Here is a 455,577-nt window from a genome sequence, read left to right on the forward strand (position 1 = left end):
GCAGTCGCACTGTTAAAGTGCTGATATCAAAAAAGATAAATAACACACAGGGGTGTTTATGATGTTTGCAAAAGTTCGTCGTCAATGGCTGTTGGGCGTGGTGGGCGTCGCGTTGGCCGCCGGTTTGGCGACCCAAACCTACGCTGCCGACAATCTGCTGCAGCAGGTGAAGCAGCGCGGCACGCTGATCGTCGGCCTGGAAGGCACCTATCCGCCGTTCAGCTTCCAGGGGGAAGACGGCAAGCTGACCGGTTTCGAAGTGGATTTCGCCAACGCGCTGGCGGAACACCTGGGCGTGAAAGCCAAGCTGAACCCGACCAAGTGGGACGGCATGCTGGCTTCGCTGGATTCGAAGCGCATCGACGTGGTCATCAACCAGGTGACGCTCTCCGATGAGCGCAAGAAGAAATATGACTTCTCCACCCCTTACACCGTTTCCGGTATTCAGGCGCTGGTGAAAAAAGGCAACGAAGGCACCATCACCAAGCCGGAAGACCTGAAGGGCAAGAAGGTCGGCGTTGGCCTGGGCACCAACTATGAGCAATGGCTGCGCGCGAACGTGCAGGGCGTAGATGTTCGCACCTACGACGACGACCCGACCAAGTATCAGGATCTGCGCGTTGGCCGCATTAACGCCATTCTGGTGGATCGCCTGGCGGCGCTGGATCTGGTGAAGAAAACCGGCGATACGCTGGCGGTAGCCGGCCCGGCGTTCTCTCGTCAGGAGTCCGGCGTGGCGCTGCGCAAGAACAACCCAGAGCTGCTGGCCGCGATTGACCAGGCGATCGCCGAGATGCAAAAAGACGGCACGCTGGCGAAGATCTCCGAGAAATGGTTTGGCGCGGACGTAACTAAATAATGCACGAAAGTATTCAACTGGCGCTGGATTCAGCGCCATTTTTATTGAAGGGCGCAATACTGACGCTTCAGCTCAGCCTGGGCGGCATGGCGTTGGGGTTGCTGCTCGGTTTTCTGCTGGCGCTGATGCGCCTTTCGCCGCTGTGGCCGCTGTCGTGGCTGTCGCGCATTTACGTGTCGCTGTTCCGCGGCACGCCGTTGATCGCCCAGCTGTTTATGATCTACTACGGTCTGCCGCAGTTCGGCATCGAGTTCGATCCTTTCCCGGCGGCGCTGATTGGCCTGTCGCTCAATACCGCCGCCTACACCTCGGAAACGCTGCGTGCGGCGATTTCGTCGATCGACAAAGGGCAGTGGGAAGCCGCCGCCAGCATCGGCATGACCCGTTGGCAAACCCTGCGCCGAGTGATCCTGCCGCAGGCGGCGCGCACCGCCTTGCCGCCGCTGGGCAACAGCTTCATCGGCCTGGTGAAAGACACCTCGCTGGCCGCCACCATTCAGGTGCCGGAACTGTTCCGTCAGGCGCAGCTGATCACCTCGCGCACGCTGGAAGTGTTCACCATGTACCTGGCGGCCTCGCTGATTTACTGGGTGATGGCGACCCTGCTTTCCGCGCTGCAAAACCGTCTGGAAGCCCACGTTAATCGCCAGGATCAGGAGTAGTGCATGAGTGCCATTGAAGTTAAGCAATTGACCAAGCAGTTTAAGGGTCAGACGGTGCTGCATGGGATCGATCTGGCGGTGGACGCCGGCGAAGTGGTGGCGATCATCGGGCCGAGCGGCTCGGGGAAAACCACCTTATTGCGCTGCATTAACCTGCTGGAGGAGCCGGATTCCGGCACCATTCGCGTCGGTGATATCCTGATCGACGGCAGCAAGCCGCTGAGCAAACAGAAAAATCAGGTGCGAGCGCTGCGCCAGCAGGTCGGTTTCGTGTTCCAGAACTTCAACCTGTTCCCGCACCGTTCGGTGTTGGAAAACATCATCGAAGGGCCGGTTATCGTCAAGGGCGAGGCGAAAGCCAGCGCGGAACAGCGGGCTCGCGCGTTGCTGGCCAAGGTGGGATTGAGCGGCAAGGAGCAGGCGTATCCGCGGAGGCTGTCCGGCGGCCAACAGCAGCGAGTGGCTATTGCGCGCGCGCTGGCGATGCAGCCGGAGGTGATCTTGTTTGATGAGCCGACGTCGGCGCTCGATCCCGAGCTGGTGGGGGAAGTGCTCAATACCATGCGCTCATTGGCGGAAGAGAAACGCACCATGGTGATCGTCACCCATGAGATGAGCTTTGCCCGCGACGTGGCGGACCGAGTTATCTTTATGGACCACGGCCGCATCGTTGAACAGGGCCCGGCCAAAGCGCTGTTCGCCAACCCGCAGCACCAGCGCACTCAGCAATTCCTCGACAAATTCTTGAATCAATAAGACGGCGGGGGGGAGCTTCCCCCGTTCGCATTCACTCCGTTTTCAACAACTCGTTTCGCGCGGCGGCGGCGAGAAACCCGCTGCGGCTAACGTATCCCGGGTGTTGCCGAACCCGAGAGTCAATGTGACGAGTAGCGTTCTGCCACGGTTTGCAAGCAGACTAATTCGTTCTGAGTTCACCCTGTTGTTATCGCCCATGAGGCGCCGCATCCTCGTGCCAGGATAGCAAGACGCTAACGGCTGACCGGGCTGCGGGCAATAAAAAACCCTGCACAAGTGCAGGGTTTACGTAGCAGTGAGCCAATCAGGCGGCCATGCATGGCCGCCTTGACGATGCGTTAACCGATGGTCATCAGGCTGGCGTTACCGCCGGCGGCGGCGGTGTTGACGCTCAGCGAACGCTCGATCAGCAGGCGTTCCAACAGGATGTTGGTTTCACCGTGGGCGAAGCCCTGCACCGAGACAATGGCGCCGCCGCGCTGCGCGATCTGCTCGCACAGGGTGCGCAGCTGGTCGGCATCGCCGTGGTAGATGGCGGCGTCGAACTCGACCTTGTCCTGCTGCCAGTCTTTGCTGAAGGCGATGCGCGCCTGCACATCGTTCGGCAAGCGGCGGAACAGATTGCGCTGCAGTTCCGCTTCCGGCCACAGCGCGCTGCTGCCGACCGCCAGCACGGCGGCCAACTGGATCAGCGCGTCGGCTTCGTTATCCGCCAGGCACAGCACGCGTTCACGCGGCAGCAGGGCATAGGTATTGCGCTCGCCGGTCGGGCCCGGCAGCGGGCGTACGGTGCCGCCCTGGCCCAGTTCCGCATAGCGCTGCGCCAATGCCGCCAGTTCGCCGTGTTGGCTGGTGACCGCCCATTTCTCCAGCGATTGCAGCGCGCCCAACAGCTGCGGCCGCGCCGTGGCTTCCATCGGGCGCTCATCGTCCTGACGGTGCAGCGTACGCTGCAGCGCGTCGTCCGGACGGTTGGCCAGCAGACGGTACAGGTACAGCGGGCCGCCGGCTTTCGGGCCGGTGCCCGACAGGCCTTCGCCGCCGAACGGCTGTACGCCGACCACCGCACCAACCATGTTACGGTTGACATACAGGTTGCCGACCTTGGCGCGTTCGGTCACCCGGGCGATGGTTTCATCGATACGGGTGTGAATGCCCAGAGTCAGGCCATAACCGGCGGCGTTGATCTGATCGACCAGCGCGTCCAGATTGTTGCGCTGGAAGCGCACCACGTGCAGCACCGGGCCAAAGATCTCTTTTTGCAGCTCGTCGAAGCTGTCGAGCTCGATCAGCGTCGGCTTGATGAAGGTGCCGCGCGGCCACTCTTTCTCATCCTGCGCGCTGCCTTTGGCGGCCTGGTACACCTTGCGGCCTTTGGCGCGCATCGCCTGGATGTGGCGTTCGATGCCGGTTTTGGCTTCGGCGTCGATCACCGGGCCCACGTCGGTAGACAGGCGCTCCGGGTTGCCCATGCGGCATTCGGCCATCGCGCCGCGCAGCATTTGCAGCGTGTGCTCGGCCACGTCTTCCTGAATGCACAGGATACGTAGCGCGGAGCAGCGCTGGCCGGCGCTGTCGAAGGCGGAGGCCACCACGTCGGTCACCACCTGTTCGGTCAGGGCGGAGGAGTCGACGATCATGGCGTTCAGGCCGCCGGTTTCGGCGATCAGCGGCGTCGGACGGCCTTGCGGATCCAGACGGCCGGCGATGCTGCGCTGCAGAATGCCGGCGACGTCGGTGGAGCCGGTGAACATCACGCCGCGGACGCGGGCGTCGTTAACCAGCGTTGAGCCGACGGTTTCACCCTGGCCCGGCAGCAGCTGCAGCACGCCTTGTGGAATGCCGGCTTCCAGCAGGATGCGCACTGCCTGCGCGGCTACCAATGGCGTTTGCTCGGCCGGTTTGGCCAGCACGCTGTTGCCCGCCGCCAGCGCCGCGGCGATTTGGCCGGTGAAGATCGCCAGCGGGAAGTTCCACGGGCTGATGCAGACCACTGGGCCCAGCGGACGGTGGCTGTCGTTGGCGAAATCGTCGCGCACCTGGCCGGCGTAGTAGTGCAGGAAGTCCACCGCTTCGCGCACTTCGGCGATGGCGTTGTTGAAGGTTTTACCCGCTTCACGCACCAGAATGCCCAGCAGGCTTTGCAGCTGACTCTCCATCAACTCGGCGGCGCGTTCGAGGATCGCGGCGCGCTCCGTCGGCGGCGTAGCGAACCAGATTGGGCCGGCGGCCGCGGCGGCGTCGAGCGCACGGCTGACTTCGCCTTCGGTGGCTTCACGTACGTAGCCGACCACATCGCCCGGCTCGGCCGGGTTGATCACCGGTTGCTCCACGCCCTGATCCAATTCGGCATCGATGATCGGTTCCGCGCGCCACGGATGGCTGGCGCTGGTGAGCAGGGCGCTGGAGAGCGAGGCCAGACGCTGTTCGTTGGACAGATCCAGACCGCTGGAGTTAGTGCGTTTCTCGCCGTACAGCTCGCGCGGCAGCGGAATGCGCGGATGCGGCAGGCCGATCTGGCCTTCGCTGGCCGCCAGCGCTTCCACGGCGCTGACCGGATCGGCCACCAGCTCGTCGAGCGGCAGGGTGGCATCGGCGATGCGGTTGACGAACGAGGTGTTGGCGCCGTTTTCCAGCAGGCGGCGCACCAGATAAGCCAGCAGCGTTTCATGGGTACCGACCGGCGCATAGATGCGGCAAGGGCGGTTCAGTTTGCCGTCGGCCACTTTACCCACCACCTGCTCGTACAGCGGCTCACCCATACCGTGCAGGCACTGGAACTCATACTGGCCAGGGTAGTAGTTGTTGCCGGCCAGATGATAGATGGCGCTCAGGGTATGGGCGTTGTGGGTCGCGAACTGCGGATAGATCAGGTTCGGCACAGACAGCAGCTTGCGGGCGCAGGCCAGGTAGGAAACGTCGGTATAGACCTTGCGGGTGTAGACCGGGTAGCCTTCCAGGCCGTCCATCTGGGCGCGTTTGATTTCGCTGTCCCAGTAGGCGCCCTTCACCAGACGGATCATCAGACGACGGCGGCTGCGTTGCGCCATGTCGATCACCGCGTCGATGGCGAACGGGCAGCGTTTCTGGTAGGCCTGAATCACGAAGCCGATGCCGTTCCAGCCGGCCAGCTGCGGTTCGAAGCACAGCTTCTCCAGCAGATCGAGCGAGATCTCCAGGCGGTCGGCCTCTTCGGCGTCGATGTTGATGCCGATATCGTACTGGCGTGCCTGCAGGGTCAGCGACAGTAGGCGCGGGTAGAGCTCTTCCATGACGCGTTCGTACTGCGCGCGGCTGTAGCGCGGGTGCAGGGCGGACAGCTTGATGGAGATGCCGGGGCCTTCATAGATGCCACGGCCGTTGGAGGCTTTGCCGATGGCGTGGATCGCCTGCTGGTAGGAAACCAGGTAGGCCTGGGCGTCGGCTTCGGTCAGGGCGGCTTCGCCCAGCATGTCGTAGGAGTAGCGGAAGCCTTTTTCTTCGAGCTTGCGCGCGTTGGCCAGCGCTTCGGCGATGGTTTCGCCGGTCACGAACTGTTCGCCCATCAGGCGCATCGCCATGTCCACGCCTTTGCGGATCAGCGGTTCGCCGCTCTTGCCGATAATGCGGTTCAGCGAACGGGACAGATTGGCTTCGTTATGCGTGGACACCAGCTTGCCGGTGAACAGCAGGCCCCAGGTCGCGGCGTTGACGAACAGCGACGGGCTGCGCCCGAGGTGCGAGTGCCAGTTGCCGTTGCTGATCTTGTCGCGGATCAGGGCATCGCGGGTCGGTTTGTCCGGAATGCGCAGCAGCGCTTCCGCCAGGCACATCAGCGCCACGCCTTCCTGCGAAGAGAGGGAGAACTCTTGCAGCAGGCCTTGCACCATGCCGGCGCGGCCGTTTGCACTTTTTTGGTTACGCAACTTCTCGGCGATGCCATAGGCCATTTTGTGAGTGGCCTGTGCAAGATCGGCGGGTAATCGCGCCTGTTCGAGCAACATCGGCACCGCTTCGGTCTCCGGGCGACGATAAGCGGCGGTGATGGCGGCGCGGGTAACCGACTGCGGCAGAATTTGTTCGGCGAAATCGAGGAATGGCTGGTGTGACTCTTCCTGCGCTTGCGGCATAATGTCGTCCGCTTCAGGCTGGCCCGCAGCGGCCAGCGCTGGAATTTCAGGAATATCGGAACCGCTCTCGAGACGCTCGAGGTAATTAAAGATGGCCTGCTTGATGAGCCAGTGCGGCGTGCGATCGATACGCTGTGCGGCGCTCTTGATCCGGTCGCGTGTTGCCTCGTCGAGTTTCACGCCCATTGTGGTAGTGCCCATGCCAATCCAACTCCTGTGTTTAGAACCTATCCCATCAGGCTAGACAAACAGCAGGCCGGAAAGCCTGTTGGGATAGGTTCGTGAGATGTGTGGTGTCAAGAATGCAGACAATATCCTGCATGTTGCAACTTTGTGCAACCTTGTTAAATCAGGCTGATGAGCGAAGTGTGAGTTTCATCGATTTTTTAACATGGGCAGTTGGCACGAATGTTGCGTTATTGAGCGAATGCGGCGGGGTTTATGCTGCCGCAGACGCTTTACCTTGCGGTATATAAGGGTAATAACCAGGTGCAACTCATTTTGCTTGTCGTGAGTGCAACCTTTGGGCCCGGTAAATGTGACGCAGGGTAAACTTTGTGTAACTTTGTTGTTAAATATCTTGTTGGTTGATGAAAGGCTCATCTAGGATAACCGACGGTCAACAATTACGGGCAGAAACTATTTTACCTGCACTTGCTCGCAGGCTGCGCCACGTTCCGGCGCGGCGGCCAGTGAAATGCATTGCGCGTGGGTTTACCGGCGCCGGCTTGGCCGGAGCGAAACGCGAATAATAATGAAAGTGGAGAATTAAATGACAATGAGCACACCTATGCTGGTGACCTTCCTGGTGTACATTTTCGGGATGGTGCTGATCGGCCTGCTTGCCTACCGGGCAACCAACAACTTTGATGACTATATTCTCGGCGGCCGCAGTTTGGGCAGCGTGGTGACCGCGCTGTCCGCCGGCGCTTCCGACATGAGCGGCTGGTTGCTGATGGGCCTGCCGGGCGCTATCTTCCTCTCCGGCATCTCCGAAAGCTGGATCGCTATCGGCCTGACCATCGGCGCTTACCTGAACTGGAAGCTGGTGGCAGGAAGGCTGCGCGTACATACCGAAGCCAACAACAACGCCCTGACGCTGCCGGATTATTTCACCAGCCGCTTTGAAGACAACAGCAAGCTGCTGCGCGTGATCTCGGCCATCGTCATCCTGGTGTTCTTCACCATTTACTGCGCCTCCGGCATCGTAGCCGGCGCGCGCCTGTTCGAAAGCACCTTCGGCATGAGCTACGAAACCGCCCTGTGGGCCGGCGCCGCGGCGACCATCCTCTACACCTTTATCGGCGGTTTCCTGGCGGTAAGCTGGACCGATACCGTGCAGGCCAGCCTGATGATTTTCGCGCTGATCCTGACGCCGGTGATCGTCATCTTCGCCGTCGGCGGCATCGATACTTCGATGCTGGTGATCCAGGCGCAGAACCCGGCTAACCTCGACATGCTGAAAGGGCTGAACTTCGTCGCCATCCTGTCGCTGCTGGGGTGGGGCCTGGGCTACTTCGGCCAGCCGCACATCCTGGCGCGTTTCATGGCGGCGGATTCTCACCGCACCATCCGCAGCGCGCGTCGCATCAGCATGACCTGGATGATCCTGTGCCTGGCCGGCACCATCGCCGTCGGTTTCTTCGGTATTGCTTACTTCGCCAACAACCCGGGTCAAGCCGGTAACGTGTCGCAGAACGGGGAGCGTGTGTTCATCGAACTGGCGATGCTGCTGTTCAACCCATGGGTAGCGGGCGTGCTGCTGTCGGCGATTCTGGCGGCGGTCATGAGTACCCTGAGCTGCCAGCTGCTGGTGTGCTCCAGCGCGATCACCGAAGACCTGTACAAGGCGTTCCTGCGTAAAGGCGCCAGCCAGCGCGAGCTGGTGTGGGTCGGCCGCGTGATGGTGCTGGTGGTGGCGTTGATCGCCATCGCGCTGGCGGCCAACCCGGAGAACCGCGTGCTGGGCCTGGTGAGCTACGCCTGGGCCGGTTTCGGCGCCGCCTTCGGTCCGGTGGTGCTGATTTCGGTGATGTGGTCGCGCATGACCCGCAACGGCGCGTTGGCCGGCATGCTGGTCGGTGCGGTGACGGTGATCGTCTGGAAACAGTACGAATGGCTGGGGCTTTATGAAATCATCCCGGGCTTCATCCTGGGCTGCCTCGCCATCGTGGTGGTGAGCCTGATGGGCCGCCAGCCTTCCGCCACCATGACCGAGCGTTTCGATCAGGCGGAAGCCGAGTACAAAACGGTGTAACGTCGTTCGATGTCAGTCGGTAAGGGGCGCGCAGAGCGCCCCTTTTTTTGCCTGCCGATCGCCGTCATCCGGCTGTAACACCTGGCGACATTTGATTAGAAAAAATCACCGTCATGCCTCTTGTATTTATTCTTGGCAGAATGATAATCACTCTCGTTGGTTTTTACGTTTCTTTACATAGTCGCCGCGGCTCATTTTGCAACCACCGTCTCTGCCGCCGCGGTCTTTTCAGGGGTGATTATTTATGTTCGTTCCCTTTCTTATCATGTTCCGTGAGGGGCTGGAGGCCGCGCTGATCGTCAGCCTGATCGCCAGCTACCTGAAGCGCACGCAGCGCAGCCAATGGCTGGGCGCGGTGTGGATCGGCGTGATTGTCGCTGCGGCGCTGTGTCTGGCGCTCGGTATCTTCATCAATGAAACCACCGGCGAGTTCCCGCAGAAGCAGCAGGAGCTGTTCGAGGGGATCGTGGCGGTGGTGGCGGTGGGGATCCTCACCTATATGGTGTTCTGGATGCGTAAGGTGTCCAAGTCGGTCAAGATGCATCTGGAAGGGGCGATCGATCAGGCGCTCAGCGCCGGTAAAGGGCAGGGTTGGGCGCTGGTGGCGATGGTGTTCTTCGCCGTGGCGCGCGAAGGGCTGGAGTCGGTGTTCTTCCTGTTGGCGGCATTCCAGCAAGACGTGGGCGCCGCGGCGCCGATCGGCGCGGTGCTCGGCCTGGTGGCCGCCATCGTGCTGGGCATGATGATTTATTGGGGCGGGGTGAAGCTGCACCTGGCCAAATTCTTTAAATGGACCAGCCTGTTCATTCTGTTCGTCGCTGCCGGCCTGGCCGCCGGGGCGATCCGCGCCTTCCACGAAGCCGGCCTGTGGAACCACTTCCAGGACATCGCCTTCGATTTCAGCAGTACACTATCGACCCATTCGCTGTTCGGCACCCTGCTGGAAGGCATTCTCGGTTATCAGGAAGCGCCGACGGTCAGCGAAGTGGCCGTCTATTTCCTGTATCTGATCCCGGCGCTGATTTTCTTTTTCCTGCCGCAGCGCGCGGAGCCGGCAGCGGCCCCGGCGCAACGTAAAATCAATCATTAATGTTTAATAGGGAATCTCGTATGTCTACTCCGTTATTTCGCCGCAAGGCGTTGCACGCAGCATTACTGGCTATCCCGGCGTTTGCGCTGAGCATCGACGCGTTGGCGGCGGACGTGCCGCAGGTCAAGGTCACGGTCAACGACAAGCAGTGCGAACCGATGCAGCTGACGGTGCCGGCCGGCAAGACGCAGTTTGTGGTGCATAACACCAGCCAGAAAAACGTCGAATGGGAAATCCTGAAAGGGGTGATGGTGGTGGAAGAGCGCGAAAACATCGCGCCGGGCTTCACCCAGAAAATGACCGCCACGCTGGAAGCGGGCGAATACGACATGACCTGCGGGCTGCTGAGCAACCCGAAAGGTAAACTGACCGTCACCGCGGCAACCAACGGCGCCACCGACGGCAAACCGAACGCGCTGGATCTGGTTGGCCCGATCGCCGAATACAAGGTCTACGTCATCAAAGAAGTCGACGGGCTGGTGAAACAGACCAAGCTGTTCACCGACGCGGTGAAGGCCGGCAACGTGGAGCAAGCGCGCAAGCTGTACGCGCCGACCCGCCAGCACTATGAGCGCATCGAGCCGATCGCCGAGCTGTTCTCCGATCTGGACGGCAGCATCGACGCCCGTGAAGACGACTACGAGAAGAAATCGGCTGATCCGAACTTTACCGGCTTCCACCGTCTGGAGAGGGCGCTGTTTGCCGACAACTCGACCAAAGACATGGGCAAATATGCCGATCGTCTGTATCACGACACCGTTGAACTGCAAAAACGCGTGGGTGAACTGACCTTCCCGCCGAGCAAGGTGGTGGGCGGCGCAGCCGGGCTGATCGAAGAAGTGGCGGCCAGTAAGATCAGCGGTGAAGAAGACCGTTACAGCCGCACCGACCTGTGGGATTTCCAGGCCAACGTCGACGGCGCGCAGAAGATCGTCAACCTGCTGCGCCCGCTGTTGGTTAAGGCCAACAAGCCGCTGCTGGACAAGATCGACGCCAACTTCAAAACCGTCGACACCATTTTGGCGAAGTACCAAACCAAAGAGGGGTATGAGTCCTATGAGAAGCTGACCGATGCCGACCGCAATGCGTTGAAAGGGCCGATCACCACGCTGGCGGAAGACCTTTCCCAACTGCGCGGCGTATTGGGTCTGGACTGAGGCATACGGTTATGAGCAACAAGGCAGGCCCGAATAACGGGCCTCACCCGCACTCTCAGGAGGCGGCATCCCCTTCACGCCGCCGTTTGCTGCAGGGGCTGGGGCTGAGCGCGCTGGCGCTGGGCGGCAGCCGCCTGGTGCAGGCGGCGGACAAAGCGGCAGAGCCGTTGGCGGCGCCGCAGGATGAGCGCTGGCAGAAACAGCCGTTTTATGGCCGCCATCAGGCCGGGGTGCTGACCCCGCAACAGGCGGCGATGATGCTGGTGGCGTTCGACGTGCTGGCGACCAGCAAAGCGGATCTGGAGCGCCTGTTCCGGCTGCTGACCGACCGCATCGCGTTCCTGACCCACGGCGGCAAGGCGCCGGAGGTGGACGCCAAATTGCCGCCGCTCGATTCGGGGATCATGGGGCCGGAGATTTACCCGGACAACCTGACCATCACCGTCTCGGTCGGCGCATCGCTGTTCGACGAACGCTTTGGCCTGCAGGCGCAAAAGCCGCTGCGGTTGCAGAAAATGACCCGCTTCCCCAACGATGCGCTGGACGCCGGGCTTTGCCACGGCGATCTGCTGCTGCAGATTTGCGCCAACACCAATGAAACGGTGATTCACGCACTGCGCGACATCATCAAGCATTCGCCGGATCTGCTCAGCGTGCGCTGGAAGCGCGAAGGGTTTATCTCCGCGCATGCGGCGCGCAGCAAAGGCAAAGAGACGCCGATCAACCTGCTGGGCTTCAAAGACGGCACCGCCAACCCGAAAACCGACGACAAATCGCTGATGGATAAGGTGGTGTGGGTCGGCGACAACGTCGGCGAGCCGGCGTGGACGGAGGGCGGCAGCTACCAGGCAGCGCGTATTATTCGCTTCCGCGTGGAGTTTTGGGATCGCACGCCGCTGCAGGAGCAGGAAACCATTTTCGGCCGCGAAAAGCACAGCGGCGCGCCGCTCGGCATGAAGCATGAACATGACGAGCCGAACTACGCGAACGATCCCGACGGCAAGGTGATCCCGATGGACGCGCACATCCGGTTGGCTAACCCCCGCACGCCGGAAAGCCAAAGCAACCTGATGCTGCGGCGTGGCTACAGCTATTCCCTTGGCGTTTCCAATGCCGGGCAGCTGGAAATGGGGCTGCTGTTCGTCTGCTATCAGGCCGATCTGGAAAAAGGATTCCTGACGGTGCAAAAAAGGCTCAACGGCGAAGCGCTGGAAGAATACATCAAGCCGATCGGCGGCGGGTATTTCTTCGTATTGCCGGGTGTGAAAGAGGGCGGCGACTATTTGGCCAGCGGTCTACTCAAAGCCTGAGCGCGCAATGACGAGGCGGGATCTTCCGCCTCGTTGTACGTTGGCTTGCCTATTGTGTGGGACATTAAGCGACGGAGTTCAATTCAATTCGTCGCCTGCGGATTAAAAAATCTGAAGGGCCCGTCGACTTTGGGCTGTGCAAATTTTAATCAGTAAACCAAAGTGTCATTCGCGCTTTTTAATTATAATTTATTGATATTTATAGGGTAAAAATTTTTCTGGAATGACGTGCCGAGCGTGATATAGTGTTTTTGCGCTAACTGAAAACAAAAGATATAAAATTTTTTTACATTTTAGTAACGCGACAGGATTGAATGTCATTATACTGTAATCATCTGGCGGTAGTTTTCACACGGTGCACAGCTTGAAGCTGTAAATATCACTGCGGGGATCGCTAATGGTAAAGTCCTTGGTTGGGCTGGAAAGAAAAAATAACACATCTCCCCTGATTTCTCGTTGTAACGAGGGTTCTCTCTCCGACTCTCTTTTACCGGCAACCCCGCACTCTTATCGCTATCGAATCTCATCACTTTTTATTCCACGTTTATTGATGCAGTCCGCGTTGTCCCGTGAAGACACGGCGCTTAAGCGTTGCCGTCGATTCACCTTGTCCCTTGGCTCTTATTGGCTCGGAGGAGGCCAAAACCTAATACGTGTGTGAAACATAATCGCGCGGCCTGGCCGTTGCGGTAGGTGAAACAAACTGTAAGGTGCCACTATGGGTAGACAGAAAGCAGTGATCAAAGCACGTCGTGAAGCGAAACGCGTTATTCGTCGTGACGCTCGTAGTCATCGCCAGCTGGAAGAAGAGTCTGTGACCTCGCTGGTGCAAATGGGGGGAGTCGAGTCTATCGGCATGGCGCGAGACAAGCGCGATAGCTCACCCATCGAGGCTAGAACCGAAGCTCAGGGTCATTACTTATCAGCCATAGAGAATAAGCAGCTGATCTTCGCCACCGGCGAAGCCGGCTGTGGCAAAACATTCATCAGCGCCGCCAAGGCGGCGGAGGCGCTGATCCATAAAGAGGTGGATCGGATTATCGTTACCCGTCCTGTTTTGCAGGCGGATGAAGACCTTGGCTTCTTGCCGGGTGATATCTCCGAGAAGTTCGCGCCTTATTTCCGCCCGGTGTATGACATTCTGGTGCGCCGTTTAGGCTCTTCCTTTATGCAGTACTGCCTGCGCCCCGAAATCGGCAAGGTAGAGATTGCGCCGTTCGCTTATATGCGCGGACGCACTTTCGAAAATGCGGTCGTTATCCTGGATGAAGCCCAGAACGTGACCGCCAGCCAGATGAAAATGTTCCTGACCCGCCTGGGAGAAAACGTCACGGTTATCGTTAACGGTGACGTGACCCAGTGCGACTTGCCGCGCGGCGTGAAATCCGGCCTCAGCGACGCGCTGGAACGCTTCGAAGAGGACGAGATGATCGGCGTTATCCGCTTTGAGAAACAGGACTGCGTGCGCTCCGCTTTGTGCCAGCGCACGCTTAACGCTTACAGTTAACCTATCCGCTCATGGAAAGGCCGCTTCGGCGGCCTTTTTCTTGCCTTGAATATCAGAATTATCCATATAAAACAGATGGTTAATTTGCGCTACAGACAACTATAACCCTCAGGGAACTATCTATGTGTGGACGCGATGTGGACGCTAAACATGGATTTTGCCTCCTGGCGGATTATAGGAAATTGCATCCTGTAGAAAATCTGGTGCAAAGTGAGCGTAGCTCATTGTCTGTTCAATCCGAGCATGGCCAAGTATCCGCTGGAGCGTGATGATATTGCCCCCGTTCATCATGAAATGAGTTGCGAATGTATGGCGTAACGAATGGGATGCTTGCCCATGTGACCTGCTCCCCGTTGATTAATACACCCCGATGTTAGTTATGTCTTCATAAGCCACATGAGGACATCCCCATGAAGAAGCGTTTTTCCGACGAACAGATCATCAGTATTCTTCGCGAAGCGGAAGCCGGAGTTTCTGCACGTGCGCTCTGCCGTAAGCACGCCATTTCCGATGCCACTTTCTACACCTGGCGCAAGAAGTTTGGTGGCATGGAAGTTCCTGAGGTGAAGCGGCTTAAATCTCTTGAAGAGGAGAGCGCCCGCCTCAAGAAGCTACTTGCCGAAGCCATGCTGGATAAGGAGGCACTTCAGGTGGCTCTGGGGCGAAAGTACTGACGACAGGCCAGAAGCGAGAAGCCGTTGAGTTTATGTGTGAAGCGACCGGTCTGTCGCAACGTCGCGCCTGCAGGCTTACAGGTTTGTCCCTGTCGACCTGCCGCTATGAGGCTCAGCGTCCGGTAGCTGATGCGCATTTATCAGGGCGCTTCACGTAAATGGGTGAGCTGTGGTGCACGGCGGCGCGCAGGCTTTTTGCCAGCCCGGAAAAGCTGACGGGCGGCTCAATCCATTTACCGTTACCGACGCATTCCGTGTAATCCAGAATGTCGCGGCGATCCAATACGGCCGACGGCTCACCAAAGGTGAACGCCTGCATTTTCTGGTCCGGCTTGATGGCGGCCAGATTTCCTTTTGCCTTGCGGCGATTGCGTTTGCTCATCGGTTGAAGTCCAGAATGGATTTAGACGGTTGGCCGTTGGCGGCGGTCAGCGGTTCATTTAACAGGGCGTGCATGGTGGCCCACGCGACATCGGCGTGACTGGCTTCTTCGCTGCGGCTCGCTTCGTAGGTCATGCCCCTGCCGCTGGCGGTCATGGTTTTGCGGATGGCCATAAACGATTTGGTGATGTCGGTATACGCGGTGTCGTATTCGAGCCTGCCGCTGCCGCTGCCGCTGCCGCTGCCGCTGCCGATGGTATCTTTCGCCTTCAGTACCATGGCGGTCTTCACCTCGGCGCTGTAGCGGATTTCGCGGGCGGCCGGGTAGAATGCGCGCACCAGTTGGAAAACGCCTTGCCCGATGCCGGTGGCGTCGATACCGATGTATTCCACGTTGTATTTTTCGGTCAGCCTGCGGATGGATTCGGCCTGCGTGGCGAAATCCATGCCTTTCCACTGGTGGCGCTACAGTATGCGGAATTTGCCGCCGGTGATCATCGGTGGGGCCAGCACCACACAACCGGCGCTGTCGCCGGAGTGCGCCGGGTCATAGCCGACCCACACCGGGCGGTCATCGAAAGGTCGGCTTGCATAGGGGTTAACGTCCGTCCACTCAACCAGACTGTCGACCATGCAGCCCTGCAATTGATTGCATAGATCAATGCGCCGTTATTGATCGGCGCGAACCATCGTCATTCTTTCAAGAATCAACAACTCTCCCAAAATCGTTATCTAGTCTGCCTCCCCCTATACATTGATAGTGGAAACTTACTTACACCGAGTTAATTGTCGCTGAGTAGGCGCTGGCTTCATCTTCACCCACATTGATTTTGTATACCGTTTTGGTATACCATTTTGGTTGGATTTTGAGTGTCGTTGATTTGAGGTGATTTAATTGATTGATAACTACTGGAAAAACAACTTGTTAGTTTGCACTTTAGGTGCTTTTACAACTGTATTTGCAATGACGCTGATGCTGCCTTTCTTGCCTGTATATGTGGAGGAGCTAGGAGTAGTCGGGCACACAAAAGTAGTCCAGTGGTCTGGCATTGCGTTTAGTGCCACGTTTTTTGCAGCAGGTCTTGTTGCACCATTATGGGGATATCTGGGAGATAAATATGGGCGTAAATCTATGCTCGTTAGGGCGAGTTTAGGTATGGCTATCGTAATGTCTCTTATGGGGTTTGCTACGAATATTTGGCAACTAGTTTTTCTACGACTTTTGGCTGGTTTAGCAGGGGGCTATTCATCAGGAGCTACTATATTGATTGCAATACAAACACCTAAGGCTCGTTCTGCGTGGGCTTTAGGCGTTTTAGCATCTGGTGTCATGGCCGGTAATCTTATGGGACCTCTTATCGGTGGGGTAATGCCACCGTTGATTGGTATTCGCCCCACATTTTGGGGGGCAGGTATACTGATTTTTTCATCATTTTTATTAACAGCATTTTATGTAAAAGAAAATCATACAACGGCATTGCTTTCAGATAAAAAGAATGTGATGCATGAGTCTCCTGTAGTGAATCATCGTGTCGTATTTACTATGTTAATTACGGCGTTTTTGCTAATGTTCGCAAACATGTCGATCGAGCCAATTATTACAGTTTATGTTGATAAGCTTGCAAATAATGGGTTAGATACAACATTTATTGCTGGCCTTGTTATGTCGGCAGCGGCTTTGGGAAGTATTTTGTCCGCAGCACAGTTAGGTAAATTGGCAGATCGGATTGGACATGAGAAAGTGATCTCCAGCGCATTATTAGTATCTGGCTTGTTGCTTATTCCACAAGCATTCGTGACCCATGGTTGGCAGCTAATCGCATTGAGGTTTTTAATGGGGTTGGCCCTTGGTGGTCTACTACCTTGTATTACAGCAGTAATCAAGAAGAATGTTAATGATGACAATGCGGGTAAGATATTAGGTTTTTCCGTTTCGGCCCAGTTCTGCGGACAGGTTGTTGGTCCTTTAATGGGAGGGTTTATAGGTGGTTATCAAGGGTTGTCTCCTGTATTTCTATACACTTCAATCATAATGATGTTTGGGGCATATCTTAGTGCCAAGTTGATAAGTAGACATGGTAAATAAATCTATGCAATTAAGTTTTAATTCGGTTTTTGTTATTATGGACTTTCAGCAGATCATTGTTAAAAATATGGTATCTACTGCTGTCAGTGAAAGTGCAATTATCAATACTCTTAAGTTAAGAGAAAAGGCTAGAGAGGCTGGTGTGCCAGTTTTATATATCAAGGTTGCCTTTTCCGAAAGATATGAAGAGATTAATGAGTGGAATAAGCTATTTGCATCTATAAAACAATTGGATATTCTTAAAATCGGTGATGAAGGGACTTGTCTAGATGAACGTATTATTCCATCGGTGACTGAATCGGTTTTTATTAAACATAGAGTGAGTGCATTTTCTTCATCTGAGTTTTCGGGTTACCTTGAGAATAACAAAGTCAAAACTCTGATTTTGGCTGGGCTAAGTACCAGCGGAGTGATACTATCGACAGTAAGACAGGCATCTGACTTGGATTACAGGATAATTGTTGCTGAAGATGCTTGTGGAGATAGGGAAGAACATGTGCACAGATTTCTAATGAAAGATATACTACCTATGCAGGCCGAGGTTTTAGATACTGAAACTATTATTAAATTATTGGGGTGAGGGGAACATGATTATAAAAAAAGATGGCGAAATGCAAACATTAAACACCCTGCGTGAAATGATAATAAGAATGGATATAGCGCCGGGGGAACGTTTGACTGAGAGATGGTTGGAGACCATTCTGAATGTCTCTCGAACACCGATAAGAGAAGCTTTAGTCCGCCTGCAAAATGAGGGGCTAGTAGAGCGAGAGGGGAAAAAGTGGATCTGCTCCCCGATTGATTATAATGAAATTGAAGAAATTTGCATTTATAGAGAAGCAATTGAGGCTGGTGTCGTTTCCTATATTATGCGTAACAACGAATCCACTGAGTGTTTAAGTGTGATGTTGTCCGACATACGAAAAGTCAAACCTGATGGCTATAACTTCCATGTTGAGTTGGCAAAGGTTTCTGGGAATAGATTTTTTGTTGGAACTATCGATGAGGTTTTAAATAAGTTGTCTCGATTGCGTTATTTTTCTAAAGGTGGTGGTTTTTATGGTGATGAGGAGCACGAAATGATTTTAAGAACAATGTGCTCCGGTGATGTGACTAAAGCGGTCCACTTGATGAGGGATCATATATCAAAAAATAGCCGTCAACTAATTAATGCCATGAGGAATGCGCATCTGTCAATAAAATCTATAAGAAGGTGAGTCATTTTCTTTTAAATGAGTATGTTGTGGATTTACCTTGAATTTTACGTGATTTATTATGTTGAGGGTGAGTATTGGGGCTTGGGTTGCCCCTCATCCTCGGTTGATACTTTCTGATATCAACTCAACTGTCCCTTATCAAGAGGCCATGTAACTTCAATACGCTATAAGCACCAGCTTAAAGATAATTAAATTTGGCTGCTTAAATTATCAAGGTTTTTAATTATTACAACGTTAGATAAAACTATTACATTGATTTACCGCCTATATCTTTGGGTAAAGTCCTGCCACTCGGTTATGTAGCCCAATATAGAATTGTTAAATGGTGTATGCGAGCGTTATTACCTGAAAATTCTCCAATCCGGCCCGGTCTGTTGTCTGGTCGGCGCTTCCAGCGCCCACCGCGTGCGGCCCGGTGCGCCGGGCGTCATCATGCTTGCACCTACTCACCATGGAGCAAGTTAATGGGCGATTATCATCACGGTGTGCGCGTCGTCGAAATTAATGACGGCACGCGCGTCATCTCTACCGTTTCGACAGCTGTCGTCGGCATGGTCTGCACCGGCAAAGATGCCGACCCGAAGCTTTTCCCGTTCAACACCCCGGTACTGATTACCGATGTGATTGCCGCTGCCGGTAAGGCCGGGAAATCCGGCTCGCTGGCGAAAGCGTTGTCAGCCATTGGCGACCAGTGCAAGCCGGTGACGGTTGTTGTGCGCGTCGAAGAGGGCAAAGATGCAGCGGAAACCACGTCAAACATCATTGGCGGCGCGGACGAAAACGGCCGCTATACCGGCATGAAAGCTTTGCTCACTGCTCAGGCCGTCACCGGTGTGAAACCTCGTATTCTGGGCGTGCCGGGGCTGGATCCGCTGGAGGTGGCGACGGCGCTGGCCGGGATTTGCCAGCGGTTGCGCGCGTTCGGTTATATCAGCGCGTACGGCTGCAAAAGCATTTCCGAGGCCATCGCTTACCGCGACAATTGAAGAAGCCCCGGAAATCCGGGGTTTTTTTTGGTTCATCGCGCTTTAGCGTGAACCAATAGAAAACGGCAGTCAGAACGTTTAGGTTTGTATTCGCCAAAACACACCCTAAACTTTCAAAACTGCCGTCACTATGAATGCTAACCTTTGCTCCCTGTTCTGGGAAGGCTTTATCGTCAATTCCTTCTCGCATCCTTCTGCCAACTCCCTGCTTATCCAGCTCCAGCCTGACGCTGCCGTCATGCCCTGTTGTCGTCGTTGTGAGCGGCGGGTGCCTGTTGTGCATGATGTTTCCTTCCGCCGAGTGCGTGAACGCCAGCTGCTCGATTGGGTCGTCTGGCTCAACGTCCCCGTCCGGCGCCTGTGTTGCCCCCATTGCGGGGTCACCACCGAAAAAATCAGCTGGTTGCCTGAACGCCAGAGATATACCACGACGCTATCCGTATGGGTTGAGTCACTGGTCCGTTTACTGCCGATTAAGCACGTTGCACAACTCACCGGCCTGCACTGGCATACGGTCAAGAATATCGACTACCGGCGTCTGCTGCGGGAACGGACAGAGCCGCAGCGCCATACCCTCCGCCGTCTGGTGATGGATGAGTTCGCCCTGTTCAAAGGACATCGTTATGCCACCGTGGTGATGGATGCGGATACGCAACAGGTGTTGTGGGTGGGCGAAGGCCGCAGCAGAGCGGCCTTCCGCCCCTTCTTCGTCTGGCTGGGCGCTGAAGGCTGTGCCGCTATCCAGTCTGTCGCCATGGATATGAATACGGCGTTAGACCTGGAAGTCAGGCATCACTGCCCGCAGGCGGAAGTGGTCTATGACTTGTTCCATGTGGTGGCAAAGTATGGCCGGGAGGTTATCGACCGGGTCCGCGTCGACCAGGCCAATCAACTCCGTGATAACCCAAAATCGCGTCAGGTCATCAAACGCAGCCGCTGGCTGCTGCTGCGCAACCCCGAAAACCTGCCCGAAGGGCATGAGGTAAAGCTCACGGAGTTGCTGGAGGCGAATCAGCCGTTGAATGTGGTCTGGCTGATGAAAACAGCGCTGAAAGAACTGTGGTACGCCCCGAGTGAACAAGAGGCGCAGAGACGCTGGGTAAGCTGGTACAGGCAGTCTCAGGAAAGCGGAATCAAGGCGTTGCAACACTTCGCCGAGAAACTGAAAGGGTATGCCGGTGGCATCATCGCGAGTGCCAGACACAGGTTGAATACCAGCGTGCTGGAAGGGATGAACAATAAGATAAAAGTGATGAAGCGGATGGCCTATGGATACCGGGATAACGCTTACTTCTTCCTGAAAATCAAAGCAGCGTTCCCCGGTAAAGCGCGATGAACCATTTTTTTCGAAGTGTGGTCAATGCGTGGACACGCTTGGAAGTAAATCCTTTTACTTCAAATGACTAATATATCTTTGCTAGGCCGCTTCGGCGGCCTTTTTTATCTCCGCAATTTCCCCTCTCGTTTAACCTTTGTGTAAATTATTGTGGTTTTTTGTATAGATTTTCGTTGAGTTAGCGATAATGATTAATGGGTTCCAGATTGGCGCGCAACTTGCCTGCGCCGCCAAAAGGACACTATCTGGGGTGTGCGCCGCGCGGCGCATTGAGCGTGAGTTCCTTGATGCGATTCAAACATGAAATATATCATTCTGATTTTGCTTATTTTATGCGTCGTCTATGTGCATTACCGCGGGCGGGTACGCTACAACGTGTGGCGACAGCTGTCTGACCATTCCACCTTTACCGCACCGCTGAACGTCTTTATGTACCTGTTTTCCCGCGTGCCGACCACGCCGTACCTGAAGCCGGAGCAGTTCCCTGAGCTGGCGGTACTGCGGGAGAATTGGGAAACCATCCGCGACGAAGGACAGAAGCTGATGGAGATCCAGCAGATCAAAGCGTCCGATCAATTCAACGATGCCGGGTTCAACTCGTTCTTCAAGACCGGCTGGAAACGCTTTTATCTGAAATGGTATGAGGACAGCCATCCTTCGGCCATGACCCTGTGCCCGCAGACCACTGAACTGCTGCGCAGCCTGCCTTCGGTCAAGGCGGCGATGTTCGCCGAACTGCCGGACGGCAGCCGCTTGCCGCGTCACCGCGATCCTTACGCCGGTTCACTGCGTTATCACCTGGGGCTGATTACCCCCAACGATGACCGCTGCTTTATTGAGGTGGACGGCGAGCGCTACAGCTGGCGCGACGGTGAAGGCGTGATGTTCGATGAAACTTACCTGCACTACGCGGAAAATCAGAGCGGGCAGAATCGTCTGATCCTGTTCTGCGACATCGAACGGCCGATGCGCTACCGTTGGGCGCAGGCGGTGAACCACTGGCTGGGGCGCAATCTGATGAGCGCCGCCACCGCGCCGAACGAAGAGGGCGATCGCACCGGCGGCGTCAATAAGATGTTCAAATACATCTATGCGATACGCCGGGTGGGGAAACGCCTGAAGGCCTGGAACCGCACCGGTTATTACATCATCAAGTGGATTTTGTTCGGGGGGATCGCCGCGGCGATATTCTTCTCGGTATAACGAAGACTGGGGCGCACGGTGTGCGCCCCTTTTTGATCAGGCGAAGATAGTCATCATGTAGGCGGCGAACAGCGCCAGGTGGGCGGTGCCGTTCAGCACGTTGGTGCGGCCGGTCGAGAACGACAGCTGGCACAGCAGCAACACCGTCAGCATCACCACGATATGCGGCGTTTGCAGCCCGAAGATCAGCGTCTGCCCGGTCAGGGTGGCGATGATGGTGACCGCCGGTACCGTCAGGGAGATGGTCGCCAGCACCGAACCGAAGAACAGGTTCATGGCGCGTTGCACCTGATTGTTCAACACGGCGCGCAGCGCGCCCAGTCCTTCAGGCGACAGGATCAACAGCGCCACCAGGAAACCGGTGAACTGCGCCGGCGCATTCACCTTGGTCAGCAGGCCTTCCAGCGGATTGGCGTTGAACTTGGTGACGGCGATAACCGCGATCAGGTGCACGACGAGCCAGGCGGCATGCCAGGCGCTGCTGTGCGAAGAGGGCTTGCCGTGGTGCGGGTCGCCATCGTCGTCTTCATGCTCGTACACGAACAGGCTCTGGTGGGTTTTGGTCTGGATCACCAGGAACACGCCATACATGGCGGCGGAGATCAGCGCCACCAGCAGCGCCTGCCCGGTGCTGAAGTTACCGCCCGGCAGCGCGCTCGGGAACACCAGCACGATCACCGCCAGCGGGAAAATTGCCATCAGATACTGTTTAATGCCGCCCAGGTTGACGTACTGGGTGGCGAACTTGCGCCCGCCGAGCAGCAGCGCGAAACCGACCAGGCCGGCGGAAACGATCATGATGATGGAATACAGCGTGTCGCGCATCAGCGCCGGCGCGGCGTCGCCGGTGGCCATCAGCGCCGAGATCAGGCTGACCTCGAGGATCACCACCGACAGGCTGAGGATCAGCGAGCCGTAGGGTTCCCCCAAACGGTGGGCGAGCACGTCGGCGTGGCGCACCACGCTGAAGGCGCTGCTGAGGATCCCCACCAGCGCGAGAATATTGATGCCGACGATCAGCGGAAAGTGAGTGGTGCTGCTCCACAGATTCAACACCACCAGCGCGGCGATGGGGAAGATCAGCGAGTATTCGGTGTGGCGAGATTTGGTGGATCGGCCAGGATCGTGTTGCGACTTCATGAGGGTGGCACTCCTTCTCAAACAGCGTAGCCCGTCAGCGCCGGTCGCCGTGATGCGGCAACTCTGCGTTTCCAGTAGGTATTTTATATTAGGATACACCCACGGCGCCGGTGTGATGTTGTTTTTATCTGAGAAAGCAATTGCTTGCTTTATGTGATTAGGGTAACAAAAAAACCGCACGGGGTGCGGTTTTATTTACTTACTTTTACGCAATAACGCCAATTTTTAACGTTAGATATGAGAAAAGTCGTGTTTACTTATTTAGTATGCGGTTAATCAAGGAAAATATAGCCGTTAGTCATCAATATTATCCATGATTTCATGCCGTTTATTGTGGTAACCCTCTTCATTTAGCCCTTCACGCCAGTAAGGTACGGCATAAAGACGATTACGATCGCATTGACGTTCACGACGCAGGTAACGGCGCAGCTCTACCACCAGGCGATCTTCACCGGCGAGCCAGAAGTGCGTTTCGTCCTCCGGCAGGGACTGCGCGCGGAAACGGGCGATCAGTTCGTCGGTTTTCTCCGTACCGCCAACGATCCAATTCACCTCAATGCCAGCCGGTTTTCTCAGATCAATCACGTCGGCGGTGCTGTCGACGCGGACGAAAGCGCGCCCGGCGCTGTGCGGCGGCAGATTCTCCAGCAGCGCGGCCAGCGCAGGCAGTGAGGAAGGATCGCCCGCCAGGCAGTAGAAATCGGCCGCCGGCAACATCGGTTTGGGGCCGCCTGGGTTGCTGATGCCGATTTTATCGCCGGCTTTCGCCTGGCGCGCAAAGTCGACCGCCGGGCCCTGGTGATCGTGGATCGCGAACTCGATGTCCACCTCCGCCTGTTCCGGGCGCACGGCGCGAATGGAATAGGTACGCACGATCGGGCGTACGGCGTCCGCCGCCCAGCGCGGACCGTTTTCGGTCAGCGTCGGCAGGTCCGGCTGGGTTTGGCCGGCGAGCGGCAAAAAGACCTTGATGTGCGCAGCGGCGGCGTTGGCCGGGTAGTAGCGCAGATCGGGTGCGGTAAAGGTGATGCGGCGCAGGTGCGGCGTAATATCCTGTACGGCGCTGACGGCGATCAGGTAGGGGGCGCGTGAGCGAGGGGCTTCGGTAGTCACGGGGATCTCCTTATAGTTCGTTTGGCGGTGAGTATATCATGCCGTTTGATAATGAGAATTGTTTGCTTATTGAGGCGCAACGGCGTGTGAGTTAGGCTTAAGCTTCACGGAATACGCACGGGAGGACGTGATGCCCTATCAAGACACGAACGACTTGCCGGACAATGTGAAGCCTGTGCTGCCGGCCCATGCTCAGGCGATCTATAAAGAAGCGTTCAACAGCGCCTGGCAACAATACCGGGATCCTGAAGACCGACGCGGTGACGACAGCCGGGAGGAGACGGCGCACAAGGTGGCCTGGGCGGCGGTCAAGCAAAGCTATCGCAAGGGCGACGATGAGCATTGGCACAAAAAGTAACGCTTTATGGCCTGATAAAATCGCGCAGACGTTATGCTGACCCGGCAATTAATATTATTGCTGCTCAGTACAAATACTTTTCCACGTTAACACCGCTTTGCAACTTGATTGCGCGGCGGGAAAAGAATATGGTCATTATTAATCGGCGCGGTTATTGAATTAATAAAATTCCGCACCTAAAAATAAAATTGCAAAGGTTCAGTAGTGGCGAGGGAGGACGAGAAATCGTATTCCCGGGAGGTTGTAACAGTGTTAACGCGAGATTTTCTGCAAAAAGCGGATTGCAAAACCGCATTCGGCGCTATTGAGGAGTCGCTGTTGCTGACGCCTGAACAGCGCGCAGCCTCGTTGGATTGCACGTTATCGCGCCGGCCGGATCACAGCCCGGTTTGGGTATTCGGTTACGGTTCGCTGATGTGGAACCCGGTTTTTGAATCGGAAGAAGTGCGGCCTGCCATGCTGCAGGGTTGGCACCGGGCGTTCTGCATGCGCTTGACCGCCGGGCGCGGCACGCTGCATCAGCCGGGGCGCATGCTGGCGCTGAAAGAGGGCGGCCAGACCACCGGATTGGCCTTCCGTCTGCCGGAAAGCAAGCTGCGCGAAGAGCTGGAGCTGCTGTGGAAGCGCGAAATGATCACCGATTGCTACGTGCCGACCTGGTGTGAGCTGCAGCTGGAGGGCGGTGAGGTTGTCACTGCGCTGGTGTTCGTGATGAACGCGCAGCACCCGCTGTTTGAAGCAGACACCAGCCACCAGGTGATCGCGCCATTGATCGCCAGCGCCAGCGGCCCGCTGGGCACCAACGCGCAATACCTGTTTGCGCTGGATAACGAGCTGAAGCACCACGGCATGCAGGATGATTGCATCGGCGATCTGGTGCGCTATGTACGGCAATGGTTGCAGCAGAACCGGCCCGGCGCTTTCGGGGCGGAGGCCACGGCCTGAGGCGTTGGCAGGGTGGCAAACAGTGAAGGGCTCAGCACGCTGAGCCCTTTTTCATATATCTAATACCTCTATTTAATAACTTTATTCTGCATGATTATCTAAGGCCCCTTCTTTGTATGGTTATTTATCTCGTTATTTTTAAAGCCATTCATCATTTTCCCCCGTCTTCATCCCCCAAGAGTAACGATAAATAATTCACTTAGTATTAAATTGCATAACTAAAGGCTATTTCTTATTTGTTCAGCCCCGCAGGACTCCGTATCAATATGGCAAACGCTACCGCAAGAAACAGGGAGACGGGGATGAACTTTCAACAATTAAAAATTATTCGCGAATCGGCGCGCTGCAACTACAACCTGACCGAGGTCGCCAATACCTTATTTACTTCGCAGTCCGGCGTCAGCCGGCATATTCGCGAGCTGGAAGAAGAGCTGGGCATTGAAATATTCATTCGCCGCGGCAAGCGGCTGCTGGGCATGACCGAACCCGGCAAAGAGCTGCTGGTGGTGGCGGAACGCATTCTCAACGACGCCAATAACATCCGTCGCCTGGCGGACGTCTTCAGCAGCAACGATTCGGGACAGCTGCATATCGCGACGACGCATACCCAGGCGCGCTACAGCCTGCCGGGGGTAATCAAAGAGTTTCGCGCGCTTTACCCGCGGGTGCGGGTGGTGCTCAATCAGGGCAGCCCGGAGGAGATCGTTTCGATGCTGGCCGCCGGCGAAGCCGATATCGGCATCGCCAGCGAACGGCTGATGAGCGACGAATCGCTGGCGGCGTTCCCCTACTATCGCTGGCATCACACCATTCTGGTGCCGGAAGGGCACGAGTTGACGCGTCAGCCGCAGGTGACGCTGGAGATGCTCAGCACCTTGCCGCTGATCACTTACCGTCAGGGCATTACCGGGCGCGCGAAGCTGGATGCGGCGTTCAAAGCGGCGGGCCTGACGCCGGACATCGCGCTCAGTGCGCAGGATTCCGACGTGATTAAAACTTACGTCGAGCTGGGGTTGGGCGTGGGTGTGCTGGCGGACATGTCGTATGAAAAAGAGCGCGATCGCGGGTTGGTGAGCCTCAACGCCGAGCACCTGTTTGAACCCAATACGGTATGGCTGGGCCTGAAACGCAGCCAGCTGCAGCGCAACTATGCCTGGCGTTTTATCCAGCTGTGCAACCCGACGCTGTCGCTGACCGAAATCAAGGACAAGGTCTTCTCGTCACAGCTGGATGCGGTGATTGACTACCAGATTTAGTCGGACAGCTGTGCCCCGGCGGATTGCCACGGGGAAGGGGGATTAGTCGTCGGTACGTTCGATCAGGTGACGTTTACTTTTTCTGAACGGGCCGATGGCTTCCCATTCCGGGAGTTCTTCAGGCGGACGCGGGTTGGCCATCTCCCAGCGATGGTGTTGGCGCAAAATCTCGATGGCGATGCGTTTTTGCCGGCGCCGGTCTTGTACCGTCAGACGAGTCATAAACAGATCCGACTCAAGCAGGACGCTGCTCATGTCCGCCAGTGTTTGCTCTATCGCTCTCTCATGCCGGTGTGAGGCGCCATTTTCTGATAGATGGTTTTCCATTTTCCTGTCCCTTGGGTGACCGAGCTCACGTTAATCACCCAATGAAACAGACTCAAACCTCGACGTTCATCGCTGCGAATCGCGCCGCAAAGACAGTTATCCATTGCGGCCAGGTGCCACGAGAGTGCGACCGGCCGCGCAATCCTCGCCCTAATAATCAAAATCCCACCTATATACATAAAAAGAATATCTATAGTGATTTAAGTACCTTCAGCTGCCGATCGTGCTCGCATACACTCGCGAAATTATTATAAATTCCATCCGCTTGGAGAGTTTCAGATGAAAGTGCTCGTTCCTTCTTTGCTGTTTTTAGCCGTGGCTGCCAGCGTTAACGCGCAGGCGGCGACGCCGGCCAACACGCTGGTGATCGCGCAGTCTATCGATGACGTGGTCAGCTTTGACCCGGCCCAGGGATTTGAGTTAACCACGGTGCAGTCGTTCAACAGCCTGTATCAACGTCTGATCCAGTCCGATCCGCACAACCCTATCGATCTCAAGCCGACATTGGCCAGCAGTTGGCAGGCCGGCGCCGACAATCGCAGCCTGACTTTCAGCCTGCGCCCGGATGCCAAATTCGCCAGCGGCAATCCGCTGCGGCCGGAAGACGTGATCTTCTCGCTTTCACGGGTGGTAAAACTCAATCTGGAGCCGTCGTTTATCCTGACGCAGCTGGGCTGGAACGCGAAGAACGTGGAGGAACACCTGAGCAAGGTGGATGACCACCAGGTTAAAATCAGCTGGAGTGAAAACGTCAGCCCGGCCTTCGTGCTCAGCCTGCTGTCGGCGCCGGTATCGTCGATCGTCGACGCCAAAGAGGCGCTGGCGCACCAGCAGGGCGACGATCTGGGGCACCAATGGCTGAACAGTCATTCCGCCGGGAGCGGCCCTTACAAAATCCGCACCTATGTGCCGCACGAAGTGGTGGTGCTGGACGCCAACCCCGGTTCGCCGGAAGGGGCGCCGACGCTGAAAACCATCCTGATCAAAAACGTCCCCGATCCGGCCGCGCGCCGCTTGCTGATCGAGCAGGGCGATGCCGATATCGCGCGCAACCTGGGGGCAGACCAGATGGCGGCCTTAAAGGGCAAGCCGGGCGTCAAACCCCTGGCCATTCCTTACGCTTCGCTTTATTTCCTGCAGTTCAACGCCAAGGCGTCACCGGCGCTCGGCAATCCGGCGTTCTGGGAGGCGGCGCGCTGGCTGTTCGATTACAAAGGCATCGCCGACGATCTGCTGAAAGGGCAGTTCCAGAGCCATCAGGCATTCCTGCCGGACGGTTATCTGGGGGCGCTCAAGGATCAGCCGTACAGCTTCAATCCGCAAAAAGCCAAAGAGATACTGGCCAAAGCGGGGCTCAGCAACGTCAGTTTCCGTCTGGACGTCAACAACCAGCCGCCGTACCTGGATATCGCCCAGGCGCTGCAGGCCAGCTTTGCCCAGGGCGGCGTGAAGGTGGAACTGGTGCCGGGCATCAGTTCGCAGGTCTCTACCAAGGTGAAAGCGCTTAACTACGATGCGACGCTGACTTCCTGGGGGCCGGATTATTTCGATCCCAACACCAATGCCGCAGCCTTCGCCTACAACCCGGAAGACGGCAGCAAGACGCTGGCCTGGCGCGCCAACTGGCAGATCCCGGCGCTGAGCAAGCTGACGCTGGCCGCCACCGCGGAAAACGACACCGCCAAACGGGTGGCCGACTACCAGCAACTGCAAAAACAGGTGCAGCAAAGCTCGCCGTTCGTCATCGGCCTGCAGGCGCGAAGCCTGATTGCGGTGCGTGACAACCTCAAGGGCTATGTGCAGGGCATCAACCCTGACATGGTGTTCTACAGCAAGGTCAGCAAGTAATGGCCGCTGAACTGTCCGCCAGCGCCGGGGCGGCCCGGCGGTATTGGCGCTGGGGCGGGCGGCTGCTCGGCGGCGTGCTGTCGCTGACGTTGCTTGGCCTGCTGCTGTTCACCTTCATGCTGTCGCATCTGGCGCCGATCGATTCGGCGCTGCAGGTGGCGGGCGATCACGCCAGTGAAGCCACCTATGCGCAGGTGCGGCACGAGCTGGGATTGGATCTGCCGTTGCCGGTGCAGTTTTGGCGTTATCTGGTGCACCTGGCGCACGGCGATTTGGGCATTTCGCGCATCACCGCCCAGCCGGTGTTGAGCGATCTGCTGCGTACCTTCCCGGCGACGGTGGAGCTGGCCACCTGCGCCATTATCCTCGGCGCCCTCGGCGGCATTACGCTGGCGTTTCTGGCGGTGCTCAAACCAGGCAGTTGGCTGGATAACGCGGCGCGTCTGCTGTCGCTGATCGGTTATTCGGTGCCGATTTTCTGGCTGAGCCTGCTCGGGCTGCTGCTGTTCTATGCCACGCTGCACTGGTCGGCGGGGCCGGGGCGGCTTGACGACATCTACTTGTACAGCATGGAGCCGCGCAGTGGTTTTGTGTTGATCGACAGCTGGCTGTCCGGCGATCGCGACATGTTCTATAACGCCATCGGCCACCTGTGGCTGCCGGTCGTGGCGTTGGCGCTGCTGTCGATGGCGGGCATTACCCGATTGCTGCGGGCGGCGATGCTGGAAGAGTGCAACAAGGAATACGTGACGCTGGCGCGTTCCAAGGGGGCCGGGCGCCTGCGCATTCTGCTGCGCCATGTGTTTCCCAACGTGCTGGGCACGCTGATCACCGTACTGTCTCTCTCCTATGCCAGCCTGCTGGAAGGGGCGGTATTGACCGAAACGGTGTTCGCCTGGCCCGGCGTCGGGCGTTATCTGACCTCGGCGCTGTTTGCCGCCGACACGCCGGCGATCCTCGGCGCCACGTTGCTGATCGGCACCTGTTTCGTGCTGTTGAATGCGCTGGCCGACGCCTTGACCTATTTAGTGGATCCGCGAACCCGATGAGCCAATATCTCTCTGAACACGAACCGCAAAGCGAGCCGGCCGTCGGTTACCGCCGCGGTCGGCGCCTGACCACGCTGACGCTGGGCGCGGCACTGGTGGCGATTTTGATCGTCACCGCGCTGCTGGCACCGTGGCTGGCGCCTTTCGATCCTAATCTGCAGCATATCGAGCTGCGGTTATTGCCGCCTTCCGCCGCACATTGGCTGGGCACCGACGGCTTCGGCCGCGATTTGCTCTCCCGCGTGATTTACGGCGCGCGGCCGACGCTGATTCTGGTGTCGCTGATTCTGGTGTTGACCATTCCCATCGGCCTGTTGGTCGGCATTGGCGCCGGTTATCTCGGCGGCTGGGTGGAGCGCATTTTGATGCGCCTGACCGACATTTTCCTGTCGCTGCCGAGCCTGGTGATCGCGCTGGCGTTTGTGGCGGTCATGGGGCCGGGGCTGATGAACGGCGCGCTGGCGCTGGCATTGACCAGCTGGCCGGCCTTTGCCCGCCAGGCGCGGGCCGAAACCCTGGCGCTGCGCCGCAGCGACTACCTGGCGGCGGCGCGCATGCAGGGCATCAACGGGCTGCGGCTGATGGTCGGCCACATTTTGCCTTTATGCCTGCCGAGCGCGGTGGTGCGCGCGGCGCTGAGTCTGGGGGGCATCATCCTGTCCGCTGCCGGTCTGGGGTTCCTCGGCATGGGCGTTGCGCCGCCGACCGCCGAATGGGGCTCGATGGTGGCCGAAGGCAGTAAAGTGATTTTCGATCAATGGTGGGTCGCCGCCGCGCCGGGCGGGGCGATCCTGTTCGCCAGCCTGGCGTTTAACCTGCTGGGCGATGGCCTGCGCGACAAAATGGATCCTCGTCATGGGCACTGATAACACCTTATTGACCGTCGAACGCCTGGCGATCGGCGTGCCGGAGCCACAGCCGGTGGCGCTGGTGAAGAATATTTCGTTCAGCATGGGGCGGGAGCGGCTGGCGCTGGTCGGTGAGTCCGGTTCCGGCAAGTCGTTGACCGCGCGTGCGCTGATGGGGCTATTGCCGCCGCCGTTACAGCTGCAGGCGCATCGCCTGACGTTGGGCGATGAAGACTTAACGCGCCTGAGCGAGCGCCAGTGGAGCCGGCTGCGCGGCGACCGGGTGGCGATGGTGATGCAAGACCCCAAGCATGCGCTGAATCCCAATCAACCGATCGGCCGTCAGGTGGAGGAGCCGCTGGTGCTGCATACAAAGCTGAGTCGCGCCGAGCGGCGTGAAAAAGTGCTGGAGATGCTGGCGGCGGTGGGCTTGCCCGATCCGGCGGCGCTGTGCCGCCGCTATCCGCATCAGCTCTCCGGCGGCATGGGGCAGCGGGTGATGCTGGCCATTGCGCTGATCAACGATCCGCAGCTGTTGATTGCCGACGAACCGACTTCGGCGCTGGATCACCAGATGCGCGATCAGGTGCTGCAGCTGATAGACAATCTGGTGGCGCAACGCAATATGGGGCTGATCCTGATCAGCCACGATTTGCAGCAGGTGGCGCACCACTGCGAGCGGGTACTGGTGATGTACAAAGGTGAGCTGTTGGATCAGCTGCCGGCGGCAGAGCTGGCGCAGGCAACGCACCCTTATACCCGCACGCTGTGGGCGTGTCGGCCGAGCCGCGAGACGCGCGGCAAACCGCTGCCGGTGCTGGATCGCGCGCTGTTGGAGACGTTGAAATGAGCGTGATTGCACTGGAGAACCTGAGCGTCAGTCACCGCCAGGGCTACGAACTGCGCACCGTGGTGCATGAGGTTAACCTGCGCATCGAACCGGGCGAGTGCTTCGGGCTGGTGGGGCCTTCCGGCTGCGGCAAGTCCTCTTTGCTGTGGGTGCTGGCCGGGCTGAACGGCAGCTGGCAGGGCGGCTTTGAGTTGCTGGGGCGGCGGCTGCAGCCTGGGCAGGCGTTTACCGGCGAACTGCGGCGCGAGGTGCAAATGGTGTTTCAAGATCCCTATGCTTCGCTACACCCCAAACACCGGCTTTTGCGTACGCTGTCGGAGCCACTCAAACTGCTGAAGGAGAGCGACATCGAACGTAAAGTCAGCGCGGGCTTTCGCCAGGTGGGGTTGGATCCGCGCCTGTTGGATCGCTACCCGCATCAGCTGTCGGGCGGCCAGCGGCAGCGCGTGGCGATTGTGCGCGCATTGTTGCTGCGGCCGAAGCTGCTGTTGCTGGATGAACCGACTTCGGCGTTGGACATGTCGGTGCAGGCGGAGATCCTCAACCTGCTCAACGAGCTGAAACAGGCGGGCGATCTGACTATGGTGCTGGTCAGCCACGATGCGGACGTGATTGACCACATGTGCGATCGTTCGGTGGCGATGGCGCACGGCCGCATCATCGTTTGAACCTATGCCCGCCAACGCGGCGGGCATATCCATCTGGGTAATAAATAAAGCAATTTATCGTCGTTCTTCCGTTAATTCTTACCCCCTACACTCGACAAACAGCGCAACCGCGTGATTGTGGAGAGTGTATTGATGAAACGGTTAATCCCAACTTTATTGTACGGCGCGCTGGCGGCCGCTTTCGGTGCGCAGGCCGCCACCCCGCAGGATACCTTGGTGGTGGTCAGTTCGCTGGAGGGCATTATCAGCCTCGATCCGGCGGAGAGTTTTGAAACCGTCAGCTCGGCCAATCTGGTCAACCTTTATCAGCGCCTGGTGGCACCGGATCGCGCCGCGCCGCAAAAGCTGGCGCCGGACGCCGCAGGCAGTTGGCAAGCGGGCGCCGATGGCCGCAGCCTGACCTTTACCCTGAAACCGCAGCAACGCTTTGCTTCCGGCAATCCGCTGCGGCCCGAAGACGTCATTTTCTCGCTGGTCCGCGCGGTGAAGCTGAACAAGGCGCCGTCGTTTATTCTCGGCGAGTTTGGCTGGACGCCGGATAACGTTGAGCAGCAGCTGAAAAAGGTGGGAGACAACCAGGTGCAGCTCCGTTGGCCCGCCAACATCGGCAGCGAGCTGGCGCTGAGGCTGCTGACGGCGAACGTGGCCTCGATCGTGGATGAGAAGCTGCTGAACGAGCACGCGCAGCAGGGGGACTACGGCAATGCCTGGCTGCGCAGCCATTCCGCCGGCGGCGGTCCGTATCGGGTAAGCAACTATGTGCCGCACGAGGCGCTGCTGTTCGGCCGCAACGACTATGCGCCGTCGCCGGCCAGACTGAAAACGGTGTTGTTCAAGAACGTCAGCGACGCCGGCACCCGCCGTTTGTTGCTGCTGAAAGGGGATGCCGACGTGGCCTACGATCTGGGGGCCGATCAGTTCGACTCGCTGCGCAATGCGCCGGGCGTACGCATCGAGCAGGCCGATGCGCCCCGGGTCTATTACCTCGGTTTCAACACCGGCAGCAAAGACAACCCGGCGCTGGGCAATCCGGCACTGTGGCAGGCGGCGCGCTGGCTGGTGGATTATCAGAGCATCGCCGAGCAGCTGTTGAAAGGGCAATATCGGGTGCATCAGGCCTTCTTGCCGCAGGGATTGGACGGGGCGCTCGACGATCGGCCATTTAAGCTCGACGTGGACAAAGCCAGACAGATCCTGCGCGAGGCCGGCATCGCCGAAGGGACGCGCATCAGTCTGATCGTTATCAACCAGCCGCCGTATACCGACATCGCGCAGGCGTTGCAGGCCAGCTTTGCGCAGGCCGGGCTGCGGCTGGATATCCAGCCGGTGGTGGAGAGCGATCTGTGGGGCAAGATGCGCGGCCGTGATTTTCAGGCAATCTTTACCTACTGGGGCGCCGACTACCTGGATCCGAACACCAACGCCAGCGCCTTTGCCTACAACGTGCCCGGTGGGCCGAAAACCCTGGCCTGGCGCACCCAGTGGGGCATTCCCGCCATCAGCGCGGAAACGCGTGCCGCGGCCGCGGAGGGCAACAGCGCCGCGCGCAGCGCACGTTACGTCACGTTGCAACGTGAACTGCAGGTCAGTTCACCCTATGTGGTGGCTCTGCAGGGGCAAACGCTGGTGGCATTGCGGGACAACGTTGAAGATGCCCGGGTGGATATCGCCAACAGCATGCTGTATCTGGACCGGGTGAGTAAGTAGCGACCGCGCCGCGCGCCTGGCCGGGCTTTCTGGCGCGCCAAAGGCCGACAGCCGGTGAAATCGCGTGCTGTTGCAACCGCGAAACGCGAGATGTTGTATCAAGGTGAAATAAAATGAAATTTCATAACGTGCTCATGTGGCGGTGATAGATTGGCGCTGAAAGGCGGCGGTGTTTACGCCTTTCAGCGCGGTCGTTCGCAATGATGCGGACACATCACGTCAGGAGATATTATGGACAATTACGGAAACGCTGCAGTGGAGCGCGCAGCAACCTTGCTCGCCACCGGTGAGGTTGTGACGCCGGAACAGTTTTATCAGGACAGCGACGGAAGCAACTGGGGGCCGGCGATCAACAAAGCGGCGGCGGCGGCGCTGCAAGCCGGCGGCACGTTGTCCCTGGGCAAACGGGTGTATACGGTCGCCGGGCACGTACTCATTCAGACGACAACGGACATCTACGGCGGCATCGGTTTGCGGGTGGTCGGATTGGGGCGGGCGACCAAAATCGTCAAGACCGCGGACAGCAGCTATACCAATGAACAAGGCGAAACCAAGAAAGCGGTGATCGTGGTGAAAGGCTTCGCCAATCTGACCCTGCACGGCTTGACGTTGCGGGATGATACCGGCGCAGACGATACCCACGGCGTCTGGTTCAGCGATCTCAATATGACGAAGTTTGATATCCGTGACATCTACACCAAGGTGGGCGGTTATTCGCTGTTTGTGTCGGGCGACATGTTCATTAACTGGCTGGTGAACGTGCAGATGGAAGCTAACGCCAATCGCCCGGGGGATGGGGTGCTGTGGATGAACAAATCCGGCACCACCAATTTTATCGACGGGCTCTACGCCGCTCGCGCCAAAGGCACCGCGTTCAGAATTTCAGGATTTTACTCTACGGTCGGCTCGTTGGCTGCGGATGACTGCATCGGCGATATCTACAATTTCAAAGATTTTAACGGCACGATAAATTCATTGGGCTGTGAGAACCGCAATACGCAGCGCGCCGCCAGTGTCAGCGTGCTGTCCACCAACTTTGCCCAGGGCACGATAGGCAATATCAATATCCAGGACGCGCAGAACGTGGAGAGCGGGGGCGTGCTGTGCCGGTTCATCAACGAATCCCGTTGGGATATCGGTCAGTTGAATCTTTACAGCGGTTCGAAAACGCCTTTCCCGGTGGCGATCGCCGCCTGCAACAACAATACCGAGGTAACCTTCAGTAACGTCTATAACGGCGGCGTCCCGGTGGCCGGCAAAAGCACCGTCGACGTCACGTCGTTTTTAAGCGGGGTCGAAGCGATGTACAGTCTGGGGGAGCGGGCTATTGCCCCTTCCTCCACCAGCAATCATTTGCCGCGCAATATCTCGAAACAGCCATCGTGGACTTTGTTAGGCACCCTGACCGCGCCGGATCGGCAACCCACAACGCACATTACGCTTCAGCAGGGCGTAAGCACCAAGGTGCTGGCGTGCGATTTATATATCACGTTCGACCTGTCTTCGCAGGCGACCGCCTTTGTCGTCAATAGAGGCAGCTATAGTGCGAAAAGCGCCTTTATGTTGCGGCGCACCGGGCCGTTGAGCTGCGAAATATATTATCGCGTCGAGAAGGATTTCGGCTTTGGCAGTTATCAGGTGCAGACTACGCGCGGCAGTTACTGGCGGCCGGACGGCGCTTCGTTGAGCGCGCCCCCCTCCGATGCGTTGGAAATCCGTAGCGACGAGATGTTATCCACGACCAGGCTCACGGCGGTCCAGCCACTGGCCAATCCGACAACGGCCAGCACGGCAGAAGTGGCCGGATTACTCAATCGGCTGATCGAGGCGCTGAAGACCTAACGGAACAACGTCAGCGCGCTTTGGTCGGCGCCCATCAAGAGCTGCAGCCAGCCGGCCGCCGCCAAGGCGATACCGAAAGGTTGCGGCGTTCGCCAGCCGCGGCGCGGGTGCCGGCCGCGCCTTACCGCCAGGCCTAACCCGAACGCCGCCGCCAGGCAGACCAACAGCGGCAACGTCGTCCAACCGAGCCAGGCGCCCAGCGCCGCCAACAGTTTGAAATCGCCCTGGCCGATGCCGTTACGCCGTCGCACCTGCCGATAAAGCGCGTTGAGGAGCCACAGCGCCCCGTAACCGGCTGCCGCGCCGATAACCGCATCATCCAGCGGTGCCCAGCGGGCGTCAAGGTTGCACAGCAGCCCGCCCCACAGCAGCGGCTGGGTTAGCCGGTCCGGCAGCCATCGGTGGCGCCCGTCGAGCCAGGCCAGGGCGATCAGCAGCGCCGCAGCCGGTGGCAACCACAGCCGGTGCGCTGCCGACAGGTCGAAAGGCAGCGTCGCCAACGCCAACCCCAGAGCCGTCAACAGCAGGCTGCGGCGGCGCAATTTCGGTAGGTTGGCGCGTACGGCTACCGTTCGCTCCAGCCGGGTGATGAGTGAGAAGGCGAGCAGGCCGGCCGACAGCAGGGCGGTGAAAAACAGCACGTGCCACAGTGAGGAAAGAAACATCAGGGTTCCGTCAGTCGTGAAAAAGATGTTTAAAATAACGGCAAAATGCGTATTTCACCGGGGTGAAATGCGGCGGCCTGCGGGATATGCGCGGTTGCGCGCAGCGCGGCTTTACGTATTGCATGGCGAAACAAGCCGCTACGTGTCGGCTCGCAGCGTTACTGCACGTTTTATCGGCAAAATCGGCGCTAAAAGAGTGTGAATTCACCTGCGTTCGGAGAGGGGCGAGTCAATGGTGTGATGTGACGGCGTCACTGGGGGCGATTGGGGTTTATCCTATTGTTTCTGTTCGCCAAGCCGTTAGGCTTTAAGGGAGAGGCGTCCCCGCCAGGCCGGGACGTAAGATTTTTCAGATATGTCGCGGGAAAGGCGATAGCAAAGCAGTGGGTTGGCGCGATCCAGGAGGGAGAGAAGCCAACGGTGTCATGACAGACGTGATTCAGACAGGATTTATCAAGACCCAAAAACGATTTTGGCGCCGTCGCCAGGCGGCCTGGCTGGCTGGGCCGCTGATGTGGCTGGCCGGCATGGTGCCCGTGTGCGCCGAATCCCCGCCGGCGCCGGACGCCGTTATTTCTTCCGAACAGCAAGCCGCGGATCCGGCCGAGAACTTGCCGGATCTGGGTGGTGCGCCCGACGACGCCGCGCGTGAAAAACAGTGGGCCGAGATGGCCAAACAGCTCGGCGAGAAAGATCTGAACAACGTTTCACGTCAGCAGATGCGCAGCCGCGCCGAGGATTATTTGCTGGGCCAGGCGGCCGACACGCTGCAGCAACAGGCGCAGGAACTGTTGTCGCCGCTGGGCACCGCGCGGCTATCGTTGAAAATGACCGGGGAGGGGGACTTTACCGGCAGCAACGGGCAGTTATTCAGCCCGCTGTACGACGTCGACGGATTGCTGACCTACAGCCAGATCGGCTGGCTGCAGCAAAGCGCTGGGGCGCTGGGCAATTTTGCGCTGGGGCAGCGCTGGATCGTCGGCGACTGGCTGCTGGGGTATAACACGGCGCTCGACAGCGATTTCGCCCGGCAGCGCAATCGCGGCAGCGTCGGTGCGGAAGCCTGGGGAGACTACCTGCGTTTCTCCACCAACTATTATTATCCGCTGTCGGCGCTGTCGCAGCAGCCCGGCAATGGGGTGTTTTTCAGCCGCCCGGCGCGCGGTTACGACATCACGACGCAAGGCTATCTGCCGTTTTACCGCCAGATCGGCGGTTCGCTCAGCTATGAGCAGTACCTGGGCGACAATGTCGATCTGTTCGGCAGCGGTAAAAAGCAAAACGATCCGCGCGCCATGCAGCTGGGGCTCAATTACACCCCGGTACCGCTGGTGACGATGAAGGCGCTGCATAAGATTGGCGCGGGCGGGCAGAGCCAGGAGCAGGTTGAATTGGCGTTGAGCTATCGGCTTGGGGTGCCGCTGGTGAAGCAGATTTCGCCGGAGTATGTGGCGCAGGCCAAGTCGCTGCGCGGCAGCCGTTACGATCCTATCGAACGCAAGAACGTGCCGGTGCTGGAGTTCCGCCAGCGCAAGACGCTGCAGGTGTTCCTGGCCACGCCGCCGTGGAGCCTGCAGGCGGGAGAAACCGTGCCGCTGGTGCTGGAAATCAAGGCGTTGAACGGAATTTCTCACGTCAGTTGGCAGGGGGATACGCAGGCGCTGAGCCTGACGCCGCCGCATAACGCCAACGATCCGCAGGGCTGGACGGCGATCGTGCCGCCATGGGACGACGCGCCGGGCGCCGCCAACAGCTACCGGCTGTCGGTCACGCTGGAAGACGATAAACAGCAGCGCGTGACCTCGAACTGGATAGAGCTGAAAGTGGCGCCGCCGCTGACCGCGACCTCCGGGGAAGACGCGGGCCTGCCGCCGATCAAAACCCTGACGCCGCCGCCCATTCCGGCGCAAACCGGGCCGCTGTACGGCGGCGATTAACCGTTTTTACCCTGAAGCACCCACACGGCCGCCTCGACGCGGGATTTTAGCTTCATCTTCTTCAGCAGGTGTTTGACGTGTACCTTGACGGTGCTTTCGGTGATGGTCAGGCGGCGGGCGATCAGCTTGTTCGGCAGCCCCTGAGCGATCAGCTTCAGGATATCCCGCTCGCGCGGCGTCAATTGCTGAATATCGCGATCGGCGCTGGGGCGGTTTTCCCGCAGGCTGGCGGCGAGGATCGGCGTCAGCGTCTCGCTGAGCACCATCTGCCCGGCCGCCGCCTGATGCAGCGCCTTCAGCAAGTCCTCCGGCTCCATGTCTTTCAACAAGTAACCGTCGGCGCCGCGCTTGAGCGCGCTGACGACGTCGTCTTCATGGTTGGACACGCTGAACACCACAACGCGCCCTGACAGGTCGGTCTGGCGCAGGCGATCCAGCGTTTCCAGCCCGTTGATGCCGGGCATGTTCAGATCGAGCAGGATCAGATCCGGATCGTGCTGTTCTGCCAGCGTGACCCCTTGCTCACCGTTGCTGGCTTCGGCGATGACCTGTAGGCGAGCATCCATGCCAATCAGCTGTTTTACGCCGTTGCGCAGCATCGGGTGGTCGTCGATCAGTAAGATTGTGGCGGCGGTTTCTGTCGTCATGGTGTCTCCGTTAGTCGATGGCGTGGTTATCCGGCGTGAAGCTGACTCGCACCTCGGTGCCGCCGCCGCTGCGCGGTAAAATGTCACAGCGGCCGTGCAGGCTCTTGGCGCGATCGCGCATGATGATCAAGCCGTAATGATCGGGGCGGGACGTCTCGGCCGGCAGGCCGCGTCCGTTGTCGCATACGCTCAGGGTCACTTCGCCCCGTTTGTTGATGACCTGAATGCTCACCTGGCTGGCGGCGGCGTGCTTCAGGATATTGCTGAGCGCCTCGCGGGCGATCTGCAGCAGGTGAATGGCCTGGTAGGCGGGCACCGTGCGCGGCCCCAGCTGATAATCGAGATGGATGGTCAGGCCCAGTTTGGGATTGAACTCCGCGACCGTCGATTGCAACGCCGCCAGCAGGCCCGGCTCGGTCAGCTGCAGGCGGAAGGTGGTCAGCAGCTCGCGCAGTTGGCGATAGGCGCCGTTCAGCTCTTCGCGCATCTGCTGCACCAGCGCCTGACTGGCGGACGAAAGCGTTTCGCCCTGCATCTGCAGGCAGGCGATCTGCATTTTCAGGCAGGAGAGCGATTGGGCGATAGAGTCGTGCAGCTCGCGGGCGATCGCCGCCCGTTCTTCCATCAGCATCAGCTGCTGCTGGTGGTCGACCTGACGCTCGATGGCCAGCACGCTGGTCAACTGCTCCACCAGGGTGTTGATCAACTGGCGGTGCTCATCGTTCAGCGGCTGTTGCGGCGCATGCTGCGCCACGATCACGCCGTAGTCGCCGAGCTTGTCGCTCAGGCTCCAGCTCAGCGACGGGTTGTCGGGATGCTGGCGGTCGCTGTCGTTCAGGCAGGCGCTGCAGACCGGATTATGGCAATGCTCCGGCCGCAGCGGCTGGTTGCCGCTCAGCTGCAGCAGCGGCTCCCGGCTGTCGTTTTCGTACAGCCGTACCTGAATGGCGCGCAGCGGCGTCAGGGTTTGCAGTTGATTGAGCAGCGGCGTCAGGCGGCTGCACAGCGGTTCGCTGGCGTGCAGCAGGCGGCTGGCGCGATAGAGGAAGCTCAGCACCTGATTCTTCTGCTGCAGGTCGGCGGTCTTCTCGGCCACGCGCTGCTCCAGCCCGCTGTAGGTGGCCGACAGCTCGTCGGACATGGTGTTCAACGCGCCGCCGAGCGACGCCATTTCATCCTGGTGGCCGCGCTGTGCGAAGCGGCGGCTAAAGTCGCCGCGGCCCACCGCCAACGCCATCTCCACCAGCTGTCGCCACGGATGCAGCAACCGGCGGCGCAGGTAGCAGGTGGTGCCGATCAGCAGCAGCAGGGTCAGCGCGATGAAACCGGCTTGCACCAGCGTCACCATCAGCAGGCGGCGCTCGGTTTGCCTGTCGATATCCGAGACCAGCTTATCCAGCAGCTGCACGAAGTGCGCCACCTGCGGCGCGGCGTCGGCCGGGCGCTGCGCGCTGCGCAGGCGAGGTTGCAGGGTCTGTTGCCAATAGTCGCGCAGGGCGTCGAAAGGTTGCGTCAGCCCTTCCTGTTCCACCGAACGCTGCAGATCGGGGCTGTTTTCGTCGCGCTCCAGTTCGCGGATCAACGTTTCATGCCGTTCATCCAGCGGCACCTGCGCCAGCAGCCGGTAGCTTTGCATACGCAGCGAGCCGGCCTTGTTGATGGCGTGCGCATTGCCCTGAATGCTCTGAGACATCCAGGCGGAAATCCCCATGCCGGCCACGTCCAGAATGCCCGACAGCAACATCAGCAGGGCGACCTGATTCACGATCGAAAGCGGGGCCAACAGGCGTTTCATAAGCACGGATTCCTGGCGTTTGGCGCCGCTGAGGCTCAGGGACGAAGGCGGCGATGGAGGTAAACAAGTAACGATTCAGCCGTATTTTTGATTATCCCTGAGCATAACCCCATACCTCGAATGAAGTACCCATTAGTTTCCGGCGGGGGGGCAGGACGATGAAAGTGATGCGAGTTTTATTTTCAATGTATTGATTTTAATTGATTTAATTTTTAGTTGTGGCGTACCCCTAAGGGGATGAGGGCGCTATTTGCGGCGCCAACTACTTGCATTCGGGTTGATATACATCAACTTTACCGCCGGGGCCGCCCCCTAGGGTGTGCGGAATGATCCCCCGTATCTGAGGTTTTTATGTCGCAACTTGCAACGCCTTCATCAAAGAAAACCGGTGCGCTGATTCAGGACTGGCGTCCTGAAGACAGCGCCTTTTGGCAGCAGCGTGGCCATCGTATTGCCACCCGCAACCTGTGGATTTCCATTCCCTGTCTGCTGCTGGCCTTCTGCGTCTGGATGCTGTTCAGCGCCGTCGCGGTCAACCTGAACAAGGTGGGCTTCACTTTCACTACCGACCAGCTGTTCCTCCTGACGGCGCTGCCGTCGGTTTCAGGCGCTATTTTACGCGTGCCGTATGCATTCGTGATCCCGCTGTTTGGCGGCCGCCGCTGGACCGCCATCAGCACCTGTTTCCTGCTGGTGCCGTGCCTGTGGTTGGGATTCGCGGTACAGGACAGCAGCACGCCGTACAGCGTGTTCGTCATCATTTCCCTGCTGTGCGGCTTCGCCGGCGCCAACTTTGCCTCCAGCATGGCCAACATCAGCTTCTTCTTCCCGAAAGCGCGTCAGGGCGGTGCGTTGGGGCTTAACGGCGGGTTGGGAAATCTGGGCGTCAGCGTTATGCAGCTGGTCGCGCCGCTGGCGATCTCTTTCAGCCTGTTCGGCCTGTTTGGCGGTACGGCGCAAAATCAGGCAGAGGGAGGCCAACTGTGGCTGGAAAACGCCGCCTGGATCTGGGTGCCGTTCCTGCTGGTGGCCACGCTGGCGGCCTGGTTCGGCATGAACGATCTGGCGGCGGCCAAGGCATCATTACGTCAGCAACTGCCGGTGCTTAAGCGCGGGCATTTGTGGATGCTGAGTTTGCTGTACCTCGCGACCTTCGGATCTTTCATCGGTTTCTCCGCCGGCTTCGCCATGCTGTCGAAGACGCAGTTCCCGGACGTGGTGATCCTGCATTACGCGTTCTTCGGGCCGTTCCTCGGGGCGCTGGCGCGACCGGTTGGCGGTGCGCTGTCTGACCGCTTCGGCGGCGTGCGGGTGACGTTGATCAACTTTGTGGTCATGGCCGTTTTCGCCGCGCTGTTGTTCCTGACCTTGCCGAGTGCGGGGGAGGGAGGTTCGTTCATCGCCTTCTACGGCATCTTTATGGTGCTGTTCCTCACTGCGGGGCTGGGCAGCGGCTCGACTTTCCAAATGATTGCCGTCATTTTCCGTAAAATCACTGTCGATCGCGTCAAAGCGGCCGGCGGCAGCGATGAAAGCGCGCAGCGTGAAGCGGTGACGGACTCTGCTGCCGCATTGGGCTTTATCTCGGCGATTGGCGCGGCCGGCGGTTTCTTCATTCCTCAGGCGTTCGGCACCTCGCTGGCGATGACCGGTTCGCCGGCGGGGGCGATGAAAGTGTTCCTGGTGTTTTATACCGCGCATTACTCCCGGTCATTCGCTGATTAGCCACTGCACGGTTACGGTCTGCATATTCACCGGGCCAGTAACCCGCACCTTTTCGGGGAGGGATAAGCGCGCTGATTTTCTTACGCCGCAGTTCATCGTGACAGAGCCGGGTGTCGTAAGCGCCGTCTGCCGATGCTGCCCTGATTTTTCTGTGAGTCTGCCGGATAAGACCCGGGAAGGCTTCTGAGTCCGTCACATTGTTCAGCGACAGGTCTGCACAGATGATTTCATGTGTGTTGCTGTCAACTGCCAGATGCAGCTTACGCCAGATACGGCGGCGTTCCTGGCCATGCTTTTTGACTTTCCACTCGCCTTCACCGAAGACCTTCAGCCCGGTGGAATCAATCACCAGATGCGCGATTTCACCCCGGGTGAACGTTTTGAAACTGACATTAACCGACTTTGCGCGCTTGCTGACACTGGTGTAATCCGGGCAGCGCAACGGAACATTCATCAGTGTAAAAATGATCCTGTGCGTGGTGATCACTTGGGCGGTGTATGGCCGCAAGAAAAAGGCCTGAGTATCAAACGGCTTTCTCTATCCCTTCCCGACAGGGGAGGGATATTTCGTTCATTCCGAGTCATCTCTTCTCTCCTCCTCAGTGAAATTTTCTGTCTTTAGGTAAAATTCTCATCCCCGATTACCGTTTTTTTCTTTTTTTATAGCACTATCTCTCAATGTCAGAATGCTTTCGCGTAAACGGATTATATTATTTGCACGGTTTTTTCTTTTTATTGAGAGTATTCCTGCATTAAATCATTAATGCCTTTCCCGCAGGTTAAATGAAATTTCCGGGAGGGTGAGGCATAATTAGTGCGATTGTTATAAGATCATCTATAGGGTTTTGTCTTAGGTGCTGCGCCCATCCAGTGGAATGAGCACCGGGGTTAAATCAGACAACTCTCATTCTGTTTTTTCCGGCTTTTTGTAGTCTATCTGGCAATCAGATTAGGTGGAAAAACAGGATGAATTCACGTGGCGGAATGAAATTTCACAATTTTATTCGATTAACAATCAAACAACACTGCTGGCTTTTTCTTTTAAAATCAATTGGGTGCTAGTTTGAATTTTACGGTAATCATGAAAGAAATCCATGTTGCCAACAGGGAAAAAGAGTCGTTTGGATAAACATAACATTCTTAATAAGGCCTAATGTAAAAAATGAAATCAGAAAATTTTTATAAAAGCCAATATCCAATGGATGCAACCTGTTGAGTTTACATTTAATTTCTTGAACATTTTTTGATATTTCTATACAAAGTGTGCAGGACAGGCACGCTAAGGAAATTAAAAGTGAATCTTGATAAAAGAATAAAGATTAGGAATCTCGATGTTCTGACTCCTGCCGGGGAGAAATTCCGTCTGCGTTGGAAGGAGTATCAAATTCTTTCGCTGCTTGTCGCCAGATCACCAGAACTGGTTACCCGAACGGAAATTATAGAAAATATCTGGAAAGGAACGTATTGTTCAGATTCAACGATAAATCAAACAATTAAATCTATTCGTCAGAAAATTAGCGATGGGGAACATACGCTTATCAGAACCATTCCTCGTTTGGGTTACAAGGTGGAAAATCAAGCCGTTTTTCACTTTATATCCGAAGATGAGGACTACGCTGACGACGATATATTAAATGACGGCAATGATATTGGCGCTGATATTCAAGCGGAACTTTCCGAAAACGAAAGTGAATCGCCTGAAATCAACGAAGAGAAAATAGATAAGCCGCGTAAATCGCCCCTTGTTGCTGCACCTGTCGCAACGATGGAATCAGCCAAAGCACCGGTGCAGGAAAAGAATCCGGCGGCAGTGCGTCGCTTTTTCAGCATGCCTGCCAGCCGCGTAGTGAAATACCTGACGGTATTCGCTTCGTTGCTGGTTATTTCACATTTTTCATATGTGCTCGGTAACCAAACTCGCCCACCGGTGATCAATGATATTCAGAACAACACGCGCGTCGTGTTGACGCTGACGCTGAATAATCCCCATACCAACAGCCCGCAAACCCTGTTCTGCCTGTACCAGGGCGAGAGCATGGAACAGGCGACCATCGAATGTGTCGATCCTAAGCAAGGGCAGCTTAAATTGCCGGTAAAATATGAGACCTCTTCTACGCCGGGTAAAGGTCGGATTAATCTCATATTGCCGAATAAAACCTTGCAATATCAAGTTGCTTACGATGTTAAAAATTAACGCTGAATGAGGTTTTATCTTTAGCGATAATTTTACATTTGATGAAATCTTTTATTTCATTATTTGTTATTTGAAAGCCAGGTTCGATTTGTCCAGTCTGGAACTCATTACCTAACGCATATTAGCGCCCTGTTTCCATTGCGGTGACAGGAATAATGAGAAACCTGCTGAGTGACAAATTATGGATAAGCGTAAAGTAGCTATTATCGGGGGTTCCGGTTTTATCGGAACACGCCTGGCGAAACGTCTCAGTGAGCGCGACGACCTGACGTTGGTCATCGTTGACAAGCAACCCAGCGCACATTTTCCGGCGCTCTATCAGTATGGCGATGTGACGCAGCCCCAGACCTTGCAAGAACCGCTGGCGGGCTGTGACGCCATCATTAATCTGGCGGCGGAGCATCAGGACAATGTCGATCCTATTTCGCTCTATTACCAGGTCAATGTCGAAGGCGCACGCCATGTCTGCATGACCGCCTCCGCATTGAATATTCGCCAAATCATTTTCACCTCCTCGGTTGCCGTTTACGGGTTCGTTGAACAGGAAACCGATGAAGGGGGGCGTTTCGAGCCCTTCAACCATTACGGCAAGTCCAAGCTCGAAGCGGAATATGTTTATGAAGCCTGGCGCAAGGCGGATAGCGCAAACAAATTGACCATCATCCGCCCGACGGTGGTTTTCGGGGAAGGCAACCGCGGCAACGTGTATAACCTGTTCCGCCAGATCGCCAGCGGCCGATTCGTGATGATTGGCAGCGGTAATAATATGAAGTCGATGGCCTACGTTGAAAATATTGCCGCGCGGCTGGAACATGCGCTGGATCAACAGTCAACGTATCAGGTCAGCAACTACGTCGATAAACCGGACTTTACGATGAATCAGTTGGTCGACGTTATTTCCTCTTCCCTGGGCAGAGAGAATAAGACGATTCGCATTCCCTATGCCGTAGGCATATGCGGCGCAACCGCCTTGGATGTTGTCAGTAAAATAAGTCGCAAAAAATTCCCAATCAGCCGCGTCAGAGTGCAGAAATTCTGCGCCAGAACGCAATTTAAAAGTAGTGTGCGGAATGATTTCGTGGCGCCGGTAGAACTTGATTCGGCAATCGAAAGAACCATTAAGCATGAGTTTTCTGAGAGATAACTTAATCGCACGCTGGCGTTATTTACCTCTTTCCGCCGAAAAGCGGATAAATCTGCATTTTTCAGGATTAATTCATGCTGACTTATATCCTGGCAGGATCAATTTTGTTTTTGTTAATAGCGCATTGGGAGCTGTAACTCAAGGGCGGTAGCGTGCTTATTCGCTGGAGGAACGATGTTATATCAACTGAGCGTGATATTTGTGCTGGCGGTCGCCTGGGTGCTTATTGCCCGCCGGGCCGCTTTGGTGGTGGGGTTGGTGGATAAGCCCAATGCGCGCAAGCAACATCTGGGGCATATTCCGCTGGTCGGCGGCATCGCCGTGTACCTGACGCTGATGCTAATGACGCTGTGGCAACCCGCCTGGCTGCCCGACAGCGCCGTCTATCTGTTGTGCGTCACGGCGCTGGTGGTGTTGGGCGTACTGGATGACCGCTTTGATCTGCCCGTGGCGCCGCGCGTCATGGTGCAGGGAGGGATCGCGCTGGCGATGATGCTGGCGGCAGGGATGCAGCTTTCCTCACTGGGCTATGTCTGGGGCCATCAGGAAGTGATGCTCGGTTATGGCGCGCTGCTGCTTACGCCGCTGGCGGTCTGGGGGGCAATCAACGCCTACAACATGGTCGACGGCATCGATGGGCAGCTGGGCGCCTTGTCCTGCGTCACCTTCGTGGCGTTGGCCATCCTGTTCGGATTGGGCGGCCGGGAAGACCTGGCGTTGTGGTGTCTGGGCCTGATCGTCGCGCTGGCAGCTTATCTGCTGTTTAACCTGAGTCTGTTCGGTGCGCGCAACAAGATCTTTATGGGAGACGCCGGCAGCATGGTGATCGGCTTTAGCGTGCTGTGGCTGGTGTTGCTGGCGACGCAGGGGCCGCAGGCGGTGATGCGCCCGGTCACCGCGCTGTGGCTGATCGCCATTCCCCTGATGGACATGGTGACTGTGATGGTGCGCCGCCTGTTGCGCCGCCAAAGCCCCTTCAAAGCGGGCCGCGATCACTTACACCATATTTTGATGCGCCGCGGGCTCAATGCGCGCCAGGCGCTGGCAATGAGCACCATGCTGGCGGTGACGCTGGCCTGCGTCGGCATTTGCAGCGAAGTGTTGAAGCTGCAGGAAAGCCTGATGCTGGTGGCGTTTCTGCTCTGTTTCTGCGGTTATTTCGCCATGCTGCGTGAACCGCGCCAGGCAACGGTACTCCGCGACAACCCCAGCGTTGGCCGATAATCCTCTCACGGGCTGCGGCAGCAGCCCGTTTATCACGGTACCTCCATGAATCTTCATTTGGCCCTTTTGATGCCGTTGGTCTGCACCTCCGCGCTGTTGAGCGGTTGTACGGTGGTCCCCGGCTCGCATTTACCGACCAGTGGAAAAGCCATCGTCGTGCAGCAGGACGACGATTTCGATTTGAATAACCAGGTACAGGTCTATCGCATGTCGCCGATGCTGCTGCAGAAAATGCGGCGCGTAGAACCGGTCGCCCGGCCGAACCCGGCGCTGGATCAGCGGTTGCAGAGTTATCAATACCGCATCGGCGTCGGCGACGTGTTGAACGTCACGGTTTGGGATCACCCCGAGTTGACCACGCCGGCCGGGCAGTACCGCAGCGCCAGCGACACCGGCAACTGGGTGCATGCGGATGGCACGATCTTTTATCCCTATATCGGGCGCGTGGCGGTGGTGGGCAAAACCGTCACCGAAGTGCGCAGCCTGATTGCCGGCCGTCTGGCGCAGTATGTGGAAAGCCCGCAGGTGGACGTCAGCATCGCCGCTTTCCGCTCGCAGAAGGCTTACGTGACCGGCGAAGTGAAAACCTCCGGCCAACAGGCGATCACCAACGTGCCGTTGACCATCCTGGACGCGATCAACGCCGCCGGCGGCCTGACGGACAACGCCGACTGGCGCAACGTAGTGCTGACCCATCAGGGCAAGGAGCGGGCTATCTCGCTGCAGGCGCTGATGCAGCGCGGCGACATCAGCCAGAACGCGCTGCTGCAGCCGGGCGACATCCTCTACATCCCGCGCAATGACGAACTGAAAGTGTTCGTGATGGGCGAGGTGGGTAAGCAAGCGACGCTGAAGATGGATCGCAGCGGCATGACCCTGACCGAAGCCCTCGGATCTTCCGAAGGGATCAGCCAGACGGTGGCGGATGCGACCGGGGTGTTCGTGATCCGGCCGAGCGGCGGTAAAACGCCGCAGCGGCTGGCGACGCTGTATCAGTTCGATCTCTCAGACGCCAGCGCGCTGGCGATGGGCGCTGAATTTCAGCTGCAACCTTACGACGTCGTGTACGTCACTGCGGCGCCGGTCGCGCGCTGGAACCGTTTGATCAGCCAGCTGGTGCCGACCATCAGCAGCTTTAACGATCTCAGCGAGGCGACCTTGCGCGTGCGCAATTGGTAACTCCGCAGGGTGAATAAGGAACAGAAGATGAAAAACAATGCGCTGTCCGTGATGGTGGCCGAACAAGATGAAAAGCTGGAGTGGGAGCGCCTGATCGGGCCGCTGTGGGATAACCGTTGGCGGATCGCCGCCGTGACCGGTTTGGCCGGCGTGCTGGGTGTCGCCTACGCCCTGCTGGCCACCCCGGTATACCAGGCCACGGCGGTGGTGCAGGTGGAGAAGCAGCTGTCCGGCGATTCGCTGCTGCGTGAAACGCTGGACAGCTCGATGGGGCAAAGTTCGGCGACGGAGGATGAGGTGACGCTGGTCAAGTCACGCTACGTGCTGGGCAAAACGGTGGACGCCCTCGGCCTGACGGTGCGCGTCAGCCCGGACTATTTCCCGGTGTTCGGCAAAGGCTTTGCCCGGCTGAGCGGCGAAAAGCCGCCGGTCCTGGACATTGCCACGCTGACGACGCCGGAGGACATGCTGGACGAAACGCTGACGCTGACGGTGCGCGACGGACAGCATTACGAATTGAGCCATGACGGCGACAAGCTGTTCAGCGGCGTGGTCGGGCAGCCGGTGGCGCAGGGCGGTTGGAACATGACCGTCTCGGCGCTGGACGCGGCGCCGGGCGCCAGCTTTACCGTGGTCAAAGTCGCGCGTCAAAAAGCGGTGGACGATCTGCGTAAATACCTGGACGTGGCGTCGGGTGGCAAGGACAGCGGCATCATGACCTTTACGCTGCCGAGCGAAGATCCGCAGAATGCCGAGGCGATGCTGAAGAACATCACCGATAACTATCTGCAGCAGAACGTGGATCGCAAAACGGAAGAGACGCAGCGTATGCTGGCGTTCCTGCAAGAGCAGCTGCCGCAAACGCAAACCTCATTGAACAACGCCGAAACCCAGCTCAATCAATTCCGCCAGCAAAACGACTCGGTGGATCTGTCGCTGGAAGCCAAATCGGTGTTGGACACGCAGGTGCAGCTCGAGGCCCAGCTCAACGAGCTGACCTTCAAGGAAGCGGAGATCTCCAAGCTCTATACCCGCGCGCACCCGGCTTACCGGGCGCTGCTGGAAAAGCGCGCCACGCTGGAGGCGGAAAAGGCGCGGCTGGGTAAACAGGTGCAGACGCTGCCGAAAATGCAGCAGGAGATCCTGCGCCTCACCCGCGACGTGCAGGTGGATCAGCAGGTTTACATGCAGCTGATGAACAAGCAGCAGGAGCTGAGCATCAGCAAGGCCGGCACGGTGGGCAACGTTCGCATCATCGACGAGGCGGAAACCGCTATCCGGCCGATTAAGCCGCAAAAGGCGTTGATCGTGCTGTTGGCGCTGCTGCTGGGCGCGGCGGGCGCCGCCTCGGTCGTGCTGTTGCGCGCGGCTTTCCATCGCGGCATCAATGACATCGATACCCTGGAGAGACGGGGCATCAACGTCTACGCCACCGTACCGCTGTCGCCGTGGCAGGTGAAGCGCAACCGCGAACAGCGTCATTTGCTGCCCAAATCCGGCGGCCGGCGCTTGCCGATCCTGGCGGTGGCCGAACCGACGGATCTGTCGGTGGAAGCGATCCGCAGCCTGCGCACCAGCCTGCATTTCGCCATGATGGAGGCCAAGAACAACATTCTGATGGTCTCCGGTGCCAGCCCGGAAAGCGGCAAGAGCTTTACCAGTACCAACCTGGCGGTGGTGGTGGCGCAGGCCGGGCAGCGGGTGCTGTTGATCGACGCCGATATGCGCAAAGGCTTTCTGCACCGCTGGCTGGCGGATGACGGGCATCAGGGCCTGTCCGACCTGCTGGTGGGCAACGTGATGGCGGAACAGGCGGTGCGGAAAACCGCCATCGCCAATCTGGACTTCGTGCCGCGCGGCCAGGTGCCGCCGAACCCGTCCGAACTGCTGATGCACCGCCGTTTCGCCGATTTTCTGCGCTGGGCCGGGCAAAACTACGATCTGGTGCTGATCGATACGCCGCCGATTCTGGCGGTGACGGATGCGGCGATCGTCGGCAATCACGCCGGCACCTCACTGCTGGTGGTGCGTTTTGAGGTCAACACCGTCAAGCAGATTGAAACCAGCATGCGCCGTTTCGAACAGAATGGGGTGGGGATCAAGGGCGTGATCCTCAACGGCATGGTGAAAAAGGCGGCAACCGACATGAGCTACTACAACTTCGCCTACCCAAGCCATCGGGAAGATCGCCCACAGGCAGGGGAATAAGCGGGTGAAGGCCATTATCACCAATGCCCTGTGGCTGATGCTCGAACGCGTTTCGCTCAGCCTGTCCGGCATCTTCGTCTCCATTTACGTTGCGCGCTATCTGGGGCCCGCGCAGTTTGGCGCGCTCAACTATCTGTTGGCGACGATTGCCATCGTGGTGCCATTGGTGCAGTTGGGCGCCGACAGCATCATTTTCAACCGCGTCGCCCGCCGACAGCCGAGCGGCATTCGCCTGATGCTGGCGTCAATACGCCTGCGCCGTTGGCTGTTCCTGGCGGTGACGCTGCCGATACTGACATGGAGCTATTTCAGCCAATCGCCCGCCAGCCAACTGATGACGTTGTTGCTGCTTGTCAGCGCCTATTTCTCGATTCAGGACGTGTACAAGATTTATTACGATGCCCGCCTGCAGTCGAAACGCAATACGCTGATCAACAACCTGGCGCTGCTGCTGTCGATCGGGCTGCGGCTGGCACTGGTGAGCGCCGCGCTGCCGCTGGTGTGGTTCGCGGTGCCCTACATCCTCAGCAGCGCCGTACCTTACCTGGCGCGCCTCTGGTTATTCCGTGGGGAAGCTGCGGCCTCGCCGCGGGTTACGCCGCGCCAGGCCGGGCGCTATGGCCGTTATTTGCTCAAGGTGGGCCTGCCGCTGGCCATCTCCAGCCTGTCGATAGTGATCTATACCCGCATCGATCAAATCATGCTGGGCAATCTGGTCGGCGAGCAGGCGGTAGGCTGGTTCAGTGCTGCCACCACCCTCAGCCAAGGCTGGGTGTTCGTGCCGATGGCGCTGATCACCTCATTGATGCCGGGCATTGCCAGCTGTCGCGATCCGTTGGAGCAGGAATACCGTATCCGGGTGCTTTATCTGGTGGTCTTGGGCCTGTCGTTGCCGGTGTTGCTGGGCCTATGGTGGTTCGCTCACCCGGCCATTGCGCTGCTGTACGGTGCCGCTTTCCAACCGGCCGCCAGCATCCTGGCTATTTGTACGCTGACCTCGCTGTTCTCGGTCATGGGGACGGTTTCGTACCGCAGCATCGTGCTGTTCGCCGGCTATCGCTTTATCGCCATCAAGATGCCGTTGGTGGCCGTGGCGAACGTGGTGATGAATCTGCTGCTGATCCCGCGCTACGGCCTGATCGGTGCGGCGGTGTCTACGCTGCTGGCGGAGTTCATTTCGTTCTTCGTGCTGAACAGTTTATTCCGTGGCGGAAAAATTACCCGACTGCAGCTGACCTGTTTTTACTGCTTGCCGCGTCTTGTCAGCAAATTAAGGAGAGAACATGTTAAACATCCTGGTTAAAAACATTTCCAAGCGCCTGCCCGATGCCTGGCACCATCAGGTTAAATACGCGCTCTATTTCAAGAAGCTGCCGCACCTGTCAAAACCGACCGGCTTCAGCGAAAAGATCATGCGTCGCAAAATTTATCCGCGCAGCATCTACACCACCTTGTCGGACAAGTTCAAGGTACGTGAATTTATCGCCGGTCTGTGGGGCGAGGAGTATCTGGTGGAACTGTATGCGCATGGCACTGAGCTCAGCTACGACATGTTCAGGCAATTGCCCAACGCCTTCGTGCTGAAGGCCAACCACGGCAGCGGTTATAACCGGTTGGTGTTCGACAAGCGGCAGGTTAGCTACGCGGAGTTGTACGATCTCAGCAACGCGTGGATGCGCAGCAACTTTTACGAGCAGAGTCGCGAAAAGCATTATCTGGATATCGAACCCTGCATCATGGTGGAGCGCCTGTTGCTGGATGGCGAGCAGGTGCCGAACGATATCAAGTTTCATTGTTTCAACGACAATCATGAAATTCGCATGTTCATCCAGGTGGATTATCAGCGTTTCGGCACTCATCGGCGCGATATTTTCGATATCGACTGGAACCGCACCGAAATCCGTATCAGCTTGCCGAATGCCGACGAACCGATGCCGCGCCCTACGCGGCTGGACGAAATGACGCGTTTGGCTCGCCAGGCAGCGCAGCAGTTCTCTTATGTCCGCGTGGATTTCTACCAGGTCGGCGAGAAGGTGTATTTCGGTGAGTTGACGTTTACGCCTGGCGCGGGGTTAAGCAAGCTGATGCCGAAAAACATTGAGCAGGAATGGGGCAGTTATTTTACTGAGTAAACACTTATGCAAAGAGTCGCCTCCAATTTTCAAATGCATGCCAACCCCGGTTATAATCAGTCGCGGGATTTAGTCAATCAATCCATCGTATTGACCTTTCTGCTGATGTTTTTCGTGAAAACTTTCCTGACCTCGGGATCGTTCAACAGCGAGCTGATTAATAAAACCGTGATGGGGCTTAATGGCCTGATGTTGCTCTATGTCGGTTATGCATTTTTTATCGCTACGCTGGCGGAAAAAGCGGTTGCGGGTTTTTTGGCTCTGTTGTTTCTGGTTAATATTGCCACCGGGCATGGGGATTATCTGTTTGGCGCGGTATTCAGCACGGCGGTGATCATTTTATTTCGCCGCATAGACATGGGACGTGGCGCTGAAATGTTTGCTGTCGCCTTTGTGGTGGCAGGGTTGCTGATGGTCATTCCCTATAGCTTTTACACCAATGGGTTTGTTTATCTTGATGAACGTTACGGCAACAGATTAACGCTGGGTTTCGATAACCCGAATACCCTGGCGTATTATTCTTTTGCCTTGTTCGCCACACTGCTGTGCCTGATCGACCATGCGAAATTAACGCGTGGAATGAAAAATATTGCGTCGTTGGCGGTATCGGCGTTAATTCTCCCGGTGCTGATGTATTCCTATTCTCGCACCTGTTTTATGCTGGCGTTGTTGATGTTATTGCTGTTTTGGCTGGCGCCGCTGCTGCGTGTCGCCCCCAATAGAAAAGTCTGCATCGTGCTGACGTTGGTTATTGTCGGCTTTCAATTCGCCAGCGTTATGCTCTGGGGCAGCAATCCGGCATTGGACGTCCTCTTGAACCAGGCGTTGACCGGGCGAGTCTGGTTCTCCTGGCAGATGTTTCAGTCGGTGGGGTTACCCAATCCGCTGTTCGGCATGAATATAGAACCTTATAAACCCGTCGATTTCTTCTTCATTGCCATGTTTTATTCGGCCGGTGGCATCGCCTCTGTCGTCATGCTTTTCTGTTATTTTCACCTGTTGGGTAACATGCGCAAGCTGAGTCGATTCATGCGCTGGGTGGTGGTGGTTTTCCTGTTAACAACGTTGACGGAAACCTATTTTTTGGTCCCGGTATTTAACGTGTCGTTATTGTTGCTTTGCCGTGGAAAAGAAATGATAAATTCTAAATTAGAGGGTTAAGAAATGGATTTCTCGATCGTGATCCCTATTTACAATAGTGCACGCTATCTGCCTAAAACTCTGAAGCGGGTTTTCAACGCTTGCCAGGGGTTCGACTATCAGGTGATTTTGGTTGATGATTGCTCTGACGAGGATGATATCAAATATATTCGCCAGATAGCAGCAACCAATAGCAACGTGATGCTGCACGAGAAAAAAAAGAAGAGCAATGCGGCGGTATCGCGTAACTTAGGCATCAAGTTGGCGCAATCGGAGATCGTGTTTTTTCTCGATTCTGATGATTACTTCACAACCAACTATATTATCCGCCGCATGAATAAACATGAAGATCGCCATATTGATATTATCTTCGGTAACTATGCGGAGGTGAGCGGCGATTCGGTACGTGACTTCAACTTCCACTACAAATCCGGCTCTTCCGGCGAAGATTTTCTTTTTCTGGAAATGGGCGATATTCGTTCATCCACCATCAGCATACGTAAAAAAAGCGATCGCCGCTTTTTATTTCCCGAGTTCCTCAATAAGCATCAGGATTGGGGTTTTTTGGTCAATGCCACCAATTTGGGCGCGCATGTGGCGCACGACGCCGGCGGAGGGGTGTTTCTCGACGCAGGGCGCTACGGGCGCATGACGGCGAAGCTTAATCTGGAGGCCAGCGATCGCTTTATCAATACCTTCCTCAGCCCCAGCGATCGGCATATCAGCGGGTTCGCCTGCAAACACCTGCTGGCCTCGCTGTATTCGGAGAACGCCCAGGCGTTCAATTATTACTCGTCGCGCATCGTGCGGCGCAGCCTGAGCGGCAAGTTCAAGATGATCAAATGGTATGGCGATTGTCTGGCGCGGTTGGGGTTGTTCTCGGTTGGCGGCCGGCTGCTGCGCAATGTGCGCCAGGGATTCAGGAGATGATATGCAACCACGCAAGGTAATCATCGTTATCGAAAATATAGCGGGCAAGGGTGGAACTGAACGGGTCGCCAGCGGTTTGGCCAATGCGCTGGCGCGTCTGCCGGGCTACGAGGTGGCGCTGTTTTCGCTGTTTGGCGAGCGGAGCTTCTTTCCGCTGGCGAACGACGTCCGGCTGCGCTGCGGCGACGGCGATTCGCTGTTCTGGCCATGGCGGCTGGCGATGGCCCTGCGGCGTGAACGTGCGGACGTGATCATTACCGTTTCCATGGGGAAACTGTCGGTGGTGGTGACGCCTTTTCTGCGTTTGTTCTGTGCCCGCAGCCGGCTGCTGTTGAGTGAACACGTCAGCTTTCACCAGTATCCGCGCGTATTTAAGTGGTTGAAGTTGCTGGTTTACCGGCTGGGTGACCGCGTGATTTTCCTGACGCGGCAAGATAGCGATGCCATCGCTCGCTGGGTGGGGGCCGGGAAATGTCGGGTGATCGAGAACGTTTCACCGTTCGGCACGCAGGCGCCGACGCCGACGCTGCAGAAAAAGGTGGCGCTGGCGGTGGGGCGATTGAGCAATCAGAAAGGCTTCGATCGTCTGATCGCGTTGTGGCGAGGAGTGGCGGCGCAGGCGCCGGATTGGCGGCTGCTGATTATTGGCGACGGTCCGGAGCGCGACGCATTGCGGCGGCAGATTGAAGACGCCGGGTTGGAGCGGCAGGTGAGCCTGCTGCCGGCCACCGCCGACGTGGCGGCCTATTATCGCCAAGCCAGCCTGTATCTGATGACTTCTCGCTATGAAGGGTTGCCGATGGTGCTGATCGAAGCCATGAGTTTCGGCCTGCCGCTGGTGGCCTACGACTGCAAGACCGGCCCGGCCGAGTTGATAGATGATGGCGTCAACGGCTATCTGGTGCCCGATGACGACGCCGCCGCCTTCAGCGAAGGGGTGATCAAACTGATGCTCGATCCGGGTTTGCGTGAGCACTTTTCTCTCGCCGCGTTAGAGAAGTCCCGTCGTTTTTCTCCCGAACGTATTTATCCCGAGTGGCAACAGCTCACCGAGTGAGGACAGAATGGAAAAGATATCCGTGATAATGCCGGCCTACAATGCGGCGAACTCTATTAAAGAGTCGATTCTAGGCGTGCTGAATCAGCGATTTACCGATTATCACCTGTATGTGATCGATGATGCGTCCACCGACGACACTGCCGAGGTGGTGCGGCCGTTTATCCACGATCGCCTCACCTACATACGCAATGAGCATAACCAGGGCGTGGCGGAAACGCGCAACATCGGCATTGAGGCGGCGAAAGGCGACTATATCGCCTTCTGCGACAGTGATGACGTATGGCTCCCCAACAAGCTGTCGCGCCAGGCGAGCATTTTGCAAACCCGCCGCTACGACGTGGTGTGTTCCCATTATTACACCTTCGAAGACGACCTGAAGTTGATCAAAAACACCCGTGGTGCGGATGAACTTATTGGCTATCAGGACATGTTGAAAAGCAACTGGATCGGCAATCTCACCGGGATTTACAACCAGAAGCGCATCGGTAAGGTGTATCAGCAAAAAGTGGGTCATGAGGACTATTTGATGTGGCTGGCGGTGCTGCAGAAGGCGCGTAACGGGCTGGCCTACTGCATTCCCGAACCGCTGGCCTGTTACCGATTGTCTACCCACTCGCTGTCGGGCAACAAAATCCGCGCCGCGGACTGGCAATGGCGGATTTACCGTCAGCATTTGGGGCTGTCTTACCAGAAATCCTGCTATCTGTTCGCCACTTACCTGTTCAACGCCGTGGTGAAAAGGAAATGACCATGAAGGGGATGTATCAGATGGCGGCTCTGGGCTGTTGCGCCTGGTGGAGCGCCTCGGCTCTGGCGCAGAGCTGCCAACCCAATCTGTTGGCCAACCCCGGCTTTGAGGAGGGGCTCAGCGGCTGGCGTGCGCAGGGCGCACAGGCCGACGGCGATGCGCACAGCGGCCGTGGCAGTCTGCGTTATGACAATGCAGATGCCGCGCAGTACCGCACCTTCAGTCAGATGCTGCGGGTTGCGCCCGGGCAGACGATCGATTTCGGCGTCTGGCTCAAGACCCATGGCGTACGCGGGCAAAGCCGCGACGGCGGCGCCGGGGTTTATCTGCAGAGCTTCGATGCGCAGGGGCGCTTTCTGGAAGGCAGCTATCCGGCAGGGGTGACCGGCGACAGCGGCTGGCGGCAGGTGAGCGCCAGCTATACCGTGCCGCCGCAGGCGGCGCGAGTCACTTTTGGCGTCTATCTGCGCAAGGGGAGCACCGGTACCGCCTGGTTTGACGACGCCTATGCGTGTGCTCGAGCGTCTACGCCGGCGCTGTATCAGCTCGGCGCGTCGGCGCAGGGGAAGGTCGACACGCTGTTGGTCACTCCGCAGCCGCAGCGTTTGCAGGTCAACAGCGAATTGCTCAATGCCGAGGGGCAGGTTGTTCACAGTAGCCGCGACCGTTATCAGGTTGAAGGGCAGCGCCGTATCGAATACCCACTGCCGACCGGCCTGGCCCAGGGGGAATACCGCCTGCGCCAGCGGGTCACCGGGCAGCAATCCCAGCCGGCACAGGACAGCGAGCTGTCTTTTCGCGTAGGGCAGCCTGCGGCCAAAGTGGCGATCGACAGCGAAGGCTTTACCCTGCGCGATGGTCAACGGCTTTTCCCGTTGGGTATTTACGCCAACGTGGCTACCGATGAGCATTTGGCGCGCATCGCATCGGCGGGATTCAACACGGTGCTGAATTATGATTATGGGGAGAAGAAAGATCCTTATGCCTTTTTCCGCAACGCACGCCAGCGCGGGCTGTTGGTTATTTACTCCGTCAAAGATCAGTACCGCGGCAGCCGCTTCGCGCCGCCCGCGCGCGGTGGTGACTACGCGGCGCTGACGGCCTGGTACGTGCAGCGCTTGCGCTCTCAGCCCAACCTGCTCGCCTGGTACATCAACGATGAGCTGGGGCCGGAATATCTCGATAAGATCGAGGAAAAAAACCTGCAAATAAAGCAGCTTGACGGCGATCATCCCACCTTCCAGGTGTTGAACAAAACCGGGGAGTTGGACGCACACTTCAACAGCAGCGACATTTTGGCGACCGACCCTTACCCGGTGGGGAACGATAGCGATCTGACGCGCACCACGCGTTATACCGCACTCACGGTGCAGGCCGCCCGCCAATCGCGCGGGGCCTGGGTGGTGATGCAAATCATGGATCACGCCGCTTATGACGCCCGCCGTAAGCCACATCCGCCGTCAGAGGCGGAAATCCGCAATCAGGCCTGGCAGGCGCTGATCGGCGGTGCCAAGGGGCTGTTGTTTTATTCCTATACCGATCTGTTTTACAAGCGTAAAACCGGCCGCTTCGACCAACGGGAGTTTGACGCCACCTGGCGCGGTGTGGCTGCCGTATCGCAGCAAATCGCCGCTTTCACCCCTTATCTGCTGACGGGAAAATCGACGCCGCTGGCGGGAAGCGATCCGCAAATGCCGGCGCGGATGTTTATTCTGGGCGATCGCGCCTTGCTGCTGGTAGCCAATCCTTACTATCGAGAGGGAAGCACCCGATTGCGCCTTCCGGCGGGCTGGCGGCAGCAGGATGGGGGGGCGGAGATCACGCTGGCGTTGCCCGCCGTGGGCACCGCGACGCTGTGGCTCCAGCGCTGAATGCGTTGAGTGAACGTCACGCGGGAGGGTTCTCCCGCGTCCTACCCCCAAATACCCCGCCTTGCCTCCCTTCCGCCAGTCTTTGTCATGACAGCCTCTTTTATTCATTTAAATTCAATCTATTAACATCACATCCCGCACCTATACTTTGGTGGTATTTCTCACCCGATACGCGCGTCGCCTCCCGCTTTCTCTTGATCGCAATCAATTTGCCGTCGGTTGGCCGTCAGTAGGCTGGCGGCAGATTGAGCATGTCTTCTTATAACGACAAGAGCCTTCAGGAGCATTCCGGATGAGCAAATTTTTAGACCGTTTCCGCTATTTCAAGCAGTTGGCGGAGCCTTTTTCTGGCGATCACGGCCAGACCTTGAACACCAACCGCGACTGGGAAGACGGCTATCGCAGCCGTTGGCAGCACGACAAAGTGGTGCGTTCCACCCACGGCGTGAACTGTACCGGTTCCTGCAGTTGGAAGATCTACGTGAAGAATGGCCTGGTGACCTGGGAAACTCAGCAAACCGACTACCCGCGCACCCGGCCCGATCTGCCCAACCATGAACCGCGCGGCTGCCCGCGCGGCGCCAGCTACTCCTGGTACCTGTACAGCGCCAACCGGCTGAAATACCCGCTGATGCGCAAGCGTCTGCTCAAGCTGTGGCGCGAGGCGAAAGCGCAGCACAGCGATCCGGTCGCGGCCTGGGGCTCTATCGTCGGCGATGCGGAAAAAGCCAAAAGCTACAAGGTGGCGCGCGGCCGCGGCGGCTTCGTCCGCTCCAGCTGGCAGGAGGTCAATGAACTGATCGCCGCCGCCAACGTCTATACCGCCAAAACCTTCGGCCCGGACCGTATCATCGGCTTCTCGCCGATCCCGGCGATGTCGATGGTGTCCTACGCCGCCGGCGCCCGCTACCTGTCGCTGATCGGCGGTGCCTGCCTGAGCTTCTACGACTGGTATTGCGATCTGCCGCCGGCCTCGCCGATGACCTGGGGCGAGCAGACCGACGTGCCGGAATCCGCCGACTGGTACAACTCCTCCTACATTATCGCCTGGGGCTCCAACGTGCCGCAGACGCGCACCCCGGACGCCCACTTCTTTACCGAAGTGCGTTACAAGGGCACCAAAACCGTGGCGGTGACGCCGGACTATGCCGAAGTCGCCAAGCTGTGCGACCACTGGCTGAATCCGAAGCAGGGCACCGACAGCGCGATGGCGCTGGCGATGGGCCACGTGATGCTGAAAGAGTTCCATCTCGATCGCGAAGTCGGCTACTTCCGCGACTACGTGCGCCGCTATACCGATATGCCGATGCTGGTGCTGCTGGAAGCGCGTGAAGGCGGCCATTACGCCGCCGGCCGCCTGCTGCGCGCCGCCGATCTGGTGGACGGGCTGGGCCAGGAAAACAACCCCGAGTGGAAAACCGTCGCTATCGACAGCCGCAGCGGCGATCTGGTGGCGCCGCAGGGCTCCATCGGCTTCCGCTGGGGCGAGAAGGGCAAGTGGAACCTGGAACAGCGCGAGGGCAAGTCGCAACAGGAAGTCGAGCTGCAGCTCAGCCTGTTGGGCATGCATGACGACGTTGCCGAGGTGGGCTTCCCGTACTTCGGCGGCGCCGACAGCGAGCATTTCAACAGCGTGGCGCTGGACGAGATCCTGCTGCACAAGCTGCCGGTGAAACGCCTGCAGCTGGCGGACGGCAGCGAAGCGCTGGTGACCAGCGTGTACGACCTGCAGCTTGCCAACTACGGCCTCGAGCGCGGGCTGGGCGACGCCAACTGCGCCGCCGACTATGACGAGGTCAAGGCCTACAGCCCGGCCTGGGCCGAGCAGATCACCGGCGTGTCGCGTCACAACATCATTCGCATTGCCCGCGAGTTCGCGGAAAACGCCGAGAAGACCCACGGCCGTTCGATGATCATCGTCGGCGCCGGCGTCAACCACTGGTACCACATGGACATGACCTACCGCGGCCTGATCAATATGCTGATCTTCTGCGGTTGCGTCGGCCAGAGCGGCGGCGGCTGGGCGCACTACGTCGGCCAGGAAAAACTGCGGCCGCAAACCGGCTGGCTGCCGCTGGCGTTCGGCCTCGACTGGCAGCGCCCGCCGCGCCACATGAACAGCACCTCGTTCTTCTACAACCATTCCAGCCAATGGCGCTATGAAACCGTCGGCACCGACGAGCTGCTGTCGCCGCTGGCGGACAAGTCGCGCTTCGGTGGCAGCCTGATCGACTTCAACGTGCGCGCCGAGCGCATGGGCTGGCTGCCTTCGGCGCCGCAGCTGGGCACCAACCCGCTGCGCCTGGCGGAGCAGGCCCGCGCGGCCGGTCAGTCGCCGGTCGAGTTCACCGTCGACAGCCTGAAGAACGGCACGCTGGGCTTCGCCGCCGAGCAGCCGGACAATCCGCAGAACTTCCCGCGCAACCTGTTCGTCTGGCGCTCCAACCTGCTGGGCTCCTCCGGCAAGGGCCATGAGTACATGCTCAAATACCTGTTGGGCACCGAAAACGGCATTCAGGGGAAAGATCTCGGCCAGCAGGGCGGCGTGATGCCGCAGGAAGTGGAATGGCGCGAGCAGGGCGGCGAAGGCAAGCTGGATCTGGTGGTAACGCTCGATTTCCGCATGTCGAGTACCTGCCTGTACTCCGACGTGGTGCTGCCGACCGCCACCTGGTACGAAAAAGACGACATGAACACCTCCGACATGCACCCGTTCATCCATCCGCTGTCGGCGGCGGTCGATCCGGCCTGGGATTCGAAGAGCGACTGGGAGATCTACAAGGGCATCGCCAAGGCCTTCTCCGAGGTGTGCGTCGGCCATCTGGGCCAGGAAACCGACGTGGTGACCCTGCCTATCCAGCACGATTCCGCCGCCGAACTGGCGCAGCCTTACGGCGTGCAGGACTGGAAGAAAGGCGAGTGCGATCTGATCCCGGGCAAAACTGCGCCGCACATCATCGCGGTGGAACGCGATTACCCAGCCACCTACGAGCGCTTCACCTCGCTGGGGCCGCTGCTGGACAAACTGGGCAACGGCGGCAAGGGCATCAGCTGGAACACCCAAACCGAGGTCGACTTCCTCAAGCAGCTTAACTACGTCAAGGCCGACGGCCCGGCGGCGGGGCGGCCGAAGATTGAGAGCGCAATAGACGCGGCGGAAGTGATCCTGTCGCTGGCGCCGGAAACCAACGGCCAGGTGGCGGTAAAAGCCTGGGAGGCCCTGAGCAATGTCACCGGCCGCGATCACCGGCATCTGGCGCTGAACAAGGAAGACGAGAAAATTCGCTTCCGCGACATTCAGGCACAGCCGCGCAAAATCATCTCCAGCCCGACCTGGTCCGGTCTGGAAGACGAACACGTTTCCTACAACGCCTGTTACACCAACGTGCACGAGCTGATCCCGTGGCGCACTATCAGCGGTCGTCAACAGCTGTATCAGGACCACGAGTGGATGCGCGCCTTCGGTGAAAGCCTGCTGGTATACCGGCCGCCGATCGACACCCGCGCCGCGCAGCCGCTGCTCAACAGCAAGCCGAACGGCAACAAGGAGAAGGCGCTGAACTTCCTGACGCCGCACCAGAAGTGGGGCATTCACTCCACCTACAGCGACAACCTGTTGATGCTGACGCTGTCGCGCGGCGGCCCGATCGTCTGGCTGAGCGAAGACGACGCCAAAGATCTGGGCATCGCGGACAACGACTGGATCGAGGCCTTCAACGCCAACGGCGCGCTGACGGCGCGCGCGGTGGTCAGCCAGCGTATCCCGGCCGGCATGACCATGATGTACCACGCGCAGGAGCGCATCGTGAACCTGCCGGGCTCGGAGATCACCAGCCAGCGTGGCGGCATCCACAACTCGGTGACCCGCGCCTGTCCGAAGCCGACCCACATGATCGGCGGCTATGCGCAGCTGGCCTACGGCTTCAACTACTACGGCACCGTCGGCTCCAACCGCGACGAGTTCGTGGTGGTGCGCAAGATGAACCGCATTGATTGGTTGGACGACGAAGGCAACGACTACGCGCAGGGCAGTCAGCAGGAGAACAGTAAATGAAAATTCGTTCGCAAGTCGGCATGGTGCTGAATCTGGACAAGTGCATCGGTTGCCACACCTGTTCGGTCACCTGCAAAAACGTCTGGACCAGCCGTGAAGGTATGGAATACGCCTGGTTCAATAACGTGGAAAGCAAGCCCGGCGTCGGGTATCCGCACGCCTGGGAAGATCAGGAAAAATGGAAGGGCGGCTGGATACGTAAAATCAACGGCAAGCTGGAGCCGCGCATGGGCAACCGCGTCGGCGTGCTGGCGAAAATCTTCGCCAACCCGGACGTGCCGGCGCTGGATGACTACTACGAGCCGTTCGATTACGACTACCAGCATCTGCATACCGCCAAACAGGGCAAGCACCAGCCGGTGGCCCGCCCGCGCTCGCTGATCACCGGCCGGCGCATGAACAAGATCGAAAGCGGCCCGAACTGGGAGGAGATCCTCGGCGGGGAATTCGAAAAACGCTCGCAGGACAAGAATTTCGACAACCTGCAGAAGGCGATGTACGGCCAGTTCGAAAACACCTTCATGATGTACCTGCCGCGCCTGTGCGAACACTGCCTCAACCCGGCCTGCGTCGCCACCTGCCCGAGCGGGGCGATCTACAAGCGCGGCGAAGACGGCATTGTGCTGATCGACCAGGACAAGTGCCGCGGCTGGCGCATGTGCCTGACCGGCTGTCCGTACAAGAAAATCTACTTCAACTGGAAGAGCGGCAAGTCCGAGAAGTGCATCTTCTGCTACCCGCGCATCGAAGCCGGGCAGCCGACGGTGTGTTCGGAGACCTGCGTCGGCCGCATTCGCTACCTCGGCGTGCTGCTGTACGATGCCGACCGCATCGAGCAGGCGGCGGCGGTGGAGAACGACAAGGATCTGTACCAGAGCCAGCTCGATATCTTCCTCGATCCGCATGATCCGAAGGTGATTGCTCAGGCGCTGGCGGACGGCGTGCCGCAGGGCGTCATTGAAGCTGCCCAGCAGTCGCCGGTGTACAAAATGGCGATGGACTGGAAGCTGGCGCTGCCGCTGCACCCGGAATACCGCACGCTGCCGATGGTGTGGTACGTGCCGCCGTTGTCGCCGATTCAGTCCGCCGCCGACGCCGGCGAGCTGGCGCACAGCGGCGTGCTGCCGGACGTCGAGAGCCTGCGCATTCCGGTGCAGTATCTGGCGAACCTGCTGACCGCCGGCGATACCGAACCGGTGCTGCTGGCGCTGAAGCGCATGCTGGCGATGCGCCACTACAAGCGGGCGGAAACCGTCGACGGCGTGGTGGACACCAGCGCGTTGGAACAGGTTGGCCTGAGCGAAGCTCAGGCGCAGGAGATGTACCGCTACCTGGCGATCGCCAACTATGAAGATCGCTTCGTGGTGCCGTCGAGCCACCGCGAGCTGGCGCGTGAAGCCTTCCCGGAAAGCAAAGGCTGCGGTTTCAGCTTCGGCGACGGCTGCCACGGCAGCGACGGCAAGTTCAACCTGTTCAACAGCCGCCGTATCGACGCCATCGACGTGACCGCGAAAACCGCACGGCCGGAGGACGCCTCATGATCAGCCTGAAAGTGATCGCCCGCCTGCTGGATTACCCGGAGCAGGTCCTGTTTGACCATCAGCAGGCGCTCATCGAAGCGCTGGAGCCGGCCAGCGAGCTGGATCTGCACCACAGCGCGCAGCTGATTCTGTTTATCCGCCGCCTGTGCGCCCGCCCGCTACTGGACGTGCAGGCCGACTATTGCGAGCTGTTCGATCGCGGCCGCGCCACCTCACTGCTGCTGTTTGAGCACGTGCACGGCGAGTCGCGCGATCGCGGCCAGGCGATGGTTGACCTGATGGCGCAGTACCGCGCCGCCGGGCTGGAGATCGACAGCCGCGAACTGCCGGATTTCCTGCCGCTGTATCTGGAGTATCTGGCCAGCCGCAGCGCGGCGCAGGCGCGGGAAGGGCTGCAGGACATCGCGCCGATCCTGGCGCTGCTGGGCGCGCGCCTGCAACAGCGCGAAAGCCCGTATGCGGTGCTGTTCGATCTGCTGCTGGCGTTGTCCGGCAGCGAGGTGCAGGCACAGGCGCTGGAGCCTCAGGTGGCGCAAGAGGCGCGCGACGATACGCCGCAGGCGTTGGATGCGGTGTGGGAAGAGGAGCAGGTCAAGTTTCTCGGCGAACAGGGCTGCGCCTCCGCCCAGCAGACGGCGCACCAGCGGCGCTTCGCCGGCGCGGTGGCACCACAGTATCTGGACCTGACGGATGCGTTAACCGGAACCAAAGGACGCTAATCATGCAATTTTTGAATCAGTTCTTCTTCGATATCTACCCTTATCTGGCCGGCGCGGTATTCCTGATCGGCAGCTGGTTGCGTTACGACTACGGGCAGTACAGCTGGCGCGCCGGCTCCAGCCAGATGCTGGATAAAAAGGGCATGCGGCTGGCGTCCAACCTGTTTCACATCGGCATTATCGGCATCTTCGCGGGCCACTTCCTCGGCATGCTGACGCCGCACTGGATGTATGAGGCCTTCCTGCCGATCGACGTGAAGCAGAAGCTGGCGATGATCGCCGGCGGCGCCTGCGGCCTGATGACGCTGATCGGCGGCGCGCTGTTGCTGAAGCGCCGGTTGACCAATCCGCGGGTGCGCGCCACCAGCAGCTTCGCCGACATCATGATCCTGACGTTGCTGGTGGTGCAGGTGTGCCTCGGTCTGCTGACCATTCCGTTCTCCGCCCAGCATATGGACGGCAGCGAAATGATGAAGCTGGTGGCCTGGGCGCAGGCGGTGGTGACCTTCCACGCCGGCGCCTCTGCGCACCTGGAAGGCGTGGCGCTGATCTTCAAGCTACACATGGTGCTGGGCATGACGCTGTTCGTGCTGTTCCCGTTCTGCCGCCTGGTGCATATCTGGAGTGCGCCGGTAGAGTATCTGACCCGTCGTTACCAGCTGGTGCGCAACCGCCGCTGAGCCTGACCCCGCCGCCGCCGATTGCCAGCGGCGGCGCTATTCCGATAATTCCCCTGCCGTCTGCCCATTCTCGCCGCCTTGCCGTAAACTGAATATCTCAGTAATGTTACGCTTATGCTTCCGCCGACGGACGTCGGCCCGCGCCAGCTGATAACAAGAGATACCGCCTTGATGAAAGGCCTTTTGGGACATAAAAACCGGGGATGATCCGCATGGCCTTTGCGCCGTGCGGGAGAATCGCTTTATGGATAGTCAGGTTAATCAATAACAATAATGACCACACAATTACGCTCACCCGAGCTGCTGCCTCTGAAAATCATCGCCACCGGGGCCGCGTTGCCGCCTAACCGCGTGGCGTCCTCTGCGCTCGACGCTCGGCTGGGGAAACCGGCCGGCTACGTTGAAAAACGCTCGGGCATCGTTTACCGCTATCATGCCGCCGACGATGCCAGCCAGGCCGAACTCGCCGCTGCCGCGCTGCAAGATGCGCTGGCTCGCCACGCCATGCCGGCGGACTCGATCGATCTGCTGATCTCCGCCTCGGCGATTTCGGTGCAGGCGCTGCCGTGCACCGCCGCGCACATTCTCAAGGTGGCGGGGCTGGCGCCGGGCACGCCGGGCTTCGACATCAACAGCAGCTGCGTCAGCTTTATCTCTGCGCTGCAGGTGGCGGCGGGGCTGCTGAACGCCGGGACGTATCGGCGTATCGCCATCGTCTCGGCGGATCTCGCTTCGCGCGGCATCGACTGGCAGCACGAAGAGTCGTCGCTGATCTTTGGCGACGGCGCCGCCTGCGCCATCGTGGAGCGCGGTGACGGCACAGGCGGTATCCTCGCCAGCCTGGTGGAAACCTATCCCGCCGGCAGCGAACTGTGCGAGATCCGCGCCGGCGGCACGCGCCGTAACCCGCGCGCCGGCATGTGCGAGCAAGACTTCCTGTTTCATATGCAGGGCAAGCCGCTGTTCCGTCAGGCGTCGGCGCTGATTGAGGGCTACCTCGACCGGCTGCTGAGCGCCAGCGGCTTGACCCTGGGGCAGATCGCCACCGTGGTGCCGCACCAGGCCAGCCATTTGTCGCTCGAACATATGCGCAAACGGCTGCACGTCTCCAGCGAGGCGCTGGTGGACATCTACCGCCATCACGGCAACCAGGTGGCGGCCTCTATCCCGACCGCGCTGCATGCCGCCGTGACCACCGGGCGCTTCAACCCCGGGCAGCCGGTGATGCTGATCGGCACCGCCGCCGGGCTGGCGCTGGCCGGCATGGTGTTGCTGCCATGAGGGTGCTGGTGAGCGGGGCGACCAGCGGGCTGGGGCGCAACGCGGCGGAGTGGTTGCTGGAGGCCGGGCATCAGGTGCGCGCCACCGGCCGCGATGAGCTGGCCGGCGAAGCGTTGCGTCAACTGGGCGCCGAATTTTACTCGCTCGATCTGGCGCAGGCCACGCTGCAGCAGTGCCGGGAGCTGGTGACCGACTGCGAGTGGGTGTGGCACTGTGCGGCCAAGTCTTCGCCCTGGGGCAGCAAAGCGGAATTTCACCGCATCAACGCCGCAGCGACGGACAAGCTGGCGGAGGCGGCCGGGCGCTGCGGCGTGCGGCGCTTCGTGCATATCTCCACGCCGGCAATCTACTTCGATTTTCAGCCGCATTACGATCTTGATGAGGGTTATCGCGCCCGGCGCTTCGCCAACCACTATGCCGCCAGCAAGCACGCCGCCGAGCAGCGGCTGTTGGCGCAGGCGAAGATCTACCCGCAAACCACCTATATTATTCTGCGGCCGCGCGGCCTGTTTGGCCCGCACGATCGGGTGATCGTGCCGCGGCTGTTGCAACAGCTCGAACGCGATCGCGGCGTGCTGCGCTTGCCCGGCGGCGGGCAGGCGTTGCTGGATCTGACCTTTGCTCCGAACGTGGTGCACGCCATGGAGCTGGCCAGCCGGCAACGCGGATTGCCGTCCGGCGCCGTGTACAACATCACCAACCACCAACCGCAGCGGCTGGCGGAGATGCTGGATGCGCTGCTGCGCCAGGAGCTGGGGCTGCGTTACCGGCTGCAGGCCGTGCCGTATCCACTGTTGCAGGCGCTGGCCGGCGGCATGGAGCTGTGGGCAAGCCTGAGCGGCAAGGAACCGCTGCTGACGCGCTACAGCGTGGCGGCGGTGCATTTTGACATGACCCTGAGCCAGACCCGCGCGATCGAAGAGCTGGGCTATCGGCCGCGTTACTCAATGGAGGAGGGGATCCGCCTGACCGGCGAGTGGCTGCGGCAGCAAGGAGGCATACAGCATGGCTAAGGTCACCGTATTTGAAGTGGGCTATTGCACGCATATCGGCTGCATGGCGCTGCGCGGCGCCGGGTTCCGGGTGTGTAAATTCCCGGCACGCGCCTATCTGCTGGAGGTGGGGCAGCGCCGCTGGCTGTGGGATACCGGCTACGCGCATTATTTTCAGCAGCACACGCAGTCGGGGGTATTCAGCCTTTACCGCCGCATGACGCCGGTCTATTTCGATCCCGCCGAGTCGTTGGCGCATCAGCTGCGCGAAGCCGGCTACGCCGAAGGCGACATCCAGGCGCTGATCGTCTCGCACTTTCACGCGGATCACATCGCCGGGCTGCAGGATTTCAGCCACCTCGATTTTATTTGCTCCGGCGAAGGCTGGCAGCAAACCCGCGGGCTGCGCGGTTTCGCGGCGCTCAAGCGCGCCTTTATTCCCGGCCTGATCCCGGCGGATTTCGAGAGTCGTCTGCAGTTTATGGAGGCTTTTCCCTCGGTGGCGTTGCCCGCGCTGCTGGCGCCGTTCGATCGCGGTTACGCGCTGCCGGGCAGCGAAGGGCAGATTGTCCTGGTGCCGCTGCCGGGGCATGCGGCCGGCCATATCGGCGCCTTTATCCTCACCGACGCCGGCTGGACGCTGTTGGCCAGCGACGCCGCCTGGTCGCCGCAGAGCTACCAGACGCTGCGCGGGCCTTCGCGCCTGGCCAATCTGGTGATGGACGACGCGGTGGCGTACACCCGCACGCTGGAACGGCTTAACCAACTGTGGGCGGGCGGCCAGGTCAACATTTTGCTGTGCCACGAGGGGGACCTGTGATCCCCTTCATGACCCTGTGGCACTATTTCCGCGCCCGGCGCCTGCGCTTTGGCGATCGTGCGGCGCTGGAGGCGCATCAGGCCCGGCAGCTCGCGGGCTTTGCCCGCCGGGTGCTGAGCAAGAGCCCCTATTTTCAGCGCTTCAACCGCCGGCCGTTCGCCGAATGGCCGCAGATGGACAAGGCGCTGATGATGGCGCAGTTTGACCGGATGAATACCGCCGGGCTGAGCCGGGAGGCGGTGCTGGCCTGCGCGCAGCGCAGCGAGGCGGATCGCGATTTCACGCCGAAGATCGGGCGCTACAGCGTCGGGTTGTCGTCCGGCACCTCCGGGCAGCGCGGCGTGTTTGTCGTCAGCCCGCGCGAACAGCAGGTGTGGGCCGGTGGCATGCTGGCGAAGATGCTGCCGGACGGGCTGTTGGCCGGCGAGCGCGTCGCCCTGTTTCTGCGGGCGGACAATAATCTCTATCACAGCGTAAACAACCGTTGGCTGAGCCTGGCGTTTTACGATCTGCTGGCGCCGTTCAGCGAGCATCTGCCCGCACTGGAACGGCAGGCGCCCAGCATCATCGTGGCCCCGGCGCAGGTGCTGCGCGCCCTGGCGCTGGCGGTGCTGGCCGGGCAGGTGAAGCTGCCGGTCAAAAAAGCGATCTCGGTCGCCGAGGTGTTGGAAGAGCAGGATCGCCGTCTGCTGATGCAGGTGTTCCCGGCGGTCGGCGAAGTGTATCAGGCCACCGAGGGGTTCCTTGCCGCCAGCTGCGCGCACGGCACGCTGCATCTGAACGAAGAGTTTTTGCATATCGAACCGCAGTGGATCGACGAGCAGCGTTTTACGCCGCTGATCACTGATTTCACCCGCAGCACGCAGCCGATCGTGCGTTATCGGCTGGACGATGTGCTGGTGCTGCGCAAGGAACCCTGCCCGTGCGGGCAGCCGACGCGGGCGATTGCGCGTATCGAAGGGCGGCGCGACGATCAGCTGATGTTACCCGATGCGCAGCGGCAACCGCAGGCGGTGTTCGCCGATGCCTGCAGCCGGACGATCGCCAATGCGTTGCCGCTGACCAGCGATTACCGCCTTATCCAGCGCGGCGAGCATCGGCTGGAGCTGATCGCCGATTGCAGCCCGGCGGCGTTGGCGCACTGCCAGGCGCAGCTGATCGCGCTGTTCGCTCGCCAGGGCATCGCCACCGATCGGCTCGAATGGCGGTTGACGGCGCAGGCGGTTTTGCCGCAGTTCGATCGCAAGCGGCGGCGTATCGTGCGCCAGGCGGAGGAAGCATGAAGAATACGCTGTTCAGGCTAGGGCACATGTTGATCGGCTGGGGGACGGTCGGGGTCGTGTATAGCCTGACCGATCGCCTGCAGGGGGCGGGAACTTTGCTGCCGCTGTCGGCGCTTGACCGGGCGATCCCGTTTAACCCGGCGGCCATTTGGCTCTATCTTTCGTTCTTCCTCATCGTCCCCGCGGGCTATTTGCTGGCGCCGCTGCAGCGAATCAAATGGCTGACGCTGGCGATGCAGCTGACGGCGCTCGGCGCCGGGGCAGTTTACCTGCTGTGGCCGACCACCATGGCCTACCCGCAGAACGAGGGCGTAGGGATCAGCGCGCAGCTGCTGGCGGCGTTAACGCAGGTGGATTCGCCGCAAAACTGCCTGCCGTCGTTGCACATGGCGCTGACGGTGCTGGCGGTGTGGGCGCTGAGCGACGGCGAGCGCAAAGTGCGGACGGCGCTGTGGATGCTGTGGGGCGTGGCGATCGCGTTCTCCATCCTGCAGCTGCGCCGCCATTTGTTTGTCGATCTGGCCGGTGGTGCGCTGCTGGCGCTGTTCGCCGGCTGGCTGGCCCTGCGCATAAAGGCCCTGCGCCGGCGCGTGGTTAAAGGAGAAGTGGGATGAGCGATCTGGCGTTGCCGATAGTGTTCATGCTGTTCATCGTGGTGGCCGAGGCGGTGGTGCTGCAGTGGGGGCGCCGTGAGCCGGTCAACTGGCACGATCTGGTGTTCAATCTGAACTCCGGCCATATCATGCTGTGGCTGTTCCGCGGGCTGGAGATCACCTGCTACGGCTACGTGGCCGCGCATTTCAGCCTGGGGCTGCTGGATGCTTGGCCGCCGCTGCTGATGTGGCTGTTCGCCCTGCTGGCGTGGGACTTCGGTTTCTACTGGCTGCATCGCCTGCACCACCGCTTCCGCGTGCTGTGGGCGGTACACGTGGTGCACCACCAGGGGGAGCACTTCAACCTGTCGCTGGGGGTGCGCAACTCCTGGTATTCGTCGTTGACGTCGATCCCGTTCTTTTTGCTGCTGGCGCTGGCGGGCGTGCCGCTGTCGGTGTTCGTCGCGGTGTCGATTTTTCACTACAGCATTCAGCTGTTTAACCACAATGCGCTGACGCCGAAGCTGGGCGTGCTGGAAAAAATCCTGGTCACGCCGGCACACCACCGGGTGCATCACGTCAAGGACATGGCGTATTCCAATAAGAACTTCGGCGGCAGCTTTATCTTTTGGGACAAGCTGTTCGGCTCGTTCTGCCCGGCGCTACCGACCACGCCGTTCAGCTACGGCGTCAGCGGCGATCGGCCGTCCGCGAACCCATTCTGGGCGAGCAATCTGCCGTTCCTGCGCTATTTCCGTCTGGCCTGGCGCCCGGCACCGGGCCGGCCGCGCGACCGCCGTTCGGCGCTCAGCGTCTTCAGCGGCGCCATGCTGTTGTTCTCGCTGGTGGTCGGTTACGTCTACCAATACGGTTATGGTTACGGCGACATCAGCTGGCCGCAAATGGCGCTGCTGGTGCTGCTGGCGTTGGGCTCGGTGGCGCTGGGCGGCATGACGGAAGGGCGGCCGTGGGCGAGTGCCGTCTGGCTGCTGATCGCGCTGGGCATGCCGCTGCTGTTTATCGGTTATCTTGGCTGGCCGCAGCGCTATTGGCATATCGCCATGGCCGCCGTGGCGCTGCATGCCCTGTGCGTGGCGCTGGGCTGGGGGCGAGTGGCCGCACCGGCCGCCGTGGAGGAACCGCATGGCTGAATCATTACCGCCGCTGCGTTTCCCCACCGATGGCGAGCAGGCGTTTCACCGCGATCTCAAGCGCGCGGCACACGCCTGCCTGGGGGGCGATCATCGCTATGCCGATACAGCGCGGCTGGCCAAGGCCGCGCTGTTGCTGGCGCTGTGCGTCGGGTTTTATGCCCTGAGCCTGATGCAGCATCAGCCCTGGGCGTTTTTCCTCTGCTATTTCCTGTTCGTGGCCATGGGCATGCTGCTCAACGTCAACGTCAATCACGATGCTTCGCATAACGCCTTCTTGCGCGCGCCCTGGGCCAATCGCCTGGTGGGGCGGTTGGTGACGCTGCCGCTGGGCGTCGATCCGGACTATTGGCGCACGCGGCACGTGGATTACCACCACGTTTACGCCAACGTCGAACACTACGATCTGGACACCGAAGAGAACGGCTTTTTCCGCCAGACGCCGTTCCAGCGCTGGCGGCCGCATATGCGCTATCAGCATCTGTACTGGCCGCTGATCGCCGCGCTCTCGCTACCCTACATCGCGTGGATTTTCGATTGGTCCGATCGGCTCGATAAAACGCCGCTGCGGGAAAAACGCGTGCTGGCGGGGCGCGGCGGTTGGGCGCTGTTCGTGCTGTGCAAATTGCTCCATGTGGCGCTGGTGCTGGTGGTGCCGCTGATCCTGTGCCACCTGCACGGCATCGGTTGGGGCTGGGTGCTGTTGGCTTACGCGCTCAGCCAGATGTTTGCCTCGCTGCTGGTGGTGTTCCTGCTGCTGGGCACCCACTGGGCGCAGGCCGAGTTTTACCCGGCGCCGGCGGGCGACAGCATGCCGCACGGTTGGTACCGGCACAATTTCGCCACCGCCTGCGATTGGCAGCCTGAGCCGCGCTGGCTGGAGCACCTGACCGGCGGGCTGAACTATCACCTGACCCACCACCTGTTTCCCGGCTGGAATCACCGCCACTATCCGGCGCTGGCCGCCGCGGTGGCGGAAGTGGCGCAGCGGCACGGCATGGTGTATCGCTGCATCGGCTATCGCGAATTGCTGGCGCAGCAACAGCGCTTCTTGCGCCTTATGGGGCAGCCATGAAACCGCTGCGCCCGTTAGCCTATCGGCGCGACGACAGTGGGCTACATCGCGCGCTGATGCAGGCCGCCCAGCATTATCTGGCGGCCAACGGCGATCACCGCTTCGCCGACGGCGGCATGCTGGTGAAGGTGGCGCTGTTGTTGACGCTGTGCGGCCTGTGTTACGGGTTGAGCCTGCAGCAGCAAAACGGCTGGGCGTTTTTCGCCTGTTATTTCGGCTTTATCTTTATCGGCATGTTCCTGACGGTGAACGTGGTGCACGACGCCTCGCATAACGCGTTTTTCCGTCGGCCCTGGGCCAACCGCTGGCTGAACGCCCTGGTGAGCGTCCCACTGGGGCTGGATCCCGACTGCTGGCGCGTGCGCCACGTGCTGTTTCACCATGCCCATAACAATATCGAACATTACGACCCCGACATCGACGCCAACGGCGTGCTGCGGCAAACGCCGTTCCAGCGCTGGCGGCCCTTTATGCGCGCCCAGCGTTACTATTGGCCGCTGGTGGCGGCGCTGACGTTCCCGTACTACATCTGGCTGTTCGACTGGCTGGACCGGGCGGGCCGCACCCGCGTGGCGGCGCGCATGACGCAGCAGGGCGTGCGCGGCTGGTGCGGATTTCTGGCGGGCAAGGCGGCGCACCTGCTGCTGGCGCTGGCGATCCCGTGCTGGCTGCTGCCGCCGGCCATCGGCATCGGGCAAATTCTGCTGGTCTATTTGCTGAGCCAGATGCTTTCTTCATTGCTGTTCGTGATGTTGATCATCGGCACCCACTGGGCCAAAGCCAATTTTTATCAGGCGCCGGCGCAGGGTGCGATGCCGCACGGCTGGTATCACCATGTGTTCGCCACTACCTTCGACTGGCTGACCCGGCCGCGCTGGCTGGGATACTGGCTCGGCGGGGCGAACCTGCATTTGACGCATCATCTGTTCCCGCACTGGAGCCACCGCCATTACCCGGCGCTGAGCCGCATCATCGGCGAGGTGGCGCCGCGTTTCGGCATCGACTACCGCCTGCTGGAGCTGGAGGAGCTGTTGCGCCTGCAGCAGCGCTTCCTCAGCGCGATGGGGCGCAAACCGCATTAGCGTTGCATGTGGATCGTGCGAGGCGTTACGCAGTTCACTAATTGAACGATATTTGCCCTTCCAGTAGACTTTCCCCCTGTGAATCAATGGCCACAGGAGGTGGACTATGCGCAGCTTGCCGATTCGGTTATCGAACAAAATTGATGATGATCTGAACGATATTGCCCGGCGTCACGGGATGGAAAAAACTGAGGTAATCAAAATGGCGTTTGCATTGATTACCCTTGCCGATAAGTACTGGATGAAACAGGATGGTACTTCTCTTGGCATTGTACGGGAGAAGGGTGAACAGCTTGAAGCGGTGGGGCGGGTCGTGGAGATCTTCCCATGAACATCGAAAGCCGTAATTTGCACGATGAGGCCAGCCAGGTTTATCTGGAGCAGGTCTTGGTCTTCGACGAAATGGAGCGGCTGCGCCTGGCGCGCCAGGTGCTGTGCGGGATATTCGCGGTTAGCGTGGGCGTATTCGCCGCCCACGGTATTGGGAGAAAAACGAAGCACTGAGGCAAGCGTTCGAACTGGTGAAGATCGGCGCCTTGCCGCTGGTCACGCTGGTGGTATCCTTCTACTTTCCCAACAGCGCGGCCCGATAAGGCGCCGCGTCAATGCGACTTCATGCCCGCCGCGGTCATCAGCAGGCGGAACAGCGAGGCGACCACGAACAGCCCCAGCACGCTGGCGCTCCAGATGATCACCAGCCAACCGATGCGTTTCCACCAGGGCGCCGGCGCGGCGGTTGCCGTTTTATCTTGCATAGCGTCCTCCCTTCTCAGTGATAGCCGTGTTCATGGCTGATCTTGCCGCGGAACACGTAGTAGCTCCAGAAGGTGTAGACCAGAATGATAGGGATGATGAACAGCGCGCCCACCAGCATAAAGCCGAGGCTCTGCGGCGGGGCGGCGGCGTCCCACAGGCTGATGGCCGGCGGGATCAGGTGCGGCCAGATGCTGATGCCAAGCCCGCTCAGGCCGAGAAACACCAGCAGCAGCGTCAGTATGAACGGCGAGTAGTGCGCGCCGCGTTTCACCCCGCGTTGAATCCCCCAGGCGCTGAGCAGCACCAGCACCGGCACCGGCAGCAGCCAGAACAGGTTCGGCAGCGTAAACCAGCGGGCGGCGATTTCCGGATGCGCGATCGGCGTCCAAATACTGACCGCGGCCAGCACCAGCAACAGGATCGCCAGCAGCGGTGTCGCCAGGTGATACATGCGCGCCTGCAGGTCACCGGCGGTTTTCATCACCAGCCAGGTACAGCCGAGCAGGGCGTAGGTCACTACCAGCCCCAGCCCGCAGAACAGCGCAAACGGCGTCAGCCAGTCCAGCGCGCCGCCGGCGTAGGTGCGGCCTTCGACCGGGAAGCCGTTGATCACGGCGCCTACCACCACACCCTGGCTGAAGGTGGCGAAGACAGAGCCCCAGATGAACGCCTTATCCCAGATGTGGCGTTTCTCCGGCTTCGCCTTGAAGCGAAACTCGAAGGCCACGCCGCGGAAAATCAGCCCGATCAGCATCAGCGTCAGCGGGATGGCCAGCGCGTCGAGGATCACCGAGTAGGCCAGCGGGAAGGCGCCGAACAGCGCCGCACCGCCCAGTACCAGCCAGGTTTCATTGCCGTCCCACACCGGGGCGACGGTGTTCATCATCAGATCGCGGTCGCCGCTCTCTTTCACCCACGGAAACAGGATGCCGATGCCCAAGTCAAAACCGTCCATCACCACGTACATCATGGTGCTGAACACGATGATCACAAACCAAATCAGCGGAAGATCGATACCCATGTTCAGCTCCTGTCGTCCAGAGTGTCGTTGACCGCGGACAGCGGACGTGCCGGGCGGCCCTCGGTATTGTCTTCTTGGTGTTCATGCGGCTGCGGCCCTTTGCGGATCAGGCGCATCATGTAGGAATACCCCACGCCGAACACCGAGCAGTAGACAATAATGAACGCCAGCAGGCTGATGCTCATGTGCAGGTCGCCGTGCGCGGAGACCGCGTCCTTGGTGCGCAGCAGGCCGTATACCACCCATGGCTGGCGGCCGATCTCGGTGGTGAACCAGCCCGCCAGCAGCGCCAGCAATCCGGAAGGCCCCATCCACAGGATGAAGTATAGGAACGGACGCGACTGATACAGCCCGCCGCGCCAGCGCAGCCACAGGCTCCACACCCCGGCGAGTATCATCAGCATGCCCAGTCCGACCATGATGCGGAACGACCAGAACACCACGGTGGAGTTGGGGCGATCTTCCGGCGGGAAGGATTTGAGCGCCGGTACCTGTTCGGTCAGGCTGTGGGTCAGGATCAGGCTGCCGAGGTACGGCACCTCCAGCTTGAAGCGGGTCTCTTCGCGCTGCATGTCCGGCCAACCGACCAGGATCAGCGGCGTGGCTTCGCCCGGCGGGTTTTCCCAGTGGCCTTCAATGGCGGCGATCTTCGCCGGCTGGTGTTTCAGCGTATTCAGTCCGTGCGCATCGCCGATCAGCGCCTGCACCGGCGCGACGATCAGCGCCATCCACATCGCCATCGACAGCATCTTGCGCATCGCCGGGGTGTCGCGGCCGCGCAGCAGGTGCCAGGCGGCGGAGGCGCCGACGAAGAACGCCGAGGAGAGGAAGGCTGCGGTGGACATGTGCAGCAGGCGGTACGGGAAGGACGGGTTGAAGATCACCTTCAGCCAGTCGACCGGCACCACCTGGCCGTTGATGATTTCATGCCCCTGCGGCGTCTGCATCCAGCTGTTGGAAGCCAGGATCCAGAAGGTGGAGATCAGCGTGCCGAGCGCCACCATGCAGGTGGCGAAGAAGTGCAGCCCCGGGCCGACGCGGTTCCAGCCGAACAGCATCACGCCGAGGAAACCGGCTTCGAGGAAGAAGGCGGTCAGCACTTCATAGGTCAGCAGCGGCCCGGTAATGCTGCCGGCGAACTCGGAGAAGAAGCTCCAGTTGGTGCCGAACTGATAGGCCATCACCAGCCCGGACACCACGCCCATGCCGAAGTTAACGGCGAAAATCTTTGACCAGAAATGGTAAAGCTCGCGATAGGCTTCATTGTGCGTTTTCAACCATAACCCTTCCAGCACCGCCAGATAGCTGGCTAAACCGATGGTGATGGCGGGAAAGATGATATGGAAAGACACGGTGAAGGCGAACTGTATTCTGGCGAGTTCCAGTGCATCAAGACCCAGCATGGCGCCTCCTAGGGTTGAACATAAATTAGCCTCTTGAGTATAGCTGTCATTTTTATGTGAAATACTTGGCGTTAAGTTAAGCACGGAGTACAGTGACTATAATAGTGACAGTTATTTTACTTTTTCATATAACAGTTAATGGTTATGACCCGATACGAGCAGCTTGCGCAGCAGATTAGAGAACAGATCCAAAACCGGGTGTGGCGGGCGGGTGACAAGTTGCCTTCGCTGCGCGAGAGCGGCAAACGCGCCGGATTAAGCCTGATGACGGTGGTGCAGTCTTACCAACTGCTGGAGAGCCAGGGATGGATCGTCGCCCGGCCGCAGTCGGGCTACTACGTGGCGGCGCGCCCGCAGCCGCTGCCCCAGCCTTCGCGCGGCGAGAAGCTGTTGCTGAGCGAGCAGGTGGACATCAACGCCTTTATTTTCGACGTGCTGCAGGCCTGCAAGGATCCGGATATCGTGCCTTTCGGTTCGGCCTTTCCCGACGCCACGCTGTTCGCCCAGCCGAAGTTGGCGCGGGCGCTGAGCAGCGTAGCGCGCAAGTTCACGCCGCACAGTTCGCTGGCCAACCTGCCGCCGGGCAACGACGCGTTGCGGCGGCACATCGCCCAACGCTATGCGCTGAGCGGCATGCAGGTCGCGCCGGACGAAATCGTCATCACCGCCGGGGCGATGGAGTCGCTCAGCCTCAGCCTGCAGGCGGTGACCCAACCGGGCGACTATGTGGCGATCGAATCGCCGGCGTTTTACGGCGCGCTGCAGGCGCTGGAACGGCTGCGGTTAAAGGCGGTGGCGATCGCCACGCATCCGCAGGACGGTATCGATCTGGACGCGCTGCAGCAGGCGGTGGAACAGTATCCGATCAAAGCCTGCTGGCTGATGACCCACTTCCAGAACCCGCAGGGCGCCACCCTGCCGGAGGCCCACAAACAGCGTCTGGTGACGCTGCTGCGCGACCGGCAGATTTCGCTGATTGAAGATGACGTTTACGGTGAGCTGTACTTCAGCGCGGAACGGCCGCTGCCGGCCAAAGCGCTCGACAGCGGCGGCCAGATCCTGCATTGCTCGTCGTTTTCCAAATGCCTGGCGCCGGGCTTTCGCGTCGGCTGGGTGGCGGCGGGGCGTTATGCGCAGCAGGTCCAGCGTTTGCAGCTGATGAGCACCGTTTCCACCAGCGTGCCGACCCAAATGGCGCTGGCGGATTATCTGCTGCACGGCGGCTACGATACCCATCTGCGGCGGCTGCGGCGCCTGCTGGCACAGCGCCAAAGCGCGATGCGTCAGGCGATCGCCCACCATTTCCCGCCGACGGTGAAGGTCAGCCAGCCCGACGGCGGGTACTTCCTGTGGCTGGAGCTGGATCCGGCGCTGTCGTCGATGGAACTGTACCGGCGGGCCCTTTCCCGGGGGATCAGCATCGCGCCGGGGCGCATGTTCACGACCGGTGACCATTTCAACCACTGCTTCCGTCTCAACGCCTCTTTTGAATGGAACGATCGGTTTGAAGAGGCGATCAAAACCTTAGCCAAACTTATCCGGGGGCTGGCGGCGGCAGGCTGAACCGCATTTTGCACGGCGCTTCGCCCCAGAAAAATTCATAATGCTTTTTTCGGCAATGGAATGCCGGTTTCGTTGTTAGACAGCCCTCCAGCCGCCCATTACTCTGCGATAAATTTTGTCACATTTTTATCAACGGGAAGACGAGGGGCTGTGGGTGAGTGGAATAAAAAATAGGCTAAACAAACTGTTGCGCTATCGGCTGACGCCGCTGGCGTTGGTCTGCGCGCTGGGGCTGAGCGCCGGCGCGCAGGCGGAAACGCTGGCCGAAGGCATCACGCCGGCCAGCGACACCGCTCGGGTACCGGCCGCCGCCAAGCTGCGTAAAGACACCGTGGTGGCGGGCATCTCGGAGCCGCAGGGGATTTTCAACCCGTATCTGTTCACCAACGGCTGGGACGAGAACGTGACCGACGTGATCTTCAGCCGCCTGATCGGCCTGGACAGCCGGGGCAAACCGGAAGGGCGCCTGGCGCAGTCCTGGCAGGTCAGCCCCGATAATCTGACCTACACCATCAAGCTGCGGCCGAATCTGGTCTACAGCGACGGCTCGCCGCTGAAGGCCGACGATATCGCCTTTACCCTGACGCTGTTGCACGACCCGGCCTATGACGGCGACACCGATATCACGCCGGCGCACATCCAGGGTGGCGCCGAGTATAAAAACGGCACCGCCGCCGACATCAGCGGCCTGAAGGTGATCGACGATCGCACCATTCAGATCGTCACCACCCAACCGGGCGCGACTACGCTGCAACTGATCGGCGGCCCGGTGCTGTCGCGGGCTTACTACGGCAAAGACTATCAGCGCGGCAAGCTCGACGGCGTGCGCGCCTTCAACGGCAAGCCGCTCGGCAACGGCCCCTATATTTACGACAAGTACGTGCCGGGGCAGGAGATCCGCTTCCACGCCAACCCGAACTTCTACCTCGGTGCGCCGCCGATGGCGCGCTTTATCTACCGCGTCACCAACCCGGCCACCAACTTCCAGCTGTTCCAGACCGGTGAGACCGACTACGACGCCTTTACCGCCAAGCCGGACGATATCGAACAGCTCAAGCTGCTCGGCTTCGCCAATATCAACCTCTACAGCTCAAGCGATTACAGCCGCATCGACTTCAATCTCAAGCGCCCGGCGCTGCAGGACAAGCGGGTGCGTCAGGCGCTGATCTACGGCCTGGATCGGCAAAAACTGATCGCCGTGGTGTACCAGGGTTACGGCAAGGTCGCCAACCAGCCGATCTCGCCGATCTCCTGGGCCTATGACGCGAACGGCATCAATCCCTACGCTTACGATCTCGATAAGGCCGGGAAACTATTGGACGAGGCCGGTTGGCGAGTGGGCGCGGACGGCATTCGGCAAAAAGACGGTAAAAAGCTGGAGCTGACGCTGCTGGTGACCAAAAAGCTGATCAACGATGCGCTGGTGCCGATCGCCAAGGACAACTACCGCCGGCTCGGCGTGGTGCTGAAACCGCAGGTATTGGATTTCAACGCGCTGCTGGCGCAGCGCAAGGCGGGCAACTATGACCTGGCGTCCCTCAGCACCAGTACGCTGAACGATCCGCACGACGGCGTGCGCGATTTCATCAGCCGCGAGAGCGAGACCGGTTATCACAACCCGCAGGTGGATGCGCTGATCGCCAGGGCCAACGCCACGCTGGATATTGCGCAGCGCAAGCCGCTGTACCATCAGCTGTATCAGGCGTTGGCGGACGATCCGCCGGTGATCCTGCTCGGCAACCGCGAGATTTTGAGCGCCAGCAGCGCGCGCGTCACCGGCTTTAAACCGGATATCTACAACGGCTTGGTCGGCAGCCTGCCGAACGTCAAACCGGCGCCGTAACGCCCTGACGCCGCCGCGCCATTCCGGGCGGTGGCGATGGAATTCGCGATGAGAAATTTTATCCTGCGCCGTCTGTTGCAGACGATCCCGATGCTGCTGTTGGCTTCCTTGCTGATTTTTTGCATCTTCGCCCTGGCGCCCGGCGACTTTATCGACGGCAACATCAACCTGACCGCGCAACGCGCCGCCGAGCTGCGGGCGCTGTACGGGTTGGATCAGCCGTTGTTCAGCCGTTACCTGCACTGGCTCGGCCGGCTGCTGCAGGGCGATCTCGGTTTTTCGCTGCAGTATCAGATCCCGGTCAGCACGCTGCTGAACCAATACATCTGGAACTCGTTCCTGCTGGCGGCGGTGGCGATGGTGCTGTATTGGGGCATCGCGCTGGCGGTGGGGGTGATCTCGGCGATGAAACCCTATTCGCTGTTCGATCATCTGATCACCGTGGCGGTGTTCGCCGCCATGTCGTTTCCGACGTTCTTCCTGTGTCTGCTGCTGATCAAATGGTTCGCCGTCGATCTGCACTGGCTACCGGCGGGCGGCATGCTGCGCACCGGCAGCGAAGCGAGCGGGCTGGCCTGGGCACTGGAGGTGGCGGCGCACCTGCTGCTGCCGGTGCTGGCGCTGGTGATGCTGCAGGCCGGCAGCCTGACGCGCTATTTCCGCGCCAGCATGCTGGACGTGATCCGCATGGACTATATCCGCACCGCGCGCGCCAAGGGGCTCAGGGAGAAAACGGTGATCCTCAAACACGCGCTGCGCAATGCGCTGCTGCCGATCGTCACCCTGCTGGGGTTCGAGCTGCCGGGATTGTTCTCCGGCGCGCTGATCACCGAAAAAATCTTCAACTGGCCGGGCGCCGGGCATATCCATATCGATTCGCTGGCGGCGCGTGATTACCCGGTACTGATGGGATTCACGCTGTTTCTGGCGGCCCTGACCATTCTCGGCAATCTGCTGGCGGACATTCTGTACGCCTATGCCGATCCACGCATTCGCTTGAGGTAACGCTATGTTGGCTACGCTGTTTTTCGGCCGCCGCCGCCGCTGGCGTCAGGCGCAGCTGCCGGCGCTGGCGCAACTGTCGCCGCCGCCCGCCGCGCAGGCCTGGCGACGGTTGCGCCGCCACCGGCCGGCGATGATCTCGCTGGCGTTGCTGGTGCTGTTGGCGTTGTTGTGCCTGATTGGGCCGTCGTTGTCGCCGTGGCGCGACGACGCCGGCGACGTGCTGAATATCAATCAGGCGCCGAGCGGCGCGCACTGGTTGGGTACCGACTTTCTCGGCCGCGATATCTGCACTCGGCTGCTGCTGGCGGGGCGGATATCGCTGACCATCGGCCTGGTGTCGATGCTGCTGTCGGTGACGCTGGGCTATGTGCTGGGGGCGCTTGCCGGTTATCTGGGCGGCGTGGCGGACAGGCTGATCATGCGCTTCGCCGATCTGCTGATGACCATCCCCGGCCTGCCGCTGCTGATCATTATGGGGGCGATGCTGACCGAGCTCGACGTCTCGGCGGACTACCGCATCTACATGGTGATGATCATGCTGAGCCTGCTGGGCTGGCCGTCGCTGGCGCGGCTGGTGCGCGGCCAGATCCTGTCGCTGCGCGAGCGGGATTTCATGCTGGCCACCGAGGTGCTGGGGCTCTCCACCCGGCGGCGTCTGTTCGGCCATCTGCTGCCCAACACCGTACCGATTTTGGTAGTGGTGGCCACCATGGCGGTGGCCAACGCCATTCTCAGCGAATCGGCGTTGAGCTACCTCGGGCTGGGCGTGGTGCCGCCGACGCCATCGTGGGGCAACATGATGGATGCCGCCAACAGCCTGATCGACTTTCAGCGCCGCCCCTGGCTGTGGATGCCGCCGGGGCTGGCGATCTTCGTCACCGTGGTGGCGATCAATATCTTGGGCGACGGTCTGCGGGACGCGCTCGATCCGAAAATGAACGGGGTAACACGATGAGTCAACCGCTGGTGGCGTTCGATCGACTGTCGGTGTCGTTTCAGGGAGAGCAAGGGCCGGTGCGGGCGGTGCAGCAGGTCAGCCTTGAGCTGCAGGCCGGGCAAACGCTGGGGATCGTCGGCGAGTCGGGCTGCGGCAAAAGCGTGACCGCCATGGCGCTGATGGGGCTGTTGCCGCAGCCGCTGGCGCAGGTAGACGGCGGTGAAATTCGCTTTGAAGGGCAGAACCTGCTGTCGCTGCGGGCATCAAAGATGGCCGATCTGCGCGGCAACCGGCTGGCGATGATCTTTCAGGAGCCGATGAGCGCACTCAATCCGGTGTTGACCCTCGGCGAACAGCTGGTGGAGCCGCTGATTCGCCACCTGGCCCTGTCGCCGAAAGCGGCCTGGGGTCAGGCGGTGCAACGGCTGGCGGAAGTGGGATTGGCGCGCGCGGAGGCGCTGATGCGCTGCTACCCGCATCAACTGTCCGGTGGCATGCTGCAGCGCGTGATGATCGCCATGGCGATCGGATGCCGCCCGGCGCTGCTGATCGCCGATGAGCCGACCACGGCGCTCGACGTCACGGTACAGGCGCAGATCCTGGCGTTGCTGCGCGAGCAGAGCCGACGACACAACATGGCGATGATCTTGATCACCCACGATCTCGGGGTGATCGCCCAGATGGCGGACCGGCTGGCGGTGATGTACGCCGGGCGCGTCGTCGAGCAGGGCACGACCCGGGAAGTGTTGGCCGAGCCGCGGCATCCTTATACTCAGGGGCTGATCGCCTCGCGGCCGGTGCCGGGCCAGCGGCTCCGCCGTCTGTATTCCATTCCCGGCCAGGTGCCGGATCTGGCGCGCTTGCCAGAACACTGTGCGTTTGCCGAGCGCTGTGCGCAGGCCTCCGCTCGCTGCCGCGATGGCATCCCGCCGCTGTACGGCACGCCGCAGCGCCAGTCCGCCTGTTTCCTCAACGCTGGAGGGCGCCCGCATGTCGACTGAACCTCTGGTGGAAGTGAAAGGATTAAAGAAATACTTCCCGCTGCGCGACGGGCTGTTCGGGCGAACCAGCGGCCAGCTGAAGGCGGTGGACGACGTCAGCTTCAGCATTCGCAAGGGCCGCATTTTCGGGCTGGTGGGCGAGTCCGGCAGCGGCAAAACCACCGTTGGCCGCACGCTGCTTGGCCTGCACGACAAAACCGCCGGCGAGGTGATGTTCAAAGGGCAGGCGTTGGATAGCCTGAGCAAAGAGGCGTTGCGCGCCCTGCGGCCGAAAATGCAGCTGGTGTTTCAGGATCCGTACAGCTCGCTGAATCCGCGCCTGCGCGTGGGCGACGCCATCGGCGAAGCGCTGTTGCAGCACGGCCTGGCGAGCAAGGCGGAACTGCGCGAGCGGGTGCTCGATACCCTGTCGATCTGCGGACTGTCTCCACAGCATTACGGGCGGTTTCCGCATGAGTTTTCCGGTGGCCAGCGCCAGCGCATCGGCATCGCGCGCGCGCTGATCCTGCAGCCGGAGTTTATCGTCGCCGACGAACCGATATCGGCGCTCGACGTGTCGATTCAGGCGCAGATCATCAATCTGTTTTCCGATTTGCAAGAACGGCAGGGGGTGACGCTGCTGTTTATTTCGCACGATCTCGGCGTGGTGGAGCATCTGTGTCAGGACGTGGCGGTGATGTACCTGGGGCAGATTGTCGAGAGCGCCGACCGCGATGCGTTATTTCGCCGGCCGCTGCATCCCTACACGCAGGCCTTGCTGGCGGCGGTGCCGACGCTGGATGTACATCGCTTTCCGCCGCGGGCAGCAAGCGGCGAGCCGCCCAATCCCGCCAACCCGCCGCACGGCTGCCGTTTCCATCCGCGCTGCCCGCAGGCCACGGCGCAGTGCCGTGAACAGGCGCCGCGCCTGCGCAGCGTGGCGCCCGGTCATCAGGTGGCGTGCCACGTGGTCGGCTAGCGTCAGGACAGGTAGTGCTTCAACGCGCGCCCGGCCTGATGGATCGCCGAATGCACCGCCGGGACGTGGGCGAGCGGATTCAACAGGCCGTAGTCGTGGATCAGCCCGTTGTAGCGGGTGGAGGTGACCTCGACGCCGGCGGCATCGAGCAGACGCGCGTAGGCTTCGCCCTCATCGCGCAGCACGTCCAGTTCGGCGGTTTGCACCAGCGCCGGCGGCAAACCCCGCAGCTGTTCCGGCGTGGCGTTGAGCGGCGAGGCGTAGATGTCTTTGCGCTGCGCCTTATCGGGCGCGTAGCTGTCCCAAAACCACTTCATCATGTTGCGAGTCAAGAAATGGCCTTCGGCGAACTGATGATAGGAGTCGGTATCAAACTGGGCGCGGGTGACGGGCCACAGCAGGATCTGGCAACGCAGCGCCGGTATGCCTTTCTCTTTGGCCATCAGGCTGACCACCGCCGCCATATTGCCGCCGGCGCTGTTGCCGACCACCGCCAGCCGCGAACCGTCGACGTTGATCTTCTCGCCGTACTCGGCCACCCATTCGGTGGCGGCGTAAGCCAGGTTGATCGCCTCAGGGTAGCGCACCTCCGGTGAACGGGGATAGTTGACGAACACCGCCGCCGCGCCTGAGCTGTGCACCAGATCGCGCACCAGTCGTTCATGGGTGGGGAAATCGCCCAGCACCCAGCCACCGCCGTGAAAGAACATGAATACCGGCAGCGCCTCTTTGACCCTGGCCGGCCGCACCAGCTGCAGCAGAATATCCTGACCTTCTACGTGAATGGTTTTCTCGCTGATCTCGACCTCGCGCAGCGGCACCTCGACGCTGCGTTGCGCGTCCTCCAAGACCCTGCGCGCCTCTTTGGGCTTCATCTGTTCCATGGGTTTACCGCCGCCGGTATTCAGCGCGTCGAGAAACGCGTGGATGTCGTGCTGGGCGTGCGGCTGGCTGAGATCGACGGTTTTCTTGGGCATGGTGACTCCTTGTGCGCAGAAGAGAAGGGGCGGTCAGGATCACAGTGTAGTCGCTGGCGCGCAAAGCAGGAGCCGCGGTCAGCGCGGCCCTGTTTCGGGAGCATGGTGGGTGGGATCTCTGCGTCGCTGCCGCGTTGCACGATTTTGGCGCACCGCTGCACCCGATGGGGGCAAAAAGTGTGACAGCGAGCAAAGAGGGGGGAAATTATTTTTGCGAGCCCGATCAGAAATCCTGAAGTTTTTCGTAATTGAATAGGATTTCGCGCGCAAGGATGATTTTAGGCCTTATTTTTTAATTTATGCATTACCAATGCATAGAAAATGAATAAATATTCATTATAAGCCGTTGTTTTAACGTAAAAAATAGCAAAATCCGGCAAAAATCCCGTTTTGGCACGATAGCTGCTCTACACTCTTTATCAAACGACATGTATTTTAACTGCTCGTTAACATTTACTCCCCGCTCAGGGACCGGATATACGCCATAAATAGTGAAAAACCGATTTTATGTAACAGATTTGTTTCTAAATCAGCGGTAAGGGACAGCATTTTCTCCGCCCGGAAAGTCGGTTTTGAACAACGGTTTTTTTGCATTGTGGCGGCCTAGCCGGGCTTGAGCGGTCCTTACAGTCAAAATTCAGCCTTTGCTGAGATTATGAGGTCACTATGGAACAGCCAATCGCAGTTACCCGCCAGTCTTTCGATGACTGGATGGTCCCGGTTTATGCCCCTGCCGATTTTATTCTGGTGCGGGGAGAAGGATCGCAGGTGTGGGATCAGCAGGGTAAGTCTTACATCGATTTCGCCGGCGGCATCGCGGTTAACGCGTTGGGGCATGCGCACCCGGCGGTCAAGGCGGCGCTGGTGGAGCAGGCGGGCAAACTGTGGCATCTGGGCAATGGCTATACCAACGAACCGGTGCTGCGCCTGGCCAAAAAGCTGATCGACGCCACCTTCGCCGACAAGGTGTTCTTCTGTAACTCGGGCGCCGAAGCCAACGAAGCGGCGCTGAAACTGGCGCGCAAGCATGCGCACGATCAGCACGGCGCCGGTAAAGATCAGATTGTGGCGTTCAACAACGCGTTCCACGGCCGCACGCTGTTTACGGTGTCCGCCGGTGGCCAGCCAAAATACTCGCAGGACTTTGCGCCGCTGCCAGGCGGCATCACCCATACGCCGTATAACGATCTGGCCGCGGCGGCCGAGCTTATCAACGATCGCACCTGTGCGGTGATCGTCGAGCCTATCCAGGGCGAAGGCGGCGTGCTGCCGGCGGAAGGCAGTTTCCTGCAGGGGCTGCGTGAACTGTGCGATCGCCATAATGCGCTGCTGATCTTCGACGAAGTGCAGACCGGCGTCGGCCGCACCGGCCATCTGTATGCCTACATGCAGTACGGCGTGGTGCCTGATGTACTGACCACGGCCAAAGCGCTGGGCGGCGGCTTCCCGATCGGCGCCATGCTGACCACCGATGCGCTGGCGAAAACGCTGGGCGTCGGCACCCACGGCACGACCTACGGCGGCAACCCGCTGGCGACGGCGGTGGCGGGAGCGGTGTTCTCCATCATCAACACCCCGGAAGTGCTGGAAGGCGTCAAACAGCGTCACCAGTGGTTTATCGACGGGTTGAACGACATCAACCGCCAGTATCCGATTTTCGCCGAGATTCGCGGCGGCGGTTTGCTGATCGGCTGCCAATTGACGAAAGACTATGCCGGCAAAGCGAAGCAGATCACCCAGCTGGCCAATGAAGAAGGCGTTATCGCGCTGATCGCCGGCCCGGACGTGGTGCGTTTCACGCCGTCGCTGATCATCCCTGAGCAGGATGTGAAAGAGGGGCTGGCGCGATTCGCGCGCGCCGTGGCGCGCATTTGCAGCTAATCAGCGGGCTGCGCCTTCACCGGCGCAGCCTGATTCAGAAGAGGTTCGCATTATGATGATTATTCGCCCTATAGAGCGTCGCGATCTGGCGGATTTGCTGACGCTTGCCGGTAAATCCGGCATCGGTCTCACTTCACTGCCGCAAAATGAAGATACCCTGTCGGCACGCATTGAGCGGGCGTTAAAAACCTGGCAAGGCGAACTTCCGCAAAGTGACCAGTGTTATTTGTTCGTGTTGGAGGACAGCGAGCGCCGGCAGGCGGTGGGTGTCTGCGCGATCGAAGTGGCCGTCGGCCTGGCGGAACCCTGGTACAGCTTCCGCGTCGGCACGCAGGTGCACGCTTCCAAACAGCTGAACGTCTATAAATCGGTGCCGACGCTGTTCCTCAGCAACGACCATACCGGCCATTCGGAGCTGTGCACGCTGTTCCTCGATCCGGATTATCGTCACGGCGAGAACGGCAAGCTGCTGTCGAAGGTGCGTTTCCTGTTTATTGCCGCGTTCCGCGAGCGTTTCTCACGGCGCCTGATCGCCGAGATGCGCGGTTTCTCCGATGAAAACGGCCGTTCGCCGTTCTGGGAGAGCGTCGGCCACCATTTCTTCTCCATCGAGTTCGCCAAGGCGGACTACCTGAGCGGCACCGGGCAAAAGGCGTTTATCGCCGAGCTGATGCCGAAACATCCGCTGTATGTCGATTTCCTGGCCGAAGACGCGCAGAAAGTGATCGGCGAGGTGCACCCGCAAACTTTGCCGGCGCGCCGGTTGCTGGAGGCGGAAGGCCTGAGCTATCAGGGCTACGTCGATATCTTCGACGGCGGCCCGACGCTGGAAGCCGAGATCGATCACATCCGCGCGGTGAAGCAGAGCCGCCTGGTGAAAGTGGTGCTGGATGACACGCCGATGCGCGCCGATGCGCCGGTGCATCTGGTGGCCAACGACAACTATCAGAACTACCGCGCACTGTTGGTCAATGCCGATCTGTATGACGACCGCCTGCATATCAACGCCGCCACCGCTGCGGCGCTGGGCGTCGAGCAGGGCAGCCCGGTGCGGGTGCTCCCCCTTATTGCACAGGAGAAACCATGATGTCCCATCCTGCACTGTTGATTAACGGCGTCTGGCGGCAGGGCCGCGGCGCGGAGTTCGGCAAGGCCGATCCGGTCGGCAACCAGCCGCTGTGGCGTGCCAACGCCGCCGACGCCGATGACGTCGCCGCCGCCTGCGAAGCCGCGCGCGCCGCATTCCCCGGCTGGGCGCGTACGCCGTTCGAGCAGCGCGAACAGCTGGTGAAACGCTTCGCCGCTTTGCTGGAAGAACATAAACAGTCGCTGGCGGAAACCATCAGCCGCGAGACCGGCAAACCGCGCTGGGAAACGCTGACCGAAATTCAGGCGATGATCGGCAAAGTGGGCATTTCGCTGCAGGCCTATCAGACGCGCACCGGCTTTAGCCAGGCGGCGATGGCCGACGGCGCTTCGGTGCTGCGCCATCGTCCGCACGGCGTGCTGGCGGTGTTCGGGCCTTACAACTTCCCCGGCCATCTGCCGAACGGCCATATCGTGCCGGCGCTGTTGGCCGGTAACTGCGTGGTATTCAAACCGAGCGAGCTGACGCCCCTGACCGCCGAGGAGACCCTCAAGCTGTGGCTACAGGCCGGTCTGCCGGACGGGGTGATCAACCTGGTGCAAGGCGGCCGCGAAACCGGCGAAGCGCTGGCGGCCAGTGCGGATATCGACGGCCTGCTGTTCACCGGCAGCGCCGGCACCGGTTATCACCTGCATCGCCAACTGGCGGGGCAGCCGGAGAAGATCCTGGCGCTGGAGATGGGCGGCAACAACGCGCTGATCGTCGACGGTTTCGACGATCGCGATGCGGCGGTCAACCTGGCTATCCAATCGGCGTTTATCTCCGCCGGTCAACGCTGCACCTGTTCACGCCGTATTCTGGTGAAGCAGGGGGCCGAAGGCGACGCCTTTATCGCGCGTCTGGTCCAGGTGGCGGGCGAACTGCGGGTCGGCCGCTGGGATGCCGAACCGCAGCCGTTCATGGGCGGGGTGGTGTCGGCAACCGCGGCGGAAAACATGCTGAAAGCGCAGCAGCACTTGCTGGCGCTGGGCGGCAAATCGCTGCTGACCATGCGCCTGCTGGAGCCGGGCAGCTCGCTGCTCAGCCCGGGCATCGTCGATCTGACCGGCGTGGCCGGCGTACCGGACGAAGAGTATTTCGGGCCGTTGACCACCATCGTGCGTTACCGCGATTTCGACGAGGCGCTGCAGCTGGCCAACCGGACGCGCTACGGCCTGTCGGTAGGGCTGGTATCGCCGCAGCGCGAGCTGTTCGAGCGATTGCTGCTGGAAGCGCGCGCCGGCATCGTCAACTGGAACAAGCCGCTGACCGGAGCGTCCAGCGCGGCGCCGTTCGGTGGCGTGGGCGCCTCCGGCAACCATCGCCCAAGCGCCTTCTATGCGGCGGACTATTGCGCCTGGCCGATGGCGTCGCTGGAAAGCGAAAGCCTGTCGCTGCCGGCGACGCTCTCGCCGGGCTTGTCGTTCCGTTAATCGTCTACGGCGGCGCGCCGGCGTCGCCGTACGCTATCCCCAGGGGATAAACATGTCAGGATATGAAGTCAATTTCGACGGTTTGGTGGGGCCGACGCACCACTATGCCGGGCTGTCGTTCGGCAACGAGGCGTCGACGCAGCATCAAAACAGCGTATCGAACCCGAAGCTGGCGGCGAAACAAGGCTTGCTGAAAATGAAGGCGCTGGCCGATCTCGGTTTCCAGCAAGGGGTATTGCCGCCGCAGGAACGCCCGCATTTGCCGATGCTGCGTCGCCTGGGCTTCAGCGGCAGCGATGAGGCGGTGCTGGCGCAGGCGATGCGTCAGTCGCCGCGCCTGCTGTCGGCGCTCAGTTCGGCGTCGTGCATGTGGACCGCCAATGCGGCCACCGTGTCGCCCTCGGCGGACAGCGCCGACGGCAAGGTGCATTTCACCGCCGCCAACCTGAATAACAAATTCCACCGCGCCATCGAAGCGGAAACCACCACCGCCGTATTGCGGGCGATGTTCAGCGACGATCGGCATTTCGCCCACCATGAGGCGCTGCCGCAGGTGGCGTTGTTCGGTGACGAAGGGGCGGCCAACCACAACCGTTTGGGCGGCGACTACGCCAAACGCAGCGTGCAGGTGTTCGTCTACGGTCGGCAGGAGTTCGGCGGCGAAACGGCGCCGGCGCGTTATCCGGCGCGCCAGACGCGCGAAGCCGGCGAGGCGATCGCTCGCCTGCACCAGCTGGACGAGCAGCATACGGTCTTCGTGCAGCAAAACCCGGCGGTGATCGATCAGGGCGTATTCCATAACGACGTGATTGCGGTCAGTAACCAGAACGTGCTGTTCCACCACCAGCAGGCGTTTTACCGCCAGCAGCAGGCGCTGGATGAAGTGCGCCGCAAGATGGCGACGCTGGACAGCGAGCTGGTGGCGATCGAAGTGCCGACGGAGCGCGTCTCGGTGGCGGACGCGGTGGCGACCTACCTGTTCAACAGCCAAATTCTTACCAAGCCGAACGGCAAGATGATGATCGTCGTGCCGGAGGAGTCGCGTCAGCACGCCGGCGTGTGGCGTTATCTCAACGACATGGTCGGCAGCGGCGGCCCGATCGATGAAATTCGCGTGTTCGACCTGCGTGAAAGCATGCGCAACGGCGGCGGCCCAGCCTGCCTGCGGCTGCGGGTGGCGCTTAACGAGCAGGAGCTGCGGGCGGTTAACCCACGCGTAATGATGAACGAGCGGCTGTTCGCGACGCTGAACGAATGGGTCGACCGCCATTATCGCGATCGCCTGACGCAGGATGATCTGGCCGATCCGCTGCTGCTGCGCGAAGGGCGCGAGGCGCTGGATTCGCTGACGTCGATCCTCGGTCTCGGCTCCATCTATCCATTCCAACGCTAAGGGAGGCGTCATGATCGATCTACTGCCCCTGACGCTGGAAGGGAACGAACCCGTCGAATGGCAAGGTGAAACCCCGCAGCTGCGCTGGCGCTGGCAGGGGGAAGGGGTGCTGGAGCTCACGCCGCGGCAGCCCTACCGCCAGGCAATGGTGATGTCGGCGGGGGTGCACGGCAACGAAACCGCGCCGATCGAACTGCTCAATCAGCTGGTCGGCGACCTGCTGACCGGCCGGTTGCCGCTGAGGGTGCGGCTGTTGGTGGTGCTGGGTAACCCGGCGGCGATGCGGGCCGGCAAGCGTTATCTGCACAGCGATATGAACCGCATGTTCGGCGGCCGCTACCGCAACTTCGCCGCCAGCGGCGAAACCGTGCGTGCGCAGCAGCTGGAGCGTGCGCTCGCCGCCTTTTTCGATGGCGAACAGGCGGCGCGTTTCCATTACGATTTGCACACCGCCATCCGTGAATCGCGTTTGCCGCGCTTTGGCATTCTGCCTTTCCAGAAACGCCCGTACAGCGAGCCGATGTTGAAGCTGCTGGATGCGGCCGATCTGGATGCGCTGGTGGTACACAGCGCGCCGGGCGGCACTTTCAGCCACTATTCCAGCGAACATCTCAATGCGGCGAGCTGTACGCTCGAGCTGGGCAAGGCGCGGCCGTTCGGCAGCAACGATCTGCAGCAGTTCGCCGCCATCGATCTCGCTCTGCGGGCGGCGGTCAGTGAAGGGCCCCTGCCGGCGCGTGCGGCCGATGAGATTCGGGTATTCCGTGTGATGCACTCGTTGATCAAACACAGCGAGGATTTCAAGCTGCATCTGGATGATGACACCGCCAACTTCACCGAGTTGAAACCGGGGATGTTGCTGTGCGAGCAGCCGCAGGAGGAGTATCGCGTTGGCCAAGAGGGCGCGTGGATACTGTTTCCTAACCCCACTGTGGCGCTGGGCCTGCGCGCCGGCATGTTGTTGAGCGAAGTTTCCCGTTCTACGTTGTATTAATTTATCCTCGGCGGCGCCGTCAGCGCGCTGCCGTTTATTCCTTTCATTATTTTAATCTGCTATTTCCCGCTATTTAAATGGCCATAAATCGAATTTTATTCGTTCTATAGGGATTTCTTTACGTGAATGAATAAAGGCCGTATTCAGCCGTTATCGGAAAGCCTTAATTGCCTGGTGACTTTGTTAAGATAAAAATGTGAAATAAGTAACGTTTTTAATAACCATGCTAATATTGTTGTTACTTTTGAATCGCGCAGAAAGCACGCAAAACGAAACCAAAATGCACCAAATTGGTGCGTTGCACCGTTTTGGTTATAAGTTATGTGATAAAAATTTCTTATATTCAATGGGTTATGCGTTGTCTTTTTTGAAATATATGGTTACAAATAAACATGCTTTCTCCTCGTTGTTTCATGAACTTTTTGATTTTAAGTTTTGATTCATGATGCTAATGTCACATCACCCCAGCATGAGGGGAGCTCATAAAATACCAAAAGATAAAATCACAGCCCAAATCATAAATTGGGCGTGACGGGCAGGGTTCTAATTATAATATCTAGGAAAATAAATGATGAAACGCAGTGTATTAGCCTTAGCTGTCGCCCTCGGGGCGATCACCTCCTTCGCCAACGCGGCGCGGCTGAAATCTACAATAAAGATGGCAATAAACTCGACCTGTACGGCCGCGTTTCGGCCAAACATGTTTTCAGTAAATCGCGCATCTGGTGATTGATTCCACCGGGCTGAAGGTCTTCGGTGAAGGCGAGTGGAAAGTCAAAAAGCATGGCCAGGAACGCCGCCGTATCTGGCGTAAGCTGCATCTGGCAGTTGACAGCAACACACATGAAATCATCTGTGCAGACCTGTCGCTGAACAATGTGACGGACTCAGAAGCCTTCCCGGGTCTTATCCGGCAGACTCACAGAAAAATCAGGGCAGCATCGGCAGACGGCGCTTACGACACCCGGCTCTGTCACGATGAACTGCGGCGTAAGAAAATCAGCGCGCTTATCCCTCCCCGAAAAGGTGCGGGTTACTGGCCCGGTGAATATGCAGACCGTAACCGTGCAGTGGCTAATCAGCGAATGACCGGGAGTAATGCGCGGTGGAAATGGACAACAGATTACAACCGTCGCTCGATAGCGGAAACGGCGATGTACCGGGTAAAACAGCTGTTCGGGGGTTCACTGACGCTGCGTGACTACGATGGTCGATAAAAGTGAAGACGGAGATAAAACGTACGTTCGTCTGGGCTTTAAAGGCGAAACCCAGATCAACGATCAGTTGACCGGCTACGGCCAGTGGGAATACAACGTTCAGGCCAACCACGACGAAGCGCAGGGCACCACCGGCACCAAAACCCGTCTGGGCTTCGCCGGCCTGAAGTTCGCCAACTATGGTTCGTTCGACTACGGCCGTAACTACGGCGTGGTGTACGACGCCGAAGCTTACACCGACATGCTGCCGGAATTCGGCGGCGACTCCTACAGCTACACCGACAACTACATGACCGCGCGCTCCAACGGCCTGGCGACCTACCGCAACCGTGACTTCTTCGGTTTGGTGGAAGGCCTGAACCTGGCGTTGCAGTACCAGGGTAAAAACAACGAAGACAAGCGCAGCGTAACCAAGCAAAACGGCGACGGCTACGGCATGTCTCTGGACTATCAGGATATCGGCGGCAGCGGCATCGGCGTCGCGGCGGCGTTCTCCGATTCCAGCCGCACCAGCGATCAGAAGGCGCTGCAGTACGGTAAAGGCGACAAGGCCACCGCCTGGACCACCGCAATCAAATATGACGCCAACCAGGTCTATCTGGCGGCCATGTATGCCGATACCCGCAACATGACGCCGATCAGCGTCAACGGCACGTCGGGCTTCGCCAACAAAACGCAAAACTTCGAAGTTGTGGCTCAGTACCAGTTCGAGAACGGTTTGCGCCCGTCCGTGGCTTACGTACAGTCCAAAGGCAAGGATATTGAAGGGATTGGCGATGTCGATCTGGTGAAATACGTGGAAGTGGGCGCGACTTACTACTTCAACAAAAACATGTACACCTACGTCGACTACAAGATCAACCAGTTGAACGACGACAACAAACTGAAGCTGAACACCGACGACATCGTTGCCGTCAACCTGACCTACCGCTTCTAAGTTTCCATCATTACCTTCATCCTGTGTCGGGATCGGTAATCAGGCAGGGCGCAAGCCCTGCCTTAGCTTGATGACAAAGGAGGAAAAAGCGTGGTTTTCCTCCTTTGTGGTTATCAGCCGAAAATCAATGAATTGATTTTCCTTATTTTTAAATGTGGTCTTCGGTAAACCTGCCAATGTCATCAGGTTTGTCATTAACCTCAGGGAGGGCGCAAGCCCTGCCTTCGTTTGTATCGCGCGCTCAGCCTTTTGGCGCCAACCCCACCAGCTCGATGGCCGAACGCAGCGCGGCAAACCGCTGCTGATCCTGCTCTCGCTCTATCTCTGTCACCAGCTGCGAAAGAATATTGCCGCCGGAGACCTTTTTATGGTTTTTGATTAACTGCAACACCGCATCGCCTAGCGCCAGGCTGACGTTGCGCAGCAGAATTTCATAATGCTCGTTGGAATGAGCTGATGCTGACATGACCTTTCTCTGTCTTTCTTCTTCGGGAGCCGCAATTTAGCAAAACAGCGGCCTAAAGCCTCGGAGGCAGACGAAGTTTCCGATGAAATCAGAAATTCCTCAGCATTGGCCGGGGAAGGCGTTAAAAATCCGAATATTCGCTGGCCGGTAACCAAAAGCCGTCGATAAACTCTTCCATGGGATAACAACCGGCGTGGCGCAGGTTCTGTTCCTTCATCGCGATCAGGCATTGCGGTTCGTCGCGCAATATATCGACCACCATTTCACTGCAGCCGCCATCCAGATAACAGACAAACATCACCAATGCGTACATCGTTGCATGCCTCCTTCGTCGAACCGCCCTGTAGGCAACAGTGTAGGTAAAAAAGCGCGATTTTTCAGCATCATTGCGTGATAAATCACCATCGAGACGCCGCTGACGGCACTTTCGGAATTCTCTAACCGTTTCTGACGCCGGGAGCGGATGGCATATCCTTTTGACGATGCTAAGCTTAACAAGCCTTACTTCAATGCATCAGTGCAACCATCAAAAGGAGTGAATATGGGCTTGTTTAACTTCGTCAAAGAAGCGGGCGAAAAACTGTGGGACACAGTCACCGGCAATGCCTCCGCCGAAGATCAAAGCGCCAAACTCAAGGAGCATCTCGATAAGAGCGGCCTGCCAGGCACCGACAAAGTCGATGTGCAGGTGGTCGATGGTAAAGCCGTAGTGACCGGCGATGCCGTCAGCCAGGAGCTGAAAGAGAAGATCCTGGTGGCGATTGGCAACGTGGCCGGCATCAGCGGCGTGGAAGACAAGGTGGCGGTGGCGCAATCCGACGCCGAGAGCCGTTTCTACACTGTGAAGAAGGGCGATACGCTGAGCGCGATCTCCAAAGAGATGTACGGCAACGCCAATCTGTACAACAAGATTTTCGAAGCCAATAAGCCGATGCTGTCGAGCCCGGACAAGATCTATCCGGGGCAGGTGTTGCGTATCCCGCAATAATCTGTCGCTCTGCCAGAGCCCGGTTGCGTACCGGGCTTTTTTTTGGTTCATCGCGCTTTACCGGGGAACGCTGCTTTGATTTTCAGGAAGAAGTAAGCGTTATCCCGGTATCCATAGGCCATCCGCTTCATCACTTTTATCTTATTGTTCATCCCTTCCAGCACGCTGGTATTCAACCTGTGTCTGGCACTCGCGATGATGCCACCGGCATACCCTTTCAGTTTCTCGGCGAAGTGTTGCAACGCCTTGATTCCGCTTTCCTGAGACTGCCTGTACCAGCTTACCCAGCGTCTCTGCGCCTCTTGTTCACTCGGGGCGTACCACAGTTCTTTCAGCGCTGTTTTCATCAGCCAGACCACATTCAACGGCTGATTCGCCTCCAGCAACTCCGTGAGCTTTACCTCATGCCCTTCGGGCAGGTTTTCTGGGTTGCGCAGCAGCAGCCAGCGGCTGCGTTTGATGACCTGACGCGATTTTGGGTTATCACGGAGTTGATTGGCCTGGTCGACGCGGACCCGGTCGATAACCTCCCGGCCATACTTTGCCACCACATGGAACAAGTCATAGACCACTTCCGCCTGCGGGCAGTGATGCCTGACCTCCAGGTCTAACGCCGTATTCATATCCATGGCGACAGACTGGATAGCGGCACAGCCTTCAGCGCCCAGCCAGACGAAGAAGGGGCGGAAGGCCGCTCTGCTGCGGCCTTCGCCCACCCACAACACCTGTTGCGTATCCGCATCCATCACCACGGTGGCATAGCGATGTCCTTTGAACAGGGCGAACTCATCCATCACCAGACGGCGGAGGGTATGGCGCTGCGGCTCTGTCCGTTCCCGCAGCAGACGTCGGTAGTCGATATTCTTGACCGTATGCCAGTGCAGGCCGGTGAGTTGTGCAACGTGCTTAATCGGCAGTAAACGGGTCAATGACTCAACCCATACGGATAGCGTCGTGGTATATCTCTGGCGTTCAGGCAACCAGCTGATTTTTTCGGTGGTGACCCCGCAATGGGGGCAACACAGGCGCCGGACGGGGACGTTGAGCCAGACGACCCAATCGAGCAGCTGGCGTTCACGCACTCGGCGGAAGGAAACATCATGCACAACAGGCACCCGCCGCTCACAACGACGACAACAGGGCATGACGGCAGCGTCAGGCTGGAGCTGGATAAGCAGGGAGTTGGCAGAAGGATGCGAGAAGGAATTGACGATAAAGCCTTCCCAGAACAGGGAGCAAAGGTTAGCATTCATAGTGACGGCAGTTTTGAAGGTTTAGGGTGTGTTTTGGCGAATACAAACCTAAACGTTCTGACTGCCGTTTTCTATTGGTTCACGCTAAAGCGCGATGAACCTTTTTTTTGTCCTCTGTAATCGCCGTCTCTTATTCCCCTGCGATCTCAATGTCGGTTACATCTACCCTGTGTACCCGCTCGCTCGCCGGCAGGCGCGGTGTTGACCCTGATGGGGAAAGTTGATAGCGTCATGCCCCGGTTGAGGCCGGAATGCCCAAGGCGGCAGCGTTAACGCCTTATACTGAGGGGGCCTTTTGCCCCGCCAAACAGCAATGCAGCAGTTGAACGAGTGAAAACCGATTTAGTGAAACAACAGCGTAACGCCTCAACGGATAAAAACTATCGAGAAACCTTGGGTGATGCGCAATTTGCTATCGTCGTGTTGGCGGTGGCGTCCTGCTCACTGATTATCTTTACGCTGGCGGTCACGCTGTGGGTGACCTGACGCGATTAACTAGGGGAGATAAAATGGAGCCTAATCTCCATGATGAAACCAAACTGCTGGCGATTATCGGCCTGTTGGTTTCCGTGCTGCTGGTGGTATCAATTCTCTTTGGCGTGACCTATTTCTCCGATCTCAGGCACGCGCACGACGATGTTGACATCAAAAGCTGCTATATCAAAGCGTCCTAATCCGCGCGAATGCGCCTGAGCGCCGCCGATCTGTGAGGTGAGCTGTCCTGTGTTAAGCTGGGACGGTTATCCCTTGGCGAATCGGCGCCATTCAGGAGGTCTTTGCGATGAGTCAGTCCCGTCCTACGCTCTCTTCACCCTCACGCGAGTGCCCCGTCGTTGACGGCGTGCGCCAGATCCAGCGTATTGCCGTACGTAACGCCGAAGTGGGGGGCATTCCGATCAACCGCGCGCTGCCAACCCGGGAAAGGCGCACCGTCGGTGCCTGGTGCTTTCTCGATCACGCCGGGCCGACGGTATTCAGCGGTACCTCGTCCGGCATGGATGTGGGGCCGCATCCGCACATCGGTCTGCAAACGTTCACCTGGATGATCGAAGGCGAAGTGCTGCACCGCGACAGCCTCGGCAGCGAGCAGGTGATCCGTCCGGGCCAGGTCAATCTGATGACCGCCGGGCACGGGATCGCACATACTGAACAGTCGGTGGGCGAACCGCGGCGATTGCATGCCGCACAATTATGGATTGCGTTGCCGGCCGAACATGCCGACATGGCACCGCGTTTCGATCATTATCCCGACTTGCCGCAGTGGCAGAATAGCGGCGTGAATCACCGTTTGCTGGTTGGGGAATTTGGCGCTTATCGTTCGCCGGTATTTACCCTTTCGCCATTAATCGCCATTGATATGGAATGGCAGGAAGCGGCGACGGTGCAATTGCCGCTGCGCGATGACTATGAAATCGGCTTCTTGCCCCTAATGGGGGCATTCGAACTTAATGGTGAAACCTTTTCACCTGACGAGTTTGCCTATTTGGGCATGAAGAATAACTCTATCGAGTTAAATGCACGGAAGGGCAGTAGGGGATTATTAATTGGCGGCGCGCCGTTAAATGAAGAGGTCCTTATCTGGTGGAATTTCGTTGGCCATACCAAGGCTGAAATTACTCGGGCCCAGCATGATTGGGAACAAGGGGCGCCGCGTTTTCCGCCGGTGAGCGGTTATTCCGGCGAGCGCATGACCGCGCCACGCCTGCCCTGGGGCGATGTTTGATAGCGTTAGGATATAATCGCCGCGCTTATTCGGCTTATTTCGCTCTAATAAGGCGAAATTACTGTGATCGCGGCTCCAGCTTTACCGCAGAATAAGGTTTATCGGCAGAACAGTGATCTGGCGCATATAATGACAATGAGAAGAAGTTTAGGATAACCCTCAGGAAGTCAGGTTGTCTCCCGTTAGTCAGATGTCAGTGAGGTCATTATGAGCCAGGTACTTTATCGTGCAAGACTGTCCCATGTCGTGATTGCTACGGCGCTGTTTTGGGTCTCTGTCGCGGCATTGTTGGTCGCCGTATTAAACTAACCTCAAAAAATGACTCCTGCATAAACCCGCTTCGGCGGGTTTTTTTATCGCCATTGTCTGGCGATAGAAGCTACGCGATTATACTTAATGGCATCTTCAATAAGCGATAGGGACAATCATGAAGCTGTTTGCCGATATTTTGCTGTTGCTCATCGCGGTGCTCCATCTTTATATCCTGGTGCTGGAAATGTTCCTGTGGCGTGCGCCGCTCGGCAGACGCGCCTTCGGTACAACGGCGGAGTTTGCCGCGGCCACGCGGGTATTGGCCGCCAATCAGGGGCTGTACAACGGTTTTCTGGCGCTGGGGCTGGCATGGGGCTACTGGCGTGAGGACATGGCGCTGCAGCTGTTCTTTCTCGGGTGCGTGTTGGCGGCCGGGGTGTTCGGCGGGCTGACCGCCAGCCGCAAGATCTTGTGGGTGCAGGCGTTGCCGGCCTTGATCGCGATGCTGGCGGTATGGGGGGGGCGTTAACCCGCCGGTTCACGGCGGGCGTCAGGCGGATTTTTGGTGAATGACGTGCAACGGCGGGTCGATGTGCAGATCGACGCTCAAATCCTGGCGGAAATCATAAGGCGTGATATTAAAACGCTTTCTGAACATGTAGGTGAAGTGGGACTGTGAGCCGAAGCCAAAGTCCAGGGCGATATCGAAGATCGACGCTTCACTGCTGCGCAGTTGGTAAACCGCGCCGGCCAGGCGGCGTTCGCGAATGTATTTGCCCAGCGAAATCCCTGTCGCTTCTTTGAACAGCTTCTGCATGTGCCACAGCGAGTAGCCGGAGTACTCGGCCAGCTCTTCGAGATGGATCACTCGTCCAAGGTGAGTTTCGACCCATTTGCTGAGGGCGCAGACCAATGAGAGATGGTGTTCTTGTATCATCAGTGCGTCAGTGTGAGATCTACATAGCGGTGAAGTATACACAACTTGCCGCCGCGGACAAAAACGCCGCCGGTGACGGGGGGCAATTATTCGGAAAAACCGTTCAACCACGGCTTGTCAGTAGAAAGGAAAAACGGCTAATCTGAGACTGTCGCCGCCGCGGTGGGTGACGCGGAAAAGGCCACAGCAAGTAACCGCCAAAACAGAGTCAGCCGTAACAACTCAACGTTGATGGGGTGATCGCATGTTAATGACAGTGATTATTACTCTGGTTGTAATCGTGGGCGTCGGCGCTTTTATGGCGATGCCGGTGATGAGCATGAAAAATGCGGAAGGTGTGGGAGGTGAAGAACCGTGAGAGCAAGAGACATTGCACGCCGCTGAGCGGGGCGATCGAGAATCGGGAAAGCCTGGGTCAGAAACCCGGGCTTTTTGTTGCGTAGCCGCTCAAACGTTTTTCCGCTCGACGGTTTCCTCTCCCCAATAAAGCTGATCGGCGGTGGTTTTGGCAAAGGCCTTCTCCAACGCTTCGTCGCTGCCTTCTTCCCAGATCTTCTGTGCCAACACTTCGTCGTTCCCTGCCAGTTCAAAAATAGCTTCGGCGATTTCCACCGAAGTTTCACGCACTGTCGCCCAGGATTTCACATTGTGATTCGCCATAATTTTCTCCTGTTGGTTGTGGCTTACGGGTGGTTTTCGCCACCGTCATGCTGCAAGTATAGGCTAATCCGCCGTGGACTTTTGCCCGGCGGTGCGCAGAAGGGGGAAAAAGGCGGGGAGAGCGGGCAATGCCGCAGGCGGCGTGCTATTCTGTGCGGCGTTTGAATCAAGAGGAAAATTATTATGTCTGACATGCTGAGCAACGAGCAGGAACTGGCTTCCGATCTGGTCGCTTGCCAACTGGTCATCAAACAGATTCTGGACGTTATCGACGTGATTGCGCCTACCGAAGTGCGCGACAAGATGGCGGGTCAGCTTAAAAGCATCGATTTCTCCACGCATCCTGCAGGCGCCGATCCGGTGACTCGCCGCGCGATTGACAAGGCGATTGCGCTGATCGAGATGAAGTTCACCCGCAGCTGAGGCGGGGCCGCCGCAGGGCGGCGGCGTCGGGCGGTGGCGGTTAGTCCACCACCGTTTCGATTTTCTTGAACAGCGGGCAGTCGGCTACGCCGATGAAACCGTTGTCGCCATTGACGTACTGGGCGATCGCCACGTTGCGCGCCGTCAGGTATTTGCACTGCAATCCCAACCCGCCAACGTTCTTGTTGCTGCCTATCAGCACGCCGTAACCCGAGATCAAAAAGCCGCCGTAAATGACCGCCAACACCAGTACCCACTTAATCAATCTGCTCATTGTGCTTCCTCATTGTCCCTGAGGGGCCATCTAGCCACGACAACGGCATGACGGCAAGGGTAACAGTCTGAAAACCGGGCGATAGCCAGAAATCTAAACGACAAGTTAAACTTCGTTTAACTTCGCTGTGATAACATGCGCGATAGATTACCCAGATAACAATGAGGCTGCTAAATTTGTTGCGAAAAAAAATCCTCGTGATAATGACGGCCGTCGCAGCCTGCCTGTTTTTCTACCTGTTGGCGCTGGACAGTTATTGCGACGATGGCGGAAACTTTGCGCTGGGCATCTGCTCGGTAACGCGCTTCGTGCCCTGGTAAGCAATTTTTGGCAGGGATGTTCGCACGGCCGCCGCGAGTGTTAAGATGGCGGCCTGAATGTCGCAGTAAATAGGGTTGTCCATGTACGATTTAGGTTTTGGCCAGAATGGCCTGTTGTCGCTGGCCCTCGCCGCCGTGGCGTTGCTGGTTGGGCTGTGGATTTGGTTTCTGGTGAACCGCGCCAGCGTGCGCGCCAACGAGCAGATTCGTCTGCTGCAGGAGATTGCCGAGCAACAACGCCAACAAACGGCGCTGTTGAAACGCCTGGCACACCGTGCACGCGCTGATGGCGGCGATGCTGCTGACGACGACGATCTCAGCCCCGCGCTGGATTTCAAAGGTTTTATCCCCGAACGTTGAGCATGATGCTCCGGCCGGCGGCAGCGCCGCCGGGGCGCCTCAGTAAAACACCATGCCCTGATACGGTTTTTCCCGGCATGCCGCCAGGCGGCTGGCCAGATCGCCGGCATGGATCTCCAACTGGTGCCCGTCAGGATCGAGAAAATAGAGCGATTCGCCTTCGCTGCGATTGCTCTTCCACTCTTTGACGCCGTTCTGGCGCAGCCGCTCGCTGACCTGCTCAATGTGTTCCGGCGCTACGCTGAAGGCGTAATGGGTGTAATCGCGCGCGCTTTGTTGCGCCCGGGCCTCATCCCGCGACAGACACAGCCACAACGCCCCCAACGAGAGATAAGCGCCGCCTTGCCAGCGGGCGTGCGGGGTAAACCCCAACAGATGACGATAAAATTCGAAGCTGCGATCGAGATCGCTGACGGCGAGCGTCAGGTGATTGAGGCCGGTCAACATGCATGCATTTCCTGGGCGCTGAACAGAGGGAAAAGTGTACGCAGGCGCTAAGGAAAGATAAAGGGGGTAAAGCATTAGTAGAGATAATGTGAAAACCGGCGGCGCTGTCATAAAACTGTCGTACAGACATCGTAATGTAGCGCGAACCTTACGAAAGATGGATAAAGCCGATGATTAAATGGTACGAAGAAAGCGATGCCGAAGTGAACCGCAGCATCGCGCTGCTGACCGGGGAGAACCCGGACAAGTGGTATCCCTACGGTGGTGTGAAAGGTAAAGATTACTGCAAGAATCCCTCCGATGCCTGGCCGATCATTTGCGCCAACAAAATCAGTCTGAACCCCGATAACCAAAGCGACAGCCCGCAATGGCAGGCGCGCATGAGCACCCAGGGCGGTGAATGGCAGGCGGACAGCGTCAGCCCGCTGCGCGCGGCGATGATCTGCTTCCTGATGAGCCGGCAGGCTAACTGATTCGAACAATACCGGTGATTGGTAAGAGTTTCTCCTTTTTCTAATAACAGAGCTGTCGTTGGCGGAGGCTGTTTATGAAGCGCATTATCAAAGGTGATAAAAACTTGTCTCATCTGGTGATTGCCCATGCGGCGATCGATCGTCATGCCGAAAGCTTCGGCCAGCGCCGTCAGGGCTGGCCCTCGACCTACCTGATAAGATATCAAAACGATCGCGTGGCGGTGGAAGTGGTCACGCGTAGCCAATCTTATGTCGCCACGCTGATGATCGGCGCGCGCAACCTGACCAAACTGTGCGGAATGCCCGGCTAAACGCCGCCCTTATCCGCTTTCTCACGGTAAAAAAATCGCGCTCCGGCCCGTCGTCTCGGGGCGCTTCTCCTTGATGCTCACGGGGTTAAGTGTTAAAAAGCCGCCCGCAGATACATTTATTGATTGGTGAAATCTTGGCCGATAACGGCAAGGGTGTACGCCATATGAGGATAAGATGGGCGGTCAGCATCAGGATACTCCGCTAAAACGCGGTTTAAAAAACAGACACATACAGCTTATTGCCCTCGGGGGCGCCATCGGTACCGGTTTATTTCTCGGCATTGCGCAAACCATTAAAATGGCCGGCCCCGCCGTGCTGTTGGGCTACGCCATCGGCGGTTTTATCGCGTTTTTAATCATGCGCCAGCTGGGCGAAATGGTGGTTGAGGAGCCGGTCGCCGGATCTTTCAGCCACTTTGCCTATAAATATTGGGGTGATTTCGCCGGCTTCCTTTCCGGCTGGAACTACTGGGCAATGTTCATTCTGGTCGGCATGGCGGAATTGACCGCCGTCGGCATCTACATTCAGTACTGGTGGCCGGAAATCCCCACCTGGGCCTCCGCCGCGCTGTTTTTCGTGCTAATCAACCTGATTAACCTGGTGAACGTGCGTCTGTACGGCGAAACCGAGTTCTGGTTCGCCATCATCAAAGTGGTGGCGATTGTCGGCATGATCGTGTTCGGCGCCTGGCTGTTGGTCAGCGGCAACGGCGGCCCGCAGGCCAGCATCACCAACCTGTGGCAGCAGGGCGGCTTTATGCCGCATGGCTTCTCCGGGCTGGTGATGGCGATGGCGGTCATCATGTTCTCGTTCGGCGGGCTGGAAATGGTCGGCATCACCGCGGCGGAAGCCGCCGATCCGCGCCGCAGCATTCCTAAAGCCACCAATCAGGTGGTGTACCGCATTCTGATCTTCTATATCGGCTCGCTGACCGTGCTGCTGTCGCTCTATCCGTGGGGGCAAGTGGTGGAGGGCGGTAGCCCGTTCGTACTGATCTTCCATGCGCTGAACAGCAATCTGGTGGCGACCGTGCTCAACGTGGTGGTGTTGACCGCCGCGCTGTCGGTCTACAACAGCGGCGTTTACGCCAACAGCCGCATGCTGTTCGGGCTGGCCAGCCAGGGCAATGCGCCGCAGGCGCTGACGCGCGTGAATAAACGCGGCGTGCCGGTATTGTCCATCGCGCTGTCGGCGTTGATTACCTCGATTGGCGTGCTGATCAACTACCTGATGCCCGGCAAGGCGTTTGAGCTGCTGATGGCGCTGGTGGTGTCAACGTTGGTGATCAACTGGGTGATGATTTGCCTGGCGCACCTGAAATTCCGCGCCGCCAAGAACCGCCAGGGCGTCATCCCCAGCTTTAAGGCGCTGTGGTATCCGTTCGGCAACTACCTGTGCCTGGCGTTCCTCGGCCTGATTCTGGTGATTATGTATTTCAGCGAAGGGATCCGCATTTCGGTGTTGCTGATGCCGGTGTGGATTGCGGTGCTGTGGTGCGGGTTTATGCTGACGCGCCGTAAAGGCGCCAAGCGCTAATCGGTATGCGGCGGAGGCGTAGTCTGCGCCTCCGCTTCTTTTGTGCGTCAGCCGCGCGGCATAAAGGCGCGCCCCTCACCGTGACCCCGTCCCAGCAGTTTCCGGCACAGCAGCAGCAGGGTGCTGATCACGTCGATGGCGACCACGCTGAGCATCAGCAGGGTCAGCATGAAAAACCCGAGCAGCGAACCGCCCAGCAGAACCAGTGGCGCCGGTACGCGCAGACGGCGCAGCTTCATGGCGAAATACATTTTCCAGTATTGCTTCTGCGCCAGCAGCGCGCTGCGAATACGGCGCCCCAGGCTTGAGCCTGATTTGCGGGATGTAGAACGACTCATAACTTCTCCTTTTCTGTATGCCCTACAAGTCAATCACAAAGATCTTAAGAGAGTCTTAACGGGCTCTTGGCGGCCCTGGCTGTCTCACCGGAGTGAGACAACAGCATACGGCAAAAGGTCCCGCAATGCAGCGCACGGCTGACGAAGTGCGAGTCTCGTCGGGTTTGTTACACTGGAAGTCACGCCCGTGCAGGGGGCGCAGCGGACAGGAGAAGGGGCTGGATGAAGAGAATCAATCGTTATTACGACGCGGCCAAGGCGCATCACACGCCGGAGGGATTTCGCAACCCGGAACCCTCGCAGCGCCAGGAGGGTGACCTGCAGCGTTGGCAGGATGAGCGCAAGCGGCAGGGGCTGCCCAGGCCGCCGCAGCAGGGCTACGCGCAATTTACCGAACGCTGGTGGCAACCCGCCGATCTCAGCGGCAGCGATGACAGCATCTGGTGGCTGGGGCATGCATCCATGCTGTTGCGGCTGGGTGGCCGCTATATCCTGATCGACCCGGTGTTGTCCGAACGCGCCTCGCCGCTGAGCTTCTACGGGCCGAAGCGCAGAACGCCGGCGCCGCTGACGGTGGAGCAATTGCCGGCGGTGGATGCGGTGCTGATCTCCCATAATCATTATGACCATCTCGACAGGCGCACGGTGCGGCAGCTGGCGCGGCGCTTCCCACAGGCCGAGTTTATCGTGCCGCTCGGCTTGAAGCATTGGTTCCGCCGTTATCGGCTGAAGGTGCATGAACTGGACTGGTGGCAGAGCCTGTCGTTAGGTGAGCTGACGGTCTACGCCACGCCGGCGCGGCACTGGAGCATGCGCACGTTGTGGGATCGCAATTGCTCGCTGTGGTGCGGTTGGGTGATCCATCATCCGGCGCTGCGGTTCTATTTTTCCGGCGACAGCGGCTATTCGGCACGGTTGGCGGAAATTGGTCAGCGGCTGGGCCCGTTCGACGTGGCGGCGCTGCCCATTGGCGCCTATGCGCCGCGCTGGTTCATGCAGGAGCAGCATATGGACCCGCAGCAGTCGGTGGCGCTGTATCGCGAGCTGAATCAGCCGCGAGCCATTCCCATCCATTGGGGGGTATTCGAACTGGCGGATGAATCGCTGGACGAACCGCCGCAGCAACTGAACCTGGCGCTGAGCGAGGCGGGGCTGGAACAGCATCAATTCCATCCGCTGAAGATTGGCGAGCGCATCGCGTTGCAGGACTCGCAGCAAGCGTTGTCTATCCACCCGGTGGTACAGAGGAAAGAATAAGATCAACGGTTTGAAAGCGTGGCAGTAATTAGCAAAATTGATAAGTGCGGGGTGGGATCCAAATAACCACCCGATTTTCCGGATTTAATTCAATGCCGCACTTTCGCTATTCATAAGGTTATTCCGGTTATTCAGATTTAAGGTTTCGGATTATTTAGGATGAAGCCACCGACCAGCGGGGGAGGCGTCAGGACGTTGCATGCTTATGCAGCCGTTGGTCGGCGTGTCAGCGCGGCCGCCGGCTCTCGTCACGCTCTGGTGCATGCCGTGCGGTGACAGGGCTGAAGGCCGATGGTGAATGCGCTTTCCGACGGTAAAGGGGCGGAGGAGCATTGAATAAATTGGCCCCCGTTCATCGATATTCAAATGTTGCATATGACATTCCATAAAGATTCAAATTTTTTAACGCTATAAGCGACAAAAAAGCGAAAACGCCGAGAAGGAGATGCGTCAAAACGATGAAAGTTTTGTTAAAACGCTATCAGAATGCGGGGTCTGGCGCAGCGAGTTTGGCAAGCAGAAAATAGCCGATGCTTCAACATCTTTTGGCCTATTTAAGCAAATGTGGCTCTCGACCGTTTCAAATATGTGCGACATGTCGTTCAGTGATTAAAAATGGCTTGCCATCGCATACAGAGTATGTGATAACGCATCTGGGTAAAACGAGGTACAGTTCTGTATATGTGTGGCATTTTCAGTAAAGAAGTTCTGAGTAAAGACGTTAGCGTTGAATACCGCTTCTCTGCCGATCCTTATCTTAGTGCCTCAAGCAGTAACGACTCTAGTTTGTCTATGTAACGCCCTCGGGCGGTTTAAACAATCCAAAGGAAATACTCAAGATGGCAAAGATCAAAGGTCAAGTTAAGTGGTTCAACGAGTCTAAAGGTTTCGGTTTCATCACCCCGGCTGACGGCAGCAAAGACGTGTTCGTACACTTCTCTGCAATCCAGGGTAACGGCTTCAAAACCCTGGCTGAAGGCCAGAACGTTGAGTTCGAAATCCAAGATGGCCAGAAAGGCCCATCTGCAGTAAACGTTACTGCTATCTAATCAGCGTCAGCTGTACAAAAAGCCCGCCTTCGAGCGGGCTTTTTCTTCCGTCATCCGGCGGCGATGATGATGCCGGCGTACTGGTTGCGGCCTTTGATCCCCGGATGCGTCGGATCCTGCGCGCGCCGGTGGCTGTTGCGGCGATAGCTGGTGTATTTGAAGCGCTGTGGCCGCTGTGGGTCGACGTCCGGCGTGCAGATGGTGCAACTGCCGGCGCGGTCAACGGCGGCGAAGCCGAGCGCCGCCAGCTTGTATTCGGCAATCGCGGCCAAATCCAGATGCCGGTAATGTGGGCTGATCAGCGTGGCGGGCAGCGGCAGGCGCTGTTTAAAATTTTCCACCAGCGCTTCATCGACTTCGTAGCAGCACGGGCCGGCGGCAGGGCCGATAGAGGCCACCCAATCGGCGGTGTCGCCATCCTGGCGAATGCGCGCTGCCATCTGTTCCAGAATGCCGTCCAGTAAACCGCGCCAGCCGGCATGAACCGCGGCGATGGCGCCCCCGTCACGGCGGCTGAACAGCACCGGCAGACAGTCCGCCGTCAGTACGCTGAGCAGAATGCCGGGCTGGCGGGTATAGAAACCATCGGCCTCGCCGCACGCCTGCGCCGGTTGCAGCACGTCGACGATACGGGTGCCGTGCACCTGCTTCTTTTCCGGTAGCGTGGCGCTGTAGGGCAGCAGATGCCCGGGCAGCAGCGCGAGTTTGCTGCCAAAGCCGTGCTGAATGTGGGGCACCGCATTGAGCAGCGCGGAACGATCGCTCATAAGTTATTTTCACCTGCGTGAGAAAACAGACTCTCAGTGTAGCCAGCTTTTTCCCCGCTTGACCAGGCGTTGTTGGCGGCGAAAGCGAGCGGGGATGCGCCTTGCATCGAGCCGACGCCTTCTTTAGACTAGCCGCGCCCTGTCTTTCTGGAAGCCCATTCATGTCTTATCAATGCCCTCTGTGTCATCAACCGCTGCATTTTTCATCGCAACACTGGCGTTGCGCCGGCAATCATCAGTTCGATCAAGCCAAAGAAGGCTACGTCAATCTGCTGCCGGTGCAGCACAAACGATCGAAGCAGCCGGGAGACAGCGCGGAAATGATGCGGGCACGGCGCGCGTTTCTCGACGGCGGTTATTATCAACCGCTGCAGCAGCAGGTGGCCGAGTGGCTGGATTTGGCGCTGGCGGCCGATGCTGGCGCGTTGTTGGACATAGGCTGTGGGGAAGGGTATTACACCGCTGCCGTGGCCGCACGGCTGGCACAGGCGCGCAATATGGCGGTCTATGGGCTGGACGTCGCCAAGGTAGCGATCCGCTACGCCGCCAAACGTTATCCTGCGGTCTCGTTCTGCGTCGCCTCCAGCCACCGTCTGCCGTTCGCCGACGCGGCGCTGGATGCGGTCTTGCGCATTTATGCGCCCTGCAAGGCAGAGGAGCTGGCGCGGGTGGTGAAGCCGGGTGGCGTGGTAGTGACGGTCTCGCCGGGCCCGCGTCATCTGTACCAGCTGAAAGAGCAGGTCTACCAACAGGTGCAGCTGCATGCCGAGCAGGACGAACAGTTCGACGGTTTCGAGTGTGAGCGTAAAGAGGCGTTGGCCTATACGATGACCCTGCCTGGCGCACAGGCCGCCAACCTGCTGCAGATGACACCGTTCGCCTGGCGTGCTACGCCGGAGGTGCAGCAGCGGCTGGCGGCTGGCGGCGAGTTCGTGTGCGAAACGGATTTCGCGTTGGCGCTGTACCGACGCCGCGCTTAACAGGCGCACCGGGCCCAGAAACAAAAAAACCTGCCGCGGCAGGTTTTTTTGCAGAGCGAGCGCCTCAGGCCAGGTAGCCGAGGTGCTCCAGCAGAATGTTGACGCCGATACCGATCAGCACCACGCCGCCGAGGATCTCGGCGCGTTTGCCCAGCAGCGGGCCGATAAAGCGGCCAATCATCATGCCCAGCGTCGCCATGATCATGGTGGCGCAGCCGATGGCCATGGCGGTATGCACGATATTCACCTGCAGGAAGGCCAGGCCGACGCCGATAGCCATCGCGTCGAGGCTGGTGGCGATAGCGGTGGCCACCAAGATCCAGAAGCCGTGGCGTTTGACCTTCTCTTCCTCATCGGGCCTGTTGCGCACCCCTTCGACGATCATGCGCATGCCGAGAATGAACAGCAGGGAGAAGGCGACCCAGTGGTCCCATTCCATGATGTATTGGCTGGCGAACAGACCGATGGCCCAACCGATGAGCGGGGTGATCGCTTCGACCACGCCGAAGATCAGGCCGGTACGGATCGCTTCGCGGAAACGGGGTTGATGCAGGCTGGCACCTTTGCCGATCGAAGCGGCGAAAGCATCCATGGACATGCCAAAAGCGAGAATGAGTGTAGCTGAAAGGTTCATGTGAAATAGCCTCGGCCGGGTGGCTCCATATACACGTAACCCACCCCCAACCAAACGACGGAGTTACGTGTCTATGGTCTCGCCAACCTTACCTGGCTGCCCGCACCACGTTTCATACGGCGAAACGAGTATGTTGATACGGGCGTTTCTGGCGTTTTATTCTCCAGAAACCGGCTACTCCCCAATGACGGCGCAACCATACCATATTATTTCCGCCATCGACAACTTTATTCTAGAGTCATGCTCGCTCTTAATTGAGACTCGTTTTCATTAATCTAAGTTCATGCGGGAATATAATGTAGACGTGGGTAACAATGTTGCAGAAATAATAGTCAGAGTGAAAATGGCGCTGCCGATTAATTATCCACAAGCAGCGCAAGGTTTGAGCGGCAATAAAACGATTTTTTATTTATTTATTGATTATCAACGAAAAAATGATAAATCCGCTCCAGGTCATCCAGGTGGTTCACCTGAACCAACAGTCTGCGCTGTTCCAGGTCGACGGCCAGAATGCCGTCCTCCGATAAATTCATGGCTTTAATGCGGTTATATTCGACAAACACGTTCGCGAAGAAAAAACCCTGTGCTTTAAACACCATCTTGGGGGGGCGAATATAAGAGATATAGATCGCGAGCAGCGCCAAAGAAATAAGCAAATAGGTGGTTAATACCGCACCGTTGGTGGTGACGTTGCGGTAAATCAGAATGGCGATCAGGCCGACGAAAATCAGGCTGTCGAGGCGGTTACGGCGTTTGAGCGCCACTTTAAGCCGCGTTTTACCTTTCAGCAGGTCCATGCCGAATTCGTCATACAGCGAGTACAGCAACAGCAGGGCGATAAACAGCATCAGTACGGCGTCGGTCAGTGACATCTCTTGCTCCACACATAAAAAAGCCGGGGGTTGCCCCCCGGCCGATTCGAACGATTACAGGCCCAGCAGGCCAATCCAATAGCCAAAGATACCGATGACGAAGAAGCCGATGATGATCCACAGCGCATTGACTTTTTTGCGCAGCAGCCACATACAGGCGAAAGTCAGCAGCAGCGGCACCAGGCCCGGCATCAGCTGGTCGAGGATGGTCTGCACCGTGGTGACGTTGGTATGCCCGGTCTGGTCGGTGATCTTGGACACCACCAGCGGGATATTCACGTGCGTCCACTTGTTGACCAAGGCGCCCATAACAAACAGGCCGAGAATGGACGCTCCTTCCGTCAGTTTTTGCAGGAAGCCGCCGCCCATGTCGTTGACGATGTCCACCCCTTTACGGTAACCGTAGGCCACGCCGTAATAGCGGGTCAGCAGGCGCACCAGGTTGAACAGCACGAAGAACAGGATCGGCCCGAGCAGGCTGCCACTCATGGCGATGCCGGCGCCGAGCGCGGCGAACACCGGCCGCACGGTGCCCCAGAAAATCGGGTCACCGACGCCCGCCAATGGCCCCATCAGACCGACCTTGATGCCGTTGATCGCACCGTCGTCGATCGGCGCGCCGTTGGCGCGTTGCTCTTCCATCGCCATGGTCACGCCGAGCACCGGCGCCGCCACGTAAGGGTGGGTGTTGAAGAACTCGAGGTGGCGCTTGATCGCCTGTTTGCGATCGTCATTGTTTTCCGGATACAGGCGACGGATCACCGGTACCATCGAGAAGCAAAAACCCAGCGCCTGCATGCGCTCGAAGTTCCACGACCCCTGGAACAGGTTGGAGCGCAGGAATACGCCGCGAATATCGGCCGGCGTGAGTTTCTTTTGAGCAGTTGTATCAACCATTTCTCTCACCTATTCCTAGTCGAGTTCGTTATCAAGATCGTTCGCATTAGCCGGGCCGGCCTGGACAACCTGAGACTTGTTGTATTTCGGGCTGAGCTGGATATACAGCACGGCCATCACCACGCCGATGACGCCGAGCGCAACCAGGTTGAAGTTGGTGAAGGCGGCGGTCACGAAACCAAGGTAGAAGAACGGCATCAGGTAGCCGGCGCGCATCATGTTAATCACCATCGCGTAACCGACCACCACGATCATGCCGCCGGCGATGTTCAGGCCGCTGGTGACCACTTCCGGGATCGAGTTGAGCAGGGCGTGTACCCCGGCGGTGCCAACCGAGATGGCGACGATGACCGCCGGAATGGCGATACGCATCGCCTGCAGCAGCAGAGCGCCGATGTGGATCCAGGTGATGGCCCGCAGGCTGCCGCGCTCCGCCGCGCTGTCCGCCGCGTGCTGGAAGGCCACGGTGAGGGTACGTACGATGATGGTCAACACCTGGCCGGCCGCCGCCAGCGGAATGGCCAGGGCGATACCGGCACCGACGCTTTGCCCACCGGCGATGACCAGAATGGTCGAGATGATGGAGGCCAGGGCGGCATCCGGCGCGACTGCCGCACCGATGTTCATCCAGCCCAGGGCGATCATTTCCAGCGTACCGCCGATGATGATGCCGGTTTTCATATCGCCGAGAATGAAGCCGATCAGAGTACAGGCGACCAGCGGACGGTGAAATTGGAACTCGTCGAGGACGGAACCCATCCCGGCGATACAGGCAACGATAAATATCAGCACAATCTGAAGAGTGGTGATCTCCATTGCACTTCTCCTATGACCAAAAAGCTCTGAGTAAAATAATCAGCGGCTGGCGCCACTAATTGAGTTTGTTAATCAGGTCCATCATTTTTAGCCGGCTGTCGGACGAGACCTTACGCACTTCCAGCTCGATACCGCGATCGTTCAGTTTCTTAAACGCTTCGATATCTTTTTCATCGACGGAAACGGCGTTGTTCACCTGGGTTTTCCCCTGACGGAACGCCATGCCGCCGATATTGACGGATTGAATATCCACGCCGCCTTCCACCAGGCGCAAGACGTCGGTCGGGTTGGTAAACAGCAGCATTACGCGGTCGTTGGCGTACTTCGGGTTGTTCCAGACGCGGATCGCCTTCGCCACGTCCACCACGTGAGCGGTGACCCCCGGCGGGGCGACCTGGGTCAGCAGGGTTTTGCGCACATGGTCGGCGGCGACTTCATCGCTGACGACGATAATGCGGCTGACGTTGGTTTCTTTGGTCCAGCGAGTGGCGACCTGGCCGTGAATCAAACGGTCATCGATGCGCGCCAGGCCGATTTTCATGTGGTCGTTCGGCCCCAGCGGCGCCTGAGGGGCAGCGGCTTTGGCGACGGGTGCTGCGGGTTTTGCGGGTTCTTCCTGCGGTTTTTTCAGCGCTTTCACGCCTTCACGGCCGGTTTCCAACGCCAGCGCCACCAGTTCATCGAAGGCGGGGTTGTCGTCCCGCGCCATGAAGGTTTCCACCAGCATCGGAATGTTGACCCCGGTGATGACCTCATAGTTTTCTTTGTCGACCGCAATGCGGCTGGCGGCGTTGAACGGGCTGCCGCCCCAGGTATCCACCAGGAACAGCACGCCGCCGCTGGTATCCAACCCACTGATTTTTTCGTTGTACTTGACGATTAACGTTTCGGCATTCTCACCGGGAACGAAGTCTATAAAGGCGACGTTGTCCTGCTCGCCCAATAGCATCTCCGCCGTTTTCAGCAGTTGTTCCGCTGCAGCCCCGTGTGTGCCGATGATAATAGCTATTGCCACTCGCTACCTCCTCGTTGAACTCCAGGCGCGGTTTGTGTCGTTTCTCCGCGCCGTCTTGGCAGTCACTTCCGCGGTTCAGATACATTATGGTAGAAAAAAAGAAACGCACGCCTAACATTTCTCACGCAGTTTCAAATGCCTGTGCGTGATGCTTCACGAACGCGACATTTATTTTAGTGAGTGAAAAAATATTTTTTGTGACGTTGCTCCGTTATTGAATGCTCGGAGAAATCTTAGCTGTCGCAGATGATACGGCGTGGCGCCATGCTAAACCGCCGTTGAAAAAGCCGCTTTGTCCCCCAGAAAAATCCTGATACAGTAATTTCTTCTTTCATCACTAAGGAGTGAAGGGCCTCAGCCCTCCCTATGGACTGTCACCGAAGTTACTGTTTTACCAGGTTTCACCCGCCACCTGCTGGCGTTGCATATGCTGTTCGGCCCTTCGGCCATCTCCCGGTAACCCCATCCCGTCACTTTGCTATTGTCGACTGCGCCCATGCAGCGGCGGCATCGTCACGTCTGAGCTGCGTGCGCTCATTCCCACTTTTCTCTGGAGTCTGATATGGAATTTTTAATGGACCCCTCTATTTGGGCGGGGTTGCTTACGCTGGTGGTGCTGGAAATCGTGCTGGGCATCGACAACCTGGTGTTCATCGCCATTTTGGCCGACAAGCTGCCGCCGAAGCAGCGCGATAAGGCGCGCATCATTGGCCTGTCGCTGGCGTTGCTGATGCGTTTGGGCCTGCTGTCGGTGATCTCCTGGATGGTAACCCTGACCACGCCGCTGTTCAGCGTCGGCGATTTCAGCTTCTCCGGCCGCGATTTGATCCTGCTGTTCGGCGGGGTGTTCCTGCTGTTCAAGGCTACCATGGAGCTGCACGAACGGCTGGAGGGGCAGACGCACCAGGACGGCGCCAACCGCGGTTACGCCAAGTTCTGGGCGGTGGTGGTGCAGATCGTGATTCTTGACGCGGTGTTTTCGCTCGATGCGGTGATTACCGCCGTGGGTATGGTGAACGATCTGCCGGTGATGATGGCGGCGGTGGTGATCGCGATGGCGGTGATGCTGTTGGCGTCGAAGCCGTTGACCAACTTCGTCAACGCGCACCCGACCATCGTGGTGCTGTGCCTGAGCTTCCTGTTGATGATTGGCCTTAGCCTGATCGCCGAAGGCTTCGGTTTGCACATTCCTAAAGGCTACCTGTATGCCGCTATCGGCTTCTCGATCCTGATTGAATTGTTCAACCAGATCGCGCGTCGCAACTTCATCAAGCATCAAGCGCGTCGCCCGATGCGCGAGCGCACCGCGGAAGCGATCATGCGCCTGATGGGGCAGCAGCGTACACCGCAGACGGACGATGCGGTCGCCTTGCCGAGGGATGAAACCTTTGCGGCGGAAGAGCGCTATATGATCAGCGGCGTGTTGACGCTGGCCTCGCGTTCATTGCGCAGCGTGATGACGCCGCGCACCGACATTTCCTGGGTCGACTGCGAGCGCTCCCGCGAGGAGGTACGCGCACAGCTGCTGGATACGCCGCACAGCCTGTTCCCGGTGTGTCGTGATTCGGTGGATGAGATCGTCGGCGTGGTACGCGCCAAGGATCTGCTGGTGGCGTTGGAGCAAGGTGAAGACATCGCCGAGTTCGCCGCCCGCACGCCGCCGATCGTGGTGCCGGAAACCATGGACGTCATCAAGCTGCTGGCGGTGCTGCGTCGCGCCAAAGGGCGTTTGGTGGTGGTCACCAATGAGTTCGGCGTCGTGCAGGGGCTGGTGACGCCGCTGGACGTGCTGGAAGCGATTGCCGGTGAATTCCCGGACGAGGACGAAACGCCGGACATCGTGGCGGAAGGCGACGGCTGGCTGGTGAAGGGCGGAACCGATCTGCACTCGCTGGAACAGGCGCTGGCCTGCGATGACCTGGTCAGCCCCACCGCCGATTACGCCACCCTGGCGGGGCTGCTGTTGGCCCACTACGGGCAGATGCCGGTGGTGGGAGATACCATCGAGCTGAACCACCTGCGTTTCGATATCGTTGAGGTGTCCGAATATCGTATCGAACTGGTGCGCGTTACCCGCGTCGCCCTGGACGAGACGGCGCACGCGTAACCCTCCCGCCGGGGGCTCAGGCCTCCGGCGGATCCTCTTCCGCTTTCCTGACGCGCGATTCGTACTGCTGCAGCCACAGCGGGAAAACATGAATCGGCATCGGCTTGGCGAAATAATACCCCTGCAGGGCATTGACCTCGCGTGAGCGCAGATAGTCGGCCTGTTCCTCCGTTTCCACCCCCTCTGCCACCAGTTTCAGCTTCAGGCGCTGCGCCAGCGTAATGATGGTGTCGGTCACCGTAGCGTTGACCGCGTCGGTGCCGATGGCGGCGGTAAACCCGCGATCGATCTTCAAGACGTCCGGGCTGAGGTTCTTCAGGTAGCTCAGTGAGCTGTGGCCGGTGCCGAAATCGTCGATGGCCAGCATGATCCCCATGTCTTTCAGCGTGCGGATCTGGTCATACTGGATCGCCGACAGCGCGGTGCGTTCGGTCAGCTCCAGCATCAATGAGGGCATCGGGTGCGCCGGCAGCCAAATCTGGCGGATATCGTCGATGATGTTGAGCGTTTTAAAATGCTCGGCGGCGACGTTGATGCTGATGTAGAAAGACGGTCGTGGCGGGAACAGCTGCAGATTTTCCGTCACGGTGTTCATCAGATAGCGAGTGAGCGGAATGATGAGCTCATGTTGCTCGGCCAACGGAATAAACACGTCAGGCGAGATCCATCCTTGTCGCTTCTTTTTCCAACGCAGCAGCATCTCGACGCCGGCGCAGCGCCCGGTGTCGCTGTGGATGATAGGCTGACAGTAGACGCGGAACTCCCGATGAGTGATGGCATGGCCGATGTGGTAAGACAGGCTCATGCGGTTGGCGGTGAGCAGATAGACCACATAGGCTGCCAGCAGGCTGATCAACAGCGCCAGCGGGATATGGCGCGGCAATGCGGACAGCGCCAGCATGCCGATCTGTGGACCGAACAGTGAAATCGAGAACGGGTACAGCGCGGAGCCGGCGGTGTAGCGCAGATCGTTGGTCAGGGTGTCGCGGCTCAGGATTTCGCGGCGGCCATATTCCAGGCTGCTGTCGTCCACGTTCAGGACCACTCGCTGAACGTAAGGCTCTTGCGGTTCGAGTAAAAAGTTGGACAGCAGCTCGATATTGAATACGTGCAGCACGCCGCTGGTTTTATCGCGGGGGGATGGCGTCCACATCACCAGCGTGGGCAGGCCTTTGCTGACCGCCAGAGAGGGGCGCAGCGCGAGCCTGGCGTTGCTGTCGACGAAGGTGGGCATCACCGCGGCCAGCTGATAATGACGGGCGCCAAACAGGCTGGAGCAGTAAATAACACCGTTTTTCACCAGCAACATGGCGCGTAGCGCCTGATTTTGCGCGGCGCGAAAGCGCAGGGTCGATGAAACGTTTTCGCAGGGTTGGTCCAGCATGTCCATACTGCGTTCCGCCTGTATCTGCGCCGGCGTCAGCAATTGGTTGATCTTGCCGACGGTGCGGGTAGCCAACGTCTGCTGGCTCTGCTCGATGCTTTTGACCTCTTGATAGTAACGGGTATACAGCGATACCAACAGAATAGCCACGCCCACCGCTCCGGCCAGCAGCCAACGGTAGTAACGATATCGGGACGCGGCGAGGTGGGTCATCAACATCCGGTAAATCCTTGTTCGGTAATCCAGCTCCGAGTCACAGTCAGGCCATAGATCCTTAAGTTGCGCTCGGCTAATTCTAGCCTGAGGTTATACAAGATTGATGGTAACTCAGTAAATTATTTCAGTATGGTAAAACAGAAGGCCAATTTGCAGGCTAACCGCCCGATCGATGAGAAAAATGCAGGATATTTTCTGGTGACATTGTCACTAAAAGCGGCCAATGAATTGATTACTCATAAAAAACCCCGCCGGGCGGCGGGGTTGTCTGTCAGTCGCATTGCACCTTGATCGCCAGGCCGCCGCGTGACGTTTCGCGGTACTTGGCGTTCATGTCTTTGCCGGTTTCGTACATGGTCTCGATCACCTTATCCAGCGAAACGCGCGGCTCGCTGGTGCGGCGCAGTGCCATGCGGGCGGCGTTGATCGCCTTGACCGAAGCGATGGCGTTGCGCTCGATGCACGGTACCTGTACCTGGCCGGCAACCGGGTCGCAGGTCAGACCCAGGTTGTGTTCCATGCCGATCTCCGCCGCCACGCACACCTGTTCAGGGCTGCCGCCGAGCAGCTCGGCCAGACCGGCCGCCGCCATGGAGCAGGCCACGCCGACTTCACCCTGGCAGCCAACTTCGGCGCCGGAAATGGAAGCGTTCATCTTGTACAGCGCGCCGATGGCGCCTGCCGCCATAAAGTAGCGGATATAGATATCCGGGCTGACGGATTCGATGAAGTGATCGTAGTAAGCCAGCACCGCAGGCACGATGCCGCAGGCGCCGTTGGTCGGCGCGGTGACCACGCGGCCGCCGGCGGCGTTTTCTTCGTTCACCGCCAGCGCGAACATGTTGACCCAGTCGATCACGTTCATCGGATCGTTGGACAGTTTGTCCGACGCCACCAGCATGCGGCGCAGCGCGGAGGCACGGCGCGGCACGCGCAGCGGCCCCGGCAGCACGCCTTCGGTATTCAGACCGCGATCGATACAGGCGCGCATGGTTTGCCAGACGTTACCGAAGTAGGTGTCGATATCTTGCTTGCTGTGCAGCGCCAGCTCGTTCTGCATCACCATGCCGGAGAGCGACAGGCCGGTCTCGCGGCAGTGGTCGAGCATTTCGCGCGCGGAGTTGAACGGATAAGGCATTTGCAGCTCTTGCTCGGCGGCCTTGCCGAAGTTCTCTTCATCGACGATGAAGCCGCCGCCGATGGAGTAGTAGGTCTTGCTGTACACTTCTTTATCGCCGGCGAAGGCGTGGACCTGCATGCCGTTTTCGTGCAGCGGCAGGTTGTCGCTGCGGAAGACCATGCCGCCGTCGCGCGGGAAATCGACTTCATGCAGGCCGTTGGCCAGCATCAGGCGTTGACGTTGTTCTACATCGCGAATAAAACCCGGAATGCTATCGATATCGACGGTGTCCGGCATATTGCCGGCCAGGCCGAGAATGATGGCGATATCGGTATGGTGACCTTTACCGGTCAATGAGAGTGAGCCGTAAACGTCTACGGCAACACGCGTGATAGAAGGCATCAGGCCTTTATTTACCAGATCGTCGACAAACTGTTTGCCGGCTTTCATCGGTCCAACCGTATGAGAGCTGGACGGGCCGATGCCGATCTTAAACATGTCGAAAACGCTAATCACGCTAAAACTCCTTAAAGAGACGTATTGTTATGGCTGCGGCGGTTAAAAACCGCGCAGGGAACAGCGATATTGTAAAAGGGCCGTGCGGGTTCGGCTGCCTTTTTCGCATGAAATTAAATAATCCGTGGTGTCGCTTTTTTGCTGATTACCCGGGGCGAACCCTTAAGCGGGGTATCCGCTTTCGCCCAAGCTCCATTAACGGTAATCGCGCCCGCTTTCCGTGCTGAACGCCGCCGGCTTAATCCCTGTTTCTACAGTGGTTTATCTCGGACGGTGGTATTTTACAGGTATTTCGTAAGGTTTAAGAGAGGGTTTACAGTTTTTTTAAAACCATTCAACCGGAACGGTAGTTGAAAAAGCGATCAAATGAAGTGATTTCGATCGCTTTACCTGCAGCGGACGTCGACGGCCATGCCAGATTGCGAGTCAGATCACGCAATGCGGGTCAAATACTGACCTGCTGCGCCAGGCGGCGAATAATGGCGGCGGTCAGCCCCCAGATAAACTGGCTGTGATACCAGGAGAGGTAAATGCGGTGCGTGTGGCCGGCGCGATGGATATCCAGCGGGTAGTAACGCGACAGGGTCAGCGCTTCCCGCAGGGGCATCTCGAACACGTCCGCCACTTCGCCCTCGTTGGCGTGGAACTGCACGTCCGGCGGGATGAGGCCGACGATGGGCGTGACCTGAAATCCGGTGCTGCTGTCGAGCGGCGCCATTTGGCCGAGTACGGTCACCGCGTTCGGCGGTATCGCCACTTCTTCCTGCGCTTCTCGCAACGCTGTGACGATCGCCGACCCGTCTTCGGCATCGGTTTTCCCGCCGGGGAAGGCTACCTGACCGGCATGTTTGCGCAGCGAATCAGCACGGCGGGTCAATAGCAGGGTCGGCTCGGCGCGGCAAACGATCGGGATCAGCACCGCCGCCGGGCGCACGTTGTGCGAGATCTGCGCCGCCTGCGGCAGCTGCAGTTGAAAACGGCTGATAAAGGCGTGCAGTGAGGTCGGCGAATTCGATGGGATCACGACAGGGCGCACTCCCCAAGCTGCGGCAGAATACGGCCAACCTTGTCGAAGGTTTCCTGGTATTCCGCCTGTTCCTGGCTGTCTGCCACGATGCCGCCGCCGGCGGAGCAGTGGATGCGGCCGTTTTCCGTGACGAGCGTGCGGATGGTGATGTTGGTGTCCATGGTGCCGCAGGCGCTCAGGTAACCGATGCTGCCGCAATAGGCGTTGCGACGCTGCGGCTCCAGCTCTTCGATGATTTCCATCGCTCGCACCTTGGGCGCGCCGGTGATCGAACCGCCGGGGAAGCAGGCGCGCAGCAGCTCGGTGGCCGAGGCCTGCTCCGGCAGGGTGGCGGTAATGGTGCTCACCAGGTGATGTACCGCCGGGAACGGCTCCACGACGAACAGTTCCGGCACCCTTACGCTGCCGGGCTGGGCGACGCGGCCGATATCGTTGCGCAACAGATCGACGATCATCAGATTTTCAGCGCGATCCTTGGGCGAATCGGCCAAACGGCGAGCCTGTGCGGCGTCTTGTTCTGCGTCCGCCAGCCGCGGCAGCGTGCCCTTGATCGGGCGGGTTTGGATACGCTGTTGCTCCAGCCATAGGAAGCGCTCGGGAGAGACGCTCAGCACGCTGTTGTGCGGCAGCCGCAGGAAGGCCGAGAACGGCGCGCGGTTGCAGGCGCTCAGTCGGCAAAACGCCTGCCATTCATCCCCCTGGTAGTCGGCGGAGAACCGCTGTGCCAGATTAATTTGGTAACAGTCGCCGCTGCGCAGGTAGTGCTGAATACGTTGGAACTTCTCGCCGTATTGCCGTCGGCTCATATTGGCACGCCAGCCGCTCAGCAGCGCGAAAGGGCGCTCCGCCGGTGCGGTTTGGCGAGTGAGCCAGCGCCAGCGCTGCTCCACATCGCCATAGCTGAGCAGCGTCAGGGTTTGCAATTGGTGGTCGGCGATCGCTGCCCAGTCATAAATGCCCACCGCCATGTCCGGCAACGCAAGGTCGGCTTCGGCCAACTGCGGCAAGGTTTCCACCCGGCGCCCAAGATCGTAGCCGAACAGCCCCAGGGCACCGCCCTGAAACGGCAGATCCGGGTTAAAGGCCGGCTGCCAACCTTGCGCCGCCAGCTGCTGCTGCAGCAGGGAAAACGGATCTTCCTTCGACTGAGTAGTTACGCCGTCACTTTCAATTACCGTGTCGGGGCCACGCGTGGTGAGCGTAACGCGCGGCTGTGCGACCAGAATATCGAAGCGGTTATGCGAGTGATCGGCAAAGCCCGAATGCAGCAACATCGCCCAGGGCTGTGCTGAAAGCGGGGCGAAAAGCGTCATCAGGGCACTGCGGCTATAGGGCAAAGACTTTATGTTTGGGGCGGTTACGCTCATGAACGTCAAAAAACCTGGCTGTGAAGACGGCAATGTCTGGCCGTTAGTGTGCCATAGACGGCTACGGCATGCATGTTTTGCCATGCGAGGCATGCAGCACAGTTCACATAAACGGCAGTTCAATAAACCTGAAATAAGGCATTTTTTGCGCCATTCATTATACCTCGGTATGTTAAAAATTTAACGTCAAATAAACGGGAAGCCTCATTTATCGAGAGAACAAGGCCCGAGAAATACAAAAACGCTTCGTTAATTTCATCAATTTATTGTTACCCATGGTTATTAACTGGGTGATGCGGAAAAGTTTTGCCTGTGTTTTGTCACGCTGGTCATTCTGAGAAATTGATGTTGGTTCGACGCCGCTTTTCTTGCTGAAAGCATGAAAAGACAAAACAAGATAAATCTTATTTAGCTCGCTGCGGAAATCTGAGTGCTTCAGTCATATTCCTCCGAACTGATGCTGAATAGACTGATATTTTTTCAAAAAAATAAAATTATTATTTTGTTACATTATCATTGAAGAGCTGCCTATGTCATTAATGCTGAGCGTCATCGTCCCGATGCACAATGTGGGAGAATTATTAGAACCTTTCCTGGCTTCGTTGCTGGCCCAACGCGAACAACGCCTGGAGGTGATCATCGTCAACGATGGTTCTACCGACGGTTCAGGAGAGACCGCGCACCGTTACGCGGCGGCGCATCCGCATATTCGGGTCATCGATCAGGCCAACGCCGGTGTTTCTAATGCGCGTAATGCCGGGCTCGCATTGGCCCGGGGCAAATACGTGGCGTTTCCCGATGCCGACGATCTGCTGGCACCGGACATGTATTCCACGCTGCTGGAGCAGGCGGAGCGCCACCAATTAGACGTGATGCAATGCAATGGCGAGCGCTATTTCGCCAGCGAAGACGAATTACAGCCGATTTTTCCCGAGGCACGTTTACAGACCACTGACGTTATCACAGGGGTACAGTGGTTCGAACGTGCGCTGAAATCGAGAAAATTTATTCATGTTGTATGGTTGGCGATATATCGCCTCGATTTTATCCGCCGGCATCGGCTTTATTTTGAACCGGGGTTACATCATCAGGATATTCCCTGGACGACCGAGGTTATGTTTAATGCCCAACGGGTCAAATATTTAAGTACGCCGCTGTACCGTCAACGGGTACACGACAAGTCGATCAGCAATCGTCGCCGCACCGGCAAAGCAAACGTGGATTATCAACGCCACTATATGAAAATCGTCGAAATGCTGGAGCGGCTCAATTTGCGCTATGCTGGCAGCATCGCCATTCGTCCGGCTTTCCATTGGCAAATCACCCGTGAAGCGTTGGGTATTTGCCACAGCATTCGCCGTGAGCCGGATCCGGTCGCCCAGAATCAGATTACCGAAGAGTTTTATCAGCGCGGCATCGACAGAGCGATGTTCGCCAACGCGCGCGGCGTGAAGCAGGGGTGGCATGTCATGCTGTGGCGGCATCGCCTGAAGCAGTGGCGCAGCGATAACGGCTGTTCGCAAGTGGCCTGAGGCACAAGACGTTGGGATCCGTCGCGTTAGCGCGTATACTCCTTCTCCCTTTTGCCGGAGAGAACGACACATGCATGCAGGTATGCCATTACTGAGTCACGCGGAGCAGCAGGAAGCGGCGGATCGCATCCATCAACTGATGGAGCAGGGCATGAGCAGCGGTGAAGCCATTGCTCGCGTTGCGCAGGAAATTCGTGAGAAGCATCAGGGCGCTCAGGTTGCGGTACTGTTCGATGACGATGATGAAGACGAGCAGCATGATGCCGCACCGGGGGCGTCGCGGGATGACGATGCTGAAGAAGACGAAGACTATTGATGTTATCGGGGCCGCGTAAGCGGCCCCGTCAGTTTCAGCCGTTGACCGCCACGGCGGCAGCGGCTTGTTTCGCCAGCTCCACCGCCTGTTCCGTCGTGCTCGCCGTCGCCAGCGCTACGCCCAGACGACGTTGCCCGGCGATCTCCGGTTTGCCGAACAGGCGCAGCTGGTTGTGCCCGCGTAGCGCATTTTCCAATCCGCTGAAACGCACATCGCTGCTGGTGAGCTGCGGCAGGATCACTGCCGAAGCGGAAGGGCCGAACTGGCGAATGGCGCCGATCGGCAACCCGAGAAAAGCGCGAACGTGCAGGGCGAACTCAGACAGATCCTGTGAAATCAACGTGACCATGCCGGTATCGTGCGGGCGCGGTGACACCTCGCTGAAGATCACTTCGTCGCCACAGACGAACAGCTCCACGCCGAACAGCCCGAAGCCGCCCAGGGCTTTCACCACTTTCTCCGCGATAGCCTGGGCCCGACTCAGCGCCGTCGCCGACATCAGTTGCGGCTGCCAGGATTCGCGATAGTCCCCATCCTCCTGACGATGGCCGATCGGCTCGCAGAAATGCACGCCGTCCACGGCGCTGATGGTCAGCAGCGTAATTTCAAAATCGAATCTTACCAGCCCTTCGACGATCACCCGGCCGCCGCCGGCGCGGCCGCCCTGTTGGGCGTAATCCCAGGCGCTTTGCAGTTGCTCAGGCGTGCGGATCAGGCTTTGCCCCTTGCCGGAAGAGCTCATCACCGGTTTGACGATGCACGGATAGCCGATGTGTTCGACCGCCTGCCGGAAAGTCGCCTCGCTGTCGGCAAAGCGATAGCTGGAGGTGGGCAGGCCAAGCTCTTCCGCCGCCAGGCGGCGGATGCCTTCACGGTTCATCGTCAGGCGGGTGGCTTCGGCGCAGGGCACTACGCGGTGGCCCTGGCGTTCAAGTTCGACCAGCATGGCGGTGGCGATCGCTTCGATTTCGGGAACGATATAGTCCGGCCGCTCTTGTTCGATAACGGCTTTCAGTGCGTCACCGTCCAGCATATTGATGACGTGGCTGCGGTGCGCCACATGCATGGCGGGGGCGCCGGGATAGCGATCGACGGCGATCACTTCCAGACCGAGGCGCTGGCATTCAATGGCGACTTCTTTACCCAGCTCCCCGGAGCCGAGCAACATAACGCGGGTGGCGGAAGGGCGCAGGGCGGTTCCAATCGTTAACATAGTTTCGTACCTGGATCGGTGAAAGTAAGCGGATTGATGATCGGCGGGCAGTATATACGAAAACGATTGCGTGCGCAGCCGCCGCGCCAAGTTTGTTGCTAACTGACTGTTTTTATAACAAGCAGAAATATTTGCCCTGCATGGGCGATTGTGCGTTAATAAGCGACGGCGAAAGAAGGCCTACATATAGCAAGGTTTTCGCGTCTCGTGCCGTCAAGGCAGGTTTATCAAGTAAAGGAAACACAAATGAGCAAGATCACTGGTCACGTTAAATGGTTCAACGAAAGCAAAGGTTTCGGCTTCATCACGCCTGCCGACGGCTCTAAAGACGTTTTCGTTCATTTTTCCGCTATCGTCAGCGATGGTTTCAAGACCCTGGCTGAAGGCCAGCAGGTTGAGTTCTCCATCCAGGACAGCCAACGTGGCCCAGCCGCAGCCAACGTCGTTGCTATTTAACGACTGAGCCGCCAAGAAACCCGCCGCCGGCGGGTTTTTTTATGCCCGCTGCCCGTAACGCCGCCCATCTCTGTTATCATTTACCGCTGATTCGGCGCCAACCTGCGGGCGCGCCGCCATTCCATTCGTCATATAAGAGTTATCGCCGTGAGCACAGTTTCTTTTTCTTCCCTGCCTCTGCCAGCCGAACAGTTGGCCAACCTCAACGAACTGGGGTACGCCAAAATGACGCCGGTACAGGCCGCCGCGTTGCCCGCCATCCTGCAAGGGCGAGACGTGCGCGCCAAGGCGAAAACCGGTAGCGGTAAAACGGCGGCGTTCGGCATTGGTTTGCTGAATAACATCGTCGTTGCTCAGGTTGCCACGCAGGCGCTGGTGCTCTGTCCCACCCGCGAGCTGGCCGATCAGGTGAGCAAAGAACTGCGCCGCCTGGCGCGCTTCACGCAGAACGTCAAAATCCTGACGCTGTGCGGCGGCCAACCGATGGGGCCACAGCTCGATTCGCTGGTGCACGCGCCGCATATCGTGGTGGGAACGCCGGGCCGCATCCAGGAACACCTGCGCAAGAAAACGCTGCTGCTGGACGAACTGAAGGTGCTGGTGCTGGATGAGGCCGACCGTATGCTGGACATGGGCTTCGCCGACGACATCGACGATGTGATCAGTTACACGCCGCCGCAGCGTCAGACGCTGCTGTTTTCCGCTACCTACCCGGCGGGTATCGAACGCATCAGCGAGCGCGTTCAGCGTCAGCCGCTGAGCGTCGAAGTGGACGATGACGAAGCGCAGACCGCCATCGAACAACGTTTCTATGAGACCACGCGCGATCAGCGCCCGGCGCTGCTGGTGTCGGCCATTCGTTATCATCAACCCGCGTCCTGCGTGGTGTTCTGCAATACCAAACGCGATTGCCAAACGGTGCTTGAGGCCCTGGAGGCCCGCGGCATCAGCGCACTGGCGCTGCATGGCGATCTGGAGCAGCGCGACCGCGACCAGGTGTTGGTGCGTTTCGCCAACCGCAGTTGCCGGGTGTTGGTAGCGACCGACGTCGCCGCTCGCGGGCTGGACATCAAAGAGCTGGAGCTGGTGGTTAACTACGAACTGGCGTTCGATCCTGAAGTGCATGTGCACCGTATCGGTCGTACCGGCCGCGCCGGCATGAGCGGGCTGGCGATCAGCCTGTGCACGCCGCAGGAAATGGCGCGGGCGCACGCGATTGAAGACTACCTGCAGATGACCATTGCCTGGGCGCCGGTGTCCGAGCTGAGCGGGGCCGCCAACGGTTCGCTGGAGGCGGAGATGGTGACGCTGTGCATCGACGGCGGCCGTAAGGCGAAGATCCGCCCAGGCGATATCCTTGGCGCGCTGACCGGCGATGCCGGGCTGACGGCGGCGGAAGTGGGCAAGATCGACATGTTCCCGGTGCATGCCTACGTCGCGATCCGTAAAGCCAGCGCGCGCAAGGCGCTGCAGCAGCTGCAGCAGGGCAAAATCAAAGGCAAGAGCTGCAAGGTGCGGCTGCTGAAATAAGCCGACGGCGGGCGGCGGTTTGCCTTCCCGCCGCTATCTATTTATACTGTATATAATTACAGTTATTTGAGTATTTGAGGACGCACGCATGGCGGTTGAAGTTAAATATGTGGTGGTGAGAAACGGTGAGGAAAAAATGACTTTCGCGAGCAAGAAAGAAGCCGACGCCTACGACAAAATGCTGGATTTGGCGGATAACCTCGGAGAGTGGCTGCAACAGGCGCCGCTGAACCTGGACGACGAACAGCGCGAAGGGCTGAGCTTCTTCCTGGCAGAGAATAAGGACGCACTGGGTCTGATTTTGCGCGGCGCATCACCGGCGGAAACCGGCAAAAAACCGACGGAAGCGAAAGCGAAAAAAGCGCTCTCTAACTCAAAAGAGGGATCTGCGTCAGAAAAGCAAGCGGCATAATGACTTATGTTGCGGTGTTGTGATGAAAAAGGATCTAAAATGAGCCGTGAAATAACTTTCTTCAGCCGCTTTGAGCAAGACATTCTGGCCGGGCGTAAAACCATCACCATTCGGGATGCCAGTGAGTCGCACTTCGAACCGGGTGAGGTATTGCGCGTAAGCCGCAATGAAGACGGCGTATTTTTCTGCTTTATCGAAGTGCTGTCGGTAACGCCGGTGCGCCTGGATGCGCTGACCGAACGCCACGCACAGCAGGAGAACATGTTGCTGGGCGAGCTGAAGCAGGTGATCAAGGAAATCTATCCGGGCCTGGATGCGCTGTTTGTCATCGAGTTCGTCAAACGGTAACTCTTTGCCGAAACCCTGTTGTGAGCCAGGGATGGGCGCCCGGATAGCGCTAATCACAACGGGAGGACATATGAAAAAAACGGGTTTGGCTATCGCCTTGTTGGCCATGATGGGAGCATCGACTGCGGTGTGGGCGCAGGATCAAGAGCAACGCACCGCCAAGGTGGGGCAGTGTGCCGGTCTGCAGCCGGCGGATATTGCCGCTCAGGTCAAGCGTGATTTCTTGCAGAACCGCATCACGCGCTGGGAGGCGGACAAAAAGCTGCTGGGCACCGCAACCCCGATCGCTTGGGTCAGCCCGGATGCCATCACCGGCAAGGATCAGGTGTGGCAGGTGCCGCTGACGGTGCGGGGTACCAAGATGGATAAAACCTACAGCGTGACACTCAACTGCAACACCGGCGAGATTGCCTACAGCGCGCCGCAGTAATACTTTCCCGTAATAAAAAGCCCGCCGATCGGCGGGCTTGATACATCAAGACGCGGTCAGTCGCTAAACGGGATCACCAACTCACCCGGTTTCACTTCCAATCCCTTCGCCAGTTTTTTCGCCAGCGCTTCGGTTTTGCTGTTGTCAGGATTCAGCACATAAGCCGGCTTTTGGTCGAAGTAAGACTTCAGCGACTGGTTCAGGTATGGCGTCAGCGCTTTCATCACCGTCTGCATTTTTTCCGGCTGCACGCTGTAATCGGTCAACTCCATATCCTTCAGGTAAATGGCGCCCTGCGCACGGTCGTAAACCGGCTGCGCTTTCAGCGTCAGCTTCAGGTCCGCCACCTGCGGGCCGAGAATCGACGTGATGTTGACCTTGGCGTCGCCGGAAAGGGTGACTTTACCCGGTTCGCTGCGACCGATCTGGCTTTGCAGCTGAGTCAGCACGATGTTGGCGTCCACCAGGCCGGGCACGCCGATCTGCTTCTGATAGTCGTTGTGTTTCTGCAGGTAATCATTCACTTCCTGCTCACTCAGGGTGTATTGGGTCAGTTGATTGCAACCGGCCAATACGCCGGCGAACAGCAGGGCGGCTGCGCCCATCAGGATCTTCTTCATTCATGCCTCATTGCGACTGCTGGCGAAAAGTGCTGCAGATAATTGATTAATCATTATAAACGTTCCGCCTGCGCGTGAAAACGGCAGGCGGCGATGTGCAGAGGATAGTGCGCGCAAAAGCGGGCGAGACCTATCGGATAACGCCGAAAGCGTCAGCGCCGCAGCCGCAGCGCCAAGAGCACCACGCCGGCCAGGCAGGCCGCGCCCCCCAACAGCGGGAACAGCGGAATGCCCCACAGCCGCAGCGACGAATGCATCAGATAAGGCGCCAGCCCCAGGGCAAAAGCGGCGGTAACGATGGCGATGGCCAGGGTCACGGCGGCGCGTTCCAGCGCTTTGCTCAGCTGGCCGAGGTTACTGACGTTGATATCGGCATTGAGTCGCCCGCGTTTTAGGCGGCGAACCAATAGCCGCAGAGTTTGCGGCAGCTCTTCTCCGGCATCGAGCGCTTCCCCACCCAGGGCCAGCAGCCGCTGGCGCACGGCGTCGGGGGCGTAGCGCTGCAGCACCGTTTGTTGCAGCATCGGCTTGAGCGTGGCCACGATGTCGAAGGCCGGATCCAGCCGATGCAGTACGCCGTCGGCGGTGATTAATGCCTTGAACAGCAGCACCAGATCGGGCGGCAGCGCCAGCTGGTGTTCGCGCGCCATCACCAGCAGGTCGGTCAAGGCTTTACCCAGCGTCAGGGTGGCGGCGGCCTGTTTGTCGAGAAAGTTTTGTGCCGCCAACTCCAAATCCATCAGGTCCAACGGTTCGCTATCCGACCAGGCGATCAGCGTGTTGACGATACCTTCGGACTGGCGATCGGCGATGGCCTGCAGCAGCAGGAGCAACTGGTTACGCCGCCGCTCGGACAGCTGGCCCACCATGCCGAAGTCGATAAAACCGACGCGGTCACCGCTCAGCGCCATGACGTTGCCGGGGTGCGGATCGGCGTGATACAGCCGATGCTCCAGCACCATGCTCATAAAGGCGCGGGCGCCGCGTTGCGCCAGCAGCGGGCCGTCAAAGCCCGCCGCCGCCAGCTTTTCAGGGTTTTCCGGCGCGGTGCCGGGCAAGTATTCCTGCACTAACAGGCGGGGCGAAGAGTATTGCCAATAGATTTTCGGCACCACCACGTCGGGTTGACGCGCGAACATCCCGGCAACGCGGTCGCAGTTATGCCCTTCGTGGGTCAAGTCCAGCTCGTGATTGAGCGCCGTTGCCAACGCTCTGACCATCTGCCGCGGCCGATAACGCGCCAGCGCCGGGCTCTGCTGCTCCACGCTCTCCGCCAGCGAGGCCAGCAGCCGCAGATCGGCGTGGATGGTTTTCGCCAGACCGGGTCGCAACACTTTTACCACTACCTGTTCGCCGCTGTGCAAGCGCGCGCGGTAGATTTGCGCCATCGACGCCGCGGCCAGCGGCGTGCGATCGAATTCGGCAAATCGCTGCTCGGGCTCGCCACCCAGATCGGCGATGATTTGCGGCGCCAGCGTTTCCCATGGCAACACCGCCGCCTGGCTGTGCAGGCGATCCAGTTCGTCGGTCCAGGCCGGATCCAGGAGGTCAGAGCGCGTGGCCAGAATCTGGCCGAATTTGACGAAGGTGGGGCCCAGCGCCTCGAGCGCTTCACGCAGCCGCTCAGGCAGGGTTTGTGCATCCTGCGGGGCGGCTCCGCCGCGGGCGCCGCGTAACAAGGCCCCCAGGCCCAGCAGGCGCAAAACGTCTTGCAGACCGTAACGAATCAGAACGGAGGTTATTTCCTTCAGCCGCGCCCGGTCGCGGGCGGTGGCGAGCACCATTTTCAACATCAGTACGCCATATCCTTATTTGTCATTCTCGAACGTTATTGTTCCATATCCAGCAGCAACGGCACCTCGCTGCGCTGCGCCATGCGGTTGCGGTAGGCTTCCACGTTGTCCGGCAGCGCAACTCCGGCGACGATCGATAACGAGCGCAACAGCGGGAACAGGTGAATGTCGTCCTCGGACAGCTCACCGTTTACCGCGTCGGTGGAGACGATCAGCGGCGACAGCGTTTGCAGGTCGGCTTCCAGCTCGGCGATCAGATCGGCACTGTTGGCGAGATGCTCGGCAAAATCACCAATAGCCGCCTGTTTCTTATCAATAAAGTAGCGGCGGGCGCTGTCGGTGGCAAACTCTTCGAAATCGGCATGCGCAATACGCGGCAGCAGCAATTTGGCGCTGTAACTGTCGACCCGCTGCAGCCACTCTGCAATGGCCGGATTGGTGCTGCCGGTCAGCACCGGCTTGCCGTCCAGGCGATCGACATAGCGCACGATATCCAGGCTTTCCGGCATCGCTTCGCCGTCGTCTTTGACCAGGATCGGCACCATTTTTGCGCCGATCAGGTTGACCGGGGTCGTCTCATCGTCGTTGAGCAAGGTGACCAGCCGAATCGGCTGGCGCTTCAGGCCAAAAATCATGCGGGCTTTAACGCAGAAGGGGCAATGATCGTAAATGAACAGTTTCATGCTTGCTCCGGGTTGTCAGGTTTTAACAGCAATAGTTACCACAGCTTATCGAGGCTGTCTTGATGTGCGTGTGTTGGATGGTGCGTTATTGCGACATTGCCCGCGCAACAGGCGCGGGCGAGGGGCGTTATTTCTTGGTCGGTACCGAGTTGAGCACATCGATCAGGTGAATGCGGGCCTGTTCCAGATCGACCTGATCGCGCTCGTTGGCGGCGGAGACGACCTGCAGCTGTTTGATGATATCGCTTTTCAGCGCGCTGTCGCCGGCGATGATGTGGGCCAGCGCTTTTTCCACCAGGGTAGAGCGCGCATAAATCATGCGCAGGTTCAGTATCATATGTTCGAGCAGTTGCGGTAACTTCGCTTCTTCAATCATGCCTACGGGCTCCTGTGGGTTTTTACTAACAGGATAGCAGCTGTTGCCGATTCGGCCGGATTTCTATGGCGTTAACCGCCGGGAAGCAGCATCGACGCACTGCGCCGCGGGCTGAACTGCCAGTACAGCGCCAGCAACGTAGCGAAGCCTACTGCCCCCAGCAGCAACCAGGGCAGCTCCGGCATGTTCATCGTCCGCCCGGTATCGTACATCCAACCGCCGCCGGTATAACCCAACGCGCCGCCCAGCGCCAGACCCAGGCGGCTAAAGCCCATATAGCTGCCGCGCGCACGCGGATCGGCCAGCGAAGCGCTCAGCGTTTCGCGCGCCGGTTCGGCGATGATCGATCCCAGATAGAAGCAACAGATCAGCGTGAACACGCCCTGCAAACTGGTGGCGAGACCGATCGGCAGCAGGCTGAGCGTCATCAGCAACAGGCCCGCCATCAGGCGCTGCTCAAGCCGGAAGTGTTTTTCTCCCCAACGCGCCAGCGGATAGAGCAGCGACAACGACAGCGCCGCTTCAATCGCATACATCCATTTCACCGCCGCCGGTGAACCGGCGATTTCGTTGACCACGATCGGCATCATCAGCATCACCTGTACCGCTAACATGTAATAACCGGTCAGCGTCAGGACATAGGTGAGAAAGCGGCGATCGCGCAGGACCCGCAACATGCCTTCCTTCATCGGTATGCGCACGGTAGAGATGCGGTAAGCCGGCAGTAGCCAGGCATTCCAACCGGCGGCCAGCACGAAGATCGCCGCCCCGACCCAGCAGACAAAGTGAAAATCGTACTGCAGCAGCCAACTGCCGATCAGCGCGCCGACCACCGCGCCGGCGCTGTCCTGCATCATCAGCAGCGAGAAAAAGCGGCCGCGCTCGTGCGGACGGGTCAGTTTGATCACCAAAGCGGTACGCGGCGGATCGAATAACGTGCCGCCGAGGGCGGAAAGCGCACAGGAGAACCACAGGATCCAGGGCTCATCGGCCATCGCCATGGTGGCGAACCCGGCGGCGCGCAGCAACATGCCGGTAACGATCATCGGCTTGGCGCCGAAACGATCGGCAATGGCGCCGCCAAAGATGCCGAGCCCTTGTTGCAACAGCTGGCGCAAACCCAGCGCGATGCCGACGATCAGCGCCGCCCATCCTAATTGATCGACAAAGCGGATCGAAATAAGCGGAAAAACGACAAAGAAGCCTAACACCACCAGCAGGTTATCGAGCAACAGAAAATATTTACCCAAGCTGCGCGCTTGCGACACCAGAGACATGCTTCACCATGAGCAATCAAGAAAGAAGGGGAGACAGCTGTTCCATTCTCTACCCAATTCCCGTACGGCGACAGGGGTGGCATAGATAATATTTTTTTATCGTCAAGGTGTTACCTGGGCTGCAAAATTGGCGGAAAAACGCCGTAAAACGCGTATTCGGCGATTTACTGAGCGGCCGGGATTTTACCTCGGGGGCGGGCTACGGTTATATTGAATGCAGGGAAGCGCAGTTCTGCGGCGCTATTGGCAAAATAAAACCATGGCAAAAGATCGACACAGGATAATGATCCGCTCGGCTTCCTAATAAATACTTCTTATCGAACCGTTTTGACTGCGGGGGAAATGATGTTCGGCTATCGCTCTGCATCGCCAAAAGTACGTCTTACAACCGACCGGATGGTGGTCCGTTTAGTGCATGAACGGGATGCCTATCGCCTGGCGGATTATTATGCCGAGAACCGGACCTTTCTCAAACCCTGGGAGCCGGTGCGCGACGAAAGCCACTGTTATCCTTCCGGCTGGCAGGCGCGCCTGGGCATGATCACCGAAATGCAAAAGCAGGGCAGCGCCTACTATTTTATCCTGCTCGATCCGGAAGAGCAGGAAGTGCGCGGCGTGGCGAACTTCAGCAACGTGCTGCGCGGTTCGTTTCACGCCTGTTTCCTCGGTTATTCGCTGGGGGAGAAATGGCAGGGACAAGGGCTGATGTTCGAAGCCTTGCAGTCCGCTATCCGCTATATGCTGCGCCAACAGCGCATGCACCGCATCATGGCCAACTATATGCCTCACAACCAGCGCAGCGGCGCACTGCTGACGCGTCTGGGATTCGAACGTGAAGGTTACGCCAAGGATTACCTGCTGATCGACGGCAAGTGGCAAGACCACGTTTTGACGGCATACACCAATAAAGAGTGGCTACCCGAACGTTGAGGCCAAACGATGAAATATGAATTGAACGCCAAAGAGGCGCGGGTCATCGGCTGCCTGTTGGAAAAACAGGTCACGACCCCGGACCAATACCCGCTTTCGCTTAACGCCATTACCCTGGCGTGCAACCAAAAAACCAACCGCGAGCCGGTAATGGATATGAGCGAAAGCGAGGTGCAGCAACTGCTCGATCTGTTGCTGCGCAAACATTTCCTGCGCACACTCAGCGGGTTCGGCAATCGGGTAGTCAAGTACGAACAGCGGTTTTGCAACTCCGAGTTCGGCCAACTGAAACTCTCGCCGGCCGAACTGGCGGTGATCGCCACCTTATTGCTGCGCGGCGCGCAAACGCCGGGCGAGCTGCGCACCCGCACCAACCGGATGCACGAGTTCAACGATGTCAGCGAGGTCGAACAGGTGCTGCAGCAGCTGGCTACGCGCGAAGATGGTCCGTTCGTGGTGCGCCTGGCGCGTGAGCCGGGCAAACGCGAAAGCCGGTTCATGCATCTGTTCAGCGGCCAGATTGATGAAGCGCCGGCGGCGCTTGAGTCTGAGGACGACGGCGACTTGAGCGCCAGGGTCAGCGCATTGGAAAACGAAGTATCGGAATTGAAACGGCTGGTGCAACATCTGTTGGCGAGGGATACGAATGACTAAATTGCGTGTGGGCGTGGTGGGATTGGGCAGTATTGCGCAGAAGGCTTACCTGCCAATCCTCGGCCAGGCGGCGGATTGGACGCTGGTGGGCGGTTTTTCGCCCAATCAGCAAAAAGCGCAGCCGCTGTGCGACAGCTACCGCATGGCCTGTTTCTCCCGTCTGGACAGCCTGGCCGAACAGTGCGACTCGGTCTTTGTCCACAGCAGCACCGCCAGCCATTTTTCCGTGATAGGCGAGCTGCTGAACCGCGGCGTGCACGTTTACGTCGATAAGCCGCTGGCGGAAACGCTGGAGCAGGGCGAGCAGTTGCTTGAGTTGGCCGAGCGGCGAGGCAAAACGCTGATGGTGGGGTTCAACCGCCGTTTCGCGCCGCTTTACCGGCAGCTCAAACAGCAAATGAATCAGCCCGCCTCCATTCGCATGGATAAACATCGGGCGGACAGCGTCGGCCCGCACGATCTGCGTTTTACCCTGTTGGATGATTACCTGCACGTGGTGGACACTGCGCTGTGGCTGGCGGGCGGAGGCGAACAACTGCTGAGCGGCAGCTTGTGCGCCAACGCCGCAGGCGAAATGCTGTACGCCGAGCACCACTTCGCCTGCGGGGGCACGCAGGTGACGACCAGCATGCATCGCCGCGGCGGCAGCCTGCGCGAAAGCGTGCAGGCGGTGACCGACGGCGCGCTGTATCAGTTGACCGATATGCGTCACTGGCTGCGTGAAGATGCGCAGGGCGTGTTGGAACAGCCGGTGCCGGGCTGGCAAAGCACGCTGGTGCAACGCGGCTTCGACGGGGCGGTGCGGCATTTCCTCAGCGCCGTTGCCAACCAGAGCGCGCCGGAAACCGGCGGCGAACAGGCGCTGGTCGCCCAGCGGGTGGTCGAGCGCTTACTGCGGGATAACTCTATGTAACATATGGCGGTAGCTATTCTTTTCCGGATGCGTAAACTGAGCCGATTGTTTCACTGACGCCTGCTGTAGCAGGCGTTGATATTTACGGTACCTATCAGACAACCACATGAACCTACTCAAATCCTTGGCTGCCGTCAGCTCGATGACGATGTTTTCGCGGGTGTTGGGCTTTGCCCGCGATGCGATCGTCGCGCGCGTGTTCGGGGCCGGCATGGCAACGGACGCCTTCTTCGTGGCGTTCAAACTCCCTAATCTGTTACGCCGTATCTTTGCCGAAGGGGCGTTTTCGCAGGCCTTCGTGCCGATCCTGGCCGAATACAAGAGCCAGCAGGGTGAAGAGGCGACGCGCACTTTTATCGCCTATGTCTCCGGGCTGCTGACGCTGGTGCTGGCGGTGGTGACGGTGCTGGGGATGCTGGCTGCGCCCTGGGTGATCTACATTACTGCGCCGGGCTTTACCGATACGCCCGACAAGTTTGCCCTGACGTCGGCGCTGCTGCGCATCACGTTCCCCTATATTCTGTTGATCTCACTGGCGTCGCTGGTGGGGGCGATCCTCAATACCTGGAACCGCTTCTCGATCCCGGCCTTTGCGCCAACGCTGCTTAACGTCAGCATGATCGGCTTCGCGCTGTTCGCGGCCCCGTATTTCAATCCGCCGGTGCTGGCGCTGGCCTGGGCGGTGGTGGTGGGCGGCGTGCTGCAGCTGGGGTATCAGCTGCCGCACCTGCGCAAGATCGGCATGCTGGTATTGCCGCGCCTCAAGCTGGGCGATGCCGGGGTCTGGCGCGTGATGCGTCAGATGGGGCCGGCGATCCTCGGGGTGTCGGTCAGCCAAATCTCGCTGATCATCAACACCATTTTCGCTTCGTTCCTGGTGTCCGGCTCGGTATCCTGGATGTACTACGCCGACCGCCTGATGGAGTTTCCTTCCGGTGTGCTGGGCGTGGCCTTGGGCACCATCCTGCTGCCGTCGCTGGCCAAAAGCTTCTCGAGCGGCAACCACGATGAGTATTCGCGCCTGATGGATTGGGGGCTACGCCTGTGCTTCCTGCTGGCGTTGCCGAGCGCCATCGCGCTCGGCATTTTGGCCAAGCCGCTGACCGTTTCGCTGTTCCAGTATGGCAAGTTCAGCGCCTTTGACGCGGCGATGACGCAGCGTGCGCTGGTGGCTTACTCGGTAGGGCTGATGGGGCTGATCGTGGTTAAAGTGCTGGCGCCGGGCTTCTATTCGCGGCAGGACATCAAAACGCCGGTCAAGATCGCCATCATCACGCTGATCATGACGCAGGTGATGAACCTGGCGTTTATTGGCCCGCTGAAGCATGCCGGCCTGGCGCTGTCAATCGGTTTGGCGGCCTGTCTGAACGCCTCGCTGCTGTATTGGCAGCTGCGCAAACAGAAAATTTTCCAGCCGCAGCCGGGTTGGGCGCTGTTCCTCACCAAGCTGGTGATCGCCGTACTGGTGATGTCGGCCGTGTTGATTGGCGTGATGTGGCTGATGCCGGCCTGGGATCAGGGCAACATGCTGGAGCGTTTGCTGCGCTTGGCTGCGGTGGTGGTGGCCGGTGTGGTGGCGTACTTTGGCGTGCTGGCCGGGTTGGGCTTCCGCCCGCGCGATTTTGCGCGCCGGGTCGCTTGAGCCAAAGGTAAGCATACAAAAAGGTCGCCTAGGCGACCTTTTTGCTTTCTGGGCGGCGCAGTTTACATGCGTTCGACGGTTTCGATGCCCAGCGTATCCAGACCGGTTTTCAGCGTTTTCGAGGTCAGCAGCGCCAACTTCAGGCGACTCTGACGCGCTTCTTCGCTGTCGGCGTTAAGGATCTGGCAGTGCTCGTAGAAACCGGAGAACAGGCCGGCCAGATCGTACAGGTAGCTGCACATGACGTGAGGCGTGCCTTCACGCGCGACGGTGGTGAGCACTTCTTCGAACTGCAGCAGGCGGGTGGCCAGCGCAATTTCGCGCTCTTCGGTCAGCGTCAGCGGCAGCGTCAGGCTGGTTTCGTCGATGCCGGCGCGTTTGAATACCGATGCCACACGGGTATAGGCGTATTGCATATAAGGCGCGGTATTGCCTTCGAAGGCCAGCATGTTATCCCAGTCGAAGACATAGTCGGTGGTGCGGCTTTTCGACAGATCGGCGTATTTCACCGCGCCGATACCGACCACGCGGGCCACGGTTTTCATTTCGTCTTCCGGCATATCCGGGTTTTTGCCGGCGATCAGCTGTTCGGCACGTTCGATGGCCTCATCCAGCAGGTCGGAGAGCTTCACCGTACCGCCCGAGCGGGTTTTGAACGGCTTGCCGTCTTTGCCCAGCATCATGCCGAACATGTGGTGTTCCAGCGAGACGGACTCCGGCACGTAACCGGCCTTGCGCACGATGGTCCAGGCCTGCATCAGGTGCTGATGCTGACGGGAGTCGATGTAATACAGGACGCGATTGGCACCCAGGGTTTCGTAGCGATACTTGGCGCAGGCGATGTCGGTGGTGGTGTAGAGGTAGCCGCCATCCTTTTTCTGGATGATGACGCCCATCGGATCGCCGTCCTTGTTCTGGTATTCGTCGAGGAACACCACGGTAGCGCCTTCGCTTTCCACCGCCAGCCCTTTGGCTTTCAGATCGGCGACGATGCCCGGCAGCATCGCGTTATACAGGCTTTCGCCCATCACGTCGTCTTCGGTCAGCGTGACGTTCAGGCGGTTATAGGTCAGCTGATTTTGCGCCATGGTGATGTCGACCAGCTTGCGCCACATTTTCAGGCAGTACTGATCGCCGCCCTGCAGCTTCACGACGTAAGCGCGCGCGCGCTCGGCGAACTCGGCATCTTCGTCGTAATGCTTCTTGGCTTCGCGGTAGAACTGTTCCAAATCGGACAGGCCCATGTCGCTGGCGTTTTCATTTTGCATTTTTTCCAGGTAGGCAATCAGCATGCCGAACTGGGTGCCCCAGTCGCCGACGTGGTTGGCGCGGATCACTTTATGGCCCAGAAACTCTTGGGTACGTGCCGCGGCGTCGCCGATGATGGTGGAGCGCAGGTGGCCGACGTGCATCTCTTTCGCCACGTTCGGCGCGGAGTAGTCGATTACGATAGTTTGCGGCTCAACCGGTGCGATGCCCAATTTCGGTGCGTTCAGCACCCGATCGGCCTGGCGCGCGACCCAGTCGCTGTTCAGGAAAATGTTGATAAAGCCGGGGCCGGCGATTTCCACTTTAGCGGCGACATCGCCGAGATCCAGCAGTTGCACCACTTTTTCCGCCAGTTGACGGGGCGGCATGCCCAGCTTTTTGGCGACGGACATCACGCCATTGGCCTGGTAATCACCAAACTGCGCCTTGGCGGATGGGCGGACCTGCGCTTCGCAATCGGCTGGCGCGCCAGCGGCGATCAGCGCCTGGCTGACTTTATCTGAAAGAAGAACCTGAATATTCACCGGGTTACCTTAATGACGAACGAGGGGCTGAAGCCAACCCCTGTGGGATTCAACGGTGGCGGGCACGATGGGCGACCTCCACAAAACAGCCTGCAATTGTAACCGATCTGACGGAGCCCGTCAGCAGTTGGCGCGGCCGCAGCGATGAAACTGTTGTCGGGTGCGGCGCGTTGATGGCCGAAAGCGGAAAGGCAGGATGAATGAAAGAAAACGTGTAGCGGAGAGGATTAGGAGACTAACGTTTTTTATTGTGGCGTCTGGCATCCAGCGTGTTGGTGCTGCGGGATTTAAAATGACGGTAGATGGCGTATACGGCGATAATTATCAACACCAAGGAAATCGTCAGTAATAACATAATAATCATCTCGAATTTAAATTTCCTCCAAAGTAGCTGAGTTGCCTCGATGAATCAATTGCTCGGGGTTAAATTAAGATAATCCTTAGATTTTTATCGGTTTTTGGATTTTATTGTCTTTTTTTACAATAGGTTGTGCATCGTATTTTGTGCGGCTTTGATGAGTGGGAAAGACTTGAGTAAGCCAACCTATTCAATCAGTTTGACCTGCATGCCATGTACGATTTTGTGTAAAATAACTTAAATCATAGCGTCATGATAAAAGGGTTTAATGAACTGCGAAAAATCTTATTTTTTATTTTTTTTGTTGATTTTATAAGCTGTCATATTAATAAGTTCTCAGGTTTCTATTCCCCATGCACACAGTCGAAAATCATTCTTAACGGTAACCGAAAAACCTCGCAACGGTGGCGAGCGCTGCCGCCACCGTGTAAATTACGGCGTTTCACATGCGTTCCGTTGTTTTGAGGTTTCTATGATCACCCCCTTGCAGGCCATTGCCGAGCTGGACGACCTGGTGCTTGACCTGCCGCGTTTCGAGCAGGCATTGCATCAATTTGCCGCCAAATTGCGGCTCGATCTGGCCGCGTTTACCGCCGATCACATCTCTCTGCGCTGTCATCAGAACGCCACTGCCGAACGCTGGCGCCAGGGGCTGATGCAGTGCGGGACACTGCTGTCCGAGTCGATGATCAACGGGCGACCTATCTGTCTGTTCGATTTGTCGCAGCCGCTGGCCGTGGGGCCGTGGCAGATAGACTGCGTCGAGCTGCCGTATCCCGGGGAGAAACGCTATCCGCACGAAGGCTGGGAACACGTCGAATTAGTGCTCAGTGGCGATCCGCAGACGCTGCACGCTCGGGCGTTGAGCCTCCTTGCCGATGAAGCGCTGCTGACCCCGGGGATCAAACTGAAGCAAAGCTCGCCAAAAGGCGAGGGCGAACGGCTACCGAACCCGACGTTGGCCATCACCGACGGAACGGTGACGATCAAGTTTCATCCTTATTCCATTCGAGATATCGTCGCCAGCGAGCAAGGTTAGCCAGGCAGTGCCGCACAGGCTCGCGCCATGCGATCGAGCGCTTCATCGAGCAGGGCCCACCGGCAACCAAAGTTAAGCCGCACAAAGCGCCGATCGCCGAAATCCAAACCGGCGCTTAATCCTACGCCCGCACGTTCGAAGAACTGATGCGGGTTGTCCACCGGTAAAGCGCTGCAATCGATCCACGCCAGGTAGGTGGCTTCGATTGGCAAAACCGTCAACCCCGGCATGGCGTTGATGCGCTTGGTCAGCCGATCGCGATTGGCACGTAGATAAATCAGCTGCTCGTCCAGCCAAGGCTGCCCGTATTGATAAGCCGCCTGCGCCGCCACCAGCGCCAGCAGATTGACCTCCGGCACGATGCCGCTGCGCGCGCGTTTCAGCCTTTGTCGCAGCGCTTCGTTGGGAACGATCGCCAGTGAAGCGCCCAGCCCGGCGAGATTAAACGTTTTTGACGGCGACATCAGCGTCACGCTGCGTTGGGCCGCATCGTCATTCAGGGTGGCGAAAGGGGTATGCCGCACGCCGGGTTCAAGCAGCAGCTCGCAGTGGATTTCATCGGAACAGACGATTAAATCGTGTTTGCGAGCGAACTGATGGTGCTGCAACAGCTCATCCCGGCGATAAACGGTGCCACCGGGATTCTGCGGGTTGCACAGCAACAGGAGCTTCTCGTTGCCGCTAAGCCGATCACGCATCGCGGGGAAGTCCAACACCCAACGTTGGCCTACCGCCGTTAGCGGCACCGAGAGGTGTTTACGCCCGGCGAATTTAGCCGCTTTGCGGAACGGCGGATAAATGGGAGAGGGGGCCAGCGTGCTCTGGTGTTCTTCGGTGCAGGCGCGCACGCACAGGTTCAGGCCGCACACCAGCCCAGGCAGGAAAATGATCCATTCGGGCTTGATGTGCCAGCCGTAGCGCTCTACCATGCGGCGGGTAAAAACCTCAATAAGATCAGGGGATAGGTGAGTGTAGCCGAATACGCCGTGCGCCACGCGGCGCTGCAAGGCTTCGATCACCGCCGGCGGTGAGGTGAAATCGCTGTCGGCGACCCAAAGCGGAATAATGTCGCGGTCGCGATATTTATCCCACTTAACGCTGTCACTGTGACTGCGGTCTACCCATTGATCAAAATTGAATGCCATAGTTACAACCCTGAGCCGGTTTATGCCTAAGCATGAGCCTACGTGAGAAATGAAGAAATGAACAATTGCCGCCGTATGTTGGCCGTTATCTGGGGGTGACAATGATAAAACTGGAAGTTTGTTGCTTTAGCGTCGACTGCGCGCTGACGGCCGAACGGGCAGGCGCCGATCGCATCGAGTTGTGCGCCAGCCAGAGCGAGGGGGGATTGACGCCGAGCTATGGCACGCTGCGTCTGGCGCGCGAGCGGGTTGCGATCCCGGTGCATCCGATCGTTCGTCCTCGCGGTGGCGATTTCTGCTACGGCACGGTGGATTTCGAGGTGATCAAACAGGATCTCCGCCAGATCCGCGAGATGGGGTTCCCCGGCGTAGTGGTCGGCATGCTGGACGAAGAAGGGCACATCGATCTGCCGCGCATGCGCGAAGTGATGAAGCTGTGCGAGGGCATGGCGGTGACGTTCCATCGCGCGTTCGACATGTGCCAGAATCCGATGGTGGCGTTGGAACAACTGACCGAGCTGGGCGTGGCGCGCATTCTGACCTCCGGCCAACAGCAGAGCGCCGAACTGGGCCTGCCGCTGCTGCGCGATTTGCGCCAGGCCAGTCACGGCCCGGTGATCATGGCGGGTGCCGGCGTGCGTCTCAGCAATCTGCACAAGTTTGTCGATATCGGCCTGCATGAACTGCACAGCTCTTCCGGCCATTTGGTGCCGTCGACCATGCGTTACCGCAAGGCGGGCGTCACTATGTGCTCCGATAACGAGTTTGACGAATTTAGCCATTATTGCGTGGATGGCGAAATGGTGGAGGCGATGAAAAACGCGCTGGCCTTGGTTGATCCCCTGGCGCAAAGCGCATAAACACGCAGCTAACCGCGTTTGAAAACCGGTTTCCGGGCCGTAAGACCCCTTTGCGTGTCACTGAGCTCTCGGCGATTGCGCAAGTACCAGGCCCCGGCGTTTTGCCGGGGCTTTTTTTATGTTTTGCAAAGACGCGGTGTCCGTTTAAAGGCGGTTTCTCGGTCGAACTGTCCCCCATATCTTCTTGCGCTCGCCATGCCCTGCTGATAAGTTTGTGAGTTAAAATCCTTTAAATATCATCATATTAAATGATTTTTTGGTATTTATTGCCGTGGTGAATGATTTGCGTTCTGCCGCTCGTCACCGCGCCGGTATTTTTACCTGTTCATCGCCTGCCTTATGGCCGGAACATCACAGCATCAATTGAGGAGAGCCGTCGGCGCAGCCGCAGGGCGCGTTAACGGCGGACTAAACAAGGAGATAACGATAATGACCCGAACGGCACACTGTTTGAGCGCGGCGCTTTTACTGACGTTGGCCCTGAGCGGCTGCCAGACCGCCAAGCGACCTGTTTCTACATTAAGCCAGCCGCCCAGCGCAGAAGAAATTGCGGAACAAGACAAACGGCAGCGTGAGGCCGAGCGCATGCAGCAGTGCCAGCGCGAGTTGGATGCCATGCGCGGCATGGATAACGAAAAATACCAAAAATTCAAACGTGAATTCGATACCTTGATGGGCGGCGCCGCGCAGTATGCCGGGGTACGCCAGCGGGTCAACACGGGCACGCAGGAAACCGTCGATGCCCTGTATCGTTATCGCACCAGCCGTCTTTGTGCGGACATCAGTTCTGCCATGATGACCGGCCTGGCTGAGCGCGGAGAACGTGCCCAATGACCCCTCGTGCAAGAAAGGCATTACTGAGCCTGATGATACCGCTGGCGTTTGCGCCCGTGGTGGCCGGGGCGGATGACGATGTGCCGGCATTATTGCAGTTTGCCGAGCGTTACCAGCGCCAGGACGCGCCGGCAGCCGAGACCGTGGTTACCCCATCCCAGGAAAGCCAAAAGCCGGCGTCCCGGCCGGTTCAAACTCGTGAAACGAGCTCACAGCGAAAGCAACTGGCGCAGTTGCAAAAGACGCTGCGCGAGAAAGAGACTCGCTTGGAGCAACAGCAAGCCGCTCTTCAATCCCTGCAGCAGGAGCTGACCGCGTTGCGGGTTGCGTCGTCCCTGACCGCTGCCGATAAACCGACGCCGGCGCCTGATTTGAGCGCGTTGAGCGACTTCGCCAGCGGCGTAAGACAGGCGCTGAACCTGACGCCGCAGGAGCGCAAGGCTCAGGCGCAGATCGCCGAAGCGCAGGCGGCGTTAGCGCGGCAAAAGCAGCAAACCGAGGAGCGCGACCGGCGCATTGCCTTGCTGGAACAACGGCTGGCGGCGTTGCCTGAGCAGGCGGATAAGGCTTGGCAGGAGAAACTGGCGGCGGCCAAGACCACCAACGATAAAGCTCGCCAGCGTTATGAGCAGGATAAAAAAGCGGCCGCCGCTGAGCTGGAACAGCAGAAGGCCGAGGCTGCCAGGCTGACGGGCGAACTTCAGCAGCAGCTGGCGCAGCTGCAGAAAGAGCGTGATGGTCAACGCCAACAGGCCGAGCAACAAGAGAAAAGCCTGAAGACGGCGCTGGAACAGCAGAAGGCCGAAGCCGCCAAGGCGATAGGCGAACTTCAGCAGCAGCTGGCGCAGCTGCAGAAAGAGCGTGATGGTCAACGCCAACAGGCCGAGCAACAAGAGAAAAGCCTGAAGATGGCGCTGGAACAGCAGAAGGCCGAAGCCGCCAAGGCGATAGGCGAACTTCAGCAGCAACTGGCGCAGCTGCAGAAAGAGCGTGATGGCCAACGCCAACAGGCAGAGCGGCAAGAGAAAAGCCTGAAGACGGCGCTGGCGCAGCAGAAGGCTGAAACCGCCAAGGCGACAGGTGAACTGCAGCAGCAACTGGCGCAGCTGCAGGAAAAAAACAAGACGCAAACCGAACAGGCTAAGGCGCTGGAACAACGCCTGGTAACGGCAACGGCAGAAAGTGCGCAGGCTGTGCAGCAGCGAGATAAAGCGACGCAGCAGGCGGATAAAACGGCAACGGAGCTGGCGGCCGCCCATCAGGCGCAGCAAGCCTTGCGTGAGGAACTGGACGGGCTGAGATCGCGGGCCAAATGGCTGCCGGATACGCAGTCGCTCAAGAAAAAACCGGAGCAACAGAGCTATGCTGCCGGTGTCGCTTTGGGGCGCGATATTCAAACGATGCTGGCGGAGCGTAAAAATTGGGGCATCAATCCCGATAAGATCGTGCTGCTGGCGGGCGTGATCGATACCTTCAACGGCCATTACCAACTGAGTGATGCGCAGTTGACCCGCGCGCTGGCGGAGTCGGAAAAAGCGGTGAACGATGCCAGAAACCAGGCGGCTAAGGTGCAGATCAGCAAGGGAGAGGCCTTCGTCACCGAGTTCAAAAAGAAGAAGGGCACGCAGAAGTCGCCTTCCGGTTTCTGGTATCGCATCGATTATACGGGTGATGAAACCATTAAGGAAAACGCGCGGGTGGACATCGTGGTGAAGGAAAGTTTAACCGATGGCAGCGTGATTCAGGATATGGATCGCAGTGGGAAGGTGATGTCACAGCCGCTCTCCGCCTATCCGCCGTTGTTCCGCGAGGCAATCGGCCATCTGAAAAACCATGGCTCGCTGACGATGGTGGTGCCGCCGGCGTTGGCGTACGGTGAAACGGGCTATGCGCCGCAGATCCCGCCGAACGCGACCATGGTGTATGAGCTGCGGATTGTCGATGTCGACAACGGGTAAATTCGGGCCGGCGCAGGCCGGCCCGATATGCGAACGCTAGGGTTTTTTGGCGGTCAGCACGGCGCGCAGGGGCGCCGGATAGCCTTCGATCGTTTTGCTGCGATCGTTCGGATCGAGAAATTCGGCCAGCGACTCGCTGGTCATCCAGTCGGTGCGGCGCTGCTCGTCGAGGCTGGTGACGCACATATCGGCGATCTTCACGTCGACGAAGCCGCACTTCTCCAGCCAGCATTTCAGCGCCTCGGCGGAAGGGATAAAATACACGTTGCGCATCTGCGCGTAACGATCGCCCGGCACCAGCACCTGGTGGCGATCGCCTTCCACCACCAGCGTTTCCAGCACCAGTTCACCTTCAGCCACCAGCTGATTTTTCAGCTGATAGAGATGATCGAGCGGCGAGCGGCGGTGATACAGTACCCCCATCGAGAACACGGTGTCGAATGCCGCCAAATCCGGCAGCTGCTCGATGCCGAGCGGCAGCAGGTGGGCACGCTGATCGCCGCCCAGCAGTTTGCGCACGGCTTCAAATTGACACAGGAACAGCTGCATCGGATCGATACCCACGGCGAAGTGTGCGCCGGCGCCGATCATGCGCCACAGGTGATAGCCGCTGCCACAGCCGACGTCGAGAATGGTGCGGCCGGCCAGCGGAGAAATGTGCGGCAGCACGCGATCCCATTTCCAATCGGAATGCCATTCTGTATCGATATCGATGCCATACAGCGAGAACGGCCCTTTACGCCACGGCATCAGGGTGCGCAGCATTTTCTCGATGCCCTCGAGCTGGCCCGGCGACAGGGCAGGCTCCATCTCGGCGCGTACGCCGTGCAGCAGATCGAGGCGGGTGGGGGTCAGCGTCGGCAAATGTTCGACCGAGTTGAACCACTGTTTGAATTTGCCGTGCAGCGATTCGCGTTGCCAGGCGCTGAGCTGCGCAGGCAGAGTGTCCAGCCAATGGCTGAGGGGGCTTTTGGCAATGTGCTGATAGAAGTCACCGAACTCGATCATTGCGCATCCCCCGCTTTCAGGGCGATCAGCGAACCGAAGTTGAAGCATTGGAACCACACTTCGGCATGCTCGAACCCGGCTTGATGCAGGCGCGCCTTGTGCGCCTCTACCGAGTCGGTCAGCATCACGTTTTCCAGCATGCTGCGTTTTTGGCTGATCTCCAGCTCGCTGTACCCATTGGCGCGTTTGAAATCGTGATGCATGTTGAACAGCAGTTCGCCGACTTCGGCGTCTTCAAAGCTGAACTTTTCCGACAGCACCAGTGCGCCGCCCGGGCGCAGGCCGCGATAAATTTTCTCCAGCAGGCGCAGGCGATCGGCCGGTTCGAGGAACTGCAGCGTAAAGTTCAGCACCACCATCGAGGCGTTCTCGATGTCGATGTCGCGAATGTCGGCTTCGATGACGCTGACCGGCGTCTCGGCGCGGAAGGCATCGATATGGCGGCGGCAACGTTCTACCATCGCCGGTGAATTGTCGACGGCGACAATATTGCAGCCGGGCACCTTGATATTCCGCCGCATCGACAGCGTCGCCGCGCCCAGCGAGCAGCCCAGGTCATACACCCGGCTGTCGGGTTGCACAAAGCGTTCGGCCAGCATGCCGATCATCGAGATGATGTTGGAATAGCCGGGAACGGAGCGTTGGATCATGTCCGGGAACACTTCGGCAACGCGTTCGTCGAAGGTCCAGTCGCCCAATTTGGCGATGGGGGCGGAGAAAAGGGTATCGCGGTTTGGCATAGCGGCAAATCAGTTCAGAATTCGAAGCTGCGTAGTCTAACAGAAAAGCGCAAAAAAGCGGAGCGGAAGCAGGCGGCGCGGCCGCCTGATGATAAAACGGGATCAATGCAGGCTAAAAATCAGATCCCAGGGCAGATAGAAGATATTTGCCAGAACCATCAACAGCAAAGAGATATAGGTCGCGGCCATGCCTGAACGGCGCCAGCGAACCTCGCGGTTGCGCAAACCGTAGTAATGCACCAGCCGCCCGGCCATCAGCATCAGGCCGCAGAGGTGAATCATCCAGATTTCCGCGCCGTTCATCTCCATGATCACCAGCAATACGGCAGCGATCGGAATGTATTCAACGGCGTTGCCATGCACGCGGATGGCGGTCTGCAATTCGTAGAAACCGCCGTCTCCGTAGGCTACGCGGTACTGCATCCTTAATCTGACTACGTCATAAGAGAGTTTGATCAACAACAATGCGCCGAGCACCACATAAAGCGCGCTTACCATTTTTAACTCCGTTCCCTAACCAAAACTGGCAGCCAGCATCATAGCCGTCATTGTATTCACTGTCGCGGGGAAATATTTGATGTTATTGGTCAGATTAATAGGTCAAAACAGTGCATCCTGTTCCGGCCAGTCCGGTGGCGCAGGCAAATCGGGGATCGCCAGGCGTAGCTGCTGCCAAATTTTTTGCGCCTGCTGGGGCGAATCGCCGTTGTCCGGCGTATGAATAAACAGATAAGGCTGATGCTGTTGCTGCCACAGCGGCAGTTTTTGCTGCCAGGCTTCGAACCAGCGCAGGTTGTCGGCCAGCTGATCGCCGCCGATAAAGCGCACCAGCGGCTGGTCGGCGGTGACCAGTGCATGCACCGGCAGCTTCGGTTTTTTCTGCTGCGCATCGCGCACGGCGGCGGTATGGGGGGCGGCGTGATGCACCGGGCGGCTGTCGAGGATCACCCGATTGATGCCGCGCTGGTGCAACCCCTGATTCAGCGCACGCTCTGCGTCGCCCTTGGCGAAAAACGCCGGATGACGCACTTCAACGCCGTAGGTGAATTCCTTCGGCAGGCTTTCGAAGAATTGCCACATGCGCGCCAGCTCGTCAGGGCCGAAGGCGGCGGGCAGCTGCAGCCACAGTTGGCCGATGCGCTGATGCACCGGGCTCAGGCAGTGGTAAAACGCCTGCAGCTCGGCGGCGCAGTTACGCAGGGCAGCCTTGTGGCTGATGTCCGACGGGAATTTGAAGCAGAAGCGAAAATCGTCGCCGGTCATGTCGCGCCAGCGCTGCACGATTTCCACCTTCGGCAGCGCGTAGAAGGTGGTGTTACCTTCCACGCAGTTGAAGTAGCGGCTGTAATCCGCCAAGTCACGCAGCCCGATGTGGTTCCAGGCCGCATGTTGCCACTGCGGCAATCCGATGTAGATCACGGCGTCGACTTCCTTTACTTAGATCATCAGGCTACAACTTAACGTTACCGCTCGAGCGCGGCAAGAATTTCGCCGGTGTCGCGCACCCGTGCCAGACGTGGGAAGATGTGTTCGAAAGCAAAGCGGTGCATTTCCGCGTTCTGTGCGCTGCAGACGTCTTCGGCGATCACCAGTTCATAGCCGTGTTCCCAGGCGGCGCGAGCGGTGGACTCTACGCCAATATTGGTGGAGATGCCGCCCAGCACCACGGATTTGATGCCGCGGCGGCGCAGCTGTAAATCCAGATCGGTGCCGTAGAAGGCGCCCCATTGGCGTTTGGTGACCAGAATATCGCTGTCATTGACCGCCAGCGGTGCGGGGAACTCCCACCAACTGGCCGGCAAGCCGCCGGTGGGCGCGGGAGCCGGTTTGTCCACCGGCTGTTTCAGCGCTTCGGCGAAGGTGTCGGACCAGCCGACGCGCACCAGCAGCACCGGCGCGCCCAGCAGACGAAAACGCGCGGCCAGCAGGGCGGCGTTCGCCACCACCTGGTCGGCGCTGTGCGGGCCGCCGGCGTAGGGCAGAATGCCGTTTTGCAAATCGATCAGCACCAGGGCGGTGGTTTGGGCGTCAAGTTTCAGCATGGATTTCATCTCGTTGCGAAGTGGATAAAAGATGTTCGGCGCGCCAGGCGAGCAGCGTACGGCGCAAAACCGGGGGAGAATCAGGCTACGTGAAAAAACTGTCGCAGGTTAATGGGAAATTTGTTAATCGATGTGTTGATTCGAACAAAAACGCGCCATTTAGTGCAGTAACAATGCTGTGTTCGCACTTATCGGGCGGATGAATTTCCTTTATAATGACTCCCTTTTTTCAACACTCTTTAATCCAACGACCTATGCCGATTTATGAATATGCATGTGGTGCTTGCAACCATCGGTTAGAGAAATTGCAAAAATTTTCCGATGCGCCGCTGGCAGACTGCCCGGCGTGTGGGCAGCCCGCGTTGACCAAGTTGATCTCGTCCTCCGGTTTCCAGCTTAAGGGTACCGGCTGGTATGCGACGGATTTTAAACCGGGTAACAAGTAGAATTTATCAGATAACAGCCGCGCGACAGGGGCGCAGTAGCCCGGCGCGGCATCGGCTGTGTAAAAGGATAGCGTATGCGTACTGAATATTGCGGGCAGTTGAATCTGTCCCACGTGGGCCAGGAAGTCACTCTGTGTGGTTGGGTCAATCGTCGTCGCGATCTCGGCGGCCTGATCTTTATTGATATGCGCGACCGCGAAGGCATCGTGCAGGTGTTCTTCGATCCGGACCAGAAAGTGGCGTTCGACAAGGCCTACGACCTGCGCAATGAGTTCTGCATCCAGATCGTCGGCACCGTGCGTGCGCGTCCGGACAGCCAGATCAATAAAGATATGGCCACCGGCGAAGTGGAAGTGTTCGCCCACGCGCTGGAAATCATCAACCGCTCCGAGCCGCTGCCGCTGGACTCCAACCAGGTCAACAGCGAAGAAGCGCGCCTGAAATACCGCTACCTGGATCTGCGTCGCCCGGAAATGGCCGAGCGTCTGAAGACCCGCGCCAAAATCACCAGCTTCGTTCGCCGCTTCATGGACAGCCACGGCTTCCTCGATATCGAAACGCCGATGCTGACCAAGGCGACGCCGGAAGGCGCCCGCGATTACCTGGTGCCGAGCCGCGTGCACAAGGGCAAATTCTACGCGCTGCCGCAGTCCCCGCAGCTGTTCAAACAGCTGCTGATGATGTCCGGCTTCGATCGTTACTACCAGATCGTCAAATGCTTCCGTGACGAAGATCTGCGTGCGGACCGTCAGCCTGAATTCACCCAGATCGACGTCGAAACCTCCTTCATGACCGCCGATCAGGTGCGTGAAGTGATGGAGAAACTGGCGCGCGAACTGTGGCTGGACGTGAAGGGCGTGGATCTGGGCGATTTCCCGGTCATGACTTTCGCCGAAGCGATGCGTCGCTTTGGCTCCGACAAGCCGGACCTGCGTAACCCGCTGGAGCTGGTGGACGTGGCTGACCTGGTCAAAGACGTCGAGTTTAAAGTCTTCTCCGGCCCGGCCAACGACGCTAAAGGCCGCGTGGCGGCGATCCGCGTACCGGGCGGCGCACAGCTGACCCGCAAGCAGATCGACGAGTACGGCGCTTTCGTCAACATCTACGGCGCCAAAGGCCTGGCGTGGCTGAAAGTCAACGACCGCGCCGCCGGCATGGAAGGCGTGCAGAGCCCGATCGCCAAATTCCTCAGCGCGGACGTGCTGGAAGCGATCCTGGCGCGCACCGATGCGCAGACCGGCGATATCCTGTTCTTCGGCGCCGACAGCTTCAAGATTGTCACCGATGCGATGGGCGCGCTGCGTCTGAAGCTGGGTCGCGATCTGGCGCTGACGCAACTCGACAGCTGGGCACCGCTGTGGGTGGTTGACTTCCCGATGTTCGAAGAAGGCGAAGAGGGCGGCCTGGCGGCCATGCACCACCCGTTCACCTCGCCGCGCGACATGAGCCCGGAAGAGCTGGCGGCAGCGCCGGTCAACGCCATCGCCAACGCCTATGACATGGTGATCAACGGTTACGAAGTGGGCGGCGGTTCGGTGCGTATCCACCGCAGCGAAATGCAGCAGACGGTGTTCAGCATTCTGGGCATTAACGAACACGAACAGCGCGAGAAGTTCGGCTTCCTGCTGGACGCGTTGAAGTACGGTACGCCGCCGCACGCCGGCCTGGCTTTCGGCCTGGATCGTCTGGTGATGCTGTTGACCGGCACCGACAACATCCGCGACGTCATCGCCTTCCCGAAAACCACCGCGGCGGCCTGTCTGATGACCGACGCACCGAGCTTCGCCAACCCGGCGTCGCTGCAGGAGCTGGCTATCAGCGTGGTAAAGAAAGCCGGTGCGGAACAAGAGAGCGAGTGATGAGTTACAAGCGCCCTGAATCTATCCTGGTAGTGATTTACGCGAAATCCAGTGGTCGGGTGCTGATGTTACAGCGGCGCGACGATACCGAGTTCTGGCAGTCGGTCACCGGCAGCCTGGAACAGGATGAGTCGCCGCCGCATGCCGCGCAGCGTGAAGTCATGGAAGAAGTCGGCATCGATATCGAAGCAGAGCACCTGCCGTTGTTCGATTGCCAGCGCTGCGTGGAGTTTGAACTCTTTGTCCATTTGCGACATCGCTATGCGCCGGGAACCACGTGCAATAAAGAGCATTGGTTCTGTCTGGCGTTGCCCGAGGAGCGCGATCCGGTGATTACCGAACATCACGCTTACCAATGGCTTGAGGCGGCCGAGGCCGTGAAGTTAACCAAGTCATGGAGCAATCAGCAGGCGATTGAAGAGTTCGTGATCAATTCAGTCCAGTAGTTTTTTTCGGAGATTTTTTTATGGCAGGTCATAGTAAGTGGGCCAACACAAAGCACCGTAAAGCGGCGCAGGACGCCAAGCGCGGTAAAATTTTCACCAAGATTATTCGTGAGCTGGTCACGGCCGCCAAGCTGGGCGGCGGCGATCCGGATTCCAACCCGCGTCTGCGCGCGGCGATGGACAAGGCGCTGTCGAACAACATGACGCGCGACACCATGAACCGTGCCATCGCGCGCGGGGTGGGCGGCGATGATGATACCAATATGGAAACCATCATCTATGAAGGTTACGGTCCTGGCGGCACCGCCGTCATGATCGAATGCCTGAGCGACAACCGCAATCGCACCGTGGCGGAAGTGCGCCACGCCTTCACCAAATGCGGCGGCAACCTCGGCACCGACGGTTCCGTGGCTTACTTGTTCACCAAGAAGGGCGTGATCACCTACGCACCGGGCCTGGATGAAGACACCGTGATGGAAGCGGCGCTGGAAGCCGGTGCGGAAGACATCGTGACCTATGACGATGGCGCCATCGACGTGTTCACCGCCTGGGAAAGCCTGGGCGCGGTGAAAGACGCGCTGACCGCGGCGGGCTTCGAAGCCGAAGCGGCGGAAGTGTCGATGATCCCATCGACCAAGGCCGACATGGACGCGGAAACCGCGCCTAAGCTGTTGCGCCTGATCGATATGCTGGAAGACTGCGACGACGTGCAGGAAGTTTACCATAACGGTGAAATCTCCGACGAAGTGGCGGCGACGCTGTAATCCGGTAAAACGGGCGCCGCCGTTCGGCGGCGCCGTGCATGCAAGGTGGATGTAGATATGGCGATCATACTCGGTATCGATCCCGGCTCACGCGTCACCGGCTATGGCCTTATCCGCCAGCAGGGGCGTCAGTTGAGCTATATCGCCAGCGGCTGCATTCGCACGGTGGTGGACGACATGCCGACGCGGCTGAAGCTGATTTACGCCGGCGTCAGTGAGATCATCACCCAGTTTCAGCCCGATTTCTTCGCCATCGAACAGGTGTTTATGGCCAAGAACCCGGATTCGGCGCTCAAGCTCGGCCAGGCGCGCGGCGTCGCGATCGTGGCGGCGGTGAATCAGAATCTGGAAGTGTTCGAGTATGCGGCGCGGCAGGTCAAACAGACCGTGGTCGGCACCGGCGCGGCCGAAAAGGCGCAGGTACAGCACATGGTGCGCTCGCTGCTCAAACTCTCGGCCAACCCGCAGGCGGACGCCGCCGATGCCCTGGCCATCGCCATCACCCACTGCCACCTCAGCCAGAACGTGCTGCGGATGAGCGAAGGGCGGTTGAACCTGGCGCGCGGGCGTTTGCGCTGACGCAAAGCGATGATTGCTCAGGCTGGATATTCATCCAGCCTTTTTTATGTTATAAGCTTTACCAGCAACGGCATGGCAGGGCGCCATGCCCGGTCATTCTGCAGGAGGGTAAATGATAGGTCGTCTCAGAGGAAATATTCTGGAAAAGCAGCCGCCGCTGGTGTTACTGGAGGCGAACGGCGTGGGCTATGAGGTACACATGCCGATGACCTGCTTTTACGAGCTGCCGGAACTGGGGCAAGAGGCCATCGTGTTTACCCACTTCGTGGTGCGTGAAGACGCGCAGCTGCTGTACGGTTTCAACGACAAGCAGGAGCGCGCGCTGTTCCGCGAGCTGATCAAGGTCAACGGCGTCGGGCCTAAGCTGGCGCTGGCGATCCTGTCGGGCATGTCCGCGCAGCAGTTCGTCAGCGCGGTAGAGCGCGAAGAGATCACTGCACTGGTCAAGCTGCCGGGCGTGGGCAAAAAAACCGCCGAGCGCCTGGTGGTCGAGATGAAAGACCGTTTCAAAGGGCTTAACGGCGACCTGTTCAACAGCAGCAGCGAGATCAGCCTGCCGTCCGCCGCCGACAAAGCGCCGGATGTGGACGCGGAAGCCGAGGCCGTTTCGGCGCTGGTGGCGCTGGGCTATAAGCCGCAGGAAGCCAGCCGCATGGTCAGCAAGATTGCCAAGCCGGGCGCCGACTGCGAAACCCTGATCCGCGACGCGCTGCGCGCCGCCCTGTAAGGCCGAAAAGGGGTAGATAATGATTGAAGCCGATCGCCTGATTTCCGCCGAACCGATCAACGAAGAAGAGATCCTCGATCGCGCCATTCGTCCCAAGCTGCTGACCGAATACGTCGGCCAGCCGCACGTGCGCGAGCAGATGGAGATCTTCATTCAGGCGGCCAAGCAGCGCGGCGACGCGCTCGACCATTTACTGATCTTTGGCCCGCCAGGGTTGGGGAAAACCACCCTGGCCAACATCGTGGCCAACGAAATGGGCGTGAATTTGCGCACCACTTCCGGCCCGGTGCTGGAGAAGGCGGGCGATTTGGCGGCGATGCTGACCAACCTCGAACCGCATGACGTCTTGTTCATCGACGAAATCCACCGTTTGTCACCGGTGGTGGAAGAAGTGCTGTATCCGGCGATGGAAGACTACCAGCTGGATATCATGATCGGTGAAGGGCCGGCGGCGCGTTCGATTAAGCTCGATCTGCCGCCGTTCACGCTGGTGGGCGCTACCACCCGCGCCGGCTCGCTGACCTCGCCGCTGCGCGATCGCTTCGGCATTGTCCAGCGGCTGGAGTTTTATCAGGTGGCGGATTTGCAGCACATCGTCTCGCGCAGCGCCGGGTGCCTGGGGTTGGAACTGTCCGACGAGGGGGCCCATGAAGTGGCGCGCCGGGCGCGGGGGACGCCACGTATTGCCAACCGTCTGTTGCGCCGGGTGCGCGACTTCGCCGAAGTGCGCGCCAACGGGGTGATCAGCGGTTCGGTGGCGGCGCAGGCGCTCGATATGCTCAACGTCGATGCCGAAGGCTTCGACTATATGGATCGCAAACTGCTGCTGGCGATTATCGACAAGTTTACCGGCGGCCCGGTCGGGCTGGACAACCTGGCGGCGGCGATCGGCGAAGAGCGCGAAACCATCGAGGACGTGATCGAGCCGTTCCTGATCCAGCAGGGCTTTATCCAGCGCACGCCGCGCGGCCGCTTGGCGACGCAGCATGCCTACCGGCACTTCGGGCTCGAGCGCGAAGCATAAGTTTTCCACCCGTCATAAAAAAGGGCCGCATCTGCGGCCCTTGTCATATCCCGGTTTTAATCAGGCCTGCTGTTTTTTGAACAGGCTCAGCGTGAACAGCACGGCTGCGCAGAGCACCACCGAAGGGCCGGCCGGCGTATCGTAAAACGCCGAGAAGGTTAGGCCGCCGGTGACGGCCACTATACCGAGCAGCACCGCGACGCCGGCCATCTGTTCCGGCGTGCGCGCGAAGCGGCGAGCGGTGGCGGCCGGAATGATCAGCAGTGAGGTGATGATCAGCGCACCGACGAATTTCATCGCCAGACCGATGGTCAAGGCGGTGACCAGCATCAACACGGTGCGTGCGCGCACCAGGTTAACGCCGTCGACGTGCGCCAGCTCCGGGCTGATGGTCATCGACAGCAGATCGCGCCACTGCCACCACAGCACCAGCAGCACCACGGCGACGCCGCCGGCGATCATCAGGATATCGCTCAGCGTGACCGACAGCAGATCGCCGAACAGGTAGGCCATCAGATCGACCCGCACGTTAGACATCAACGCCACCACCACCAGCCCGAGCGACAGGGCGCTGTGGGCCAGAATGCCGAGCAGGGTATCCACTGAAAGCTGCGGGCGGCGTTCCAGCCACACCAGGGCCAAAGCCAGCAGCAGCGTAATGGCGATCACCGCATAGAAGGGATTGATGTCCAGCAGCAGGCCAAAGGCGACGCCCAGCAGCGAGGCGTGCGCCAGGGTATCGCCAAAGTAGGACATGCGGCGCCAGACCACGAAGGAACCCAGCGGCCCGGCGGCGCCAGCCAACAGCACGCCGGCCAGCCAGCCGGGAAGTAACAGTTCAATCATGCTTCGCGGCTCCCGGTTTTCTTCAAAACAATTCTTCCCTGCAGATCGTGACGGTGGTTGTGATGGTGGCGATACACCGCCAGTTGCTCTGCGCCGCGGTTGCCGAACATGGCGATGAATTCGGGATGCATCGACACCACCTCCGGTGCCCCGGAGCAGCAGATGTGCTGATTAAGGCACAAGACCTCGTCGGTTTTCGCCATCACCAGATGCAGATCGTGCGAGACCATCAGCACGGCGCAGCCCAGCTCTTTACGCAGCTGATCGATGAGATCGTACAGCGCCAGCTGGCCGTTGACGTCCACCCCTTGCGTGGGTTCGTCCAGCACCAGCAGCTGCGGTTTGTTCAGCAGCGCTCGCGCCAGCAGCACGCGTTGGTTTTCTCCCCCGGAGAGCTTTTGCATCGGCTGGTCGAGCAGGTGAGCGGCGTGCACGCGCTTGAGCGCCGGCAAAATGTCGGCTTTCTTTACGCCGGGCTTGAGACGCATAAAGCGGCTGACGGTCAGCGGCAGGGTGGCGTCGAGGTGCAGCTTTTGCGGCACGTAGCCAATGCGCAGATCGGGCTCACGCTCCAGCGTGCCGGCGGTCGGTTTGACCAATCCCAGCACCACGCGCACCAGCGTAGACTTGCCCGCGCCGTTCGGACCCAGCAGCGTGAGAATACGGCCGGGTTGCAGGCTGAGGGAAATGTTCGACAGCACCTTGCGGCTGCCGAAGGCGACGGAGATATTTTTTAGCGTTATCAGTGTAGACATCTCGAGATTACAGGTTGCAGAACGAAGCGAATGTTATAATATCACGCCTTGTTGATGAAAACGATGGGATTACTGATGATGGCAAAGAAAAATAAATGGCTGCAGCGCACGCTGCTGGCCAGCGCACTGTTGATGGCCGGCCCGCTGAGCAGCGCTTCCGCTGCGGTGGTGACCTCGATTCGTCCGCTAGGCTTTATCGCATCGGCCATCGCCGACGGCGTGACGCCGACCGAGGTGTTGCTGCCGGACGGCGCTTCACCGCACGATTTTGCGCTGCGTCCTTCCGATATTCAGCGTTTGCGCTCTGCGGACCTGGTGCTGTGGGTCGGGCCGGATATGGAGGCGTTCCTGAACAAGGCGCTGGTGCCGATCTCGGCAACCCGCAAGCTGGCCATCAGCGAACTGCCGGCGGTGAAGCCGTTGCTGATGAAAGGCGAAGATGACGACGATCATGAACATGCAGGCGAAGCGCATAACCATGCCGATGACGATCATGGGCATCATCACGGCGAGTACAATATGCACGTTTGGCTGTCGCCGGAGATAGCAAAAGTGACCGCGATCGCGATTCACGACAGATTGTTGGAACTTATGCCGCAAAATAAGGACAAATTAGACGCAAACCTGCGCCAGTTCGAGAATCTGCTGACGCAAACTGACAAAAATGTTGGTAACATGCTTACGCCTGTGCAAGGTAAGGGTTATTTTGTTTTTCATGATGCTTACGGCTACTTTGAGAAACACTACGGTTTGAGTCCGCTGGGCCATTTCACCGTCAATCCCGAAATTCAGCCTGGAGCACAGCGCCTACACCAAATTCGAACACAGTTGGTTGAGCAGAAAGCGGTATGCGTTTTTGCTGAGCCACAATTCAGGCCGGCCGTAATCAATGCCGTCGCCAAGGGTACCAAAGTGCGTTCCGGAACGCTGGACCCGCTGGGCATCGGCATCGCGCTGGGGAAGGACAGCTACGGGAAATTCCTGACTCAGCTGTCAAACCAGTACGTGAGCTGCCTGAAGTAAAGCTTATGAGGATATTATCGAGTGCAGCAGATAGTCCGAACTATCGCTCTGGCGTATAACAACCTGCCACGGCCCCACCGCGTCATGCTGGGGTCGCTGACAGTCGTCACATTGGCCGTCGCTGTTTGGCGGCCTTTTGTTTACCACCCAGAACACAACCCCATTGCCAAGAGCGTCGAGTTAGAATCCAGCCAGATGCGGTCATTGCTCCCCGAAGCCAGTGAACCGATTGATGCCGACCAACCCACCCCCGATGACGAAATCCCGCAGGATGAGCTGGATCAAAAAGATGCCGGCGACGATGGCGTGCATGAATATGTGGTTTCCACCGGCGACACCCTCGGCAGCATTCTGACGCAGTACGGCATCGATATGTCGGATGTCACCTTGCTGGCTTCGCAAAACCGCGATCTGCGTAATCTGAAGATCGGCCAACAGCTGTCGTGGACCGTCAATGATGCGGGCGATCTGCAGCAGTTGACCTGGGAAGTTTCCCGCCGCGAAACCCGCACCTATGACCGCGTCGGCAATAGCTTCAAAGAGTCGAAAGAGGCGCAGCAGGGGGAATGGCGCAACAACGTGATCAGCGGCCGGGTTAACGGCAGCTTCGTCAGCAGCGCCGGCGACGCCGGGCTGAGCCGTAACGAAATCAATGCGGTGATCAAGGCGCTGCAGTGGCAGCTCGATTTCCGCAAGCTGCGCAAAGGCGACCAGTTCTCCGTGCTGATGTCGCGCGAGCATTTCGACGGTAAAAAATCGCAAAGCCAGCTGTTGGGCGTGCGTCTGCGCACCGGCGGCAAAGATTACTATGCGATCCGCGCCGAAGACGGCAAATTCTACGATCGCCAGGGCTCTGGCCTGGCGCGCGGCTTCATGCGTTTCCCGACCATGAAACAGTTCCGCATCTCCTCCAACTTTAACCCGCGTCGCGTGAACCCGGTGACCGGCCGCGTGGCGCCGCACAAGGGCGTCGATTTCGCCATGCCGGTCGGCACGCCGGTGTTGGCGGTCGGTGACGGTGAGGTGGTGATCGCCAAACGCAGCGGCGCGGCGGGCAACTATGTGGCGATCCGTCACGGTCGCCAGTACACCACGCGCTATATGCACCTGAAAAAACTGCTGGTGAAACCGGGCCAGAAGGTGAAACGCGGCGATCGCATTGCGCTTTCAGGCAACACCGGGCGTTCCACCGGGCCGCACCTGCACTTTGAACTGTGGACCGGCCAACAGGCGGTGAACCCGCTGACGGCCAAGCTGCCGCGTTCCGAAGGGCTGAGCGGCAAAGACCGCAGCGATTATCTGGCGCAGGTGAAGGAAGTGGTTCCTCAGCTGCAGCTGGATTAATACCCCCTTTTTCCGGCGCTTCGGCGCCGTCAATTTCATCGGCCTGATTGCGGGCCGATGCTGTTTTATCTGGGCGGTTCGCGGTTGTTAATTGCAAAATCGGTGATGGCAATTATGATTAGCCGAATCGCTAAGCGAAGAGCATGTGCATGCAAAACGAGAAGAAATCGAACGTAGAGTTCATCCCGCAGTTTCAGAAAGCCTTTTTATATCCGCGCTACTGGGGCGTGTGGTTGGGAACCGGCCTGATGGCCGGCATTTCGCTGGTACCTGCGCGCCTACGCGATCCGGTGCTGGGGGCGGTCGGCAAACTGGCCGGCAAGCTGGCGAAGGGCGCACGCCGTCGTGCCCGCATCAACTTGCTTTATTGCTTGCCGGAGCTGCCGGAAAGCGAACGCGAGCACATCATCGACCAGATGTTTGCCTGCGCGCCGCAGTCGATGGTGCTGATGGCGGAACTGGCCTGCACCAAGCCCGAGAAAGTGCTCAAGCGCGTGCGTTGGCACGGTGAAGAGGTGTTGGACAAGATCCGGGCGGAAGGGCGCAACGTCATTTTCCTGGTGCCACACGGCTGGGCGGTGGATGTGCCGGCGATGCTGATGGCCGCGCGCGGCCAACCGATGGCCGCGATGTTCCACAATCAGCGTAATCAGCTGATCGACTACCTGTGGAATGCCGTGCGGCGTAAATTCGGCGGCCGCATGCACGCGCGGAACGACGGCATCAAACCGTTTATCAGTTCGGTACGGCAGGGGTATTGGGGCTACTATCTGCCCGATCAGGATCACGGCGCCGAGCACAGCGAGTTCGTCGATTTCTTCGCGACCTATAAGGCGACGCTGCCGGCGGTAGGCCGGTTGATGAAAGTGTGTCGTGCGGCGATCGTGCCTTTATTCCCGGTTTACGACGGCAAAACCAGCATGTTGGACATTTATATCCGCGAGCCGATGGATGACCTGGCCGAAGCCGACGATCCGCGCATTGCCCGCCGCATGAACGAAGAGGTGGAAAATCTGGTGGGCCCGAACCCGGAGCAGTACACCTGGATCCTCAAACTGCTGAAGACGCGCAAGGAAGGGGAGATTGAACCTTACTCGCGCGACGATCTGTATCGTTAATCCTGTCTCCCGCTAACGCCGGCCGGGCCACAACCCGGCCGGCGTCTCTTCAGATGTGCACCATACAGCCGCGAGCCCGCAGGATGTCGACGACTTTAGGCGTGCGGCAGGTCGCTCAGGCGGTTGGCGCGCAGGTCCAGACTTCTCAGCGCCGTCAGCTCGCCGATATTTTCCGGCAGACGCGACAGCTGATTGAAACGCAGGTTCAGCTCGCTCAACCGCGGCAGCCGGCAGAAGGCCTGCGGCAGCTCGGCGATGGCATTGTTAGCCGCGTCGAGTATCTCCAGCTCACCGAGCTGAGCCATTTCCGCCGGCAGCGAAGTCAGGGCATTTTTCATGATATGCAGTTCGCGCAGCGCGCGAAGTTGCCCGATTTCGGCGGGCAGGCTGCCGATGCGGTTGTTGTATAAACGCAGCTCCTGCAATGCAACAAGCCTCGGTATTGCCTGTGGTAAAGCGGTTAAATGGTTGTCGGTCGCGTTGAGGTAAACCAACTGCTGCAGCTGCGCCAGCGAGCGCGGCAGCTCGCTAAAGCCGTTATCGCTCAGATAGAGGTATTTCAACCGATGCAGCTGCCCCAGTTCTTCGGGGAGTTCGCTTGCGCGATTGTGGCCAAAGTCGAACATCTCGAGCTGTTGCAACTGGCCAATCTCCGGCGGCAGGCGGTCGAGCTGATTACAGGAGATATTCAGCACCCGCAGATTTCGGTGCCGGAAGATCGGGGTGGGGAAGGCCGTCAGCAGATTGTCGTACAGGCTAATCTTGCGCAGCGCGTGGCCGGCTAACGGCGACTCGTCGAGCTGCGTCAGGCCGTGGCCGTCGAGATCGAGCTCATCACCGCTCGCTGTGGGAGTGTGTTGGTGGAGCATGGCGTTCTCCGTCTTTTATGGCGGTGTCAGGGCAAAAAAAATGCCGGCCAACGTGAGCCGGCCGGCATTTCGTCTGCGGCGTGGATTATTCGACGCGCAGGATACGGCTGGTATTGGTGGTGCCGACGGTTTCCATCACGTCGCCCTGGGTGACGATCACCAGATCGCCGGAGACCAGGAAGCCTTTGTCGCGCAGGCGATTGACGGCTTCATTGGCGGCGATCACGCCGTCTTTGTGGCTGTCGAAATACACCGGCGTCACGCCGCGATACAGCGCGGTCAGGTTCAGCGTGTGCTCATGACGCGACATGGCGAAGATCGGCAGGCCGGAGCTGATACGCGACATCATCAGCGCGGTACGGCCGGACTCTGTCATGGCGATCAGTGCGGTAACGCCTTTCAGGTGGTTGGCGGCATACATCGAAGACATGGCAATCGCTTCTTCGATGTTGTCGAACTGCACGTCCAGGCGGTGTTTGGAGACGTTGATACTTGGGATCTTCTCGGCGCCCAGACAAACGCGCGCCATCGCCGCCACGGTTTCCGCCGGGTATTGGCCGGCGGCGGTTTCCGCCGACAGCATAACGGCGTCGGTGCCGTCCAGCACGGCGTTGGCCACGTCCATGACTTCGGCGCGGGTCGGCATCGGGTTGGTGATCATCGACTCCATCATCTGGGTCGCGGTGATCACCGCGCGGTTCAGGGTACGGGCGCGGCGGATCAGTTTCTTCTGAATGCCGACCAGTTCCGGATCGCCGATTTCGACGCCGAGGTCGCCACGGGCAACCATGACCACGTCGGAGGCCAGAATAATGTCGTCCATCGCTTCGTCGCTGCAGACCGCTTCGGCGCGCTCAACCTTGGACACGATCTTGGCATTGCAGCCGGCGTCGCGCGCCAGGCGGCGAGCATAGTTCAGGTCTTCACCGGTACGCGGGAAGGAGACCGCCAGGTAGTCGACGCCAATCTTGGCGGCGGTCACGATGTCCGCCTTGTCTTTTTCGGTCAGCGCTTCGGCCGACAGGCCACCGCCGAGCTTGTTGATGCCCTTGTTGTTGGACAGCGGGCCGCCGACGGTCACTTCGGTAAACACTTTCATGCCCTGAACTTCGAGCACTTTCAGCTGAACGCGGCCGTCGTCGAGCAGCAGGACATCGCCCGGTACTACGTCGGCAGGCAGGCCTTTGTAGTCGATACCGACTTTTTCTTTATCGCCTTCGCCTTTTGACAGGTTGGCGTCCAGCAGGAATTTATCGCCCACGTTGAGGAAAATTTTGCCTTCCTTGAAGGTGGACACGCGGATTTTCGGCCCTTGCAGATCGCCGAGGATAGCGACGTGACGTCCCAGTTTGGCGGCGATTTCACGCACTTTGTCAGCGCGAACCTGGTGGTCTTCCGGGCTGCCGTGGGAGAAGTTAAGCCGAACTACGTTGGCGCCGGCGGCAATGATCTTTTCCAGATTATTGTCGCGGTCTGTAGCCGGACCCAGGGTGGTAACGATTTTGGTTCTTCTGAGCCGTCTGGACATGTATTACTCCGTTGACTGGTGAAGCAAATATTGGTGTTGCGATAAACGTCGGATAACGAAACCAGGCGTGAAATGTAATTTTACAACACTGATATTTCACCCGGGTTACCCGCATGAGCATATTAACAGGGTACAGCCTCTGATGCCGTCATTCAAATGTCTGTTGAACGGCGATTTTTTCTTCGTCAGGTCACGAGTCAAAACTGTTGGGAATGACCACCCCTTTATCAAAGCGCGATTCTTTGAGCGCTTCTTTGACCCGCTTCAAGTTATCTCTGAATTTAGCCCCTCTGCGCAAGGTAAATCCGGTGGCGAGTACGTCAATGAGCGTTAATTGCGCGATCCGCGACACCATCGGCATGTAAACGTCGGTGTCTTCGGGCACATCGAGCAGCAAAGGGAGGGTCGCCGCCTGAGCGAGCGGGGTGTCGCGCGAGGTGATAGCCAATACCGTGGCGTCGTTTTCTCGCGCCAGGTGAGCCATCTCCACCAGATTCTTGGTGCGGCCGGTGTGTGAGATCAACACCACCACGTCCCCTTCGCCGGAGTTCATGCAGCTCATGCGTTGCATAACGATGTCATCGAAGTAGACCACCGGGATATTGAAGCGGAAAAATTTGTTCATCGCGTCGTGCGCCACCGCCGCGGAGGCGCCCAGGCCGAAGAAAGAGATCTTTTTTGCCTGGGTGAGCAGGTCAACCGCACGATTGATTGCGGCAATATCCAAATTTGCCTTTACTGTATCCAGGCTGGCCATGACCGATTCGAAGATCTTGCTGGTATAGGAATCGACGCTGTCGTCTTCCTCAACGTTACGGTTTACGTAGGGCGTGCCGTTAGCCAGGCTTTGGGCGAGGTGCAGTTTGAAATCGGGAAAGCCTTTGGTATCAAGGCGGCGGCAAAAGCGGTTGACGGTAGGTTCGCTGACGTCGGCCATGCGCGCCAGCGTGGCAATGCTGGAGTGAATGGCGGTCTGTGGGGAGGCCAGGATCACCTCGGCGACTTTCCTTTCAGATTTGCTCAGGAGTTCCAGATGGCTCTGGATTTTGTCCAGCGTATTCATATAACGAGAGTCACTCATGGTTTTATCCCTGTGGCTTTCAAGCAACAGCGCCGAATTTCGCCCGTGTTCGCCGCGCACGCAGACGCCAAACGAGCGGCTGTAACCTGGAATCGATAGGGTATGTCGATTTCAAACAAAGGAGAAATCAATGCCGGTTTAGTGAAAATATACTACGTGCTGGTAACCGTTGGCAGTCTCGACAGGGCGTATGCAGGCTTTTTTCACCAGAATATGACCTGTGTCTAACTTTCATAATGGTAACAGAGCGTCAAAAAAGACGAAAAATTACAGTTTTGCCCGCCTGTGCGGGCTCTGGCGTGCATTGGCGCTACCGCTGGAATCTTGAGGTCTTTTTTCCTGCTTCTGCACCGGGTTTGCTGGCCGTAGTCAAACAGAGTACATTAGTAATGTAAGAAAATTACAAATATCCTGCAACGAGGAGATGAACATGGCGGTAACCTCTACAGCCCAGGCGTGTGACCTGGTTATTTTCGGCGCGAAAGGTGATTTGGCGCGCCGTAAGCTGCTGCCTTCCCTGTACCAGTTAGAGAAAGCCGGACACATCCACCCGGATACGCGGATCATCGGCGTCGGCCGCGCGGAGTGGGATAAAAAAGCGTATACCGAAGTGGTCAAGGAAGCGCTTGGCACCTTCATGAAAGAAAAGTTGGATGATGAACTCTGGGCCACGCTGAGCGCACGCCTGGACTTCTGCAATCTGGACGTCAACGACAGCAAGAACTTTACCAAACTGGGTAAAATGCTGGATCAGAAACACCGTACCACCATCAACTACTTCGCCATGCCGCCAAGCACCTTCGGCGCCATCTGCAAAGGGTTGGGCGAAGCCAAGCTGAACCATGAGCCGGCGCGCGTGGTAATGGAAAAACCGTTGGGCACCGATCTGGCGTCCTCCCGCGTGATCAACGATCAGGTAGCGGAGTATTTCAACGAATCCCAGGTTTACCGTATCGACCACTATCTCGGCAAAGAGACGGTGCTGAACCTGTTGGCGCTGCGTTTCGCCAACTCGCTGTTCGCATCCAACTGGGATAACCGCACCATCGATTCGGTGCAGATCACCGTGGCGGAAGAGGTGGGCATCGAAGGGCGTTGGGGTTACTTCGACCAGGCCGGCCAGATGCGCGACATGATCCAGAACCACCTGCTGCAGATCCTGACCATGATCGCCATGTCGCCGCCGGCGGATCTGACCACCGACCGTATCCGCGACGAAAAGGTGAAGGTGTTGCGCTCGCTGCGCCGTATCGATCAGACCAATGTACGGGAAACCACCGTGCGCGGTCAGTACACCGCCGGTTTCGTCCAGGGCAAGAAAGTGCCGGGTTATCTGGAAGAGGAAGGGGCGAACAAGAGCAGCAGCACCGAAACCTTCGTCTCCATCCGCGTGGATATCGACAACTGGCAATGGGCCGGGGTGCCGTTCTACCTGCGTACCGGTAAACGTCTGCCGACCAAATGCTCTGAAGTGGTGGTGTACTTCAAAAACCCGCCGCTTAACTTGTTCAGCGATTCTTACCAGCAGCTGCCGCAGAACAAGCTGACCATCCGCCTGCAGCCGGACGAAGGCATCGAAATTCAGGTGCTGAACAAGGTGCCGGGGCTGGATCACAAGCACCGTCTGCAGACCACCAAGCTGGACCTGAGCTTCTCGGAAACCTTCAACCAGGAGCACGTGGCGGACGCCTACGAGCGCCTGCTGCTGGAGACCATGCGCGGCATTCAGGCGCTGTTCGTGCGCCGCGATGAAGTGGAAGAAGCCTGGAAGTGGGTCGACTCCATCATGGACGCATGGAAAGCCGACAACGAGGCGCCGAAGCCTTATCAGGCGGGCACCTGGGGGCCGGTGGCCTCGGTGGCGATGATCACCCGCGACGGCCGTTCCTGGAACGAGTTCGAGTAATGCGCAATGCCGGCAGCCTGTCTGCCGGCTTTTTTTTGCCTGCGATCTGCGCGTGGGCCACATCACTTACGGTACGGCCGGACGTCCGCGCATTTGCGCGGAGCCCTGTGGCAGGGGCGTGCCATTGTTAACCGCGAGTAATGGAGAAATAACGATGAAAAACTGGAAAACCAGCGCCGAGCAGATCCTGACGGCAGGGCCGGTGGTGCCTGTTATCGTGATCAACAAGCTGGAGCAGGCGGTGCCGCTGGCGAAAGCGCTGGTTGCCGGCGGCGTGCGGGTACTGGAGGTGACGCTGCGCACCGCCTGCGGGCTGGAGGCTATCCGCGCTATTGCCAACGAGGTGCCGGAGGCCATCATCGGCGCCGGTACGGTGATCAATCCGCAGCAGCTGCGGGAGGTGACCGAGGCGGGGGCGCAGTTCGCCATCAGCCCGGGGCTGACCGAAGCCTTGCTGCAGGCGGCGACGGTGGGGCCTATCCCGCTGATCCCGGGCATCAGCACCGTTTCCGAGCTGATGCAAGGTATGGATCACGGCCTGCGCGAATTCAAATTCTTCCCGGCGGAAGCCAACGGCGGCGTGAAGGCGCTGCAGGCGATCGGCGGCCCGTTCCCGCAGGTGCGTTTTTGCCCGACCGGCGGCATTACGCCGAGCAACTACCGCGATTATTTGGCGCTGAAAAGCGTGCTTTGCATCGGCGGTTCCTGGCTGGTGCCGGCGGATGCGCTCGAAAGCGGCGACTATGCGCGCATCACTGAACTGGCGCGCAGCGCCGTCAGCGGGGCTGCGTTGTAACCCGCACCGCGCCTGGGGTTGGCGCTTATTTGCGCACCCGCGAATGTCGCAAGGCTCAACGCTTCGTTGAGCCTTTTTTAATTTTTATCGAGATTAACTTTCTTATTTTTAACCCGTTTTTTTCTGCTTTTTTATGAAAACGGCAGTTTGCTTTCTCATTTTGGCTGTGGTAAAAATATCTCAGTCGAAAATTTTACTTTTATGAGGATATTGGGCAAATCGCACGGTGTGCGGCTGATAATAGAGAACTATTATGATGACTATTAACGGAACCACCCTCAGAACCTCTACTTGCCAACTCTTCCTGTCTGCGATCCTTGCCAGTGAGCATCACTGGTGCAGCGAGCTATAGCGTCTTTCTCCCTTAACCGGTGCAGGTGGCGGGCTTAGGCCTTCACGCTACCGTTCAGCCGGGCAAACATTCTTTTTGCGTTTGGGTCAGTTTATCCCCAGGGATCTCTGCGTCTTGCGCGCCGCAATACGGCCGTTCGACGAGATAAATCGGGATAAATATGCCTTGGCGCGCGTAATTCGCCGTTTGGGAGAAAAATTATGATTTATTGGATCTTTTTAGGTTTGGCCATCATGACCGAAATCATCGGCACCTTGTCGATGAAATACGCCAGCGTCAATGGCGGCATGATCGGGCACATCGTGATGTACGTGATGATCACCGCTTCTTATGTGTTGCTGTCGGTGGCGGTAAAACGCGTGGCGCTGGGCGTGGCCTATGCGCTGTGGGAAGGCATCGGCATTCTGTTCATTACCCTGTTCAGCGTGCTGTGGTTCGACGAGCCGATCTCGGCGCTGAAGGTGTTGGGCCTGGCGACGCTGATCGCCGGCATCATGCTGGTGAAATCCGGCACCCGCAAAGAGCGAAAACAGGTCAGCCCGCGAGGTGACAACCATGCAACAGTTTGAGTTGTACCACATTGGGTTCCTGGGACTGGCGATCGTGCTGGAAATCATCGCCAACATCTTCCTGAAGATGTCGGACGGCTTCCGCAAAATTTGGCTGGGGCTGTTGTCGCTGCTGTCGGTACTCGGCGCGTTCAGCGCCCTGGCGCAGGCGGTGAAGGGCATCGATCTGTCGATCGCTTATGCGCTGTGGGGCGGTTTCGGTATCGCCGCCACCATCGCCGCAGGCTGGATCATGTTCGGCCAGCGGTTGAACGCCAAAGGCTGGATTGGCCTGGCGCTGCTGCTGACGGGGATGGTGATCCTCAAACTGTCCTGATAGCCGGCAATAAAAAAACCGCAGGCGTTGCCGTCTGCGGTTTTTTTCGTCTGCGCTCAGGCTTACAGCGCGGCGATGATTTTGATTTCCACCTTGTACTTCGGATTCATCAGCTGCGCCTGCACCGTGCAGCGCACCGGCGCGCTGCCGGCGACCACCCAGGCGTCCCAGGCGGCGTTCATCGCGGCGAAGTCGGCGGTGTTGGCCAGGAAGATGGTGGCATCCAGAATGCGGCTTTTGTCCGAACCGACGCGCGCCAGCAGCACGTCGATGGCGGCGAGGGCGTTGGCGGTCTGCGCGGTCGCGTCGTCGTCCAGGTTTTCCGGCACGCTGGTGTAGTAAACGGTCTCGTTGTGCACCACGGCTTCGGACCAGCGCTGATCGGGATCAATTCTTTCGATATTCATTTGCTTATCTCCATATCATAGTCGCGCTAAGGGTAGCACAGCCGGTCATGAAAATGCGCGGCGATAAAGTGGGTGGTAGCCGGGCGGCAGGCTTGGCATAATCACCGCTGAATGACACCGGCAGAGAGACAGCGTGACAGACGATTTTGCAACAGACGGCGCATTGGCGCAGGCTATCAAGGGATTCAAACCGCGTGAGCCGCAGCGGCAGATGGCGCAAGCCGTTACCGAGGCGATCAATTTCAAGCAGGAGCTGGTGGTCGAAGCCGGCACCGGCACCGGCAAAACCTTCGCTTATCTGGCGCCGGCGCTGCGCGCCGATCGTAAAGTGATCATCTCGACCGGTTCGAAAGCGTTGCAGGATCAGCTGTATGCGCGCGATCTGCCTACCGTTGCCAAGGCCTTGAAGTACAAAGGCAAGCTGGCGCTGCTGAAGGGGCGCTCCAACTACCTGTGTCTGGAACGGCTGGAGCAGCAGTCGATGGCCGGCGGCGAACTGGCGGGGCAGACGCTGATCGATCTGGTGCAGCTGCGCAAGTGGTCGTCGCAGACCAAAGAGGGCGACATCAGCACCTGCAGCGAAGTGGCGGAAGACAGCTTCGTCTGGCCATTGGTGACCAGCACCAATGACAACTGCCTGGGCAGCGACTGCCCGCTGTATCAGGATTGCTTCGTGGTCAAGGCGCGTCGCCGCGCGATGGATGCGGATGTGGTGGTGGTGAACCATCACCTGTTCCTGGCGGATATGGTGGTGAAAGAGGGCGGTTTCGCCGAGCTGATCCCGGAAGCCGAGGTGATGATTTTCGACGAGGCGCACCAAATCCCCGACATCGCCAGCCAGTATTTCGGCCAGCAGCTCACCAGCCGCCAACTGTTGGATCTGGCGAAGGACATCACCATCGCCTACCGCACCGAGGTGCGCGACACCGCTCAACTGCAAAAAAGCGCCGACCGTCTCAGCCTGAGCACGCAAGATTTTCGCCTGAATCTGGGCGAGCCGGGTTTTCGCGGCAATCTGCGCGACGTGCTCGGCGAACCCAACGTGCAGCGCGCTCTGTTGCTGCTCGATGACGCGCTGGAGCTGTGTTATGACGTGATGAAGCTGTCGCTGGGGCGTTCGGCGCTGCTGGACGCCGCCTTTGAACGCGCCACGCTGTACCGCGCGCGGCTCAAGCGGCTGAAGGCGGTGACGGAGCCGGGCTACAGCTATTGGTATGAATGCAATTCGCGCCACTTCGTGCTGGCGCTGACGCCGCTGACGGTGGCCGATCGGTTCCGCGAAATGCTGGACGACAAGCCGGGCAGCTGGATCTTTACCTCGGCCACGCTGTCGGTCAATGACCAGTTGGGTCATTTCACCGAACGGCTGGGGCTGACCAAGGCCAAAACGCTGCTGTTGCCGAGCCCGTTCGACTATGCCAAACAGGCGTTGCTGTGCGTGCCGCGCTTTTTGCCTTCGCCGAATCAGCCCGGCGGGGCCCGCCAGCTGGCGCGCATGCTGCGGCCATTAATCGAAGCCAACAACGGCCGCTGCTTCTTTTTATGCACCTCGCACCAGATGATGCGCGAGTTGGCGGAAGAGTTCCGCGCCACGATGACGCTGCCGGTGCTGTTGCAAGGGGAAACCAGCAAAGGGCAGCTGCTCGCGCAGTTCGTCGCCGCCGGTAACGCGCTGCTGGTGGCGACCAGCAGCTTCTGGGAAGGGGTGGACGTGCGCGGCGACGCGCTGTCCTGCGTCATCATCGATAAACTGCCGTTTACTTCACCGGACGATCCGCTGCTGAAGGCGCGCATTGAGGATTGCCGCCTGCGCGGCGGTGACCCGTTCAATGACGTGCAGTTGCCGGATGCGGTCATCACCCTGAAACAGGGCGTCGGCCGCTTGATCCGCGACACTGACGACCGCGGCGTGCTGGTGATTTGCGATAACCGTCTGGTGATGCGGCCTTATGGCGAGGTGTTCCTCAATAGCCTGCCGCCGACGCCGCGCACCCGCGATCTGAAGCAGGCCATCGCCTTCCTGCAGGCCGCCGATGCGTCGGCCACGTGAAAGATGAAGGGCTTACGGGGCTGTGCTACAATGCGCGCCCTGTATGAAAAACCCAGTTTTATTCCCGCCAGAGGTTGGCATGTCCACGCGAATTTTAGCGATCGATACCGCGACGGAAGCCTGTTCCGTCGCCGTCTGGAATCAAGGCGAAATCCACGCCCTGTTTGAGCTGTGCCCACGCGAGCATACGCAACGAATTTTACCTATGGTGCAGCAGGTGCTGGCGGAATCCGGTCTGGCGCTCAACCAGCTCGACGCGCTGGCCTTCGGTCGCGGCCCCGGCAGCTTTACCGGGGTGCGCATCGGCATCGGCATCGCTCAGGGCCTGGCGCTGGGCGCCGATCTGCCGATGATTGGCGTTTCCACGCTGCAAACCATGGCGCAGGGCGCCTGGCGCGTCAGCGGCGCGGCGCGCGTGCTGGCGGCGATCGATGCGCGTATGGGGGAAGTCTACTGGGGGCAGTTCGAACGCCAGGTGGACGGCAGCTGGTTGGCAAGCGAAGGCGAAGCCGTGCTGTCGCCGGCGCAGGCGCTGGAGCGTGCGCAGCGCCTGCAGGGCGAATGGGCCCACGTCGGCACCGGCTGGCAAACCTATCCCGACCTGGTCAACGGTTCAACCCTGAGCGTACGCGACGGCCAAATGCTGTTGCCGCAGGCGCAAGACATGCTGCCGCTGGCGCTGCACGCCTGGCAACAGGGGTTGGCGGTGGCGGTGGAAAACGCCGAGCCCACCTATCTGCGCAATGAAGTGACCTGGAAAAAACTGCCGGGCCGCGAGTAAGCGCGGCGTATTGTGCTGTTGTTGAGGCCGGGCGACGAAAGCCTGCAACTTGAACGATGAAACGCGGTCAAAGTTACAGGCATTTCAGGAGATTGCGACCATGTTAATCCGCACTGCAAGTAAAAAGCTGTCGCTGCTGGCCGTCGCCTGCGGCGCGCTGGTTCTGACCGGGTGCGTCACCGTACCGGATGCGATCAAAGGCACCAGCCCCTCGCCGGTGACTCAGCTTTCCTCGGTACAAAATGCACCGAACCTGTTTACCGGCGCGGAAGCCCGCTTCGGCGGCACCGTGGTCAACGTCGCCAATGAGCAAGGGCGCACGGTGCTGGAGATTGCGGCGGTGCCGCTCGACAGCGGTGCACGGCCGATACTGGGCGAACCGTCGCGCGGCCGCTTGCTGGCCACGGTAAACGGCTTCCTCGAACCGGTTGATTTCAAAGGCCAGTTGGTGACCGTCGTCGGCCCTATTACCGGGCTGAAAGAGGGGCGGATCGGCATGACGCCGTATCGCTTCGTGACGATGAACGTGACCGGTTTCAAACGCTGGCATCTGGTGCAGCAGGTGGTGATGCCGCCGGCGCCGATGGGCCCTTGGGGCTGGCGCGGTGGCCCGTGGGGGCCCGGTTGGGGGGCAGGCTATGGCTGGTATAACCCTGGCCCGGCACAGGTGCAAACCATCGTAACCGAGTAGCATACGCTTGATGTGAACAAATTTGACAGGGCGGCTCAGGCCGCCTTTTTGTTTTTTGGGATAAGGAATATCCGACAATTAGTGACGTACATCGCAACCTGAATAATGTTTAAAACCCAAACTGGTCTGCTGAGTTAAAATATTGTTATGGTTAGGCTGCGAGTTTGAGGGCTGCGATGATAATTAGTAATGATTTCAGGAGTAATACCTTGGATAAGGTCTGGTTAAAACGGTATCCGGCAGATGTGCCCGCAGAGATTGATGCCGATCGCTATTCGTCGTTGATCGAAATGTTTGAGCATGCCGTGCAACGCTATGCCGATCAGCCTGCCTTTATCAACATGGGCGAGGTGATGACCTTCCGCAAACTGGAAGAACGCAGCCGGGCTTTCGCGGCTTACCTGCAAAATGAACTGGGCCTGAAGAAGGGCGACCGCGTCGCGCTGATGATGCCAAACCTGTTGCAATACCCCATCGCGCTGTTCGGCATTCTGCGCGCCGGCATGGTGGTGGTCAACGTCAACCCGCTGTATACCCCGCGCGAGCTGGAGCACCAGTTGAACGACAGCGGTGCCAGCGCCATCGTCATCGTCTCCAACTTTGCCCATACGCTGGAAAAAGTGGTGTTCAACACCCCGATCAAACACGTGATCCTGACGCGCATGGGCGATCAGCTTTCGGCCGCCAAAGGCACGCTGGTCAACTTCGTGGTCAAGTACGTTAAGCGCCTGGTACCGAAATACAACCTGCCGGACGCCATTTCATTCCGCAGCGCGCTGCAGCGCGGCCGGCGTCTGCAATATGTGAAACCGGACATCATTAATGCCGATCTGGCCTTCCTGCAATACACCGGCGGCACCACCGGGGTGGCAAAGGGCGCGATGTTGACGCACCGCAACATGCAGGCCAACCTCGAGCAGGCCAAAGCCGCCTATTTGCCGCTGTTCCGCGAAGGGCAGGAACTGGTGGTGACGGCGTTGCCGCTGTATCACATTTTCGCGCTGACGGTGAACTGCCTGCTGTTTATCGACCTGGGCGGGCGCAATTTGCTGATCACTAATCCGCGCGATATTCCGGGGCTGGTGAAGGAACTCGGCAAATATCCGTTCACCGTCATGAGCGGGGTCAATACCTTGTTCAACGCGTTGCTGAACAACGAGGATTTCCACAAGCTCGATTTCTCTACGCTGCGTTTCTCGGTCGGCGGCGGGATGTCGGTGCAAAAAGCGGTGGCCGAGAAGTGGGAGCAAACCACCGGCAAACACCTGCTGGAAGGCTATGGCCTGACGGAGTGCGCGCCGCTGGTGGCCGGTAACCCTTACGATCTGAAACACTACAGCGGCAGCATCGGTTTGCCGGTGCCGTCGACGGACATTCGGCTGGTTGACGACAACGGTCACGATGTGCCGTCGGGCGAACCCGGCGAACTGTGGGTCAAAGGGCCGCAAGTTATGTTAGGCTATTGGCAGCGCCCGGATGCCACCGACGAAGTGCTGAAAGACGGCTGGCTGGCGACCGGTGATGTGGTGACCGTAGACGATCAGGGGTTTGTGCGCATCGTCGACCGTAAGAAAGACATGATCCTGGTCTCCGGTTTCAACGTTTACCCGAACGAAATCGAGGACGTGGTCAGCCAGCATCCGAAGGTGCTTGAATGTGCGGCGATCGGTGTGCCCAGCGAAGTCTCCGGCGAAACGGTGAAGATCTGCGTGGTGAAGAAAGACGCCTCGCTGACCAAGGAAGAGCTGTTGACCCATTGCCGTCGCCACCTGACCGGGTATAAAGTGCCTAAAATTGTTGAGTTCCGCGATGAACTGCCGAAGTCGAACGTCGGCAAGATTTTGCGGCGAGAACTGCGTGATGAGCAAAAAACACCAAAACCGGCCGATGCCGCCTAGGTGTCGCTCTCGCGCCTGACTATCAACAACGCCGGTGAATGCCGGCGTTGTTGTGTTTGAATCCTACAAGAGAATGATGTTTTGAATTATCAGTTGATCACTACCGATGCCGGATTGCAGCAGGTCTGCGAGCAGGCGAGAAAGCATGCCCAGATTGCGCTGGACACCGAGTTTGTCAGAACGCGCACCTACTATCCGCAGCTGGGCCTGATCCAGCTCTACGACGGTGAACAACTCTCCCTCATAGATCCTCTGCCGATCAAGCAATGGCAGCCGTTTGTCGACCTGCTGGCCGACACCGCCGTGGTGAAGTTCCTGCATGCCGGCAGTGAAGATCTCGAAGTGTTTCTCAACGCCTTTAAAACGCTGCCGACGCCGATGGTCGATACCCAGATCCTGGCGGCCTTTACCGGCCGGCCGCTCTCCTGTGGCTTCGCGACGCTGGTGGCGGAGTACATGAAGGTTGAGCTCGACAAGAGCGAGTCGCGCACCGACTGGCTGGCGCGTCCGCTGACCGAAAGGCAGTGTGTGTACGCGGCTGCCGACGTGTTCTATCTGCTACCGATGGCCAAACAGCTGGTGCAGGAGACGGAAGAGGCCGGTTGGACCGCGGCGGCCAATAACGAGTGTCTGCTGCTGTGCCAGCGCCGTAGCGAGACGCTGGCGCCGGCATTGGCCTACCGTGAAATCAGCAACGCCTGGCAGCTGCGCCCGCGTCAGCTCGGTTGTCTGCAGAAGTTGGCGGAATGGCGGCTGCGCCAGGCGCGCGAGCGCGATCTGGCGGTGAACTTCGTGGTGCGTGAGGAAAACCTGTGGCAGGTGGCGCGCTATATGCCGTCTTCGCTGGGAGAACTGGATTCGCTGGGCCTGAGCGGGCCGGAGATCCGTTATCACGGTAAAACGCTGCTGGCGCTGGTGGCGGAAGCCGAAGCGCTGGAAGAATCCGAGTTGCCGGCGCCGTTGGCTAACCTTATCGATCAGCCGGGCTACAAGAAGGTGTTCAAAGACATCAAGGCGGCGATTGCTGCCGTCAGCGAGCAAAGCGGGTTGAGCAGCGAATTGCTGGCATCCCGTCGCCAAATTAACCAATTGCTGAACTGGCATTGGAAACTGAAGGACGGCGAAAGTCGCCCTGAATTAATCAGCGGCTGGCGCGGCGATCTATTAATGGCACCGCTGCAGGACATCCTGAAAGATTATTAAACGCTGATTATCACCAGGGCAGGGTAGGGAAACTCTGCTCGGGTGAATATAGGCAGGAAATAATGCGTTGAAGGTAAATCTGGCCAGAATTTACTTTAAACGAGGCGGCGGCAAAGTTAATTGGGAATTGTCCCAAAGGGAAAAATCGCTTTTTTGCTGCCGATAAAGCTTAATAACTGGATGCACATACAGTTACCCCCTGCACAAAATATACAGGGGGTAATTAATGCGTCGCAATCATTTAGCAGCTTCTTCCGATTCCGGTAATGTCACGTTAAGTTCAAGTACCGAAATATCGTCCCCTTTCTGCTCGAATTGCACGTGCAGCATTTCAGGATCGATCTGAATGTATTTGCAAATAACCGCCAGAATATCGCGTTTCAGATCAGGCAGATACGGGGGCTCACTGTCCCCGCGACGACGCTCTGCGACGATAATCTGCAGCCGTTCCTTGGCTATATTGGCTGTCTGTTTTTTGCGGGACAGAAAGAAGTCTAATAAGGCCATGGTTTATCCCCCAAAAAGGCGTTTCAGGAAACCCTTTTTCTCTTCTTCAATGAAGCGGAATGGGCGTTCTTCCCCCAACAAGCGGCAAACGGTATCGTCGTACGCCTTACCGGCGTCTGACTCGGCATCCAGAATGACAGGCTCACCCTGGTTGGAAGCGCGCAGCACGGACTGGTCTTCCGGAATCACACCCACCAGTGGAATGCGCAGGATTTCCAGCACGTCTTCCATGCTCAGCATGTCGCCACGGCTGACGCGGCCCGGGTTGTAACGGGTCAACAGCAGGTGTTCCTTGATTGGCGATTCGCCTTTCTCGGCGCGGCGTGACTTGGAAGAGAGGATACCCAGGATACGGTCGGAGTCGCGTACCGAAGACACTTCCGGGTTGGTGGTGATGATAGCTTCGTCGGCGAAGTACAGCGCCATCAGCGCACCGGTTTCGATACCGGCCGGTGAATCGCACACCACGAAGTCAAAATCCATCTCGCCGAGATCGTTGAGAATTTTTTCAACGCCTTCGCGGGTCAACGCGTCTTTGTCGCGCGTCTGCGAAGCAGGCAGGATATAGAGGTTTTCAGTGCGTTTGTCTTTGATCAACGCCTGATTCAGCGTGGCATCGCCCTGAATCACGTTCACGAAATCATACACTACCCGACGTTCGCAGCCCATGATCAGGTCAAGATTACGCAGGCCGATATCGAAATCGATCACGACGGTTTTCTTGCCTTTCTGGGCCAGGCCGGTAGCGATGGCCGCGCTCGAAGTGGTCTTGCCAACGCCCCCTTTACCCGATGTAACAACAATAATGCGTGCCATGAAATGGATTCCTTGTCAAAAGGGCTTAGTTTAAAGGTTGTATGGTTAAAGCGTTATCCAACAGGCTGAGTCGTACGGCCTGCCCGACGTAATCGGACGGGATTTGGTCGCTCAACCAGTACTGCCCTGCGATAGAGACTAGCTCAGCCGCCAGGTGGGTGCAAAAAATCTGACATTGCGTGTCGCCTGACGCGCCTGCCAGTGCGCGACCGCGCATCATGCCGTAGACATGAATGTTGCCGTCGGCAATCAATTCGGCGCCGGCGCTGACGCTGTTGGTCACGATAAGATCGCAGTTGCGGGCGTAAATCTGTTGGCCGGAACGGACAGGCGTGCTGATGATACGCGTTTTGGCGGGGGCGTTATCCGCCACCACGGGCGCAGGCGCAGGCTCCGGCGCCGCCATCTTTTGGCCTTTGCCTTCGCTCAGCAGCGGCAGCCCGGCACGGGCTATCGCGCGCTTTTGACGCTCATCTCTGCAACCGCTGATACCCACAACGCGCAGACCTGCTGCCGCGACAGCCTGTTGAAGTTCTTTCCAGTTCGCATCGCCATCCAGCGTTGCGACGTTGATAACAACAGGGGCGTTTTTCAGAAAAGCGGGCGCTTGCTCAACTTTCTCCTGTAACGCCTGACGTATTACCTCAGGCTGCGAATTATGCAAATGAACAACCGATAGGGTAAAACTGCTGCCTTTTAGCTCAATTGGCGATTGTGACATCTATCCTGACTCAGTCTCAGCAACTTTAAATCCCCGGAATACCACTCGGGGTGCGATATTCCGATGTACTATAAGCATGTTATAGTCAGAGTTATATCCAGGCAAGACGCTCCCTCAATTAAATAGAGTTAAAAAAATGCTTTGTGTGATCTATAGAAGCCCGAAACGCGATCAAACTTATCTTTATGTCGAAAAAAAAGACGATTTCTCTCGTGTGCCGGAAGAGCTGATGAAAAGTTTCGGTGTGCCGCAATTCGCCATGATGCTTTCGCTCGATGAGCGCAAGAAATTGGCCTCGGCGGATATCGAAAAGGTGAAGCAGGCGTTGAAAGACGAAGGCTATTACCTGCAGTTCCCGCCGCCGGTAGAAAACTTGCTCAATCAGCATCTGGCGGGCGACAAAGCCTGAGACGGCGGCTATGGCCAGGGGAGGCGCGATGACACGTTCGGCGAGAAGAACCGTATTGGCCGCCTGGCTGGCGCTGGGCGGTGTGCTGATACCGGGCGCGCCGCAGGCGGCACAGGAGGCGACGCTGGCGGCGAGCGGCCGGGATCCGGCGCAGTTCCCGGCGTATGTCGAGCAACTCAAGCGCCAGGCGCGGGAGCAGGGCATCAGCCAGAGCACCCTTGACCGTGCTTTTGCGCAAATACATTTCGTCGATCGGGTGATCAAGGCCGATCGCAATCAGCCGGAGCAGAAGGTCACCCTGGATGACTACCTGCGGCGTGTGATGTCGCCCGCCAAGGTACGCCAGGGGCGCGAACTGTACCGGCAGCGCCAGGCGCAATGGACGCGCGCCAGCGAGCGCTATCGGGTGCCGGGGCGCTATATCATCGCGCTGTGGGGCATGGAAAGCGCCTACGGTAAGATTCAGGGGCGGGAAGACGTGGTGTCTGCGCTGGCGACGCTGGCGTTTGAAGGGCGCCGCGAGGCCTTTTTCAGTCAGGAGCTGATGGCGGCGTTGCAGATAGTCGAGCAGGGGCACGTCGGCGATACGCCGCTGAAAGGCTCCTGGGCAGGCGCAATGGGGCAATGCCAGTTTATGCCGAGCTCCTTCTTGCGCTACGCGGCGGACGGCGACGGTGACGGGCGCATCGATATCTGGAACAACATTGATGATGTCTTCGCGTCTACGGCCCGTTATTTGTCCAAAGAGGGCTGGCAGGCCGGCATCGGCTGGGGGCGCGAGGTCAAATTGCCCGCCGGTTTCAATCGGGCCGAGCTGGGGTTGAAAGACGCGCAGGCGCGCAGCGTCAATGCCTGGCAACAACGCGGGGTGCGTCGTGCGGATGGCAGTGCGTTGCCGCATGCCGTTCAGCGCGGTTGGATCATCGCGCCGGATGACCTGCAGGGGCGGACGTTCCTGGTCTATGATAATTTTCGCACCCTCATGCACTGGAATCGCTCTTACTATTTCGCCCTCGCCGTGGGTATGATGGCGGACGCGATCGGGCATTGATCCGGCCCACCAATAATCGGCTTGGCGCGCCAAGCCTCTACAGTTTGGGAGAAGCGGTATGTATCAACATAGAGACTGGCAGGGTTCGCTGCTCGATTTCCCGGTGAACAAGGTGGTCTGCGTCGGCAGCAACTACGCCGATCACATCAAGGAAATGGGCAGCGCGGTTTCCGTCGAGCCGGTAGTGTTTATCAAACCGGAAACGGCGCTGTGCGATATTCGCCAGCCGGTGGCCATCCCGAAAGAGTTCGGTGCGGTGCATCATGAGGTGGAGCTGGCGGTACTGATCGGCACGCCGTTGAAACAGGCCAACGAAGACCGCGTTGCGCGGGCGATCGCCGGCTACGGTGTGGCGCTCGATCTGACGCTGCGCGATCTGCAGGCGGGCTTTAAAAAAGCCGGTCAGCCTTGGGAAAAGGCCAAGGCCTTCGACGGTTCCTGCCCGATGTCGGGGTTTATCCCGGTGGCGGAATTCGGCGATCCGCAAAATGCCGAGCTGTCGCTGACCGTTAACGATCAACTGCGCCAGCAGGGCAATACGCGTGACATGATCACGCCGATCCTGCCGCTTATCAGCTACATGAGCCGTTTCTTCACGCTGCGCGCCGGCGACATCATCCTGACCGGCACGCCGCAGGGCGTGGGCCCGATGGCCTCCGGCGACATGCTTAAAATCAGCCTGAACGGCAAAACGCTCAGCACCCGCGTGATCTGATCTCTCTTGCCGCCGGCGCCGTCGGCGGCAAAGCTTGCATCTTGTGGTTAAAATGTCTATATAGTCCCCCCTCTAACCTGTGCGCAGGTGACTTATCCATTTACCGAAACCGGACGCTAACATGTCACAACTCGCTTTTTGGCAACAGAAAACGCTGGCGGAAATGTCAGAACAAGAGTGGGAATCGCTGTGCGACGGGTGCGGGCAATGCTGTTTGAATAAGCTGATCGACGAAGATACCGACGAGATTTATTTTACCAACGTAGCCTGCAACCAGCTCAACATCAAATCCTGCCAATGCCGTAACTATGAGCGGCGCTTCGAGCTGGAAGAGGACTGCATCAAACTGACGCGCGAGAACCTCACGACCTTCGATTGGTTGCCGCCGACCTGCGCCTATCGCCTGATCGGTGAAGGCAAACCGCTGTTCCCTTGGCATCCGCTGCTGAGTGGCTCCAAGGCGGCGATGCACGGCGAGCGCATCACGGTGCGGCATATCGCGGTGCGCGAGAGCGAAGTCGTGGACTGGCAGGATCATATCCTCAACAAGCCGGACTGGGCCAGGTAACGTCACCCCTTGGGCAGCAAGAGGGCGGCGTATTCAGACATTCCGTCCTCTGCGCTATCTAGCGCGCTACCGTCGGGCGTGGGGGTTATGGCATAACCGCCACTTCACGCTTTTTTATCGCGGCGATGCCAGTTAGCCAGATTTTTCAGCGGCTGCTTCACATACGGGCTGGCTTTGATCAGGCTGAACAGCAGTTTATTCACCGCCGTACCCACCTTGTCCATCGGCCGGTCGATATCGATAAACAGCACCGCACGCAGCTCGTCGGTGTCGTTGCGGACCTCGTGCTCGTAGGAATCATCAAACAGAATCACCTTGCCCTCATCCCAGTGCAGGATCTGATCGTCAACGCGGATCCACAGCCTTTCCCGATCCTTTGGCACGATCAACCCTAGGTGCGCACGCACCACGGCACGGGTCGGGCCCTTGTGGGGCACGATGTGATAGTGCGGTTTAAGGATCGAAAACATCGCGGTGCGCATGCCGGGGATCTCGCTGACCGCCTGTGCGGTGTGCGGGCAAATGGCGCAGTTCTCATCAACCCGCTGCCCGTAGACAAACAGCCCGAAGGTTTTCCAGTTATCCCCTTTAGAGATGCGTTTCTGATCCGGAGATATTTGGTGGAACGCGGGAATATCTTCCGGATGCTCCAGCAGCCGATCCAACTCCGCCCGAATTGCCGGCCAATGGGCTTCCAGCGTTGCCACCCAGTTAAATTCATGATTACCGATCTGCGGCGTAGTCGAGATTAGCGAATGACGGGTCTGAAACTGGCCGCTCCAGCGCAGGAATCTTTTCCCGGCTTAAGCAGCAGGCGGCGCAGGAGGGGGCGCTGAGATGCAGGGGGCAATGCGGTATCCGGCATAGAATTGTGTCCTTGGTGTCATTGACGTTATGCAGTCAGGCAGAGACAGGGCCTGGCTCACCGAAAGAAAGGGTGAAAATCACAACGTCATTCAGCATAAGGAAAGCATCGCGAATGATTTTAATCATTAGTGCGCGAACGGTGAGCGGGGCTTGGGATAAAGGGGAATATTCGCCAATCAGATGAGGGAGGAAGGAAAAAAGCCCCTGCAAAGATGAGGGGCAAGACACACAACAACACCAGGGAAATCGGTAATACTCACTTTGCCGATACTATAAGGATTTTATGGGCAAACTTCACCAAAATATTGTGCTCTGAATGTGACAAAGACGCAGTGGTTCATAAGTAACGGTAATTTATTGCTGCTCTAAGGCGGAAAGGAAAGCGCTGCTGCCGCCCGTTGTTGCCCGCCAACATCGCAGAAGTTTAATGTTATGTAAATTACGCGCTTAACCGAGCCGGAATGCTTCTTTTTAAACGATAAGTTGGGTAATTTGGCCGCTCTCCCGCATGTTCGAGAGTATAACAATGAAAATGATCCGTCTGTTTGCCGTGGCTGGAGCGCTGATTGTGCTCGTTTATTTCCTTACGCATACCTGAAATGGGGTTATCTCTGAATTTGACCGCAATACCCTAAAAAAACGGCGCCTTTCGGCGCCGTTTTTTGTTTGTCTGCCGATCAGCGGCCGAACAGGTCGCGGCGACGTGGGCGAACAAATTGTGCGATCAGCACAATCAGCGCCACCAGCAGATAGGCGCCGAAGATGCCGACCAGCCACTGTGGCATTTCCAGCGTCAGGAACTGCCATTGGCGCACGGAGCAGTCGCCGGAAGCGTGGAACACCGCCGGCAGCCATTTGTCCAGCGGCAGCCACGAAGGGAAGCTGACGAAGAAATCGCAGGTATTGAACGGCGAAGGGTGCAACTGGATCATGGTGTGCTTCCACGCCAGCTGTACGCCTTCCCAGGCGCTGTAGATCCACAGCAAGATCGCCACATAGCGCAGTGGGGTTTTCGGCGCGATGGCACCCACCAGCGAGGCGCCGAGGATGCCGAACAGCGCGCAACGCTCGTAAATGCACATGACGCAGGGCTGCAGCAGCATAACGTGCTGGAAATAGAGCGCGACCAGTTCCAACACCAACGCTGTCAGGGCCATCAGCAGCCAGGCGCCGCGTCCTTGTGAACAGCGGTTAAAGAATTGCAACATATCTAGATTCTTCCATGCAGTAAGCAATTGAACCGGCAGTGTAAACCAATTCCTTCTCGCTGCCAGCCACCTGGGCCGGATTCAGCGTAAAAATAGTCGGTTCACCCTGCCGGCGCCGCCTTAGTGGCCGACGGCGTCGATGGGCGGCAGCGCCAGCCAATGCCACTGCGTCAGCAGCTCGGTCGCCGGCTCCAGAGTGAACTGGACGCACAGCAGACCGACCACCGTCAGAACCACCGTATAAGGCAGGGCCATCCACACCATGCGGCCATACGACAGACGCACCAGCGGCGCCAATGCCGACGTCAGCAGGAACAGGAAAGCGGCCTGGCCGTTAGGGGTGGCAACCGAAGGCAGGTTGGTGCCGGTATTGATGGCAACCGCCAGCAGCTCAAACTGCTTCAGCGCGATGGTGCCGGTCTCCAGCGCCGTGCGCGCCTCGTTAATGTAGACCGTGCCGACGAACACGTTGTCGGAAACCGACGACAGCAGACCGTTGAACAGGTAGAACAGCGAAAGCTGAGAGGCGGGGTCGGCGCGCAGCACAAACTGGATCACCGGGCTGAACAGGTGCTGCTCGATGATCACCGCGACCACGGTGAAAAACACCGTCAGCAGGGCGGTGAACGGCAACGCTTCCTGGAACGCTTTGCCGATGGCGTGTTCGTCGTTTACGCCGCACAGGGAAGTGGCGAGGATGATCACCGACAGGCCGATCAGCCCAACTTCCGCCAGATGGAAGGCCAGCGCCAGCACCAGCCAAACGCCGATCAGCGCCTGCATCACCAGCTTGAGGCGTTCTTGCCTGCTGCGGCCGGCGGTGGCTTTGCGATCATACTCTTTCAGCACGTCGCGCACCGCCGCCGGCAACTGCGCGCCATAGCCAAACAGGCGAAAACGCTCTACCAGCCAACAGACCAGCAGACCGCACACCAACACCGGCAGCGTGACCGGCGCCATCCGCAGGAAGAAATCGATAAAGCCCCAGCCCGCGCTTTTGGCGATGATCAGGTTTTGCGGCTCGCCTACCATGGTCATGACCCCGCCGAGCGCGGTGCCGACGCCGGCGTGCATCAGCAGGCTGCGCAGAAAGGCGCGGAATTGTTCCAGCGTCTGCTTGCGCTCTTCACCGGTGAAATCGCTGTCATCGCCGATGTCGCCATCGGGGCGATTCGACGTCACGTTGTGATAGATGGAATAAAAGCCGGTGGCCACGCTAATCACTACCGCCACGACCGTCAGCGCGTCGAGGAAGGCGGAAAGGAAGGCGGCGGCCAGGCAGAACGCCAGCGACAGCAGCGTTTTCGAACGGATGTTGAGCAGCAGCCTGGTGAAGACGAACAGCAGCAGCTGCTTCATAAAGTAGATGCCGGCCACCATAAAGACCAGCAGAAGCAAGACTTCCAGGTTATGTTCGATTTCCTGCGAGACCTGCGCCGGGCTGGTCATGCCGATGGCCACCGCCTCCAGCGCCAGCAGGCCGCCCGGCAGCAGCGGGTAGCATTTCAACGCCATCGCCAGGGTAAAGATGAACTCGACCACCAGCAGCCAACCCGCGACAAACGGGCTGGCGAAGAAGAACACCAAGGGGTTGATCGCCAAGAAAATGAGAATAGTCAGTTTGTACCAGTCGGGAGATTGCCCCAGAAAGTTTTTGAGCAGGGCGCTGCGCAGGGTTGTTTCCATTGTCCTTTATGCATCCTTAAATCAGTCGTAGCACGTACCCTAACAATGCGGCGGGGGCGGGCGCAACCGGAGCTTGTTTTACGGCGGCAAATTTCTGACGGCCGGTGTTTTTGCGCGTTTTTTGCCACTTTATGCACACTTTCGTTTATTGTTTTTCGCTCACGCTATGTCATGTCAGCACGATCTGGTATGATGAGCCGATTACTTTTACTGATTTTATCGTCGCAACGGAACGTCAAACACATGGTCATAAAGGCGCAGAGTCCTGCCGGTTTCGCGGAAGAGTACATTATTGAGAGTATTTGGAATAATCGCTTCCCCCCTGGCTCTATTTTGCCCGCGGAGCGTGAGCTTTCGGAGTTGATTGGCGTCACGCGCACCACGTTACGTGAAGTGTTGCAACGTCTGGCCCGCGATGGCTGGTTGACCATTCAGCATGGCAAACCGACCAAAGTGAACAATTTCTGGGAAACGTCCGGCCTCAATATCCTTGAGACCGTGGCCCGTCTCGATCACAAGAGCGTCCCGCAGCTGATCGACAACCTGCTGTCGGTGCGCACCAATATCGCGTCGATCTTTATTCGCGCCGCGGTGCGCAATCATCCGGAACAGGCCCAGGAAGTGCTGGCGAAGGCCGCCGAGGTAGAAGATCAGGCGGACGCTTTCAATCTGCTCGATTATGAGATCTTCCGCGGCCTGGCGTTTGCTTCCGGCAACCCGATCTACGGCCTGATTTTCAACGGCCTGAAAGGGCTGTACACCCGCGTGGGCCGTTACTACTTCTCCAACCCGGAAGCGCGCAAGCTGGCGCTGACCTTCTACAGCAAGCTGTCCACGCTGTGCCATGAGAAGCTGTACGACCAGGTGATGGATACCGTGCGCAACTACGGTAAAGACAGCGGGGCGATTTGGCAGAGCATGCAGGGCACCATGCCGAGCGATCTGACTGAAGCGCGTCGCTAATCGCGTATTCATGAAATCAGAAAGGGCGCCCTGCGGCGCCCTTTGTCGTTGTGGCGGTTACAGCGGCGTCGGCCGCGGCGGGCAACGATCGAGCAACTCCACGCTGCCATCTTCGTTTTGCTGCTCGAGGATCACGTCGAAGCCCCACAGGCGATGCAGGTGCTTCAACACGTCGCGGCGGCTCTTATCCAGCGGTGCGCGTTCCTGCGGGATGTAGCGCAACGTCAGCGAGCGGTCGCCGCGCAGGTCCACGTTCCAGATCTGAATGTTCGGCTCATGGTTGCTCAGGTTGTATTGCGCCGACAGCTCCTGGCGGATCGCCCGGTAACCGGCTTCGTTATGGATCGCGGCAATCTCCAGATAGTTGTTGCGATCGTCGTCCAGCACGGTGAACAACCGGAAATCGCGCATCACTTTGGGCGACAGGAACTGGCTGATAAAGCTCTCGTCCTTGAAGTCGCGCATGGCGAAGTGCAAGGTGTCCAGCCAGTCTTTGCCGGCGATGTCCGGGAACCAGTAGCGGTCTTCTTCGGTTGGCGACTGGCAGATGCGCTTGATGTCCTGGAACATGGCGAAGCCCAGCGCATACGGGTTGATGCCGTTATAGTACGGGCTGTTATACGGCGGCTGATACACCACGTTGGTGTGGCTGTGCAAAAACTCCAGCATAAACCGCTCGGTCACCCGACCCTCGTCGTACAGATGGTTGAGGATGGTGTAGTGCCAGAAAGTGGCCCAGCCCTCGTTCATCACCTGAGTCTGCTTTTGCGGGTAAAAATACTGGCTGACCTTGCGCACGATGCGCAGCACCTCACGCTGCCAGGGTTCCAACAGCGGCGCATTCTTCTCGATGAAATAGAGGATATTTTCCTGCGGTTCGCTCGGATACCGGCGCGCCTGCTCCGGCGATTCTTCGCGTTCGACGCGCGGCAGGGTCTTCCACAGCGTGTTCACCTGGCTTTGCAGATACTCTTCGCGGCTTTTCTGGCGCGCTTTCTCTTCTACCAGGGAGATTTTCTGCGGGCGTTTGTACCTGTCGACGCCGTAGTTCATCAGCGCGTGGCAGGAGTCCAGCAACCGCTCCACTTCATCGACGCCGTAGCGTTCTTCGCACTGGCTGATGTAGTGGCGGGCGAACAGCAGGTAATCGACGATGGAACTGGCGTCGGTCCAGCTGCGGAACAGATAGTTATTCTTGAAGAACGAGTTATGGCCATAGCAGGCGTGCGCCATCACCAGCGCCTGCATGGTGATGGTGTTCTCTTCCATCAGGTAGGCGATGCAGGGATTGGAGTTGATGACGATTTCATAGGCCAGCCCTTGCTGCCCCTGTTTGTAGCGCTGTTCGGTTTCGATGAACTTCTTGCCGAAGGACCAATGGGTATAGTTGATCGGCATGCCGACGCTCGAATAAGCGTCCATCATCTGCTCGGAGGTGATCACCTCGATCTGATGGGGGTAGGTGCCGAGCCGGTAATGCTTGGCGACGCGGTCGATCTGCTCCAAATACACCTGCAGCAGCTCGAACGTCCAGTCCGGTCCATCGCTCAGACGTTTATCATCCTTAACCTTTTCATGTGTTGAAGTAGTCATCAGCGCACCCTCATTATTCACGGGTCTTGCTCAAACGGCAGGCCCTGTAACAAGCATAGTTCAAGTCATAATTAACCGTTGCAAATCAGTGAAATAAAAATGTCGGTACGCAGGGGAGCGAACGGCAGTCAATCCAGCGCCCGCCGGCGCCGCGTCCGTCCCGGCAGAAGGCGGCGCAGCGCCGCGCTTCCTCTTCGAGTATAACCCTGCGGCAGGGGGGCGCAATAGATACTCTGCAGCGCGACAGGGATTGAAATTTGTTATGTTATATTGTAACTTTTTGTTTTCTCAATGACGGACAAGGAGCATCTTTTGGCGAGGCATTTTGGCAAACTGGCGGTGGCGCTGGCAGCGTTGTTTATCGGCGGGCAGGCGCTTGCCCACGGGCATCATTCACATGGCAAGCCGCTGACGGAAGTGGAAAAAAAGGCGGAGGCGGGCGTATTCGACGATAAAGACGTCAAAGATCGCGACCTGGCGGATTGGGAGGGCGTGTGGCAATCCGTGTATCCTTATCTGCTCAATGGGGATCTCGATCCGGTGTTCAAGAAGAAGGCGGAGCAGGATAAGAGCAAGACCTTCGCAGAAGTGAAGGCCTATTACCGCAAAGGGTATGCCACCGATGTGGATACCATCGGCATTGAGAACGGCGTCATGGAGTTTCATCGCGGCGACCAATCCAGCGCCTGTCAGTATAAGTACGCCGGGCATAAGATTCTGACGTATGTCTCCGGTAAAAAGGGCGTGCGTTATCTGTTCGAATGCCAGGATGCCGGCAGCCTGGCGCCGAAATTCGTGCAGTTCAGCGATCACATTATTGGCCCGCGCAAATCGGCGCATTTCCATATCTTTATGGGCAACACGTCACAGGAGGCATTGCTGAAAGAGATGGACAACTGGCCGACCTATTATCCATTCCAGCTGCAGACTAAAGAAGTCGTGGACGAGATGCTGCATCATTGATGCCGTTCCCCCGCAACCACAAGCCCGCTTGCGTGGGCTTGTGCTCAGTCAAACGGTCTGATTTGCAGGTAATCGTCCATCACTGCCATTTCAAATAACGTTTCATCCGCCAATAACGTCGCGCGCATTCGTTCCCGGGCGCGACGATAGCGCTCATCCAACTGAATATCACCGGCGCTTTCCCATGCAGCGCGGCTTGGCCACTGCGCGTAGCCAATAAACTGCCCGCCCATATCACGGTGCAGGCGGGAGCCGAGGCTGCCGCGCTGCAGATAAATGCCTTGGGTCAATTCAAGCCAAGCCTGGCGAAAGGCTTGTTCGTGTCCGGGTTTGACTGAGAACTGATAGAGAGCGATGAACATGCGAGGTTCTCCTGAATAGCGACAGTATGAACTCTAGGTGCGGCTGGGGGCTTGAACGTTCATATCGTGCTGCAGCGAAAACAAGATGACGCCACAGTGAGCGGCCGCTTTATTCCAGCAATAAAAATAAGGCTATTGAGGGCTGAAAATTTACGCGATTTTTCTGCTGCAGCGGGTGGCGCCGTTATTTGCCAGTTGTTTTGGTATTTTTTTCTTTTGTGGTTTTTTATTCTATTTATGGGTTGGCTGATATTTTTATATTCTGTTAAATCCATGTTGCTTATCACGCCAATTTTCTATGCTATCAATGATAGCAATGCTAGCGAGCCAGGGGTGACCTCGCGCCATAATCCCCCTTAAACCGTATCTTATCGCTATTTTCTGGCGGCTATTGCAAATGCGCGGGCCATCGACGATAAATTAATTGTGAATATTGTCACGTTTGATGATGAAGTTGTTGGACGGATTTTTTCACTGAGTTAATTTCCTGTGAGCAGAAGATTATGCTTTGTGAAGCCTTGAGCTGGAGTCAGCGATGCGAGTGGTAATTTTAGGTAGTGGAGTGGTGGGCGTAGCCAGTGCCTGGTATTTGGCGAAGGCGGGGCATGAGGTGACGGTGATCGATCGTCAGCCTGGCCCGGCATTGGAAACCAGCGCGGCGAACGCCGGGCAGATTTCACCGGGCTATGCCGCTCCCTGGGCGGCACCGGGCGTGCCGCTGAAGGCCATCAAGTGGATGTTCCAACGCCATGCGCCGTTGGCGATCCGTTTCGACGGCAGCAGCTTCCAGCTCAACTGGATGTGGCAGATGCTGAAAAATTGCAACACCGAACACTACATGACCAACAAAGGCCGCATGGTGCGCCTGGCAGAATATAGCCGCGACTGTATCAAGGCGCTGCGGCAGGAAACCGGCATCCAGTACGAAGGCCGCCAGGGCGGCACGCTGCAGCTGTTCCGCACCCAGCAACAGTTCGAAAACGCAGCGAAAGACATTGCGGTATTGGAAGATGCCGGAGTGCCTTACAAACTGCTGGAGGCCAGCCAGCTCGCCAGCGTTGAGCCGGCGCTGGCCCAGGTGGCGCACAAGCTGACCGGTGGTCTGCAGCTGCCGAACGACGAGACCGGCGATTGCCAGCTGTTTACGCAACAGCTGGCGAAGATGGCAGAGCAGGCGGGCGTGACTTTTCTGTTCAACCGCAGCGTCGATCGTCTGCTGGTGGAGGGCGACAAGATCGCCGGCGTGCAGTGTGGCGAGGAAGTGTTCAAGGCCGATAGCTACGTGGTGGCGTTCGGCTCCTACTCCACGGCGCTGCTGCGCGGCCTGGTGTCGATACCGGTTTACCCGCTGAAGGGCTATTCGTTGACCATTCCTATCACCGACGAAGCGGCGGCGCCGTTCTCTACGGTATTGGATGAGACGTATAAAATCGCCATCACGCGCTTCGACCAGCGTATTCGCGTTGGCGGCATGGCGGAGATCGTCGGTTTCAACACGCAGCTGGAGCAAAAACGGCGTGAAACGCTGGAGATGGTGGTACGCGATCTCTACCCGAACGGCGGCAGAGTGGCGGATGCGACGTTCTGGACCGGCCTGCGGCCGATGACACCGGACGGCACGCCAATTGTCGGCCGCACTTCGCTGAAGAACCTGTATCTCAATACCGGGCATGGCACGTTGGGCTGGACGATGGCCTGCGGTTCCGGGCAGCTGTTGTCCGATCTGATGTCCGGCATTACGCCGGCGATCCCTTCCGATGATCTGGCGGTGGCGCGTTACAGCGCCGGGTTTCGCCAGCAACACGCGGTTCCGCTGAACGACGTGCATCCCGCACGTTAATCGTCAACGCTGTCATAGACTTTCCCGGCCACGCGCAGGCGCGCGTGGCCGCTGTATGCTGCCCCAAGGAGAACCGATGCCCCGTCCCATAACCGCCACGATTCATCTCGGCGCGATTGAAAATAACCTGCAGGTGGTGCGCCGTTTCGCCCCCGGCGCCAAAGTGTGGGCGGTGGTCAAAGCCAACGCCTATGGCCACGGCATCAACCACGTTTGGCGCAGCATGGCACAAACCGACGGCTTCGCCATGCTGGATCTGGCCGAAGCGGTGCTGTTGCGCGAATTGGGTTGGCAAGGGCCGATTCTACTGCTGGAAGGTTTCTTCCAGCCGCAGGATCTGGCGTTGCTCGATCGTTATCGCCTGACGACGGCGGTGCACAGCGACTGGCAGCTGGCGGCGATCGCCGACGCCACGCTGAGCGCGCCGCTCAATGTCTATCTGAAAGTGAACAGCGGCATGAATCGGTTGGGGTTTGCACCTGAGCGGCTGCGCGAGGTGTGGCAAAGAGCGCAGGCGGTTGCCAATATCGCCGAACTTACGCTGATGAGCCATTTCGCTACCGCCGACGGCCCGGAAGGCGTAACCCAGCAGATGGCCACTATCGAGACGGCGGCTACCGATATACCGCTGCCGCGCTGCCTGGCCAACTCGGCCGCCACGCTGTGGCACCCTTCGACCCATGGCAGCTGGGTCCGCCCTGGGATCATTCTGTATGGCGCTTCGCCGAGCGGTTGCTGGAATGATGTTGCGGCAACGGGGCTGCAGCCGGCGATGACGCTGAGCAGCGAGATCATCGGCATTCAACAGCTGAAGTCTGGCGATCGCGTGGGGTATGGCGGCCGTTACAGCGCCGCCGGCGCACAGCGTATCGGCGTGGTGGCCTGCGGCTATGCCGACGGCTATCCGCGCCATGCGCCGACCGGTACGCCGGTATGGGTGGATGGTGTACTGACGCGCACGCTGGGAACGGTATCGATGGACATGCTGGCGGTGGATCTGACGCCCTGTCCGCAAGTCGAACTGGGCGCCGAAGTGGAGCTGTGGGGGAAACGCCTGCCGGTGGACGAGGTGGCCACGGCGGCAGGGACGTTAGGCTATGAGCTGCTGTCGGCCTTAGCGGCGCGGGTGCCGGTCGTCACCGAAGCCTGAGCCGCGGCTCAGGCGACTTTTCTAATCTGCCCTTTAATCTGCTTGCTGAGCCGTCGCGCATGCAGCGCCAGCAGGCAGCCTGCCAGCATCACCAGCGCCAGCGAGAGCTTGGGTTGCAGCGGCAACGCCATCGCCACCAAACCCAGCGCGGCGCCGCCCGCCATCTGCACGAAACCGACCAGCGCGGACGCGACGCCGGCCTCATTGGAATACGGCTCCAAAGCGTAGCTGGTGGCCGGGCCCATCACGAACGCCAACCCGGCGCAGGCGCTGGCGACCGGCAGCATATACGCCAGCCAGTGCGCTTGCGCCGTTGCAGGCAACAGCATGACGCCCAGCAGCAGGCCCAGACAGCCCAACCCCATCAACATGCCGCCGGTCGCCAGACAAACCGGGCGGCCGACCTTGTGAATGATGCGGTTGGCGAAGAAGCTGACCAGCATGATCCAGAAACCGTTGGCGCCGAACACCAGCGAGAATTGCAGCGGGGTCAGGCCGGCGGTACCCATCAACACGTTCGGTGCCAGAGAAACGTAGGTCAGCGCCATGCCCATCGCCCCGGAGTTCACCACCGCAAAGGAGAGGAAGCGGCGTTCGCTGAGGATGCGCGCGTATTGGCGCACCGGCAGCCCTTTGACCGGCACGGTATCAGCGGGGCGGGTTTCCGGCAGGCGCAGCGCGATGAGCACCAACACCAGCAGCGCATAGCCGACCAGGAACCAGAAAGGCGCGCGCCAGCCGAAGGCTTCGGCGAGCAGGCCACCGAGCAGCGGCGCCAGCGCTGGGATGATGTTCAGCGTGCCGTTAAGAAAACCGAAAGCGCGGGCGGCGTCGTCGCCATTCAGGCGATCGCGCACGCCGCTGAAGGCGACGACGGCGGTGCAGCAAACCGCTACCCCTTGCAGCAGACGCGAAGCGATGAAAACCGTCGGGCTGGTGGCCAGCGCCGCCATCGCGGCGCCGATCATGTAGAGGATAATGCCGGCCAGCGCCACCGGCTTGCGTCCATAGTTATCGACCAGCGGGCCGGCGATGACCTGGCCGAGGCCGAGCACCAGTATAAACAGCGATATGGTGGATTGGATCAGCGCTTCACTGCTGCCGAGGCCGACGGCAATGGCGGGAATGGTCGGCAGGTAAAGATCGATGCCTAATGGGCCGAGCAGCACCAGGCTGAGAAGCATAAACAGAAACTTTTGCATAACAGGAAAGGCACGTCCGAGTGACAAAGAGGGCTAGAGTAGAGACTCTGGCGGTAAATGAAAAGGGGCAAAGCGGGTCAGCGCTGCGCCCCCTGGCGGTAATAGAGCGCCGAGACGGTATCGGCCACATAGCGGGCCTGGTGGCGAGCATCATCCAGCGCGCGATGCGGCATGCCTTCGAACGGGCGGGTCTTTTTCGGGTTAAAGCCGTGCAGTTCCGCCAGCGTGATCACCGTACGCACATCCTGAGTATCCCAGAATTTCCACGGGCAGGGCATTTCCAGCTTCTGGAAGGCGTGCTCGAGGATCGCGCAGTCGAACTCTTTGCCGTTGCCCCAGACTTTCACCGTATCGGTGCTGTTCATATGGATGAAGCGGCTAAGGTTGCTCAGCACGCGCTTCAGGCTCTCGGTGCCGCCGAAGGCCTGCTTGCGCGCTTCATCGGACTGCTTCGCCCACCAGGCGACCGTATCCAGGCTGATGGTACGGCCCGGTTGGTCTTTCTGGCTGCTGACGGCGGCTTCGAATTCGGCGCCCAGCTCCCCGGTTCGGGGATCGAAAAACACCGCCGCAACCACCAGGATGACGGCGCTGGGTTTTATATCCAGGGTTTCAATATCTAACATCAGATGGTGCATCGGCGTTTCCGGTGGGTGGCGTGGTGGCTTAATGTTACTACAGAACGTGCGCCGATGCGGCCGGTGTGCACATGAAATCCTTTTAAAGCGCCGCGTTCAGGTTATGATGCTTGGGATACTCTTGTCTGGTTGGTCGCTATCGGTGAGAACGCTTATCTTTATTCTGTGCATGGTTGGCTACTTGCTGCTGCTGGGCTACCTTAGCGTGTTCGTCACGGACAAGATCTGTGAGAAGGCGGGCAACTACACCAAAATATGCCGCATCGTAGACATTTCCGAGCCCCATATCCCCAAATAGCGCCGTGTTTACCCCAGGTAGTCAGTGGTAATCAACGGGGTCAGGATGGCCGCCAGCGCCGTGAGCGCTCCCCATTGCCGCCAACCCAGCCGCGCCAGCCAGTCATGCCGCTGCGGGGGCGTGGCCAGCTGCCCGACGGCCACGGCACCGGTAAGCAGCAGCGTCAGAATCAGCAGCTCCAGGCCGCGGCTGACCAGCGTGAATTCAACATGCAGCACATTGGCGTAATACAGGCGCATCAGAATAAAATAACTCAGCAAGATCCAGGCGAAAACGACGTTCTTTTTGAGCACCTGCTGCAGCATCAGCGCGAGGAACAGGCTGTGAAACAGCGACAGCAGGGGCGCCTCAAGCGGATGTCGAACGCAGACGTTGTAGACCGCCATGTAAATGTTGAAGACCAGCAGGATATAGATCACGTAAATATACCAGCCGTAGATCACTTTGAGTTTTTTCGGGCTCGGCGGCAGAGAGAGTGCGTCCGGTTTCATTAATGCCTCCTGATGAGGCCAGGCAAACGCTGCGGTTGAAGACGGCGCGGCGGCATCGTAATTTAAAATTCACAGGGTATATATCACCCGAGCGCTAAATGACGATTAAACACGGGATCGGCTTTATTTACGCGCTGGCCTGGAACTCTTTTTCTCTCGCGGGGTCGGCTGGTGTGCGAATATTTGGCGGTTTCTGCACCATGGTGAAAGACGCAATATATTGATATGAAAGATTATAAAAACACTTCGGGCACTAAGATTCTGCTGCTGTTCAGCCTGGCGTTTTACACGCTGTTGCCGCCGCTGTTGACGGCGGCCGTGTTCAACCGTTTCAATCTTAACCCCTTCGCGATCGTCAAATTTTTGCACTTCAACCCGTTTTTGGCCGACCGGGGCATACCCGGTTACCAAACTTTCTTCTACTTGTTGATGCTCTGGTTGGGGATGAATATTTTGCTGTGGCTGCTGGTGTGGGGGATGGGGCGGTTGTATCGGTGCTGGCGAGCGCCGCGCGGCTGATATTTTCCCAAAGGGGAAACGTTGCGCAGGGAAATGACTTTACAATCAATAATGAGACGTATTATCATCTTTTCGCCGGTGAGGGGAAAGGGTTGTCTCCTTCTGTGCCCCCCGAGCCGGCACGACATTGCTCACATTGCTTCCAGTTTTCATGCCAGCCTTGCGCTGGCGTTTTTTTATCCCACGCCAAAAATCCGCGACGCCGGCGGCCTTCCCTTTTCATTAGCATGGCTGTTTAAAAGCCCAAGCCCGCCGCGAGGTCTGTTGGGGGATTAGAACAGCGAAAACAGCAACACGACCGGCAGGCTCAACGGCCAGGTTAAGCCGATGGTCAATGCGCTGATAAAGCGTATTTTAACGGTGTCCCGGCTAACCAGGTAGGTGAAAATCATAGAAACTAACAGACCAATAAAATAACAGTATTGCGTTGCAACCCACAGCGACGACATGAAACCCGATCCCAGTTGTATTTTTACGCGCGAATTCTAGGAGCTTGGCGGGTGATAATCAATGACCAAAGGCCGTTTATTCATACCTTTATCCATAAGAATGCATAATTTATTTCTATAAAGAACGTAGGGTTATTAACGGCTTTTCGGTTATTACAAAAAGAAATCAACAACATAGTTACCGGTAACATTTTGCGTCGGGCAAGCCCTCTGTTTGAGGGGCTGCGCCAGGTCAGAAAAAAGTCGACGAGGGACGCAGAAAGGGGATAAGACTGTTATCCGTAAATATTATTGATGTATCTGTGGGCGGAAAGGTTAAGGCGGGATAGCGTCAGGTTTCGCTTTCGTGGGCACTTTTGGGGCCGGTTTTAGCGCATCGTCCCGATGCGCTGCTTGCCAGCCAGGGAGGGGGATTTATTGCCGCCGCAGGTTTAATGAATGTTAAGACCGTAGACGAATAGCCACGAAAACAGCAGCGCCAGCAGGCATGCTATAAAAACGATGGAGATCATTTCCTTCACAACTTCATTCCTTTTCCCGGTGAGCTAAATTTACTTCTCTTTGTTTTTACGCGAAATTTTAGATCGGTATGGGTAAAAATCCTAGTTTTAATCCCGATTTTTTGCTTTGCGCGCTGCGTGGATAGGCCATGGCGATGCCGGGAAATCGCGTGCGTTAACCCGTCGTAGCTATTGCCGAACGCCGCGAGCCTGACTGTATAAAATGAGGACTGCGTGACGTCGCCGGTAGCAAGGCGTGCCCCTTAAGGGCTGCAGTTCATCTGTCTATAGCGCTTCCCTATGATGAAGGAGTCGGCAATGAGCACAAAAACCACTATCGTGCTGGTACACGGATTCTGGGGCGGCGCCGCGTACTGGAGTAAGGTCATCCTCGAGTTGTCGCGCAGGGGATATTTGGCTATGCCAGCGGGGGGCATGCTTTGCGGGTTTCCCATGCCGAAGAGGCGGCGGGATTGATGGACGAAGCGGCCGGTTTTGAATAAAGCCAGGGCAGGAAGGTAATCTGGCTAAAAGGTGACGGTCTGCACCTTCGCTGTCTATTACGCCGGGCTAAAGAGCCGGCGTAATAGGCGCTTATTAAGGATAAGGGTTGATATCGCTATCAAGGGTAATAATGAGCATCATCACTAACACCACGAGGGTGGCAATAATGGCGTAGATTTCCGCCTTGCGCATATCGCCTTAACGCCCGTTGACGCCGATCATTTCTATTGCTGCACGATGCAGTCTCTGAAAATAATCATCGGACTGTTTTTCCACCTCCTGGATAAGGCAGGCGAGCAGATTCTGTTTGGTTATCGGCTTGTTGGCGGTCAGCACCAGCAGCACGCTTTTGCCGAGCAGGCAGCATATTTGCTTATGGTATTCATCAACATCTTGCTTGTTGAGGCCATAGAGAGTGTAGTCGATCATAATGTCTAACCTGCTGACAGGTAAATGCCCGCCGTGGCGGGCTGAGAAGCCATGGAAAAATAAAATGAGGCAAATTTCGCTTAGGAAAGGACTTAAGCGATGAGGTAACGATAACTGAATGGGAATATTCCTATCAAGCCGTGCGGGCCTGGAGGCGAAGGTTTAGGAATAACCTCAGAAGAAAGAATGGAAAGTGGCCGTCAGCACCTGAGCACGTATTTGTTAGGGATCTTTGTAAAGGTACTTTTTCCTTTTGCGTTATTTTTTGCCATCCGTGCATCCACTTGGCGCCCCTCATACGTATATCAGTAATGAGCGACACTTCCGCTCCGCTTACGTTGAGGACTTAATCATGAAAACGCTTATCTCCACTATCTTCACCGGCTCATTACTGTTCAGCGCCGCAACCCTGGCCGTTGCCGCTGATTCGGCATCCGTGATGGTTGGGGGGGCTGCGATGTACCCCTCAAAAAACATTGTGCAAAATGCGCTGAATTCAAAAGATCATACCACGCTGGTCGCGGCGGTTAAAGCTGCCGGCTTGGTCGACACCTTGCAAGGCAAAGGACCTTATACGGTCTTTGCGCCAACGAATGCCGCATTCGCCAAATTGCCGGCCGGTACGGTGGATAATCTGCTAAAACCTGAGAACAAAACTCTGTTGACCAGCGTGTTGACCTATCACGTCGTGGCGGGGAACTATGACATGAAAGCGCTGGAGAGAAAAATTGAGCAAGGCGGAGGACGGGCGGAACTCAAAACCGTCAATGGTCAGTCGCTATGGTTTATGAATAACGGCCCGCATAATATTCAGATCAAAGATGCTAAAGGCGACGTCGCCAACATCAGCACCTATGACGTGCGGCAGCAAAACGGTGTAATCGACGTTATTGATACCGTACTAATGCCCAAGTAATGCCTATACTCGAAATGGGCAAAGTTTAACCCCTTTAGGGATGGCATGGATCACTCGTTGAAAGAAAACCAGATAATTTGCTTAAAGGCGATCGCTAATGGCGATCGCCGAGCATTTGAACGCTTGTACAGTTCGACATCGTCATGTTTGTTCGCCATTGCGCTACGCATGTTGCGTAATCGCCAGTGGGCGGAAGAGGTTATGGTCGACGGTTTTCTTACCGTATGGCAGCGTGCCGGGGATTATGATCCGGCCAAGAGCTCGCCTATGACATGGCTTACTCACATTATAAGGAATCGATGCATTGATGGATTGCGCAGCCGGCAGGGACGCCATGCCGAACTGGAAGAAGAATATAGTGACCAAATCCCTCAGTCGGAAAATGAAAATCTGGATGATGAGGGAGAGCAGGCGAAAAAGCTAAATGACTGTTTGAAGCATCTGACTTCTGAACAACGGCAAAGTATTGTTCTGGCATATTATCAAGGGATGTCGCACGCGGATATCGCTGATTGGTTGCAGCAACCGCTGGGTACGGTAAAAAGCTGGGTCCGCAGGGCGCTAGCGCATCTGAAGGATTGCCTGGGCCTATGAACAGACGCAAAAGTGATGACATGTTGGCTGCAGAATATGCGCTTGGCACGCTCAGAGGGTATGCAAGGTTGCATTTTGAGCGCCGTCTGAAATCGGATAGCGTTTTGGCGACCCAGGTTGGAAAATGGCAAAATATGTTGTCGGGGCTGGATATTGGTATAACGCCGATACCTCCCCCCGAAAGCGTTTGGAAAAAAATTGAATTAAATCTGCCTCGATACGCTTCGCCCCGACGGCGCGGACGAAATTATATTGCATGGGGGCTTGCGGCAGGATTAGGCGTATTGAGCCTGAGCTCGTGGTTTTATTGGCGTACGCCTGAGTTGAAACCGTTAGTGGTCCTGAACGGAACACATCAAGGGACGTGGGTTGTGAGTTCAGATGGCCAAAGAAAAATTGTTCGTATAACCCCCTTAGGCCTGGCCGCTATTCCTGACGGGAAAAGTCTTGAACTATGGCTGATTCCCGTTGGCCATAAGCCCGTTTCAATTGGACTTGTGAATGCGAAGAACGTGAGTCAGTTTTATTTGGCAGATGCAAATTTAGTGAAAGGAACAACGATTGCCATTAGCCTGGAGCCATTAGGCGGCTCGCCGAACCAACAGCCGACGGGCCCCGTGTTGTATTCAGGTGAGTTGCCTCTTTGATTGACGCAGGCTGTATCCCGCAGAAATAGCATTTGAGTTCGTTGAGAATAAAAAACGGCCGGGCATATGTTCTCCGGCCGTTTTATGATTACACGGTTTGCTTGCGAAACAGTTCGCGGAATACCGGATAAATATCGTCCGGTTCGCGGATATGCTGCATGGCGAAGTTGTCGAATTTCGCCTGCAGATCCTCATATTCGCGCCACAGCGTTTGATGAGCGCGACGAGTGATTTCTATATAGCTGTAATAACGCACCATCGGCAGGATCTTCTTCGCCAACAGCTCATGACACAGCGGTGAATCGTCGGCCCAGTTGTCACCGTCCGACGCCTGCGCGGCGTAGATATTCCATTGCGCCGGGTCGTAGCGCTCTTCGACGACGTCGTTCATCAGCTTCAGCGCGCTGGAGACGATGGTGCCGCCGGTTTCTTGCGAATAGAAGAACTCCTGTTCGTCCACCTCTTTCGCCTGGGTGTGGTGGCGAATATAGACTACCTCGACGTTTTTGTAGGTACGGCTCAGGAACAGATAAAGCAGAATGTAAAAACGTTTGGCCATGTCTTTGGTCGCCTGATCCATCGAGCCGGATACGTCCATCAGGCAGAACATCACCGCCTGGCTGGAGGGTTCCGGCCGGCGCTCGTAGTTTTTGTAACGCAGATCGAAGGTGTCGATAAACGGCACGCTTTCGATTTTCTTGCGCAGTTCGGCAATCTCTTTGCGCAGCCGTTCTTCTTCCAGCAACTGCACCGGTTCAGTGTTTTCCAGCTGGTTCAACTCGTCTTCCAGTTCGTGCAACGCGCGCCTTTTCCCGGCGGTCATGGCGGTACGCCGCGCCAGCGAGTTTTGCAGCGATCGCACGACGCTGATGTTGGCCGGCACACCGTTGGCGGTATAGCCTGCGCGGTGGGTTTTGAACTCGGTCAACTGCTTGTACTGGTTCTTTTTCAGGTTGGGCAGGGCAAGATCTTCGAACAAAAGATCGAGATACTCGTCTTTGGAAATCTGGAAGACGAACTCATCCTGGCCTTCACCGTCCTGGCTGGCGTTGCCCTGGCCGCCGCCACCGCCTGATCCGCCCTGAGGCCGCTCAACGCGATCGTTCTGCACGAAGTGGTCGTTGCCCGGATGCACCCGATGGCGTGTGCCGCCGCGCCCCTGATGAAACATCGGTTCGTTGATATCGTCAGTGGGGATGGAGACCGATTCCCCGCTGTCTACGTCGGTGACCGAACGCTTGTTGATGGCTTCGGCAATCGACTGTTTGATTTGCGACTTGTAACGACGCAAGAAGCGCTGGCGGTTCACCATGCTCTTGTTTTTGCCGTTCAGCCGTCGGTCAATGAAATAGGCCATACTTCCCCCAAACGACGTTGCCAACTCTTCATGTCCCGGCCGCTGCAGCGCAATGTGCAGCCCCTCCGTGGGCTGCGCTGCAACGTCCATGACTGTGGACATGGCCCTGATAATGCCGCTTACCTGAGGCGTTATGAGGATTTTCTGACCCGCAGATACCATTCACACAGCAGGCGCACCTGCTTACGGGTATAGCCTTTCTCCATCATACGGTCGACGAAGTCGTCGTGTTTTTTCTGCTCGTCCGTCGAGGTTTTGGCGTTGAACGAAATCACCGGCAACAGCTCTTCGGTATTGGAGAACATTTTCTTCTCGATCACGGTGCGCAGCTTCTCGTAGCTGGTCCAGTTCGGGTTACGGCCGTTGTTATTGGCGCGGGCACGCAGCACGAAGTTCACGATTTCGTTACGGAAATCTTTCGGGTTGCTGATTCCGGCCGGCTTTTCAATTTTCTCCAGCTCGGCGTTCAGGGACTCACGATCGAACAGCTGACCGGTATCGGGATCGCGATACTCCTGATCCTGAATCCAGAAGTCCGCGTAGGTCACGTAGCGATCGAAAATGTTCTGTCCGTATTCCGAGTAGGATTCCAGATAGGCGGTCTGGATCTCCTTGCCGATAAACTCGGCGTATTTGGGGATCAGGTAGCCTTTCAGGTGCTCCAGGTATTTCTCGGCCAAATCCTGCGGGAACTGTTCGCGTTCGATTTGCTGTTCCAGCACATAGAACAGGTGCACCGGGTTAGCCGCCACCTCGGCGTGATCGAAGTTAAACACTCGCGAGAGGATTTTAAAGGCGAAACGGGTGGAGAGGCCGTTCATACCTTCGTCAACCCCGGCGTAGTCGCGGTACTCCTGATAGGACTTGGCCTTCGGATCGGTATCCTTGAGGCTTTCGCCGTCGTACACGCGCATTTTCGAGTAAATGCTCGAGTTTTCCGGCTCTTTCAGCCGCGACAGCACGCTAAACCGCGCCAGCGTCTCCAGGGTGCCCGGCGCGCAGGGCGCGTGGGTCAGCTCGCTGTGGTCCAGCAATTTGTCGTAAATCTTGATCTCTTCCGACACGCGCAGGCAGTAAGGCACCTTGACGATGTACACGCGGTCGAGGAACGCTTCGTTGTTCTTGTTGTTGCGGAAGGTCACCCATTCGGATTCGTTGGAGTGCGCCAGAATAATGCCGTTGAACGGCAGGGCGGAGATGCCCTCGGTACCGTTGTAGTTACCTTCCTGGGTCGCCGTCAGCAGCGGGTGCAGCACCTTGATCGGCGCTTTGAACATCTCGACGAATTCCATTATCCCCTGGTTGGCGCGGCACAGGGCACCGGAGTAGCCGTAGGCGTCCGGATCGTTCTGCGCGTGGTTCTCCAGTTTACGGATATCCACTTTACCGACCAGCGCAGAGATGTCCTGGTTGTTCTCGTCGCCCGGTTCGGTTTTGGCGATGGCGATCTGTTCCAGAATGGAAGGGCGCACTTTCACGACTTTAAACTTGGTGATGTCGCCGCCGAACTCATGCAGGCGCTTGGCCGCCCACGGCGACATGATGGTGCCGAGATAGCGACTGGGGATGTTGAACTCTTTTTCCAGGATCGAGGCATCTTCCTGTGGATTAAACAGGCACAGCGGATGATCGTTGACCGGGCTGCGTTCGCCGTTGGCGCTGAGGGTATAGATGGGCACGCGCTGCATCAGTGCCTTCAGGCGTTCTGCCAGCGAGGATTTACCGCCGCCCACCGGGCCGAGCAGGTACAGGATCTGTTTCTTCTCTTCCAGGCCCTGCGCGGCGTGTTTCAGGTAAGAGACGATCTGTTCGATGGCCTCTTCCATGCCGTAGAATTCTTCGAAGGCCGGATAGCGTGCGATCACGCGGTTGGAGAACAGGCGTGACAGGCGTGATTCTAGCGCAGTGTCGACCATCACAGGTTCACCGATAGCCATCAGCAGACGTTCGGCCGCGTTGGCATAGGCACTGCGATCTTGCCGGCAAATGGTAAGAAATTCCTGCAGTGTGAACTCTTCGTCCTTGGCAGCTTCGTAGCGCTGGCGATAGTGGTCAAATATGTTCATGATGCCCGTCCTTTCGTTATTAGCACAGGTTAAAGAGAGCGTGTGATAGTGTTCTGGCTCCCGAAAGATGAGAATACGCCTGAGTACAGCAACCCGTATGCCAACTTGGTGCGCTTATTATCGCGAGTTGCGCTGTATGCCACTGGGCCCAGGATAAATTCACCTTCTGATTTAAGCTTAGTTTGCTTGCCGGAAAATTTCCTGCCGTAGAAAAAGCTTTTTTTAAGTCATATCAATGACTCAGTTATTACCGTGCGAGCCAAATGCCTTGTCTGGCGCGGCCTGCGGGATGAAACGTCATCGTTCCGCCATGATTAATTCATAATTCCGCTATAAGTTATTCGATCTTGGTCGTTTTCTATTGTAAAGATTAGGCGCGTAACTAAATTTTCACATAAACTGTTGCAGCTATTAACCCTGTAATTTATGGAAAAAGAACCAGTGAAGATTTCAAAACTCAAAACGCTAGCAATTATCGCTTCCGCAATGGTTTGTGCGCAAAGTGCTCAGGCGGGAACCTGGTCACTCGGCGCTGCCGCGCTGGTTAGGCCGGACGCGTATCGTGGTTATCAGGACCGCGTTTATCCGGTGCCCGTTATCGACTATGAAGGTGACGACTTCTACTTCCGTACTCTGACCGCCGGTTACTACCTGTGGAAGGATCAAGAAAACCAGCTGAGCATCATGGGTTACTACACGCCATGGGGCTACCGTCCGGGCGACAGCGACGACGATCGCATGAAGCGTCTCGACAAGCGCCGCGGCACGCTGATGGCCGGCCTGGCCTACTCGCACAACGCCGAGTGGGGCACTCTCCGCACCACCTTCACCGGCGACACGCTGAACAACAGCAACGGCCTGGTGGGCGATGTGACTTACCTGTACAAGTTTAATCTGGACGCGCTGACGCTGGTCCCGGGCGTGGGCGTGATGTGGAACAGCAAGAACCAGAACAAATATTACTATGGCGTCAGCGCCAATGAATCGCGCCGCAGCGGCCTGGACAGCTACACCCCAGGCGATAGCTGGGCGCCGTATCTCGAGCTGAGCGCCAATTACCAGATCAACAAAAGCTGGAATGCCTTCTTCGTTGGCCGCTATGTGAAGTTGTCTGATGAAGTGAAAGACAGTCCGATGGTGGATAAATCCTACACCGGTTTGTTGATGACGGGTGTGAGCTACACCTTCTAATCACGCATTGCACGATCATCGTGCATGGCGTGCATCAAAAAGGGGCGCTGGTGCCCCTTTTGCACATCTGTGGTGCGCTGCCGCGCACGGCTTTTCAGGCTTTCTTACGGCTGCGGAAGGTCACGCCCAAACGGGCCGGTTGTTCGCCGGCGGCGACCAGCGGTTTACTGACGCGCCCGGTCTCTACGCAGACCATGGTCTTGTAACCGTCGTTCGGCATATCCCCCATGCTGCAGGAGAGCTCTACGCCCGGGTTCCAGGCGATAACGTCACTCATATGATGGTGGTGAACCTCGATGGTGCGCGCGAGCGCCGGATCGCGGATCTGGCTGAAGGCCTCCGGGCGGGTGTAGACGCGGTCGGTTTGGCCGACGAAGGTCACTTCGCCCGCCTGGCGCGCCTCAGCGCCGCCCGCCACCTTGTCGATATAAGGCTCGCCCAGGCCCGCAACGCTGACCCGATCGATGTCGCCGACCTGGAAGTAGCTGTGCAGCGCCGCTGTAGCCTGATAATCGCCGTGCGATTCCAGCTCGATCTCGCACTCCGCACCCAGCTTGAAGCGGGCAATCAGCGTGAAGGCGTGCGGCCATAGTTTGCGGGTCTGCTCATTGTCTTTCAGGGTAAAGGTCAGGATGACGCCGTTGTCATCTTCATTGTGCGCCGTCAGGCTCCAGGGCTGATTGCGGGCAAAACCGTGGGAGGGTTGCGCTACCGGGCCGAACCACGGCCAGCAGATCGGCACGCCGCCGCGGATGGCCTTGCCTTTGGCGAAGGGGGTATTGCTGCTGAGCCAAATCACCGGCTGCTCACCGCTGGGCTGCCAGGCCAGCAAATGGGCGCCCTGCAGCGCGACGGCCGCGCGCACTTTCGGGTGCGACACCACAACCACGCCCAGTTCATCGAGTTGACGCTGGCTGATGTAAGGCGAAATTTGTTCGGAAACGGGCAGGGTGAAAATTTTCTCGTTCATTTCATTACCTTAATGTTTGCCGGAGAGACAAATAAAAAAGGGCGACAAAAATGTCGCCCTCATTATCAGCTTAACATCATGCCATTACTTGGAGATGTGAGCGATCAGGTCCAGAACTTTGTTGGAATAACCGGTTTCGTTGTCGTACCAGGAAACCAGTTTCACGAAGTTGTCGTTCAGTGCGATACCGGCTTTGGCATCGAACACGGAAGTCAGCACTTCGCCGTTGAAATCGGTGGAAACCACGTCGTCTTCAACGTAGCCCAGAACGCCTTTCATAGAACCTTCAGCGGCATCTTTGATGGCTTTCTTGATTTCTTCGTAGGTAGCTGCTTTTTCCAGACGCACGGTCAGGTCAACAACGGATACGTTAGGCGTCGGTACGCGGAACGCCATACCGGTCAGTTTGCCTTTCAGCTCTGGCAGAACAACGCCAACCGCTTTCGCTGCGCCGGTAGAAGAAGGGATGATGTTCTGGGATGCGCCGCGGCCGCCACGCCAGTCTTTGTGGGACGGGCCATCAACGGTTTTCTGAGTTGCGGTGGTCGCGTGAACGGTGGTCATCAGGCCTTCAACGATACCGAAGTTGTCGTTGATGACTTTAGCCAGTGGCGCCAGGCAGTTGGTGGTGCAAGAGGCGTTGGACACGATGTCCTGGCCGGCATATTTGTCAAAGTTGGCGCCACGCACGAACATTGGGGTCGCATCTTTGGATGGGCCAGTCAGAACGACTTTTTTAGCGCCAGCGGTGATGTGTTTACGTGCGGTTTCGTCGGTCAGGAAGATACCGGTCGCTTCAGCAACCACGTCAACACCCACTTCGTTCCACTTCAGGTTAGCCGGGTCTTTCTCTGCGGTAACACGGATGGTTTTGCCGTTAACAACCAGGTGGCCGTCTTTAACTTCTACCGTACCGTTGAAACGGCCGTGAGTAGAGTCATACTTCAGCATGTAAGCCATGTACTCTGCGTCCAACAGGTCGTTGATTGCAACGATCTCGATGTCAGAACGCTCTTGAGCAGCACGGAAAACAATGCGACCGATACGGCCAAAACCGTTGATACCTACTTTGATAGTCATATATTCCACCAGCTATTTGTTAGTGAATAAAAGGTTGGTTGTAAAATTACAAAAACCTTACCCAGCGTCAAGCGGAATCGTGTCAATTCTTGCGGCAAGTCAAACCGGAAGGGTGGTTTTGCACGCTTATTGCACAGTCCATTTGCGCTCGGCCTCATCCGTTATATGGGGACAAGCCGCCAAGTATAAAGTCAGCATACGCAAGATGTGTGATCGCTATCACATATCATCGTGACGTGGCCTTTATGGGCTACAGTTTAGGCCAAAAATCCCTGCAGCGGTGTTAATTTTTTGTTATTATTAATCATTGTTTTCGTTGACATTATCCATATTCAGAGATAAGCACAAATGGCTAAAGAGACAACCCCCGGTCATCCGGTCACGGAACTGAATGAAATCCAACGTTATGTGACGCAACAGCGCGGCACCGAAGCGCCGTTCAGCGGCAAATTGCTGCACAATAAGCGCGAGGGCGTGTACCATTGCCTGTGCTGTAACCAGCCGCTGTTCTATTCCGAAACCAAATACGATTCCGGCTGCGGCTGGCCGAGCTTTTATGAGCCGGTTTCCGCCGATGCAATCCGTTATCTTGATGATAATTCACATAATATGCACCGTGTTGAAATCCGCTGCGGCCATTGCGACGCGCACCTGGGGCACGTTTTCCCCGATGGCCCGCAGCCGACCGGCGACCGCTATTGCGTCAACTCCGCCTCGCTGAGTTTCACCGATGGCGAAAATGGTGACCAAACGGCCGGCTAAGTGGTAATTTAACCAACAAAATCGATTCAGCTAATTATTCATCCGTAAGCGAGAAGGGCTCTGATGGACGTGAAAGATCTGATTGCGGCGATGACGCCCGAGATATACCAGCGCCTGGTACAGGCGGTTGAGCTGGGCAAATGGCCGGACGGCGTGGCGCTGACGCCGGAGCAAAAAGAAAACAGCCTGCAGGCGGTGATGCTGTGGCAGTCGATGAACAACGTCGATCCGCAGCACATGAGCATCGGCACCGACGGGCAGATCGTGATGAAGAGCAAGCAAGAGCTGAAACAGCAGTTCGTTGCCGAGCCGCTGGCCAAACTCAAACCGCAGTAAGGTTGTCCTAAAGCGGGGCGATGACGCCATCGCCCCGTCGGTTCACCGTTTTTCACCCTTGATACCCAGCGATTCCGCCAGCTGCTGCGCCAGCCGGTTGTTATCGTCCGCGCCGTACTCCCAGAACATCGCCCCTCCCAATCCTTGGCTTTTGATGTACTCGGCCTTGATGGCCACCGAACGCGGGTTCTCGTAGGAGATAGCGAACAGCGGTTTGCCTGCGGCGGATTGCAGCGTCAGGTAAGGTACTTTGGCGTCGTCATCCCAGTGCTCGCGAAAACGATGCTGCGGATCGTTGAGCAATTTGCTGACGATATCGTGGTATTTAAAGTAGGTGTCTTTGCCGAGATCCAGCCCCAGCGCGTTGAACTGGGCGGTTTCGCGCGTGCTGAAGTATGGTTGCGTCACCGGATGTTTGGCGGCGTCCGGCTTGTCCCAGTCGATGCCCGCCTCGGTCGCCCGCTTCGGTACCCGGCCGTAGAAACCGATGCCCAGGTTCATCTGTGCCGGTTTCAGTCCGGCAGCCAGATAATTCTTTACCACGAAATCGGCGCTGTAACGGTCGGCGGCCGCCACGGTTGGCCAACGCTTTGAATCGTAAAGGTTGGCATTGAAATACTGCGTGCCGTAAGCCATGTCGTAGGTCATCAGATTAATGTAGTCGAGGTAAGGGGCAATGCTTTTCATATCGACCCACTCCTGCGGGCTTTTGACGTTGGCCCCGACGGCGATAGTTAACAGCTTGCCTTTACCCAGCGCCTGGTGAAGCTCTTTCAGCAGCAGGGTGAAGTTGTCGCGGTCTGCCGGTTGGCTTTCCACCAGTCCCCAGGCGCCGTTGACCGGATATTCCCAGTCCAGATCGATACCATCCAGCTGATACTGTTCGATCACCTGCAGCGCGGAGCGGATGAATATCGCCCGGTTTTCCGCAGTCGCCGCGGCGGCGGAGAAGCCCCGTGCGCCCCAGCCGCCGACCGACAGCAGCACTTTCAGCTCGGGGTTCTGTTTGCGCAGCACCGGCAGCCGCTGCAGATCGGCCGTTACCTTCGGCGACAGGTAGATCTGGTGGCGGCGAGCGGGGTCTTTCAGCGCCGCATTGGCTTCGTCTTTCTCGCCGTTGTAGATCAGACCGAACGAATAGTTGAGGTGGGTGATTTGCGTGACGTCCAGCTTGTCGATGTCGCCACCGGGGCCGGCGGTGACGTCGCCGCCGCCGTTGAAGTAGCCGACGGAGAGATAAGCCGCCTGAGCCGTGCCTGCGCCGGCCATAGCCAACTGCACCGCCGCCAGTAAAGGCAGCAGTTTTCGGGTGATTTTCATGTCTTTCTCCTTGGGTCGGCAAGGCCGACCGTACCGCCAGAGGCGGTCACAATAAAGCCGGGCTCAGCGGGCCCCGGATGCGTATAACCGATTGACGCCAAAAGCGTCGCAGTCATAACAGCAAAAGCGCCTGCCGGTCACAAGCCGTTGGGGAAGAAGAAGGGCGGTATTGTGAGCGGCGTCGATATTTTCGCCGCCGCTCAGAGAGAGCGCCGGTGGCGCCCCGGAGGATTTAGTTGGCGAGAAATTGTGACAGGGTAACCAGTTGCGCACCGGCGCGCGCCATGTCCTGCAGCGCCCGCCCGCTGTCGTCCGGCTGCAGATTCACGCCGCGGCAGCCGTCGACGATCACCTGCGTTGGATAGCCGGCAGCCAGCGCATCCAGTACGCTGAACTTGACGCAGTAGTCGGTCGCCAGGCCCATGATTGCCAGCCGCTGGACGCCCTGCGATTGCAGCCAGCCGTGCAGTTCGGTCTGTGCACGGTGGCCGTTATCGAAGAACGCGCTGTAGCTGTCGATGTCCGTCTCCTGCCCTTTGCGAAAAACGGCATTGATATGTTGCCGCTGCAACCGGGGGTGAAAATCGGCACCGTGGCTCCCTTGCACGCAGTGCACCGGCCACCACACCTGCGGCAGGCCCTCCAGCTCGCCGAGGGTGCCGACCTGCGTATGGGAATTCACCGCAAAGCTGCGGTGATTGGCGGGGTGCCAGTCCTGGCTGGCCACGACCGGCTCGCCACGCGCCAAACAGGCAGCGATCGCCTGATTGGCAACCGGGATGACGGCGTCGCCCGCCGTGACCGCCAGCGCGCCGCCGGGGCAAAAATCGTTTTGCAGATCGATCAACAACAGGGCCGTTTTCATCGCCGCTCCAGAGTTCAGTAGGTTAACCGTTGATGCTCAGTTCGCCGCGCAGGTCTTGCTGCATCAGGGCGCGGATTTGTTTCGGCGTCAGCGGCTGGCTCAGCAGGTAGTGCAGCTTGGTCAAGGCGGCTTCCACCGTCATGTCGAAACCGCTGATCACCCCGGCGTGCGCCAGCGCGTTACCGGTGGCGTAGCCTTCCATATTGACGCGCCCGGAGATGCACTGCGTCAGGTTGACCACCACGATGCCGCGTTCGGAGGCCGCACGCAACTCGTCGATCAGCTCGGCCTTTTGCGGCGCGTTACCGACGCCGTAGGAGCGCAGGATCAGCGCCTTGACCGGCTGCAGCAGGAAGTTGCGCACCACCGCGCCGGAAATGCCCGGATAGATGGTGACCACGCCGATCGGTTGCGGCGTGATGTCGTGCACCCGCAGCGCGCCGTTGCAAGCCGGGCTGTCGATGCCGTGCTGGCGACGAATGTGAATGCCGGCTTCCAGCAGCGGCGGCAGATTCGGGGAGGCGAAGGCGTCGAAGCCGTCGGCGTGGGCTTTGGTGGTGCGGTTGCCGCGGAACAGCTTGTTGTTGAAGAACAGACTGACTTCGTTCACCGGATGGTTAGCCGCCAGATACAGCGCGTTGAGCAGGTTGGTCTGGCCATCGGAGCGCAGCTCCGCCAGCGGAATCTGCGAACCGGTGACGATCACCGGTTTAGCCAGGTTTTCCAGCATGAAGGAGAGCGCCGATGCGGTGAACGCCATGGTGTCGGTACCGTGCAGGATCACGAAGCCGTCGTAGCGATCGTAGTTCTGTTTGATGTCGTCGGCGATGTGCTGCCAGTCTTCCGGCGTCATGTCCGAAGAGTCGATCAATGGCGCATATTCATGAATGGTGAAATCCGGCATTTCCGGGCGATGGAATTCGGGCATCAGCGCCAGCTGGCGCTGCAGGTGGCCGGAAACCGGGATATAGCCGTGATCGGAACGCTGCATGCCGATGGTGCCGCCGGTGTAGGCGACGTAAATGGATTTCTTTTGCATGGTCATGATTTTAACAAAGATAAGATGGGCTGAATTATAGGGGCATGGCGGCAGAAAAAAAGGTTCATCGCGCTTTAGCGTGAACCAATAGAAAACGGCAGTCAGAACGTTTAGGTTTGTATTCGCCAAAACACACCCTAAACCTTCAAAACTGCCGTCACTATGAATGCTAACCTTTGCTCCCTGTTCTGGGAAGGCTTTATCGTCAATTCCTTCTCGCATCCTTCTGCCAACACCCTGCTTATCCAGCTCCAGCCTGACGCTGCCGTCATGCCCTGTTGTCGTCGTTGTGAGCGGCGGGTGCCTGTTGTGCATGATGTTTCCTTCCGCCGAGTGCGTGAACGCCAGCTGCTCGATTGGGTCGTCTGGCTCAACGTCCCCGTCCGGCGCCTGTGTTGCCCCCATTGCGGGGTCACCACCGAAAAAATCAGCTGGTTGCCTGAACGCCAGAGATATACCACGACGCTATCCGTATGGGTTGAGTCACTGGTCCGTTTACTGCCGATTAAGCACGTTGCACAACTCACCGGACTGAACTGGCATACGGTCAAGAATATCGACTACCGGCGTCTGCTGCGGGAACGGACAGAGCCGCAGCGCCATACCCTCCGCCGTCTGGTGATGGATGAGTTCGCCCTGTTCAAAGGACATCGTTATGCCACCGTGGTGATGGATGCGGATACGCAACAGGTGTTGTGGGTGGGCGAAGGCCGCAGCAGAGCGGCCTTCCGCCCCTTCTTCGTCTGGCTGGGCGCTGAAGGCTGTGCCGCTATCCAGTCTGTCGCCATGGATATGAATACGGCGTTAGACCTGGAGGTCAGGCATCACTGCCCGCAGGCGGAAGTGGTCTATGACTTGTTCCATGTGGTGGCAAAGTATGGCCGGGAGGTTATCGACCGGGTCCGCGTCGACCAGGCCAATCAACTCCGTGATAACCCAAAATCGCGTCAGGTCATCAAACGCAGCCGCTGGCTGCTGCTGCGCAACCCAGAAAACCTGCCCGAAGGGCATGAGGTAAAGCTCACGGAGTTGCTGGAGGCGAATCAGCCGTTGAATGTGGTCTGGCTGATGAAAACGACGCTGAAAGAACTGTGGTACGCCCCGAGTGAACAAGAGGCGCAGAGACGCTGGACAAGCTGGTACAGGCAGTCTCAGGAAAGCGGAATCAAGGCGTTGCAACACTTCGCCGAGAAACTGAAAGGGTATGCCGGTGGCATCATCGCGAGTGCCAGACACAGGTTGAATACCAGCGTGCTGGAAGGGATGAACAATAAGATAAAAGTGATGAAGCGGATGGCCTATGGATACCGGGATAACGCTTACTTCTTCCTGAAAATCAAAGCAGCGTTCCCCGGTAAAGCGCGATGAACCGAAAAAAAGCCCGGCGATGGCCGGGCTGCAGAATTATTTGTTAGCGGACTTCTCCGCAGGTCAGGCAGATCGCATAACGGTTTTGCGGATCGTTCAGGTTATTGAACAAGCCCGGCTGTTCTTTCACCGCGTTGGCGACCGAGGCCAGCGGGGCGGGCAGCATGGATTGAATCGCCGCCGGCAGCATGGCGTGAATGGAAACGCCGAACTGGCTGAGCACCATATCGCTGAGGCTTGGGGTATCGACGAACCAGTCGAGCTGCCACTGCTGCAGCTTCGCCAGCTCGGCGGCTTTCTTCACCGCGTCGTCGAAATCGCCCAATTGATCGACCAGGCCGTTAGCCTTGGCGTCGCTGCCGAGCCAGACGTGGCCTTGCGCGATTTGGTCAACCTGCTGCGGGGTCATCTTGCGCGATTTGGCGACTAAATCGAGGAAGTTCTTATACCCGTTTTCGATGTTCAGCTGCATCATCTGCGAGAACTCTTGCGGCAATGCCTTGGTGACCGCAATGTCGGCCAGCGGCGAGGTTGCCACGCCGTCGGTGTGCACGCCCAGCGTATCCAGGGTTTTCTCGTAGGTGTTGATGATGCCGAAAATACCGATGGAGCCGGTCAGGGTGCTCGGGCTGGCGATGATGTAGTCGGCCGGCGTCGAAACCCAGTAGCCGCCCGACGCGGCCATGCCGCCCATCGAGACCACCACCGGCTTGCCGGCGGCGCGCACGGCGGCCAGTTCGGAGCGGATCACTTCGGATGCGCTGACGCTGCCGCCCGGGCTGTTGACGCGGAACACTACGGCCTTGATGGCCGGATCCAGGCGCGCCTGGCGCAGCTCGGCGGCGGTGGTATCCCCCCCGACGTTACCCGGCGTCTGCGGGCCGTCCATGATGGCGCCGTTGGCGAACACCACGGCGATCTTACCGCCCTGGTTGGCGTCCGGCTTCGGCTGGTAGTCGTAGATGCTGGTGGCGTTGAAATCGTTCGCCTGTTTATCCCAGCCGAAGGCCTTGACCAACTGATTTTCGATCGCGGTGCGCGACGCCAGCTCGTCCACCAGCTTATTGTCCAGCGCATAGCGGGCGGTGTCGCCACCGGCCGCCTGCAGGCCGCTCAGCACACCGGCAGCGCCCGGGAACAGCTGCTGCGGCGTCAGCTGGCGGTTGGCCGCCACAGTCTCCAGATAGTTCTGCCACAGGCCGCCAATCCAGCGGCTGTCTGCTTCGCGCGCCGCCGGGGACATATCGTCGCGGATCAGCGGCTCGACCGCCGATTTATAGGTGCCGACGCGGAAGATATTGGTGGTGACTTTAAGCATGTCCAGCAACGACTTGTAATACAGGTTGTTGGTGGCAAAACCGTGCAGATCGACCGCGCCCTGCGGCGACAGGTAGATTTTGTTGGCGTAGCTGGCCAGGAAATATTGCGTCTGGTTATAGCTGTCGCCGATGGCGAAGATCGGCTTGCCGCTGTCGCGGAACTCGCGCAGTGCCTTACCGATATAACGCAGCGACGGTTGATCGGCGCCGGCGAAGTCATTCAGCTGCAACACCATGCCGGTAATGTTTTTGTCGTCTTTGGCCTTGCGGATGCTGTCCACCACGTCGAACAGCGAGTTTTCCTGCAGGCGGCTGCTGGAGGCACCCAACAGCTCGCGGCCCCATTGCCGCACCCGGTTGTTTACCGAAGGCTGATCGACCACCACGCCGCTTAAGTCGACCAGCAGCGCGCCGCGTGCCGGGGCCGTCGAGGTGGAGGAACTTTGGAAGGACAGATAGATGCCGACCCCAACCAGGATCAGCAAGACCAGGAACAGGTTAAGGATCAGTTCCCTGATAAAATTCAGCAGACGCCATGTCCACCGGAAAATGCCGGCAATAATTTGCCACAATGTGCGCATGTGCTCTCCAACAAGAGTCGAGAATGTTCCGCTATCCTAATGAGCGGCCGAGTAAATGTCAGCTTTAAATCGTGGCACGCAGACGCTATCGCCGAGGCTGTAACTCGTCGTTTAGCTATGTTAACGTGGCCGGAATGAAAATTGTTATCAGGAGTTTACGATGGATGCTCTGGATCTTTTATTGAATCGCCGCTCGGCTTCGCGCCTGGCGGAACCGGCGCCGGCGGGGGAAGTACGCCAAAATATCATCAACGCGGGCCTGCGTGCGCCCGATCACGGCGCGCTGCAGCCGTGGCGTTTCGTGATGATCGAAAATCAGGGCCTGGAGCGCTTCAGCCAGCTGCTGCAGGCGGCGGCGAAGCAGGATCAACTGGACGAAGCGGCGATCGAAAAGGCCACCAAGGCGCCGTTCCGCGCACCGCTGATCATCACCGTCATCGCCCATTGTACTGAAGAAACCAAGGTGCCGCGCTGGGAGCAGGTGGTTTCCGCCGGTTGCGCGGTGCAGGCGATGCAGATGGCGGCGCTGGCGCAGGGCTTTAACGGCATCTGGCGCACCGGCGCCTGGACCGAGCATGCGCTGGTGCGCGAAGCCTTCGGCTGCCGCGAGCAGGATGAGATCGTCGGTTTCCTCTATCTGGGCACGCCACAGCTGAAGGCCGCCACCAAGGTGACGCCGCCGGACAGCACGCCTTTCGTCAGCTATTTCTGAGTTTTCTCCCGCGGGGCGCGCCGAAAATGCGCTAAACCCCGCAAAATCGCATGGTTTCTGAGCAGGCCGTTCGCTTATCGGCGGCCCGCTCTTATCAATCCCCTCGGCAAGCGCTACCCTATGATATCTTGAGTGCCGTTACAGAAGGGAGTGGACTATGACATCGCCAGCGATCCGTTTAACCCAGTACAGCCATGGCGCTGGCTGCGGCTGCAAAATCTCACCGAAAGTTCTCGAAACCATCTTGCACAGCGAGCGGGAAAAGTTTGTCGATCCGCGTCTGCTGGTCGGCAATGAAACCCGCGACGACGCGGCGGTGTACGACATCGGCAACGGCGTCGGCATCATCAGCACCACCGACTTCTTCATGCCGATCGTCGACGATCCGTTCGATTTCGGCCGCATTGCGGCCGCCAACGCCATCAGCGACGTGTACGCCATGGGCGGCAAACCGATCATGGCGATCGCCATTCTCGGCTGGCCGATCGCCAAACTGCCGCCGGAGGTGGCGCAGCAGGTGATCGACGGCGGGCGTTTCGCCTGCCAGCAGGCGGGCATCGCGCTGGCCGGTGGCCATTCCATCGATGCGCCGGAACCTATTTTTGGCCTGGCGGTGACCGGCGTGGTCAATACCGAGCGGGTGAAGAAAAACAGCGCCGCACAGGCAGGTGCGAAACTCTATCTGACCAAACCGCTGGGCATCGGCGTGCTGACGACCGCCGAGAAGCAAAGCAAGCTGCGCCCTGAGCATCAGGGCCTGGCGACGGAAGTGATGTGCCGCCTGAACAAGCCGGGCGCCGACTTTGCCGAGGTGGCGGGCGTTACGGCGATGACCGATATCACCGGCTTTGGCCTGCTGGGTCACCTGAGCGAGGTGTGCCAGGGCTCCGGTGTGCAGGCGACGGTCTGGTTCGATCGGGTGCCGAAGCTGCCGGACGTCGAGGCGTATATTGCCGAAGGCTGCGTGCCGGGCGGCACCGGGCGCAACTTTGACAGCTATGGCCATCTGGTGGGTGAGATGAGCGATTTGCAGCGCCAGCTGCTGTGCGATCCGCAAACCTCCGGCGGCTTGCTGTTGGCGGTATTGCCTGAGTCGGAGGCGCAGGTGCTGGCGATTGCCGAGCAGCACGGTATCTCGCTCAACGCTATCGGTGAATTGCATGCCGCACAGACCGGACAGCCGCTGATCGAGGTTGTGTAGTGTCCAACATGCAAGAAAGGCCGGACAGCGACGATTACCCACGCATTTTCCTGCAGGACGTGCCGCTGATTGACGTGCGCGCGCCGATCGAGTTTCAGCAGGGCGCCTTCGCCCAGGCGGTGAATTTACCGCTGATGATCGACAGCGAACGCCAGGCGGTCGGTACCTGCTATAAGCAGCATGGGCAACAAGCGGCGCTCGCGCTCGGCCACCGCCTGGTGAACGGCAAACTGCGCGAACAGCGCACCGCCGCCTGGCTGGCGGCCTGCGCAGAGCGGCCAGCAGGCTATATTTACTGCTTCCGCGGCGGGCTGCGCTCGCAGCTGGTGCAGCAATGGCTGCATGAGGCCGGCGTGGATTATCCGCGTATCACTGGCGGTTATAAGGCACTGCGCAATTATCTGCTCGGTGTACTGACGCAAAGCGCGGCATTGCCGATGGCCCTGGTGGGTGGCAATACCGGCAGCGGCAAGACGCTGCTGGTCAACGAGCTGGCCGACGGCGTCGATCTGGAAGGCGCGGCGCGCCATCGCGGTTCATCTTTTGGCCGAACGCTGGCGGGACAGAGCTCGCAGATAGATTTTGAGAATCGTCTGGCTGTGTTATTGCTGAAAAAACAGCATGGTGGCAGCCGCCGTTGGGTGCTGGAAGACGAAGGGCGGATCATCGGCAGCAACAATCTGCCGTTGCCGTTGTTCAACGGCATGCAGCAGGCACCGGTGGCGGTGATCGACGATCCGTTCGACATTCGCCTGGCGCGCCTGCAGGCGGAATATATCGACGGTATGCGCGAACAGTTCGAACAGGCCTATGGCGTGGAAGAAGGCTGGCGGCAGTACGACGACTATTTGCATCACGGCCTGTTCGCCATCCGCCGCCGTTTGGGCCTGGAGCGCTTCCAGCAGCTGACGCAGCGGTTGGAGGCAGCGCTGCGGGCTCAGCGCCTCAGCGGCCAGGGCGACGCGCACCGCGAATGGTTGGCGCCTCTGTTGCAGCAGTACTACGATCCGATGTATTGCTATCAGTTGGAAAAGAAAGCCCAGCGGATCGTCTTCCGTGGGAACTATGCAGAAGTAAGAGAATTCTTGATGACGTTCAGCCAGAAAAACGGTGATTAATGCGACTGTTCATAGCCGAGAAACCGAGTTTGGCGCGCGCCATTGCCGACGTCTTGCCCAAGCCGCATCGCCGCGGCGACGGCTATATCGCCTGTGGCAACAACGACGTGGTGACCTGGTGCGTCGGCCACCTGCTGGAGCAGGCTCAGCCTGACGCCTATGACAGCCGCTATGCGCGCTGGTCGTTGGCGGATCTGCCGATCATCCCCGAAAAATGGCGCTTGCAGCCGCGGCCTTCGGTCAGCAAACAGCTCAACGCGATTAAAAAGCTGCTGCTCGAAGCCGATGAAGTGGTTCACGCCGGTGACCCGGATCGCGAAGGGCAACTGCTGGTGGATGAGGTGCTGGACTACCTGGATTTGACGGCGGAGAAACGCCAGAACGTGCGCCGCTGTCTGATCAACGATCTCAACCCGCAGGCGGTGGCGCGTGCGGTCGAGCGCCTGCGTGACAATCGGGACTTTATCCCGCTGTGCGTGTCCGCGCTGGCGCGTTCGCGCGCCGACTGGCTGTACGGCATCAATATGACCCGCGCCTATACGCTGTTGGGCCGCAACGCCGGTTACGACGGCGTGCTGTCGGTGGGCAGGGTGCAGACGCCGGTGCTCGGATTGGTGGTGCGCCGCGACGAAGAGATCGAAAACTTCGTGCCAAAAGACTTCTTTGAGGTCAAGGCGCACATCGTCACACCGAAAGAAGAACGCTTTGTGGCGCTGTGGCAACCCAGCGACTCTTGCGAACCTTATCAGGATGAAGAAGGGCGTTTGCTGCACCGGCCGTTGGCGGAACACGTGGTCAAGCGCATCGAGGGCCAGCCGGCCCTGGTCACGGCCTATAATGATAAACGGGAATCAGATACCGCACCGCTGCCGTTCTCGCTTTCCACGCTGCAAATCGAGGCGGCCCGGCGCTACAACCTCAGCGCGCAACAGGTGCTGGACGTTTGCCAGCGGCTGTACGAAACCCACAAATTGATCACCTATCCGCGTTCCGACTGCCGCTATCTGCCGGAAGAACATTTTGCCGGCCGCCACGCGGTGCTGAACGCCATCAGCGTGCACCAACCCGAGCTGTATCCGCAGCCGGTGATCGACAGCGATCGCCGCAACCGCTGCTGGGACGATAAAAAGGTCGATGCGCACCATGCCATCATTCCCACCGCCCGCGCCGGCAAGGTCAATTTGACGCAGGATGAACGGAACGTGTATGGGCTGGTGGCGCGTCAGTATCTGATGCAGTTTTGTCCGGATGCGGTGTTCCGCAAATGCGTGATCGAGCTGGATATCGCCGGCGGCAAATTCATCGCCAAGGCGCGTTTTCTGGCGGAGGCCGGCTGGCGCACGCTGCTGGGCAGCAAGGAGCGCGACGAGGAAAACGAAGGTGCACCGCTGCCGGTGGTGGCCAAGGACGATGAGCTGCTGTGCGAGCGCGGTGAAGTGGTGGAGCGCCAGACGCAGCCGCCGCGGCCGTTTACCGACGCCAGCCTGCTGTCGGCTATGACCGGCATCGCGCGATTCGTACAAGATAAAGCGTTAAAGAAAATCCTGCGGGCGACCGATGGTTTAGGAACGGAAGCGACGCGAGCGGGGATCATCGAATTGCTGTTCAAGCGGGCGTTTCTGTACAAGAAGGGACGCTATATTCACTCCAGCGAAACCGGGCGCGCGTTGATTCACTCGCTGCCGGATCTTGCTGCGCGCCCTGATATGACGGCCAACTGGGAGGCCACGCTGACGCAAATCAGCGAGAAATCCTGTCGCTATCAGGACTTTATGCAGCCGTTGGTCGGCACGCTGCAAGAGCTGATTTATCAGGCTAAGCAGAGCCGGGCGAGCATGGCGTTTCGTGGATTGCCGCCGCCGCCCTCCAGCGGAGGCAAAAAACGCAGGAAAAGCGCCGGCAAGGCGCAGGAGAAGAGTGAATGAAGCGTGGACTCAGTAGGGTATTGGCTGCCGCGGCCCTGATGTTTTCCGGCCTGGCGGTCGCCAATCGCGGCGATGTGGACGTGGTGTTACCGGTTTCGCCGGAGATTTGGGGCACGGCCAAAAGCGGCGTCAACCCACCGCCGGCACAGCCCTGCAACCGCTGTTGCGTCTACCAGAATCAAAACTATTCCGAGGGCGCGGTGCTTAAAGTGGAAGGGGAAGTGCTGCAGTGCGTGCGTGAGCCTAACACCATCGGCACCAACCCTTTGATTTGGGTGCGATTGAAGAAGTGACAATGTAACCTGTCGCCGCGCTCAGCGTGCACCGCTTTGCGCGGCGATATAGTCCGCCAGCAGTGGAACGTCGGCGGGCGCCAGGGCGTATTCCTGCGCCTGCTGCGGCGTAACCCAGACCAACGCCGAGTGGCAGCGCTGTTGCAGTTCACCGGAGAACTCCGTGACTTGCCAGGCGTGCAGGCGGATGATGCGTTCGCCTTGCTGCCACTGATTGCTACCCACATAGTCGCCGATACGGGCGCAAATCCCCAATTCTTCATCCAGCTCGCGCGCCAGCGCTTCTGGCTGGCTTTCGCCCGTTTCAACCTTGCCGCCGGGAAACTCCCACTGACCGGCCTGATCGCTGCCTGTGCCGCGCTGGGCCAGTAAAATTTGACCGTTCTGTTCCAGAATAGCGGCTACCACGTCGATAATTTTCATTGGCTTCACAGGGTAAAACCCCGGCGAGCGCCGGGGTGATGGGGTTACAGCGTAAATTCCGCCCAGACCGGCGCATGGTCGGAAGGTTTTTCCATGCTGCGGGTTTGGTAATCGATGCCGGTGGCGATGCAGCGCGAAGCCAGCGGGGTGCTGGCCAGCAGCAGATCGATACGCAGGCCGCGGTTGTCGTCGAACCCTTTGGAACGGTAGTCGAACCACGAGAATTCGTCGTTGCGCCCCGGGTTGGCGTGGCGATAGGTGTCTACCAGGCCCCAGTTCAGCAGGCGGTCCATCCATTCGCGCTCTTCCGGCAGGAAGGAACACTTCCCGGTGCGCAGCCAGCGTTTACGGCTGTCTTCGCCGATGCCAATGTCATAATCGCTCGGGCTGATGTTCATGTCACCCATGATCAACACCGGGGACTCCGCCGACAGCTGCTGCTCCAGGTAGTTTTGCAAATCCTGATAAAAGCGTGTTTTAGCCGGGAATTTGATCGGGTGGTCGCGGCTTTCACCTTGCGGGAAGTAGCCGTTGATCACCGTCAGTGTGCCCTGCGGCGTCGCCAGATCGGCCATGATGATGCGACGCTGCGCATCTTCTTCATCGGTCGGGAAACCGCGGCGCACGGCCAGAGGCTCCGCTTTGGTCAGCAGCGCTACGCCGTAATGGCCTTTTTGCCCGTGATAGAACACGTGATACCCGTGCTGGCTGACTTCTTCCAGCGGGAACATGTCGTCGTGAACTTTCGTTTCTTGCAGGCCGATCACGTCGGGCTGGTGCTGTTCGATAATTGCCGCCAGCTGATGCGGACGCGCGCGCAGTCCATTGATATTAAAAGAGACAAACTTCATGAGCGGTGCCGTTTTCACGAGAAAAATGTGCTGTGATAGTAGCAGAGTTTGGCGGGAAATGTAACGCAGACAGCGGCAGGACCGCTGGCTGCGCAGCGGGTTTATTTCGCCCAGCGGTCGTAATTTTTGGGTTGATAATCGTCAAACTGTTGCAGCAGCGTTTGCGCCGATTCACTGATGTGCAGGGTGCCGAGATAGTCGTGGCGCATAAAGCCCTGATCGGCGACGTGTTCGAGGAATTGGCTCAGCGGGCGGTAGAAGCCGTTAACGTTCAGCAGGCCGACCGGCTTGTTGTGATAGCCGATTTGCCCCCAGGTCCAGATTTCAAACAGCTCTTCCAGCGTGCCGATGCCGCCGGGCAGGGCGATAAAACCGTCCGCCAGCGCGGCCATACGGGCTTTGCGCGTATGCATATCAGGCACCACTTCCAGTTCGGTCAGGCCGCGATGCGCGGTTTCCGCTTCAACCAGGCGCTCGGGGATAATGCCGACAGCTTCACCGCCCGCCGCCAACACGGCATCTGCCACGATCCCCATCAATCCTTTCTTGCCGCCGCCATAGATTAAACGGCGCCCCTGTGCGGCCAGCAGCTGTCCCAGTTGACGAGCCTGCTCGGCATAAGCGGGATTGACGCCTTCGCTGGCGCCACAAAAAACGCAAATATTGTTTCGCATCCACCTGTTCCTTACTGCACTAAAGAAGCCAGTGGTATAGCGAATTGTCGGCCGGAGTTCAAGTTACGGCTGGGAGTGAGGAAATAAAACATCGAGGTGAAAGCGGGGAATAAGGGGAGATAAATTGAGTTTTATTGATACGAGAGCATTGGGTGCGATGTGCTTTAAGTTTGTTTGGGATTTTCTATAAAGAGATGGTGGTGGGGGAAGGATGATTCGTCGCTGTGCGACTCACCCTGCGGGCCGCGCTAAAGCGCGTTGTCTCACTGCGTGAGACTCGAACCTTAGTCGAAGTTTCTCATCCTTCCCCGGTGCGGAGCGTTATGGATGCGATGTGTTTTAACTTGGTTCAGGGATTTTTTGCAAGGGATGGTGGTGGGGGAAGGGTGATTCGTCACTGTGCGACTCACCCTGCGGGCCGCGCTAAAGCGCGTTGTCTCACTGCGTGAGACTCGAACCTTAGTCGAAGCTTCTCATCCTTCCCCGGTGCGGAGCGTTATGGATGCGATGTTTTAACTTGGTTCAGGGATTTTTTTGCAAAGGATGGTGGTGGGGGAAGGATTCGAACCTTCGAAGTCTGTGACGGCAGATTTACAGTCTGCTCCCTTTGGCCGCTCGGGAACCCCACCATGATATTCATGGATTTACTAATTGTTGTTCCGGTTTTATCCGGAAGAAACCTGGCCGGCTTCTTTACTGCCTCTTCGCTCCTGGCGGAGAAAAGATGGTGGTGGGGGAAGGATTATTCGTCACTTCGTTCCTCACCCTTCGGGCCGCGCTAAAGCACGTTATCCTTCCCTTTCTGATTCGCTTTAACCCAATGCGTATCAGCAACGAAAAGATGGTGGTGGGGGAAGGATTCGAACCTTCGAAGTCAGTGACGGCAGATTTACAGTCTGCTCCCTTTGGCCGCTCGGGAACCCCACCATATACATGGCTATTTAATTGGCCTTGCTTGCGAGAGCGCTGTCTCGGTAAGCGGGGCGCATCATATCAAATGAAGCGGATGTGTAAAGCATTGAAATGCAGAAAATGAATCGTTTGCCGTTTTTTTATTCTTGACGGTGCATCCCTGAACGAAATGCACCGATTTATTGAGCGATTACAGAATAACGGTGCGGTTGCCATAGACGAAGACGCGCTGTGCCAGCACCTGATACAGCGCGCGGCTGAGCACATTTTTCTCTACGTCGCGCCCGGCGCGCATCATATCCTCGGCGGAATAGGTGTGATCGACGTGGATCACGTCCTGCATGATGATCGGGCCTTCGTCGAGATTGTCGTTAACATAGTGGGCGGTGGCGCCGATGATTTTTACCCCGCGCTCATAGGCCTGGTGGTAAGGGCGCGCGCCGATAAACGCCGGCAGGAACGAATGGTGAATGTTGATCACCTGATTCGGATAATGCTGCACGAAGGCCGGGGTTAGCACGCGCATATATTTGGCCAGCACCACGTAATCCGGCTGATATTGATCGATCTGGGCCGTCATTTCTCGGTCGTGCTGTTCACGCGTCAAGCCTTCGTGGCTCACCAGATGGAAAGGAATATCGAAACGTTCCACGAGCGATTGCAGCGTGTCGTGGTTGCCGATCACGGCGGCGATTTCAACGTCGAGGCCGCCATAGGCGCTTTTCATCAACAGATCGCCCAGGCAGTGGGCCTCTTTGGTGACCAGCACCACGATGCGGCGGCGTCCGGTGCTGTGCAGCTCGCGCAGCGAACCTTCCGGCAGCGCGCTGTCCAGATCGGCCAGCAGCGTGTTGTCGTTGAAAATGCCTTCCAGCTCGGTACGCATGAAGAAACGCCCGGTGCGGTGATCGACGAACTCATTATTCTGAACGATATTGAGTTCGTGCTTGTAACAGATGTTGGTGATCTTGGCGATCAGCCCTTTGGCGTCCGGGCAGATGGTGCGTAACACTTTCCGTTGTACATTTTGGTGTGGCATGGGTTTGAGGATCCTGTCTGATACTGAACGGCCTGTCTGCGCAGGCGTAAACGTGAAGCGCCGGCCGGCTAGCGCCCGCAGCACTTCTTGTATTTTTTCCCTGAGCCACAGGGACAAATCGCATTTCTGCCGGGCTGGGGTTTGGTGCCGTCGATATAATACCAACGTTGATCGCGACGAAGGAAGCGCGAGCGCTCATGCATCGCCTGCGGTTCGCCGCTTTCGCCGTCGGTAAAACGTGCGATGAATTCGACGAAGCCTTCGTCCGGCTCATGACCGGCTTTCTCTTCCACGATCGTCAGGCCCAGCCATTCGGTATTTTTAAAGCTGTCGACGATCGCATTGCGCCAGGCCTCGGCACCGCAGTCGGGGTGCCAGGTAGCGATCAGATAATCGACGTTATGATTCACGTAGGCGGTGAAGCGTGAACGCATCAGCTGGCCGGGCGTCGGCGCCGGTTGGTTGCCGCTGATAAAAGGGGCACAGCACGCGTTATACGCCAGTCCGCTGCCGCATGGGCATGATTCGGGCAAAATAACTCCTGAGAAGACGAGGCAGAAAATGAATTTAGCGCATATGTTACCTAACAATATTCGTCAGTGACAATCTACCCTGAAAGCAGATACCCCTGTTACCGAGAGGATGGCGCTATGCGGCAAATCAAGATCGGACTGGCGCTGGGAGCTGGCTCGGCTAAAGGCTGGGCGCACATCGGCGTGATCAATGCGTTAAAGAAACTGGGAATTGAGGTCGATATCGTTGCCGGCTGCTCTGTCGGTGCGTTAGTGGGCGCGGCGTTCGCCAGCCATCGCCTGCCGGCGATGGAGCAGTGGGTGCGGTCGTTCAGCTATTGGGACGTGATTCGTCTGATGGACTTTTCCTGGCAGCGTGGTGGCTTGTTACGCGGCGATCGCGTGTTTAACGCCGTCGGACAGCTGTTGAAGATCAACGATATTGCCGAATGCGCGCTGAAGTTCGGCGCCGTGACGACCAATCTCAGCACCGGCCGCGAACTGTGGCTGACCGAAGGCGATATTCATCAGGCGGTGCGCGCTTCCTGCAGCATGCCTGGCCTGTTGGCGCCGGTGTGGGCCGACGGCTATTGGCTGGTGGATGGCGCGGTGGTCAATCCGGTGCCGGTGTCCCTTTGCCGGGCGCTGGGGGCCGATATCGTCATCGCGGTCGATCTGCAGCATGACGCGCACCTGATGCAGCAGGATTTGTTCTCGGTACGCATTGAGGACGAGAGTTCGGACGATGCGCCTGCCGATACCTGGCGCGGGCGTCTGAGAGAACGCGTCGGCAGAATGCGACAGCGTAAACCGACGACGGCGCCGACGGCGATGGAGATTATGGGCACCTCGATTCAGATGCTGGAAAATCGCCTGAAGCGTAACCGGATGGCGAGCGATCCGCCGGACGTGTTGATCCAACCTTTCTGCCCGCAAATCTCGACGCTGGATTTCCACCGCGCCGATGAAGCGATCGAGGCAGGGTTACTGGCGGTGGAAAAACAACTGGATCGGTTGTTGCCGTTGATAAAAAATAGATAATTCTCGGTTCTCGGTTGGCAATGCGCGGTCGGTCTGATTCAGACGAGCATAAGTGACCTTTTTGAGCCACTATTACACTATGGAAAGGGACGAGGCTCGGCTGATGGCATTACCACTCACTCACAAACGCATCTTGATCGTTGAGGACGAACAGGTTTTTCGTTCCGTGCTGGTCGGTTATTTGACCTCGCTGGGCGCTGAAACCGGCGAGGCGAACAACGGTTTGCAGGCGCTGAGTGCCGTCGATGACTTCAAGCCCGATCTGATTCTGTGCGATCTCGCGATGCCGGAAATGGGCGGTATCGAATTCGTTGAGCACCTGCGTTTGCAGGGGGGGCAGATCCCGGTGCTGGTGATCTCGGCCACCGACAAGATGGCCGACATTGCCAAGGTGTTGCGCTTGGGCGTACAGGATGTCCTGCTGAAGCCCCTGACCGATCTCAATCGCCTGCGTGAAGCGGTGCTGGCGTGTTTATACCCCAATATGTTCACCTCTCAGGCGATTGAAGAAGTTGAGCTGTTTCAGGATTGGGATGCGCTGAGCAAAAACCCTTCAGAAGCCGTCAAACTGCTTAAACAACTGCAACCGCCGGTACAGCAGACCATTGCACATTGCCGGATCAACTATCGGCAGTTAACCACGGGTGAAAATCCCGGCCTGGTGCTGGATATTGCCGCGTTGTCAGAAAAAGACCTGGCATTCTACTGCCTGGACGTCACGCGCGCCGGCGATAATGGCGTATTGGCGGCATTGCTGTTGCGCGCATTATTTAATGGGTTGCTGCAAGACCATCTGGCTAATCAACAACATCGTCTGCCGCAAATGTCAGCATTGTTAAAGCAGGTTAATCAATTATTGCGGCAGGGGAAATTAGATGGCCAATTCCCACTGTTGCTGGGATATTATCACGCCGAAAATAAGAACCTGATTCTGGTCTCCGCCGGGCTGCATGCCAACGTCAATACCGGGGATAATCAAATTCAGCTGAGCAACGGCGTACCGCTGGGGACGCTGGGGGCGACCTACATGAACCAGATCAGTCAACGTTGCACCGCCTGGCAATGTCAGGTGTGGGGCAGCGGGGGCCGATTGCGGCTGATGCTGAGCGCTGAATAACGGGCCCCGAGCGGCGAGATCTTAAGCTATTCACTTATCGGCAATTAAACCGTTTATTTATTCTCCCGATTATCAGAACGGGTAATAGTCCTAAATGTTTTCTATTTGTGTTCTGGCTAATGCTCGGCACGCATAAGCTGGTATACTCCGAAGGTTTTTTTATATCGAGCCCAAGCTCATAAAATGAGCGCTTTAGCTTTAAGAGAGGAAATAATGCCTGCTGTAAATCGCAAAGTCAGAAAAGCCGTGATCCCGGTTGCAGGCTTGGGTACGCGGATGTTACCGGCCACCAAAGCCATTCCAAAAGAAATGCTGCCGCTGGTTGATAAACCGCTGATCCAATACGTCGTCAATGAGTGCATTGCGGCAGGGATTAACGAGATTGTGCTGGTCACTCACTCCTCCAAAAACTCGATCGAAAACCACTTTGATACCAGTTTCGAACTGGAAGCGATGCTGGAAAAACGCGTCAAGCGCCAATTGCTGGATGAAGTACAGTCGATCTGCCCGAAAGGCGTTACCGTGATGCAAGTCCGCCAGGGGAATGCTAAAGGCCTGGGACACGCTATCATGTGCGCCTACCCGATGGTGGGCGATGAGCCGGTCGCCGTGGTGTTGCCGGACGTGATCCTCGACGAATATAGCGCCGATCCGAGAAAAGACAACCTGCACGACATGCTGCAGCGCTTCGAAGCCACCGGCGTCAGCCAGATCATGGTTGAACCCGTGCCGCACAAGGATGTCGGAAACTACGGCGTAGCCGACTGCAAGGGCGTCGATCTGCAACCTGGTGAAAGCGCGCCGATGGTCAGCGTGGTCGAGAAGCCGTCGCCGGATAAAGCGCCTTCCAACCTGGCGATTGTCGGTCGTTACGTGCTGTCCGCCGATATTTGGCCGCTGTTGGCGAAAACGCCTCCAGGCGCCGGCGACGAAATTCAGCTGACTGACAGCATCGAAATGTTGATGCAGCAGGAAACGGTGGAAGCGTATCACCTGAAAGGCGTGAGCCATGATTGTGGCAACAAACTGGGTTACATGCAGGCATTTGTGGAATACGGCATGCGCCATGCCAGCCTCGGTAAAGAATTTTCTCAGTGGCTGCAACAGGTTGTTGCCGCTGACAAGAAATAATTGAGTGATCTTTCGTCTTAATTTGAAAAACTAGGATTTTCACATGAAAGTAACAGTTTTTGGTATTGGTTATGTGGGTCTGGTGCAGGCCGCCGTGCTGGCTGAAGTTGGCCATGACGTTATGTGCATTGACGTCGATGAGCGAAAAGTCGAAAACCTGAAAAAAGGAAATATCCCGATTTTTGAACCGGGCCTGACGCCGCTGGTGCAGCAAAACTATGAGGCCGGCCGTCTGCATTTCACTACCGATGCCAAAGCGGGCGTGGCGCACGGGAATATCCAGTTCATCGCCGTCGGTACGCCGCCGGATGAAGACGGTTCCGCTGACCTGAAATATGTCACTGCGGTTGCGCGCACCATCGCCGAGCACATGACCGATCGTAAAGTGGTGATCGACAAGTCCACCGTTCCGGTCGGCACGGCGGACAAAGTGCGTCAGGTGATGGCGGAAACGCTGGCGAAACGCGGCAGCAGTGTGCCGTTCGACGTGGTGTCTAACCCGGAATTCCTGAAGGAAGGTGCGGCGGTAGCAGACTGTATGCGCCCTGAGCGCATCGTTATCGGTACCGATAATAAAGATGTGATCGAACCTATTCGCGAACTGTACGAGCCGTTTAACCGCAATCACGATCGTATGATCATGATGGATATCCGTAGCGCAGAGCTGACCAAGTATGCCGCTAACTGCATGCTGGCGACCAAGATCAGCTTTATGAACGAAATGTCCAACCTGGCGGAAATGCTGGGGGCGGACATTGAGAAAGTGCGTCAGGGCATCGGTTCCGACTCACGCATCGGTTATCACTTCATCTACCCTGGCTGCGGCTACGGTGGTTCTTGCTTCCCGAAAGATGTCCAGGCGTTGATCCGCACGGCGGAGCAGATCGGTTACCAACCGAAGCTGCTGCAGGCGGTTGAGCAGGTCAACTACCAACAGAAAGACAAGCTGAACAGCTTTATCAAAGACTACTTCGGCAGCGATCTGAAGGGCAAAACCTTCGCGCTGTGGGGCCTGGCGTTCAAGCCGAATACCGATGACATGCGTGAAGCGTCCAGCCGCGTGCTGATGGAACAGCTGTGGGCTGCCGGCGCCACCGTTCAAGCCTACGATCCGGAAGCGATGAACGAAGTCCAACGCATCTATGGCCAGCGTGACGACTTGAAGCTGATGGGTACCAAAGAGGCTGCGCTGCACGGCGCCGATGCTCTGGTGATCTGCACCGAATGGCAGAATTTCCGCGCACCGGACTTCGACGTGATCAAAAGTGAACTGAAACAGCCGGTGATCTTCGATGGACGTAACCTGTACGATCCGGAGCGTTTGGAGAATCGCGGCTTTACCTACTACGCGATTGGCCGCGGCGCCTCGATTAAACCGGTTATTTAAGGAGTGGGCATGAAATTCCTGGTTACAGGCGCCGCAGGATTTATTGGCTATCACGTTGCAGAGCGTTTGTTGACCGCCGGTCATCAGGTTGTCGGCATTGATAACCTGAACGACTATTATGACGTGGGCCTGAAAACGGCCCGTCTGGACAGACTGGCGGATAAGCCGGGATTCCGCTTTATCAAGCTGGATTTGGCCGATCGTGAAGGGATGGCGGCACTGTTCGCCGAGCATCAGTTCCAACGAGTCATTCATTTGGGGGCTCAAGCCGGCGTACGTTATTCGCTGGTCAATCCGTTGGCTTATGCGGATGCTAACCTGATCGGCCATTTAAACGTTCTGGAAGGCTGCCGTCATAATAAAGTCGAGCATTTGCTCTACGCCTCTTCCAGTTCGGTATATGGCCTGAATCGCAAGCTGCCGTTTGCGACCGAAGATTCGGTTGATCATCCGGTGTCATTGTATGCGGCAACGAAAAAGGCCAATGAGCTGATGGCACACAGCTACTCCCATTTATACGGTCTCCCGACGACGGGGCTGCGATTCTTTACCGTATATGGCCCTTGGGGGCGTCCGGATATGGCGCTGTTCAAATTCACCAAGGCCATATTGGCGGGGGAGAGCATCGATGTATATAACCACGGTGAAATGCACCGTGACTTTACTTACATTGATGATATCGCTGAGGCGATTGTACGGCTGCAGGCGGTTATTCCGCAGGCGGATCCGTCATGGACCGTTGAACAGGGATCGCCGGCGACCAGTTCCGCACCGTATCATGTTTATAATATCGGCAATAACACGCCTGTTAAACTGATGGAATATATCCGTGCGTTGGAGCAGGCATTGGGGGTGACCGCCCGTAAGAATATGCTGCCGATGCAGCCTGGCGACGTGATGGATACCAGCGCAGATACGGAAGAGCTTTATCGTGACATTGGTTTTAAACCGGAAACCAGCGTTGAAGAGGGCGTGAAGCGCTTCGTTGACTGGTATAAGGCATTCTACCAGGTTCAATAATTGAACGTGGGTAAATGCGATAAAGGGGGCCTTAGGGGCCCTTTTTTTTCACTGAAATTTCATGATCGAAGGAAAAGCGAATTAGGATATTTACTAAAAGGATAGGGGGGGTACAGAACGATAAGCTTTAAAATGAAAAGGCCCCCCGCAGGGAGCCTTTCTGATACGGACTGAATCGCTATTACAGCAGGAAATCGTCCAGAGATTTACCTTGCTCTTCGATAGCTTTCTTAATCACCGCAGGAGTACGGCCTTGGCCGGTCCAGGTTTTCAGCTCGCCGTTTTCGTCTTTATATTGGTATTTAGCAGGACGTGCTGCACGTTTTGCTTTACCGGCAGCCTTGTTGGCAGCCATGGTTTGCAGCAGTTCATTCGGGTCGATACCGTCAGCAATCAGCATTTCGCGGTATTGCTGCAGCTTACGAGTGCGTTCTTCGATTTCTGCTTGAGCCTGGCTGTCTTCTTCGCGACGTTCGTTCACAACAACTTCCAGTTTCTCGAGCATTTCTTCCAGCGTTTCCAGAGTGCATTCTCTTGCCTGGGCGCGCAGGGTGCGGATGTTGTTCAAAATCTTTAATGCTTCGCTCATTGTCCTAGTCTCAAATTATATTGGTGGGGGGCGTCTCGATAATAATAGAGTGCTCTTTTCTTTTCTGCAATAGCCAAATTGACTTGAATACTCAAATTTACCTTTAAAGAAACCGTTAATCGGATCAGTCCGACAAATAATAGGAAGGTCTGTTAACTATTACCTTCATCGAGCTTAAGTCAAAATTTCAGCAGACAGGCTTTAAAGGGCGCGTGTCGCAAGGCTTTCATCGATAAGTTATCGCCGTAATTTATATCAATATTACAATGGGTTCTGTGGGCTTAATCACGCCATGGCAAGGCAGACATTGTAAACAATAGGGGTATATAGGTAAAGATTGCGTCAGGTAACGTCGGGGCATCGGCGAAGGCGATTAAATGCCCGTTATTGGCCTCACGTATAATAGACAGGCGTTCCGCCGCAGCTACGGCGCCTGCGGAGGGGAAAGGGCAGCTATGCATTAATGGGCAAATGCCTGGGGCTAACCATTAGCAAGAATTAATAGTGATGACAGGCATACATTATCCTGTAAATAGCTGTAAAAAGAACATGCCGACAGAACGATATGTTTCGCTTGAAAGCGCATTATTACGGCGAACGCAATATTCGTTCGCTTTGGGCTGAGCCGGGGGGCGGGTTATGGTACACTCACCGTCCTAATCAACATTTGAATATTTCTTATACCATCGGAGTGGCGGGGCCATGGCTCAACTTTATTTTTATTACTCTGCGATGAATGCCGGCAAGTCTACCGCGCTGCTACAGTCTTCATATAACTATCAAGAGCGTGGTATGCGCACGCTGGTGTTCACCGCGGAGATCGATCACCGCTATGGTGTAGGCAAAGTCAGCTCGCGCATCGGGTTATCTTCGCAGGCCCAGCTCTATAACAACGACTCAATGCTTTTCGCCATGATTCAGCAAGAGCATCAGCAGCAGCAGGTGCATTGTGTGCTGCTCGATGAAAGCCAGTTCCTGACCAAAGCGCAGGTTGAGCAATTGTGCGATGTGGTGGACCAACTGGACATTCCCGTATTGTGTTACGGCCTGCGCACCGATTTTCTCGGTGAGTTGTTTACCGGTAGCCAATATTTGCTGGCCTGGGCCGATAAGCTGGTGGAATTGAAAACCATCTGTCACTGCGGGCGCAAAGCCAATATGGTGCTGCGACTGGACGAGAATGGCAAAGCGATGCATGCCGGCGAACAGGTGGTGATAGGCGGTAACGAGAGCTATGTCTCCGTCTGCCGCAAGCATTATAAAGAGGCGATTCACTCCCTGGATTAGGAGTGAAAACGCCGTCAGAGCCCGCTGAAGCGTTTTGGCGGCGTGAGTCGAAATGCAGCGCCTCAGGCGCAATAAAAAACCCGCCGTTGGCGGGTTTTTTTATCGGTTCACGGAACCGTTATTTCTTGGGCTTCTTTACCGCGGTTTTGGCGGCAGCCGGAGCGGCCGCTTCCTCTTCTACCGCTTCGCTGAATTCGCGGCCGTAGAAGGTATCCAGCATGATTTGCTTCAGCTCGGCAATCAGCGGATAGCGTGGGTTGGCGCCGGTACATTGGTCGTCGAATGCGTCTTCCGACAGCTTGTCGACTTTCGCCAGGAAGTCCGCTTCCTGCACACCCGCCTCACGGATGGAGGTTGGGATGCCCAACTCGGTTTTCAGCTCGTCCAGCCAGGCCAGCAGTTTCTCAATCTTCTGCGCAGTGCGGTCGCCCGGTGCGCTCAGGCCGAGGTGGTCGGCGATTTCAGCGTAGCGGCGGCGCGCCTGAGGGCGGTCGTACTGGCTGAAGGCCGTCTGCTTGGTCGGGTTGTCGTTCGCGTTGTAGCGAATGACGTTGGAAATCAGCATCGCGTTGGCCAGGCCGTGCGGAATGTGGAACTCCGAACCCAGCTTGTGCGCCATGGAGTGACAGACCCCGAGGAAGGCGTTGGCGAAGGCGATACCGGCGATGGTGGCGGCGTTGTGCACGCGTTCACGGGCAACCGGATTTTTCGCGCCTTCTTTATAGCTGGCCGGCAGATACTCTTTCAACAGTTTCAGCGCTTGCAACGCCTGGCCGTCGGAGTATTCGTTCGCCAGCACCGAAACGTAGGCTTCCAGCGCGTGGGTGACCGCATCCAGACCGCCGAAGGCGCACAGGGATTTCGGCATGTTCATCACCAGGTTGGCATCGACAATTGCCATGTCCGGGGTCAGCGCATAGTCGGCCAACGGGTATTTCTGTCCGGTGGTGTCGTCGGTTACGACGGCAAACGGCGTGACTTCCGAACCGGTGCCTGACGTGGTAGTGATGGCGATCATTTTCGCTTTCACGCCCATTTTCGGGAACTTGTAGATACGCTTACGGATGTCCATGAAGCGCAGCGCCAGATCCTCGAAGTGGGTTTCAGGGTGTTCGTACAGCACCCACATGATTTTCGCGGCGTCCATCGGCGAACCGCCGCCCAGCGCGATGATGACGTCCGGTTTGAAGGAGTTCATCTGCTCTGCGCCTTTGCGCACGATGCTCAGCGTCGGATCGGCTTCCACTTCGAAGAACACTTCGGTTTCGATGCCGTGAGACTTCAGAACTTTGGTGATCTGGTCGGCATAGCCGTTGTTGAACAGGAAGCGGTCGGTCACGATGAAGGCGCGTTTTGCCCCGTCGGTCGCCACTTCTTCCAGCGCGATAGGCAGCGAGCCCCGGCGGAAGTAGATCGATTTCGGAAGTTTATGCCACAACATGTTTTCTGCTCGCTTCGCTACAGTTTTCTTGTTGATCAGGTGTTTAGGTCCGACGTTCTCAGAGATGGAGTTACCACCCCAGGAGCCGCAACCCAGCGTCAGCGAAGGCGCGAGTTTGAAGTTATACAGGTCGCCGATACCGCCCTGAGAAGCCGGGGTGTTGATCAGGATACGAGCCGTTTTCATTTTATCGCCGAAGTAGGCGATGCGAGCCGTTTGGTTATCCTGGTCGGTGTACAGGCAGGAGGTGTGGCCGATACCGCCCATGGCGACCAGTTTTTCAGCTTTGGCGACGGCGTCTTCGAAGTCTTTGGCCCGGTACATCGCCAGGGTAGGCGACAGTTTTTCATGGGCGAAAGGCTCGGACTCGTCGACCAGCTTCACTTCGCCGATCAGCACTTTGGTGTTGGCCGGCACTTTGATGCCTGCCATCTCGGCGATTTTCGGTGCGGATTGCCCCACGATGGCCGCGTTCAGACCGCCGTTTTTCAGGATGATGTCCTGAACCGCTTTCAGTTCTTTACCCTGCAGCAGATAGCCGCCGTGGGAAGCGAAGCGTTCGCGTACCGCATCATAAATAGAGTCGACGACGATAACCGACTGTTCGGAAGCGCAGATAACGCCGCTGTCGAAGGTTTTGGACATCAGGATAGAGGCGACCACGCGCTTGATGTCTGCGGTTTCGTCTACCACGACCGGGGTATTACCGGCACCGACGCCGATGGCAGGCTTGCCGGAGCTGTAGGCTGCCTTCACCATGCCCGGGCCACCGGTGGCCAGGATCAGGTTGATGTCCGGGTGGTGCATCAGCTGGTTGGACAGCTCGACGGTCGGTTGGTCGATCCAACCGATGATGTCTTTTGGCGCGCCGGCGGCGATAGCGGCTTGCAGCACGATATCGGCGGCTTTATTGGTGGCATTCTTCGCACGCGGGTGCGGCGAGAAGATGATGCCGTTACGGGTTTTCAGGCTGATCAGCGCTTTGAAGATCGCGGTAGAAGTTGGGTTGGTGGTAGGAACGATACCGCAAATCAAGCCGATAGGTTCGGCGATGGTGATGGTACCGAAGGTGTCATCTTCAGACAGGATGCCACAGGTTTTTTCGTCTTTATAGGCGTTGTAGATGTACTCGGAAGCGAAGTGGTTTTTGATCACTTTGTCTTCGACGATACCCATTCCGGATTCTTCCACGGCCATTTTGGCCAACGGGATACGGGCATCAGCAGCGGCGAGGGCGGCAGCGCGGAAGATTTTATCCACTTGCTCTTGAGTGAAGTTGGCATATTCGCGCTGGGCTTTTTTGACACGTGCGACAAGCTCGTTCAGTTCAGCGACATTCGTTACAGCCATAATGCTCTCCTGATAATGTTAAACTCTTTCAGTAAATAAGCCGTGCGAGCCACTAGTATAGCCATAACGGGAATAAACGGTGATGAGAATACCGGGGCTTTCCCACGTTATTTCTTCGCATGCTGCTGATTTGCTTAAAGAGCTTTACCCTACGCTAGCCGGAGGGGCAGACCGTGAGGAGAACGGAATCGGCGATGTGGCCACCCACTTTGTTCTACTCCCTGCCTACGACTAAGAGCTTACCCACTGTTGGGTAGTTGATTTGTGATCTAAATCATGAAAACTGCAAGCTGACACCTTTCAGCTTGCTGGTGTTGGGAATCATTCTTGATAACTGTGAGCAATGACTCTTTTTTCAACATAAAAAATCAAAAGGCCATACATCACTTTAACAAAGGACATTTGTTTCGCTGTATAACTTGCTGACAGTCAAAAATGCTGCTCTGGCCGGATGGATTACCCGCGGCAATTCCATTACATTAGCGCGCATAGGCAGCACACCTTTTTATAGTACTTAACGCGGAGCCATCTGTGGGCCAATCTCTGTTGGATCTTTCCGGCTTTATCAAGTTCTTTGTCGGTCTGTTTGCACTGGTCAACCCGGTGGGCATTTTGCCGGTGTTCATCAGCATGACCAGTTACCAGGCGGAAGCAGGGCGCAATAAAACCAACCTGACCGCCAACCTGTCGGTCGCCATCATTCTGTGGACCTCGCTGTTCCTGGGGGAAGGGATCCTGCGGATGTTCGGCATCTCTATCGATTCGTTCCGCATCGCCGGCGGGATTCTGGTGGTGACCATCGCCATGTCGATGATCAGCGGCAAGCTGGGGGAAGACAAACAGAACAAACAGGAGAAGTCGGAGAGCGCGATCCGCGAAAGCATCGGCGTGGTGCCGTTAGCGCTGCCGCTGATGGCGGGGCCCGGGGCGATCAGTTCCACTATCGTGTGGAGCTCCCGTTATCACAACTGGCAAAGCCTGCTCGGTTTTACGGTCGCTATCGCCTTGTTCGCCTTTTGCTGCTGGCTGTTGTTCCGTGCCGCGCCGCTGTTGGTGCGTTTGCTGGGGCAGACCGGCATCAACGTGATCACCCGTATCATGGGGCTGCTGCTGATGGCGCTCGGCATCGAGTTTATCGTTACCGGCATTAAGGCGATATTCCCCGGCCTGTTGTAATACGCCTTGTTTAGCCGCGCACCTTTCGCGTTAGCGCGGCTAAAATTAATTTTAAAGTTTAAATTATTTATTGGCTCGCATTATTATAGTGCACAGGATGAATAAAATTTATGCGGTTGCACTCTTATGTTGCATAAATCTCATGTTGTTGCTCAAAAAAAACGCTAAGCGTTATTTCAATCACTTTTCCTCCCCCATTTCTGCCCATTTCGCCCCCGCTAAACGGTCACGCTGTTGTTAAATTAGTCACATCATTCTGTGGGGCTTGTCTCACTTTCATCCAGGTGTTATTAGTGATTAACCGCACATAGGCAGGTGTTTGTTCTTTGAATGGTTGGATTGTTAACTGAATGTTTCTTTTTGCGGCGATGAGATCGTGCTGATGGTTTCAATTGAAATGAATTTGGTTTTTTTGTCTTTAAAATCATGCTGATGATCTCGATTTTTCCTGCCTTCTATCCTGGAGGCCGGATTGGGCTTCGTGCGATAAAAGAGAATTGCTTAACATTTTCGTAAAATTTATTGGCTATGGAATTTGGCTTCTGCTAATTTCCGAGCAACTTTCCCGTGGTCAATTAACTGAAATGCGCCACAAAAACGGGAATGATTTTTGCTGGTATCCGTTTATTTAGAATTCTTATAAACACTTCACAAACTTCGATAAGCGATGCTTGTCGGTGAAAAGGAGCCTCGATTATGCAGCAAACCCTGAAGCGTACTTCTTTGACCTTGTTGATTAGCGGCGCGCTGGGCGCCGGCGCCGTAAATAGCAGTTTGGCGGCAGAGGTTCCGGCCGGCGTCCAATTGGCGCAGCAGCAGAATATTGTGATCAACAACGGTAGCGAAGTGGCTTCATTGGATCCGCATAAGGTTGAGGGCGTACCGGAAAGCAATATCATTCTTAACCTGCTGGAAGGGCTGGTGAGCACCGATGCCAACGGGCATGTGGTGCCGGCGGCGGCGACAAGCTGGGAAAACCAGAATTATCAGCAGTGGACCTTCCACCTGCGCCCCGGCGCGGTGTGGAGCGACGGCAGCCCGGTGACCGCGCAAGACTTCGTCTACAGCTGGCAGCGTCTGGCCGATCCGAAAATCGCTTCGCCCTATGCCAGCTACCTGCAATACACCAAAGTCGAGAATATCGACGACATCCTGACCGGTAAGAAGAGCCCGCAGACCCTCGGCGTTAAGGCGCTGGACGACCAGACGCTGCAGTTGACCCTGAGCGAACCGGTGCCGTATTTCATCAGCATGCTGAGCCATACTCCACTCAAACCGGTGAAACAGGCGGTGGTGGAGAAATTCGGCGATAAATGGACGCTGCCCGCCAACTATGTCGGCAACGGCGCTTATCGGCTGAAAGCGTGGGTGGTGAACGAGCGCATTGTGCTGGAGCGCAGCCCGAGCTACTGGAACAACAAGCAAACGGTGATCAATCAGGCGACCTTCCTGCCGATTACCTCGGAAGTCAGCGACGTCAACCGCTTCCGCAGCGGCGAGATCGACATCACCAACAGCGCCATTCCGCCGTACCTGTACGTCAAGATGAAACGCGAAATGCCTGAGCAGCTGCACGTTAACCCTTATCTGTGTACCTTCTATTACGAGCTCAATAACAAGCGGGCGCCGTTCACCGATCCGCGCGTGCGTACGGCGGTGAAGATGACGCTGGATCGCGACATTATCGCCAACAAGATCATGGGCCAGGGGCAAATCCCGGCCTACAGCTTCACGCCGCCCTTCACGGAAGGCGCCAGCTTCACTCAGCCTGCGTGGGCCGGCTGGAGTCAGGAGCAACGCAACGCCGAAGCCAGGAAACTGCTGGCGGAAGCGGGCTACAGCGACGCCAAGCCGCTGAAGTTCTCGCTGCTGTACAACACCTCCGATCAAAACAAACAGCAGGCGATCGCTGCCGCGTCGATGTGGAAAAAGAATCTGGGCGCCGAGGTCACGCTGCGCAACCAGGAATGGAAAACTTCGCTGGAGAGTCGCCATCAGGGGCAATACGACGTGGCGCGTGCCACCTGGTGCGGGGATTACAACGAACCCAGCGCGTTCCTGAACCTGGTCCTGTCCAACAGCAGCATCAATACCGTGTTCTACAAGAGCCCGGCGTTCGACGCCATCATGGCCGCCACGCTGAAGGCGCCGGATGAGGCCGCGCGCGCCGCGCTCTATCAGCAGGCGGAAGCGCAGCTGGACAAAGACTCCGCGTTGGTCCCCGTTTATTACCGCGTCAGCGCGCGTTTGATCAAGCCGACGGTGGGTGGGTTCACCGGCAAAGATCCGCTGGACTATACCGACGTTAAAAATCTTTACATTATCAAGCAGTAAAGGGATATTCCTCACGCCGAGGCGCTGGGGAATATAGGGAAGGCCGGCCGCCGCATTCGTTCCGCGGCGGCGGGAAAACAGAGTCCGCTTACGGGCAACGCAGGTTCCACGAAGAGCCTGTGATAATAAAAAACTGGAGTCGATAAGTATGACCAACATCACGAAGAAAACGCTCATTGCCGCCGGCGTCATCGCCGCGCTGGGTATCACAGCAACCACCAGCGCTTTCGCCGCTGACGTCCCGGCGGGCGTGCAGCTGGCCGACAAGCAAGAAATCGTCAAAAACAACGGTTCCGAAGTGCAGTCGCTGGATCCGCACAAGATCGAGGGCGTGCCGGAAAACAACGTCACGCGCGACCTGATGGAAGGCCTGGCGAACAACAGCCCGAACGGTTCCATCGTGCCGGGCGTCGCGGAAAGCTGGGATAACAAGGATTTCAAAGTCTGGACCTTCCACCTGCGTAAAGACGCAAAATGGTCCAATGGCAAGCCGGTGACGGCGCAAGATTTCGTCTACAGCTGGCAGCGCGTGGTGGATCCGAAAACCGCATCGCCTTACGCCAGCTACCTGCAGTACGCCCATGTGGAAAACGTCGATGACATCATCGCCGGTAAAAAAGACAAGTCGACGCTGGGCGTGAAGGCCATCGACGACCACACCTTCCAGGTGACCCTGAGCGAGCCGGTGCCTTATCTGGTTGAAATGACCCCGCACTACGCCATGAAGCCGGTTTACAAAGACGCGGTAGAGAAGTTTGGCGAGAAGTGGACGCTGCCGGCCAACTACGTCAGCAACGGCGCTTACAAACTGAAAGACTGGATTGTCAACGAACGCATCGTACTGGAACGCAACCCAGAATATTGGGATAACGCCAAAACCATCATCAATAAAGTGACGTTCCTGCCTATTTCGTCGGAAGTGACCGACGTTAACCGCTACCGCACCGGTGAAATCGACATGACCTACAACAACATGCCGATCGAACTGTTCCAGAAGCTGAAGAAAGAGATCCCGAAAGAGGTGCATGTCGATCCTTACCTGTGCACCTATTACTACGAAATCAACAACCAGAAGGCGCCGTTCACCGATTCGCGCGTGCGTGAAGCGCTGAAGCTGGGCATGGACCGCGACATCATCGTCAACAAGGTGAAAAACCAGGGCGACCTGCCGGCCTACAGCTTTACGCCACCATACACCGACGGTGCCAAGCTGACCGCACCGGAGTGGTTCGGCTGGACGCAGGAAAAACGCAACGAAGTGGCGAAGAAACTGCTGGCCGACGCCGGCTACGGCCCGGGCAAACCGCTGACCTTCTCCCTGTTGTACAACACCTCCGATCTGCACAAGAAGCTGGCGATCGCCGCCGCCTCCATCTGGAAGAAAAACCTGGGCGTGGACGTGAAGCTGGTGAACCAGGAGTGGAAAACCTTCCTGGATACCCGTCATCAGGGCACCTATGACGTGGCGCGCGCCGGTTGGTGTGCCGACTACAACGAGCCGAGCTCGTTCCTGAACATGATGCTGTCCGACAGCAGCAGTAACACCCCGCACTACAAGAGCGCCGAGTTCGACAAGCTGATGGCCAACGTGTTGACCGCGAAGACCAAAGACGAGCGCGCCGAGCTGTATCAGAAAGCGGAAGTTCAGCTGGATAAAGATTCCGCCATCGTTCCGCTGTATTACTATGTGAACGCCCGTTTGGTGAAACCTTACGTCGGGGGTTACACCGGCAAAGACCCGCTTGATAACGTGTACGACAAAAACCTGTACATCATCAAGCATTGATACGGTAAGAGCCGGCGGCGCAGGCCGCCGGCCCATGTTGAGAATAATAAGCCGTCATCAGGCTGTCGCACAGGGTTAGGGCAATGCTTAAATTTATACTTCGTCGCTTGTTGGAAGCGATCCCGACACTATTTATCCTTATCACCATCTCATTCTTCATGATGCGCCTGGCACCCGGCAGTCCATTTACCGGGGAACGCGCATTGCCGCCGGAAGTTATGGCGAACATCGAAGCCAAATATCATTTGAACGACCCGATCTGGAAACAGTACGGTCATTATCTGGCGCAGCTTGCGCAGGGAGACTTCGGCCCGTCCTTTAAATACAAGGACTATTCGGTGAACGATCTGGTTGCCAGCTCTTTCCCGGTGTCCGCCAAACTCGGCCTGGCCGCGTTTCTGCTGGCGGTGGTGCTGGGGGTGAGCGCAGGCGTTATCGCCGCGCTGAATCAGAACACCAAATGGGACTACACGGTGATGGGGTTCGCCATGACCGGGGTGGTGATACCCAGTTTCGTGGTGGCGCCGCTGCTGGTGCTGATCTTCGCCATCACGCTGAAATGGCTGCCGGGGGGGGGCTGGAACGGCGGCGCGCCTAAATTCATCATCCTGCCGATGGTGGCGCTGTCGCTGGCCTATATCGCCAGCATCGCCCGTATCACGCGTGGCTCGATGATTGAAGTGCTGCACTCCAACTTCATCCGTACCGCGCGCGCCAAAGGCTTGCCGATGCGTCGCATCATTTTCCGCCACGCGCTGAAGCCGGCGCTGTTGCCGGTGCTGTCCTACATGGGGCCGGCGTTCGTCGGTATCATCACCGGATCGATGGTGATCGAAACCATCTACGGTCTGCCGGGGATCGGCCAGCTGTTCGTTAACGGCGCGCTGAACCGCGACTACTCCCTGGTGCTGAGCCTGACCATTCTGGTGGGCGCCCTGACCATTCTGTTCAACGCGATCGTCGATGTGCTGTATGCGGTCATCGATCCGAAAATCCGTTATTAATCTGGAGCACGCGAATGATGTTGACTAAAAAGAACAGCGAAGCTCTGGAACACTTCAGCGAGAAGCTGGAAGTGGAAGGGCGCAGCCTGTGGCAAGACGCGCGCCGGCGCTTTATGCACAACCGTGCGGCGGTCAGCAGCCTGTTCATTCTGGTGTTGATCACGCTGTTTGTGGTGCTGGCGCCGATGCTGTCGCAGTTTGCCTACGACGATACCGATTGGGCGATGATGTCCGCCGCGCCAAGCGTGGAATCGGGGCACTATTTCGGCACTGACTCCTCCGGGCGCGATCTGCTGGTGCGCGTGGCGATCGGCGGGCGTATCTCGCTGATGGTCGGCGTGGCGGCGGCGCTGGTGGCGGTGGTGGTCGGCACGCTGTACGGCGCAATGTCCGGCTATCTGGGCGGCAAGGTCGACTCGGTGATGATGCGCCTGCTGGAGATCCTCAACTCCTTCCCGTTCATGTTCTTCGTGATCCTGCTGGTGACCTTCTTCGGCCAGAACATCCTGTTGATCTTCGTGGCGATCGGCATGGTGTCGTGGCTGGATATGGCGCGTATCGTGCGCGGCCAAACCCTCGGCCTGAAGCGTAAGGAATTCATCGAAGCGGCGCTGGTGTGCGGCGTTTCCACGCGCAATATCGTGCTGCGCCATATCGTGCCGAACGTGCTCGGCGTGGTGGTGGTGTATGCGTCGCTGCTGGTGCCGAGCATGATCCTGTTCGAATCCTTCCTCAGTTTCCTGGGGTTGGGCACGCAGGAGCCGCTCAGCAGCTGGGGCGCATTGCTCAGCGACGGCGCCAACTCAATGGAAGTTTCACCGTGGTTGCTGCTGTTCCCGGCGGGTTTCCTGGTTGTCACTCTGTTCTGTTTCAACTTTATCGGCGATGGCCTGCGTGACGCCCTCGACCCGAAAGATCGTTAAGGAGTGCAATCATGAGCACCATTGAACATCCTCAACTGCAAACCGGCGCCGGGGTCAAAACGTCGCCGCTGCTGGACGTGAAAGACCTGCGCGTCACGTTCTCCACGCCGGACGGCGACGTGACGGCGGTGAACGATCTGAACTTCGACCTGCGGGCCGGAGAAACGCTGGGCATCGTCGGTGAGTCCGGTTCCGGTAAATCGCAGACCGCGTTCGCTCTGATGGGCCTGCTGGCCAGCAATGGCCGCATCGGCGGCTCGGCCAAATTCAACGGCCGTGAAATCCTCAACCTGCCGGAAAATCAGCTCAACAAGCTGCGGGCCGAAGAGATCTCGATGATCTTCCAGGACCCGATGACCTCGCTCAACCCTTATATGCGCGTTGGCGAACAGCTGATGGAAGTGCTGATGCTGCATAAGAAAATGAGCAAAAGCGAAGCCTTTGAAGAGTCGGTACGCATGCTCGACGCGGTGAAAATGCCGGAAGCGCGCAAGCGCATGCGTATGTATCCGCATGAGTTTTCCGGCGGCATGCGCCAGCGCGTGATGATCGCCATGGCGCTGCTGTGTCGGCCGAAGCTGCTGATCGCCGACGAACCGACCACCGCGCTGGATGTGACCGTCCAGGCGCAGATCATGACGCTGCTCAACGAGCTGAAGCGCGAGTTCAACACCGCCATCATCATGATCACCCATGACCTGGGCGTGGTGGCCGGCATCTGCAACAAGGTGCTGGTGATGTACGCCGGGCGCACCATGGAATACGGCAGTGCGCGCGAGGTGTTCTACCAGCCGAGCCACCCGTACTCTATCGGTCTGTTGAACGCGGTGCCGCGTCTCGACGCCGAAGGCGAAGCGTTGCTGACCATTCCCGGCAACCCGCCGAACCTGCTGCGGTTGCCTAAAGGCTGCCCGTTCCAGCCGCGCTGTCCGTACGCCATGGAGCAGTGCGCGAGCGCTCCGCCGTTGGAGCAATTTGGGGAAGGGCGCCTGCGCGCCTGCTTTAAACCGGTGGAGGCGTTGGTATGACAGCGGTAACCGACAAGAAAGTGCTGCTCGAAGTGGCCGATCTGAAAGTGCACTTCGACATTCATGACGACAAACAGTGGTTCTGGCAGCCGCCGAAAACCCTGAAAGCGGTCGATGGCGTCACGCTGCGGCTGTTCGAGGGGGAAACCCTGGGCGTGGTCGGCGAATCCGGCTGCGGTAAATCCACCTTCGCGCGCGCCATCATCGGCCTGGTGAAAGCCACCAGCGGGCGCGTTGCCTGGCTGGGGAAAGATCTGCTGGGTATGAGCGATGCCGACTGGCGCAAAACCCGCAGCGATATCCAGATGATCTTCCAGGATCCGCTGGCGTCGCTCAACCCGCGCATGACCATCGGCGAGATCATCGCCGAGCCGCTGTGCACCTACTACCCAAAAATGCCGCGTCAGGAAGTGAAGGACAAGGTCAAGGCGATGATGCTGAAGGTCGGCCTGCTGCCTAACCTGATCAACCGCTACCCGCACGAGTTCTCCGGCGGCCAGTGCCAGCGTATCGGCATCGCGCGTGCGCTGATCCTCGAGCCGAAGCTGGTGATCTGCGACGAGCCGGTCTCCGCGCTGGACGTGTCGATTCAGGCGCAGGTGGTGAACCTGTTGCAGCAGCTGCAGCGCGAGATGGGGCTGTCATTAATCTTTATCGCCCACGATTTGGCGGTGGTGAAGCACATTTCCGATCGCGTGCTGGTGATGTACCTGGGCCATGCGGTGGAGCTGGGCACCTATGACGAGGTGTACCACAATCCGCAGCACCCTTACACCAAAGCGCTGATGTCGGCGGTGCCGATCCCGGATCCGGACAAGGAGAAGGAGAAGCAGATCCAGCTGTTGGAAGGGGAGCTGCCTTCGCCGATCAACCCGCCGACCGGCTGCGTGTTCCGCACCCGCTGCCCGATCGCCGGGCCGGAGTGCGCCAAGACGCGTCCGCTGCTGGAGGGCAGTTTCCGCCACGCGGTGTCCTGCCTGAAGGTCGATCCGCTGTAATGTGCTGCTAGTCGGCAACAAAAAGCCCCGCTGAATGAGCGGGGCTTTTTTTAGGTTCATCGCGCTTTAGCGTGAACCAATAGAAAACGGCAGTCAGAACGTTTAGGTTTGTATTCGCCAAAACACACCCTAAACCTTCAAAACTGCCGTCACTATGAATGCTAACCTTTGCTCCCTGTTCTGGGAAGGCTTTATCGTCAATTCCTTCTCGCATCCTTCTGCCAACTCCCTGCTTATCCAGCTCCAGCCTGACGCTGCCGTCATGCCCTGTTGTCGTCGTTGTGAGCGGCGGGTGCCTGTTGTGCATGATGTTTCCTTCCGCCGAGTGCGTGAACGCCAGCTGCTCGATTGGGTCGTCTGGCTCAACGTCCCCGTCCGGCGCCTGTGTTGCCCCCATTGCGGGGTCACCACCGAAAAAATCAGCTGGTTGCCTGAACGCCAGAGATATACCACGACGCTATCCGTATGGGTTGAGTCACTGACCCGTTTACTGCCGATTAAACATGTTGCACAACTCACCGGACTGCACTGGCATACGGTCAAGAATATCGACTACCGGCGTCTGCTGCGGGAACGAACAGAGCCGCAGCGCCATACCCTCCGCCGTCTGGTGATGGATGAGTTCGCCCTGTTCAAAGGACATCGCTATGCCACCGTGGTGATGGATGCGGATACGCAACAGGTGTTGTGGGTGGGCGAAGGCCGCAGCAGAGCGGCCTTCCGCCCCTTCTTCGTCTGGCTGGGCGCTGAAGGCTGTGCTGCTATCCAGTCTGTCGCCATGGATATGAATACGGCGTTAGACCTGGAGGTCAGGCATCACTGCCCGCAGGCGGAAGTGGTCTATGACTTGTTCCATGTGGTGGCAAAGTATGGCCGGGAGGTTATCGACCGGGTCCGCGTCGACCAGGCCAATCAACTCCGTGATAACCCAAAATCGCGTCAGGTCATCAAACGCAGCCGCTGGCTGCTGCTGCGCAACCCAGAAAACCTGCCCGAAGGGCATGAGGTAAAGCTCACGGAGTTGCTGGAGGCGAATCAGCCGTTGAATGTGGTCTGGCTGATGAAAACAGCGCTGAAAGAACTGTGGTACGCCCCGAGTGAACAAGAGGCGCAGAGACGCTGGGTAAGCTGGTACAGGCAGTCTCAGGAAAGCGGAATCAAGGCGTTGCAACACTTCGCCGAGAAACTGAAAGGGTATGCCGGTGGCATCATCGCGAGTGCCAGACACAGGTTGAATACCAGCGTGCTGGAAGGGATGAACAATAAGATAAAAGTGATGAAGCGGATGGCCTATGGATACCGGGATAACGCTTACTTCTTCCTGAAAATCAAAGCAGCGTTCCCCGGTAAAGCGCGATGAACCTTTTTTTATCCGATGCGCTAACGGCGAATCACTCTTTCCACAGAATGTGGCACAGCTTGTGGTCTTTCTCGCGGCAGATCAGCACGCGGGCGAACACGTCGTTGATCGGCTCGCCGTCGCTGTCCGCCAGACCGATCACCACCTCGGCGAAGAAGTCCGGGTTCAGGTCGTAATCCACGTGCTCGCTCCAGTCTTCGGACGGATCGTACAGTTCGGCGCCGCCGCGCTCTTCAAACTGCAGGTTGAACAGCAGAATATCCGCCGGATCCAGATTGTCGCCGGCCAATTCGAGGAAGATGTCGTAGGCCTGTTCCAGCGTTTCGTCTTCGGTAAGGCGGTTATTCAAATCCATAAAAAAATCCTGATAACAAATGATTTGGCGCTATTAAAGCACGCTCGCCGCGGCTTTTACAGCAGCGGGCTGAAAAAGTAGAACAGGCGCTCGACCAGACGATGCCAGAACGGCCGCTTCAGCCACTCTTTGGCGTTCAGCAGCTGGGAACGGGCGATGTAATCCTCCTGCACGCAGGCCAAATCGCTGCCGAAGCCGTCATCGTCGATCACCAGCGTGATTTCGAAATTCAGCCACAGGCTGCGCATGTCCAGATTGACGGTGCCGACCAGGCTGAGCTGGCCGTCCACCAGCACGCTCTTGGTATGCAGCAGGCCGCCTTCGAACTGATAGATCTTAACCCCGGCCTCCAGCAGCTCGGAGAAGAACGCGCGGCTGGCCCAGCGCACCATCATCGAATCGTTGTCGCGCGGCACGATGATGCTGACCTCGACGCCGCGCAGGGCGGCGGTGCAAATGGCGTGCAGCAGATCGTCGCTCGGCACGAAGTACGGCGTGGTCATGATCAGCTGCTCGCGGGCGGAATAGACCGCGGTCAGCAGCGCCTGGTGGATCATCTCCTCGGGGAAGCCGGGGCCGGAGGCGATCACCTGAATGGTATGGCCGCTTTCCTGCTCGAACGGCATGATGTTGACGTCCGGCGGTGGTGGCAGAATGCGCTTGCCGGTTTCAATCTCCCAGTCGCAGGCATAGACGATGCCCATGGTGGTGGCCACCGGGCCTTCCATGCGCGCCATCAGATCGATCCATTGGCCGACGCCCGCATCCTGCTTGAAGTAACGCGGATCGACCATGTTCATGCTGCCGGTATAGGCGATGTAGTTGTCGATCAGCACCACCTTGCGGTGCTGACGCAGGTCCATGCGGCGCAAGAATACGCGTAGCAGGTTGACCTTCAGCGCTTCGACCACTTCGATACCGGCGTTGCGCATCATCGCCGGGTAGGGGCTGCGGAAAAATTGCAGGCTGCCGGCGGAGTCGAGCATCAGGCGGCAGTGTACGCCGCGTCGGGCGGCGGCCATCAGCGATTCGGCCACTTGATCGACCAGGCCGCCGGGCTGCCAGATATAGAACACCATTTCGATGTTGTGGCGCGCCAGCTCGATGTCGCGGATCAGCGCTTTCAGCGTGTCGTCGGTGGTGGTGAGCAGCTGCAGCTGGTTGCCCTTGACGCCGTCGATGCCCTGGCGGCGGTTGCACAGCTGGAACAGCGGTTCGGCGACCTCGCTGTACTCGGTGGCGAAGATGCGGCGGCTCTCTTTCAGCTCCTTCAGCCAGCGGGCGGTTGACGGCCACATGGCCTTGGCGCGCTCGGCCCGGCGCTTGCCCAGATGCAGCTCGCCGAACGATAAATAGGCCACGATGCCGAACAGCGGCAGAATGTAGATAACCAGCAGCCAGGCCATGGCAGAGGGAACCGCACGGCGTTTCATCAAAATGCGCATCGTCACGCCGGCGATCAGCAGCCAGTAGCCGAACACCATGAGCCAACTGATTACGGTATAAAATGTTGTCATAAAGGCGAAAAATCCCGTTCGCAAACCACCAATGATGAGTGTACGCACAGATCGGTCAAGGCGAAACCTTTTATCGGCGCTTATGTTACATAAATATGATGAAGTTAAGGCACTTGCTGAAAATGAAAGGGCGGCTTTTGCCCGCGTGGCACCCGCTGTGCCGCCGATAACTGCGGCTTGGATCACGGACGGAAAGGGCTATAATGCCCGCGGTTGGCAATAGACGAACAAGTGACGGAATTATGAGACGCAGTAGAAATGAAGTGGGCCGCTGGCGCATGTTGCGGCAGAGTCAACGCCGCCGGCATCGCTGGCTGGAACGCCAGTCGTGCAGCAATCGCCATATTATCCGGGTGCGGCGCCGCCTGGACGATCAGCATCGGCGCGCGCTGCTGTTTGCGGTATCCTGCGAGTGGTAAAACGAAAACAGTCCCGTGAGGGACTGTTTTGTTATGGCGCCTGGGTTATTTGCCCAGATAGGCGTTGAGCATCCAGACCTGTTTTTCCTGCTCTTTGATGTAATCGCTCATCAGCGACGCGGTGCCTTCGTCACCGGCGTCTGCCGCTACCGTCAGCAGTTCACGCTGCTGCTGCAGCAAGACTGAATACCCGTCCAACAGGCCGCGCAGCGTGCCTTTATCATCGGTCACGTTGGTGTGTTCCTTGATGTCGGCGGTTTTCAGATAGTCGCTGAAAGCGTGACGCGGCTGCGAGCCCAGCGTCAGAATACGTTCCGCCAGCTCATCCACCTTGGTCAGCAGATCGTTATATGTCTCTTCGAATTTCGCGTGCAGTTCAAAGAACTGCGGGCCGGTAATATTCCAGTGATAGCCGCGCACGTTCATATACAATACCTGATAGTTCGCCAACAGCGCGTTCAGCGCCTCGGCGAGTTTTGCCGATTGTTTACTGTCGAGGCCGATATGGGTTTTCGCTGCTTTCTTTGCCGTTGCCATAATAATCTTCTCCTGATTATTTGTTCCGATAGTAGACAGAATCAATTTCCATAGCTGTTACAGTAACCGGATTTATCGCAGGGTTAAACACGATAACAGGCATTATTGCCATCGCTAAAACCGATGACGATAAATCCGTCGAGCAAATTGCCGAATCAGTTTACGCAGGATCCGCAGGCGAAAAAAGCCGCTTTTATCGGTTACTTGCGCAGCGCTAGTTTCACCGCGCCGGCGCCCAGCGCCATTAGCAGCGCGGCGGCGATCAGCACCGTAATAAACGCGCGATCAAAGGCCAAGCGCGCCAGCTGCGTCAGCTGCTGCGCGCGATCGGCCGCCAGCCCGGCCGCCAGCCGCAGGGCTTCGTCGATGCTGTCGTAGGCCAAATCGCTGACCGGCAGCTCCGCCGGCAGCGCCAGGCTGTGGCTGTAAACCGCCGTCATCAATCCGCCGAGCAGCGTCACGCCCAGCACGCCACCCAGTTCGTAGGAGACGTCTTCGATGGACGCCGCCATGCCGGACTTCTCCTCCGGCGCGTTCAGCATGATGGCGGTGGAAGCGGCGGTGATCACGCCGCCGAGGCCAAAGCCCACCAGCGCCAGGCTGACCAATTGCGGCGCCATGCCGCTCTGGTACCACACGGCAAGACCGGCGATGCCGAGGGTAGTCAGGACAAAGCCGCCGAGGATGATGCTGCGTTCGCCGTAGCGCGGCAACAGCAGGCCGGCTACGGGCCCCGCCAGGGCCGAGGCCAGCGGGATCGGCAAAATAAACAGCGCCGCCTGCAGCGGGCTGAGGCCGAGCACCAGCTGTAGGCGTTGGCTGAGCACCAGCTCGACGCCGATCAGCGCCACCATCGACAGCAGGGCCACGCCGATGCCGCCTGCGAACAGCCGGTTGCGGAACAGGGAGAAATCGATCATCGGGTGGGCGCTGCGCTGCTGACGACGCACGAACAGCACCAGGAACAACACGCCGATCAGGGCCGCCACAAGCAAGGCGCTCACATCAGGCGTCGGCTTGCTCAGCTCCTTCAGCGCATAGATAGCGCCGACCAGACCCATCATGATCTGCACCGAACCGACGATGTCCGAAGGGCGCGGGTTATCGCCACCGCAGCGCGGGATCAGTTTCCACGCCAGCGGCCAGACCAGCAGTACGACCGGCACATTGATCAGGAACACCGACCCCCACCAGAAATACTCCAGCAGCAGGCCGCCGACCACCGGGCCGATGGCCGCGCCGCCGGAGGCCACCGAGGCCCAGATGCCGATCGCCAGCGCGCGTTCGCGTTCGTCGGTAAAGACGTGGCGCACGATGGACAGCGTCGCGGGCATCATCATTGCCGCGCCAACGGCGAGGAACACGCGGGCGGCGATCAGCCACTCGGCGGTGGGCGAGAACGCGGCGCACAGCGACGCGACGGCAAACACCGGCAGTCCGGCGAGAAACAGCCGCTTATGGCCGATGCGGTCGCTCAGCATGCCGGCGCCGGGCAGCAGGCCGGCCACCACCAGCGGGTAGGCGTTGACGATCCAGAGTTTTTGCGAGGCGCTGGCATCCAGCGCCTGGGTTAAGCGCGGCAGAGCGGTATATAACACCGTCATATCGATGACGATCAGGAAAAGGGCGCTGGCGACCATCGTCAGGATCAACCAGCGGTTCTTGGCGTACATAATTCATATCCAGTTAACGTGGGCGGCGCGGAGGCGCCGCCATTGGGGTAACCCACCGGCGATGCCGGGTGGTATACTGATGATAATATATATCCATACGTTCGTATTGAAAAGAAGGGTTTCTTAATGGGACGTCAACGCAGCATCGATCGCGACAAGGTTTTGGACACCGCCGAAGAGATCGTCGCCACCCAGGGTGCCGCCGGCTTGACCATCGACGCCGTCGCCAAAGCGATGGGGATCTCCAAGGGCGGGGTGCAGTATTGTTTCGGCAGCAAAGACGCCCTTATCGATGCCATGTTCGATCGCTGGGGCAGTGCCTACGAGACGTTGTTCACGGCGATCGCCGGCGACGAGCCTTCGCCGCAGACCGCCGTGCGGGCGCATATGCTGGCCACCCACAGTTCGGATCAGACTTCCAGCGCCAAGGCCGCCGGGTTGATGGCAACGCTGATTCAAACGCCGGAGCATCTGGCGAGCACGCGCGAATGGTATCGCAGCCGCATCGCCGGTTTGGATTTGACGACCGAAGAAGGCAAGCGCGCGCGCCTGGCGTTTCTCGCCACCGAAGGCGCCTTTATGCTGCGTTACTTTGGTTTGATGGATATCGACCAGGCGGAATGGGAAACGATGTTCGCCGATATGCAGGCATTGATATTGACGGGCGGCGACAAGTAAACGCAGGGACAAGCGGCAGGAAGCAGCCTGCCGCGGGCTAAGCCTGATTATTTATAGGCTATCGCATTGATGGTTTCGAAGGTGGTTTTCCCCTCGCGACCGATAATGACGTAATACTTACCGCCTTTTTCATCTACCGCTTTCGACAGACGCGCATGGTCGATCCCCACGGTGTCGTCGCCGTCTTGTGAAATGGTCACCGGACCGATCTCGGTATGTTTCGCTGCCTCTTCCCGCGTGATTTCAATTGCCGCCAGGGAAGAGAATGAGGTGAACGCCAGCAGTGCCAAGAGATATTTAGTTGCCTTCATAATTATTCCTTTTGGAAGATAAAAACGACCCGTAACTGCATCTTGACTACGGCTCAAGTGTAGGTCAGCGGCGGCGCTTTACCATGCAACGGCAAAAAAGAGTCTCAGACGGCGGCGCCTATCACACTGATAGTTAGTCAAGGGGGCGGCGAAAGGCGTATGTTTATCGAACAAGATATTCCCTCGAAGAACCTTTAAGCCAGCCACTCCGTGCTGGCTTTTTTTTGCGGGCAAGTGCCCTGGAGCCAGGGGGCGAGGGATTATTTGCGTGCGTCCAACAGCGCTTGGGCGTTCTCTGCGGTAACGACGGTCCACGGAATGTAGTAATGCTTCTGCGTGCCGCCCTCCCATTTCAGATCCTTGGCGTACTGCTTCCAGATATCCGACTGAGGTTGATAGCTTTCACCTTTCACGGCGCGCAGCGCGACGTCGATGGAGCCCTGCATCTGGCCTTTGGCATCTTGCAGGATAGAGACCATTTCACCGGCCTGCACCGCATGAATCGCGTCGGAAACGCCGTCAACGCCGGCAATCGCGAAGTCTTTCACATTCAGGCCGGCGCCCAGGTGCCGATAGGCGGCAACTTCATGCACGCCATGCGCTTGCAAAAGATCCAGATACTCTGTGCTCCACAGGTGAGCGTGTACGTCGAGTCGCATCGGTCGATCTCCGGAATTCGCGGCGATGCCGCGGGTTCAGAAGAGTATAGGCGGGTGACGCGACAGCCCCTGGAGGGAGGGCATCTTTTCTACCGACGGCTTAGGGTGAGAGCACGCATTGATCCGGGAACGGTGCGCGAACGGGCGTTCCCGGTATTGGGAGGGCTGGAGATCAGAACACCTGTTTGAACGGCTTCACCGTCACGTCGGCATAGACGCCGGCGGCGATATAGGGATCCTGCTGCGCCCAGGCCTGGGCTTCCGCTAGCGACTCGAATTCGGCGATCACCGTCGAACCGGTAAAGCCGGCGGCGCCGGGATCGTTGCTGTCGATGGCCGGGTTAGGGCCGGCGACCACCAGGCGGCCGGCGTCGCGCAGCGCCTGCAGGCGCGCCGGGCGTACCGCCAGACGGTTTTCCAGCGAGTTGGGGACGTCTTGCGCGTAGATCAGATAAAGCATGTTTCACCTTTAAAATCATGGCTATAAAACGGTGTTACCAAGGTAGCGCAAAAGGCGCGGCAGGGGAACGGTGCGCGGCGAATTTCCCGGCGGGTTGGCGCTTATGCCTTGAAGCCGCTACTTTTTATTCGTATAGTGCGGCGCGCTTAAACTGATATGCCATTGAGGTGAGGATATGACGGAACTGGTAAGGGAAAAACTCGATTTGCCGGCGGGCAAAAGTAAACTGCTGCTGCACTCTTGCTGCGCGCCCTGTTCCGGCGAGGTGATGGAAGCGATCCAGGCCTCCGGGATCGAATACGCCATTTTCTTCTATAACCCCAACATTCACCCGCAAAAAGAGTATCTGCTGCGCAAGGAAGAGAATATCCGCTTCGCCGAGCAGCACGGGGTGCCGATCATCGATGCCGATTACGACACTGACAACTGGTTCGCCCGCGCCAAGGGGATGGAGAATGAGCCGGAGCGCGGGATTCGTTGCACCATGTGTTTTGACATGCGTTTCGAGCGCACGGCGCTGTATGCGCATGAGCACGGTTACGACACCATCTCCAGCTCGTTGGGCATTTCGCGCTGGAAGAACATGCAGCAGATCACCGACTGCGGCATCCGGGCGGCGGAAAAATATCCCGATTTGGTGTACTGGGATTACAACTGGCGCAAGAAGGGCGGTTCGTCGCGCATGATAGAGATCAGCAAGCGCGAACGCTTCTATCAGCAGGAATACTGCGGCTGCGTCTATTCGCTGCGCGACACCAACCTGCACCGCAAGGCACAAGGGCGGCCGCTGATTAAGCTGGGCGTGCTTTACTATGGCGATGAAGAATAACGCATAATCACCGCAATCAACCCGCTACGGCGGGTTTTTTATTGTAAGCCTTAAACCACCTCCTAAGGAGGTGGTGATTGAACCTGTGAGGCTCTAGCCTGAAGGAAACCCATGCCGGAATATTCCAGCTTACTCACCACAAGTAAGAAGGAAATCACCAACATGGGTTTATACAGGAGTTCATCACATGTGTTCTGGCGTTGCAAATACCACCTGGTGTGGACGCCGAAGTATCGATTTAAAATCCTCCGCGACAAGGTGGGTAAAGAGCTCTACCGAACAATTTATATCCTCTGCAACATGAAGGACTGTGAAGTCCTTGAGCTAAATATTCAGCCAGATCATGTGCATCTGGTCGTGATAGTCCCCCCGAAGCTATCGATTTCGACGTTGATGGGCGTCCTGAAAGGACGCAGTGCAATCCGGCTTTACAATCGTTTTCCACATATACGAAAGAAGTTGTGGGGCAATCATTTTTGGGCAAGGGGATACTTTGTCGATACGGTAGGAGTAAACGAAGAAATTATCAGGCGATACGTGAGGCATCAGGATAAGAAGGACCAAGAGATCGAACAGCAGATGGAGTTGTTGCAGGATTAACTCGAAAATGGCCCCCTTTTAGGGGGCGTCGTGTAAAGCCACCTCCTCAGGAGGTGGTCTTTTACTTTTTGACGCCCGGCCAAACGTTAATGAAGCGTGTTGTTCCGGCGATAAAAAAGCAACGGCCAGGTTAATATCCTTATGAGTTTGCTGGTTTTAGCCGCGCATACTGACGATTAAAGCGATAGTTTGCCTTTCGTTATTGAATATGATTGCTATTTGCATTTAAACTTGGCGAACCAGAGGAAACAGAATCATTATGCCGCTAAAAAAGATGTTCCTTAATCGCCGTATATCCGTGCCTTTCGTCTTGTCCGTAGGCCTGCACAGCGCCCTGGTGGCGGGATTGCTTTACGCTTCGGTAAAAGAAGTGGTGGAGCTGCCGAAGCCAGAGGACGCGCCGATCAGCGTCATGATGGTCAACACCGCCGCGATGGCCGAGCCGCCGCCACCGGCGCCGGCCGAGCCGGAGCCGCCGCAGGTCGAACCTGAGCCGGAGCCAGAACCGGAACCTATCGTGGAGCCGCCGCCGAAGGCGATCGTGAAACCCGAGCCGGTCAAGCCGAAACCGAAGCCTAAGCCGAAACCGAAGGTCGAAAAACAGGTTAAACCGGAGCCGAAGAAGGTTGAGCCGCGCGAGCCGTCGCCGTTCAACAGCGATTCACCGGCCAAACCGATCGATAAAGCGCCGGTGAAGCAGGCGCCTGCCGCGCCGGTGCAGGGCAACTCGCGCGAGGTCGGGCCAAGACCGATCAGCCGCGCCAATCCGCTCTATCCGCCGCGGGCCCAGGCTTTGCAGATCGAAGGCAACGTGCGGGTACAGTTCGATATCGACAGCGACGGGCGCGTCAGCAACGTGCGCATCTTGTCGGCCGAGCCGCGCAATATGTTCGAGCGTGAAGTGAAGCAGGCGATGCGTAAATGGCGCTATGAGGCCAAAGAGGCGAAAGATCGCACCGTCACTATCCGCTTCAAGCTGAACGGCACGACCGAATTGAACTGAGTTCGGTCACCACCAAAAAAGAAAGGGTCGCCTCGGCGACCCTTTTTGCATTTGCGGTACAGCCGCCGGCTTATTCTTCGAAGCCAACGCGGAAATTCATTTTGCCCTCAGGCAGCGCGCGCGAGTTGCCTTCCGCATCGACTGCCACATAGGTGAACACCGCTTCGGTCGCCCGGTAGCGCTGGCCGATCGGCGCGGAAGAGACTTTCTTGACCCACACTTCGATATTGATGGTGATCGAGCTGCGCCCGGTGCGGATGCAGTGCGCATAGCAGCAAACCACGTCGCCTACCGCCACCGGTTTCAGGAAGGTCATGCCGTCCACGCGCACGGTCACCACGCGCCCTTCGGCGATCTCTTTTGCCTGGATGGCGCCGCCGATATCCATTTGCGACATCAGCCAGCCGCCGAAGATATCACCGTTGGCATTGGTATCGGCCGGCATGGCCAGCGTGCGCAGCACCAGCTCGCCGCTGGGTAAAGGTCGTTGTTGTGTCATAGCAGTCTGCTTTTAAAAGGAGGGAATAACATCATACTGCCCGCGGCAAGCGCCGCAGGCATTAACAATTTTGTAACTATTTTTTCTGTTCTTCCGGCATGTGCCGGTAAATATAGATACCGCTGAGGAGGGTGAAGACCAGCGTCAGCACCGTCAGGCCAAAGACTTTGAAATTGACCCAGACGCTTTGCGGCAGCCAGAAGGCGACATAGATGTTCGCCAGGCCACAGGCCAGGAAGAAGACTGCCCAGGCCAGGTTGAGGTTGCTCCACACTTTGTCCGGCAGCGTCAGCTCTTTGCCCAGCATGCGTTGAACCAGCGGTTTTTTGAGCACCCATTGGCTGATCAGCAGCGCCAGCGCGAACAGCGCGTAAATCACCGTGACCTTCCATTTGATGAACAAATCGTTGTGGAACACCAGCGTTAGGGTGCCGAACACCAGCACCATCAGGAAGGTGATCAACGTCATCTTCTCGACCTTGCGGTATTTCACCCAGGTGAACACCAGCGCCAGCGCGGTGGCGACAATTAACGCGCCGGAAGCGACGTAAATGTCGTACAGCTTGTAAAAAGCGAAAAAGACAATTAGCGGGAGGAAATCAAGAAACTGCTTCATAAATCAATCCATCATCTGTTCATCGGCCGACTATACCGGATTCGGCGAGCTCTGTGTACCGCCGGGCGTTGCCGATTATCGGCGTTTGGCCGGCGGATTTCTGCCGCGAAAGCAGGAATTTGCATAAACTTACGCAAGAAAGTGCGGGCACATTGCCAGCGCGGGCCGCAGGCTGCATAGTAAGTGTCATAATAACCAGATAATTTACCGCGGAAAACAGCATGCAGTGGAAATCTCTCCAGGCCCTGACGCCGGGGTTGACGCATTTATTGGGGTATCAACGCAGCTGGCTCAAGCCGGATATTCGCGCCGGCCTTTCCGTCGCCGCCGTCGCCTTGCCGGTGGCCATCGCCTATGCTGAGCTGGCCGGGGTCAGCCCGGTGGTGGGGCTCTATTCCTGTATCTTGCCGATGGTGGCCTATGCGCTGTTCGGCTCGTCGCGCCAGCTGATCGTCGGGCCCGACGCCGCCACCTGTGCGGTGATCGCCGCGGTGGTGACGCCGCTGGCGGCGGGTAATATGGAGCGCCATTGGCAACTGACCATCATGATGACCGCGATGATGGGCGGCTGGTGCCTGCTGGCCAGCCGGTTCAAGCTGGGGGCGCTGGCGGATCTGCTGTCGCGGCCGATCCTCAGCGGGCTGCTGAACGGGGTGGCGATCACCATCATCGTCGATCAGATCGGCAAGGTGTTGGGATTCACGGTGCGCCCGGCGCAGCTGATCGAGCGTATCTACGCGCTGCCCGGTAACCTGCTGCACAGCGACTGGCTGACGATGGCGGTGTCGTTGTTGACGCTGGTGACGCTGCTCGGATTTAAAAAATGGCGGCCTAACTGGCCGGCGCCGCTGTTTGCCATCGTGCTGGCGGCGTTCGTCACCTGGGCCGGCGGCCTGCAGCAGCATGGCGTGGTGACGGTGGGCGGTTTCAGCGGCGTGTTGCCGATCGTCCAGTGGCCGGACTTCCAGCCCGGTTTGCTGCGCGACATGGTGATCCCGGCGCTTAACCTGGCGGTGGTGAGTTTTGTCAGCATGATGCTCACCGCCCGCAGCTTTGCCGCCAAGAACGGTTATGAGGTGAACGCCGACGCCGAGTTTCGTGCGCTGGGGCTGGTGAATATCGTCTCCGCGCTGTCGCAAGGTTTCGCTATCAGCGGTGCGGACTCGCGCACCGCGGTGAATGACGCCAACGGCGGCAAGAGCCAGCTGGTGTCGGTCATCGCCGCCGCGGTCATCGCCTTCGTCTTGCTGTTCCTGATGGCGCCGCTGCAGTTTATTCCGGTGGCAGGATTGGGCGTGGTGCTGATGTATGCGGCCTGGTCGCTGCTGGACATTCGCGGCATCTGGGTTTTGCGCCGCCGCAACGCGCAGGCGTTTCGCCTGGCGCTGTTTACCTTCCTCAGCGTGCTGCTGGTGGGGGTGATCAGTGGCATCGGGCTGGCGGTGTTGCTGGGGCTGATGCAGTTTCTACGCACCGTCTTCCGGCCGACGGAGCAGCTGCTGGGTGTCAACGACGAAGGCATGATCCACTCCATGGGCAACAACAATGGGGTGAAGGCGGTGCCTGGGGTCATGATGTATCGCTTCAATTCGCCATTGACCTATTTCAACGTGGCGTACTTCAAACGCCGTATTCTCAATTTGGTCGACGGCACGCCGTTCCAGCCGCGCTGGGTAGTGGTGGATGCGGTAGCCAGTTTTACCCATGCCGATATCAGCGTGCTGGCGGCCATCGACGAACTGAAACGCGACCTGTTACAGCGTAACGTTAAGCTGGTGCTGGCGGGGCGCCGCACCGAGCTGACGCGCTGGTTCCGCATCAACCGCTTAGGGCGCGACAAAGAGCTGATTTTGGTGCCGGACCTGTATCTGGCGCTGAAGCTGATTCAGAGTAAGGAGCAGGCGGAAGCCGCCACGGTGGGGTAAATAAAAAGGGGCGCGCCGAGAAGCGTGCCCCTTGGGTTTTTGTTGCGTCGGCGTTAGCCGCGCAGCAGCATGTACAGGCGGAACAGGTAGATCAGCAGCAGGGCAGACACCAGGTTGCTCAACGCGGTCAACACCACGCTGGCGACGTTCGGCGTCAGCACCGACAGATGGCTCACCAAAAACAGCACCAGCAGCTTGGCCGCCAGCCACAGCATCATTGCCGGCACGATCACGCGCGCATTGCCGAAGGCCAACTTGCTGCTCAGCTTGAGCGAAGCGAACACGCCTTTCTTGTCGACGGAGGCGATCACCGGCGCCAGCGCGAAGGCGATCGCCATGAGCACGCCCGGCACCACAAACAGCGTCAGGCCGAGCTGGATCAGCAGGGTGCAGATAAACAGCAGCAGCAGCAGACGCGGCAGATCGGGCGCCGAGGCACCGAGCGCGCGCAGGGCGCTGGTGCGTTCCCCTTGCGACACCAGACGGATCAGCGTCAGCATCCCGCCGACCAGCAGCACGTTGCCGACCAGCGCGGAGAAGGTGGCGGCCGCCGACACTTTCAGCAACACCATCTGCTGTTCCGGTGTCATCTGCTGGATCACTTCCTGAATGCCCATACCGGTAGACGAAGCGAAATCGCTGGTGGTGGCAGCGAGCGTCGCCAACTGTTCGGCATCGGGGCTGAAGGCCTGATTCAGCAGTACGGAGATAAACGCCGTCAACAGCGCCAGCATCAGGATGCTGGCCAGTTGGTTGCGTAAAAAGTTAAAACTGTCACGGTACAAAGCGTTGGCCGTGATAGGCATGCAGACTCCTTGGCGTCGGGAAAACAGAGATAAATCAGTGGGTGATTGTACCCTGTTCCACGCCGCTGTGGCACCCCGCGAATTGCACTACGCCTATTTCTTCAACGATCGTCGTTTCAGGCAGCGAGAGCGGCAGGGGTACCGGCAGGGGCGGCAGCCCGTAGCGTTCCCGGGCGCGATCGCAGGCTTCGTTGCGCAGGCCGTTTTCACCGGACTGATCGAACTCTCTGCACGGGCTGGGCCGATTGAGGTAGATCGAGCAGGACACGGCTTTGCCGATCTCGCCGTCCAGAGCGTTGCAGCGGGGGGACTTGCTGTTGGTCCCCTGCATGCAGCGCAGGAACGGGGTCAAAGGCTCCGTTAAGGAAAGGGGAACGGTGCCGCCGCCGTCTTCGGCTTCGGCCCAATAGAATGACACTCGAAAATAACCGCAGCATGCGCCGCAGCTGACACAGGGATTAAGGATTTCGCTCATCTTGATTGCTCACCGACTCCTTACGGCACCAACCAAAACCAACACGGAAAATGAAATTACCTCAGCCGCATTTTTCTCCGCAACCGAAATTTGAACATGTAAATAATTTGCAACAAAATCGATTTTTTGATGCAGATCAATCCTTGATTTATTAAGCGGTTAGGTAACCTTGTTTTTAGTAGGATTTTAAATTTTTACACATAAGATGTGATCTCGATGGGATCACAAATACCCGAAAGTAGGTATATTCCCCCTCGAGAGATTAACCACACAAATGGAATGGATAATGAAAAAGACAACTCTGGTGGTATTGGCGACGATGATGGCGCCTATGTTGGCAAGTGCGCATCAGGCCGGTGATTTCCTGTTCCGCGCGGGAACCGCGACGGTGCGTCCAAATGCGGGTTCGGACAACGTATTGGGGTTGGGTTCGCTGGATGCGAAAAACAATACCCAGCTCGGTCTGACCTTCGGTTACATGGTGACGGACAACATCGGCGTTGAGTTGTTGGCCGCAACGCCATTCCGCCACAAGGTTACGCTGGGCGGCACCGATCTGGCGACCGTTCACCAATTGCCGCCTACGCTGATGGCGCAATACTACTTCGGCGACAAGCAGGACAAACTGCGGCCTTACCTGGGCGTCGGCGTTAACTACACCACCTTCTTCGACGAGAAGTTCAACGACTACGGCAAAAGCGCCGGGTTGAGCAACCTCGACCTGAAGGACTCCTGGGGTGTGGCGGCGCAGGCCGGCCTGGATTACAACTTGGATGAACACTGGATGCTAAACATGTCGGTGTGGTGGATGAACATCGAAACCAAAACTCGCTTCAACGATGCGAATGGCGGGCACCACAGCTTCGATACGCGTCTGGATCCGTGGGTGTTCATGTTCGGGGCGGGTTATCGCTTCTGATGATGGCCACAAACAGGGAGGCGTTGCGCCTCCCTGTGTCGGTATTATTTAACCTGCATCACGTTTTCAACCGATTTCACGCCGGCCACGCCACGAGTGACCTGCACCGCACGGTTGGCGTCATCGCTTGATGTCACGAAGCCGCTCAGCTGAACGCGTCCTTTAAAGGTTTCCACGCTGATCTCGCGCGACTTGATGTTTTTATCCGCCAGCAACGCCGATTTCACTTTGGTGGTGACTACGGTGTCATCGATATAACCGCCTGTTCCCTCTGATTTTGCCGTCGGCGCGCAAGCGCTCACCGCGACCGCCACAACGGCTGCCATGCACAAGGCTGAAAGGGTTTTAAACAGCTTCATAAATTACTCTCCATGCAATGTTATGGTTGAAATTCGCTACGGTTTTTCGCCGCAGCGAGCGCATTCCCCAAATAAAACGAAGAAATGCATAGCGAACAAAGTTCATTGTGAGACAAGACCTGAGTTTGTTCAAATTTTTGCTGTAAATAAATGGAACAAACTTTGAGGGGAAACAAGCTGTTAAAGCGAGCGCCGGCGGGGCGCTCGCTGGAGAGGCTCACGCCCGGGTGGCGCGCTTCATACTGCTGGCGAAGGCCGCCAGCTTGGTCAGCATCTCCGCCGGGTTGGCATGGTGCTGTTCGATGATTTTGACGATTGCCGAGCCGGAGATCGCGCCGGCGGCCCCGGCCTGCAGCGCGGCCTTTACCTGCTCGGGTTCGGAGATGCCGAAACCCTGCAGCGGCGGCGCGGCGTGATACTCGCGCAGCTTGTTCACCAGGTGATGCAACGGCAGCTGCGCTCGGCTTTCGGTGCCGGTCACCCCGGCGCGCGACAGCAGGTAGGTGTAGCCGCGGCCGTGTGACGCGATTTCACGCAGTAGATCGTCATCGGCGTTCGGCGGGCAGATGAAGATCGGTGCGATACCGTGGCGCGCGGCGGCGGCGCGGAACGGCGCGGACTCTTCAAACGGCACGTCGGCGACCAGCACCGAATCCACGCCCACTTCGGCGCAGCGCTGGTAAAACGCATCGATGCCTTTATGGAACACCAGGTTGGCGTACATCAGCAGGCCGATGGGAATGGTCGGATGCTTCTGGCGGATGGCCGCCAGCATCTCGAAACACTGGGTCGGCGTGACGCCGGCGGCAAAGGCGCGCAGCGTCGCGCTCTGGATGGTCGGGCCATCCGCCAGCGGATCGGAGAAGGGGATGCCCAGCTCCAGCGCGTCCGCGCCGGCTTCGATCAGGGTGTCGATAATCTGCAGCGAGAGCGCCGGGTTAGGATCGCCCAGCGTCACGAACGGGACAAAGGCGCCTTCCTTGCTGCTTTCCAGACGCGTGAACAGTTGCTGATAACGTTCCATCAGATTTCTCCCCGTGCTTTCAAAATGTCGTGAACGGTAAATATGTCTTTGTCGCCGCGGCCGGACAGGTTGACCACCAGGATCTGCTCTTTCTGCGGCGTTTCACGGATCATTTTCAGCGCGTGTGCCAGGGCGTGTGAGGATTCCAGCGCCGGGATGATGCCTTCATGGCGCGACAGTGCCTTGAACGCTTCCAGCGCTTCGTCGTCGGTGATCGACACGTATTCGGCGCGGCCGGTGCTGTTCAGGTAGGCATGCTGCGGCCCGACGGACGGGAAGTCCAGCCCGGCGGAAATTGAATAGGATTCTTCAATCTGGCCTTCGGCGGTCTGCATCATCGGTGCCTTCATGCCGAAGTAGATGCCGACGTGGCCGTGCTTGAGCGGTGCGCCGTGTTGGCCGGTTTCGATGCCCAGACCGGCGGGTTCCACCCCGATCAGCCCAACGTCGGCGTCATCGATAAAGTCGGCGAACATGCCGATGGCGTTGGAGCCGCCGCCGACGCAGGCGATGACCGCATCCGGCAGGCGGCCTTCGCGCTCCAGCACCTGTGCTTTGGTTTCTTCGCCGATCATGCGCTGGAATTCACGCACGATGGTGGGGTACGGGTGCGGGCCGGCGGCGGTGCCGAGCATATAGTGCGCGGTTTCATAGCTGCCGGACCAGTCGCGCAGCGCTTCGTTGCAGGCGTCTTTCAGGGTGGCGGAGCCGCTGTGGACCGGGATCACTTCCGCGCCCATCAGCCGCATGCGGAACACGTTCGGCGACTGGCGCTCAACGTCTTTGGCGCCCATATAGATGCGACATTTCAGGCCGAGCAGCGCGCAGGCCAGCGCCGACGCGACGCCGTGCTGGCCGGCGCCGGTTTCCGCGATGATCTCGGTTTTGCCCATGCGCTTGGCCAGCAACGCCTGGCCCAGCACCTGGTTGGTCTTGTGCGCGCCGCCGTGCAGCAGGTCTTCACGCTTCAGATAAAGCTTGGTGTTGCTGCCGGCGGTGAGGTTTTTGCACAGCGTCAGCGCCGTCGGGCGGCCCGCGTAGTTCTTCAGCAGATCGATAAATTCCGCCTGAAATGCCGGATCGCGCTGGGCGCTGACAAAGGCTTCTTCCAGTTGTTTCAGGGCCGGCATCAGAATTTGCGGCACGTATTGGCCACCAAATTCGCCGAAGTAGGGGTTAAGCAGCGTCATGAGAGTTCCCGTTATTATCCGTTATTAATATAGAGCCGTATTCAGTAGGCGCGCAGGGTCTGGAAGACCGAGGCCAGGCGCGCGGGATCTTTGATGCCCGGTTCGCTTTCCACGCCGGAGTTGAAGTCCAGCCCGGCGCAGCCGAGCTTGGCCGCTTCGACGCAGTTGTCGGCGCGCAGGCCGCCCGCCAGCATCACGTTAGTCAGATCTTCGCCTTGCAATACCGACCAGTCGAAGCGTTGGCCGGTGCCGCCGGCGCCGTTGTCGAGCAGATAACGGTCGACATGCTGCAGATCGCGCGCCGGCACTCGATCTTTCACGCTCAGCGCTTTCCAGATGCGGCAGTCGGCCGGCAAGCGGGCGCGCAGGGCGTTGATATAGGCCTGGTCTTCCGCGCCGTGCAATTGCACCGCATGCAGCCCGAGGCGCTCAACGGTCAACGCCACGGTATCGACCTGGGCGTCGCAGAACACGCCAACGTACTTCAGCGGCGCGCCGGAGATCACTTCGCGGGCGCGGGTGATGTCCACATAGCGCGGTGAACGCCCGACGAAAATCAGCCCGCCGTAGATGGCGCCGGCCTGATAGGCGGCGGCGGCGTCCTGCGGACGAGTCAGGCCGCACACTTTGTTGTCGCCCAGGATCACGCGGCGCACGGCGGCGCGCAGATCGGGTTCCGACATCAGCGCGCTGCCGATCAGGAAGCCGTTGGCGTAATGGCTCAGCTCGCGGATCTGCCCGTAGTTGTTGATGCCCGACTCGCTGATCACCGTCACGCCATGCGGCACGCGCGGGGCCAACTGACGGGTGCGGTTCAGGTCGATGCTCAGATCGCGCAGATCGCGGTTGTTGATGCCGACCACGCGCGCCTCCAGCGCGATCGCGCGCTGCAGCTCTTCTTCACTGATCACTTCGGTCAGCACGCCCATGTTCAGGCTGTGGGCCACCGCCGCCAGCTGGCGGTACTGCTCGTCGGTCAACACCGACAGCATCAGCAGGATGGCGTCGGCCTGATAGTAGCGCGCCAGGTAAATCTGATACGGGTCGATGATAAAGTCTTTGCACAACACCGGTTGGCTGACGGTTTTACTGACCAGCGGCAGGAAATCGAAGCTGCCCTGGAAGTATTTCTCGTCGGTCAGCACCGAGATCGCCGAGGCGAAATCTTTATAGACCGTGGCGATCTCCACCGGATCAAAGTTCTCGCGAATCAGTCCCTTGGAAGGCGAGGCCTTCTTGCATTCGAGAATGAAAGCCGTACGGGTGCCCTGCAGCGCGTGATAGAAGCTGCGTTCGCTCGGTACGATATCATTCTGAAAGCCGGCCAGGGGCTGTTGCTGTTGTCGCGCCGCGATCCATTGCGCTTTGTCGCGGACAATCTTGTGTAGCACGGTTTCCTGCATCATTTATCCTCTTGCCGCCAGTGCGATGACACGCTCATAGGCCTGCCCGCTGTTGATCATATCCAGTGCCTGCCGCGCATTTTGGCGCAGGTCTTCATGTCCGAATAACTTCAGAAGCAACGCGACGTTGGCCGCGACCGCCGCGGCGTGCGCCGGCTCGCCTTTACCTTGTAACAGCCGCGCCAAAATGTCACGGTTTTCTTCCGGCGTGCCGCCCAGCAAGGCTTCCAGCGGATAGGTTTCCAATCCGAAGGACTGCGGCGTGAGCTGGTAGCTGCTGATTTCGCCGTTGTGCAATTCCGCCACGTGCGTCGTGGCGTGGATCGCCACCTCGTCCATGCCGCCGCCGTGAACCACCGCCGCACGCTGATAACCCAGCACGCGCAGGGTTTCGGCAATCGGCAGCACCAGTTCCGGGCTGTATACGCCGATCAGCGCCAGCGGCGGACGCGCCGGGTTGATCAGCGGGCCCAGCACGTTGAACAGCGTGCGGGTCTTCAGCTGCTGGCGCACCGGCATGGCGTGGCGAAAACCGGTGTGGTACTGCGGCGCGAACAGGAAACACACGCCGAGATCGTCCAGCGCCTTACGCGCTTCTTCCGCCGGCAGATCCAGACGGATGCCGAACGCCGCGAGCAGATCCGAGGAGCCGGAGCGGCTGGAGACGCTGCGGTTGCCGTGCTTGGCGATCTTCGCGCCGCACGCCGCCGCGACGAAGGCGCTGGCGGTGGAAATATTGATGCTGTTGGTGCCGTCGCCGCCGGTGCCGACGATATCGGCGAACGGGTAGTCAGGGCGCGGGAACGGCTGAGCGTCGTCCAGCAGCGCTTTGGCGGCGCCGGCGATCTCTTCCGGGCGCTCGCCGCGGACTTTCATGCTGATCAACGCCGCCGCCAGTTGGCTCGGCTCCAGTTCGCCGCGCACGATGGCGCTGAACAGCTGTTGGCTTTCCTGCTGGCTCATCGACTCGGCGCGGTACAGTTTCTCAAGAATAGGTTGCATCGTCGTGTTCCTTATATTACTTCGCCAGCGCCCAGGCCAGGGTCTGCTCAAGCAGGCGCGCGCCGTGGGTGGTCAGAATCGATTCCGGGTGGAACTGGAAGCCGCACACGCGGCGACGGTCGTCGCGCACCGCCATCACCATCTCGCCGAAACGGGCGTTGACGGTAAGATCGGCCGGGATATTGCTGCCGACCAGCGAGTGGTAGCGCGCCACCGGCAGCGGGTTGGCCATGCCGGCGAACATGCCTGCGCCATCGTGAACGATTGCCGAGGCTTTGCCGTGCAGGATCTCGCCCGCCTGGCCGACCTGGCCGCCGTAGGCTTCGACGATCGCCTGGTGACCGAGACAGATGCCGATGATCGGCAGCCGGCCGCGCAGGCGCTGCAGCAGTTCCGGCATGCAGCCCGCTTCGGACGGCGTACCGGGGCCGGGCGACAGCATCAGCACCGGCTGGGTCATGTGCTCCAGGCGTTCGATGATCACCTCGGCGGCGATCTGGTTACGGTAAATCACCACCTGGTGGCCGCTGGCGCGCAGCTGATCGACCAGGTTGTAGGTAAAGGAGTCGACGTTGTCGAGCAACAGGATATCGGCCATCAGAACACCTCCTTGGCATGGTGCGCAGTGGCGATGGCGCGCAGCACGGCACGGGCTTTATTACGGGTTTCGTCGGCTTCCGCCTGCGGGATGGAATCCAGCACCACGCCGGCGCCGGCCTGCACGGTGGCGATGCCGTCTTCAACGTAGGCGGAACGGATGACGATGCAGGTATCCAGATCGCCGGTGGCGGTGAAGTAGCCTACCGCGCCGCCGTAGCTGCCGCGGCGTGTGCCTTCGGAGGCGGCGATCAGCTGCATCGCGCGCACTTTCGGCGCGCCGCTCAGGGTGCCCATGTTCATGCAGGCCTGATAGGCGTGCAGCACGTCGAGATCGGCGCGCAGGGTGCCCACCACCCGGGAAACCAGGTGCATGACGAACGAATAGCGGTCCACCTTGGTCAGGTCGGCCACGTAGCGGCTGCCGGCCTGGCAGATGCGCGCCAGATCGTTGCGCGCCAGATCGACCAGCATCAGGTGCTCAGCCAGCTCTTTGTGGTCGGTGCGCATTTCCAGTTCGATGCGGCTGTCGAGATCCAGATCCAGCGAACCATCGGCACGGCGGCCGCGCGGGCGAGTGCCGGCGATCGGGTAGATTTCGATTTGGCGATTGCCCGCGTCGTATTTCAACGCACTCTCCGGCGAAGCGCCGAACAGGGTGAAGTCATCATCCTGCATGAAGAACATGTACGGGCTGGGGTTGTTGTCTTTCAAGGTCTGGTAGGCCGCCAGCGGCGCCGGGCAAGGCAGGGAGAAGCGGCGCGACGGCACCACCTGGAAAATCTCGCCCTGACGGATAGCCTCTTGCAGCCCGCTGACCACCGCGCCGTACTCTTCGTCGCTCTGGTTGCAGCTCAGCTGCATGTTCTCCAGCGTTTGATGCGGGATCGGCTGCGGGGTTTGTTGCAATTCGGCCTGCAGCTGTTCCAGACGTTGCTGCAAACGCTGCGCTTCACTCGCCTGCTCGCTGAAGACGCTGGCCTGCAGACGGGCCGTACCGCGTTGGTGATCCAGCACCAGCAGGGTTTCCGCCAGATAGAAGCAGAAGTCCGGGCAGCGCTGATCCTGGCGCAGCGCCGGCAGGTCTTCGAAACCGGCGACCAAATCGTAGGCAAACAGGCCGCCCAGCATCACGGCTTCGCGCTCGTCCGCCGGGGAGTCCACCAGGGTCAGCAGCGTGCGCAGCGCATCGAACACCGACAGTGAGCGCAAGCGGGCGTCTTCGTCCTGCACCGCGTCGATCGCCGGGAAGGTCAGTTCGCGGCCGTTGGGGCGCGCCTGATTGCGCACCTCGGGCGGCAGCGCTTCGTCCAGCAGCGGCAGCAGCGCTGCGCCGTTGGCGGTCAGCGCCTGCACGCTGACGGTATGACCCAGTGCGGTAATGCGCAGCGCGCTGTCAATCACCAGCAGGCTCTGCAGATTCTGTTTGCTGTTGATTTCCGCCGATTCCAGCAGCAGGGTGGCCGGACGGGCACCGCACAGCTGGTGGAAAATGGTGGTGGGGTCGCCCCGGTAGCTGGCTTGCGCCTTCAGCAATGTCAGTTGTGGTTTGGTGTTCATCATCGGTGGTTCCAGTGAATTCTGTCCATAAAAAAGCCCGCATCAGGTGCGGGCTCAGGAAATCTGCATTGTCAGATGACAGCTATGCGCGATTACACCGCCCGCAAGAGGGAGGTACGCCACCAACCGTGAAGAGAAATATATTTGTTCATTTGCAGGCTCTCTCTGTTAACGCTCATCTGACACGGCCATGGCCGTGAACTTGTGTACTAGTTAACTGGTTCGAGACGGCAAAGTCAACCCTCTTTTTGCACAATGTTTTAGCGGTCAGCGTGAATTCTATTCATCATCCGCCCGGCACCTGCGGCCAGGGCAGAATAGATTTCCGTCCGGCCGCCGATCGCGGGTATGATAGAAATCCAAGCCATTGCCGGATAGCCGTTTTGACAGACAGTAACCCCCAATCCACCGCTTTTACTCTGTACGACCTCCACAGCCACACGACCGCCTCCGACGGCTACCTGACGCCGACGCAGCTGGTGCAGCGGGCGGTCGAGATGCGCGTGGGCGTGCTGGCGATCACCGATCACGACACCACCGCCGGGTTGGCCGAGGCCGCCGCCGCCATTGCGGAGCAGGCGTTGCCGCTGCGGTTGGTCAACGGGGTGGAAATCTCGACGCTGTGGGAAAATCATGAGATCCATATCGTTGGGTTGGGCATGGACGTCGCGCACCCGGCGCTGGTGGCGCTATTGGCAGAACAAACCGAACGCCGCAATCGCCGTGCGCAGGAGATCGGCGTGCGTCTGGGTAAGGCGCGCATTCCCGACGCCTATGCCGGCGCCCAGCGGTTGGCGGGGGCCGGTGCGGTGACCCGCGGCCATTTCGCCCGTTACCTGGTGGAGATTGGCGTGGCGGACAACATGGCGCAGGTATTCAAGAAATACCTGGCCAAGGGCAAAACCGGCTACGTGCCGCCGCAGTGGTGTACAATAGAACAAGCCATTGATGCGATTCATCAATCGGGCGGTCAGGCGGTGATGGCGCATCCCGGCCGTTACGATCTGACCGCGAAGTGGTTGAAACGTTTGCTGGCGCATTTCGCCGAACACGGCGGCGACGCCATGGAAGTGGCGCAGTGTCAGCAGGCGCCGCATGAGCGCTCGCAATTGGCGAAATACGCCCAGGACTACCGCCTGTTGGCCTCGCAAGGCTCTGATTTTCATCAGCCTTGTTCGTGGATCGAACTGGGCCGCAAACTGTGGCTGCCGGGCGGCGTTGAGCCGGTGTGGCGCGATTGGCCGCAGCCGGGCGAGGCGGTCTGATTTTACGCGCGTGGCAACGCGCGCGGGCATCATTTTAGGAGCAAGTCATGAGTCAGCTTTTTTATATTCACCCGGACAACCCGCAGCCGCGTTTGATTAACCAGGCGGTTGAGGTGCTGCGCAAGGGCGGGGTGATCGTTTATCCCACCGATTCCGGCTATGCGCTGGGTTGCATGCTGGAAGAGAAGGCGGCGATGGAACGCATTTGCCGCATCCGTCAGCTGGACGGCAACCACAACTTTACCCTGATGTGCCGCGATCTGTCCGAGCTGTCGACCTATGCGCACGTCGATAATACGGCGTTTCGCCTGATCAAAAACAATACGCCGGGCAACTACACCTTCATTCTGAAAGCGACGAAAGAAGTGCCGCGCCGTTTGATGAATGAAAAGCGCAAAACCATCGGCCTGCGCGTGCCGTCAAACCCGATCGCATTGGCGCTGCTGGAGGCGCTGAACGAACCGATGATGTCCACCACGCTGATGCTGCCGGGCAATGACTTTGCCGAGTCCGATCCGGAAGAGATCAGCGATCACCTGGGCAAGGTGGTCGATCTGGTGATCCACGGCGGCTTCCTCGGCCAACAGCCGACGACGGTTATCGATCTGACCGAATCCTCACCGGAAGTGGTGCGTGAAGGAGCGGGTGACGCGGCGCCTTTCCGTTGATGTCAATTGTTGCCACCTTGACCATTGTCTGAAAATCGGCTGAAGCGACGCTATTTCGCATGAAAGCCGCTATTCTTGAATACTTCAGAATTGATAATGGGCAGGATGCGCAGCAATGATTAAACAGGTTTCTTTTTTAGCGGCCTTATTATTTTCCTCAATGGCAAATGCGGGGTTTTATTCGGGCAGCGGTTTGCTGGCGGAATCCGGCGGTTACGTAAAAAATAAAAGCGGTGAAGCCACCGTGGCCGAAGCGCTGAATGGCGGCATGTTCATGGGATACGTCGCCGGCGTATTCGATACCTACTCCATGCAGGGCAACCGCAATATTTGCCCCGAAGCCGGGATTAGCATCGGCGTAGCCGCCGACGCGGTGATGCAGTATTTGAACGCGCATCCTGAGCAGCTGCATTATTCCGCGCCGTCGGTGATCATGCTGGCGTTAACCGCCGCCTATCCCTGCGTGCGTCATTAAGTTCCTATTCCAATTCGTGCGCATTTTTTCATAAGGTGCGCTCGGACTCTTTCCGCACGAACTTCAATAGATCAATGCCTGCTGCGCTGTCACCTTATCCCCTCGGTATTTCCCGAACGGGTCGGGGAGAGACGCGCAGGAGGTAATATGACCGCATTTCACAGCGCCAACATGATGCTCGACTATCAGGATATCGGCTCAGGGCCGCTCACGCTGGTGTTGCTGCCCGGCTGGTGCGAGCCGAAAACCGTATTTGCGCCGTTTATCGCCTTGGCGGCTGAACGCTATCGGGTGATCAGCATCGACTGGCGCGGCCACGGCCTGTCGTCAAAAGCGTCGGGGATGTCGCTGGCGGCGGACGATTTGCTGGAAGATGTGCGTCAGCTGCTGACGGCGCTGCGTTTGGATGACGTGATCACCCTGTCGGTGGCGCACGCCAGCTGGCTGGCGGTGGCGCTGGCCGAAGCGTTGCCGCAGCGGATACGGGGCATGGTGTTTCTCGACTGGATCATGACGCAGCCGGAGCCGGCGTTCTTTACGGCTGTGAGCCGTATGCAGCAGCCGCAGCAGTGGCTGGCGACGCGCGACGCCTTGTTCGACTTCTGGCAGGGGGGCATACGCCACGATCGGGTCAAACGCCATCTGGAGGTCGAGATGGCGCAGGAAGATTACCGGCTCTGGCGTGCCGCCGGCGTGGCCATCGAACAGGCCTACCGGCAATTCGGCTCGCCGCTGCAACGCCTGGCGGGAATGAGCGCGCCGCCGCTGTGCCGGCATATTTACTCGTTGGATCGCCGCGACGACTATCTGCGGCAGCAGCAGGCTTTTGCCGCCGAGCAGCCGTTTTTCTCTGTGGTACGGTTAGGGGAGGCTCATACTCACCTCGGCATTCTGGAACGGCCCGACGCGGTGCTGTGGGCGGTGGAGGATTTTTTGGCGCCGTGAACGCCGTCTGAAGGGGGCCACCGCCGATAAAGTGGGTTTCAACACCTTAGAAAGCCTGTATAATGCGCGGTTCGATCCTGATAAACGTATTATTACCGTGGTGGCGCTTGGCCGCGGCGGTTATCCCCCCGACGCCTGTGAAGGCGACATTAGAGGTTGCTCAATGAGCGAAAAGTTACAGAAAGTTTTAGCGCGCGCCGGGCATGGCTCGCGTCGTGAAATCGAAACCATGATTGAAGCCGGACGCGTCAGCGTCGACGGCAAGGTCGCCAAGCTGGGCGATCGCGTTGAAGTGACCCCAGCGATGAAAATTCGTCTGGATGGCCATGTCCTGTCGATCAAAGAATCCGAAGAGGTGGTTTGCCGGGTGCTGGCTTACTACAAACCGGAAGGCGAGCTGTGTACCCGCAGCGATCCTGAAGGCCGCCCGACGGTGTTCGATCGCTTGCCGAAGCTGCGTGGTTCACGCTGGGTGGCGGTAGGGCGACTGGACGTCAACACCTCCGGTCTGCTGCTGTTCACCACCGATGGCGAACTGGCCAACCGTCTGATGCACCCGAGCCGTGAAGTGGAGCGCGAGTACGCGGTACGCGTGTTCGGCCAGGTTGACGATGCGAAAGTGAAGCAGCTGAGCAAGGGTGTGCAGCTGGAAGACGGCCCGGCCGCCTTCCGCACCATCAGCTTCCAGGGCGGTGAAGGCCTCAACCAGTGGTACAACGTGACCCTGACCGAAGGTCGTAACCGTGAAGTGCGTCGCCTGTGGGAAGCGGTGGGTGTGCAGGTGAGCCGCCTGATCCGCGTGCGCTACGGCGACATCGATCTGCCGAAAGGCCTGCCGCGCGGCGGCTGGGCCGAGCTGGATCTGCCGGCGATCAACTACCTGCGCGAGCTGGTGGAATTGAAGCCGGAAACGGTCAGCAAAATGCCGGTGGAGCGTGAACGCCGCCGCGTGAAGGCCAACCAGATCCGCCGCGCGGTCAAGCGCCACTCTCAGGTGGCCGGCAGCGGCCGCCGCAGTGCGCCAGGTAGCAAGCCGGGTAAACCGGGCAAGCCAAGCAAACGCAGCTAACCCTCATTCTGGCCCCGTTCGGGGCCAGAACTTTTTGTTACCAATCGATCCCCTGTTGCGCCTTCACGCCTGCATCGAACGCGTGTTTTACCGGCCGCATCTCCGTGACCGTATCCGCCAGTTCCAGCAGATCGCGATGGCAACCGCGCCCGGTCAGGATCACCGTTTGGTGCGCAGGGCGCCCCAGCAACGCTGCCTTCAGCTCTTCCAGTTCCAGATAATCGTAGGTCAGCATGTAGGTCACTTCGTCCAGCAGCACCAGATCCAGGCTGCTGTCGGCCAGCATGCGTTTGCCGTGCTGCCACACCGCCTGACAGGCGGCGGTATCGCCGGCTTTATTCTGCGTCTCCCAGGTAAAACCGGTGGCCATCACCTGGAATTCAACGCCGTGTTGCTGCAGCAGGTTTTTTTCGCCATTGGGCCACTCGCCCTTGATGAACTGGATCACCCCGGCGCGCATGCCGTGGCCAACCGCCCGGGTGACGGTGCCGAAGGCGGCCGTGGTTTTACCCTTGCCGTTGCCGGTAAACACCAGCAGCAGGCCGCGCGTGTCCTGCGCGGCGGCGATGCGGGCATCGACCTGTTCTTTCAGGCGCTGCTGGCGCTGTTGATGACGATCTTCCGCCATGAAACGCTCCTTATTATTCGGCCGCGCCGGGTTTACGGTTCGGCTGTGCGTCGAAGCTCATGCCGGTTTTGCGGCGGCTGTCTTCGCCCATCAGATACAGATACAGCGGCATGATATCGGCCGGGGTTTTCAGTTTGTTCTTGTCTTCATGCGGGAAGGCAGATGCGCGCATTTTGGTGCGGGTGCCGCCCGGATTGATGCAGTTCACCCGCAAATTGCGGTTTTTATACTCGTCGGCCAACACCTGCATCATTCCCTCGGTGGCGAACTTCGACACCGCATAGGCACCCCAGTCTGCGCGGCCGGTGCGCCCGACGCTGGAACTGGTGAACACCAGCGAACCGGCGTGGGATTTCAGCAGCAGCGGCAGCAGCGCCTGAGTCAGCATAAAGGTGGCGTTGACGTTAACCTGCATCACCTCTTGCCACATGGTCATCGACAGATCGGCCATCGGCGCGATGTCGCCGAGCAGGCCGGCGTTGTGCAACACGCCGTCAAGGCGGGGGATCTGGCTCGCCAGATCGTCGGCTATCTGCCGGCATTGCTCCTGAGTAGCGTGCAGCAAGTCCAGCGTCACCACCCGGGCCGGGGCGCTGCCCTGGGCCGCGATCTCTTGTTGTACCGCCAGCAGTTTGCTCTCGGTGCGCCCCAGCAGCACCAGCTGAGCGCCGAAGCGCGCGTAGGTCAGCGCCGCTTCGCGGCCGATGCCGTCGCCGGCGCCGGTGACCAAAATGATACGTTGTTCGAGCAGATCTTGTTTGGGTTGGTAATGCACGATAAATCCTCGCCTGGGTGGCTGTTCTCCCGCGAATATCGGGGAGCAAGGGTGAAACGCGCGGCCGGGGCGGGAGCGAAGGCTCGACCGTCTGCGGGCCGCGCAGCGAATTCGTCTCATCGTATTGATGAATAATGGGTGTTATATGCCTTAATCCGTGGGCATTTTCAATGCGTAGCAGGCTGAAATGGCATTCTTTTGTAACAAAAGCACGGCGGCGGCGCCTTGGTTCGGCCTTGAATCGTCCCCATAGTGATGATCCGTGCGCAATGAATTTTCATTTAGCCGCGACAGCAGCCGCTGCGGTTGGCTAAAATGGAAAGAAGCATACTAACAACCTGTAAATAAAGGCGGAATCTGTGGAGTTTATATCTGTTTATGGCCTGTTTCTGGCCAAGGTCGCCACGGTGGTGCTCGCCATCGCCGCGTTGGCCATCCTGGCGGTCAGTTTGGGGCAACGCAAGAACCGCCAGAAAGGGGAGCTGCAGCTGACCGATCTCGGTGAACAGTATCGCGAGATGCAGCGTGATATGCGCCTGGCGCGTATGGATACCGCCGAGCAGAAGGTCTGGCTGAAACAGTTCAAGAAGCAGACCAAGGCCGACGACAAGCTGAAGAAGCAGCGTGCCAAGTCCGGCGCGGTGGAAGTGACTAAGCCGTGCCTGTATGTGCTGGACTTCAAGGGCAGCATGGACGCGCACGAGGTGACCTCGCTGCGCGAAGAGATCTCGGCGGTGCTGGCGGTAGCGTCGGCGCAGGATGAAGTTCTGTTGCGCCTGGAAAGCCCGGGCGGGGTGGTGCACGGCTACGGCCTGGCGGCCTCGCAGCTGGAGCGCCTGCGCAAAGGCGGCATTCGCCTGACGGTAGCGGTGGATAAAGTGGCGGCCAGCGGCGGCTACATGATGGCCTGCGTCGCGGATCGCATCGTGGCGGCGCCGTTCGCCATCATCGGCTCCATCGGCGTGGTGGCGCAGATCCCGAACTTCCACCGCCTGCTGAAGAAGAACGACATCGACGTGGAGCTGCACACCGCCGGGCAGTTTAAACGTACGCTGACGCTGTTTGGTGAAAACACCGAACAGGGGCGGGAGAAGTTCCGCGAAGATCTGAACGAAACCCACGAGCTGTTCAAGCGCTTCGTGCATGAGCAGCGCCCGTCGCTGGACATCGACAGCGTCGCCACCGGTGAGCACTGGTTCGGTTCACAGGCGAAAGAGAAGGGGCTAATCGACGCCATCGGCACCAGCGATGACTTGCTGATCGCCGAGCTGGACAACCACGAAGTGATCGCCGTGCGCTATACGCGCCGCAAACGCCTGATGGATCGCTTCACCGGCAGCGTGGCGGAAAGCGTCGATCGCTTGCTGTTGCGCTGGTGGCAGCGTGGTGAAAAGCCGCTGCTGTAACGGTGGCGATAGCGTGAATCAACGGGGGCCAGGTGCCCCCGTTTTCTTTTCTCAATCGACCAGGTGGTATTTTTCCGAAAGCCGATGGGCCAAATGTTTAAACATATTAAATACCGCGGTGGTTTTGGCGGTGGGCAATCCATCGGCATCCAAAAAGTATTCGCCGCGGAAAACTAAAACGCCGCTTTTTTGTTCAACGTCGGTGGCGATCATGCCGTGCAGATAATCTTCGTGTTGGCGGATGATGTTATTTGCCTCCGCCAGCAGGGCCTCGCGGCTGATAGGGGCAGTATTTGTGCGCATTTATTAGACTCCAAACTAAAAACTCTGCACATATTCTAACGCCGGTTCGCTTTTATCCGCAAACCGACTAAGGTTTATTTGCCGTCTGGATGGCCATGGGCGCCCGCCGGTTGGCGAAATCGGTCTTTCCGTGCTAATTAGGTTGCGTGACGCTTTTTATCAGGTACAGTGTGGGATTTTGCGGCGTCAGGTGGAAGGTTTTGTTTACGCCATGAATAAAACTCACACAGCCATACTTCTGGGGCATGGGTGAATAGCAGGCAGGATCAACAACTTGCGTTCAGGTTGAGCAGTTGGGCAACCAAAAGAAAAAAATCTGTTGATCTCTTGCCAGACTGCCGCAATATAAAAAAAGAGACACGAATTGCCGCGGCACGGCGAGATAAAAGACTTCTTTTTAGAAGAAATAAATTAGGTAAAGGTAAATATGGGTAAAGCTCTCGTAATAGTTGAGTCCCCGGCAAAAGCCAAAACTATTAATAAATATTTAGGAAGTGACTACGTGGTGAAGTCCAGCGTCGGTCATATCCGTGATTTGCCGACCAGTGGCTCAGCCAGCAAAAAGAGCGCTGACTCAACCGAAGACAAAGCCAAGAAAAAAGTTAAAAAAGATGAGAAGGCGGCGCTGGTAAATCGCATGGGCGTCGACCCTTACCACGGCTGGAAAGCGCATTATGAAATCCTGCCGGGTAAAGAAAAAGTGGTCGCCGAGTTAAAATCGTTGGCGGAAAACGCCGACCACATTTATCTCGCAACCGACCTTGACCGCGAAGGGGAAGCCATCGCCTGGCACCTGCGGGAAGTGATCGGTGGGGATGACAAACGCTTTAGCCGCGTGGTGTTTAACGAAATCACCAAAAACGCGATCCAGCAGGCGTTCAAACAGCCGGGCGAGCTGAACATTGACCGCGTCAACGCGCAGCAGGCGCGCCGGTTCATGGACCGCGTGGTGGGCTATATGGTCTCGCCGCTGCTGTGGAAGAAAATCGCCCGCGGTCTGTCCGCCGGCCGCGTGCAGTCGGTGGCGGTGCGCCTGGTGGTTGAGCGCGAGCGCGACATCAAGGCCTTCGTGCCGGAAGAGTACTGGGAGCTGCATGCCGATCTGCTGGCGAAGGGTGAAACCGCGCTGCAGATGGAAGTGACCCACGCGCACGACAAACCGTTCAAGCCGGTCAACCGCGAGCAGACTCACGCCGCGGTCAAGCTGCTGGAAAAAGCCCGTTACACGGTGCTGGATCGCGAAGACAAACCGACCAGCAGCAAACCGGGCGCGCCTTTCATTACCTCCACGCTGCAACAGGCCGCCAGCACCCGCCTGAGCTTCGGCGTGAAGAAAACCATGATGATGGCGCAACGGCTGTATGAAGCCGGCCACATCACCTATATGCGTACCGATTCCACCAACTTGAGCCAGGATGCGCTCAACATGGTGCGTGGCTACATTGGCGACAACTTCGGCGACAAATACCTGCCGAAGGCGCCGAATCAGTACAGCAGCAAAGAGAATTCGCAGGAAGCGCACGAAGCGATCCGTCCTTCGGACGTGAACGTGCTCGCCGAGCAGTTGAAAGACATGGAAGCGGACGCGCAGAAGCTGTATCAGCTGATCTGGCGCCAGTTCGTCGCCTGCCAGATGACGCCGGCGCAATACGATTCCACCACGCTGACGGTGAAAGCCGGCGATTATCAGCTGCGCGCCAAGGGCCGTACGCTGCGCTTTGACGGCTGGACCAAGGTGATGCCGGCGCTGCGCAAGGGCGATGAAGATCGCACCCTGCCATACGTCGAAATCGGCAGCGAACTGGATCTGCAGAAACTGATCCCGAGCCAGCACTTCACCAAGCCGCCGGCGCGCTACAGCGAAGCCTCGCTGGTGAAAGAGCTGGAAAAACGCGGTATCGGCCGTCCGTCCACCTACGCCTCCATCATCTCGACCATTCAGGATCGCGGTTATGTGCGGGTGGAAAGCCGCCGCTTCTATGCCGAGAAAATGGGCGAGATCGTCACCGATCGTCTGGAAGAAAACTTCCGCGAGCTGATGAACTATGACTTCACCGCGCGCATGGAAGACGGCCTCGATGAGGTCGCCAACAACCAGGCCGAGTGGAAAGCGGTGCTGGACGAGTTCTTCGTCGACTTCAGCGAGCAGCTGGAAACGGCGGAGAAAGATCCGGAAGAAGGCGGCATGCGGCCTAACCAGATGGTGATGACCAGCATCGACTGCCCGACCTGCGGCCGCAAGATGGGTATCCGTACTGCCAGCACCGGCGTGTTCCTCGGTTGTTCCGGCTATGCGCTGCCGCCGAAGGAGCGCTGCAAAACCACCATCAATCTGGTGCCTGAAGCGGAAGTGCTCAACATCCTCGAAGGCGACGACGCGGAAACCAACGCGCTGCGCGCCCGCCGTCGCTGCAAGAAATGTGGTACGGCGATGGACAGCTATCTGATCGACAACCAGCGCAAGCTGCACGTTTGCGGTAACAACCCGGCGTGTGACGGCTATGAAATCGAAGAGGGCGAGTTCCGCCTGAAAGGCTACGATGGCCCGGTGGTGGAGTGCGACAAGTGCGGCTCGGAAATGCACCTGAAAATGGGGCGTTTCGGCAAGTACATGGGCTGTACCAACGAGAACTGTAAAAACACCCGCAAGATCCTGCGTAACGGCGATGTCGCGCCGCCGAAGGAAGATCCGGTGCCGTTGCCGGAGCTGCCGTGCGAGAAGTCTGACGCCTATTTCGTGCTGCGTGACGGCGCTGCCGGCGTGTTCCTGGCGGCCAACACCTTCCCTAAATCGCGCGAGACCCGTGCGCCGCTGGTGGAAGAGCTGGCTCGCTTCAAGGATCGCCTGCCGGAGAAGCTGCGCTATCTGGCCGATGCGCCGGTGTCGGATGCCGAAGGCAATAAAACGCTGGTGCGTTTCAGCCGTAAAACCAAACAGCAGTACGTCTCTTCTGAAAAAGATGGCAAGGCGACCGGTTGGTCCGCGTTCTACGTGGACGGCAAGTGGGTCGAAGGCAAGAAGTAAGGCCGCTGTCCTGCCAGTAAGATGAAAAACCAGCCCCGGCGGCTGGTTTTTTTATTGGTGAAAAGCGGCAAACGGATCTATCCTTTGCTGTTTTTATCCCTCCGCCACCGCCGTTTCACGTTGATACCAATGCAAAATAATCGTTATCATAGTGTGACGCGGATCTATACTTGAAGCTGCAACGTGGTATAGTGGTTATATAAAAAGTTTTTTTATTATTAAAGCTTATTAACAACGGCGTTTTCTTCACCATCAGGGTAAAACACGGTGTTTATGGCTTGTGAGTTTCAGCATACCGGGGCGACACCGATATACCTGGCTGCGGGTAAGCCGCAGTGTTTAACCTAGGATGGTATAAGATATGAAATTGCAGCAGCTTCGTTACATTGTGGAAGTGGTTAACCACAACCTGAATGTCTCCTCGACGGCAGAAGGGCTCTATACCTCGCAACCCGGCATCAGTAAACAGGTGCGCATGCTCGAAGATGAGCTGGGCATCCAGATTTTCGCCCGCAGCGGCAAACACCTGACCCAGGTCACCCCGGCCGGCCAGGAAATCATTCGCATCGCACGTGAAGTGCTGTCCAAGGTGGACGCCATCAAAGCCGTCGCCGGTGAACACACCTACCCGGACAAAGGCTCGCTGTACGTCGCCACCACGCATACCCAGGCTCGCTACGCCTTGCCCAACGTAATCAAAGGCTTCATCGAGCGTTACCCGCGCGTCTCGCTGCACATGCATCAGGGCTCGCCGACGCAGATCGCTGAAGCGGTCTCCAAAGGGACCGCCGATTTCGCCATCGCCACCGAAGCGCTGCACTTGTACGACGATCTCATCATGCTGCCGTGCTATCACTGGAACCGCGCGGTAGTCGTGAAGCCCGACCATCCTTTGGCGGGCAAAAGCAGCATCAGCATTGAAGAGCTGGCGGCTTATCCGATCGTCACTTACACCTTCGGCTTTACCGGGCGTTCGGAGTTGGATACCGCCTTCAACCGCGCCGGCCTGACGCCGCGCATCGTCTTTACCGCCACCGACGCCGACGTGATCAAAACCTACGTGCGTCTGGGATTGGGGGTGGGGGTGATCGCCAGCATGGCGGTGGATCCGGTTCAGGATCCGGATCTGGTGACGGTGGATGCGCGTGATATCTTCACCTACAGCACCACCAAGATCGGCTTCCGCCGCAGCACCTTCCTGCGCAGCTACATGTACGACTTCATTCAGCGCTTCGCGCCGCACCTGACGCGCGATGTGGTCGACAGCGCGGTGGCGCTGCGCTCCAACGAAGAGATCGAAGCGATGTTCAAGGACATCAAGCTGCCGATTAAGTAACTATCGACGATATCAAATCAAACCCGGAAAGGCGCCTGCCTAACCGGGTTTTTTTAGCCCGGAAATCCGTGCCTTCTTGCTTCTCAGGATCATCCTGAAAAGTCGCTGCCCTCTTTTCAACCCGTTAGCGTCTGAGTAGAGTGCAAACGTTCGGATCATTGAATAAGGAAATTCAACGTTATGCAGATATGCAGATTTGCAGACTTAACTACAACGATGCCTCTCCAGACCGCCGCGTGCTGAAACTCCACGTCTACGGGGTGGGGACGTTTCCGGTGTTTTCAGGCAAGCCGAGTATGCTAAATCGTCCTGATTGCTCTTTCAGAGACAAAGGGGCGCTACCCCCGGGGCAGTATTGGATTGTTGATCGCCCTCATGGGAGTATACGAAACCAGCTGGAGTCATTAGGTAAAGACATATGGCATGGAACAAACCATTCTACGTGGCTTGGTTTGTTCAGTTTCCAAACGCTTACCGATAATTTGTGGATTAATGGACAAGATCGAGGCGGCTTTCGCATTCATCCATTGAGACCTAATGGCGAAGGAGAATCATGGGGTTGCATTACCTTCTACCATATTGCTGATTTTAATCGATTTCGACACGCACTCGTCCAACGTAGAAAATTCAAAATCCCCGGCTCACGTGTAGGTATCATGTCCTATGGTAGGGTAGATGTTACGGGTTCAACTAACTACGAGGCTTGCGATGTTTAAGAATTTGATGCTGTTTGCAACTTGTTTCATAGCGTCGTTTTTTATTCTTAACAAAATCCCGGTGCTTAAAAATCTGGTTGATATGACTGTAAATCAGGTTGGTGATTGGATGAATGCCGCTAACATAGCGAAAAGTGATGGAGAGTTTGATCCAGCGTTTCTCCCCGTGGTGATAACCTATATGTTGCTCGCGACATTTATTTTAATGGCCGTCGTCAAACGCTTAATGCGTAAACCCCGCTAAAGCCGCAGGATTTTCCCTGCCAAAACGCCGCCTCGTTGCGGCGTTTTTGTTGGCGCATTGCCTAACCCCTTGGCGGCGCTCGCACTTATTTTCCGCTGATTGTTCCTGCCTATCGCTGTGATCAAATCGTGTTGTTATCAAAACGTTAACTTATCTTTGTGGTATCTTTAAACAAGACCTCACTGATTACCCTGTTTTAGTCACAATAAGAAATGGAGGAGCTATGTCGTCCGATCTTCGTGAAACGAGTCTGGATAAGCTGGTTGCGCTGAATAGCGAATATTACTACTACAGCCTGCCGCTGGCGGCGAAGCAGCTGGGTGATATCGACCGGTTGCCGAAATCAATGAAAGTGCTGTTGGAGAACCTGCTGCGCCATGTGGATGGCGATACTGTGCAGGTTGACGACCTCAAGGCCATCGTTGCCTGGCTGCAAACCGGCCATGCTGATCGTGAGATCGCCTACTGTCCGGCGCGCGTGCTGATGCAGGATTTTACCGGCGTTCCAGCGGTGGTGGATCTGGCGGCGATGCGCGAAGCGGTGCGGCGGCTGGGCGGCAACGTCGACCAGGTGAACCCGCTGTCGCCGGTGGATCTGGTGATTGACCACTCGGTTACCGTCGATGAATTTGGCGATGACAACGCCTTTGAAGACAACGTACGTATCGAAATGCAGCGCAACCACGAGCGCTACACCTTTCTGCGCTGGGGGCAGAAAGCCTTCAACCGCTTCCGCGTAGTGCCGCCGGGCACCGGCATCTGTCACCAGGTTAACCTTGAATACCTTGGCCAAACGGTCTGGCACAGCGACGAAAGCGGCCGCCGCGTGGCTTATCCCGATACGCTGGTGGGCACCGATTCCCATACCACCATGATCAACGGCCTCGGCATCCTCGGCTGGGGCGTCGGCGGCATCGAAGCGGAAGCGGCGATGCTGGGCCAGCCGGTGTCGATGCTGATCCCCGACGTGGTCGGCTTCAAGCTGACCGGCAAGCTCCGCGAGGGTATTACCGCCACCGACCTGGTGTTGACCGTGACCCAAATGCTGCGTAAGCACGGCGTTGTCGGCAAGTTCGTCGAGTTTTACGGCGACGGGCTGGCCGATCTGCCGCTGGCGGACCGGGCAACCATCGCCAACATGTCGCCGGAGTTCGGCGCCACCTGTGGCTTCTTCCCGGTGGATGACGTTACGCTCGGCTATATGAAGCTCAGCGGCCGCAGCGCCGAACAAATCGCACTGGTGGAAGCCTACGCCAAAGCGCAGGGCATGTGGCGTAACCCGGGTGATGAACCGGTCTTCACCAGCTCGCTGGCGCTGGACATGTCAACCGTGGAAGCCAGCCTCGCCGGGCCGAAACGCCCGCAGGATCGCGTTGCGCTGCCGAATGTGCCGCAGGCGTTCAAGGCTGCCACCGAGCTGGATATCGGGGGGCACAAGGCCGATACCGACAGCAAAACCTTTACGCTGGACGGGCAGCAGCACGAACTGCGCGACGGCGCGGTGGTGATCGCGGCGATCACCTCCTGCACCAACACCTCCAACCCGAGCGTGATGATGGCGGCCGGCCTGCTGGCGAAAAATGCCGTCAAGAAAGGGCTGCGCAGCAAACCCTGGGTAAAAACCTCGCTGGCGCCGGGATCCAAAGTGGTAACCGACTACTTCGACAGCGCCAAACTCACCGCCTATCTGGAAGAGCTGGGGTTCAACCTGGTGGGGTATGGCTGCACCACCTGCATCGGTAACTCCGGCCCGCTGCCGGATCCGATCGAGCAGGCGATCAAAGAGGGCGATCTGACCGTGGGCGCGGTGCTGTCGGGCAACCGCAACTTCGAAGGGCGTATTCACCCGCTGGTGAAAACCAACTGGCTGGCCTCGCCGCCGCTGGTGGTGGCTTATGCGCTGGCGGGCAGCATGAAGATTGATCTGACCAAAGAGCCGCTGGGCGAGGGCAACGACGGTCAACCGGTCTACCTGAAGGATATCTGGCCGAGCAGCCAGGACATCGCTCAGGCGGTAGAAGAAGTGCGCACCGAGATGTTCCACAAGGAATACGGCGAAGTGTTCGACGGCGACGCCAACTGGCAAGCGATCCAGGTGGCCGGTTCGGCGACCTATCAGTGGCAGGAGGATTCTACCTATATCCGCCATCCGCCGTTCTTCAGCACCATGAAGGTGAAACCGGATCCGGTGCAGGACATCAAAGACGCGCGCATTCTGGCGATTCTGGCCGATTCGGTGACCACCGACCACATCTCGCCGGCGGGCAACATCAAGCGCGACAGCCCGGCAGGGCGCTACCTGAGCGAGCACGGCGTGGCACCGCAGGATTTCAACTCCTACGGCTCGCGCCGCGGCAACCACGAAGTGATGATGCGCGGCACCTTCGCCAACATCCGCATCCGCAACGAAATGGTGCCGGGCGTGGAAGGCGGCTATACCCGCCATATTCCGTCGCAGCAGCAGCTGTCTATCTACGACGCCGCCATGCAGTATCAGCAGGAGAAGGTGCCGCTGGCGGTGATCGCCGGTAAAGAGTACGGTTCCGGCTCCAGCCGCGACTGGGCGGCGAAAGGGCCGCGCCTGCTGGGCGTGCGGGTGGTGATTGCCGAGTCCTTCGAGCGTATCCACCGCTCCAACCTGATCGGCATGGGGATTTTGCCGCTGGAGTTCCCGCAGGGAGTGACGCGCAAAACCCTGGGGCTGACCGGGGATGAGCAGATCAGCGTCGGCGGCCTGCAGCAGCTGCAGCCGGGCCAGACGGTGCCGGTGCATATCACCTATGCCGACGGGCGCAAGGAGGTGATCGACACCCGTTGCCGCATCGATACCGGCAATGAGCTGACCTACTACGAAAACGACGGCATTCTGCACTATGTGATCAGGAAAATGCTGTAATTAAGCAATAAAAAGGGCGCCGTAAGGCGCCCTGATTGTTTCCGCCGCGGCGGCGATCACTTCTGGTCGAGCAAATGGCCCATTTTGGCGGCCTTGGTCGCCAGATAGTGTTCGTTCTTCGGGTTGCGGCCGACGATCAGCGGCACGCGCTCGCTGATGTTGATACCGGCTTCGGTCAGGATCTCGACCTTTTTCGGGTTGTTGGTCAGCAAACGCACCGCGTCGACGCCCAGCAGTTTGAACATGTCGGCGCACAGGGTGAAGTCGCGTTCGTCGGCGGCGAAGCCGAGCTGATGGTTGGCCTCCACGGTGTCGGCGCCCTTATCCTGCAGGGCATAGGCGCGGATCTTGTTCAACAGGCCGATATTGCGGCCCTCCTGGCGATGATAAAGCAGGATGCCGCGGCCTTCTTCGGCAATCTGCTCCAGCGCGGCTTCCAGTTGAAAACCGCAGTCGCAGCGCAGGCTGAACAGAGCATCGCCGGTCAGACATTCGGAATGCACGCGCGCGAGCACCGGCGCTTCGCCGGAAATATCACCGAATACCAGCGCCAGATGGTCATGCCCGGTCGCCAGTTCTTCGAATCCTACCATCAGGAAATCGCCCCAAGGTGTCGGCAGTTTAGCCTCTGCCACCCGTTTAAGCTGCATGTCACTCTCCACAAAAGCGTACGATTCAATCATTGTCGCGCATCCTAAGTCCGGTACGGTAAATTGACCAAGACTAAAACGTGCTACGCCGATCTCTATTTCGTTAATTATCGGCTATTTTGCCACAACTTCTTGCCGGGCGGTGCTCAGCAAACCAGCAGATGGCGTTTTCTGGCCACCTATTATTGCGATAGGTTGCCTATCTGTTTAATTTTTCGCGTGTTATCAATATTGCACTCTTGTTACACTGCTGCCTGATTCACGCAGAGGAAGAATAGAATGTACGAGATAGCAAAACGCACGGCGGGCGGCGCACTGCTGCTGCTGTTGATGCCGCTGGCGGTCTGGGTATCCGGTTGGCACTGGCAACCCGGCGGCAATGAGCCGCTGCTCAAAGCGCTGTACTGGGTGACCGAAACCGTGACCTCGCCGTGGGGCATTCTGACCAGCGCTATCCTCTGCGGCTGGTTTTTGTGGTGCCTGCGCTTTCGCCTGAAGGCGGCCATCGGTCTGGCGCTCCTGCTTTTCGCCGCGCTGGTGATCGGGCAGGGGGTGAAGTCGTTAATCAAGGATCGGGTGCAAGAGCCGCGGCCGTTTGTGGTATGGCTGGAGCAAACCCACGGCGTGGACGGCAAATATTTCTATTCGCTGCATCGCAAAGAGCGCAGCGCGCTGGTGCGCGAGCAACTGCAGGATCAGACGCTGGTGCCGAACTGGCTGCGCAAGCACTGGCAGTTTGAAACCGGTTTCGCTTTCCCGTCGGGGCACACCATGTTCGCCGCCACCTGGGCGCTGTTGGGCGTAGGGCTGCTGTGGCCGCGCCGCCATTATAAAACCGTCGCGCTGCTGATGGTGTGGGCGACCGGCGTGATGGGCAGCCGTCTGCTGTTGGGCATGCACTGGCCGCGCGATCTGGCGATGGCCACGCTGATCAGCTGGCTGCTGGTGGTGGTTACCTGCTGGCTGGCGCAGCGCTGGTTCGGCCCGCTGACGCCGCCGCCGCAAGAGCAGCAGGAAATCGCGGCGCGCAAGCCGGAGATATGATCGTTATGTGACCATGTCACAAAAAGGCGGCGTCGGATCGGCGCCGCATTAACCGCTTACATTTTCCCGCCATTGCAATCCGCCCGGCCGCCCCCATATCCTTATAAATTCGACGTTTTGAGAAGCTTTCTCATCAATTTGTTCGCTAAGGCCGTTTACTGCCGAATATGCCAGCAGATATGTGGTTTTATCGTGCCGTGGGGTTTCCCTGCCGCAACGGGAAATGCTAACTTAAGGGTTAGGGACGCCACGTTTTGGCATCGTTAATCCGATTCACTCGGCCTCGCGGGAAAGAATGTGAAATATTTGCTGATTTTTTTGTTGGTTCTGGTGATCTTCGTGATTTCCGTCACCTTGGGTGCGCATAACGATCAGGTGGTCAATTTTAACTATCTGGTTGCGCAGGGCGATTATCGCGTATCGACCCTGTTGGCCACGCTGTTTGGCGGCGGTTTCGTTCTTGGCTGGATCATTTGCGGTCTGTTCTACCTGCGCACGCGCATTGCGCTGGGCCGCGCCGAGCGCAAGATCAAAAGGCTGGAGCTGCAGCTTGAGCAGCCCGCTGAACCGGCGGCTCAGCCCGTTGTCAGCAAGGAATAATCCTCTATGTTAGAACTGCTGTTTCTGTTGCTGCCCGTGGCTGCCGCGTACGGTTGGTACATGGGGCGCAGAAGCGCTCAGCAGGATAAACAGCAAGAAGCCAACCGCCTGTCGCGTGAATACGTGGCAGGGGTGAACTTTCTGCTTTCCAACCAGCAGGACAAGGCGGTCGATCTGTTCCTCGACATGTTGAAAGAGGACAGCAACACCGTTGAAGCCCACCTGACGCTGGGTAACCTGTTCCGTTCGCGTGGCGAAGTCGACCGCGCCATCCGCATCCATCAGGCCTTGATGGAAAGCGCCTCCCTGACCTTCGAACAGCGTCTGCTGGCGGTACAGCAGCTGGGCCGCGACTATATGGCGGCCGGGCTTTACGACCGCGCGGAAGACATGTTCAGCCAGTTGACTGACGAAGAGGATTTTCGCGTATCGGCGCTGCAGCAACTGCTGGTGATCCATCAGGCCACCAGCGATTGGCAAAAAGCAATCGATGTGGCGGAAAAGTTGGTCAAGCTGGGTAAAGAGAAACAACGCGTCGAGATCGCACACTTCTATTGTGAACTGGCGCTGCAGGCGATGGGCAGCGACGATCTCGATCGGGCGATGAGCCTGCTCAAGCGTGCGGACGCAGCCGATAAACAGTGTGCGCGCGTGTCCATCATGTTCGGGCGCATTTACATGGCGCAAAACGACTACGCCAAAGCGGCCGAGTCGCTGCAGCGCGTATTGAGTCAGGATAAAGAGTTGGTCAGCGAAACGCTGCCGATGCTGCAGGAATGCTACACCCATCTGCCGGAACAACAGCACAACTGGGCTGAATTCCTGAAGCGCTGCGTAGAAGAGAACACCGGTGCCACCGCCGATCTGATGCTGGCCGAGATCATCGAGCAGCACGAAGGGCGTGACGTGGTGCAGGTCTATATCAACCGCCAGCTGCAACGCCATCCGACCATGCGGGTGTTTTACCGGCTGATGGATTATCACCTGGCGGACGCCGAAGACGGCCGGGCGAAAGAGAGCCTGCTGCTGTTGCGCGATATGGTCGGCGAGCAAATTCGCACCAAGCCGCGTTACCGCTGCCACAAATGCGGCTTCACCGCGCACTCGCTCTATTGGCATTGCCCGTCGTGCCGCGCCTGGTCATCGGTTAAACCGATCCGCGGCCTGGATGGCCAATAACGCCGCGGCACCAAAATAAAACGGGGCGATTTATCGCCCCGTTTTTTTTATGTTTGACCCGTCCTGAATAGCGTTGACACATTTTACTCACGCACAGAGGAAAATGTGATGAACCAGTATATTAAACGCACACAACGCGATTACTCTCTATCCTTTAAATTAGCCGTCGTCGAACAGGTCGAAAAAGGCGAAATGACTTGCCGTCAGGCCACAGACCGTTATGGTATCCAAGGCAACGTAACCGTCATGAACTGGCTGCGCAAATACGGTCAGCTTGACTGGCGAACCTCTCCTTCCACCCAAAAGTGCGGAGGCAACATGCCCAAACTCCCCCTGACGCCCGAACAGCATATTAAAGAACTTGAGCAGCAACTGGCTGAATCTGAAGTCAAAGCCCAGTTCTTCGAAGCTGTCGTCAAAGTGATGAACACCGACTTTGGCGCCACGCTGACAAAAAAGCAGCTAACCGCCTTATCGCGCAAACACAAGTACCGGGACTCACAGTAACGCGGGCCTGCCGATGGATGGGCATCAGCCGACAAGCGTGGTATCAGTCCCTGCAGCGTGAAGCAGGCAAAGAGGAGCAGGCACGGCATCTCGTCGAACAGGTGACGGCCATCCGCTTGCACCAGCCCCGACTGGGGACACGTAAGCTGCATCACCTGTTGCGGCAACGCCCCGAACCGGCGTTGCATGTGGGGCGCGACCGGCTGTTCAGTATCCTGCGTTGCGCGCGGTTACTGGTGATGCCTAAGCGGGCATATCACAAGACGACGCAGAGCCATCATCGTTTTTATCGTCATCCCAACCTGCTGAAGGCGGGGGACAATCAGGTCATCGCCAGCCGTCCGGAACAGGTATGGGTGGCGGATATCACCTACTTGCCGCTGAGAACGGGAACGGCGTATGTCAGCCTGGTAACGGATGCCTGGTCGAGAAAAATCGTGGGATATCATGTACATGACAGTCTGCATACCCGGCACTGCGCTGGTGCACCACTCGGACAGGGGTATCCAGTACTGCTCACAGGAATATCAGGCGTTACATCAGAGATATGGCATCACCTGCTCGATGACGGACGGGTATGACTGTTACCCGAATGCGCTGGCGGAACGGGTAAATGGGATACTTAAAACGGAATACCTGCTCGGCAGGCCAGAAGACATCGTACAGGCAAAAAAGATGGTCAGGGAGTCGGTGAACCTCTACAACGCACAGCGGCCGCACCTGTCGCTGAAATACAAAACGCCCGATGAGGTTCATCGGGCGTTATCCGGCTGAAAAGTGTCAACCTATATCAGGACTAGTCAGTTTGTCTGTTCGTCGTTTACTTTTTTTTGCCGCCCTTGGCGCCGGTTTTCAACAGCTGGCGGAGTTTCTTCAGCTCTTTCTGGCTCAGAGGCTGTTCAATTTCTTCTTCGGTGCTTTGGTTGTCGATCTCGCCATGGTGCAGCTCATCCGCCTTTTTGGCCGTTTTTTCTGCCTTGGCGGCGGGCGTACTGAAGCTGCTTTCCAGGCGCTGGCACACTTCCACGCTCAATGAAAATTCGTTTTCAGCGGCGGCAGCGCGGATTTTTTCCTTGAGTTCCAGAGGAATTTTAATGGTAAGTGTCGATATCTCGCTCATTTTGAAAGCCTTTCTGCAGGAAGATGCCTTCAAGCTAAGCCACTGGCGATCGGGTGTCTAGTGTGTAATAAAAATTTAATATTTTTGTAACAATAAAGAGCGGGGCAAATGCGGGGTTTTCAAGCGGGAAACAGAGACAGGGCCCGAAATCTCGGGCCCTGTACCGGAAACCTTATTTGTAGATGATCGCGGTGCCGCTCAACATGTTGTTACCGCCGGCGGAGATAATGCGGTAGCTGCTGGCGCCCTGAGCATCTGCTTTAGCGGCCAGTTTTTTCTCCAGGCTGCTGAGGGTCGTTGCGTGGCCGGCGGAAATGACGCCGGTCGCGGTCAGGCTATCGGCCTGCTGGCTGTTGATCGGCTCAGCGGCCAAAGTGGCGAAAGAGGTCAGTGCGATAGCGGCAGCGGCTGCAAAATATTTGATGGTTTTCATGGGTGACTCCAGTCTGTTTATTTAGGAAGGAAGCCATTCGCTTCCGATGGGCTGAATAATAAAGCATCTGCACAGATTGAAAATCTGATAATGCTGAGTAAGTCATTCAAAATATCTGATTAAAAATTTACGCATCTTTACGGCGTTTTACGCTGCGTGGTTTATCGCTGATGCGCTTTCGTTGACGCGCCATGACAAAGGTGAGAGGTAACATGACAGAGCGCCGGTGCGTGCTGCGGCTGGGATTTCTGGCCCCCGACATGTAGAATGCGGCGGTCAGTTTCGCGGGTGAGTCCCTGATTATGTCTATTTTAGAGAAGGTAGAAGAAATGAAGTCTGAAAATAACACTAATAACAATGACTTAAAATCATCTCCAATCGTTGTGGCGTTGGATTACGCCGATAAGAACGCTGCGCTGGCGTTCGCCGACCGTATCGATCCGCAAGACTGCCGGCTGAAAGTGGGCAAAGAAATGTTCACGCTGTTTGGGCCGCAGCTGGTGCGCGATCTGCATGGGCGTGGCTTCGACGTGTTTCTCGACCTGAAATTCCACGATATTCCCAATACCACCGCGCATGCGGTCGCGGCGGCGGCCGAGCTGGGCGTTTGGATGGTCAACGTCCACGCCAGCGGCGGCGCGCGCATGATGACCGCCGCTAAAGAAGCGCTGGCGTCATTCGGGGCGGATGCGCCGCTGCTGATTGCCGTGACGGTGCTCACCAGCATGGAAGCGGAAGATCTGCGCGGCATCGGCATCGAGGCCAGCCCGGCGGAACACGCCGAGCGCCTGGCGCGCCTGACCCGCGACTGCGGGCTGGACGGCGTGGTGTGTTCGGCACACGAAGCGCAGCGGCTGAAGGCGGCCTGCGGGCAGGCATTCCAGCTGGTTACGCCGGGGATCCGCCCTGAGGGCAGCGCGGCGGGCGATCAGCGCCGTATCATGACGCCGGTGCAGGCACAGGCCGCCGGCGTGGACTACATGGTGATTGGGCGTCCGATCACCCAATCTGCCGATCCGGCCGCGACGCTGCGCGCGATCCGCGCCTCTTTGGCCTGAGGAACCGCCAATGAATGACGATAACAGCCGCCTGGTGTATTCCACGGACACCGGCCGTATCAAGCAGGAAGAGGTTAAACCGCAACGCGCCAAGGGTGACGGCATCGTGCGCATCCAGCGTCAAACCAGCGGCCGCAAGGGGAAGGGCGTGTGCCTGATCGCAGGTATCGATCTGGATGACGCTGCGCTCGACAAACTGGCGGCCGAGCTGAAGAAGAAATGTGGCTGCGGCGGCTCGGTGAAAGACGGGATCATCGAAATACAGGGCGATAAACGCGATCTGCTCAAGCAGCTGCTGGAAGCCAAAGGCATGAAGGTCAAACTGGCGGGCGGTTGAGCTGAATCGCCATGCCGCGGTGCAATGCCGTGGCATGGCTTGAGGTTGTTGCTGCCGGGGGTTAGCCCGTTAACGGCAAAAGAACCATAGACTTAAAGTAAAACAGACCTGAAATCATCGTTATTCTGGTTAATACGTCAAAGCGCCGAGGCGCTTTTGCCAGCCTGTCGGCCGAGGACGCTCGGTCAGGTTATTTGCCAACCTGGTGACCGATAATGCCCCCCACCGCGGCCCCACCCAGCGTGCCCAACGCGCTGCCGTTGGTCAGCACTGCACCGCCGACTGCACCGGCACCGGCACCGATTGCGGTGTTGCGATCGCGTTTGGACATGTTGGAACAGGCGCTGAGTGAAAACGCCAGAGTCAGTGCCAGAGCGGTGGTGGCGAAACGTTTATTGATAATCATCATAATGACTTCTCCTTAGCATTGGCTATATGGAAGTGCCCTATAAGTATAGGCGTTAACCATAAATCAGGCCTGCCGTTGGTTCCCATACAGTATCGATATAAAAAATGGCATTTTTTGTTAAAAGCCGAATAATTAGCAAGTTAAGGCCCAAAAGTTGCCGAAACTGAGTATAGGTTTCTCGGGAAGGATAAACAGGTAAATAGTCTTAAAATCCCGCTGCGCAGGGGGAAAGGCGCGCGGTATGGCCCGCGCGGCGCGCTTGGTGCGGTGGCGGCCCGCGTTAGTCGTTGACCAACTCCACCTGTATGCCCTGGCGTTTCAGCTGATGCTGATACTCGAGCGCCAAACGCGAATCGGTGATCACCCGGCTGATCTGGCCCGGCTGCGCCAGCGGGTTGGGCTGGATCTGGCCGAATTTGCTGGAATCCGTCAGCACGATATTCTCCACGCCCTTGGCCAGCACCGCGCTGACCACGTCGGCACGCATCATGTCGCGGCCGGTAAAGCCGGTTTCGGCCTGAAAGCCGTCAATGCCGATAAACGCTTTGTTGAAATGCACCTGCTGAATGCACAGCCGCGTGAGCGGGCCGACCACGGTCTCGCTTTTCTTCTGATACATGCCGCCCAGCACAATCACATCGCAGTCGGTTTCTTTGAGCAGGTTGGCGATGTAGTGGCTGACGGTGATCAACGTAATGCGCTTGCGTTCGGCGATGTAGCGCGCCAGCAGGGCGTTGGCGCTGCCGCTCTCGATAAAGATCGTCTCGCCGTCGTTGACCTGAGCGGCGGCGTACTGCGCCAGCCGCTGCTTGAGCGTGAAGTTGGACATCATGCGGGCGTCGACGTCGTCGCTCTCCAGCGCCACGGCGGAGCCATGTACCCGCTTCAGATAGCTGCGCTTTTCCAGCAGGTTGAGATCTTGCCGGATGGTGACTTCCGAGACGCCCGAGGCGCGCGCCAGCTCATTGACGCTGATCCGCCGGCGATCGTTAACCAACTGCAATATGGTCTGTTGTCGTAAATTCATATCGGCCTGATGATGCGGCCGCCAAGGTGCGGCCGCTAAGAGTCAAAGGTTTAAAGAGTATGTTCTGTGCGCGCAATAATATCATCCTGCGCCTCAGGGGATAATGCGGTAAAGAAGGCGGAATAGCCAGCTACGCGAACCACCAAATCACGATATTGGTCAGGGTGTTGCTTCGCCGCCAGCAGCGTTTCGCGCGACACGATGTTGTACTGCACATGCCAGCCGCGATAGCTCTCGAAGAAGGTGCGCAACATCAGCATCAGCTTCTCCCGATCGCGCGGGTTGTCCAGCGTCGCCGGGTTCAGCTTTTGGTTGAGCAGCACGCCGCCGAGGATCGCCTCGGTCGGCAACTTGGCGAGCGAATTGAACACCGCCGTCGGCCCCAGGTGGTCGGTGCCGGACGCCGGGCTGGCGCCCTCCGCCAGCGGGGCGCCAGCCTTGCGTCCATCCGGTGTGGCGAAGGTGGCGGCGCCGAAGGGCACGTTGGCCGAAATCGACGAGGTGCCGGCGTAATAGCCGCCGCCGATCGGCCCGCGGCCGAAGCGGGTGTTGCGATACTGCTTCAGTTCTTCGATGTAGGTTTGGTAGGCGCGCACCAGCAGCCGATCGACCTCGTCCACATCGTTGCCGTATTTGGGCGCAGCGTTAAGCAGCCGCTGACGCAGCTGCTCGCCATCCAGCCCGGCGAAGTCTTCGGCCAGCGCCGTCGCCAGCTGCTGCTGGCCGATCGCCCCCTGGTCGAACACCAGTTTTCGCACCGCCGCGAGGCTGTTGCCCAGGTTGGCGATGCCGACCTGCAGGCCGGAAACCCAATCGTATTTGGCGCCGCCTTGCTTGATGCTTTTGCCGCGTTCAATGCAGTCATCCACCAGCGCGGAGCAGAGGATATCGTGGGCGTTCTCCTCCAGCACGCTGTCCACCACGCATTCGATCTCAATTGACTTGCGCGTGTAGTAACGGATTTGCCGATCCCACGCCGCCATCACCTGCTCGAAATCGGCGAAGTTTCCTTTGGACAGCGCCTGTTCCTGCGGCAGGAAAATCTGCCCGGAGGTGGCGTCGCGGCCCTGTTCCAGCGCCGCCAGCAGCACGCGGGCGAAGTTGATGAAGCTCATGCCGGTGCAGCGATAGCCCCATTTGCCGCCGACGGCGGTCTCGATACAGCCGATGGCGGCGTAGTCGTAAGCGTCCTGCGGTTCGACCCCCAGCTTGATGAACTCGGGAATGACGATTTCGTCGTTGTTGAACGCCGGCATGCCGAAGCCGCAGCGGATCACCTGCACGCAGGCGTCGAGGAAATCGGCGCTCATCCCGGCGTGGTAACGCACGCTGAGGTTGGGCTGGGTGGAGCGCAGGCGGCCGCAGGATTCGAGTATGGCGTAGGACAGCGGGTTGACCGCGTCGCACGGCCGGCCATCGACCAGTTTTTGCCCGCCGATGGTGACGTTCTGGTACAGCGGGCTGCCGGCGGAGGCCTTGGAGTGCGAGCCGGAGCGGATCTTGTTAACCTCCAGCAGCTTCAGCCAGCAGCTGTGCAGCAGCTCGATGGCGTTTTCCCGCGTCAGGTTTTGCTCCAGCTCCACGTCGCGCCGATACCAGGGATAGAGATACTGATCGAGGCGGCCAAAAGAAACCGAATGGCCGTTGGATTCGATCTGCAACGTCAGCTGGATGAAATAGCACAGCTGCAGCGCCTGCCAGAAGGTCTGCGGCGGGCGATGGGCGATCCGGTCGCAGTTGTCCGCGAGGGTCAGCAGCTCGGCGCGCCGCCAATCGCGGGCTTCGTTTTGCGCCATCTCGCGCGCCAGGCGGGCGAAGCGCAGGATGTGCCCGCTCAGCGCCGTCAGCACAATATCGATAGCGTTGAGAAACTGCGCCTTGTGCAGATCTTCCCACTCGGTCAGACGCAGGCGGCTGCGGCGCGCGTTCACTTTTTCACGCAGGCCATCGAGGCCTTGTTCCAGCAGCAGCGGGAAGTTGACCGCCAGATGGGCGTCGCCGGAGGTCATATTGCCCTCGGCCTTGATGATGCCGGTGGCCAGCAGCGCCTTCTGCTCGTCGGTAAACATGCCGTAGCAGCGATCTTGTACCGTTTGGCCGCGCCACCAGGGGCAAAGACGGTGCAAAATCGCCTTGTTCTCTTCGCTGACCGAGAAGCCGGCGCCCGGCCGGTCGGCCAACTGGTCTATTTCGTTTTCTATCCAGCCGACGGTGTATTCGGGAAAGATCGGCGCGGCGCGCAGCTCGCTGGCCTGGTTGCCGACGATCAGCTCGTCGTTGGCGATCCAGATGCTGCGTTTCGCCAGATGGTTGGCCAACGCCAGGGCGCGGCGAACAGGCAGCGGCTTGTCCTGATGCTGCTGATAGGCCTCGGTATAGTGCTGCGCGCGTTCGGTGCACACCGGCGGTTTGACGATGTGAATCAGCGTATTCTTATGCGCCTGGATACGGGCGCTCAGGGTAGTCAAATCCAACGTGGTCATGGTGTTATCCTCGCAAAATGGCGGTCAGGCCTTTGGCGCCGGCATAGTCTTCGGCGAAGGCCAGCAGGTCGGGTGCGTCCAGTGGCGTGCGGGCGGCACGGTAGGGTTCGCCGAGCAGGTGGTACTTGTTGATGCCGAGCGTGTGGTACGGCAGAAAGTGGATCTCCGACACGCCGATCTCGTCGGCGGCGAAGTCGACGATCGCACGGACAGAGCGGCGATCGGCGTTGAAATCGGGGATCAGCGGCACGCGTACGGTCATGTGCGTGCCGTGCGCCGCCAGCCGACGAAAATTGCTCATCACCCGGCGGGCGGAACCGCCGGTCCAGGCTCTGAAGCGCGCTTCGTCGGTGTGTTTGAGATCGGCCAGCAGCAGATCCAGCCACGGCAGCGAAGGGGCGATATAACGCCATGGGACGTGCAGACAGGATTCGACGGCGGTGTGGATGCCGGCCTCGCGGCCGCGCCGCAGCAGGTCCGCCGCGATGTCCGGCTGCATAAAGGGTTCGCCGCCGGACAGCGTTAAACCGCCGCCGCTGCGCAGGTAGAAAGGCTTATCCCGCATCACCTCGGCCATGATATCGTCGGGGTTGATCGGGCTGCCGCACAGGCTGAGCGCGCCGGTCGGGCAGGCGGCGGCCAGGGCGGCATAATCGTCTGCGCTAATCAGCTCGCGTTGCAGCGTCAGCGGCCCGTCGGTGCGCTGCAGCCCTTGCGGACAACGCTCGGCGCACAGTGTGCAGCCGCTCAGGCACAGGCGTTCGTCAAACAGCAGGTCTGCGTGGCGCGAGCGGCTTTCCGGGTTCTGACACCACCGGCAGCTCAGCGGGCAGCCTTTTAAAAAGACCACGCTGCGGATGCCCGGGCCGTCATGGGTCGAGTAGCGCTGCAGATTGAAGAGCATGAGTCACCCGTTTGGCGTTGCTGAATCTTTCGTCATTAAAGATGTTTCGAATGAAAGTTGAATTGACTCTGATCAAAAGTTAGCGCGGTTTTTGCCCTATGATGATCAGAGTTTGAATCCGCCCACAGAACATGACACAGGAGTCCGTGATGGAGCTTTATCTCGATACCGCCGATGTGACCGCGGTAAAACGCCTGGCGCGCATTCTGCCGCTGCACGGCGTCACCACCAACCCGAGCATCGTGGCGAAGGAAGGCAAGCCGATCTGGGAAGTGCTGCCCGCGCTGCGCGACGCCCTCGGCGGCACCGGCAAGCTGTTCGCGCAGGTGATGGCGGCCGATGCCGAGCGCATGGTGGCGGAGGCGGCGCTGCTCAGCCAGCGCGTACCGGGGCTGGTGGTGAAGATCCCGGCAACCGCCGAGGGGCTGGCAGCGATCAAGAAGCTTAAAACGATGTCCATCCCGACGCTGGGCACGGCGGTATACGGCGCCGGGCAGGGGCTGCTGGCGGCCTTGGCCGGGGCGGAATATGTGGCGCCTTACGTCAATCGGGTGGACGCGCAGGGGGGCGACGGTATCGAAATGGTGCACGAGCTGCAGCAGCTGCTGAGCCTGCACGCGCCGTCGGCGCAGGTGCTGGCCGCCAGCTTCAAAACGCCGCGCCAGGCGCTGGAGTGCCTGTTGGCGGGCTGCCAGGCCATCACGCTGCCGGTGGATGTCGCGGAGCAGTTCCTGAATGCGCCGGCAGTGCAGGCCGCAGTCGAGAAATTCGAACAGGATTGGCAGGGGGCGTTCGGCAGCAATTTGCTGGGGTGATAGCTGCCTGCCTCGTTTACGATCCTCCTCCCGATCGACAATTAATTTTAAGGGATGGCGCATAGGGCGTCATCCTCCTACCGTTTCGCAACGCTTCTCGTGTCAGCCGCCTCCCGTATAGCTTTATGCGTTGCAGTAGCATAAAGCAGTTGATTTTTGTCCTCTAAAGCCCATAATCCGCTCAAGGGAATTTTATTTACATTTATTTACATAATGTATGGTTGTGACTCAATAAATAACCATGCAATAACGGAGAGGAGCCAGGGATGCGCTCAGATAATGCTCGTGCTTTACTTTATTTTATCCGCTGTGGGCTGTCGGGATTATTGATCGGCGCTGTACCCCTGTTTTCCGCCTCTGCATCTACCAGTGAAGGGGTGGCATCCATTGATGCTCGCGAGCAGCAGCGCCAGCAGGAGCGCGAGCGCGCCCTGCAACAGCAAAATGCCCCACAGGCCGATGCGCGCCTTTCCCGCCCCGTGGCCGTGTTGCCGGATTACCCGGTCAATGAGTCCCCCTGCTTCACCATCAACCGGCTTACCCTGGTCGGGGAGTCGGCCGCTCGCTTTCAGTGGGCGCTGGACGCCGCTGCGGATGCCAAAGGCCGCTGCCTGGGCAGCCAGGGCATTGTGCTCATCATCAATAAGGTGCAAAACGTCATACTGGCCAAGGGCTATGTCACTACACGAGTGATGGCGCAGGAGCAGGACCTGACTACGGGAGTATTGACGCTGACGTTGCAACCGGGGCGTGTCGGTGAGACCCGCTTTGAGGAACCGGTCTCTTGGCGTGGGCGGTTGTGGAACGCTATTCCGGCCTCGCGCGGCGATATTCTCAACCTGCGCGATATCGAACAGGGGCTGGAGAACTTCAGGCGGGTGCCCAGCGTTAATGCCGACATTAAAATCGTACCCGGCGCCGAGGATGGCACCAGTGACCTGCAGGTCAACTGGCACGAGGGGCGCCCGGTGCGGCTCAGTCTGGGAGTGGACGACAGTGGCTCCAAAAGTACCGGACGCTATCTCGGTTCAGCCACCCTGGCTATCGATGCCCCGTTGGCGCAGAATGACCTATTCTACGCCAACATCGGCAAGGACATGTTCCAGCACGGGCCGTTCGGCAACCGTTCACATACGCTGAACTATTTCTTTCCGGTAGGGTATTGGGCTTTCTCGGCCAACTACAACGACTACACCTATCACCAGAACATCCCCAACGCCAACGAGGTGCTGCGCTACAGCGGCAAGAGCGACAACATTCAGTTGACCGTCTCCCGATTGCTGTACCGCGACCAGTCGCACAAGTTACACGCTTAACCTGCGCGGCTACCGCAAGCACTCGACTAACGCCGTGGACAACGTTGATATTGTGTCGCAAAAGCGCCGGACCGCCGGCTGGGAGCTGGGGCTGAATCAGCGCAGCTACTTCGGTACCACTACGCTGGATGCCAATATCAACTGGCGCCGCGGCACCGGCGCATTCCATGCCCTGCCTGCCCCGGAAGAATCGCGTCATGAAGGCAGCGCGCGTACCGGCATGTTGCTCGGTGACCTGGGTATCAATCAGCCATTTTCCTGGGGTGGGCAGCCCTGGCGGGTATACACCAGCGTACGGGGCCAGTGGAGCCCGAATGCGCTGACGCCGCAGGAGCGGATGGCCATTGCCGGGCGTTACACGGTGCGCGGTTTTGACGGCGAGCAGATGCTGTCCGGCGAAAAGGGCCTGCTGTGGCGCAATGAAATCGCCTGGAACGTGTTTTCTCGCGGGCATGAACTGTACCTGGCTGCCGATTACGGCCGAGTGGACGGCCCAAACACCCGTTACCTGGTGGGTCATCAGTTGGCGGGTAGTGCGCTCGGTGTGCGCGGCGCGCTGTGGGGGCGATTCAGCTATGACCTGTTTGCCGGCGTTCCGCTGTACAAGCCCGCAGGGTTCCATACCTCCGGTGCGACCGCGGGTTTTAGCGTAAATCTGGAAATCTGAACATCGCGATACCGGCAGCATTGCCGACACCGATCTAAACGGACTGACTTTTCTCACGGATGTGACCCATGAACAAACATTGTTATCGCCTTATTTTCAGCCGCACTCACGGGGAGTTGCGAGTGGTGTCCGAACTGGCCCGCAGCTGCAGCAGCGAACCGGGGCAGCGCATCGGTTCAGGGATAACGGCTGGACGTCGTCTGTGGGGCACCGTGCGTCGGCCAGTGTGGCTGCTTGGGCTGTTGATGTTCGCCGGCCCCGTCATGGCAGACGGCATTGTGGCGGACGGCGGTGCCAATCCTTCCCTGCGGCCGGAGATCATCAATACCCAGAACGGCTTGCCGCAGGTCAACATCACCGCCCCCAACCAGGCTGGGGTCTCACATAATCAGTATCAGCAGTTCGATGTCGACACCAAAGGCGCCATCCTCAACAACTCGGCGGTGATGACCTCGACCCAGATGGCCGGGATGATCCAGGGTAACCCTAACCTCAATCCCAATTCCGCGCCGGCGCGCGTCATCCTCAACGAAGTCAACAGCAACAATCCCAGCCAGTTGCGCGGTTTTATGGAAGTGGCCGGCGGCAAGGCGCAGGTGATTGTGGCCAACCCCGCCGGCATCGTCTGCAACGGCTGCGGCACCATCAACGCCGGGCGCATGACGCTGACCACCGGCAAACCGCAACTGAACGCCGATGGCAGCGTGGCGGGCTACCAGGTTGAGCGCGGCGTGGTGCGCATCGAGGGTGGCGGACTCAACGGGGATGCCCGTCATGATACCGAGTACGTCGACATTCTGGCCCGTGCGGTGGAAGTCAACGCCGGCGTCTGGGCCAAAGAAGGCGTGTCGGTGGTGGCCGGTCGTAACCGCGTGAGTGCGGGCGGTAAAACCGCGAAACCGCTTTCGGACGACGGCAGTACCAGACCAGAGCTTGCCATCGACATGGGGCAGATGGGCGGCATGTACAGCGGCAGTATCCGTATGATTGGCACCGAGGCCGGCGTCGGCGTGCGCAACCAGAACGGGCAGGTTCAGGCCGGCAAAACGCTCACCGTCAGCAGCGAAGGTAAGCTCAGTTGGCAGTCTGATGCGCCGGATGCGGCTACGCAGGCCGGCGGCGATATCCAACTGGCGGCAAAAGGTGACATTGAGACGCACGGGAAAGTGTATAGCGGTGGCCAACTGGCCGTGCAGAGTCGTGAGGGAATGTTAACGCAGTCCGGGACGCTGGCGGCGGCCGGGAATGTACAGCTGAACGCCACGCGCGGTATCCAGAGCAGCGGCCACCTGCTGGCGGGCAGTAATGCCGACAGCACCCTGGTCCAGGAAGCCAACCTGAAGCTTGATAGCCAGGGCGATATCCGCGCCAGTGGCAGTCTGCTCGCTAAAAAGAACGTCAACGCGACCGGGCACCGGGTGGATATCAGCGGCGCGCAGGTCGGAGCCGGCCGTACTGCGCTGACGGCACGTGAAGGCGGCGTGGCATTACGCCAGTCCACCGTTGATAGCGGTGAGCTGGCCGTGAGCACGAAGGGAAATGTGGATGCACAGCAGGCCAAAGTCAAGGCTGGGCGCTGGACGGTGGATGCCGACAACCTGTTCAACCAACAGGCCACTTGGTCACAAACCGATGACGGTGAGAGCCGCGTTACCCTAGCGGGCAAGTTGGACAACAGTGACGGTACCATCGAGGCGCAGAACCTCCGGCTTTCGGCCGGCCAGTTAGTCAATCAGCGAGGCCGCCTGGTGGCGCTGGGCGGCGCGGCGCAACACTGGCAGGTCGGCGGCCTGCTCGACAATGCCGGTGGGACGGTGGGCAGCAACGGCGATCTCCGCCTGGAAGCCGGCAGCCTCGATAATCAGAGCGGCACGGTAAAAACCCAGGCGGGGCTTACGCTCCATGCGGATGGCGCGGTGAATAATGCCGGGGGCAACCTGCTGGCCGGGAACGGCCTGACGTTTGAGGCGGGCAGCGAGCTGAATAACGCGTCCGGCACCCTGAGCGGTGATGACGTACGTCTGGTGGCGCAGCGGTTGGATAACATGCAGGGGCAGGTCATCGGTCAGGGCAATCTCGATCTGACATCCAGCCGCCTGGATAATCAACGCGGCCTCATTGGTGCCGGCAAGGCGCTGGATATCCATACCGGCGACTGGGACAACCGCGGCGGTACGGCGCAAGGCGAAACGGCCGTCACGGCAACGGCAACGACCCTCAACAACGACGGCGGCAAGCTGCTGTCAGGCCTGGCATCAACCCTGACGACCTCGGGTAATGCCAGCAACCGCGACGGCGAAATCAGCGCCGCGGTGCTGGCGGTGAAGTCTGACCGGCTCGACAATACGCAAGGCAAAGTGATTGGCCAAGAGCAGCTTGACCTGCATGCCCGCCACGGGTTGGACAATACGCAAGGGCTGCTGGGTGCCGGTGAGATGCTGACGGTGAGCAGTGAGGGCGAGCTGAACAATCATCACGGTACGGTGCAGGGAAATGGACAAACCACGGTGTCAGCGCGAGACATCCGCAACGAGGCCGGCATGTTGCTGGGCGGGCAGAGGCTGGAGCTGTCCAGCAAGGAAGCGCTGAACAACCACGAAGGGGAAATCAGCGGCGAGTCGCTCACACTGGCGGCGCAGCGCCTCGATAACGCTCAGGGTAAGGTGGTCGCCAAGCAGGATATGCGCCTGACGGCACAGCAAGCGCTAAACAACGCCGCTGGCTGGCTTGAAGCCGGCAATGCTCTATCCGTCCAGACAAGCGGCGGTTGGGATAACCGAGACGGCACCGCACAAGGCGGTCATCAGGTCACCGCCAGCGCGCAGTCGCTCGACAATACCGGCGGGCGGCTACAGTCCGGCGGAAGCCTGACACTGGATGCCGCAGGCAATATCCTCAACCGTTCCGGTAAACTGACCGCGCAGCAGGCCCTTGCCGTTAACGGCGGTGCAGCCAGCCTGTTCGATAATGACGGCGGTTCCCTGCAGAGCGGCGGCGACCTGTCTCTTCAGGGCGGGCAACTGACCAACCGCACCGCCGGTGTGGTGCTGGGCGGCCAGGCGCTGTCCCTGAACCTGACCGGCGGCTGGGACAACCAGGGCGGCACGGTTACCGGCAAGGGGCATACCGAGGTACGAGCTGCCAGTCTGCTCAATGCCCAGGGCACCATCAACGCGCTGGGCAGCCTGGACATGCAGTTCACCAGTAAACTGGATAACGGGCAGGGGCGGATTTTTAGTCAATCGTCTCAGGTACTGCAGGCGCAGGACATTTTCAACGCCCAGGGCTGGATGGGCAGTCAGGGCGGTTGGCAGGCGATCAGCGGTGGCTTTGACAACACAGCCGGCAGTGTGCAGAGCTTGCAGGGAGCACAACTTGCGGCGGACTGGCTGGGCAACGCTAAAGGCGTGGTGCAGTCGGCGGCGGATCTGGTACTGCGCGTCGCACAGGATATTGATAATCACAACGGCAAGGCCTCGGCGCAGGGGCAGCTTGCTGTTATGGGTGCCAAAGACGGCGAACGCGCCGGCGCCATCAATAACGCCGGCGGCGAGTGGCTGGCGGGCGAGGGGCTGACTATCGCCGCCCGTGCACTCGATAATACACAGGGTGGGTTGCTGTACAGCCACAAACAACAACGCCTTATGTTGAGCGATGCGCTGAACAACCGCGATGGGAAAGTGCAAAGTGGCGAGGCGCTTCAACTTGACGCACAAGCGCTGAATAACGCCGGCGGAACGATAGACGGTCAGCAGCAGGTGACACTGCGTATTCTTGGCTTGCTGGAAAATACCGGCGGCGCGGTGCGCGGCAATGGCGGCCAGCAGGTGTCGGCGGCCGGTATCAATAATACGCGCGGCGTATTCAGCAGCCGCGGCGGCATCACGGTGGCATCAAAGCAGCTGGACAACGCCGGCGGCACGCTCATCAGTCAGGGCTCGGGCATCTACCGACTCGACCGGCTTAACAATCAGCACGGCAAGGTGCACAGCGGCGACACACTCACGCTTGAGGGGGCGCAGGTCAACAATCAGGGTGGGCAACTGGTGTCGACTCAGGGCCTGACGCTCAAGGCCAAAGCGTTCGATAACAGCGGACAGGGCACGCTCAGCAGCCAGGCGGAACTGGATGTGCAGGCCGAGCGTCTGAACAATCGCGATGGCGGACTGATACTGGGCACCACACGCACCGATATCACCTCTCGTGATATCGACAATACCGCAGGCCGCCTGCAGAGTAGCGGCCAGATGACCCTCTCGGGGGTAACGCAGCTGGACAACCGCCAGGGGCGTCTCCTGGCCAACGGCAACCTCAATATCAATACTGACCGGTCACGGACCGACTCGCCGCTGGCGCTGCTCAACCAGGGCGGGCGAGTGGAGAGCGCCGGGCAACTTACCCTGCAGGCGCGTACCTTGGATAATCAGAACGGTACCCTGCTGGGGCTGCAGGCGCTGACGCTGTCCGCGCAGCAGGACTACACCCATCAGGCCGGCGAAACGATCAGCAGTAACGGTACGGTGACGTTCTCCCTGAGCGGCGCCTTTACCAATCTGGCGGACTGGTTGCTGCCCGGCAATCTGGCGCTCAATGCGGCCAGCATCACCAATCCGGCCATCTTGGTGGGTAAAACGCTGCAGCTGACGACAGGGGCACTGCAAAACACCGGGCGTATTGAAGCGGACAGCATGACGCTGAACGTGGATACCCTGGACAACGCCGCGGCGCTGATGGGGGATGACATCACCGTGCGCGGGCGTGTCATCGACAACCACGGTGCGCCTGCGGTGATGGCGGCGACCCACAGCCTGACGGTGCAGGCCGGTGAACGCTTGGGCAACCGGGAGGGGGCGCTGATTTACAGCGCCGACCGTCTGCATCTTCACAGCGATGACCTGATTGAGAACCGGGCGAGCTTTATCGAAGCGGATGGTGACGCTACCGTTGAGGCCCGTCGCCTGAACAACCTGCGTGAAGGGCTGGTGATTGAGCGTGACGCCGAGAAAAGCGACTACAAATGGCACCGCTACAACTACTACTGGCGCTCCTACGGTTCAAAGGTCAACCCTGACAAAAGCACCCTGGCGCCGACCACCCAACAGCTGACCTTCCAGGATGATTCGGCGGCGCAAACCTACCGCTACGGTACCCTGCTGGCCATTGATGCGGCGGGCAAACGCGCGCAGGTACGGGTCAAGGACAATAAAGGGCAAATGACCGACCTGTGGGTCAATTACCTGGCGCTCAAGCCGAATGCCGATGGCAGCTATGCGATGACGTTCTACGAGACGCGGGGGGGAAATCAGCTGGCGACTATCCCGACGCCGTACCAAAACGGCTTCCACTGGGAGCACGACTGGACGCAGGTGATGACCTGGGATCCCGAAAAGCATGTCGACATCGACAGCGCGCCATTCATCACCGATTACAACAACTTCCGCGAGCGAACCGAAAGCGGCACGCTGACGCGCGACAGGCTGGTCTCTGAAGGTATCGGCGCGCGTATTCTGGCGGGCGGCAACATGGTGCTGCGCATCACGGGAGCATTGCTCAATGACGCCAGCGTCATTACCGCCAACGGCAACCTGACGCAGGACGGCGGCGGCAGCGTAGACAACCGCGGTTACTCGGTTAACGAACGGCGCCAGGCGGCGATCGTTGACCACTATGACAAGGACACGCATCACTGGTACCCGACGTTCAATCGAGACGAGACCACGGCGCTGGCGACCGTTGATGGGATTATCTCCGGCAACGGCACGGTCACCATTAACGGGGCCCGTATCACCAATACCACGGTCAATCAGGCACAAATCAGTCAACTGGATGCGGCATTGAAGGCGGTAGATGCCGAACGCGCCGAGCTTGAACGCAATCCGCTGGCCTTCACGGTAGAGGGGGCTGCCCGACCTGACGGCGATACGACGCTGGCACAGGGCGAACAGATGACGCAACCCGGCGCCACGCCGTCCTCGCCGCTGGGGCGCCCGCTGCTGCCGTCTGAGCTGGCGCTGACGCAGTTACAGCATCTGGGCAATGTGGCCACCACCATCCCCAATAACGGCTTGTTTAGTCAACATACGGCGATCGGCAGCCCGTTCCTGGTGGTGACCGACGAGCGTTTTACCCGCCGCGACAACTTTATCAGCAGCGACTACATGCTCGAACGCGTAGGGTATGACCCCGCGCAGGCCCATAAGCGCCTGGGCGACGGCTTTTACGAGCAGCGTCTGGTGCGCGAGCAGGTGCTGGCGCTGACCGGCAAACCGTCCGTCAAGGGCTGGGATGCGATAGAGCAGTATCAGCAACTGATGAACAACGGCAGCAAAGTCGCCCAGGACTTCCATCTGGTGCCGGGCGTGGCCCTGACGCCGGAGCAAATTGCGGCGCTGCAACAGGATATCGTCTGGCTGGTGAGCGAGACGGTGCAAACGGAAGGCGGCCCGCAAACGGTGTGGGTGCCGAAGGTGTACCTGGCACAGACCACGCTGCGCCTGACCGGCGATGGCGCGGTGATTGGCGGTGGCGACCTGCAGCTCTCGGCAAACAGCATCACCAATGCCAGCAACCTGTTTGCCGACAAAGCCCTGACGGTCGACGCCGGGCAGTTCCTGCATCAGGGCGGCGACATCAAAGCCGGCAGCATCGACGTGCAGGCCGACAGTCTGACCCTGAGCACTAACCTGCAGGACGCACTGCGCCAGGCGACGATGAGCGCCGGCGACATTCGCCTGCGCGGCACCGATATCACGCTCACGGGGGCGAAGCTTGATGCGACCGATACGCTCAACCTGAGCGCGCGCAACGACCTGACCATCACCGCCGCGCAAAGCCGCCATACCGCCGACCTTGAGATTATCTCGGGCTCTATGGGCAACCGCACCCGCGGCGGCACGGAAGCGGCAGGCTCCCGGATGGCGCACGTCAGCGGCGAATGGCAGCAGGCTCAGGGGAGTGAACTTAACGCCGGCGGCAACCTTAATCTTTCGGCCGGGCGAGACGTCACGTTCACGGGCAGCCAGACCAGCGCCGCCGGCAGCACCCGCGTGCAGGCCGGCGGCGATATCAACATCGGGGCCGAAAGCACCACCAATACCACACACCTGGACGCCAACAGCCGAACGTCATCCGTCAGCAACGACCGCCAGGAAGAGCGGCTGACATTAAGCACGCTCGGCGGCGACCAGGGTGTTACCCTGGTGGCGGGCAACCGCCTGTTGGCCGAAGGCGCGCAAATTGACAGCAAAGAGGGGCGTATTGGCGTCAGTGCACAGGACGTGACCATTAAAGACGCGCGCAGCCGCACGCAAGACCAGGACAGCGAAAACAAACGCGAGGGCAAAACAAGCAGCCATCGCGAAGAGCAGACCGAACGTGAAATCAGCACCGGCAGCACTTTCAGCGCGCGCGACGGCGTGACAGTGATCGGGCGTGAAGGTGACGTTACGGTCACCGGCAGTACCCTGAGCAGTGACCAGGGTGCCATCGCCCTGCAGGCGAAAAAGGATGTGGTCCTTAACCACACCACCGACAGCGAACATCGCGTCTCCAGCGAAGAGAGCCGCGGCCGGAAAACCAAGGGTGAGCGCGCCGAAGAAGTCCTGCGGGAAAATGTGGTGGGCAGCACCCTCAGCGGGCGTGACGGCGTTACTGTGGTGGCGCAGGACGGCAGCATCACCGCCACGGCCAGCGCCCTGCACAGCGAACAGGGTGCCGTTGCCCTGCAGGCGAAGCAGGATGTCACCCTCAATACCGCCACCGAACGCGAGTCGACCTTCAGTGAAGAGCGGTCACAGAAAAAGGGCTTCCTGAAAAAAAGCAGCAGCCACAGTATCGCCAACGATGCGACCACCCGCGAGAAAGGCAGCCTGCTCAGCGGCGACAGCATCAGCGTCAACGCCGGCAATGACCTGACGGTCTCCGGCTCGGCCATTGCCGCCGACCGGGACGTGAACCTGCAGGCCGGAAATAACGTCGATATCGGTGCGGCCACCGAGACCGACACGCACTACCGGTTGGAAGAGAAGAAAAAGAGCGGCCTGCTGGGCAGCGGTGGTATTGGGTTCACCATTGGCAAACAGTCGAGCAAACACGAAATCGACGAAAAAGGCCGGACCCAGAGCCAGAGCGTCAGCACCGTCGGCAGCAGCCAGGGCAGCGTCAACATCACGGCGGGCAACCAGCTGCACATTGGCGGCGCCGACCTGGTGGCGGGCAAGGACCTGGCGTTGACCGGCGACAGCGTGACTATCGACCCCGGCTACGATCAGCGCACGCGCAAAGAAACCTTCGAGCAGAAGCAGAGCGGCCTGAGCGTGGCGTTGTCGGGCGCCGTGGGCGGCGCGCTCAACACCGCCGTCAGCTCGGCGCAACAGGCAAGAAAGGAAGGCGACGGACGCCTGAACGCGCTGCAAAACACCAAAGCCGCGCTGTCCGGCGTGCAGGCCGCCCAGGCCTGGGAGCGGGACAATGCGCTAACCGCCTCGGCGGAGGCAAAAAACGCCGCTGCCGGTTTACAGCCAGGAGACGAAGGTGCGGCGCAGGGCGCCACCAATACGGTGGGTATCAGCGCCTCTTACGGCAGTCAGTCGTCGAAAAGCGAAACCCGCACCGACAGCCGACAGTCGCAGGGCAGCACGCTCACCGCCGGGCAAAACCTGTCGATAACGGCGACCGGCAAGAACCACAATGCGCAAAGCGGCGATATCACCATCACCGGCAGCCAGTTGAAGGCGGGCAAAGACCTGTCGCTCGATGCAGCGCGGGACAATACCCTGCAGTCGGTGCAGAACAGCGAAAGCACCGTCGGCAAGAACAGCAGCAAAGGCGGCAACGTCGGCGTCGGTATCGGCGCCGGTTCGGGCGGGTATGGCATCAGCGTCTCGGCTGGCGTCAATGCCGGCAAGGGACATGAGAACGGCAACGGCCTGACCCATACCGAAACCACCCTGGATGCGGGCAGTAATCTCAAGGTGACCAGCGGCCGCGACACCACACTTACCGGCGCGCAGGCCAGCGGCGAAAAGGTTACCGTCGACGTGGGTCGTGACCTGACGCTGCAAAGCCAGCAGGACAGCGACCGCTATGATGCCAAACAGCAAAATGTCAGCGCGGGCGGCAGTTTCACCTTCGGCTCGATGACCGGCTCAGCCAACGTAAGCGCCAGCAAGGACAAGCTGCACAGCAACTTCGACTCGGTAAAAGAGCAGACCGGGCTGTTTGCCGGCAAGGGCGGGTATGACGTCAAGGTCAAAGAACACACCCAACTCGACGGCGCTGTGATTGCAAGCCAAGCTGACAAGGAGAAAAACCGCCTCGATACCGGCACGCTGGGCTGGACGGACATCCACAACCAGGCGGACTACAGCGCAACACACAGCGGCGGCAGCTTCAGCACCGGCGGGCCGGTGGGCAAAGACCTGCTGACCAACATGGCCGGCGGCATGCTGTCGGGCGCCAACAACAGCGGGCATGCCGAGGGCACGACGAAGGCCGGGGTTAGCGAAGGGACGCTGATAGTTCGCGACAAAGACAAACAGCAGCAGGATGTGGCGCAGCTGAACCGGGATACCGAGCATGCCAACGACGGCAGCATCAGTCCGATATTCAACAAGGAGAAGGAGCAGAACCGGCTGAAGCAGGCGCAGTTGATTGGGGAGATTGGCGGCCAGGCGATGGACGTCATCCGCACGCAGGGAGATATCGCCGGGCTGAAGGCGCAGAAAGACCCGGCGGCGCTGGCGCAGGCCCGGGAGCAGCTTGAGAAGAGCGGCAAACCGACGAACGATGCGGCGGTGATGCAGCGGGCGTACGACAACGCGATGCGGCAATACGGCACCGGCAGCGACCTGCAGAAGGCGGCGCAGGCGGTAACGGGGGCGTTGACGGCGCTGGCGGGCAACAACCTGGCGGGTGCGCTGGCAAGCGGTGCCTCGCCGTACCTGGCGACGGAAATCAAGAAACGGGTCGGTGAAAACAATATCGCCGCCAATGCGATGGCGCACGCAGTGCTGGGCGCGGTGACCGCGCAGCTGAATAACCAGTCGGCCGCGGCAGGGGGACTGGGCGCGGGTGGCGGGGAGCTGGCGGCGCGCTACATTGCCGGTCAGCTGTTCCCGGGCAAGACGGCGGAGCAGCTGAGCGAAAGCGAGAGACAACAGGTGAGCACGCTCAGCCAGCTGGCTGCAGGGCTTGCAGGCGGGCTGGCGACGGGCGATACTGCGGGAACGGTAACTGGCGGTCAGGCTGGCAAGAATGCGGTTGAGAATAACTACCTGAATCAGTCTCAGTCTATTGCTTTTGATAAAGAGCTGTCAGATTGTCGGAAATCAGGTGGCGACTGCCAAGCAGTTATAGATAAGTGGAAACAAATTAGCGATAAGCAAAGTGCAGAAACCGATCAGAAGTTGAAAGATAATCCACTGGAGGCCGTAGTTATTGACAAAGAGCTGGCTCAAGGTGGCATTGAGATGACAGAACGGCCCGGTTGGTTAGGTAGAATTCCTGGCGTGGATGTGATGACCAGTGAGGAAGCCAAAGCCTATGTCCAGCAGTGGAATAGCCAGGATCTGGCAAATATTGATGTAAACAGCCCTGGTTGGATGAGTTTTGCATCATACGCATCAAATCCTGAGAACCAAGCAGCTTTAACATCTCTGGGTGTACTGGGTAAGGATTTAATTGCGATAGCAAAAAACAGCCTAACAACTAAATCTTTATTTAAAGAAATGACAATTCAGGGTATTAAATTTACACCTGAAAATGTTGTTGGTGCTGCAAAGGATAATAGTGGGAAAATTATCTTCCTTGAGAAAGGGAATTCAAAATCGGGGTTGCAACATATAGTAGAAGAGCATGGTGACCAATTTGCACAAATTGGCGTGTCAGAAGCACGTATTCCCGATGTCGTAATGAAGGCTGTTACTGATGGTAAAATTGTTGGTTATCAGGGTGCTGGAGCTGGGCGTCCAATTTACGAAACCATGATCGACGGTAAGAAATATAATATTGCTGTTACTGTGGGGAGTAATGGATACGTAGTAGGAGCTAACTTGCGAGGGTCAGTAAAATGAAAGAAATAAAGTTAATGGCTGATTATCATTGCTATCCATTATGGGGAACGACTCCAGATGATTTTGGGGATATATCTCCCGACGAGTTACCAATATCTTTGGGGTTAAAAAATAGCCTTGAGGCTTGGGCAAAACGATATGATGCCATACTTAATACAGATGATCCGGCATTGTCTGGTTTTAAAAGTGTGGAAGAGGAAAAGCTATTTATTGATGACGGTTATAAATTAGCTGAGCTTCTTCAAGAAGAACTGGGAAGTGCATACAAAGTTATATATCACGCTGATTACTAAACCCTATTCAACTGTGGGACAGGATATGTTTTGTAAAGAGTCGAGCACCGGCCAATAGATCGGGGTTGCTGCCTCTGAAGCCTTAAAAACATCCATTTCCTGTCGTTGCAACTGGAGCGCAGCGCTCACTTCCACAGCGGGCACGCCGAGGGCACGACGAAGGCCTGGGTTAGCGAAGGGACGCTGATAGTCCGCGATACCGGCAAACAGCAGCAGGATGTGGCGCAGCTGAACCGTGATACGGATAACGCCAACGACGGCAGCATCAGCCCGATATTCAACAAGCAGAAGGAGCAAAACCGGCTCAAGCAGGCGCAGTTGATAGGAGAGATTGGCGGCCAGGCGATGGACGTCATCCGCACGCAGGGTGATATCAACGGGCTGAAAGCGGCCCTGACGGCGCACCCCGAGCTGAAAGGTGATGAAAAAGCTCTGCGTGAAACGCCGCAATACCAAAAGGCGATGAAGGCATACGGCACCGGCAGCGACCTGCAGAAGGCGGCGCAGGCGGTAACGGGGGCGTTGACGGCGCTGGCGGGCAACAACCTGGCGGGTGCGCTGGCGAGCGGTGCCTCGCCGTACCTGGCGACGGAAATCAAGAAACTGACCACCAATCCGCTGACCGGTGAAGTCGACGTTGCTGCCAACACAATGGCGCACGCTGTACTGGGCGCGGTGACTGCGCAGTTGAACAACCAGTCGGCCGCGGCAGGGGGACTGGGCGCGGGTGGCGGGGAACTGGCGGTGCGCTACATTGCCGGTCAGCTGTTCCCGGGCAAGACAGCGGAGCAGCTGAGCGAAAGCGAGAGACAACAGGTGAGCACGCTCAGCCAGCTGGCTGCAGGGCTTGCAGGCGGGTTGGCGACGGGGGATACTGCGGGAGCGGTGACCGGCGGGCAGGCTGGGAAGAATGCGGTTGAGAATAATGGCCTAGCCAACGTACTGGCGGCGGCTGAGAAGAACAAACCCGGAACTATTGATAAATGGCAAATTGAACAACAAGCTGCAATTAAGGAAGCATGTAGCGGTGGTACTCCAGTTTCATGCCAGACGATGGTTGTTGCGGCGGGTAGTGTGATGGCTTGGCCGCTGTTGCCTGGAGCTGCTGCAACGACAAGTCTGATAGGCGCGGGAGCTAATGCTGGTGTGGGCTTACTGATTAATGGTGAAGTGAATCCGAATGATGTAATCCTTGGTTACTGGACAGGTGCATTCACCGCAGGAACTGGGTTGTGGGGTACTATGGCAGTCAATGTTGGTAGTGGTGCTACGTCCAGCTACCTTAAAGGTGATGATCCGTTGAAAGGTGGCGCTATCAGTGGGGCAGCATCTGGGTTGGGCTATGGTGTTGGTAAATTGGTTGAATTACCGCTTGATAAAGTTTTAAACCCAATGAAACCATGGAAAGACTGGATCTGGACTGATGTTGGTATGGGGATATCTAAACCGCTGCCGATTAATCCAGTGCCAGGTATGGCAGGTAATGCCTCGGGCAGTGCGGCGACGGAGATCCTCAATGATCAAGCTGGTAAAGCAGATGCCAAATTCCAAAAAGGGAACCAAAAATGAACAAAAATTGTTGGTTCTTCATTTTTTCTTATCTATTTTTTGCCTGTAATGTAGCAATGATCGTATTGTTTTTACTTTTATATGTTCTCATTAGAGGCTATCTCTTATTGATCTACCACATTCCATTTGAGCTGACTTGGAGTGACTCATGGAAGTATACCAAAGCAGCATTTTTCACAGGGTCACTGATAGCTACGGGCTGTTGGTGGATCTATTATCAGCATGCAAAAAAAAGTAGATACAGGTGAAGTGACAAGCATTTTTAACTATCTCCAGAAATAATGTCATTGAGAATAACCATCTGAGCTTGCCGAATGGGCTAATGGACGCAGGGCGTGCCACTTCGACACTGAGCAAGTTTATGACGGAGCATGGTGCCACGCCGCAAGAGGTAACGCAGGCGCAGAGCGACCTGGCAAAAGGTCTGGGAACAGGGGCAGCACAGCCGGTTATTCCTGATTATGACTGGAGCATATTCGGGGTCAGGGTCACCAATGCGATGATTGGAGCCGGGGTTGGTTCGGCTATAGGATCTGGAGCCGGTAAGGTTACTGAGAATGTATCATCAGAAATTGGTGGTGCAGTTGTCGGTTCTATAACTTCAGAGGTTGTTGGCGGAAAGGTAACAGACCAGTTAGATGCAAGGAAAAAAGCCAATGAAAATAAATAAGACAGGTTTAATTAACTTATTTTTACTATGTGTTTATTGGTTTTTTGTCATTTTTTTGACTGTTTTTTTAGCCAGCCTTAGTATAGCTATTGTTTTTTATTTTCAAGATGGAAGGTTTTACTTCCGTTGGGAGGGAGAGGTATTAAATTCATTAAGGTATGGTCTAAGTGGAGGGCTTCCTCTGGGAATAGGCATCTGGTTTATGGCTTGGATGAAAGCACGTAAACAAACGTAACCCATTTCGAAGGGATAATCACCCAATCCTAGCGTTGACTAGGATTGGATTTCTGCCTGTAGAATGGATAAAGGTGATTTATTCAATAACCAAGCCGGCCGCGGCAGGGGGCTGGGCGCGGGTGGCGGTGAATTGGCGGCGCGCTACATTGCCGGGCAGCTGTTCCCGGGCAAGACGGCAGAGCAACTGAGCGAAAGCGAGAAACATCAGGTGAGCGCACTGAGCCAGTTGGCCGCAGGGCTTGCAGGCGGGCTGGCGACGGGGGATACTGCGGGAGCGGTGACCGGTGGGCAGGCCGGCAAGAATGCGGTTGAGAATAACTCGTTGTCGGGAGATAAGGCGCGGGAGTCTGTTAAACAGGCCGCCGAATCTCTGAAAAATCAGGTTAGGGATAAACTTGGTGAAGGAACAACGTCTTCGATCGCGAATGGCATCATAAACGCGCTTGCGGATACTGGCGATGCAGCATTAGGTGGAGCGGATTACGCAGCCGATGCGGCTATGGCGCTGGCATCATGTGCTACCGGGGATAGCTACTGTAGTACGGCTCTTAATGACCTCTCCGGCAAGAATCAGGCGGTAGCGGACAGCGTTAAGGCGCTGATGAACAGTGATACTTGGTCAGCAGTAGCCGACACAATCAAACAGGCGTCTGAAGGAAATCAGGCAGCACTGGAAGCCACTGGCGGGTTGGTCGCTGGAATTATCCTTCCAGGTAAGAAAGTGCCATATGTTCCTAATGCTGGCTCCGTCGGAAATATGGGGGAGTTCTTTAAGCAGGCTGGTTTTGGTATCTTGGCAAAAGATAGTTCACAGAAAACTAGTAAGATTTATCAAGGAAAAACAGTTTATAAAGCTTCTAGTAATAACCATAATTACGGTATTTCGGTCGACATTAAGCAGCTATTATAATTAGCGTTTATGGTTAAGCGACTGTTCATCCGCCGCCTGTTCGTTTACCTATCAGATAATGATGCTGAGTACTGATTATGTTAAAATCTCGTCCCTTCCTGCTGTTATTGTTATTGCTGCTGGGTTTGCAGCTGACACCGCCCGGCGCCGTCGCCGCCATCCAGGATGATCCCGCCGCCGAAAGCGCGCCCGATCCCGCCACGCAGCTGAAAGCCGCGCAAAAGCAGTTGGACAACATGAAGCAGCTGGTTTCCAAAGCGACCACCGATACCCAGCTCAGCAAATTGCGGCTGGCGACCGACGATCTGGTCGCCAGCATGGAAAAACTTGCCACCGATCTGCAGCCCGAGCAGGACAAACTGAAAGCGCAGCTGGACGTGCTGGGACCGCCCCCGGTGGCCGACGCACTGCCGGAAACCCCGGCGGTGGCCCAGCAGCGCAACGCGCTGAACAGCAGTAAAAAGCAGCTGGATGACGCGGTGAAACACGCGCGGGCCATCAAGAACAGCGCCGTCGATCTGGGGCAGCAGATCGGCGATCTGCGCCAGGTGGCGTTTAAAACCCAGCTGACGCTGAATACCGGCAGCATTTTGGGCGTCAAATTCTGGACGCCGGTGGTGCAGCCATCCGCGGATGATGTGCAACGGCTGGACCAGTTCAAGGCAGAGATGAAAGCGGCCTGGGACGCCAGTTGGCAGGACGAATGGCGGTACGGCACGCTGGCGCTGCTGGCGCTGGCGGTGATCATCTGGACCTGGGGGCGCTATTTTTCCGAGCGTTTTCTCGCCTGGGTCAGTATCCGTTTCCTGCCGGACGGGCGCTTGCGCCGCAGCTTCATGGCGATCGCCACCGTGGCGGTGACGGTGGTGACCACCTCCATCGCGCTGAATCTGCTGTATTACGTCTTTGTATGCGCGCAGCCGCTGCCGGTGATGCTGGAGGATTTTGCCGAAGGTTTCAACTTTCTGGGGGTTTTCTGCGCGCTGATCGCCGGGCTGGGGCGTGCGACGCTGTCGTTGAGTCGCCCGTCGTGGCGCTTGATTTCCATGGATAACGAGGTGGCTGCCGGGCTGCGTTACTTCTCGCCGCTGCTGGCCGGCCTGGCGCTGGTATTCGGCACCGTGGAACTGATTAACAACGTCGTCAGTGTCTCATTAGCCACCACCATCTTCGACAACGGCCTGGTGGCGGGGCTGATCGGGATGGTGTTGCTGGCTGCGCCGCTGCGTGGTCAGCACATTCGTCGCCGTCTGGAACAGCAGGGCGCGCCCCTGGAAAAACGCACGCTGGTCGGTGGGCTGGTGCACCTCGTCATCCTGGTCTGTTCGGTGGTGATCCTGTTTTCTCTGCTCATCGGCTACATCGCCTTCGCCCGCTTCCTGACCTACCAGCTGATCTGGGTGGTGCTGGTGCTGATGACGTTCTACTTTATGGTGCTGTTCACCACCGATTTGTGCGCCGCGCTGTTTTCGCCGCAGACCGTCAGCGGCAAGATGCTGAAGAAAACGCTCAGCTTCAAGGATCGCCATTTGGAACAGATGTCGACCATCACTATTGCATTGGCCAAATGTTCGCTGTTGCTGTTGATGATTGTCGCGTTGTTCAACGGCTCGTTCGGCAGCACCACGCCGGGCTCGCTGATGGAGAAAATCGTCTCCATCCTGACCGGTGAAGGGCTGCAGCGTTTCAACATCGTGCCCGGCAACCTGCTTAACGCCATGATCTGCCTGGCGATCGGCATCTATATTTTGCGCGCAGTGCGGCGCTGGCTGGGTTCTGAACTGCTGCCGAAAACCATCTCGGACGTCGGCATTCGCGCCTCGCTGGTGACGCTGTTCAGCAATATCGGCTATGTGCTGGTGATTCTGATCACCCTGGCGGCGCTGGGCATCCAGTGGGGCAACCTGGCATGGATCGTCAGCGCCCTGTCGGTCGGTATCGGTTTCGGTTTGCAGGAGATCGTGAAGAACTTTATTTCCGGCCTGATCCTGCTGACCGAACGCCCGGTGAAGGTGGGGGACATGATCGGCATCGGCGGCGTGGAAGGCGACGTGCGGCGCATCAACGTGCGCGCCACCGAAATCCAGCTCAGCGACCGTTCCACCATGATCGTACCGAACTCGCAGCTGATCTCGCAGAACGTGCGTAACGCCACCATGGGCAACGCGCAAGGGGTGGTGACCATTGCGCTGACGTTCCCGACCTCCATCGATCCGGAGCAGGTGCGCAATATCTTGCTCAGCGCCTATAACGAGTACGAAACTATTCTGGAAACGCCGGCGCCTTACGTGCGCTTCAGCCAGCTGGGGCCGGACGGCATCATCCTGAGCGTGACCGGCTACGTGACGAGCCCGCGCATGGTCGGCGCCACCAAAAGCGAACTGCTGTTCAATATCCTCAAGCTGCTGCGCGCGCAGGAAGTGAGCCTGTCCAGCCCACAGGAAGTGGTGTTTATGAAGCAACAGGCGACACGATACCAGGCCAACGAAGAGGAGCACTCCTCCTAGGGTTGTGTCGGGTAACATGCTGTTTTTTTATGATGTAACCTGACCATGCCCTTGATCCGAAAAGCCTTCCGGCGGCTGCATTATCCCGTCGATATTATCGCCCAGTGTGTTCGCTGGTATCTGGCCTATGCCTTGAGCCTGCGTAATCTGGAAGAAATGATGGCGGAGCGCGGTATTGTTGTTGGCCATTCCATGCTCCATCGTTGGGTCATCCGTCTGGTGCCGTTACTGGATAAGGCATTTCGCCGACATAAACGTGCCGTGGGGTGCCGCTGGCGCATGGACGAAACCTACATCAAAGTCAGAGGGCAGTGGAAATATCTATACCATGCCGTCGACAGCACGGGGCAGACCATAGACTTTGTGTTGATCGCCAAACGGGATGCCGCCGCCGCACTGCGTTTCTTTCGCAAGGCCATCCGTCACCACGGCGAACCTGAAGTGGTGACGATCGATAAAAGCGGCGCCAATACCGCCGCCCTGGCAACGCTCAATGCCGACAAGCCGGCTGAAGAAAGCATCACCGTCAGGCAAAGCAAGTATCTGAACAACTTAGTTGAGCAAGATCACCGCAATATCAAACGCCGGATACGACAGATGCTGAGATTCAAATCGTTTCGCCGTGCACAGACGCTGCTGGCCGGGATCGAACTGCTCCACATGATACGCAAAGGACAATATCAACATCCACAACATGATGGATTGTCACCCGTGGAACAATTCTATTTGTTGGCTGCCTAAATAACCGGCCCCCCCCTTTTGCTAACTTGCCGCCGTTAACGCGACACAACCAAATTCCTGGCTTAATGCCTGGTGTTGTGCCGGCGCGATGAGTTTGAGAGCGGCGAGTTCTTTTTGGCATTGACTCAGGCGCTCCGCTTCCCGGTCTGGTTGGGCTTTCCCGGTTGTTGCGGTCATGCCGGGCGCTTACCGCCGCATCCGCTCAGCGCGAAGGTGCTGTAGATGAACAGGGTCAGTAGCGTGATGCGGTAAACAGCAGTGTGGGGGGCAGTCATGCAATTTCCTTTCTCTCAGTGTCCAGGCCACCGTTAATCAGCCAGTGATACAGCTCGGTGTTACGGGTAAAACCCAGTTTGTGCATGGTGCAGCGTTTGTAGGTATAAACCGTCTTGGGACTGAGTCCCAGATGCCGGGCGATATCCCCGACGGACTGCTGGCACCTCAGGAGCGTCAGTACCTGCCACTCGCGTCGCGTCAGTGCCCGGGCGCAGCGGGGGCACTGTTGTGCGGGGGGGGGGGGCTCGGCAGGGAGTGCCAGCACCCGTTCAACATCCAGCAGCAAGGCCTTTACGCCGATGTGGTGCTCTATCACACTCTGTTCGCTCAGGCAGGGCTGTTGGGGCGGCTGGTAATAACGGGCCCGCGGGGTGTCCAGCACGGTGATAACCCGTTGCCGGTGACCCAAATGATACTGACGACAAAACTGCCTGCTGCGGCTGACACCCTTACTTTGAAAGAGCAGCTGCGCCTCGCCGCTGCACTGTTCGGGTAAAAAGCGCACCGGTATACACCTGAGCGTAAAGTAGTGGTAAAGCAGCGCTTCCAACCCCAGGGCAAAATAGCTGTCGGCCACGAGGATAACGATGGTGATTACCGTGACGTTCGTGGTGTTTGCGCTGAACTTCCTGACGTTCTGGTGGGAACTGGCGCGTTGGCTGGACGGACATCCACAACCAGGCGGACTACAGCGCGACGCACAGCGGCGGCAGCTTCAGTACCGGCGGACCGGTGGGCAAAGACCTGCTGACCAACATGGCCGGCGGCATGCTGTCGGGTGCCAACCACAGCGGGCATGCCGAGGGCGCGACGAAGGCCGGCGTCAGTGAGGGTACGCTGATAGTTCGCGACAAAGACAAACAGCAGCAGGATGTGGCGCAGCTAAACCGTGATACGGATAACGCCAACGACGGCAGCATCAGCCCGATATTCAACAAGCAGAAGGAGCCAAACCGGCTCAAGCAGGCGCAGTTGATAGGAGAGATTGGCGGCCAGACGATGGACGTCATCCGCACGCAGGGCGATATCGCCGGGCTGAAGGCGCAGAAAGACCCGGCCGCGCTGGCTCAGGAGCAGCTTGAGAAGAGCGACAAATCGTTGAGTGACGCGGCGGTGATGAAGCAGGCGTATGACAACGCGATGCGGCAATACGGCACCGAGCGACCTGCAGAAGGCGGCGCAGGCGGTAACGGGTGCGCTGACGGCGCTGGCGGGCAATAACCTGGCGGGTGCGCTGGCGAGCGGTGCTTCGCCGTACCTGGCAACAAAAATCAAGGAGATGACTACCGACCCGCAGACGAAAGAGGTCAACGTCGCGGCCAACGCGATGGCGCACGCGGTGCTGGGCGCGGGTGGCGGTGAATTGGCGGCGCGCTACATTGCCGGCCAGCTGTTCCCGGGCAAGACGGCGCAGCAGCTGAGTGAAAGCGAGAAACAGCAGGTTGGTCGGAAAATTCAGATCTATTCCTACCTGGGTTATGTCTTGGATGAACGTATGGAAATAAACGTAATTGTAATTAAGATTAAGCATCCTTTCTCTGAAATACCTGTCTAGGCAGCCATCGATGTTGGTGGTAAAGTAACTCACCCACGCGATAACATGTCACGGTTAAATCCTCGGCAAGGTGATTGATATTATTCTCGCCTGGATACGATAAAAATGGTGAATGTGCTTTGGAGTAATCATTTTATGGGTGAATTATTATTCCTCGCAGTGGGTAGATAAGTAGTGGGTAATAATTCCGCATGGAAATTTTCTTGTCGTGGCAACCGAAAAAGATTAATTACTACGTAAATTTCATACGGTTTCTTCTTGATATTGGCTTTTGTTGATTAAAATTAATGGAGTGTGTTATGCATAAGGATTTGGACGTTTCCATCTCAACAGGGCGATTCAGAAAAATAAGAGAATGGAACAGGAGGCGCAATTATTATTTCAAGAAAGTAAAGCTGAACATTAAGATTTATATTGCAAAGCTTATCTGGGATAAGCGTAGAAAAAGTGTGTTTGATATCAAATCGGTCAAAACCGTATTGCTCCTTCGCAATGAAGGGACCGTAGGAGATGTTGTGGTTACGACGCCGCTAGTGAAATGTCTTTGTGAGTCGGGTTATACAGTGGATTTATTGCTCACAAAATCAAGTGGCGTGGTGATGGAACATAACCCCTATGTCAGGAATATCTACGAGGCAGAGGATTGTAATAATGAAGTTTTCTTGAAAAGATTCACTCATACCGTTGCGAAATCAACGGTTGAAAAGTTGAGGGGGAATAACTATGACCTTGTGGTCGATCTTTGCTTGTTTGATACTCCGGTACATAGGATGATGCTTTTTAGCGATATAAACGCAAGGTTTGTTCTTGGTCTTAATAAATGGAGTTGCATTAACCATTACAGCAAATCTATTTCATTTGAAAATGGTAAGGAGCACGTGACTAAAGCCATTGCTTTGGTTGCCCATGCCGTAGGGATTAATCTTAAAAATAGCCGTGCCTATGACCTGCATATCCCAGATGATATAGCTTTTGAAGTAAGGGGGTATTTAAGTGGTTGGAATGATAAAGTTACGGTTATAATTAATGCTTTCACTGGGAGTCCAGAGAGAAACCTATCTAAAGAACAACTCTCCCGACTTGTTGAGATGCTTAATAAAGCATCGTTCAATATAAAAGTAATTATTCTTGATCATCGAAAAGAACTGGATATATCCCTTTCGGATAGTGTTGTTATAAATCCATTTAATTCACTGCATCATGTCATGGCATTGATTAGAGAGGTTGATGTAGTTATATCCCCAGATACGTCGATCGTACATATTTCTGCCGCATGGAATAAAACGTTGATTTGTGTTTACAAAAACGTAACGGATAATAATGATTTGTGGGGGCCCGGGTATGAAAATGCGAGGCAGATTATTGTTAACAGCAGAAAAATAGCGGATGTGGATAATGTTCCGGAGCTTATATTGCATGAGATCGGTCGAAAAGACCTGTTCGGTGGACGAGAGATAAAATACCGTGGCAGTTCGTTGAACGATGAAGCGGATGCCGCCGATAACGCAATATTGCCCGTTGGATAACGGCCCAGCCTCTCAGCGTTTCTGCTCAGAGGCCGGCCGTTTATCTTGAACTCGGACTCAGCTGCGGCCGGTCTCCTCTCGCAGCGCGGCGCTCACCTCGTGCGCCGTCGGCTGTTCGGCGCGCAGCGCCCGGCGGATCGCGAAGAAGGCGGCGATCAGCATGGTCACCGCCACCAGCATGAAGAACCCGCACAGCGCGGCGTTGATCTGGTTGCTGAATACGATGGTTTCCATGTCTTTCAGCGACTTGGCCGGCGCAATGATCGTGCCTTGCTCGATGCCGGTGGAGAATTTCTTCGCCTGCGCCAGGAAGCCGATGCTCGGTTTCTCATGGAAGATCTTCTGCCAGCCGGCGGTCATGGAGGTCACGAACAGCCAGGCGGTCGGCAGAATAGTCACCCAGGCGTAACGCTGTTTTTTCATCTTGAACAGCACCACGGTGCCGAGGATCAGCGCCATTGACGCCAGCATCTGGTTGCCGATGCCGAACAGCGGCCACAGGGTATTGATGCCGCCGAGCGGATCGACCACGCCTTGATACACGAAGAAGCCCCAGCCGGCCACCGCCACCGTGGTGCCCGCCAGATTGCCGAACCAGGAACGGTTGTTGGCCAGCTGCGGCACCGCCACGCCCACCAGATCCTGCACCATAAAGCGGCAGGCGCGGGTGCCGGCGTCGACGGCGGTCAGAATGAACAGCGCTTCGAACAGAATGGCGAAGTGATACCAGAAGGCCATCATCGCCCGGCTGTTGAACACCTCGCTGATGATGTGCGCCATGCCCACGGCGAAGGTTGGGGCACCGCCAGCGCGCGACAGGATGGAGTTCTCACCTACCTCTTTGGCGATCAGCGCCAGCGTTTCCGGCGTGACGATAAAGCCCCAGCTGTTAATGACCTGCGAAGCATTTTCCACCGTGGTGCCGATTAGCGCCGCCGGCGAGTTCATGGCGAAGTAGACGCCCGGATCCAGCACCGAGGCGCAGATCAACGCCATGATGGCGACGAAAGACTCCATCAGCATGGCGCCGTAACCGATAAAGCGGATGTGGCTTTCACGTTCCACCAGCTTGGGCGTGGTGCCGCTGGAGACCAGCGCGTGGAAGCCGGAAATGGCGCCGCAGGCGATGGTGATGAACAGGAACGGGAACAGGGCGCCGGCGAACACCGGGCCGCTGCCGTCGATGAAGCGCGAGACCGCCGGCATTTTCATCTCCGGCATGGCGAAGACGATGCCGATGGCCAGGCCGATGATGACGCCGATTTTCATAAAGGTGGAAAGGTAGTCGCGCGGCGCCAGCAGCAGCCATACCGGCAGCACCGAAGCGACGAAGCCGTAGATCACCAGCACCCAGGTCAGGGTGGTGCCGTGCAGCGTGAAGAACGGCCCCCAGTAAGGATCTTGCGCCACGTTGCCACCGTAAATGATCGCCAGCAGCATCAGCACGAAGCCAATCACCGAAATTTCAGCGATCTTGCCCGGGCGGATAAAGCGCATGTAGATGCCCATGAACAGGGCGATCGGGATGGTGGCGGCGATGGTGAACAGCCCCCACGGGCTGTCGGCCAAGGCTTTTACCACCACCAGCGCCAGCGCCGACAGGATGATGATCATCACCCCCAGCGCGCCGAGCATGGTGATCACCCCGGCGAATGCACCCAGCTCTTGCTTGGCCATTTCCCCCAGCGAACGTCCGTCGCGGCGTGTGGAGATGAACAGCACCAGGAAATCCTGCACCGCGCCGGCCAGCATAACGCCGACCAGGATCCAGATGGTTCCCGGCAGGAAGCCCATCTGCGCGGCCAGAATCGGCCCCACCAGCGGCCCGGCGCCGGCGATGGCGGCAAAGTGGTGGCCGAACAGCACCCATTTGTTGGTGGGCACATAGTCCAGGCCGTCGTTGTGACGTTCTGCCGGGGTCAGACGGCGGTCGTCCAGTTCAAAGACCTTGTCGGCAATGAACCTGCTGTAGAAGCGATAGGCGATGCTGTAGCAGGCGACGGCGGCGACCACCAGCCAAACGGCGTTGACATGTTCGCCGCGGCTGAGCGCCAGCATGGCGAAGGCGAAGGCGCCGACCAACGCCACCAGCAGCCAGATAAGTCCTGACCTGATGTTTTTCATGAAACAACTCCTTGGCGTACAGAGGTAAAAATCGACGTTGTTATTAGGAATGACGTTTTAACAGTAGAAGTTTTGCCGCCGAACTGCGGCAGGTCGGATGAGAAATGTGAAGCAGGTGGGGTTTTAGTGTAAAAACAACGTGATGAAACCGCGTTGGCGCAGGCTGCCGCCCACGCAATCCCCGGCAGTTATTCATTCTGCATTTTCACGGCGCGTACAGCGAATCATCGTCGTTTTTTATCAGGGTACGGCGTCTGGCGAATTATTATTTTATCTGTCGAGGCGTGCCGAAATAAAATCATCCGTGCCGTGTTATACCTTTATTTCAACCCGCAGGTTTAATCATTCATAAAATAAATAATAAAGTCACGAAAGGAATTTAATTATGATAAATGAAATCATCGAAGGGTATTTACCGCAGCTCACGGCCATTCGGCACGATATTCATCAACACCCTGAACTGGGTTTCGAAGAGTTTCGCACCAGCGATCTGGTGGCGGATTATCTGAATTCGTGGGGCTATGAGGTGCACCGCGGATTGGCGGGCACCGGCGTGGTGGGCACGCTGCGGGTGGGCGATGGCGTTAAACGCCTCGGGCTGCGCGCCGATATGGACGCCTTGCCGATCGAGGAGAACAACGGCAAGCCCTGGAGCAGCAGCGTGGCCAACCGCATGCACGCCTGTGGCCATGACGGTCACACCACCATGCTGCTCGGTGCCGCTCGTTACCTGGCGCAAACGCGCAACTTCAACGGCACGCTGCATCTGATTTTCCAGCCGGCGGAAGAGATGCTGAACGGCGGCGCGCGCATGGTGGAACAGGGGCTGTTCGAGCGTTTCCCCTGCGACGCCATCTTCGCCATGCACAACATGCCGGGGATGCCGCTCGGCGAATTCTTCTTCCAGCACGGCCCGTTTATGGCCTCGATGGATCAGTTCAACGTGCGGGTGCAGGGGCGCGGCGGCCACGGTGCCATTCCGCAGCTGACGGTCGATCCGGTGCTGGTGGCTTCGCATATCACCGTCGCGCTGCAGAGCATCGTTTCGCGCAATATCGATCCGCTGGAGGCGGCGGTGATCACCGTCGGTAGCATCAAGGCCGGTGAGGCGGCCAACGTGATCCCGGACAGCGCGGAGATGAAGCTCAGCGTGCGCTCGCTGGATCGCCAGGCGCGCGCCACCTTGCTGGCACGCATTCCGGCGCTGATCGAGACGCAGGCGGCAAGCTTCGGCGCTCACGCGGTGGTGGAACACGTTAACGGCACGCCGGTGCTGGTCAACGACGAAGCGATGACCCGTTTCGCCCACCGCGTGGCGGAACAGCAGTTCGGCGATGACCGCGCGCACTACGGCGCCCGGCCGCTGATGGGCAGTGAAGATTTTGCCTTCATGCTCGATGCGCATCCGCAGGGCTGCTACCTGATCATCGGCAACGGCGATGGCGAAGGCAGCTGCATGGTGCATAACCCGGGATATGATTTTAACGACGGCTGCCTGGCGGCCGGCAGCCAGTATTGGGGAGCGTTGGCGGAAGCCTATTTAAAATAAACTCGAAAATAATAACAGGGAAGGTAATGATGAGTGAAAATACGGCTGAAACCCAGGCGGCAATAATATCGACCCCGAAGGCCGGCGGCAAAAAGGTCATATTCGCCGCCTCCTTCGGCAATGCGCTGGAGTTTTTCGATTTCGGTATTTATAACTTCTTCGTTATTTACATCAGCGTATTGTTCTTTCCGCCGTCCAGCGATCCGCATCTGGCGTTGCTGTTGGCGTTTGCCACGTTCGGCGTCAGCTTCTTCATGCGGCCGCTGGGCGGCATTCTGATTGGCGCCTATGCCGATCGTCATGGTCGCAAGCCGGCGATGATCCTGACGATTTCCTTGATGAGCCTGGGCACGGCGATGATCGGCTTTGCGCCGACCTACGCCAGCGCCGGCTATTGGGGAACCGTCACGCTGGTGGCGGCGCGCCTGATCCAGGGCGTGGCGGCGGGCGGCGAGGTGGGGGCATCGATGTCGTTGCTGGTGGAGTCGGCGCCGCCCAACCGGCGCGGCTTCTATTCCAGCTGGTCGCTGGCGACGCAGGGCATCGCCACCGTGGTTGGCGGCGTCACCGCGCTGGCGCTCAGCGCGGCCTTGCCGGTGCTTTCCGGTGAGCCGAACGCCATGGCCGAGTGGGGATGGCGCATTCCTTTCTTTATCGGCGTGGCGCTGGCGCCGCTCGGTTGCTGGCTGCGCCTCGGGTTGGAGAGCGATCGGCCGTCGGCGGCGCGGGCTCACGAGCCGCCTGCGCAGTTGCGCAAGCACTCGCGGGCGGTGGTGCTCGGCGTGATGTTGACCATCGGCGCCACCGTCGCCACTTACATCTCGATGTATTATCTCGGCACCTACGCGGTGAAATACCTGGGGATGGCGCAGGCTTACGGCTATGCCGCGATGCTGCTGGCGGGGCTCGTCACCTTCGGCGGCAGTCTGCTGGTCGGGCACTGGTGCGATCGTTACGGCCGTCTGCCGCTGATCCGCGGGTCGCGGATCGCGATTCTGATCGTGGCCCTGCCGGCATTTTGGTGGCTGAGCGCGGTACCGCATCCGGCGGTGCTGCTGCTGATTGTCGCGGTGCTGGTCGGGTTGACCACGCTCGGTTCGGTGCCGACCATGCTGATGATTTCGGAGCTGTTCCCGCAGCGCATTCGGGCGCTGGGGTTTGCCTTGGTCTACAGCCTCGGGGTGGCGATTTTCGGCGGCTTCGCTCAGTACATCGCTTCGCAGTCGATCGCGCTGAGCGGTTCGCTGCTGGCGCCCGCCGTCTATCTGATGCTGGCGACGCTGGCTTCGCTGGCGGTGCTGCCGCTGCTGCGTGAAACCGGCGGCGAGCCGCTGCGCTAGCCGAAAAAAAACGCCGGCGGTTTTCACCGTCGGCGCTTTGCGTTGCGGCCGTTTCAGACGGGCGTTCAGGCCGCCGGACGGGCGATCACGCTGCGGGTTTCCATGCGCACTTCGGCAATGGTGACCTGCAAGGTGTCGCTCTGGCGGTAAACCACTTCACCCTTGATCTGCACGGTGCCGGTTTCCTGGCTGCACTGCATCTCGTCGCGCACCGCGTGAATAAACGGTGCCGGGATGAAGGCAACGGCGCCGTTGTCCAGCAGGCGCACGCGCAGGCCGCCGCGGGTCACGTCGATGATCTCGGCGTTGAAGCGGGTATCGGTACCGGCCTTGTCCTGCAGGAAGCGGGCGTACAGCCAGTCGCCGACGTCGCGCTCCGCCATGCGGTTCAGGCGGCGGCGTTCCGCCAGCTGCACCGTGACGTCATCCTGCGGCTTTTCTGCCGGCTGCTGGTTGATGATCGCCTTCAGCAAGCGATGGTTGACCATATCGCCGTATTTACGGATCGGCGATGTCCAGGTGGCGTAAGCCTCCAGACCCAGACCGAAGTGTGGCCCCGGCGTGGTGCTGATCTCGGCGAAGGTCTGGAAGCGGCGGATGCGGCTGTCGAGGAACTGGGTCGGCTGCGCATCCAGGTGGCGGCGCAGTTCGCAGAAACCGTCGAGGGTCAGCAGCTTCTCGGCTTCGGCTTCCACACCGTTGGCCTGCAATACGGTGACCGCTTGCTCGACGAGAGCAGGATCGAAACCGGTGTGCACGTTGTACACGCCGAAGCCCAGGCGATCGCGCAGCACGACGGCGGCGCAGACGTTGGCGGCGATCATGCACTCTTCAACGATGCGGTTGGCGCTGCGGCGCTGCTCGGTAACGATCTCGAGTACGTCGCCTTTTTCACCCAGCACGAAGCGGTAGTCCGGGCGGTCTTTGAACACCAGCGCATGCCGGTGGCGCCAGGCGTTGCGCGCGTCGCAAACGCGCTTCAGCAGGGTGATTTGTTGCGCGATGGCATCGCTCGGCGGCTGCCAGCCGGCAATGCCTTCCAGCCAGTCGGAGACTTCGTCGTATACCAGCTTGGCTTTGGATTCGATCTCGGCGGCGAAGAACTGAATATCCTCGCCCAGCGCGCCGTCGGCGGCGATGGTTACGCGGCAAGCCAGCACCTGGCGGCGCTCGTTAGGGCGCAGCGAGCACAGGTTGTCCGACAGATCGCGCGGCAGCATCGGGATGTTGAAGCCCGGCAGGTAGTTGGTGAAGGCGCGCACGCGGGCGATATCGTCCAGCTTGCTGCCTTGCTCGACGTAGGCGGTCGGATCGGCGATGGCGATGGTCAACTGCAGCGAACCGTCGCCGTTGTCGGTCACATACAACGCATCGTCCATGTCTTCGGTGCTGGCGCTGTCGATGGTGACGAATTCGAGCGCGGTCAGGTCTTCACGCACCAGCGCAGCGGCCGGCTCGCTGAGAGCCTGCATTTCCGGCGCTTCTTTCTCCAGGTTGTGACGCGCCAGCGTCACCCACCACGGGGCGAAATGGTCTTCACCTTCGGTGATAAAGTGGGTCAGATCGGCGTTGAAGCTGCGATCGCCTTTCAGCGGGTGACGGCGCATTTCCGCCACCGCCCAGTCGCCGGCCTGGAAGTTGTGGGTCAATTCACGCACCGGGCGGCACGGAATCGCATCTTTCAGCAACGGATGATCGGGCACGATGGACAGACGGTCGTCGCGCTTTTGCACGCGGCCGACAAAGCGCGACAGGAACGGCTCGACCAGGGTTTCCGGCTCGGCGATTTCGCGCTCTTTCTCGGTGTGCAGGGTGGCGATAATGCGATCCCCGTGCATGACTTTCTTCATGTACGGCGGCGGAATGAAGTAACTTTTTTGACCGTCTACTTCAAGAAAGCCAAAGCCTTTCTCAGTCCCTTTCACTACGCCTTCAACGCGCGGGGTCTGAGAGTGAAGTTGCTGTTTAAGCTGCGCCAGCAGCGGGTTATCTTGAAACATATCGTCCAGTGAATGGGTTGTGAGTGGCAAGATTTGCGGCTGACAGTTTTACGCGAATCACCCGCTGCGAGCAAGCCTAACGTCACGGAACCCCGCGTTGCCACGCGATTTTGCGCAAGAATGGTCAATCGGAGTGCTGTCGATGGAAAACCCCGGCGTGAAGGCCGGGGTGAAGGGCGGGTGGCGATCAGTCCCGCAGCGGCGTCGGCTGCAGGATTTCAATCCAGTAATCATCCGGATCGCGAATGAACGCCACGTAGTTCATGCGGCCTTCATGCAGGCGCTTTTGGAAGGTGACGCCGAGGCGCTCAAACCGCTCGCAGGCGGCGCGCACGTCCGGCACCGTGACGCACAGGTGGCCAAAGCCGCGCGGCTCGCCGTTGCCGTTGTGGTAGTGGAAATCGGTCTGATTTTCGGTGCCGTGGTTATGGGTCAGTTCGAGAATGCCCGGCTGGCTCAGCGCCCAGCGTTTGCGCTCGTCGTCGTCCTGCGGGATCTGTTCACGCGGGCTGCGCGTCAGGTAGCAGATGGTAAAAGCGGCTTCTTCGAACGTTTCCAGATAGACCGGGGTAAAGCCCAGCACGCGGGTGTAGAAATCCAGCGCTTTGGTCAGATCCTTCACGCGGATCATGGTGTGGTTGAACACGTAACCGTCGGTTACCGCCTCCGGTTGGGCCGCCACGCCGGGCAGCGTCAGTAGATCATTCAGTGGCATCAGAGATCCTCCTCAGGGTGTCGGCAGACTGTAGGTGAAATCGATGCTAATCTAAAGTGATTGTTTTTAACTAAAACACTAACTAAAAGTGAATGATAGATGAAGCTGAGCCAGCTGAAGTTTTTCTGTACCGTGGTGGAGTGCAAAACCATCGCCGCCGCCGCGCGCGAGCTGCACTGCGTGCCTTCCAACGTCACGCTGCGGCTGCGCGAACTGGAGGAGTCGCTGGGCGGCGAGCTGTTTTTCCGCGACAAGAACCGGCTGTACGTCAATCCCAAAGGGCGACTGTTCTATCAGCAGGCGCGCGACATTGTGGCGCAGGCGGAGCGCAGCAAGCAGCTGTTCGCCGGCGAGCATCAGCATGGGCTGCTGAACCTCGGGGCGCTGGATTTCTCGCTGGTCAGCCATTTACCGGCGCGCATTGCCCGGCTGCGCCGTTTACAGCCTCATCTGCACATCAACGTGCTGAGCCGCGACTCGCTGGTGCTGGAACGTATGCTGATCGACAGCGATCTCGACCTGGCGATCACCGACGGCCCGATTGAACATCCGCTGCTGGCCAGCCAAAAGGCATTCGATGAACGGCTGGTATTGCTGATGCCGGCCGATGCCGGGGAACCCGACGCCGCCACGCTGGCGCCGCTGGAGTTTTACACGTTCAGCCGCGAATGTTCGTTTCGCCTGAAGGTGGATCACTGGCTGGCCTCGCGCGGGCTGAAACCGCGCATGACGCTGGAAATGGAATCTTATGCCGCGATGGCGGCCTGCGTACAGGCCGGTTGTGGTGTCGCCTGCGTCCCCGGTTCGTTGCTGCCGCTGATCATGCCGGCACCGGGGCTGAAGGTGGTGGAAATGGGCGAAGAGGGGCTGAGCGACCTGTACTTCGTCTGGCGACGGCATCAGCTGTCGGACGAGTTGCAGACCATCCTGGGGATATTGGCGCACCCGGCGTGAACCGGGCGCGCGTTTTCAGGCGATGCGCAGCGAAGGTTGCCGTTCGCTGCGGCGGATCGCCACCGGGATCGACTTCGAGGTCGGGGTACCGGTACCGTCGCCGAAGCTGGCCAGCGGCACCAGCGGGTTGGTTTCCGGGTAGTAGGCCGCCAGGTTGCCACGCGGAATGTCGTAACTCACCAGCTTGAACCCGTCCACTTTACGCACCACGCCGTCGTTCCACAGGGTTTCTATCTCTACCCGTTCGCCATCCTGCAGGCCCAGCGCCGCCAGATCCTCCGGATGGATGAACAACACTTCACGCTGACCGTAAACGCCGCGGTAGCGGTCATCCAGACCATAGATGGTGGTGTTGTACTGATCGTGCGAGCGCAGCGTTTGCAGGGTGAACGGCGCTTTTTCGCTGCCCAGCTGTGGGAACAGGGTGGTCGGCAGCGCGGCGGCGCTGAACTCAGCCTTGCCGCTCGGCGTGGCGAAGCGCAGTTCGGCGGCGGCATTGCCGAGGTAGAAACCACCGGGCTGGTCGCAGCGCCGGTTGAAATCTTCGAAGCCGGGAATGGTGGCGGCGATGTGATCGCGGATCAGCGAATAGTCGTCGGCCAATTCCAGCCAGTCCAGCTGCTGGGTGCCCAGCACCGCGTCGGCGATGCCGCAGACGATCGCCGTCTCCGAACGTTGGGTCTCCGCCAGCGGCTTGCCGATGCCTTCCGAGGCGTGGACCATGCTGAACGAATCCTCGACCGTAATGTACTGCGAGCCGCTGGCCTGCATGTCCAGCTCGGTGCGGCCGAGCGTTGGCAGGATCAGCGCATCTTTGCCGGTCACCAGGTGGCTGCGGTTAAGCTTGGTGCTGATATGCACCGTCAAATCGCAGTTGCGCAGGGCGCGGGCGGTGCGTTCGGTGTCCGGCGCCGCGGCGGCCAGGTTACCGCCCAGCGCGATCAGCACTTTCACTTCACCGCGCAGCATCGCTTCGATCGCTTCCACCGTGTTGTGGCCCAGCGCGCGATTGGCGGTGAAGTTAAAGTGGCGCTCCAGGCTGTCGAGCAGCGCCTTCGGCGACTTCTCGTCGATCCCCATGGTGCGGTTACCCTGGACGTTGCTGTGGCCGCGTACCGGGCACAGGCCGGCGCCCGGTTTGCCCAACTGCCCGAACAGCAGCTGCAGGTTGGTGATTTCACGTACCGTCGCAATAGAGTGTTTATGCTGAGTCACGCCCATCGCCCAGGTGCAGATCACCCGTTCGGCGCCCTGATAGGTGGCCGCCGCCTGGCGCAGCTGCGCTTCGCTCAGGCCCGACTGCGCGGTAATGGTCTGCCACTCGGTGGCGTCTACCTGCGCCAGGTAAGCCTCTACGCCGACGCTGTGCCGCTCGATAAACGCCAGGTCGAACAGGGCGGGCTCGCCGGCGGCCAGGCGCTGACGGTGGGTTTCCAGCAGGGCTTTCACCATGCCGCGCACCGCCGCCATATCGCCGCCCAGATTCGGCTGGTAATAGGAAGAGCTGATCGGCGAGGATTTTGGCGTCAGCATCTGTACCGGATCCTGCGGATCGGCGAACCTTTCCAGCCCGCGCTCGCGCAGGGTGTTGAAGCTGACGATACGCGCGCCGCGTCGGGCGGCGTTCTTCAGGCTGTGCAGCATGCGCGGGTGGTTGGTGCCTGGGTTTTGGCCAAACACGAAGATGGCGTCGGCCTTTTCGAAGTCATCGATGCGGATGGTGCCTTTGCCGACGCCGATGCTCTGCTTCAGCCCAACGCCGCTCGCCTCGTGGCACATATTGGAGCAGTCGGGGAAGTTGCTGGTGCCGAGCATGCGGCCGAACAGCTGGTAAAGGTACGACGCTTCGTTGCTGGCACGGCCCGAGGTATACAGCTCGATCTGGTTCGGGTTGTCCATGTCGTTGATGTGTTTGGCGATCAGCGCCAGCGCGTCCGGCCAATGGATAGGTTCATAGTGGTCGGTTTCGGCGTTGTAGCGCATCGGATGGGTGAGGCGACCCTGATACTCGAGGAAATAGTCGCTCTGCTGCTGCAGCGTGCTGACGCTGTGGGCGGCGAAAAACTCAGGCTCCACGGCGCTGCGCGTCGCTTCCCAACTGACCGCTTTGGCGCCGTTTTCGCAGAAGCTGAAGGTGCTGTGATTGTCGTCGCCCCAGGCGCAACCGGGGCAGTCGAAGCCGCGAGCCTTGTTGACGCGCATCAGGTTGCGCATGTTTTTTAGCGTTTGTTTACTGTCGAGGACAAAGCGGGTGGTGGCTTCAAGCGAACCCCAGCCGCCCGCCGGGCCGGTATAAGGCTTGATTGACGGTTTGAATTTCATGGTGACACTTCGCAGGTGGTTGTAGCTAAAAAGTAAACGCTTTTTTATGCGTCTTGCGTATTTATGTCACAAGTTTAGGGGCGCTACGGGGTGGCGTCTAATCGAATGGGACAATGGCGGCATAGAGCGCATCTATCGCCGGCGGGCGGTGCCGTAAACAAATGGTTGCATAAAGACACCCGCTGCAAAAGAGTAATGGTTTCGTCTGAAAGTGAATTCATGCAGTCTATCTCGCGGATTATATTGGCATTTTATTCAGCCTGCGGGCCTGAGGAACACAGCGTGAAGCGTTCAGTATCAGTGGTAATCGGCGGCATATTGCTGCCTTTAGCGGCGCAGGCGGCGGAAACGACGCCCAATTTTCCTACCATGACCCCGCCGGCGATAGACGCCGCCTCTTACGTTTTGATGGATTACACCACCGGCCAGGTGTTGGCTGCCGGCAATGCCGACGAACGGCGCAACCCGGCCAGCCTGACTAAACTCATGACCGGGTTGGTGATCGACCACGCGCTCGACCAGCACAAGATTGGCCTCGACGATGTCGTCACCGTGGGGAAAGACGCCTGGGCGCAGGGCAACCCGGTGTTCAAAGGATCTTCGTTGATGTTCCTGAAGCCAGGTGACAGGGTCACGGTACGCGATCTCAGCCGAGGTATCATCATCGATTCCGGCAACGACGCCTGCGTGGCGATGGCGGACTATGTGGCGGGCAGCCAGGCCAACTTCGTCAAGCTGATGAACGAGAAGAGCGCGCAGCTGGGCCTGCAGAACACCCATTTCGAAACGGTACACGGGCTGGATGCGCCGGGGCAGTTCACCACCGCCGGCGATCTGGCGGTGATTGCGCGCGCCATCATCATGAGTGAACCGGCGGAATACCATATGTACAGCGAGAAGTCGCTGACCTGGAATGGCATCACGCAGCAGAACCGCAACGGCCTACTGTGGGATAAGACGCTGCACGTCGATGGGCTGAAAACCGGGCACACCGCCTCGGCCGGCTTCAACATCATTGCCTCCGCTACCGAAGGGGATCGCCGCCTGATCGCCGTGGTGATGGGCGGCAAAAGCTCTAAAGGGCGTGAGGAGCAGGCGCGTAAGCTGTTGACTTGGGGGCTGCGTGACTTTGCCACCGTACACCTGTTCAGCGCCGGCCAAAGCCTGGGGGAAGAGCCGGTTTGGTACGGCGAGAGTCACCGGTTACCGGTCGGTAGCGCGCAAGAGCAGTCGCTCAGCCTGCCGAGAAGCGAGGCGGACAAGCTGAAGGCGCAGTACGTGATCAATACCGCACGGCTGGAAGCGCCAATTGGCAAAGGGCAGACCGTTGGCGAGATCCGCATCAGCGACAATGGCCAGGTGGTGAAAACCTTGCCGCTGGTGGCGCTGCAGGCGGTGCCGCAGGGCGGCGTGTTCTCGCGCCTGGTGGATTACGTGAAGCTGAAGCTCTGACTCGCCGGGCGGATGACGGTGCCCGGTGGTATACTGGTGCGAATGCCGATCATTGAGCCGCGCTATGGATATTAAACAACTGATTTATTTGTGTAATTTAGAACGAGAACGTCACTTCGGCCGGGCGGCGGAGGCCAGCTTCGTTAGCCAGCCGACGCTATCCATGCGATTGAAAAATCTGGAAAAAGAGCTGGGCGTTTCGCTGATTAACCGCGGAAACCATTTCGGCGGTTTTACCGCCGAAGGCGAGCGGGTGCTGGCGTGGGCCCGTGAGATCGTCTCGGTTTACCAGGGGCTGAAGCTGGAGGTGGAGTCGCTCAAGCACGGCTTGCACGGCACGCTGCGCCTTGGTGTGGTGCCGCAGTGCAGTATCTCGGTATCGGAAATGCTCAAGGCGGTCAGCGAGCGTTATCCGCATCTCGATTACCGGCTGGCGGTGCTGAGCGCCGATCAACTGCTGGAGGCGCTGACGGCGCATACCGTCGACATCGGCATCGGCTTTTTCGAGCTGTCGACCTTAAAGGAGTTGCATTTCCAATCGCAACCGCTGGTGGAAACCGGCGTCGAGCTGGTATTTCATCCACAACACTTCCCGAAGCTGGTGGGCGATACGCCGTTGCCGCTGGAGGCGGTTGCCGCTTTGCCGCTGTGCCTGGCCGAGCCGACGCGTTATTTCCGCCGCTATCTCGATCAACACTTCCGCGACGCCGGGTTGACGTTGCACACGCGGCTTGAGACTGCCTCGATCTTCCAACTGCTGGAGGGGATTTTCGTCGGCCTGGGCTGCGGGCTGTTTCCGCGCGGCCAGCTGCAATCGCCGCTGATGCCGGCGTTGCAGCGCCGTCCGGTGGCCATCGGCGCCATGCCGCGTCATGCGGCGGTGGTGGTCGATATGGCAGAGCGCGCCACGCCGTTGGCGCAAAAATTCTTCGACGCCGCCAGCGAGTGGCTGCGTCAGCAGAATGTCTAAAACGCGGCGTATCGCGGCCGGTAATCAGGCCGCGTAGCGGTCTTCAGTCGGCGGCGATGAAAGATTCGGCATCGCCCAGCGTTTGGCGCAGGCGATTTTCCCAGGCGTAGAGCGCGGTGGTGAGGATCACTTCCAGCGCCTGTGCCTGATTCAGGCCGCTGTTGAACAAGGGTTGCACGCTCTGCGGGGTGAATTTCTCCGGTGCGCGCGTCAGCTCGGCGGCGGTGTGGATCACCGCGCGTTTGACCGTGTCCTCGGTAAACGCCAATCCCTGAGGCAGCCCGGCGAACAGCGCCTGCGCCAGTCCGTCATCCTGTAGCTCTTGTGCCACCGTAGCCGCGCAGTAGCGGCTGCCGTTGATGCGCGAGACCGCCAGCGTCGCCAGCGCTTTCAATCGGCTCGACAACCCGTACCCTTCGGCATTGATGCCGTTAAACACGCCGTTGCGCTCACGCAGTGCGGCGGCATCATGCGCCAGCAGCAGGTAATAAGATTCGGCGCGCGCCTGCGGGTGGCTTTGATCCAGCACGTCAAGCTGTTCGGCGGCGGCGGCTTCCGTGTCGATTGGCGGCAGGCGCGCAGTCCAGCTTAACTCTTCGGTGCTGAAGGTGACGCCATCGGCGTCTTCGACATTCGGGAAGCCGGGCACCACTACCGCCGGTCGGCCGGCCAACGCCGCTATGCCCGCCACCACGCGCGCTTGGTAGCTGACAAAACCGATGATTTGCGAAAAGGTGACGATATCCGCCGGGCTTAGCCCGACGTCGCCAAGCTGCTGCAGCGCTCTGCGGCAAATCAGCGTGGGCTGGCTGGCGAGCTGGCGGGCGTATTGGGTGATCTGGGCGAGGCGGATATTGCTTTCACGGGAGGCGTCCGGGCTGTGCAGCGGGGCGAGGCGGGCGGCGTAGTGGCTACAGAGCGACTGCACGCCGGTCACCTGAGCGACGGTCAGCGCGGTACTGAGGCGATCATATGGTGACAGTGTCACGTATCGTGATAGCGACACCTGGTCGGGAAACAGGGCGTGGTAACCGGCCAGCGAGGCGTTGAATACCCCGGCGCGGGCGCCGAGCGCAGCGTTTAACGCTTCATCGGCGAAGGCGCCCAGCCCCAGCAGAAAACGATCGCGCAGGGTAGCCGCCTGCGGCTCCAGCGGCGCATCGCCCCGCACGCTGCTTTGGGTTTCGTGATACCACTGGGCATTATGTTGTCGACGGAGTCGTTCCATAGGGTCAATCCTTAATCATGAGCAACAGCCACCGGTGCGTGCGGCAGCGGCGGCTGGACAAAGAGTCAACATGCCCGCAGGCGGGGCGAAGGCGGATTTAGCGCAGCTCATCGCAGCACAGCGCGTGGCCGTAAACAGAGAAACCGGCGGCCAGCGTGAGCAGAAACTGCGTGAGGCGGCGATGGCGAAGGCTGTTCATCAGTGCGATATCCTGTCGTATGAGAGGCTCAACGTAGGGGATATCCTCACCGATCGCCCTGGCGAGATAAAATAATGTTACGGACTAATCAATAACTGAAAGGAATAAAATATAAGGATATATAACAAGAATGTAATTTGTATGTGCGCTTTCTTGCTAAACGGCAGGCGTGTACGGCAATAAAAAACCCGCCGCAGCGGGTTTGTTGCAGGCCAGGACGTGGCTCAAAAACGACCGCCGTCGCGTCGCCAGGCGTCGGCGGTCAGCGCCTCGCCGAAGTGGCTGGCGATAAGGCGCTTGGTCAATTCGTGCAGCGGCGCCGCCAATACCTCGGCGGTGCTGCCGCGCTCGACGATTTCCCCTTCGTGCATCACCAGCACCTGGTCGCTGATATGCTTCATCATGCCGAGGTGCTGGGTGACATAGATATAGGAAATACCGTGTTTTTCCTGCAGCTCCAGCATCAGGTTGATGATTTGCGAGCGCATCGACATGTCCAGCGAGGCCAGCGCCTCATCGGCGACGATCACCTTCGGCTGCAGGATCAGCGCACGCGCCAGCGCGACGCGCTGTTTTTGCCCGGAAGCCAGCATGTGCGGATAGTAGTAAGCGTGATCCGGCAGCATGCCGACCTGGCGCAGCGTTTGGTTGATGCGCTGCTCGCGCTCGGCGGGTTCCAGACTGGTATTCAGCCGCAGCGGCGCGTCCAGCAGCTGGCCGATGCGCTGGCGCGGATTGAGCGAGGTGCTCGGATCCTGAAAAATCATGCGAATGCGCTGGCTGCGATAGCGATAATCGCCGAATTCCAGCGGATGATCGTCGATCAGCAGTTCGCCGGCGGTCGGTTCCACCATGCCGGAGAGCATCTTCGCCAGCGTGGATTTGCCGGAGCCGTTCTCGCCGATCACCGCCAGCGTCTGGCCTTCGCGCAGGGTAAAGCTGACCGATTTCACCGCCTCGACGTGCTGGCGGCGGAACAGCCCGGTGCGGTAGCGGTAGGTTTTGCTCAGGTTGCGCACTTCCAACAGCGTTTCCATGTTATTGCTCCTCCATGTTCAGCGGGAAGTGGCAGGCAAAGAAGTGGTTTTTGACCGGGCGCAGGCGCGGCGTTTCGATGCACTTCTTCTGCGCGTAAGGGCAGCGCGGCCCCAGACGGCAGCCGATCGGCAGGTGTTCCAGCGAAGGAATGGCGCCCGGCAGCGTGTTCAACCGGCTCTTGTGCGGCAGCGAGCGGCCGAAGTCCGGCATGGCGCGGATCAGCGCCTGGGTGTAAGGGTGGTGCGGCGCCGCCAGCAGCTCTTCACACTGGGCGCTTTCCACCGTTTGCCCGCAGTACAGCACGTTCACCCGGTCGGCCCACTTGCTCATCATCTGCAAATCGTGGCTGATCAGCAAAATGGTGGTGTTGTTGTTCTGGTTGAGGCGCGCCAACAGGCGGAAAATCTGCGCCTGGGTGGTTGGCTCCATGGCGTTGGTCGGCTCATCGGCGATCAGCAGACGCGGCTGGTTGGCCAGCGCGATGGCGATCATCACTTTCTGGCACTCGCCTTCGGTCAGCTCGTACGGGAAGCTGCCCATGATGTCGTCGTGATCCTTGATGCCGACGCGGTGCAGCAGTTCGATGGCGCGGCGTTTGCGCCAGTTGAAGCGCTGCCACCAGCGGCCCTTGTAGGTCCAGCCAGGAATGGCCTGCGCCAGCTGGCGGCCGATGCTCTCGGAAGGATCCAGACAGGACTGCGGCTCCTGAAAAATCATCGAGACGTTGTGGCCCACCAGCCTGCGCCGCTCGCGCGGGCTCAGCTGCAGCAGATCGATGTCGTCGAAGCGGAAACGGTCGGCGGTGACGCGCCAGTTGTCTTTGGTTACGCCGCAGATGGCTTTGGCGATCAGGCTCTTGCCGGAGCCCGATTCGCCCACCAGGCCGCGCACCTCGCCCTCGGTCAGCGTCATGCTGACGCGATCGACCGCCTTGACCGGCCCTTCGGCGGTCATAAATTCAATCGTTAGATTGCGGATATCGAGTAACGGCATTATTCCACCCCGGCATTGATTGCGCGGCGCATACCGTCGCCTAACAGGTTAACCAGCAGCACGCTGACGAGGATGGCCGCGCCGGGCAGCATCACCGTCCAGGGCGCGACGTACACCAGCTCGAGCGAATCGCCGAGCATCGCTCCCCATTCCGGCGAAGGCAGCTGCGCGCCGAGATCGAGGAAGCCGAGCGCGGCGATATCCAAAATGGCCATCGACAGCGCGCGGGTGAACTCGGTCACCAGCACCGCCGCAATGTTCGGCATCACTGCGTACCACAGGATCTGCAGCGTGGAAGCGCCGTCGAGCCGCGCCGCCACCACGTATTCTTTCTCCAGCTCGTCGTGCACCGCGCTGTAGATGGTGCGCACCATGCGCGGCAGCAAGGCGAGCCATACCGCCAGCATGGCGTGTTCAAGTTTGGGGCCGATAAACGCCACCACCACGATCGCCAGCAGCAGCGAGGGAATGGACAGCAGGGTATCGAGAATATGGTTAAGGACCGCCGAGCGCAGCCCGTGAGTGACGCCGGCGAATACGCCGAGGATCACCCCGCAGAACGCCGCGGCCAGCGTCACCGCCAGCGCCGAGCCGAAGGTGGCGGCAGTGCCGGTCAGCAGCCGGCTGAGGATGTCGCGCCCGAGATCGTCGGTGCCGAGAAAGAACGACACGTTGCCGTAGCGCGACCAGGAAGGCGGCAGCAGCTGATAGCCGAGGAACTGCTGATCCAGCGCGTAGGGCGCCAGCAGGCTACCGAACAGCGACAGCAGCAGCAGGGCGATCACGCCGTAAAAACCGATCATCGCCAGCGCGTCGCCGTAGAAAATCCGCCAGGTGTAGCGCAGCGGGCTCGGCATCTTTTTCTCGCGGTATACGTTATCGAAGGGCATACCATTCCTTATGTTTCAGCGGGTTGGTTGCCGCACCCAGAATGTCGGCCAGGACGTTAATGGTGATCACCAGCGTGCCGACCACCATGACGCCGGCGGAGATCGCCGCATAGTCCTGCTGGCGAATAGCGTTGATCAGCCACCGGCCGAGGCCCGGCCAGCTGAACACCACTTCGGTGATCATCGCCAGCGTGAGCATGGTGGAGAACTGCAGCCCCAGCTTGGGCACGATCGGCGGCAGCGCATTGTGCAACACGTGGCGGCGAATGATGGTGAAGCGCGACAGGCCGCGGGTGGCGGCGGCCTTGATGTAGTTTTGGCTCAGCACGTCGTCGGTGCTGATGCGCATCAGGCGCACCACTTCGGTGGTGGGAGCCACCGCCAGCGCGGCGATCGGTAGGATCATGTGGCGCAGGGCGCTGCCGATCATCTCGGCGCGGTACGGCGAGTCCGACAGCCAGGCGTCGATCAGCGCGAAACCGGTGATCGGCTTCACCTGATACAGCAGGTCGAAACGGCCGGAGACCGGCAGCCAACCCAAGTGCAGTGAGAAGAACAGCATCAGCAGCAGCGCCAGCCAGAACACCGGCATCGAAAAGCCGAGCAGCGCGAAGGTGCTGATGGCGGTGTCCTGCCATTTGCCGCGCAGCACGCCGGCGATGATGCCCAGCGGAATGCCGATAAACAGCGCCAGGGCGAAGGCCAGCAGGCACAGTTCCATGGTAGCCGGGAACACTTCGCGCAGCTGTTCGCTGATCGCCTGGCCGTTGATGCTGGAAACGCCGAAGTCCCAGTGCAGCAGGCTGACGAAGTAGAACTGATAGGCGTCCAGCAGGGCGGCGCCGTTCAGCGGCGCGCGCGGCGTGAAATAGCTCAGGCTGAAGCTGACCAGCGTCAGAAAGAACAGCGTGATCAGCAGCAGCAGAATGCGGCGCAGGGTAAAGATAATCACTTTTTCACCTCCGGCGCGGATTCACGGTACACCCCGGCGAACGAGGCGTTGCCGAACGGGCTCAGCACCAATCCCTTGATGTCGTAGCGGTAGGCCTGCAGCCGCAGGGAAGAGGCCAGCGGCAGCACCGGCAGTTGCTGCTCGAGGATCTTCTGCGCCTTGCGGTAGTTGTCGATACGCTGAGACAGCTGCTGCGACAACAGCGCGTTCTGCAACACCTCGTCGAAGCCCGGGTCACACCAGTGAGCATAGTTGGTTTGCGAACGGATTGCCGCGCAGCTCAGCAGCGGCCGGAAGAAGCTGTCCGGGTCGTTGCTGTCGGTGGCCCAGCCGGTCAGGGTCAGATCGTGGTTCATCTCCATCAGGCGCGCCTCCTGAAAGCGCCCCTCTACCGGCACGATGGTGACGTTGATGCCCACCTGGCCGAGATCGGCCTGGATCAGCTCGGCGGTTTTCAGCGGGCTCGGGTTGTAAGACTGCGAGGCGGTCGGCACCCACAGCTTCAGGTTCAGCTGGCCGACGCCGGCCTGCCGCAGCATCTCGCGCGATTTGGCCGGATCGTACTCGGTGACGTGCGCGTCGTTGTCATAGGCCCAGGAGGCGCGCGGCAGGATCGAGGCAGCGGTTTCCGCCGTGCCGTAGTAGATCGACTGCATCAACCGCTGGTTGTTGATCGCCAGCGAGATCGCCTGGCGCACGTTGAGGTTGTCGAGTGGCGGTTTGCGGGTGTTGAACGCCAGGTAGGCGATGTTCATCCCCGGGCGCAGCGTCAGGCGCAGGCGCGGATCGTCGCGCAGGATAGACAGCTGGCTGGCCGCCGGATAGGCCAGCACGTCGCATTCGCCGGTCAGCAGCTTGGAGAGGCGGCCGGTACCGCCGGCGCCCAGATCGATCACCACCTGCGGCATGCGCGGCAGCCCTTTCCAGTAGGCGGCGTTGCGCGCCAGGCGAATATATTGCCCCGAGCGGTATTCGTTGAGCAGGAACGGGCCGCTGCCGACCGGCTCGCGGTCGATCAGCTCCTGATGGCCCTCACGCGTCAGCAGATCGGCGTACTCGGCGGACAGCACCGGCGCATAGTGGGTCGCCAGGTGCCACAGGAAAGAGGCGTCCGGCGACTGCAGGCGAATCTCCACCGTATAGTCGTCGAGCTTTCTCACGCTCTGCACCGAATCGCCGAACTGCAGGCTGTCGAAATAGGGGTATTCGCCGCCGTTCACGTCGTGATAAGGGTGTTTCTGATCGAATACGCGGGCGAAGCTGAATACCACGTCGTCGGCGTTCATCTTGCGGGTAGGCGTGAACCAGGCGGTGGTCTGGAACGGCACGTCCTTGCGCAGATGGAAGCGGTAGGTGGCGCCGTTGTCCAGCACCTCCCAGCTTTGCGCCAGCTCGGGGATCAGCCGGTAGGTGTAGGGATCGACGTCCAGCAGGCGATCGTACAGCTGGGCGGCCAGGGTATCCACCGTCAGGCCGCTGCTGGCCATTTGCGGGTTAAAGGTATTCAGTATGCCGCTGACGCAATAGACAAAGCCGCTCTGGCGAATGTCCGGCAGCGGCGCCGCGGCGGGCGCGGGCGGTGTTGTCGCGGCCAGGGCAGAGCCCGTCAGGCACAACGACAGTATCCAAAAGGGTAAACCACGCATAGAGGCTCATGGGTTAATCAGCAATAGCGTTAGTGTATCGCACTCTGACCGGCAGCCCAATCCATTGAGCAAAATCGCTGAGTTTTCTGCGACTTGATTAATCATCCCGTTCAGGGGCAAGAAAAAAGTTTTTCATGTTATGTTATAATATAACAAAATCATGTTACCGTTCCCCGGCAAAGTCACAATAACGCAAGGGGATGTATGAACGAAGTTGCACTTCCACCACGCCGTTCGCTGCCGGATGCTCAGGCATGGCGCGGCGAAATGAGTGATGTCGGGCTCGATTGGGTAGGGATGCAAGGGATCGCACTGCCGCTGGAGCTGGTCGGCAAGCCATTGATGGCGAAGGTCGACGCCGGTATTAACCTGCGCGCCGAAGCGGCGGGCGAGCGCGGTATTCACATGTCGCGGCTGTATCTGGCGCTGGATGAATTGACGCAGGGCGAGCTGACGCCGCAGCGCATCGGCCGAACGCTGCAGGCCTTTCTGGATTCGCAGCCGGAACACAGCGATCGCGCCAAACTGGCGATCAGCGGCGAGCTGCTGCTGTCGCGCCCGGCGTTGCTGTCGCCGCAGCGCGGCTGGAAGGCTTACCCGCTGCGCATCGAGGCGACCCTGACTAACACGCTGACGCTGGCGCTGACCGTCGGCGTGCCTTACTCCTCTACCTGCCCGAGTTCGGCGGCGCTCAGCCGTCAGTTGGCGCAGCAACAGTTTCAGTTTGATTTTGAACAGGCGGCGGAGCGGGTCAGCCAACGGCAGGTGAGCGAGTGGCTGTTGGAGCAGGGAATGCCGGCCACCCCTCACAGCCAGCGCAGCTGGGCCTGGGTCACCGTGACACCCGAGAATGAACGGGCGTTCGAACCGGTGAAATTGATCGACCGCATCGAACACGCGCTGGGCACGCCGGTACAAACGCTGGTGAAACGCCGCGACGAGCAGGCCTTCGCGCTGGCCAACGGTCAGAACCTGATGTTTTGCGAAGATGCGGCGCGTCGTTTGTATCGCATGCTGCGCAGCCAGTGCGATTACCGCGCCTTCTCGCTGCGCGTCGAGCATCAGGAGAGCCTGCATGCCCACAATGCGGTGGCTGAGCTGAGCTGGCGGGGAGAAAATCATGCTGCGTAAAAATCCCAGCGGCCATCTGCCGCAGGTCTCGCCGCTGGCCTACATCGACCCCACCGCCATTATTTGCGGCCGGGTGATCGTCGAAGATTTCGTCTACGTCGGCCCTTATGCGGTGATCCGCGCCGACGAGTTGAACGCCGCCGGCGACATGGAGCCGATCGTCATCGGCTCGCACTCCAATATTCAGGACGGCGTGGTGATCCACTCCAAGAGCGGGGCGGCGGTCACCATTGGCCGTTACAGCTCGATCGCCCACCGCGCCATCGTCCACGGCCCGTGTCGCATCGACGATCGGGTGTTTATCGGTTTCAACAGCGTGCTGTTCAACTGCCACATCCAGTCCGGCTGCGTGGTGCGCTACAACGCGGTGGTGGACGGCGTGACGCTGCCGGAAAACCGCTATATCCCCTCGACCGAGCGCGTAGGGCCGGACAGCGACCTGTCGCGCTATCGCCAGGTCGATCGCGGCGCGCTGCAGTTTTCGGAAGAAGTGGCCGCCACCAACGTCGAGTTGGTGCGCGGTTACCAGGCATTACGCAATGAATTTTAATGAGGCTCCCATGAAACAACTTCCCGTGACCGTGCTTTCCGGCTTTCTCGGCGCCGGCAAAACCACGGTGCTGAACCACATCCTGAACAACCGGCAGGGCATGCGCGTGGCGGTGATCGTCAACGACATGAGCGAAGTGAACATCGACGCCGCGCTGGTGGAAAATGCCGTGCATCTCGATCGCCAGGAAGAGAAGCTGGTGGAGATGAGCAACGGCTGCATTTGCTGCACGCTGCGCGAAGACCTGCTGGTATCGGTGCGTGAGCTGGCGCAGGACGGGCGTTTCGATTACCTGCTGATCGAATCGAGCGGCATCTCCGAGCCGCTGCCGGTGGCGGAAACCTTTACCTTTGAGGATGAAAAGGGCGAAAGCCTGTCGCAGTTCGCCCGGCTGGATACCCTGGTGACGGTGGTCGACGGGGTGAATTTCATCCAGCAGTACCAGCAGGCGCAAAGCCTGCAGGAGGCCGGCCAAAGCCTGGGCGAGGACGATCTGCGCAGCGTGGCGGATCTGCTGATTGAGCAAATTGAGTTCTGCGACGTGATCCTGGTCAGTAAGACCGATCTGTTGACGCCATCCCAGCAAGGCGAAGTGATGGCGCTGCTGGCCAGCCTGAACCCCGATGCCCGCATTGTGCCGATCGCGCCGGGCAAACTGCCGCTGGAGGCGGTGCTGAATACCGGCAGCTTCAGCTTTGAAAAGGCGCAGCAGGCGCCCGGCTGGCTGAAAGAGCTGCGCGGCGAACACGTGCCGGAAACGGAAAACTACGGTATCAGCAGCTTCGTCTATCAGGCGCGGCGGCCGTTTGCGCCGGACAAGTTTTACCGCGTGATCAACGGCGACTGGGGCGGCGGCAAGCTGCTGCGCTCGAAAGGCTTTTTCTGGCTGGCGACGCGGCCGCGGCAGGCCGGGCAGTGGAGCCAGGCAGGGGGCATCGCCCACTACGGCCTCGCGGGCACCTTTTGGCGCGCCATCCCGCAAGATAATTGGCCGCAGGATCCCGAAGCGCGGGCGCACATTCAGGAAAAATGGGTGGAGCCGTTTGGCGATATGCGCCAGGAACTGGTGTTTATCGGCCAGCATCTGCAGCAGGCGACGATCGTGCGTTTGCTGGACGACTGCCTGCTGAGCGACGATGAAATGGCCGCCGGCGTGGATTATTGGCTGGACATGGCAGACCCGTTCCCTGAGTGGTAATTGCGCAATCTTCGTGTGGTAATGAGAAAAATTCTCAACAAAGTACTTTACAGACGATACTGATAACTATTATCATCGCCTGGCAGTTCACGGAAGGCCACAGTTTGCGGCTCTGATGTGGAAGGCACGACATTGCTCACATTGCTTCCAGTGTTTTTTAAGCCAGCTCGGGTGCTGGCTTTTTTTTGCCTGTTATTCCTCGTCCGCTTCGCCGTTTTGCAGCAGCGCATGCTTTTTCAGCATGCCGCGCAGCTGGTGATAGGTGAGCCCCAGCAGCTGCGCCGCCTTGCGCTGATTGAAGCGCCCCTGCTGCAGCGCCGCTTCGATCAATGCCTTCTCCTGCTCAAGCTGCCAGTGTTTCAAATCCAGCGGCAGCGGTGGTAACGCGCCGGCGCCTTCAGGAACGGGCGTGACCGGCGTGGCCTCGCGTGGCGCAAACGGGTTGATGACGATGTCGTCCAGCGGGCTGTCGCTGTCGCCGTGGCGATAAACCGAGCGCTCCACCACGTTTTTCAGTTCGCGCACGTTGCCCGGCCAGCCATACTCGAGCAACGTTTGCCTGGCATGCTCGGTAAAGCCGGGAAACAGCGGCAGCGCCAGCTCGCGGCACATTTGAATGGCAAAATGCTCGGCCAACAGCATGATATCGGGCCGCCGTTGGCGCAGCGGCGGCAGCTGCACCACGTCGAACGCCAGCCGATCCAGCAGATCGGCGCGGAACTTGCCCGCCGCCGCCAGCGCCGGCAGATCGTCGTTGGTGGCGCACACCAGGCGCACATCCACCCGCAGCGGCTGGCTGCCGCCCACGCGCTCCAGCTGGCCGTATTCGATCACCCGCAGCAATTTCTCCTGCACCAGCATCGGCGCGGTCGCCAGCTCATCGAGAAACAGCGTGCCGCCGTCGGCGCGCTCGAAGCGCCCCAGATGGCGCTTTTGCGCGCCGGTAAACGCGCCGGCCTCGTGGCCGAACAGCTCGGAATCCAGCAGGTTTTCATTCAGCGCCGCGCAGTTAAGCGAGATGAACGGCCCTTGCCAGCGGTTGGAGAGGTAGTGCAGACGGTGGGCGATCAGCTCCTTGCCGGTGCCGCGCTCGCCGATCACCAGCACCGGTTTGTTCAGCTTGGCGACCTGGGAGACTTGCTCCAAGACTTCGACAAAGGCGTTTGCCTCGCCCAACAAATTCTCTGGCTGTTCGTTCATGATGAAATTCGCCAATATTTGGTGAAAATAATCACTCTACAGCAAGCGCGCAGAGAGTCAAAAAAATAATATTCTTTATTTTTCAGTGAGATAAAAGTTGGCACGGGTTTTGATTATATCTTTGGGCAAGCTGTACGACTTAACGCGGCGCTTCAGACGCCATCAGAACCAAGAGGAAGTGAATTATGGGTATTTTTTCTCGTTTTGCCGACATCGTGAACGCCAACATCAACACCCTGCTGGACAAGGCGGAAGATCCGCACAAGCTGGTGCGGTTGATGATCCAAGAGATGGAAGACACGCTGGTTGAGGTTCGCTCTACGTCGGCGCGCGCGCTGGCTGAGAAAAAGCAGCTGCTGCGTCGCATTGAGCAGGGTGAAAACCAGGTAAGCGACTGGCAGGAAAAAGCCGAACTGGCGCTGCGCAAAGATAAAGAAGACTTGGCCCGTGCGGCGCTGATCGAAAAACAAAAGGTGGCCGATCTGATCGCCACGCTGACGCAGGAAGTGGCGACCGTAGAAGAAACGCTGGCGCGCATGAAGAGCGAAATCGGCGAGCTGGAAAACAAGCTGACCGAAACCCGCGCGCGGCAGCAGGCGCTGGCGCTGCGTCATCAGGCCGCGTCTTCTTCCCGTGACGTGCGCCGCCAGCTCGACAGCGGCAAGCTGGATGAGGCGATGGCGCGTTTCGAACAGTTCGAGCGCCGCATCGACCACATGGAAGCCGAGGCGGAAAGCATCAGCATCGGTAAAAAGAAGTCGCTGGACCAAGAGTTTGCCGAACTGAAGGCCGACGACGCCATCAGTGAGCAACTGGCGGCGCTGAAAGCCAAGATGAACCGCTCAGAGTAAGGCGAACCGCGGCCACACGCCGGAGGTGGCCGCCTATCCAGGACCCGATAAGAAGGAATAACAATGAGTGCTTTATTACTTGCCATTCCGCTGACAATTTTCGTGCTGTTTGTCGCGCCGATTTGGCTTTGGCTGCATTACAGCAATCGGCAACAGACCGGCATCCAGCTGAGTCAGCAAGAAATGCAGCGCCTGGCGCAGCTGGCGGAAGACGCCAAACGCATGCGTGAACGCATTCAGGCGTTGGAAGAGATCCTAGATACGGAACACCCGAACTGGAGACAGTCCTGATGAGCACGACGCTGGGCAGTAAAAAGCTTTATCGCGTTCCCGAAGAAGGCATGGTGAAAGGCGTCTGCGCCGGTTTGGCCCACTATTTCGACGTGCCGGTGCGCCTGATTCGCGTGATGGTGGTGCTGTCGCTGTTCTTCGGGCTGTTCTTCTTCACGCTGGTGGCCTATATCGCGCTGGTGTTCGTGTTGGACGAAGCGCCGGCCAGCCGCTTCGAAGGCGAGCATCAGAAGACGCCGCGCCAGCTGCTCGATCAGCTGGAGTATGAGCTGGGCAGCGGCGAGCAGCAGCTGCGTCAGGTCGAGCGCTACGTGACGTCCGATACCTTCGGCGTACAGAGCCGTTTCCGCAAGCTGTAACCCTTCTTGCGATACCCGGCCTGCATAGGCCGGGTATCTTCGCCGCCGTTATCCCGTGAATGTAACCTTAATCGTCTTGTGCCGGAGGGCATTGTCATGAATAAAATCGATGTCGCAAACACCGCCAGAACGGGTGGATTTAAACGAGGAGCGGCGGCAATGTTGAAGACATTGGCTAAAGTCATCATCATAGCGTTATTGAACTATGGCCCGGCGGGCGCCGCCGGCTGGCTGTTGAAGACCGTCGGCCGCAAACCGGTGCGCTTCGTGCTGGCGCTGGTGCTGGAACCGCTGTTCCGTAAAGGCCTGAACAAGGCATTCGGGCGTTACGTCAAGGAGAGCAATGAAACGACTGCAAAATGAGTTAACCTCGCTGGTTAACCGCGGAATGGATCGCCATCTGCGCCTGGCGGTGACCGGCCTGAGCCGCAGCGGCAAAACCGCCTTTATCACCGCCTTCGTCAACCAACTGCTGCATGTGCACAGCGGCGCGCGCATGCCGCTGTTTTCACCGGTGCGCGAAGAGCGCCTGCTGGGCGTCAAACGCATCCCGCAGCGCGATCTCGGCATCCAGCGTTTCACCTATGACGAAGGGCTGGCGCAGCTATACGGCACGCCGCCGGCCTGGCCGACGCCGACGCGCGGCGTCAGCGAAATTCGTCTGGCGCTGCGTTACCGCTCCAACGACTCGCTGCTGCGCCACTTTAAAGACACCTCCACGCTGTACCTGGAGATCGTCGATTATCCCGGCGAATGGTTGCTGGATCTGCCGATGCTCGAGCAGGACTACCTGGCCTGGTCGCGCCAGATGACCGGGCTGCTGCAGGGCGAACGCGCCGAATGGGCCAAGCCCTGGCTTGAGCTGTGCAAGGCCTGCGATCCGCTGGCCCCGGCCGATGAAAACCGCCTGGCGGCGATCGCCCAGGCCTACACCGATTATCTGCTGCGCTGCAAAAGCGAAGGGCTGCACTTTATTCAGCCGGGCCGCTTCGTGCTGCCGGGCGATATGGCCGGCGCGCCGGCGCTGCAGTTTTTCCCGTGGCCCGACGTGGCTGCGATCGGTGAATCGAAGTTGGCGCAGGCCGACAAACACACCAACATCGGCATGTTGCGCGCTCGCTTCAACTACTACTGCCAGTCGATCGTCAAAAACTTCTACAAAGAACATTTCGTCCGTTTCGATCGGCAAATCGTGCTGGTCGACTGCCTGCAGCCGCTCAACAGCGGCCCGCAGGCGTTCAACGATATGCGTCTGGCGTTGACCCAGCTGATGCAGAGCTTCCATTACGGCAAGCGCACGCTGTTCCGCCGCTTGTTCTCGCCGACCATCGACAAACTGATGTTCGCCGCCACCAAGGCGGACCATATCACCGCCGATCAGCACGCCAATCTGGTGTCGTTGCTGCAACAGCTGGTGCAAGAGGCGTGGCAGAATGCGGCGTTCGAGGGCATCAGCATGGATTGCGTCGGCTTGGCCTCGGTGCAGGCGACCGAGAGCGGTATCGTCGATCATCAGGGGCAACGTATTCCGGCGCTGAAGGGCAACCGCCTGAGCGACGGCGCGCCGCTGACGGTGTTCCCCGGCGAAGTGCCCGCCCGCCTGCCGGGGGCGGCGTTCTGGCAGAGCCAGGGGTTCCACTTCGATGAGTTTCGACCGCGCGCCATGAGCGTGGACAGCCCGTTGCCGCACATCCGTCTGGATGCGGTGATGGAGTTTTTATTGGGAGACAAATTGCGATGAGCGAGCCGATCAAACCGCGTATCGATTTTGACGAGCCGCTGCAGCCGCCGCAGGAGCCGGCGTTGCGCGCCGGCGTCGCTTTCGATGCCGAACAGGCAGAAAGCTTTTTCCCGGCGGCGCCGGAGCTGCAGCAGGAAGAGGAAGAAGGGCGCGCCGAAGGCATCATCAACGCCGCGCTGAAACCTAAACGCAGCCTGTGGCGCAAAATGGTCACCGCCGGCCTGGCGCTGTTCGGCGTCAGCGTGGTGGCGCAGGGCGTGCAGTGGGTGCATACCGCCTGGGTGCAGCAGGACTGGATCGCCATGGGCGGCGGCGTGGCCGGCGGCCTGATCGTGTTCGCTGGCGTCGGTTCGGTGGTCACCGAGTGGCGGCGTTTGTATCGGCTGCGCCAGCGCGCGGAAGAGCGCGACGTGGCGCGCGAGCTGCTGCACAGCCACGGGCTGGGGCGAGGGCGCGAATTCTGCGAGAAGCTGGCGCGTCAGGCCGGGCTGGATCAGGGGCATCCGGCGTTGCAGCGCTGGCAGGCGTCGCTGCATGAAACGCAAAACGATCGTGAAGTGGTGGAGCTGTACGCCAAACTGGTGCAGCCGGTGCTCGATAACCAGGCGCGGCGCGAAATCAGCCGCTCCGCCGCCGAGTCGACGCTGATGATCGCCGTCAGCCCGTTGGCGCTGGTGGATATGGCGTTTATCGCCTGGCGCAACATCCGTTTGATCAACCGCATCGCCGCGCTGTACGGCATCGAGCTGGGCTACTTCAGCCGCATTCGTCTGTTCCGGCTGGTGCTGTTGAACATCGCCTTCGCCGGCGCTTCCGAGCTGGTGCGCGAAGTGGGCATGGACTGGATGTCGCAGGATCTGGCGGCGCGGCTGTCGGCGCGTGCGGCGCAGGGCATCGGCGCCGGGTTGTTGACCGCGCGGCTGGGCATCAAGGCGATGGAACTGTGCCGCCCGCTGCCGTGGCTGGAAGGGGAAAAGCCGAAGCTTGGCGATTTCCGCAGCCAGCTGATCGGCCAGTTGAAAGACACGCTGAAAAAGAGCGACGGCAAGGCCAAATAACCCCCACGACGGCGCTCTCAGGAGCGCCGTTTTCTCAACGGCGCCGACGCCGAACGTACTCGAGACTTGACGACAGTCGATCCCCCTGTGAGTGCGTGATAAATCTCTGAAAAATTAATTCTGGTTGTGATAACTCTCTGTTTGTAGGCTAAAATGACGCCGATGCTGTTATCCGCTTGCGTTTAAAATCGGCAACCACGGCAATAAATCAGAGTTCTGTCAACTTTTGCTGACAGATCGCTTCTACCGCCCGGTGCGAGGGAGTATCATCATCGTCAACGATCCCCGCACCTGCAGAGATAAGGCCAACACTGATGCGTTTGGAAGTATTTTGCGAAGACCGCCTCGGTCTCACTCGAGAATTACTCGATCTTTTGGTATCGCGCAGCATTGACTTACGTGGCATCGAGATCGATCCTATCGGCCGCATTTACCTCAATTTCTCCCAGCTGGATTTCGATACTTTCCGCGCGCTGATGGCGGAGATCCGCCGCATCGCCGGCGTAACCGACGTGCGCACCGTCAGCTTTATGCCTTCCGAACGCGAGCATCGCGCGCTGCGTGCGCTGCTGGAATCGATGCCGGAACCGGTGTTCTCTATCGATATGAAGGGCAAGGTCGAGCTGGCCAACCCGGCGGCGCAGGCGCTGTTCAGCCTGAACGAAGACAAGATCCGCAACCAGACCGCCGGGGCGCTGATCGGCGGCTATAACTTCAGCCGCTGGCTGGAGAGCGAGCATACGGCGCCGCACTCCGAGCGGGTGGTGATCCGCAGCCAGGACTTCCTGATGGACATCACGCCCATCTATCTGGAAGACGAACAGCAGCAGCCGGCCGCGGTCGGTGCGGTGGTGATGCTGAAGTCCACCGCGCGCATGGGCCGCCAGCTGCAAAATCTGTCGGTGAACGACGATACCGAATTCGACCACATCGTCGCGGTAAGCGCCAAGATGCGTCACGTGCTGGAGCAGGCGCGCAAGTTGGCGATGCTCGATGCGCCGCTGCTGATCGTCGGCGATACCGGTACCGGCAAGGATATTCTGGCCCGCGCCTGCCATTTGCGCAGCCCGCGCGGCAAACAACCGTTCCTGGCGCTGAACTGCGCCGCACTGCCGGATGACGTGGTGGAGAGCGAGCTGTTCGGCCATGCGCCGGGCGCTTATCCCAACGCGCTGGAAGGCAAGAAAGGCTTCTTCGAGCAGGCCAACGGCGGTTCGGTGCTGTTGGATGAGATCGGCGAAATGTCGCCGCGTATGCAGACCAAACTGCTGCGTTTCCTCAACGACGGCACCTTCCGCCGCGTTGGCGAAGAGCATGAGGTGCACGTCGACGTGCGCGTTATCTGTGCCACCCAGAAAAACCTCACCGAGCTGGTGCAGCGCGGCGAATTCCGCGAAGACCTCTATTACCGCCTCAACGTGCTGACCATCACCATCCCGCCGCTGCGCGAGCGTCCGCAGGACATCATGCCGCTGACAGAGCTGTTCGTGGCGCGCTTCGCCGATGAACAGGGTGTGGCGCGGCCCAAGCTGGCGAGCGATCTGGGCGGCTTCCTCAGCAAGTACGGCTGGCCGGGCAACGTGCGCCAGCTGAAAAACGCCATTTACCGCGCGCTGACGCAAACCGAAGGCTACGAGCTACGGCCGCAGGATATCGTGTTGCCGGAGTTCGAGGTGGAGATGTCGCTGGGCGACGAGGTGCTGGACGGCTCGCTGGACGACATCAGTAAGCGTTTCGAGCGCTCGGTGCTGACGCGCCTGTATCGCACTTATCCCAGCACCCGCAAGCTGGCGAAGCGCCTGGGCGTTTCCCATACCGCCATCGCCAACAAGCTGCGCGAGTATGGCCTGAGCAGCCGTAAAGGCGGTGTCGAGGGCGAGGAATAAGAAAGGCGCCTTGCGGCGCCTTTAACGGGTTTCCAAAGCCGGCGTTCGCCGGCTTTGTTATTTCAGCGCAGCCAGCGCGGCGTCGTAGTCCGGCTCGGTGGTGATTTCGTTCACCAGCTCGCTGTACAGCACGTTGTCCTGGCCATCCAGCACCACGACCGCACGCGCGGTCAGGCCTGCCAACGGGCCTTCGGCGATTTCGACGCCGTATGCCTGCTTGAACTCGGCGCCGCGCAGGGTGGACAGGGTGACCACGTTGCTCAGGCCTTCCGCGCCGCAGAAGCGAGACTGCGCGAACGGCAGATCGGCGGAGATGCACAGCACCACGGTGTTATCCAGGCCGCTGGCCAGCTGGTTGAATTTACGCACCGACGTCGCGCAGACGCCGGTATCGATGCTTGGGAAGATGTTCAGGACTTTGCGTTTACCCGCGAAGCTGCTCAGCGCCACGTCTGACAGGTCTTTGGCAACCAGTGAGAAGGCCTTGGCCTGTTCGCCCTGCTGTGGCAGTTTGCCCGCTACGCTGACTGGATTGCCTTGAAAATGTACTGTCTGAGTCATTGCTAGATTCCTTTTACAGGTGTTTATACAAAGGGTATGAACCTGATGAAACGGCGCACCGGCAACGGCATTTAACATCAGGTTCACACTCTGGCGCCAGTTTATGACAACCGGGGCGGATTGGATATCAAAGTTTGCTAAATAGTTGTATATATTAGGCTGTTCTATAAAACATCACCGGCGCATCAGCCTGGCTGAATGCGCAGTTTTCGCTCAGGAGCCGTTATGAGAGACATGCGTTTTTACCCGGAAGCCTGGCCGCTGCATACCGCCTTCGTGATTGCGCGCGGCAGCCGCACCGAAGCCCGGGTGGTGGTGGTCGAAATCGAACAGCAGGACGTGCGCGGCATCGGTGAGTGTACGCCGTACCCGCGCTACGGCGAAAGCGAGGAGTCGGTGATGGCACAGCTGGCAGAGATGGCGCCGGCGATCGCACAAGGCATGACCCGCGAACAGCTGCTGGTACAGATGCCGGCGGGCGCCGCTCGCAACGCGCTGGATTCGGCGCTGTGGGATCTCGAGTGCCGCCTGCACGGGCAGAGCCTGTGGCATCTCAGCGGCGTGACGGCCCCGGCGCATATCCGTATGGCGCAGACCGTCAGCATCGGCACGCCGGAAGCGATGGCCTTCGCCGCGCGTGAACTGGAGCAGCAGGGCGCTACGCTGCTGAAGATCAAACTCGACGATCACTATATCAGCGAACGATTGGTCGCGATCCGCGCCGCGGTACCCCAGGCGACGCTGATCGTCGACGCCAATGAATCCTGGCAGGCGGAAGGGCTGGCGGCGCGCTGCCAACTGCTGGCCGATCTCGGCGTGGCGATGCTGGAGCAGCCGCTGCCGGCCGGTGACGACGCCGCGCTGGAGCACTTTATTCATCCGCTGCCGATCTGCGCCGATGAAAGCTGCCACACCCGCGCCGATCTACCTCGGCTGGCGCAGCGCTATCAGATGGTCAACATCAAACTGGACAAAGCCGGCGGCTTGACCGAGGCGTTGGCGCTGGCGCAGGCCGCGCGCGAACAAGGGTTCGCCATCATGCTCGGCTGCATGTTATGCACGTCGCGGGCGATATCCGCCGCCTTGCCGCTGGCGCCGGCGGCGCGCTTCGTCGATCTGGACGGCCCAACCTGGCTGGCGCGGGACGTCGAACCGGGCCTGACGTTCGAATGCGGGGCGATCGTCGATATCGCCCCGTAGGGATTAATTCGGGTAGGTCAGCAGCTCGGTCATCGCGTCGATGTAGCGCTCGCTGGCGGCATCGGCGGAGATCGGCGGGAATTCGGCGGTGATGCACGGCAGCGACAGATCCGCGCACCAGCTGCCGAACGAACCGGGCGTTTCATAACCGACGCTGGTCACCAGCGGCAGCTCGAACTTGTGCGCCAGCCAAACGCCGAGCCGCGAGCTGGCGGGATCTTCGATGCAGGCCAGCGGCTCATGGAACGACACCACCCAGTGCGGCTTCAGGCGATGGATCAGGTGACACAGCGCCTGAGTTTCCGGTTCGGAACCGGGGCGCCCGCCGGTGGAGAGCTTGACGTCGCGCACCGGCGCCGCGCTGTTCCAGCGGTAGACGGTGTCGCCGGAGCGCCAGTTGGCGGCCGGGAAGTTGCGGTTCAGATCGACGCCGTTGGCATTGGCGCGCAGCCCCAGTTGGCAGCCGTCGGGGTTGACCGCCAGCACCACGTGGTGCCGCAACCGATCGGGGGCGATGCTGCGCAGCGCGCAGGACAGGGTCACGATGGCGGCGCTCTCATCGCCGTGGGTGCCGGCGATGATAAGCCCGGTCTCCGGGCCGCTGACCGCCGCCGGGAAATAGAGCAGCGGCGCGCCCAGCAGCGAGCTGCCGTAGTTCTCTCCTGCGACGGCCAACTGGCCACGTTCACTGCGCGGTCGATGTTCGGTCATGGTGTTGTCCCTGAGTAAAAGGCCGAGAGTCATTGTCATTTTATTCAGTGTATTACGCTTTGAGGCATCTTTCCCATCGCAATTGTGCGGCGTTTGCGCGATCTGTGACGCGGCGGCGGCGAAAACGCCAATTAAACCGCACCTGGCCTGACGCTGTTGTTATACTAACGGCAGTGCTAAGCCAATCACCCGCAAGAGGATTTAACATGCCAGTAGCCAGAATTATCGCCAGCTATAGCGAAAATGAAAATGACACCATCACGCTGCTGTGCGGCGTGGACGCTGAAAACCAGATCCGTCAGGGGGAGTGGTTCGGCGTGGTGAAAAATGACGACGGGCGCGGGGACGAATCGAACTATCCGTTCACCCTGCATATCGATTACCAGAAAGATGTCTTCTACCTTGATTACGGCTACGACGACGCCGACGCGCGCCAGCTGCAAAAAACCGATATTTCGGCCCGTCCGCTGGCCGAGAAAGGCTTTTTCACCGTGTTCGATGAAGAAGAAGGCGAAGAGTTCAGCTACCGCATCAACAGCATCCACCTGTACGACTGACGGTCGCTGCTGCAAACACCGCCCGTGCCGCCCTGCGCCGCACGGGTTTTTTTATCGCCTGAATCCCACTTTTTGCAACTTCTCGGCCGTGAGCGCTAGGCCGGACGGATCTTGTGCTATATGATAAAAAATTCAGATGGTTAACGGGGGAACATCATAATGACGGGAAGAAAAATGCAACGAGGTTTTCGTTTGGCGCTTTGCGCGGCGGCGATCGGCGCCTGTATGAGCAGCGCCATGGCGGCGCAGGTTCCCCCGGGCACCGCGCTGGCGGCCAAACAGGAAATCGTGCGCCACATTAAAGACGAACCGGCCTCGCTCGATCCGATCAAAGCGGTTGGCCTGCCGGAGGCCCAGCTGGCGCGCGATCTGTTCGAAGGGCTGGTCAATCAGGACGCCAACGGGAAAGTGATCCCCGGCGTCGCCACGCGCTGGCAGACCAGCGACAATCAGACTTACATTTTCCATCTGCGTAAAGACGCGCGGTGGTCAAACGGTGACCCTGTCACGGCGAAGGATTTCGTCTACAGCTGGCAGCGGCTGGTAGAGCCGAAAAACCTGTCGCCGTTCGCCTGGTTCGCGCAGCTGGCGGGGATCCAGAACGCCGAGCAGATCATCAGCGGCAAATTACCGGCCGAGCGTTTGGGTGTGTCGGCGCCGGACGACTACACCCTCAAAGTGCAGCTGGACAAGCCGGTGCCTTATTTCGTCAGCCTGACGGCCAACTTCAGCCTGTTCCCGGTGAATAAGGCGGTGGTGGAAAAATACGGCAACGACTGGACCAAGGTCGGCAATCTGGTGGGCAACGGCGCGTTCAAACTGCAGGAGCGGGTGGTGAACGAGAAGCTGGTGCTGACGCCTAACGATCATTACTGGGATCATGCGCATACCGTGCTGACCAAAGTGACCTTCGTACCCATCAACCAGGAATCCAACGCCACCAAGCGTTACCTGGCGGGTGACATCGATATCACCGAATCCTTCCCGAAAAACATGTATCAGAAGCTGCTGAAAGACATTCCGGGGCAGGTGTACACACCGGATCAGCTCGGCACCTATTACTACGCGTTCAACACCCAGCGCGCGCCGACTAACGACGTGCGGGTGCGCCAGGCCTTGTCCTACGCCATCGATCGCAAGATTATCGCGGAAAAAGTGCTGGGCACCGGCGAAAAACCGGCCTATCACTTCACGCCGGACGTGACCGCCGGCTTCAAACCAGAGGCGAGTTTGCTGCAACAGCAATCGCAGGCGGAGCTGGACGCGCAGGCCAAGGCGTTGCTGCAGGCGGCCGGCTACGGCCCGAACAACCCGCTGAAGCTGACGTTGCTTTATAACACCTCGGAAAGCCACCAGAAGATCGCCATCGCCGTGGCCTCGATGTGGAAGAAGAAGCTCGGCATTGACGTCAAGCTGCAAAACCAGGAGTGGAAAACCTATATCGACAGCCGCAACACCGGCAATTTCGACGTGATCCGCGCCTCCTGGGTGGGTGACTATAACGAAGCGTCGACCTTCCTGTCGCTGCTGACCTCGACCCACAGCGGCAACATCGCCAAGTTCAAGAACGCGGACTACGACAAGCTGCTGGCGCAGGCGGGGCGGGAAACCAATCCTGCGGCGGTGACCGCCGATTACAACAAGATGGAGCAGATCATTGCCGACCAGGCGCCGATCGCGCCGATTTACCAGTACACCAACGGCCGCCTGATCAAACCGTGGGTAAAAGGCTATCCGATCACCAACCCTGAAGACGTGGCCTACAGCCAGACGATGTATATCATCAAACACTGAGTCGATTTATTTATCGCCCCCGCTTAATGCGGGGGCTTTATTTTATCGACGATGCAACGAAGAAGGTAATTAATTTCCCCACGCGATAAACCCCGTTTAATAATAAACAGGGTTGCCATCATCACATGATTATTTCGTTATTTCAGAGAGAGGTTACGCTTATAGACAGTCCCGCATGGCATCCACCACCACGCGGCCGCTCATGTCGGTCTGGGTGATGCGGTAGCTGGTGGGGTACGAGCGTCGGGTGCTGAAACGATCGTGGACGGAGACCTTGCCAATCTGCAGGCCGGCGGCGTTCTTCACCACAAACTCACTGATCTCTTCCTGGCCCTGGTTTTGCAAATGGATATTACTGATTTTTTCCAGCGTATCGCTGGCGTTTATTTTTAAATGGTCGCGTAACATAACTACCTCCTCGTAGTGAGAAAAGTATATGCCCCTAAAATTTGCGCTGAAACAGCTTTGTGTTGATTTATTATTATCATTTTGAATTAAAAATGATAATAATATGTTAAGTCATAATAATAACGGCATTGCCAGCGTTTTATCGGCGATATTGCCTGATTTGTCGGCAAAGGTTTATTTCATTGCCGTTATTATTAGTCTGCATTAATGGGGAAAAGCGCCTGCCTGGCCGCCGGGGCGGGAAAGACGCAGGCGACGTTGTGCCCGCAGCCGGGAACGATCGTTAACCGATGCGGCTTATCCGGCGCCAGATAACGCCGGTCATAGTCGGCATAGGCCAGGGCACGTTGCAATCGATAGGGGCCCTGCAGCTGGGCAGCGCAGGATTTGTCGAGTATCCGATAGTAGGCGCACGGCGCGGTGCCGGTATCATCGGCGGCGGCCAGGTAGGAGATATCCGCAGCGGCATAGCGCCGGCGTGCCGCATCGGCAGTGCGATGCAGGTGAGCGGGAAGCGATTCCAGGCCGTATTTCCACCGGTTGGCCTGTGGGCACTGGCCGGCGTTCAGCGTTTGCCAATGGAAGCGGCAGGCTGTTTCACTGCCACAGCTCCCCCCGTTTATTGGTTGGGGGCGCAGATGATCAAAATAGAGCCAGCTGCCGGGATCGGCCACCACATAGCGCAGCCGCACCCCGCCTGGCGGATGGGCAAAGCCGACATAATGTTGCACGAACTGGGCGCCGGCAGAGAAACCGGCCACGGTTATCGTCTGCAGCGACGGCCAGCGCCGTTTCATATCGGCCAGCAGGTTATCCATGGCGTTGAACGAACCTGTCTTCCCGGCATTATCCAAACCGCCCTCGATCCAGGAGCCGCAGCGCCACAGGGCGTCGCCGTCTTGCGGCTGGGGCAGACCGGCGGAATGGCAGTGGACGGCGAGTTTTTCCGGCACCTGGAACAGCGGGGCGGCCAGTAAAGTATCGCCTCCCGCTCCTGCCGCCTGCGCGGCGTCGATCGCCGCTTGCAGCGTTTTAACGGCGTCGCGCGGATGACCGTGCATCACCACCAGTGCGTTACGCGGCTGGGCGCTGTGCTCATGGGCGACATAGTAAGAAAAATTGCCGCCGGGCGTCGCGACCCGTAAAGGGTTGGACATGCGTTCCAGCGCCGGCTCCGCGCGCAGCGGTTGGCTGGCGAACAGCAGCAGGGCCGCCATGGTACAGAACAGGCGCCGCAGCACAGCCAGGTTCAATGCAAAATGTCTTGCGCCTGATTCACTGCTTCCCGCCATCGTCGTTCCTCACCCGTTCGCAAATGTGGCTTCGCCTGAAGTATAGAGCACGCTTTTAGCCCGGCGTGAAAACTGGCGTTACAGCTTGGCCTTTGATCTCCAAGGTGTTAACGCTAGACTCAGCAACATAAGCAAGACTGAGGGGATAAATGAATGGATGTGATTGAGGGGAGCGAGCTGCAGGTCGCTGATGCGGTTTATGCTTATCAGCTGGACGGCAAGGGGGGCGTAACGCCGATCGAGCAGGATGACAAGATCACCTGCGACGCGCCGTGCTGGCTGCATCTCGATTATGCACACCCAGCCAGCGCCGAATGGCTGAGCACCACGCCGCTGCTGCCGGACTCGGTGCGTGAGGCGCTCTCAGGCGAAAGCTCACGGCCGCGCGTCAGCCGCCAGGGTGAAGGCACCATGATCACTCTGCGCAGCATTAACTTCAACGCCAACTCCCGGCCGGATCAGCTGGTCACCATCCGCGTGTACATCACCGATAAACTGATTATCTCCACCCGGCACCGCAAGGTGTATTCCATCGATCAGGTGGTGAACGATCTGCAGAGCGGCGCCGGGCCGACCAACAGCGGTAGCTGGCTGGTGGAGATTTCCGATGCGTTGACCGATCACACCAGTGAATTTATCGAGGATCTGCACGACAAGATTATCGATCTGGAGGACGCCTTGCTGGAGCAGCAGGTGCCGGAGCGCGGCCAGCTGGCGTTGATCCGTAAACAGCTGATCGTGCTGCGCCGTTACATGGCGCCGCAGCGCGACGTCTTCGCTCGGCTGGCCAGCGATCGCCTGCCGTGGATGAGCGACGACGATCGCCGCCGCATGCAGGACATCGCCGATCGCCTGGGGCGGGGATTGGACGATCTGGACGGCAGCATCGCACGCACCGCCATCTTGTCCGACGAAATTACCACGGTGATGGCCGACGCGATGAACCGCCGCACTTACACCATGTCATTATTAGCAATGGTATTCTTACCTACCACCTTCCTGACCGGGCTGTTTGGGGTCAACCTCGGCGGCATTCCGGGCAACAGTGCGCCGTTTGGTTTCGTCACCTTTTGCCTGATGCTGCTGGCCCTGGTGGGCGGCGTCGCCTGGTGGCTGAAGCGCAGCCGCTGGCTGTAGGCAAAAATGACGAAAACCCGGTTAACATTGAGCAATATCAACATTTAGCCGGGGGAAATGGGGCATGATCTCTCTCGCAGGTGAATGCAACGTCAAGCGATGGGCGTTGCGCTCCATAATTGTCTTACTTTCTTATTTTTGAATTACTGCATAGCACATTTGATTCGTACAATGCCGGTTTAATCACCGGCATTTTTTTATTCGGCTTGCCCACTTCTTCAGGCCGCGCTTTCATCCCAGAAGCTGGCTTCAATCTTGTGCCCATCCAAATCCCGAACAAAGCAGCCGTAGTAAGCCTCACCGTAGTGCGGCCGCGAACCGGGCGCGCCTTCATCGACGGCGCCGGCCAGCAGCGCCTGCCGATGGAATTCATCCACCTGTTGCTTGCTGGTCGCGAAAAAGCCGACGTGCGTGCCGTTGCCGGGGGAGGCAGGCAGGCCGTCAATCGGCACCTGCAGCCAAAACTCCGGGTAGTCGCGGCCGTAACCGATGGCGCCGGGATGTTCCAACACGCGTCGGCAACCCAAGGCGGCCAGCGCACGATCGTAAAAGGCCGCGGCGGCCTCGAAATCGTTGGAGCCTAGCGAGACGTGGGACAGGCAGGGGGTAATATTCATTGCGCGCTCTCCAATTGACTGTATAAATAAACAGTATAGGGTAAAAACGGCACTGCCCAGTAAATTTTGCGCAAACTGTGAACAGGATCGAGATCGTCGAGAGCGGGGAATGTCGCCGCTTGCAGAGGGCAAGCGGCGAGAGGGGCTTATTTGATTTCCAGCACGTTCAACCGCTCTGGCGCTGGCACCGCGTCGTCCGAGTCTTCCGGCTGCCAACCGACCGGTTGCATCGGGATGTCTTCGCGATCGAAGGCCAAATCGCCGCCGTCCACCACGGCGCTACCGTGGTGAATGCCTTTGAAATCGAACAGATTGATATCGCTCAGGTGCGAAGGCACCACGTTTTGCATGGCGCTGAACATGGTTTCCAATCGGCCAGGGTAACGCTTGTCCCAGTCGCGCAGCATGTCGCCGATCACCTGGCGCTGCAAATTAGGCTGCGAGCCGCACAGGTTGCACGGAATGATCGGGAAGGCTTTGGCGATCGAGAAACGCTCGATGTCTTTCTCGCGGCAATAGGCCAGCGGGCGAATGACCACGTGTTTGCCGTCGTCGCTCATCAGCTTGGGCGGCATGCCTTTCATCTTGCCGCCGTAGAACATGTTGAGGAACAGCGTTTGCAAAATGTCGTCGCGGTGGTGGCCCAGCGCGATCTTGGTGGCACCCAGTTCGGTGGCGGTGCGGTACAGAATGCCGCGGCGCAGGCGCGAGCACAGTGAACAGGTGGTTTTGCCTTCCGGGATCTTGTCTTTGACGATGCTGTAGGTGTTCTCTTCGACGATCTTGTACTCCACCCCCAGGCTTTCCAGGTAGGCGGGCAGAATATGCTCCGGGAAGCCGGGCTGTTTCTGATCGAGATTCACCGCGACTAACGAGAAGTTAATCGGCGCGCTCTGCTGCAGGTTGCGCAGGATCTCAAGCATGGTGTAGCTGTCTTTACCGCCGGACAGGCAGACCATGATGCGGTCGCCTTCTTCAATCATATTGAAATCGGCGATCGCTTCGCCCACGTTGCGGCGCAGGCGCTTTTGCAATTTATTCAGGTTGTATTGCAAACGCTTGTTATCTTGTTGATTTTCAGTCATTTTATTTTTTCGAAACTCCAGAAAGGGGCATTATAGGGGCAAAGAGCATTAAATAGCCAGCCTGTCATTGAGCATTGCCACCTGATCGCCGTTCATCTGTTCAATCCATTTTCCGTAGATCTCGTAAACCATCTGCGCGTTCTCGTGTCCCATCTGCGCCGCGATAAATGACGGGTTCGCTCCGGCCGTCAAAAGCCAGCAGGCGAACGTGTGGCGCGTCTGGTAGGGATTACGTGGTCGAATACCTGCACGCTTCACAGCGGCATTCCAGCGAGCGCCGATCGACGACAGGCCATAGTGTGGACGCTGTTCGCCTTTGGATGGGCGCGGGACGAACACAAAGCGCAGGCGTTGGCATTCGGTGCTGCCGTATTCGCGGTGATGATATGTGATTTCGGTTGGCCGATGCAGGCCGGTAAGCAGCCGCTGCGCGCGTAGTGCCTCCACTGCCGGCGCGAGTAGCGTTACCGTGCGAAAACCTGCCTGCGTTTTTGGCGGCCCGAATTCGCCCAGGGACGTTAAATTTCTGCTCACCCGTAATTCACCTTTGTCCAGGTCGATATCCTCCCATGCGAGGGCGGCAAGCTCGCCGTGGCGCAGCCCGGTAAAAATGGCAATTGTCCACATGAAACGGCGCTGGCCATCCAACGCTATTACCAACTGATCGTACTCATCACGGAGCAGCGGATCCGGTTTCGTGTTCGAGCGCTTTAATTTCTTCACGTCTTCATAGGGTTTGTCACGGATAAACCCCGATCGGTAGGCAAAACGTAAGACGGTACAGAGTGCACCAACATAATCGTTTACCGTGCGCACGGTGCGGCCGTCCTTGTTGCTGCGCAGGCTTTCCTGGTAAAAGGTTCGCCCATGCAGGAGCGCATTTCTAAAACCGAGAATGTCGTTGTGGTTGATGTCCGCCAGCGCCCGATCTGGTCCCACAATGAATTTTATGGTTTTCATTTGTGACCGGTTTTTTTTCATCGTATTACGCGCCAGCTCTGGTTCTCGGTTCTCTAGCCAGGCATCCACTAACTGGCCAAATGTCTCAACCTGACGAACTGGCCCAGCAGCGATGGTGGCTTCTGCTGCACGCTTAGACGTCGGGAACCGTGTGGCATAATCAAACTGCCCCAGTTGGATTTCACTCTGGATCACCGCCCGCATCATGGATGCACGCTTGATATTTGCCGGGGTGATTTCCCAAGATTTCAGCAATTCGCGACAGCGTTTCCCGCGATACATGAACCAGATAGCCAAGCGCTTTCCGCGGATCTCGACACCGGTTGGTAGTTTTGCTTTTGCCATCACGCATCCTGAACCATCTTATTAATCTCCGGGTAGTTGTACCAAGTGACTCCGCGTACGGCACGTTGGCCACTGGATGCAACCCGCTTGAAATGCACCCCTTCAATCCAACACCCTTGGCGATATTTTTCTATTTGTCGATCGCTAAGGCCCGTCTTTGCTTTAAGCCTATCTTCAACAACCCACTCTTCATTAAAGATCACTTGCGGCATACTTCACCTCATGATCGGCCAGCAGATTATCGTGCTGGCCGTTACTATTTTGATTTTCGAAAATCATTTTTCAGTGCTGTAAACGCCGTCGCAGTACAGAACGGCGCGCGGGCGGCGCAATTGGATTGCTTCCTTCATTCGTTCGCACTGGTCGAAGCTCGAGTAAATCCGCTCTGATACCGGCAAAGCATCGCAGGCATCGTGGCCGCACGGGCTTACCAAAAGGAGGAAGCCGATAAGTGTCAGCATGCCGCCTCCTGCGCCGGCGACAGGTCATCGATCGCCTGCTGATAGCGCTGAACCTCGTCAGCGCTCAGGAACCGCGCAGAGCGATGCAGAAGGGCGCCTAGCTCTGCCCGTTCCTGGCTTGTGGTGCCGCCGTTCTTGCCGGCCGTATCGATCGACGCACCCAGGCCGGCAATCGCGTTCAGTCGGTGGTGCTGCTTCACGATTTTGTTTTTCAGCTCGGTGTACAGGGTGATCCCCAGCTGCGCTTTCAGTTCTTCAACTGAGGCGCGTAGGTCCGTCGCCTGTGCGGTGGTGGTGATCTTCTCGATGCTGCCGCGAATATCCTCAGCAATCTTTTCAGGCTCTGAATTTTCAGTAACTGGCTCCGGCGCCTTATCAGCCGCCTCGATCAGCTGGCCGGCGCTTACGCGGGTGTCCGGCGTGACGTCTTTCTCTTTATGCCAAACCATCTCTTGCCCGCGCTCGAGCATTTCCATGATCTCGGAGTTATTCGGCAGCCGCCGGCACAGACGGTGCATGACGGATTTTCTGGACATAGACTCGAACCAGTTAACCCACGGGCCGCTGTCGCTGTTCTTGCTCGCCGCGCGAACCTTCTCAATGTCCTGCAGGTTCATCACTTCAAATTGCAGTTCGCCGCTGCGCATCTTGGCGTAAGCGAACGCGCCGATCATATCCCCGCGGTCGAGCAGATTGGGTTCGTAGAAAACATGTTCGCCGTCCTCATCCATCCACACCCGGAATTTATCGTTAGCGTACAGCGCGCGGGCTGCGATGATAGAAACCTCGCCTGACTGACGTGCGCGTTTCATCACGCCATCGATCATCGGCAAATACTGCGCTCGAGGGATCCACTGACCATCGGTGTTTTTCGTCTTGTAAACGACAAGGGCCGCCTCGCGCCCATCGGGGATCAGCCCGTCTTTAGCACAGGATGACAGGGCGTTAATCACGCTCTGGCGGTCGGCATCGAACAGATCTGGATTCGTTGATAACGCCACTGCCGCGGCGTTGGTGAATTTTTCAAAGCTGACGTGGCTCGGCAAAATCGCTTTTGCCGGTGCCAGCTGTTCTGCCAGGTCTTTCTGGATTAGTGCGAGTTGGTTGCTCATTGGTATGCTCCTTAGGCTATGCGCAGCGCTTCCAGTCGTCGCTGGTCAAAGTCGTTAATGTCGTCCACGATTTCTTCTGTGATCGGTTCTGGCCATACGTCGGTATCCTGTGCCTGTTTGATATCCCGCAGGGTTTTGCGGTACTCAAGGCGGCCGAGTTCGAGCAGGTCAGCGGAGGCCTCAACGATGGCGACCCAGTGGTAGTGCTCATCCTTGTTGACGAAAATCCAGAAGAACTGATCCAGCGCCGCCACATCGCAATACATGCCCGCGCTCAGGTGGTAATCGCGCTCGATGATTTCACGGTGCAGGCGAGCGCGCAGGGCGCTTTGCTTGACGTTACCCATGCTGACGGTTTTAAGGTCAAAGCCGGTACGCAGTCCGCCGGCCTCAATCTCAAGATCGGGACGTACGCGCAGTTCGAGGCCGGTTTCTTCATCGATGCCGAAATAGCTCACCTCAACCGCGCGTTGTGGGTGCTGCAACAACTGTCCGGCCGATGGGTGGGTGAACAGGGCGCGCTGAATTGCCTTGGCGTGTTTCATCTGCGCCTGCGTGATCGGCTGGCGCTGGTCGTTGCTATTTTTCCAGGCGCTGATCACTTCGTCGGCGAATACCGCAGTTGGCAAAATCGTTTTGATACGCGCGGCCATATCCTCTTTGCTGCCGCTGACCGGCAACGGCGCCGGAATCGCGCGCTCTTTCTCGACAAACTCCGGATCGATGGTCGCCAACTGTTCCAGCAGTGCGTCGCGGCTGCCGGTGGTTTTCAACGGCGCCGGCAGGGTGGCGTTGTACTCTTTGATGCAGGCTTTCATCGCCGTGGCGGTGATTTTTGCCTCCTCTGGGATGCTCTGAAATTTCGGCGGCAGCAGCATGTAGAACTGGCCGATTTCGTCAGCGTTTCCGCCTAGCGCATACGGCGTCGGCAGGGTGGCGTTATGCTTCTCGATCACGGCGCGCAGCGTATCGGCGTCGGTCTGTTTCGGCAGGGTGGCGTTGTGCTGTTCGATAAATGCGCGCATCGATGCTGTATCTGTGAATGCCCCCTCGGGGATCACAGGCTCAACGCTGAATTCTTCGTCCAGCTTTTCAGGCTCGAGCGCCAGTGCGTGAACCAACGAGCCGAACGTCAGCGCATCGGTGCGCTCGCGCTGGATGGTTTTGATAACGTGGCGGCCGTGGTAATACATCAGGCTGATCCGCGCGTCCTTTGCCATCGTGCTGCTGATGCCGTTGGCGCTGTGATAGACCTCGTTCGGAATATCCAGATAGCGCCCAGGCTCGAAGTATGCCGGGGCGGCCGGTACTTCCCGGCGCGGTGCGTCGTCGACTGCCGCGGTAGCCTCGCTCTGTACTTCGGCTGGCGCCGCGGTATCTACGTTCTCACCTGACAACTCCGCCGTTTCGCCTGACACATCGGCCGTTTCCGTTGACGAATCCAGGAACTCGCGAACATCGCCGCCGGTCGTGGCGCCTACCTTGGCCAGCGGTGACGCGTCAAACAACTCGGAAACGTCAAATCGACCGCCACCCATGCTGCGGAGTTCGCCGGGTTGCTGCTGCGCGCTGCTGGCGGTTCCGTCGATGGCGGCGGCCATTTCCTGGCATTTTTGCTCGGACGCCCGGCGCGCTTCCTGCAGGTTATATTCAACTCGCTGGTCAAGGAACGCGACACGCTGCTCTTTGTCATCAGTCCAATTCTCCAACACATCGCAGGTAATGTGGTGAACATCATCGGCAACCAGCTGATTGAACGGATCGCATGTTTCGATCTCCTTGGCCAGCAGGCGGGCGATGGAGCCGCGCGAAACATCTCCGATGGCAGCAATCAATTCAGAAACGTCGCTTTCGCCCATAACGGTAGTTGTCCCGTTCAACGCTGCGCGAATCTCAGTGCGGAGCCACGTGCGACGCTCTGTCTCGAACTCGGCGACCACTTCATCTTTTTCACCCGCATCTGAGGCCGCTTGTTGCGCTTCGGCGCCAGTTTGTTGCACGGTTTCCGTGTTTTGTTGCACCGGTTTAGCGTCGATTTCGATCAGATTGGCGTTGATGTAGCTGCGCAGCGCACCGGGGGTAACGTGCAGGTTTTCTTCGGCCCCGCGGATTAGTGCAACAATCGCCTGTCGGGAGAACTGCAAAACGCCAGGCGTGGCGCTGAGTTGCTCATTCCACGCTTTCAGCGCCGCATCGTTGCGTTTTTTCATCTCGGTGACCGCGCGGATGATGGCTCCCGGCGGGTTTGAAATGTCTAAATCAGACGGATACAGCGCGCAGCCGATTACGGTTTTCAGCATCTGCAGAGAGTCGATCGGCGTGCCGGTTGCCGGTTCGGCGCCGTTTGTGAGGATTGCGCCGGATTCGGTGCGCAATGGCCCCTCAGGCGCGGTTTCGGCTGGTTTGGCGCCGCCGGCCGCTGAGGTTTGCCACTTCGTGATAACGCCCGCGCGCTGTTCTACCGTAGCGTCGAGGTATTCGGTGGCGAATTGGCACAGCTTGCCCAGCTCCGGCACTTTGCCGAACGGCGGCCAGATGGCTTTCATGCCCGAGATTACCGTGATCGGCATTTCTGGGTAGGTGTGTGCGAACTGCTTGAGGCTGGTCAGCGCCAGAATGACGTTTTGCGGGTAGCGCTGTGCATCGTCCATCACGAGCGCTTTGGCCGCGGCCAATTGCTCGTCGTTCAGCTTCAGGCAGTTATTGCCGTAAAGCCACGCAGCGGCGATCACTGTGTGCTTGTCGAGGCTCGATGCGAAGTATTCACCTGCAGGTTTCTGCTGCTCCTGCACCACCTGCGGTTTTTCGGTGCTCCTGCTGTTTCCTGCTGCTCCTGCACCACCTGCAGGTTTAGTCATGTAGGGATACAGTTTCGGGAATGCCACGGATGGATCGAGCGTGTCGCGCGGCACACAGGTTTTGCCGGCGTCGCTTTCCAGCGCCCAGGTAAGCCAGAATGTTTCGCTGAATTCGCCCTCTGCGGGCAGCTCGTCAACGACTGGAAAATCGATGCGCACCGGCGCGAAGTAGTCGGCTTTTGAGTGGCCAGCTTCCATGAAGAGAAAATCACGCTTTGTCTCCGCGTGATCATCAGACTTCGCCTCAAAGTACGTAAAAAGATGGTATTTCCCAGATTTCTGTTTTGCCCTGTAAAGATAGGCTGCAACATTTTGCATTGTGAAGTTCTCCTAGGTTTAGGTACAATGCCAGCCGATCAGTGATCTGCCTCGGTTGGTCATTGGTTATGCTCCGGTTGCTGGGGGTGGTTCCCCGGTAACCCGTCGCCGGGACGTAAAGCCGGTAGACGGGCCCGCCTTGTGCGGGCCTTTTTATTTTCTAATCGCAGTAACTGCGGTTGCAGTGTGGGCAGTAAATAACATGGGTGTTTTTTGCTTCGTCGAGCGAAATACCGGTTTCATACCCACGCAATCCGCGTTGCTGGTAAATATCCTTTTTGCAACGAAAACAAATCCCATCTTTTGGCGCGAAATGTGGAACGTGCTTATTGTTGCAATATTCCAGCTGTGCCTTTCGTGCCGCGACAGGGGAAAATAACTTTTCCATAAATAACCTCTCGTGGTGATTGATATTGAAATGCGCCCTGCGAGTTGACGCCCCGGAAGGGAAACGCTTGACGCATTTCAATATTCTAAAAAGCCCCGCCAGCAACGGCGGGGAAGGCTACACACAGCAATCAATCATCGCTTGCGAGCATGGCTAGCAACGCCAGCAGGAGCAGTTTTTTCGGGGAAGGTTTACCCTGGATGCCGAACTCTGTGGCGTACTCACTGCCTACGTTAAAGTGCGTACGCACCGCAGCATCAATGGCACATTTCGGGCAATCAAAATCACCTACGTTTGCACCTTTTGAATTCACGAGAGAGTGCGGTTTTTCTTTATTATCGGTATTGACGATATAACCGATGGTTTCGCCGTTAGTCATAATTTCCACTACGGTTTTGTGCAGCAGATTTAATTTGATTTCGATTGATTTGATCATGGTTATGCTCCGTTTTTAGGTAATGGGATCCCGCGACTGATTAATTCAGCCGATAGGGTGTTGCTAATTTAAATGTCAGTGCGTGCCAGCAGGCTCGAAATATTCAGGAATGCCACGTGACTCAAACGGCATTTTTATTGCCCGTAGGTTACCCGTTGGCTCGAACCGGTATACTTGGCAATGAATATCGTAATGTGCCACCCATGCCGCGCCGGTGCGCTTATTACGGAATCGTGTCGCTTTTCCGCTATGTGGAATTGTGGTGCTGATCATTGGTTAATCCTCAGCTTGATTATTGGTTATGCTCGCTGTCTCTCCAGCCGTCCTTCGGTCTTTCCCGAACTGTCAGAACGTCGTACCTGCTGCGCTTTTGCTTATCCCCATTGTTCGCGTCGGATAATGCCTCCGACTTGAGTTCTGGAGATGTTGTATTTCTCGCCTATTTGCTTTTGGGTGTACTGGCCAGTGCCATACTCCTCGCGAATTCTTTCTGCTTTTTCCCTATCAATTTTTGCGTTTGGCATCGGGTGCCTGCCTCTTTTGACGCAATCCAGGTTGTTATCCCTTATAGTTCCGATCTCGAGGTGATCTGGATTAATGCACCTCGGGTTATCGCATTTGTGCCGCACTACGAGGCCTTTAATGTCATCAATACACAGTCCATTCGCTTCGCAGAACGTCAGCCGGTGAGCGTAAGTGCTTCTCAAAACACCGGCGATTTTTCTGTTTGTTGCCAGGTAACCGTCGGCATTGCCAACGCGACCGTGATCGACGCATTCATCTAATTTTTCAGCAATGACCTTCATGTTCATCCGCCTCAGGTTGGCTACTTAGTCATCACGACAGCCACGAAGTAACTCGGGGTCTTGCTTCGTGGGCGTCCTGCCTTGATGACTCGTTGCTGCGATGAGACTAAGTAAACATGTTCTTTACTTTTTAGTCAAGCATTAATGAGTTAAAAGGTAAAGTGGTGCTTTACATGGTGATGTCCAGGCGTAAAAAAAGCCGGCCTCGGGCCGACTTGGTGGGTTGGAAACGAAAAAGGCCAGGGGCTTGGATAGCCTCTGGCCTTCTGAATCTCAAAAATTACTCTTCGATCGGCTTATACCGCCCTCGCAGGTACTTCTCAACGTACTCATCGATTTCTTTTAGCCGGAGCTGGAAGAGATCAATCATGCGTTCTTGTTCTGCTTCCGGAAGCTGACGGAATAATTCAAGCATTTCTAGTTCTTTGGGCTTTAGCCCTGTGTCTTCATCTACAACCTCGCCCAGAAGCCATGCGAGGGAAACCCCACCAGCCTCAGCAACGGCAATTGCAGATTTTTTGCTCATAGTTCCGGTTTTAAACCAACCCGTAACTGCTTGTTTACTGACATTGGCAACTCGAGCCATTTCCGCTTTGGAAAGCCCTTTATCGTTAAGTTCTGTCAGCCTTGAAACGAGGCTTGGTTGTGATTGTTCCGTATTCATAATCAGCATTGTAAATGTTTGCTTTACTTTAACAAGGCACGCATTGCTTGACTCAATAGTAAATAATTGCTTTACTTAATTTCTCAATGACAGGAGAGAAACTATGACGGCACTTGATAAAGCAATTGAGATAGCGGGCTCCGCAAAGAAGCTCAGCTCAATGCTTGGGATTTCCAGGATGGCTATAAGCTTGTGGAAAAACGACGGAAAAGGGGTGGTACCCGCCCATCGTGTTCTTTCCATTCATCAAGCAACAGGCGTGACGCCCCACGAACTGCGCCCGGATCTTTACCCAAACCCAACCGACGGCCTACCACAAGCAACGCAGGATAGCAGGCCTGAAAATTAAGGACTGATTTATGGAAATCAAACACGAGCAGATACGCGAAGCGCTGCGCGGGTGGGCCATCGAAACAACCCAGCGCACGGTAGCCGCCGAGATCACCCGCGCTTATTTTGACCTGCAGTTACAGGCGCCACTGCTGGCGCAGATCGAACGTGCCGACGGCAGTGTTGATGATGCTGCATGGCACAACAACAAGCAGCAGATTTTCCGGTGGCTCGACAGCGATAGTGTGGCCGCGCGCCGCAAGATTCAACAGCTGCAACCGGCGATCCTCGCCGCGCTGCCAGCAGAGCTACGCGCCCGGCTGATTGCCGGAAACAGCATTGAATATCTGGCAATCCGCGCGCTGAAGGAACACCAAGGGGCGATCGCCGCGGCGCTGCTGAACGCGTTGCCGACCGACTTTGAACGGGAATGCGACAAAGCTGAGCGAAGCCTCAACGAGTTACGGCGCGCCTATTCAACCCTGCATTAACCGGAGCATAAACCAATGGCCAATTTTTCAAGAGCACAGATCGAAACACAGATCCGCGCCCAACTGGTGCGCGAGGGAATTCCCGACGACGTGGCGCGCTCGGCTGCCGGCCGTGGCGCCGATCATTACCTATCCCGGCCGAACGCGACGATCGCCAGCAGTATCGCAATCGCAAAGACGTACGCAAAGCCGCTAAAGCGGGTGAAGGGCAAGCCGGCCATTAAGCCGGCGACGGGGAATGGGGTAAAGACGTGGCGGCGTAGTTAAAACGGTGCTTTTGCGTAGTCGATGGCTGATGACAACGCTTCCATGAGCACAGGGATGTCTTCTATATGGATTCGAATTGTATCCGACTCTCCGGTGGTCGAATCGGTTTGAGATATTTCAACAAAATCACCGTTAGTGAGCGTTACACCGATTTCATCTCGCTGAGGAAGAACACGTAAGAATTTAGACATGACATTTTCCCTTGTACTAGAACAGGCCGAAGTTGAATGAGCAATATTAACTCGAAGGCTACAGCCATGCCAAAACCTTTGGCTAAGAGTAAGGCTAATAACGAGCCTTACAGAAAGGTGAAGATCACTATGTGGGATGACCCGAGATTCCGGGCGTTGTCCCCGTTGCCACCTAGCGGGCAGAGCTTGTTTATTTACCTGCTCACAGGCCCGTTCACGGGGATTATTCCTGGGTTATTCAAGGCCGGGCGCGCGGCTTTAGCTGAGGAACTGGGCTGGGATGTCGAAGCCTTCGACTTAGCCTTAGGCGAAGCCTTATCCCTTGGGATGGTCAAAGCCGACATCCAAGCCCGAGTTTTTTGGCTGCCCAACGCCGCCAAACATAACCCGCCAACGTCGGTAAACGTCATCAAATCGTGGGTGAGGGCGTTCGAATTACTGCCCGAATGTGACCTCAAATATGAGGCGTTGGAATCCCTGAAAGCCGCATCGCATGGGGTTTCACAGGCTATGGGGTTGGCATTCGATAAGGCTTTCTCTTTGGCTAATCCTTTGGCTACGGATAAGCCTAAGCCTTTGCCAAGAGGTATCCAGAAAGCAGTAAGCAGTAAACAGATCTTAAACCCCACACATAACGCGCGTGGGCGCGAAGATGGGCAGCCATCAGGGGATTCGGCGCCGCCGGAGTTTGTGGATGACACCTGGCCTGATGATCCCGCTGTAAAAAAACCGATGACTGCCGACTGGCAGCCGTCGCCAGATTTCCGCCAGCGCGCCGCGCTCTGGAATGTACACCTGCCGGCCACCGGGTGGGAGCAGCACGAACTGGCATCGTTCCGAGATTATTGGACAGCGGAAGGCAAGGTATTCCACCAGGTGCAGTGGGAACAAAAGTTCGCCCGGCATCTGGCCAGCCAGCCTTCGCTAAATCGAAAAGCAAACGCAACGGGAGGTAACCATGCGGAATTCAGATACAACCCGGGTGATCAGCGCTCGTACTACGAGCAGTTCACCGAATGGGAGCGGCAGTCCGGGGGGCAGTCCGCCTCCGCAGGAGTGGGCGCTCTGGGAGCTGATGACCAAAATCTACGGCCAGCGGTGGATTGCCAAGAATGGCAATCGTCCATCGGACCTATGGACGGCGCAGGTCAATTCGATGACGAGTGAACAACTCACCCGCGTATGCAGTGCCTTCGCGGACAAGTGCAAAGCCGGCAGCCACTGGCCGCCCGATCTTGCCGAGTTTGTCGCGGTGACCGCCGAATGCAGCGGTGGTGCGTTCGGGCTGACGGTTGACGATGTTCTCGCCGAGAACAAGCGTTGGCGCAATGAGTTCTACCGCTACAGCTGCGCAGAGACGTTCGAGTGGCGCCATCCGGTGCTTTACCACATCTGCATCGCACTCAAACGCATTGGCATTGAGAGAAAACTCACAGAGCGTGAACTGCGTGCTCAGGCCGCGAAAGAACTGGAGCGCTGGGAAAAACGGGTTGCAGGCGGATTGCCTATCCCGCCGATCCGTCGACAGCTGGCGCCGCCTAAAGCACCCCCAGGGCCAACGCCGGCGGAACTGCTTTATGCGGAGTACAAGCGTAAAAAGGGGATTATTTAACACTATGAAAAAGATAGTAAAACCGGAGCATAAACCAATGACCAACGATCAGGCTGTCAGAGTAACCGCAAAGCAGCTCGTGGAAATCATCCTCGGCAAAGAAATGAGCACCACTGAAATCTGGCAAGCGGTCAAAGCCGCGCACCCGGCAAACACGATGACGCGGCAGGAGCTGGCGCTCAGGCTGCGGTCGATGATCAGATCGCCGGACGTAAAAATCACAAAGAAGGGCTGCGGGCCGAGGGCGCTTTACAAGCTGACAAGCGTGTCCGACAAATTTGTTGAGTAATGACTGAATTTTAATCTGTAGCACATCAAGGCCCGCAAAGGGCCTTTTCTTTGCTTGCAAACTCAAATTATTCTAACCATAATTATACTGTACAAATAAACAGTATTTTGGCGTTAGGCTGTGATAGCAGAATTAGTAATCAATAAAAAACAAAGCGTTACTAAGCCAAATTACACACAGCAAAGGAGGTTGAGGTGACCGGATTACAAGACACGCCCCCAGGAGGGTACAAAGTCGTGCGCTGCATGGATGATGCGGTGGTTGCCAGATTCAAAAATTTCCCCGTCTGCGAGCGGGCGTTGATGTACCGAAAGGGCGATCAGATCTCCTTCATGCCCCTACAGCCAGAAGATATTGTCGGCACACCCAAATTGATAACACAAATTTTAGAGCGGGCCGGCTACCGTAACCTGAATTCTGATAGACTCACTTAACGGGCCTGAACACCCCGTGCCTGCTGCGCCACAGGAGAGAACATGGCGCAGTTACAACTCATCAAGCAATCACCAGGAATACTGATCCCGGCCACGCCGGAGACCAGCGAATTTCTGCAATCGAAATGTAAGCTCGGCGCCGTGCTGGTGGCCGATTTCAAACAGGTGCGCAACCCGGCGTTTCACCGTCGTTTTTTTGCGCTTCTCAATCTGGGATTCGAATACTGGGAGCCTACCGGCGGCGCCATATCGACGAACGAGCGCAAGCTGGTTACCGGCTACGCCAGATTCCTGGCTACGTTCGGCGGCAATGAGCCGGCGCTTCTGAATGCGGCTGAGCAGTATCTCGAGCGCATCGCTGATCGGCGTGCCGGCAGCATCAGCGCGTGCAAATCCTTTGACGCCTATCGCGCGTGGGTGACGGTCGAGGCTGGCCACTATGACGCGATCCAACTCCCCGACGGCACTCTCCGCAAACACCCCCGCAGCATCGCGTTCGCCAACATGGACGAAACCGAGTTCCATCAGCTGTACCAAGCTGCTCTCGATGTTTTATGGCGCTGGATCCTGCACAAGCCGTTTCGCTCCCACGAGGAAGCCGAGAACGCCGCGGCGCAGCTGATGAATTTTGCGGGGTGAGGCGATGAAAATTTACCGCAGCAAAAAATGGTTGGCGGCCGTCGGCCAAATCGAACAATGCGTGTTGTGTGGAAGCTGGGGAACCCAGGTCGCACATAGAAATGAGGGCAAAGGCATGGGGCTAAAAACGGACGACTGCGCCACCGCGGCGCTCTGCGTTTGTTGCCACACCGCGATCGATAACGGCAAAGATCTCTCACGCGAAGAGCGGCGCCAGATGATGGACCGCGCGATCGTTCTGACGATTATTCAAATCGCCCGCCGCGGGCTGGTGGTGCCGCAATGATGAACGCAAAGCAACTGGAATATATACGGCTGGAGTTAACCCATGCGCTGCATGATGACTCCGGCGGTACTAAGGGGCAACTCCAGGCATTTATCGAGCACCCGCCGGCGGACAAAAACCATTTGCCCCGCCAAAAAATTCATAAGGTGACGCTTGAGGGTGGCCGCGAGGTCAACGCCGAAAATTCTGCGGTCTATGCGTTAGAGACACGCAGCCGCAGGCGGCCAATGCCACCGATCAACGATCATGTCTTTTCGTCGTGCGCCTGGCGCCGAGCAGTGATGACGTTGGGCGATCATCAAATCGCATGGCTGCGATACTGCTACGGCTTCGATCTGCAGTTCAAATATCAGACCGAAATTTGCCAGCACGTGTGGGAGAGCTACCAGGTGTACAAAGTCGGCAAGCGCCTTCAGTCAAAAATTATTAAGCGCCTGGTGTCGTTAGTCTGGCTGGCCGTGCAGGAAACCGCGGCAAAAAATAAAAATGAGACGTACAAGGAATACGCCGGCAGCGCGCTGGCCAATTTGATGAGCGTCGACCGCTCAACCTGGTCACGAGTATATGCGCCGCACTGGGCGCGCCTGAAAGAGGTCGCAGAGAAAATGGATGTGGAAGCCCTGGAGCTGGTGTCGTCACGTCGCGAAGAGATTATTTATCGGTTGGAATTGCAAAATGCAACAAAATAGGGCATATTCGACGCTAATTTGATAAATTGCCAAAATTGTGTTAACCCGCCCGCGCGCGGGTTTTTTTATTTCCCGCTCCAGATGGGCGCCCCGGAAAGTTGCCGCTCTCCGGGGCTGTATGCCCGCGTCAACAGTCACGAGCACACCCGTCTATTGGAGTGCCGAGACCTTGAAAAATCACGTTAATGCAGTTGTATCACGCGCCAGCGGAAAGCCTGCCCCGATCGTCTATGCTGGCGAAACCGTCGGTTTTGGATGCGACGATCTCCACGTTGCAACGATCCCGGTTTGGCTTGCCCGCCTGGTGATCAGCCATTTTCACTACAGCAAGCGCGTAGTGAACAACTCCTATTTGCACCTGGGTATTTTTGACGGTCGCGAGCTGGTGGGCGTCATGCAGTGGGGCTACGCGATGAACCCTAGCAGCGGGGCGCGCGTCGTGACCGGCACCGGCAACCGCGAATACATGGAGTTAAATCGGCTCTGGGTGCATGACCGGATGCCGCGCAATACCGAATCACGCGCAATCAGCTATGCGCTGAAAACCATCAAGTTGCTCTATCCCGCTGTGGATTGGGTGCAGACGTTCGCCGACGAACGCTGTGGCCGGTTCGGCGTCGTGTATCAGGCGAGCAATTTCGATTACGTCGGCAGCCATCAAACGACGTTCTACGAGCTCGACGGCGAGTGGTATCACAAAATCGCAATGACGACGAAAGGGCGCAAGGCTGGCGCCCGAGGAAATTTCTTGCAGGCGAACGCACACCGCGCCACCGCCCACACATTTAATCAGTTCAGGTATATCCGCTTTCTGAACAAGCGGGCGCGCCGGCGGCTAAACACGAAGCTGTTCAGCCCGAAGCCATACCCGAAACCTGAGAATTCACCCTAACCCGGCACCCGCTGGGTTTTCTTTTTTCATCACCCGACGATCGGGCCAGCCCCGACAGGGGGAGGACATGAAAATGCCTGACAAAAACCCCGACTTGTGGGCGCAACTGATTGCATGGCTTGCCGCTCACAAGGAGGGCGGCGGCTATGCGGCCACGGCTGCGCTAATGGCGTTATTGCGCAGCGCGTACGTTGGCCAGCAGGGATGGACACGCCGACTAATTGACGCCGCAATGTGCGCGATGGTCGCGTATTTCATCAAAGATTGCCTGGATGCGATCGGCTGGGATTCCACCTATGCCTATCTCGGCAGCATGTTTATCGGCTATGCCGGCGTCGACTATTTCGGAAATATGCTGCGCCGCATCGCCAGCAACCGCACTGGCTCCCCACGACAGGAATAATTCATGACTCAGGATCAATTCAAAGAGGCGGCCGGCATTGGCGCCGGACTGGCCGCGCGCTGGTTTCCACATCTGGAGGCAACGTTTGCCGAGTTTGGTATCACGTCGCCAGTGGCGCAGGCAATGTTCATTGCTCAGGTCGGGCATGAATCGACCGGTTTCACTGCGGTCGCGGAATCTTTCAACTACAGCGTTGATGGCCTGATTGCCACATTTGGCCCCAAATCGAAAGCCAAACGGCTGACGGCAGAGCAATGCAAAATGCTGGGGCGCCAGCGCGGAGAATCGGTGGTGCCGGTGAACCGCCAGGCGGCGATCGCGAATCTCGTCTACGGCGGCCGCCTGGGTAACAAATCCACGGGAGACGGTTGGAAATACCGCGGGCGCGGCCTGATCCAGATCACCGGCGCCGACAATTATCGCGCCTGCAGCGCCGGCATCAAAACCGATTTGCTGTTGGTGCCTGACCTGCTGGAAAAAGACGAGTACGCGATGCGCTCCGCCGGCTGGTTCTGGAAATCGCGGAATTGTGGCCAGTACGCCGGCGACGTCGAACGGGTGACGCTGCTAATCAACGGCGGCAATAACGGGCTGGCAGACCGCAAAGAACGATTTGAGCGTGCGCGCCAGGCACTGGCATGAGCGGCTGGCTCTCAAAACTGGCTGGCGGGGGAATGTTGCTCCTGCTGGTGGCGGCAATCTGCTTGGGTGGTTACAGCTCGCTGTTGTCGCACCGGTTAGAGCTGGCACGCCAGCAGGTTGCAGAGCAGAAAAAGACGCTGGCGCAGCAGACAGGACTGATCACCACACTGCGCGCGGATGACGCCCGTAATCGCGCAATGATGGCCGAACAGCAACGGAGAGAGCAGCAACTGCGCCAGCAGGGCGAAAACTACCAGAGGAAATATCAGGATGCCATTAAAAATGACGAGTGCGCCCGCCGCACTGCTCCTGGTGCTGTTCTTGGCCTCCTGCGCGGAACGGACACCACCGCCGCCGGCGCCGCTCGTGCTGTTACCCCCTGAGTCGGTGTTCAACCCCTGCGAACAACCAAAATTGCAGGGTGACACCTGGGGGGATATCGGCAGCCACGCACTGGCGCTGCAAACAGCGTTATCAATCTGCGCCGGCCAGGTGGCCACGCTGAACCAATGGCGGGCAGCCGCCGGGAGAAAACAATGAGCGAAGCTAAGTCGCAAGATGGCAGCACTGTAACGGGGTATCGTGAACTGTCATTTGGCGAAATCGGGAAGATGAATCAATTCAAAGATATCAGCCGCCAGTTCATCAAACTTCTGCGCGAGCATGTTGGCGATGTCCGGGCCGATTGGGAAGCAACGGATTGGGCTCGCCAGGCTGAGATGGATATGAAGCGAGCTTGTATGGCCGCTTGCCGGTCCGTGGCGAAGCCGGATGCTGATTGCTAACACCATCTGCATTACAGGTGGCATTCACTGAGTGCCATCGATAATGCGCAAGCAAAACCATCAACGGATCCTGCCCGGTCACCCTGACTATTATCCGCTGGTGGTTTTTTTATGGAGTAACGCCATGTCGAAACCGGAAGAAAGCGGCCTTGAGCGCGATTACTGTGCCGGTCAGCTTTCTCTGCGTGAGATGGCAAAGATTTACGGCATCAGTGAAGCAGCCATCAGAAAGCGGGCCAAAAAGCATGGTTGGGTACGCAGTGAGAAAACTGGTACGCAACCCGGTACGCAGGTACGCAAAAAAGGTACGCAAAAAGAGAAGGTGCGCACCAAGCCAAAAGCGGCAGGAAAAACCTCAGAAAAAGGCGAGGTGGAACTGACGGTTGATCCTGATGAATATGGTCTGACGTTGCAGCAGGCGTGGTTTGTTCATTGGTGCGTAGTGAGTAAAAGCAGGGTTGAAGCGTACCGCCTGGCTGGCTACGAGGGGACAGGGAACACCGCCTATGTGGGCGCCAGCCGTCTGTACAGAAGGGATAGCGTTCGGCGCGCTATTCGCGACCTGCAGGAAAGAACGGCAAAGCGCTACCAGGCAGACCTCGACGATTTGATAAATCAGCTGGTGGCAATAACCAAAGCTGACCCGAACGACCTGATGCAGTACCGGCGAGTGAATTGTCGTTACTGCTGGGGTGAGGGACACAAATACCAGTGGCGAGATCTGGGCGAGCAACTTAAGGCCGAAAAAAAAGCCGAGGCCGACAACAGGCCTCCGCCGGATTTGTCGGGCGGCATTGGGTTTATCGAAAACATGGATCCCAACCCGGACTGTCCGCATTGCAACGGCGAGGGTGAAGGTTATGTCCACATCCACGACACCCGGGACCATGTCGGCGACGCGCGATTTTATTTCACTGGTGTGAAGGAAACGAAATTCGGCATCGAGATCCAAACGGAGGATAAGAAAGCCGCTCGGGCCATGTTGATCCAACTCATCACGAAACTGGATCTGAATAATCCGGCGAGTGATGTACCGAGAGGCCTCGACGATTTCTATGCAGATATTGGACAAAGCAAGCCTGAATCCAGCGCTCCGGCAGTTCTGGACGACAAAGGCGAGGAATAAGGTTTTATACGGTGGGCGAACCTCATCGAAGTCATGGGACGCCGCCGGCTTTGCGACGTTCCTGAGCGACAAATACCGCCTGCGTTTTTTATGCACGCGCCAGATCCAAAACAAAATTGAGGAATCGGTGTACGCGTTGCTGAAAATTCAGATCGAGCGGTTTGGCCTGCGTCATCGCTTCCGCATTCTGGACAACAAAATCATCAACCGGTTTACCGGCAGTGAATTCATGTTTTACGGGTTGTGGCGACACGTTGACGAGATCAAGTCGCTGGAAAGCATCGATGTGCTCTGGAACGAAGAGGCGCACGCGATGACAGAGGCTCAATGGGAAATTCTGGAGCCAACGATCCGTAAGGAAGGATCGGAGTGCTGGTTTTTGTTCAACCCGCGTTTAACGACTGATTTTGTCTGGCGAAATTTCGTTGTTACGCCGCCGCCTGACACGCTGGTCAGAAAAATAAATTTCGACGAAAACCCGTTTCTCAGTCGCACCATCATGAACGTGATCGAGGCCGCCAAGGCCCGCGATGAGGAAATGTTCGAGCACGTTTATCTCGGCGTGCCTCGCACGGACGACGATGAAGCCATTATCAAGCTCTCGTGGATAGAGGCCGCTGTCGACGCTCACAAGGCGCTCAACATCGAACCGGCCGGCCGCCGGCGCGTAGGCTTTGACGTTGCCGACAGCGGCGCTGATAAGTGCGCCAACGTGTATGCGCATGGTTCGGTGGCGCTTTGGGCTGATGAATGGAAAGCACTTGAAGACGAGCTGATGAAAAGCTGTAAACGCACGTACAACGTTGCGTTGAAGCATGATGCGGCGATCGTGTACGACAGCATCGGCGTTGGTGCATCGAGTGGCTCTAAGTTTGCCGAAATAAACGAGGAACGTGAAAACGCCAGTGATTGGGGCGCGGAAGCGATCGAGTATTTCAAATTTAACGCCGGCGGTGCGGTCTTCGAGCCAGAGCGTGAATATCAGCCAGGCATCACCAATAAAGATTTTTTCGCAAATATAAAAGCGCAGGCCTGGTGGCTTGTCGCTGACCGCTTCCGTAATACGTACAACGTGATTAACGGGAAGGAAAAACGCGAGAGCTTTACTGACGACCAGCTGATCAGCATCGATTCCGATTGTCCGCTGCTGGACAAACTCAAATTTGAGTTATCCACGCCGAAACGCGATTTCGATAAAAACGGGCGCGTGAAAGTGGAAACGAAAGACGATCTGAAAAAGCGCGACATTCCATCACCAAACGTCGCCGACGCTTTCATTATGGCCTTTGCGCCGATCGAGATGCCGCTCGTGATTTCCGATGACTTCCTGGAGAATATTTGATGTGGCCCTTTAAGCGAAAAAAACCGAGTAACGAGGCGCCGCCAGTGCAGGAGGCGCCAAAGTCGCCAGGTATTGCGATCAGCGACGAGATGCTCGCCGAGGTCGGACACAAAAAGCGGCGTGAGTTCGAGAAATACGAACCGCCGGCCGGTGTTATCCCTGACGGTATCCGCAGTGCGATTCTTGCGATGGATGCAACGCCATACGATTCACTGAACGGCAGCTACCCCGATTACGTTTTCGGCGGCTTCCCAGGCTATCCCTATTTGGCGCAACTCGCCCAGCTGCCGGAATATCGCCGGATAGTGAGCGTGATCGCCGAGGAAATGACCCGCAAATGGATCAAGGTTAAAGCGGCCAGTGACGGGGATGAAAGCAAGGCTGACCGCATCGCGTTGCTCGTTAAGGCGATGGAGCGTTACAAGGTGCAGGATATTTTCCGCCTGGCTATTGAGCACGACGGATTTTTCGGCCGCGGCCAGATATACATCGATGTGCGTTCCCCGCGCGGTTTGTCCGCGTGGACGGATCCGGAGGAGCTGCAATCACGGCTGTTCCTGTCCAACAAAAAAATCACGCCCGGCTCGCTGGTGGGCTTTCGCGTGATTGAGCCGGTATGGACTTACCCAGGCATCTACAACGCCGATAACCCGCTGAGCGATGATTTCTACAAGCCGGCGGAGTGGTTCGTGATGGGTAAGACCGTGCACGCTAGCCGCATGTTGGATCTGATTTCCCGGCCGGTGCCTGACATGTTGAAGCCGGCCTATAACTTCGGTGGCTTGTCACTGACGCAAATCGCCGAGCCCTACGTCAATAACTGGCTGCGTACCCGCGATAGCGTGGGTGATGTGCTTCATTCCTTCTCCCTGAGCGGCATCAGCACGAACATGACGAATGCGTTAAGCGGAAAGAACGATCCCAACTATGCCAAGCGCGCGGAGCTGTATAACCGCACGCGGGACACGCGCGGCTTGTTGATACTGGACAAGGCGCAGGAAGAGTTCTTCCAGTTCAACACGCCACTGAGCGGACTGGATACGCTACAGGCGCAGGCACAAGAGCACATGTTCTTTGTCAGCGCGATCCCGTCGGTGAAATTCGCAGGCCTGAGCCCCACGGGGTTGAATGCCTCGAGCGAGGGCGAGATCAAGGTGTTCTACGACACGATAGCGGCCGGCGCGTCCAGATTGCTCAAGCACCCGATAAAGCGCGTGATGGACATTATCCAGTTGTCGGAGTTTGGCGACATCGATCCGGACATCACCTTTGAATTCGAATCCCTGCACGAAATGACGCGTGAACAGCAGGCCGCCATCCGCAAAACAGAAGCGGAGACGGACCAGATTTACGAGAGTATCGGCGCGGTGACGAATAACGAGGTGCGCGAAAAATTGGCCTCGGATCCGAACAGCCCCTACAGCGGTCTGGATTTAAGCGGGGAGATTGAGATTGACGACGACGAAGACGACGAAAACTTCAACCTCGAGGAAAGCGCGTCGGAAAAAGACCCTCCGTCAGATCCGACCAAACGCGGGGATTGAGGCCTGGTACCGGCGGCAGCTGGATAGGGCGGTGCAGGAGCTGCACAACAGCACGCTCTATTGGCTGCGCGCCGAATACCGGCAGACCGGGCTGGCGCAGGATGCCTCACCGGCGATCATGATGCGTGATGCCATGCGCAAATTGTCGCGGCGCTGGCGAAAAAAATTCGATGTGCTGGCCGGGAAACTGGCTGAGCGTTTCGCTTCTGATGTGATGAAGAATAGCGATGCGTCGCTTTCCACTGCATTGCAGCAGGCCGGTTTCACGGTGCCCTTCAAAATGACGGCGGAAATGAACAACGCGCTGCAGGCGACCATCACCGAGAACGTCAATCTGATCCGCTCCATTCCGCAGCAATACCTCACGCAGGTCGAAACGCTGGTAATGCAGTCGGTATCTCGCGGGCGTGATCTCGGCACCCTGACAAAAGAGCTGCAACAGCGCTATGGCGTCACCCGGCGCCGGGCGGCTTTTATCGCGCTGGATCAGAACAACAAGGCAACGTCTGCCATGCAGTCGGCGCGCCAGCGTGCGCTTGGCATCCGCCGGGGGCGGTGGCGCCATTCCCACGCAGGGAAAGAGCCGCGCATCTCCCATGTGAAAGCCGACGGCAAAGAGTTCGATCTGGACAAAGGCATGTTTATCGATGGCGAATGGATCATGCCAGGGCAAAAAATACGTTGCAGGTGTGGATGGGAGGCGATTTTACCGGGACTGGAGTAATGAATGACGACTGAACGACTGGCATTTGACCGGGGTTCGGTGCGGCAAATTGATAAGGTCGGACGGCTGCAGGTCGAACGCAGCAACATCAGCAAGGCCAACGTGTGCGGCTATTACGGGCGTGAAATCCCGAATTCCGAGGCGCTAGGACTTGAGCCCGACCGGCTGTACATGCTGTACCGCGACCCCGACGAGCTGCGCAAGGCAGCGAAAACCTTCAATAACATCCCCATCCTTTGCCGACACAAGCCTGATTACCCAGGCGCGCCCGCGCGTGAGCTTCGGGTGGGGACAACGCACGCCAACAGTGATTTTGATGGCACCTACCTAACAAACGGATTGTCGATTTGGGACAACTCCGCCATCGCCGGTATCGAGACCGACGAGCAACGAGAACTGTCATCGTCGTATGCGTACGTCGCTGACATGACCCCAGGCGTTACCCCGGATGGCGTCAAATTTGACGGCGTGATGCGGGATATCGTCGGTAACCACGTGGCGCTGGTCGGTGACGGCCGGGCCGGATCCGATGTGCTGGTATTTGATTGCCTCCCGAAGGAGTTACAAAACATGAAATTAAATCGTAAGGGTGTCGCCATGCGCGCAGCGCTGGGCGCCTATCTTAAACCTCGCCTGGCGCAAGACGCCTCGCCGAAAGACCTCACGCAATTGGTGGGCCAGCATAAACGCCCCAACGCGATCGCGAATGCGGTCAAATCCGCGTTTTCCGGCCGCCTGGCGCAGGATATGGAAATCGAGCCGGCCGAGCTTGCCGAACTGATGGAGGCCGCCGAAGAAGTGGTCGAGCCGGAAGAGAACGGGCCAGCGTTTGATACCGAAAACCCACTGGAAAGCATCCTGGCGCTGTTGTCCGACAAAGTGCCGGAGGAAGTGCTGGAAAAAATCAAAGCGGTACTGATGCCGGCTGCGGATGACACCCCGGACGATCCAGCAAAAGACCCGGTAAAACCGAATCCCGATACGGTCAGCAAACCGGCGATGGACGCGGCTATCAGGCTGGCGGCTGACAACGCCACCAAGGCGGCGGCGAAAAACTTCCAGGCGGTTCGCACCGCTGAAAGTGAGGTGCGCCCCCTGATTGGTGACGTGGTGGCGATGGACTCCGCCGAGGAGGTTTACCGCACCGCGCTCGAACAGGCCGGGATCGATATCACCGACGTACACCCAAGCGCCTTCCGCGGCATGGTGAAGTATGCCGTAGAGCAAAAACGGGCCGTCAAAGCGCCGAAACTGGCCCATGACTCCGCGGCTGCATCGTCTTTCGCTGCCGACTTCCCTACCGCCGGCAAACTTAAACGAGGTTATTAACATGTCAAGATTTCAGACGAGCATTAACCAATACCCGGCTCCGGGTATTGAGGGGGCTTTTGCCAGTAACAACCCATACACCAGCTATGTGGCCAGTGAGGGGGCATTGGTCACCGGTGCCGACGGGTTAACCATTGGGCGATTTGCCTGGGTGGTGAAGGGCGTGGCATCGAACAAAGGCACTGGCGCGCCGTCGGGGTTTGTTCCTCGCGATGGCCAGGCGTCAATCGTTAAATGGCTGGGCGCGGCGTCTAACGTGATCCAGCCGGGGCGAGAGTGCACGCTGCACACCGGCGGTGATTACTGGGCGGTTACCACGACAGCGGCCACTGTCGGCCAAAAAGTGTTTGCGTCACTGACCACCGGCGAGATTGCTACCGGTGCCGCCGGCGCGACCATTGAAGGCTTTGCGGAAACGGCATTCTCGGTGGCCAGCGCCGCGGCGGCCAAAGAACGTATCAAAATCAGCACCTGGAGCAAGTGATGAATAAATTTAAGCAGCATTACGCTACCGCCAGCCGCGATTACGGCATCATCCTGCCGGGCGCGCAGGCTTACCTGCCGCCGGAGTACGCGAGCGATTTCGCGCTGGCGATGGATGCGCAGCCTAATCTGGTAACGGTCTCAAACTCCGGCGTGCCGGCCTATTTCACCAACTACGTTGATCCAGAATTAATTCGTGTGCTGGTGACACCGATGAAAGCGGCCCAAATCCTGGGCGAAACCAAAAAGGGCGACTGGACGACGCTGACCACTCAATTCCCGATCGTGGAATCAGCCGGTGACACCAGCTCTTACGGCGACTACAACAACAACGGCATGGTAACCGCGAACGCAAACTGGGTGCCGCGTCAGAGCTACCACTACCAGACGCATACCCGCTGGGGTGAACGCGAACTGGACATGTACGGCGCGGCGCGCATCGGCTGGGCGGCGGAGTTGAATGTCGCGTCTGCCCTGGTGCTAAACAAGTTCCAGAATAAATCCTACTTCTACGGCATCGAGGGCTTGCAGAACTACGGCCTGCTGAACGATCCATCGCTGTCGGCGCCGATTACCCCGATTGACGTCGGCGGTAAGTTGAAATGGGGCGATAAGGACGCCGAGGCGATTTATAACGACATCGTCAAGCTGTACAAGCAGCTCGTCAGTCAGACCAAAGGGCATGTCGAGCGTACCGACGCGATGAAGCTGAATATGTCTCCGTTGTCGGAAGCCAACCTGACGAAGACCAACCAATACAAGGTCAACGTTGCAGACCTGCTGCAGAAAAACTTCCCGGGTATGACCATCGAAACGGCGGTGGAGTATTCCAGCGACGCGGGTGAAGTGGTTCAGCTGATTGCCGAGCGTCTCGGGGAGAACGACACCGGTTACTGTGCGTTCACTGAGAAAATGCGCGCGCACGCCGTGGTGACGGAGTCTTCAGCCTGGCACCAGAAAAAATCCGCCGGTACCTGGGGGGCGATCATTCGCCAACCGCTGGCTTACGCACAAATGTTGGGGGTTTAAAAGATGGCAGAGCAAGTAACAGTTGGCTGCAAATTGCCGAACGGTTTGGTGTTGGAAGTCGACGGCCATCAGCAGGCGGTCGCGGGTTACCGCGGCGAAGATGTGCGCATTATCGGCGGCTATGGCCTCACACCGGTCGATAAGGAACTGTGGGATGCCTGGTTGAAGATCCACAAAGATCAACCGTATGTAAAAAACGGTGTGATCTTCGCCCAGGAGAATGGCAACAGCGCCCGTGCGCAGGCCAAAGAGCAGGAAAAGTTGACGTCAGGCCTTGACCCATTGCCGCAGAACAACCCGGCGCCGGGGATCAAGCGTGATGATGAAGCGATGAATAAGGAGGAGTAATGCATGGGCGCCGTGGTTTTCAACATCAAGGCATTTCGGGCGCTTTACCCGGCGTTTGCAACGGGATGCGGATCGGCGCCAAGTGATGACCTGCTCGAGGCGCTGTTCAATCAGGCCTCGACCCTCTACCTCGATAATACCGATGAAAGCAAAGTGCAGGATCTGAAAGAGCGCGAGCAGTTATTTTTCCTGCTTGTTGCTCATCTCTGTGCGTTGCGTGGATTTGGTTCAGGACAGTCGGGCGGTCAGGGAAGCGGCCTTGTTGGCCGCATTACCAGTGCCTCAGAGGGATCGGTTTCTGTATCGGTGGACAGCGCCGGCAGTAACGATCAGTCATGGTGGTATCTGCAGACTCCCTATGGCGCGGATTATTGGCAAGCGACCGCGCCCTACAGGACGATGGTTTATCACCCGGGCTCATCGCCATCGCGCTATCCAGATCACTACTATCGGCCGGTCAGGCGGGGGCGCTAAATGGGTGCCAGTGTTCGCGGCGGTGCCGCGTTTAAAGCGCGCCTGGCGCAAATTGCCGACGGGTTGTCTTCGGGCAAGAGCCTCAAGGTGGGTTTTTTGGCCGATGCGACCTATGAAGACGGGACCCCGGTTGCGCTGGTGGCCGCCGCGAACGAGTTCGGAAAAATGGTGATGACCAAGGCCGGGGAGTCCTATTTTCAGCTGCCGCGGCCTTTTTTTCGCAACATGATTTCAGCCAACAGTGCGCAGTGGCCCGGTGAGTTTTCGCAGCTTATCCGTTCATCAAATTATGACGCGCGGTTAGCGCTTGGATTGATGGGGGAGCGGATAAAAAGCCAGCTTCAGGATTCTATCCGGGAGCTCAATTCTCCGCCGTTGGCGGAGTCGACCATTAAGCGCAAAGGGTTCGATAAGCCGCTGGTCGACACTGGCCACATGCAGAACAGCGTCGACTATGCCGTTGATGGAGGTGATGAGTGAATTTGCACGGTATTGTTTCGCGCGCCGTCGGCGCGGTTAATCCCTTCGTTGAGGCGCAGATTTATCGATCTCTCGGTGCTGAAAAACGTGAGGATTATTCCCGGGCGCCGGCCTATGACGCGCCCATTCCGATGATGGTACAAAAACAGGCTGTTACCCAGGGCGACACACGGCACCTGGACAACCTGAATATTCAGGGGGTGTTCACGTCCATCTATACGAACGGGAACTGGTGCGGTGTGAGCCGACCGAAGCAGGTCGGCGGTGACAAATTCGTCATCGCGGGCGAAACGTGGCTTGTGGTGGCGGTGCCGGAGAACTGGCCGGATTGGACGAGGGTTGTTGCATGTCTGCAAACGTAACGCTCTCGATCACTGAAAGCGATCTCTATAAAGCCCTTGGCGATTTTCTCCAGGGGCTTTTTGTTGATGCGCAGATCGAGCGCACCCAGCAAAACGGGGTGCCGATGCCACAGGGCGAATTCATCGCGATGACTTCGCTGAATTCTGCCGGTTTATCTACGGCGGTGGTGAAGTACACGCCGCCACCGGCGGCCGGAATGGGTACGCAACACATCACGCGCACCACGCGCTGGGAATGTCAGCTTGATTTCTTTGGCGACAGCGCGGAGCGAAATTCCCTGATGTTCGCCACGCTGATCCGCTCGGAGTTTGGCACCTCCGCTTTTCGCTGCTCCGGGGGCGTCTTAACGCCGCTCTACTGTAGCGATCCCCGTCAGACCACGATGATTAACGGCGAGTGGCAATACGAACCGCGCTGGACGCTGGAATTCATCGCGCAAATCAAACCGGTGGTCAGTGCGCCTCTGGCGTTCTTCGACAACGTGACCATCAAAACGACCACAACGGAGTCCATCGATGGCAATTCCAATCAGTAAAGACGTAAAAATCAAACCGGGCGTGCTATCCGCCGTGGGTAATGCGGTCGACCTCAACGGCCTGCTTTTAACCGACAGCCCTTACGTACCGATCGGCGACGTCCCTTCGTTTTCGTCACCCTCGAGCGTGGCCGATTATTTCGGTGGTAACTCTGACGAATACGTTATGGCATCCATGTATTTTCAGGGCTACAACAACGCGACAAAATCTCCGGGGGCGTTGCTGTTCGCCCGATTCAACCGCGCGCCGGCGGCCGCATGGTTGCGCAGCGGATCGTTTAAAGGGGTGACGGTCGAGAAGCTGAAAAAAATCTCCGGTACGCTCACGATCAGCATCAGCGGGAAGAATGCCAGTGCGGAAGTCAATTTCAGCGCGGTAACCAGTTTTGCGGAGGCGGCCGCCGCGTTGCAAACCTCATTGACGGCCGCCGTGGCGACGGTGGTATATGACACCACGCACAATGCCTTCATCATCACTGCTGCAGGCGCCAAGCCGGAAGCGACGACTATCGCGTATGCGACCGGCACCGCAGCGGCACCCATGAAGATGACCAGCGATCTCGGCGCCAAGATCTCCCAGGGGGCGCCGGTGGCAGTGGTTCCCGCGCTGTTCACGGCAATCATCGCCAAGTCGCAGCAGTGGGCCTCATTCTCGACCGTTTTCGAGTGCAAGGATGATGAACACCTGGCGTTGTCCGCATGGGCCAGCGCGCAGGAGGAGCGCTTTTTCTATGTGGCGTGGACCACCAACGAAAAAGCCCGAATTACGGGCAATCAGGACCACATCGCGTACAAGATCATCACCGTGAACAATTACGGGAGTGTCGTGCCGGTGTTCTGCACTCACGTGAAAAAACCTGCATCCGTATTGGGATATGCCGCTGCGCTGGACTTTACCCGCACTGAAGGGCGCGTGCCGTTCAAATTCCGCGAATACAACGGGCTGGCGGCCGATGTGACCAGCGGTGATGAGTACGACGTGCTGATCGCCAATGGCTATAACTTCTACGGCAAGTACGCCGCCAATAACATCGTCGAGGATTATTGGGCGGATGGCTCGATCACCGGCGATTTCAAATGGCTGGACAGCTTCGCCGGGCAAATTTGGCTGAACGCCAACCTGCAGGGCGCGGTGCTGGCGCTGTTCAAATCCAACAAGACGATCCCCTACAACAACGCTGGGCGCGCGCTGGTTGCAACCTCGATGACCGATGTGATCGAGCAGTTTAAAGCATGGGGCGGCATTCGTGCCGGGGTGACACTGTCCGCGGCGCAAAAACTGGAGATCAGCAACGCAGTAGGGGAAGACGTGTCGGCGACAATTTTCGCGACGGGGTACTACCTCTATGTCGGTGAAATGCTGCCGGCCCTTCGTCCTGCTCGCACCAGCCCGAACTGCGCGTTGTGGTACAGCGACGGCGGCAGCATCCAGAAATTGAATATTGCATCGACGGAGGTTCAATAATGTCCAACACCATCACTTCTGCCGACGCCATCATTACGCTGTCGGTAATGAACCTGTACCCGTCAGGCGTGCAGCTGCAGGGCTTCGCTGCGGATAATATCTACGGGACCGACGCACTGAGCCTGGCGGAAACGGTGCGCGGCGCCGACGGCAAGTTATCGGCCGGCTTCATTTACGGCAACATCAACCAGACGATCTACATTATGCCGGATTCGGAGAGCCGGGACGTGTTCGATACCTGGGCGACCACATCGCGCGCCAGCGTGGCGGTGTTCCGCTGCAATGCAACGGTTATCCTGCCGGCGCTCAAGCGCAAATATAAATGCGTGAACGGCGTGCTGAAGCAGTGGAAGGCGCTACCGGATGCCGGCCGCATTCTGCAGGCCAGCCAGGCGATCATCGAATGGGAATCCATCACTCCAGAGGCGTTTAACTGATGGCACGTAAAGAGACGTTTATCACTATCGACGCCGCCGGGCGCGATCAGGGCAAGGTTTTCTACATCAAGGAAATGTCGGCGTCACAGGCTGAATGGTGGGCTTTGCGGGCGCTCATGGCGATGGGGCGCGGCGGCGTCGAGATCCCCGATAATTTACGCAGCATGGGGATCGCGGCGATGGCTGTTGAGGGCTTAAAGGCGATTTCGAAGATCCACCCGGATGAGGCCAAGCCGCTGCTTGATGAGTTGATGACCTGTGTTCAGGCCGTGCCGAATCCAGCGGATAAAACCGTGGTCCGCCCCTTGATTGAAGCCGATATCGATGAAGTGGCCACACGCCTTAACCTGAGCGCGGAGGTGTTCAAACTGCACGTGGATTTTTTCGCTACCGCCGGCCGCTAGATATCCCGCCTCGTTTTGCCAATCCTGACAGGCCGTTTGGGCTTGTTGATTACACCAACGTCCCGCACACCATCGCCACCGTGATTTCCGCCGGCAAAGCCTCCAAGGCTGAGCTGGATGCGGTGCTTGGTGTGCAGGACTTGTGGGATTTGTTGGAAATCATCCAGGTGGACGCCCATAACGCACGCGTAATGCAGGAGGGGAAATAATGGCAATGGTACTTGACGAGCTCGTCCTCGCCCTGGGTATTGACGACAAAAACTTCAGCGCTGGCGAGCAGGCGGTAGTGGCGGGGCTTGACCGCCTGACAGCGGTCATGGAGAACGTTGCGCAGGCGTTCGACACCGGCGAGAAGAAAAGCAGCGAGGCGCTGGATAAAACCGGGAAAAAAGCCGACAAAACCGCCAAAGACATGGAAGCCAGCGGCAAAAAGGCGGCGTCGTTCTTTTCCAGTATTCGCGCCCAGGTGCTGGCGCTGGCCGGCGTCACGTTGTCGCTGGGCGGCCTCAAAAGCTTTGTTACCGGGTTCACCAGTAACCTGAACCAATTGGCGACGGCGGCCGATGCCTTTGGCATGTCGGCCAAATCGCTGGATGGCTGGACCAAGGCGGGCGAGGCGTTCGGTGTCAGTGCCAACGAGATCGTGGGCGCGTTCTCCCGCATCAACGATGCAAAGGCACGCTTAAAATCTGGCCTTGGGCTGGATCCTCAACTTCAAAGCCTGCTATTGGCCGTCAACCAGGCGGGCGCCAATATCGATCTGGGCCGGGATGGGACTGAAGATATTGTCCGCAAATTGGCAGCCGCATTTCCAAACCTGAATAAGGATCAGCAGCAGGCCTATGGCAGTGAGCTGGGGTATGGCTACGCCGCGCAGCAATGGTTCGGATCTGGCCATGCGTTGCGCGATGTTGACCGATTTACAGCGCGCTCAGGCGTTGACGATCAGTCAATCGCGGCGGCGCGGAAGTTTCGCCAGCAGTGGGCAGAGATCAGCCAGGCCTTTGAGAAAACGGGATACATCCTCTTTAACGCGCTGCTGCCTTACATCAAACAGTTCAACGCGTGGCTGAATGATCTGGCGAACTGGATGGCACAGCACCCGGATGAAATCAAAGCCGCGGTGCAGGGCGTGTTCGATGTTCTGTCGAACATTGTTGGTGTCGCCGGTGAAGCCGCCAATGCGGTAGGAGGCTGGCAGAACGCCATTCTGCTGCTGGTTAGCGCATCGGTGGGTGGCAAGCTGCTTTCCCTGTTTAAAGGTCTCAGCGGGGCGCTGATGGGGCCTGCTGGCCTTATTGCAGCTCTGGTGGCGCTTGAGGAGTTTGTTGTTAAACCCCTCGAGGAAAAATACCCTGCGCTGAAAAATAACCCCGTTGCGGATGCCCTGAACAATCTGCCATTCAGTGACAAGGTAGAGGAGTGGGGAAAATCCGCTCGCGATTGGGTTAAGGATACATTCAGGATCAATCTGCCATTCAGTGACAAGGTAGAGGAGTGGGGAAAATCCGCTCACGATTGGGTTAAGGATACATTCGGGATCAATCTTCCGCGTGGTGATGGTTACGGGCAAGGCCAGGCTCCGACGCAGTTTGCTCAATCTGTACGCCGGCCACAGCCAACAAAGGCCGGTGAGGAAATGCTGGCGTGGCTGCAGCCGAAACTCAGCAAGCTGGAGGAAACGTTCGGGCTCCCTGCCGGGCTGCTGCGCAGCATGGTGATCACGGAGTCAGGCGGCGATACTCAGGCTGTATCGAAAGCGGGCGCCAAAGGGCCGTTTCAGTTCATGCCAGGCACGGCGAAGGACTTCGGGCTGGTCGGCGATGACGTTTTTGATCCGGAGAAATCAGCCCATGCTGCAGCGCGCTACATGTCGCAGCTGCTGAAAATGTTCGATGGTGATCTGGGTAAGGCGCTGGCGGCGTATAACTGGGGCCAGGGTAATGTTGAGCGCAAAGGGCTCGGCGCGGCCCCGCAGGAAACGCGGGAATACGTGCCGAAGGTGTTGTCGAATTTGCCTCAGCCAGGCGCAGGCATGGCGGCGCAGGCGCGCCAGCCGCTCGGCGGTTCGCAATCCACGATCACCGAAACAACCCATATCGGCACTCTGCAGGTGAATTCGCCGGCAGACAGCACGAAAGGGATCATCGACGACGCAAGGCAAAAAATTAATCGCTCCAGCCTTGTGGGCGCGTATGCATCGGGAGTATCGACATGAGGTTTTCCCTGAATCAGGCCACTGTACTGAATGCTGTGCGGGGCGGTGGCCTGCTGTCTGTCGTTAACAGCGTGCTGGCACCGGGATACGGAATTTATTATGCCTCCGGCGCCAGTGTTGGCACGAAGCCCTTTTCGCCAACGTCATTTGTCGTTATCGAAGTGGGGGGCGAAGCGTCGATCACTACTGCACCGATCGAGCGAGGTGGTTACACGTCGTTCAACAAGGTGCAGCGGCCGGCAGAATTACACATTACGTTTACCGTGGAGGGCTGGACAGGGTTTTCAGGCGGGCTTCCGAACCTGACCAATCTCACGCTGACATCCCGCTCGGACGTGCTGGCCACCCTGGAGACGATGCGAACAACGGCGGAGGTTTATGACATCGAAACCCCCGACAAAACCTATTCGTCCTATGACCTGACCAAATACGATTATCGGATCCGAAGCGACGGCGGCCCGACGTTGCTTACGGTAACGGCGGTTTTTCAGGACGTGCAGGACGTGGCCGAGGTGACCGTCAGCAGCGAGACATCGCAGGCCGACACTACCAATAATCAAATCACCCAGGGAGCGAGCGCCAAAACGGAGCTCGTTACCTCTTCAACGAGTGGTTCCACCCTTTCTGATGTGAAGAAAGCGATCTCCGGCGTGCAGCGCTCGGCGTCGGAATTGGTTGGGAACATTGCCGATAAGGTTTCGTCAGCGGTCGAGGATGTGACCAAACCTCTCGGAGAGGTCACCGTCAGCGCGACGCAAAAGTTGGATGCAGCGGTCAAGCAATTGGCGGGGAGTTTAACCTGATGCTGGAAATTGTACTCAAGCCCCTCAAGTCTCAACGGTTCACCGTCTCCCTGAATAATCAGGCCTGTGAAATTCGTCTGGCACAGCGTACCACGGGGCTATATATCGATCTTACCGTTAACGGCACTCCCTGCCTGCAGGGGGTGTTGTGCCTGAACGGCAACAAGATCGTGCGTTACGGCTATCTGCCATTCGCCGGCGAATTATTTTTCGCTGACCTGGCGGGAAACGCGGATCCTGAATGGTCCGGCCTGGGTGAGCGTTTCAAACTTTACTACCTTGCGCCGGAGGAAATGCCGTGAGCTATCAACAACGGGATATCAGGGTGGAGTTTACCCTGGCAGAGGGGCGAACGTTTGACGATCGGGGTAACGTGCTTACCGTCAAAAATGCGCGCTGTTATATAAGCCTGGCGGCGTATGGCGGGATTGCTGGCACGCAAATTACGCTTTATCTGTGGGGGCTCGTGGCCCAGCAGATGGCGGCGCTGAGCTACAAAGGGATTTGGATCGATGGGGCCAAGCCTAATCGGATCCGCGTATGGGCTGCTGACCGCCTGATTTTCGAAGGGTTTATCAGTGATGCATATGCGGATTACAACCAGGCGCCGGATGTGCCGCTAATTATTACGGCGAACATGATGTTTTATCTGCGGGCGAAAAAGGTGTCGCCATTCAGCGCGAAAGGCCCCGTCTCGATCGATGACATTTTGATGCCAATGGCATCATCAGTGGGGCTGAAATATGAGAATCAGGGCGTTAAACGCACGCTGCCCGATCCGTATTTCCAGGGAGATATCACGCAGCAGATGATCGAGGCGGCACGGGCTGTTGATGCCGAGATCGATATCAACGTGGAGAAGGTGACGATCTGGCCAAAGGGAGTATCCCGAAAAGAGCCGGCATTGTTCGTTTCTCCCGACCACGGATTAATCGGATATCCCATTTTTACCAATGTTGGGCTGAGCATTTCATGTCTGTTCTGTCCTGATATTTTTATTGGTCGCAAATTGTCGTTGGTGACCTCACTCCCGAACGCCAGCGGCCGCTATGCGGTGCTCGGTGCAATGCACACGTTAACCTCATGGATTGAGGGCGGCCAATGTTCAACATCCTGCGAATTGTTGCGGCAACCCGGGGGCTGATATGGAGAATTTTCATGTAAACGGCTCCGATCTGAATGGTGATATCAACGCGCAGGACTTCGTTATGCGCCAGTTTCTGGGGCGTCATGCGTTTATCACGTTGGGTAGGGTGATCAATGCCAATGGGGAGCACGTGGACATTCGCCCTATGGTGATGGCCGTCGCTGGCGACGGCTCACCTATCCCGCATGAGGTGATTTACAACGTGCCGGTATGGCGTCTACAGGGTGGCCAAAGTGCGGTGATTATGCCACCGAAAGCCGGTGATATTGGGTTCATAGCGATTTGCGATCGGGATATCAGCGGGGTTAAAGCCACGCGCCAGCCCGCGATGCCCGGTTCAAGGCGCACGCACAGCCTGTCAGATGCGATCTATCTGGGTGGTGTGCTGAATGGTGACCCGGTGCAATTTGTCGAGTTTGCCGATCAGCAGATCAATGTAACTTCACCCTGGAAAATTACGCTGAATGCGCCGGATGTTGAAACCAATGCATCGAAGCGCTTTGCCGTTAACTCGCCGGAAATCGCACTGAACGGCGCGACCGAGGTGAGCCAGAAGTTTACAGCCAAAGGCAAAGCGGAACTGTCCGCCGGCGCCACGATTAGTGGCATCGAGTTTGGTGACCACGTGCATGGTGGCGTGCAATCAGGCAGCGCGCAGACGAATAAACCGCAATAGGGGGCATGATGCAAACTCGCTCACTTCTTCTCGATACGAATACCTGGGATCTGATGCTGGACGACAAAGGCAACCTGGCGGTCACGGACAATCCTTATGCGGTGGCGCAGGATGTGGCGTGCGCCTGCAGCACTTTCCTTGGCGAGTGTTGGTATGACAACACGCTCGGAATTCCTTATTACCCGCGGATCCTCGGCCATTGGCCCGGCACGCAGCTGATTAACACCAAAATGCAGCAGGAGGCGATGAAACTGCCGACGGTCTCCAGCGCGCTGTGTACGGCAGTCTCTGATGGCGATCGCCGCATTGGTGGCGTAATGACGATCACCGATACCAATTTCAACGATTACACGGTGCTGTTATGACGGATGAAAACACCAATTACACAACTGCGGTACCGGCGGTTACGTTTTCAAAAACGGGGCTGCTGGTGCCGGATGAGGTGGACATACTAAACGGCCGGTTAACCGATTTCTCCACCGCGCTGGGGAGCTCGATGGGGACCAGTCTGACAAGCCCACAGGGGCAGCTGGCGATGAGCGATTCGGCCATCATCGCCGATAAGAACGATCAGTTGCTGGCGATCGCGAACCAGGTGAACGCGGACTACAGCAGCGGCAGGTTTCAGGATGCGATTGGCCGGGTTTATTTCCTCGACCGCATCGGTGCCACCGGCACGACAGTAACCGGGACGTGCTCAGGGCTGGTGGATACGCTGATCCCTGCTGGAAGCCTGGCACAGGATGAAGCAGGGTATCTCTACGCCAGCCTTTCCGATGCAACGATCGGCGCCGCCGGTAGCGTTGATGTGGTTTTCCAGAACCTCACGACAGGCCCGATCGGTTGCCCCATTGGTGCGCTCAGCAAGGTCTACAAAGCGATCCCTGGCTGGTCAGGTGTGACCAACCGCGCCGCCGGGGTGCCGGGCAACAATGAGGAGAGCAGAGCCGACTTTGAGCACCGCCGACGCAATTCCGTTGCCAACAATGCCCGGAATACATTGAACGCGATCCGCGGCGAGATCCTCGCAAAAGTTCCCAACGTAGTGGACGTATACGTTACGCATAACCCGACCCCGGTAGACAGACAAGTCGGCCCATCCAAATATACATTGAAGAAAAATTCGTTCTACGTTGGCGTATATGGTGGAAAGGCTGAGGATATCGCGGATGCTATCTGGCGCAAGGCGCCGCCCGGTGTCGACATGAATGGTGATTCTTCATACACGATTGCAGATACCGACGGCTATGAGCCGCCATATCCGGAGTATGTGATCACCTGGCAGGGGTTGAAGCCGGTGAGCGTGTCAGTGAGGGTTATCCTGAGAAAAAGCGAATATTTACCATCGGACATTACCGATCAGGTAAAGAGTAAAGTGATTGCGGCATTCAATGGCGCTGATGGGGGCAATCGAGCGCGTGCAGCGGCTGCGCTGGCCGCCGGGCGATTCTATGCGGGCATTTACAGCATTGACCCTTCAAACATCGATATTCTCAGCCTAGCGCTGAGCAGGAATGGTAACGCCTTTTCCTCATCCCTCCAGTTTGGTATCGACGAAATTCCGACGCTGGATCCGAACAATATCAGCGTATAGCTGCAGGAGGTCTAAATTGCAGAATGTGGCCGCCACTGTGCTCGCACAGTACGCCGCCAGCCCCCGCCTTAACGCCCTGATCGGCAGCTTCAACGAAGCCGTTTCCCCCGAAAAGTTCGTCGATGATTTTTACGATCTGATCTGGAACATCAAAACCGCAGAGACCTATGGCCTCGATGTGTGGGGAAAAATTGTGGACGTAAGCCGGCGGCTAACGGTCGACGACGACTTTAATTATTTGGGGTTCAGTGAGGCGCGGCTGGATACGCCAACGCGGACAGATCCCCGCCCATTTGACCAGGCGCCGTTCTATAGCGGTGAGAGCACAACGCAGACCATTGAACTTGCGGACCCGATCTATCGCCGTCTGATCATGATGAAAGCCATGAGCAATATCACTGATTGCTCAATACCGAATATCAATCGGATGTTGCGTTACATGTTCGGCGATCGGGGGCGCGCCTATATCAAGAATGATGGCGGAATGAAGATGAGCTATGTATTCGAGTTTAAACTGTCGACCGCAGAGCTGGCCATCGTCCAATCTTCCGGCGCGCTACCGGCGCCACCAGGTATTAACGTTTCGATAATTCAGAAGGCATAACATGAAACTGACAGATAAACCGCGTCAGATTGCAGTGCCGTTCGCCAGCGGTACTGCTGACAAAAACACGATCCCCAATAACGCCACGCAGGAAACCAAGGAAAAGGGCAAAGCTGCCTATGACTCTGGCTTTCCGCCACTCACAATGACAGCGTTCGCGGCCGGCGGTATCCCGCCGCACGGGAAGGATTTCAACGGACTGCTGAACGACATCACCGTGGCGATCCGCTTTTCTCAGGCCGGCGGCCAGTACACCTTTGATTCGGCATTTACCTCGGCGATCGGCGGCTATCCCCGTGGCGCGATGGTGTTGAGTTCCGATGGTTCGAAAATCTGGTGGAATACGGTTGATTCAAACACCACTGATCCGGATGGCGCCAGTGCCGCAGGTTGGAAAAATCTGCTGGCGGATCCCAATGGGCTGTTTCTTCAAAAGTCGCAAAACCTGGCGGATTTGCAAAATAAAGCGGAAGGGCGGAAAAACCTTGAGCTAGGCACTGCTGCGACGAAAAACGTCGGCACTGGCAGTGGTAATGTGATGGAAATGGGTACGGCGGGTTTGGGTGTCGGGCCAATAGCCAAAAACGACGCTTACAGTAACATCGCGCAGTTTTACCGCGTAAATGCTTCGGCAGCCAATAAGCCCCCAGCGGTGTCCGGGAACGTATCAGCTGGCGTTGTATGCTTGCCTATGGATGCCGCACCGTCCTCAGGCTACGTTGCTGTTGTTGGCGGTAATATGGCTGCGTATGTTGGTGTTTCTCAAGCGGAGGCTGGTGGGATTACCTGGGCGAGAATTTATACTGATAAGTTTAAACCTACTGCTGCTGATATTAATGCTGTTGCTAAGGCTGGCGACACCATGACGGGGCAATTATTCACCCCCGCTGTTGCTACAACGCCAGGAGCAATTCCGTGGGGAGCAGGTGCTTTTTCCGAACAATTGAACACCCAAGCACCATTCTTTCAACCTAATTGGCAGTGGCCCGTATCTTCCGGCGGTCTTTATGTGCCGATTGCTAAAGGTGTTGCGACCAGGCAAGGGCAAGGTTATCCATCCGCAGTGAGTTTTGGATATTTGCTCGGTGGCACGCCAAGTTTTGCTCAAGCCTGTATCCATGTGAAGGGAGATAATGCCGACTATAATTGGAAATTTGACTCCAATAGTGGGAACTTTTATTGTCCAGGCGGAGTTTATGCAAATAATGCTATCTTTCATGTCGACGGGAATATTACCGGTAGTATCTGGGGCGGCTATCTCAGTAACTGGCTGAATCAAAATATTTCTAACGCTCAAAATAACGCGCAAAACTGGGCTTATCAAAATCTTGTCCAAAACGTCAGGCTTACTGGGCGAATTAACCGACCTGATACTGGCGGCCAGATAAGGGTTCCTGATGGTTGCGTGTTTACCGGAATGTCGGGGGCCAACTATGACCCTTCAATTTGGGCATCATATTCTTACGTCCAAGTCTTCATTAATGGCTCTTGGCGAAATATAGGGACTTCTTGATCATGGTTAAATTTGAAAACTTCGCTATTTACAAACCTGAGTTCAAATCCACCGAAGAGGATGAGCCAGAATATAGGCCTGATATTCTTTACGCCAGAGATAAAAATGGGCGTGACTGGTACGATTGTCAGGCTGATTTTAGTTCTGAAACGCTGAAGGTCATGTATGACGATAATGGCGTTATCGTCTGCATATCTAAAGACGTCACAGCAATTTTCCCTCCTGGTTTCTCAGTAGCAGAGGTGGCGATTAGCGAAACTCCACCTGAAGCGTGCAACGATATGACGTGGGTATATTGTGACGGAAGGGTGATTAAGCGCACCTACAGCTCTGCCGAAAAGCGCAAGATGGTACAGGGGGAGAAAGAGCGTCGTATTGCGTGTGTTAACCAGGTTACGCAGACCCTCAATAGTAAGTTGCTATTGGGTATGGCTACAGATGCAGAGAAAGCCAAGTTGCGGACATGGATGGACTACGTTAACGAGATCGAGAAGATCAGCGATGACGCAGACCCTGAAAAAATCGTGTGGCCAGCGGTGCCAGAGAAACAATGATAAAAGCCGGGGATTAACCCGGCTCATTAGTTTAAATCGACAGCGTGCGCCCCAGCGGCGCGCGCTCACACCACCTATCTTTATACGCCTCCGTCGGCTTGCCGAAGGAATAGCGCATCTCCTTTCCTTCCCGTTCGCATAACTCGTATGCGGCCCGAACGTTTAACCAGGTGACAATCGTCCCAGGGCAAAAACCATTATGTTCGCGGTCATATCCACCATTCACATAATCAAAGCAGATCCATTCTGGACTGTCTGCGCGAGTAATTAATTGAAAAGCACACGGTTTGCCGTTATAGAACAGCACAAAGCCGAATAACATTTCACGCAGTGACGTGATCATTTCCATCATTTGACGTTTGTTTCCGGGCTCATGCCCCCAACGTTTGGCATACAGTTCAAAGTAAATATCTACAATTTGAACGGGTGTTAATAACGCCTGGTCTACTACTTCACCACCTGAATTCAGGAATTTTTTTAGCTCGCGGTTTCGACTGTTTTTTGTTGATGATGAATATCCACCCTTGCCGCAGGTTTTAGCCAGGCAAATTTCACGCTGACTATTAAGCGAAAACGTGGAGTTCAATGCCGAACGACCGTTTAAGGATGACAGGATTTTAGAGCGGTAAGGGATCCATGTTTTAACTCTGCTGCTAATTGGTAAAATCATTTCGTCTTTGTTAAACGGGAACATATCAATCCCGGATTTTTTCGACTGGCGTCCGACGATAGCGATCTCTTTTCTTCCATTGGTACACATGCCGCCGAGCAGTGAGCCATTGGAATCCCGTTTGATGTAGTATTTGTGGCGTAAGTTAAGCTGACGTTGCATAAAGGATAAAACGTCAGGGTGAGTCACAAAACTGCCGCCATAAAGGCTATAACATGCTCTATATTCTTCTGCTGTGCCTATGCGCCAACCAGTCGCATAAGAAATAAATTCCCGTATCATAATTTTGTTAGTTTCCTATATTATACTGCGCCATTATATGCTAAATGGTCTTGGTTTTTGAAGTGCTATTGTTCGACGTGGCCGCTTGGAAACGACCAATATTACGATGATCGGTCATTTGATTTGAGTAAGGTTGCGGGGCAAATTAGGGGCAAAACATGATAAAAAGGGCATTAAATTTGTAGCTTGGGGTACCTCAGTATGCTTGCGTGGGTTTCGCAACTTCTTGTTATAAAAATAAAATATTGCAATTCAGAGAGTTGTGATTATTGCTAGCTTACATTCAGGTTGTACTGCTCTTTTTGGCTAACGGATTGCTTTTCTGACATTTAAATCGTGCTCATTCTCAATGGGGGGCACTAGGGGCATGGCGTTGTAGACCGCGAGTTTACCATTCAACCGGCCAATTTTGATCATTATTCATCATCCAGCTTCCACGCGCCCGACGCGAGGCCTGTATGGTACGGATTGCGCGCAGGAATGCCAGCAGGTTTTAGCGACAGATTCGTCCAGACGGAGACTGCAGGATCGGAATAACGTTTGGGGCAGGGCGTGCAGAGCTAAAAACGGCTGGCGGTTTACACCGCCAGCGTGCGTCCCAGCGGTGCGCGCTCGCACCAGCGGTCTTTATACGGCGCCGTTGGTTTGCCGAAGGAATAGCGCATTTCCTTACCTTCTCGCTCGCATAGCTCATAGGCGGCCCGCACGTTTAACCAGGTGACGATGGTTCCAGGACAAAAACCATCCTGTTCGCGATCATACCCCCCGTTGACATAGTCAAAGCAAATCCATTTGGGGCTGTCCGCCCTGGTTATGAACTGGAATGCACAGGGCTGGCCGTTATAAAACAACACATAGCCGAATATCATGTCACGCAGCGACGTAATCATATCAACCATTTGTTGCTTGTTATCGGGTTTGACTCCCCAACGCCTCTCAAACAGCTCCAAATAAATGTCCGCTAGCTGGTTCGGCGTTAATAGCGCCTGATCCACGACATCGCCTCCGGAATTTAGGAATTTTTTTAATTCGCGGTTTCTGCTGTTCTTGGTCGATGATGAATAGCCGCCCTTGCCGCAGGTTTTTGCGAGGCATATCTCTCTTTGACTATTCAGCGAAAACGTTGAGTTAATAACGGAATGGCCATTGATGGAAGAAAGGATTTTAGACCGATAGGGAATAAGCGTTTTAATCCGACGATTGATCGGTAAAATCATTTCGTCTTTATTGAACATGAAGCTATCGATGCCGATTTTTTTAGAAGCTCGGCCAACGATGGCGATTTCTTTATTAGCATTGGTGCAGAAACCACCGAGGAGCGCACCATTGGGGGCGTGCATGACGTAGTACTTATGACGCAGATTTAACTGACGTTGCATGAAGTTTAAAACGTCAGGATGAGTGACAAAACTGCCGCCATAAAGGTTGTAACATGCTCTATATTCTTCTGCTGTGCCTTTACGCCACCCCCCGGCGAAAGAAAGTAATTTTCGTATCATGATTATTTTTTATCGTCAGTATTCAGCGGCAGGGAGTATACACGCCATCAACACAAAAATTAAGGGGTACAGCTCGCATTTTTATGCTTATTGCCGTTTTGGTTAAATATTAGCATTCAGAATGTCAATTCTTGAAAACGATAACCATCACTGTTGATTATTTGTTGATAAGTAAGTTTTGTTGTTAACGTTTCACGGGCGGTAAGAGAACAGGGCGCGAATCGCTCGCGCCCTGAAGGGGATTACTCAGTGGCGGATTTTTCCGGCTTGCCGGCCAGCAGGCGGAGGAAGTCGTATTTCTCCTTCAGCTCTTTCTCAGCGGCCTGATACAGCGCGCTGGCCACTTCCGGCTGCTGCGAGTTCAGGCGGCGGAAACGCTGTTCTTTCAGCAGCGTTTCCGACAGGCTGCTGTTCGGTGGCCGGGAGTCCAGCGCCAATGCGGCCTTGCCCTCGGCGCTACGGCGCGGATCGAAGCGGTACAGCGGCCAGAAGCCGGTGGCGGTCAGCTGTTTCATCTGATCGTGGCTGAACGCCAGATCGTAGCCGTGCTCTTCGCACGGGCTGTAGGCGATGATCAGCGACGGGCCCGGATAGGCTTCGGCCTCCTGAATCGCTTTCACCGTTTGGTTAAGCTGCGCTCCCAGCGAGATCTGCGCGACGTAGACATGGCCGTACATCATCATGCTGACGCCCAAATCTTTGCGCGCCTTGCGCTTGCCGTGTTCACCGAACTTGGTCACCGCGCCGAGCGGCGTGGCCTTCGACTGCTGGCCGCCGGTGTTGGAGTAACACTGGGTGTCGAGCACCAGCACGTTGACGTTTTCCGTCAGGCTGAGCACGTGATCCAAACCGCCGAAGCCGATGTCGTAGGCCCAACCGTCACCGCCGATGAGCCAGATGGATTTATCCACCAGGTAGTCGGCGTCGGCCGCCAGCTGGCGTGCGTCTGCGCCTTCGAGACTCGCCAGCAGCGCGCGCAGTTCGGCGATCTGCTTACGGCGCGGCTCCGGCGCCACATCCTCCATCTGCAGGGCATTGACCAACCGATCCGGCAGCTGCGGCGCCAGCGAATTCAGCAGGCGCAGCACCCGCGCGCGATGTTGATCGACCGTCAGGCGGAAGCCCAGGCCAAATTCGGCGTTGTCTTCGAACAGCGAGTTGGCCCACGCCGGCCCGCGCCCTTCGGCGTTGGTGGTGTACGGCGTGGTCGGCAGGTTGCCGCCGTAGATCGACGAACAGCCGGTGGCGTTGGCGATCAGCAAACGGTCGCCATAGAGCTGGGTCAACAGCTTGATGTACGGCGTTTCGCCGCAGCCGGAACAGGCGCCGGAATACTCGAACAGCGGCGTGATCAGCTGCGAAGTGCGAATGTCGATGCGCTCCAGCTGTGCCGGATCGATTTCCGGCAGCTGCAGGAAGAAGTCGTAGTTGTCTTTCTCCGCCGTCAGATTATCGAGGCGCGAAGCCATGTTGATGGCCTTGATCTCCGGGTTCTGGCGATCTTTCGCGGGGCAGACCTCAATGCACAGGTTACAGCCGGTGCAATCTTCCGGCGCTACCTGCAGCACGTATTTCTGGCCGCGCATATCGCGCGCTTTGACATCCAGTGATTGCAGGGAGGCGGGGGCGTGTTCCATCTCCGCCGGCTGAACCACCTTGGCGCGAATGGCGGAGTGCGGGCAGGCGGCGACGCAGTGGTTGCACTGGGTGCACAGGTCGGGCTGCCAGACCGGGATCTCTTCGGCGATGTTGCGCTTTTCCCATTGGGTGGTGCCCACCGGCCAGGTGCCGTCCGGCGGGAAGGCGGAAACCGGCAGCGCATCGCCCAGCCCGGCGAGCATCGCGGCGGTGACGGTTTTGACGCAGTCCGGCGCGGCGTCCGAGACCACCGGCGGGCGCATCGGGCTGCTGGCGTCGACCGGCTGCAGCGGGATCTCGGTCAGCGCGGCGCGGGTGGCACCCAGCGCCTGCCAGTTGCGCTCGACGATCTCCTGGCCCTTGCTGCTGTAGCTGCGGGCGATGGCGTCCTGCAGCTGTTGCAGCGCCACGTCACTCGGCAGGATCTGCGTCAGGTGGAAAAACGCCATCTGCATGACGGTGTTGATGCGCGCGCCGAGCCGGCATTCGCGCGCCAGCTTGGCGGCGTTGATGATATAGAAACGCGCCTGGCGTTGGTGCAACAGCGCCTGGACCTCCTGCGGCAGGCGCGACCAGACCTCGTCGGCGCCGTAAGGGGTATTGAGCAGGAAGGTGCCGCCGGGCTTCAGGCGTTCAACCATTTGGTACTTATCGATAAATTGCAGCTGGTGGCAGCCGACGAAGTCCGCGCGGCTGACCAGGTAGGCCGAGTTGATCGGCTGCTCGCTGACGCGCAGGTGCGACACCGTCAGGCCGCCGGCCTTTTTGGAGTCGTAGACGAAATAGCCCTGGGCATACAGCGGCGTGGCGTTGCCGATGATTTTGATGTTGTTCTTGGTGGCCGAGACCGAGCCGTCGCTGCCCAAACCGTAGAACAGCGCTTCCAGCGAGGCGCGCTGTGGCAGGATTTCGTCGCTCAGCGGCAGCGAAAGCCCGGTGACATCATCGAAGATGCCGACGGTAAAGCGCGGGCGCGGCTGCGGCTGGGCCAGCTCGCGGAACACCGCCAGCGCGCAGTCCGGGCCGAACTCTTTCGACGACAGGCCGTAACGGCCGCCGATCACCCGCGGCAGCGTGGCGCGCTCACCCCGGCTGTAGGCTTCCGCCAGCGCGGTCATCACGTCCAGATACAGCGGTTCGGCCAGCGCGCCCGGCTCTTTGGTGCGATCGATCACCGCGACGCTGCGCACGCTGTCCGGCAGGGCGTCGAGCAGATACTGGGCGGAAAACGGCCGGAACAGCCGCACCTTCAGGACGCCGACTTTCTCGCCGCGGGCCTGCAGGGTGTCGATCACCTCTTCGCAGGTGCCGGCGGCGGACCCCATCACCACCACCACGCGCTCGGCCTGCGGGTGGCCGTAATAGTCGAACGGCCGATAGTGGCGGCCGGTAAGGGCGGCGAAGGCCGCCATGGCGTCGATCACGTGCTGGCCGGTGGCGTCATACCACGGGTTGGTGGCTTCGCGCGATTGGAAATAGGTGTCCGGGTTGGCGGAAGTGCCGCGCACCACCGGATGATCCGGCGACAGCGCTCGGCTGCGGTGAGCGTCGATCGCCGCCTGTGGCAGCATTTGCCGCAGCGTATCGTCGCTGAGCGGCACGATCTTGTTGATTTCGTGCGAGGTGCGGAAGCCGTCGAAGAAATGGATAAACGGCACGCGTGCGTTGAGGGTGGCGGTCTGCGAGATCAGCGCGAAGTCCTGCGCTTCCTGCACGCTGCCGGCGCACAGCATAGCGCAGCCGGTCTGGCGCACCGCCATCACGTCCGAATGGTCGCCGAAGATAGACAGCGCGTGCGTGGCTACGGTACGCGCGGCGACGTGCAGCACAAACGGCGTCAGCTCGCCGGCCAGTTTGTACAGCGTCGGGATCATCAACAGCAGGCCCTGCGATGAAGTGAACGAGGTCGACAGCGCGCCGGTTTGCAAGGCGCCGTGCACGGTGGCGATCGCGCCGCCTTCCGACTGCATTTCCACCACCCGGGGGATGTCGCCCCAGATGTTTTGCCGGCCATCGCCGGACCAGGCATCCGCCTGTTCCGCCATGGTGGAACTCGGCGTGATAGGGTAGATGGCAATCACTTCGTTGGTGCGATAGGCCACGGAGGCGACTGCATTATTACCATCTGTAGTTATCATCGACGTTACCTTTTCATTGCTCACAAAGCCGCGAAAGCGCACTTCCGCAGTAATGGAAAAAAGTCTAACAGAGGGTTTGAACGTGGCTTTATCGTGTTTGTGTGGCGGGTGATAAATCGTCAAAGTTGTATTTCCTCGCCGATTGGGGGCCGGCGGCAATAAATTGTTTTCACCGTTTAAAGACAATTTATTTCCGGCACGTCATAATTGCGCATAGGCAAATTGAAGAAGAAAACCATGAGCGCATTTATGTATTTGACGATGGCGATAGTCGCGGAAGTGATCGCCACCACCATGTTGAAAGCCTCCGAAGGCTTTACCCGCCTGTGGCCGTCGCTGCTGGTGGTGCTGGGCTACGGCGTGGCATTTTGGGGGCTGTCGATGGTGGTCAAGAGCATGCCGCTGGGCATCGTATATGCGATCTGGTCGGGCATGGGCATCGTGCTGGTGTCGGTCGCGGCGGTATTCGTTTATCAGCAAAAATTGGATTGGCCGGCGATCGTCGGTATGGGATTAATTATTGCCGGCGTGCTGGTGATTAATTTACTGTCCAAAGCCTCGGTGCACTGAGTGTTATTTTAATGTGAAAAAAGGCCGGCGTGACAGCAAGTCGCGCCGGTTGAAGAACTCAGCCATCATTCACTGAAAATAGTGGAATGCTAATTACTTAGCGCCGCCAGCATAGACGCTAATATCCTCCTCTCCGGTAGCAAAAAATGCGCCGTCATACTGAAAGCACGCGAAGATAATGAATGCCGATATTGCGGGAGAAATCTCCCCGTCGGCAACAGTGACGTTATCACTTTCTGCATGCGGCCGGGGCCGGGTAGCGGGTGGCGCCGTCACGTTTGGCACCGCGTGCCGGTGTGGAAATATTCTGCAAACAAAATAAATGCCCTGCCGATGCAAAAAAACGACAAATAATGGCTGGAATATATTTTCATTATTTATATATCGAGCTAGATTAAACAAGTTTGCATCAAAGATAGCGAAACGTGTCCGCCAAGTGACGCGCGTTATCAGCAATGGCGATTTTACACAGCGCAGTTCCGGGTTCAGGAGTGGGATAATGACGACATCAAAATGGCTGCTTGCCAGCGCCGTGCTGCTTTTAGCCGCCTGCAGCAGCAATAACGAAGAGCCAGTACAGCAGGGCAACAGTGCCAGAATCAATACGTTGCAGACCAGCGCCGGCTGCGCGGCGGTCGGCGGCGTCACCACCATCGCGCACAACCTGAACGGTGAAGCGCTGCGCATGTGCCAAATGCCGAACGGCAAGCAGTGCGAAGAACGCACGCTGGGCCTGGGCAGCTGCGCCGGGTAAGCCCGCGGCGCCAGGCCTGGCGTGCAGGATCAATACACCCAATCGCGCAGGGTATAGATAAGCGTGTGGCCGCTGCCGTTGAGCGTCAGCTGCTGGGCGTTTAGCGTCACTTCGGCGCCGTTTTCCAGCACGCTGCCGATCACCCGATCCCAGCGGTTGCGCTGTTCATCAGGGCACAGCCTGCGCGTCGTGGCCAGCGGTTTTACCGTCAGCACGCCGTCGCGTAATTGCCCCTGGCCGAAGAAGCGGTTGCACATCGCGCCGGAGACATGCAGGCTCTCGCCGAACTCCAGATTGAGCAGGCCGCCACCCGCCGGTGATTTCGCCGTTTCGCCATCCACGCTCTGCAACACAAAGTTGTGATGTAACAGATCGCCTGGCGTGACGGCCGTGTGTGGTTTCATGCTGCACCCCGCTAAGGCCAGCGCCGCAAGGGCGGTTGCCGTGGTTTTTCTCATCGCGTTCTCTCAAATAAACAGGGCGCCGCAAGGGCGCCCCGAGGTTACGCTCAGGCGTTCAACTGGTTCGGGCAGGCTTCGCCGCGTTCCAGCTGGCTGATGTTCTGCAGCGTGGTTTGCGAAATGCTGGTCAGCGCCTCTTCGGTCAGGAAGGCCTGATGGCCGGTAAACAGCACGTTGTGGCAGGCCGAGAGGCGGCGGAACACGTCGTCCTGAATCACGTCGTTCGACTTGTCTTCGAAGAACAGATCGCGTTCGTTCTCGTAAACGTCCATCCCCAGTGCGCCGATTTTCTGCTGCTTCAACGCGTCGATGGCGGCGGTGGAGTCGATCAGCGCGCCACGGCTGGTGTTGATCACCATCACGCCGTTTTTCATCATCGCGAAGGCATCGGCATTCAGCAGATGGTGGTTTTCCGGCGTCAGCGGGCAGTGCAGGGTGATCACGTCGGACTGCGCGTACAGCGTTTTCAGATCGACATACTCCGCGCCCAGTTCCAGCGCCTGTTCGCTCGGGAAGGGATCGTAGGCCAGCAGCTTCATGCCGAAGCCTTTCAGAATACGCATCGTCGCCACGCCGATTTTACCGGTGCCGATCACGCCGGCGGTGCGGTTATGCATGTTAAAGCCGATCAGCCCTTCCAGCGAGAAGTTGGCGTCGCGGGTGCGTTGATAGGCGCGGTGAATACGGCGGTTCAGGCACATCATCATGCCTACCGCATGCTCTGCCACGGCCTCCGGCGAATAGGCCGGCACGCGCACCACTTTGATGCCCAGTTCCTGGGCGGCGTCCAGATCGACGTTATTAAAACCGGCACAGCGCAAGGCGAGAATTTCGACGCCCAGCGCCGCCAGTTCTTCGAGCACTTCACGGCTGCCGTCGTCGTTAACGAAGAGGCACACTGCCTTGCAACCGGCGGCCGTTTTGGCGGTTTTTTTACTGAGTAAAAAGTCGAAGAATTCCAGCTCGTAGCCAAACTGCTGATTCACCAGTTCGAGATATTTACGGTCATACTGTTTAGTACTGTATATCGCCAATTTCATCGTGGTTTCTCCACCGTGATTTTGTGATCAATTTAACAGATTTTAGTAAATTCGACAATTAGTTAGCCCTTTGCGACGCGGGCGATATGGCCGCTGCCGGGCAGTTGCGGAGGCGTGATACGGTGGAGGGAAGGCGACGGTGGCGGCAGGCGGCAAAAAAATCCCCACGGGGGTGTGGGGAATGGCTTCTCTAGTACACAGTTAGCTAGCAGCTAAACTTTTATTAGAATGGTTGCAAGACTATTAATCATCAACGGTAACGACAATAACAAAAGTCTGAAAACTGTCCTATTTATGTGATGTATATGTAACGAAAATCTACAACTCCGCACACGTTTGCGCCAAGAAGGTGCAAATCGCTTCTGGAACCGCACTCAGCTTCACCCTATGTCAAATTCGTGCCATCATTATTGTCAATTCAGGCATAGACTTAACGAATGCCTAACTCAGGAACGAAGCAATCATTTAATGACCAGGCGATTGAAAGTATTCATAGGGACGGTGGCGGGCTGTGCAATTCTGGTGTTGGCGTTGTGGCAAACCCTGCCGCGCTGGCTGCCGGGAGTGCTATCGCATTGGTTACCGGCGGGGAGCCGGCTGGAATTGCAGGGCAATTTGCACTGGCGTCAGGGCGGCCTGGCGTTGGCGGGGGCGCGTTTCACCGCGCAAGATTGCCTGCTGGCCAACGTCGGGCCGACGCGGTTGGCTTATCACCAGGGCCGCTGGCAGCTGTCGAGCGATAAGGTCAGCGTCGACAGCGCCTGTTTGTCAAAACTGCCGGGCGGCGACGCCAACAGCGCGCCGCTGGCGCTCGATCAACTGCAGCGGGAGCTGCCGTCGCTGGATCTCACCCTTAATGACCTGACGCTCATTCCCTGGCAGCGCTATGCCGGCAAGCTGCAGCTTTCCTCCGGCCCTGACGGGCAACGCCTGCATTATCAGGGGCCGAATCTCAGCGCCGAGGCGCAGCTGGATGAAAAACAGCAGCTGACGTTGCAAAGTTTGACCATTGTCCCGCCCAACAGCGCGCAACCGCTGCACCTCGCCGGCAAGATAACCATTCCGCTGGATTTGGCCAGCCTGCCGACGCAGGGCGCGTTGCAGGGGGAAATGCAGACCGCCTATCTGGAAAAGCCGGTGTTGCTGGACATGCGCTGGCAACAGCAGCAGGGCGTGTTGACGGTGAGCGAAAAAGGCGACGATCGCCCGCTGGCGGTGTTGCCGTGGGAAGTCGCGCCGCAGCGGCTCAGCATCAAGCAGGGCGAGTGGCGTTGGCCGTACAGCGGGCAGCCGTTGAACGGCGGCCTGAACATCGCGCTGCATGACTGGAGCAAAGGGTGGGATGAAACGGAGATCAGCGCGCGGCTGAACGTGATCACCGCCGGCCACAACGGCAAGGGCAATGCGGTGCTCACTCTCGGGCCGGGCAAGGTAGGGTTGACCGACAGCGATCTGCGCTTCCAGCTGACCGGCCAGGCCAATCTGGCCGATTTCTCCACCACCGCGTCGATCCCGGGCGTGATTGGCGGCAGCATTCTTAATCCGACGCTGGTGCTGCAGCCGGGGTCGCTCCTGCGCCTGTGGGGCAAGGTGACGCCGGAAATGAAGCTGGAGGAGGCGCGTTTACCGCTGGCAGGCGTGAAGGTGACCGCCGCCGGTATCACCGGCCGCCTGCAGGCGATTTTGAGCGCCAGCGACAGTTATTGGGGGCGCTTCAAGCTGCACCTGGACGGCCAGGCGCAGGATTTCTGGCCGGACAAGGGTGACTGGCAGTGGCGCTACTGGGGCAACGGCCGGTTGCCGCCGCTGCAGGCCGCCTGGGACGTTGCCGGCAGCGGCCGCTGGCAGGACAGCGAGCTGGTGCTCGACAAACTCTCCACCGGCTTCGACAAATTAAAGTACGGTCTGGTGACGGTCGCCGCGCCGCGCCTGAGCCTCAACCAACCGCTGCGCTGGCGGCGCGATGAACAAAACCCGCAGTTCAACGGCGAGCTGCAGCTGGCGGCGGATAAGGTTAGCTTCAGCGACGGCGGCCATCTGCCGGCGCCGGTGCTGGCGCTGCAGCTGAACGGCCGTTCGCCGGACAATTTCCAGCTGCAGGGCAAACTGCAGGCGCAGCAGATCGGGCCGATCGCGCTGCGCGGCCGCTGGGACGGCGAACGCCTGCGTGGCGAAGGCTGGTGGCCGAAACAGTCGCTGAAGGTCTTCCAGCCGCTGCTCGCGCCGGATCTCAATCTCACGCTGCGCGACGGCGAGTTTTATGCGCAGTCGGCGTTTTCCGCTGCCCGCGAGCAGGGCTTCGAAGCCGGCGGCCACTGGGTGGTGAAAAACGGCGGCATGTGGCTGAAGGACGGCGAAATGAGCGGCCTGGATTTCATCCTGTCGTACCGGTTCAAGCAGCATCAGTGGTTGCTGGGTGCCAAACGGCCGGTATCGCTGCGCATCAAGTCCTTCACCAACCTGTTCGAGATGCAGAACATTTCCGCCGATCTGCAGGGCACTTATCCCTACAGTGAAAGGCAGCCGCTGACGTTGAGCAACGTCGGCGTGGACATGCTCAACGGGCATATCAGCCTGTCGGCGCTGCGGTTGCCGCAGCATGACGCCGCGGTGTTGAAGCTGGACAAGGTCGATCTCAGCGCGCTGTTCACCGCCCTGAAACCGAAGCAGTTCGCCATGTCCGGCCGCGTCGACGGCGAGCTGCCGCTGTTCCTGAACCACCCGAAATGGCTGGTGCAGAACGGCTGGATCGCCAACGCCGGCACGCTGACGCTGCGGCTGGACAAAGACATGGCCGACGCCATCGGCAGCAACAACCTGGCGACCGGCGCGGCGATCGACTGGCTGCGCTACATGGAAATCAACCGTTCGCACGCCCGGGTCGATCTCGACAACCTGGGCGAGCTGACGCTGAGCGCGCGCATCGACGGCATCAACCCGCAGAAGAGCGCCAAGCGCGAGGTGATCCTGAACTATCGCCATCAGGAAAACGTGTTTCAGCTGTGGCGCAGTTTGCGCTTCGGCGACAATTTACAGGAGTGGCTGGAGCAGGCCCTCTCACAACCTGGGGAACAACAATGAAAATCATGAGTGTGCCGGCGCTGGCAGCGGTGCTGTGCGTTTCGCTGCTGAGCGGCTGCGTGCCGCGCATCGAGGTGGCGACGCCGAAGGATCCGATCACCATCAATATGAACGTCAAGATCGAGCATGAAATTCATATCAAGGTGGATAAGGACGTCGAGAACCTGCTGAAAACCCAAAGCGGTCTGTTCTAGGAGCCGACATGAAAAAACGTTATTTGTGGCTGGCCGGCGCCGCCTGGTTGTTCAGCGCCGTGGCGATGGCGCTGACGCTGGATGAGGCGAAGCAGCAAGGGCGGGTAGGCGAAACCCTGAGCGGCTACATCGCGCCGGTGAAGCAGGACGCGGAAACGCTGGCGCTGGTGAAGCGCATCAACGCCGGCCGCGCCGAGAAGTATCAGGAAGTGGCGGACGGCAACCATATCGCCGTCGACGAAGTGGCGCGCATGGCCGGGCAGAAGCTGGTGACGCGGGCGCAGAGCGGCGAGTACGTGCGCGGCATCAACGGCCAGTGGCTGCAGAAATAAAAAAAGCGCGCCGTCTGGCGCGCCAAGAGATACGGATAGATGATTATTATGAGGGTAGTGCAGGTTTGACAGGACGTGCGTCTTGTCCGGCAGGGGTGTGGCACCCCTGCGCAGGGTCTTAGGCAGCAACCACCTGAGACAGGGCTGCCTTGGCGTCTTCCTGGGCTTTGGTCGCCACTTCCGGGCCGTAGGCGATGCCTTCCGCGAAGACGAACTCCACGTCGGTGATGCCGATGAAGCCCAGGAACAGACGCAGGTAAGGTTCTACCAGGTCGGTTGGAGTGCCTTTGTGGATGCCGCCGCGGCTGGTCAGGATCACGGCGCGTTTGTTTTTCACCAGGCCTTCCGGACCGTTTTCGGTATAGCGGAAGGTTACGCCGGCGCGGGCAACCAGATCGAAATAGTTTTTCAGCTGGGTTGGGATGTTAAAGTTGTACATCGGCGCGGCAATCACGATGACGTCATTGGCCTGCAGCTCGGCGATCAGCTCGTCCGACAGGGCCAGCGCTTCTTGTTGACGCGGGGTCAACGGAGCATCGGAAGGACGCAGCGCGCCGACCAGCTCACCGTCCAGCACCGGGATTGGCTGCGCGGCCAGATCGCGTACGGTGATGGTGTCGCCGCTGTGGGCGTTGCTCCATTGCTCTACGAAGAAATCGGCCAGTTGGTTAGACTGAGAGTAGGTCGCCAGGATGCTTGATTTCAGAACCAATACGTTGCTCATCGATAATTCCTTACGTTGTGACAGTGACATCAGGACTCAGCGTCCCTTGCATGAAGTACATGCTATTCACATTCCCCCAACAGTGATAGCGCAATATTTCGAGATCTTCGTTCGATTTTATTGAATGACATGGCGACGCTTTACTCGCGGAAGTAGGGGGAAAAAGCCGTTTGTGATAGGCTGTGCGGCTAAAGTAAAAAAATCGCTAAAAAAACATCAAACCGTTGCTAAGCCTGGCCTTGGCGGCGAAGAAACAAGGAACACCGAACGTGAAATCTCCGCTCGAGGCACTGCCGGCCCAACTGGGTGAGCTGATGCTCCGCGATCAACAACGCCTGCGTCGTCGCCTGCAGGGCGCACGAAAAATCAAAAATCCCGATGCCCAGCTGGCGGTTGCCGCCGAAGTAGAAAGCGACATCGCGGCGGCGCGGCAAAAAGTGCAGGTGCGCGCCGCGTCTTGCCCGCGCATTACCTATCCGGAAAGCCTGCCGGTCAGCCAAAAAAAGCAGGACATTTTAAACGCCATTCGCGATCACCAGGTGGTGATCGTCGCCGGGGAAACCGGCTCGGGGAAAACCACCCAGCTGCCGAAGATCTGTCTGGAACTGGGGCGCGGGGTGAAAGGCCTGATCGGCCATACCCAGCCGCGCCGCCTGGCGGCGCGCACCGTTGCCAACCGCATCGCCGACGAGCTGGAAACCCCGCTCGGCGGCAGCGTCGGTTATAAGGTGCGCTTCAACGATCAGGTGGGGGACAATACCCTGGTCAAGCTGATGACCGACGGTATCTTGCTGGCGGAAATTCAGCAGGACCGCCTGCTGATGCAGTACGACACGCTGATCATCGATGAAGCGCACGAGCGCAGCCTCAATATCGACTTTATTCTCGGCTACCTGCGCGAACTGTTGCCGAAGCGCCCGGATCTCAAGGTGATCATCACCTCGGCGACCATCGATCCGCAGCGCTTCTCGCGCCATTTCAACAATGCGCCAATCATCGAGGTTTCCGGCCGCACCTACCCGGTGGAGGTGCGCTACCGCCCGGTGGTCGACGACGGCGACGATACCGATCGCGACCAGCTGCAGGCGATTTTCGATGCGGTGGACGAGCTTGGGCGCGAAGGACCGGGCGACATTCTGATCTTCATGAGCGGCGAGCGCGAGATCCGCGATACCGCCGACGCCCTGAACCGCCTCAATCTGCCGCATACCGAGGTGCTGCCGCTGTATGCGCGCCTGTCGAACAGCGAGCAGAACCGGGTGTTCCAGTCGCACCACGGCCGCCGCATCGTGCTGGCCACCAACGTGGCGGAAACCTCGCTGACGGTGCCGGGCATCAAGTACGTCATCGATCCGGGCACCGCGCGCATCAGCCGCTACAGTTTCCGCACCAAGGTGCAGCGCCTGCCGATTGAACCGGTGTCGCAGGCCTCCGCCAACCAGCGTAAAGGGCGCTGCGGCCGCGTGTCGGAAGGGGTGTGCATCCGTCTGTACTCCGAGCAGGATTTCCTGTCTCGGCCGGCGTTTACCGATCCGGAAATTCTGCGCACCAACCTGGCGTCGGTCATTCTGCAGATGACCTCGCTGGGGCTGGGCGACATCGCAGCGTTTCCGTTCGTCGAGGCGCCGGACAAGCGCAACATTCAGGATGGCGTGCGCCTGCTGGAAGAGCTGGGGGCGATCGCCACCGCCGAAAACGGCCACTATCAGCTGACGCCGCAGGGCTGGCAGCTGGCGCAGTTGCCGATTGACCCGCGTCTGGCGCGCATGGTGCTGGAGGCGCAGAAGAGCGGCAGCGTGCGCGAGGTGATGATCATCACCGCCGCGCTGTCGATTCAGGATCCGCGTGAGCGCCCGATGGACAAGCAGCAGGCCTCGGATGAAAAACACCGCCGCTTTGCCGACAAGGACTCGGACTTCCTGGCGTTCGTCAACCTGTGGGATTATCTGCAGGAGCAGCAAAAAGCGAACTCTTCCAGCCAGTTCCGCCGCCTGTGCCGCAACGATTTCCTCAACTACCTGCGGGTGCGCGAGTGGCAGGATATCTATACCCAGCTGCGCCAGGTGGTGAAAGAGCTGGGGCTGCCGATCAACAGCACGCCTTCCGACTACCGCAGCGTGCACACCGCGCTGCTGACCGGCTTGCTGTCGCACATTGGCCAGAAGGATGCGGACAAGCAGGAATTTACCGGCGCGCGCAACGCCCGTTTCTCGATCTTCCCCGGCTCCGGCCTGTTCAAGAAGCCGCCGAAGTGGACCATGGTGGCCGAACTGGTGGAAACCAGCCGCCTGTGGGGGCGCATCGCCGCGCGCATTGAACCGGAATGGATTGAGCCGCTGGCTCAGCACCTGGTGAAACACAGCTACAGCGAGCCGCACTGGTCGAAATCGCAGGGGGCGGTGATGGCCAGCGAAAAAGTCACGCTGTTCGGTCTGCCGATCGTCGCGGCGCGCCAGGTCAATTACGGCTCCATCGATCCGCTGCTGTGCCGCGAGCTGTTTATCCGCCATGCGCTGGTGGAGGGCGACTGGCAGACGCGCCACGCCTTCTTCCGCGAAAACCAAAAGCTGCGCGCCGAGGTAGAGGAGCTGGAGCATAAATCACGCCGCCGCGACATTTTGGTGGACGACGAAACGCTGTTCGGCTTCTACGATCGCCGTATTCCCAACGACGTGGTTTCCGGCCGTCATTTCGACAGCTGGTGGAAGAGCGCGGCCAAACAGCAGCCGGACCTGCTGAACTTCGAAAAAGAGATGCTGATCAAAGACGGCGCCAACAAGATCAGCGCGCTCGACTACCCGAACTTCTGGCATCAGGGCAACCTTAAGCTGCGGCTGAGCTACCAGTTCGAACCGGGCACCGACGCCGACGGCGTGACGGTGCACATTCCGCTGCCGATCCTCAACCAGGTGGAGGATCAGGGCTTCGAATGGCAGATCCCCGGCATCCGCCGCGAGCTGGTGATTGCGCTGATCAAGTCGCTGCCGAAGCCGGTGCGCCGCAACTTCGTGCCGGCACCGAACTACGCCGAGGCGTTCCTTGGCCGCGTCACCGCGCTGGAATTGCCGCTGCTGGACGCGCTGGAGCGCGAGCTGCGGCGCATGACCGGCGTGACCGTGTCACGTGATGATTGGCAGTGGGATCAGGTGCCCGATCACCTGAAGATGACCTTCCGCGTGGTGGGCGAGAAAAACCAGACGCTGCGCGAAGGCAAAGACCTGGCCGCGTTGCGCCTGCAGCTGAAAGAGAAGGTGCAGGAGACGCTGTCGGCGGTGGCCGACGACGGGCTGGAGCAGAGCAATCTGCATGTCTGGAGCTTTGGCCAACTGCCGGCGTTTTACGAGCAGAAGCGCGGCGGCTATTCCATGAAGGCTTACCCGGCGCTGGTGGATGAAAAGGACAGCGTGGCGATCCGCCTGTTCGACAGCGAAAGCGAGCAGCAACAGGCGATGTGGCAGGGCACGCGCCGCCTGCTGTTGCTGAATATTCCTTCGCCGATCAAATACCTGCATGAAAAGCTGCCGAACAAGGCCAAGCTGGGGCTCTATTTCAACCCGTACGGCAAGGTGCTGGAGCTGATCGACGACTGTATTTCGTGTGGCATCGACAAACTGATCGCCGAACACGGCGGCCCGGTCTGGCATGAGGAAGGCTTTGCCCGCCTGCAGGAGCAGATCCGCGCCGAGCTGAACGACACGGTCGTCGAGGTGGCCAAGCAGGTTGAGCAGATCCTGACGGCGGTTTTCAACATCAACAAACGGCTGAAAGGCCGGGTGGACATGTCGTTAGCGCTGGCGCTGTCGGACATCAAGACCCAGCTCGGCGGGCTGGTTTACCGCGGCTTCGTGACCGGCAACGGCTGGAAACGCCTGCCGGACACGCTGCGTTACCTGCAGGCGATCGAACGCCGGTTGGAAAAACTGGCTATCGATCCGCATCGCGATCGCGCGCAGATGTTGCGGGTTGAGCAGGTGCAGCAGGCGTGGCAGCAGTGGCTGAACAAGCTACCGCCGAAGCGCCAGCAGGAGGAAGAGGTGAAAGCGGTGCGCTGGATGATCGAAGAGCTGCGCGTCAGCCTGTTCGCGCAGCAGTTGGGCACGCCTTACCCGATCTCCGACAAGCGCATTTTGCAAACTATCGAGCAGCTTTCGGGCTAAGCTCAGGTGCGCCGGCCGGCAAGCGGCCGGCGCACCACAGGCTCAACAGGCCGCACAGCAGCAGCGTGGCGGCCAAATCCTGCCCGCGCGCCGCGATCGTCAACCCCAGGCCGATCAGCAGATAGTACAGCAGCCCGAATAACGCGCCGGCAGTGCCGAGTTGCTCCCGGTAGCGGGTCAGCGCCTGGCTCAGCACATTCGGGATAGCCAACCCGAACGCCAGCATCACCAGCGCGCAGGGAAGCAGCATCCACAGGCTGTGTTGCCACCAGAACAATGCCACGCCGCTGGCCACCGCCAGCAACCCGCCCAGCAGGATCTGACGCTTGGCGCTGACGCCGCGCGCCAGCAGGTGGCGGTTCAACAGCGCTCCCGCCAGGCTGCCCAAAGCCAGCATCGCGCCCGAGTAGCCAAACTGCTGGCTGCTCAACCCCAGCCTTTCGAACATGAACGGCGCCAGGCTGAAGTAGCTGAACACCATGATATTGAAGCTGGCGACCAGCAGTGCCGAACACCAGATGTGCCGATCGCGCAACATCGTCGTCAGGGCAATGCCCGGTGCGGCGGCCGTTGCGGTCTGCCGCTGCCGCGTTTCCGGCAATGTGCCGTAGCTCCACAGCAGCAGCGCCAGCGCCCAGGCCGCCTGCGCGATGAAGATCGCCGCGCTGCCGCCCCAGGCGACCAGTGCGCCACCGGCAAACATTCCCAGCAGCGGGCTGATGGAAAGCGCGATGCCGACCAGCGCGAACATGCGCCCCAGCGCCGGGCCTTGATAGACGTCACGCAGCATGGTTTGCGTGACGATTGAACCGACCGCGGCACCGAAGGCGATCAACGCACGGGCGGCCAGCAACAGCGTGAAGTTGCCGCTCAGCAGCGCGATGCCGGCGCCGACCAGATAGAGCGCCAGGCCGGCCAGCATCGCCGGACGGCGGCCGAATCGATCGCAGAAGGCTCCCCAAAAGGCGACGCCGAGGGCGAAGGCGAAGAAATAGATGGATAACGTCTGCCCGGCCTGCGCGGCGCTGATGCCGAAATCGCTGCGGATGGCGGTAAGCGCCGGGCTGTACAGCGTTTCCAGGATCTGCGGCGTCATGATGGCGATGACGAGCAGCGGTAAAGATAAGCGTTGCATGATGCACATTCTCCCTAAAAGTTAATGCGGCCAGTATAGGGAGCGGCGCTTTGTTCGATTACAATCATTCGGACAAAAAACAACAGATATAGGACAATCCGATGGCGCTGATTCAACAGCATCACCCGTTCGATCCGGATCGGCTGCCGGCGCCGGTGCTCGGCATTGCGGCCGAACTGGCGGAGCACGACTCCGGGCTGCATTGGCATCAGCGCTCGCAGCTGCTGTATGCGCCGCAGGGGTGCATGACGGTCACGTTGGCGCAGCAGTGGCTGATTCTGCCGCCGACGCGCGGCGTCTGGATACCGGGCGGCATTGCGCATCGGGTGCAGCTGCGCGGCCGCGTCGCGTATCGCTCGCTGTATTTCGACCCGGTGCTGACCGCCGCCATGCCGCCACAGGCTGCGGTGCTGGCGGTGAACCCGCTGTTGGCGGCGATCGTCGAGCGCATCGCGCACTGGCCGCTGGACTCTGCGTTGGCACAGCCCCAGGCGCGCGATTTGCTGGCGGTACTGATCAATGAGCTGAGCGAGGCGCAGTGCGAGAATACCCAGCTGCGGTTGCCACAGGATAGGCGTCTTGCCGCCTGGCTGGCGACGCTGCCGGAGAGTGACGAGTTGCCGGGATTGGCGGCGTTGGCGCAGCGCTTGAATCTGCACGCCAAAACGTTGACGCGGCTGTTTGTGCGGGAAACCGGCCTGAGCTATCAGCAGTGGTGCCAGCAGTGGCGGTTGATGCGCGCGATCGAACTGCTGGCGACGTTGCCGTCGGTCAGCGCGGTGGCGCAGCGGTTGGGGTTTTCCAGCGACAGCGCGTTTATCGCCTTTTTCCGTCAGTTCACCGGCACCACGCCGCGGCGCTATATGCAAGGGGGCTGAAAAAGCACAACGGCGCATAATGCGCCGCTGAGAGAGGATTATTTGCCTGCGGCCAGGGCGTCCAGCGCTTCGCGGATGCCGGGTACCGCCAGGGCGCGGTTATCGGCGCGATAGCGATCTTTCGCCGCCGGCGCCGAACTTTGGATGGCGATCAGCTGCCAGCCGTCGGCGGTTTTCAACAGCAGCGGTGAACCGCTGTCGCCGGGCAGGGTATCACATTGGTGCGACAGTACGCCTTGCTGGGCCCAGCCGGTCACCTTGCAGTTTTGGTGGCTGTAAAGGTCATCCAGATGATCTGCCGGGTAACCCGCCTGAGTAATCAGCCGTTTGGCCTGTTTCAGGGCCTGGGTCAGCGCCTTGCTGTCGCCTTGCCACAGCGGCAACGGTGCGATCGGCAGCGGCTTTTTGTCTTTCAGGCGGATCAGCGCAAAGTCATAGGCGGCGGCGGCGGGCGGCACGATCCAGCCATCACCGTCCGGCTTCAGCTTTTTGCCCAGCTTGCTGTCGACCAGGGTCTCGATATTGCCGGTTTGATACTGCCAGGATTTATCGCCTGCCACGAAGCGCAAAGCGATGGCTTTATCCAGTTGCCCGGGCGGCGCCAGGACGCAGTGGCCGGCGGTCAACGCCAGGTGCGGGGAGATCAGCGTGGCGGTGCACAGATTGCCGCTGGCGGTTTCGACCTGGCCGATGGCCTGCCACGGCTGGGCGGCGGTATCCGTGACCTTGATTCGTTCATCTTTGCCGAAAAACAGACGCGTTTGCTCGGCCTTGGACGGGCCGTCGGCACGTGCCGCCTGAGCAGCGATGAGCGGGAGTGAGCACAGCAACAGTAAAACGGATATGCGCATAGATCTCTTGCCTGACAAATACGGATCATCCATAAACACACTGAATGCTAACTATAGACTGATTTAGCAGCCATGTGGATGGGCAATAATTGATTTTTCAATAATTTCCCGCCGGCGATGCGGCAGGCTACAGGTAAAAAAAGACGGCGATCAGTCCACAAAGGATCAGGGCGGTCAGAACGATCTCGAACAAGTAGCGGCGCAGCATCAATGAGAACCCCCCGATGAAAAAACACCCGGCGAACCGGGTGTCGTATACGTCAAGCCTGAAGCGGTGAGGGGACCCTCACGTCATTACGCTTTTTTGTGGCTGGCTTTCTTGTGGTGCTTTTTAGCCGCCTGGGCTTTTTGAGCCGGGGCTTTCTTACCGGCTTTTTTGTGATGCTTTTTGGCCGCCTGAGCTTTCTGAACCGGGGCTTTCTTGCCGTGGTGTTTCACCTGAGCTTTAGCCGGCGCAGCGGTGGCGGTGGTTGCGGTAGCCGCAGGTGCGGTGGTGGCAGCCTCGGCAGCGAAAGCCACGGAAGACAGACCCATTGCAGCGGCAACGACCAGAGCTAATACTTTTTTCATCGCAGAATCCTCAACATGACTTTTGGGTATCAACCCCACTGCGGGGCCGTTGAGATGATAGTAGGCAAACGGCGCCCGGCTTTCCGTGAGTGATTGGTTTCGGCTTGTAACCTAATGTACAGGGCGGCGGCGGCAAGGGGGATTGCTGCTATAATGACCGCCAGGCGCGATAAAAGGGATTTAAAATGAACGAGATAACGATTCGCTGTGGCGTGACTGAACAGGGCGAGGTGCCGCTGGCCTATGAGGACTGGGGCGATGAGGCGCACCCGCCGCTGCTGCTCATCATGGGCATCGGCGCACAGCTTCTGCTGTGGCCTGACGATTTCTGCCGTGCCCTGGTGGCCAAGGGGTTTCGGGTGATCCGTTATGACAACCGCGACGTTGGCCTTTCCGGCAAAACGCAGGCGCAACGCACGCAACCGTTGTGGCTGCTGATGCTGCGCGCCCAGCTCGGTTGGCAAACGCCGGTGCCTTATACCCTGGCGGACATGGCGGCGGACGCGACGCATCTGCTCGATCACCTGCGTATCCCACAGGCCCACGTCTTGGGCGCCTCGATGGGCGGCATGATCGCGCAGGTGCTGGCCGCCGACTATCCGCAGCGTGTCGCCTCGTTGTGCATCTTGTTCTCCAGCACCAATCAGCCACTGTTGCCGCCGCCGGCACCTTCGCTGCTGTGGCTGTTGGTGCGCCGACCTGCCGCCGATCTGACGCTGCAGCAGCGCCGCGAGGGGATGAAAGCCTTCCTGCGCGCGCTCGGCACCCGGTTTTACCCGCCGGAGGAGGCGGAGCTGGATGCGTTGGTGCATCGGCTGTTGAAGCGGGGCGTAGATCCTGAAGGCATGCAGCGGCAACTTTCCGCGTTGCTCGGCAGCGGCGATCTGCGTCGCTACAGCCGGCGCATTGCCGCGCCGACGCTGGTCATTCACGGCGATCGCGATCGGCTGGTGCGCAAGGCGGGCGGGGTGGCGATCGCCCGCGCGGTCGCCAACGCCAAATTACATATTATGCCAGGTATGGGGCATGATCTGCCGGCCCCGTTGAGGCCGCAGCTGGCGGCGATGATCGCCCGTCATGCGCTGGGATGAGAGGCCGGAATGTCAGCGTTTTTTGCTATTTTAGTTACAACATACTAATGGTGGGTGGCCGCTCGCCACTCTGTAGCCAAGGCGATGTTGGCACAGAACGTGCGTTATGAAGCATTATCCGGTCTTGCAGGCGGGAAGAGGGCGCGGCAGGGCCGCGCCAGGGGAGATTACAGGTAGCGGTTTTCCAAATGCTGACGGAAGTAGCGTGGGTTGAGCGCTTCGCCGGTTGCGTTGGCGATCAGCGTCTCGGTCGGGAAACGGCTGCCGTGGCGCCAGATGTTGTGCTGCAGCCAGTGGAACAGCGGCTGCAGGTTGCCGGCGGCGATGTCCTCGCCGAGAGAAGGCAGGGCCTGGCGCACGCTGTGGAACAGCTGCGCGGCGTACATCGCGCCGAGCGTGTACGTCGGGAAGTAGCCGAAAGCGCCGTCGGTCCAGTGAATATCCTGCATGCAGCCGTTGCGGTAGTTGCCGATGGTGTCGAGGCCGAGGTAAGCATGCATCTTCTCATTCCACAGCGCCGGAATGTCTTCCACTTCGATATCGCCTTCGATCAGCGCTTTTTCAATTTCGTAGCGCAGGATGACGTGGGCAGGATAGCTCACCTCGTCGGCGTCGACGCGGATCAGGCCCGGTTTAACGCGCTGGTTGAGGCGAATGAAGTTGGCTTCTTCCAGCGCCGGCTGTTCGCCAAACTGCGCGGTAACCAGCGGACGCAAGATTTTCAGGAATTCATTGCCGCGCGCCAGCTGCATTTCGAACAGCAGGCTCTGCGATTCGTGGATAGCGGTGGAACGGGCCAGGGCGACCGGCTGGCCGAGCAGATCGCGCGGCAGATTCTGCTCGTAGCGGGCGTGGCCGGTTTCATGCACGATGCCGAGCAGCGCGGTCAGAAACTCTTTCTCGTTGTAACGGGTGGTGATGCGCACATCTTCCGGCACGCCGCCGCAGAACGGGTGGGCGCTGACGTCGACGCGGCCGTTGTCGAAGTTGAAACCGAGCAGTTTCATCACGCTGAGGCTCAGCTGGCGCTGGGTATCCACATTGAACGGCCCCTGCGGCATCTGGCAAGGCTCATTGGCCTGCTTGGCCACCACGCGCTGCAGCAGCTCCGGCAGCCAGGTTTTCAGATCGCCGAAGATGCGGTCGAGATCGCTGCTGCGCATGCCCGGTTCATACAGGTTGAGCAGGGCGTCGTAACGGCTGGTGCCGGCCGCCTGTGCGCGGATCTGCGCCTCTTCCCGACTGAGCTTGACCACCTCGCGCAGGTTCTCGACGAAGCCGTCCCAATCGTTGGCCGGGCGCTGGGCGCGCCAGGCGTGTTCGCAGCGCGCGCCGGCGAGCGACTTGGCTTCGACCAGCGACGCCGGCAGCAGCACGGCGTCTTCATATTGGCGGCGCATTTCGCGCAGGTTGGCGCGATCGATTTCGTCCAGCGTCTCTTGCTGTGCGCGATCCAACAGCTCGCCGGTGCTTTGTGCCGTTAAAATCTGGTGCTGCAGCACGCTCAGCTCGGCCAGCGCTTCGGAGCGCGCCTTGCTGCCGCCCGGTGGCATCATGGTTTGCATGTCCCAACCGGCGATGGCGGACAGGTGGCCGAAACGCGACAGCCGGCTGAACAGGGCGCGCAGGTGATCGTAAGCAGACGTGTTGGAATGTGCAGATGTCATTATTATTCGGCTCCAATGAGAAGGTCCGGCGGTATTACGCCAGATCGGCTTTTAAACTGAATGTCGGCTTCACCGGCCAGCAGAAACGGAAGCTGGCGCCGCCGAGCGAACTGCCTTCGACGAACACCTGTCCCTGGTAGGCGACGGCGATGGAATGGGCAATGGCCAGCCCCAATCCGCAGCCGCCGGTAGCGCGATCGCGGCTGGGGTCGAGACGGACGAAAGGTTCAAACACCCGTTCGCGCTCTTCCGGCGGAATGCCCGGCCCGTCATCCTCGACCTGCAAGCAGGCGAGGTCGCCGTCAAACCACAGGCCCACGCGCAGACGCTGTTCGGAATAGCGCAGCGCGTTGTTGACCAGGTTATCGAGCACGCGCTCCATCAGGCGCAGATCGACGCCGCCGAAGTCGCCGACGTGCGGGATATCGAGCTGGATGTCGCGTTCCTGATGAATAAGACGGATATCATCGACCTTGTCCTCGAGCCACTTTGGCAGATCGATGGGTTCAATGTTTAACGCAACCTGCGGACGGTCCAGACGGGCATAGGTCAGCAGCTCGTCGATCAGCGACTCCAGCTGGCCAATATCGCGGTTCAACGCCTGCAGCTCGCTGTCGGACAGGTTATCGCTCATCTCGAGCCGATAACGCAGGCGCACCAGCGGCGTGCGCAGCTCGTGCGCGATGCCGTCGATCAGCTGTTTCTTGCTGGCGATCAGGGTGTTGACGTTGTCGGCCATTTGGTTGAACGCCACGCCGAGCCGGCTCAGGCTGGAGGTGGGATCGAAGTGGGTACGCTCATCCAGATGCCCGGCGCCGAGGCGCTGGGCGGCGTTTTCCAGCTTGAGCAGGTCTTGCCAGTGCGGCCGCATCCACAGAAACACCGGCAGCGCCAGCGACATGCCGATAAACACCAGCAACACCAGATCCAGCAGGCGCATCTGATGCAGATAGAACAGATAAGGAATGGGGCCGACCACCAACACGTAGTGGCTGCGCGGAATGCGCTGCATAAAGGTGTACTGATCGTCGAGGGCGATGATTTCCCCCAGCCGCAGCCGTTTTTTCAGATCCTCGCTCAGCTCCTGTTTGCCGAGCGGCTCGATATGCAGCTTGAACGACAGGTTGAGATCCAGCGTGGCGATGGTCTTGTTCCAGTCCTTCAGCGGGATTTCGCGCAGCTCGCTGCGCATCAGGTACAGCGAACTTTTCATCAGGTCGTCCATCGACTGGCGGCCGGCGCGCTCGGCGGTCACTTTGTACACCAGGCCGACCAGCATCGCCATCACCAGAAAACAGACGAACAGCAACAGGAAGAACTGGACGAAAAGTTTTCTCATTGTTGCACCGATGCCCAGGCGTTAGGGGCGAACAGATAACCTTTATTGCGCACGGTCTTAATGCGGAACGGCTCCAGCGCGTTGTCGTACAGCTTGCGGCGCAGGCGGGAGATCGCCACGTCGATGCTGCGGTCCATACCGTCATAGCTCACGCCGCGCAGGTTTTGCAGCAGCGCCTCGCGATCCATGATCTGCCCGGCGTGGGTCGCCAGTTCCCACAGCAAATCGAAATCCGAGGTGGACAGAGTGACGGTTTCTTCGCCCAGCGTGACCTGCCGGTTGACCGGATCGATGCACAACAGCCCGAAATGCAGCGCGTTGTGCTGGGTGAGCGGCTGAGCCGTCTCTTCTTTCGGCTGCTGGCTGTGTTGGCGCAGGTGCAAACGCAGGCGCGCCAGCAACACCGCCGGCGGCGTGGTTTTCAGGATATAGTCGTTGGCGCCCATTTCCAGCGACAGGATATGGTTCATGTCGCTGTCGAGCGAGGTGAGCAGCACGATCGGGCCGGGGAAGGTGGGGCGCAGATCGCGGCACAGCGTCATGCCGTCTTTGCCGGGCAGCATGATGTCCAGCAGCACCAAATCGGGTTGCTCGCGCTCGATGCGCGCCTGCGCGCTGTCGCCGCGAGGCTCGATCAGCACCTCGATGTCGTGTTTGCCCAGATAGGCGGCGATCAGTTTGCCGACTTCAGGATCGTCTTCCACAAAAACAATTTTATGCATATGCCCGTGTTTTAATAAGAAAAGCGGATTTCAGCATAGCGCGGCCTGCGAGGATGCGCCATGCGGATCTTTGCGTCAGCGCAGCGGCCGCCCGCCATCGACGCCGTGGGTGCGGCCGGTCACGTAGCGGCTCTCCAGCAGGTAGTTCACCAGGTTGACCACTTCGCTCTCGCCCGGCGCTACCTTCATCAGCGACTTCGCCAACGCCTGCTGGCGATAGGCTTCATCGTCGCCCGCATTGAAGATGATCAGCGCCGGCGCGATGGCGTTGACCTTGACCTCCGGCGCCAGCTTGCGGGCAAACGATCGGGTCATATTGTCCAGCGCGGCCTTGCTGGCGGCGTAGGCGATGTGTTTGTCGCTGCCTTTTTCCACCACGTAGTCGGTCAGATGGATAATGTCCGCGCCGGCCTGGCCTTGGCCGGTCAGGCAGGATTCGAGCAGCTGATTGAGCAAATAGGGCGTATAGACGTGAATCTGCAGCATCGCTGCCATTACCTGCTCCGGCGGCACCTCCGGCGACTCGGCCTGCCAGGCGCTGGCGTTGTGGATCACCGCGCGCAGTTTGGGCGCCACCTGCCGCACCCGATCGGCGAAAAGGTAGATGCCTTCGTGCGTGGAAAAGTCGCCCTGAATGCAGCAGGCGCCCAAGGCTTTCAACTCGGCCATCGCCGGATATTCGCTGCGATAGGCGATGATGACGGGAACGCCGCGCTCGAGAAACGCTTTGGCGAGCGCCAGCCCGATGCGCCGCGCGCCGCCGGTAATCAGCACCGGGGCAGAGTTGGGGTGTTCCATTGATTAAAGCTCCTGGACAGACTGGCAAACAATAGGGGAATTATGCCATTATACGGCGGAAAGTCGTTAAAGCTTCGCATGATTATCCATTTCTGGATGTAAGATCCCCAATGCATTTCAGGTTGTCGCCCGGCGGCGGCTTGAAAGACCACGGGTTAACACTGGCCATGAGAGGAATGAGGGGATGAACAGCAATCACCTTGCATCCATCGCGCGCAGTGAGAAAATCTGTTTCGACTACATGGATTTTCTGTCCGCATCGTGCAGGAAGCACTGGCGCTTTGTTGATGCTATTTATGGTGTGATGCCGATCTTCGGCATGGTGTTGAAATCGCGCGTGACCACGTCACAAACGCGCAAAGAGCAGTTGAAAGAGCTGGCGCTGCAGGTGGTGTCAACGCAGGTCAGCGATGAAACCAATATCGTGCGCCTGATTGACCTGGCGCAGCAACAGGGCCTGACGGTGTTTGATATTCAGCTGCCCTATGCGCTGGAGACTCAACAGCTGGCGGCCATTCAGAAAGAGTGCGCGGAAGGCATCGCGATTGCCCTGGTGGGGGAGCGTATGACCGTCACCATTCCCCCTAAAAGCTGATCGGGTACATCGACCGGCCGCCCGTTCATGGTTAGGCAATTGACTGACCCGATGGCCTAACCATGAACGTGAAATTCCGCGCTGCGTAGCGGCCTGCCTTTAAAGCCGGGTCCCGGCATTGGGGCCGGAGCGCAGGGTATAAATACTGTCTATATGAATGAGCACCGCGTATTTCGGCGGCTTCATTCCATTTTTTTCTGCAAATGCCAACGCGTCGTCAAACGGCTTGCCCGCCAGGAACAGTTCCGGGGTGCCGACGAAGCGGTAACCGTCCAGCGCCTCGCGGTCGATGACCACGACGGCCATTTTCGATCCCTCCCTGATATTTTGCAGCGTCTGGCCACCGGTATTTTCGTTGTAAATCAGCGTACGGTCATCATAGAGGCGCAGAGAGCGCTTGGGGCCGATATCGGGCACGCCACTCGGGCTGCTGGTTGCCTGTACAGGCAGCTGTTTGGCCAGCATTTTCTTCATGTCGTCATTCAATTCATTCATTGGTAGATTACCCCTCAGGTCGTGGTGTCGTTGTTAATGCACAGTGGCGGAATGGTTTGCCGCGGGTGCGCAGACGCTGGTTTCCGGCAGCCGGTGTTCGCGCAGCACCTGCAGCGTCTCTATTCGGAAACGCAGCAGGTGCCGTTCGGCGACCTGCTGCATCTGTTCGCACAGCGAGGTATCGTCCATCACCTGCTCGATGGCGAGCCGGGCCTGATGCACGTGCGGCTCAACGCCGCGCAGGGGCTTTTGCCGCAGGCGCAGATGGGTCATGTTGTTGAACGTGACGATCAGCGCGGCAAGGGCTGACTCGAAAAGATTCAGCGCTTCAAATCTGGCGGTATAGTCCGTATTTAGCCAGGGTTTCTCGGCGAGGATCGCCTGAGCGACTTCCAGCGCCTGTTGATAGTGCGTCATTGCCAGGCGATCGCGTTGCTGATTGAACGCCGTGTTGCCTTCGGCGATCAGCGCTTCCCAGGCGGCAAACAGGGGGAGTGCGTGCAGCAGTTTTTCAGCCATGAAATGCCTTCCATTTTCAGCCTGTCTTAACAAGACCTCCTGATGTTTCTCATCGGGGGCCTCACCTGTGTCCTGCCGGTGATGCTATAAATAATAATGATAATTAATTGTATTTAAGATCGCAAGCGTGGCAATTGGCGGATCAATAGCGTGGAGAAAGGTAAAAAAGAGGAAAGCGGGGAAACGAAATGCGGCTGCAGGGCAGCCGCATTGGCAGGCGATGTTAGTGCAACATAAACCAGCCGGCAGGCAGCGTGGCCACCAGCAGCAAGAAGATGCTGCTCTTTTCCAGGCGATTCAGCAGATTGATATCCCGGTGGCCGCGGCGGGCATACATGAACACCAACAGCCCTGGCGCATACAGCAGCACCGACATCAGCAGGTGCATCAGCCCGGACGCGTACAGCAGCCACAGGCCATAGACACAGGCGCCGGTCGCGGCGAAGATCAGGCGCTTGTCGCGGCGGCGGTAAGCCACCTTGAACAGAAACGCGCCGACCAGGAAGTAAGGCACCAGGATCATTTCTGAAGCGATGGTCAACAGCGAGTTGTAGTTGCTGCCGGTCAGCCAGATCAGCACCAGCGCCAGCTGCACTGCGATGTTGGTCAGCCACAGCGAAGAGGACGGGGCGTGATGGCGGTTCTGCTTGCCGAACACGCGCGGAAACGCGCCGTGCTGCGCGGCCAGCAGCGGCACTTCGGCCGCCATGATGGTCCAGCTCAGGTAGGCGCCGCACACGGAAATGATCAGGCCGGCGGCGATAAGCACGTCTCCCCACGGGCCGATCAGTTCCACCATCAGCACCGCCATCGACGGGTTGCGCATTTCGGCCAGTTCGCTGCGCGGCACCACGCCCAGCGACAGCAACGTGACCATCAGATACACCGCCAGCGCCGACAGCACCGCCAGCATGGTGGCGCGGCCCACGTCTTTCTTATTACGGGCGCGGGCGGAAACCACTACGGCGCCTTCCACGCCGATAAACACCCACAGGGTGATCAGCATGGTGTCCTTGACCTGTTCCCACACCGGTTTGCCTAAGGCGATGCCTTTGAAATCAAGTGTGAACACGTCCATTTTAAAGGCGATCGCCGCCAGAACGGCGAACATCCCCAGCGGCAGCAGCTTGGCCAGGGTGGCCGCCAGATTGATGCTGGCCGCGGTTTGCACGCCGCGCAACACCAGCGCATGCACGATCCACAGCAGGGCGGATTCGGCGATCAGCGCCTGCCAGGTATTGCCGTCACCGAGAATGACGCTGCCGCCGCGATCGGTGAAGATACTCAGCGCCGCGAACACGATCACCAGATATGAGACGTTGGCGATCACGGCGCACAGCCAGTAACCCCAGGCGGAGCAGAAGCCCACCAGCTCGCCGAACCCTTCCTTGGCGTAGGTGAAGATGCCGCCGTCCAGATCCGGACGCAAACGCGTAAGCAGCAGCATGGCGAAGGCCAAAAACAGAATGCCGACGCCGGTGATCCCCCAGCCCAGCAGCAGCGCGGCGGGGCTGGCGACCTGCGCCATGTTTTGCGGCAGACTGAACACGCCGGCGCCCAGCATCGAGCTGAGCACCAAAGCGGTTAGCGCGGTAAGACCGAGTTTTTTTTCCAATGACGGATCCTGAACGCAGAATAAACAACTGGAAGGGAACTGTTTGGTGGCAACAATGTATTAACAACCACTGCGCGAATAGACAATAGCCCTAAAAATTGGCGCAAATTTTACGGAGGGATGATTAGAGATGCAATGATTGAATATGCGGAATTTACAAAAAACTATTCAACGCGCGATGAAAAAAGCGGCAATAAAAACGGGCAGCTCAAGGGCTGCCCGATGGTAAACCGAAAAGCGGGTTTTATTTGAACAGATCGGCGCTGACGGTCAGGTTGCCGCCGCTCTTGTTCTGCCACTGGCGGGTGACGTGGTAGTACTTGGCGCCTTTCTCGGCCGCGCGTTTCGCCACTTCGGTGGAGACATCGGTCATGCTGTTGAAGTGGCCGGTGAAGGTGACGGAATCGAACGGCACCATCTGCGCGGCGGTCACGCTGTTCACTTCCTGGATCTTGGTGCCGTTAGGCAGCGTGACGGTATAACGTTGGCCGGTAGAGGACTGGGTTTCGAAGAAACGGCCCACGTCGCGGCTTGGCGAACCGGAAGACGCGACGCCAGGAATTTCGACTTTCGCGGCAGCGGCGCCACCGGCGGCCAGCGCGGCGCGGCCGGCGTCAGAATCGGCCGGAATGGCATCCGGGCTCTGCACGCGGCGTTTTGGCGCATCGGCCTTATAGATGTAGGCGGTGACGAACTGGTTACCGCCGGAGTTGGCGTCAACCTGGCGCACGATGAAGAAGGATGCAGCACCTTTTTTCTTCGCTTCTTTGGAGATGGCGTCGTTGATGTCCGGCTGGCTGCGGTAGAAACCGCTGACGCTCACGGTATCGTAAGGCTCCAGCAGATAGGCTTCATCTTTAGGCAGTTCGTTCACGCCGTTAAATACGCGGTATTTTGGTGTTTTGCTCACTTCTGGCGCATCTTTATGATAAAGGTCTGCGGTGACGCGCCAGTTGCCGCCGTTGTTGCTGTTGTTGCTGTCCTGGATATAGAAGGAATCGGCACCCAGTTTGTCTGCACGGCGGGAGACGGCGTCGACGGCTTCATTGATGGCATTGAAGCGGCCGGTAATCGTGATGCGATCAAACGGCTTCAGCGCCGCTGCTTTCTCAGGAGTTAACTCCTGCGCCGCATGAGCAGACAGCGCGGTGAGTGATAACAAGGCTGACGCGATGATCGTGGTCTTCAGCTTCATAAAAAATCCTTTCGCCTAGCGCATTAACGTTTATAACGTACTGAACTGTTTAAGTGTAATTCAGCCGTCGATTATTACATGTAATTCTGAAAACTGTCTCAGCATTTTATGTTATCCCGTGCGACAAATCGCCGACGGTGACGCGGGCCGCACGGATGGCGCCATCGTCATAAGTTTCCATAATAAAGGCTCTGGTGTCATTAATGTTAATTATTCACAAAATGATAACTTTTATGCTTTTTCACCGCGCGTGGCCATAAATCGTTACGCCGGGCGTAAACCTCTTGTCACGCAGAATGCGCTGTTCTGTATGGATTTTTTCACGGTAAATTGCGATTTGTCATATCACGCGCGGCGTTTTTATGTAAAAACAGAGCTGAATGCGTAAGCAATTATGGATCATCGACCTTATTTTCAGTAGGTTATAGTTGGCGTCTGAAATCAGTGCGGGCAAGTTAACGCCTCGCTCGCCGCTGGCGTCATGCTATGGGCAGGAAAATAATAAACATCATCCAAGACAGGTGAGAAGGGAACATTATGCGTATTGGTGTACCAAGAGAGCGGTTGGCCAATGAAGCCCGGGTCGCAGCCACGCCGAAAACGGTGGAACAACTGCTGAAGCTGGGTTTTACCGTCGCGATTGAACGCGGGGCGGGCAAACTGGCCAGTTTTGAGGACGTCGCCTACGAAGCCGCCGGTGCGGCGCTGGTAGACGAAAGCGAAGTGTGGCAGTCGGATCTGATCCTGAAAGTCAACGCGCCGCAAGACGACGAGATCGCCTTGATGCGCGAAGGCAGCACGCTGGTCAGCTTTATCTGGCCGGCGCAAAATCCCGAATTGATGGCCAAGCTGGCGGCGCGCAACGTCACCGCGCTGGCGATGGACTCGGTACCGCGCATCTCGCGCGCCCAGTCGATGGATGCGCTGAGCTCGATGGCCAACATCGCCGGCTACCGCGCGATCGTCGAAGCGGCGCATGAGTTCGGCCGCTTCTTCACCGGCCAGATTACCGCCGCCGGCAAAGTGCCGCCGGCCAAGGTGATGATCATCGGTGCCGGCGTGGCCGGCCTGGCGGCGATCGGCGCCGCGGGCAGCCTCGGCGCCATCGTGCGCGCCTTCGACACCCGCCCGGAAGTGAAAGAGCAGGTGCAGAGCATGGGCGCGGAATTCCTCGAGCTGGATTTTGAAGAGGAAGCAGGCAGCGGCGACGGTTACGCTAAAGTGATGTCTGAAGCCTTTATCAAGGCCGAGATGGCGCTGTTCGCCGCGCAGGCGGCGGAGGTCGATATCATCGTCACCACCGCGCTGATCCCGGGTAAACCGGCGCCGAAGCTGATCACCAAAGAGATGGTGGCGTCGATGAAACCGGGCAGCGTGATCGTCGATCTGGCGGCGCAAACCGGCGGCAACTGCGAACTGACGGTGGCCGACACCATTACCGTGACCGACAACGGCGTGAAAATCATCGGCTACACCGACCTGCCGAGCCGCTTGCCGACGCAATCTTCGCAGCTTTACGGCACCAACCTGGTCAACCTGCTGAAGCTGCTGTCGAAAGAGAAAAACGGCGAGATCGACATCGATTTCGACGATACGGTGATCCGCGGCGTTACCGTGGTGCGCAGCGGTGAAATCACCTGGCCGGCGCCGCCGATCCAGGTTTCCGCTCAGCCGAAAGCGGCGCCCGCCGCTGCACCGGTGGCCAAACCCGAAGCCAAACCGACCTCGCCGTGGCTGAAGTACGGCCTGATGGCCTTGGCGATCCTGCTGTTCGGCTGGCTGGCGGACGCGGCGCCGAAAGAGTTTCTGTCGCACTTTACCGTGTTCGCGCTGGCCTGCGTGGTCGGTTACTACGTGGTCTGGAACGTCAGCCATGCGCTGCATACCCCGTTGATGTCGGTCACCAACGCGATCTCAGGAATTATCGTGGTCGGTGCGCTGTTGCAGATCGGCCATGGTGGCTGGGTGAGTTTCCTCTCCTTTATCGCCGTGCTGATCGCCAGCATCAATATTTTCGGTGGGTTCACCGTCACTCAGCGCATGCTGAAGATGTTTCGCAAGAACTAAGGGGTAACAAATGTCTGGAGGATTGGTTACAGCTGCATACATTGTTGCCGCTATTTTGTTTATTTTCAGCCTGGCGGGCCTGTCGCGCCATGAAACGTCGAAGCAGGGCAACCTGTTCGGCGTCGCCGGCATGGCGATCGCGCTGATCGCCACCATTCTGGGGCCGGATTCCGGCAACGTCGGCTGGATCATCATCGCCATGATCATCGGCGGCTCGATCGGCGTCTATCTGGCCAAGAAGGTCGAGATGACCGAAATGCCGGAGCTGGTGGCGGTGCTGCATAGCTTCGTTGGCCTGGCAGCGGTGCTGGTCGGTTTCAACAGCTACCTGGATCACGGCGCGCCGATGGCGCCGGTGATGGCGAACATCCATCTGACCGAAGTGTTCCTCGGCATCTTTATCGGCGCGGTAACCTTCACCGGTTCGATTGTCGCCTTCGGCAAGCTGCGCGGCATCATCTCTTCCAAACCGCTGATGCTGCCGAACCGCCACAAGCTGAATCTGGCGGCGCTGGTGATCTCGTTCCTGCTGCTGGTGGCGTTCGTGCGTACCGACAGCGTGGGCTGGCAGGTGGTGACGCTGCTGCTGATGACGGCGATCGCGCTGGCTTTCGGCTGGCATCTGGTGGCCTCGATCGGCGGCGCCGACATGCCGGTGGTGGTGTCGATGCTCAACTCCTACTCGGGGTGGGCGGCGGCCGCGGCGGGCTTCATGCTGAGCAACGATCTGCTGATCGTCACCGGCGCGCTGGTGGGCTCTTCGGGTGCGATCCTGTCTTACATTATGTGTAAGGCAATGAACCGCTCGTTTATCAGCGTGATCGCCGGCGGTTTCGGCAGTGACGGTTCGTCTACCGGCGATGCCGAAGAGATGGGCGAATACCGTGAAACCACGGCGGAAGAGGTGGCCGAGCAGCTGAAGAATTCCACCTCGGTGATCATCACGCCGGGTTACGGCATGGCGGTGGCGCAGGCGCAATATCCGGTGGCGGAAATCACCGAGAAACTGCGGGCGCGCGGCGTGAAGGTGCGCTTCGGCATTCACCCGGTCGCGGGGCGTCTGCCGGGCCACATGAACGTGCTGCTGGCGGAGGCGAAGGTGCCGTACGACGTGGTGCTGGAGATGGATGAAATCAACGAAGATTTCCCGGATACCGACACTGTGCTGGTGATTGGCGCCAACGACACGGTAAACCCGGCGGCGCTGGAAGATCCGCGCAGCCCGATCGCCGGCATGCCGGTATTGGAAGTGTGGAAAGCGCAGAACGTGATCGCGTTTAAACGCTCGATGAACACCGGCTACGCCGGCGTGCAGAACCCGCTGTTCTTCAAAGAGAACACCCAGATGCTGTTCGGCGACGCCAAAGACAGCGTGGAAGCGATTCTGCGGGCATTGCAAAAGTAGTTGGGCAACCAAAAAAATGGGCCGCTTATTAGCGGCCCGTTTTTTTATGCGTGAAGGTTAATCTTCGTCGTCGTGCTCATCGTCTTCATCCGCCTCGATCGGGCAGTTGAAGTTCTCCGGCTTAATCACCAGCAGATCGCATTTCAGATGGTCGATCACATGTTCCGCGGTGTTGCCGATAAAGGCCGCTGAAATGCCGGTGCGGCCCAGGGTGCCCAGAACCACCACGCCGGCCTGCAGGTGTTCGGCCAGATCGGGGATCACCTCTTCCGGCAGGCCTTTTTCCACGTGGGTGAACTCTTCCTTAATGCAGAATTTCTGCCGCAGTGCCTTCATGGCGATCAGATGCTGGCCGCGGATGGCGTCGTTGTAGACGCTCGGATCGAAATCGGGCAGCTCGATGGCGATGTTGATCGGGGTAACGGGATAGGCGCCGACCAGGTGAACCTCGGTCTGGTTGACGTTCTGCGCCAGTTCGACGGTTTCTTGCACCAGTTTGATATTGAGCGGGTCGTGATAGGGTTCTTCGCTGGACAGGTTGACCGCCACCAGCGCTTTGCCGCCTTCCGGCCAGGGTTGGTCTTTTACCATCCACACCGGGCAAGGGCATTTGCGCAGCAGGTGCCAGTCGGTGGGGGTGAAGATCACCGACTCCAAGCGGTCGTGCTGGTGCGCCATTTTCAGCAGAAGATCATGCTGGCCGGAAAGCACTTCCTGAATGATGGCTTCGAAGGGGCGGTTATGCCAGACCACTTTGATTTCGATCGGCACGCCGTCGTTGAGATAGAAACGGCACTGCTCGTTGATCCAGGCGGCGCGTTGGCTGATCACACCTTGCCGCATCGCCGTTCTTTCGTCCGGAGAGAGCAGGGTCGTCATTTCGTAAGAGAAGTCATAAATGGGCAGGAAGGCTTTGATGCGCCCGCCGTTCCGTTTTACCAGGTACACGGCGCGGCGCAATGCCGGCTGATCGTCCTGATTGGGGTCAATAGCCACCAGAAGATTCTGATACTTCGCCATAGGGCCTCCTTACAGCTGAAATCAACAGTCTGTTAATTTACAGAGTAACCCAACATTGAAAAACAGAACAACAACAGAAGCGTGCCGGATCAACAATTTCGGTGAAATGTTGATCCGGCAGGGGAGTCAGGCGTTGACGGTCACGTTGATGCGTGGCGTACCGGCCAGCACCGACAGGGCGTCGGCGTTTTCGATGGTGATGTATTTGCCTTTCACGCTGAGGATTTCGCTTTTCTGGAAGCGGCCCAGCAGGCGGCTGATGGTTTCCACCGTCAGACCGAGGTAGTTGCCGATGTCGCCGCGGGTCATGGTCAACCGGAACTCGCGCGGCGAGAAGCCACGCTCCGCGAAGCGGCGCGACAGGTTGTAAACGAACGCCGCCAGGCGCTCTTCGGCGTTTTTCTTCGACAGCAGCAGGATCATGTCCTGGTCGCCTTTGATCTCGCCGCTCATCAATCGCATGATCTGCTGACGCAGGTTAGGCATTTTGCCGGACAGATCGTCGAGGGTTTCGAATGGGATCTCGCACACCATCGAGGTTTCCAGCGCCTGAGCGAAACTTGGGTGCTTCAGACCGCCGATGGCGTCGAAGCCCACCAGATCACCCGCCAGATGGAAACCGGTGATTTGCTCGTCGCCTTGCTCGGTGATGGTGTAGCTTTTGATGGTCCCGGAACGGATCGCGTACAGCGACTTCAGCTCGTCGCCGGCCTTGAACAGGGTCTGGCCTTTCTGGATGGGCTTTTTCCTCTCGATAATGTTGTCGAGCTGGTCCAGCTCGTGGGCATTAAGGGTGAAAGGAATGCACAGCTGGCTGATGCTGCAGTCCTGGCAATGGATCGCACAACCACCAGACTGGATACGACGAATCACGCGTTTTTCCGGGATCATAGATTACGCTCATTCAATAATTGATATGAGTCAATTTTAACATCTTTTGCTGCAGCTGATAAGGGTGGCATTAGCATGAATAGGGGTATTGTGTGCGAATTTTGCGCACACATGCCGCCGATTATTCTGTATCGTGCTGAAGTCGCTAGATTTATTTGGCACTTATGCGCAACGTGCGGTCGCCATTCCGGCGGCATAGGGCAGGGCAATCGGCGCGGCGGCAGGGGCGTTGATTGGCGCCGCATCCGGTCATGCCGGCCCCGGCGCGCTGATCGGCGCGGGCGGCGGGTTGCTGGTCGGCAGCGCGATGGCCAATAACTCGGCCAGGCGCAGCAGCGATGACCTGCAAGACCGCTACGATACCGTGTATACGCAGTGCATGTACGCCAAAGGTAACCAGGTGCCGGTGGCCTACGGTTATGGTGAGGCCACCTCATCGCCGGTGCCGCCGGACTACTATCCCGCCGCCCCGGCGGAGGGCGTCCCGCCGGACTATGTGCCGCGTTAGTGCGAGAGCAGATCCTGCGGCAGGTAACCTTCGTGCTGCAGCAGCCACTGCTTGCGCTGCACGCCGCCGGCATAGCCGGTCAGCGCGCCCTGCGAACCGATCACCCGGTGGCAGGGCACCACGATGCTGATCGGATTCGAACCGTTGGCCATGCCGACCGCGCGTGAGGCGGTTGGGCGGCCGATGCGTTGCGCCAGCTGGCCGTAGGTCAGGATTTCGCCGCAGGGGATTTGGCGCAGCTGTTGCCACACGGTGCGTTGGAACTCGGTGCCGGCGGTCATCACCGGCAGCCGATCGATAATGCTCAGCTCACCGGCGAAATAGCGTTGCATCGCGTCGGTCAGCCCGCTGGGATCGCGCTGCTCACGCAGGGTGAAGCGATCGGCGCGGTAGTGGGTATTCAGCAGCTTCATCAGGCGCGCTTCGTGATCGGTCCAGTCAATCGCCCGCAGGCGCCCCTGTTCATCGGCAATCAGCACCAGTTCTCCCACCGGCGTGGCGGTACGATCAATCAAAAAAGTCTGCATCTGGATCACTCCTCGGTTTGGTATGGCGATTATCGCATGAAAGCGGGGGAAGCGATGGCGGATTTCGGACATGCTGATGGGCAACCGCAGGGTTGCCCAAATAGCCGGCTCAGGGTAAGGCGGGGAGTCATTGCACGTTAAATTTATAAAATAAATTTATAAGTCATCAAGGCAGGTTGTGTCTTGTTTATTATTTCATCAGACATTAACGCTTTGGCGTTACTTATAGCTGATGGTCACGCGCTTTAAATAGGGATCGTTATTCACCATTTCGCTGGTGACGGCAGAGACTAATTCTTTTGGCATTTCTTTTAACGAAGAGGAAATATACCCGTTCTGATATTCCGTCACTTTACCGAAGCAGTTGGAGATAAGCTGTTCATCCTGATGTGTGATGGTGCAGGTCGGGGTGGTAATGGCGCCGGTGAAGCGCACGACGCCGGAGGCGACCGGGCTGCCGGAAAGCGGTTTTGCTTGCAGAGCGAAGGGCAGAATGACCAATGCGCTTAATACGGCTAAGTAATGGTTCATACGCTGTTCCTCTCAGAGTAAAAATGCTGCCAATTAAAAAACAAGCACGCTTGTTTTCATCAAATAAGCTATTTCGCCTGGCGAAATAAAAACGAATGGGCAAAAATCCTACTGCCTGCATCCAATGAATTTGATAATAGGGAGGTAGGGTGAGTAAAACCATGATTTGGATCATAGTGAAGACCGGTTAATGGTTTCCGGCGCGGGCAGGGTAAAAGGCTGTGATCGTTCTCTCAGGAAAGCGGGAATGGCGGGGTGTTTTCGCCCCCGTGGTGTCGCCACTGAAACCGGGGGCGAGTGCGGGGTTACAGCATGCCGCTGCTGCCGCAGATGCGGATCTTTTCCGCCACCACTTCTTTCATCGCCAGCTTGCCGGGGACGATATATTTGCGCGGGTCGTTGGCATCCGGATGCTGTGAAAAGTAGCTTTTCACCGCATCGGCGAAGGCGATTTTCAGTTCGGTGGCGACGTTGACTTTGCAGACGCCGAGCGAGATCGCGCGTTTGACCATCGCTTCCGGAATGCCGGAGGCGCCGTGCAGCACCAGGGGCACGTCCACCTGTTCGCGGATCAACGCCAGGCGCTCGAAGTCCAGCTTCGGCTCGCCGTGATACAGACCGTGGGCGGAACCGATCGCCACCGCCAGCGAATCGATGCCGGTGGCGGCGACGAACTCGCGTGCCGCCACCGGGTCGGTATAGAAACTGTCCGCCGTATCGACGATCAGATCGTCTTCCTGCCCACCCAGGCGGCCCAGTTCCGCTTCCACGCTGGCGCCATAGCGGTGGCACAAGGCGACCGCAGCAGCCACTTTGGCGATGTTCTGCTCGAACGGCAGATGGGAACCGTCGATCATCACCGAGCGGATGCCGCTTTTCACCTTGTGCTCGATGTCGTCCAGCTCCTCGTGATGATCCAGATGCAGCGCCAGCGGCAAATCGTAGTGGTGCGCGGCCGATTGGCAAATGCCGATCAGGTAGTCGGTGCCGGCGTAGCTGAAGGTGCCGGGCGTGCCGGCCATGATCACCGGCGAGCGCAGCTCGGCGGCGGTTTCCGCCACCACCTGCACGGTTTCCAGATTGTGGACATTAAACGCCGGGACGGCGTAACCCTGGCGCTGCGCCTTGAGCAGCATTTCTCTGTTGGCTATCAGATACATGGGATCTCCTTACAGCACGGGGGAAGGGAAACGGTAAATCGTCACGCCTTTCACCACCCGGTTAACCTCGCCGGTCGGGCAAGGGTTGTCTGGGGTCAGTCCCAGCGCCAGCGAACTCTCGAAGGCCAGCATCTGGGTGAACAGCAGATACGGGAACAGCAGCCAGATGTCGTCCGTGGCCTGGTGCATAGGCAGCAGGGCATCGGACGGTGTCCGGGGCTCGCCGGTCAAACCGACCAATTGCATCACCAACCCGTCGCGCTGCAGCTCGTTCCACAGATCGCGGTCATACTGGCGGGCGTAGTCGTCGTGGGAGAACATCACCACCACCAATGTTTGGCCGTCGACCATAAATTTCGGGCCGTGGCGCAGGCCGAGCGGCGAGTCGTAGCGCGTAACGATGCGCCCGGCGGTCAGCTCCAGCATCTTGAGCGAGGCCTCTTCCGCCAGGCCGGTAAAGCAGCTGCCGCCGAGGGTGATATAACGGCGGAAACCGCTGGCGGCCAGCGCCTTTACCTGTGGCTGCAGCGTTTCGCGCAGTGCGCGGCAGCGCTGCACCATGGCGTTCAGCGGCACCTGGGCGGCCTCAAGCGAAAGCGGGCCGAGCAGCAGCGCGGCGCTCAGCATCATGCAGCTGAAGCTGGAGGTCATGGCGAAGCTCTGATCGTTGGAGCCTTGCGGCATCACCAGCGAACAGACGTTGTCGCGCCGATGCGCATACTGCGCCAGCTTGCTGTCCGGGTTGCAGACCAGCATCAGGTGGTAGCTTTCCGGCAGCAGCTGGTCGGCCAGCTCCACCGTCGCCACGCTTTCCGGGCTGTTGCCCGAGCGGGCGAAGGAGACCAGCAGCGTCGGCCGCTCAGGATCGAGATACTGCCGCGGGTTGGCGACGATATCGGTGGTGCCGTAGGCCGCCACGTCGCGGCCGGTTCGTTCGCGCAGCCAGGGCGCCAGGGCGCGGCCGGCGAACGCCGAGCTGCCGGCGCCGCACAGCACGATTTGCAGCCGAGGATTGGCCAACAGCGGCGCCAGGAACGGCTGCCACTGCGCCTGTTGATCCTGCAGTTGCCGGTGCAGCGCCGCCCACAGATCCGGCTGCTGCCAAATCTCTGCGGCGGTGTGCCAGGCGTTGCGCTGCTTCAGCCAATCCGCCTCGTAAGAGAAATACGCGTTCATGATGACAACTCCTTAAAAGCCTCGGTTAACGGTCGGCGATAATCACGTCGATCCCTAAATGGTGCAGCGCCTGCAGATAGTGTTCCGGAATGCGGCTGTCGGTGACCAGGCGGTGGATCTGGCCGATTTCGCGGATCATGCAAAAGCTGGTGCGGCCGAATTTGCTGGCGTCGGCGATGGCGATCACTTCGCGAGCTACCTCGCACATCACGCGGTTCAGCTGCGCTTCGCCCGGATCCGGCGTGGTGATGCCGCCCGCCAGATCGAAACCGTCGACGCCGAGAAACAGCTTGTCGAACCGGTACTGGCGCAGCTGCTGTTCGGCGGCGGGGCCGTACAGCGACCAGGCCTTGCGGCGCACGCTGCCGCCGACCACCATCAGATCGATCTGCTCGTTGTTGGCCAGCTCGAAGGCGATGTTCAGCGCGTTGGTCATCACCACCAGATCCTTTTTCCCCGCCAGCTGCGGCGCCATCTGGCTGGTGGTGGAGCCGGAGTCGAGGATGACGGCGTCGCCGTCTTCAATCAGCGCCGCCGCCGCGCAGGCGATGGCGTGTTTTACGTCGCGGTTGATGCGGCCCTTGTCCTGCAGCGGGCGATCGAAGGCGAACTGTTTGTTCAACATGGCGCCGCCGTAAGCGCGCACCGCGCAGCCGTGTTTTTCCAGCTGGCGCAGATCGCTGCGGATGGTGACGCTGGACACCGAAAACTGCTGGCTGAGCTGTTCCACGCGCACCGAGCCTTCGCGGCACAGCTGGTCGATAATTAATTCCCGGCGTTTTGCGGTATTGATCATTAACGCAGACTCCTGATTTACCTGTAGCCGTGCCCGACCGCGGCTTAATAAGCCGCAGCGATACCGACCGGAGCGCTTTCAGTTGTTCGTGACGAATTACAGCAAACGAAATACTGAAATGCAATCGATTAATTTTAAAATATCTATATCTATCAGTTGGTTATATTTAATTTTGCTTTCGGTTTAGCGGTAACCGAAAGCGGTATTAACACAAAGTGAAAACGGCAAATTCGTTATTTTTCAGTCGACAATTCTCGCGATGGCTTTATTCGGCCCTGCGGCGGCGAAAGCCGCAGCGAGCATTCGACAGCCGCCGGGCTTTCACTGTTTTTTATGCCGCCGCCTGTAATAGCGCCGCGCCACGCACGCCGCTGCTGTCACCGTGCACCGGCGGGAATACCGCTGCCGGTTCCGCGCCCGGCAGCAGCCAGTGCCGCATCGCCGTCGGCAGCAGCCGATACAGCTCGCCGACGTTCGACAACCCACCGCCCAACACGAAGGCGTCGACGTCCAGCAGCAGCTGCAAACCGGCCAGCGCGCTGGCCAGAATGTCGACGTAGACGGTCATCAGCCACTGTGCGAGCGTATCCCCCGCGCGATAGCTGGCGACCAGCGCCGGCACGTCGGCGGCCGGATGGGCAAGGTGGCGGCTCAGCGCCAGCAGCCCGCTGCCGGAGACGTAGCGTTCAAAGCAGCCGGTCAGCCCGCAGTTGCAGCCGAACAGCGGCAGATCGTAACGCTGCGCCAGCTGGGCGGAGATCGGCATATGGCCCCATTCGCCCGCCAGCCCGTTGCGCCCCTTGTGCAATTGCCGGTTCACCACCAGGCCACCGCCGGCGCCGGTGCCGATGATGGCGCCGAACACCAGCGGCAGATGGGCGGTTTGCGGCGTGCTGGCTTCCGACAGCGCGAAACAGCGGCAGTCGTTCTCGATGGCGATCGGCCGCGCCAGCGCCTGCGTCAAATCATCCGCCAGGCAATGCCCGGTCAGGCAGGGCACGTTGACCGCCAGCTGGCGGCGACTGACGGGATCGGTGATCCCCGGCAGGCCGATGCCGATGCTGCCGCGCGTATGCAGCTCGCGGTCCGCCTGCTCGACCAGCCCGGCGATGCAGGCCACGAACTCGCCATAATCGCCGGTTGGGGTGCGCACGCGCTGGAGCAGCACCTGATTGAGCCGGCGATCGTAAGCGGCCATTTCGATCTTGGTGCCGCCGATGTCGAAGCCGTAACGCATCTCTCTCGTGCTCATGGTCAGGCTCCGTTCAGGGCGATCACCGCCGCTTCGCGGCGCGCGCGTTCGGCGGCGAACACCATCAGGTGGCTCTCCAGCGCTTCCGCCGGGCCGGCCAGCACCTGGCTCGGATCGTTGGCGCGAATGGCCGCGATAAAGTGCTGCATCAGGTAGTAGTCACCGCCGCCGTGGCCGGCCATGGCGTGCAGATCCTGGCTGGCGTCGGTGTCGTAATGCGTTTCGCCGTCGTCGAGGAACGAGGTGATGCGGATATGGCGGCCGTCACCTTCCAGGCAGCCGCGGCTGCCGAAGATGCGGGTGTGGCGATCTTCGTGGCGGGTAAAGGCTGTCATGGTGAACGACGCGGTACGGCCGCCGGCGAACTGCATGTTGACCACCTGATGATCGACCACGTTATTGTCGCAGCGGTAAACGCAGCGGCCGTAGGGCCCGTCGCGCAGCGCCGCCCGCAGCGTCGTCTGGTCGGGTTCCGGCGTCAGCACGCGCAGAAAGCCGGGCGTGGCCTTGTGGTCGTCGCCCAGATAGATGCGTTTGGCGGAATAGGGGCAGGACGCCTCCACCGCGCAATCCAGGCAGTTGTCCGCCGCGCCGGCCGGTTGGTTTTCCCGGCGGAAGTGGCGCAGGTTGCCGAAGGAGCTGACCTGTTCGCAGGGCTGCTCCATCACGTAGCGGATCCAATCGATGTCGTGGCAGGATTTCTGCAGCAGCATAAAGGCGGCCTGCCGATCGTTGCGCCAGTTGCCGCGCACGAAGGAGTGCGCCTGATGCCAGTAGCCGACCGGCTCCAGGTGTTGCAGGCTGACGATGTCGCCGATCGCGCCGTCGCGCAGCAGCTGCTTGAGCTTTTGGGTATAGCGGGTGTAGCGCAGCACGTGGCCGACCGAGAAGATCAGCTTTTGGCGCACCACCTCGGCGACGATGGCGCGGCACTCGTCGGCGTCCGGCGACAGCGGCTTTTCCAGCAGCATGGCGTAGCCCTGGCGGGCGAAGGCCAGCGCCGGTTCCAGGTGCATCTGATCCTGAGTACAGATCAGCACCGCGTCGGCCAGCTTGCCGGCATCGGCGGCCTGGCGCCAGTCGGTGAAGACGTTTTCCGGCGCGATGGCGTGCTGTGCCACGAACTGCTCGCGGTAGGCGTCGCGCGGTTCCGCCACCGCCACCACCTGCATCAAATCGGGGTGCGCCAGCGCATAGCGCGAGTAGATTTCACCGCGCGCGCCGGCGCCGACTACCAGTACCCGCACCGGGCGCTGGGCAACGTTATTGGATTGTGTTGACGACATTGCTGATACTCCGCTGTTGTTATTTGAGGTTTTGGCCGCTGAGCTCGTCGAACAAATGTGCGCGCGTCAGATCGAATGCCAGATGAACGCTTTCGCCGAGGCGCGGCTCCCAGTCCGGCAGCGACGCCATGCGCAGCACGAAGCGCAGGTCGGCCAGTTCGCAGTGCAGCAGCTCCTCGTTGCCCATGCGCTCGATGGTGACGATCTGCGCCGGGAAGCAGTTGGCGCTGCCGGGCGCGCACAGCCGCAGGGATTCCGGCCGGATACCGAGGCATACCCGCGCATGCGGATAGTCCGCCAACTGCCGTTGCAGCGCCGGCGGCAGCTCGAGCGGGTGCTGCCGGCCGATGCGCAGCCGCACCGTTTGGCCGTCGCGCACGATCGCCAGATCGTGCAAATTCATCGACGGGCTGCCGATAAACTCGGCGACGAAACGGTTGGCGGGGTGGTGATACAGGTTGATCGGCTTATCCACCTGCATGATGGCGCCGCGGTTCATCACGCAAATGCGATCGCCCATGGTCATCGCCTCGACCTGATCGTGGGTGACGTACACCATGGTGGCGGCGGCGCCTTCCTGTTTCAGCTGATTGTGCAGTTCAATCAGCTGCACGCGCATCGACACCCGCAGCTTGGCGTCGAGGTTGGACAGCGGCTCATCGAACAGGAACACCTTGGGCTTGCGCACGATGGCGCGGCCGACCGCCACTCGCTGGCACTGGCCGCCGGAGAGCTGGCCCGGCTTGCGCTGCAGCAGGTTGGTGATCTCCAGCTTTTCCGCCGCGTCGCGCACCCGGCGGTCGATCTCGGCCTTGCTCTCTTTGCCGATCAGGCCGAACGCCATGTTCTTGTACACCGTCATGTGCGGGTACAGCGCATAGTTCTGGAACACCATGGCGACGCCGCGATCCTTCGGCATGCTGTCGTTGACGCAGCGATCGTGGATCAGGATCTGCCCCTCGCTGACACTCTCCAGCCCGGCGATCATCCTCAGCAGGGTGGATTTGGCGCAGCCGGACGGGCCGACGAACACCATAAATTCCCCGTCCTCAATGTCCAAATTGACGCCGTGCAGCGCGTGGAAACCGTTGGGGTAGACTTTTTTAACGCTGTTTAACTGAATTCCGGCCATGTCATTTACCTTATCTGCGCGTTAGCCTTTCACCCCGGCGCTGGCGATGCCCTGGATGAAATAGCGTTGGAAAATAATGAACAGCATCAGCATCGGGATCACCGCCATCAGCGCCCCGGCCATCAGCAACGGGTATTCCACCCCGGCGCGGCTGGAGAGCGAGGCGAGGCCAACCGGCAGCGTCAGCTTCTCGGTGGTGGTATTGACGATCAGCGGCCACATCAGGTTGTTCCAGCTCCACAGGCCGTTGATGATGACGCAGGCGATAATGCCCGGCCGGATCAGCGGCAGCATGATGCGCCAGAAGATGGCGAAGTAGCTGTAGCCGTCGATCAAGGCCGCTTCTTCCATTTCCTTCGGCACCGCCAGAAAGAACTGGCGCAGCAGGAAGGTGGCGTAGACGCTGAAAATGCCCGGCAGCACCAACCCGGTGATGCTGTTGACCAGCCCCAGCTTCTGTACCACCAGAAATTGCGGGATCAGAAACGCCTGGCCGGGCACCATCAGGATCGACACGCACACCAGGAACACCGCGTCGCGGCCGCGAAAATGCAGGCGCGAGAAACCATAGGCAGCCAGGGTGGCGATCGCCATCTGCAGGGTGACGGTGAAGAAGGTCGCCAGCAGCGAGTTGAGATAAAAACCGGCGAACGGGATTTCGTGCATCACCCGGCCGTAGGCCTGCAGGCTGGGGTGCGCCGGCAGCAGCGTCAGCGGGATCTGGATGCTTTCGGCCTGGGTTTTCAACGAGGTCACCAGCATCCAGATAAAGGGCACGACCGAGGCCAGCGCCGCCAGCCCCATAAACAGGTACACCAGCGTTTTCTTGCTTGCGTTCATGCGCAGCTCCTCAGCTGACTTTCAGGCGCTTGCCGATCGCCATTTGAATCAGGGTGATCACCAGCGTGACGGCGAACAGCACCACGGTGATGGCGGAGGCGTAGCCTTTTTCCTGCAGGTAAAACGCGTACTTGTAGAACAGGTTGGTGACGGTCATCACGTCGTTTTCCACCAGCGCGCGGTCGAACATCAGGAACACCACGTCGAAGATTTGCAGGATCTCGATAAAGCTCATCACCGACACGAAGAACAGCGTCGGCACCATCATCGGCAGCGTGATGCAGAAGAAGCGCCGCAGGGTGCCGATGCCGTCGATATCCGCCGCCTCGTACAGCTGGCGTGGAATGCTCTGCAGCCCGGCCAGCAAAATGATGATCTTCAGCGCCAGCGACGACCAGATGATGATGATGGACACGCTGATGCGCACCACGTCCGGATCGGACAGCCAGGCGACCGGCGCAATGTGCAGCAGGCCCAGCGCCTGGTTGATCAGGCCGAAATCCTTGTTGAACAGCCATTGCCACACCATGGCCACCGCCGCGGGCATGGTGACCGCCGGCAGGAACAGCAGGGTGCGCAGCAGGCCTTTGCCACGGATGTTCTGGTTGAGGCCGATCGCCAACAGCAGCGACAGGCTCAGGCTGATCGGTACGCACACCACCACGTAGAACAGGGTGTTGGCGGCGGCGGTGTAGAAGTCGTCGTCTTCGAACAGGTTGAGATAGTTATCGACGCTGATGCTGCTCCAGCGCATGAACTGGTTCAGATCGGTAAAGCTGTAAAAAATGTTCTGCAAAAAGGGGATCAGGTAAAACACCGTCACCCCCAACAACAGCGGCAGGATCATCACCCAGCCCCAGAAGCGTTCGGCGCGTTCGAGCCGATTGAGCGCGGGGCGGGCGGTGCGCCGGGATGATTTCAGGGTGACCGTAGCCGTTTCTGCCAGCGACATGTTGCCATTCCTCACCTATCACTTTCAGCGTGGGTCCACCGCGGCGCACACTCGGGGTAGCGCGCCGCGGCGGGGCGATTACTGCTCCATGACGCGCGCGATCTTCTTGACCGACTTGTCCATTTCCTGCTTGGCGTCCGCGCCCATAAAGATTTTCTTCAGGCTGGCGATCCACATGTTCTGCCATTTCGGCGTATTGGTGCCGGCGGTGGGGTAAGCCTGGGTCACTTCAAGGGTCTGGATATAAGGCGAGACGTCGACTTTCTGGATCTGCTGCGCCCAGACCTTGGCCGCCGTCTTGTTGGCCGGGATCACCACCTTGGCCAGCTCCGCCTGCGAGGCTTCGCTGCTCATGAAGGCGATATATTTCCAGGCGGCCTGCTTGTGGGCGCTTTTGGCCGACATGGCGAAGGCCAGGCTGTGCGCTACACCGGACTGGCGTTCAATTTTCGGCATCATCACCACGCCGATGTGATCGTTGATCAGCGGGTTGTTGGCGAACGGCGCCGCCAGCCAGGAACCGGCATAGACCATCGCGGCGCGGTTGGACTGGAAGATGTTCTCGGTTTTGACTTCGCTCATTTGCTGGGCGCTCGGCATCAGGCCGTCTTTCATCATGCCCTGCAGCTGCTGGTAGACCCAGATGGATTTGTCGTTGGCGATGTCGGTGGGTTGGCCGTCTTTCGGCACGATATGATTGCCGTTTTGGAACAGCAGGTTCATATAGCTGTCCTGGCCGTCGATGCTGAGATCCATCACCAGCGGGAAGGCGGCGTCTTTCAGCCCGCTTTTCAGGGCGGTGGCTTTGTGTTTCAGATCGTCCCAGCTCCAGTCGCTGGTGGGGTAGCTGACGCCGGCCTGATCGAACAGTTTTTTGTTGTACCACACGGCGATGGAGTCGACGTCGCGCGGAATGGCCATCTGTTGGCCGTCGTACTGGTAGGCTTTCACCGAACTGGCGACCACGTCATCCAGCTTAAGGCTGCTGTCCTTAATATAAGGCGCCAGCGGCTCCATAATGCCGTTTTTGGCATATTGCACAAAATAAGGCATATTGATCCAGAATATATCCGGCGCCACGCCGCCGGCGGCAGCGGAATCCAATTTAACGAAATATTGCGCAGAGGGCGTTAATTCTATTTCTATTTTTATATCCGGATTGGCCTGTTCAAAGCGTTTGGCGATCTCCTGTTCGGCAGGTAATTGGTTTCTGTCCCAAACGGCATAGCGCAATGTTATTTTATCTGCGGCGTGGAGCAGGGTGGGTAATAATAATGCGCTGGCAAGAATAGAGTGCGCCAGCAGGCGTCCGGTATTTTTTATCGGTGACATTGCTTTCCCCTCGGTGAGCGACGAATAACGTTTTTCGCAACGTAAATTCTTTCTATCCCTTAACTTTCAATGTGTCAATACACCCCCGGACGCCCAAAAACGGGGCGCTAATGTTTCATTGTTGTTAAAATCGAAAGGCTTTCACGGCCAAGTGAAAGGTGGATTCATTCACATTTTGTTAACCTTCCAATGGGTTTTCTCCCTGCTGTCGCGGCATTTAGCGGCCCTCGCAGGCATAGGAATAACTGATAACCCTTGCACCATAATGGGGATTAAAAACATTTTTATTGTGCAAGCATCAGCTTCTTTCATTTTTGTGATGCAAATAAACAAAAAAATCGGATTGCGGCAGTCAAAGAAGGGCGTGGGAACGATTTTTATTACCGGCTATTGTCTGTGGCGATAAAAGGCGCTAGCCTGAATTTTCACCGTGTTTATTCATTAAAAATAAAGAGGGCCGAACATCATGCGCCTGTCTCTGGTATTTACTCATTGCCTGGAGAAAGTATTTCATCGCCACAGTGTGCCACCTATTTCCGTGGAAGAACGGCTGAGCGGGTTAAATAACGAGGTGCTTTCCTGGCAGGCGGTGTACTGTTTGCAAACGCCGGGCAACGAAACCCGCCATGAGTTGTGTTATCAACTCGACGGGCCGCTGGCGGAGTATATCAGCGTGCGCCAGGTGCAATCGGTGCCGAGCGGTTTTCCCTGTTATCGCGAGACCGACGAGAATTACCTGACGACCGAGCCGGGCTTATTTCCCGATCCGCTGATGCCGCTGCCGCAACGGCGTTTTTTCGCCGCCTGCCGCTATTATGGCAGCCTGTGGCTGACCCTGACGCCACCGGCCGACGCGCAACTGGCCGGCGACTTTCCGTTGACCCTGCGGCTGCTGGATGCCCAGAGCGGCGAGGCGCTGGCCGAGGCCAGGCTGACGCTGCATCTGGTGCCGGCGGCGTTGCCGCCGCAAACGCTGTTGCACACCGAGTGGCTGCACACCGACTGCCTGGCGGATTACTACCGTCTGGCGGTGTTCAGCCCGGATTACTGGCGCGCACTGCGCCACTTTGTGCGCTGCGCGGTGCATGCCGGGGTTAATATGCTGCTGACGCCGCTGTTTACGCCGCCGCTGGATACCGCCGTCGGCGGCGAACGTACCACGGTGCAGCTGGTGAGGGTGACGCGTTCGGCGCAGGGGTATGGCTTCGATTTCAGCCGCCTGGCGCAGTGGGTGGCGCTGGCGCAGGAAGAGGGCATAGAGCACTTCGAAATCGCGCCACTGTTTACCCAATGGGGCGCGGCGCATGCGCCGAAGATCGTGGTGGAGGAGCAGGGCGAGGCGCGACCGCTTTTCGGCTGGCACACCGATGCGCAGGGCGAACCGTATCAGCGTTTCCTGCAGGCGCTGCTGCCCGAATTGACCGCCTGGTTCCGCGAGCGGGGGCTGGAACGGCAGGTGTGGTTCCATGTTTCCGATGAGCCGACGCTGGACAACCTGGCGGCCTACCGGCGCGCCGCCGCCGCGCTGCGGCCGTTGCTGGACGGCTTCCGCACCTTCGACGCGCTGTCGGATTTCGCTTTCTATCAGCAAGGCCTGGTGGAAACCCCGGTCGCCGCGACCGATCATATCGATCCCTTTATCGAGCACCGGGTGCCCGGCCTGTGGGCCTATTACTGCTGCGTGCAGAAGACCGAGGTCGCCAATCGGTTCTTCGCCCAGCCTTCGGCGCGCAACCGCATATTGGGCGTGCAGCTGTATCTGTATCGCATCGCCGGCTTCCTGCATTGGGGATTCAACTTCTATAACAGCGCCCATTCGCGCGAGCGCATCAATCCGTACGCGGTGACCGACAGCGGCCATGCGTTTCCCTCCGGCGATCCGTTCGTGGTCTATCCGGGCGAGGATCTGCAGCCGGTGGAGTCGCTGCGCCTGCGGGTGCTGCACCAGGGGCTGCAGGATATGCGCGCGCTGCAGCTGCTGGAGAGTCTGACCGACCGGGCGACGGTGGAGGCGCTGATCGAACGCGAGCTGGGCATGCGCATCACCTTCAAGCGTTATCCGCACCAGGCCGGGCCGCTGCTGCGCCTGCGAGAAGTGGTGAACCGCCGCATCGAAGCGTTGCTGGCGCCGATGTGAGGGTCAATGGGGGCGAAAATGCGTCTTTCGCTCCCGAATCGCCATTACTTTGCTATACCTGATAGTCGATGGATTCATTTTATTGTCATGTAACTGACACGTCAGAGTCACGGCTCTGGCTTAAGTTTGCAGCGACTACGTCAGGAGATAACGCGATGTTCAGCCTGGATTCTCTGTTGCAAGATGCATTTCCACACCGCAATACCCCTGCCTGGCAGCGCAGCCTGCTAAGAACCCTTCTCTTCGAAAAAGAATTCAAACAGTTCGCCGCCGACTATCCCCACCTGAAAGGGCTCGATCTGATCGAGCAGGTGGTGGACTACTTCAACCTCAGCTGCGAGCTGGTGGACGGCGATCTGGAAAACATTCCGAGCCAGGGGCCGGTGGTGCTCGTGGCCAATCACCCGATCGGCTCGCTCGACGGCCTGGTGCTGCTGCGTGCCGTCGCGGCGGTGCGCCCGGATGTGAAAGTGGTGGCCAGCCAGCTGCTGACCTACATCGAACCGCTGCGCAACCTGTTCGTGCCGGTGGATAACGTCGCTTATAAAACCAGCCGCAAGCAGATTGAAGGCATGCAGCAGCAGCTGGACAATCAGGGCGCGCTGATCCTGTTCCCGGCCGGCGAAGTGTCGCGCATGAGCCCGAAGGGCATCCGCGACGGCCACTGGCATACCGGCTTTCTGCGCCTGGCCGCCAAGGCGCGCGCGCCGATCGTGCCGATCCACATCAGCGCGCGCAACAGCAACCTGTTCTACTTTACTTCGCTGATCTACCGGCCGCTGTCGACGCTGCTGCTGGTGCGCGAAATGTTCCAGCAGCGGGGCGGGCGCATCAAGATCCGCATCGGCGGCCGCGTGCCGTTCGCCAACTGGCATGACGGTCACACCAGCGCCAAAGATCTGGCGGAGCGTTTTCGCCGCCATGTGTATCGCCTGGGCCAGAGCAAACCGGGGCTGTTCGCCAGCGAATCGCCGATCGCGCTGCCGGAAGAGCGTTTGGAGCTGAAAAAGGCGCTGGCGAACTGCGAACGGTTGGGGGTGACGCCGGACGGTAAAACCATCTACCTCTACCGCCGCCACGACGAAGCACGCACGCCGATCCTGCGCGAACTGGGTCGCCTGCGCGAGATCGCCTTCCGTGCGGTAGGGGAAGGCTCCGGCCGCCGCCGCGATCTGGACAGCTACGACGACGACTATTATCACCTGGTGCTGTGGGATGAGGAGGAGCTGGAGATCGTCGGCGCCTATCGCTTTATCCCTACCGCCGAACAAATCGAACGCAAAGGGCTGGAAAGCATCTACAGCAACAGCCTGTTCCACTACGACCGCGATATGGAACCGATCCTGGCGCAGGGCATCGAGCTGGGGCGCAGCTTCATTCAGCCCGCCTATTGGGGCAAACGCGGGCTGGACTATTTGTGGCTGGGCATCGGCGCCTACCTGTCGAAATACCCGCAGTACCGTTATCTGTTCGGCCCGGTGTCGATCTCCGGCGGCATGCCGTTGGCGGCGCGCGATCTGCTGATCGCCTTCTATCGGCTCTACTTCTCGCCGGACCATGCCTTCGCGCAGTCGCGCCGGCCTTATCCGGCGTCGCTGCCGCAGGTGCTGGCGCAGTTTGCCGGGGATAACTACCAGGAAGATCTGGTGCGGCTGAAGAGCCTGCTCAGCAACATAGGCTGTTCGATTCCGACGCTGTACAAACAGTACACCGAGCTGTGCGAGCCGGGCGGGGTGCAGTTTATCGACTTCGGCACCGATCCGGCGTTCAACAACTGCATCGACGGGCTGGTGCTGGTGGACACCACGCGGCTCAAGCCGTCGCGCTATCAACGTTATATTGCGGTGCATCAGCCGCAGCCAGCCGAGACGGCATGATTGTAGTCTGACTCATGCCTTTTTGATCTAAGCACGACCTTGGGGCCGGTGACGGGATAGCGCTACGATAAACGTTTCGCTTTCCACCGCCGGAGCCTTGCATGCCACACTCCTTTATCCCGCCGTTATTGTCCGCCGATGAACCCTCTGCCGCCGCCGTTGAAATCCCGCATGGCAAAGCGCCATTTTTGCTGCTGTGCGATCACGCCGGCAAGACGATACCGCAATCCCTCGGCGATCTCGGCTTACCGCCAGGGGAGATCGAACGCCACATCGGCTGGGATATCGGCGCGCTGAGCGTGTCGCGCCATCTGAGCCGCCAGCTGGACGCGACGCTGATCCATCAGCGCTATTCGCGGTTGGTGATCGACTGCAACCGGGCGCCAGGCATCGCCAGCTCGATCCCGCACTTGTCCGAGCTGACGCCGATCCCCGGCAATATCGGTATCGACGCCGAACACGCGCTGGCGCGCGAGCGCGAGGTGTTTTTGCCGTATCACCACGCCATCGACGATCATTTGGGGCAACGCCAACTGCGTGAACTGCCGACGGCGGTGATCGCCATGCACAGCTTTACGCCGGTGTTCAAGGGGGAATCGCGCCCCTGGCAGGTGGGGCTGCTGTTTAACCGCTACCCGGAGTTTGCCCATCTGCTGGCCGAGCTGCTGCGTGAAGAAGGGGATTTGCAGGTGGGCATCAACGAACCTTATGCAATGACGGACGCCACCGACTATACGTTGCCGGTTCATGCTGAACGCCGCGGTTTGCCTTATGTCGGCATCGAAATTCGCCAGGATCTGATCGCCGACGAACGCGGGCAGCAGGCGTGGGCGAAACGTTTCGCGCGCCTGTTGCCACAGGCCTGGCAACGCTGGCAAATTTGACTTTAGGAATATTCCCAGAGATGATAACCGTAAGGAATACGTAAGACGTCATTAGAAAAAAAGTCAGGAGAGACGTGTGGAGCACAGCGATAACGGACTGTTTATCAAACGGGAGCGTTTTGAAGTTCTGGCGATTCTGCGTGAAATTTGCAAACAACGCACGCCGCTGCGCGTAGAAAATCAGCAGCACCGGTTTCAAAGTCTGTTATTGAGCGTCGGGCCGGACAATATCGTGTTTAGCGGTGAGGAAGCCGCGAGCGCCATCGACGGCGCCTGCACCATCGTGATTGAAAGCAACGACGCCAAAATCGAGTTTTCCGTCGGCCAGGCGGAGCTGACCGAACATCAGGGCGTCCAGGCCTGCTCGACCCGTCTGCCGCAGGAGCTGGTCTACATTCAGCGCCGTCGCCAGTTCCGCATCACCACGCCGCACTGGCGCCAATTCTTCTGCACCGGCGAATACCCGGACGGTACGCCTTATGAGCTGCGGATCCACGATCTGTCCGCCGGCGGCGTCGGTTTGCGCTTCGACGGCCCGCTGCCGGAATGCTTCCAGCCGGGCTTGCAGTTCAAGAAAGCGCTGCTGGATCTGGGCAGCTACGGCAGCTTCAAGGTCAACATGGAGCTGGTGGTGGTCAACGACGATCAGGAAACTGACGACAACGATCAGGTGGTGCACTTCTCGCGCCTGTCATGCCGCTTCCTCAAGCTGGGGCTGGCGATGGAGCGCAAAATTCAGAGCGCGGTGTTCGCCTTCGAGCTGGATTTCAACAAAAAGAAAAAACGCTGATCCTCTGTTCCGGCGCGCCGGGCTGGATGCCGCCCGGCCGCGCCGCCATTCTTTCCCCGTTCAGGGGACGTAAATAATCTCAAAGCTGGACGTATTGTCGTAGTAGGACTTTTTGCCGCCGTCGACGTAGATAATCTGCAAATCGTAGTGATACACCAGCTTCTTGTCCGGATGCAGGATCAGTTCCAGCACGGAAATCTTGACGTTAACCGATTGAACGGGGTGCTCCTTGTCCAGCTCAATGGTCTGGTTGTCGATGCTGACCAGCATGCGCTTGATCGGCCGCGGTCCGGCAGGATCGTAGGCGCCGGTGTCGCTGCGGAATTCCACGGTCTTATTGATGTCCGCCGGTGCGGATTGCTTGATGAAATCCGGCAGCCTGTTCTGGTATTTGGCGTCCAGCGCCAGCGCTACGGGCAGATTATCCGGGTTGAAGCCGGTGAATTGCACCGCCAGATACCCCTTGAGCAGCAGGTTTTGCGGCGACCGATCGAAGAAGGCATCCCAAATCAATCCAAATTGGCTGGCGGGCAGCGTGAATGAATCCACGATACCGCTCTGCAGATTGATCAGCGCGTTTTTTTCCTCCGTTTTACCGTCCGGCAGCCCCAGCAGCAGCGTCAGGGTGTCCGCGTTGGCGAACGGTGCCAGCTTGCCGTCCGGTTGCATCTGCGTGAACTGTGCGGTGGCGTCGCCGATGCGCGCCTGATTGACCTTGGGTGACAGGAAATAGTCGAACGTCACCTCGACATCGTTGAGCGAGGTTGCGTGCGGCGCTGCAGAAAACGAGATAGACAGCATCGGTTTGTCGTCATCGGCGGCGTTGGTCGCCAGCAGGAAAGTATCCGGCAGGTAATAAAGATAGTTTTTTCGTACATAGTCCTGATAGTAGTTGTACCACAGCTGCCCGAAGGCCAGCGGCGTGAGGATCAGCTGCAGGCGCGGCGGCGGCGGCAGGATGCCCTGATAGATATAGGGATAGTAGTTCTCGGCGAAGTAGAAGACTTTCGGCGAGGTGATGGTGTTGAGGAGCCCGTTATCGGTGACGATGGCGACCACCAGCGTGGTTTGCGAGTCATAATCCGACAGCGCTCGCAGCAGCGCGTCACGCTGTTCCAGGCGGTCCAGGTCGAGCTGGGCGCGGTAGCGGGTCGGCGGGACGTCCAGCAAAACCTGTTCGAAGATCATTTCTTCAATCTTGCCGAAAGTGCTGAAAGTCAGCACCACGTAAGGCACCTGCTGAACGGCGCGGCTGAGCGCGAAATCCACCGTCATATGCCAGCGCGTACCGTCACTGCTGGTGGCGATGCGATAGCGCGTCTCTCCCGAGACGACTTCGGTACAAACATCGGCCTGCAGTTCGTCGGCCACCGGCGCGGGCGCGGCGCGGTAGCGCAGACGGGGGGCTTCGGCGTCGGGAAACTGTTTGCGCGCGTTGTCCAAAATGACCTTGTTCAGCGTCACCAGATCATTGAGAAAGATATTCATAGCGATCCTCCAGGGAAGAAAGGCGTGCCAGATGTCTGAACTGGTTCAGGCAGGCGGAAGTCCAAAGAAAATGACCGTCGTGACGGCGATAGAGCGGGCTTTCGTCGTTGGTCGCCGGCAAGCGCCAGACGGCCAGCGCATCGATCGCCGGTGCAAGCTGCGGCACCCCTTGCCGCCTGGCGTATTCCAGCGTACTTAGCCACTCATGCGGGTGGGCATAATAGGGCGTTAACGCGTTGAGGCGGTTGTAATCGCCGTCGCTCCAGCTCACCGCCTGATTCAGCATTTGGATAATGCGCGGATAGGCCGGCGGCGGGCTGCCGTGAGCGGCGGTCAACGCATGGATTAAAATCAGCGCGTTGGTATTCACGCAGCAGTCCAGTTGCGTGATGTCGCCGTCGTCTTTCATCCAGGTGTGAAAGGCGTAACACTCGGCCCAGGGATAGGGCGTCGTCTTCAGCCGTCGTTCGACGCGCTGTACCTGATAAGCCTGCATCTGCGCCAGCGTCTGTCTGGCTTGCGCCAACGAGCGCCGATGAAATCGATACAAGAGCTCAGTGATAATGGCGGTATCGTCGATGTCAGCGTCGATCCGCTGGCCCGCCATCCAGGCGGGGTGCTTGCCGGCAGGCCAAAAATGGAAGTGGTGCGGGCGGCTCTCGCAACTGAGCAAGAAGTCGAGCGCGAGCTCGATATGGGGCGCGGTCTGGGCGGTATAATCCAGCGTGCGCAGCACCTGGGCGGTGACAAAAGCATTTTCATCCTTGTGCCAGCGGCCATCCGGCGTTCTGACATGAGAGGGAAAGGCGCCGCTGGCACACTGCTGCGCCAACAGCTCCGCCAACGGCAATGGCACAAGCGGTGCCGTTTCGCGCGCTTTGCATGGCAGGATTTCGAAATGTGCGTTTTGCGGGCTGAACGTGCAGCTGACGCTGTGATTGCCCTGGCGATCGCAGGAAAAGCCGACGACGTTGTACTGCAATGGAACCTGTTCGCTCACCGCGCGGTTAAGCAGCGGCATGGCTTGGCCATCGGGCGCCAGCAGCGCGGTGATACCGTCGAAAACGCGGCGGTTGTCGCCGAAAAAACTTGCCGCCATGGCAAACAGCGTAAAACTCTCCAGATTGCCGTCCGGCGCGTATCCCAGACTGAATCCGTAGGTGGTCGGGGGGAAGTCCCGCCTGTCCTGCTGCCGCAGCGCGCGGTCCAGCAGCGGCATCAGGGCGGAAAAACGGCTTTCTCCCTCGAACAGTCGCATGACGGCGAGGATATCGTCACGCGTGATCCGCGCACTGTGCCACTGGTAGTAATATTCGCGCGGAGAGTCGGCAGATTCCGGGTAATACCCCACCATCAGCAGCGTCAATCCCGCCGCGCGGCGGGCCTCGGCGGTGAGCGGCCCTTGCAAGCCATCGGGTGCGGCCGCCATGTCCGCGGGGGTTTCAACGTAGACCTTGGTTTTGATCGCGTCCGGGGCGTATTTTCGCCCCAGCCAGGCGCCGAAGCGCAGCGGCTGAACGCTTGCACATTGCATACGTCGCACCGCCTCCAGGCTGTTAGCGGGATCGGCGAGCGGGGCCGCGGTGATCGCCTCACAGTGTCGGACAAAGGCGCCGGCGCTGCGGCGCTGCGCATAGCGCGGTAAAAAGGGATCCAGCGTGCAGGCGAGCCCCTGCGGTTTGGCCGACGACACGGTGAACTCCAGCGGGCTGCCGTTATAACCGAGCAGGCTGGTGGTAAACGCAGCGGACAAACCGCCGGGCGTCGCCTTCGTCCGGCTGAAGCGGGCGACGTCCGGGGCCAGCGTGTTTTGCAAATGGGGCGCTTCCTTGCACAGGGCGTTGACCAGGGCGTTCCATGCCGCGGGTAACACTGCGTTGCGATCGATCATGGTGCTCACCTAAACCAGGTTGGGGATGACGATCGCCGGCGGGTTTTCGCTGCCGCTGCGTTCGACGGTTTCCCCGCCAACCAGGAAGTAGATCAGTGTGTAATTGACCGTCCAGGGGTTCTCCGTCATACAGCGGTATTTGAACGTTTGGCTCTCGTGCGCATCTTGGTTAAAGGTATATCTCTTGATCTTGCGGCTTCCTTTGTCATCCTGATAACTCAGCTCCACCATGACCTGGTTGCAGTTTTCCCAAGAGAATTTGCGATCGAGGAAGATACTTATCTCGTTGAAAGACAACACCGAACCGGGATCCATGTTCAGCAGCGTCGAGGCCGATTGGGACAGCGACTGATAGCTGCTGCTGCCTTCCCAGCCAGAGGCGGCGACGGACTTGAAGGCGAAATCACTGGTGATATGGAACAACTCGTTCTTATCGCTGCTGCGGGCGATGCGCTTGGTCCATGTACCGTCATCTTTGGTGAAAGGCGCGGCGGTATACACCTGGTGGTTGTAACGGATGTTGAAGGTGGTGGCCTTGATGCCATATTCCTCAAAGCTGTCCGGTCCGAGCACGGTCAAATCCAGCTGTTGGAAGAACGGATCGTTGACATTGACCTGGATAAAGTAGGGCGCAGTTTTCTGGGCGTGCAGAATATCGCTGCCGATAAAGTTTTGCGGCACGGCGGATTGGCTAAGGGCCTTCGACGAGGTGTAGTTGAAATTCAGGCTTTTGGTTTCCTCGATCCGCACCAGCTTGATCTCCAGCGAAGCGCTGGGGAACAGGCCGCCTTTGCCGGCTTCTTCGCCTTCTTTCTTGTCGCTGGCGATCAGCGAATCCAGAATAGCGTCTCTGGCGGATTTCGCCTGCGGGTTGCTGTCGTCGTTAGGTTTGAGCGTGGCGCTGAAAAAGCTTTTCAAGATCTCTTCCTTGACGAACTGCAGTGCCCACTCTTTCTCTTTGGCCTCTTCGTCGCCCGGCATGCTTTCGGTGACCTTGATCACCAGTTTCTGATCCTGCTGCAGTTTTTTGATGACGCTGTCGAAGCCCAGCCAGAAGCTGGCAGGCGTCTCAACCGGAATGGGAATGTTGGCGCCGAATTTCAGATCGAATTCTTTATAGATGCTTTCGAACTGTGCGGTCACTTCGACCTTCAGCGCCGGCGTGATGCCGGTGAAGCTGAGGTTATAGGCGACGGCGGCCGGCGCCTTGGCCTGGGTGAACGCGGCTTCGAGGATCACCGCCTGAGACGGCGTCAGCTTGGCGCTGAAAATGGCGCTGTTGTTGCCGAACAGGCTGGGGCAAGGGGCGCTGATCAGCTCGCCGTTGGTGGCGCCCGCGTCGAGCACGAAGAAGTTCACCGTGCCTTTATCATACGGCACCTGGGCCTTGCGGGCATTCTTGGGATCAACGTTCAGTTTGCGCAGATAGTCGTTGAAGGCACGGTTCAACACCGCTTCGTCGATCGCCGTATTGACCTCGAAGTTGATGTATCCCCCTTGCGGATCGCTGGCGTCGCCGGTGTATTTGAGCAGCGAAAACACCGGTTCGCCCGACTTCTGCGCAATGTGGATATCACCGGGCAGATACCAGAACTGGTTATCGTCTGAATCGTCGGCGAAGAAGGTGATGTTGTTGATGGTGGCGGTTTTGGCTCTGAGTAATAACATGGCGTTTCCTTAGTTAACTGAGGGTGGCGAGATCGAGAGCGTTGGCGTCGGTCGAGCACTGCACGTTTTCGGGCCGATCGCCGCCTTCGCCGGGTTGATAGGTAAACCAGATATCCAGTTCGACGCTCATCTGCTCCGGATCAAGCTGATCGGCGCTGAAACACCGCGGGGCGGCGTCGGATTCGGTAAATTGAAACACCTGCTGCAGCGTTTCCGCCGGCGTGCAGGCGTAGCTGGCGGAAACGATGACCATTTCCACCCGGCGCCAGTCCATGTCGGCCGACAGCGTCAGCACGCGCTGGCGATACAGGGTCGAGAACAGGTAGACGTCCTGGCCGGTCGGTTCTTGCAGCTCGGCGGAAATATGCGGTGAGTTGACGGCGGCGCTGTAGGTTTTGTTGACGTCGAATTGGTATTCGTCCGGCTCCGGCAGCATGACCGGGTAGTGGGCTCGCGGGCTGGTCTGGTCAAGTTGGAAGCTGCGCGACACGCTGCTGTTCGGCTGTTGACGGTGGCGATAGCGCAGCGTGACCAGCACGGATTGATAGCGCTGCCAGTCAAACTGTTGCGCTGCTTCGATCGCGAAATCATAGCGGCCGTAGAGCGACTCGACGTCCAGAAAGACGTCGCTCATCTCCGTTTGCAGGCTGCCGGAGCTGACCGAGGTCACGCCGCCTATCGACTGGTTGAAATATACGGTGAAGTCATACTCGACCGGCCACAGCATTTTTCCCGTTTTCGGGTCGAGCAGGCTGGGTTCCTTAAACTGCTTGGGCCCGAAGTCGTCCCGGGTAAATTTCAACTGTCGGCTGTTTGAGCCATAGCGCAACCGTGCCGTCACCAGCAGGATATTGGCGTCAAGCGCATCCGACAGCAGGCTGACCCGCACTTCGCGATAGGCGAAAAAGTCATCCTGAAGATCGCGTTTGACGATCGCGCGATCGGCCTGATAGTCCGTGCCGTTGACCAACTGGGCGAACAGGGCCTGCGGATAGAGCGAACGCTGCACGACGGTGGTTTCGCTGATCTTGCCGCTCAGGCGACGTTGATCGATGTTTTCCACCGAGACCTGTTGCAGATAAAAGCCGGCTTTGGGGCTTGTCTGCTGCGGTTCGTTGGCGATAACCGGCGTGAAGAACTGGCTGGTGAGGATCTGCGTCAGTTCGGCGGCCGCCTGCGCCATATGGCCGTCGGGATCGGTATCCCTGACTTTGACGGTGACGATTTTCTCGCTGATCAACTGGGTGGAAGTTTGCTCGATACCGACGGTAAAGATCAGCAGGTTAAAACCTATTGAGCGCTGCAGGTAACGGTAAACCTGGTCCCAGTTGGCCTCCAGCTCGAAGGTGGCCGGCGGCAGTTGCTGCAGGTAGTCGATTTTGTAACTGACGGCGATCGGCGTCGAGGCCGGCGTGCGCATCAGGCTCGCCAGCAGCAGGATATCGTCGTCGTCGTTCAGTTTGGCGGACAGGTAGCAATATTGCTGGTCGCTCAGCGAGGTTTTGCTGGTCTGCCCGGGGATAAGATCGGGGATATTCAGCGTCGCGCTGCAGGCGATGGCCTGCAGCGGCAATAAGATCGCATCGCGCGGCATGTCCGGGCTGGCGTCGGCGGCGCGTTGCGCCGCTTCGGGCGAACTGGCCAGCTGGGTCTGCAACGACAGCGTGGCGTAGTAGAGATCGTCCGGCTGGTTGAGGTTTCTGAAAATTTGCAGTTGGACATCGGGTTGATTGCCTGCGGCGACCTGCACGCTCGGCGCGGCGGCACAGTAGTAATACACGGGCCGATCCGGGTCAGCCCGAATAAAACAGATGTCTTGCATGATTACCTGATCGCGCATAGCGGCAACCCCACGTCATCGGAGAGGGAGCCGGAGCAAGGCGTGCTTGCTCCGGCGGAGACCGGCCGTCAGAAGGTCACGACCACGATGGTGCTGGTGCCCGTGATCGGCTTGGTGACGGTTTTCTCCTGGTTATCGCCGTAATAGACCGTGGCGGTGTAGCTGATCTGCGGCTCGTTGCCTTTCTCTTGCTGCATCAGGTTGAATGTCAGGTACTGCGTGAGTGACTTGGTGTCGAACTCGGTTAACGCAATGGGCTGCGTCTGCGAGAAGTCCCATTTCGGGTAGTTCACCGTCATCTCGAAGGTGATCAGCGAAACGTCTTTTTGCGACGGTTTGAAGATGATGGTGTACTTCTGCTGTTTCGGCAGGGCGTTGGCGATCAGGATCTGATTGCCACGTGTTTCGCCATAGCCCGGCAGCTGCGGGTTGCTTTCCACGCCCGGTGGGAGGTAGGTCAGGCTGTCGCCGCCCAGCGTATAGTAGTCGGCCGAATAGTAAAGCGGCTTTTCCACGTTGGTGCCGATCGGATAAATAAACGGCACCGGCGGGTTATTTTCTTTGATTACCTGGGAGTATTTCTTGAGCTGAACGCCGCGATCTTTGTCTTCGTACAGGGTCTTGACCACGACCTGGCTGAAGACCTCCCAGCCCAGCGGATTGAGCAGGGTGGAGATATCTGCGTAGACGATGCCGCTTTGCGCCGCGTTGATGGTCACCACCAGATCGTCTTTGACCAGGATCTCCCCAGACAGGTAAGGCTTGGCCTGCATGCCGGTGAAGTTGACGGTGTAATGATAACGGTAGGCACGGCCCAGTTCGGGTTTGATAAACCACTTGTCGGTTTTTTTCGGCCCCGGATCCTTCGGAGTAAAGGTCAGCGTGCTCTTGAGATCGTTGTCGTACACTGCGGTGACCACGATATTGGCGATGTCATACTTCGCCATGTCTTCGGTGACGAAGAACTCCGGCTGGATGTACTGATAGAACGGGTCGTGGAGATCGTACTCTTTGAAGTACTGATCCAAATCGGCTTCGCCGACGATTGAGCGTATCGACGGAAGCTGGGTCTGTGGGTAAATGGTGGAGGACACCACGGCGTTTTCTTCATATTCACGGGTGAAGCTCTGGGTTTGCGAGAGTTTGGACTCGAATTTGTCGAAGCCGTCGACGTCGTTCAGCAAATTGAGACTCATGTCGATGCCGGTTTGGCTGCTCAGGATCTGCTCGACCTGCTGTTGTCCCCAGTTCCGCAGACTTTCCTTCCATTTTTCATAGGCGCCGGACTCCATGCCCATCTCTTGTGCAGTCAATCCGATCCGGACGTCCACCTTGATCGCCTCCTTGGCGTAAAACTCCTGCTCGATCTTTTTCTCGTCGGCCGACCAGGTGTGACGGTTGATGGTTTGCGTCACCGACTTGGCCTGCTCGCTGTTGTAGGTGACGATCACCTTGGCCGCCGACATGGAGGCATCCAGAGAGAGGTCGAAGCGCACGCCGACGCTGGCGTTTTTATCGGTGCCTTTCAGCACCTGTTCAAACAGTGTGGCGCCTTCCCCGGTCAGCGACAGGCTGAACACGGTATTGTTGTCGCCGAGGCCGGAGGGGGACAGCGGCGTTGGGATCTGGCGATAGAACTTATCGTTGCCGTCGAGGATCAGCATGGCCTGCGCCGAGGTGTAGCGCGGCTGCATCAGTTCGATTTTCGCAGCGTCCGCCGGCATCAGTTCGCTGAGGAATTGATCGTCGCCCTTGTTGCCGTCGTAGAGCGCGACAAACCGGTTGAGCTGTTCATCGCTCAGGCCGGTATTCTTCTGCGCCTGGTCCATCTTGGTCTTCTTCTCGTTGTTTTCCGGGTCTGCTTCATAGCGCTGTTTCGCCTCGATGTAGGCGACAATGAGCTCGGATTTTTTATCCAGCGGGCCGTCTTTTCTGCCAAGGCCGTTATACAGCTGCAGGCGGATGCGGTCTTTCATTTCCGCATTCGGCTGCGGCAGCTGCACGGTGAATTGTGCGTAGCCGCCTTGCGTATCTTCGCTGCGGTATTTGTAAAACATAAAGCTCGGCGTATTGGTATCCCGTTTGGCAAACACCGGGATCTCCGGCACCACATAGAAGATATCCTTGCTGTCGCTGTCGCCGTAGCAGGTATACGCGTATTCCTTGACGCCCAAATACTCGGTGACGTCGATTTTTATCGATTGCTGCAAAGCGGTGGTTAACATAGGGCGGTCCTCTTGTTTATGTCACTTGTGGTATTGCAGTTTGATGGGGCCGGTGGTGGCCTGCAGGGGGCCGGAGTCGTAGTTTTTGGGGAATAGCGCCGCCGTTTTCCCTTGCCAGCGATAGTCCACCCGGCCGTTGAGGCCGGCGGCATGGGCGTTGATCCACCAGGTGGCCTGCCACTGCGCGGCGGAAAAGGCGAAGGTGAAGTTTTGTTTCTTGCCCTGGCCCGCCGGGAGATAGCTGGCGCTGCCGGAGATCGTTTTGAATTCGGACTTCAAAGACTCGGCGTCGAACAGCAGGCTATAGAAACCCACATCCTGCGGCGTCAGCGCGATGGCGTTCTGCCACGCCAGCCGGCTCTCGAAGCTGGTGTAATCGGCGAAGGTCACCTTGAGTGCGATATCGCTCACCGCCGCTGTCGTTTCCAGCGTCACTGGCGGGAAGCTGGGCCACGCCATCGGCGCCTGTTGATCTGCCCAGCGCAGCTCTATCGCCATGATATTGAAGACTTTCGGATCAAATCCCAGGCTGACGGTGCAGCGTTGAGGCTCGATCGGCTTATCCGGCCTGCTGGGTTCCGGCAGGGGCGTAGCGGTAAAGGAGATGATGCCGTCGGCCGGCAGCCGATTCAGCAGTTCGGCAATGTCGCGTTGCTGCTCCAGCAGATAGCGCTGGGGCACGGTGTCGTCGTATTCGATCTGGTAATTCAGCTTGTTGGGGATTTGTTCTGGCGACGAGATATTGCGTAGCGTGTTGGCGATCAGCAGTGAAGCGGTGTTTACCAACGCCTGGCGAACACGAGCTTGCGTCTGTTCTGAAGGCGCATTGTCGAACTGCGCTTGCACAATGACGACGCCGGCGTCGATTTGTTGGTTCAGCAGCCTGGCGATCGCTTCCGGTTGCCGCGCCTGCTCGTTGAAGGCCAGGGTGACAAACGCGACCCAATCGGCCTGCAAACGGGCATTGACGCGGCTGTCGACGCTGAATCGGCTGCGAGTGAGAAAATAGACCTGGTCTTTTGTTCCCTGGATCGCGCCCGCCAGCCGGCCAGACTCCTCATGGGTCAACGCCATTTTGGACTGTTCAAATTCGACGCTGTAGGCGGCAGCAGCCGGCCGCTGCGCGAAGTGCAGCCACAGCGATTGCTGGATCTCCTCCTGCTCCAGGGTGATGGTTTCCGGAGCGGGGACGAAATGGCGGCGGATATAGTCCTCGATCGCAGCCCTGTCGACCGGCAGCTTCGGTGCAATGAAGGTCGCCAGGCCGCCGCCTGGGCTGGTCAGCAAATGCAGCGAGCTGATCTTGCCGGCCGGCGTTTCCTGCACCACCTGCGGCGTGTAGTTGCCGTAGGTGTAACAGCCGCTGGGGCGCGTTTGGTCGTGAAATGCCAGCGCGCGGTCAAGAAGAAAGAAGTTTTGCAACGTACGTTGTGGATCCAATTCGTCGGTCATGGTGTATCACCCTTGATGTCGATCGTTTGGTCGCCGGTGACATAAGGCGACCAGGGGCCAGTGGGAGTCTTGTAGCGGAAGCCGGCGGCGAAAATGGAGGTGACGTTCCATTTGTAGACGAAGCTCGGCTGCGAATGCGTAAAAGTGCGGTCGCTGATGCGCTCGCTGTCCTGCGGCTGAAAACTCAGTACGGCGCTGAGCGACTGCGGCGGCAGCCGAACGGTGATCGTCGCCTGCTGTGCGCCGAACTGCGGAAAACTGTAGGCGCCGATGGTGGCGTTTTGCACGATCGGGGCGGGTAACGGGACGGCGCCGTCGCCGGAAAGCGAATAGGCGGTCGCCTCGGCAAAAGTCGGGGCGCCCAGGATCGGTGCGCTGAAATAGGGTGCCGATGCGCTGAGCGCCCATGTTTGGCGCCAGTCGGCGGAGTAATAGGGGCCGCCAAGTCGGCTTTGCAGGGCGAAC

424 protein-coding genes, 2 tRNA genes, 3 other RNA genes, 16 pseudogenes, 1 riboswitch and 1 other annotated feature (1 of these 447 only partly in view) are annotated in these 455,577 nt (G+C 58.5%); of the genes and pseudogenes, 268 read left to right on the plus strand and 177 right to left on the minus strand.

The window, feature by feature from the left end; translation table 11 throughout:
* Positions 1-58: 58 nt before the first annotated feature.
* The 3 genes from tcyJ to tcyN are packed head-to-tail and all read left to right on the plus strand — an operon-like array spanning position 59 to position 2,277.
* Positions 59-859 (plus strand): cystine ABC transporter substrate-binding protein, encoded by an 801-nt coding sequence (gene tcyJ, locus GF111_RS23555; protein WP_038876910.1) that lies wholly within the window; start codon positions 59-61, stop codon positions 857-859.
* Positions 859-1,521 carry a cystine ABC transporter permease gene (tcyL, locus tag GF111_RS23560; protein ID WP_025303237.1) on the plus strand — a complete coding sequence of 221 codons (663 nt, stop codon included), beginning with the start codon at positions 859-861 and terminating at the stop codon, positions 1,519-1,521. The genes tcyJ and tcyL overlap by 1 nt, the downstream gene beginning before the upstream one ends.
* 3 nt (positions 1,522-1,524) lie before the next feature.
* Entirely contained in the window at positions 1,525-2,277 is a 753-nt protein-coding gene (tcyN, locus tag GF111_RS23565; RefSeq protein ID WP_038876913.1) for an L-cystine ABC transporter ATP-binding protein TcyN, read from the plus strand.
* Positions 2,278-2,308: 31 nt separating this feature from the next.
* Here tcyN and GF111_RS23570 read toward each other — a convergent pair.
* Both GF111_RS23570 and putA read right to left on the minus strand, forming a co-directional pair.
* Positions 2,309-2,401: pseudogene (locus tag GF111_RS23570) on the minus strand (type II toxin-antitoxin system HicB family antitoxin); the annotation flags it as partial.
* Positions 2,402-2,615: 214 nt separating this feature from the next.
* On the minus strand, positions 2,616-6,587 hold the full coding sequence (putA, locus tag GF111_RS23575) for a trifunctional transcriptional regulator/proline dehydrogenase/L-glutamate gamma-semialdehyde dehydrogenase (RefSeq protein WP_147190149.1): 3,972 nt from the start codon (positions 6,585-6,587) through the stop codon (positions 2,616-2,618).
* Between the two features lie 571 nt (positions 6,588-7,158).
* Here putA and putP point away from each other — a divergent pair.
* The 5 genes from putP to phoH all read left to right on the plus strand — a co-directional run bounded on the left by putP (position 7,159) and on the right by phoH (position 13,707).
* Complete coding sequence (putP, locus tag GF111_RS23580; protein WP_038876917.1) at positions 7,159-8,643, plus strand: sodium/proline symporter PutP; 1,485 nt, start codon at positions 7,159-7,161, stop codon at positions 8,641-8,643.
* A gap of 244 nt (positions 8,644-8,887) precedes the next feature.
* A complete protein-coding gene (efeU, locus tag GF111_RS23585) occupies positions 8,888-9,733 on the plus strand; it encodes an iron uptake transporter permease EfeU (RefSeq protein ID WP_047730478.1) in 846 nt (281 codons plus the stop codon).
* A 20-nt stretch (positions 9,734-9,753) separates the two neighbouring features.
* Positions 9,754-10,890: an iron uptake system protein EfeO gene (efeO, locus tag GF111_RS23590; protein WP_060433320.1), complete on the plus strand. Its 1,137-nt coding sequence runs from the start codon at positions 9,754-9,756 to the stop codon at positions 10,888-10,890.
* 11 nt (positions 10,891-10,901) lie between these two features.
* On the plus strand, positions 10,902-12,200 hold the full coding sequence (gene efeB / locus GF111_RS23595; protein WP_147190151.1) for an iron uptake transporter deferrochelatase/peroxidase subunit: 1,299 nt from the start codon (positions 10,902-10,904) through the stop codon (positions 12,198-12,200).
* Positions 12,201-12,918: 718 nt separating this feature from the next.
* Positions 12,919-13,707 carry a phosphate starvation-inducible protein PhoH gene (gene phoH / locus GF111_RS23600; RefSeq protein ID WP_015378226.1) on the plus strand — a complete coding sequence of 263 codons (789 nt, stop codon included), beginning with the start codon at positions 12,919-12,921 and terminating at the stop codon, positions 13,705-13,707.
* 144 nt (positions 13,708-13,851) lie between these two features.
* On the opposite strand, the pseudogene GF111_RS23605 reads toward phoH, so the two are convergent.
* A pseudogene (locus GF111_RS23605) lies at positions 13,852-14,043 on the minus strand (tyrosine-type recombinase/integrase); the annotation flags it as partial.
* A gap of 74 nt (positions 14,044-14,117) precedes the next feature.
* On the opposite strand from GF111_RS23605, the pseudogene GF111_RS23610 reads away from it, so the two are divergent.
* A pseudogene (locus GF111_RS23610) lies at positions 14,118-14,536 on the plus strand (transposase); the annotation flags it as partial.
* On the opposite strand, the pseudogene GF111_RS23615 reads toward GF111_RS23610, so the two are convergent.
* Together GF111_RS23615 and GF111_RS23620 are read right to left on the minus strand one after the other, a co-directional pair.
* Positions 14,527-14,763, minus strand: a pseudogene (locus GF111_RS23615) (Presumed portal vertex protein); the annotation flags it as partial. The pseudogenes GF111_RS23610 and GF111_RS23615 sit on opposite strands and share 10 nt — an antisense overlap.
* Positions 14,760-15,407: pseudogene (locus tag GF111_RS23620) on the minus strand (oxidoreductase); the annotation flags it as partial. The pseudogenes GF111_RS23620 and GF111_RS23615, both read right to left, overlap by 4 nt.
* 250 nt (positions 15,408-15,657) lie before the next feature.
* On the opposite strand from GF111_RS23620, the gene GF111_RS23625 reads away from it, so the two are divergent.
* The 6 genes and pseudogenes from GF111_RS23625 to lpxO all read left to right on the plus strand — a co-directional run bounded on the left by GF111_RS23625 (position 15,658) and on the right by lpxO (position 21,590).
* On the plus strand, positions 15,658-16,848 hold the full coding sequence (locus GF111_RS23625) for an MFS transporter (RefSeq protein WP_047730482.1): 1,191 nt from the start codon (positions 15,658-15,660) through the stop codon (positions 16,846-16,848).
* Positions 16,849-16,852: 4 nt separating this feature from the next.
* A complete protein-coding gene (locus tag GF111_RS23630) occupies positions 16,853-17,428 on the plus strand; it encodes a cysteine hydrolase family protein (RefSeq protein ID WP_162420266.1) in 576 nt (191 codons plus the stop codon).
* A gap of 7 nt (positions 17,429-17,435) precedes the next feature.
* Positions 17,436-18,065: a GntR family transcriptional regulator gene (locus tag GF111_RS23635; protein ID WP_047730484.1), complete on the plus strand. Its 630-nt coding sequence runs from the start codon at positions 17,436-17,438 to the stop codon at positions 18,063-18,065.
* Between the two features lie 464 nt (positions 18,066-18,529).
* Positions 18,530-19,048: pseudogene (locus GF111_RS23640) on the plus strand (phage tail sheath subtilisin-like domain-containing protein); the annotation flags it as partial.
* Positions 19,049-19,181: 133 nt separating this feature from the next.
* Positions 19,182-20,387: an ISL3 family transposase gene (locus GF111_RS23645; RefSeq protein WP_071845285.1), complete on the plus strand. Its 1,206-nt coding sequence runs from the start codon at positions 19,182-19,184 to the stop codon at positions 20,385-20,387.
* Positions 20,388-20,687: 300 nt separating this feature from the next.
* Complete coding sequence (lpxO, locus tag GF111_RS23650) at positions 20,688-21,590, plus strand: lipid A hydroxylase LpxO (protein ID WP_025303230.1); 903 nt, start codon at positions 20,688-20,690, stop codon at positions 21,588-21,590.
* A 36-nt stretch (positions 21,591-21,626) separates the two neighbouring features.
* Here lpxO and chaA read toward each other — a convergent pair whose 3' ends face one another.
* On the minus strand, positions 21,627-22,730 hold the full coding sequence (chaA, locus tag GF111_RS23655; protein ID WP_038876929.1) for a sodium-potassium/proton antiporter ChaA: 1,104 nt from the start codon (positions 22,728-22,730) through the stop codon (positions 21,627-21,629).
* A 294-nt stretch (positions 22,731-23,024) separates the two neighbouring features.
* Positions 23,025-23,843 carry a siderophore-interacting protein gene (locus GF111_RS23660; RefSeq protein ID WP_147190153.1) on the minus strand — a complete coding sequence of 273 codons (819 nt, stop codon included), beginning with the start codon at positions 23,841-23,843 and terminating at the stop codon, positions 23,025-23,027.
* Positions 23,844-23,973: 130 nt separating this feature from the next.
* On the opposite strand from GF111_RS23660, the gene chaB reads away from it, so the two are divergent.
* From chaB to cbl, 3 genes are all read left to right on the plus strand, one after another.
* Positions 23,974-24,201, plus strand: coding sequence for a putative cation transport regulator ChaB (chaB, locus tag GF111_RS23665; RefSeq protein WP_038876936.1), 228 nt, complete (start codon positions 23,974-23,976; stop codon positions 24,199-24,201).
* A gap of 249 nt (positions 24,202-24,450) precedes the next feature.
* Positions 24,451-25,146 carry a gamma-glutamylcyclotransferase gene (locus GF111_RS23670; protein ID WP_038876938.1) on the plus strand — a complete coding sequence of 232 codons (696 nt, stop codon included), beginning with the start codon at positions 24,451-24,453 and terminating at the stop codon, positions 25,144-25,146.
* Between the two features lie 302 nt (positions 25,147-25,448).
* Positions 25,449-26,402 carry an HTH-type transcriptional regulator Cbl gene (gene cbl / locus GF111_RS23675; RefSeq protein WP_033634950.1) on the plus strand — a complete coding sequence of 318 codons (954 nt, stop codon included), beginning with the start codon at positions 25,449-25,451 and terminating at the stop codon, positions 26,400-26,402.
* A 42-nt stretch (positions 26,403-26,444) separates the two neighbouring features.
* On the opposite strand, the gene GF111_RS23680 is transcribed toward cbl, so the two are convergent.
* Positions 26,445-26,657 carry a hypothetical protein gene (locus GF111_RS23680; RefSeq protein ID WP_060433305.1) on the minus strand — a complete coding sequence of 71 codons (213 nt, stop codon included), beginning with the start codon at positions 26,655-26,657 and terminating at the stop codon, positions 26,445-26,447.
* A gap of 351 nt (positions 26,658-27,008) precedes the next feature.
* On the opposite strand from GF111_RS23680, the gene GF111_RS23685 reads away from it, so the two are divergent.
* The 7 genes from GF111_RS23685 to GF111_RS23715 all read left to right on the plus strand — a co-directional run bounded on the left by GF111_RS23685 (position 27,009) and on the right by GF111_RS23715 (position 35,541).
* Positions 27,009-28,577 (plus strand): ABC transporter substrate-binding protein, encoded by a 1,569-nt coding sequence (locus tag GF111_RS23685; RefSeq protein WP_060433300.1) that lies wholly within the window; start codon positions 27,009-27,011, stop codon positions 28,575-28,577.
* Positions 28,577-29,626, plus strand: a complete 1,050-nt coding sequence (locus tag GF111_RS23690) for an ABC transporter permease (RefSeq protein WP_147191192.1) — start codon at positions 28,577-28,579, stop codon at positions 29,624-29,626. The genes GF111_RS23685 and GF111_RS23690 overlap by 1 nt, the downstream gene beginning before the upstream one ends.
* Positions 29,623-30,492, plus strand: a complete 870-nt coding sequence (locus GF111_RS23695; RefSeq protein WP_033647740.1) for an ABC transporter permease — start codon at positions 29,623-29,625, stop codon at positions 30,490-30,492. Before GF111_RS23690 ends, GF111_RS23695 begins: the two co-directional genes overlap by 4 nt.
* Positions 30,482-31,324 (plus strand): ABC transporter ATP-binding protein, encoded by an 843-nt coding sequence (locus tag GF111_RS23700; RefSeq protein WP_047730489.1) that lies wholly within the window; start codon positions 30,482-30,484, stop codon positions 31,322-31,324. The genes GF111_RS23695 and GF111_RS23700 overlap by 11 nt, the downstream gene beginning before the upstream one ends.
* On the plus strand, positions 31,321-31,992 hold the full coding sequence (locus GF111_RS23705; protein WP_038876950.1) for an ABC transporter ATP-binding protein: 672 nt from the start codon (positions 31,321-31,323) through the stop codon (positions 31,990-31,992). The genes GF111_RS23700 and GF111_RS23705 overlap by 4 nt, the downstream gene beginning before the upstream one ends.
* 132 nt (positions 31,993-32,124) lie before the next feature.
* Positions 32,125-33,699, plus strand: a complete 1,575-nt coding sequence (locus tag GF111_RS23710; RefSeq protein ID WP_047730490.1) for an ABC transporter substrate-binding protein — start codon at positions 32,125-32,127, stop codon at positions 33,697-33,699.
* A 231-nt stretch (positions 33,700-33,930) separates the two neighbouring features.
* Entirely contained in the window at positions 33,931-35,541 is a 1,611-nt protein-coding gene (locus GF111_RS23715; protein WP_038876955.1) for a hypothetical protein, read from the plus strand.
* Here the strand turns inward: GF111_RS23715 and GF111_RS23720 are convergent.
* Positions 35,538-36,206, minus strand: a complete 669-nt coding sequence (locus tag GF111_RS23720; RefSeq protein ID WP_038876957.1) for an A24 family peptidase — start codon at positions 36,204-36,206, stop codon at positions 35,538-35,540. The genes GF111_RS23715 and GF111_RS23720 overlap by 4 nt on opposite strands.
* A 425-nt stretch (positions 36,207-36,631) precedes the next feature.
* Between GF111_RS23720 and GF111_RS23725 the strand changes: the two genes are divergently transcribed.
* A complete protein-coding gene (locus GF111_RS23725; protein WP_055313071.1) occupies positions 36,632-38,143 on the plus strand; it encodes a YchO/YchP family invasin in 1,512 nt (503 codons plus the stop codon).
* On the opposite strand, the gene narL is transcribed toward GF111_RS23725, so the two are convergent.
* Positions 38,140-38,790: a two-component system response regulator NarL gene (narL, locus tag GF111_RS23730; RefSeq protein WP_016927346.1), complete on the minus strand. Its 651-nt coding sequence runs from the start codon at positions 38,788-38,790 to the stop codon at positions 38,140-38,142. The two genes, GF111_RS23725 and narL, sit on opposite strands and share 4 nt — an antisense overlap.
* Before the next feature lie 10 nt (positions 38,791-38,800).
* Positions 38,801-40,585 carry a nitrate/nitrite two-component system sensor histidine kinase NarX gene (narX, locus tag GF111_RS23735; RefSeq protein WP_147191194.1) on the minus strand — a complete coding sequence of 595 codons (1,785 nt, stop codon included), beginning with the start codon at positions 40,583-40,585 and terminating at the stop codon, positions 38,801-38,803.
* Positions 40,586-40,936: 351 nt separating this feature from the next.
* On the opposite strand from narX, the gene GF111_RS23740 reads away from it, so the two are divergent.
* Entirely contained in the window at positions 40,937-42,310 is a 1,374-nt protein-coding gene (locus GF111_RS23740; protein WP_224217766.1) for a NarK family nitrate/nitrite MFS transporter, read from the plus strand.
* Here the strand turns inward: GF111_RS23740 and GF111_RS23745 are convergent.
* A pseudogene (locus tag GF111_RS23745) lies at positions 42,273-42,776 on the minus strand (IS5 family transposase); the annotation flags it as partial. The gene GF111_RS23740 and the pseudogene GF111_RS23745 overlap by 38 nt on opposite strands.
* 828 nt (positions 42,777-43,604) lie before the next feature.
* Between GF111_RS23745 and GF111_RS23755 the strand changes: the two are divergent.
* The 26 genes and pseudogenes from GF111_RS23755 (at position 43,605) to GF111_RS23880 (ending at position 74,004) form a co-directional block, all read left to right on the plus strand.
* Positions 43,605-44,504: a transcriptional regulator gene (locus GF111_RS23755; RefSeq protein WP_047730494.1), complete on the plus strand. Its 900-nt coding sequence runs from the start codon at positions 43,605-43,607 to the stop codon at positions 44,502-44,504.
* 181 nt (positions 44,505-44,685) lie between these two features.
* Positions 44,686-45,648 (plus strand): NAD(P)-dependent oxidoreductase, encoded by a 963-nt coding sequence (locus GF111_RS23760; protein ID WP_047730495.1) that lies wholly within the window; start codon positions 44,686-44,688, stop codon positions 45,646-45,648.
* A gap of 174 nt (positions 45,649-45,822) precedes the next feature.
* Positions 45,823-46,872: a UDP-N-acetylglucosamine--undecaprenyl-phosphate N-acetylglucosaminephosphotransferase gene (gene wecA / locus GF111_RS23765; protein WP_047730496.1), complete on the plus strand. Its 1,050-nt coding sequence runs from the start codon at positions 45,823-45,825 to the stop codon at positions 46,870-46,872.
* A 45-nt stretch (positions 46,873-46,917) separates the two neighbouring features.
* Entirely contained in the window at positions 46,918-48,051 is a 1,134-nt protein-coding gene (locus GF111_RS23770; protein ID WP_038876972.1) for a polysaccharide export protein, read from the plus strand.
* A gap of 27 nt (positions 48,052-48,078) precedes the next feature.
* Positions 48,079-50,259 (plus strand): polysaccharide biosynthesis tyrosine autokinase, encoded by a 2,181-nt coding sequence (locus GF111_RS23775; protein WP_047730498.1) that lies wholly within the window; start codon positions 48,079-48,081, stop codon positions 50,257-50,259.
* Positions 50,260-50,263: 4 nt separating this feature from the next.
* A complete protein-coding gene (locus tag GF111_RS23780; protein WP_038876976.1) occupies positions 50,264-51,562 on the plus strand; it encodes a flippase in 1,299 nt (432 codons plus the stop codon).
* The gene (locus GF111_RS23785) at positions 51,543-52,391 is read left to right on the plus strand and encodes an ATP-grasp fold amidoligase family protein (protein ID WP_038877335.1); all 849 of its coding nucleotides are present in this window, start codon (positions 51,543-51,545) and stop codon (positions 52,389-52,391) included. The genes GF111_RS23780 and GF111_RS23785 overlap by 20 nt, the downstream gene beginning before the upstream one ends.
* Before the next feature lie 6 nt (positions 52,392-52,397).
* Complete coding sequence (locus GF111_RS23790) at positions 52,398-53,552, plus strand: hypothetical protein (RefSeq protein ID WP_060433281.1); 1,155 nt, start codon at positions 52,398-52,400, stop codon at positions 53,550-53,552.
* Between the two features lie 3 nt (positions 53,553-53,555).
* Positions 53,556-54,461, plus strand: coding sequence for a glycosyltransferase family A protein (locus GF111_RS23795; RefSeq protein ID WP_147191346.1), 906 nt, complete (start codon positions 53,556-53,558; stop codon positions 54,459-54,461).
* Between the two features lies 1 nt (position 54,462).
* On the plus strand, positions 54,463-55,518 hold the full coding sequence (locus tag GF111_RS23800) for a glycosyltransferase family 4 protein (RefSeq protein ID WP_147191347.1): 1,056 nt from the start codon (positions 54,463-54,465) through the stop codon (positions 55,516-55,518).
* A 7-nt stretch (positions 55,519-55,525) separates the two neighbouring features.
* Positions 55,526-56,269 (plus strand): glycosyltransferase family 2 protein, encoded by a 744-nt coding sequence (locus GF111_RS23805; RefSeq protein ID WP_038876984.1) that lies wholly within the window; start codon positions 55,526-55,528, stop codon positions 56,267-56,269.
* Positions 56,270-56,280: 11 nt separating this feature from the next.
* Entirely contained in the window at positions 56,281-58,140 is a 1,860-nt protein-coding gene (locus GF111_RS23810; RefSeq protein ID WP_053059911.1) for a carbohydrate binding domain-containing protein, read from the plus strand.
* A gap of 292 nt (positions 58,141-58,432) precedes the next feature.
* Entirely contained in the window at positions 58,433-62,194 is a 3,762-nt protein-coding gene (locus GF111_RS23815; RefSeq protein ID WP_060433279.1) for a nitrate reductase subunit alpha, read from the plus strand.
* Positions 62,191-63,735 (plus strand): nitrate reductase subunit beta, encoded by a 1,545-nt coding sequence (gene narH, locus GF111_RS23820; protein WP_047730502.1) that lies wholly within the window; start codon positions 62,191-62,193, stop codon positions 63,733-63,735. Before GF111_RS23815 ends, narH begins: the two co-directional genes overlap by 4 nt.
* Complete coding sequence (narJ, locus tag GF111_RS23825; RefSeq protein WP_038876990.1) at positions 63,732-64,454, plus strand: nitrate reductase molybdenum cofactor assembly chaperone; 723 nt, start codon at positions 63,732-63,734, stop codon at positions 64,452-64,454. Before narH ends, narJ begins: the two co-directional genes overlap by 4 nt.
* A 2-nt stretch (positions 64,455-64,456) precedes the next feature.
* On the plus strand, positions 64,457-65,134 hold the full coding sequence (gene narI / locus GF111_RS23830; RefSeq protein ID WP_019452883.1) for a respiratory nitrate reductase subunit gamma: 678 nt from the start codon (positions 64,457-64,459) through the stop codon (positions 65,132-65,134).
* Between the two features lie 273 nt (positions 65,135-65,407).
* A complete protein-coding gene (locus GF111_RS23835) occupies positions 65,408-66,415 on the plus strand; it encodes a 3-oxoacyl-[acyl-carrier-protein] synthase III C-terminal domain-containing protein (RefSeq protein ID WP_147191133.1) in 1,008 nt (335 codons plus the stop codon).
* On the plus strand, positions 66,412-67,428 hold the full coding sequence (locus GF111_RS23840) for an NAD(P)-dependent oxidoreductase (RefSeq protein WP_224217769.1): 1,017 nt from the start codon (positions 66,412-66,414) through the stop codon (positions 67,426-67,428). Before GF111_RS23835 ends, GF111_RS23840 begins: the two co-directional genes overlap by 4 nt.
* Positions 67,421-68,227 carry an MBL fold metallo-hydrolase gene (locus GF111_RS23845; protein ID WP_038876996.1) on the plus strand — a complete coding sequence of 269 codons (807 nt, stop codon included), beginning with the start codon at positions 67,421-67,423 and terminating at the stop codon, positions 68,225-68,227. Before GF111_RS23840 ends, GF111_RS23845 begins: the two co-directional genes overlap by 8 nt.
* Positions 68,224-69,510 (plus strand): F390 synthetase-related protein, encoded by a 1,287-nt coding sequence (locus GF111_RS23850; RefSeq protein WP_047730504.1) that lies wholly within the window; start codon positions 68,224-68,226, stop codon positions 69,508-69,510. Before GF111_RS23845 ends, GF111_RS23850 begins: the two co-directional genes overlap by 4 nt.
* Positions 69,507-70,124 carry a phosphatase PAP2 family protein gene (locus GF111_RS23855; protein WP_147191137.1) on the plus strand — a complete coding sequence of 206 codons (618 nt, stop codon included), beginning with the start codon at positions 69,507-69,509 and terminating at the stop codon, positions 70,122-70,124. The genes GF111_RS23850 and GF111_RS23855 overlap by 4 nt, the downstream gene beginning before the upstream one ends.
* Entirely contained in the window at positions 70,121-71,254 is a 1,134-nt protein-coding gene (locus GF111_RS23860) for a sterol desaturase family protein (RefSeq protein WP_168653947.1), read from the plus strand. Before GF111_RS23855 ends, GF111_RS23860 begins: the two co-directional genes overlap by 4 nt.
* On the plus strand, positions 71,247-72,329 hold the full coding sequence (locus GF111_RS23865) for an acyl-CoA desaturase (protein ID WP_055316814.1): 1,083 nt from the start codon (positions 71,247-71,249) through the stop codon (positions 72,327-72,329). Before GF111_RS23860 ends, GF111_RS23865 begins: the two co-directional genes overlap by 8 nt.
* Positions 72,326-73,411 carry an acyl-CoA desaturase gene (locus tag GF111_RS23870; RefSeq protein WP_147191141.1) on the plus strand — a complete coding sequence of 362 codons (1,086 nt, stop codon included), beginning with the start codon at positions 72,326-72,328 and terminating at the stop codon, positions 73,409-73,411. The genes GF111_RS23865 and GF111_RS23870 overlap by 4 nt, the downstream gene beginning before the upstream one ends.
* Positions 73,412-73,517: 106 nt before the next feature.
* The gene (locus GF111_RS23875) at positions 73,518-73,742 is read left to right on the plus strand and encodes a hypothetical protein (RefSeq protein ID WP_025303190.1); all 225 of its coding nucleotides are present in this window, start codon (positions 73,518-73,520) and stop codon (positions 73,740-73,742) included.
* Positions 73,739-74,004, plus strand: a pseudogene (locus GF111_RS23880) (hypothetical protein). Before GF111_RS23875 ends, GF111_RS23880 begins: the two are co-directional and overlap by 4 nt.
* A 9-nt stretch (positions 74,005-74,013) precedes the next feature.
* Here the strand turns inward: GF111_RS23880 and GF111_RS23885 are convergent.
* From GF111_RS23885 to GF111_RS23895, 3 genes are read right to left on the minus strand one after another with little or no spacing between them, the layout of a single operon-like run.
* Complete coding sequence (locus tag GF111_RS23885; RefSeq protein ID WP_071605360.1) at positions 74,014-74,166, minus strand: DUF2474 domain-containing protein; 153 nt, start codon at positions 74,164-74,166, stop codon at positions 74,014-74,016.
* A gap of 14 nt (positions 74,167-74,180) precedes the next feature.
* Complete coding sequence (cydB, locus tag GF111_RS23890; protein ID WP_038877014.1) at positions 74,181-75,188, minus strand: cytochrome d ubiquinol oxidase subunit II; 1,008 nt, start codon at positions 75,186-75,188, stop codon at positions 74,181-74,183.
* 2 nt (positions 75,189-75,190) lie between these two features.
* Complete coding sequence (locus GF111_RS23895) at positions 75,191-76,591, minus strand: cytochrome ubiquinol oxidase subunit I (protein WP_004934615.1); 1,401 nt, start codon at positions 76,589-76,591, stop codon at positions 75,191-75,193.
* A gap of 144 nt (positions 76,592-76,735) precedes the next feature.
* Between GF111_RS23895 and GF111_RS23900 the strand changes: the two genes are divergently transcribed.
* The 6 genes from GF111_RS23900 to GF111_RS23925 all read left to right on the plus strand — a co-directional run bounded on the left by GF111_RS23900 (position 76,736) and on the right by GF111_RS23925 (position 83,898).
* Entirely contained in the window at positions 76,736-78,154 is a 1,419-nt protein-coding gene (locus GF111_RS23900; RefSeq protein WP_060433417.1) for a PLP-dependent aminotransferase family protein, read from the plus strand.
* A 187-nt stretch (positions 78,155-78,341) separates the two neighbouring features.
* Entirely contained in the window at positions 78,342-79,997 is a 1,656-nt protein-coding gene (locus tag GF111_RS23905) for an ABC transporter substrate-binding protein (protein WP_147191566.1), read from the plus strand.
* 48 nt (positions 79,998-80,045) lie between these two features.
* A complete protein-coding gene (locus tag GF111_RS23910) occupies positions 80,046-81,002 on the plus strand; it encodes an ABC transporter permease (RefSeq protein WP_048234726.1) in 957 nt (318 codons plus the stop codon).
* A gap of 4 nt (positions 81,003-81,006) precedes the next feature.
* A complete protein-coding gene (gene opp4C, locus GF111_RS23915; RefSeq protein ID WP_048234330.1) occupies positions 81,007-81,957 on the plus strand; it encodes an oligopeptide ABC transporter permease in 951 nt (316 codons plus the stop codon).
* On the plus strand, positions 81,954-82,940 hold the full coding sequence (locus tag GF111_RS23920) for an ABC transporter ATP-binding protein (RefSeq protein WP_047730511.1): 987 nt from the start codon (positions 81,954-81,956) through the stop codon (positions 82,938-82,940). The genes opp4C and GF111_RS23920 overlap by 4 nt, the downstream gene beginning before the upstream one ends.
* Positions 82,930-83,898 carry an ABC transporter ATP-binding protein gene (locus GF111_RS23925; RefSeq protein ID WP_047730512.1) on the plus strand — a complete coding sequence of 323 codons (969 nt, stop codon included), beginning with the start codon at positions 82,930-82,932 and terminating at the stop codon, positions 83,896-83,898. The genes GF111_RS23920 and GF111_RS23925 overlap by 11 nt, the downstream gene beginning before the upstream one ends.
* A 2-nt stretch (positions 83,899-83,900) precedes the next feature.
* Here the strand turns inward: GF111_RS23925 and GF111_RS23930 are convergent, their stop codons facing one another.
* Positions 83,901-84,875, minus strand: a complete 975-nt coding sequence (locus tag GF111_RS23930; RefSeq protein WP_134268298.1) for an alpha/beta hydrolase — start codon at positions 84,873-84,875, stop codon at positions 83,901-83,903.
* Positions 84,876-85,541: 666 nt separating this feature from the next.
* Between GF111_RS23930 and GF111_RS23935 the strand changes: the two genes are divergently transcribed.
* From GF111_RS23935 to GF111_RS23970, 7 genes and pseudogenes are all read left to right on the plus strand, one after another.
* The gene (locus GF111_RS23935) at positions 85,542-86,756 is read left to right on the plus strand and encodes an aspartate aminotransferase family protein (protein WP_047730513.1); all 1,215 of its coding nucleotides are present in this window, start codon (positions 85,542-85,544) and stop codon (positions 86,754-86,756) included.
* 52 nt (positions 86,757-86,808) lie between these two features.
* Positions 86,809-87,843: an arginine N-succinyltransferase gene (astA, locus tag GF111_RS23940; RefSeq protein WP_047730514.1), complete on the plus strand. Its 1,035-nt coding sequence runs from the start codon at positions 86,809-86,811 to the stop codon at positions 87,841-87,843.
* The gene (gene astD, locus GF111_RS23945; RefSeq protein WP_038877345.1) at positions 87,843-89,315 is read left to right on the plus strand and encodes a succinylglutamate-semialdehyde dehydrogenase; all 1,473 of its coding nucleotides are present in this window, start codon (positions 87,843-87,845) and stop codon (positions 89,313-89,315) included. Before astA ends, astD begins: the two co-directional genes overlap by 1 nt.
* A 52-nt stretch (positions 89,316-89,367) precedes the next feature.
* Positions 89,368-90,708, plus strand: coding sequence for an N-succinylarginine dihydrolase (gene astB / locus GF111_RS23950; protein WP_038877031.1), 1,341 nt, complete (start codon positions 89,368-89,370; stop codon positions 90,706-90,708).
* A gap of 10 nt (positions 90,709-90,718) precedes the next feature.
* A complete protein-coding gene (gene astE, locus GF111_RS23955) occupies positions 90,719-91,702 on the plus strand; it encodes a succinylglutamate desuccinylase (protein WP_038877034.1) in 984 nt (327 codons plus the stop codon).
* Between the two features lie 713 nt (positions 91,703-92,415).
* A pseudogene (locus GF111_RS23965) lies at positions 92,416-92,916 on the plus strand (IS5-like element IS903B family transposase); the annotation flags it as partial.
* Positions 92,915-93,856, plus strand: a pseudogene (locus GF111_RS23970) (porin); the annotation flags it as partial. The pseudogenes GF111_RS23965 and GF111_RS23970, both read left to right, overlap by 2 nt.
* 241 nt (positions 93,857-94,097) lie before the next feature.
* Here GF111_RS23970 and GF111_RS23975 read toward each other — a convergent pair.
* Entirely contained in the window at positions 94,098-94,322 is a 225-nt protein-coding gene (locus GF111_RS23975; protein ID WP_038877038.1) for a biofilm development regulator YmgB/AriR family protein, read from the minus strand.
* A 121-nt stretch (positions 94,323-94,443) separates the two neighbouring features.
* The gene (locus tag GF111_RS23980; RefSeq protein WP_038877040.1) at positions 94,444-94,635 is read right to left on the minus strand and encodes a YebW family protein; all 192 of its coding nucleotides are present in this window, start codon (positions 94,633-94,635) and stop codon (positions 94,444-94,446) included.
* Between the two features lie 228 nt (positions 94,636-94,863).
* Here GF111_RS23980 and lysM point away from each other — a divergent pair, with 228 nt between their 5' ends.
* Positions 94,864-95,310 carry a peptidoglycan-binding protein LysM gene (gene lysM, locus GF111_RS23985; protein ID WP_016927389.1) on the plus strand — a complete coding sequence of 149 codons (447 nt, stop codon included), beginning with the start codon at positions 94,864-94,866 and terminating at the stop codon, positions 95,308-95,310.
* Positions 95,311-95,357: 47 nt separating this feature from the next.
* On the opposite strand, the gene GF111_RS23990 is transcribed toward lysM, so the two are convergent.
* On the minus strand, positions 95,358-96,563 hold the full coding sequence (locus GF111_RS23990; RefSeq protein ID WP_071845352.1) for an ISL3 family transposase: 1,206 nt from the start codon (positions 96,561-96,563) through the stop codon (positions 95,358-95,360).
* A 330-nt stretch (positions 96,564-96,893) separates the two neighbouring features.
* On the opposite strand from GF111_RS23990, the gene GF111_RS23995 reads away from it, so the two are divergent.
* From GF111_RS23995 to GF111_RS24010, 4 genes are all read left to right on the plus strand, one after another.
* Positions 96,894-97,049 carry a hypothetical protein gene (locus GF111_RS23995; RefSeq protein WP_016927390.1) on the plus strand — a complete coding sequence of 52 codons (156 nt, stop codon included), beginning with the start codon at positions 96,894-96,896 and terminating at the stop codon, positions 97,047-97,049.
* A gap of 23 nt (positions 97,050-97,072) precedes the next feature.
* Positions 97,073-97,237: a hypothetical protein gene (locus GF111_RS24000; protein WP_164491940.1), complete on the plus strand. Its 165-nt coding sequence runs from the start codon at positions 97,073-97,075 to the stop codon at positions 97,235-97,237.
* 107 nt (positions 97,238-97,344) lie between these two features.
* Positions 97,345-98,286 carry a pirin family protein gene (locus GF111_RS24005; RefSeq protein ID WP_147190491.1) on the plus strand — a complete coding sequence of 314 codons (942 nt, stop codon included), beginning with the start codon at positions 97,345-97,347 and terminating at the stop codon, positions 98,284-98,286.
* Positions 98,287-98,719: 433 nt separating this feature from the next.
* Complete coding sequence (locus tag GF111_RS24010) at positions 98,720-99,067, plus strand: DUF1304 domain-containing protein (protein WP_223294934.1); 348 nt, start codon at positions 98,720-98,722, stop codon at positions 99,065-99,067.
* A gap of 21 nt (positions 99,068-99,088) precedes the next feature.
* On the opposite strand, the gene GF111_RS24015 is transcribed toward GF111_RS24010, so the two are convergent.
* On the minus strand, positions 99,089-99,475 hold the full coding sequence (locus GF111_RS24015) for a helix-turn-helix domain-containing protein (RefSeq protein ID WP_004927697.1): 387 nt from the start codon (positions 99,473-99,475) through the stop codon (positions 99,089-99,091).
* A gap of 447 nt (positions 99,476-99,922) precedes the next feature.
* On the minus strand, positions 99,923-100,135 hold the full coding sequence (locus tag GF111_RS24020) for a YccJ family protein (RefSeq protein WP_004927694.1): 213 nt from the start codon (positions 100,133-100,135) through the stop codon (positions 99,923-99,925).
* A gap of 183 nt (positions 100,136-100,318) precedes the next feature.
* Between GF111_RS24020 and GF111_RS24025 the strand changes: the two genes are divergently transcribed.
* Entirely contained in the window at positions 100,319-100,558 is a 240-nt protein-coding gene (locus GF111_RS24025) for a DUF2766 family protein (RefSeq protein WP_025303170.1), read from the plus strand.
* A gap of 40 nt (positions 100,559-100,598) precedes the next feature.
* Here the strand turns inward: GF111_RS24025 and GF111_RS24030 are convergent, their stop codons facing one another.
* Positions 100,599-100,832 (minus strand): YobH family protein, encoded by a 234-nt coding sequence (locus GF111_RS24030; RefSeq protein ID WP_038877047.1) that lies wholly within the window; start codon positions 100,830-100,832, stop codon positions 100,599-100,601.
* Between the two features lie 161 nt (positions 100,833-100,993).
* Here GF111_RS24030 and GF111_RS24035 point away from each other — a divergent pair, with 161 nt between their 5' ends.
* Both GF111_RS24035 and GF111_RS24040 read left to right on the plus strand, forming a co-directional pair.
* Entirely contained in the window at positions 100,994-101,152 is a 159-nt protein-coding gene (locus GF111_RS24035; RefSeq protein ID WP_004927688.1) for a PhoP/PhoQ regulator MgrB, read from the plus strand.
* 81 nt (positions 101,153-101,233) lie between these two features.
* A complete protein-coding gene (locus tag GF111_RS24040; RefSeq protein ID WP_038877051.1) occupies positions 101,234-101,512 on the plus strand; it encodes a YebO family protein in 279 nt (92 codons plus the stop codon).
* A gap of 39 nt (positions 101,513-101,551) precedes the next feature.
* Here GF111_RS24040 and fos read toward each other — a convergent pair whose 3' ends face one another.
* Positions 101,552-101,959 carry a fosfomycin resistance glutathione transferase gene (gene fos, locus GF111_RS24045; RefSeq protein WP_038877053.1) on the minus strand — a complete coding sequence of 136 codons (408 nt, stop codon included), beginning with the start codon at positions 101,957-101,959 and terminating at the stop codon, positions 101,552-101,554.
* Between the two features lie 170 nt (positions 101,960-102,129).
* On the opposite strand from fos, the gene GF111_RS24050 reads away from it, so the two are divergent.
* The 3 genes from GF111_RS24050 to GF111_RS24060 all read left to right on the plus strand — a co-directional run bounded on the left by GF111_RS24050 (position 102,130) and on the right by GF111_RS24060 (position 104,280).
* Complete coding sequence (locus GF111_RS24050; protein WP_038877055.1) at positions 102,130-102,432, plus strand: phage protein NinX family protein; 303 nt, start codon at positions 102,130-102,132, stop codon at positions 102,430-102,432.
* A gap of 74 nt (positions 102,433-102,506) precedes the next feature.
* Positions 102,507-102,743 (plus strand): DUF4060 family protein, encoded by a 237-nt coding sequence (locus tag GF111_RS24055; protein ID WP_038877057.1) that lies wholly within the window; start codon positions 102,507-102,509, stop codon positions 102,741-102,743.
* A gap of 175 nt (positions 102,744-102,918) precedes the next feature.
* Positions 102,919-104,280 carry an amino acid permease gene (locus tag GF111_RS24060; protein WP_038877059.1) on the plus strand — a complete coding sequence of 454 codons (1,362 nt, stop codon included), beginning with the start codon at positions 102,919-102,921 and terminating at the stop codon, positions 104,278-104,280.
* Positions 104,281-104,327: 47 nt separating this feature from the next.
* Here GF111_RS24060 and GF111_RS24065 read toward each other — a convergent pair whose 3' ends face one another.
* On the minus strand, positions 104,328-104,618 hold the full coding sequence (locus GF111_RS24065) for a hypothetical protein (protein WP_033640076.1): 291 nt from the start codon (positions 104,616-104,618) through the stop codon (positions 104,328-104,330).
* Between the two features lie 222 nt (positions 104,619-104,840).
* Between GF111_RS24065 and GF111_RS24070 the strand changes: the two genes are divergently transcribed.
* The 3 genes from GF111_RS24070 to cspE all read left to right on the plus strand — a co-directional run bounded on the left by GF111_RS24070 (position 104,841) and on the right by cspE (position 106,924).
* Positions 104,841-105,875: an MBL fold metallo-hydrolase gene (locus GF111_RS24070; protein ID WP_038877061.1), complete on the plus strand. Its 1,035-nt coding sequence runs from the start codon at positions 104,841-104,843 to the stop codon at positions 105,873-105,875.
* A gap of 681 nt (positions 105,876-106,556) precedes the next feature.
* On the plus strand, positions 106,557-106,673 hold the full coding sequence (locus tag GF111_RS24075; RefSeq protein ID WP_002211058.1) for a DUF2627 domain-containing protein: 117 nt from the start codon (positions 106,557-106,559) through the stop codon (positions 106,671-106,673).
* Positions 106,674-106,714: 41 nt separating this feature from the next.
* Positions 106,715-106,924, plus strand: coding sequence for a transcription antiterminator/RNA stability regulator CspE (cspE, locus tag GF111_RS24080; protein ID WP_002221949.1), 210 nt, complete (start codon positions 106,715-106,717; stop codon positions 106,922-106,924).
* A gap of 50 nt (positions 106,925-106,974) precedes the next feature.
* Here the strand turns inward: cspE and pgeF are convergent, their stop codons facing one another.
* Positions 106,975-107,691 (minus strand): peptidoglycan editing factor PgeF, encoded by a 717-nt coding sequence (pgeF, locus tag GF111_RS24085; protein ID WP_038877065.1) that lies wholly within the window; start codon positions 107,689-107,691, stop codon positions 106,975-106,977.
* Between the two features lie 161 nt (positions 107,692-107,852).
* On the opposite strand from pgeF, the gene rlmA reads away from it, so the two are divergent.
* Complete coding sequence (rlmA, locus tag GF111_RS24090) at positions 107,853-108,671, plus strand: 23S rRNA (guanine(745)-N(1))-methyltransferase (RefSeq protein ID WP_038877067.1); 819 nt, start codon at positions 107,853-107,855, stop codon at positions 108,669-108,671.
* Positions 108,672-108,735: 64 nt separating this feature from the next.
* On the opposite strand, the gene mntP is transcribed toward rlmA, so the two are convergent.
* The 5 genes from mntP to manX all read right to left on the minus strand — a co-directional run bounded on the left by mntP (position 108,736) and on the right by manX (position 112,905).
* Positions 108,736-109,305, minus strand: coding sequence for a manganese efflux pump MntP (gene mntP / locus GF111_RS24095; RefSeq protein ID WP_004927615.1), 570 nt, complete (start codon positions 109,303-109,305; stop codon positions 108,736-108,738).
* Between the two features lie 7 nt (positions 109,306-109,312).
* Positions 109,313-109,500: riboswitch (yybP-ykoY riboswitch) on the minus strand.
* Positions 109,501-109,718: 218 nt separating this feature from the next.
* Positions 109,719-110,177 (minus strand): DUF986 family protein, encoded by a 459-nt coding sequence (locus tag GF111_RS24100; protein ID WP_147190535.1) that lies wholly within the window; start codon positions 110,175-110,177, stop codon positions 109,719-109,721.
* 54 nt (positions 110,178-110,231) lie between these two features.
* Complete coding sequence (locus GF111_RS24105) at positions 110,232-111,074, minus strand: PTS mannose transporter subunit IID (RefSeq protein WP_033634889.1); 843 nt, start codon at positions 111,072-111,074, stop codon at positions 110,232-110,234.
* Positions 111,075-111,089: 15 nt separating this feature from the next.
* Positions 111,090-111,890, minus strand: a complete 801-nt coding sequence (locus GF111_RS24110) for a PTS mannose/fructose/sorbose transporter subunit IIC (protein WP_033634888.1) — start codon at positions 111,888-111,890, stop codon at positions 111,090-111,092.
* A 55-nt stretch (positions 111,891-111,945) separates the two neighbouring features.
* Complete coding sequence (gene manX / locus GF111_RS24115) at positions 111,946-112,905, minus strand: PTS mannose transporter subunit IIAB (protein ID WP_055317598.1); 960 nt, start codon at positions 112,903-112,905, stop codon at positions 111,946-111,948.
* Between the two features lie 562 nt (positions 112,906-113,467).
* Here manX and GF111_RS24120 point away from each other — a divergent pair.
* Positions 113,468-115,012: a TerC family protein gene (locus GF111_RS24120; protein WP_038877073.1), complete on the plus strand. Its 1,545-nt coding sequence runs from the start codon at positions 113,468-113,470 to the stop codon at positions 115,010-115,012.
* 16 nt (positions 115,013-115,028) lie between these two features.
* Here the strand turns inward: GF111_RS24120 and GF111_RS24125 are convergent, their stop codons facing one another.
* The 4 genes from GF111_RS24125 to pabB form a co-directional block, all read right to left on the minus strand.
* On the minus strand, positions 115,029-116,615 hold the full coding sequence (locus tag GF111_RS24125; protein WP_147190537.1) for an EAL domain-containing protein: 1,587 nt from the start codon (positions 116,613-116,615) through the stop codon (positions 115,029-115,031).
* A gap of 268 nt (positions 116,616-116,883) precedes the next feature.
* Positions 116,884-118,248 (minus strand): L-serine ammonia-lyase, encoded by a 1,365-nt coding sequence (gene sdaA / locus GF111_RS24130; RefSeq protein ID WP_038882658.1) that lies wholly within the window; start codon positions 118,246-118,248, stop codon positions 116,884-116,886.
* 445 nt (positions 118,249-118,693) lie between these two features.
* Entirely contained in the window at positions 118,694-119,272 is a 579-nt protein-coding gene (locus GF111_RS24135) for a CoA pyrophosphatase (protein ID WP_038877080.1), read from the minus strand.
* The gene (gene pabB, locus GF111_RS24140; RefSeq protein WP_038877346.1) at positions 119,269-120,642 is read right to left on the minus strand and encodes an aminodeoxychorismate synthase component 1; all 1,374 of its coding nucleotides are present in this window, start codon (positions 120,640-120,642) and stop codon (positions 119,269-119,271) included. The genes GF111_RS24135 and pabB overlap by 4 nt, the downstream gene beginning before the upstream one ends.
* Before the next feature lie 530 nt (positions 120,643-121,172).
* Here pabB and GF111_RS24145 point away from each other — a divergent pair.
* Both GF111_RS24145 and GF111_RS24150 read left to right on the plus strand, forming a co-directional pair.
* Entirely contained in the window at positions 121,173-122,174 is a 1,002-nt protein-coding gene (locus GF111_RS24145; protein ID WP_047730525.1) for a glycosyltransferase, read from the plus strand.
* Positions 122,175-122,244: 70 nt separating this feature from the next.
* Positions 122,245-122,490: a YoaH family protein gene (locus GF111_RS24150; protein ID WP_038877085.1), complete on the plus strand. Its 246-nt coding sequence runs from the start codon at positions 122,245-122,247 to the stop codon at positions 122,488-122,490.
* Between the two features lie 34 nt (positions 122,491-122,524).
* Here the strand turns inward: GF111_RS24150 and purT are convergent, their stop codons facing one another.
* Positions 122,525-123,703 (minus strand): formate-dependent phosphoribosylglycinamide formyltransferase, encoded by a 1,179-nt coding sequence (gene purT / locus GF111_RS24155; protein WP_147191821.1) that lies wholly within the window; start codon positions 123,701-123,703, stop codon positions 122,525-122,527.
* Between the two features lie 246 nt (positions 123,704-123,949).
* Here purT and cspC point away from each other — a divergent pair, with 246 nt between their 5' ends.
* The 5 genes from cspC (at position 123,950) to yebF (ending at position 126,879) form a co-directional block, all read left to right on the plus strand.
* Positions 123,950-124,159 carry a cold shock-like protein CspC gene (cspC, locus tag GF111_RS24160; protein ID WP_004927572.1) on the plus strand — a complete coding sequence of 70 codons (210 nt, stop codon included), beginning with the start codon at positions 123,950-123,952 and terminating at the stop codon, positions 124,157-124,159.
* Between the two features lie 147 nt (positions 124,160-124,306).
* A complete protein-coding gene (dbpA, locus tag GF111_RS24165) occupies positions 124,307-125,689 on the plus strand; it encodes an ATP-dependent RNA helicase DbpA (protein WP_038877089.1) in 1,383 nt (460 codons plus the stop codon).
* A gap of 88 nt (positions 125,690-125,777) precedes the next feature.
* Positions 125,778-126,101 carry a YebG family protein gene (locus GF111_RS24170; RefSeq protein WP_038877091.1) on the plus strand — a complete coding sequence of 108 codons (324 nt, stop codon included), beginning with the start codon at positions 125,778-125,780 and terminating at the stop codon, positions 126,099-126,101.
* A 39-nt stretch (positions 126,102-126,140) separates the two neighbouring features.
* Positions 126,141-126,449 carry a N(4)-acetylcytidine aminohydrolase gene (gene yqfB / locus GF111_RS24175; protein ID WP_038877094.1) on the plus strand — a complete coding sequence of 103 codons (309 nt, stop codon included), beginning with the start codon at positions 126,141-126,143 and terminating at the stop codon, positions 126,447-126,449.
* A gap of 70 nt (positions 126,450-126,519) precedes the next feature.
* On the plus strand, positions 126,520-126,879 hold the full coding sequence (yebF, locus tag GF111_RS24180) for a protein YebF (protein ID WP_038877096.1): 360 nt from the start codon (positions 126,520-126,522) through the stop codon (positions 126,877-126,879).
* Between the two features lie 56 nt (positions 126,880-126,935).
* Here yebF and GF111_RS24185 read toward each other — a convergent pair whose 3' ends face one another.
* The 5 genes from GF111_RS24185 to mdtH all read right to left on the minus strand — a co-directional run bounded on the left by GF111_RS24185 (position 126,936) and on the right by mdtH (position 131,628).
* Entirely contained in the window at positions 126,936-127,499 is a 564-nt protein-coding gene (locus tag GF111_RS24185; RefSeq protein WP_038877098.1) for a lipoprotein, read from the minus strand.
* Between the two features lie 152 nt (positions 127,500-127,651).
* Positions 127,652-129,292, minus strand: coding sequence for an AarF/ABC1/UbiB kinase family protein (locus tag GF111_RS24190; protein ID WP_038877101.1), 1,641 nt, complete (start codon positions 129,290-129,292; stop codon positions 127,652-127,654).
* Between the two features lie 35 nt (positions 129,293-129,327).
* Positions 129,328-129,975, minus strand: coding sequence for a glutaredoxin 2 (gene grxB / locus GF111_RS24195; RefSeq protein WP_038877103.1), 648 nt, complete (start codon positions 129,973-129,975; stop codon positions 129,328-129,330).
* A gap of 127 nt (positions 129,976-130,102) precedes the next feature.
* Positions 130,103-130,351, minus strand: coding sequence for a hypothetical protein (locus GF111_RS24200; RefSeq protein ID WP_038877105.1), 249 nt, complete (start codon positions 130,349-130,351; stop codon positions 130,103-130,105).
* A gap of 71 nt (positions 130,352-130,422) precedes the next feature.
* Positions 130,423-131,628, minus strand: a complete 1,206-nt coding sequence (mdtH, locus tag GF111_RS24205; protein WP_038877106.1) for a multidrug efflux MFS transporter MdtH — start codon at positions 131,626-131,628, stop codon at positions 130,423-130,425.
* Positions 131,629-131,973: 345 nt separating this feature from the next.
* On the opposite strand from mdtH, the gene rimJ reads away from it, so the two are divergent.
* From rimJ to murJ, 4 genes are all read left to right on the plus strand, one after another.
* Entirely contained in the window at positions 131,974-132,558 is a 585-nt protein-coding gene (gene rimJ / locus GF111_RS24210; protein WP_038877348.1) for a ribosomal protein S5-alanine N-acetyltransferase, read from the plus strand.
* Between the two features lie 9 nt (positions 132,559-132,567).
* Complete coding sequence (locus GF111_RS24215) at positions 132,568-133,212, plus strand: YceH family protein (protein WP_038877107.1); 645 nt, start codon at positions 132,568-132,570, stop codon at positions 133,210-133,212.
* Positions 133,205-134,125, plus strand: a complete 921-nt coding sequence (locus tag GF111_RS24220; protein ID WP_147191416.1) for a Gfo/Idh/MocA family protein — start codon at positions 133,205-133,207, stop codon at positions 134,123-134,125. Before GF111_RS24215 ends, GF111_RS24220 begins: the two co-directional genes overlap by 8 nt.
* A 106-nt stretch (positions 134,126-134,231) precedes the next feature.
* Entirely contained in the window at positions 134,232-135,767 is a 1,536-nt protein-coding gene (gene murJ, locus GF111_RS24225) for a murein biosynthesis integral membrane protein MurJ (protein WP_038877110.1), read from the plus strand.
* A 62-nt stretch (positions 135,768-135,829) separates the two neighbouring features.
* Here the strand turns inward: murJ and argS are convergent, their stop codons facing one another.
* Positions 135,830-137,560 (minus strand): arginine--tRNA ligase, encoded by a 1,731-nt coding sequence (gene argS, locus GF111_RS24230; protein ID WP_038877112.1) that lies wholly within the window; start codon positions 137,558-137,560, stop codon positions 135,830-135,832.
* An 830-nt stretch (positions 137,561-138,390) separates the two neighbouring features.
* Between argS and GF111_RS24235 the strand changes: the two genes are divergently transcribed.
* Entirely contained in the window at positions 138,391-138,957 is a 567-nt protein-coding gene (locus GF111_RS24235) for a VOC family protein (protein WP_094300735.1), read from the plus strand.
* Here GF111_RS24235 and GF111_RS24240 read toward each other — a convergent pair.
* Positions 138,954-140,102 carry a MalY/PatB family protein gene (locus GF111_RS24240; protein ID WP_110593959.1) on the minus strand — a complete coding sequence of 383 codons (1,149 nt, stop codon included), beginning with the start codon at positions 140,100-140,102 and terminating at the stop codon, positions 138,954-138,956. The genes GF111_RS24235 and GF111_RS24240 overlap by 4 nt on opposite strands.
* Before the next feature lie 101 nt (positions 140,103-140,203).
* On the opposite strand from GF111_RS24240, the gene cutC reads away from it, so the two are divergent.
* The 3 genes from cutC to GF111_RS24255 all read left to right on the plus strand — a co-directional run bounded on the left by cutC (position 140,204) and on the right by GF111_RS24255 (position 143,754).
* The gene (gene cutC / locus GF111_RS24245; RefSeq protein WP_048234720.1) at positions 140,204-140,962 is read left to right on the plus strand and encodes a copper homeostasis protein CutC; all 759 of its coding nucleotides are present in this window, start codon (positions 140,204-140,206) and stop codon (positions 140,960-140,962) included.
* A 429-nt stretch (positions 140,963-141,391) separates the two neighbouring features.
* Positions 141,392-141,796: a hypothetical protein gene (locus tag GF111_RS24250; protein ID WP_047730530.1), complete on the plus strand. Its 405-nt coding sequence runs from the start codon at positions 141,392-141,394 to the stop codon at positions 141,794-141,796.
* Positions 141,793-143,754 (plus strand): FKBP-type peptidyl-prolyl cis-trans isomerase N-terminal domain-containing protein, encoded by a 1,962-nt coding sequence (locus tag GF111_RS24255; protein WP_168653946.1) that lies wholly within the window; start codon positions 141,793-141,795, stop codon positions 143,752-143,754. Before GF111_RS24250 ends, GF111_RS24255 begins: the two co-directional genes overlap by 4 nt.
* A gap of 36 nt (positions 143,755-143,790) precedes the next feature.
* On the opposite strand, the gene cmoB is transcribed toward GF111_RS24255, so the two are convergent.
* The 5 genes from cmoB to GF111_RS24280 form a co-directional block, all read right to left on the minus strand.
* A complete protein-coding gene (gene cmoB / locus GF111_RS24260; protein WP_038877118.1) occupies positions 143,791-144,762 on the minus strand; it encodes a tRNA 5-methoxyuridine(34)/uridine 5-oxyacetic acid(34) synthase CmoB in 972 nt (323 codons plus the stop codon).
* The gene (cmoA, locus tag GF111_RS24265) at positions 144,759-145,502 is read right to left on the minus strand and encodes a carboxy-S-adenosyl-L-methionine synthase CmoA (RefSeq protein WP_038877120.1); all 744 of its coding nucleotides are present in this window, start codon (positions 145,500-145,502) and stop codon (positions 144,759-144,761) included. The genes cmoB and cmoA overlap by 4 nt, the downstream gene beginning before the upstream one ends.
* A gap of 102 nt (positions 145,503-145,604) precedes the next feature.
* Complete coding sequence (locus tag GF111_RS24270; RefSeq protein ID WP_004932387.1) at positions 145,605-146,000, minus strand: MAPEG family protein; 396 nt, start codon at positions 145,998-146,000, stop codon at positions 145,605-145,607.
* A gap of 102 nt (positions 146,001-146,102) precedes the next feature.
* Positions 146,103-146,918, minus strand: a complete 816-nt coding sequence (locus GF111_RS24275) for a DUF72 domain-containing protein (RefSeq protein ID WP_147190351.1) — start codon at positions 146,916-146,918, stop codon at positions 146,103-146,105.
* Between the two features lie 47 nt (positions 146,919-146,965).
* The gene (locus tag GF111_RS24280) at positions 146,966-147,544 is read right to left on the minus strand and encodes a hydrolase (RefSeq protein ID WP_047730910.1); all 579 of its coding nucleotides are present in this window, start codon (positions 147,542-147,544) and stop codon (positions 146,966-146,968) included.
* 254 nt (positions 147,545-147,798) lie between these two features.
* On the opposite strand from GF111_RS24280, the gene GF111_RS24285 reads away from it, so the two are divergent.
* The 7 genes from GF111_RS24285 (at position 147,799) to ruvB (ending at position 153,389) form a co-directional block, all read left to right on the plus strand.
* Positions 147,799-147,990, plus strand: a complete 192-nt coding sequence (locus tag GF111_RS24285) for an FmdB family zinc ribbon protein (protein WP_033632845.1) — start codon at positions 147,799-147,801, stop codon at positions 147,988-147,990.
* 74 nt (positions 147,991-148,064) lie between these two features.
* Positions 148,065-149,849, plus strand: a complete 1,785-nt coding sequence (gene aspS, locus GF111_RS24290) for an aspartate--tRNA ligase (RefSeq protein WP_147190341.1) — start codon at positions 148,065-148,067, stop codon at positions 149,847-149,849.
* Positions 149,849-150,295, plus strand: a complete 447-nt coding sequence (nudB, locus tag GF111_RS24295) for a dihydroneopterin triphosphate diphosphatase (RefSeq protein ID WP_147190343.1) — start codon at positions 149,849-149,851, stop codon at positions 150,293-150,295. Before aspS ends, nudB begins: the two co-directional genes overlap by 1 nt.
* A gap of 20 nt (positions 150,296-150,315) precedes the next feature.
* Positions 150,316-151,059 (plus strand): YebC/PmpR family DNA-binding transcriptional regulator, encoded by a 744-nt coding sequence (locus tag GF111_RS24300; RefSeq protein ID WP_033647638.1) that lies wholly within the window; start codon positions 150,316-150,318, stop codon positions 151,057-151,059.
* A gap of 57 nt (positions 151,060-151,116) precedes the next feature.
* Positions 151,117-151,638 carry a crossover junction endodeoxyribonuclease RuvC gene (gene ruvC / locus GF111_RS24305; protein WP_004932367.1) on the plus strand — a complete coding sequence of 174 codons (522 nt, stop codon included), beginning with the start codon at positions 151,117-151,119 and terminating at the stop codon, positions 151,636-151,638.
* 112 nt (positions 151,639-151,750) lie between these two features.
* Complete coding sequence (gene ruvA, locus GF111_RS24310; RefSeq protein WP_038877128.1) at positions 151,751-152,365, plus strand: Holliday junction branch migration protein RuvA; 615 nt, start codon at positions 151,751-151,753, stop codon at positions 152,363-152,365.
* A 19-nt stretch (positions 152,366-152,384) separates the two neighbouring features.
* Positions 152,385-153,389, plus strand: a complete 1,005-nt coding sequence (ruvB, locus tag GF111_RS24315) for a Holliday junction branch migration DNA helicase RuvB (protein ID WP_038877130.1) — start codon at positions 152,385-152,387, stop codon at positions 153,387-153,389.
* Between the two features lie 60 nt (positions 153,390-153,449).
* On the opposite strand, the gene znuB is transcribed toward ruvB, so the two are convergent.
* Both znuB and znuC read right to left on the minus strand, forming a co-directional pair.
* Positions 153,450-154,235, minus strand: coding sequence for a zinc ABC transporter permease subunit ZnuB (znuB, locus tag GF111_RS24320; RefSeq protein ID WP_147190345.1), 786 nt, complete (start codon positions 154,233-154,235; stop codon positions 153,450-153,452).
* Positions 154,232-154,990, minus strand: a complete 759-nt coding sequence (znuC, locus tag GF111_RS24325) for a zinc ABC transporter ATP-binding protein ZnuC (RefSeq protein ID WP_004932357.1) — start codon at positions 154,988-154,990, stop codon at positions 154,232-154,234. The genes znuB and znuC overlap by 4 nt, the downstream gene beginning before the upstream one ends.
* A 78-nt stretch (positions 154,991-155,068) precedes the next feature.
* On the opposite strand from znuC, the gene znuA reads away from it, so the two are divergent.
* From znuA to lpxM, 3 genes are all read left to right on the plus strand, one after another.
* The gene (znuA, locus tag GF111_RS24330; RefSeq protein ID WP_038877353.1) at positions 155,069-156,013 is read left to right on the plus strand and encodes a zinc ABC transporter substrate-binding protein ZnuA; all 945 of its coding nucleotides are present in this window, start codon (positions 155,069-155,071) and stop codon (positions 156,011-156,013) included.
* A 21-nt stretch (positions 156,014-156,034) separates the two neighbouring features.
* On the plus strand, positions 156,035-157,357 hold the full coding sequence (gene mepM, locus GF111_RS24335) for a murein DD-endopeptidase MepM (protein ID WP_038877136.1): 1,323 nt from the start codon (positions 156,035-156,037) through the stop codon (positions 157,355-157,357).
* Between the two features lie 149 nt (positions 157,358-157,506).
* Positions 157,507-158,475: a lauroyl-Kdo(2)-lipid IV(A) myristoyltransferase gene (lpxM, locus tag GF111_RS24340; protein ID WP_015378127.1), complete on the plus strand. Its 969-nt coding sequence runs from the start codon at positions 157,507-157,509 to the stop codon at positions 158,473-158,475.
* A 49-nt stretch (positions 158,476-158,524) separates the two neighbouring features.
* Here lpxM and GF111_RS24345 read toward each other — a convergent pair.
* From GF111_RS24345 to GF111_RS24355, 3 genes and pseudogenes are all read right to left on the minus strand, one after another.
* A pseudogene (locus GF111_RS24345) lies at positions 158,525-159,344 on the minus strand (leucine-rich repeat domain-containing protein).
* A gap of 85 nt (positions 159,345-159,429) precedes the next feature.
* A complete protein-coding gene (gene pyk, locus GF111_RS24350) occupies positions 159,430-160,872 on the minus strand; it encodes a pyruvate kinase (protein WP_038877142.1) in 1,443 nt (480 codons plus the stop codon).
* 190 nt (positions 160,873-161,062) lie between these two features.
* A complete protein-coding gene (locus tag GF111_RS24355) occupies positions 161,063-161,935 on the minus strand; it encodes a MurR/RpiR family transcriptional regulator (protein WP_038877144.1) in 873 nt (290 codons plus the stop codon).
* 448 nt (positions 161,936-162,383) lie between these two features.
* Here GF111_RS24355 and zwf point away from each other — a divergent pair, with 448 nt between their 5' ends.
* From zwf to mdtI, 4 genes are all read left to right on the plus strand, one after another.
* A complete protein-coding gene (gene zwf, locus GF111_RS24360) occupies positions 162,384-163,859 on the plus strand; it encodes a glucose-6-phosphate dehydrogenase (protein WP_019452799.1) in 1,476 nt (491 codons plus the stop codon).
* Positions 163,860-164,013: 154 nt separating this feature from the next.
* On the plus strand, positions 164,014-164,655 hold the full coding sequence (locus GF111_RS24365; protein ID WP_038877147.1) for a bifunctional 4-hydroxy-2-oxoglutarate aldolase/2-dehydro-3-deoxy-phosphogluconate aldolase: 642 nt from the start codon (positions 164,014-164,016) through the stop codon (positions 164,653-164,655).
* Positions 164,656-165,207: 552 nt separating this feature from the next.
* Positions 165,208-165,576: a multidrug/spermidine efflux SMR transporter subunit MdtJ gene (gene mdtJ, locus GF111_RS24370; RefSeq protein ID WP_004932327.1), complete on the plus strand. Its 369-nt coding sequence runs from the start codon at positions 165,208-165,210 to the stop codon at positions 165,574-165,576.
* Complete coding sequence (gene mdtI / locus GF111_RS24375; protein ID WP_016927446.1) at positions 165,563-165,892, plus strand: multidrug/spermidine efflux SMR transporter subunit MdtI; 330 nt, start codon at positions 165,563-165,565, stop codon at positions 165,890-165,892. The genes mdtJ and mdtI overlap by 14 nt, the downstream gene beginning before the upstream one ends.
* A gap of 62 nt (positions 165,893-165,954) precedes the next feature.
* Here the strand turns inward: mdtI and GF111_RS24380 are convergent, their stop codons facing one another.
* Positions 165,955-166,299: a RidA family protein gene (locus tag GF111_RS24380; protein WP_015378124.1), complete on the minus strand. Its 345-nt coding sequence runs from the start codon at positions 166,297-166,299 to the stop codon at positions 165,955-165,957.
* A gap of 133 nt (positions 166,300-166,432) precedes the next feature.
* On the opposite strand from GF111_RS24380, the gene GF111_RS24385 reads away from it, so the two are divergent.
* The 5 genes from GF111_RS24385 (at position 166,433) to rnd (ending at position 172,922) form a co-directional block, all read left to right on the plus strand.
* Positions 166,433-168,349: an ATP-dependent DNA helicase gene (locus tag GF111_RS24385; protein WP_080491268.1), complete on the plus strand. Its 1,917-nt coding sequence runs from the start codon at positions 166,433-166,435 to the stop codon at positions 168,347-168,349.
* 79 nt (positions 168,350-168,428) lie between these two features.
* The gene (tsaB, locus tag GF111_RS24390) at positions 168,429-169,130 is read left to right on the plus strand and encodes a tRNA (adenosine(37)-N6)-threonylcarbamoyltransferase complex dimerization subunit type 1 TsaB (RefSeq protein ID WP_038877152.1); all 702 of its coding nucleotides are present in this window, start codon (positions 168,429-168,431) and stop codon (positions 169,128-169,130) included.
* Positions 169,131-169,230: 100 nt separating this feature from the next.
* Positions 169,231-169,821: a Slp family lipoprotein gene (locus tag GF111_RS24395; RefSeq protein WP_038877154.1), complete on the plus strand. Its 591-nt coding sequence runs from the start codon at positions 169,231-169,233 to the stop codon at positions 169,819-169,821.
* 209 nt (positions 169,822-170,030) lie between these two features.
* A complete protein-coding gene (gene fadD, locus GF111_RS24400) occupies positions 170,031-171,719 on the plus strand; it encodes a long-chain-fatty-acid--CoA ligase FadD (protein ID WP_038877156.1) in 1,689 nt (562 codons plus the stop codon).
* 81 nt (positions 171,720-171,800) lie between these two features.
* Positions 171,801-172,922 (plus strand): ribonuclease D, encoded by a 1,122-nt coding sequence (gene rnd / locus GF111_RS24405; protein ID WP_038877158.1) that lies wholly within the window; start codon positions 171,801-171,803, stop codon positions 172,920-172,922.
* 237 nt (positions 172,923-173,159) lie between these two features.
* Here the strand turns inward: rnd and minE are convergent, their stop codons facing one another.
* From minE to minC, 3 genes are read right to left on the minus strand one after another with little or no spacing between them, the layout of a single operon-like run.
* Entirely contained in the window at positions 173,160-173,429 is a 270-nt protein-coding gene (gene minE / locus GF111_RS24410; RefSeq protein ID WP_004932303.1) for a cell division topological specificity factor MinE, read from the minus strand.
* A 3-nt stretch (positions 173,430-173,432) separates the two neighbouring features.
* Positions 173,433-174,245, minus strand: a complete 813-nt coding sequence (gene minD / locus GF111_RS24415; protein ID WP_016927452.1) for a septum site-determining protein MinD — start codon at positions 174,243-174,245, stop codon at positions 173,433-173,435.
* Between the two features lie 25 nt (positions 174,246-174,270).
* Positions 174,271-174,966, minus strand: a complete 696-nt coding sequence (minC, locus tag GF111_RS24420; RefSeq protein ID WP_038877161.1) for a septum site-determining protein MinC — start codon at positions 174,964-174,966, stop codon at positions 174,271-174,273.
* 136 nt (positions 174,967-175,102) lie between these two features.
* Here minC and GF111_RS24425 point away from each other — a divergent pair, with 136 nt between their 5' ends.
* The 4 genes from GF111_RS24425 to GF111_RS24440 all read left to right on the plus strand — a co-directional run bounded on the left by GF111_RS24425 (position 175,103) and on the right by GF111_RS24440 (position 177,709).
* Positions 175,103-175,375: a YcgL domain-containing protein gene (locus GF111_RS24425; protein WP_004932294.1), complete on the plus strand. Its 273-nt coding sequence runs from the start codon at positions 175,103-175,105 to the stop codon at positions 175,373-175,375.
* Between the two features lie 28 nt (positions 175,376-175,403).
* Entirely contained in the window at positions 175,404-176,426 is a 1,023-nt protein-coding gene (locus GF111_RS24430; protein WP_047730534.1) for a lytic transglycosylase domain-containing protein, read from the plus strand.
* Positions 176,427-176,484: 58 nt separating this feature from the next.
* Positions 176,485-177,141, plus strand: coding sequence for a fumarylacetoacetate hydrolase family protein (locus GF111_RS24435; RefSeq protein WP_004932286.1), 657 nt, complete (start codon positions 176,485-176,487; stop codon positions 177,139-177,141).
* Between the two features lie 121 nt (positions 177,142-177,262).
* The gene (locus GF111_RS24440; RefSeq protein WP_025159803.1) at positions 177,263-177,709 is read left to right on the plus strand and encodes a YcgN family cysteine cluster protein; all 447 of its coding nucleotides are present in this window, start codon (positions 177,263-177,265) and stop codon (positions 177,707-177,709) included.
* Positions 177,710-177,813: 104 nt separating this feature from the next.
* Here the strand turns inward: GF111_RS24440 and GF111_RS24445 are convergent, their stop codons facing one another.
* The 3 genes from GF111_RS24445 to nhaB all read right to left on the minus strand — a co-directional run bounded on the left by GF111_RS24445 (position 177,814) and on the right by nhaB (position 181,470).
* Entirely contained in the window at positions 177,814-178,416 is a 603-nt protein-coding gene (locus GF111_RS24445; RefSeq protein ID WP_224217771.1) for an aspartyl/asparaginyl beta-hydroxylase domain-containing protein, read from the minus strand.
* An 837-nt stretch (positions 178,417-179,253) separates the two neighbouring features.
* Positions 179,254-179,784 (minus strand): disulfide bond formation protein DsbB, encoded by a 531-nt coding sequence (gene dsbB, locus GF111_RS24450; RefSeq protein WP_033643335.1) that lies wholly within the window; start codon positions 179,782-179,784, stop codon positions 179,254-179,256.
* Between the two features lie 120 nt (positions 179,785-179,904).
* Positions 179,905-181,470, minus strand: a complete 1,566-nt coding sequence (nhaB, locus tag GF111_RS24455) for a sodium/proton antiporter NhaB (RefSeq protein WP_147190347.1) — start codon at positions 181,468-181,470, stop codon at positions 179,905-179,907.
* Between the two features lie 243 nt (positions 181,471-181,713).
* Here nhaB and fadR point away from each other — a divergent pair, with 243 nt between their 5' ends.
* A complete protein-coding gene (fadR, locus tag GF111_RS24460) occupies positions 181,714-182,433 on the plus strand; it encodes a fatty acid metabolism transcriptional regulator FadR (protein WP_025303107.1) in 720 nt (239 codons plus the stop codon).
* 57 nt (positions 182,434-182,490) lie between these two features.
* On the opposite strand, the gene GF111_RS24465 is transcribed toward fadR, so the two are convergent.
* Positions 182,491-184,026 carry a SpoVR family protein gene (locus GF111_RS24465; RefSeq protein ID WP_047730537.1) on the minus strand — a complete coding sequence of 512 codons (1,536 nt, stop codon included), beginning with the start codon at positions 184,024-184,026 and terminating at the stop codon, positions 182,491-182,493.
* A gap of 312 nt (positions 184,027-184,338) precedes the next feature.
* Between GF111_RS24465 and zinT the strand changes: the two genes are divergently transcribed.
* Positions 184,339-184,989, plus strand: a complete 651-nt coding sequence (zinT, locus tag GF111_RS24470; RefSeq protein WP_047730538.1) for a metal-binding protein ZinT — start codon at positions 184,339-184,341, stop codon at positions 184,987-184,989.
* A 44-nt stretch (positions 184,990-185,033) separates the two neighbouring features.
* On the opposite strand, the gene GF111_RS24475 is transcribed toward zinT, so the two are convergent.
* Entirely contained in the window at positions 185,034-185,351 is a 318-nt protein-coding gene (locus GF111_RS24475; RefSeq protein WP_047730539.1) for an antibiotic biosynthesis monooxygenase family protein, read from the minus strand.
* A gap of 51 nt (positions 185,352-185,402) precedes the next feature.
* On the opposite strand from GF111_RS24475, the gene GF111_RS24480 reads away from it, so the two are divergent.
* The 3 genes from GF111_RS24480 (at position 185,403) to dadX (ending at position 188,341) form a co-directional block, all read left to right on the plus strand.
* Positions 185,403-185,711, plus strand: a complete 309-nt coding sequence (locus tag GF111_RS24480; RefSeq protein WP_146220590.1) for a hypothetical protein — start codon at positions 185,403-185,405, stop codon at positions 185,709-185,711.
* A gap of 175 nt (positions 185,712-185,886) precedes the next feature.
* Positions 185,887-187,191 (plus strand): D-amino acid dehydrogenase, encoded by a 1,305-nt coding sequence (locus GF111_RS24485; RefSeq protein WP_038877178.1) that lies wholly within the window; start codon positions 185,887-185,889, stop codon positions 187,189-187,191.
* A gap of 76 nt (positions 187,192-187,267) precedes the next feature.
* Positions 187,268-188,341, plus strand: coding sequence for a catabolic alanine racemase DadX (gene dadX, locus GF111_RS24490; protein WP_102779324.1), 1,074 nt, complete (start codon positions 187,268-187,270; stop codon positions 188,339-188,341).
* Between the two features lie 8 nt (positions 188,342-188,349).
* Here dadX and GF111_RS24495 read toward each other — a convergent pair whose 3' ends face one another.
* Entirely contained in the window at positions 188,350-189,543 is a 1,194-nt protein-coding gene (locus tag GF111_RS24495; protein WP_038877183.1) for a multidrug effflux MFS transporter, read from the minus strand.
* A gap of 77 nt (positions 189,544-189,620) precedes the next feature.
* Positions 189,621-190,181 (minus strand): 3'-5' exonuclease, encoded by a 561-nt coding sequence (locus GF111_RS24500; RefSeq protein WP_147191602.1) that lies wholly within the window; start codon positions 190,179-190,181, stop codon positions 189,621-189,623.
* A gap of 142 nt (positions 190,182-190,323) precedes the next feature.
* On the opposite strand from GF111_RS24500, the gene GF111_RS24505 reads away from it, so the two are divergent.
* Entirely contained in the window at positions 190,324-190,479 is a 156-nt protein-coding gene (locus GF111_RS24505) for a hypothetical protein (RefSeq protein ID WP_223294931.1), read from the plus strand.
* Positions 190,480-190,487: 8 nt separating this feature from the next.
* Here GF111_RS24505 and GF111_RS24510 read toward each other — a convergent pair whose 3' ends face one another.
* Complete coding sequence (locus tag GF111_RS24510; protein ID WP_147191600.1) at positions 190,488-190,970, minus strand: hypothetical protein; 483 nt, start codon at positions 190,968-190,970, stop codon at positions 190,488-190,490.
* 225 nt (positions 190,971-191,195) lie between these two features.
* Here GF111_RS24510 and GF111_RS24515 point away from each other — a divergent pair, with 225 nt between their 5' ends.
* Positions 191,196-191,489, plus strand: coding sequence for a hypothetical protein (locus GF111_RS24515; RefSeq protein ID WP_038877192.1), 294 nt, complete (start codon positions 191,196-191,198; stop codon positions 191,487-191,489).
* A gap of 272 nt (positions 191,490-191,761) precedes the next feature.
* Here GF111_RS24515 and GF111_RS24520 read toward each other — a convergent pair whose 3' ends face one another.
* On the minus strand, positions 191,762-191,938 hold the full coding sequence (locus tag GF111_RS24520) for a GhoT/OrtT family toxin (RefSeq protein ID WP_039565785.1): 177 nt from the start codon (positions 191,936-191,938) through the stop codon (positions 191,762-191,764).
* 1,202 nt (positions 191,939-193,140) lie between these two features.
* Entirely contained in the window at positions 193,141-193,371 is a 231-nt protein-coding gene (locus GF111_RS24525; RefSeq protein ID WP_038877195.1) for a hypothetical protein, read from the minus strand.
* 352 nt (positions 193,372-193,723) lie between these two features.
* On the opposite strand from GF111_RS24525, the gene GF111_RS24530 reads away from it, so the two are divergent.
* The 3 genes from GF111_RS24530 to GF111_RS24540 are packed head-to-tail and all read left to right on the plus strand — an operon-like array spanning position 193,724 to position 195,528.
* Positions 193,724-194,287: a fasciclin domain-containing protein gene (locus GF111_RS24530; RefSeq protein ID WP_038877198.1), complete on the plus strand. Its 564-nt coding sequence runs from the start codon at positions 193,724-193,726 to the stop codon at positions 194,285-194,287.
* A 45-nt stretch (positions 194,288-194,332) separates the two neighbouring features.
* On the plus strand, positions 194,333-194,881 hold the full coding sequence (locus GF111_RS24535; RefSeq protein WP_147190662.1) for an RNA polymerase sigma factor: 549 nt from the start codon (positions 194,333-194,335) through the stop codon (positions 194,879-194,881).
* Complete coding sequence (locus GF111_RS24540) at positions 194,878-195,528, plus strand: anti-sigma factor domain-containing protein (RefSeq protein WP_071605359.1); 651 nt, start codon at positions 194,878-194,880, stop codon at positions 195,526-195,528. Before GF111_RS24535 ends, GF111_RS24540 begins: the two co-directional genes overlap by 4 nt.
* Before the next feature lie 88 nt (positions 195,529-195,616).
* Here GF111_RS24540 and GF111_RS24545 read toward each other — a convergent pair whose 3' ends face one another.
* A complete protein-coding gene (locus GF111_RS24545; protein WP_038877203.1) occupies positions 195,617-196,885 on the minus strand; it encodes a YeaH/YhbH family protein in 1,269 nt (422 codons plus the stop codon).
* A 131-nt stretch (positions 196,886-197,016) separates the two neighbouring features.
* The gene (yeaG, locus tag GF111_RS24550) at positions 197,017-198,951 is read right to left on the minus strand and encodes a protein kinase YeaG (protein WP_004932230.1); all 1,935 of its coding nucleotides are present in this window, start codon (positions 198,949-198,951) and stop codon (positions 197,017-197,019) included.
* Positions 198,952-199,377: 426 nt separating this feature from the next.
* On the opposite strand from yeaG, the gene GF111_RS24555 reads away from it, so the two are divergent.
* A complete protein-coding gene (locus tag GF111_RS24555; RefSeq protein WP_047730543.1) occupies positions 199,378-200,142 on the plus strand; it encodes a MipA/OmpV family protein in 765 nt (254 codons plus the stop codon).
* Between the two features lie 94 nt (positions 200,143-200,236).
* Here GF111_RS24555 and GF111_RS24560 read toward each other — a convergent pair whose 3' ends face one another.
* Together GF111_RS24560 and gapA are read right to left on the minus strand one after the other, a co-directional pair.
* Positions 200,237-201,112 (minus strand): D-hexose-6-phosphate mutarotase, encoded by an 876-nt coding sequence (locus GF111_RS24560; RefSeq protein WP_147190660.1) that lies wholly within the window; start codon positions 201,110-201,112, stop codon positions 200,237-200,239.
* 84 nt (positions 201,113-201,196) lie between these two features.
* Positions 201,197-202,192, minus strand: coding sequence for a glyceraldehyde-3-phosphate dehydrogenase (gapA, locus tag GF111_RS24565; RefSeq protein ID WP_004932222.1), 996 nt, complete (start codon positions 202,190-202,192; stop codon positions 201,197-201,199).
* 348 nt (positions 202,193-202,540) lie between these two features.
* Between gapA and msrB the strand changes: the two genes are divergently transcribed.
* Both msrB and GF111_RS24575 read left to right on the plus strand, forming a co-directional pair.
* Positions 202,541-202,954, plus strand: a complete 414-nt coding sequence (msrB, locus tag GF111_RS24570; RefSeq protein WP_004932219.1) for a peptide-methionine (R)-S-oxide reductase MsrB — start codon at positions 202,541-202,543, stop codon at positions 202,952-202,954.
* A gap of 63 nt (positions 202,955-203,017) precedes the next feature.
* Positions 203,018-203,290 carry a YeaC family protein gene (locus tag GF111_RS24575; RefSeq protein WP_033634809.1) on the plus strand — a complete coding sequence of 91 codons (273 nt, stop codon included), beginning with the start codon at positions 203,018-203,020 and terminating at the stop codon, positions 203,288-203,290.
* A 42-nt stretch (positions 203,291-203,332) separates the two neighbouring features.
* Here the strand turns inward: GF111_RS24575 and GF111_RS24580 are convergent, their stop codons facing one another.
* From GF111_RS24580 to ansA, 3 genes are all read right to left on the minus strand, one after another.
* Positions 203,333-204,610 (minus strand): glycoside hydrolase family 18 protein, encoded by a 1,278-nt coding sequence (locus tag GF111_RS24580; protein ID WP_102779327.1) that lies wholly within the window; start codon positions 204,608-204,610, stop codon positions 203,333-203,335.
* A gap of 232 nt (positions 204,611-204,842) precedes the next feature.
* Positions 204,843-205,475 (minus strand): bifunctional nicotinamidase/pyrazinamidase, encoded by a 633-nt coding sequence (gene pncA / locus GF111_RS24585; RefSeq protein ID WP_147190657.1) that lies wholly within the window; start codon positions 205,473-205,475, stop codon positions 204,843-204,845.
* Positions 205,476-205,497: 22 nt separating this feature from the next.
* On the minus strand, positions 205,498-206,514 hold the full coding sequence (gene ansA / locus GF111_RS24590) for an asparaginase (RefSeq protein ID WP_038877354.1): 1,017 nt from the start codon (positions 206,512-206,514) through the stop codon (positions 205,498-205,500).
* Positions 206,515-206,676: 162 nt separating this feature from the next.
* On the opposite strand from ansA, the gene GF111_RS24595 reads away from it, so the two are divergent.
* On the plus strand, positions 206,677-207,882 hold the full coding sequence (locus GF111_RS24595) for an ISL3 family transposase (protein ID WP_047730547.1): 1,206 nt from the start codon (positions 206,677-206,679) through the stop codon (positions 207,880-207,882).
* Positions 207,883-207,925: 43 nt separating this feature from the next.
* Here the strand turns inward: GF111_RS24595 and sppA are convergent, their stop codons facing one another.
* Positions 207,926-209,782 (minus strand): signal peptide peptidase SppA, encoded by a 1,857-nt coding sequence (sppA, locus tag GF111_RS24600; protein WP_049201700.1) that lies wholly within the window; start codon positions 209,780-209,782, stop codon positions 207,926-207,928.
* Between the two features lie 160 nt (positions 209,783-209,942).
* On the opposite strand from sppA, the gene GF111_RS24605 reads away from it, so the two are divergent.
* The 5 genes from GF111_RS24605 (at position 209,943) to GF111_RS24625 (ending at position 215,031) form a co-directional block, all read left to right on the plus strand.
* Positions 209,943-210,494, plus strand: a complete 552-nt coding sequence (locus tag GF111_RS24605) for an NAD(P)H nitroreductase (protein WP_004932204.1) — start codon at positions 209,943-209,945, stop codon at positions 210,492-210,494.
* 157 nt (positions 210,495-210,651) lie between these two features.
* Positions 210,652-211,695: a selenide, water dikinase SelD gene (gene selD / locus GF111_RS24610; protein WP_147190654.1), complete on the plus strand. Its 1,044-nt coding sequence runs from the start codon at positions 210,652-210,654 to the stop codon at positions 211,693-211,695.
* Positions 211,695-212,813 (plus strand): tRNA 2-selenouridine(34) synthase MnmH, encoded by a 1,119-nt coding sequence (gene mnmH / locus GF111_RS24615; protein WP_080347984.1) that lies wholly within the window; start codon positions 211,695-211,697, stop codon positions 212,811-212,813. The genes selD and mnmH overlap by 1 nt, the downstream gene beginning before the upstream one ends.
* Entirely contained in the window at positions 212,813-214,738 is a 1,926-nt protein-coding gene (locus tag GF111_RS24620) for a DNA topoisomerase III (protein WP_048234250.1), read from the plus strand. The genes mnmH and GF111_RS24620 overlap by 1 nt, the downstream gene beginning before the upstream one ends.
* Positions 214,735-215,031 carry a YnjH family protein gene (locus GF111_RS24625; RefSeq protein WP_038877227.1) on the plus strand — a complete coding sequence of 99 codons (297 nt, stop codon included), beginning with the start codon at positions 214,735-214,737 and terminating at the stop codon, positions 215,029-215,031. Before GF111_RS24620 ends, GF111_RS24625 begins: the two co-directional genes overlap by 4 nt.
* Positions 215,032-215,052: 21 nt before the next feature.
* Here GF111_RS24625 and GF111_RS24630 read toward each other — a convergent pair whose 3' ends face one another.
* The 10 genes from GF111_RS24630 to GF111_RS24675 all read right to left on the minus strand — a co-directional run bounded on the left by GF111_RS24630 (position 215,053) and on the right by GF111_RS24675 (position 219,463).
* Entirely contained in the window at positions 215,053-215,454 is a 402-nt protein-coding gene (locus tag GF111_RS24630) for a pyrimidine (deoxy)nucleoside triphosphate diphosphatase (protein WP_038877229.1), read from the minus strand.
* Between the two features lie 44 nt (positions 215,455-215,498).
* Complete coding sequence (gene xthA / locus GF111_RS24635; protein ID WP_038877231.1) at positions 215,499-216,305, minus strand: exodeoxyribonuclease III; 807 nt, start codon at positions 216,303-216,305, stop codon at positions 215,499-215,501.
* A 101-nt stretch (positions 216,306-216,406) separates the two neighbouring features.
* On the minus strand, positions 216,407-216,979 hold the full coding sequence (locus tag GF111_RS24640; protein WP_033647601.1) for a TIGR00730 family Rossman fold protein: 573 nt from the start codon (positions 216,977-216,979) through the stop codon (positions 216,407-216,409).
* 195 nt (positions 216,980-217,174) lie between these two features.
* Positions 217,175-217,302: non-coding RNA, RtT sRNA (locus GF111_RS24645), on the minus strand.
* A 47-nt stretch (positions 217,303-217,349) separates the two neighbouring features.
* A non-coding RNA gene (locus GF111_RS24650) (RtT sRNA) lies at positions 217,350-217,477 on the minus strand.
* A gap of 46 nt (positions 217,478-217,523) precedes the next feature.
* A tRNA-Tyr gene (locus tag GF111_RS24655) sits at positions 217,524-217,608 on the minus strand.
* Positions 217,609-217,704: 96 nt separating this feature from the next.
* A non-coding RNA gene (locus tag GF111_RS24660) (RtT sRNA) lies at positions 217,705-217,792 on the minus strand.
* Positions 217,793-217,821: 29 nt separating this feature from the next.
* A tRNA-Tyr gene (locus GF111_RS24665) sits at positions 217,822-217,906 on the minus strand.
* Between the two features lie 175 nt (positions 217,907-218,081).
* Positions 218,082-218,930 (minus strand): formyltetrahydrofolate deformylase, encoded by an 849-nt coding sequence (gene purU, locus GF111_RS24670; protein WP_047730553.1) that lies wholly within the window; start codon positions 218,928-218,930, stop codon positions 218,082-218,084.
* Between the two features lie 68 nt (positions 218,931-218,998).
* On the minus strand, positions 218,999-219,463 hold the full coding sequence (locus tag GF111_RS24675; protein WP_038877235.1) for a YchJ family protein: 465 nt from the start codon (positions 219,461-219,463) through the stop codon (positions 218,999-219,001).
* A gap of 117 nt (positions 219,464-219,580) precedes the next feature.
* Between GF111_RS24675 and rssA the strand changes: the two genes are divergently transcribed.
* The 5 genes from rssA to GF111_RS24700 all read left to right on the plus strand — a co-directional run bounded on the left by rssA (position 219,581) and on the right by GF111_RS24700 (position 225,138).
* On the plus strand, positions 219,581-220,483 hold the full coding sequence (gene rssA, locus GF111_RS24680; protein ID WP_047730554.1) for a patatin-like phospholipase RssA: 903 nt from the start codon (positions 219,581-219,583) through the stop codon (positions 220,481-220,483).
* 103 nt (positions 220,484-220,586) lie between these two features.
* A complete protein-coding gene (gene rssB / locus GF111_RS24685) occupies positions 220,587-221,600 on the plus strand; it encodes a two-component system response regulator RssB (protein WP_147190651.1) in 1,014 nt (337 codons plus the stop codon).
* Positions 221,601-221,813: 213 nt separating this feature from the next.
* Positions 221,814-222,731, plus strand: coding sequence for a UTP--glucose-1-phosphate uridylyltransferase GalU (galU, locus tag GF111_RS24690; protein ID WP_038877241.1), 918 nt, complete (start codon positions 221,814-221,816; stop codon positions 222,729-222,731).
* A gap of 43 nt (positions 222,732-222,774) precedes the next feature.
* Positions 222,775-224,118 (plus strand): UDP-glucose/GDP-mannose dehydrogenase family protein, encoded by a 1,344-nt coding sequence (locus GF111_RS24695; RefSeq protein ID WP_038877243.1) that lies wholly within the window; start codon positions 222,775-222,777, stop codon positions 224,116-224,118.
* Positions 224,119-224,127: 9 nt separating this feature from the next.
* Positions 224,128-225,138, plus strand: a complete 1,011-nt coding sequence (locus tag GF111_RS24700) for an NAD-dependent epimerase (protein WP_038877245.1) — start codon at positions 224,128-224,130, stop codon at positions 225,136-225,138.
* Positions 225,139-225,319: 181 nt separating this feature from the next.
* Here GF111_RS24700 and hns read toward each other — a convergent pair whose 3' ends face one another.
* On the minus strand, positions 225,320-225,727 hold the full coding sequence (gene hns, locus GF111_RS24705; protein WP_004932170.1) for a histone-like nucleoid-structuring protein H-NS: 408 nt from the start codon (positions 225,725-225,727) through the stop codon (positions 225,320-225,322).
* Positions 225,728-226,429: 702 nt separating this feature from the next.
* Here hns and GF111_RS24710 point away from each other — a divergent pair.
* Complete coding sequence (locus tag GF111_RS24710; protein ID WP_038877247.1) at positions 226,430-227,014, plus strand: thymidine kinase; 585 nt, start codon at positions 226,430-226,432, stop codon at positions 227,012-227,014.
* Positions 227,015-227,132: 118 nt separating this feature from the next.
* On the opposite strand, the gene adhE is transcribed toward GF111_RS24710, so the two are convergent.
* Positions 227,133-229,805 (minus strand): bifunctional acetaldehyde-CoA/alcohol dehydrogenase, encoded by a 2,673-nt coding sequence (gene adhE / locus GF111_RS24715; protein WP_038877249.1) that lies wholly within the window; start codon positions 229,803-229,805, stop codon positions 227,133-227,135.
* Between the two features lie 531 nt (positions 229,806-230,336).
* Here adhE and GF111_RS24720 point away from each other — a divergent pair.
* The 8 genes from GF111_RS24720 (at position 230,337) to GF111_RS24755 (ending at position 240,414) form a co-directional block, all read left to right on the plus strand.
* Positions 230,337-230,981, plus strand: a complete 645-nt coding sequence (locus tag GF111_RS24720) for a YchE family NAAT transporter (protein WP_015378089.1) — start codon at positions 230,337-230,339, stop codon at positions 230,979-230,981.
* Between the two features lie 696 nt (positions 230,982-231,677).
* Positions 231,678-233,315, plus strand: a complete 1,638-nt coding sequence (locus tag GF111_RS24725) for an ABC transporter substrate-binding protein (RefSeq protein ID WP_110593305.1) — start codon at positions 231,678-231,680, stop codon at positions 233,313-233,315.
* Positions 233,316-233,463: 148 nt separating this feature from the next.
* On the plus strand, positions 233,464-235,101 hold the full coding sequence (oppA, locus tag GF111_RS24730) for an oligopeptide ABC transporter substrate-binding protein OppA (protein WP_055312652.1): 1,638 nt from the start codon (positions 233,464-233,466) through the stop codon (positions 235,099-235,101).
* Between the two features lie 83 nt (positions 235,102-235,184).
* Complete coding sequence (oppB, locus tag GF111_RS24735; RefSeq protein ID WP_004932150.1) at positions 235,185-236,105, plus strand: oligopeptide ABC transporter permease OppB; 921 nt, start codon at positions 235,185-235,187, stop codon at positions 236,103-236,105.
* A gap of 14 nt (positions 236,106-236,119) precedes the next feature.
* Positions 236,120-237,028, plus strand: coding sequence for an oligopeptide ABC transporter permease OppC (gene oppC / locus GF111_RS24740; RefSeq protein ID WP_038877253.1), 909 nt, complete (start codon positions 236,120-236,122; stop codon positions 237,026-237,028).
* Between the two features lie 11 nt (positions 237,029-237,039).
* Complete coding sequence (locus tag GF111_RS24745) at positions 237,040-238,056, plus strand: ABC transporter ATP-binding protein (RefSeq protein WP_033634782.1); 1,017 nt, start codon at positions 237,040-237,042, stop codon at positions 238,054-238,056.
* On the plus strand, positions 238,053-239,054 hold the full coding sequence (gene oppF, locus GF111_RS24750; RefSeq protein ID WP_147191358.1) for a murein tripeptide/oligopeptide ABC transporter ATP binding protein OppF: 1,002 nt from the start codon (positions 238,053-238,055) through the stop codon (positions 239,052-239,054). The genes GF111_RS24745 and oppF overlap by 4 nt, the downstream gene beginning before the upstream one ends.
* A 154-nt stretch (positions 239,055-239,208) precedes the next feature.
* Positions 239,209-240,414: an ISL3 family transposase gene (locus GF111_RS24755; RefSeq protein ID WP_071845352.1), complete on the plus strand. Its 1,206-nt coding sequence runs from the start codon at positions 239,209-239,211 to the stop codon at positions 240,412-240,414.
* A gap of 31 nt (positions 240,415-240,445) precedes the next feature.
* Here the strand turns inward: GF111_RS24755 and GF111_RS24760 are convergent, their stop codons facing one another.
* Both GF111_RS24760 and cls read right to left on the minus strand, forming a co-directional pair.
* A complete protein-coding gene (locus GF111_RS24760; RefSeq protein ID WP_004932139.1) occupies positions 240,446-240,769 on the minus strand; it encodes an HI1450 family dsDNA-mimic protein in 324 nt (107 codons plus the stop codon).
* A gap of 56 nt (positions 240,770-240,825) precedes the next feature.
* Entirely contained in the window at positions 240,826-242,286 is a 1,461-nt protein-coding gene (cls, locus tag GF111_RS24765) for a cardiolipin synthase (RefSeq protein ID WP_038877257.1), read from the minus strand.
* A gap of 242 nt (positions 242,287-242,528) precedes the next feature.
* Between cls and GF111_RS24770 the strand changes: the two genes are divergently transcribed.
* Complete coding sequence (locus tag GF111_RS24770) at positions 242,529-242,705, plus strand: YciY family protein (protein WP_025159792.1); 177 nt, start codon at positions 242,529-242,531, stop codon at positions 242,703-242,705.
* Between the two features lie 45 nt (positions 242,706-242,750).
* Here the strand turns inward: GF111_RS24770 and GF111_RS24775 are convergent, their stop codons facing one another.
* Both GF111_RS24775 and smfY read right to left on the minus strand, forming a co-directional pair.
* On the minus strand, positions 242,751-243,242 hold the full coding sequence (locus tag GF111_RS24775; RefSeq protein ID WP_038877260.1) for a Dps family protein: 492 nt from the start codon (positions 243,240-243,242) through the stop codon (positions 242,751-242,753).
* A 200-nt stretch (positions 243,243-243,442) separates the two neighbouring features.
* Positions 243,443-244,915 carry a multidrug efflux MFS transporter SmfY gene (gene smfY / locus GF111_RS24780; RefSeq protein WP_038877262.1) on the minus strand — a complete coding sequence of 491 codons (1,473 nt, stop codon included), beginning with the start codon at positions 244,913-244,915 and terminating at the stop codon, positions 243,443-243,445.
* A 126-nt stretch (positions 244,916-245,041) separates the two neighbouring features.
* Here smfY and GF111_RS24785 point away from each other — a divergent pair, with 126 nt between their 5' ends.
* The gene (locus GF111_RS24785; protein WP_038877264.1) at positions 245,042-245,593 is read left to right on the plus strand and encodes a TetR/AcrR family transcriptional regulator; all 552 of its coding nucleotides are present in this window, start codon (positions 245,042-245,044) and stop codon (positions 245,591-245,593) included.
* Positions 245,594-245,640: 47 nt separating this feature from the next.
* Here the strand turns inward: GF111_RS24785 and GF111_RS24790 are convergent, their stop codons facing one another.
* The 3 genes and pseudogenes from GF111_RS24790 to GF111_RS24800 all read right to left on the minus strand — a co-directional run bounded on the left by GF111_RS24790 (position 245,641) and on the right by GF111_RS24800 (position 247,023).
* Positions 245,641-245,904: a hypothetical protein gene (locus tag GF111_RS24790; RefSeq protein WP_019452732.1), complete on the minus strand. Its 264-nt coding sequence runs from the start codon at positions 245,902-245,904 to the stop codon at positions 245,641-245,643.
* Positions 245,905-246,164: 260 nt separating this feature from the next.
* Positions 246,165-246,464 (minus strand): annotated as a pseudogene (locus GF111_RS24795) (sugar ABC transporter substrate-binding protein); the annotation flags it as partial.
* 271 nt (positions 246,465-246,735) lie between these two features.
* Positions 246,736-247,023 carry a YciI family protein gene (locus GF111_RS24800; protein ID WP_147191987.1) on the minus strand — a complete coding sequence of 96 codons (288 nt, stop codon included), beginning with the start codon at positions 247,021-247,023 and terminating at the stop codon, positions 246,736-246,738.
* A 175-nt stretch (positions 247,024-247,198) separates the two neighbouring features.
* On the opposite strand from GF111_RS24800, the gene GF111_RS24805 reads away from it, so the two are divergent.
* The 3 genes from GF111_RS24805 (at position 247,199) to tonB (ending at position 249,455) form a co-directional block, all read left to right on the plus strand.
* A complete protein-coding gene (locus GF111_RS24805; RefSeq protein WP_025303057.1) occupies positions 247,199-247,852 on the plus strand; it encodes an epoxyqueuosine reductase QueH in 654 nt (217 codons plus the stop codon).
* Positions 247,853-248,014: 162 nt separating this feature from the next.
* Positions 248,015-248,452, plus strand: a complete 438-nt coding sequence (tnpA, locus tag GF111_RS24810) for an IS200/IS605 family transposase (RefSeq protein WP_038874510.1) — start codon at positions 248,015-248,017, stop codon at positions 248,450-248,452.
* A gap of 259 nt (positions 248,453-248,711) precedes the next feature.
* Positions 248,712-249,455, plus strand: coding sequence for a TonB system transport protein TonB (gene tonB, locus GF111_RS24815; RefSeq protein WP_038877271.1), 744 nt, complete (start codon positions 248,712-248,714; stop codon positions 249,453-249,455).
* Between the two features lie 70 nt (positions 249,456-249,525).
* Here tonB and yciA read toward each other — a convergent pair whose 3' ends face one another.
* Both yciA and GF111_RS24825 read right to left on the minus strand, forming a co-directional pair.
* Complete coding sequence (gene yciA / locus GF111_RS24820) at positions 249,526-249,954, minus strand: acyl-CoA thioester hydrolase YciA (protein ID WP_004932085.1); 429 nt, start codon at positions 249,952-249,954, stop codon at positions 249,526-249,528.
* A 76-nt stretch (positions 249,955-250,030) separates the two neighbouring features.
* Positions 250,031-250,570 carry a septation protein A gene (locus GF111_RS24825; protein WP_004932082.1) on the minus strand — a complete coding sequence of 180 codons (540 nt, stop codon included), beginning with the start codon at positions 250,568-250,570 and terminating at the stop codon, positions 250,031-250,033.
* A 221-nt stretch (positions 250,571-250,791) separates the two neighbouring features.
* Here GF111_RS24825 and GF111_RS24830 point away from each other — a divergent pair, with 221 nt between their 5' ends.
* Entirely contained in the window at positions 250,792-252,495 is a 1,704-nt protein-coding gene (locus tag GF111_RS24830) for a SulP family inorganic anion transporter (RefSeq protein ID WP_038877273.1), read from the plus strand.
* A gap of 53 nt (positions 252,496-252,548) precedes the next feature.
* Here GF111_RS24830 and GF111_RS24835 read toward each other — a convergent pair whose 3' ends face one another.
* Together GF111_RS24835 and GF111_RS24840 are read right to left on the minus strand one after the other, a co-directional pair.
* The gene (locus GF111_RS24835; RefSeq protein WP_038877276.1) at positions 252,549-253,301 is read right to left on the minus strand and encodes a YciC family protein; all 753 of its coding nucleotides are present in this window, start codon (positions 253,299-253,301) and stop codon (positions 252,549-252,551) included.
* Positions 253,302-253,335: 34 nt separating this feature from the next.
* The gene (locus GF111_RS24840; RefSeq protein WP_033634766.1) at positions 253,336-253,776 is read right to left on the minus strand and encodes a YkgJ family cysteine cluster protein; all 441 of its coding nucleotides are present in this window, start codon (positions 253,774-253,776) and stop codon (positions 253,336-253,338) included.
* A 286-nt stretch (positions 253,777-254,062) separates the two neighbouring features.
* Here GF111_RS24840 and ompW point away from each other — a divergent pair, with 286 nt between their 5' ends.
* A complete protein-coding gene (ompW, locus tag GF111_RS24845) occupies positions 254,063-254,695 on the plus strand; it encodes an outer membrane protein OmpW (RefSeq protein WP_019452715.1) in 633 nt (210 codons plus the stop codon).
* A 44-nt stretch (positions 254,696-254,739) separates the two neighbouring features.
* Here the strand turns inward: ompW and GF111_RS24850 are convergent, their stop codons facing one another.
* The 6 genes and pseudogenes from GF111_RS24850 to GF111_RS24875 all read right to left on the minus strand — a co-directional run bounded on the left by GF111_RS24850 (position 254,740) and on the right by GF111_RS24875 (position 261,833).
* Positions 254,740-255,054: a BON domain-containing protein gene (locus tag GF111_RS24850; protein WP_016927515.1), complete on the minus strand. Its 315-nt coding sequence runs from the start codon at positions 255,052-255,054 to the stop codon at positions 254,740-254,742.
* Between the two features lie 217 nt (positions 255,055-255,271).
* Complete coding sequence (gene trpA, locus GF111_RS24855) at positions 255,272-256,078, minus strand: tryptophan synthase subunit alpha (protein ID WP_038877280.1); 807 nt, start codon at positions 256,076-256,078, stop codon at positions 255,272-255,274.
* Positions 256,078-257,268 carry a tryptophan synthase subunit beta gene (gene trpB, locus GF111_RS24860; RefSeq protein ID WP_033634762.1) on the minus strand — a complete coding sequence of 397 codons (1,191 nt, stop codon included), beginning with the start codon at positions 257,266-257,268 and terminating at the stop codon, positions 256,078-256,080. The genes trpA and trpB overlap by 1 nt, the downstream gene beginning before the upstream one ends.
* 41 nt (positions 257,269-257,309) lie before the next feature.
* Entirely contained in the window at positions 257,310-258,671 is a 1,362-nt protein-coding gene (gene trpCF / locus GF111_RS24865) for a bifunctional indole-3-glycerol-phosphate synthase TrpC/phosphoribosylanthranilate isomerase TrpF (protein WP_079656981.1), read from the minus strand.
* A 3-nt stretch (positions 258,672-258,674) separates the two neighbouring features.
* Positions 258,675-260,271, minus strand: a pseudogene (gene trpD / locus GF111_RS24870) (bifunctional anthranilate synthase glutamate amidotransferase component TrpG/anthranilate phosphoribosyltransferase TrpD).
* Positions 260,271-261,833, minus strand: coding sequence for an anthranilate synthase component 1 (locus tag GF111_RS24875; RefSeq protein WP_038877289.1), 1,563 nt, complete (start codon positions 261,831-261,833; stop codon positions 260,271-260,273). The pseudogene trpD and the gene GF111_RS24875 overlap by 1 nt, the downstream one beginning before the upstream one ends.
* 24 nt (positions 261,834-261,857) lie before the next feature.
* Positions 261,858-261,961: a sequence feature (Trp leader region), on the minus strand.
* 252 nt (positions 261,962-262,213) lie between these two features.
* Here GF111_RS24875 and GF111_RS24880 point away from each other — a divergent pair.
* The 5 genes from GF111_RS24880 to rluB all read left to right on the plus strand — a co-directional run bounded on the left by GF111_RS24880 (position 262,214) and on the right by rluB (position 266,252).
* Positions 262,214-263,095: a PHP domain-containing protein gene (locus tag GF111_RS24880; RefSeq protein WP_038877291.1), complete on the plus strand. Its 882-nt coding sequence runs from the start codon at positions 262,214-262,216 to the stop codon at positions 263,093-263,095.
* Positions 263,096-263,142: 47 nt separating this feature from the next.
* On the plus strand, positions 263,143-263,763 hold the full coding sequence (locus tag GF111_RS24885) for an L-threonylcarbamoyladenylate synthase (RefSeq protein ID WP_033643268.1): 621 nt from the start codon (positions 263,143-263,145) through the stop codon (positions 263,761-263,763).
* 115 nt (positions 263,764-263,878) lie between these two features.
* Positions 263,879-264,238, plus strand: coding sequence for a Rap1a/Tai family immunity protein (locus GF111_RS24890; RefSeq protein ID WP_047730562.1), 360 nt, complete (start codon positions 263,879-263,881; stop codon positions 264,236-264,238).
* A gap of 147 nt (positions 264,239-264,385) precedes the next feature.
* A complete protein-coding gene (locus tag GF111_RS24895) occupies positions 264,386-265,183 on the plus strand; it encodes an alpha/beta fold hydrolase (RefSeq protein WP_147191032.1) in 798 nt (265 codons plus the stop codon).
* Positions 265,184-265,346: 163 nt separating this feature from the next.
* Positions 265,347-266,252 carry a 23S rRNA pseudouridine(2605) synthase RluB gene (rluB, locus tag GF111_RS24900; protein ID WP_025303042.1) on the plus strand — a complete coding sequence of 302 codons (906 nt, stop codon included), beginning with the start codon at positions 265,347-265,349 and terminating at the stop codon, positions 266,250-266,252.
* A 37-nt stretch (positions 266,253-266,289) separates the two neighbouring features.
* On the opposite strand, the gene cobO is transcribed toward rluB, so the two are convergent.
* Complete coding sequence (gene cobO, locus GF111_RS24905; RefSeq protein ID WP_038877297.1) at positions 266,290-266,880, minus strand: cob(I)yrinic acid a,c-diamide adenosyltransferase; 591 nt, start codon at positions 266,878-266,880, stop codon at positions 266,290-266,292.
* A 13-nt stretch (positions 266,881-266,893) separates the two neighbouring features.
* Positions 266,894-267,655, minus strand: a complete 762-nt coding sequence (locus tag GF111_RS24910) for a YciK family oxidoreductase (RefSeq protein WP_038877300.1) — start codon at positions 267,653-267,655, stop codon at positions 266,894-266,896.
* 359 nt (positions 267,656-268,014) lie between these two features.
* Between GF111_RS24910 and sohB the strand changes: the two genes are divergently transcribed.
* Entirely contained in the window at positions 268,015-269,061 is a 1,047-nt protein-coding gene (gene sohB / locus GF111_RS24915; protein WP_147191034.1) for a protease SohB, read from the plus strand.
* 51 nt (positions 269,062-269,112) lie between these two features.
* Here sohB and GF111_RS24920 read toward each other — a convergent pair whose 3' ends face one another.
* A complete protein-coding gene (locus tag GF111_RS24920; protein WP_047730564.1) occupies positions 269,113-269,364 on the minus strand; it encodes a YciN family protein in 252 nt (83 codons plus the stop codon).
* Positions 269,365-269,791: 427 nt separating this feature from the next.
* Between GF111_RS24920 and topA the strand changes: the two genes are divergently transcribed.
* From topA to acnA, 5 genes are all read left to right on the plus strand, one after another.
* On the plus strand, positions 269,792-272,389 hold the full coding sequence (topA, locus tag GF111_RS24925; protein WP_094460779.1) for a type I DNA topoisomerase: 2,598 nt from the start codon (positions 269,792-269,794) through the stop codon (positions 272,387-272,389).
* A 361-nt stretch (positions 272,390-272,750) separates the two neighbouring features.
* Entirely contained in the window at positions 272,751-273,725 is a 975-nt protein-coding gene (gene cysB, locus GF111_RS24930) for an HTH-type transcriptional regulator CysB (RefSeq protein WP_004930690.1), read from the plus strand.
* A gap of 188 nt (positions 273,726-273,913) precedes the next feature.
* The gene (locus GF111_RS24935; RefSeq protein ID WP_072270247.1) at positions 273,914-274,441 is read left to right on the plus strand and encodes a DUF2778 domain-containing protein; all 528 of its coding nucleotides are present in this window, start codon (positions 273,914-273,916) and stop codon (positions 274,439-274,441) included.
* Positions 274,434-274,685 carry a hypothetical protein gene (locus GF111_RS24940; protein ID WP_038886047.1) on the plus strand — a complete coding sequence of 84 codons (252 nt, stop codon included), beginning with the start codon at positions 274,434-274,436 and terminating at the stop codon, positions 274,683-274,685. The genes GF111_RS24935 and GF111_RS24940 overlap by 8 nt, the downstream gene beginning before the upstream one ends.
* Before the next feature lie 223 nt (positions 274,686-274,908).
* Positions 274,909-277,581, plus strand: a complete 2,673-nt coding sequence (gene acnA, locus GF111_RS24945) for an aconitate hydratase AcnA (RefSeq protein ID WP_147190980.1) — start codon at positions 274,909-274,911, stop codon at positions 277,579-277,581.
* 56 nt (positions 277,582-277,637) lie between these two features.
* On the opposite strand, the gene ribA is transcribed toward acnA, so the two are convergent.
* Positions 277,638-278,231, minus strand: a complete 594-nt coding sequence (gene ribA / locus GF111_RS24950) for a GTP cyclohydrolase II (protein ID WP_019452695.1) — start codon at positions 278,229-278,231, stop codon at positions 277,638-277,640.
* A gap of 279 nt (positions 278,232-278,510) precedes the next feature.
* Between ribA and pgpB the strand changes: the two genes are divergently transcribed.
* The 4 genes and pseudogenes from pgpB (at position 278,511) to GF111_RS24970 (ending at position 282,361) form a co-directional block, all read left to right on the plus strand.
* Positions 278,511-279,275, plus strand: a complete 765-nt coding sequence (pgpB, locus tag GF111_RS24955) for a phosphatidylglycerophosphatase B (protein ID WP_038874446.1) — start codon at positions 278,511-278,513, stop codon at positions 279,273-279,275.
* Between the two features lie 297 nt (positions 279,276-279,572).
* Complete coding sequence (locus GF111_RS24960; RefSeq protein WP_038874444.1) at positions 279,573-279,875, plus strand: LapA family protein; 303 nt, start codon at positions 279,573-279,575, stop codon at positions 279,873-279,875.
* A gap of 6 nt (positions 279,876-279,881) precedes the next feature.
* Positions 279,882-281,054 (plus strand): lipopolysaccharide assembly protein LapB, encoded by a 1,173-nt coding sequence (lapB, locus tag GF111_RS24965; protein ID WP_047730566.1) that lies wholly within the window; start codon positions 279,882-279,884, stop codon positions 281,052-281,054.
* 108 nt (positions 281,055-281,162) lie between these two features.
* A pseudogene (locus GF111_RS24970) lies at positions 281,163-282,361 on the plus strand (IS3 family transposase).
* 20 nt (positions 282,362-282,381) lie between these two features.
* Here the strand turns inward: GF111_RS24970 and GF111_RS24975 are convergent.
* On the minus strand, positions 282,382-282,681 hold the full coding sequence (locus GF111_RS24975; protein ID WP_047730569.1) for an Arc family DNA-binding protein: 300 nt from the start codon (positions 282,679-282,681) through the stop codon (positions 282,382-282,384).
* 172 nt (positions 282,682-282,853) lie between these two features.
* A complete protein-coding gene (locus tag GF111_RS24980; protein ID WP_038876230.1) occupies positions 282,854-283,114 on the minus strand; it encodes a YdgH/BhsA/McbA-like domain containing protein in 261 nt (86 codons plus the stop codon).
* A 329-nt stretch (positions 283,115-283,443) separates the two neighbouring features.
* On the opposite strand from GF111_RS24980, the gene pyrF reads away from it, so the two are divergent.
* Both pyrF and yciH read left to right on the plus strand, forming a co-directional pair.
* Positions 283,444-284,172 carry an orotidine-5'-phosphate decarboxylase gene (gene pyrF / locus GF111_RS24985; protein WP_028127463.1) on the plus strand — a complete coding sequence of 243 codons (729 nt, stop codon included), beginning with the start codon at positions 283,444-283,446 and terminating at the stop codon, positions 284,170-284,172.
* A gap of 10 nt (positions 284,173-284,182) precedes the next feature.
* Entirely contained in the window at positions 284,183-284,509 is a 327-nt protein-coding gene (yciH, locus tag GF111_RS24990) for a stress response translation initiation inhibitor YciH (RefSeq protein ID WP_038876234.1), read from the plus strand.
* A 190-nt stretch (positions 284,510-284,699) separates the two neighbouring features.
* Here the strand turns inward: yciH and osmB are convergent, their stop codons facing one another.
* The 4 genes from osmB to GF111_RS25010 form a co-directional block, all read right to left on the minus strand.
* Complete coding sequence (gene osmB, locus GF111_RS24995; protein ID WP_060435422.1) at positions 284,700-284,918, minus strand: osmotically-inducible lipoprotein OsmB; 219 nt, start codon at positions 284,916-284,918, stop codon at positions 284,700-284,702.
* 280 nt (positions 284,919-285,198) lie between these two features.
* Complete coding sequence (locus GF111_RS25000; RefSeq protein WP_038876236.1) at positions 285,199-285,945, minus strand: DNA-binding transcriptional regulator YciT; 747 nt, start codon at positions 285,943-285,945, stop codon at positions 285,199-285,201.
* Positions 285,946-285,995: 50 nt separating this feature from the next.
* Positions 285,996-288,428: a formate C-acetyltransferase/glycerol dehydratase family glycyl radical enzyme gene (locus GF111_RS25005; RefSeq protein WP_110612398.1), complete on the minus strand. Its 2,433-nt coding sequence runs from the start codon at positions 288,426-288,428 to the stop codon at positions 285,996-285,998.
* Positions 288,429-288,432: 4 nt separating this feature from the next.
* Positions 288,433-289,332, minus strand: a complete 900-nt coding sequence (locus tag GF111_RS25010) for a glycyl-radical enzyme activating protein (RefSeq protein WP_055313664.1) — start codon at positions 289,330-289,332, stop codon at positions 288,433-288,435.
* Between the two features lie 149 nt (positions 289,333-289,481).
* Here GF111_RS25010 and fsa point away from each other — a divergent pair, with 149 nt between their 5' ends.
* The 10 genes and pseudogenes from fsa (at position 289,482) to GF111_RS25060 (ending at position 310,129) form a co-directional block, all read left to right on the plus strand.
* Positions 289,482-290,147, plus strand: a complete 666-nt coding sequence (gene fsa, locus GF111_RS25015) for a fructose-6-phosphate aldolase (RefSeq protein WP_055313663.1) — start codon at positions 289,482-289,484, stop codon at positions 290,145-290,147.
* 266 nt (positions 290,148-290,413) lie between these two features.
* Positions 290,414-292,130: pseudogene (locus GF111_RS25020) on the plus strand (ShlB/FhaC/HecB family hemolysin secretion/activation protein).
* Positions 292,131-292,198: 68 nt separating this feature from the next.
* Positions 292,199-303,202, plus strand: a complete 11,004-nt coding sequence (locus tag GF111_RS25025; protein WP_224217772.1) for a hemagglutinin repeat-containing protein — start codon at positions 292,199-292,201, stop codon at positions 303,200-303,202.
* Positions 303,199-303,495, plus strand: coding sequence for a hypothetical protein (locus GF111_RS25030; protein WP_057524199.1), 297 nt, complete (start codon positions 303,199-303,201; stop codon positions 303,493-303,495). The genes GF111_RS25025 and GF111_RS25030 overlap by 4 nt, the downstream gene beginning before the upstream one ends.
* A gap of 105 nt (positions 303,496-303,600) precedes the next feature.
* Complete coding sequence (locus GF111_RS25035; protein ID WP_224217773.1) at positions 303,601-305,064, plus strand: VENN motif pre-toxin domain-containing protein; 1,464 nt, start codon at positions 303,601-303,603, stop codon at positions 305,062-305,064.
* 361 nt (positions 305,065-305,425) lie between these two features.
* Entirely contained in the window at positions 305,426-305,734 is a 309-nt protein-coding gene (locus GF111_RS25040) for a hypothetical protein (RefSeq protein ID WP_154235543.1), read from the plus strand.
* A complete protein-coding gene (locus GF111_RS25045) occupies positions 305,721-305,969 on the plus strand; it encodes a hypothetical protein (protein WP_071845391.1) in 249 nt (82 codons plus the stop codon). The genes GF111_RS25040 and GF111_RS25045 overlap by 14 nt, the downstream gene beginning before the upstream one ends.
* Before the next feature lie 84 nt (positions 305,970-306,053).
* A pseudogene (locus tag GF111_RS25050) lies at positions 306,054-306,698 on the plus strand (VENN motif pre-toxin domain-containing protein); the annotation flags it as partial.
* Positions 306,699-306,958: 260 nt separating this feature from the next.
* The gene (locus GF111_RS25055) at positions 306,959-309,388 is read left to right on the plus strand and encodes a DUF3772 domain-containing protein (RefSeq protein ID WP_047730573.1); all 2,430 of its coding nucleotides are present in this window, start codon (positions 306,959-306,961) and stop codon (positions 309,386-309,388) included.
* A gap of 45 nt (positions 309,389-309,433) precedes the next feature.
* Entirely contained in the window at positions 309,434-310,129 is a 696-nt protein-coding gene (locus GF111_RS25060) for an IS6 family transposase (protein ID WP_047730574.1), read from the plus strand.
* Positions 310,130-310,400: 271 nt separating this feature from the next.
* Here the strand turns inward: GF111_RS25060 and GF111_RS25065 are convergent, their stop codons facing one another.
* Positions 310,401-310,982: a helix-turn-helix transcriptional regulator gene (locus tag GF111_RS25065; protein ID WP_195998214.1), complete on the minus strand. Its 582-nt coding sequence runs from the start codon at positions 310,980-310,982 to the stop codon at positions 310,401-310,403.
* Between the two features lie 155 nt (positions 310,983-311,137).
* On the opposite strand from GF111_RS25065, the gene GF111_RS25075 reads away from it, so the two are divergent.
* The 3 genes from GF111_RS25075 to GF111_RS25085 all read left to right on the plus strand — a co-directional run bounded on the left by GF111_RS25075 (position 311,138) and on the right by GF111_RS25085 (position 313,486).
* The gene (locus GF111_RS25075) at positions 311,138-311,626 is read left to right on the plus strand and encodes a hypothetical protein (RefSeq protein ID WP_224217774.1); all 489 of its coding nucleotides are present in this window, start codon (positions 311,138-311,140) and stop codon (positions 311,624-311,626) included.
* Between the two features lie 58 nt (positions 311,627-311,684).
* The gene (locus GF111_RS25080; protein ID WP_224217775.1) at positions 311,685-311,960 is read left to right on the plus strand and encodes a hypothetical protein; all 276 of its coding nucleotides are present in this window, start codon (positions 311,685-311,687) and stop codon (positions 311,958-311,960) included.
* A 299-nt stretch (positions 311,961-312,259) separates the two neighbouring features.
* Entirely contained in the window at positions 312,260-313,486 is a 1,227-nt protein-coding gene (locus tag GF111_RS25085; protein ID WP_148940697.1) for a glycosyltransferase family 9 protein, read from the plus strand.
* A gap of 57 nt (positions 313,487-313,543) precedes the next feature.
* On the opposite strand, the gene GF111_RS25090 is transcribed toward GF111_RS25085, so the two are convergent.
* Positions 313,544-315,610: a carbon starvation CstA family protein gene (locus GF111_RS25090; protein WP_047730578.1), complete on the minus strand. Its 2,067-nt coding sequence runs from the start codon at positions 315,608-315,610 to the stop codon at positions 313,544-313,546.
* Positions 315,611-315,995: 385 nt separating this feature from the next.
* Between GF111_RS25090 and GF111_RS25095 the strand changes: the two genes are divergently transcribed.
* A complete protein-coding gene (locus tag GF111_RS25095; protein ID WP_055317601.1) occupies positions 315,996-317,159 on the plus strand; it encodes a M20 aminoacylase family protein in 1,164 nt (387 codons plus the stop codon).
* A gap of 29 nt (positions 317,160-317,188) precedes the next feature.
* Positions 317,189-318,499: an MFS transporter gene (locus GF111_RS25100; protein ID WP_055313734.1), complete on the plus strand. Its 1,311-nt coding sequence runs from the start codon at positions 317,189-317,191 to the stop codon at positions 318,497-318,499.
* 65 nt (positions 318,500-318,564) lie between these two features.
* On the opposite strand, the gene GF111_RS25105 is transcribed toward GF111_RS25100, so the two are convergent.
* Positions 318,565-320,499 carry an exoribonuclease II gene (locus GF111_RS25105; RefSeq protein WP_047730581.1) on the minus strand — a complete coding sequence of 645 codons (1,935 nt, stop codon included), beginning with the start codon at positions 320,497-320,499 and terminating at the stop codon, positions 318,565-318,567.
* Between the two features lie 187 nt (positions 320,500-320,686).
* The gene (gene gloA, locus GF111_RS25110; protein WP_047730582.1) at positions 320,687-321,214 is read right to left on the minus strand and encodes a lactoylglutathione lyase; all 528 of its coding nucleotides are present in this window, start codon (positions 321,212-321,214) and stop codon (positions 320,687-320,689) included.
* A gap of 99 nt (positions 321,215-321,313) precedes the next feature.
* On the opposite strand from gloA, the gene GF111_RS25115 reads away from it, so the two are divergent.
* Positions 321,314-322,168 carry a LysR family transcriptional regulator gene (locus tag GF111_RS25115; protein WP_038880407.1) on the plus strand — a complete coding sequence of 285 codons (855 nt, stop codon included), beginning with the start codon at positions 321,314-321,316 and terminating at the stop codon, positions 322,166-322,168.
* Between the two features lie 15 nt (positions 322,169-322,183).
* On the opposite strand, the gene GF111_RS25120 is transcribed toward GF111_RS25115, so the two are convergent.
* On the minus strand, positions 322,184-324,490 hold the full coding sequence (locus tag GF111_RS25120; protein ID WP_038880397.1) for an FdhF/YdeP family oxidoreductase: 2,307 nt from the start codon (positions 324,488-324,490) through the stop codon (positions 322,184-322,186).
* A 282-nt stretch (positions 324,491-324,772) separates the two neighbouring features.
* Between GF111_RS25120 and dacD the strand changes: the two genes are divergently transcribed.
* Together dacD and GF111_RS25130 are read left to right on the plus strand one after the other, a co-directional pair.
* Positions 324,773-325,942: a serine-type D-Ala-D-Ala carboxypeptidase DacD gene (dacD, locus tag GF111_RS25125; protein ID WP_102779504.1), complete on the plus strand. Its 1,170-nt coding sequence runs from the start codon at positions 324,773-324,775 to the stop codon at positions 325,940-325,942.
* 64 nt (positions 325,943-326,006) lie between these two features.
* Complete coding sequence (locus GF111_RS25130) at positions 326,007-326,912, plus strand: LysR family transcriptional regulator (protein WP_025303008.1); 906 nt, start codon at positions 326,007-326,009, stop codon at positions 326,910-326,912.
* Between the two features lie 43 nt (positions 326,913-326,955).
* Here GF111_RS25130 and GF111_RS25135 read toward each other — a convergent pair whose 3' ends face one another.
* Positions 326,956-328,140 carry a carboxymuconolactone decarboxylase family protein gene (locus tag GF111_RS25135; RefSeq protein WP_038880391.1) on the minus strand — a complete coding sequence of 395 codons (1,185 nt, stop codon included), beginning with the start codon at positions 328,138-328,140 and terminating at the stop codon, positions 326,956-326,958.
* A gap of 70 nt (positions 328,141-328,210) precedes the next feature.
* Here GF111_RS25135 and GF111_RS25140 point away from each other — a divergent pair, with 70 nt between their 5' ends.
* A complete protein-coding gene (locus GF111_RS25140; RefSeq protein WP_223294918.1) occupies positions 328,211-328,414 on the plus strand; it encodes a hypothetical protein in 204 nt (67 codons plus the stop codon).
* Between the two features lie 149 nt (positions 328,415-328,563).
* Here the strand turns inward: GF111_RS25140 and sapF are convergent, their stop codons facing one another.
* The 5 genes from sapF to sapA are packed head-to-tail and all read right to left on the minus strand — an operon-like array spanning position 328,564 to position 333,858.
* Complete coding sequence (sapF, locus tag GF111_RS25145; RefSeq protein ID WP_033648455.1) at positions 328,564-329,376, minus strand: putrescine export ABC transporter ATP-binding protein SapF; 813 nt, start codon at positions 329,374-329,376, stop codon at positions 328,564-328,566.
* Position 329,377: 1 nt separating this feature from the next.
* Positions 329,378-330,370: a putrescine export ABC transporter ATP-binding protein SapD gene (gene sapD, locus GF111_RS25150; protein WP_019452674.1), complete on the minus strand. Its 993-nt coding sequence runs from the start codon at positions 330,368-330,370 to the stop codon at positions 329,378-329,380.
* Positions 330,370-331,260 (minus strand): putrescine export ABC transporter permease SapC, encoded by an 891-nt coding sequence (sapC, locus tag GF111_RS25155; RefSeq protein WP_004930580.1) that lies wholly within the window; start codon positions 331,258-331,260, stop codon positions 330,370-330,372. The genes sapD and sapC overlap by 1 nt, the downstream gene beginning before the upstream one ends.
* Positions 331,247-332,212: a putrescine export ABC transporter permease SapB gene (sapB, locus tag GF111_RS25160; protein WP_004930575.1), complete on the minus strand. Its 966-nt coding sequence runs from the start codon at positions 332,210-332,212 to the stop codon at positions 331,247-331,249. The genes sapC and sapB overlap by 14 nt, the downstream gene beginning before the upstream one ends.
* Entirely contained in the window at positions 332,209-333,858 is a 1,650-nt protein-coding gene (gene sapA / locus GF111_RS25165) for an ABC transporter substrate-binding protein SapA (RefSeq protein WP_055316972.1), read from the minus strand. The genes sapB and sapA overlap by 4 nt, the downstream gene beginning before the upstream one ends.
* 204 nt (positions 333,859-334,062) lie before the next feature.
* On the opposite strand from sapA, the gene folE2 reads away from it, so the two are divergent.
* Genes folE2 through zigA form a run of 3 tightly spaced genes read left to right on the plus strand, consistent with a single transcriptional unit; the run spans position 334,063 to position 336,737 of the window.
* Positions 334,063-334,989, plus strand: a complete 927-nt coding sequence (folE2, locus tag GF111_RS25170; protein WP_047730586.1) for a GTP cyclohydrolase FolE2 — start codon at positions 334,063-334,065, stop codon at positions 334,987-334,989.
* A complete protein-coding gene (locus GF111_RS25175; protein ID WP_025303003.1) occupies positions 334,979-335,539 on the plus strand; it encodes a carbonate dehydratase in 561 nt (186 codons plus the stop codon). Before folE2 ends, GF111_RS25175 begins: the two co-directional genes overlap by 11 nt.
* Before the next feature lie 10 nt (positions 335,540-335,549).
* On the plus strand, positions 335,550-336,737 hold the full coding sequence (zigA, locus tag GF111_RS25180) for a zinc metallochaperone GTPase ZigA (RefSeq protein WP_049270860.1): 1,188 nt from the start codon (positions 335,550-335,552) through the stop codon (positions 336,735-336,737).
* A 192-nt stretch (positions 336,738-336,929) separates the two neighbouring features.
* Here the strand turns inward: zigA and pspF are convergent, their stop codons facing one another.
* A complete protein-coding gene (gene pspF / locus GF111_RS25185) occupies positions 336,930-337,937 on the minus strand; it encodes a phage shock protein operon transcriptional activator (protein ID WP_060434652.1) in 1,008 nt (335 codons plus the stop codon).
* Between the two features lie 185 nt (positions 337,938-338,122).
* Between pspF and pspA the strand changes: the two genes are divergently transcribed.
* The 7 genes from pspA (at position 338,123) to tyrR (ending at position 344,123) form a co-directional block, all read left to right on the plus strand.
* Positions 338,123-338,788: a phage shock protein PspA gene (gene pspA, locus GF111_RS25190; protein WP_055313105.1), complete on the plus strand. Its 666-nt coding sequence runs from the start codon at positions 338,123-338,125 to the stop codon at positions 338,786-338,788.
* 63 nt (positions 338,789-338,851) lie between these two features.
* Positions 338,852-339,079 carry an envelope stress response membrane protein PspB gene (gene pspB, locus GF111_RS25195; RefSeq protein WP_039565931.1) on the plus strand — a complete coding sequence of 76 codons (228 nt, stop codon included), beginning with the start codon at positions 338,852-338,854 and terminating at the stop codon, positions 339,077-339,079.
* A complete protein-coding gene (gene pspC, locus GF111_RS25200) occupies positions 339,079-339,438 on the plus strand; it encodes an envelope stress response membrane protein PspC (RefSeq protein WP_004930552.1) in 360 nt (119 codons plus the stop codon). The genes pspB and pspC overlap by 1 nt, the downstream gene beginning before the upstream one ends.
* A 96-nt stretch (positions 339,439-339,534) precedes the next feature.
* Entirely contained in the window at positions 339,535-339,801 is a 267-nt protein-coding gene (gene pspD, locus GF111_RS25205) for a phage shock protein PspD (RefSeq protein ID WP_031299672.1), read from the plus strand.
* Complete coding sequence (locus GF111_RS25210; RefSeq protein ID WP_147190616.1) at positions 339,782-341,179, plus strand: YcjX family protein; 1,398 nt, start codon at positions 339,782-339,784, stop codon at positions 341,177-341,179. The genes pspD and GF111_RS25210 overlap by 20 nt, the downstream gene beginning before the upstream one ends.
* Positions 341,176-342,237: a YcjF family protein gene (locus GF111_RS25215; RefSeq protein WP_048234112.1), complete on the plus strand. Its 1,062-nt coding sequence runs from the start codon at positions 341,176-341,178 to the stop codon at positions 342,235-342,237. The genes GF111_RS25210 and GF111_RS25215 overlap by 4 nt, the downstream gene beginning before the upstream one ends.
* Before the next feature lie 314 nt (positions 342,238-342,551).
* A complete protein-coding gene (gene tyrR, locus GF111_RS25220; RefSeq protein WP_055316976.1) occupies positions 342,552-344,123 on the plus strand; it encodes a transcriptional regulator TyrR in 1,572 nt (523 codons plus the stop codon).
* Between the two features lie 57 nt (positions 344,124-344,180).
* Here tyrR and tpx read toward each other — a convergent pair whose 3' ends face one another.
* A complete protein-coding gene (gene tpx / locus GF111_RS25225) occupies positions 344,181-344,684 on the minus strand; it encodes a thiol peroxidase (RefSeq protein ID WP_004930536.1) in 504 nt (167 codons plus the stop codon).
* A 225-nt stretch (positions 344,685-344,909) separates the two neighbouring features.
* On the opposite strand from tpx, the gene ycjG reads away from it, so the two are divergent.
* Entirely contained in the window at positions 344,910-345,884 is a 975-nt protein-coding gene (ycjG, locus tag GF111_RS25230; protein WP_038880354.1) for an L-Ala-D/L-Glu epimerase, read from the plus strand.
* A gap of 3 nt (positions 345,885-345,887) precedes the next feature.
* On the opposite strand, the gene mpaA is transcribed toward ycjG, so the two are convergent.
* Entirely contained in the window at positions 345,888-346,595 is a 708-nt protein-coding gene (gene mpaA, locus GF111_RS25235; protein ID WP_038880352.1) for a murein tripeptide amidase MpaA, read from the minus strand.
* A 206-nt stretch (positions 346,596-346,801) separates the two neighbouring features.
* Between mpaA and GF111_RS25240 the strand changes: the two genes are divergently transcribed.
* Together GF111_RS25240 and GF111_RS25245 are read left to right on the plus strand one after the other, a co-directional pair.
* Positions 346,802-347,152, plus strand: coding sequence for a hypothetical protein (locus GF111_RS25240; RefSeq protein ID WP_025302994.1), 351 nt, complete (start codon positions 346,802-346,804; stop codon positions 347,150-347,152).
* Between the two features lie 159 nt (positions 347,153-347,311).
* Positions 347,312-348,946, plus strand: coding sequence for an ABC transporter substrate-binding protein (locus GF111_RS25245; RefSeq protein WP_038880347.1), 1,635 nt, complete (start codon positions 347,312-347,314; stop codon positions 348,944-348,946).
* A 159-nt stretch (positions 348,947-349,105) separates the two neighbouring features.
* Here GF111_RS25245 and GF111_RS25250 read toward each other — a convergent pair whose 3' ends face one another.
* Both GF111_RS25250 and GF111_RS25255 read right to left on the minus strand, forming a co-directional pair.
* On the minus strand, positions 349,106-349,354 hold the full coding sequence (locus GF111_RS25250) for a hypothetical protein (RefSeq protein WP_004930507.1): 249 nt from the start codon (positions 349,352-349,354) through the stop codon (positions 349,106-349,108).
* Between the two features lie 194 nt (positions 349,355-349,548).
* On the minus strand, positions 349,549-350,571 hold the full coding sequence (locus GF111_RS25255) for a hypothetical protein (RefSeq protein ID WP_370633556.1): 1,023 nt from the start codon (positions 350,569-350,571) through the stop codon (positions 349,549-349,551).
* Positions 350,572-350,799: 228 nt separating this feature from the next.
* On the opposite strand from GF111_RS25255, the gene zntB reads away from it, so the two are divergent.
* Positions 350,800-351,783, plus strand: coding sequence for a zinc transporter ZntB (zntB, locus tag GF111_RS25260; protein ID WP_055313658.1), 984 nt, complete (start codon positions 350,800-350,802; stop codon positions 351,781-351,783).
* A 218-nt stretch (positions 351,784-352,001) separates the two neighbouring features.
* Here the strand turns inward: zntB and GF111_RS25265 are convergent, their stop codons facing one another.
* The 10 genes from GF111_RS25265 to GF111_RS25310 form a co-directional block, all read right to left on the minus strand.
* Complete coding sequence (locus GF111_RS25265; RefSeq protein ID WP_038880343.1) at positions 352,002-352,400, minus strand: VOC family protein; 399 nt, start codon at positions 352,398-352,400, stop codon at positions 352,002-352,004.
* Positions 352,401-352,546: 146 nt separating this feature from the next.
* Positions 352,547-353,485, minus strand: coding sequence for a tRNA 2-thiocytidine(32) synthetase TtcA (gene ttcA / locus GF111_RS25270; RefSeq protein WP_047730588.1), 939 nt, complete (start codon positions 353,483-353,485; stop codon positions 352,547-352,549).
* Positions 353,486-353,533: 48 nt separating this feature from the next.
* Positions 353,534-354,790, minus strand: coding sequence for a site-specific integrase (locus tag GF111_RS25275; protein ID WP_224217777.1), 1,257 nt, complete (start codon positions 354,788-354,790; stop codon positions 353,534-353,536).
* Entirely contained in the window at positions 354,790-355,002 is a 213-nt protein-coding gene (xisR, locus tag GF111_RS25280; RefSeq protein ID WP_047730590.1) for an excisionase family protein, read from the minus strand. The genes GF111_RS25275 and xisR overlap by 1 nt, the downstream gene beginning before the upstream one ends.
* A gap of 63 nt (positions 355,003-355,065) precedes the next feature.
* Positions 355,066-355,251: a hypothetical protein gene (locus GF111_RS25285; protein WP_047730591.1), complete on the minus strand. Its 186-nt coding sequence runs from the start codon at positions 355,249-355,251 to the stop codon at positions 355,066-355,068.
* Positions 355,245-356,363: a recombinase RecT gene (locus GF111_RS25290; protein ID WP_053056868.1), complete on the minus strand. Its 1,119-nt coding sequence runs from the start codon at positions 356,361-356,363 to the stop codon at positions 355,245-355,247. Before GF111_RS25290 ends, GF111_RS25285 begins: the two co-directional genes overlap by 7 nt.
* Before the next feature lie 11 nt (positions 356,364-356,374).
* A complete protein-coding gene (locus GF111_RS25295; protein WP_080346926.1) occupies positions 356,375-359,539 on the minus strand; it encodes a PD-(D/E)XK nuclease-like domain-containing protein in 3,165 nt (1,054 codons plus the stop codon).
* Positions 359,540-360,057: 518 nt separating this feature from the next.
* A complete protein-coding gene (locus tag GF111_RS25300; RefSeq protein ID WP_047730592.1) occupies positions 360,058-360,363 on the minus strand; it encodes a hypothetical protein in 306 nt (101 codons plus the stop codon).
* A 374-nt stretch (positions 360,364-360,737) separates the two neighbouring features.
* Positions 360,738-361,169, minus strand: coding sequence for an HNH endonuclease signature motif containing protein (locus GF111_RS25305; protein WP_053056870.1), 432 nt, complete (start codon positions 361,167-361,169; stop codon positions 360,738-360,740).
* Between the two features lie 280 nt (positions 361,170-361,449).
* Complete coding sequence (locus GF111_RS25310; protein ID WP_047730922.1) at positions 361,450-361,833, minus strand: helix-turn-helix domain-containing protein; 384 nt, start codon at positions 361,831-361,833, stop codon at positions 361,450-361,452.
* Between the two features lie 103 nt (positions 361,834-361,936).
* Here GF111_RS25310 and GF111_RS25315 point away from each other — a divergent pair, with 103 nt between their 5' ends.
* Genes GF111_RS25315 through GF111_RS25325 form a run of 3 tightly spaced genes read left to right on the plus strand, consistent with a single transcriptional unit; the run spans position 361,937 to position 362,921 of the window.
* The gene (locus tag GF111_RS25315) at positions 361,937-362,182 is read left to right on the plus strand and encodes a YdaS family helix-turn-helix protein (protein WP_047730593.1); all 246 of its coding nucleotides are present in this window, start codon (positions 361,937-361,939) and stop codon (positions 362,180-362,182) included.
* 10 nt (positions 362,183-362,192) lie between these two features.
* Entirely contained in the window at positions 362,193-362,654 is a 462-nt protein-coding gene (locus tag GF111_RS25320; RefSeq protein ID WP_047730594.1) for a toxin YdaT family protein, read from the plus strand.
* A gap of 15 nt (positions 362,655-362,669) precedes the next feature.
* Positions 362,670-362,921: a hypothetical protein gene (locus tag GF111_RS25325; RefSeq protein WP_047730595.1), complete on the plus strand. Its 252-nt coding sequence runs from the start codon at positions 362,670-362,672 to the stop codon at positions 362,919-362,921.
* Here the strand turns inward: GF111_RS25325 and GF111_RS25330 are convergent.
* Complete coding sequence (locus GF111_RS25330; RefSeq protein ID WP_047730596.1) at positions 362,918-363,112, minus strand: hypothetical protein; 195 nt, start codon at positions 363,110-363,112, stop codon at positions 362,918-362,920. The genes GF111_RS25325 and GF111_RS25330 overlap by 4 nt on opposite strands.
* A 36-nt stretch (positions 363,113-363,148) precedes the next feature.
* On the opposite strand from GF111_RS25330, the gene GF111_RS25335 reads away from it, so the two are divergent.
* The 38 genes from GF111_RS25335 (at position 363,149) to GF111_RS25520 (ending at position 390,975) form a co-directional block, all read left to right on the plus strand.
* Positions 363,149-364,279: a DnaT-like ssDNA-binding domain-containing protein gene (locus tag GF111_RS25335; RefSeq protein ID WP_224217778.1), complete on the plus strand. Its 1,131-nt coding sequence runs from the start codon at positions 363,149-363,151 to the stop codon at positions 364,277-364,279.
* Positions 364,269-364,724, plus strand: a complete 456-nt coding sequence (locus GF111_RS25340; RefSeq protein ID WP_047730598.1) for a replication protein P — start codon at positions 364,269-364,271, stop codon at positions 364,722-364,724. Before GF111_RS25335 ends, GF111_RS25340 begins: the two co-directional genes overlap by 11 nt.
* Before the next feature lie 37 nt (positions 364,725-364,761).
* Positions 364,762-365,013, plus strand: a complete 252-nt coding sequence (locus tag GF111_RS25345) for a hypothetical protein (RefSeq protein ID WP_047730599.1) — start codon at positions 364,762-364,764, stop codon at positions 365,011-365,013.
* Positions 365,014-365,207: 194 nt separating this feature from the next.
* Positions 365,208-365,447 (plus strand): hypothetical protein, encoded by a 240-nt coding sequence (locus GF111_RS25350; protein WP_089191850.1) that lies wholly within the window; start codon positions 365,208-365,210, stop codon positions 365,445-365,447.
* Positions 365,448-365,489: 42 nt separating this feature from the next.
* Positions 365,490-366,086, plus strand: coding sequence for a DUF1367 family protein (locus GF111_RS25355; RefSeq protein WP_047730601.1), 597 nt, complete (start codon positions 365,490-365,492; stop codon positions 366,084-366,086).
* Positions 366,087-366,090: 4 nt separating this feature from the next.
* Positions 366,091-366,372: a DUF1364 family protein gene (locus tag GF111_RS25360; RefSeq protein ID WP_047730602.1), complete on the plus strand. Its 282-nt coding sequence runs from the start codon at positions 366,091-366,093 to the stop codon at positions 366,370-366,372.
* A complete protein-coding gene (locus tag GF111_RS25365; protein ID WP_047730603.1) occupies positions 366,372-367,061 on the plus strand; it encodes a bacteriophage antitermination protein Q in 690 nt (229 codons plus the stop codon). Before GF111_RS25360 ends, GF111_RS25365 begins: the two co-directional genes overlap by 1 nt.
* A gap of 169 nt (positions 367,062-367,230) precedes the next feature.
* A complete protein-coding gene (locus GF111_RS25370; RefSeq protein ID WP_047730604.1) occupies positions 367,231-367,953 on the plus strand; it encodes a hypothetical protein in 723 nt (240 codons plus the stop codon).
* 67 nt (positions 367,954-368,020) lie between these two features.
* The gene (locus GF111_RS25375) at positions 368,021-368,356 is read left to right on the plus strand and encodes a phage holin, lambda family (protein WP_047730605.1); all 336 of its coding nucleotides are present in this window, start codon (positions 368,021-368,023) and stop codon (positions 368,354-368,356) included.
* 3 nt (positions 368,357-368,359) lie between these two features.
* Entirely contained in the window at positions 368,360-368,998 is a 639-nt protein-coding gene (locus tag GF111_RS25380) for a glycoside hydrolase family 19 protein (protein ID WP_047730606.1), read from the plus strand.
* Positions 368,995-369,381 (plus strand): DUF2570 family protein, encoded by a 387-nt coding sequence (locus GF111_RS25385; RefSeq protein ID WP_047730607.1) that lies wholly within the window; start codon positions 368,995-368,997, stop codon positions 369,379-369,381. The genes GF111_RS25380 and GF111_RS25385 overlap by 4 nt, the downstream gene beginning before the upstream one ends.
* The gene (locus tag GF111_RS25390) at positions 369,365-369,538 is read left to right on the plus strand and encodes a hypothetical protein (RefSeq protein WP_195826226.1); all 174 of its coding nucleotides are present in this window, start codon (positions 369,365-369,367) and stop codon (positions 369,536-369,538) included. Before GF111_RS25385 ends, GF111_RS25390 begins: the two co-directional genes overlap by 17 nt.
* Positions 369,535-369,783 carry a hypothetical protein gene (locus GF111_RS25395; RefSeq protein ID WP_047730608.1) on the plus strand — a complete coding sequence of 83 codons (249 nt, stop codon included), beginning with the start codon at positions 369,535-369,537 and terminating at the stop codon, positions 369,781-369,783. Before GF111_RS25390 ends, GF111_RS25395 begins: the two co-directional genes overlap by 4 nt.
* A gap of 43 nt (positions 369,784-369,826) precedes the next feature.
* The gene (locus GF111_RS25400; RefSeq protein WP_053056871.1) at positions 369,827-370,909 is read left to right on the plus strand and encodes a terminase small subunit; all 1,083 of its coding nucleotides are present in this window, start codon (positions 369,827-369,829) and stop codon (positions 370,907-370,909) included.
* The gene (locus GF111_RS25405; protein WP_089191841.1) at positions 370,839-372,251 is read left to right on the plus strand and encodes a PBSX family phage terminase large subunit; all 1,413 of its coding nucleotides are present in this window, start codon (positions 370,839-370,841) and stop codon (positions 372,249-372,251) included. The genes GF111_RS25400 and GF111_RS25405 overlap by 71 nt, the downstream gene beginning before the upstream one ends.
* Positions 372,251-373,795 carry a DUF1073 domain-containing protein gene (locus tag GF111_RS25410; protein ID WP_047730610.1) on the plus strand — a complete coding sequence of 515 codons (1,545 nt, stop codon included), beginning with the start codon at positions 372,251-372,253 and terminating at the stop codon, positions 373,793-373,795. Before GF111_RS25405 ends, GF111_RS25410 begins: the two co-directional genes overlap by 1 nt.
* A 40-nt stretch (positions 373,796-373,835) precedes the next feature.
* Positions 373,836-374,519 (plus strand): phage minor head protein, encoded by a 684-nt coding sequence (locus GF111_RS25415; RefSeq protein ID WP_038875869.1) that lies wholly within the window; start codon positions 373,836-373,838, stop codon positions 374,517-374,519.
* A gap of 3 nt (positions 374,520-374,522) precedes the next feature.
* The gene (locus GF111_RS25420) at positions 374,523-375,848 is read left to right on the plus strand and encodes a DUF2213 domain-containing protein (RefSeq protein ID WP_047730611.1); all 1,326 of its coding nucleotides are present in this window, start codon (positions 374,523-374,525) and stop codon (positions 375,846-375,848) included.
* A 1-nt stretch (position 375,849) separates the two neighbouring features.
* Entirely contained in the window at positions 375,850-376,332 is a 483-nt protein-coding gene (locus tag GF111_RS25425; protein WP_047730612.1) for a hypothetical protein, read from the plus strand.
* Positions 376,332-377,360, plus strand: coding sequence for a DUF2184 domain-containing protein (locus tag GF111_RS25430; protein ID WP_047730613.1), 1,029 nt, complete (start codon positions 376,332-376,334; stop codon positions 377,358-377,360). The genes GF111_RS25425 and GF111_RS25430 overlap by 1 nt, the downstream gene beginning before the upstream one ends.
* Positions 377,361-377,363: 3 nt before the next feature.
* Entirely contained in the window at positions 377,364-377,708 is a 345-nt protein-coding gene (locus tag GF111_RS25435) for a hypothetical protein (RefSeq protein ID WP_047730614.1), read from the plus strand.
* A 3-nt stretch (positions 377,709-377,711) separates the two neighbouring features.
* Positions 377,712-378,182 carry a DUF4054 domain-containing protein gene (locus GF111_RS25440; protein WP_038875751.1) on the plus strand — a complete coding sequence of 157 codons (471 nt, stop codon included), beginning with the start codon at positions 377,712-377,714 and terminating at the stop codon, positions 378,180-378,182.
* Positions 378,183-378,662 (plus strand): hypothetical protein, encoded by a 480-nt coding sequence (locus GF111_RS25445; protein ID WP_038875748.1) that lies wholly within the window; start codon positions 378,183-378,185, stop codon positions 378,660-378,662.
* Positions 378,659-379,024, plus strand: a complete 366-nt coding sequence (locus GF111_RS25450; RefSeq protein ID WP_047730615.1) for a hypothetical protein — start codon at positions 378,659-378,661, stop codon at positions 379,022-379,024. The genes GF111_RS25445 and GF111_RS25450 overlap by 4 nt, the downstream gene beginning before the upstream one ends.
* Complete coding sequence (locus GF111_RS25455; protein ID WP_047730616.1) at positions 379,009-379,560, plus strand: hypothetical protein; 552 nt, start codon at positions 379,009-379,011, stop codon at positions 379,558-379,560. The genes GF111_RS25450 and GF111_RS25455 overlap by 16 nt, the downstream gene beginning before the upstream one ends.
* Positions 379,541-381,025, plus strand: coding sequence for a DUF3383 domain-containing protein (locus GF111_RS25460; RefSeq protein WP_047730617.1), 1,485 nt, complete (start codon positions 379,541-379,543; stop codon positions 381,023-381,025). Before GF111_RS25455 ends, GF111_RS25460 begins: the two co-directional genes overlap by 20 nt.
* Positions 381,025-381,462 carry a hypothetical protein gene (locus tag GF111_RS25465; protein WP_038875737.1) on the plus strand — a complete coding sequence of 146 codons (438 nt, stop codon included), beginning with the start codon at positions 381,025-381,027 and terminating at the stop codon, positions 381,460-381,462. The genes GF111_RS25460 and GF111_RS25465 overlap by 1 nt, the downstream gene beginning before the upstream one ends.
* On the plus strand, positions 381,462-381,866 hold the full coding sequence (locus GF111_RS25470) for a hypothetical protein (RefSeq protein ID WP_047730618.1): 405 nt from the start codon (positions 381,462-381,464) through the stop codon (positions 381,864-381,866). The genes GF111_RS25465 and GF111_RS25470 overlap by 1 nt, the downstream gene beginning before the upstream one ends.
* A gap of 208 nt (positions 381,867-382,074) precedes the next feature.
* Positions 382,075-384,084, plus strand: a complete 2,010-nt coding sequence (locus GF111_RS25475; RefSeq protein WP_047730620.1) for a transglycosylase SLT domain-containing protein — start codon at positions 382,075-382,077, stop codon at positions 384,082-384,084.
* Entirely contained in the window at positions 384,081-384,887 is an 807-nt protein-coding gene (locus tag GF111_RS25480) for a phage baseplate protein (protein WP_047730621.1), read from the plus strand. Before GF111_RS25475 ends, GF111_RS25480 begins: the two co-directional genes overlap by 4 nt.
* Positions 384,887-385,189: a hypothetical protein gene (locus GF111_RS25485; RefSeq protein ID WP_047730622.1), complete on the plus strand. Its 303-nt coding sequence runs from the start codon at positions 384,887-384,889 to the stop codon at positions 385,187-385,189. The genes GF111_RS25480 and GF111_RS25485 overlap by 1 nt, the downstream gene beginning before the upstream one ends.
* Complete coding sequence (locus GF111_RS25490) at positions 385,186-386,031, plus strand: hypothetical protein (protein ID WP_038875720.1); 846 nt, start codon at positions 385,186-385,188, stop codon at positions 386,029-386,031. Before GF111_RS25485 ends, GF111_RS25490 begins: the two co-directional genes overlap by 4 nt.
* 1 nt (position 386,032) lies before the next feature.
* A complete protein-coding gene (locus GF111_RS25495; RefSeq protein WP_047730623.1) occupies positions 386,033-386,710 on the plus strand; it encodes a Gp138 family membrane-puncturing spike protein in 678 nt (225 codons plus the stop codon).
* 5 nt (positions 386,711-386,715) lie between these two features.
* Entirely contained in the window at positions 386,716-387,075 is a 360-nt protein-coding gene (locus GF111_RS25500) for a hypothetical protein (protein ID WP_224217779.1), read from the plus strand.
* Positions 387,072-388,304: a baseplate J/gp47 family protein gene (locus tag GF111_RS25505; RefSeq protein WP_047730624.1), complete on the plus strand. Its 1,233-nt coding sequence runs from the start codon at positions 387,072-387,074 to the stop codon at positions 388,302-388,304. The genes GF111_RS25500 and GF111_RS25505 overlap by 4 nt, the downstream gene beginning before the upstream one ends.
* 16 nt (positions 388,305-388,320) lie before the next feature.
* The gene (locus GF111_RS25510) at positions 388,321-388,908 is read left to right on the plus strand and encodes a DUF2612 domain-containing protein (RefSeq protein ID WP_047730625.1); all 588 of its coding nucleotides are present in this window, start codon (positions 388,321-388,323) and stop codon (positions 388,906-388,908) included.
* 1 nt (position 388,909) lies between these two features.
* The gene (locus GF111_RS25515) at positions 388,910-390,421 is read left to right on the plus strand and encodes a hypothetical protein (protein ID WP_224217780.1); all 1,512 of its coding nucleotides are present in this window, start codon (positions 388,910-388,912) and stop codon (positions 390,419-390,421) included.
* 2 nt (positions 390,422-390,423) lie between these two features.
* Positions 390,424-390,975, plus strand: coding sequence for a tail fiber assembly protein (locus GF111_RS25520; RefSeq protein WP_147191538.1), 552 nt, complete (start codon positions 390,424-390,426; stop codon positions 390,973-390,975).
* 31 nt (positions 390,976-391,006) lie between these two features.
* Here the strand turns inward: GF111_RS25520 and GF111_RS25525 are convergent, their stop codons facing one another.
* The 3 genes from GF111_RS25525 to nifJ all read right to left on the minus strand — a co-directional run bounded on the left by GF111_RS25525 (position 391,007) and on the right by nifJ (position 397,202).
* The gene (locus GF111_RS25525) at positions 391,007-391,927 is read right to left on the minus strand and encodes a GNAT family N-acetyltransferase (RefSeq protein ID WP_147191540.1); all 921 of its coding nucleotides are present in this window, start codon (positions 391,925-391,927) and stop codon (positions 391,007-391,009) included.
* A 578-nt stretch (positions 391,928-392,505) separates the two neighbouring features.
* Entirely contained in the window at positions 392,506-393,426 is a 921-nt protein-coding gene (locus GF111_RS25530) for a GNAT family N-acetyltransferase (protein ID WP_038880339.1), read from the minus strand.
* Positions 393,427-393,668: 242 nt separating this feature from the next.
* Positions 393,669-397,202: a pyruvate:ferredoxin (flavodoxin) oxidoreductase gene (nifJ, locus tag GF111_RS25535; RefSeq protein ID WP_147191542.1), complete on the minus strand. Its 3,534-nt coding sequence runs from the start codon at positions 397,200-397,202 to the stop codon at positions 393,669-393,671.
* 237 nt (positions 397,203-397,439) lie between these two features.
* Between nifJ and ssmE the strand changes: the two genes are divergently transcribed.
* Both ssmE and GF111_RS25545 read left to right on the plus strand, forming a co-directional pair.
* The gene (gene ssmE, locus GF111_RS25540) at positions 397,440-397,772 is read left to right on the plus strand and encodes a multidrug efflux SMR transporter SsmE (protein WP_004930487.1); all 333 of its coding nucleotides are present in this window, start codon (positions 397,440-397,442) and stop codon (positions 397,770-397,772) included.
* A gap of 499 nt (positions 397,773-398,271) precedes the next feature.
* A complete protein-coding gene (locus GF111_RS25545) occupies positions 398,272-398,526 on the plus strand; it encodes a DUF333 domain-containing protein (RefSeq protein ID WP_015377999.1) in 255 nt (84 codons plus the stop codon).
* Positions 398,527-398,555: 29 nt separating this feature from the next.
* On the opposite strand, the gene hslJ is transcribed toward GF111_RS25545, so the two are convergent.
* Positions 398,556-398,984, minus strand: coding sequence for a heat shock protein HslJ (hslJ, locus tag GF111_RS25550; protein WP_038880335.1), 429 nt, complete (start codon positions 398,982-398,984; stop codon positions 398,556-398,558).
* A 50-nt stretch (positions 398,985-399,034) separates the two neighbouring features.
* Complete coding sequence (locus GF111_RS25555; protein WP_038880333.1) at positions 399,035-400,027, minus strand: 2-hydroxyacid dehydrogenase; 993 nt, start codon at positions 400,025-400,027, stop codon at positions 399,035-399,037.
* 468 nt (positions 400,028-400,495) lie between these two features.
* Here GF111_RS25555 and GF111_RS25560 point away from each other — a divergent pair, with 468 nt between their 5' ends.
* From GF111_RS25560 to GF111_RS25570, 3 genes are read left to right on the plus strand one after another with little or no spacing between them, the layout of a single operon-like run.
* Positions 400,496-403,108 carry a YdbH family protein gene (locus GF111_RS25560; RefSeq protein WP_055313564.1) on the plus strand — a complete coding sequence of 871 codons (2,613 nt, stop codon included), beginning with the start codon at positions 400,496-400,498 and terminating at the stop codon, positions 403,106-403,108.
* The gene (locus tag GF111_RS25565) at positions 403,105-403,302 is read left to right on the plus strand and encodes a YnbE family lipoprotein (RefSeq protein ID WP_038880327.1); all 198 of its coding nucleotides are present in this window, start codon (positions 403,105-403,107) and stop codon (positions 403,300-403,302) included. The genes GF111_RS25560 and GF111_RS25565 overlap by 4 nt, the downstream gene beginning before the upstream one ends.
* Positions 403,303-403,310: 8 nt before the next feature.
* Complete coding sequence (locus GF111_RS25570; RefSeq protein WP_038880325.1) at positions 403,311-403,634, plus strand: YdbL family protein; 324 nt, start codon at positions 403,311-403,313, stop codon at positions 403,632-403,634.
* A gap of 118 nt (positions 403,635-403,752) precedes the next feature.
* Here the strand turns inward: GF111_RS25570 and azoR are convergent, their stop codons facing one another.
* Positions 403,753-404,358: an FMN-dependent NADH-azoreductase gene (azoR, locus tag GF111_RS25575; RefSeq protein WP_015377994.1), complete on the minus strand. Its 606-nt coding sequence runs from the start codon at positions 404,356-404,358 to the stop codon at positions 403,753-403,755.
* A gap of 269 nt (positions 404,359-404,627) precedes the next feature.
* Between azoR and hrpA the strand changes: the two genes are divergently transcribed.
* Positions 404,628-408,515, plus strand: coding sequence for an ATP-dependent RNA helicase HrpA (hrpA, locus tag GF111_RS25580; RefSeq protein ID WP_147190835.1), 3,888 nt, complete (start codon positions 404,628-404,630; stop codon positions 408,513-408,515).
* On the opposite strand, the gene GF111_RS25585 is transcribed toward hrpA, so the two are convergent.
* Positions 408,493-409,650, minus strand: a complete 1,158-nt coding sequence (locus tag GF111_RS25585) for an MFS transporter (RefSeq protein ID WP_055313568.1) — start codon at positions 409,648-409,650, stop codon at positions 408,493-408,495. The two genes, hrpA and GF111_RS25585, sit on opposite strands and share 23 nt — an antisense overlap.
* 101 nt (positions 409,651-409,751) lie before the next feature.
* Between GF111_RS25585 and GF111_RS25590 the strand changes: the two genes are divergently transcribed.
* Positions 409,752-410,528 (plus strand): helix-turn-helix domain-containing protein, encoded by a 777-nt coding sequence (locus GF111_RS25590; protein WP_055316979.1) that lies wholly within the window; start codon positions 409,752-409,754, stop codon positions 410,526-410,528.
* A gap of 38 nt (positions 410,529-410,566) precedes the next feature.
* Here the strand turns inward: GF111_RS25590 and GF111_RS25595 are convergent, their stop codons facing one another.
* The gene (locus GF111_RS25595) at positions 410,567-411,379 is read right to left on the minus strand and encodes a serine protease (RefSeq protein WP_047730632.1); all 813 of its coding nucleotides are present in this window, start codon (positions 411,377-411,379) and stop codon (positions 410,567-410,569) included.
* A gap of 294 nt (positions 411,380-411,673) precedes the next feature.
* Positions 411,674-411,949, minus strand: a complete 276-nt coding sequence (gene asr, locus GF111_RS25600) for an acid resistance repetitive basic protein Asr (protein ID WP_025302975.1) — start codon at positions 411,947-411,949, stop codon at positions 411,674-411,676.
* A gap of 185 nt (positions 411,950-412,134) precedes the next feature.
* Between asr and GF111_RS25605 the strand changes: the two genes are divergently transcribed.
* On the plus strand, positions 412,135-413,040 hold the full coding sequence (locus GF111_RS25605; protein ID WP_038880317.1) for an alpha/beta fold hydrolase: 906 nt from the start codon (positions 412,135-412,137) through the stop codon (positions 413,038-413,040).
* Positions 413,041-413,207: 167 nt separating this feature from the next.
* Here the strand turns inward: GF111_RS25605 and GF111_RS25610 are convergent, their stop codons facing one another.
* The 4 genes from GF111_RS25610 to folM form a co-directional block, all read right to left on the minus strand.
* The gene (locus tag GF111_RS25610; protein ID WP_147190837.1) at positions 413,208-414,707 is read right to left on the minus strand and encodes a carboxypeptidase M32; all 1,500 of its coding nucleotides are present in this window, start codon (positions 414,705-414,707) and stop codon (positions 413,208-413,210) included.
* Positions 414,708-414,741: 34 nt separating this feature from the next.
* Positions 414,742-416,046, minus strand: a complete 1,305-nt coding sequence (gene rstB, locus GF111_RS25615) for a two-component system sensor histidine kinase RstB (protein ID WP_147190839.1) — start codon at positions 416,044-416,046, stop codon at positions 414,742-414,744.
* Positions 416,043-416,768 carry a two-component system response regulator RstA gene (rstA, locus tag GF111_RS25620; RefSeq protein WP_038880301.1) on the minus strand — a complete coding sequence of 242 codons (726 nt, stop codon included), beginning with the start codon at positions 416,766-416,768 and terminating at the stop codon, positions 416,043-416,045. Before rstA ends, rstB begins: the two co-directional genes overlap by 4 nt.
* 75 nt (positions 416,769-416,843) lie before the next feature.
* A complete protein-coding gene (gene folM / locus GF111_RS25625) occupies positions 416,844-417,566 on the minus strand; it encodes a dihydromonapterin reductase (RefSeq protein ID WP_038880299.1) in 723 nt (240 codons plus the stop codon).
* Between the two features lie 184 nt (positions 417,567-417,750).
* Here folM and GF111_RS25630 point away from each other — a divergent pair, with 184 nt between their 5' ends.
* A complete protein-coding gene (locus GF111_RS25630) occupies positions 417,751-418,161 on the plus strand; it encodes a hypothetical protein (protein WP_038880297.1) in 411 nt (136 codons plus the stop codon).
* A gap of 99 nt (positions 418,162-418,260) precedes the next feature.
* Here the strand turns inward: GF111_RS25630 and GF111_RS25635 are convergent, their stop codons facing one another.
* The 4 genes from GF111_RS25635 to ydgH form a co-directional block, all read right to left on the minus strand.
* Entirely contained in the window at positions 418,261-418,656 is a 396-nt protein-coding gene (locus tag GF111_RS25635; RefSeq protein ID WP_038880295.1) for a pyridoxamine 5'-phosphate oxidase family protein, read from the minus strand.
* Positions 418,657-418,689: 33 nt separating this feature from the next.
* Complete coding sequence (locus tag GF111_RS25640; protein WP_038880292.1) at positions 418,690-419,175, minus strand: hypothetical protein; 486 nt, start codon at positions 419,173-419,175, stop codon at positions 418,690-418,692.
* A 223-nt stretch (positions 419,176-419,398) separates the two neighbouring features.
* The gene (locus tag GF111_RS25645) at positions 419,399-420,790 is read right to left on the minus strand and encodes an amino acid permease (protein WP_047730635.1); all 1,392 of its coding nucleotides are present in this window, start codon (positions 420,788-420,790) and stop codon (positions 419,399-419,401) included.
* Between the two features lie 244 nt (positions 420,791-421,034).
* A complete protein-coding gene (gene ydgH, locus GF111_RS25650) occupies positions 421,035-421,985 on the minus strand; it encodes a DUF1471 family protein YdgH (RefSeq protein ID WP_038880287.1) in 951 nt (316 codons plus the stop codon).
* A gap of 118 nt (positions 421,986-422,103) precedes the next feature.
* On the opposite strand from ydgH, the gene GF111_RS25655 reads away from it, so the two are divergent.
* The 3 genes from GF111_RS25655 (at position 422,104) to pntB (ending at position 425,457) form a co-directional block, all read left to right on the plus strand.
* Complete coding sequence (locus tag GF111_RS25655; protein WP_134268390.1) at positions 422,104-422,373, plus strand: hypothetical protein; 270 nt, start codon at positions 422,104-422,106, stop codon at positions 422,371-422,373.
* Between the two features lie 149 nt (positions 422,374-422,522).
* The gene (gene pntA, locus GF111_RS25660; RefSeq protein WP_047730636.1) at positions 422,523-424,052 is read left to right on the plus strand and encodes a Re/Si-specific NAD(P)(+) transhydrogenase subunit alpha; all 1,530 of its coding nucleotides are present in this window, start codon (positions 422,523-422,525) and stop codon (positions 424,050-424,052) included.
* 10 nt (positions 424,053-424,062) lie between these two features.
* Positions 424,063-425,457, plus strand: coding sequence for a Re/Si-specific NAD(P)(+) transhydrogenase subunit beta (gene pntB, locus GF111_RS25665; protein WP_055313465.1), 1,395 nt, complete (start codon positions 424,063-424,065; stop codon positions 425,455-425,457).
* 57 nt (positions 425,458-425,514) lie between these two features.
* On the opposite strand, the gene uspE is transcribed toward pntB, so the two are convergent.
* Together uspE and GF111_RS25675 are read right to left on the minus strand one after the other, a co-directional pair.
* The gene (gene uspE, locus GF111_RS25670; RefSeq protein ID WP_047730637.1) at positions 425,515-426,477 is read right to left on the minus strand and encodes a universal stress protein UspE; all 963 of its coding nucleotides are present in this window, start codon (positions 426,475-426,477) and stop codon (positions 425,515-425,517) included.
* 126 nt (positions 426,478-426,603) lie between these two features.
* A complete protein-coding gene (locus tag GF111_RS25675; protein ID WP_004938278.1) occupies positions 426,604-427,368 on the minus strand; it encodes an FNR family transcription factor in 765 nt (254 codons plus the stop codon).
* A 208-nt stretch (positions 427,369-427,576) separates the two neighbouring features.
* On the opposite strand from GF111_RS25675, the gene GF111_RS25680 reads away from it, so the two are divergent.
* A complete protein-coding gene (locus GF111_RS25680; RefSeq protein ID WP_224217865.1) occupies positions 427,577-427,876 on the plus strand; it encodes a glycine zipper domain-containing protein in 300 nt (99 codons plus the stop codon).
* Here the strand turns inward: GF111_RS25680 and ogt are convergent.
* The 11 genes from ogt to GF111_RS25735 all read right to left on the minus strand — a co-directional run bounded on the left by ogt (position 427,873) and on the right by GF111_RS25735 (position 438,860).
* Positions 427,873-428,403, minus strand: coding sequence for a methylated-DNA--[protein]-cysteine S-methyltransferase (gene ogt / locus GF111_RS25685; protein ID WP_047730638.1), 531 nt, complete (start codon positions 428,401-428,403; stop codon positions 427,873-427,875). The genes GF111_RS25680 and ogt overlap by 4 nt on opposite strands.
* A 219-nt stretch (positions 428,404-428,622) precedes the next feature.
* Positions 428,623-428,934 carry a hypothetical protein gene (locus GF111_RS25690; RefSeq protein WP_055313464.1) on the minus strand — a complete coding sequence of 104 codons (312 nt, stop codon included), beginning with the start codon at positions 428,932-428,934 and terminating at the stop codon, positions 428,623-428,625.
* Positions 428,935-429,239: 305 nt separating this feature from the next.
* Entirely contained in the window at positions 429,240-430,094 is an 855-nt protein-coding gene (locus GF111_RS25695) for a tagatose bisphosphate family class II aldolase (RefSeq protein ID WP_055313463.1), read from the minus strand.
* Positions 430,095-430,103: 9 nt separating this feature from the next.
* A complete protein-coding gene (locus GF111_RS25700; RefSeq protein WP_055313462.1) occupies positions 430,104-431,270 on the minus strand; it encodes an SIS domain-containing protein in 1,167 nt (388 codons plus the stop codon).
* A gap of 25 nt (positions 431,271-431,295) precedes the next feature.
* Positions 431,296-432,066 (minus strand): transcriptional repressor AgaR, encoded by a 771-nt coding sequence (gene agaR, locus GF111_RS25705; RefSeq protein ID WP_038880262.1) that lies wholly within the window; start codon positions 432,064-432,066, stop codon positions 431,296-431,298.
* Positions 432,067-432,397: 331 nt separating this feature from the next.
* Entirely contained in the window at positions 432,398-433,303 is a 906-nt protein-coding gene (locus GF111_RS25710) for an ROK family protein (protein ID WP_055315532.1), read from the minus strand.
* A 17-nt stretch (positions 433,304-433,320) separates the two neighbouring features.
* The gene (locus GF111_RS25715) at positions 433,321-434,604 is read right to left on the minus strand and encodes a Gfo/Idh/MocA family protein (RefSeq protein WP_055313283.1); all 1,284 of its coding nucleotides are present in this window, start codon (positions 434,602-434,604) and stop codon (positions 433,321-433,323) included.
* 19 nt (positions 434,605-434,623) lie between these two features.
* Entirely contained in the window at positions 434,624-435,736 is a 1,113-nt protein-coding gene (locus tag GF111_RS25720) for an ABC transporter ATP-binding protein (protein ID WP_038880257.1), read from the minus strand.
* 21 nt (positions 435,737-435,757) lie between these two features.
* Positions 435,758-436,576 (minus strand): carbohydrate ABC transporter permease, encoded by an 819-nt coding sequence (locus tag GF111_RS25725; RefSeq protein ID WP_004938251.1) that lies wholly within the window; start codon positions 436,574-436,576, stop codon positions 435,758-435,760.
* 10 nt (positions 436,577-436,586) lie between these two features.
* Positions 436,587-437,528: a carbohydrate ABC transporter permease gene (locus tag GF111_RS25730; protein WP_047730640.1), complete on the minus strand. Its 942-nt coding sequence runs from the start codon at positions 437,526-437,528 to the stop codon at positions 436,587-436,589.
* Positions 437,529-437,606: 78 nt separating this feature from the next.
* Positions 437,607-438,860 carry a sugar ABC transporter substrate-binding protein gene (locus GF111_RS25735; protein WP_055313279.1) on the minus strand — a complete coding sequence of 418 codons (1,254 nt, stop codon included), beginning with the start codon at positions 438,858-438,860 and terminating at the stop codon, positions 437,607-437,609.
* 466 nt (positions 438,861-439,326) lie between these two features.
* On the opposite strand from GF111_RS25735, the gene GF111_RS25740 reads away from it, so the two are divergent.
* The 4 genes from GF111_RS25740 to GF111_RS25755 all read left to right on the plus strand — a co-directional run bounded on the left by GF111_RS25740 (position 439,327) and on the right by GF111_RS25755 (position 444,548).
* On the plus strand, positions 439,327-440,997 hold the full coding sequence (locus GF111_RS25740) for a DUF4091 domain-containing protein (RefSeq protein ID WP_085819461.1): 1,671 nt from the start codon (positions 439,327-439,329) through the stop codon (positions 440,995-440,997).
* A 155-nt stretch (positions 440,998-441,152) separates the two neighbouring features.
* On the plus strand, positions 441,153-442,874 hold the full coding sequence (olsF, locus tag GF111_RS25745; protein WP_038880245.1) for an ornithine lipid synthase OlsF: 1,722 nt from the start codon (positions 441,153-441,155) through the stop codon (positions 442,872-442,874).
* A 101-nt stretch (positions 442,875-442,975) separates the two neighbouring features.
* Positions 442,976-443,758, plus strand: a complete 783-nt coding sequence (locus tag GF111_RS25750; protein ID WP_038880241.1) for an N-formylglutamate amidohydrolase — start codon at positions 442,976-442,978, stop codon at positions 443,756-443,758.
* Between the two features lie 76 nt (positions 443,759-443,834).
* Positions 443,835-444,548, plus strand: a complete 714-nt coding sequence (locus GF111_RS25755) for a flagellar brake protein (protein WP_038880238.1) — start codon at positions 443,835-443,837, stop codon at positions 444,546-444,548.
* A 60-nt stretch (positions 444,549-444,608) separates the two neighbouring features.
* Here GF111_RS25755 and GF111_RS25760 read toward each other — a convergent pair whose 3' ends face one another.
* The 7 genes from GF111_RS25760 to GF111_RS25790 all read right to left on the minus strand — a co-directional run.
* The gene (locus GF111_RS25760; RefSeq protein ID WP_055313274.1) at positions 444,609-446,036 is read right to left on the minus strand and encodes a hypothetical protein; all 1,428 of its coding nucleotides are present in this window, start codon (positions 446,034-446,036) and stop codon (positions 444,609-444,611) included.
* Entirely contained in the window at positions 446,017-447,927 is a 1,911-nt protein-coding gene (locus GF111_RS25765; protein ID WP_147190891.1) for a hypothetical protein, read from the minus strand. The genes GF111_RS25760 and GF111_RS25765 overlap by 20 nt, the downstream gene beginning before the upstream one ends.
* Before the next feature lie 9 nt (positions 447,928-447,936).
* Positions 447,937-449,595: a hypothetical protein gene (locus GF111_RS25770; protein ID WP_147190893.1), complete on the minus strand. Its 1,659-nt coding sequence runs from the start codon at positions 449,593-449,595 to the stop codon at positions 447,937-447,939.
* A 13-nt stretch (positions 449,596-449,608) separates the two neighbouring features.
* On the minus strand, positions 449,609-451,375 hold the full coding sequence (locus GF111_RS25775; protein ID WP_224217782.1) for a hypothetical protein: 1,767 nt from the start codon (positions 451,373-451,375) through the stop codon (positions 449,609-449,611).
* Between the two features lie 128 nt (positions 451,376-451,503).
* Positions 451,504-453,660, minus strand: a complete 2,157-nt coding sequence (locus GF111_RS25780; protein WP_055313373.1) for a hypothetical protein — start codon at positions 453,658-453,660, stop codon at positions 451,504-451,506.
* Between the two features lie 21 nt (positions 453,661-453,681).
* A complete protein-coding gene (locus GF111_RS25785; protein ID WP_055313376.1) occupies positions 453,682-455,112 on the minus strand; it encodes a hypothetical protein in 1,431 nt (476 codons plus the stop codon).
* Positions 455,109-455,577 carry the end of a hypothetical protein gene (locus GF111_RS25790; protein ID WP_147190895.1) on the minus strand. The gene runs 1,286 nt beyond the window's last position, so the window shows 469 of its 1,755 coding nt (coding positions 1,287-1,755); the start codon falls outside the window, past its right edge — the gene reads right to left on this strand; it ends in the stop codon at positions 455,109-455,111. The genes GF111_RS25785 and GF111_RS25790 overlap by 4 nt, the downstream gene beginning before the upstream one ends.

It is taken from the genome of Serratia sp. HRI (genome assembly GCF_010119335.3).
GTDB lineage: Bacteria > Pseudomonadota > Gammaproteobacteria > Enterobacterales > Enterobacteriaceae > Serratia > Serratia nevei.

Bases quoted from the DNA above. Each gene is read 5' to 3' on its own strand.
- GF111_RS24625 (WP_038877227.1), top strand. From the start codon at position 214,735: ATGAAGCGTGGACTCAGTAGGGTATTGGCTGCCGCGGCCCTGATGTTT.
- GF111_RS24850 (WP_016927515.1), bottom strand. From the start codon at position 255,054: ATGAAGCTGTTTAAAACCCTTTCAGCCTTGTGCATGGCAGCCGTTGTG.
- GF111_RS25215 (WP_048234112.1), top strand. From the start codon at position 341,176: ATGAGCGAGCCGATCAAACCGCGTATCGATTTTGACGAGCCGCTGCAG.
- GF111_RS24575 (WP_033634809.1), top strand. From the start codon at position 203,018: ATGGACGTGAAAGATCTGATTGCGGCGATGACGCCCGAGATATACCAG.
- mdtH (WP_038877106.1), bottom strand. From the start codon at position 131,628: ATGTCTCTGGTGTCGCAAGCGCGCAGCTTGGGTAAATATTTTCTGTTG.
- GF111_RS24500 (WP_147191602.1), bottom strand. From the start codon at position 190,181: ATGCACCATCTGATGTTAGATATTGAAACCCTGGATATAAAACCCAGC.
- ydgH (WP_038880287.1), bottom strand. From the start codon at position 421,985: ATGAAGCTGAAGACCACGATCATCGCGTCAGCCTTGTTATCACTCACC.
- ruvB (WP_038877130.1), top strand. From the start codon at position 152,385: ATGATTGAAGCCGATCGCCTGATTTCCGCCGAACCGATCAACGAAGAA.
- GF111_RS25175 (WP_025303003.1), top strand. From the start codon at position 334,979: ATGCTGCGTAAAAATCCCAGCGGCCATCTGCCGCAGGTCTCGCCGCTG.
- pspA (WP_055313105.1), top strand. From the start codon at position 338,123: ATGGGTATTTTTTCTCGTTTTGCCGACATCGTGAACGCCAACATCAAC.
- azoR (WP_015377994.1), bottom strand. From the start codon at position 404,358: ATGAGCAACGTATTGGTTCTGAAATCAAGCATCCTGGCGACCTACTCT.
- GF111_RS25400 (WP_053056871.1), top strand. From the start codon at position 369,827: ATGCGCAAGCAAAACCATCAACGGATCCTGCCCGGTCACCCTGACTAT.
- GF111_RS25250 (WP_004930507.1), bottom strand. From the start codon at position 349,354: ATGTTACGCGACCATTTAAAAATAAACGCCAGCGATACGCTGGAAAAA.
- GF111_RS25780 (WP_055313373.1), bottom strand. From the start codon at position 453,660: ATGTTAACCACCGCTTTGCAGCAATCGATAAAAATCGACGTCACCGAG.
- GF111_RS23875 (WP_025303190.1), top strand. From the start codon at position 73,518: ATGCGCAGCTTGCCGATTCGGTTATCGAACAAAATTGATGATGATCTG.
- GF111_RS25460 (WP_047730617.1), top strand. From the start codon at position 379,541: ATGGCAATTCCAATCAGTAAAGACGTAAAAATCAAACCGGGCGTGCTA.
- GF111_RS25105 (WP_047730581.1), bottom strand. From the start codon at position 320,499: ATGTTTCAAGATAACCCGCTGCTGGCGCAGCTTAAACAGCAACTTCAC.
- GF111_RS25530 (WP_038880339.1), bottom strand. From the start codon at position 393,426: ATGATACGAAAATTACTTTCTTTCGCCGGGGGGTGGCGTAAAGGCACA.
- GF111_RS25240 (WP_025302994.1), top strand. From the start codon at position 346,802: ATGCCAGTAGCCAGAATTATCGCCAGCTATAGCGAAAATGAAAATGAC.
- GF111_RS25435 (WP_047730614.1), top strand. From the start codon at position 377,364: ATGGCAGAGCAAGTAACAGTTGGCTGCAAATTGCCGAACGGTTTGGTG.
- GF111_RS23645 (WP_071845285.1), top strand. From the start codon at position 19,182: ATGAATGCTAACCTTTGCTCCCTGTTCTGGGAAGGCTTTATCGTCAAT.
- GF111_RS25310 (WP_047730922.1), bottom strand. From the start codon at position 361,833: ATGAATACGGAACAATCACAACCAAGCCTCGTTTCAAGGCTGACAGAA.
- GF111_RS24545 (WP_038877203.1), bottom strand. From the start codon at position 196,885: ATGGCCTATTTCATTGACCGACGGCTGAACGGCAAAAACAAGAGCATG.
- GF111_RS25345 (WP_047730599.1), top strand. From the start codon at position 364,762: ATGACCAACGATCAGGCTGTCAGAGTAACCGCAAAGCAGCTCGTGGAA.
- GF111_RS23835 (WP_147191133.1), top strand. From the start codon at position 65,408: ATGACCACACAATTACGCTCACCCGAGCTGCTGCCTCTGAAAATCATC.
- GF111_RS25635 (WP_038880295.1), bottom strand. From the start codon at position 418,656: ATGAATGAATTGAATGACGACATGAAGAAAATGCTGGCCAAACAGCTG.
- yeaG (WP_004932230.1), bottom strand. From the start codon at position 198,951: ATGAACATATTTGACCACTATCGCCAGCGCTACGAAGCTGCCAAGGAC.
- GF111_RS23710 (WP_047730490.1), top strand. From the start codon at position 32,125: ATGAAACGGTTAATCCCAACTTTATTGTACGGCGCGCTGGCGGCCGCT.
- GF111_RS23775 (WP_047730498.1), top strand. From the start codon at position 48,079: ATGAAAAACAATGCGCTGTCCGTGATGGTGGCCGAACAAGATGAAAAG.
- GF111_RS25545 (WP_015377999.1), top strand. From the start codon at position 398,272: ATGACGACATCAAAATGGCTGCTTGCCAGCGCCGTGCTGCTTTTAGCC.
- GF111_RS25265 (WP_038880343.1), bottom strand. From the start codon at position 352,400: ATGAATATTACCCCCTGCCTGTCCCACGTCTCGCTAGGCTCCAACGAT.
- astB (WP_038877031.1), top strand. From the start codon at position 89,368: ATGTCAGGATATGAAGTCAATTTCGACGGTTTGGTGGGGCCGACGCAC.
- GF111_RS24785 (WP_038877264.1), top strand. From the start codon at position 245,042: ATGGGACGTCAACGCAGCATCGATCGCGACAAGGTTTTGGACACCGCC.
- rluB (WP_025303042.1), top strand. From the start codon at position 265,347: ATGAGCGAAAAGTTACAGAAAGTTTTAGCGCGCGCCGGGCATGGCTCG.
- aspS (WP_147190341.1), top strand. From the start codon at position 148,065: ATGCGTACTGAATATTGCGGGCAGTTGAATCTGTCCCACGTGGGCCAG.
- GF111_RS25285 (WP_047730591.1), bottom strand. From the start codon at position 355,251: ATGCTGACACTTATCGGCTTCCTCCTTTTGGTAAGCCCGTGCGGCCAC.
- trpB (WP_033634762.1), bottom strand. From the start codon at position 257,268: ATGACGCTGCTTAACCCCTACTTCGGCGAATTTGGTGGCCAATACGTG.
- minD (WP_016927452.1), bottom strand. From the start codon at position 174,245: ATGGCACGCATTATTGTTGTTACATCGGGTAAAGGGGGCGTTGGCAAG.
- GF111_RS25030 (WP_057524199.1), top strand. From the start codon at position 303,199: ATGAAAGAAATAAAGTTAATGGCTGATTATCATTGCTATCCATTATGG.
- GF111_RS24190 (WP_038877101.1), bottom strand. From the start codon at position 129,292: ATGTTGAAAATGGTGCTCGCCACCGCCCGCGACCGGGCGCGGCTGAAG.
- chaB (WP_038876936.1), top strand. From the start codon at position 23,974: ATGCCCTATCAAGACACGAACGACTTGCCGGACAATGTGAAGCCTGTG.
- GF111_RS23930 (WP_134268298.1), bottom strand. From the start codon at position 84,875: ATGCCCAAGAAAACCGTCGATCTCAGCCAGCCGCACGCCCAGCACGAC.
- GF111_RS24540 (WP_071605359.1), top strand. From the start codon at position 194,878: ATGAACAGACGCAAAAGTGATGACATGTTGGCTGCAGAATATGCGCTT.
- folE2 (WP_047730586.1), top strand. From the start codon at position 334,063: ATGAACGAAGTTGCACTTCCACCACGCCGTTCGCTGCCGGATGCTCAG.
- GF111_RS25585 (WP_055313568.1), bottom strand. From the start codon at position 409,650: ATGCAACGCTTATCTTTACCGCTGCTCGTCATCGCCATCATGACGCCG.
- GF111_RS24555 (WP_047730543.1), top strand. From the start codon at position 199,378: ATGGAAAAAGAACCAGTGAAGATTTCAAAACTCAAAACGCTAGCAATT.
- GF111_RS25500 (WP_224217779.1), top strand. From the start codon at position 386,716: ATGATGCAAACTCGCTCACTTCTTCTCGATACGAATACCTGGGATCTG.
- GF111_RS25060 (WP_047730574.1), top strand. From the start codon at position 309,434: ATGCCCTTGATCCGAAAAGCCTTCCGGCGGCTGCATTATCCCGTCGAT.
- hns (WP_004932170.1), bottom strand. From the start codon at position 225,727: ATGAGCGAAGCATTAAAGATTTTGAACAACATCCGCACCCTGCGCGCC.
- GF111_RS24020 (WP_004927694.1), bottom strand. From the start codon at position 100,135: ATGGCGAATCACAATGTGAAATCCTGGGCGACAGTGCGTGAAACTTCG.
- GF111_RS25495 (WP_047730623.1), top strand. From the start codon at position 386,033: ATGGAGAATTTTCATGTAAACGGCTCCGATCTGAATGGTGATATCAAC.
- GF111_RS23695 (WP_033647740.1), top strand. From the start codon at position 29,623: ATGAGCCAATATCTCTCTGAACACGAACCGCAAAGCGAGCCGGCCGTC.
- tpx (WP_004930536.1), bottom strand. From the start codon at position 344,684: ATGACTCAGACAGTACATTTTCAAGGCAATCCAGTCAGCGTAGCGGGC.
- GF111_RS25480 (WP_047730621.1), top strand. From the start codon at position 384,081: ATGAGGTTTTCCCTGAATCAGGCCACTGTACTGAATGCTGTGCGGGGC.
- pabB (WP_038877346.1), bottom strand. From the start codon at position 120,642: ATGAGCGTAACCGCCCCAAACATAAAGTCTTTGCCCTATAGCCGCAGT.
- nifJ (WP_147191542.1), bottom strand. From the start codon at position 397,202: ATGATAACTACAGATGGTAATAATGCAGTCGCCTCCGTGGCCTATCGC.
- GF111_RS25735 (WP_055313279.1), bottom strand. From the start codon at position 438,860: ATGTCACCGATAAAAAATACCGGACGCCTGCTGGCGCACTCTATTCTT.
- grxB (WP_038877103.1), bottom strand. From the start codon at position 129,975: ATGAAACTGTTCATTTACGATCATTGCCCCTTCTGCGTTAAAGCCCGC.
- pgpB (WP_038874446.1), top strand. From the start codon at position 278,511: ATGTACGAGATAGCAAAACGCACGGCGGGCGGCGCACTGCTGCTGCTG.
- yciH (WP_038876234.1), top strand. From the start codon at position 284,183: ATGAATGACGATAACAGCCGCCTGGTGTATTCCACGGACACCGGCCGT.
- GF111_RS24840 (WP_033634766.1), bottom strand. From the start codon at position 253,776: ATGAGCGAAATCCTTAATCCCTGTGTCAGCTGCGGCGCATGCTGCGGT.
- GF111_RS24895 (WP_147191032.1), top strand. From the start codon at position 264,386: ATGACCGCATTTCACAGCGCCAACATGATGCTCGACTATCAGGATATC.
- ogt (WP_047730638.1), bottom strand. From the start codon at position 428,403: ATGCAGACTTTTTTGATTGATCGTACCGCCACGCCGGTGGGAGAACTG.
- GF111_RS23785 (WP_038877335.1), top strand. From the start codon at position 51,543: ATGTTAAACATCCTGGTTAAAAACATTTCCAAGCGCCTGCCCGATGCC.
- trpCF (WP_079656981.1), bottom strand. From the start codon at position 258,671: ATGCAGGAAACCGTGCTACACAAGATTGTCCGCGACAAAGCGCAATGG.
- GF111_RS23810 (WP_053059911.1), top strand. From the start codon at position 56,281: ATGTATCAGATGGCGGCTCTGGGCTGTTGCGCCTGGTGGAGCGCCTCG.
- GF111_RS25470 (WP_047730618.1), top strand. From the start codon at position 381,462: ATGGCACGTAAAGAGACGTTTATCACTATCGACGCCGCCGGGCGCGAT.
- GF111_RS25085 (WP_148940697.1), top strand. From the start codon at position 312,260: ATGCATAAGGATTTGGACGTTTCCATCTCAACAGGGCGATTCAGAAAA.
- yebF (WP_038877096.1), top strand. From the start codon at position 126,520: ATGAAAAAAACGGGTTTGGCTATCGCCTTGTTGGCCATGATGGGAGCA.
- rimJ (WP_038877348.1), top strand. From the start codon at position 131,974: ATGTTCGGCTATCGCTCTGCATCGCCAAAAGTACGTCTTACAACCGAC.
- GF111_RS24580 (WP_102779327.1), bottom strand. From the start codon at position 204,610: ATGAAAATCACCCGAAAACTGCTGCCTTTACTGGCGGCGGTGCAGTTG.
- GF111_RS25725 (WP_004938251.1), bottom strand. From the start codon at position 436,576: ATGAACGCAAGCAAGAAAACGCTGGTGTACCTGTTTATGGGGCTGGCG.
- GF111_RS24065 (WP_033640076.1), bottom strand. From the start codon at position 104,618: ATGAGTCGTTCTACATCCCGCAAATCAGGCTCAAGCCTGGGGCGCCGT.
- GF111_RS24300 (WP_033647638.1), top strand. From the start codon at position 150,316: ATGGCAGGTCATAGTAAGTGGGCCAACACAAAGCACCGTAAAGCGGCG.
- GF111_RS23815 (WP_060433279.1), top strand. From the start codon at position 58,433: ATGAGCAAATTTTTAGACCGTTTCCGCTATTTCAAGCAGTTGGCGGAG.
- pntB (WP_055313465.1), top strand. From the start codon at position 424,063: ATGTCTGGAGGATTGGTTACAGCTGCATACATTGTTGCCGCTATTTTG.
- GF111_RS25565 (WP_038880327.1), top strand. From the start codon at position 403,105: ATGAAAATCATGAGTGTGCCGGCGCTGGCAGCGGTGCTGTGCGTTTCG.
- GF111_RS24630 (WP_038877229.1), bottom strand. From the start codon at position 215,454: ATGAAAATTATCGACGTGGTAGCCGCTATTCTGGAACAGAACGGTCAA.
- GF111_RS23870 (WP_147191141.1), top strand. From the start codon at position 72,326: ATGAAACCGCTGCGCCCGTTAGCCTATCGGCGCGACGACAGTGGGCTA.
- GF111_RS24465 (WP_047730537.1), bottom strand. From the start codon at position 184,026: ATGACTACTTCAACACATGAAAAGGTTAAGGATGATAAACGTCTGAGC.
- GF111_RS25055 (WP_047730573.1), top strand. From the start codon at position 306,959: ATGTTAAAATCTCGTCCCTTCCTGCTGTTATTGTTATTGCTGCTGGGT.
- GF111_RS25555 (WP_038880333.1), bottom strand. From the start codon at position 400,027: ATGAAATTGGCGATATACAGTACTAAACAGTATGACCGTAAATATCTC.
- znuB (WP_147190345.1), bottom strand. From the start codon at position 154,235: ATGATTGAACTGTTACTTCCCGGCTGGCTGGCCGGCGTGCTGTTGGCT.
- rssB (WP_147190651.1), top strand. From the start codon at position 220,587: ATGGCATTACCACTCACTCACAAACGCATCTTGATCGTTGAGGACGAA.
- GF111_RS24280 (WP_047730910.1), bottom strand. From the start codon at position 147,544: ATGCTGAAACTTGACGCCCAAACCACCGCCCTGGTGCTGATCGATTTG.
- GF111_RS25040 (WP_154235543.1), top strand. From the start codon at position 305,426: ATGACGGAGCATGGTGCCACGCCGCAAGAGGTAACGCAGGCGCAGAGC.
- ttcA (WP_047730588.1), bottom strand. From the start codon at position 353,485: ATGACTGAAAATCAACAAGATAACAAGCGTTTGCAATACAACCTGAAT.
- GF111_RS24125 (WP_147190537.1), bottom strand. From the start codon at position 116,615: ATGTTGATGACCCACCTCGCCGCGTCCCGATATCGTTACTACCGTTGG.
- GF111_RS25720 (WP_038880257.1), bottom strand. From the start codon at position 435,736: ATGGCCGGAATTCAGTTAAACAGCGTTAAAAAAGTCTACCCCAACGGT.
- GF111_RS25330 (WP_047730596.1), bottom strand. From the start codon at position 363,112: ATGTCTAAATTCTTACGTGTTCTTCCTCAGCGAGATGAAATCGGTGTA.
- ssmE (WP_004930487.1), top strand. From the start codon at position 397,440: ATGAGCGCATTTATGTATTTGACGATGGCGATAGTCGCGGAAGTGATC.
- GF111_RS24105 (WP_033634889.1), bottom strand. From the start codon at position 111,074: ATGGTTGATACAACTGCTCAAAAGAAACTCACGCCGGCCGATATTCGC.
- GF111_RS24015 (WP_004927697.1), bottom strand. From the start codon at position 99,475: ATGATACAAGAACACCATCTCTCATTGGTCTGCGCCCTCAGCAAATGG.
- topA (WP_094460779.1), top strand. From the start codon at position 269,792: ATGGGTAAAGCTCTCGTAATAGTTGAGTCCCCGGCAAAAGCCAAAACT.
- GF111_RS24515 (WP_038877192.1), top strand. From the start codon at position 191,196: ATGAAAGATTATAAAAACACTTCGGGCACTAAGATTCTGCTGCTGTTC.
- sppA (WP_049201700.1), bottom strand. From the start codon at position 209,782: ATGCGCACATTGTGGCAAATTATTGCCGGCATTTTCCGGTGGACATGG.
- GF111_RS25320 (WP_047730594.1), top strand. From the start codon at position 362,193: ATGGAAATCAAACACGAGCAGATACGCGAAGCGCTGCGCGGGTGGGCC.
- gapA (WP_004932222.1), bottom strand. From the start codon at position 202,192: ATGACTATCAAAGTAGGTATCAACGGTTTTGGCCGTATCGGTCGCATT.
- mntP (WP_004927615.1), bottom strand. From the start codon at position 109,305: ATGAACCTTTCAGCTACACTCATTCTCGCTTTTGGCATGTCCATGGAT.
- GF111_RS25455 (WP_047730616.1), top strand. From the start codon at position 379,009: ATGTCTGCAAACGTAACGCTCTCGATCACTGAAAGCGATCTCTATAAA.
- GF111_RS25675 (WP_004938278.1), bottom strand. From the start codon at position 427,368: ATGATCCCGGAAAAACGCGTGATTCGTCGTATCCAGTCTGGTGGTTGT.
- GF111_RS24425 (WP_004932294.1), top strand. From the start codon at position 175,103: ATGCTTTGTGTGATCTATAGAAGCCCGAAACGCGATCAAACTTATCTT.
- GF111_RS25760 (WP_055313274.1), bottom strand. From the start codon at position 446,036: ATGAATATCTTTCTCAATGATCTGGTGACGCTGAACAAGGTCATTTTG.
- GF111_RS25465 (WP_038875737.1), top strand. From the start codon at position 381,025: ATGTCCAACACCATCACTTCTGCCGACGCCATCATTACGCTGTCGGTA.
- GF111_RS25560 (WP_055313564.1), top strand. From the start codon at position 400,496: ATGACCAGGCGATTGAAAGTATTCATAGGGACGGTGGCGGGCTGTGCA.
- GF111_RS23975 (WP_038877038.1), bottom strand. From the start codon at position 94,322: ATGTCAGCATCAGCTCATTCCAACGAGCATTATGAAATTCTGCTGCGC.
- GF111_RS25210 (WP_147190616.1), top strand. From the start codon at position 339,782: ATGAAACGACTGCAAAATGAGTTAACCTCGCTGGTTAACCGCGGAATG.
- tyrR (WP_055316976.1), top strand. From the start codon at position 342,552: ATGCGTTTGGAAGTATTTTGCGAAGACCGCCTCGGTCTCACTCGAGAA.
- tcyL (WP_025303237.1), top strand. From the start codon at position 859: ATGCACGAAAGTATTCAACTGGCGCTGGATTCAGCGCCATTTTTATTG.
- GF111_RS25525 (WP_147191540.1), bottom strand. From the start codon at position 391,927: ATGATACGGGAATTTATTTCTTATGCGACTGGTTGGCGCATAGGCACA.
- GF111_RS24700 (WP_038877245.1), top strand. From the start codon at position 224,128: ATGAAATTCCTGGTTACAGGCGCCGCAGGATTTATTGGCTATCACGTT.
- GF111_RS23700 (WP_047730489.1), top strand. From the start codon at position 30,482: ATGGGCACTGATAACACCTTATTGACCGTCGAACGCCTGGCGATCGGC.
- lapB (WP_047730566.1), top strand. From the start codon at position 279,882: ATGTTAGAACTGCTGTTTCTGTTGCTGCCCGTGGCTGCCGCGTACGGT.
- GF111_RS24185 (WP_038877098.1), bottom strand. From the start codon at position 127,499: ATGAAGAAGATCCTGATGGGCGCAGCCGCCCTGCTGTTCGCCGGCGTA.
- GF111_RS24640 (WP_033647601.1), bottom strand. From the start codon at position 216,979: ATGCGAAACAATATTTGCGTTTTTTGTGGCGCCAGCGAAGGCGTCAAT.
- cysB (WP_004930690.1), top strand. From the start codon at position 272,751: ATGAAATTGCAGCAGCTTCGTTACATTGTGGAAGTGGTTAACCACAAC.
- tcyN (WP_038876913.1), top strand. From the start codon at position 1,525: ATGAGTGCCATTGAAGTTAAGCAATTGACCAAGCAGTTTAAGGGTCAG.
- GF111_RS24975 (WP_047730569.1), bottom strand. From the start codon at position 282,681: ATGAGCGAGATATCGACACTTACCATTAAAATTCCTCTGGAACTCAAG.
- pspB (WP_039565931.1), top strand. From the start codon at position 338,852: ATGAGTGCTTTATTACTTGCCATTCCGCTGACAATTTTCGTGCTGTTT.
- GF111_RS24145 (WP_047730525.1), top strand. From the start codon at position 121,173: ATGTCATTAATGCTGAGCGTCATCGTCCCGATGCACAATGTGGGAGAA.
- GF111_RS25640 (WP_038880292.1), bottom strand. From the start codon at position 419,175: ATGGCTGAAAAACTGCTGCACGCACTCCCCCTGTTTGCCGCCTGGGAA.
- GF111_RS24035 (WP_004927688.1), top strand. From the start codon at position 100,994: ATGAGGCTGCTAAATTTGTTGCGAAAAAAAATCCTCGTGATAATGACG.
- GF111_RS24355 (WP_038877144.1), bottom strand. From the start codon at position 161,935: ATGAATACGCTGGACAAAATCCAGAGCCATCTGGAACTCCTGAGCAAA.
- GF111_RS23635 (WP_047730484.1), top strand. From the start codon at position 17,436: ATGATTATAAAAAAAGATGGCGAAATGCAAACATTAAACACCCTGCGT.
- mdtI (WP_016927446.1), top strand. From the start codon at position 165,563: ATGCAACAGTTTGAGTTGTACCACATTGGGTTCCTGGGACTGGCGATC.
- cmoA (WP_038877120.1), bottom strand. From the start codon at position 145,502: ATGCCAAACCGCGATACCCTTTTCTCCGCCCCCATCGCCAAATTGGGC.
- GF111_RS23770 (WP_038876972.1), top strand. From the start codon at position 46,918: ATGAATCTTCATTTGGCCCTTTTGATGCCGTTGGTCTGCACCTCCGCG.
- cbl (WP_033634950.1), top strand. From the start codon at position 25,449: ATGAACTTTCAACAATTAAAAATTATTCGCGAATCGGCGCGCTGCAAC.
- GF111_RS24240 (WP_110593959.1), bottom strand. From the start codon at position 140,102: ATGGCATTCAATTTTGATCAATGGGTAGACCGCAGTCACAGTGACAGC.
- GF111_RS25100 (WP_055313734.1), top strand. From the start codon at position 317,189: ATGAGTGAAAATACGGCTGAAACCCAGGCGGCAATAATATCGACCCCG.
- GF111_RS23760 (WP_047730495.1), top strand. From the start codon at position 44,686: ATGGATAAGCGTAAAGTAGCTATTATCGGGGGTTCCGGTTTTATCGGA.
- cspC (WP_004927572.1), top strand. From the start codon at position 123,950: ATGAGCAAGATCACTGGTCACGTTAAATGGTTCAACGAAAGCAAAGGT.
- GF111_RS25730 (WP_047730640.1), bottom strand. From the start codon at position 437,528: ATGTCGCTGGCAGAAACGGCTACGGTCACCCTGAAATCATCCCGGCGC.
- ycjG (WP_038880354.1), top strand. From the start codon at position 344,910: ATGAGAGACATGCGTTTTTACCCGGAAGCCTGGCCGCTGCATACCGCC.
- phoH (WP_015378226.1), top strand. From the start codon at position 12,919: ATGGGTAGACAGAAAGCAGTGATCAAAGCACGTCGTGAAGCGAAACGC.
- GF111_RS24055 (WP_038877057.1), top strand. From the start codon at position 102,507: ATGAAGCGCATTATCAAAGGTGATAAAAACTTGTCTCATCTGGTGATT.
- nhaB (WP_147190347.1), bottom strand. From the start codon at position 181,470: ATGGAAACAACCCTGCGCAGCGCCCTGCTCAAAAACTTTCTGGGGCAA.
- GF111_RS25135 (WP_038880391.1), bottom strand. From the start codon at position 328,140: ATGGAACGACTCCGTCGACAACATAATGCCCAGTGGTATCACGAAACC.
- GF111_RS24200 (WP_038877105.1), bottom strand. From the start codon at position 130,351: ATGATTGAAGAAGCGAAGTTACCGCAACTGCTCGAACATATGATACTG.
- GF111_RS24605 (WP_004932204.1), top strand. From the start codon at position 209,943: ATGGATGCTCTGGATCTTTTATTGAATCGCCGCTCGGCTTCGCGCCTG.
- GF111_RS24255 (WP_168653946.1), top strand. From the start codon at position 141,793: ATGACCCCTCGTGCAAGAAAGGCATTACTGAGCCTGATGATACCGCTG.
- GF111_RS24440 (WP_025159803.1), top strand. From the start codon at position 177,263: ATGTCACAACTCGCTTTTTGGCAACAGAAAACGCTGGCGGAAATGTCA.
- GF111_RS25570 (WP_038880325.1), top strand. From the start codon at position 403,311: ATGAAAAAACGTTATTTGTGGCTGGCCGGCGCCGCCTGGTTGTTCAGC.
- GF111_RS24120 (WP_038877073.1), top strand. From the start codon at position 113,468: ATGGAATTTTTAATGGACCCCTCTATTTGGGCGGGGTTGCTTACGCTG.
- astD (WP_038877345.1), top strand. From the start codon at position 87,843: ATGTCCCATCCTGCACTGTTGATTAACGGCGTCTGGCGGCAGGGCCGC.
- GF111_RS25140 (WP_223294918.1), top strand. From the start codon at position 328,211: ATGCCCGCAGGCGGGGCGAAGGCGGATTTAGCGCAGCTCATCGCAGCA.
- GF111_RS24270 (WP_004932387.1), bottom strand. From the start codon at position 146,000: ATGGTAAGCGCGCTTTATGTGGTGCTCGGCGCATTGTTGTTGATCAAA.
- murJ (WP_038877110.1), top strand. From the start codon at position 134,232: ATGAACCTACTCAAATCCTTGGCTGCCGTCAGCTCGATGACGATGTTT.
- putP (WP_038876917.1), top strand. From the start codon at position 7,159: ATGACAATGAGCACACCTATGCTGGTGACCTTCCTGGTGTACATTTTC.
- GF111_RS23925 (WP_047730512.1), top strand. From the start codon at position 82,930: ATGTCGACTGAACCTCTGGTGGAAGTGAAAGGATTAAAGAAATACTTC.
- GF111_RS25750 (WP_038880241.1), top strand. From the start codon at position 442,976: ATGCCACACTCCTTTATCCCGCCGTTATTGTCCGCCGATGAACCCTCT.
- fos (WP_038877053.1), bottom strand. From the start codon at position 101,959: ATGTTGACCGGCCTCAATCACCTGACGCTCGCCGTCAGCGATCTCGAT.
- ansA (WP_038877354.1), bottom strand. From the start codon at position 206,514: ATGCAAAAGAAATCCATTTACGTCGCCTACACCGGCGGCACCATCGGC.
- GF111_RS25475 (WP_047730620.1), top strand. From the start codon at position 382,075: ATGGCAATGGTACTTGACGAGCTCGTCCTCGCCCTGGGTATTGACGAC.
- GF111_RS24220 (WP_147191416.1), top strand. From the start codon at position 133,205: ATGACTAAATTGCGTGTGGGCGTGGTGGGATTGGGCAGTATTGCGCAG.
- smfY (WP_038877262.1), bottom strand. From the start codon at position 244,915: ATGTACGCCAAGAACCGCTGGTTGATCCTGACGATGGTCGCCAGCGCC.
- GF111_RS23800 (WP_147191347.1), top strand. From the start codon at position 54,463: ATGCAACCACGCAAGGTAATCATCGTTATCGAAAATATAGCGGGCAAG.
- GF111_RS24890 (WP_047730562.1), top strand. From the start codon at position 263,879: ATGATTAAACAGGTTTCTTTTTTAGCGGCCTTATTATTTTCCTCAATG.
- agaR (WP_038880262.1), bottom strand. From the start codon at position 432,066: ATGATCAATACCGCAAAACGCCGGGAATTAATTATCGACCAGCTGTGC.
- astA (WP_047730514.1), top strand. From the start codon at position 86,809: ATGATGATTATTCGCCCTATAGAGCGTCGCGATCTGGCGGATTTGCTG.
- purU (WP_047730553.1), bottom strand. From the start codon at position 218,930: ATGCCACACCAAAATGTACAACGGAAAGTGTTACGCACCATCTGCCCG.
- GF111_RS24520 (WP_039565785.1), bottom strand. From the start codon at position 191,938: ATGTCGTCGCTGTGGGTTGCAACGCAATACTGTTATTTTATTGGTCTG.
- asr (WP_025302975.1), bottom strand. From the start codon at position 411,949: ATGAAAAAAGTATTAGCTCTGGTCGTTGCCGCTGCAATGGGTCTGTCT.
- olsF (WP_038880245.1), top strand. From the start codon at position 441,153: ATGTTCAGCCTGGATTCTCTGTTGCAAGATGCATTTCCACACCGCAAT.
- ruvC (WP_004932367.1), top strand. From the start codon at position 151,117: ATGGCGATCATACTCGGTATCGATCCCGGCTCACGCGTCACCGGCTAT.
- GF111_RS24525 (WP_038877195.1), bottom strand. From the start codon at position 193,371: ATGATCGACTACACTCTCTATGGCCTCAACAAGCAAGATGTTGATGAA.
- pntA (WP_047730636.1), top strand. From the start codon at position 422,523: ATGCGTATTGGTGTACCAAGAGAGCGGTTGGCCAATGAAGCCCGGGTC.
- msrB (WP_004932219.1), top strand. From the start codon at position 202,541: ATGGCTAAAGAGACAACCCCCGGTCATCCGGTCACGGAACTGAATGAA.
- GF111_RS24005 (WP_147190491.1), top strand. From the start codon at position 97,345: ATGAGTCAGTCCCGTCCTACGCTCTCTTCACCCTCACGCGAGTGCCCC.
- chaA (WP_038876929.1), bottom strand. From the start codon at position 22,730: ATGAAGTCGCAACACGATCCTGGCCGATCCACCAAATCTCGCCACACC.
- GF111_RS25690 (WP_055313464.1), bottom strand. From the start codon at position 428,934: ATGAACCATTACTTAGCCGTATTAAGCGCATTGGTCATTCTGCCCTTC.
- pspC (WP_004930552.1), top strand. From the start codon at position 339,079: ATGAGCACGACGCTGGGCAGTAAAAAGCTTTATCGCGTTCCCGAAGAA.
- rlmA (WP_038877067.1), top strand. From the start codon at position 107,853: ATGTCTTATCAATGCCCTCTGTGTCATCAACCGCTGCATTTTTCATCG.
- GF111_RS25430 (WP_047730613.1), top strand. From the start codon at position 376,332: ATGAATAAATTTAAGCAGCATTACGCTACCGCCAGCCGCGATTACGGC.
- GF111_RS24830 (WP_038877273.1), top strand. From the start codon at position 250,792: ATGCAGTGGAAATCTCTCCAGGCCCTGACGCCGGGGTTGACGCATTTA.
- GF111_RS25715 (WP_055313283.1), bottom strand. From the start codon at position 434,604: ATGTCGTCAACACAATCCAATAACGTTGCCCAGCGCCCGGTGCGGGTA.
- fadR (WP_025303107.1), top strand. From the start codon at position 181,714: ATGGTCATAAAGGCGCAGAGTCCTGCCGGTTTCGCGGAAGAGTACATT.
- GF111_RS24760 (WP_004932139.1), bottom strand. From the start codon at position 240,769: ATGGATTTGAATAACCGCCTTACCGAAGACGAAACGCTGGAACAGGCC.
- osmB (WP_060435422.1), bottom strand. From the start codon at position 284,918: ATGATGATTATCAATAAACGTTTCGCCACCACCGCTCTGGCACTGACT.
- GF111_RS24030 (WP_038877047.1), bottom strand. From the start codon at position 100,832: ATGAGCAGATTGATTAAGTGGGTACTGGTGTTGGCGGTCATTTACGGC.
- GF111_RS25305 (WP_053056870.1), bottom strand. From the start codon at position 361,169: ATGAAGGTCATTGCTGAAAAATTAGATGAATGCGTCGATCACGGTCGC.
- GF111_RS25335 (WP_224217778.1), top strand. From the start codon at position 363,149: ATGAGCAATATTAACTCGAAGGCTACAGCCATGCCAAAACCTTTGGCT.
- narX (WP_147191194.1), bottom strand. From the start codon at position 40,585: ATGAAACGCCTGTTGGCCCCGCTTTCGATCGTGAATCAGGTCGCCCTG.
- GF111_RS23920 (WP_047730511.1), top strand. From the start codon at position 81,954: ATGAGTCAACCGCTGGTGGCGTTCGATCGACTGTCGGTGTCGTTTCAG.
- GF111_RS25355 (WP_047730601.1), top strand. From the start codon at position 365,490: ATGGCGCAGTTACAACTCATCAAGCAATCACCAGGAATACTGATCCCG.
- astE (WP_038877034.1), top strand. From the start codon at position 90,719: ATGATCGATCTACTGCCCCTGACGCTGGAAGGGAACGAACCCGTCGAA.
- GF111_RS24745 (WP_033634782.1), top strand. From the start codon at position 237,040: ATGAGCACCATTGAACATCCTCAACTGCAAACCGGCGCCGGGGTCAAA.
- sapC (WP_004930580.1), bottom strand. From the start codon at position 331,260: ATGCCCTTCGATAACGTATACCGCGAGAAAAAGATGCCGAGCCCGCTG.
- GF111_RS24100 (WP_147190535.1), bottom strand. From the start codon at position 110,177: ATGTCACTGACCGACGCCGTACTGATGCTGTTTATCGCCCTGCTGTTG.
- GF111_RS25090 (WP_047730578.1), bottom strand. From the start codon at position 315,610: ATGAAAAACATCAGGTCAGGACTTATCTGGCTGCTGGTGGCGTTGGTC.
- GF111_RS25695 (WP_055313463.1), bottom strand. From the start codon at position 430,094: ATGTATCTGATAGCCAACAGAGAAATGCTGCTCAAGGCGCAGCGCCAG.
- rstA (WP_038880301.1), bottom strand. From the start codon at position 416,768: ATGCATAAAATTGTTTTTGTGGAAGACGATCCTGAAGTCGGCAAACTG.
- GF111_RS24885 (WP_033643268.1), top strand. From the start codon at position 263,143: ATGAGTCAGCTTTTTTATATTCACCCGGACAACCCGCAGCCGCGTTTG.
- fsa (WP_055313663.1), top strand. From the start codon at position 289,482: ATGGAGCTTTATCTCGATACCGCCGATGTGACCGCGGTAAAACGCCTG.
- GF111_RS24395 (WP_038877154.1), top strand. From the start codon at position 169,231: ATGTTAATCCGCACTGCAAGTAAAAAGCTGTCGCTGCTGGCCGTCGCC.
- mdtJ (WP_004932327.1), top strand. From the start codon at position 165,208: ATGATTTATTGGATCTTTTTAGGTTTGGCCATCATGACCGAAATCATC.
- GF111_RS25275 (WP_224217777.1), bottom strand. From the start codon at position 354,790: ATGGCAAAAGCAAAACTACCAACCGGTGTCGAGATCCGCGGAAAGCGC.
- GF111_RS25300 (WP_047730592.1), bottom strand. From the start codon at position 360,363: ATGATCAAATCAATCGAAATCAAATTAAATCTGCTGCACAAAACCGTA.
- pspF (WP_060434652.1), bottom strand. From the start codon at position 337,937: ATGAACGAACAGCCAGAGAATTTGTTGGGCGAGGCAAACGCCTTTGTC.
- zntB (WP_055313658.1), top strand. From the start codon at position 350,800: ATGGATGTGATTGAGGGGAGCGAGCTGCAGGTCGCTGATGCGGTTTAT.
- hslJ (WP_038880335.1), bottom strand. From the start codon at position 398,984: ATGAGAAAAACCACGGCAACCGCCCTTGCGGCGCTGGCCTTAGCGGGG.
- GF111_RS25610 (WP_147190837.1), bottom strand. From the start codon at position 414,707: ATGACATCTGCACATTCCAACACGTCTGCTTACGATCACCTGCGCGCC.
- znuC (WP_004932357.1), bottom strand. From the start codon at position 154,990: ATGTCTACACTGATAACGCTAAAAAATATCTCCGTCGCCTTCGGCAGC.
- GF111_RS24710 (WP_038877247.1), top strand. From the start codon at position 226,430: ATGGCTCAACTTTATTTTTATTACTCTGCGATGAATGCCGGCAAGTCT.
- GF111_RS23990 (WP_071845352.1), bottom strand. From the start codon at position 96,563: ATGAATGCTAACCTTTGCTCCCTGTTCTGGGAAGGCTTTATCGTCAAT.
- efeB (WP_147190151.1), top strand. From the start codon at position 10,902: ATGAGCAACAAGGCAGGCCCGAATAACGGGCCTCACCCGCACTCTCAG.
- galU (WP_038877241.1), top strand. From the start codon at position 221,814: ATGCCTGCTGTAAATCGCAAAGTCAGAAAAGCCGTGATCCCGGTTGCA.
- GF111_RS23855 (WP_147191137.1), top strand. From the start codon at position 69,507: ATGAAGAATACGCTGTTCAGGCTAGGGCACATGTTGATCGGCTGGGGG.
- GF111_RS24495 (WP_038877183.1), bottom strand. From the start codon at position 189,543: ATGCAAAAGTTTCTGTTTATGCTTCTCAGCCTGGTGCTGCTCGGCCCA.
- adhE (WP_038877249.1), bottom strand. From the start codon at position 229,805: ATGGCTGTAACGAATGTCGCTGAACTGAACGAGCTTGTCGCACGTGTC.
- GF111_RS23865 (WP_055316814.1), top strand. From the start codon at position 71,247: ATGGCTGAATCATTACCGCCGCTGCGTTTCCCCACCGATGGCGAGCAG.
- GF111_RS24365 (WP_038877147.1), top strand. From the start codon at position 164,014: ATGAAAAACTGGAAAACCAGCGCCGAGCAGATCCTGACGGCAGGGCCG.
- cmoB (WP_038877118.1), bottom strand. From the start codon at position 144,762: ATGATCGAGTTCGGTGACTTCTATCAGCACATTGCCAAAAGCCCCCTC.
- cutC (WP_048234720.1), top strand. From the start codon at position 140,204: ATGATAAAACTGGAAGTTTGTTGCTTTAGCGTCGACTGCGCGCTGACG.
- ribA (WP_019452695.1), bottom strand. From the start codon at position 278,231: ATGCAGCTTAAACGGGTGGCAGAGGCTAAACTGCCGACACCTTGGGGC.
- GF111_RS24535 (WP_147190662.1), top strand. From the start codon at position 194,333: ATGGATCACTCGTTGAAAGAAAACCAGATAATTTGCTTAAAGGCGATC.
- sapD (WP_019452674.1), bottom strand. From the start codon at position 330,370: ATGCCGTTACTCGATATCCGCAATCTAACGATTGAATTTATGACCGCC.
- GF111_RS25445 (WP_038875748.1), top strand. From the start codon at position 378,183: ATGGGTGCCAGTGTTCGCGGCGGTGCCGCGTTTAAAGCGCGCCTGGCG.
- GF111_RS24530 (WP_038877198.1), top strand. From the start codon at position 193,724: ATGAAAACGCTTATCTCCACTATCTTCACCGGCTCATTACTGTTCAGC.
- ruvA (WP_038877128.1), top strand. From the start codon at position 151,751: ATGATAGGTCGTCTCAGAGGAAATATTCTGGAAAAGCAGCCGCCGCTG.
- GF111_RS24235 (WP_094300735.1), top strand. From the start codon at position 138,391: ATGATCACCCCCTTGCAGGCCATTGCCGAGCTGGACGACCTGGTGCTT.
- GF111_RS23630 (WP_162420266.1), top strand. From the start codon at position 16,853: ATGCAATTAAGTTTTAATTCGGTTTTTGTTATTATGGACTTTCAGCAG.
- GF111_RS24595 (WP_047730547.1), top strand. From the start codon at position 206,677: ATGAATGCTAACCTTTGCTCCCTGTTCTGGGAAGGCTTTATCGTCAAT.
- GF111_RS24560 (WP_147190660.1), bottom strand. From the start codon at position 201,112: ATGAACGAGAAAATTTTCACCCTGCCCGTTTCCGAACAAATTTCGCCT.
- xthA (WP_038877231.1), bottom strand. From the start codon at position 216,305: ATGAAGTTTGTCTCTTTTAATATCAATGGACTGCGCGCGCGTCCGCAT.
- narH (WP_047730502.1), top strand. From the start codon at position 62,191: ATGAAAATTCGTTCGCAAGTCGGCATGGTGCTGAATCTGGACAAGTGC.
- GF111_RS25115 (WP_038880407.1), top strand. From the start codon at position 321,314: ATGAAGCTGAGCCAGCTGAAGTTTTTCTGTACCGTGGTGGAGTGCAAA.
- lpxO (WP_025303230.1), top strand. From the start codon at position 20,688: ATGAAATATATCATTCTGATTTTGCTTATTTTATGCGTCGTCTATGTG.
- GF111_RS24475 (WP_047730539.1), bottom strand. From the start codon at position 185,351: ATGTTCATCGCTCTCTATCAGTTCTCAGTCAAACCCGGACACGAACAA.
- GF111_RS25590 (WP_055316979.1), top strand. From the start codon at position 409,752: ATGGCGCTGATTCAACAGCATCACCCGTTCGATCCGGATCGGCTGCCG.
- GF111_RS25010 (WP_055313664.1), bottom strand. From the start codon at position 289,332: ATGCTCTTCAATCTGCAGCGCTACTCGACCCATGACGGCCCGGGCATC.
- yqfB (WP_038877094.1), top strand. From the start codon at position 126,141: ATGAGCCGTGAAATAACTTTCTTCAGCCGCTTTGAGCAAGACATTCTG.
- GF111_RS25520 (WP_147191538.1), top strand. From the start codon at position 390,424: ATGGTTAAATTTGAAAACTTCGCTATTTACAAACCTGAGTTCAAATCC.
- GF111_RS25395 (WP_047730608.1), top strand. From the start codon at position 369,535: ATGAGCGAAGCTAAGTCGCAAGATGGCAGCACTGTAACGGGGTATCGT.
- znuA (WP_038877353.1), top strand. From the start codon at position 155,069: ATGGCAAAGAAAAATAAATGGCTGCAGCGCACGCTGCTGGCCAGCGCA.
- GF111_RS25080 (WP_224217775.1), top strand. From the start codon at position 311,685: ATGACTACCGACCCGCAGACGAAAGAGGTCAACGTCGCGGCCAACGCG.
- cobO (WP_038877297.1), bottom strand. From the start codon at position 266,880: ATGGCGGAAGATCGTCATCAACAGCGCCAGCAGCGCCTGAAAGAACAG.
- GF111_RS25245 (WP_038880347.1), top strand. From the start codon at position 347,312: ATGACGGGAAGAAAAATGCAACGAGGTTTTCGTTTGGCGCTTTGCGCG.
- GF111_RS24835 (WP_038877276.1), bottom strand. From the start codon at position 253,301: ATGCCTATCACGGCCAACGCTTTGTACCGTGACAGTTTTAACTTTTTA.
- GF111_RS25385 (WP_047730607.1), top strand. From the start codon at position 368,995: ATGAGCGGCTGGCTCTCAAAACTGGCTGGCGGGGGAATGTTGCTCCTG.
- pncA (WP_147190657.1), bottom strand. From the start codon at position 205,475: ATGAAAACGGCCCTGTTGTTGATCGATCTGCAAAACGATTTTTGCCCC.
- GF111_RS25290 (WP_053056868.1), bottom strand. From the start codon at position 356,363: ATGAGCAACCAACTCGCACTAATCCAGAAAGACCTGGCAGAACAGCTG.
- GF111_RS25325 (WP_047730595.1), top strand. From the start codon at position 362,670: ATGGCCAATTTTTCAAGAGCACAGATCGAAACACAGATCCGCGCCCAA.
- trpA (WP_038877280.1), bottom strand. From the start codon at position 256,078: ATGGAACGTTATCAGCAACTGTTCACGCGTCTGGAAAGCAGCAAGGAA.
- GF111_RS24935 (WP_072270247.1), top strand. From the start codon at position 273,914: ATGCAGATTTGCAGACTTAACTACAACGATGCCTCTCCAGACCGCCGC.
- GF111_RS24755 (WP_071845352.1), top strand. From the start codon at position 239,209: ATGAATGCTAACCTTTGCTCCCTGTTCTGGGAAGGCTTTATCGTCAAT.
- GF111_RS24875 (WP_038877289.1), bottom strand. From the start codon at position 261,833: ATGATGAACACCAAACCACAACTGACATTGCTGAAGGCGCAAGCCAGC.
- GF111_RS25740 (WP_085819461.1), top strand. From the start codon at position 439,327: ATGCGCCTGTCTCTGGTATTTACTCATTGCCTGGAGAAAGTATTTCAT.
- GF111_RS24770 (WP_025159792.1), top strand. From the start codon at position 242,529: ATGAGACGCAGTAGAAATGAAGTGGGCCGCTGGCGCATGTTGCGGCAG.
- yciA (WP_004932085.1), bottom strand. From the start codon at position 249,954: ATGACACAACAACGACCTTTACCCAGCGGCGAGCTGGTGCTGCGCACG.
- oppA (WP_055312652.1), top strand. From the start codon at position 233,464: ATGACCAACATCACGAAGAAAACGCTCATTGCCGCCGGCGTCATCGCC.
- rstB (WP_147190839.1), bottom strand. From the start codon at position 416,046: ATGAGAAAACTTTTCGTCCAGTTCTTCCTGTTGCTGTTCGTCTGTTTT.
- GF111_RS25120 (WP_038880397.1), bottom strand. From the start codon at position 324,490: ATGAAATTCAAACCGTCAATCAAGCCTTATACCGGCCCGGCGGGCGGC.
- GF111_RS24075 (WP_002211058.1), top strand. From the start codon at position 106,557: ATGTGTGGCATTTTCAGTAAAGAAGTTCTGAGTAAAGACGTTAGCGTT.
- GF111_RS24790 (WP_019452732.1), bottom strand. From the start codon at position 245,904: ATGAAGGCAACTAAATATCTCTTGGCACTGCTGGCGTTCACCTCATTC.
- GF111_RS24050 (WP_038877055.1), top strand. From the start codon at position 102,130: ATGATTAAATGGTACGAAGAAAGCGATGCCGAAGTGAACCGCAGCATC.
- GF111_RS23685 (WP_060433300.1), top strand. From the start codon at position 27,009: ATGAAAGTGCTCGTTCCTTCTTTGCTGTTTTTAGCCGTGGCTGCCAGC.
- nudB (WP_147190343.1), top strand. From the start codon at position 149,849: ATGAGTTACAAGCGCCCTGAATCTATCCTGGTAGTGATTTACGCGAAA.
- minE (WP_004932303.1), bottom strand. From the start codon at position 173,429: ATGGCCTTATTAGACTTCTTTCTGTCCCGCAAAAAACAGACAGCCAAT.
- gloA (WP_047730582.1), bottom strand. From the start codon at position 321,214: ATGCCACTGAATGATCTACTGACGCTGCCCGGCGTGGCGGCCCAACCG.
- sapA (WP_055316972.1), bottom strand. From the start codon at position 333,858: ATGCGTGGTTTACCCTTTTGGATACTGTCGTTGTGCCTGACGGGCTCT.
- pgeF (WP_038877065.1), bottom strand. From the start codon at position 107,691: ATGAGCGATCGTTCCGCGCTGCTCAATGCGGTGCCCCACATTCAGCAC.
- pyrF (WP_028127463.1), top strand. From the start codon at position 283,444: ATGAAGTCTGAAAATAACACTAATAACAATGACTTAAAATCATCTCCA.
- xisR (WP_047730590.1), bottom strand. From the start codon at position 355,002: ATGCCGCAAGTGATCTTTAATGAAGAGTGGGTTGTTGAAGATAGGCTT.
- GF111_RS25425 (WP_047730612.1), top strand. From the start codon at position 375,850: ATGTCAAGATTTCAGACGAGCATTAACCAATACCCGGCTCCGGGTATT.
- GF111_RS23690 (WP_147191192.1), top strand. From the start codon at position 28,577: ATGGCCGCTGAACTGTCCGCCAGCGCCGGGGCGGCCCGGCGGTATTGG.
- GF111_RS23885 (WP_071605360.1), bottom strand. From the start codon at position 74,166: ATGCAAGATAAAACGGCAACCGCCGCGCCGGCGCCCTGGTGGAAACGC.
- uspE (WP_047730637.1), bottom strand. From the start codon at position 426,477: ATGGCGAAGTATCAGAATCTTCTGGTGGCTATTGACCCCAATCAGGAC.
- GF111_RS25765 (WP_147190891.1), bottom strand. From the start codon at position 447,927: ATGATCGATCGCAACGCAGTGTTACCCGCGGCATGGAACGCCCTGGTC.
- GF111_RS23900 (WP_060433417.1), top strand. From the start codon at position 76,736: ATGACCCGATACGAGCAGCTTGCGCAGCAGATTAGAGAACAGATCCAA.
- GF111_RS24940 (WP_038886047.1), top strand. From the start codon at position 274,434: ATGTTTAAGAATTTGATGCTGTTTGCAACTTGTTTCATAGCGTCGTTT.
- GF111_RS25410 (WP_047730610.1), top strand. From the start codon at position 372,251: ATGTGGCCCTTTAAGCGAAAAAAACCGAGTAACGAGGCGCCGCCAGTG.
- oppB (WP_004932150.1), top strand. From the start codon at position 235,185: ATGCTTAAATTTATACTTCGTCGCTTGTTGGAAGCGATCCCGACACTA.
- mpaA (WP_038880352.1), bottom strand. From the start codon at position 346,595: ATGACCGAACATCGACCGCGCAGTGAACGTGGCCAGTTGGCCGTCGCA.
- GF111_RS25375 (WP_047730605.1), top strand. From the start codon at position 368,021: ATGAAAATGCCTGACAAAAACCCCGACTTGTGGGCGCAACTGATTGCA.
- GF111_RS23705 (WP_038876950.1), top strand. From the start codon at position 31,321: ATGAGCGTGATTGCACTGGAGAACCTGAGCGTCAGTCACCGCCAGGGC.
- GF111_RS25630 (WP_038880297.1), top strand. From the start codon at position 417,751: ATGAACAGCAATCACCTTGCATCCATCGCGCGCAGTGAGAAAATCTGT.
- GF111_RS25485 (WP_047730622.1), top strand. From the start codon at position 384,887: ATGCTGGAAATTGTACTCAAGCCCCTCAAGTCTCAACGGTTCACCGTC.
- GF111_RS24800 (WP_147191987.1), bottom strand. From the start codon at position 247,023: ATGCTTTATCTGATCTACGCGCAAGACGTCCCCAACTCGCTGGAAAAC.
- GF111_RS25130 (WP_025303008.1), top strand. From the start codon at position 326,007: ATGGATATTAAACAACTGATTTATTTGTGTAATTTAGAACGAGAACGT.
- selD (WP_147190654.1), top strand. From the start codon at position 210,652: ATGACATCGCCAGCGATCCGTTTAACCCAGTACAGCCATGGCGCTGGC.
- lpxM (WP_015378127.1), top strand. From the start codon at position 157,507: ATGCAAAACGAGAAGAAATCGAACGTAGAGTTCATCCCGCAGTTTCAG.
- narJ (WP_038876990.1), top strand. From the start codon at position 63,732: ATGATCAGCCTGAAAGTGATCGCCCGCCTGCTGGATTACCCGGAGCAG.
- GF111_RS25315 (WP_047730593.1), top strand. From the start codon at position 361,937: ATGACGGCACTTGATAAAGCAATTGAGATAGCGGGCTCCGCAAAGAAG.
- GF111_RS23895 (WP_004934615.1), bottom strand. From the start codon at position 76,591: ATGCTGGGTCTTGATGCACTGGAACTCGCCAGAATACAGTTCGCCTTC.
- GF111_RS25770 (WP_147190893.1), bottom strand. From the start codon at position 449,595: ATGTTATTACTCAGAGCCAAAACCGCCACCATCAACAACATCACCTTC.
- GF111_RS25360 (WP_047730602.1), top strand. From the start codon at position 366,091: ATGAAAATTTACCGCAGCAAAAAATGGTTGGCGGCCGTCGGCCAAATC.
- pyk (WP_038877142.1), bottom strand. From the start codon at position 160,872: ATGTCCAGACGGCTCAGAAGAACCAAAATCGTTACCACCCTGGGTCCG.
- GF111_RS25365 (WP_047730603.1), top strand. From the start codon at position 366,372: ATGAACGCAAAGCAACTGGAATATATACGGCTGGAGTTAACCCATGCG.
- opp4C (WP_048234330.1), top strand. From the start codon at position 81,007: ATGTTGGCTACGCTGTTTTTCGGCCGCCGCCGCCGCTGGCGTCAGGCG.
- narL (WP_016927346.1), bottom strand. From the start codon at position 38,790: ATGACGACAGAAACCGCCGCCACAATCTTACTGATCGACGACCACCCG.
- GF111_RS25440 (WP_038875751.1), top strand. From the start codon at position 377,712: ATGGGCGCCGTGGTTTTCAACATCAAGGCATTTCGGGCGCTTTACCCG.
- GF111_RS24060 (WP_038877059.1), top strand. From the start codon at position 102,919: ATGGGCGGTCAGCATCAGGATACTCCGCTAAAACGCGGTTTAAAAAAC.
- GF111_RS25515 (WP_224217780.1), top strand. From the start codon at position 388,910: ATGAAACTGACAGATAAACCGCGTCAGATTGCAGTGCCGTTCGCCAGC.
- GF111_RS23860 (WP_168653947.1), top strand. From the start codon at position 70,121: ATGAGCGATCTGGCGTTGCCGATAGTGTTCATGCTGTTCATCGTGGTG.
- tonB (WP_038877271.1), top strand. From the start codon at position 248,712: ATGCCGCTAAAAAAGATGTTCCTTAATCGCCGTATATCCGTGCCTTTC.
- dadX (WP_102779324.1), top strand. From the start codon at position 187,268: ATGCCCCGTCCCATAACCGCCACGATTCATCTCGGCGCGATTGAAAAT.
- GF111_RS23725 (WP_055313071.1), top strand. From the start codon at position 36,632: ATGACAGACGTGATTCAGACAGGATTTATCAAGACCCAAAAACGATTT.
- oppF (WP_147191358.1), top strand. From the start codon at position 238,053: ATGACAGCGGTAACCGACAAGAAAGTGCTGCTCGAAGTGGCCGATCTG.
- GF111_RS25505 (WP_047730624.1), top strand. From the start codon at position 387,072: ATGACGGATGAAAACACCAATTACACAACTGCGGTACCGGCGGTTACG.
- cls (WP_038877257.1), bottom strand. From the start codon at position 242,286: ATGACAACATTTTATACCGTAATCAGTTGGCTCATGGTGTTCGGCTAC.
- rssA (WP_047730554.1), top strand. From the start codon at position 219,581: ATGCGGCAAATCAAGATCGGACTGGCGCTGGGAGCTGGCTCGGCTAAA.
- GF111_RS25005 (WP_110612398.1), bottom strand. From the start codon at position 288,428: ATGACCACGTTGGATTTGACTACCCTGAGCGCCCGTATCCAGGCGCAT.
- GF111_RS25710 (WP_055315532.1), bottom strand. From the start codon at position 433,303: ATGCGTTACGGCTTCGACATCGGCGGCACCAAGATCGAAATGGCCGCT.
- lysM (WP_016927389.1), top strand. From the start codon at position 94,864: ATGGGCTTGTTTAACTTCGTCAAAGAAGCGGGCGAAAAACTGTGGGAC.
- GF111_RS25420 (WP_047730611.1), top strand. From the start codon at position 374,523: ATGACGACTGAACGACTGGCATTTGACCGGGGTTCGGTGCGGCAAATT.
- GF111_RS25295 (WP_080346926.1), bottom strand. From the start codon at position 359,539: ATGCAAAATGTTGCAGCCTATCTTTACAGGGCAAAACAGAAATCTGGG.
- purT (WP_147191821.1), bottom strand. From the start codon at position 123,703: ATGTTAACGATTGGAACCGCCCTGCGCCCTTCCGCCACCCGCGTTATG.
- GF111_RS24695 (WP_038877243.1), top strand. From the start codon at position 222,775: ATGAAAGTAACAGTTTTTGGTATTGGTTATGTGGGTCTGGTGCAGGCC.
- acnA (WP_147190980.1), top strand. From the start codon at position 274,909: ATGTCGTCCGATCTTCGTGAAACGAGTCTGGATAAGCTGGTTGCGCTG.
- GF111_RS24920 (WP_047730564.1), bottom strand. From the start codon at position 269,364: ATGCGCACAAATACTGCCCCTATCAGCCGCGAGGCCCTGCTGGCGGAG.
- GF111_RS23790 (WP_060433281.1), top strand. From the start codon at position 52,398: ATGCAAAGAGTCGCCTCCAATTTTCAAATGCATGCCAACCCCGGTTAT.
- GF111_RS25000 (WP_038876236.1), bottom strand. From the start codon at position 285,945: ATGAATTTACGACAACAGACCATATTGCAGTTGGTTAACGATCGCCGG.
- GF111_RS25045 (WP_071845391.1), top strand. From the start codon at position 305,721: ATGAAAATAAATAAGACAGGTTTAATTAACTTATTTTTACTATGTGTT.
- GF111_RS25700 (WP_055313462.1), bottom strand. From the start codon at position 431,270: ATGAACGCGTATTTCTCTTACGAGGCGGATTGGCTGAAGCAGCGCAAC.
- dsbB (WP_033643335.1), bottom strand. From the start codon at position 179,784: ATGTTGCAATTCTTTAACCGCTGTTCACAAGGACGCGGCGCCTGGCTG.
- GF111_RS23910 (WP_048234726.1), top strand. From the start codon at position 80,046: ATGAGAAATTTTATCCTGCGCCGTCTGTTGCAGACGATCCCGATGCTG.
- pspD (WP_031299672.1), top strand. From the start codon at position 339,535: ATGAATAAAATCGATGTCGCAAACACCGCCAGAACGGGTGGATTTAAA.
- GF111_RS24000 (WP_164491940.1), top strand. From the start codon at position 97,073: ATGGAGCCTAATCTCCATGATGAAACCAAACTGCTGGCGATTATCGGC.
- GF111_RS24775 (WP_038877260.1), bottom strand. From the start codon at position 243,242: ATGGCAACGGCAAAGAAAGCAGCGAAAACCCATATCGGCCTCGACAGT.
- GF111_RS25595 (WP_047730632.1), bottom strand. From the start codon at position 411,379: ATGCGCATATCCGTTTTACTGTTGCTGTGCTCACTCCCGCTCATCGCT.
- wecA (WP_047730496.1), top strand. From the start codon at position 45,823: ATGTTATATCAACTGAGCGTGATATTTGTGCTGGCGGTCGCCTGGGTG.
- GF111_RS25255 (WP_370633556.1), bottom strand. From the start codon at position 350,571: ATGGCGGCCCTGCTGCTGTTCGCCAGCCAACCGCTGCGCGCGGAGCCG.
- cspE (WP_002221949.1), top strand. From the start codon at position 106,715: ATGGCAAAGATCAAAGGTCAAGTTAAGTGGTTCAACGAGTCTAAAGGT.
- GF111_RS24025 (WP_025303170.1), top strand. From the start codon at position 100,319: ATGTCTGACATGCTGAGCAACGAGCAGGAACTGGCTTCCGATCTGGTC.
- GF111_RS24435 (WP_004932286.1), top strand. From the start codon at position 176,485: ATGTATCAACATAGAGACTGGCAGGGTTCGCTGCTCGATTTCCCGGTG.
- GF111_RS24725 (WP_110593305.1), top strand. From the start codon at position 231,678: ATGCAGCAAACCCTGAAGCGTACTTCTTTGACCTTGTTGATTAGCGGC.
- GF111_RS24285 (WP_033632845.1), top strand. From the start codon at position 147,799: ATGCCGATTTATGAATATGCATGTGGTGCTTGCAACCATCGGTTAGAG.
- GF111_RS25785 (WP_055313376.1), bottom strand. From the start codon at position 455,112: ATGACCGACGAATTGGATCCACAACGTACGTTGCAAAACTTCTTTCTT.
- GF111_RS24485 (WP_038877178.1), top strand. From the start codon at position 185,887: ATGCGAGTGGTAATTTTAGGTAGTGGAGTGGTGGGCGTAGCCAGTGCC.
- GF111_RS24150 (WP_038877085.1), top strand. From the start codon at position 122,245: ATGCATGCAGGTATGCCATTACTGAGTCACGCGGAGCAGCAGGAAGCG.
- GF111_RS24980 (WP_038876230.1), bottom strand. From the start codon at position 283,114: ATGAAAACCATCAAATATTTTGCAGCCGCTGCCGCTATCGCACTGACC.
- GF111_RS24170 (WP_038877091.1), top strand. From the start codon at position 125,778: ATGGCGGTTGAAGTTAAATATGTGGTGGTGAGAAACGGTGAGGAAAAA.
- GF111_RS24805 (WP_025303057.1), top strand. From the start codon at position 247,199: ATGACGGAACTGGTAAGGGAAAAACTCGATTTGCCGGCGGGCAAAAGT.
- GF111_RS23680 (WP_060433305.1), bottom strand. From the start codon at position 26,657: ATGAGCAGCGTCCTGCTTGAGTCGGATCTGTTTATGACTCGTCTGACG.
- GF111_RS23935 (WP_047730513.1), top strand. From the start codon at position 85,542: ATGGAACAGCCAATCGCAGTTACCCGCCAGTCTTTCGATGACTGGATG.
- GF111_RS23795 (WP_147191346.1), top strand. From the start codon at position 53,556: ATGGATTTCTCGATCGTGATCCCTATTTACAATAGTGCACGCTATCTG.
- zigA (WP_049270860.1), top strand. From the start codon at position 335,550: ATGAAACAACTTCCCGTGACCGTGCTTTCCGGCTTTCTCGGCGCCGGC.
- GF111_RS24620 (WP_048234250.1), top strand. From the start codon at position 212,813: ATGCGACTGTTCATAGCCGAGAAACCGAGTTTGGCGCGCGCCATTGCC.
- GF111_RS25405 (WP_089191841.1), top strand. From the start codon at position 370,839: ATGCAGATATTGGACAAAGCAAGCCTGAATCCAGCGCTCCGGCAGTTC.
- GF111_RS23840 (WP_224217769.1), top strand. From the start codon at position 66,412: ATGAGGGTGCTGGTGAGCGGGGCGACCAGCGGGCTGGGGCGCAACGCG.
- ompW (WP_019452715.1), top strand. From the start codon at position 254,063: ATGAAAAAGACAACTCTGGTGGTATTGGCGACGATGATGGCGCCTATG.
- GF111_RS24380 (WP_015378124.1), bottom strand. From the start codon at position 166,299: ATGAATATCGAAAGAATTGATCCCGATCAGCGCTGGTCCGAAGCCGTG.
- GF111_RS25605 (WP_038880317.1), top strand. From the start codon at position 412,135: ATGAACGAGATAACGATTCGCTGTGGCGTGACTGAACAGGGCGAGGTG.
- putA (WP_147190149.1), bottom strand. From the start codon at position 6,587: ATGGGCACTACCACAATGGGCGTGAAACTCGACGAGGCAACACGCGAC.
- GF111_RS25095 (WP_055317601.1), top strand. From the start codon at position 315,996: ATGATAAATGAAATCATCGAAGGGTATTTACCGCAGCTCACGGCCATT.
- minC (WP_038877161.1), bottom strand. From the start codon at position 174,966: ATGTCACAATCGCCAATTGAGCTAAAAGGCAGCAGTTTTACCCTATCG.
- sapF (WP_033648455.1), bottom strand. From the start codon at position 329,376: ATGGAAACGCTGTTGGAAGTGCGCAACCTGAGCAAAACCTACCGCTAC.
- tsaB (WP_038877152.1), top strand. From the start codon at position 168,429: ATGTCCACGCGAATTTTAGCGATCGATACCGCGACGGAAGCCTGTTCC.
- GF111_RS24215 (WP_038877107.1), top strand. From the start codon at position 132,568: ATGAAATATGAATTGAACGCCAAAGAGGCGCGGGTCATCGGCTGCCTG.
- GF111_RS25380 (WP_047730606.1), top strand. From the start codon at position 368,360: ATGACTCAGGATCAATTCAAAGAGGCGGCCGGCATTGGCGCCGGACTG.
- GF111_RS24070 (WP_038877061.1), top strand. From the start codon at position 104,841: ATGAAGAGAATCAATCGTTATTACGACGCGGCCAAGGCGCATCACACG.
- GF111_RS23740 (WP_224217766.1), top strand. From the start codon at position 40,937: ATGTCGCAACTTGCAACGCCTTCATCAAAGAAAACCGGTGCGCTGATT.
- GF111_RS23980 (WP_038877040.1), bottom strand. From the start codon at position 94,635: ATGTACGCATTGGTGATGTTTGTCTGTTATCTGGATGGCGGCTGCAGT.
- GF111_RS24510 (WP_147191600.1), bottom strand. From the start codon at position 190,970: ATGAAACCGGACGCACTCTCTCTGCCGCCGAGCCCGAAAAAACTCAAA.
- GF111_RS24430 (WP_047730534.1), top strand. From the start codon at position 175,404: ATGACACGTTCGGCGAGAAGAACCGTATTGGCCGCCTGGCTGGCGCTG.
- cydB (WP_038877014.1), bottom strand. From the start codon at position 75,188: ATGGGTATCGATCTTCCGCTGATTTGGTTTGTGATCATCGTGTTCAGC.
- GF111_RS24110 (WP_033634888.1), bottom strand. From the start codon at position 111,890: ATGGAGATCACCACTCTTCAGATTGTGCTGATATTTATCGTTGCCTGT.
- GF111_RS23720 (WP_038876957.1), bottom strand. From the start codon at position 36,206: ATGTTTCTTTCCTCACTGTGGCACGTGCTGTTTTTCACCGCCCTGCTG.
- tnpA (WP_038874510.1), top strand. From the start codon at position 248,015: ATGGGTTTATACAGGAGTTCATCACATGTGTTCTGGCGTTGCAAATAC.
- GF111_RS24825 (WP_004932082.1), bottom strand. From the start codon at position 250,570: ATGAAGCAGTTTCTTGATTTCCTCCCGCTAATTGTCTTTTTCGCTTTT.
- GF111_RS24040 (WP_038877051.1), top strand. From the start codon at position 101,234: ATGTACGATTTAGGTTTTGGCCAGAATGGCCTGTTGTCGCTGGCCCTC.
- oppC (WP_038877253.1), top strand. From the start codon at position 236,120: ATGATGTTGACTAAAAAGAACAGCGAAGCTCTGGAACACTTCAGCGAG.
- folM (WP_038880299.1), bottom strand. From the start codon at position 417,566: ATGGAACACCCCAACTCTGCCCCGGTGCTGATTACCGGCGGCGCGCGG.
- efeU (WP_047730478.1), top strand. From the start codon at position 8,888: ATGTTCGTTCCCTTTCTTATCATGTTCCGTGAGGGGCTGGAGGCCGCG.
- GF111_RS23805 (WP_038876984.1), top strand. From the start codon at position 55,526: ATGGAAAAGATATCCGTGATAATGCCGGCCTACAATGCGGCGAACTCT.
- zwf (WP_019452799.1), top strand. From the start codon at position 162,384: ATGGCGGTAACCTCTACAGCCCAGGCGTGTGACCTGGTTATTTTCGGC.
- efeO (WP_060433320.1), top strand. From the start codon at position 9,754: ATGTCTACTCCGTTATTTCGCCGCAAGGCGTTGCACGCAGCATTACTG.
- GF111_RS25340 (WP_047730598.1), top strand. From the start codon at position 364,269: ATGACGAGTGAACAACTCACCCGCGTATGCAGTGCCTTCGCGGACAAG.
- GF111_RS24250 (WP_047730530.1), top strand. From the start codon at position 141,392: ATGACCCGAACGGCACACTGTTTGAGCGCGGCGCTTTTACTGACGTTG.
- GF111_RS23715 (WP_038876955.1), top strand. From the start codon at position 33,931: ATGGACAATTACGGAAACGCTGCAGTGGAGCGCGCAGCAACCTTGCTC.
- GF111_RS25025 (WP_224217772.1), top strand. From the start codon at position 292,199: ATGAACAAACATTGTTATCGCCTTATTTTCAGCCGCACTCACGGGGAG.
- GF111_RS23845 (WP_038876996.1), top strand. From the start codon at position 67,421: ATGGCTAAGGTCACCGTATTTGAAGTGGGCTATTGCACGCATATCGGC.
- tcyJ (WP_038876910.1), top strand. From the start codon at position 59: ATGATGTTTGCAAAAGTTCGTCGTCAATGGCTGTTGGGCGTGGTGGGC.
- narI (WP_019452883.1), top strand. From the start codon at position 64,457: ATGCAATTTTTGAATCAGTTCTTCTTCGATATCTACCCTTATCTGGCC.